This window comes from Pedococcus sp. P3_C7 (assembly GCF_056402615.1).
Genome location: NZ_JBFUHC010000001.1, coordinates 113249 through 571567 on the forward strand (window position 1 = coordinate 113249; position 458319 = coordinate 571567).

The 458319-nt window shown below is 70.2% G+C and carries 428 protein-coding genes, 5 tRNA genes, 3 rRNA genes, 1 other RNA gene, 3 pseudogenes and 1 riboswitch (2 of these 441 only partly in view); of the genes and pseudogenes, 301 read left to right on the plus strand and 139 right to left on the minus strand.

Translation table 11 applies throughout. The annotated features are described in order from the left end of the window. Positions 1 to 503, plus strand: partial view of an ion channel gene (locus AC1DS4_RS00520; RefSeq protein ID WP_477612501.1) — the 3' portion only. It extends 160 nt beyond the left edge of the window; 503 of the gene's 663 nt are visible here — the last part of the coding sequence; its start codon lies beyond the left edge, outside the window; it ends in the stop codon at positions 501 to 503. A gap of 8 nt (positions 504 to 511) precedes the next feature. On the opposite strand, the gene AC1DS4_RS00525 is transcribed toward AC1DS4_RS00520, so the two are convergent. Continuing rightward, on the minus strand, positions 512 to 1720 hold the full coding sequence (locus AC1DS4_RS00525) for a dipeptidase (protein ID WP_477631944.1): 1209 nt from the start codon (positions 1718 to 1720) through the stop codon (positions 512 to 514). A gap of 32 nt (positions 1721 to 1752) precedes the next feature. Here AC1DS4_RS00525 and rimO point away from each other — a divergent pair, with 32 nt between their 5' ends. The 4 genes from rimO to AC1DS4_RS00545 all read left to right on the plus strand — a co-directional run bounded on the left by rimO (position 1753) and on the right by AC1DS4_RS00545 (position 4955). Further along, the gene (gene rimO, locus AC1DS4_RS00530) at positions 1753 to 3261 is read left to right on the plus strand and encodes a 30S ribosomal protein S12 methylthiotransferase RimO (RefSeq protein WP_477631945.1); all 1509 of its coding nucleotides are present in this window, start codon (positions 1753 to 1755) and stop codon (positions 3259 to 3261) included. Then, the gene (locus AC1DS4_RS00535; protein WP_477631946.1) at positions 3255 to 3920 is read left to right on the plus strand and encodes a CDP-alcohol phosphatidyltransferase family protein; all 666 of its coding nucleotides are present in this window, start codon (positions 3255 to 3257) and stop codon (positions 3918 to 3920) included. The genes rimO and AC1DS4_RS00535 overlap by 7 nt, the downstream gene beginning before the upstream one ends. Further along, entirely contained in the window at positions 3917 to 4411 is a 495-nt protein-coding gene (locus AC1DS4_RS00540) for a CinA family protein (RefSeq protein WP_477631947.1), read from the plus strand. The genes AC1DS4_RS00535 and AC1DS4_RS00540 overlap by 4 nt, the downstream gene beginning before the upstream one ends. A gap of 244 nt (positions 4412 to 4655) precedes the next feature. Continuing rightward, positions 4656 to 4955, plus strand: coding sequence for a helix-turn-helix domain-containing protein (locus tag AC1DS4_RS00545; RefSeq protein ID WP_477612506.1), 300 nt, complete (start codon positions 4656 to 4658; stop codon positions 4953 to 4955). A gap of 42 nt (positions 4956 to 4997) precedes the next feature. Here the strand turns inward: AC1DS4_RS00545 and AC1DS4_RS00550 are convergent, their stop codons facing one another. Continuing rightward, entirely contained in the window at positions 4998 to 5870 is an 873-nt protein-coding gene (locus AC1DS4_RS00550) for an Fpg/Nei family DNA glycosylase (RefSeq protein ID WP_477631948.1), read from the minus strand. A 30-nt stretch (positions 5871 to 5900) separates the two neighbouring features. Beyond that, complete coding sequence (locus AC1DS4_RS00555; RefSeq protein WP_477612508.1) at positions 5901 to 10712, minus strand: ATP-dependent helicase; 4812 nt, start codon at positions 10710 to 10712, stop codon at positions 5901 to 5903. A gap of 373 nt (positions 10713 to 11085) precedes the next feature. Between AC1DS4_RS00555 and AC1DS4_RS00560 the strand changes: the two genes are divergently transcribed. From AC1DS4_RS00560 to ggt, 14 genes and pseudogenes are all read left to right on the plus strand, one after another. Then, a complete protein-coding gene (locus tag AC1DS4_RS00560; protein ID WP_477612509.1) occupies positions 11086 to 11478 on the plus strand; it encodes an MmcQ/YjbR family DNA-binding protein in 393 nt (130 codons plus the stop codon). 44 nt (positions 11479 to 11522) lie between these two features. Beyond that, positions 11523 to 11744, plus strand: a complete 222-nt coding sequence (locus tag AC1DS4_RS00565) for a DUF3046 domain-containing protein (protein ID WP_477612510.1) — start codon at positions 11523 to 11525, stop codon at positions 11742 to 11744. Next, on the plus strand, positions 11741 to 12772 hold the full coding sequence (locus tag AC1DS4_RS00570; protein ID WP_477631949.1) for a nitronate monooxygenase: 1032 nt from the start codon (positions 11741 to 11743) through the stop codon (positions 12770 to 12772). Before AC1DS4_RS00565 ends, AC1DS4_RS00570 begins: the two co-directional genes overlap by 4 nt. A gap of 64 nt (positions 12773 to 12836) precedes the next feature. Then, complete coding sequence (locus AC1DS4_RS00575) at positions 12837 to 13772, plus strand: ABC transporter ATP-binding protein (RefSeq protein ID WP_477612512.1); 936 nt, start codon at positions 12837 to 12839, stop codon at positions 13770 to 13772. After that, a complete protein-coding gene (locus AC1DS4_RS00580; RefSeq protein ID WP_477631950.1) occupies positions 13772 to 14617 on the plus strand; it encodes an ABC transporter permease in 846 nt (281 codons plus the stop codon). Before AC1DS4_RS00575 ends, AC1DS4_RS00580 begins: the two co-directional genes overlap by 1 nt. Then, complete coding sequence (locus AC1DS4_RS00585) at positions 14614 to 15483, plus strand: ABC transporter permease (protein ID WP_477612514.1); 870 nt, start codon at positions 14614 to 14616, stop codon at positions 15481 to 15483. The genes AC1DS4_RS00580 and AC1DS4_RS00585 overlap by 4 nt, the downstream gene beginning before the upstream one ends. A gap of 26 nt (positions 15484 to 15509) precedes the next feature. After that, entirely contained in the window at positions 15510 to 15980 is a 471-nt protein-coding gene (locus AC1DS4_RS00590) for a GNAT family N-acetyltransferase (protein WP_477631951.1), read from the plus strand. Between the two features lie 235 nt (positions 15981 to 16215). Beyond that, positions 16216 to 17277, plus strand: a complete 1062-nt coding sequence (gene recA, locus AC1DS4_RS00595; RefSeq protein WP_477612516.1) for a recombinase RecA — start codon at positions 16216 to 16218, stop codon at positions 17275 to 17277. Positions 17278 to 17368: 91 nt separating this feature from the next. Beyond that, positions 17369 to 18016, plus strand: coding sequence for a regulatory protein RecX (locus tag AC1DS4_RS00600; protein WP_477624653.1), 648 nt, complete (start codon positions 17369 to 17371; stop codon positions 18014 to 18016). Between the two features lie 33 nt (positions 18017 to 18049). Next, positions 18050 to 19570: a tRNA (N6-isopentenyl adenosine(37)-C2)-methylthiotransferase MiaB gene (gene miaB / locus AC1DS4_RS00605; protein ID WP_477612518.1), complete on the plus strand. Its 1521-nt coding sequence runs from the start codon at positions 18050 to 18052 to the stop codon at positions 19568 to 19570. A gap of 55 nt (positions 19571 to 19625) precedes the next feature. After that, on the plus strand, positions 19626 to 20255 hold the full coding sequence (def, locus tag AC1DS4_RS00610; RefSeq protein ID WP_477612519.1) for a peptide deformylase: 630 nt from the start codon (positions 19626 to 19628) through the stop codon (positions 20253 to 20255). A 4-nt stretch (positions 20256 to 20259) separates the two neighbouring features. Beyond that, on the plus strand, positions 20260 to 21189 hold the full coding sequence (miaA, locus tag AC1DS4_RS00615) for a tRNA (adenosine(37)-N6)-dimethylallyltransferase MiaA (protein WP_477645975.1): 930 nt from the start codon (positions 20260 to 20262) through the stop codon (positions 21187 to 21189). Next, positions 21182 to 22041: pseudogene (gene dapF / locus AC1DS4_RS00620) on the plus strand (diaminopimelate epimerase). The gene miaA and the pseudogene dapF overlap by 8 nt, the downstream one beginning before the upstream one ends. Before the next feature lie 114 nt (positions 22042 to 22155). Next, entirely contained in the window at positions 22156 to 23997 is a 1842-nt protein-coding gene (ggt, locus tag AC1DS4_RS00625; RefSeq protein WP_477631952.1) for a gamma-glutamyltransferase, read from the plus strand. On the opposite strand, the gene AC1DS4_RS00630 is transcribed toward ggt, so the two are convergent. Next, positions 23994 to 24629 (minus strand): class I SAM-dependent methyltransferase, encoded by a 636-nt coding sequence (locus AC1DS4_RS00630; RefSeq protein ID WP_477612523.1) that lies wholly within the window; start codon positions 24627 to 24629, stop codon positions 23994 to 23996. The two genes, ggt and AC1DS4_RS00630, sit on opposite strands and share 4 nt — an antisense overlap. A 73-nt stretch (positions 24630 to 24702) precedes the next feature. On the opposite strand from AC1DS4_RS00630, the gene hflX reads away from it, so the two are divergent. Together hflX and AC1DS4_RS00640 are read left to right on the plus strand one after the other, a co-directional pair. Next, positions 24703 to 26154: a GTPase HflX gene (gene hflX / locus AC1DS4_RS00635; RefSeq protein WP_477612524.1), complete on the plus strand. Its 1452-nt coding sequence runs from the start codon at positions 24703 to 24705 to the stop codon at positions 26152 to 26154. Positions 26155 to 26198: 44 nt separating this feature from the next. Continuing rightward, a complete protein-coding gene (locus AC1DS4_RS00640) occupies positions 26199 to 26645 on the plus strand; it encodes a GNAT family N-acetyltransferase (protein WP_477612525.1) in 447 nt (148 codons plus the stop codon). Between the two features lie 12 nt (positions 26646 to 26657). Here the strand turns inward: AC1DS4_RS00640 and AC1DS4_RS00645 are convergent, their stop codons facing one another. After that, on the minus strand, positions 26658 to 29294 hold the full coding sequence (locus tag AC1DS4_RS00645; RefSeq protein WP_477612526.1) for a DEAD/DEAH box helicase: 2637 nt from the start codon (positions 29292 to 29294) through the stop codon (positions 26658 to 26660). A gap of 71 nt (positions 29295 to 29365) precedes the next feature. Continuing rightward, positions 29366 to 32263, minus strand: a complete 2898-nt coding sequence (locus AC1DS4_RS00650; protein ID WP_477645976.1) for a helix-turn-helix transcriptional regulator — start codon at positions 32261 to 32263, stop codon at positions 29366 to 29368. Between the two features lie 155 nt (positions 32264 to 32418). Between AC1DS4_RS00650 and AC1DS4_RS00655 the strand changes: the two genes are divergently transcribed. The 5 genes from AC1DS4_RS00655 (at position 32419) to rpsT (ending at position 37007) form a co-directional block, all read left to right on the plus strand. Next, on the plus strand, positions 32419 to 32649 hold the full coding sequence (locus tag AC1DS4_RS00655) for a hypothetical protein (RefSeq protein ID WP_477612528.1): 231 nt from the start codon (positions 32419 to 32421) through the stop codon (positions 32647 to 32649). A 118-nt stretch (positions 32650 to 32767) separates the two neighbouring features. Further along, entirely contained in the window at positions 32768 to 35026 is a 2259-nt protein-coding gene (locus AC1DS4_RS00660; RefSeq protein ID WP_477612529.1) for an ATP-dependent DNA helicase, read from the plus strand. Between the two features lie 15 nt (positions 35027 to 35041). Beyond that, complete coding sequence (locus AC1DS4_RS00665; protein WP_477612530.1) at positions 35042 to 35518, plus strand: XdhC family protein; 477 nt, start codon at positions 35042 to 35044, stop codon at positions 35516 to 35518. Positions 35519 to 35549: 31 nt separating this feature from the next. After that, a complete protein-coding gene (gene holA, locus AC1DS4_RS00670) occupies positions 35550 to 36524 on the plus strand; it encodes a DNA polymerase III subunit delta (protein ID WP_477612531.1) in 975 nt (324 codons plus the stop codon). Positions 36525 to 36746: 222 nt separating this feature from the next. Beyond that, positions 36747 to 37007, plus strand: coding sequence for a 30S ribosomal protein S20 (rpsT, locus tag AC1DS4_RS00675; protein ID WP_477612532.1), 261 nt, complete (start codon positions 36747 to 36749; stop codon positions 37005 to 37007). Positions 37008 to 37059: 52 nt separating this feature from the next. On the opposite strand, the gene AC1DS4_RS00680 is transcribed toward rpsT, so the two are convergent. The 5 genes from AC1DS4_RS00680 to AC1DS4_RS00700 all read right to left on the minus strand — a co-directional run bounded on the left by AC1DS4_RS00680 (position 37060) and on the right by AC1DS4_RS00700 (position 42075). After that, a complete protein-coding gene (locus tag AC1DS4_RS00680) occupies positions 37060 to 37644 on the minus strand; it encodes a type II toxin-antitoxin system PemK/MazF family toxin (RefSeq protein ID WP_477631953.1) in 585 nt (194 codons plus the stop codon). 20 nt (positions 37645 to 37664) lie between these two features. Next, positions 37665 to 39635 (minus strand): HNH endonuclease signature motif containing protein, encoded by a 1971-nt coding sequence (locus AC1DS4_RS00685; RefSeq protein WP_477631954.1) that lies wholly within the window; start codon positions 39633 to 39635, stop codon positions 37665 to 37667. A gap of 10 nt (positions 39636 to 39645) precedes the next feature. Continuing rightward, on the minus strand, positions 39646 to 40128 hold the full coding sequence (locus AC1DS4_RS00690; protein WP_477631955.1) for a type II toxin-antitoxin system PemK/MazF family toxin: 483 nt from the start codon (positions 40126 to 40128) through the stop codon (positions 39646 to 39648). A gap of 64 nt (positions 40129 to 40192) precedes the next feature. Next, a complete protein-coding gene (locus tag AC1DS4_RS00695) occupies positions 40193 to 41170 on the minus strand; it encodes a phosphotransferase family protein (RefSeq protein WP_477631956.1) in 978 nt (325 codons plus the stop codon). Next, positions 41167 to 42075, minus strand: a complete 909-nt coding sequence (locus AC1DS4_RS00700; protein WP_477612537.1) for a M48 family metallopeptidase — start codon at positions 42073 to 42075, stop codon at positions 41167 to 41169. Before AC1DS4_RS00700 ends, AC1DS4_RS00695 begins: the two co-directional genes overlap by 4 nt. A 125-nt stretch (positions 42076 to 42200) precedes the next feature. On the opposite strand from AC1DS4_RS00700, the gene AC1DS4_RS00705 reads away from it, so the two are divergent. The 3 genes from AC1DS4_RS00705 (at position 42201) to AC1DS4_RS00715 (ending at position 45907) form a co-directional block, all read left to right on the plus strand. After that, complete coding sequence (locus AC1DS4_RS00705) at positions 42201 to 43466, plus strand: MFS transporter (RefSeq protein ID WP_477631957.1); 1266 nt, start codon at positions 42201 to 42203, stop codon at positions 43464 to 43466. 90 nt (positions 43467 to 43556) lie between these two features. Beyond that, entirely contained in the window at positions 43557 to 45392 is a 1836-nt protein-coding gene (gene lepA, locus AC1DS4_RS00710; RefSeq protein ID WP_477613405.1) for a translation elongation factor 4, read from the plus strand. Between the two features lie 44 nt (positions 45393 to 45436). Continuing rightward, entirely contained in the window at positions 45437 to 45907 is a 471-nt protein-coding gene (locus AC1DS4_RS00715) for a hotdog fold domain-containing protein (protein WP_477624662.1), read from the plus strand. 45 nt (positions 45908 to 45952) lie between these two features. On the opposite strand, the gene AC1DS4_RS00720 is transcribed toward AC1DS4_RS00715, so the two are convergent. Then, the gene (locus AC1DS4_RS00720; protein WP_477631958.1) at positions 45953 to 46747 is read right to left on the minus strand and encodes a tyrosine-protein phosphatase; all 795 of its coding nucleotides are present in this window, start codon (positions 46745 to 46747) and stop codon (positions 45953 to 45955) included. A 268-nt stretch (positions 46748 to 47015) separates the two neighbouring features. Here AC1DS4_RS00720 and hemW point away from each other — a divergent pair, with 268 nt between their 5' ends. Then, complete coding sequence (gene hemW, locus AC1DS4_RS00725; protein WP_477612541.1) at positions 47016 to 48242, plus strand: radical SAM family heme chaperone HemW; 1227 nt, start codon at positions 47016 to 47018, stop codon at positions 48240 to 48242. A gap of 45 nt (positions 48243 to 48287) precedes the next feature. On the opposite strand, the gene AC1DS4_RS00730 is transcribed toward hemW, so the two are convergent. Continuing rightward, positions 48288 to 48779, minus strand: a complete 492-nt coding sequence (locus tag AC1DS4_RS00730) for a DUF4870 domain-containing protein (protein WP_477631959.1) — start codon at positions 48777 to 48779, stop codon at positions 48288 to 48290. A 187-nt stretch (positions 48780 to 48966) separates the two neighbouring features. Next, positions 48967 to 49851 (minus strand): DUF3097 domain-containing protein, encoded by an 885-nt coding sequence (locus tag AC1DS4_RS00735; RefSeq protein WP_477612543.1) that lies wholly within the window; start codon positions 49849 to 49851, stop codon positions 48967 to 48969. Between the two features lie 148 nt (positions 49852 to 49999). On the opposite strand from AC1DS4_RS00735, the gene hrcA reads away from it, so the two are divergent. The 3 genes from hrcA to AC1DS4_RS00750 are packed head-to-tail and all read left to right on the plus strand — an operon-like array spanning position 50000 to position 53024. Next, positions 50000 to 51031, plus strand: a complete 1032-nt coding sequence (gene hrcA, locus AC1DS4_RS00740) for a heat-inducible transcriptional repressor HrcA (RefSeq protein ID WP_477612544.1) — start codon at positions 50000 to 50002, stop codon at positions 51029 to 51031. Between the two features lie 55 nt (positions 51032 to 51086). Beyond that, entirely contained in the window at positions 51087 to 52211 is a 1125-nt protein-coding gene (gene dnaJ / locus AC1DS4_RS00745; RefSeq protein WP_477631960.1) for a molecular chaperone DnaJ, read from the plus strand. A gap of 15 nt (positions 52212 to 52226) precedes the next feature. After that, on the plus strand, positions 52227 to 53024 hold the full coding sequence (locus tag AC1DS4_RS00750; protein ID WP_477645977.1) for a 16S rRNA (uracil(1498)-N(3))-methyltransferase: 798 nt from the start codon (positions 52227 to 52229) through the stop codon (positions 53022 to 53024). On the opposite strand, the pseudogene AC1DS4_RS00755 reads toward AC1DS4_RS00750, so the two are convergent. Both AC1DS4_RS00755 and AC1DS4_RS00760 read right to left on the minus strand, forming a co-directional pair. Next, positions 53020 to 53997 (minus strand): annotated as a pseudogene (locus AC1DS4_RS00755) (Gmad2 immunoglobulin-like domain-containing protein); the annotation flags it as partial. The gene AC1DS4_RS00750 and the pseudogene AC1DS4_RS00755 sit on opposite strands and share 5 nt — an antisense overlap. After that, positions 53994 to 54542: a SigE family RNA polymerase sigma factor gene (locus tag AC1DS4_RS00760; protein ID WP_477631963.1), complete on the minus strand. Its 549-nt coding sequence runs from the start codon at positions 54540 to 54542 to the stop codon at positions 53994 to 53996. The gene AC1DS4_RS00760 and the pseudogene AC1DS4_RS00755, both read right to left, overlap by 4 nt. 152 nt (positions 54543 to 54694) lie before the next feature. On the opposite strand from AC1DS4_RS00760, the gene AC1DS4_RS00765 reads away from it, so the two are divergent. The 7 genes from AC1DS4_RS00765 to AC1DS4_RS00795 all read left to right on the plus strand — a co-directional run bounded on the left by AC1DS4_RS00765 (position 54695) and on the right by AC1DS4_RS00795 (position 62088). Continuing rightward, entirely contained in the window at positions 54695 to 55066 is a 372-nt protein-coding gene (locus AC1DS4_RS00765; RefSeq protein WP_477631964.1) for a histidine triad nucleotide-binding protein, read from the plus strand. An 81-nt stretch (positions 55067 to 55147) separates the two neighbouring features. Beyond that, positions 55148 to 56197: a PhoH family protein gene (locus AC1DS4_RS00770; protein ID WP_477612550.1), complete on the plus strand. Its 1050-nt coding sequence runs from the start codon at positions 55148 to 55150 to the stop codon at positions 56195 to 56197. Next, positions 56175 to 56642, plus strand: a complete 468-nt coding sequence (gene ybeY / locus AC1DS4_RS00775) for an rRNA maturation RNase YbeY (protein ID WP_477612551.1) — start codon at positions 56175 to 56177, stop codon at positions 56640 to 56642. Before AC1DS4_RS00770 ends, ybeY begins: the two co-directional genes overlap by 23 nt. A 10-nt stretch (positions 56643 to 56652) precedes the next feature. After that, on the plus strand, positions 56653 to 57975 hold the full coding sequence (locus tag AC1DS4_RS00780; protein ID WP_477631965.1) for a hemolysin family protein: 1323 nt from the start codon (positions 56653 to 56655) through the stop codon (positions 57973 to 57975). Continuing rightward, positions 57972 to 58955: a GTPase Era gene (gene era, locus AC1DS4_RS00785; RefSeq protein ID WP_477631966.1), complete on the plus strand. Its 984-nt coding sequence runs from the start codon at positions 57972 to 57974 to the stop codon at positions 58953 to 58955. Before AC1DS4_RS00780 ends, era begins: the two co-directional genes overlap by 4 nt. Before the next feature lie 317 nt (positions 58956 to 59272). Next, positions 59273 to 61009: a BCCT family transporter gene (locus AC1DS4_RS00790; RefSeq protein ID WP_477624736.1), complete on the plus strand. Its 1737-nt coding sequence runs from the start codon at positions 59273 to 59275 to the stop codon at positions 61007 to 61009. Positions 61010 to 61053: 44 nt separating this feature from the next. Beyond that, entirely contained in the window at positions 61054 to 62088 is a 1035-nt protein-coding gene (locus tag AC1DS4_RS00795) for an aspartate-semialdehyde dehydrogenase (RefSeq protein WP_477612554.1), read from the plus strand. A 72-nt stretch (positions 62089 to 62160) separates the two neighbouring features. Here the strand turns inward: AC1DS4_RS00795 and AC1DS4_RS00800 are convergent, their stop codons facing one another. From AC1DS4_RS00800 to AC1DS4_RS00810, 3 genes are all read right to left on the minus strand, one after another. Beyond that, on the minus strand, positions 62161 to 64152 hold the full coding sequence (locus AC1DS4_RS00800) for an acyl-CoA dehydrogenase family protein (RefSeq protein WP_477631967.1): 1992 nt from the start codon (positions 64150 to 64152) through the stop codon (positions 62161 to 62163). A 141-nt stretch (positions 64153 to 64293) separates the two neighbouring features. Then, a complete protein-coding gene (locus AC1DS4_RS00805) occupies positions 64294 to 64938 on the minus strand; it encodes a GNAT family N-acetyltransferase (RefSeq protein WP_477612556.1) in 645 nt (214 codons plus the stop codon). 5 nt (positions 64939 to 64943) lie between these two features. After that, positions 64944 to 65840 (minus strand): GNAT family N-acetyltransferase, encoded by an 897-nt coding sequence (locus tag AC1DS4_RS00810; protein ID WP_477612557.1) that lies wholly within the window; start codon positions 65838 to 65840, stop codon positions 64944 to 64946. Positions 65841 to 65961: 121 nt separating this feature from the next. On the opposite strand from AC1DS4_RS00810, the gene AC1DS4_RS00815 reads away from it, so the two are divergent. Genes AC1DS4_RS00815 through AC1DS4_RS00830 form a run of 4 tightly spaced genes read left to right on the plus strand, consistent with a single transcriptional unit; the run spans position 65962 to position 69503 of the window. Beyond that, positions 65962 to 66474 carry an ArsR/SmtB family transcription factor gene (locus AC1DS4_RS00815; RefSeq protein WP_477645978.1) on the plus strand — a complete coding sequence of 171 codons (513 nt, stop codon included), beginning with the start codon at positions 65962 to 65964 and terminating at the stop codon, positions 66472 to 66474. Then, a complete protein-coding gene (locus tag AC1DS4_RS00820; protein ID WP_477612559.1) occupies positions 66471 to 67757 on the plus strand; it encodes an MFS transporter in 1287 nt (428 codons plus the stop codon). Before AC1DS4_RS00815 ends, AC1DS4_RS00820 begins: the two co-directional genes overlap by 4 nt. A gap of 32 nt (positions 67758 to 67789) precedes the next feature. Next, positions 67790 to 68443, plus strand: a complete 654-nt coding sequence (locus AC1DS4_RS00825) for a GntR family transcriptional regulator (RefSeq protein ID WP_477612560.1) — start codon at positions 67790 to 67792, stop codon at positions 68441 to 68443. 40 nt (positions 68444 to 68483) lie between these two features. Next, positions 68484 to 69503, plus strand: coding sequence for a 1-aminocyclopropane-1-carboxylate deaminase (locus AC1DS4_RS00830; RefSeq protein ID WP_477631968.1), 1020 nt, complete (start codon positions 68484 to 68486; stop codon positions 69501 to 69503). On the opposite strand, the gene AC1DS4_RS00835 is transcribed toward AC1DS4_RS00830, so the two are convergent. Further along, a complete protein-coding gene (locus AC1DS4_RS00835) occupies positions 69482 to 70294 on the minus strand; it encodes a hypothetical protein (protein WP_477612562.1) in 813 nt (270 codons plus the stop codon). The two genes, AC1DS4_RS00830 and AC1DS4_RS00835, sit on opposite strands and share 22 nt — an antisense overlap. Positions 70295 to 70516: 222 nt before the next feature. Between AC1DS4_RS00835 and leuA the strand changes: the two genes are divergently transcribed. After that, entirely contained in the window at positions 70517 to 72262 is a 1746-nt protein-coding gene (gene leuA / locus AC1DS4_RS00840) for a 2-isopropylmalate synthase (RefSeq protein ID WP_477612563.1), read from the plus strand. Positions 72263 to 72337: 75 nt separating this feature from the next. On the opposite strand, the gene AC1DS4_RS00845 is transcribed toward leuA, so the two are convergent. Further along, entirely contained in the window at positions 72338 to 73825 is a 1488-nt protein-coding gene (locus tag AC1DS4_RS00845; RefSeq protein ID WP_477612564.1) for a hypothetical protein, read from the minus strand. Between the two features lie 170 nt (positions 73826 to 73995). Continuing rightward, the gene (locus tag AC1DS4_RS00850; RefSeq protein WP_477631969.1) at positions 73996 to 74625 is read right to left on the minus strand and encodes an alpha-ketoglutarate-dependent dioxygenase AlkB; all 630 of its coding nucleotides are present in this window, start codon (positions 74623 to 74625) and stop codon (positions 73996 to 73998) included. A gap of 114 nt (positions 74626 to 74739) precedes the next feature. Here AC1DS4_RS00850 and AC1DS4_RS00855 point away from each other — a divergent pair, with 114 nt between their 5' ends. Genes AC1DS4_RS00855 through AC1DS4_RS00865 form a run of 3 tightly spaced genes read left to right on the plus strand, consistent with a single transcriptional unit; the run spans position 74740 to position 76537 of the window. Continuing rightward, a complete protein-coding gene (locus tag AC1DS4_RS00855; RefSeq protein ID WP_477612565.1) occupies positions 74740 to 74868 on the plus strand; it encodes a hypothetical protein in 129 nt (42 codons plus the stop codon). A 53-nt stretch (positions 74869 to 74921) separates the two neighbouring features. After that, positions 74922 to 75758: a DNA repair protein RecO gene (gene recO / locus AC1DS4_RS00860; RefSeq protein ID WP_477612566.1), complete on the plus strand. Its 837-nt coding sequence runs from the start codon at positions 74922 to 74924 to the stop codon at positions 75756 to 75758. Continuing rightward, the gene (locus tag AC1DS4_RS00865) at positions 75755 to 76537 is read left to right on the plus strand and encodes an isoprenyl transferase (protein WP_477612567.1); all 783 of its coding nucleotides are present in this window, start codon (positions 75755 to 75757) and stop codon (positions 76535 to 76537) included. The genes recO and AC1DS4_RS00865 overlap by 4 nt, the downstream gene beginning before the upstream one ends. 27 nt (positions 76538 to 76564) lie before the next feature. Here the strand turns inward: AC1DS4_RS00865 and AC1DS4_RS00870 are convergent, their stop codons facing one another. The 6 genes from AC1DS4_RS00870 to AC1DS4_RS00895 are packed head-to-tail and all read right to left on the minus strand — an operon-like array spanning position 76565 to position 81387. Then, a complete protein-coding gene (locus AC1DS4_RS00870; protein ID WP_477612568.1) occupies positions 76565 to 76984 on the minus strand; it encodes a Fur family transcriptional regulator in 420 nt (139 codons plus the stop codon). Continuing rightward, positions 76981 to 78045: a metal ABC transporter permease gene (locus tag AC1DS4_RS00875; RefSeq protein ID WP_477612569.1), complete on the minus strand. Its 1065-nt coding sequence runs from the start codon at positions 78043 to 78045 to the stop codon at positions 76981 to 76983. The genes AC1DS4_RS00870 and AC1DS4_RS00875 overlap by 4 nt, the downstream gene beginning before the upstream one ends. Next, positions 78042 to 78875 (minus strand): metal ABC transporter ATP-binding protein, encoded by an 834-nt coding sequence (locus AC1DS4_RS00880; protein WP_477612570.1) that lies wholly within the window; start codon positions 78873 to 78875, stop codon positions 78042 to 78044. Before AC1DS4_RS00880 ends, AC1DS4_RS00875 begins: the two co-directional genes overlap by 4 nt. After that, a complete protein-coding gene (locus AC1DS4_RS00885) occupies positions 78872 to 79828 on the minus strand; it encodes a metal ABC transporter substrate-binding protein (RefSeq protein ID WP_477612571.1) in 957 nt (318 codons plus the stop codon). The genes AC1DS4_RS00880 and AC1DS4_RS00885 overlap by 4 nt, the downstream gene beginning before the upstream one ends. A 53-nt stretch (positions 79829 to 79881) precedes the next feature. Beyond that, positions 79882 to 80166, minus strand: a complete 285-nt coding sequence (locus tag AC1DS4_RS00890; protein ID WP_477612572.1) for a DUF6703 family protein — start codon at positions 80164 to 80166, stop codon at positions 79882 to 79884. Between the two features lie 18 nt (positions 80167 to 80184). Then, the gene (locus tag AC1DS4_RS00895) at positions 80185 to 81387 is read right to left on the minus strand and encodes an aminotransferase class I/II-fold pyridoxal phosphate-dependent enzyme (protein WP_477612573.1); all 1203 of its coding nucleotides are present in this window, start codon (positions 81385 to 81387) and stop codon (positions 80185 to 80187) included. A gap of 113 nt (positions 81388 to 81500) precedes the next feature. Here AC1DS4_RS00895 and AC1DS4_RS00900 point away from each other — a divergent pair, with 113 nt between their 5' ends. The 7 genes from AC1DS4_RS00900 (at position 81501) to AC1DS4_RS00930 (ending at position 88500) form a co-directional block, all read left to right on the plus strand. Next, entirely contained in the window at positions 81501 to 82904 is a 1404-nt protein-coding gene (locus AC1DS4_RS00900; protein ID WP_477612574.1) for a glycine--tRNA ligase, read from the plus strand. Between the two features lie 65 nt (positions 82905 to 82969). Beyond that, a complete protein-coding gene (locus AC1DS4_RS00905; protein WP_477612575.1) occupies positions 82970 to 83485 on the plus strand; it encodes a SigE family RNA polymerase sigma factor in 516 nt (171 codons plus the stop codon). Then, positions 83482 to 84747 carry a hypothetical protein gene (locus tag AC1DS4_RS00910; RefSeq protein ID WP_477612576.1) on the plus strand — a complete coding sequence of 422 codons (1266 nt, stop codon included), beginning with the start codon at positions 83482 to 83484 and terminating at the stop codon, positions 84745 to 84747. Before AC1DS4_RS00905 ends, AC1DS4_RS00910 begins: the two co-directional genes overlap by 4 nt. A gap of 108 nt (positions 84748 to 84855) precedes the next feature. Further along, the gene (locus AC1DS4_RS00915) at positions 84856 to 85791 is read left to right on the plus strand and encodes an ABC transporter ATP-binding protein (protein WP_477632289.1); all 936 of its coding nucleotides are present in this window, start codon (positions 84856 to 84858) and stop codon (positions 85789 to 85791) included. Next, positions 85788 to 86591 (plus strand): ABC transporter permease, encoded by an 804-nt coding sequence (locus tag AC1DS4_RS00920; RefSeq protein ID WP_477631970.1) that lies wholly within the window; start codon positions 85788 to 85790, stop codon positions 86589 to 86591. The genes AC1DS4_RS00915 and AC1DS4_RS00920 overlap by 4 nt, the downstream gene beginning before the upstream one ends. Positions 86592 to 86650: 59 nt before the next feature. Beyond that, positions 86651 to 87895 carry a sensor histidine kinase gene (locus tag AC1DS4_RS00925; protein WP_477612578.1) on the plus strand — a complete coding sequence of 415 codons (1245 nt, stop codon included), beginning with the start codon at positions 86651 to 86653 and terminating at the stop codon, positions 87893 to 87895. Further along, a complete protein-coding gene (locus tag AC1DS4_RS00930; protein ID WP_477612579.1) occupies positions 87892 to 88500 on the plus strand; it encodes a response regulator transcription factor in 609 nt (202 codons plus the stop codon). Before AC1DS4_RS00925 ends, AC1DS4_RS00930 begins: the two co-directional genes overlap by 4 nt. A gap of 25 nt (positions 88501 to 88525) precedes the next feature. On the opposite strand, the gene AC1DS4_RS00935 is transcribed toward AC1DS4_RS00930, so the two are convergent. After that, positions 88526 to 89365 carry a sulfurtransferase gene (locus AC1DS4_RS00935; protein ID WP_477631971.1) on the minus strand — a complete coding sequence of 280 codons (840 nt, stop codon included), beginning with the start codon at positions 89363 to 89365 and terminating at the stop codon, positions 88526 to 88528. A 38-nt stretch (positions 89366 to 89403) separates the two neighbouring features. Between AC1DS4_RS00935 and dusB the strand changes: the two genes are divergently transcribed. After that, positions 89404 to 90633, plus strand: a complete 1230-nt coding sequence (gene dusB / locus AC1DS4_RS00940) for a tRNA dihydrouridine synthase DusB (protein WP_477612581.1) — start codon at positions 89404 to 89406, stop codon at positions 90631 to 90633. Between the two features lie 3 nt (positions 90634 to 90636). Here dusB and pdxR read toward each other — a convergent pair whose 3' ends face one another. Next, positions 90637 to 92073 carry a MocR-like pyridoxine biosynthesis transcription factor PdxR gene (gene pdxR / locus AC1DS4_RS00945; RefSeq protein ID WP_477631972.1) on the minus strand — a complete coding sequence of 479 codons (1437 nt, stop codon included), beginning with the start codon at positions 92071 to 92073 and terminating at the stop codon, positions 90637 to 90639. An 80-nt stretch (positions 92074 to 92153) separates the two neighbouring features. On the opposite strand from pdxR, the gene AC1DS4_RS00950 reads away from it, so the two are divergent. The 3 genes from AC1DS4_RS00950 to AC1DS4_RS00960 are packed head-to-tail and all read left to right on the plus strand — an operon-like array spanning position 92154 to position 95397. Beyond that, positions 92154 to 93560: an APC family permease gene (locus AC1DS4_RS00950; RefSeq protein ID WP_477631973.1), complete on the plus strand. Its 1407-nt coding sequence runs from the start codon at positions 92154 to 92156 to the stop codon at positions 93558 to 93560. After that, positions 93478 to 94161 carry a YdeI/OmpD-associated family protein gene (locus AC1DS4_RS00955; protein WP_477631974.1) on the plus strand — a complete coding sequence of 228 codons (684 nt, stop codon included), beginning with the start codon at positions 93478 to 93480 and terminating at the stop codon, positions 94159 to 94161. The genes AC1DS4_RS00950 and AC1DS4_RS00955 overlap by 83 nt, the downstream gene beginning before the upstream one ends. A gap of 9 nt (positions 94162 to 94170) precedes the next feature. After that, positions 94171 to 95397: a deoxyguanosinetriphosphate triphosphohydrolase gene (locus AC1DS4_RS00960; RefSeq protein ID WP_477631975.1), complete on the plus strand. Its 1227-nt coding sequence runs from the start codon at positions 94171 to 94173 to the stop codon at positions 95395 to 95397. Positions 95398 to 95437: 40 nt separating this feature from the next. Here AC1DS4_RS00960 and AC1DS4_RS00965 read toward each other — a convergent pair whose 3' ends face one another. Genes AC1DS4_RS00965 through AC1DS4_RS00975 form a run of 3 tightly spaced genes read right to left on the minus strand, consistent with a single transcriptional unit; the run spans position 95438 to position 99110 of the window. Next, positions 95438 to 96475: an ABC transporter ATP-binding protein gene (locus AC1DS4_RS00965; protein WP_477612586.1), complete on the minus strand. Its 1038-nt coding sequence runs from the start codon at positions 96473 to 96475 to the stop codon at positions 95438 to 95440. Continuing rightward, positions 96472 to 98037, minus strand: a complete 1566-nt coding sequence (locus tag AC1DS4_RS00970; RefSeq protein WP_477612587.1) for an ABC transporter permease — start codon at positions 98035 to 98037, stop codon at positions 96472 to 96474. The genes AC1DS4_RS00965 and AC1DS4_RS00970 overlap by 4 nt, the downstream gene beginning before the upstream one ends. A gap of 14 nt (positions 98038 to 98051) precedes the next feature. After that, positions 98052 to 99110, minus strand: coding sequence for an iron ABC transporter substrate-binding protein (locus AC1DS4_RS00975; RefSeq protein WP_477631976.1), 1059 nt, complete (start codon positions 99108 to 99110; stop codon positions 98052 to 98054). A 199-nt stretch (positions 99111 to 99309) separates the two neighbouring features. On the opposite strand from AC1DS4_RS00975, the gene dnaG reads away from it, so the two are divergent. The 3 genes from dnaG to AC1DS4_RS00990 all read left to right on the plus strand — a co-directional run bounded on the left by dnaG (position 99310) and on the right by AC1DS4_RS00990 (position 101929). Next, positions 99310 to 101256, plus strand: coding sequence for a DNA primase (dnaG, locus tag AC1DS4_RS00980; RefSeq protein WP_477631977.1), 1947 nt, complete (start codon positions 99310 to 99312; stop codon positions 101254 to 101256). Next, positions 101256 to 101771: a hypothetical protein gene (locus AC1DS4_RS00985; RefSeq protein ID WP_477631978.1), complete on the plus strand. Its 516-nt coding sequence runs from the start codon at positions 101256 to 101258 to the stop codon at positions 101769 to 101771. The genes dnaG and AC1DS4_RS00985 overlap by 1 nt, the downstream gene beginning before the upstream one ends. An 85-nt stretch (positions 101772 to 101856) precedes the next feature. Continuing rightward, positions 101857 to 101929 (plus strand) — tRNA-Asn (locus AC1DS4_RS00990). 79 nt (positions 101930 to 102008) lie between these two features. Here AC1DS4_RS00990 and AC1DS4_RS00995 read toward each other — a convergent pair. The 5 genes from AC1DS4_RS00995 to AC1DS4_RS01015 form a co-directional block, all read right to left on the minus strand. Then, a complete protein-coding gene (locus AC1DS4_RS00995; RefSeq protein ID WP_477612591.1) occupies positions 102009 to 102890 on the minus strand; it encodes an amino acid ABC transporter permease in 882 nt (293 codons plus the stop codon). Continuing rightward, positions 102887 to 103552, minus strand: coding sequence for an amino acid ABC transporter permease (locus tag AC1DS4_RS01000; RefSeq protein WP_477612592.1), 666 nt, complete (start codon positions 103550 to 103552; stop codon positions 102887 to 102889). The genes AC1DS4_RS00995 and AC1DS4_RS01000 overlap by 4 nt, the downstream gene beginning before the upstream one ends. Before the next feature lie 99 nt (positions 103553 to 103651). Then, on the minus strand, positions 103652 to 104494 hold the full coding sequence (locus AC1DS4_RS01005; protein WP_477631979.1) for a glutamate ABC transporter substrate-binding protein: 843 nt from the start codon (positions 104492 to 104494) through the stop codon (positions 103652 to 103654). A 105-nt stretch (positions 104495 to 104599) separates the two neighbouring features. After that, positions 104600 to 105340, minus strand: a complete 741-nt coding sequence (locus AC1DS4_RS01010; protein WP_477612594.1) for an amino acid ABC transporter ATP-binding protein — start codon at positions 105338 to 105340, stop codon at positions 104600 to 104602. 85 nt (positions 105341 to 105425) lie between these two features. Further along, complete coding sequence (locus AC1DS4_RS01015; protein ID WP_477631980.1) at positions 105426 to 106073, minus strand: hypothetical protein; 648 nt, start codon at positions 106071 to 106073, stop codon at positions 105426 to 105428. 97 nt (positions 106074 to 106170) lie between these two features. Here AC1DS4_RS01015 and AC1DS4_RS01020 point away from each other — a divergent pair, with 97 nt between their 5' ends. Beyond that, complete coding sequence (locus AC1DS4_RS01020) at positions 106171 to 106341, plus strand: hypothetical protein (protein WP_477631981.1); 171 nt, start codon at positions 106171 to 106173, stop codon at positions 106339 to 106341. Positions 106342 to 106487: 146 nt separating this feature from the next. Beyond that, complete coding sequence (locus AC1DS4_RS01025; protein ID WP_477631982.1) at positions 106488 to 106610, plus strand: hypothetical protein; 123 nt, start codon at positions 106488 to 106490, stop codon at positions 106608 to 106610. 85 nt (positions 106611 to 106695) lie between these two features. Here the strand turns inward: AC1DS4_RS01025 and AC1DS4_RS01030 are convergent. Next, positions 106696 to 106772, minus strand: a tRNA-Ile gene (locus tag AC1DS4_RS01030). A 132-nt stretch (positions 106773 to 106904) separates the two neighbouring features. On the opposite strand from AC1DS4_RS01030, the gene AC1DS4_RS01035 reads away from it, so the two are divergent. From AC1DS4_RS01035 to AC1DS4_RS01045, 3 genes are all read left to right on the plus strand, one after another. Continuing rightward, the gene (locus tag AC1DS4_RS01035) at positions 106905 to 107360 is read left to right on the plus strand and encodes a hypothetical protein (protein WP_477631983.1); all 456 of its coding nucleotides are present in this window, start codon (positions 106905 to 106907) and stop codon (positions 107358 to 107360) included. Positions 107361 to 107516: 156 nt separating this feature from the next. After that, positions 107517 to 108032, plus strand: coding sequence for a DUF3145 domain-containing protein (locus AC1DS4_RS01040; protein ID WP_477612601.1), 516 nt, complete (start codon positions 107517 to 107519; stop codon positions 108030 to 108032). Positions 108033 to 108126: 94 nt separating this feature from the next. Continuing rightward, entirely contained in the window at positions 108127 to 108750 is a 624-nt protein-coding gene (locus AC1DS4_RS01045; RefSeq protein ID WP_477631984.1) for a hypothetical protein, read from the plus strand. A gap of 118 nt (positions 108751 to 108868) precedes the next feature. Here AC1DS4_RS01045 and fabF read toward each other — a convergent pair whose 3' ends face one another. The 5 genes from fabF to AC1DS4_RS01070 all read right to left on the minus strand — a co-directional run bounded on the left by fabF (position 108869) and on the right by AC1DS4_RS01070 (position 113902). Beyond that, the gene (gene fabF / locus AC1DS4_RS01050; RefSeq protein ID WP_477612603.1) at positions 108869 to 110113 is read right to left on the minus strand and encodes a beta-ketoacyl-ACP synthase II; all 1245 of its coding nucleotides are present in this window, start codon (positions 110111 to 110113) and stop codon (positions 108869 to 108871) included. Between the two features lie 115 nt (positions 110114 to 110228). Continuing rightward, positions 110229 to 110477 (minus strand): acyl carrier protein, encoded by a 249-nt coding sequence (locus AC1DS4_RS01055; protein WP_056923461.1) that lies wholly within the window; start codon positions 110475 to 110477, stop codon positions 110229 to 110231. Between the two features lie 96 nt (positions 110478 to 110573). Then, positions 110574 to 111593: a beta-ketoacyl-ACP synthase III gene (locus AC1DS4_RS01060; RefSeq protein WP_477631985.1), complete on the minus strand. Its 1020-nt coding sequence runs from the start codon at positions 111591 to 111593 to the stop codon at positions 110574 to 110576. A 1-nt stretch (position 111594) separates the two neighbouring features. Then, positions 111595 to 112563, minus strand: coding sequence for an ACP S-malonyltransferase (locus AC1DS4_RS01065; RefSeq protein ID WP_477631986.1), 969 nt, complete (start codon positions 112561 to 112563; stop codon positions 111595 to 111597). Between the two features lie 142 nt (positions 112564 to 112705). After that, complete coding sequence (locus AC1DS4_RS01070) at positions 112706 to 113902, minus strand: PucR family transcriptional regulator (protein ID WP_477612606.1); 1197 nt, start codon at positions 113900 to 113902, stop codon at positions 112706 to 112708. A 126-nt stretch (positions 113903 to 114028) separates the two neighbouring features. Between AC1DS4_RS01070 and AC1DS4_RS01075 the strand changes: the two genes are divergently transcribed. Continuing rightward, positions 114029 to 115162, plus strand: a complete 1134-nt coding sequence (locus AC1DS4_RS01075; protein WP_477612607.1) for a glycerophosphodiester phosphodiesterase — start codon at positions 114029 to 114031, stop codon at positions 115160 to 115162. Positions 115163 to 115215: 53 nt separating this feature from the next. Here AC1DS4_RS01075 and AC1DS4_RS01080 read toward each other — a convergent pair whose 3' ends face one another. The 3 genes from AC1DS4_RS01080 to fdhD form a co-directional block, all read right to left on the minus strand. Next, positions 115216 to 116103 (minus strand): NAD-dependent epimerase/dehydratase family protein, encoded by an 888-nt coding sequence (locus AC1DS4_RS01080; protein ID WP_477631987.1) that lies wholly within the window; start codon positions 116101 to 116103, stop codon positions 115216 to 115218. Between the two features lie 104 nt (positions 116104 to 116207). After that, complete coding sequence (aceE, locus tag AC1DS4_RS01085) at positions 116208 to 118973, minus strand: pyruvate dehydrogenase (acetyl-transferring), homodimeric type (protein ID WP_477631988.1); 2766 nt, start codon at positions 118971 to 118973, stop codon at positions 116208 to 116210. Positions 118974 to 119121: 148 nt separating this feature from the next. Then, on the minus strand, positions 119122 to 119949 hold the full coding sequence (gene fdhD / locus AC1DS4_RS01090) for a formate dehydrogenase accessory sulfurtransferase FdhD (protein WP_477631989.1): 828 nt from the start codon (positions 119947 to 119949) through the stop codon (positions 119122 to 119124). A 63-nt stretch (positions 119950 to 120012) separates the two neighbouring features. On the opposite strand from fdhD, the gene AC1DS4_RS01095 reads away from it, so the two are divergent. From AC1DS4_RS01095 to AC1DS4_RS01115, 5 genes are all read left to right on the plus strand, one after another. Beyond that, a complete protein-coding gene (locus AC1DS4_RS01095; RefSeq protein ID WP_477612611.1) occupies positions 120013 to 120534 on the plus strand; it encodes a PH domain-containing protein in 522 nt (173 codons plus the stop codon). Continuing rightward, complete coding sequence (locus tag AC1DS4_RS01100; RefSeq protein ID WP_477631990.1) at positions 120531 to 121991, plus strand: PH domain-containing protein; 1461 nt, start codon at positions 120531 to 120533, stop codon at positions 121989 to 121991. The genes AC1DS4_RS01095 and AC1DS4_RS01100 overlap by 4 nt, the downstream gene beginning before the upstream one ends. A 174-nt stretch (positions 121992 to 122165) precedes the next feature. Continuing rightward, positions 122166 to 122591, plus strand: coding sequence for a DUF3052 domain-containing protein (locus AC1DS4_RS01105; protein WP_477612613.1), 426 nt, complete (start codon positions 122166 to 122168; stop codon positions 122589 to 122591). A 22-nt stretch (positions 122592 to 122613) separates the two neighbouring features. Continuing rightward, positions 122614 to 123084 (plus strand): peroxiredoxin, encoded by a 471-nt coding sequence (locus tag AC1DS4_RS01110; RefSeq protein WP_477631991.1) that lies wholly within the window; start codon positions 122614 to 122616, stop codon positions 123082 to 123084. Positions 123085 to 123247: 163 nt separating this feature from the next. Further along, entirely contained in the window at positions 123248 to 125053 is a 1806-nt protein-coding gene (locus AC1DS4_RS01115) for an ATP-binding protein (protein ID WP_477631992.1), read from the plus strand. 110 nt (positions 125054 to 125163) lie between these two features. Here AC1DS4_RS01115 and AC1DS4_RS01120 read toward each other — a convergent pair whose 3' ends face one another. Further along, positions 125164 to 127980: an immune inhibitor A domain-containing protein gene (locus AC1DS4_RS01120; protein ID WP_477631993.1), complete on the minus strand. Its 2817-nt coding sequence runs from the start codon at positions 127978 to 127980 to the stop codon at positions 125164 to 125166. Between the two features lie 264 nt (positions 127981 to 128244). Between AC1DS4_RS01120 and AC1DS4_RS01125 the strand changes: the two genes are divergently transcribed. The 6 genes from AC1DS4_RS01125 to AC1DS4_RS01150 all read left to right on the plus strand — a co-directional run bounded on the left by AC1DS4_RS01125 (position 128245) and on the right by AC1DS4_RS01150 (position 132793). Then, a tRNA-Val gene (locus AC1DS4_RS01125) sits at positions 128245 to 128317 on the plus strand. Between the two features lies 1 nt (position 128318). Next, positions 128319 to 129179, plus strand: coding sequence for a Nif3-like dinuclear metal center hexameric protein (locus AC1DS4_RS01130; protein ID WP_477631994.1), 861 nt, complete (start codon positions 128319 to 128321; stop codon positions 129177 to 129179). Then, positions 129125 to 129916 (plus strand): zinc ribbon domain-containing protein, encoded by a 792-nt coding sequence (locus AC1DS4_RS01135; RefSeq protein ID WP_477631995.1) that lies wholly within the window; start codon positions 129125 to 129127, stop codon positions 129914 to 129916. Before AC1DS4_RS01130 ends, AC1DS4_RS01135 begins: the two co-directional genes overlap by 55 nt. A gap of 3 nt (positions 129917 to 129919) precedes the next feature. Continuing rightward, complete coding sequence (locus AC1DS4_RS01140) at positions 129920 to 131092, plus strand: bifunctional RNase H/acid phosphatase (RefSeq protein ID WP_477631996.1); 1173 nt, start codon at positions 129920 to 129922, stop codon at positions 131090 to 131092. A gap of 76 nt (positions 131093 to 131168) precedes the next feature. Then, positions 131169 to 131597: a rhodanese-like domain-containing protein gene (locus AC1DS4_RS01145; RefSeq protein ID WP_477612619.1), complete on the plus strand. Its 429-nt coding sequence runs from the start codon at positions 131169 to 131171 to the stop codon at positions 131595 to 131597. Positions 131598 to 131602: 5 nt separating this feature from the next. Then, positions 131603 to 132793, plus strand: coding sequence for an O-succinylhomoserine sulfhydrylase (locus AC1DS4_RS01150; protein WP_477632290.1), 1191 nt, complete (start codon positions 131603 to 131605; stop codon positions 132791 to 132793). Between the two features lie 35 nt (positions 132794 to 132828). Here AC1DS4_RS01150 and AC1DS4_RS01155 read toward each other — a convergent pair whose 3' ends face one another. The 3 genes from AC1DS4_RS01155 to AC1DS4_RS01165 form a co-directional block, all read right to left on the minus strand. Next, complete coding sequence (locus tag AC1DS4_RS01155) at positions 132829 to 133662, minus strand: CHAD domain-containing protein (protein ID WP_477612620.1); 834 nt, start codon at positions 133660 to 133662, stop codon at positions 132829 to 132831. Positions 133663 to 133732: 70 nt separating this feature from the next. After that, positions 133733 to 134830, minus strand: coding sequence for an SLC13 family permease (locus AC1DS4_RS01160; protein WP_477631997.1), 1098 nt, complete (start codon positions 134828 to 134830; stop codon positions 133733 to 133735). Between the two features lie 16 nt (positions 134831 to 134846). After that, positions 134847 to 135596, minus strand: a complete 750-nt coding sequence (locus AC1DS4_RS01165) for a YaaA family protein (protein ID WP_477631998.1) — start codon at positions 135594 to 135596, stop codon at positions 134847 to 134849. 80 nt (positions 135597 to 135676) lie between these two features. Here AC1DS4_RS01165 and AC1DS4_RS01170 point away from each other — a divergent pair, with 80 nt between their 5' ends. From AC1DS4_RS01170 to AC1DS4_RS01195, 6 genes are all read left to right on the plus strand, one after another. After that, on the plus strand, positions 135677 to 137119 hold the full coding sequence (locus tag AC1DS4_RS01170) for an RNB domain-containing ribonuclease (RefSeq protein WP_477631999.1): 1443 nt from the start codon (positions 135677 to 135679) through the stop codon (positions 137117 to 137119). Positions 137120 to 137335: 216 nt separating this feature from the next. Next, positions 137336 to 137733, plus strand: an RNA gene (gene rnpB / locus AC1DS4_RS01175) — RNase P RNA component class A. A gap of 51 nt (positions 137734 to 137784) precedes the next feature. Next, entirely contained in the window at positions 137785 to 138444 is a 660-nt protein-coding gene (locus tag AC1DS4_RS01180) for an MBL fold metallo-hydrolase (RefSeq protein WP_477632000.1), read from the plus strand. Between the two features lie 57 nt (positions 138445 to 138501). After that, positions 138502 to 138714: a hypothetical protein gene (locus tag AC1DS4_RS01185; RefSeq protein ID WP_477632001.1), complete on the plus strand. Its 213-nt coding sequence runs from the start codon at positions 138502 to 138504 to the stop codon at positions 138712 to 138714. A gap of 18 nt (positions 138715 to 138732) precedes the next feature. After that, positions 138733 to 139557 (plus strand): ABC transporter ATP-binding protein, encoded by an 825-nt coding sequence (locus AC1DS4_RS01190; RefSeq protein ID WP_477632002.1) that lies wholly within the window; start codon positions 138733 to 138735, stop codon positions 139555 to 139557. Continuing rightward, complete coding sequence (locus AC1DS4_RS01195; RefSeq protein ID WP_477632003.1) at positions 139533 to 141104, plus strand: hypothetical protein; 1572 nt, start codon at positions 139533 to 139535, stop codon at positions 141102 to 141104. The genes AC1DS4_RS01190 and AC1DS4_RS01195 overlap by 25 nt, the downstream gene beginning before the upstream one ends. A gap of 95 nt (positions 141105 to 141199) precedes the next feature. On the opposite strand, the gene ppgK is transcribed toward AC1DS4_RS01195, so the two are convergent. Both ppgK and map read right to left on the minus strand, forming a co-directional pair. Beyond that, entirely contained in the window at positions 141200 to 141973 is a 774-nt protein-coding gene (gene ppgK, locus AC1DS4_RS01200; protein WP_477612628.1) for a polyphosphate--glucose phosphotransferase, read from the minus strand. Positions 141974 to 142016: 43 nt separating this feature from the next. After that, positions 142017 to 142880 (minus strand): type I methionyl aminopeptidase, encoded by an 864-nt coding sequence (map, locus tag AC1DS4_RS01205; protein ID WP_477632004.1) that lies wholly within the window; start codon positions 142878 to 142880, stop codon positions 142017 to 142019. Positions 142881 to 142930: 50 nt separating this feature from the next. On the opposite strand from map, the gene AC1DS4_RS01210 reads away from it, so the two are divergent. Next, positions 142931 to 143119, plus strand: coding sequence for a methionine aminopeptidase (locus AC1DS4_RS01210; RefSeq protein ID WP_477612630.1), 189 nt, complete (start codon positions 142931 to 142933; stop codon positions 143117 to 143119). A gap of 85 nt (positions 143120 to 143204) precedes the next feature. On the opposite strand, the gene AC1DS4_RS01215 is transcribed toward AC1DS4_RS01210, so the two are convergent. The 4 genes from AC1DS4_RS01215 to panB all read right to left on the minus strand — a co-directional run bounded on the left by AC1DS4_RS01215 (position 143205) and on the right by panB (position 147101). Continuing rightward, the gene (locus tag AC1DS4_RS01215) at positions 143205 to 143831 is read right to left on the minus strand and encodes a class I SAM-dependent DNA methyltransferase (protein WP_477632005.1); all 627 of its coding nucleotides are present in this window, start codon (positions 143829 to 143831) and stop codon (positions 143205 to 143207) included. Between the two features lie 102 nt (positions 143832 to 143933). Next, complete coding sequence (gene fgd / locus AC1DS4_RS01220) at positions 143934 to 144941, minus strand: glucose-6-phosphate dehydrogenase (coenzyme-F420) (protein ID WP_477612632.1); 1008 nt, start codon at positions 144939 to 144941, stop codon at positions 143934 to 143936. A gap of 61 nt (positions 144942 to 145002) precedes the next feature. Then, positions 145003 to 146070, minus strand: a complete 1068-nt coding sequence (locus tag AC1DS4_RS01225) for a M36 family metallopeptidase (protein ID WP_477632006.1) — start codon at positions 146068 to 146070, stop codon at positions 145003 to 145005. A 152-nt stretch (positions 146071 to 146222) separates the two neighbouring features. Further along, positions 146223 to 147101, minus strand: a complete 879-nt coding sequence (gene panB, locus AC1DS4_RS01230) for a 3-methyl-2-oxobutanoate hydroxymethyltransferase (RefSeq protein WP_477612634.1) — start codon at positions 147099 to 147101, stop codon at positions 146223 to 146225. 253 nt (positions 147102 to 147354) lie between these two features. Here panB and AC1DS4_RS01235 point away from each other — a divergent pair, with 253 nt between their 5' ends. The 5 genes from AC1DS4_RS01235 to AC1DS4_RS01255 all read left to right on the plus strand — a co-directional run bounded on the left by AC1DS4_RS01235 (position 147355) and on the right by AC1DS4_RS01255 (position 153718). Beyond that, positions 147355 to 149667 (plus strand): immune inhibitor A domain-containing protein, encoded by a 2313-nt coding sequence (locus AC1DS4_RS01235; RefSeq protein WP_477632007.1) that lies wholly within the window; start codon positions 147355 to 147357, stop codon positions 149665 to 149667. Positions 149668 to 149839: 172 nt separating this feature from the next. After that, positions 149840 to 150118 (plus strand): hypothetical protein, encoded by a 279-nt coding sequence (locus tag AC1DS4_RS01240; RefSeq protein ID WP_477612636.1) that lies wholly within the window; start codon positions 149840 to 149842, stop codon positions 150116 to 150118. A 54-nt stretch (positions 150119 to 150172) separates the two neighbouring features. After that, complete coding sequence (locus tag AC1DS4_RS01245; RefSeq protein WP_477632008.1) at positions 150173 to 151723, plus strand: phytoene desaturase family protein; 1551 nt, start codon at positions 150173 to 150175, stop codon at positions 151721 to 151723. Between the two features lie 124 nt (positions 151724 to 151847). Further along, positions 151848 to 153272: an HNH endonuclease signature motif containing protein gene (locus AC1DS4_RS01250; protein WP_477632009.1), complete on the plus strand. Its 1425-nt coding sequence runs from the start codon at positions 151848 to 151850 to the stop codon at positions 153270 to 153272. A 77-nt stretch (positions 153273 to 153349) separates the two neighbouring features. After that, positions 153350 to 153718: a hypothetical protein gene (locus AC1DS4_RS01255; protein WP_477624694.1), complete on the plus strand. Its 369-nt coding sequence runs from the start codon at positions 153350 to 153352 to the stop codon at positions 153716 to 153718. Between the two features lie 12 nt (positions 153719 to 153730). Here the strand turns inward: AC1DS4_RS01255 and AC1DS4_RS01260 are convergent, their stop codons facing one another. After that, positions 153731 to 153856 carry a hypothetical protein gene (locus AC1DS4_RS01260; protein WP_477624695.1) on the minus strand — a complete coding sequence of 42 codons (126 nt, stop codon included), beginning with the start codon at positions 153854 to 153856 and terminating at the stop codon, positions 153731 to 153733. 23 nt (positions 153857 to 153879) lie between these two features. Then, on the minus strand, positions 153880 to 154698 hold the full coding sequence (locus AC1DS4_RS01265) for a DUF6299 family protein (RefSeq protein WP_477624696.1): 819 nt from the start codon (positions 154696 to 154698) through the stop codon (positions 153880 to 153882). A 167-nt stretch (positions 154699 to 154865) separates the two neighbouring features. Here AC1DS4_RS01265 and AC1DS4_RS01270 point away from each other — a divergent pair, with 167 nt between their 5' ends. Then, positions 154866 to 156068: a S8 family serine peptidase gene (locus tag AC1DS4_RS01270; protein WP_477632010.1), complete on the plus strand. Its 1203-nt coding sequence runs from the start codon at positions 154866 to 154868 to the stop codon at positions 156066 to 156068. A gap of 53 nt (positions 156069 to 156121) precedes the next feature. Here the strand turns inward: AC1DS4_RS01270 and AC1DS4_RS01275 are convergent, their stop codons facing one another. After that, positions 156122 to 156823, minus strand: coding sequence for a hypothetical protein (locus AC1DS4_RS01275; protein WP_477632011.1), 702 nt, complete (start codon positions 156821 to 156823; stop codon positions 156122 to 156124). A 163-nt stretch (positions 156824 to 156986) separates the two neighbouring features. Here AC1DS4_RS01275 and AC1DS4_RS01280 point away from each other — a divergent pair, with 163 nt between their 5' ends. From AC1DS4_RS01280 to AC1DS4_RS01335, 12 genes are all read left to right on the plus strand, one after another. Continuing rightward, entirely contained in the window at positions 156987 to 157661 is a 675-nt protein-coding gene (locus tag AC1DS4_RS01280; RefSeq protein WP_477632012.1) for a TetR/AcrR family transcriptional regulator, read from the plus strand. A gap of 91 nt (positions 157662 to 157752) precedes the next feature. After that, positions 157753 to 159090: a type I glutamate--ammonia ligase gene (glnA, locus tag AC1DS4_RS01285; protein WP_477612640.1), complete on the plus strand. Its 1338-nt coding sequence runs from the start codon at positions 157753 to 157755 to the stop codon at positions 159088 to 159090. A gap of 81 nt (positions 159091 to 159171) precedes the next feature. Next, positions 159172 to 162201 (plus strand): bifunctional [glutamine synthetase] adenylyltransferase/[glutamine synthetase]-adenylyl-L-tyrosine phosphorylase, encoded by a 3030-nt coding sequence (locus AC1DS4_RS01290; RefSeq protein WP_477632013.1) that lies wholly within the window; start codon positions 159172 to 159174, stop codon positions 162199 to 162201. Between the two features lie 17 nt (positions 162202 to 162218). After that, positions 162219 to 163754 carry an MFS transporter gene (locus tag AC1DS4_RS01295; RefSeq protein ID WP_477632014.1) on the plus strand — a complete coding sequence of 512 codons (1536 nt, stop codon included), beginning with the start codon at positions 162219 to 162221 and terminating at the stop codon, positions 163752 to 163754. Between the two features lie 43 nt (positions 163755 to 163797). Next, entirely contained in the window at positions 163798 to 165144 is a 1347-nt protein-coding gene (gene hisD, locus AC1DS4_RS01300; protein WP_477632015.1) for a histidinol dehydrogenase, read from the plus strand. A 7-nt stretch (positions 165145 to 165151) separates the two neighbouring features. Then, positions 165152 to 166285: a histidinol-phosphate transaminase gene (locus AC1DS4_RS01305; protein WP_477632016.1), complete on the plus strand. Its 1134-nt coding sequence runs from the start codon at positions 165152 to 165154 to the stop codon at positions 166283 to 166285. Further along, a complete protein-coding gene (gene hisB, locus AC1DS4_RS01310; RefSeq protein WP_477624703.1) occupies positions 166282 to 166923 on the plus strand; it encodes an imidazoleglycerol-phosphate dehydratase HisB in 642 nt (213 codons plus the stop codon). The genes AC1DS4_RS01305 and hisB overlap by 4 nt, the downstream gene beginning before the upstream one ends. Continuing rightward, positions 166920 to 167546 carry a hypothetical protein gene (locus AC1DS4_RS01315; RefSeq protein WP_477624704.1) on the plus strand — a complete coding sequence of 209 codons (627 nt, stop codon included), beginning with the start codon at positions 166920 to 166922 and terminating at the stop codon, positions 167544 to 167546. Before hisB ends, AC1DS4_RS01315 begins: the two co-directional genes overlap by 4 nt. Next, on the plus strand, positions 167543 to 168181 hold the full coding sequence (gene hisH / locus AC1DS4_RS01320) for an imidazole glycerol phosphate synthase subunit HisH (protein WP_477632017.1): 639 nt from the start codon (positions 167543 to 167545) through the stop codon (positions 168179 to 168181). Before AC1DS4_RS01315 ends, hisH begins: the two co-directional genes overlap by 4 nt. Continuing rightward, on the plus strand, positions 168178 to 168603 hold the full coding sequence (locus AC1DS4_RS01325) for a hypothetical protein (RefSeq protein ID WP_477624706.1): 426 nt from the start codon (positions 168178 to 168180) through the stop codon (positions 168601 to 168603). The genes hisH and AC1DS4_RS01325 overlap by 4 nt, the downstream gene beginning before the upstream one ends. Further along, complete coding sequence (priA, locus tag AC1DS4_RS01330) at positions 168600 to 169337, plus strand: bifunctional 1-(5-phosphoribosyl)-5-((5-phosphoribosylamino)methylideneamino)imidazole-4-carboxamide isomerase/phosphoribosylanthranilate isomerase PriA (RefSeq protein ID WP_477624707.1); 738 nt, start codon at positions 168600 to 168602, stop codon at positions 169335 to 169337. The genes AC1DS4_RS01325 and priA overlap by 4 nt, the downstream gene beginning before the upstream one ends. Further along, on the plus strand, positions 169334 to 170053 hold the full coding sequence (locus tag AC1DS4_RS01335; protein ID WP_477624708.1) for an SseB family protein: 720 nt from the start codon (positions 169334 to 169336) through the stop codon (positions 170051 to 170053). Before priA ends, AC1DS4_RS01335 begins: the two co-directional genes overlap by 4 nt. A 13-nt stretch (positions 170054 to 170066) precedes the next feature. On the opposite strand, the gene AC1DS4_RS01340 is transcribed toward AC1DS4_RS01335, so the two are convergent. Further along, positions 170067 to 170396 (minus strand): DUF952 domain-containing protein, encoded by a 330-nt coding sequence (locus AC1DS4_RS01340; RefSeq protein ID WP_477624709.1) that lies wholly within the window; start codon positions 170394 to 170396, stop codon positions 170067 to 170069. A 143-nt stretch (positions 170397 to 170539) separates the two neighbouring features. Here AC1DS4_RS01340 and AC1DS4_RS01345 point away from each other — a divergent pair, with 143 nt between their 5' ends. Beyond that, positions 170540 to 171817 (plus strand): MFS transporter, encoded by a 1278-nt coding sequence (locus tag AC1DS4_RS01345; RefSeq protein WP_477624710.1) that lies wholly within the window; start codon positions 170540 to 170542, stop codon positions 171815 to 171817. Between the two features lie 49 nt (positions 171818 to 171866). Here the strand turns inward: AC1DS4_RS01345 and AC1DS4_RS01350 are convergent, their stop codons facing one another. Beyond that, positions 171867 to 172250, minus strand: coding sequence for a DUF1844 domain-containing protein (locus AC1DS4_RS01350; protein WP_477612653.1), 384 nt, complete (start codon positions 172248 to 172250; stop codon positions 171867 to 171869). Positions 172251 to 172604: 354 nt separating this feature from the next. Here AC1DS4_RS01350 and infC point away from each other — a divergent pair, with 354 nt between their 5' ends. The 43 genes from infC (at position 172605) to AC1DS4_RS01565 (ending at position 219446) form a co-directional block, all read left to right on the plus strand. Beyond that, on the plus strand, positions 172605 to 173423 hold the full coding sequence (infC, locus tag AC1DS4_RS01355; protein WP_477632018.1) for a translation initiation factor IF-3: 819 nt from the start codon (positions 172605 to 172607) through the stop codon (positions 173421 to 173423). A 72-nt stretch (positions 173424 to 173495) separates the two neighbouring features. Then, positions 173496 to 173690, plus strand: a complete 195-nt coding sequence (gene rpmI / locus AC1DS4_RS01360; protein ID WP_179422513.1) for a 50S ribosomal protein L35 — start codon at positions 173496 to 173498, stop codon at positions 173688 to 173690. Positions 173691 to 173767: 77 nt separating this feature from the next. After that, positions 173768 to 174154, plus strand: a complete 387-nt coding sequence (gene rplT, locus AC1DS4_RS01365; protein ID WP_140737333.1) for a 50S ribosomal protein L20 — start codon at positions 173768 to 173770, stop codon at positions 174152 to 174154. Positions 174155 to 174213: 59 nt separating this feature from the next. Further along, the gene (locus AC1DS4_RS01370) at positions 174214 to 175005 is read left to right on the plus strand and encodes a TrmH family RNA methyltransferase (RefSeq protein WP_477632019.1); all 792 of its coding nucleotides are present in this window, start codon (positions 174214 to 174216) and stop codon (positions 175003 to 175005) included. Between the two features lie 10 nt (positions 175006 to 175015). Continuing rightward, on the plus strand, positions 175016 to 176131 hold the full coding sequence (locus AC1DS4_RS01375) for a sensor histidine kinase (protein WP_477612656.1): 1116 nt from the start codon (positions 175016 to 175018) through the stop codon (positions 176129 to 176131). Positions 176132 to 176470: 339 nt separating this feature from the next. After that, complete coding sequence (gene pheS / locus AC1DS4_RS01380; RefSeq protein WP_477612657.1) at positions 176471 to 177577, plus strand: phenylalanine--tRNA ligase subunit alpha; 1107 nt, start codon at positions 176471 to 176473, stop codon at positions 177575 to 177577. After that, complete coding sequence (pheT, locus tag AC1DS4_RS01385; RefSeq protein ID WP_477632020.1) at positions 177577 to 180132, plus strand: phenylalanine--tRNA ligase subunit beta; 2556 nt, start codon at positions 177577 to 177579, stop codon at positions 180130 to 180132. Before pheS ends, pheT begins: the two co-directional genes overlap by 1 nt. Continuing rightward, complete coding sequence (locus AC1DS4_RS01390; protein ID WP_477632021.1) at positions 180129 to 180866, plus strand: SDR family oxidoreductase; 738 nt, start codon at positions 180129 to 180131, stop codon at positions 180864 to 180866. The genes pheT and AC1DS4_RS01390 overlap by 4 nt, the downstream gene beginning before the upstream one ends. 460 nt (positions 180867 to 181326) lie before the next feature. Continuing rightward, positions 181327 to 182385, plus strand: coding sequence for an N-acetyl-gamma-glutamyl-phosphate reductase (gene argC, locus AC1DS4_RS01395; RefSeq protein WP_477632022.1), 1059 nt, complete (start codon positions 181327 to 181329; stop codon positions 182383 to 182385). Further along, the gene (locus tag AC1DS4_RS01400) at positions 182382 to 182792 is read left to right on the plus strand and encodes an ACT domain-containing protein (protein WP_477632023.1); all 411 of its coding nucleotides are present in this window, start codon (positions 182382 to 182384) and stop codon (positions 182790 to 182792) included. Before argC ends, AC1DS4_RS01400 begins: the two co-directional genes overlap by 4 nt. Next, entirely contained in the window at positions 182789 to 183940 is a 1152-nt protein-coding gene (argJ, locus tag AC1DS4_RS01405; protein WP_477632024.1) for a bifunctional glutamate N-acetyltransferase/amino-acid acetyltransferase ArgJ, read from the plus strand. Before AC1DS4_RS01400 ends, argJ begins: the two co-directional genes overlap by 4 nt. Beyond that, complete coding sequence (argB, locus tag AC1DS4_RS01410) at positions 183937 to 184881, plus strand: acetylglutamate kinase (protein WP_477632025.1); 945 nt, start codon at positions 183937 to 183939, stop codon at positions 184879 to 184881. The genes argJ and argB overlap by 4 nt, the downstream gene beginning before the upstream one ends. Next, positions 184881 to 186086 carry an acetylornithine transaminase gene (locus AC1DS4_RS01415; protein WP_477632026.1) on the plus strand — a complete coding sequence of 402 codons (1206 nt, stop codon included), beginning with the start codon at positions 184881 to 184883 and terminating at the stop codon, positions 186084 to 186086. Before argB ends, AC1DS4_RS01415 begins: the two co-directional genes overlap by 1 nt. After that, on the plus strand, positions 186083 to 187036 hold the full coding sequence (gene argF, locus AC1DS4_RS01420; RefSeq protein WP_477632027.1) for an ornithine carbamoyltransferase: 954 nt from the start codon (positions 186083 to 186085) through the stop codon (positions 187034 to 187036). Before AC1DS4_RS01415 ends, argF begins: the two co-directional genes overlap by 4 nt. A gap of 4 nt (positions 187037 to 187040) precedes the next feature. Further along, positions 187041 to 187553, plus strand: coding sequence for an arginine repressor (locus AC1DS4_RS01425; RefSeq protein ID WP_477624721.1), 513 nt, complete (start codon positions 187041 to 187043; stop codon positions 187551 to 187553). Next, a complete protein-coding gene (gene argH, locus AC1DS4_RS01430) occupies positions 187550 to 188977 on the plus strand; it encodes an argininosuccinate lyase (protein ID WP_477632028.1) in 1428 nt (475 codons plus the stop codon). Before AC1DS4_RS01425 ends, argH begins: the two co-directional genes overlap by 4 nt. Before the next feature lie 104 nt (positions 188978 to 189081). Continuing rightward, complete coding sequence (locus AC1DS4_RS01435) at positions 189082 to 189372, plus strand: hypothetical protein (RefSeq protein WP_477612668.1); 291 nt, start codon at positions 189082 to 189084, stop codon at positions 189370 to 189372. Between the two features lies 1 nt (position 189373). Then, positions 189374 to 190189, plus strand: coding sequence for a hypothetical protein (locus AC1DS4_RS01440; protein ID WP_477632029.1), 816 nt, complete (start codon positions 189374 to 189376; stop codon positions 190187 to 190189). 10 nt (positions 190190 to 190199) lie between these two features. Beyond that, entirely contained in the window at positions 190200 to 192122 is a 1923-nt protein-coding gene (locus AC1DS4_RS01445; RefSeq protein WP_477632030.1) for a fumarate reductase/succinate dehydrogenase flavoprotein subunit, read from the plus strand. Then, positions 192119 to 192871: a succinate dehydrogenase/fumarate reductase iron-sulfur subunit gene (locus AC1DS4_RS01450; protein ID WP_477612671.1), complete on the plus strand. Its 753-nt coding sequence runs from the start codon at positions 192119 to 192121 to the stop codon at positions 192869 to 192871. The genes AC1DS4_RS01445 and AC1DS4_RS01450 overlap by 4 nt, the downstream gene beginning before the upstream one ends. Then, positions 192835 to 193497 (plus strand): DNA-3-methyladenine glycosylase, encoded by a 663-nt coding sequence (locus AC1DS4_RS01455; protein ID WP_477632031.1) that lies wholly within the window; start codon positions 192835 to 192837, stop codon positions 193495 to 193497. The genes AC1DS4_RS01450 and AC1DS4_RS01455 overlap by 37 nt, the downstream gene beginning before the upstream one ends. Before the next feature lie 63 nt (positions 193498 to 193560). After that, positions 193561 to 194823, plus strand: coding sequence for a tyrosine--tRNA ligase (tyrS, locus tag AC1DS4_RS01460; protein ID WP_477613409.1), 1263 nt, complete (start codon positions 193561 to 193563; stop codon positions 194821 to 194823). 692 nt (positions 194824 to 195515) lie between these two features. Continuing rightward, positions 195516 to 197041 (plus strand): 16S ribosomal RNA (locus AC1DS4_RS01465). Positions 197042 to 197393: 352 nt separating this feature from the next. Continuing rightward, a 23S ribosomal RNA gene (locus AC1DS4_RS01470) occupies positions 197394 to 200506 on the plus strand. 78 nt (positions 200507 to 200584) lie between these two features. Further along, a 5S ribosomal RNA gene (gene rrf, locus AC1DS4_RS01475) occupies positions 200585 to 200701 on the plus strand. Together the 16S, 23S and 5S rRNA genes form the textbook arrangement of a ribosomal RNA operon. A 445-nt stretch (positions 200702 to 201146) precedes the next feature. After that, positions 201147 to 201893 carry a tetratricopeptide repeat protein gene (locus AC1DS4_RS01480; RefSeq protein WP_477612673.1) on the plus strand — a complete coding sequence of 249 codons (747 nt, stop codon included), beginning with the start codon at positions 201147 to 201149 and terminating at the stop codon, positions 201891 to 201893. Position 201894: 1 nt separating this feature from the next. Next, complete coding sequence (locus AC1DS4_RS01485) at positions 201895 to 202908, plus strand: HAD-IIA family hydrolase (RefSeq protein WP_477612674.1); 1014 nt, start codon at positions 201895 to 201897, stop codon at positions 202906 to 202908. Between the two features lie 48 nt (positions 202909 to 202956). Next, the gene (locus AC1DS4_RS01490; RefSeq protein WP_477632033.1) at positions 202957 to 203802 is read left to right on the plus strand and encodes a hypothetical protein; all 846 of its coding nucleotides are present in this window, start codon (positions 202957 to 202959) and stop codon (positions 203800 to 203802) included. Beyond that, complete coding sequence (locus AC1DS4_RS01495; RefSeq protein ID WP_477612676.1) at positions 203799 to 204110, plus strand: hypothetical protein; 312 nt, start codon at positions 203799 to 203801, stop codon at positions 204108 to 204110. The genes AC1DS4_RS01490 and AC1DS4_RS01495 overlap by 4 nt, the downstream gene beginning before the upstream one ends. Continuing rightward, on the plus strand, positions 204107 to 204913 hold the full coding sequence (locus AC1DS4_RS01500; RefSeq protein WP_477632034.1) for a TlyA family RNA methyltransferase: 807 nt from the start codon (positions 204107 to 204109) through the stop codon (positions 204911 to 204913). The genes AC1DS4_RS01495 and AC1DS4_RS01500 overlap by 4 nt, the downstream gene beginning before the upstream one ends. A gap of 25 nt (positions 204914 to 204938) precedes the next feature. After that, complete coding sequence (locus tag AC1DS4_RS01505) at positions 204939 to 205901, plus strand: NAD kinase (RefSeq protein WP_477632035.1); 963 nt, start codon at positions 204939 to 204941, stop codon at positions 205899 to 205901. A gap of 55 nt (positions 205902 to 205956) precedes the next feature. Next, positions 205957 to 207690: a DNA repair protein RecN gene (recN, locus tag AC1DS4_RS01510; protein ID WP_477612679.1), complete on the plus strand. Its 1734-nt coding sequence runs from the start codon at positions 205957 to 205959 to the stop codon at positions 207688 to 207690. A gap of 111 nt (positions 207691 to 207801) precedes the next feature. Then, positions 207802 to 208986, plus strand: coding sequence for a putative cytokinetic ring protein SteA (steA, locus tag AC1DS4_RS01515; protein ID WP_477612680.1), 1185 nt, complete (start codon positions 207802 to 207804; stop codon positions 208984 to 208986). After that, positions 208983 to 209924 (plus strand): copper transporter, encoded by a 942-nt coding sequence (locus AC1DS4_RS01520; RefSeq protein WP_477612681.1) that lies wholly within the window; start codon positions 208983 to 208985, stop codon positions 209922 to 209924. Before steA ends, AC1DS4_RS01520 begins: the two co-directional genes overlap by 4 nt. Positions 209925 to 209929: 5 nt before the next feature. Then, positions 209930 to 210757: a hypothetical protein gene (locus AC1DS4_RS01525; RefSeq protein ID WP_477612682.1), complete on the plus strand. Its 828-nt coding sequence runs from the start codon at positions 209930 to 209932 to the stop codon at positions 210755 to 210757. A gap of 13 nt (positions 210758 to 210770) precedes the next feature. Next, a complete protein-coding gene (murJ, locus tag AC1DS4_RS01530; RefSeq protein ID WP_477612683.1) occupies positions 210771 to 212423 on the plus strand; it encodes a murein biosynthesis integral membrane protein MurJ in 1653 nt (550 codons plus the stop codon). Next, positions 212420 to 213559: a glycosyltransferase family 4 protein gene (locus tag AC1DS4_RS01535; protein ID WP_477612684.1), complete on the plus strand. Its 1140-nt coding sequence runs from the start codon at positions 212420 to 212422 to the stop codon at positions 213557 to 213559. The genes murJ and AC1DS4_RS01535 overlap by 4 nt, the downstream gene beginning before the upstream one ends. Before the next feature lie 11 nt (positions 213560 to 213570). Continuing rightward, positions 213571 to 215277 (plus strand): CTP synthase, encoded by a 1707-nt coding sequence (locus AC1DS4_RS01540; protein ID WP_477612685.1) that lies wholly within the window; start codon positions 213571 to 213573, stop codon positions 215275 to 215277. Further along, on the plus strand, positions 215274 to 215936 hold the full coding sequence (locus AC1DS4_RS01545) for an NUDIX domain-containing protein (RefSeq protein ID WP_477632036.1): 663 nt from the start codon (positions 215274 to 215276) through the stop codon (positions 215934 to 215936). Before AC1DS4_RS01540 ends, AC1DS4_RS01545 begins: the two co-directional genes overlap by 4 nt. Positions 215937 to 216113: 177 nt before the next feature. Beyond that, positions 216114 to 216542, plus strand: a complete 429-nt coding sequence (locus AC1DS4_RS01550; protein WP_477632037.1) for a YchJ family protein — start codon at positions 216114 to 216116, stop codon at positions 216540 to 216542. A 90-nt stretch (positions 216543 to 216632) separates the two neighbouring features. Then, the gene (gene aspS / locus AC1DS4_RS01555; protein ID WP_477632038.1) at positions 216633 to 218462 is read left to right on the plus strand and encodes an aspartate--tRNA ligase; all 1830 of its coding nucleotides are present in this window, start codon (positions 216633 to 216635) and stop codon (positions 218460 to 218462) included. Positions 218463 to 218484: 22 nt separating this feature from the next. Continuing rightward, entirely contained in the window at positions 218485 to 219021 is a 537-nt protein-coding gene (locus tag AC1DS4_RS01560) for a helix-turn-helix transcriptional regulator (RefSeq protein ID WP_477612690.1), read from the plus strand. Continuing rightward, positions 219018 to 219446, plus strand: a complete 429-nt coding sequence (locus tag AC1DS4_RS01565) for a VOC family protein (protein WP_477612691.1) — start codon at positions 219018 to 219020, stop codon at positions 219444 to 219446. The genes AC1DS4_RS01560 and AC1DS4_RS01565 overlap by 4 nt, the downstream gene beginning before the upstream one ends. A 22-nt stretch (positions 219447 to 219468) precedes the next feature. On the opposite strand, the gene AC1DS4_RS01570 is transcribed toward AC1DS4_RS01565, so the two are convergent. The 3 genes from AC1DS4_RS01570 to AC1DS4_RS01580 all read right to left on the minus strand — a co-directional run bounded on the left by AC1DS4_RS01570 (position 219469) and on the right by AC1DS4_RS01580 (position 223347). Beyond that, the gene (locus tag AC1DS4_RS01570) at positions 219469 to 220293 is read right to left on the minus strand and encodes an alpha/beta fold hydrolase (RefSeq protein ID WP_477632039.1); all 825 of its coding nucleotides are present in this window, start codon (positions 220291 to 220293) and stop codon (positions 219469 to 219471) included. Between the two features lie 82 nt (positions 220294 to 220375). Next, positions 220376 to 221125, minus strand: a complete 750-nt coding sequence (locus AC1DS4_RS01575; protein ID WP_477632040.1) for a GNAT family N-acetyltransferase — start codon at positions 221123 to 221125, stop codon at positions 220376 to 220378. Continuing rightward, positions 221122 to 223347, minus strand: coding sequence for an MMPL family transporter (locus AC1DS4_RS01580; protein ID WP_477632041.1), 2226 nt, complete (start codon positions 223345 to 223347; stop codon positions 221122 to 221124). Before AC1DS4_RS01580 ends, AC1DS4_RS01575 begins: the two co-directional genes overlap by 4 nt. Before the next feature lie 82 nt (positions 223348 to 223429). Between AC1DS4_RS01580 and AC1DS4_RS01585 the strand changes: the two genes are divergently transcribed. From AC1DS4_RS01585 to AC1DS4_RS01640, 12 genes are all read left to right on the plus strand, one after another. After that, on the plus strand, positions 223430 to 224764 hold the full coding sequence (locus AC1DS4_RS01585; RefSeq protein WP_477632291.1) for a replication-associated recombination protein A: 1335 nt from the start codon (positions 223430 to 223432) through the stop codon (positions 224762 to 224764). Positions 224765 to 224802: 38 nt separating this feature from the next. Continuing rightward, positions 224803 to 225186: a DUF948 domain-containing protein gene (locus tag AC1DS4_RS01590; RefSeq protein WP_477613411.1), complete on the plus strand. Its 384-nt coding sequence runs from the start codon at positions 224803 to 224805 to the stop codon at positions 225184 to 225186. Further along, positions 225186 to 225506 carry a DUF6167 family protein gene (locus AC1DS4_RS01595; RefSeq protein ID WP_477632042.1) on the plus strand — a complete coding sequence of 107 codons (321 nt, stop codon included), beginning with the start codon at positions 225186 to 225188 and terminating at the stop codon, positions 225504 to 225506. Before AC1DS4_RS01590 ends, AC1DS4_RS01595 begins: the two co-directional genes overlap by 1 nt. A gap of 112 nt (positions 225507 to 225618) precedes the next feature. Beyond that, positions 225619 to 228321, plus strand: coding sequence for an alanine--tRNA ligase (alaS, locus tag AC1DS4_RS01600; protein ID WP_477632043.1), 2703 nt, complete (start codon positions 225619 to 225621; stop codon positions 228319 to 228321). A 20-nt stretch (positions 228322 to 228341) separates the two neighbouring features. Then, positions 228342 to 228857, plus strand: coding sequence for a Holliday junction resolvase RuvX (gene ruvX / locus AC1DS4_RS01605; protein WP_477613412.1), 516 nt, complete (start codon positions 228342 to 228344; stop codon positions 228855 to 228857). Further along, positions 228854 to 230035: an endolytic transglycosylase MltG gene (gene mltG, locus AC1DS4_RS01610; protein WP_477632044.1), complete on the plus strand. Its 1182-nt coding sequence runs from the start codon at positions 228854 to 228856 to the stop codon at positions 230033 to 230035. Before ruvX ends, mltG begins: the two co-directional genes overlap by 4 nt. Continuing rightward, positions 230028 to 230846 carry a shikimate dehydrogenase gene (locus AC1DS4_RS01615; RefSeq protein WP_477612698.1) on the plus strand — a complete coding sequence of 273 codons (819 nt, stop codon included), beginning with the start codon at positions 230028 to 230030 and terminating at the stop codon, positions 230844 to 230846. The genes mltG and AC1DS4_RS01615 overlap by 8 nt, the downstream gene beginning before the upstream one ends. Beyond that, positions 230843 to 231538: a prepilin peptidase gene (locus AC1DS4_RS01620; protein WP_477612699.1), complete on the plus strand. Its 696-nt coding sequence runs from the start codon at positions 230843 to 230845 to the stop codon at positions 231536 to 231538. The genes AC1DS4_RS01615 and AC1DS4_RS01620 overlap by 4 nt, the downstream gene beginning before the upstream one ends. A gap of 37 nt (positions 231539 to 231575) precedes the next feature. Beyond that, a complete protein-coding gene (gene aroC, locus AC1DS4_RS01625) occupies positions 231576 to 232799 on the plus strand; it encodes a chorismate synthase (protein ID WP_477612700.1) in 1224 nt (407 codons plus the stop codon). Further along, a complete protein-coding gene (locus AC1DS4_RS01630) occupies positions 232793 to 233329 on the plus strand; it encodes a shikimate kinase (RefSeq protein WP_477632045.1) in 537 nt (178 codons plus the stop codon). The genes aroC and AC1DS4_RS01630 overlap by 7 nt, the downstream gene beginning before the upstream one ends. After that, positions 233326 to 234399: a 3-dehydroquinate synthase gene (gene aroB, locus AC1DS4_RS01635; protein ID WP_477632046.1), complete on the plus strand. Its 1074-nt coding sequence runs from the start codon at positions 233326 to 233328 to the stop codon at positions 234397 to 234399. The genes AC1DS4_RS01630 and aroB overlap by 4 nt, the downstream gene beginning before the upstream one ends. A gap of 82 nt (positions 234400 to 234481) precedes the next feature. After that, positions 234482 to 235354, plus strand: coding sequence for a dioxygenase family protein (locus tag AC1DS4_RS01640; RefSeq protein ID WP_477632047.1), 873 nt, complete (start codon positions 234482 to 234484; stop codon positions 235352 to 235354). A 74-nt stretch (positions 235355 to 235428) separates the two neighbouring features. Here AC1DS4_RS01640 and AC1DS4_RS01645 read toward each other — a convergent pair whose 3' ends face one another. Continuing rightward, positions 235429 to 236397, minus strand: a complete 969-nt coding sequence (locus tag AC1DS4_RS01645) for an aldo/keto reductase (protein WP_477632048.1) — start codon at positions 236395 to 236397, stop codon at positions 235429 to 235431. Positions 236398 to 236648: 251 nt separating this feature from the next. Here AC1DS4_RS01645 and efp point away from each other — a divergent pair, with 251 nt between their 5' ends. The 23 genes from efp to rpe all read left to right on the plus strand — a co-directional run bounded on the left by efp (position 236649) and on the right by rpe (position 260355). Further along, a complete protein-coding gene (gene efp / locus AC1DS4_RS01650; protein WP_477632049.1) occupies positions 236649 to 237209 on the plus strand; it encodes an elongation factor P in 561 nt (186 codons plus the stop codon). Further along, a complete protein-coding gene (nusB, locus tag AC1DS4_RS01655) occupies positions 237210 to 237623 on the plus strand; it encodes a transcription antitermination factor NusB (RefSeq protein ID WP_477612706.1) in 414 nt (137 codons plus the stop codon). A 131-nt stretch (positions 237624 to 237754) separates the two neighbouring features. Beyond that, positions 237755 to 238399, plus strand: coding sequence for a bifunctional pyr operon transcriptional regulator/uracil phosphoribosyltransferase PyrR (pyrR, locus tag AC1DS4_RS01660; RefSeq protein WP_477613413.1), 645 nt, complete (start codon positions 237755 to 237757; stop codon positions 238397 to 238399). After that, the gene (locus tag AC1DS4_RS01665) at positions 238396 to 239412 is read left to right on the plus strand and encodes an aspartate carbamoyltransferase catalytic subunit (protein ID WP_477612707.1); all 1017 of its coding nucleotides are present in this window, start codon (positions 238396 to 238398) and stop codon (positions 239410 to 239412) included. The genes pyrR and AC1DS4_RS01665 overlap by 4 nt, the downstream gene beginning before the upstream one ends. Next, positions 239412 to 240701, plus strand: a complete 1290-nt coding sequence (locus AC1DS4_RS01670) for a dihydroorotase (protein WP_477612708.1) — start codon at positions 239412 to 239414, stop codon at positions 240699 to 240701. Before AC1DS4_RS01665 ends, AC1DS4_RS01670 begins: the two co-directional genes overlap by 1 nt. Next, positions 240698 to 241357: a PH-like domain-containing protein gene (locus AC1DS4_RS01675; RefSeq protein ID WP_477612709.1), complete on the plus strand. Its 660-nt coding sequence runs from the start codon at positions 240698 to 240700 to the stop codon at positions 241355 to 241357. The genes AC1DS4_RS01670 and AC1DS4_RS01675 overlap by 4 nt, the downstream gene beginning before the upstream one ends. After that, a complete protein-coding gene (gene carA, locus AC1DS4_RS01680) occupies positions 241354 to 242622 on the plus strand; it encodes a glutamine-hydrolyzing carbamoyl-phosphate synthase small subunit (protein WP_477612710.1) in 1269 nt (422 codons plus the stop codon). Before AC1DS4_RS01675 ends, carA begins: the two co-directional genes overlap by 4 nt. Continuing rightward, positions 242622 to 245987 (plus strand): carbamoyl-phosphate synthase large subunit, encoded by a 3366-nt coding sequence (carB, locus tag AC1DS4_RS01685; protein ID WP_477632050.1) that lies wholly within the window; start codon positions 242622 to 242624, stop codon positions 245985 to 245987. Before carA ends, carB begins: the two co-directional genes overlap by 1 nt. Then, the gene (locus tag AC1DS4_RS01690) at positions 245984 to 246889 is read left to right on the plus strand and encodes a dihydroorotate dehydrogenase electron transfer subunit (protein ID WP_477612712.1); all 906 of its coding nucleotides are present in this window, start codon (positions 245984 to 245986) and stop codon (positions 246887 to 246889) included. The genes carB and AC1DS4_RS01690 overlap by 4 nt, the downstream gene beginning before the upstream one ends. Then, positions 246889 to 247845, plus strand: a complete 957-nt coding sequence (locus AC1DS4_RS01695; protein ID WP_477612713.1) for a dihydroorotate dehydrogenase — start codon at positions 246889 to 246891, stop codon at positions 247843 to 247845. The genes AC1DS4_RS01690 and AC1DS4_RS01695 overlap by 1 nt, the downstream gene beginning before the upstream one ends. Before the next feature lie 2 nt (positions 247846 to 247847). Beyond that, positions 247848 to 248702, plus strand: a complete 855-nt coding sequence (gene pyrF / locus AC1DS4_RS01700) for an orotidine-5'-phosphate decarboxylase (protein ID WP_477612714.1) — start codon at positions 247848 to 247850, stop codon at positions 248700 to 248702. A 240-nt stretch (positions 248703 to 248942) separates the two neighbouring features. Continuing rightward, complete coding sequence (gene mihF / locus AC1DS4_RS01705; protein WP_179420118.1) at positions 248943 to 249260, plus strand: integration host factor, actinobacterial type; 318 nt, start codon at positions 248943 to 248945, stop codon at positions 249258 to 249260. Continuing rightward, complete coding sequence (gmk, locus tag AC1DS4_RS01710) at positions 249257 to 249841, plus strand: guanylate kinase (RefSeq protein WP_477612715.1); 585 nt, start codon at positions 249257 to 249259, stop codon at positions 249839 to 249841. Before mihF ends, gmk begins: the two co-directional genes overlap by 4 nt. A gap of 67 nt (positions 249842 to 249908) precedes the next feature. Beyond that, positions 249909 to 250172 carry a DNA-directed RNA polymerase subunit omega gene (rpoZ, locus tag AC1DS4_RS01715; protein ID WP_140737392.1) on the plus strand — a complete coding sequence of 88 codons (264 nt, stop codon included), beginning with the start codon at positions 249909 to 249911 and terminating at the stop codon, positions 250170 to 250172. A 41-nt stretch (positions 250173 to 250213) separates the two neighbouring features. Then, positions 250214 to 251473, plus strand: coding sequence for a bifunctional phosphopantothenoylcysteine decarboxylase/phosphopantothenate--cysteine ligase CoaBC (gene coaBC, locus AC1DS4_RS01720; RefSeq protein WP_477612716.1), 1260 nt, complete (start codon positions 250214 to 250216; stop codon positions 251471 to 251473). Positions 251474 to 251555: 82 nt separating this feature from the next. Next, a complete protein-coding gene (gene metK, locus AC1DS4_RS01725) occupies positions 251556 to 252776 on the plus strand; it encodes a methionine adenosyltransferase (RefSeq protein WP_477612717.1) in 1221 nt (406 codons plus the stop codon). A 26-nt stretch (positions 252777 to 252802) separates the two neighbouring features. Continuing rightward, positions 252803 to 254851: a primosomal protein N' gene (locus AC1DS4_RS01730; protein ID WP_477632051.1), complete on the plus strand. Its 2049-nt coding sequence runs from the start codon at positions 252803 to 252805 to the stop codon at positions 254849 to 254851. Positions 254852 to 254940: 89 nt separating this feature from the next. Further along, positions 254941 to 255486 carry a peptide deformylase gene (gene def / locus AC1DS4_RS01735; RefSeq protein ID WP_477632052.1) on the plus strand — a complete coding sequence of 182 codons (546 nt, stop codon included), beginning with the start codon at positions 254941 to 254943 and terminating at the stop codon, positions 255484 to 255486. Next, a complete protein-coding gene (fmt, locus tag AC1DS4_RS01740) occupies positions 255486 to 256424 on the plus strand; it encodes a methionyl-tRNA formyltransferase (RefSeq protein ID WP_477632053.1) in 939 nt (312 codons plus the stop codon). The genes def (AC1DS4_RS01735) and fmt overlap by 1 nt, the downstream gene beginning before the upstream one ends. Then, positions 256417 to 257955 (plus strand): RsmB/NOP family class I SAM-dependent RNA methyltransferase, encoded by a 1539-nt coding sequence (locus tag AC1DS4_RS01745; protein WP_477632054.1) that lies wholly within the window; start codon positions 256417 to 256419, stop codon positions 257953 to 257955. The genes fmt and AC1DS4_RS01745 overlap by 8 nt, the downstream gene beginning before the upstream one ends. A gap of 5 nt (positions 257956 to 257960) precedes the next feature. Beyond that, complete coding sequence (locus AC1DS4_RS01750; RefSeq protein ID WP_477632055.1) at positions 257961 to 258521, plus strand: N-acetyltransferase family protein; 561 nt, start codon at positions 257961 to 257963, stop codon at positions 258519 to 258521. 42 nt (positions 258522 to 258563) lie between these two features. Next, a complete protein-coding gene (locus AC1DS4_RS01755; RefSeq protein WP_477632056.1) occupies positions 258564 to 259616 on the plus strand; it encodes an LLM class flavin-dependent oxidoreductase in 1053 nt (350 codons plus the stop codon). Positions 259617 to 259698: 82 nt separating this feature from the next. Continuing rightward, positions 259699 to 260355, plus strand: a complete 657-nt coding sequence (gene rpe, locus AC1DS4_RS01760) for a ribulose-phosphate 3-epimerase (protein ID WP_477632057.1) — start codon at positions 259699 to 259701, stop codon at positions 260353 to 260355. Positions 260356 to 260398: 43 nt separating this feature from the next. Here the strand turns inward: rpe and AC1DS4_RS01765 are convergent, their stop codons facing one another. Then, positions 260399 to 261829, minus strand: a complete 1431-nt coding sequence (locus tag AC1DS4_RS01765) for an HNH endonuclease signature motif containing protein (RefSeq protein WP_477632058.1) — start codon at positions 261827 to 261829, stop codon at positions 260399 to 260401. Between the two features lie 214 nt (positions 261830 to 262043). After that, positions 262044 to 262172: riboswitch (FMN riboswitch) on the plus strand. 121 nt (positions 262173 to 262293) lie between these two features. Here AC1DS4_RS01765 and ribD point away from each other — a divergent pair. Genes ribD through AC1DS4_RS01805 form a run of 8 tightly spaced genes read left to right on the plus strand, consistent with a single transcriptional unit; the run spans position 262294 to position 267953 of the window. Further along, a complete protein-coding gene (ribD, locus tag AC1DS4_RS01770; protein WP_477632059.1) occupies positions 262294 to 263319 on the plus strand; it encodes a bifunctional diaminohydroxyphosphoribosylaminopyrimidine deaminase/5-amino-6-(5-phosphoribosylamino)uracil reductase RibD in 1026 nt (341 codons plus the stop codon). Beyond that, positions 263319 to 263921 (plus strand): riboflavin synthase, encoded by a 603-nt coding sequence (locus tag AC1DS4_RS01775; RefSeq protein WP_477632060.1) that lies wholly within the window; start codon positions 263319 to 263321, stop codon positions 263919 to 263921. Before ribD ends, AC1DS4_RS01775 begins: the two co-directional genes overlap by 1 nt. Beyond that, complete coding sequence (locus AC1DS4_RS01780; RefSeq protein WP_477632061.1) at positions 263918 to 264622, plus strand: nicotinamide mononucleotide transporter family protein; 705 nt, start codon at positions 263918 to 263920, stop codon at positions 264620 to 264622. The genes AC1DS4_RS01775 and AC1DS4_RS01780 overlap by 4 nt, the downstream gene beginning before the upstream one ends. Beyond that, positions 264619 to 265845 (plus strand): bifunctional 3,4-dihydroxy-2-butanone-4-phosphate synthase/GTP cyclohydrolase II, encoded by a 1227-nt coding sequence (locus tag AC1DS4_RS01785; protein ID WP_477632062.1) that lies wholly within the window; start codon positions 264619 to 264621, stop codon positions 265843 to 265845. Before AC1DS4_RS01780 ends, AC1DS4_RS01785 begins: the two co-directional genes overlap by 4 nt. Then, a complete protein-coding gene (gene ribH, locus AC1DS4_RS01790) occupies positions 265842 to 266327 on the plus strand; it encodes a 6,7-dimethyl-8-ribityllumazine synthase (protein ID WP_477612730.1) in 486 nt (161 codons plus the stop codon). The genes AC1DS4_RS01785 and ribH overlap by 4 nt, the downstream gene beginning before the upstream one ends. Next, positions 266324 to 266587, plus strand: a complete 264-nt coding sequence (locus tag AC1DS4_RS01795; RefSeq protein ID WP_477612731.1) for a phosphoribosyl-ATP diphosphatase — start codon at positions 266324 to 266326, stop codon at positions 266585 to 266587. The genes ribH and AC1DS4_RS01795 overlap by 4 nt, the downstream gene beginning before the upstream one ends. A 14-nt stretch (positions 266588 to 266601) precedes the next feature. Further along, entirely contained in the window at positions 266602 to 267447 is an 846-nt protein-coding gene (hisG, locus tag AC1DS4_RS01800) for an ATP phosphoribosyltransferase (protein ID WP_477612732.1), read from the plus strand. After that, positions 267444 to 267953 carry a PH domain-containing protein gene (locus AC1DS4_RS01805; RefSeq protein WP_477612733.1) on the plus strand — a complete coding sequence of 170 codons (510 nt, stop codon included), beginning with the start codon at positions 267444 to 267446 and terminating at the stop codon, positions 267951 to 267953. The genes hisG and AC1DS4_RS01805 overlap by 4 nt, the downstream gene beginning before the upstream one ends. Before the next feature lie 5 nt (positions 267954 to 267958). On the opposite strand, the gene AC1DS4_RS01810 is transcribed toward AC1DS4_RS01805, so the two are convergent. The 4 genes from AC1DS4_RS01810 to AC1DS4_RS01825 all read right to left on the minus strand — a co-directional run bounded on the left by AC1DS4_RS01810 (position 267959) and on the right by AC1DS4_RS01825 (position 271525). Beyond that, positions 267959 to 269155: an MFS transporter gene (locus AC1DS4_RS01810; protein WP_477632063.1), complete on the minus strand. Its 1197-nt coding sequence runs from the start codon at positions 269153 to 269155 to the stop codon at positions 267959 to 267961. Between the two features lie 23 nt (positions 269156 to 269178). Then, positions 269179 to 270297: an FUSC family protein gene (locus AC1DS4_RS01815; RefSeq protein ID WP_477632064.1), complete on the minus strand. Its 1119-nt coding sequence runs from the start codon at positions 270295 to 270297 to the stop codon at positions 269179 to 269181. 1 nt (position 270298) lies between these two features. Further along, positions 270299 to 270874, minus strand: coding sequence for a DUF5655 domain-containing protein (locus tag AC1DS4_RS01820; RefSeq protein WP_477632065.1), 576 nt, complete (start codon positions 270872 to 270874; stop codon positions 270299 to 270301). Positions 270875 to 270937: 63 nt separating this feature from the next. Next, entirely contained in the window at positions 270938 to 271525 is a 588-nt protein-coding gene (locus AC1DS4_RS01825) for a nucleoside/nucleotide kinase family protein (RefSeq protein WP_477645979.1), read from the minus strand. A 31-nt stretch (positions 271526 to 271556) separates the two neighbouring features. Here AC1DS4_RS01825 and hisF point away from each other — a divergent pair, with 31 nt between their 5' ends. After that, on the plus strand, positions 271557 to 272330 hold the full coding sequence (gene hisF, locus AC1DS4_RS01830; protein ID WP_477632067.1) for an imidazole glycerol phosphate synthase subunit HisF: 774 nt from the start codon (positions 271557 to 271559) through the stop codon (positions 272328 to 272330). Between the two features lie 23 nt (positions 272331 to 272353). Here the strand turns inward: hisF and AC1DS4_RS01835 are convergent, their stop codons facing one another. Next, positions 272354 to 272998, minus strand: a complete 645-nt coding sequence (locus tag AC1DS4_RS01835; RefSeq protein WP_477612739.1) for a TIGR03085 family metal-binding protein — start codon at positions 272996 to 272998, stop codon at positions 272354 to 272356. Between the two features lie 69 nt (positions 272999 to 273067). Between AC1DS4_RS01835 and AC1DS4_RS01840 the strand changes: the two genes are divergently transcribed. Continuing rightward, positions 273068 to 274897, plus strand: coding sequence for an ABC transporter ATP-binding protein (locus AC1DS4_RS01840; protein ID WP_477632068.1), 1830 nt, complete (start codon positions 273068 to 273070; stop codon positions 274895 to 274897). Between the two features lie 35 nt (positions 274898 to 274932). Then, entirely contained in the window at positions 274933 to 276675 is a 1743-nt protein-coding gene (locus AC1DS4_RS01845) for an ABC transporter ATP-binding protein (protein ID WP_477613414.1), read from the plus strand. Positions 276676 to 276700: 25 nt separating this feature from the next. Here AC1DS4_RS01845 and AC1DS4_RS01850 read toward each other — a convergent pair whose 3' ends face one another. Together AC1DS4_RS01850 and AC1DS4_RS01855 are read right to left on the minus strand one after the other, a co-directional pair. Beyond that, positions 276701 to 279385 (minus strand): P-loop NTPase fold protein, encoded by a 2685-nt coding sequence (locus AC1DS4_RS01850; protein ID WP_477632069.1) that lies wholly within the window; start codon positions 279383 to 279385, stop codon positions 276701 to 276703. 263 nt (positions 279386 to 279648) lie between these two features. Then, positions 279649 to 281145 (minus strand): cobyric acid synthase, encoded by a 1497-nt coding sequence (locus AC1DS4_RS01855; RefSeq protein ID WP_477632070.1) that lies wholly within the window; start codon positions 281143 to 281145, stop codon positions 279649 to 279651. 376 nt (positions 281146 to 281521) lie between these two features. On the opposite strand from AC1DS4_RS01855, the gene AC1DS4_RS01860 reads away from it, so the two are divergent. The 21 genes from AC1DS4_RS01860 to AC1DS4_RS01960 all read left to right on the plus strand — a co-directional run bounded on the left by AC1DS4_RS01860 (position 281522) and on the right by AC1DS4_RS01960 (position 301669). After that, complete coding sequence (locus AC1DS4_RS01860; protein WP_477632071.1) at positions 281522 to 282040, plus strand: hypothetical protein; 519 nt, start codon at positions 281522 to 281524, stop codon at positions 282038 to 282040. 32 nt (positions 282041 to 282072) lie between these two features. Continuing rightward, positions 282073 to 282486, plus strand: coding sequence for a phosphoribosyl-AMP cyclohydrolase (hisI, locus tag AC1DS4_RS01865; protein WP_477632072.1), 414 nt, complete (start codon positions 282073 to 282075; stop codon positions 282484 to 282486). Further along, positions 282483 to 284036 (plus strand): anthranilate synthase component I, encoded by a 1554-nt coding sequence (locus AC1DS4_RS01870; protein WP_477632073.1) that lies wholly within the window; start codon positions 282483 to 282485, stop codon positions 284034 to 284036. The genes hisI and AC1DS4_RS01870 overlap by 4 nt, the downstream gene beginning before the upstream one ends. After that, on the plus strand, positions 284033 to 284629 hold the full coding sequence (locus AC1DS4_RS01875) for a Trp biosynthesis-associated membrane protein (protein ID WP_477632074.1): 597 nt from the start codon (positions 284033 to 284035) through the stop codon (positions 284627 to 284629). Before AC1DS4_RS01870 ends, AC1DS4_RS01875 begins: the two co-directional genes overlap by 4 nt. A 64-nt stretch (positions 284630 to 284693) precedes the next feature. Further along, the gene (locus AC1DS4_RS01880) at positions 284694 to 284954 is read left to right on the plus strand and encodes an HGxxPAAW family protein (RefSeq protein ID WP_477632075.1); all 261 of its coding nucleotides are present in this window, start codon (positions 284694 to 284696) and stop codon (positions 284952 to 284954) included. Positions 284955 to 285090: 136 nt separating this feature from the next. Beyond that, complete coding sequence (gene trpC, locus AC1DS4_RS01885; RefSeq protein WP_477632076.1) at positions 285091 to 285882, plus strand: indole-3-glycerol phosphate synthase TrpC; 792 nt, start codon at positions 285091 to 285093, stop codon at positions 285880 to 285882. Further along, complete coding sequence (gene trpB / locus AC1DS4_RS01890) at positions 285879 to 287150, plus strand: tryptophan synthase subunit beta (RefSeq protein WP_477632077.1); 1272 nt, start codon at positions 285879 to 285881, stop codon at positions 287148 to 287150. The genes trpC and trpB overlap by 4 nt, the downstream gene beginning before the upstream one ends. Continuing rightward, positions 287147 to 287965: a tryptophan synthase subunit alpha gene (gene trpA / locus AC1DS4_RS01895; protein WP_477632078.1), complete on the plus strand. Its 819-nt coding sequence runs from the start codon at positions 287147 to 287149 to the stop codon at positions 287963 to 287965. Before trpB ends, trpA begins: the two co-directional genes overlap by 4 nt. A gap of 2 nt (positions 287966 to 287967) precedes the next feature. Next, on the plus strand, positions 287968 to 288558 hold the full coding sequence (locus AC1DS4_RS01900; protein ID WP_477632079.1) for a DoxX family protein: 591 nt from the start codon (positions 287968 to 287970) through the stop codon (positions 288556 to 288558). Beyond that, positions 288555 to 289334, plus strand: coding sequence for a DsbA family protein (locus AC1DS4_RS01905; protein ID WP_477632080.1), 780 nt, complete (start codon positions 288555 to 288557; stop codon positions 289332 to 289334). Before AC1DS4_RS01900 ends, AC1DS4_RS01905 begins: the two co-directional genes overlap by 4 nt. A 90-nt stretch (positions 289335 to 289424) precedes the next feature. Beyond that, positions 289425 to 289847 (plus strand): hypothetical protein, encoded by a 423-nt coding sequence (locus AC1DS4_RS01910; protein WP_477612753.1) that lies wholly within the window; start codon positions 289425 to 289427, stop codon positions 289845 to 289847. Between the two features lie 27 nt (positions 289848 to 289874). Beyond that, a complete protein-coding gene (locus AC1DS4_RS01915; RefSeq protein ID WP_477632081.1) occupies positions 289875 to 290606 on the plus strand; it encodes a hypothetical protein in 732 nt (243 codons plus the stop codon). Between the two features lie 14 nt (positions 290607 to 290620). Beyond that, positions 290621 to 291481 (plus strand): prolipoprotein diacylglyceryl transferase, encoded by an 861-nt coding sequence (gene lgt, locus AC1DS4_RS01920; RefSeq protein ID WP_477612755.1) that lies wholly within the window; start codon positions 290621 to 290623, stop codon positions 291479 to 291481. Between the two features lie 138 nt (positions 291482 to 291619). Next, entirely contained in the window at positions 291620 to 296164 is a 4545-nt protein-coding gene (gene gltB / locus AC1DS4_RS01925) for a glutamate synthase large subunit (protein WP_477612756.1), read from the plus strand. Further along, positions 296157 to 297611, plus strand: coding sequence for a glutamate synthase subunit beta (locus AC1DS4_RS01930; protein WP_477612757.1), 1455 nt, complete (start codon positions 296157 to 296159; stop codon positions 297609 to 297611). Before gltB ends, AC1DS4_RS01930 begins: the two co-directional genes overlap by 8 nt. A gap of 93 nt (positions 297612 to 297704) precedes the next feature. After that, on the plus strand, positions 297705 to 299156 hold the full coding sequence (gene pyk, locus AC1DS4_RS01935) for a pyruvate kinase (protein WP_477612758.1): 1452 nt from the start codon (positions 297705 to 297707) through the stop codon (positions 299154 to 299156). A 102-nt stretch (positions 299157 to 299258) separates the two neighbouring features. Continuing rightward, a tRNA-Leu gene (locus tag AC1DS4_RS01940) sits at positions 299259 to 299341 on the plus strand. A gap of 243 nt (positions 299342 to 299584) precedes the next feature. Next, the gene (locus AC1DS4_RS01945; protein ID WP_477612759.1) at positions 299585 to 300589 is read left to right on the plus strand and encodes a C1 family peptidase; all 1005 of its coding nucleotides are present in this window, start codon (positions 299585 to 299587) and stop codon (positions 300587 to 300589) included. Positions 300590 to 300628: 39 nt separating this feature from the next. After that, a complete protein-coding gene (locus tag AC1DS4_RS01950; RefSeq protein WP_477612760.1) occupies positions 300629 to 300841 on the plus strand; it encodes a hypothetical protein in 213 nt (70 codons plus the stop codon). Positions 300842 to 300872: 31 nt separating this feature from the next. Then, complete coding sequence (locus AC1DS4_RS01955) at positions 300873 to 301304, plus strand: hypothetical protein (RefSeq protein ID WP_477612761.1); 432 nt, start codon at positions 300873 to 300875, stop codon at positions 301302 to 301304. 5 nt (positions 301305 to 301309) lie between these two features. Further along, positions 301310 to 301669, plus strand: a complete 360-nt coding sequence (locus AC1DS4_RS01960; RefSeq protein ID WP_477612762.1) for a protease inhibitor I42 family protein — start codon at positions 301310 to 301312, stop codon at positions 301667 to 301669. Here the strand turns inward: AC1DS4_RS01960 and AC1DS4_RS01965 are convergent. From AC1DS4_RS01965 to AC1DS4_RS02000, 8 genes are all read right to left on the minus strand, one after another. Then, positions 301630 to 302361, minus strand: coding sequence for an AfsR/SARP family transcriptional regulator (locus AC1DS4_RS01965; RefSeq protein WP_477612763.1), 732 nt, complete (start codon positions 302359 to 302361; stop codon positions 301630 to 301632). The two genes, AC1DS4_RS01960 and AC1DS4_RS01965, sit on opposite strands and share 40 nt — an antisense overlap. 192 nt (positions 302362 to 302553) lie before the next feature. Next, the gene (locus AC1DS4_RS01970; RefSeq protein ID WP_477612764.1) at positions 302554 to 302853 is read right to left on the minus strand and encodes a three-helix bundle dimerization domain-containing protein; all 300 of its coding nucleotides are present in this window, start codon (positions 302851 to 302853) and stop codon (positions 302554 to 302556) included. Between the two features lie 51 nt (positions 302854 to 302904). Next, positions 302905 to 304920 carry a DUF6541 family protein gene (locus AC1DS4_RS01975; protein WP_477632082.1) on the minus strand — a complete coding sequence of 672 codons (2016 nt, stop codon included), beginning with the start codon at positions 304918 to 304920 and terminating at the stop codon, positions 302905 to 302907. Then, positions 304917 to 305645 (minus strand): ABC transporter ATP-binding protein, encoded by a 729-nt coding sequence (locus tag AC1DS4_RS01980; RefSeq protein WP_477632083.1) that lies wholly within the window; start codon positions 305643 to 305645, stop codon positions 304917 to 304919. Before AC1DS4_RS01980 ends, AC1DS4_RS01975 begins: the two co-directional genes overlap by 4 nt. A 2-nt stretch (positions 305646 to 305647) precedes the next feature. Then, a complete protein-coding gene (locus AC1DS4_RS01985; RefSeq protein ID WP_477612767.1) occupies positions 305648 to 306523 on the minus strand; it encodes an ABC transporter permease in 876 nt (291 codons plus the stop codon). Next, the gene (locus AC1DS4_RS01990; protein ID WP_477632084.1) at positions 306520 to 308487 is read right to left on the minus strand and encodes a glycosyltransferase; all 1968 of its coding nucleotides are present in this window, start codon (positions 308485 to 308487) and stop codon (positions 306520 to 306522) included. Before AC1DS4_RS01990 ends, AC1DS4_RS01985 begins: the two co-directional genes overlap by 4 nt. Then, complete coding sequence (glf, locus tag AC1DS4_RS01995; protein ID WP_477632085.1) at positions 308484 to 309677, minus strand: UDP-galactopyranose mutase; 1194 nt, start codon at positions 309675 to 309677, stop codon at positions 308484 to 308486. The genes AC1DS4_RS01990 and glf overlap by 4 nt, the downstream gene beginning before the upstream one ends. Continuing rightward, on the minus strand, positions 309674 to 310573 hold the full coding sequence (locus tag AC1DS4_RS02000; RefSeq protein ID WP_477612770.1) for a glycosyltransferase: 900 nt from the start codon (positions 310571 to 310573) through the stop codon (positions 309674 to 309676). The genes glf and AC1DS4_RS02000 overlap by 4 nt, the downstream gene beginning before the upstream one ends. Before the next feature lie 167 nt (positions 310574 to 310740). Here AC1DS4_RS02000 and glfT1 point away from each other — a divergent pair, with 167 nt between their 5' ends. After that, the gene (glfT1, locus tag AC1DS4_RS02005; protein ID WP_477632086.1) at positions 310741 to 311682 is read left to right on the plus strand and encodes a galactofuranosyltransferase GlfT1; all 942 of its coding nucleotides are present in this window, start codon (positions 310741 to 310743) and stop codon (positions 311680 to 311682) included. A 37-nt stretch (positions 311683 to 311719) separates the two neighbouring features. Here glfT1 and AC1DS4_RS02010 read toward each other — a convergent pair whose 3' ends face one another. Then, on the minus strand, positions 311720 to 312679 hold the full coding sequence (locus AC1DS4_RS02010) for a sulfotransferase family 2 domain-containing protein (protein WP_477612772.1): 960 nt from the start codon (positions 312677 to 312679) through the stop codon (positions 311720 to 311722). A 321-nt stretch (positions 312680 to 313000) separates the two neighbouring features. Between AC1DS4_RS02010 and AC1DS4_RS02015 the strand changes: the two genes are divergently transcribed. Continuing rightward, entirely contained in the window at positions 313001 to 313402 is a 402-nt protein-coding gene (locus tag AC1DS4_RS02015; protein ID WP_477632087.1) for a hypothetical protein, read from the plus strand. Between the two features lie 66 nt (positions 313403 to 313468). On the opposite strand, the gene AC1DS4_RS02020 is transcribed toward AC1DS4_RS02015, so the two are convergent. Beyond that, on the minus strand, positions 313469 to 314284 hold the full coding sequence (locus AC1DS4_RS02020) for a hypothetical protein (protein ID WP_477612774.1): 816 nt from the start codon (positions 314282 to 314284) through the stop codon (positions 313469 to 313471). A gap of 344 nt (positions 314285 to 314628) precedes the next feature. On the opposite strand from AC1DS4_RS02020, the gene AC1DS4_RS02025 reads away from it, so the two are divergent. The 3 genes from AC1DS4_RS02025 (at position 314629) to AC1DS4_RS02035 (ending at position 316554) form a co-directional block, all read left to right on the plus strand. Beyond that, a complete protein-coding gene (locus AC1DS4_RS02025; protein WP_477612775.1) occupies positions 314629 to 315240 on the plus strand; it encodes an ANTAR domain-containing response regulator in 612 nt (203 codons plus the stop codon). A gap of 2 nt (positions 315241 to 315242) precedes the next feature. Continuing rightward, the gene (locus AC1DS4_RS02030; RefSeq protein WP_477632088.1) at positions 315243 to 315773 is read left to right on the plus strand and encodes an N-acetyltransferase family protein; all 531 of its coding nucleotides are present in this window, start codon (positions 315243 to 315245) and stop codon (positions 315771 to 315773) included. Between the two features lie 190 nt (positions 315774 to 315963). Beyond that, positions 315964 to 316554 carry a GNAT family N-acetyltransferase gene (locus AC1DS4_RS02035; protein ID WP_477612777.1) on the plus strand — a complete coding sequence of 197 codons (591 nt, stop codon included), beginning with the start codon at positions 315964 to 315966 and terminating at the stop codon, positions 316552 to 316554. A 27-nt stretch (positions 316555 to 316581) separates the two neighbouring features. On the opposite strand, the gene AC1DS4_RS02040 is transcribed toward AC1DS4_RS02035, so the two are convergent. After that, the gene (locus AC1DS4_RS02040; RefSeq protein ID WP_477613415.1) at positions 316582 to 316974 is read right to left on the minus strand and encodes a PaaI family thioesterase; all 393 of its coding nucleotides are present in this window, start codon (positions 316972 to 316974) and stop codon (positions 316582 to 316584) included. Between the two features lie 103 nt (positions 316975 to 317077). On the opposite strand from AC1DS4_RS02040, the gene polA reads away from it, so the two are divergent. The 3 genes from polA to AC1DS4_RS02055 all read left to right on the plus strand — a co-directional run bounded on the left by polA (position 317078) and on the right by AC1DS4_RS02055 (position 321698). Beyond that, positions 317078 to 319750: a DNA polymerase I gene (gene polA / locus AC1DS4_RS02045; protein WP_477624729.1), complete on the plus strand. Its 2673-nt coding sequence runs from the start codon at positions 317078 to 317080 to the stop codon at positions 319748 to 319750. 11 nt (positions 319751 to 319761) lie between these two features. Further along, positions 319762 to 321399: an MmpA family trehalose lipid delivery protein gene (locus tag AC1DS4_RS02050; RefSeq protein WP_477632089.1), complete on the plus strand. Its 1638-nt coding sequence runs from the start codon at positions 319762 to 319764 to the stop codon at positions 321397 to 321399. Between the two features lie 95 nt (positions 321400 to 321494). After that, complete coding sequence (locus AC1DS4_RS02055; protein ID WP_477612780.1) at positions 321495 to 321698, plus strand: hypothetical protein; 204 nt, start codon at positions 321495 to 321497, stop codon at positions 321696 to 321698. A 14-nt stretch (positions 321699 to 321712) separates the two neighbouring features. Here AC1DS4_RS02055 and AC1DS4_RS02060 read toward each other — a convergent pair whose 3' ends face one another. Next, positions 321713 to 322864 (minus strand): glycosyltransferase family 4 protein, encoded by a 1152-nt coding sequence (locus AC1DS4_RS02060; protein WP_477632090.1) that lies wholly within the window; start codon positions 322862 to 322864, stop codon positions 321713 to 321715. An 85-nt stretch (positions 322865 to 322949) separates the two neighbouring features. On the opposite strand from AC1DS4_RS02060, the gene AC1DS4_RS02065 reads away from it, so the two are divergent. Both AC1DS4_RS02065 and AC1DS4_RS02070 read left to right on the plus strand, forming a co-directional pair. Further along, positions 322950 to 323711, plus strand: a complete 762-nt coding sequence (locus AC1DS4_RS02065) for a class I SAM-dependent methyltransferase (protein WP_477613416.1) — start codon at positions 322950 to 322952, stop codon at positions 323709 to 323711. Further along, a complete protein-coding gene (locus AC1DS4_RS02070) occupies positions 323708 to 327832 on the plus strand; it encodes an alpha-(1->3)-arabinofuranosyltransferase domain-containing protein (protein WP_477632091.1) in 4125 nt (1374 codons plus the stop codon). The genes AC1DS4_RS02065 and AC1DS4_RS02070 overlap by 4 nt, the downstream gene beginning before the upstream one ends. 6 nt (positions 327833 to 327838) lie before the next feature. On the opposite strand, the gene AC1DS4_RS02075 is transcribed toward AC1DS4_RS02070, so the two are convergent. Both AC1DS4_RS02075 and AC1DS4_RS02080 read right to left on the minus strand, forming a co-directional pair. Then, positions 327839 to 329050 (minus strand): acyltransferase family protein, encoded by a 1212-nt coding sequence (locus tag AC1DS4_RS02075; protein ID WP_477612783.1) that lies wholly within the window; start codon positions 329048 to 329050, stop codon positions 327839 to 327841. Next, entirely contained in the window at positions 329047 to 330795 is a 1749-nt protein-coding gene (locus tag AC1DS4_RS02080) for a hypothetical protein (protein ID WP_477632092.1), read from the minus strand. The genes AC1DS4_RS02075 and AC1DS4_RS02080 overlap by 4 nt, the downstream gene beginning before the upstream one ends. Before the next feature lie 192 nt (positions 330796 to 330987). On the opposite strand from AC1DS4_RS02080, the gene pgfA reads away from it, so the two are divergent. Continuing rightward, complete coding sequence (gene pgfA / locus AC1DS4_RS02085) at positions 330988 to 331986, plus strand: cell envelope lipid trafficking protein PgfA (RefSeq protein ID WP_477632093.1); 999 nt, start codon at positions 330988 to 330990, stop codon at positions 331984 to 331986. A 111-nt stretch (positions 331987 to 332097) separates the two neighbouring features. Here pgfA and AC1DS4_RS02090 read toward each other — a convergent pair whose 3' ends face one another. Beyond that, positions 332098 to 332913, minus strand: coding sequence for a class I SAM-dependent methyltransferase (locus AC1DS4_RS02090; protein WP_477612786.1), 816 nt, complete (start codon positions 332911 to 332913; stop codon positions 332098 to 332100). Between the two features lie 152 nt (positions 332914 to 333065). Here AC1DS4_RS02090 and rpsA point away from each other — a divergent pair, with 152 nt between their 5' ends. Beyond that, entirely contained in the window at positions 333066 to 334574 is a 1509-nt protein-coding gene (gene rpsA, locus AC1DS4_RS02095) for a 30S ribosomal protein S1 (RefSeq protein ID WP_477612787.1), read from the plus strand. Positions 334575 to 334695: 121 nt separating this feature from the next. Here the strand turns inward: rpsA and AC1DS4_RS02100 are convergent, their stop codons facing one another. From AC1DS4_RS02100 to AC1DS4_RS02120, 5 genes are read right to left on the minus strand one after another with little or no spacing between them, the layout of a single operon-like run. After that, entirely contained in the window at positions 334696 to 335655 is a 960-nt protein-coding gene (locus AC1DS4_RS02100; RefSeq protein WP_477612788.1) for an ABC transporter permease, read from the minus strand. Positions 335656 to 335665: 10 nt separating this feature from the next. Continuing rightward, entirely contained in the window at positions 335666 to 336739 is a 1074-nt protein-coding gene (locus AC1DS4_RS02105; protein WP_477612789.1) for an ABC transporter permease, read from the minus strand. Positions 336740 to 336745: 6 nt separating this feature from the next. After that, positions 336746 to 337828, minus strand: a complete 1083-nt coding sequence (locus AC1DS4_RS02110) for an ABC transporter ATP-binding protein (protein WP_477612790.1) — start codon at positions 337826 to 337828, stop codon at positions 336746 to 336748. Beyond that, complete coding sequence (locus tag AC1DS4_RS02115) at positions 337825 to 338859, minus strand: ABC transporter ATP-binding protein (protein WP_477632094.1); 1035 nt, start codon at positions 338857 to 338859, stop codon at positions 337825 to 337827. Before AC1DS4_RS02115 ends, AC1DS4_RS02110 begins: the two co-directional genes overlap by 4 nt. A 9-nt stretch (positions 338860 to 338868) precedes the next feature. Further along, positions 338869 to 340668, minus strand: coding sequence for an ABC transporter substrate-binding protein (locus tag AC1DS4_RS02120; protein ID WP_477632095.1), 1800 nt, complete (start codon positions 340666 to 340668; stop codon positions 338869 to 338871). A 242-nt stretch (positions 340669 to 340910) separates the two neighbouring features. On the opposite strand from AC1DS4_RS02120, the gene AC1DS4_RS02125 reads away from it, so the two are divergent. From AC1DS4_RS02125 to AC1DS4_RS02170, 10 genes are all read left to right on the plus strand, one after another. Next, positions 340911 to 341594, plus strand: a complete 684-nt coding sequence (locus AC1DS4_RS02125) for a response regulator (RefSeq protein ID WP_477645980.1) — start codon at positions 340911 to 340913, stop codon at positions 341592 to 341594. A 54-nt stretch (positions 341595 to 341648) separates the two neighbouring features. Then, a complete protein-coding gene (locus AC1DS4_RS02130) occupies positions 341649 to 342983 on the plus strand; it encodes an ATP-binding protein (RefSeq protein WP_477624731.1) in 1335 nt (444 codons plus the stop codon). Next, positions 342952 to 343566: a hypothetical protein gene (locus AC1DS4_RS02135; protein ID WP_477624732.1), complete on the plus strand. Its 615-nt coding sequence runs from the start codon at positions 342952 to 342954 to the stop codon at positions 343564 to 343566. Before AC1DS4_RS02130 ends, AC1DS4_RS02135 begins: the two co-directional genes overlap by 32 nt. Before the next feature lie 128 nt (positions 343567 to 343694). Continuing rightward, positions 343695 to 344477 (plus strand): DUF4184 family protein, encoded by a 783-nt coding sequence (locus AC1DS4_RS02140; RefSeq protein ID WP_477632096.1) that lies wholly within the window; start codon positions 343695 to 343697, stop codon positions 344475 to 344477. Positions 344478 to 344535: 58 nt separating this feature from the next. After that, a complete protein-coding gene (locus tag AC1DS4_RS02145; protein ID WP_477612797.1) occupies positions 344536 to 345000 on the plus strand; it encodes a PPOX class F420-dependent oxidoreductase in 465 nt (154 codons plus the stop codon). Positions 345001 to 345123: 123 nt separating this feature from the next. Beyond that, on the plus strand, positions 345124 to 345480 hold the full coding sequence (locus AC1DS4_RS02150; protein WP_477612798.1) for a hypothetical protein: 357 nt from the start codon (positions 345124 to 345126) through the stop codon (positions 345478 to 345480). Positions 345481 to 345512: 32 nt separating this feature from the next. Continuing rightward, positions 345513 to 346703, plus strand: coding sequence for a dephospho-CoA kinase (coaE, locus tag AC1DS4_RS02155; RefSeq protein WP_477632097.1), 1191 nt, complete (start codon positions 345513 to 345515; stop codon positions 346701 to 346703). Positions 346704 to 346761: 58 nt separating this feature from the next. After that, positions 346762 to 348870 (plus strand): excinuclease ABC subunit UvrB, encoded by a 2109-nt coding sequence (uvrB, locus tag AC1DS4_RS02160; protein ID WP_477612800.1) that lies wholly within the window; start codon positions 346762 to 346764, stop codon positions 348868 to 348870. After that, positions 348867 to 349211, plus strand: coding sequence for an MmcQ/YjbR family DNA-binding protein (locus tag AC1DS4_RS02165; RefSeq protein ID WP_477612801.1), 345 nt, complete (start codon positions 348867 to 348869; stop codon positions 349209 to 349211). The genes uvrB and AC1DS4_RS02165 overlap by 4 nt, the downstream gene beginning before the upstream one ends. 270 nt (positions 349212 to 349481) lie before the next feature. Next, a complete protein-coding gene (locus tag AC1DS4_RS02170; RefSeq protein ID WP_477632292.1) occupies positions 349482 to 350486 on the plus strand; it encodes a TerC/Alx family metal homeostasis membrane protein in 1005 nt (334 codons plus the stop codon). Here the strand turns inward: AC1DS4_RS02170 and AC1DS4_RS02175 are convergent. After that, positions 350475 to 351347 (minus strand): EamA family transporter, encoded by an 873-nt coding sequence (locus tag AC1DS4_RS02175; RefSeq protein ID WP_477632098.1) that lies wholly within the window; start codon positions 351345 to 351347, stop codon positions 350475 to 350477. The two genes, AC1DS4_RS02170 and AC1DS4_RS02175, sit on opposite strands and share 12 nt — an antisense overlap. A 232-nt stretch (positions 351348 to 351579) precedes the next feature. Between AC1DS4_RS02175 and AC1DS4_RS02180 the strand changes: the two genes are divergently transcribed. The 3 genes from AC1DS4_RS02180 to AC1DS4_RS02190 all read left to right on the plus strand — a co-directional run bounded on the left by AC1DS4_RS02180 (position 351580) and on the right by AC1DS4_RS02190 (position 353758). Beyond that, complete coding sequence (locus tag AC1DS4_RS02180; RefSeq protein WP_477632099.1) at positions 351580 to 352212, plus strand: sensor histidine kinase; 633 nt, start codon at positions 351580 to 351582, stop codon at positions 352210 to 352212. After that, the gene (locus AC1DS4_RS02185; RefSeq protein WP_477612804.1) at positions 352209 to 352859 is read left to right on the plus strand and encodes a response regulator; all 651 of its coding nucleotides are present in this window, start codon (positions 352209 to 352211) and stop codon (positions 352857 to 352859) included. The genes AC1DS4_RS02180 and AC1DS4_RS02185 overlap by 4 nt, the downstream gene beginning before the upstream one ends. A gap of 224 nt (positions 352860 to 353083) precedes the next feature. Next, complete coding sequence (locus tag AC1DS4_RS02190; RefSeq protein WP_477612805.1) at positions 353084 to 353758, plus strand: response regulator; 675 nt, start codon at positions 353084 to 353086, stop codon at positions 353756 to 353758. Here the strand turns inward: AC1DS4_RS02190 and AC1DS4_RS02195 are convergent. Further along, positions 353755 to 354531 (minus strand): maleylpyruvate isomerase family mycothiol-dependent enzyme, encoded by a 777-nt coding sequence (locus AC1DS4_RS02195; RefSeq protein ID WP_477632100.1) that lies wholly within the window; start codon positions 354529 to 354531, stop codon positions 353755 to 353757. The two genes, AC1DS4_RS02190 and AC1DS4_RS02195, sit on opposite strands and share 4 nt — an antisense overlap. Then, entirely contained in the window at positions 354528 to 356342 is a 1815-nt protein-coding gene (locus AC1DS4_RS02200; protein WP_477632101.1) for a glycoside hydrolase family 15 protein, read from the minus strand. Before AC1DS4_RS02200 ends, AC1DS4_RS02195 begins: the two co-directional genes overlap by 4 nt. 246 nt (positions 356343 to 356588) lie before the next feature. On the opposite strand from AC1DS4_RS02200, the gene uvrA reads away from it, so the two are divergent. Beyond that, a complete protein-coding gene (gene uvrA, locus AC1DS4_RS02205; RefSeq protein WP_477632293.1) occupies positions 356589 to 359729 on the plus strand; it encodes an excinuclease ABC subunit UvrA in 3141 nt (1046 codons plus the stop codon). A 98-nt stretch (positions 359730 to 359827) separates the two neighbouring features. Here the strand turns inward: uvrA and AC1DS4_RS02210 are convergent, their stop codons facing one another. The 5 genes from AC1DS4_RS02210 to AC1DS4_RS02230 all read right to left on the minus strand — a co-directional run bounded on the left by AC1DS4_RS02210 (position 359828) and on the right by AC1DS4_RS02230 (position 364820). Next, positions 359828 to 360547, minus strand: a complete 720-nt coding sequence (locus AC1DS4_RS02210) for an ABC transporter ATP-binding protein (protein WP_477613419.1) — start codon at positions 360545 to 360547, stop codon at positions 359828 to 359830. Continuing rightward, complete coding sequence (locus tag AC1DS4_RS02215) at positions 360537 to 361472, minus strand: ABC transporter ATP-binding protein (RefSeq protein WP_477612808.1); 936 nt, start codon at positions 361470 to 361472, stop codon at positions 360537 to 360539. Before AC1DS4_RS02215 ends, AC1DS4_RS02210 begins: the two co-directional genes overlap by 11 nt. Further along, the gene (locus AC1DS4_RS02220) at positions 361465 to 362595 is read right to left on the minus strand and encodes a branched-chain amino acid ABC transporter permease (RefSeq protein WP_477632102.1); all 1131 of its coding nucleotides are present in this window, start codon (positions 362593 to 362595) and stop codon (positions 361465 to 361467) included. Before AC1DS4_RS02220 ends, AC1DS4_RS02215 begins: the two co-directional genes overlap by 8 nt. Continuing rightward, on the minus strand, positions 362592 to 363578 hold the full coding sequence (locus tag AC1DS4_RS02225; RefSeq protein ID WP_477612810.1) for a branched-chain amino acid ABC transporter permease: 987 nt from the start codon (positions 363576 to 363578) through the stop codon (positions 362592 to 362594). Before AC1DS4_RS02225 ends, AC1DS4_RS02220 begins: the two co-directional genes overlap by 4 nt. A 114-nt stretch (positions 363579 to 363692) precedes the next feature. Beyond that, positions 363693 to 364820: a branched-chain amino acid ABC transporter substrate-binding protein gene (locus tag AC1DS4_RS02230; RefSeq protein ID WP_477612811.1), complete on the minus strand. Its 1128-nt coding sequence runs from the start codon at positions 364818 to 364820 to the stop codon at positions 363693 to 363695. 301 nt (positions 364821 to 365121) lie between these two features. On the opposite strand from AC1DS4_RS02230, the gene AC1DS4_RS02235 reads away from it, so the two are divergent. The 11 genes from AC1DS4_RS02235 to AC1DS4_RS02285 all read left to right on the plus strand — a co-directional run bounded on the left by AC1DS4_RS02235 (position 365122) and on the right by AC1DS4_RS02285 (position 375968). Continuing rightward, the gene (locus AC1DS4_RS02235; RefSeq protein ID WP_477632103.1) at positions 365122 to 365574 is read left to right on the plus strand and encodes a Rieske (2Fe-2S) protein; all 453 of its coding nucleotides are present in this window, start codon (positions 365122 to 365124) and stop codon (positions 365572 to 365574) included. 122 nt (positions 365575 to 365696) lie between these two features. Next, complete coding sequence (gene uvrC, locus AC1DS4_RS02240; RefSeq protein ID WP_477632104.1) at positions 365697 to 367667, plus strand: excinuclease ABC subunit UvrC; 1971 nt, start codon at positions 365697 to 365699, stop codon at positions 367665 to 367667. Positions 367668 to 367695: 28 nt separating this feature from the next. After that, positions 367696 to 368646, plus strand: coding sequence for an RNase adapter RapZ (gene rapZ / locus AC1DS4_RS02245; protein ID WP_477632105.1), 951 nt, complete (start codon positions 367696 to 367698; stop codon positions 368644 to 368646). Positions 368647 to 368722: 76 nt separating this feature from the next. Next, positions 368723 to 369658: a gluconeogenesis factor YvcK family protein gene (locus tag AC1DS4_RS02250; protein WP_477632106.1), complete on the plus strand. Its 936-nt coding sequence runs from the start codon at positions 368723 to 368725 to the stop codon at positions 369656 to 369658. Between the two features lie 127 nt (positions 369659 to 369785). Continuing rightward, entirely contained in the window at positions 369786 to 370766 is a 981-nt protein-coding gene (whiA, locus tag AC1DS4_RS02255) for a DNA-binding protein WhiA (RefSeq protein ID WP_179422770.1), read from the plus strand. A 51-nt stretch (positions 370767 to 370817) separates the two neighbouring features. Continuing rightward, positions 370818 to 371990 (plus strand): nucleotide sugar dehydrogenase, encoded by a 1173-nt coding sequence (locus tag AC1DS4_RS02260; RefSeq protein WP_477632107.1) that lies wholly within the window; start codon positions 370818 to 370820, stop codon positions 371988 to 371990. Between the two features lie 153 nt (positions 371991 to 372143). Beyond that, positions 372144 to 373148: a type I glyceraldehyde-3-phosphate dehydrogenase gene (gap, locus tag AC1DS4_RS02265; protein ID WP_477612817.1), complete on the plus strand. Its 1005-nt coding sequence runs from the start codon at positions 372144 to 372146 to the stop codon at positions 373146 to 373148. 20 nt (positions 373149 to 373168) lie between these two features. Next, positions 373169 to 374377, plus strand: coding sequence for a phosphoglycerate kinase (locus AC1DS4_RS02270; RefSeq protein WP_477632108.1), 1209 nt, complete (start codon positions 373169 to 373171; stop codon positions 374375 to 374377). A 52-nt stretch (positions 374378 to 374429) separates the two neighbouring features. After that, positions 374430 to 375170, plus strand: a complete 741-nt coding sequence (tpiA, locus tag AC1DS4_RS02275) for a triose-phosphate isomerase (protein ID WP_477645989.1) — start codon at positions 374430 to 374432, stop codon at positions 375168 to 375170. A gap of 74 nt (positions 375171 to 375244) precedes the next feature. Then, on the plus strand, positions 375245 to 375490 hold the full coding sequence (gene secG / locus AC1DS4_RS02280) for a preprotein translocase subunit SecG (protein ID WP_477612820.1): 246 nt from the start codon (positions 375245 to 375247) through the stop codon (positions 375488 to 375490). Positions 375491 to 375617: 127 nt separating this feature from the next. Continuing rightward, on the plus strand, positions 375618 to 375968 hold the full coding sequence (locus tag AC1DS4_RS02285; protein WP_091782702.1) for an RNA polymerase-binding protein RbpA: 351 nt from the start codon (positions 375618 to 375620) through the stop codon (positions 375966 to 375968). Positions 375969 to 376032: 64 nt separating this feature from the next. On the opposite strand, the gene pgl is transcribed toward AC1DS4_RS02285, so the two are convergent. The 6 genes from pgl to tkt are packed head-to-tail and all read right to left on the minus strand — an operon-like array spanning position 376033 to position 384556. Beyond that, positions 376033 to 376767 (minus strand): 6-phosphogluconolactonase, encoded by a 735-nt coding sequence (pgl, locus tag AC1DS4_RS02290; RefSeq protein WP_477632109.1) that lies wholly within the window; start codon positions 376765 to 376767, stop codon positions 376033 to 376035. Then, entirely contained in the window at positions 376764 to 377972 is a 1209-nt protein-coding gene (opcA, locus tag AC1DS4_RS02295) for a glucose-6-phosphate dehydrogenase assembly protein OpcA (protein ID WP_477632110.1), read from the minus strand. The genes pgl and opcA overlap by 4 nt, the downstream gene beginning before the upstream one ends. A gap of 55 nt (positions 377973 to 378027) precedes the next feature. Beyond that, the gene (gene zwf / locus AC1DS4_RS02300; RefSeq protein WP_477612823.1) at positions 378028 to 379572 is read right to left on the minus strand and encodes a glucose-6-phosphate dehydrogenase; all 1545 of its coding nucleotides are present in this window, start codon (positions 379570 to 379572) and stop codon (positions 378028 to 378030) included. Next, complete coding sequence (locus tag AC1DS4_RS02305) at positions 379569 to 381248, minus strand: glucose-6-phosphate isomerase (protein WP_477632111.1); 1680 nt, start codon at positions 381246 to 381248, stop codon at positions 379569 to 379571. Before AC1DS4_RS02305 ends, zwf begins: the two co-directional genes overlap by 4 nt. Further along, positions 381245 to 382390 (minus strand): transaldolase, encoded by a 1146-nt coding sequence (gene tal, locus AC1DS4_RS02310; RefSeq protein WP_477612825.1) that lies wholly within the window; start codon positions 382388 to 382390, stop codon positions 381245 to 381247. The genes AC1DS4_RS02305 and tal overlap by 4 nt, the downstream gene beginning before the upstream one ends. A 6-nt stretch (positions 382391 to 382396) precedes the next feature. Continuing rightward, positions 382397 to 384556, minus strand: coding sequence for a transketolase (tkt, locus tag AC1DS4_RS02315; RefSeq protein WP_477612826.1), 2160 nt, complete (start codon positions 384554 to 384556; stop codon positions 382397 to 382399). 163 nt (positions 384557 to 384719) lie between these two features. Here tkt and AC1DS4_RS02320 point away from each other — a divergent pair, with 163 nt between their 5' ends. Continuing rightward, on the plus strand, positions 384720 to 385670 hold the full coding sequence (locus AC1DS4_RS02320; protein WP_477612827.1) for a heme o synthase: 951 nt from the start codon (positions 384720 to 384722) through the stop codon (positions 385668 to 385670). Here AC1DS4_RS02320 and AC1DS4_RS02325 read toward each other — a convergent pair. The 6 genes from AC1DS4_RS02325 to AC1DS4_RS02350 form a co-directional block, all read right to left on the minus strand. Continuing rightward, positions 385657 to 386961 carry an MFS transporter gene (locus AC1DS4_RS02325; protein WP_477632112.1) on the minus strand — a complete coding sequence of 435 codons (1305 nt, stop codon included), beginning with the start codon at positions 386959 to 386961 and terminating at the stop codon, positions 385657 to 385659. The two genes, AC1DS4_RS02320 and AC1DS4_RS02325, sit on opposite strands and share 14 nt — an antisense overlap. Continuing rightward, complete coding sequence (locus tag AC1DS4_RS02330; protein WP_477612829.1) at positions 386958 to 387539, minus strand: ArsR/SmtB family transcription factor; 582 nt, start codon at positions 387537 to 387539, stop codon at positions 386958 to 386960. The genes AC1DS4_RS02325 and AC1DS4_RS02330 overlap by 4 nt, the downstream gene beginning before the upstream one ends. Positions 387540 to 387593: 54 nt before the next feature. Continuing rightward, positions 387594 to 387782, minus strand: coding sequence for a hypothetical protein (locus AC1DS4_RS02335; protein ID WP_477612830.1), 189 nt, complete (start codon positions 387780 to 387782; stop codon positions 387594 to 387596). Between the two features lie 39 nt (positions 387783 to 387821). After that, positions 387822 to 388745 carry a COX15/CtaA family protein gene (locus AC1DS4_RS02340; protein ID WP_477632113.1) on the minus strand — a complete coding sequence of 308 codons (924 nt, stop codon included), beginning with the start codon at positions 388743 to 388745 and terminating at the stop codon, positions 387822 to 387824. Positions 388746 to 388980: 235 nt separating this feature from the next. Next, complete coding sequence (locus AC1DS4_RS02345; RefSeq protein ID WP_477612832.1) at positions 388981 to 389754, minus strand: ABC transporter permease; 774 nt, start codon at positions 389752 to 389754, stop codon at positions 388981 to 388983. Further along, complete coding sequence (locus AC1DS4_RS02350) at positions 389751 to 390461, minus strand: ABC transporter ATP-binding protein (protein WP_477612833.1); 711 nt, start codon at positions 390459 to 390461, stop codon at positions 389751 to 389753. The genes AC1DS4_RS02345 and AC1DS4_RS02350 overlap by 4 nt, the downstream gene beginning before the upstream one ends. Positions 390462 to 390630: 169 nt before the next feature. Between AC1DS4_RS02350 and AC1DS4_RS02355 the strand changes: the two genes are divergently transcribed. The 13 genes and pseudogenes from AC1DS4_RS02355 to AC1DS4_RS02415 all read left to right on the plus strand — a co-directional run bounded on the left by AC1DS4_RS02355 (position 390631) and on the right by AC1DS4_RS02415 (position 401863). Continuing rightward, positions 390631 to 390804 (plus strand): hypothetical protein, encoded by a 174-nt coding sequence (locus AC1DS4_RS02355; protein ID WP_477612834.1) that lies wholly within the window; start codon positions 390631 to 390633, stop codon positions 390802 to 390804. Between the two features lie 105 nt (positions 390805 to 390909). Further along, positions 390910 to 391104 carry a hypothetical protein gene (locus tag AC1DS4_RS02360; RefSeq protein ID WP_477612835.1) on the plus strand — a complete coding sequence of 65 codons (195 nt, stop codon included), beginning with the start codon at positions 390910 to 390912 and terminating at the stop codon, positions 391102 to 391104. Between the two features lie 13 nt (positions 391105 to 391117). Continuing rightward, positions 391118 to 394156 carry a helix-turn-helix transcriptional regulator gene (locus AC1DS4_RS02365; protein WP_477632114.1) on the plus strand — a complete coding sequence of 1013 codons (3039 nt, stop codon included), beginning with the start codon at positions 391118 to 391120 and terminating at the stop codon, positions 394154 to 394156. A 140-nt stretch (positions 394157 to 394296) separates the two neighbouring features. Further along, positions 394297 to 394353, plus strand: a pseudogene (locus AC1DS4_RS02370) (hypothetical protein); the annotation flags it as partial. Positions 394354 to 395007: 654 nt separating this feature from the next. After that, positions 395008 to 396429 (plus strand): Fe-S cluster assembly protein SufB, encoded by a 1422-nt coding sequence (gene sufB, locus AC1DS4_RS02375; RefSeq protein ID WP_477612838.1) that lies wholly within the window; start codon positions 395008 to 395010, stop codon positions 396427 to 396429. Beyond that, positions 396426 to 397628 carry a Fe-S cluster assembly protein SufD gene (gene sufD / locus AC1DS4_RS02380; RefSeq protein WP_477612839.1) on the plus strand — a complete coding sequence of 401 codons (1203 nt, stop codon included), beginning with the start codon at positions 396426 to 396428 and terminating at the stop codon, positions 397626 to 397628. The genes sufB and sufD overlap by 4 nt, the downstream gene beginning before the upstream one ends. After that, a complete protein-coding gene (locus AC1DS4_RS02385) occupies positions 397625 to 397981 on the plus strand; it encodes a non-heme iron oxygenase ferredoxin subunit (RefSeq protein ID WP_477632115.1) in 357 nt (118 codons plus the stop codon). The genes sufD and AC1DS4_RS02385 overlap by 4 nt, the downstream gene beginning before the upstream one ends. A gap of 24 nt (positions 397982 to 398005) precedes the next feature. Continuing rightward, positions 398006 to 398764 carry a Fe-S cluster assembly ATPase SufC gene (gene sufC, locus AC1DS4_RS02390; RefSeq protein ID WP_477612841.1) on the plus strand — a complete coding sequence of 253 codons (759 nt, stop codon included), beginning with the start codon at positions 398006 to 398008 and terminating at the stop codon, positions 398762 to 398764. 29 nt (positions 398765 to 398793) lie between these two features. After that, entirely contained in the window at positions 398794 to 400092 is a 1299-nt protein-coding gene (locus tag AC1DS4_RS02395) for a SufS family cysteine desulfurase (protein ID WP_477612842.1), read from the plus strand. Next, entirely contained in the window at positions 400092 to 400619 is a 528-nt protein-coding gene (gene sufU / locus AC1DS4_RS02400; RefSeq protein ID WP_477612843.1) for a Fe-S cluster assembly sulfur transfer protein SufU, read from the plus strand. Before AC1DS4_RS02395 ends, sufU begins: the two co-directional genes overlap by 1 nt. Then, a complete protein-coding gene (locus tag AC1DS4_RS02405) occupies positions 400616 to 400945 on the plus strand; it encodes a metal-sulfur cluster assembly factor (RefSeq protein ID WP_477612844.1) in 330 nt (109 codons plus the stop codon). The genes sufU and AC1DS4_RS02405 overlap by 4 nt, the downstream gene beginning before the upstream one ends. Further along, positions 400879 to 401478, plus strand: a complete 600-nt coding sequence (locus tag AC1DS4_RS02410) for an acVLRF1 family peptidyl-tRNA hydrolase (protein WP_477612845.1) — start codon at positions 400879 to 400881, stop codon at positions 401476 to 401478. Before AC1DS4_RS02405 ends, AC1DS4_RS02410 begins: the two co-directional genes overlap by 67 nt. A gap of 19 nt (positions 401479 to 401497) precedes the next feature. Next, positions 401498 to 401863 (plus strand): hypothetical protein, encoded by a 366-nt coding sequence (locus AC1DS4_RS02415; protein ID WP_477612846.1) that lies wholly within the window; start codon positions 401498 to 401500, stop codon positions 401861 to 401863. 11 nt (positions 401864 to 401874) lie between these two features. On the opposite strand, the gene ypfJ is transcribed toward AC1DS4_RS02415, so the two are convergent. Then, positions 401875 to 402801, minus strand: a complete 927-nt coding sequence (gene ypfJ, locus AC1DS4_RS02420; protein WP_477612847.1) for a KPN_02809 family neutral zinc metallopeptidase — start codon at positions 402799 to 402801, stop codon at positions 401875 to 401877. Positions 402802 to 402952: 151 nt separating this feature from the next. On the opposite strand from ypfJ, the gene AC1DS4_RS02425 reads away from it, so the two are divergent. The 10 genes from AC1DS4_RS02425 (at position 402953) to AC1DS4_RS02470 (ending at position 414423) form a co-directional block, all read left to right on the plus strand. Continuing rightward, the gene (locus AC1DS4_RS02425) at positions 402953 to 404554 is read left to right on the plus strand and encodes an ABC-F family ATP-binding cassette domain-containing protein (RefSeq protein ID WP_477612848.1); all 1602 of its coding nucleotides are present in this window, start codon (positions 402953 to 402955) and stop codon (positions 404552 to 404554) included. A gap of 100 nt (positions 404555 to 404654) precedes the next feature. Then, positions 404655 to 406331, plus strand: coding sequence for a nitrite/sulfite reductase (locus AC1DS4_RS02430; RefSeq protein ID WP_477612849.1), 1677 nt, complete (start codon positions 404655 to 404657; stop codon positions 406329 to 406331). Next, entirely contained in the window at positions 406328 to 406531 is a 204-nt protein-coding gene (locus AC1DS4_RS02435; protein ID WP_477612850.1) for a hypothetical protein, read from the plus strand. Before AC1DS4_RS02430 ends, AC1DS4_RS02435 begins: the two co-directional genes overlap by 4 nt. Further along, complete coding sequence (locus AC1DS4_RS02440; RefSeq protein WP_477632116.1) at positions 406528 to 407295, plus strand: phosphoadenylyl-sulfate reductase; 768 nt, start codon at positions 406528 to 406530, stop codon at positions 407293 to 407295. Before AC1DS4_RS02435 ends, AC1DS4_RS02440 begins: the two co-directional genes overlap by 4 nt. Next, complete coding sequence (gene cysD, locus AC1DS4_RS02445) at positions 407292 to 408224, plus strand: sulfate adenylyltransferase subunit CysD (RefSeq protein ID WP_477612852.1); 933 nt, start codon at positions 407292 to 407294, stop codon at positions 408222 to 408224. Before AC1DS4_RS02440 ends, cysD begins: the two co-directional genes overlap by 4 nt. Then, complete coding sequence (locus AC1DS4_RS02450; RefSeq protein ID WP_477632118.1) at positions 408224 to 409582, plus strand: sulfate adenylyltransferase subunit 1; 1359 nt, start codon at positions 408224 to 408226, stop codon at positions 409580 to 409582. The genes cysD and AC1DS4_RS02450 overlap by 1 nt, the downstream gene beginning before the upstream one ends. Beyond that, positions 409582 to 410868 carry a uroporphyrinogen-III C-methyltransferase gene (cobA, locus tag AC1DS4_RS02455; protein WP_477632119.1) on the plus strand — a complete coding sequence of 429 codons (1287 nt, stop codon included), beginning with the start codon at positions 409582 to 409584 and terminating at the stop codon, positions 410866 to 410868. Before AC1DS4_RS02450 ends, cobA begins: the two co-directional genes overlap by 1 nt. Before the next feature lie 10 nt (positions 410869 to 410878). Then, the gene (locus tag AC1DS4_RS02460) at positions 410879 to 411604 is read left to right on the plus strand and encodes a sirohydrochlorin chelatase (protein ID WP_477632120.1); all 726 of its coding nucleotides are present in this window, start codon (positions 410879 to 410881) and stop codon (positions 411602 to 411604) included. After that, positions 411601 to 412389: an enoyl-CoA hydratase/isomerase family protein gene (locus AC1DS4_RS02465; protein WP_477632121.1), complete on the plus strand. Its 789-nt coding sequence runs from the start codon at positions 411601 to 411603 to the stop codon at positions 412387 to 412389. The genes AC1DS4_RS02460 and AC1DS4_RS02465 overlap by 4 nt, the downstream gene beginning before the upstream one ends. A 165-nt stretch (positions 412390 to 412554) precedes the next feature. Beyond that, positions 412555 to 414423: an ABC transporter ATP-binding protein gene (locus AC1DS4_RS02470; RefSeq protein WP_477632294.1), complete on the plus strand. Its 1869-nt coding sequence runs from the start codon at positions 412555 to 412557 to the stop codon at positions 414421 to 414423. 19 nt (positions 414424 to 414442) lie between these two features. Here AC1DS4_RS02470 and AC1DS4_RS02475 read toward each other — a convergent pair whose 3' ends face one another. Further along, entirely contained in the window at positions 414443 to 415237 is a 795-nt protein-coding gene (locus AC1DS4_RS02475) for an SURF1 family cytochrome oxidase biogenesis protein (RefSeq protein WP_477632122.1), read from the minus strand. Between the two features lie 32 nt (positions 415238 to 415269). On the opposite strand from AC1DS4_RS02475, the gene moaA reads away from it, so the two are divergent. Next, positions 415270 to 416316 (plus strand): GTP 3',8-cyclase MoaA, encoded by a 1047-nt coding sequence (moaA, locus tag AC1DS4_RS02480; protein WP_477632123.1) that lies wholly within the window; start codon positions 415270 to 415272, stop codon positions 416314 to 416316. Positions 416317 to 416362: 46 nt separating this feature from the next. On the opposite strand, the gene AC1DS4_RS02485 is transcribed toward moaA, so the two are convergent. Further along, on the minus strand, positions 416363 to 416572 hold the full coding sequence (locus tag AC1DS4_RS02485) for a hypothetical protein (protein WP_477612859.1): 210 nt from the start codon (positions 416570 to 416572) through the stop codon (positions 416363 to 416365). After that, positions 416572 to 416892 carry a DUF3099 domain-containing protein gene (locus AC1DS4_RS02490; RefSeq protein WP_477632124.1) on the minus strand — a complete coding sequence of 107 codons (321 nt, stop codon included), beginning with the start codon at positions 416890 to 416892 and terminating at the stop codon, positions 416572 to 416574. The genes AC1DS4_RS02485 and AC1DS4_RS02490 overlap by 1 nt, the downstream gene beginning before the upstream one ends. A gap of 122 nt (positions 416893 to 417014) precedes the next feature. On the opposite strand from AC1DS4_RS02490, the gene fabG reads away from it, so the two are divergent. The 3 genes from fabG (at position 417015) to AC1DS4_RS02505 (ending at position 420850) form a co-directional block, all read left to right on the plus strand. After that, positions 417015 to 417725, plus strand: a complete 711-nt coding sequence (fabG, locus tag AC1DS4_RS02495) for a 3-oxoacyl-[acyl-carrier-protein] reductase (RefSeq protein ID WP_477612861.1) — start codon at positions 417015 to 417017, stop codon at positions 417723 to 417725. Positions 417726 to 417787: 62 nt separating this feature from the next. Then, positions 417788 to 418546: an enoyl-ACP reductase FabI gene (gene fabI / locus AC1DS4_RS02500; protein ID WP_477612862.1), complete on the plus strand. Its 759-nt coding sequence runs from the start codon at positions 417788 to 417790 to the stop codon at positions 418544 to 418546. A gap of 45 nt (positions 418547 to 418591) precedes the next feature. Next, positions 418592 to 420850, plus strand: a complete 2259-nt coding sequence (locus AC1DS4_RS02505; RefSeq protein WP_477632125.1) for a tetratricopeptide repeat protein — start codon at positions 418592 to 418594, stop codon at positions 420848 to 420850. Between the two features lie 6 nt (positions 420851 to 420856). Here the strand turns inward: AC1DS4_RS02505 and cphA are convergent, their stop codons facing one another. The 3 genes from cphA to serB are packed head-to-tail and all read right to left on the minus strand — an operon-like array spanning position 420857 to position 425860. Continuing rightward, positions 420857 to 423712, minus strand: coding sequence for a cyanophycin synthetase (gene cphA / locus AC1DS4_RS02510; protein ID WP_477632126.1), 2856 nt, complete (start codon positions 423710 to 423712; stop codon positions 420857 to 420859). A 38-nt stretch (positions 423713 to 423750) separates the two neighbouring features. Next, positions 423751 to 424620, minus strand: coding sequence for a cyanophycinase (locus AC1DS4_RS02515; RefSeq protein WP_477612865.1), 870 nt, complete (start codon positions 424618 to 424620; stop codon positions 423751 to 423753). A 16-nt stretch (positions 424621 to 424636) separates the two neighbouring features. Next, entirely contained in the window at positions 424637 to 425860 is a 1224-nt protein-coding gene (serB, locus tag AC1DS4_RS02520) for a phosphoserine phosphatase SerB (protein ID WP_477612866.1), read from the minus strand. A gap of 204 nt (positions 425861 to 426064) precedes the next feature. Between serB and AC1DS4_RS02525 the strand changes: the two genes are divergently transcribed. Next, a complete protein-coding gene (locus AC1DS4_RS02525; protein WP_477645981.1) occupies positions 426065 to 426742 on the plus strand; it encodes a hypothetical protein in 678 nt (225 codons plus the stop codon). A gap of 129 nt (positions 426743 to 426871) precedes the next feature. Next, the gene (locus tag AC1DS4_RS02530; protein WP_477632128.1) at positions 426872 to 427066 is read left to right on the plus strand and encodes a hypothetical protein; all 195 of its coding nucleotides are present in this window, start codon (positions 426872 to 426874) and stop codon (positions 427064 to 427066) included. A gap of 43 nt (positions 427067 to 427109) precedes the next feature. Here the strand turns inward: AC1DS4_RS02530 and AC1DS4_RS02535 are convergent, their stop codons facing one another. Together AC1DS4_RS02535 and glgC are read right to left on the minus strand one after the other, a co-directional pair. After that, entirely contained in the window at positions 427110 to 427928 is an 819-nt protein-coding gene (locus AC1DS4_RS02535) for an LLM class F420-dependent oxidoreductase (RefSeq protein ID WP_477632129.1), read from the minus strand. After that, positions 427925 to 429178, minus strand: a complete 1254-nt coding sequence (gene glgC, locus AC1DS4_RS02540) for a glucose-1-phosphate adenylyltransferase (RefSeq protein ID WP_477632130.1) — start codon at positions 429176 to 429178, stop codon at positions 427925 to 427927. Before glgC ends, AC1DS4_RS02535 begins: the two co-directional genes overlap by 4 nt. A gap of 62 nt (positions 429179 to 429240) precedes the next feature. On the opposite strand from glgC, the gene glgA reads away from it, so the two are divergent. Beyond that, positions 429241 to 430449: a glycogen synthase gene (glgA, locus tag AC1DS4_RS02545; RefSeq protein WP_477612871.1), complete on the plus strand. Its 1209-nt coding sequence runs from the start codon at positions 429241 to 429243 to the stop codon at positions 430447 to 430449. A 22-nt stretch (positions 430450 to 430471) separates the two neighbouring features. Here glgA and AC1DS4_RS02550 read toward each other — a convergent pair whose 3' ends face one another. Together AC1DS4_RS02550 and AC1DS4_RS02555 are read right to left on the minus strand one after the other, a co-directional pair. After that, on the minus strand, positions 430472 to 432250 hold the full coding sequence (locus AC1DS4_RS02550; protein ID WP_477632131.1) for an NAD(P)/FAD-dependent oxidoreductase: 1779 nt from the start codon (positions 432248 to 432250) through the stop codon (positions 430472 to 430474). 41 nt (positions 432251 to 432291) lie between these two features. After that, positions 432292 to 433059: a hypothetical protein gene (locus AC1DS4_RS02555; RefSeq protein ID WP_477612873.1), complete on the minus strand. Its 768-nt coding sequence runs from the start codon at positions 433057 to 433059 to the stop codon at positions 432292 to 432294. A 32-nt stretch (positions 433060 to 433091) separates the two neighbouring features. Between AC1DS4_RS02555 and AC1DS4_RS02560 the strand changes: the two genes are divergently transcribed. From AC1DS4_RS02560 to AC1DS4_RS02585, 6 genes are all read left to right on the plus strand, one after another. Continuing rightward, positions 433092 to 433910 carry an ABC transporter ATP-binding protein gene (locus tag AC1DS4_RS02560; protein ID WP_477612874.1) on the plus strand — a complete coding sequence of 273 codons (819 nt, stop codon included), beginning with the start codon at positions 433092 to 433094 and terminating at the stop codon, positions 433908 to 433910. Positions 433911 to 433941: 31 nt separating this feature from the next. Continuing rightward, positions 433942 to 434409 (plus strand): NfeD family protein, encoded by a 468-nt coding sequence (locus tag AC1DS4_RS02565; RefSeq protein WP_477612875.1) that lies wholly within the window; start codon positions 433942 to 433944, stop codon positions 434407 to 434409. Positions 434410 to 434420: 11 nt separating this feature from the next. Continuing rightward, positions 434421 to 435593 carry an SPFH domain-containing protein gene (locus AC1DS4_RS02570; RefSeq protein WP_477632295.1) on the plus strand — a complete coding sequence of 391 codons (1173 nt, stop codon included), beginning with the start codon at positions 434421 to 434423 and terminating at the stop codon, positions 435591 to 435593. 93 nt (positions 435594 to 435686) lie between these two features. Beyond that, the gene (locus AC1DS4_RS02575) at positions 435687 to 436460 is read left to right on the plus strand and encodes a sulfite exporter TauE/SafE family protein (RefSeq protein WP_477632132.1); all 774 of its coding nucleotides are present in this window, start codon (positions 435687 to 435689) and stop codon (positions 436458 to 436460) included. Further along, positions 436460 to 437179, plus strand: coding sequence for a TSUP family transporter (locus AC1DS4_RS02580; RefSeq protein WP_477632133.1), 720 nt, complete (start codon positions 436460 to 436462; stop codon positions 437177 to 437179). The genes AC1DS4_RS02575 and AC1DS4_RS02580 overlap by 1 nt, the downstream gene beginning before the upstream one ends. A 19-nt stretch (positions 437180 to 437198) precedes the next feature. Then, complete coding sequence (locus AC1DS4_RS02585; RefSeq protein ID WP_477612878.1) at positions 437199 to 438026, plus strand: TrmH family RNA methyltransferase; 828 nt, start codon at positions 437199 to 437201, stop codon at positions 438024 to 438026. Here AC1DS4_RS02585 and AC1DS4_RS02590 read toward each other — a convergent pair. From AC1DS4_RS02590 to ald, 6 genes are all read right to left on the minus strand, one after another. Further along, the gene (locus AC1DS4_RS02590) at positions 438008 to 438388 is read right to left on the minus strand and encodes a DUF3037 domain-containing protein (RefSeq protein WP_477632134.1); all 381 of its coding nucleotides are present in this window, start codon (positions 438386 to 438388) and stop codon (positions 438008 to 438010) included. The genes AC1DS4_RS02585 and AC1DS4_RS02590 overlap by 19 nt on opposite strands. Beyond that, positions 438385 to 439152 carry a HipA family kinase gene (locus AC1DS4_RS02595; protein WP_477632135.1) on the minus strand — a complete coding sequence of 256 codons (768 nt, stop codon included), beginning with the start codon at positions 439150 to 439152 and terminating at the stop codon, positions 438385 to 438387. The genes AC1DS4_RS02590 and AC1DS4_RS02595 overlap by 4 nt, the downstream gene beginning before the upstream one ends. A 45-nt stretch (positions 439153 to 439197) precedes the next feature. Beyond that, positions 439198 to 439386 (minus strand): hypothetical protein, encoded by a 189-nt coding sequence (locus AC1DS4_RS02600; RefSeq protein ID WP_477612881.1) that lies wholly within the window; start codon positions 439384 to 439386, stop codon positions 439198 to 439200. A gap of 137 nt (positions 439387 to 439523) precedes the next feature. Beyond that, positions 439524 to 440012 carry an SMI1/KNR4 family protein gene (locus AC1DS4_RS02605; RefSeq protein WP_477632136.1) on the minus strand — a complete coding sequence of 163 codons (489 nt, stop codon included), beginning with the start codon at positions 440010 to 440012 and terminating at the stop codon, positions 439524 to 439526. A 28-nt stretch (positions 440013 to 440040) separates the two neighbouring features. Next, complete coding sequence (locus tag AC1DS4_RS02610) at positions 440041 to 441576, minus strand: ATP-dependent DNA ligase (protein ID WP_477632137.1); 1536 nt, start codon at positions 441574 to 441576, stop codon at positions 440041 to 440043. A gap of 39 nt (positions 441577 to 441615) precedes the next feature. Next, positions 441616 to 442734 (minus strand): alanine dehydrogenase, encoded by a 1119-nt coding sequence (gene ald, locus AC1DS4_RS02615; RefSeq protein ID WP_477632138.1) that lies wholly within the window; start codon positions 442732 to 442734, stop codon positions 441616 to 441618. A gap of 219 nt (positions 442735 to 442953) precedes the next feature. Between ald and AC1DS4_RS02620 the strand changes: the two genes are divergently transcribed. Next, on the plus strand, positions 442954 to 443910 hold the full coding sequence (locus tag AC1DS4_RS02620) for an anti-sigma factor RsbA family regulatory protein (RefSeq protein ID WP_477632139.1): 957 nt from the start codon (positions 442954 to 442956) through the stop codon (positions 443908 to 443910). 57 nt (positions 443911 to 443967) lie between these two features. Here the strand turns inward: AC1DS4_RS02620 and AC1DS4_RS02625 are convergent, their stop codons facing one another. Together AC1DS4_RS02625 and AC1DS4_RS02630 are read right to left on the minus strand one after the other, a co-directional pair. Continuing rightward, a complete protein-coding gene (locus AC1DS4_RS02625) occupies positions 443968 to 444150 on the minus strand; it encodes a hypothetical protein (protein WP_477612890.1) in 183 nt (60 codons plus the stop codon). 133 nt (positions 444151 to 444283) lie between these two features. After that, a complete protein-coding gene (locus AC1DS4_RS02630; RefSeq protein ID WP_477632140.1) occupies positions 444284 to 445387 on the minus strand; it encodes a beta propeller repeat protein in 1104 nt (367 codons plus the stop codon). Between the two features lie 244 nt (positions 445388 to 445631). Here AC1DS4_RS02630 and AC1DS4_RS02635 point away from each other — a divergent pair, with 244 nt between their 5' ends. Further along, positions 445632 to 446033 carry a hypothetical protein gene (locus AC1DS4_RS02635; protein WP_477623791.1) on the plus strand — a complete coding sequence of 134 codons (402 nt, stop codon included), beginning with the start codon at positions 445632 to 445634 and terminating at the stop codon, positions 446031 to 446033. Between the two features lie 116 nt (positions 446034 to 446149). Next, a complete protein-coding gene (locus AC1DS4_RS02640; protein ID WP_477632141.1) occupies positions 446150 to 446920 on the plus strand; it encodes a hypothetical protein in 771 nt (256 codons plus the stop codon). A 46-nt stretch (positions 446921 to 446966) separates the two neighbouring features. Here AC1DS4_RS02640 and AC1DS4_RS02645 read toward each other — a convergent pair. After that, positions 446967 to 447053: transfer RNA gene (locus tag AC1DS4_RS02645), tRNA-Leu, on the minus strand. A gap of 149 nt (positions 447054 to 447202) precedes the next feature. Between AC1DS4_RS02645 and AC1DS4_RS02650 the strand changes: the two genes are divergently transcribed. Both AC1DS4_RS02650 and AC1DS4_RS02655 read left to right on the plus strand, forming a co-directional pair. Next, complete coding sequence (locus AC1DS4_RS02650; protein ID WP_477632142.1) at positions 447203 to 448534, plus strand: M20/M25/M40 family metallo-hydrolase; 1332 nt, start codon at positions 447203 to 447205, stop codon at positions 448532 to 448534. Between the two features lie 90 nt (positions 448535 to 448624). Then, positions 448625 to 449380 (plus strand): hypothetical protein, encoded by a 756-nt coding sequence (locus AC1DS4_RS02655; RefSeq protein ID WP_477632143.1) that lies wholly within the window; start codon positions 448625 to 448627, stop codon positions 449378 to 449380. 33 nt (positions 449381 to 449413) lie between these two features. Here AC1DS4_RS02655 and AC1DS4_RS02660 read toward each other — a convergent pair whose 3' ends face one another. Continuing rightward, positions 449414 to 449599 (minus strand): DUF5703 family protein, encoded by a 186-nt coding sequence (locus tag AC1DS4_RS02660; protein WP_477612896.1) that lies wholly within the window; start codon positions 449597 to 449599, stop codon positions 449414 to 449416. A 39-nt stretch (positions 449600 to 449638) separates the two neighbouring features. Between AC1DS4_RS02660 and AC1DS4_RS02665 the strand changes: the two genes are divergently transcribed. Then, entirely contained in the window at positions 449639 to 449980 is a 342-nt protein-coding gene (locus tag AC1DS4_RS02665; RefSeq protein ID WP_477632144.1) for a hypothetical protein, read from the plus strand. A gap of 4 nt (positions 449981 to 449984) precedes the next feature. Here AC1DS4_RS02665 and AC1DS4_RS02670 read toward each other — a convergent pair whose 3' ends face one another. Continuing rightward, positions 449985 to 450923: an aldo/keto reductase gene (locus tag AC1DS4_RS02670; protein WP_477632145.1), complete on the minus strand. Its 939-nt coding sequence runs from the start codon at positions 450921 to 450923 to the stop codon at positions 449985 to 449987. A 64-nt stretch (positions 450924 to 450987) separates the two neighbouring features. Between AC1DS4_RS02670 and AC1DS4_RS02675 the strand changes: the two genes are divergently transcribed. Beyond that, the gene (locus AC1DS4_RS02675) at positions 450988 to 452046 is read left to right on the plus strand and encodes an LLM class F420-dependent oxidoreductase (protein WP_477632146.1); all 1059 of its coding nucleotides are present in this window, start codon (positions 450988 to 450990) and stop codon (positions 452044 to 452046) included. 61 nt (positions 452047 to 452107) lie between these two features. Then, entirely contained in the window at positions 452108 to 452965 is an 858-nt protein-coding gene (locus tag AC1DS4_RS02680) for an undecaprenyl-diphosphate phosphatase (RefSeq protein ID WP_477632147.1), read from the plus strand. A gap of 47 nt (positions 452966 to 453012) precedes the next feature. Here AC1DS4_RS02680 and corA read toward each other — a convergent pair whose 3' ends face one another. After that, positions 453013 to 453993, minus strand: a complete 981-nt coding sequence (gene corA, locus AC1DS4_RS02685; protein WP_477612901.1) for a magnesium/cobalt transporter CorA — start codon at positions 453991 to 453993, stop codon at positions 453013 to 453015. Between the two features lie 58 nt (positions 453994 to 454051). Here corA and AC1DS4_RS02690 point away from each other — a divergent pair, with 58 nt between their 5' ends. From AC1DS4_RS02690 to mshC, 4 genes are read left to right on the plus strand one after another with little or no spacing between them, the layout of a single operon-like run. Further along, positions 454052 to 454750: an MSMEG_4193 family putative phosphomutase gene (locus tag AC1DS4_RS02690; protein ID WP_477632148.1), complete on the plus strand. Its 699-nt coding sequence runs from the start codon at positions 454052 to 454054 to the stop codon at positions 454748 to 454750. Positions 454751 to 454759: 9 nt separating this feature from the next. Continuing rightward, complete coding sequence (locus AC1DS4_RS02695; RefSeq protein ID WP_477612903.1) at positions 454760 to 455299, plus strand: DUF3090 domain-containing protein; 540 nt, start codon at positions 454760 to 454762, stop codon at positions 455297 to 455299. Positions 455300 to 455337: 38 nt separating this feature from the next. Continuing rightward, positions 455338 to 456108 (plus strand): SCO1664 family protein, encoded by a 771-nt coding sequence (locus tag AC1DS4_RS02700; RefSeq protein ID WP_477632296.1) that lies wholly within the window; start codon positions 455338 to 455340, stop codon positions 456106 to 456108. Between the two features lie 22 nt (positions 456109 to 456130). Further along, complete coding sequence (gene mshC, locus AC1DS4_RS02705) at positions 456131 to 457378, plus strand: cysteine--1-D-myo-inosityl 2-amino-2-deoxy-alpha-D-glucopyranoside ligase (RefSeq protein WP_477632149.1); 1248 nt, start codon at positions 456131 to 456133, stop codon at positions 457376 to 457378. Between the two features lie 40 nt (positions 457379 to 457418). On the opposite strand, the gene AC1DS4_RS02710 is transcribed toward mshC, so the two are convergent. Next, positions 457419 to 458102: an alpha/beta fold hydrolase gene (locus AC1DS4_RS02710; protein ID WP_477632150.1), complete on the minus strand. Its 684-nt coding sequence runs from the start codon at positions 458100 to 458102 to the stop codon at positions 457419 to 457421. Positions 458103 to 458232: 130 nt separating this feature from the next. After that, positions 458233 to 458319: the 3' portion of a PAC2 family protein gene (locus AC1DS4_RS02715; RefSeq protein WP_477612906.1), read on the minus strand. 765 nt of this gene lie beyond the right edge of the window; the window shows 87 of its 852 coding nt (coding positions 766-852); the start codon falls outside the window, past its right edge; its stop codon occupies positions 458233 to 458235.

Sequence of the window (458319 nt, forward strand, 5' to 3'; positions counted from 1 at the left end):
CCGTCAGGGCGACGCCGGCCCTGACGTGGGTCGCGGTGGTGCTGGGCGTGCCAGTCGTGGCCCTGACCGTCGCCGAGGGGCTGGCCCCGGCGAACCACCAGGTGGTCTTCTGGTCAGCCATCCTGCACGCGGCCTTCTACGGCTACACCGGGTACGGCCTGATCCGCTACCTGTTCGACGACTCCTGGGTGACCCGCGACGAGATCTTCGCGGTGGGAGCTAACTTCACGGTCGTGTCGTGGATGTTCGCCCACCTGTTCATGGCCGTGCAGGTGGTCTATCCGGGGTCGTTCACGGCCTACCAGGGTGAAGGACACCGGACCTTCCTCGAGCTGCTCTACCTGTCCTTCGCCAACCTGACCAGCGTCGGGCTCTCCGACGTGACCGCCGTCCTGCCCTTCGCGCGCTCGGTCGTGATCATCGAGCAGGTGGCCGGCGTCATGTACGTCGCGCTGATCATCGCCCGCGTCGTCGGCCTGACCATCTCCCGCTGGCGCAACTAGCAGGACGACTACCCGGAGACCGGCACGCCGTCGAGGTCCTTGATGGTGGCCAGGCTGGGCCCGCGCTGCTCCTGCAGCGACCTCGCGCCTGCCTCGGCGTCCCTCATCACGCGCAGGATGTTGCCGCTCGTGAGCTTTCCGAGGTCGTCGTCGGACCATCCGCGGTCGGCCAGCGCGGCCAGCAACCGGGGGTAGCCGGTGACGTCCTCGAGCCCCTCGGGCAGCGTGGCCACCCCGTCGTAGTCGCCACCCAGCCCGACGTGGTCGACTCCGGCCACCTCGCGGACGTGCTCGACGTGGTGGACGACGTCGGCGAGCGTGGCCTTCGGTGTGGGCCGGCTGAGGCAGTACTCGTCGTAGAACGGGCTGTATGCCGCGGCGTCGGCCGGCGTGATCCCCTCTGCCGCCGCCGCCGCGTTCAGCTCCTCGCGCCAGGCTGCCGCCTCGGGGTTCACGAACGTGGGCACGAACGTCACCATGCAGACGCCGTTGTTGTCCCGCAACGACTCCAGGACGTCGTCGGGCGCGTTGCGCGGGCTGTCACAGACCGCCCGCGCCGAGGAGTGGCTGAAGATCGCCGGTACCTCTGCCACCCGCAGGGCGTCGCGCATCGTGTCGGCCGAGACGTGGCTGAGGTCGACGAGCATGCCGATCCGGTTCATCTCGCGCACCACCTCGACGCCGAACGCCGACAGACCTCCGTGCACCGTCACGTCGGTGGCCGAGTCGGCCCAGTCGACGTTGCTGTTGTGGGTCAGCGTCAGGTAGCGGACGCCCAGGACGTGCATCATGCGCAGGGTCGCGAGCGAGTTGTTGATCGAGTGCCCGCCCTCGGCCCCCAGCAGGGAGGCGATCCGCCCCGACTCCCAGGCGGCCGCCACCTCGTCCGCGGTGCGGGCGAAAGCCAGCCGGCCGGCATACCTCGCCACCATCTGGTGGCCCGCGTCGATCTGCTCCAGGGTGGCGCTCACGGCGTCGTCACCCTGGAGCGAGGCAGGCACGAAGACCGACCAGAACTGGCCGCCGACGCCACCCTGGGCGAGGCGGGGCAGGTCGGTGTGCGTCGGGGTCCCCCCTGCCTCGATGTCGAGCCGGTCGAAGTCGTAGCCGACCTTCTCGCGCGCCTCCCACAAGAGGTCGTTGTGCCCGTCGATGACCGGATGGCGCGCCAGCAGGGCGCTGATCCGGGCGGTGGTCGCATCGGCTGTCGCGGTCATGACGCCACGCTACCCACCTCTAGAGTGGGGACATGAGTTCGACAACGCAGCGCAGCGTCGCCCTGGTCACACTGGGGTGCACCCGCAACGAAGTCGACTCCGAGGAGCTCGCCGGCCGCCTGGCCGCCGAGGGCTGGTTGCTCGTGGACGACGCCGACGACGCGGACGTCGCGGTGGTCAACACCTGCGGGTTCGTCGAGCAGGCCAAGAAGGACTCGATCGACGTGCTCCTCGAGGCCTCGGCTCGCAAGGGGCACTCGAAGACCCAGAAGGTCGTCGCGGTGGGATGCCTCGCCGAGCGCTACGGCCAGCAGCTGGCAGACGAGCTGCCCGAGGCCGACGCCGTGCTGGGGTTCGACTCCTACGCGGACATGTCGAGCCACCTGCGGGCCGTCCTCGACGGTCACGCGCCGGCCTCGCACGTCCCGTCCGACCGACGCCAGCTGCTCCCGTTGTCCCCGGTCCAGCGGCAGGACGGGTCGGCCGGTGTGGCACTGCCCGGACACGGCATCCCCACTGACCCCACCTCACCGGAGCAGGTCTCGACCGAGCCCGTCGACGTCACCGTGGACGGACCGGTCCCGGCGTCCGGCCCGCGGGTGATCCGCGCCCGTCTCGACGGTCGCCCCTGGGCTCCCCTCAAGATCGCCAGTGGCTGCGACCGACGGTGCGCGTTCTGCGCCATCCCGATGTTCCGCGGTGCGTTCGTGTCGCGGAGGCCGCACGACATCGTCGCCGAAGCGCGCTGGTTGGGGGAGCGCGGCGTCAAGGAGCTGTTCCTCGTCAGTGAGAACTCGACGTCCTACGGCAAGGACCTCGGGGACATCGGGCTGCTCGAGAAGATCCTGCCCGACCTCGCTGCGGTCCCGGGGATCGAGCGCGTCCGGGTGAGCTACCTGCAGCCCGCCGAGATCCGTCCCGCACTGCTCGACGCGATGGCCTCCGTGCCGGGCGTCGTGCCCTACTTCGACATCTCCTTCCAGCACGCCTCGGCCGGACTGCTCCGCTCGATGCGGCGCTTCGGCGGGCGCGAGGCCTTCCTCGGACTCCTCGACGAGGTGCGCGCCCGGGTGCCGCTGGCCGGCATCCGGAGCAATGTCATCGTGGGGTTCCCGGGTGAGACCGAGGACGACCTCGCCGAGCTCGAGGCGTTCCTGCTGGCTGCCCGACTCGACGTCGTCGGTGTGTTCGGGTACTCGGACGAGGATGGCACCGAGGCCGAGACCTATGGCAACAAGCTGCCCGATGATGTTGTCGCAGAACGTGTTTCGAGATTCACAGCGCTCATCGAGGAACTGAACCTCCAGCGTGCCGAAGAGCGCATCGGTGAGATCGTGGACGTCCTCGTCGAGTCGGTGCCCACGGGCGATGACGAGGACGAGGAGACGTCCGTCGTGGGTAGGGCGGCCCACCAGGGACCCGACGTCGACGGCGTGACCATGCTCGATCCCTCCCAGTTCCCCGACGTCGTGGTCGGCGACATCGTGCGGGCCGTCGTGACCGGGACCGAGGGGATCGACCTGCTGGCCGTGCCATGCTGAGCGAGTCGGCCCCGGCCCCCGACCCGGCCGCGGCGCCGGTGGCGGTCCCGCCCCCGAGCTCCTGGAACATCGCCAACGCCCTCACGGTCACCCGGATCCTGCTCGTGCCGGTCTACGGCTGGCTGCTGCTGGTCGACGGTGGGGACCGTCCGTTGATGCGCTGGGCGGCGGCGGTGGTGTTCATCTTTGCGACCCTCACCGACCGCATCGACGGCGACATCGCCCGGCGTCGCGGCCTGATCACCAACTTCGGCAAGATCGCCGACCCCATCGCCGACAAGACCCTGATGGGGATGGCCTTCGTCGGGCTCTCGGTCCTCGGTGAGCTGCCGTGGTGGGTCACCGTCGTCGTCCTGGTGCGCGAATGGGGAGTGACGGTGCTGCGGTTCTTCGTGATCCGCCACGGCGTGATGCCCGCGGGTCGGGGCGGCAAGGTCAAGACGGCCCTTCAGTTCTTCGGCCTGCTGTTGTTCACGCTGCCGCTGTCGTCCTTTGCCGGAGCGGACGCCTGGAACCTCGTCGCGGACGTGGTGCTGGGGCTCGCGGTCGTCGTGACCGTCGTGACCGGACTGGACATCGCGCTGAAGGCGTTGCGCCTGCGGCAGACCAGCGAACGTTCGGCGATGAAGCGCGCGCGCCGAGCCGCCCGACACGGATGAGCATCGCTCCCGAGGTGGTGGCCGCCCTGGCTGCGGCCTCGCGCAGCATCGCGACCGCCGAGTCGCTCACCGGTGGCCTGGTCTGCGCGGCGCTCACCGACGTGCCCGGCGCCTCAGCCGTGGTGCGGGGCTGCGTGGTGGCCTATGCGACCGAGCTCAAGACCCAGGTTCTCGGGGTCGACGCCGGCCTGCTTGCGACCGGTGGTGCGGTCCAGGCCGAGGTGGCCCGCCAGATGGCCACCGGGGTATGCCGCGTGCTCGGCTCCGACGTCGGCGTCGCCACCACCGGTGTGGCCGGGCCGGACCCGCAGGACGACCGCCCGGTCGGGACCGTGTTCGTCGCGGTGGCGTTCGACGGCGAGGTGGCGGTCCGGGAGCTGGCGCTGACCGGCGACCGTCAGTCGATCCGGCGGGAGACGGTGTCACATGCCCTCTCGCTCGTGACCGAGATATTGCGCGCGGCCGCCAACGATCCGCATCTCAGGGCCTGACCACGGCAGGGCGCTGACCTGCGCAGACCCACGGACGCCCCTTGGACCGACCACGCACGCCTCACGGACGCCCCGCGGCGACTGCCGTCGTGGCTGCTGTGATCGGTGGGGCGGAAGATTCTCACGCCGTGGACCGTTGACCACGTCGTGCCGCGTGTTCTGCGTTCCCGCGCGCGCAGCGTCAGGGGCTCGGGGTAACGTTGGTGCCCTGCAACCGGCAAGTCGAGCAGTGAAGGAGGGCGTCATGATTCTGCTTCGTCGTGAACTTGGTGACGTGCTCCGTGAGCAACGCCAGTCGCAGGGACGCACCTTGCGCGAAGTTTCCGCAGCCGCATCCGTGTCGCTCGGCTACCTCAGTGAGGTCGAGCGCGGCGAGAAGGAAGCATCCTCCGAGCTGCTCGCCTCGATCTGCGGGGCGCTGCGTCTGCCGTTGTCCGAGGTCCTCGGCCAGGTGTCCGAGCGGGTCGCCGAGACGGAGGCGCTCACCGCGCCGGTCTCGTTGCCGCTTCCGGCGACGGCCATGGTTTCCGCCTCTGCTGCCTGATCGCCCGGACGGCTGGCACCCTCTGCCCTGGTGGGAGCCCGATCAGGTGCGACGCTTTCCCGTGGTCCGGCTGGTCCCCCGTGCCGAGCCGAGCGGGCGTTGGGGTCGACCGTCGTCGGTGGGCGCCAGGCCGTCCTGGCAGCGAGGGCAGTAGAACATCGTCCGTTCCCGCATCGGGGGGCCGATCATCGCGACGCGCACAGTCGTGCCGCACCGTCGACAGGGCCGACCCGAGCGGGCATGCACATACGACTCCTCCCCACGTCGCCGGATCCCGGTGCTGGACTGGATCCCATCGTGTCGAGCCTGGTCGAGCAGCCGCTGAGCGCGGGTGACGACTCGCTCGAGCTCCTCGTCCGCGAGCTCCGATACAGGAGTCCAGGGCCCGAGCCGCGACACGAAGAGCGACTCGCACGCCCACAGGGTGCCGATGCCCGCAAGATTGCGCTGGTCGAGGAGCGCGGCCCCGATCGAGGTCTGCGACCTCCGCAGGTTGGCCAGTGCCCGCGAGAGGTCCCAGTCGCTCCCGAGCAGATCGGGTCCGAGGTGGCCCACGACCGTCGCCTCATGGCCGGTCGGGAGCAGCTCGAGCAGCCCGAGCCGCAGTCCCAGGGCGGTCCACGAAGAGGTGCCGACCGCCGCGCGCAGGTCGTCGCGACGCAGCCAGCCGGCGGTGTCATCCGGTGCCGCGACCCGCCACTGACCCTCCATCCGCAGGTGTGAGTGCAGGGTCAGCCCGCTGTCGAAACGGTGGAGGAGGTGCTTGCCACGACTGACGACCTCGAGGGTGCTGGCTCCGCGCAGGTCGGCCGTGGCCACGCCGGGGAACCGCAGGTCACTCAGCACGACCACTGCGCCGGCGAGCGCCTTGTGCAGTCGTTGGGCGGTGCGCCAGACCGTGTCGCCCTCAGGCACCAGGGACCCCGATGGCAGCGGCTGTGGACCTCACCGCCGCAGTCTCAGGCCGCGCGGGGTGGCGTGGAAGCCTGCCCTGGCCAGGGCGGCTGCGAGCGGGTGGGCAGACCCCAGCACGGCGCCGCCGTCGGCCTTCTCGACGGTGAGCCGGCCCAGTGCACCCTCGCGGACGGCGAGTGCCAGGGCATCGGCCGCGCCCTGGAGGGACTGCTCGTCGTCCGTCCACGAGAGAAGCGTCTTGCCGCCACGCTCGACGTACAGGACGAGCTCGCCGTCGACCAGGACCACCAGGGCCCCAGCCTTGCGGGCCGGCTGGTGTCCACGCTTGCCGGCGGGAGACGTGCCGGCGGCAGACGTGCCGGCTGGGGTCTTGCCGGCTGGTGATGCGATGCCCGAGGAACCAGCCACCGAGGGCCCTCCGGCCGACGCGCCGTCGCCCGGGTCGTCCGCACCCGTCGCCCGGTCAGGCCACGGGAGGGCCGCACCGTACGCGTTGGCCGGGTCGGTGGCGGCGAGCACCATCGCCGGGACGGCTCGGTCGGCATCGTCGCCCACTGGTCGGGCGCCGGCCCGGAGCCGGTCGACCGATCCGGTGGTGGAGAACTGGGAGGCGCCCAGGGACTCGACGAAGTAGCCGCGGCGGACCCGCCCCGACTCCTCGGCAGCCGCCAGGACGCGGTAGACGCCGGCGAACCCGCCCGGAACGTCCTCTGCGACGACCGAGCCGCGCGTGACCACGCCGTAGCGGTCGAGCAGGACCTCGGCCGTGGCGTAGGCGCGGACGGTGGCGTCCAGCTCGACCTCAGGAAGCAAGGACCAGCGTCCGGCCCCAGCGGGCGGCCCGCTGCGGGTCGGCACGGTGGGACGACCCAGCCCACGCTGTCCCGAGAGGGCACCGAGCGAGCCACGTCGTCCGGCATACCTGGTGGTGCGTGGGCCGGGACGGCTGCGCTTGTGGCTGGTGCGGCCGCCGGCGAGCAGGGCGCGAAGGGGGATGAGGGTGTCGTTGGTGGCTCGGCCGTCCCAGACGAGTGCCCACAGGTCGGCGAGCAGGGACTCGTCGTCGCTGCTGCCCACGGCCTCGGCGAGGGTGCGGAAGAAGTATGCCCCGCCACCCGCGAGGGCCTCGGCGATCGCCTGCTCACCGTCGGTGAGCGTCCGGTCAGGGGGAGGTGCCATGGTCAGGTGGGCGGTGTCGGCGAGGTGCAGCGACACCCAGCCGTCGTCGCCGGGTAGTGCCCCGTGGCCGCGCCAGAGGACCTCGCCGCTGGTCGTGAGGTCGTCGAGCAGCGTGGGGGAGTAGTCCACGATCCTGCTCGGGAGGACCAGGCTCTCGAGGGCACTTGCCGGGAGCACGGCTCCCGCCAGCTGCTCGACGGCGCGGACCAGACCTTCGCGACCGCGCAGGCCTCCACCCACCGACTGCCACTGGGGGAGGAACCTGGCCAGCTCGACGGCGGGGACCGGCTCGACCTCGGCGCGCAGCGCGGCCAGGGAGCGACGGCGTAGCAGGCGCAGCACCTCTGCATCGCAGTAGTCGAGGCCGTGCAGCCCACCACCGTTCTCGGTGGGGAGCAGCTCGCCCTCGACGACGCGACCTGAGGAGACGAGTCGGCGGAGGGCGTCGAGGGCAACCGCCGGACCGATGCCCCACCAGGCGGCCACCGCCGCGGCGGGGAAGGGGCCGCGGGTGCGGGCGTAGCGGCGGACCAGGTCGCCCAGCGGGTCCGGCACGGACTCGAGGAAGGTCTGCGGTATGCCGACCGGCAGGGAGCTGCCCAGGGCATCACGCAGGCGTCCGGCATCCTCGATCGCAGCCCAGCGCTCCTGGCCGGCGACACGCACGCGGATGAGGCGTCGGGCCCCCTCGAGGTCCACCAACCACGCGCCGATCTCGTTGCGTGCCAAGGACTCCTGCGACCGTCGGACGATCTCGTCGAGGGGGAGCGGCCCCAGGACCCGCAGCAGGTCGGCCACGTCCTCGGCGTCGCGGCAGGCGCGTTCGGGGACCAGGCGCTGCAGCTCGGACTCGGTGCGGGTCACCTGCGCCGGGTCGAGCAGGTCGCGCAGGGACAGGCCCTCGCCACGGCCCAGCAGCTCGGCCAACAGGGTCGGGTCCAGCGCCAGGGCGGCGGCGCGTTTTTCTGCCAGCGGGGAGTCGCCCTCGTAGAGGAACTGGGCGACGTAGCCGAACATCAAGGACCGGGCGAAGGGGGACGGCTGGGCCGACTCGACGTCGACCAGGGTGACTTCGCGTGACTCGATCGAGCGCATCAGGGCGGTCAGTCCGGGCACGTCGAACACGTCCTGGACACACTCGCGGACCGTCTCCAGGACGATCGGGAACGACGCGTACTGGCTGGCGACCTCGAGCAGCTGAGCCGCCCGCTGCCGTTGCTGCCACAGGGGTTGGCGACGGTCGGGACGCCGGCGGGGCAGCAGCAGGGCACGCGACGCGCACTCCCTGAACCGCGCGGCGAACAGCGCCGATCCGCCTATCTCGGACGTGACGAGGTCATGGACGTCGTCGGCCTCGAGGCGGACGAGCTCGAGCAGCTCGGCGCCCACGCCGCGACCCGAACCGCCGTCGTCCTCGAACTCGAGGTCGGGAAGCCGGAACACGATCCCGTCGTCGCCGTGCATCGCCTGGACGTCGACGCCGTAGCGCTCGCGCATCCGGGCCGACACGCACAGCGCCCAAGGGGCGTGCACCTGCCCCCCGAAGGGCGAGTGCACCGCCACCCGCCAGTCACCGATCTCGTCGCGGAACCTCTCGACCACGATGGTGCGGTCGTCGGGGACGTGGCGGGTCGCCTCCTGCTGCTCGGCGAGGTAGCCGAGCAGGTTGTCCGCCGCCCACTCGTCGAGCCCTGCGGCGGTGACCCGGTCCCTCGCCTTGGCGGGCGAGAGTCCGACCACCTCGCGAACGAAGGCCCCCACGGCTCGCCCCAGCTCGGCGGGCCGGCCCTGCTGGTCACCCTTCCAGAAGGGCAGACGCCCCGGAAGGCCCGGCGCCGGAGTCACGAGCACCTGGTCGTGGGTGATGTCCTCGATCCGCCAGGTCGAGGTGCCCAGCGTGAACACGTCGCCCACCCGCGACTCGTAGACCATCTCCTCGTCGAGCTCGCCGACCCGGCGCCCGGCACCCTCGCTGGAGGCGAGGAACACGGCATACAGACCGCGGTCGGGGATGGTGCCCCCCGAGGTGACGGCGAGGCGTTGGGCGCCCGGACGCCCCGTCAGAACCCCTGTCACGCGGTCCCACACGATGCGCGGGCGGAGCTCGGCGAACTCGTCACTGGGGTAGCGCCCCGACAACATGTCGAGCACCGACTCGAGGATCGATCGCGGCAGTGAGGCGAACGGCGTCGCCTTGCGGACCACCGACTCGAGGTCGTCGACGGACCACTCGTCGAGGGCGCACATCGCCACGACCTGCTGGGCGAGCACGTCGACCGGGTTGGCGGGGACGCGCAGCGACTCGATCGCGCCGGCTCTCATGCGTTCGACGACGACTGCGGTCTGGACCAGGTCACCACGGAACTTGGGGAACAACACGCCCCTCGACACCGCTCCGACCTGGTGGCCGGCCCGACCGACCCGCTGCAGTCCAGACGCCACCGACGGTGGTGACTCGACCTGGATGACGAGGTCGACCGCGCCCATGTCGATGCCGAGCTCGAGCGAGCTCGTGGCGACCACGGCGGGCAGCCGCCCGGCCTTGAGGTCCTCCTCGATGAGCTGACGGTGTTCCTTGCTCACCGAACCGTGGTGGGCGCGGGCCAGCACCGCGGGCGCGCCGGACGACGCCCCCGACTGCGCCATGAGCTGGGCCGGGGTGCGGTTGCCGGTATGCCGCGTGGCCGGCTCGGGCGGCTCGTCGCCTCGGGCCTGTCGCATGGTCTCCAGACGTTCGTCCCAGATCTCGTTGAGCCGAGCCGTGAGCCGCTCGGCGAGGCGACGCGAGTTGGCGAAGACGAGCGTGGACCGGTGGGAGGCGATGAGGTCGACGATGCGTTCCTCCACGTGCGGCCAGATCGAGGCCCGGCGCTCGGCTCCCGACGCGGGTCCTGACAGGTCGTCCTCGATGACCTCCCCGAGCGCCGACATGTCCGCGATGGGGACCACGACCTCGAGGTCCCACTCCTTGGTGGACGGAGGCCGCACGATCTCGACGGGTCGGCCTCCGGCGAGGTAGCGCGCGACCTCGGCCACGGGCTCGACCGTCGCGGACAGGCCGATCCGCTGGACCGGCTTGTCCAGCAGGGCGTCGAGGCGCTCGAGGGACAGCGCGAGGTGGGCGCCCCGCTTGGTGCCGGCCACGGCGTGGACCTCGTCGAGGATGACGGTCTCGACACCGGCCAGCGCTTCTCGCGCCTGCGAGGTGAGGATGAGGAACAGCGACTCGGGTGTGGTGATGAGCACGTCGGTGGGGGTGCGGGCGAAGGCCCGCCGCTCGCTGGCAGGGGTGTCGCCGGACCGCACCGAGACGGTGATGGCCGGCGGCGTCAGCCCGAGCCGGGTCGCCGCGTGCCCGATCCCGACCAGTGGCGAGCGCAGGTTGCGCTCGACGTCGACGGCCAGTGCCTTCATGGGCGAGACGTAGAGGACCCGGCAGCGCTTGATCTTGTCGACCGGGGGAGGCTCGGCCGAGAGTCGGTCGAGGGCCCACAGGAACGCCGACAGCGTCTTGCCTGATCCGGTCGGCGCCACGACCAGGGCGTGGTGGCCGGAGCTGATGGCATCCCAAGCCCCCGCCTGTGCGGCCGTGGGCGCGCTGAACGAGCCCCTGAACCACTCGGCAGTGGCTGGGGAGAAGCGGTCGAGGACGTCCGTTGCCATGAGGGCTACAGCCTCTCACCCCGCACCGACAGGTCCCCGGTAGAGCGTCGCGCAGGCGTGCGCGACGCCCGATGTGAGAGGAGCGCATCGAGCGTCGGCGTTGATTCGCGCGCCCCTCGACCCTCGGGGGCGGAAGGGAGGGGCGCGCGGTGACCTGCCTCGGGTCGCGATGAGAGTCTGGGGATGCGCACGAGCCCCGGACAGTCACTCATTCGCAACCATGGTCCGGGGCAGCGCCACCACTGTACTCCGGCCCTTGCCTGAGGTGAAGGTCTGCGCTCGTTCAATCGGGGCGGGGGGCTCGTCGACCGGCGAGGGCTCCCGCCCCGTAACCTCTACGGCATGGGCACGGTGTGGTCGGACGGCGGCTGCGTTGGCTGACGCCGAGGACGTCCGCAGACTGGCCACCTCGCTGCCCCACGTGGTGGAGGTCCCCAGCTCAGGATTCGACTTCCGGGTGGGCGACAAGGGTTTCATCTGGTCCTATCCGGAGCGTCGGCCCGGCAGGCCGCGGCTGATCCGCACCGACATCGCGGTGCTCTTCGTCGGCGACGAGGGTGAGAAGCAGGCACTGCTCCTCGGTGAGCCCGATGTGTTCTTCACCGCCCCCGGATACGAGAACGCGCCCCTGGTGATGCTGCGACTGGCGCAGGTGGGGGTCGAACGCCTCCGCGAGCTCGTGACCGACGCCTGGCTGATGCGCGCACCCGACGACCTCGTCACCGACCTCCCCCTGGACAGCGACTCCGCCACCAACCCCGGCTGAGCCTGCGTCGCCTGGGCTGGGCCGACGCCGCCTACACTCACTGCGTGCGGCTGAGCCATTTCTGGGTGTTGATGAACGACGAGTTCGGGGAGGGCTACGCCTCCTCGCTCGCGCAGCACCTCGTGCTCGGGGTCCTCGGCGAGCGCACGGTGGTCCAGGCTCTCGAGGCGGGGGAGAGCCCTCGTCGGGTCTGGCTCGCGCTCTGCGACGCGATGGACGTGCCCGAGTCCCGTCGGCTCGGCATCGAGCGGAGACCGGCGAAGTGACTTCCGTCGACTGGTCCGCCCACCCGTTGGTCCTTGCACCGATGGCCGGCGGGCCGTCGACCGTCGCCCTCGCCGCAGCAGCCGGCGAGGGCGGAGTGTTCCCCTTCCTCGCGGGCGCCTACCTCACCCCGGAACGCCTTCGCGACGACGTCGTCGCCCTGCGGGCAATGACGTCAGATCCCTTTGGGGTCAACATCTTTGCGCCGTCACCGGACAGCCCGTCCATGCAGCAGGAAACCCTCGAGTATGCCGAGCTGCTCGCACCGTGGGCGGCGTCGGCGGGCGTCGAGCTGGGGACACCGCGCTACGACGACGACGCGTTCGAGGCCAAGGTCGACCTCCTCGTGGAGCTGTCGCCCGCCCTGGTGAGCTTTGCCTTCGGGTGGCCGCCTGCGGACGTGGTCACGCGGCTGCAGGCCGCCGGGGTCGCGGTGTGGGTCACCGTGAACGAGGCCACGGAGGTCGAGTGGGCGCAGGAGCTCGGCGTGGACGGCCTCGTCGTGCAGGGTTGGGAGGCGGGAGGTCACCGCGGCGGCCCGGTCGACACCGGCGCCACCCAGTCCGGGCTGCTGCCCCTGGTCGAGGAGATGGTCCGCCACACCTCACTGCCGGTGATGGGCGCTGGAGGGGTCATGACCGGGGCCGACGCAGCCGCCGTCCTGCGCGCCGGCGCGACTGCGGTGGCCCTGGGCACGGCGTTCCTGGACTGCCCAGAGGCCGGGACCGCACCAGTGCACCGGCATGCCCTGACCCATCGGACCGGCACCACCGTGACCCGCGCCTTCACCGGACGCAGTGCCCGTGCCCTGACCACGACGTGGACCGAGCTGTTCACCGAGGCCGCGCCCGCGGCATACCCGCACGTCCACCACCTCACTGCGCCCTTGCGGGCGCACGGGAAGGCCACTGGGGAGGCCGAGCTCGTCAACCTGTGGGCCGGCACGGGCCACGGCCGGCTGCGCCGGCTGCCGGCGGCCGAGCTTGCCCGGACCCTCGTCGCCGAGCTCGAGGCCACCCAGACCACCTGACGGCCTGGACCACCTGACAGAAATGCGCGTGAGTCTGTCGGTGGACCTCGCTAGGTTGGGGCGAGTGAGTGGTGACGACGAGATCCTGCTGAGCGCGACCGGACTGACCAAGAAGTTCGGGGAGTTCACGGCGGTGGACGGGATCGACTTCGCCGTCCGCAAGGGCGAGTGCTTCGGGTTCCTCGGGCCCAACGGCGCCGGCAAGTCCTCCACGATGCGAATGGTCGGCTGCGTGTCCCCGGTGACGAGCGGCGAGCTGCGCCTCTTCGGGCTCGACCCGGCCGGCAACGGCCCCGCCATCCGGGCCCGGCTGGGCAACTGTCCGCAGCGCGACACGCTCGACGAGGAGCTCACCGTCGAGGAAAACCTCCGGATCTACGGGCGCTACTTCGGACTCTCCCGCAAGGAGGTGCGCTCGCGGGCGGCTGAGCTGCTCGACTTCGCCCAGCTCACCGACCGCGCCAAGGACAAGGTCGAGCCGCTGTCGGGCGGGATGAAGCGACGTCTCACGATCGCGCGCTCCCTCATCAACTCACCCGAGATCCTCCTGCTCGACGAGCCGACCACCGGTCTGGACCCACAGGCCCGACATGTGTTGTGGGACAGGCTGTTCCGGCTCAAGCGGTCGGGCGTGACGCTCGTGCTGACCACCCACTACATGGACGAGGCGGAGCAGCTCTGCGACCGGCTCGTCGTCATGGACCACGGACGGATCGTCGCCGAGGGGTCGCCGCGCTCGCTCATCGACGAGTTCTCCACGCGAGAGGTCCTCGAGCTGCGCTTTGACGCCGAGGACCACAAGGACTTCGCCGAGCAGGTCACCGGGATCGGCGAGCGGGTCGAGGTGCTGCCCGACCGGCTCCTCGTCTACGCCGACGACGGTGACCAGGCCGCGGCGGTGGTGCACTCGCGCGGGATCGCACCCCTGTCCTCGCTCGTGCGCCGAGCCACGCTCGAGGACGTGTTCCTGCACCTCACCGGCCGAACGCTGGTGGACTGATGTCGCTCCAGCAGCCGCACCCGCAGCTTCATCACCAGTCCCGGGCGGACCATGGCATCCGCCAGCCGCTGTCTGCCGCCGAGCGGGTCCTGGCCGTCTTCACGTACTTCCTCACGGTCTACCGACGCACGTGGCGGGGGAGCATCATCGGTCGGTTCCTGTCGCCGCTGTTCTTCCTGCTGGCGATGGGCATCGGGTTGGGCTCGCTCGTCGACGACCGGGTGGGCGGAGTCGGGGGCCTGCCTTACCTGCAGTTCGTCGTCCCGGCCATCGTCGCCACCCAGACGATGTGGGTCGCGATGGGGGAGTCGACCTACCAGGTCCTCGGCTACATCAAGTGGAACATGGGCTACCACGCCATGCTCGCGTCCCCGATGTCCGTACGCGACGTGCTGCGGGGCCACTTCCTCGCGGTGGCTGCCCACCTCACGACGGCCACGGCGATCTTCATGGCGGTGGCGTCCCTGTTCGGTGGCTTCGGGTCCGTGTTCGCAGTCCTCTGCCTGCCGATCGCGATCCTCACGGGGATGGCGTTCACCACCCCGATCTTCGCCTTCACCGCCAGGCAGGAGGGCGATGACGGCTTCAATATCCTGTTCCGCTGGATCGTGACGCCGTTGATGCTGTTCTCCGGCACGTTCTTCCCCATCGAGCAGCTGCCCGGCTGGATGCAGCCCATCGCGTGGGTCACTCCGCTGTGGCACGGGGTCGAGGCGTGTCGTGCAGTGGCGACGGGTGCCGCGGTCGGCGCGCCGTTCTTCGGTCACCTGCTCGTGCTGGCCGTGTATGCCGCCGTGGGCTGGTGGCTCGCGGAGAAGTCCTTCGCGAGGCGGCTGGTCCCGTGAGCACCTCGACCTCCAACCCCCGGCCCGCGTCCGGTCCCGCGTCGGGGCCCGTCCGCGGGCAGGCGTCGGCGCGGCTGGCCAGGCTGGTGCCGATGCCTGCCGGGGCCGGGCTGGCCAGAATGCTCATCGAACGCAACGTCACGTCGTTCCGCCACGGCTGGATCGCGCTGGTGACCGGGTTCGCCGAGCCGGTGTTCTACCTGTTCTCCCTCGGCATCGGCATCGGTGCGCTCGTGAAGACCGTCACCACCGACTCGGGGGCAGTGGTGTCCTACCCCCAGTTCGTGGCGCCCGCGCTGCTGGCCGCCTCGGCGATGAACGGCGCAGTGTTCGACTCGACCTTCAACGTGTTCTTCAAGCTGCGCTACGCCAAGCTCTACGACGCGGTGCTTGCGACACCGATGGGTCCGCGTGACATCGCCGTCGGCGAGATCGCGTGGTCCCTCATCCGTGGTGGTCTCTACTCCGCTGCCTTCCTCGTCGTCGCGCTGCTCGCAGGGGCCGTCGGGTCGTGGTGGGCCCTGCTGGCCCTGCCGGCGGCGATCTTCATCGGGTTCGCCTTCGCCGCGCTGGGGATGTTCGCGACCACCTTCATGAAGTCCTGGGTGCACTTCGACTACATCACCTTGGCAATCCAGCCGATGTTCCTCTTCTCGGCGACCTTCTTCCCGCTGTCGACCTATCCCGAGGCGCTCCAGTGGCTGGTGCGGGTCACGCCGCTCTACCACGGGGTCGCCCTCGAACGCGCGCTGATGCTCGGAGATGTCGGCTGGGGGGTGCTCGTGCACGTGGGCTACCTCGTGGTGCTGGGTGGGATCGGCGTCGTGGGAACGGCACGTCGCCTCGAGAAGCTCCTGCTCTCGTAGTCCCTCGGGCGCCTAGCATCGGGATCATGGTGGAGCCTGCGGACGGGGTCGTGGTGGGCGCTGGCGCGGTGCGATCGGCCGGCTTCGCCGACCTCGACCCGCTGACGGGCTACCGGCTGTGGGCCCTGCGCGCCCAGGTGTTCGTCGTCGAGCAGGACTGCCCCTACCTGGATCTCGACGGCCGTGACCTCGAACCGGCGACTCGTCACCTGTGGGTCGAGCAGGACGGCGCACCGGTGGCCACGCTGCGAGTCCTGGACGACGGGGAGGCGCTGCGCATCGGCCGGGTGGCGACCGCGCCGCACGCGCGCGGCCAGGGCCGGGCCGCACTGCTCATGCGCGCCGCGCTCGAGGCGGCAGGGGAGCGGCCTGTGGTGCTCGACGCCCAGTCGCACCTCGTCGACTGGTATGCCGGGTTCGGCTTCGCACCCAGCGGGCGCGGCTTCGTGGAGGACGGCATTCCGCACACGCCGACGCGCCGCCCTGCCTCGCCCTGAAGGCTGATCGGACTCGCCGCGGCGTGTCGCGTGCCGGATGCCGTATTTCGAACAGGTGTTCGGTATGTTCGTCCACAGGTGGAACCACGACAGACCCACCGTCCACAGGCCGTGCGAGCGGCCCCGGACGGCTGTCGGTGCCGACACCTAGCGTCTGACCCGACAAGCGATCAGCTGCCCCAGGGTCGAAGGCAGGCGCGCCCGACTCGAAGCGAAAGAAGGAATGGTGGCCAGAATGGCTGGAGCGAACACTCCCACTGTGGACCAGAAGGCAAAGTCCCTCGACAGCGTGATGGGGCAGATCGAGAAGTCGTTCGGCAAGGGCGCGGTCATGCGCCTCGGCGACGACGTCCGGCCCCCCATCGACGTGATCCCCACCGGCTCGATCGCGCTCGATGTCGCGCTCGGCATCGGTGGCCTCCCGCGCGGTCGCGTCGTGGAGATCTACGGCCCGGAGTCCTCGGGCAAGACGACGGTCGCGCTGCACGCGGTGGCCAGTGCGCAGAAGGCCGGCGGCATCGCGGCGTTCATCGACGCCGAGCACGCCCTCGACCCTGACTACGCCAAGAAGCTCGGGGTCGACACCGACGCGCTCCTCGTCAGCCAGCCCGACACGGGGGAGCAGGCGCTCGAGATCGCCGACATGCTGATCCGCTCGGGCGCCATCGACATCATCGTCATCGACTCCGTCGCCGCGCTCGTGCCACGTGCCGAGATCGAGGGCGAGATGGGTGACAGCCACGTCGGTCTGCAGGCCCGGCTGATGTCCCAGGCCCTGCGCAAGCTCACCGGTGCCCTCAACAACACCGGCACGACGGCCATCTTCATCAACCAGCTGCGCGAGAAGATCGGTGTCATGTTCGGCTCGCCCGAGACGACGACGGGTGGCAAGGCGCTGAAGTTCTACGCCTCCGTGCGCCTGGACGTGCGTCGCATCGAGACCCTCAAGGACGGCAGCGAGCCGGTCGGCAACCGCACCCGGGTCAAGGTCGTCAAGAACAAGGTGGCGCCGCCGTTCAAGCAGGCCGAGTTCGACATCCTCTACGGCCAGGGCATCTCCCGTGAGGGTGGGCTCATCGACATGGGCGTCGAGCAGGGCTTCGTCCGCAAGGCCGGAGCTTGGTACACCTACGAGGGTGACCAGCTCGGCCAGGGCAAGGAGAACGCTCGTCAGTTCCTCAAGGACAACCCCGACCTCGGCAACGAGATCGAGAAGAAGATCAAGGAAAAGCTCGGGATCGGCCCGCAGGTCGACAAGCCGGCCGACTCGATCCCCGAGGTGCCGGTCGAGTTCTGAGCCACGGCTCGGGCGACCCACCACTGAGCGATCCAGACTGATCCCGACTGATCCCGACTGATCCCGACTGATCCCGACTGAGTGATCCCGAATGACTGAACGACACGACGCGGCCAGGGCAGCCTTCGAGGCGGCCCTGGCCGCGACGTCCGCGACCGCTCCGGCCGACGAGCGGCAGCCGAGATCGGCACGCCCACGGGCCTGGCAGCCCATCCCCGGTGGCCCCGAGGCAGACCTGCAGACCCGTGACGGCGAGCCGGATGCCTACGACGTCGCGCGCCAGATCGTGCTGAGACAGCTCGCGTTGTCGCCCAAGAGTCGCCAGCAGCTGCGTGACAAGCTGCGCCAGCGCAACTGCCCCGACGACATCGCCGAAGCAGTGCTCGACCGGATGGCCTCGGTCGGGCTGGTCGACGACGAGGCCTACGCGGGGATGCTCGTCCGGTCGCAGCAAGCCGGTCGGGGACTGGCCCGGCGCGCGCTGGCCCGCGAGCTGCGGACCAAGGGCGTCGACGACGAGACGGCCCGGGCGACGCTCGAGTCGATCAACCCGGAGGACGAGCGGGACCGTGCCGCACAGCTCGTGACCAAGCGGCTCAGGTCGATGCACGGGCTCGACCCCGTCGTCCAGAAACGCCGGCTCGCGGGGATGCTGGCCCGCAAGGGCTACCCCGCCGACCTGGCCATGGCTGTGATCCGTGAGGCGATCGCCGACGCCCCCGAGCACCAGCGAGACTGAGCTGGCGCATTCACCACGTACCCTTGGCGTGCGATGAGTACCACCACGACTGCACCCAGGACCTACGACGTCCGCACGCACGGCTGCCAGATGAACGTGCACGACTCGGAGCGGCTCGCAGGCCTGCTCGAGACCGCGGGCTACGTCGACGTCAACAGCCTGCCTGCGACCACGCGGCCGGAGGCGGCTGACGTCGTCGTCTTCAACACCTGTGCGGTGCGTGAGAACGCCGACAACAAGCTCTACGGCAACCTCGGCCAGCTGCGTCCCGCGAAGACCAGGAACCCCGACATGCAGATCGCGGTCGGCGGCTGCATGGCCCAGAAGGACCGCTCGACCATCGTGCAGCGGGCCCCCTGGGTCGATGTCGTGTTCGGCACCAACAACATCGGCAGCCTGCCCGCCCTGCTCGACCGGGCCCGCCACAACAAACGGGCGGAGGTCGAGATCCTCGAAAGCCTCGAGGTGTTCCCCAGCACCCTGCCCACCCGACGCGACTCTGCCTACGCAGGCTGGGTGTCGATCTCGGTGGGCTGCAACAACACCTGCACGTTCTGCATCGTTCCGAGCCTGCGCGGCAAGGAGGCCGACCGGCGCCCCGGTGACGTGCTCGCCGAGGTGCAGGCCCTGGTCGAACAGGGGGTCGTCGAGATCACCCTGCTGGGGCAGAACGTCAACACCTACGGCGTCGAGTTCGGCGACCGGTTCGCGTTCGGCAAGCTCCTGCGGGCCTGCGGCGAGGTCGACGGACTCGAGCGGGTGCGCTTCACGAGCCCGCACCCGGCGGCCTTCACCGACGACGTCATCGCCGCGATGGCGCAGACCCCCAACGTCATGCCGAGCCTGCACATGCCGTTGCAGTCGGGGTCGGACAGCGTCCTGAAGCAGATGCGCCGGTCCTACCGGAGCGAGAAGTTCCTCGGGATCATCGACCGCGTGCGGGAGCAGATCCCCGACGCCGCGATCACGACAGACATCATCGTGGGCTTCCCGGGCGAGACCGAGGCGGACTTCGAGGAGACGCTGCGGGTGGTGCGCGAGTCCAGGTTCGCGAGCGCGTTCACCTTCCAGTACTCGATCCGCGCGGGCACCCCGGCTGCGACCATGGCGGACCAAGTGCCGAAGGCCGTGGTCCAGGAGCGGTACGAACGGCTCATCGCCGCACAGGAGGAGATCTCCTGGGCCGAGAACCGCACCGTCGAGGGTCGGGACGTCGAGGTCCTCGTCGCCACCGGCGAAGGTCGCAAGGACACCGCGACCCACCGCCTCTCGGGCCGCGCCCGCGACAACCGTCTGGTCCACTTCGCCGTGCCGGAGGGTGCCGAACGCCCTCGCCCCGGCGACATGGTCACTGTCGGTGTCACCTACGGCGCGCCCCACCACCTCGTTGCTGATGCCGCCCTTGAGGGTGGCGCCTACTCGGTGCGGCGCACCGCGGGTGGCGACGCCTGGGCCGCCCTGCAGGACGCGCCGGTCCCGGGCAAGCCGGGTGTGTCCCTGGGTATGCCGGGTGTGGGTCGACCGGCCGCGGTCCCGGCGCCGTCGTGCGGCTGAGCGCGGCGCCACCCGGAATCCGGTGCGGCCGGCACCGTCTGGAAGACTTCCCGGCATGACCGTCCGCCCCATCGTCATCACCGGCGAGCCCGTGCTCCACCGCCGGGCCGAACCCGTGGCGAAGTTCGACGACGACCTGCGCGACCTCGTCGCGGACATGTTCGACACCATGGACGCTGCCCACGGAGTTGGCCTGGCCGCTCCCCAGATCGGCGTCGGCCTTCGCGTGTTCACCTGGCAGATGGACAACGAGGACGGCGTCCCCGCGCGGGGGGCCATCGTCAACCCCTACCTCACGTCCACCAAGCCCTCACTCGACGAGCCGGACCCGCACGACGAGGCCGAGGGATGCCTCTCGGTGCCAGGGGAGAGCTTCCCGCTCAAGCGCGGCGAGTCGGCGACGGTGACCGGTTTCGACGTCGATGGTGCGGAGCTCTCGTTCTCGGCCACCGGCTGGTTCGCCCGCTGCATGCAGCACGAGTACGACCACCTCAACGGGTTCCTCTATGTCGACCGACTGAGCGAGCGGTGGGCCAGGAAGGCGCGCAAGGCGGTCAAGAAGCAGGGATGGGGCAAGCCCGGGTTCGCATGGCACCCCGGTGTCGACCCGGATCCGTTCGGCCACGACCACGACCATGACGACCCCGATAGCGCGCACTGGCACGACCACGAGCACGACCTGTGACCCGATGACCCCCATGGTCGTCGGCGTCGTCGGGCCCACCGCGACCGGCAAGTCAGACCTCGCGCTGGACCTGGCCGAAGCCCTTGGTGGCGAGGTGGTCAGTGCGGACGCCAGCCAGCTCTACCGCGGGATGGACATCGGGACGGCCAAGGTCCCGCTCGCCGAGCGCCGCGGCATACCCCATCACCAGCTCGACGTGCTCGAGGTGACGCAGGAGGCGAGCGTTGCCGCCTACCAAGCGGCGGCTCGAGCCGACTTCGCCGCCATCCAGGGCCGCGGGCACCACCCGGTTCTGGCAGGCGGCTCGGGACTCTATGTCCGGGCTGCCCTCGACGTCCTGGACATCCCCCCGACAGACGCCGCAGTGCGCGCGAGGCTCGAAGCCGAAGCCGACGCGGTCGGTGCTGCCGCGAGCCATGCTCGCCTCGAAGAGCTGGATCCCGTTGCGGCACAGGCGATGGAGCCAGGCAACCTGCGACGGATCGTGCGCGCCCTGGAGGTCATCGAGCTGACCGGGCGGCCGTTCTCGGCCACGATGCCCACGCGCACCTTCGTGCAGCCCGCCGTCATGGTCGGCCTGCGAATGCCGCGCGCCCGACTGGACGAACGCATCGCCACCAGGGTGCGGCACATGTGGGAGCAGGGGCTGCTGGGGGAGGTGCGTCACCTCGAGTCGCTGGGGTTGCGCGAGGGCCGGACGGCCTCACGCGCGCTCGGCTACGCGCAGGCGCTGGCTGAGCTCGACGGGATCCTCACCACCGAGCGGGCGCAGGAGCAGACGACCGCGCTGACCCGACGCTTCGCCCGCCGTCAGGAGTCGTGGTTCAACCCCGACCCGCGCATCACGTGGCTCGATGCGCTCGCCCCCGACGTGACCGACCAGGCAGCTGCCCTGGTCCGGGCGGCAATCAGGGACAATGGGGCCCATGGCTGACCAGACCCCCTTCACCAAGGGCCACGGGACCGAGAACGACTTCGTGCTCGTGCCCGACCTCGAGGGTGTCCGCGACCTGACCGCGCAGCAGGCGGCCCGGCTGGCCGACCGGCGCGCGGGGATCGGTGGTGATGGCGTCATCCGGGTGGTGCCGACTGCCCTGGCGACCGAGGGCGGCATCCTGGCGCAGGCTCAGGCTGCCAGGTGGTTCATGGACTACCGCAATGCCGATGGCAGCGTCGCCGAGATGTGTGGCAACGGGACGCGGGTCTTCGCGGCGTACCTGCGCCGTGAGGGCCTCGAGACGGCGGACGAGTTCTCCATTGCGACCAGGGCCGGCACCAAGCTGGTCCGGTTCGAGTCGCCCGACCTCATCGCGGTCAACCTCGGGCCGTGGCGCCTGGCCCAGCAGGTGATCGCCGACGAGGAGGGGTTCGACGCACTCGTCCACCTCGACGGGCACGAGCCCCTCTCTGCGCTCAGCCTCGACCTCGGCAATCCCCACACCGTGGTCGCGCTGCCTGAGCAGATCGACCTGGATTCCCTCGACCTGCACCGGCTTCCGCTGGTGAACCCGCTTCCTCCGCACGGCAGCAACGTGGAGTTCGTCCGGCCCATGGGCGTCGGGCACATCCGCATGCGGGTGCACGAGCGTGGCGTGGGGGAGACCCGGTCGTGGGGGGGGGGGCCGCCGCAGCCCTGGCCACCCGCTTCTGGGCCGGCGACGTGACGGACACGTGGACCGTGGACGTCCCCGGTGGCCGACTCAGGGTGCGGGCCCTCCCTGGCCACGACGTCGAGCTGGCCGGCCCCGCTGCCCTCGTCGCCGACGGCACCACTGACCTGGTCTGACCCGCTGCTCTGGCCCGTCCGGCTGCTCTGGCCGGCCTGACGGCTCTGGCTGGTCCTGGTGCCCCACGTTCGCCCCGAGGTGCGAAGCCCGAAATGCCGGAATACGGTCGTTTCATGAGCCCTCAGCGTCCCCGTACCCTGCTCTCCACCGCGCTCGTCGGAGCCCTCACCGCAGCCGTCGCCCTGGTCGCCCCCGTGGCGGCGTCGGCCGGGCCGGAACACCACGCTGGTCGAGGTGCTGCCCAGCTGCCCAAGGTGCCGCAGATGACCGGCTACGGCGGTGCAGTCTCGTCGGTGGACCGCGACGCCAGCCAGGCCGGGATCGACGTGCTCCGACGCGGGGGCAACGCCGCTGACGCCGCGATCGCCGTGGCGGCGATGCTCGGCGTCGTCGAGCCCTACACCTCCGGCATCGGTGGAGGTGGCTTCTTCGTGTGGCACGACGGGCGTAGCGGCAAGGTCTCGACGATCGACGGCCGGGAGGCCGCGCCCGCGACCTTCACCGAGGAGTCGTTCATCGACCCCGCCACGGGAGCTCCACTGCCGTTCGCCACGGCGGTCAACTCCGGCCTGTCCGTGGGGGTGCCGGGGACCCCGGCGCTGTGGCAGCGCGCCCTCGACCTGCACGGCACCATGCGGCTGGGACGGCTCCTCGAACCAGCCGAACGCAAGGCCGTCGACGGCATCGTCGTCGACCAGTCCTTCCACGACCTGACCGCTGAGAACGAGGCCCGCTTCGCGCGCTTCCCCGAGACTTCCCGAGTCTTCCTGCGCGGTGGCAAGGCGCCGGCGGTGGGCAGCCGATGGAACAACCCCGACATCGCCAAGGCCTACCGCGAGATCCGGCTGCACGGGGTCGAGTCGATCTATCGCGGCACGCTCGGGCGGGCCATCGTCGACGAGGCGCGCAACCCCAGCACCGCACCGGGCGACACCGTCCTGAAGGGGCAGATCACGCTGCGCGACCTCGCTGCCTACCGGGCCCTCGACCGCAAGCCCACCCATGCCAGCTACCGCGGGCTCGACGTCTACGGCATGGGCGTTCCGAGCTCCGGTGGCATCGCCGTGGGCGAGATCCTCAACCTGCTTGAGGCCTACGACCGGCAGACCGGGCGTGACCTGTCGCAGGTGAGCAACGCCGAGTACCTGCACCGCTTCAGCGAGGCCTCCGCCACCGCCTTCGCTGACCGTAACCGCTGGGTCGGTGACGTCTCGGACGTCCCCACCCGGGAGCTGCTCAGCCAGGGCTTCGCCAACGAGCGCGCCTGCCTGTTCTCCGAGGCGACGGCGATGACGCGCCCCGTCCCGTTCGGGTCGCCGGACGGCTCGTATGCCTCGTGCGCCCCGGGCGCGGGTCGCACGCCGGCCGCGCCGGACGGCCGCTCGACGACCAGCCTCTCGGTGACCGACCGCTGGGGCAACGTCGTCTCGTTCACGACGACGATCGAGCAGTACGGCGGCTCAGGCCTGACCGTTCCGGGCTACGGGTTCCTGCTCAACAACGAGCTCACCGACTTCAACTTCGCGCCGCTCAAGGAAGGGGTCCCGGACCCGAACCTGCCTGGTCCCGGCAAGCGCCCGCGCTCGTCGATGAGCCCGACGATCATCCTCGCGGACGGCAAGCCGTTCCTGAGCGTGGGCAGCCCCGGCGGCGCCACGATCATCACGACCGTCGCCCAGATCATCACGGAGTACCTCGATCGTGACCTGTCCCTCGTCGACGCCATCGCGGCACCACGGTTGTCCTCGCGCAACGGCACCGAGAACGCCGAGCAGGCCCTGCTTGACTCGCCCGAGGCCGCGGCGCTCCGCGCCCAGGGCCACGTGCTCGCCCTCCAGGACCCGATCGGCAACGCTGTGGCGATCCGGCTCCTCGGCCACGGCAAGGCCGAGGCGGCGGCCGAGACGACGCGGCGTGGCGGTGGGTCGGCGATGGTGGTGCGGCCGAGTCGCTAGGCGCCTGCCGCGTCGGCAGGCGAACGACGCACCTCGAGGATCCGGAAGCCCTTCTCCGAGGTGAACCGCGACACGGCATGCACGTGGGGGTCGAGGTTCTCGACCAGCCAGCGCTGCAACGAGTCCGAGCCGAGGTTCTTCTGCACGACGAGGTAGGCGACGCCGCCCGGCGCCAGCCGGGGGAGCCAGGTGAGCATCAGGTCGTGCAGGACCGCCTTGCCGACCCGGATGGGCGGGTTCGACCAGATCGCGTCGAACCGCACTTCTTCGGGTATGCCGTCCGGCTGGCTCGCGTGCACGCTGTCCAGTCCCAGCGACGCCGCGGTCGTGCGCAGGAGGTCCAGCGCACGCTCGTTGACGTCCACGGCATACACGGTCGCCTGGGGCGATCGGAGCGCCAAGGTGAGGGCGATCGGGCCCCAGCCGCAGCCGAGGTCCAGCAGGGCGCCCTGCGTGGGTGGTGCGGGGGCGTGCCGGAGCAGGACGGCGGTGCCCTGGTCCACCCCGCCGGGGCTGAAGATGCCCGCGGCCGAGCGAACGTCGACGGTCTTCCCGGCCAGTCGCACCGTGATGGTGCGCTGCTGTGCGGGGCTCGCCGGTGCGGCCGTGAAGTAGTGGTCTGGCGTGCTCATCGGGGCCAACGGTAGACGGAAGGACATAAACCGGTCGCTGCGCCCGTTGAAAAGATGAGATTCTTGAGGGGACATGACACTGAAGCGATCAGACATCTTTGACCTGAAGGCCACCGCGCTGGCGACCGAGGACGGATTCCTCGACAGCGACGGGCCCGGCTACGACGGCGACCAGTACGACCGCGAGGACCGCGCTGCCCTGCGCCGTGTCGCGGGGCTGTCCACCGAGCTCGAGGACATCACCGAGGTCGAGTACCGCCAGCTGCGGCTCGAGCGAGTGGTCCTCGCGGCGGTCTGGACCGAGGGCACCGCCGAGGACGCCGACAACTCGATGCGTGAGCTCGCCGCACTGGCCGAGACCGCGGGTTCGACCGTGCTGGCCGGGCTCGTCCAGCGCCGCGCCAAGCCGGACACCGGCACCTACCTCGGCTCGGGCAAGGCCATCGAGCTGCGTGACATCGTCATCGCCGAAGGCGCCGACACGGTCATCTGCGACACCGAGCTCACGCCCAGCCAGCGGCGCGCGCTCGAGGACGTCGTCAAGGTCAAGGTCATCGACCGGACCGCCCTGATCCTCGACATCTTCGCCCAGCACGCGAAGTCCAAGGAGGGCAAGGCCCAGGTCGAGCTGGCCCAGCTGCAGTACCTCCTGCCGCGCCTGCGTGGTTGGGGTGAGTCGATGTCCCGCCAGGCCGGTGGCCAGGCTGCCGGCGGCCAGGGCATGGGGTCGCGTGGTCCCGGTGAGACCAAGATCGAGCTCGACCGGCGCCGCATCAACACCCGGATGGCCAAGCTCCGGCGCGAGATCAAGGAGATGAAGACCAGCCGCGACACCCGCCGCCTCAGCCGCAAGGCCCACGAGGTGCCGAGCGTCGCCATCGCCGGCTACACCAACGCGGGCAAGTCCTCTCTCCTCAACCGCCTCACGGGCGCCGGGGTGCTGGTCGAGAACCAGCTGTTCGCGACCCTCGACCCGACCGTCCGTCGTGCCGAGACCGAGGACGGTCGCCTGTACACCCTTGCCGACACGGTCGGTTTCGTTCGGCAGCTCCCCACCCAGCTGGTCGAGGCCTTCCGGTCGACGCTGGAGGAGGTGGCCGACGCCGACCTGCTACTGCACGTCGTCGACGGCTCCCACCCCGACCCCGAGGGACAGATCAGCGCGGTCCGGGCGGTCTTGGCCGACGTCGAGGCCGCCAACGTCCGCGAGGTCATCGTCGTCAACAAGGCCGACGCGGCCGACCCGGAGGTGCTCGACCGGATCCGGCGTCACGAGAAGCACTCGATCGTCGTCTCGGCCCGCACGGGCGCCGGGCTGGACGAGCTCCGCGCGCTGATCGCCGACGAGCTTCCTCGCCCCACGATCGACGTCGAGGTGCTGGTGCCGTATGACCGCGGCGACCTGGTCAGCCGGTTGCACCAGGAGGCAGAGGTGCTCTCGAGCGAGCACACCGGAACCGGCACCCTGCTCAAGGCTCGTGTCCACCCGGAGCTCGCCAGCGAGCTCGCGGGCTTCGCGGCCTGAGGCGCTCAACCCGGTCACGCGCCTTGGACATCCGGTTGGGCGGCTTGGACACGGCCCAGGTCCAGGCCCTGCTGGCCGAGCACGTCGAAGACATGCGGCGCTACTCGCCACCGGAGAGCGTGCACGCGCTCGACCTCGACCGGCTGCGGACGCCGGACCTGAGCTTCTGGAGCCTGTGGGACGGCGAAGACGTGCTCGGCTGCGCGGCCCTGCGCGAGCTCGACTCCACCCACGGCGAGCTGAAGTCGATGCGCACCGCACCGGCATACCGTCGGCGTGGGGTGGCGGCAACGCTGCTCGACCACGTCGTGGTCGAGGCCCGGCGGCGCGGTTACACCAGGCTGAGTCTCGAGACAGGCTCGCCCGAGGAGTTCGCCCCCGCGCGGACGATGTATGCCGCGTACGGCTTCACGGCCTGCGGCCCGTTCGGGCCCTACCTCGCCGACGAGTTCAGCGTGTTCATGACCCTGGACCTCACGACCACCCCGTGATTCGGCAGTAGGTCAGAGGCGGCGCATCGCCGTCGTGAGGACCACGGGCTCGCCGGCCTCGTCGGAGGCTTCGAGGTCGACCACCGCCTCGATCACCCAGTCGTGGTCGCCCTCGGGGTCGTGGATGGTCTGTCGTGCGTTCCAGAGGCGGTGCTCGGTCTCCGGTTCCAGCGCCCCCGGCGGGGGCCCCTGCGACGGGGTGATTCTCAGGAGCTGGGGTCCGCGGGCCTCGGCGTCGGTGCCGATCGTGTCGTGGTCGGCGTAGTAGGCCCCGAGCGCCTCGTCCCACGCTTCCCCGTCCATCAGGGGGTGGCGTGGCGGCTCGGGGAGTGCTGCCTGGGAGGCGTCGAGAGCCGCGAGGTCGCCGAACCGGTCACGGCTGGCGAGCTCGATGCGACGGAACATCGCGTTGCGGACCATCACCCGGAAGGCACGCTCGTTCGACGTGATCGGGCGGGTGGGTCGGGTGCCGCCGTGTGCTGCCAGTCCTTCGAGCTCCTCCAGGCGTTCGTTGGCGTCGGGGTCGGTCAGCGCCTCCCACTCGTCGAGGAGGGAGGAGTCGGTCTGGCGAACCGTCTCGCCGAGCCACTCGAAGAGGTCGTCGAACTGCTCGCTGTGGTGGGCGTCAGGCACCGTCTGACGCAGCGTCCGGTAGGCATCGGTGAGGTAGCGCAGGACCAGGCCCTCGGACCGGGCCAGCTGGTAGGTCGAGACGAACTCGGTGAAGGTCATGGCGCGCTCGTACATGTCGCGGACCACCGACTTGGGTGACAGCGCCGACTCCGACACCCACGGGTGACTCTGCCGAAAGATCTCGAACGTCGCCTCGAGCAGGTCGGCGAGCGGCCGCGGCCACGTCACGTCCTCCAGCAGAGCCATCCGCTCGTCGTACTCGACTCCCTCCGCCTTCATCTCGCCCACTGCCTCGCCACGGGCCTTGAACTGCTGCGCCATGAGGACCTGGCGGGGGTCGTCGAGGATCGCCTCGATGACCGAGACGACGTCGAGGGCGTACGTGGGGGACCGCGGGTCCAGCACGTCGAGCGCGGCCAGGGCCAGCGGTGCCAACGGCTGGTTGAGGGCGAAGTCGTGCTGGAGCTCACCACGCACCTCGATGGTGCGCCCGTCAGGGTCGGGCGGCGAGATGCGGCGGAGCACGCCGGTGTCGAGCAGGCTCCTGCCCAGCGTGATGGCGCGACGGGACAGCCTGGCCTGCCCGCGCGGCGTCTCGTGGTTGTCCCGCAGGAGATGGCTGAGGGCGCGCACCGGGTCGCCCGGCCGCTGGACGACGTTGAGGATCATCGAGTGGTCCACCCGCATCCGGGAGACCAGCGGCTCGGGTTCCGCGGCGACGAGCTTGTCGTAGGTCTGCTCGGTCCACGACACCTCTCCGTCGGCCGGCTTGCGACGCTGGACCTTCTTGAGCTTCTTGGGGTCGTCGCCGGCCTTGGCGATGGCCCGCGCGTTGTCGATGACGTGCTCAGGGGCCTGGACGACCACCGAACCGCTGGTGTCGAACCCCGCGCGTCCGGCCCGTCCGGCGATCTGGTGGAACTCGCGGGCCTTCAGAACCCGTTGCCGGGACCCGTCGAACTTGACCAACCCGGTGAACAGGACGGTGCGGATCGGCACGTTGATGCCGACGCCGAGGGTGTCGGTCCCGCAGATGACCTTGAGCAGGCCGTCCTGGGCGAGCTGCTCGACCAGCCGCCGGTAGCGCGGCAGCATCCCCGCGTGGTGCACCCCGATCCCGGAGCGGACCAGCTTGGACAGGGTCCGTCCGAAGCCGGCGGTGAACCGGAACCCGCCGATGCGCTCGGCAATCGCGGCCTTGTCCGCCTTGACGGTGCCCCTGAGCGACAGCAGTGCCTGGGCCTGCTCGAGCGCCGCTGCCTGGGTGAAGTGGACGATGTAGACGGGGGACTGGTGGGTGGTGAGCAGCTCCTCGATCGTCTCGGAGAGCGGAGTCAGGGCCCAGGTGAAGCTCAGGGGCACGGGTCGTTCGGTACCGGTGACCATGGTCGTCGCCCGGCCGTTGCGGCGGGTCAGGTCCTCGGCGAGGTCGGTGAGGTCGCCCAGGGTCGCGGACATCAGGACGAACTGCGCCTGCGGCAGCTCGAGCAGGGGCACCTGCCAGGCCCAGCCCCGGTCGGGCTCGGCGTAGAAGTGGAACTCGTCCATGATGACCAGACCCACGTCGGCGTCGGCTCCCTCGCGCAGGGCGAGGTTGGCCAGGATCTCGGCGGTACAGCAGATGATCGGCGCGTCGGGGTTCACGGAGGCATCGCCCGTGAGCATGCCGACCTCTGACGCGCCGAAGATCTCGCACAACGCGAAGAACTTCTCGCTCACCAGCGCCTTGATGGGGGCGGTGTAGAAGCTCACCCGATCGGTGGCCAGCGCGGCCAGGTGTGCTCCCGTGGCGACGAGCGACTTGCCCGAGCCCGTCGGCGTGGACAGGACGACGTTCTCCCCGGCCAGGACGGCGAGCAGGGCCTCGTCCTGGTGCGGATACAGCGGCAGCCCACGGTCGCGCGCCCAACCGTCGAACGCGGCATACACGTCGTCCGGCTCCGCGACCCCGGCCGGGAGGAGGTCGGTGAGCAGTGGTGGGCTCGCGGCCTCGGGGCTCGCGTGGTCAACAGTCATCGCCGCCATCCTCGCAGGGCGTGGTCCGGTCCGCGGCCACGCCCGGCTCCACCCTCGGGTATGCCGGTGGCTTACGTGCGCGTGGCCCAGCGCGCGAGGTCGACGCGGTTGGCGCACCCCGTCTTGCTCAGCAGGTGGCTGACGTGCGAACTGACGGTCTTCTCGCTGACCACGAGGGACCTGGCGATCTCGCCGTAGGTGCGACCGGCCACGATGTGTCCGAGGATCTCCGTCTCGCGCGCCGTGAGGCCGACCTGGCGTGCGTCCCCGGTGGCTGGACCGCTGGTGACCGGGTCGGCGAGGCGGACGTGGGTGCCCCGGGCCAGCGCCTCGAGCTCCGCGATGATGGGCTGCGCGCCCAGCGTCCGGGCCAGGGCGTACGAGCGGCGCAGCGCGTCGACACCGTCGTCGCGACTGCCATGGCTTGCGAGCAACAGCGATCCCGCCTGCCGCCACAGCGAGTAGCACTCCTCCCAGGGCAGCAGCTGGTGAAGGGCGTTCGACGCCTGCTCCCACAGGAAGGGCTCGTCAGCGGCCTGACGGGCGCGGGCAACCTCCGCGTGGTACATCGCCCCGAGACCGGCCAGCTGCCGCTCGTAGAAGCGACTCATCCCGCCCATCTCGGCGAGGGTCTCCGGGAACCTGGCTGTGAGTGCATCGAGCTCGGCAAGGAGACCCGCAGGGTCGGAACCGGTGTCGCGCTCCTGCTGCACCAGGTCGGCGAGAGCCCGTGCGGCGAGGGGTAGCAGCCACTCACACATGGTGGCGGGTGCCCCCTGGTTCATCGCGCTCGTCAAGGCCGCATCGAGCGCGGCGCGGAGGTGCCCGCCCGAGAGCAGCACCATGGCTCGGACGGCGTCGAACTCGAAGGCCAGGAAGGTCGACGTCTCGGCGAACAGCTCGTCCGCGCGGGCCAGGTGACCCTCTGCCTCGTGCGTCTGGCCCTGGATTGCTGCCATCCAGGCGGCGCTCAGGCGGGTCTGGACGTCGGCGAGCGTTCCCGGTGTGGACCCCAGGGCCATCCGGAGCAGCTGTGAGCAGGCCTCCAGGTTGCCGGCGTGGAGTTGGCCGAAAGCCTCGTTGCACGCCAGCCACGCCATCACCGGGTGCGGCATCCCCAGGTCGGCGAGCTCGGCCCGGCGCCGACCGACCATGGCAATCCACTCGGGGCTGATCGGTCCCTCGACGGAGTTCGCCTCCCACAGCGTCGCGTGCACGAACGCAAACCCGTCCCGGGCCTCGACGGCCGCCTGGACGGCGTCGCGTCCCAGCCGCTGCCCGTCGTCCGGACGATCTTCGTGCACCGCCAGCATGGCGTTGGCTGTCAGGGCATAGGTCAGCGCGCGGGGGTTGCCGCAGGCTCGGGCACGCTCCAGCGCAGCCGTGGCGAGCTGAGGGGAGGAGGCGTCGTCCTGCCACAGAGCGGCGTGCGCCAGCTCGGCGAGGGCGAGCGCGTGCTGCCATGACTCGGGCTCGTGTCCCGCGAGCTCGACGGCCCGTCGCATCTCGGCGGGGTCGAGGAAGCCGCGGCCGGTCATGAACCGCAGGTGCTGTCGGCGCACCAGGAGCTCGGCCACGGCGAGCGGTTCCTGTCCCTCGTCGAGCCTGCTCAGCAGGGCCTCGACCGCGTGGAGCTCCTCCTCGAAGTCACCGACGGACTCGGCCGCCAGACGCAGCCGCTCCCACAGGGCGGTAGCCGGTTGCGGGGCACTGCCGTCGAGCTGCTCACTGACCTCGAGGGCGCGCCGCAGCAGCCTCACCTGCATGGTCGTGGCGCCCAGGTCCTGGGCCAGCTCGGCCGCGCGGAGCCCCACGGCGTACGACTCGCTGGCATGACCTGCCTGGCGGTGGTGGTCGGCGATGAGGCTGAGGGTCTCGAGGGTCGACTCGTCCGCCGACACTGCGCCGGCCACAGCCGAGGCAAGATCCTGCTCGAGGGCCCCGGCAAAGGCGGCATGGAGGTGTTCGCGTTCCAACCGGCCAAGACTGCCCGCCAAGGCCTCTGCCTGGAGGGGGTGGTGGAACCAGTAACCGCCTCTCCCGTCGGCTTCGAGAAGGTTGCCGTCCACGCAGTCGCGCAGTGCGGAGCGCAGGTCGGTCACGCCGGCCAGGGCGGCCACGCGGTCCAGTGCACCGTCGCCCGCGACCCGGCCCTGGACGGCGAGAACCCGGGCGAGCTCGCGAGCCGGGGTGTCCAGCCGGTGCCAGGCACGCAGGACCGCTGAGGAGAGGTCCTCCGGGAGGCTGGGCCCGAGCGCAGACGCGGTGGGGGAGAGGCCCTGGACGAGCAGTCGGTTCAGGTAGGAGTTGCCTCCAGTGCGGCGGTACACCTCTCGCACGAGGGTGTCGTGCGGCACCTCACCCAGCACACCCGTGAGCTGGGCGCGGGTCTCCTCGAGGTCGAGCGGTCCGAGGGACATCTCGACGAACCCCGGGAGGCGCCGCACGTCGGCCAACCAGCGCTGCAGCGGATGGCCGGGACCCGCCTCCCCGCGGCGCACCGTCACCAGCAAGGCCAGGCGGCGGGTGGTCAGCCCGGCCAGCACCCACATCAGCACGTCGAGCGTGGCGGGATCGGCCCACTGCAGGTCGTCGACCACGAGGGCGACCGGACCCTGGGTGCAGCGGTCCTCGAGCCACCGGTCGAACTCCTCAGCGGCCTCGACACCGGCAGCACGCCGCAGGGCGGGTCGCTGCTCGGCAGGGAGCCCACCCACCGCTGCGCGCAGCGGCAGGAGGGGAACGCTCATCGAGGACAGCGGCAGGCAGGCGCCGGTGAGGACGAGGAAGTCCCGGGCCAGCGCGCAGGCCTGCTGCGCCAGCCTGGTCTTGCCGACCCCCGCTTCGCCCAGAACGAGCACGGCACGCCCGTGGCCCGCCCGTGCCGATGCCAGGGCCGCGGSGAGCTCGTCGAGCTCGCCGGAGCGGCCGACGAAGCCGTCGCTCGAGAGCGGGTCCGCAGGGGGCACGTCCCCAGTGTGTTCCTGTGCCCGTCGGGCCGACACCCGTTATTTGAGGGGTTTCGGCGGTGCTTCTGAGGGGGTGCACCCGATGTGGGTCAGGGCCTCCCGGCCGGACCGTGGAGGGGTCAGCACCACACACCTCTCAGCACCAGGAGCACACCGTGAACACCATCCAGCAGACCCGGCGGATTCTCCCCATGATCACCGCCACAGCACTCCTCGTCGCACTGGGCACGCTCCCGGCCGCCGCCCGCCAGGACGCCGGCCCCGCGCCTCTGGAGCCGACGGTCACCTACTTCTGCGCCATCCAGCGCGTGGACAGCCAGTTCGTCGGGTGCGACAACCTGACGGGCAACGGGGTTCCGGCACCCGCCTGGGTGGACGAGAGGTGACCTGACCCGGAACCGACCACTGTGACCCCSGCGCCCGCGGCGCCGGGGTCACGGCTGTCAGCTGCGAGGGGTGGGGACAGGCGACGGATCGAGCCGGCGCACGGCATACGCTGACCCAATGGCCAGTCTCGACGACCTCCTGCACGCCGCCGTCCAGGGAGTCGGTGGGGTCGAGCGTCCTGGCCAGGTCGAGATGGCGCACGCCGTCGAGGACGCCGTGGCCAGGGACGAGCACCTCCTCGTGCAGGCGGGCACCGGCACGGGCAAGTCGCTCGCCTACCTCATCCCGGCCGTCATGCATGCCCAGAAGACCGGCAAGCCCGCTGTCGTCGCCACCGCGACGCTCGCGCTGCAGGCGCAGATCGTCGACCGCGACATGCCGCGGCTGGCCGAGTCCATCGCACCCCTGCTCGGGAAGCGACCCACCTACGGGCTGGTCAAGGGCCGTCGCAACTACCTGTGCGCCCACAAGCTCGAGGGTGGCTTCCCTGACGACGAGGAAGGGCTGTTCGAGGTCGCCGAGGTCGACCGCGCGGCCTCGCGCCTGGGCCAGGAAGTGGTGCGGCTGCGCGAGTGGGCCGACACCACCGAGTCCGGCGACCGCGACGAGCTGGTGCCCGGGGTGAGTGAGCGGGCGTGGCGACAGGTCTCGGTCAGCGCCCACGAGTGCATGGGCAGCAAGTGCCCGGCGTTCGCCGACTGCTTCGTCGAGCGCTCGCGCGACGCGGCCAAGGACTGCGACGTCATCGTCACCAACCACTCGTTCATGGCGATCGACTCCTTCGAAGGGCGCCAGATGCTGCCCGAGCACGACCTGCTCATCGTGGACGAGGCGCACGAGCTGGTCGACCGGGTCACGTCCACGATCACCGACGAGATCACGCCCTCGATGGTCGCGGCCGCGGCCAAGCGAGCCGCACGCCTCGCCGAGTCCACCGACGCCGTCGACGACGCCTCGGTCTTCCTCCAGGGGGTCCTCGACCAGCTCCCCGAAGGCAAGCTGAACGGCATACCCGACTCGCTGTCGCTCGCGCTCGCGAGGGTGAGGGACACGACGAGGCAGGTGCAGTCCGAGCTCAAGCCGGAGAAGGGCGTCGAGCCGGACGGTGCCCGCAAGGTGGCGCAGGCCGCCATCGACGAGATGTTCGAGAACTCATCGCGCGTCCTCGAGCAGCGCGACCTCGACGTCGTGTGGGTGAGTCGCGACCAGCGACGCGGCTCGGTGTTGCGTGTGGCGCCCATGAGTGTGGCGATGCTGTTGCGCGACAAGGTTTTTGGCGACCGCACTGTCGTGATGACGTCGGCGACGCTCGAGCTGGGCGGGACGTTCGACGCCGTTGCCGGCACGATGGGCCTGCGGGGCGAGGGCGCGCCGGAATGGCGCGGACTCGATGTCGGCAGCCCCTTCGACTACCCCCAGCAGGCGATTGCCTATGTGGCGCAACACCTTCCTGCACCGGGACGCGACGGCCTGAGCGAGCAGACGCTCGACGAGATCGAGGCGCTGGTCAGGGCGGCCGGTGGGCGGACCCTCGGCCTGTTCTCCTCGATGCGCGCGGCCAAGGAGGCCACCGAGGCGATGCGGGAGAGGTTCGACGGCGACATCGGCTTCCTGTGCCAGGGCGAGGACCAGATCACGACCCTCGTGCGACAGTTCGCACGAGACCCGCAGACCTGCCTGTTCGGCACCCTTACCCTCTGGCAGGGCGTCGACGTGCCCGGCTCGGCCTGCCAGCTCGTCATCATCGACCGCATCCCTTTCCCGCGCCCCGACGACCCCCTCTCGTCGGCGCGTTCACAGGCCATCGCCCGGATGGGGGGCAACGGCTTCATGGCCGTGTCGGCGACCCACGCCGCGCTACGCCTCTCGCAGGGGGCGGGGCGCCTCATCCGCCGCGCCGACGACCGTGGCGTCGTCGCCTTCCTGGACTCCCGCATGATGACTGCTCGGTATGCCGGGTTCCTCCAGCGTTCGCTGCCTCCGTTCTGGCCGACCACCGACCGCGAGCGGGTGTTGGCGGCGCTGAGGCGGCTCGACGAGACGGCGGCGCCTCCGGTGCAGGTGCACGAGCCGGCCCTCCGCGGCATCACCGGCGCGCTGGTCGGCCCGTCCATGGGGGCCACGGGGGAGGACGTGGCGGAGCATCCTCGACCGGTGGCCGACTCGCCGCCACCCGCAGAGTCGACGCGCACCGCGGTGACCGGCGGCCACGCCTGGACGGCCGAGTCCGACGAGGAGCTGCGCGACGGGATCGAGCTCGGGTTGTCCGTCGACGAGCTCGCCGAGAGCCTGGAGCTGCCCGCCGATGTCGTCGCATCCCGCCTCAAGGGCCTCGGCCTGGAGGCTTCCGGAGCCGCCACCCTCGCCTTCGAGTAGGGCGATACTGACGGGATGGCGGATTCCTGCACCCTGCACATCGTCGGAGCCGGGCCCGTGGCCGAGGCACTCGTCGCCCTCGCCACCCCGCTCGGCTGGTCGGTGACCCTGTCGAGCGACGATCCCTCCGTCCCCGAGGGAGTGGACGCGCTCGTCGTGACGAGCCATCACGACGACGTGGACGGCCCCGCCATCGCGGCGGGTCTGGGGGCCGGCACCGCATACATCGGGGGCATGGGTTCGCGCCGGACGCAGGAGCGGCGGCGCGGCTGGTTGCTGGACCACGGCGTGACGCCTGACGAGCTCGCCACGGTGCATGCGCCCATCGGGCTCGACATCGGGGCCAACGCACCGGGGGAGATTGCGGTGGCGATCCTGGCCGAGGTGATCGCTGTCCGCGCGGGACGCAGTGGTGGGGGCTCGGTGAGCGACCGTGAGGGTCCGGTCCACCCGGGGCTCCCCGCGGGTGAGGCCTACTGTCCGGGCGGCTGAGGCTGTCCCCGGCGCATGGGAGGCTGTCCCCGTGACCGCCACCGCGACGCGCACCGTGCCCCCTCTCGTCCTCATCAGCGGACCCGAGGCCGTCATCGCCGACCGTGCGCTCAGCACCACCCTCGACGAGCTCCGGGCCTCTGCTCCCGAGCTCGAGGTCATCCGGTTGGCCGCCGAGACCTACGAGGCGGGCGCGCTCGGCATGCATGCCAGCCCGTCGCTGTTCGGGGGCGAGAAGTGCATCGTCGTCCAGGACCTCGACGAGGCGCCGGACGAGCTCCAGGAAGACCTGCTCGCCTTCCTCGCCGCCCCCGACGCCGAGGTGACCCTGGTGGTCACCCACAAGTCGGGGCAGCGTGGCAAGAAGGTCCTGGACCTCCTCAAGAAGTCGCAGGCGCGCGTGCTCGAGGCTCCTGCCATCAAGACCGACCGTGACAAGACCGACTTCGCCATGCACGAGTTCCGTCGGGCGGGGCGCCGCGTCACCCCCGATGCCGTGCGCGCACTGATCGAGGCCATCGGCAAGGACGTGCGCGAGCTCGCCTCCGCGTGCCAGCAGCTCGTCGCCGACACCACCGGCACCATCGACGAGGACCTGGTCGCCAGGTACCACGGAGGCAAGGTCGAGGCGACCGGCTTCAAGGTGGCCGACGCCGCTGTCGCGGGCAACGCCGGCGAGGCGCTCCGGCTGCTGCGCCACGCCATCGCCACGGGGGTCGACCCGGTGCCGATCGTGGCCGTGCTCGCCCAACAGCTGCGCCAGCTCGTCAAGGTGGGCGCAGCTGGTCGTGGGCGATCGGCGGATGTGGCGCGCGACCTCGGCATGGCCCCGTGGCAGGTGGACAAGGCCCGGCGCGGGTTGTCCGGGTGGGGGCCCGAGGGGCTCGCCGACGCGATCCAGGCAGTCGCAAACGCCGACTTCGAGGTCAAGGGCGGTGGCCGCGACCCGGTCTACGCCGTCGAACGCGCCGTCCTCACGATCACGCAGGCCCGCAGCGGCCGGTGAGCACCCAGGCGCGACCTGACCGCGTCGGGAGCACGCGGCATACCCACGTTTTGGGGGAGTGGGCTCCTCGCTGGTAGATTTGCCCCTCGCGTGCGCGCATGGTCGTGCGCGCATGCAGCACCATCCAGAGCCTCTCAACCACAGGCGCCCCACCAGCCTGGTCCCGAGAGACTTCTGCCGCCCTCTAACGGCAACCACCGACCAACCAAGAGAGACACACCTGTGGCAAACATCAAGTCCCAGCTCAAGCGGATCAAGACGAACCGCACGGCGACCGAGCGCAACAAGGCCGTCAAGAGCGAGCTCAAGACCTGGATCCGCAAGTTCCAGGCAGCCGTCGACTCCGGCGACGCCTCTGCGGCGAATGACGCTCTCGCGACCGCGAGCAAGAAGCTCGACAAGGCCGCGAGCAAGGGTGTCATCCACGCCAACCAGGCCGCCAACAAGAAGTCGGCCATGGCGAAGAAGGCCGCCTCGCTCTGACGCGAGTCGCCTTCCACGGCACACCTCACGAAGGGCCGGTCACCTACGGGGGTCAGCTCGCGGCGCGGACGGCCGCCGCGACCTGGTCGAACCGGTCGCGGTCGAGCACCGCGCCCTCGCGTCGCACAGCGGAGGAGTCCACGCGCAGGATGCGATCCACCCGGACCTCGCTGGGACGGCCCTGGCGGTCCCAGTCGCCCGAGCCGATGTCCTGCCAGTACCGACCATGTCGGGCTTCCTGCTCGTGGTCACGGTCGTGGTCCTTGCTGGTCAGCATGAGAGCCAGCAGCCACGCGCCGTCGCGACCGATGACCAGCACCGGTCGGTCCTTGCCCTGGCGGTGGTCCTCCTCGTAGGGCACCCAGGTCCAGACGATCTCGCCCGGGTCGGGCTCGCCGTCAGGCTTGGGGGCGTAGTCGAGGGTCGGCGTGCCGGTGAAGTCGCCGGGATAGCCGGTGGCTGCTCGTTGATGCGCGGCACTGGCCGGGGAAGTCGTGGTGCCTCGCGCGGGACGCTGTGTGTCGCGGGTCGACATGGCCGCGTCGCGGGTCGGCGTGGCCGCGTCGCGGGCGGATGTTGATGCTCGTCGCCAGAGACGGGCCAGGCGTGATCGCAGGGAGGCCGGTTCCGATGCCATGGGCATCACGCTATCCCGGCTCAGAACGGTGGGTCGTCTCCCAGACTCGCCGGTCGGCGCAACGTCCGACCCGGGCAGCCGCGCGCGTAGGCGCGGTCGAGGGTGAAGCGGACCCGTCCAGTGGTCAGCTGGGTGGCGAGCCCCTCGGCACGGTCGGGCACGACCCGCCGCCTGTTGCGGTGGCGTTCGGCCCGGCTCAGCTCGTGGGCGAGTTCTTCCTCCCACACCGACCAGAGCACTCCGGGCGCGTCGACCGGCCCCACGGCCTCGGCTTCGACTCTGGCATGCGGGTGCCTTTGCGGCCGGCGTTCTGGGTGCTGGAGTTCTGGGTGCAGGCGTTCTGGGTGCTCTGGTTCCGGTGGCGTGGGTTCTCGTTGCTCGGGCCCTCGTCGCTCGGGCCCTCCGACTCCCTTGAGCAGGGTGACTCGCGCCGGTGGCTCGCCGTCGAGGCGTTGCAGGAAGTCGGTGGGGAGGGTCGAGCGCACTCTGCCGGTCGGGTCGGTCCAGGTGACGGTGGCGTTGGGCTCGATGCGGACCCGCCATCGGACGGTCTGCTTGATGCGGTGGTGTCGGCGGCACAGGCACATCAGGTTGGCCGCATCGGTCGGCCCCAGTGGCCAGGGTCGGACGTGGTCGAGGTCGCAGAAGCGGGCGTTCACCGTGCACCCGGGGAAGCGGCACTGCCCATCCCGGGCTCTGACCAGGTCGACCAGCGCCGATGGTGGACGGTAGGCCTTGGACTCGATGACACGCTGTCGACCAGTCCTGTCGGGGTCGGTGGCCGCGGCCAACAGGGCGCCGGTCTTGGCGTCGCAGGCGACCACCTCGTGGCGCACGGTCGGTGCGATGCCTGCAGCGCCGTCGCTCGATGTGTCGCTCGTGGTGTCGCTCGTGGTGTGGCTCGTGGTGTCGAGATGGGAGTCAGCAGCGTCTCCGAGGGTGTCGAGCCACGACCTCAGCACCTGGGTGGTGCCCGGCATCCCCAACCCAGCCACCGTCACCAGCGTGTCGGCGTCACGTGCACCTGCTGCGCTCCCGGCAACTGCCTCCACCGCCGGTCCTGCCTCGGTCGGCACCGTCTTGCCGCGGGGCTCCGCCATCTGCCTGATCGTGGTGGGCGCCGTGTCGCCAACGGACTCGTGAGGCGTCACCGTGCGCCGGTCGGGCGCGGTCAGCTGGTCCGGCGCGGCGAGCTGGTCGGCGGGGACGGCGAGCTGCACGACGAACGTGCCGGTGGCGCGGGAATGGATCAGGTCCATCAACGCATCCGCGCGGGCCTGCTCCACCCCTGTCGCCCTGCCGCCGCGGACGTACTCGCGCGCCAGCCCGTCTACCACCGCCCACCCGCTGCGCGACATCTCGGCCGGGAAGCTGCCCATCCAGGTGTCCACCCCGGGCTCGTCCCCGGGCCAGCGGCGCAGGCTCCGCTCGGACCGCGCCCGGGACGCCTTGGCCCGCATCAGGTCCGGGTCCACCGCCCCCAGGACGCGGCGCACCCGCCGCCGCAGCGCCGCCGCCGGCTCCGAACCGAGGCCGTCGGCGATCCGCGCGACCACCAGGGCACAGGTCTCGGGTGCAGCGTCCCGCAGCTCCTCACCCACGACCCGGGCGCGGTACTCGTCGAGGCGGCCTTCACCCATGGCCGCGAACACCCCCGGCACCCGGGTCACCAGGTCCACGGCCGCGCCGAGGCGGCTGCCGGCGACTGCGTCGCTGACCCCCAGCTGGTCACTGACCAGGGCCGGCGCGTCCAAGCGCTCGTGCCCCAACCCGCGGTGCTGCTCCACCATCGTCCCGTCCTCCAGGACCACGTCCTCGATCGCCGCCACGTGCGCCATCGCCAGCATCTGCAGCGCCGCAGCCTGGTTGATCACCGACTGGCACTCACCCACCAGGTCCACCAGCTCACCCAAGGACCGGTCACGCCCATCCGCGCGCAACCGGGCCAGCTCCCCTTGGAGCTCGCTGGAAGTCACGGACGCATCGAACATGCGTTCGACTCTATCGGGACCCTCCGACAGCGCGAATCGCCTCGGCGACCAGGGCGAAGCGTGCCGCGTCGATGGCTGCGCCCTCGCGCCGGATGCCGCTGGGTTTCACGCGGATGATCCGGTCCACCTTCACCTCACTGGGCCGCCGTTGCCGGTCCCAGGCACCCACGCCGATGCTCACGCGGTTCGGCGCCGCACGCCGGTTTCGCTCTGAGTCGCCGCGCAGCTTGGTGGTCAGCATGACGCCGAGCAGCCAGCGCCCGTCCCGCCCGATCAGCAGGACGGGACGGTCCTTGCCCTCGCGGTGGTTGTCCTCGAACGGCACCCAGGTCCACACGATCTCACCCGGATCCGGCCTCCCATCGGCGACGGGGGAGTACTCCATCGCGGGGGTGCCGACGAAGTCTCCCGGGTAGGCGCCGGTGACCCATCGCCACAGTCGCCCGAGCCACCCCTGGTTGGTCATGGCCGTGGTCTGCGTCGAGTTCCCCATCGGCCCGAGGGTACTGACGATCGCCCGACACCACGGCTGGTTCGGCCAGGTCCGAAGGCGCCGGTCAGGACCAGCCTCGGCGCGCTCCCAGCAGGGCGAGAAAGGTTCGCGCCATCTGACGTTGGTGGTCGCGGACGGCGCTGAGCGAGCCGGGGAACGTCGGCTTCACGCACGCGTCGACCATGTAGCCCACGATGACCGCGAGGAAGGCATCGACGGCCTCCGGGTCGACATCGTCGAGAAGCGGCGACCGCTGGACCATCCAGTCGACGTCGAGACCGTGGTGCGCCATCAACGGCAGGAGCCCGACGAAGTCGCACCACGCGGGCCCACGCGCGACCCAGTTCCAGTCGAGCAGACGCGCCCGGCCCTCCGGGGTGATGAGCATGTTGTCCGGCCTCAGGTCGCTGTGCACCAAGCGATCTCCGACGAGGGCCTCGCTGGCCAGCCGTCCGAGGCCGGCCACCTCGGCCGCTCGCTCGGATGGCAGTGGCGGTATGCCGTCCGGCCACGACCGCGCGCCGTTCGCCAGGTCGTCCAGGCACGCCAACGACGCGGCGTCGCCGCCGACGTCGAGCGCCAGGGAGGCGTCGGTCAGCCCGGCAACGACCGAAGGGTCCATCTGGGCGAGCTCGATGCACGCGGCGTGCGCCGCCTCGGCATCGCGCTGGGTCCACGGCGTCCCGGGCATGTCACCGTCGATGGCTTCGAGGACGACCAGTTCCCAGTCCCCGGTCGAAGTAGCCCCTACCAGCTGCGGCGCGGTCACCCGGCCCGCGAGGAGCCGCAGGATGCGCGCCTCGCGCGGAATGGCCTGCAGGGCGAAGGGCGCCGAGGGCCCGGCAGCCTTGGCAAAGACTCGGCGACCGTCGCGCAGGCCCAGCAACCCGGCATACGCGCCGGTGAAACCCGTGGTCACTGGTGGGGGGGCGACCTCGACCGGCGACCCGGCCACGGTCGCGATGCCGTCGCGCACCTCCGGTGGCAGCGCTGCGAAGGCCGGTCGCACGGAGGTGTGCCGGTAGTCGACCTCATCGGTCACGGGCGGTCCTTGGGCCTCCACAGCAGCCGGCCCGGACGGCGGCGGTCGCGCAGGGCGTGGGAGCGCCAGACCAGGACCGGGTGCGACGCCAACGCGTTGACCACCCAGACGAAGAAGCCCTTCTCCGTGGTGGCCCGGTCGGCCAGCGCGTTCACGTCGACCGTGCGGTTGAGGTACTTGCCGGCGGCGAGCGTCGCCATCGCCCCGGCGCTGCCGTGGGGGACGAGGGAGTACCCGAAGTTGTCGGCGGTGTACTCCTGGCTGCGGCTCAGCGTCGACCCGACGAACGGGATCCACTGTGCCCCGCTGATGGCCAGGATCCGCCAGTAGCTCGTGTGGCCCGCGGCGATGTGCCCCACCTCGTGCCCGATGATGAACCGCAGCGCGTCCGGGTTCCGTGCCTGCCCGCCGATCTCGAACAGGTCGCTGTACACGAAGATGAACCGGCGGTACCCGTGCCCGGAGGCGGCGGCGTTGATCATGCCGTTGCCCAGGACGACGTACGCGTCGGGCACCTTCGGCAGACCGTAGTGCGCGCAGGCGTCGAGCAGCATCTGGTGTGCCTCGGGGTACTGCGTCGGCGAGATCTTCACGCCGGACAGGCGCAGGCTCGCGTAGAGCTGGCCACGCAGGAAGTAGATGAGCAGCGGTGCCGCCAGGAAGAACACGGCATAGGGATCGGGCTCCCGACGGTCGATGATGGCCGAGGCCACCTCGTAGCCCGACACGGCCCACACGAGCAGCGACCCGAGGATCACGACCACCAGGCAGAGGTTCTCGAGGGGGTGTCGCAGGTGGGACCGCACGTGCTGGCGGTACCCGGGTGGGGCAGGGGGGAGCAGCGGCGCCTCGCCGGCGGGCTGCGGTGCCCCTGGCGGGTGGGCGTACCGGATCTGTTCGGCCATGGTCCCCTCGATGCTGTGTCGGTCGCTCCGATGCTATGTCTCGACGGCTGGGCGATCCGCACCCAACCCGCCACAGGGGCGCACCATGGAGGAATGACCGGCCGACCTGCTGTCGTTGCACTCCCGTGACCGACGCCACCCTCTCCGCGCAGACAGAGCTCGACGAGCCCACGGTCCGCCCCGCGCACGTGAACCTCGCCCTGCTGGCGCTGGCCGTCGGTGGGTTCGCCATCGGTACCACCGAGTTCGTGACGATGGGGTTGCTCCCCGAGGTGGCGGCCGGGGTCGATGTCGACATCCCGACGGCTGGCCACATCGTGTCTGCCTATGCCGCGGGCGTGGTCGTGGGCGCACCGGTCCTGGCGACCCTGGGCACGAAGATGCCCCGCAAGCAGCTGCTGCTCTGGCTGATGGGGGCCTTCGCCGTGGCGAACGTGCTGTCCGCCTTCGCGAGCAGCTACGGGCTGCTCATGGCGGCGCGGTTCCTGTCGGGACTGCCGCACGGCGCGTACTTCGGGGTCGGGTCGCTGGTCGCGGCGTCGATGGTGCCAGCCCACCGTCGCACCTGGGCGGTGTCGATGATGATCACGGGACTCACGGTGGCCAACATCGTCGGTGTGCCCGTCACGACACGGATCGGCCAGAGCTATGGCTGGCAGTGGCCGTATGCCGCGGTGGGAGTGATCGCCCTGGTCACCGTCCTCGCGGTGTGGCGCTGGGTGCCGTTCTGCCCGCCCGACGGCGGGGTGAGCATGCGTTCGGAGCTGTCTGCCCTGAAGCGGCCACAGGTGTGGCTGGCGCTGGGGATCGGCACCGTCGGCTTCGGCGGCATGTTCTCCACGTTCTCCTACATCTCACCGACGATGACCGAGCTCGGCGGCTTCGGCCGCGCGACCATCCCGCTGATCCTCGCGCTCTACGGCGTGGGCATGACGGTCGGAGCGCTCCTCTCGGGTCCGGTGTCCCGCCTCGGCCTGCTCCGGGGGATCACCGTCCTCCTGGTGGCGATCGCCGTCATGCTGTTCCTGTTCGGCCCGGCCGTTCAGGCGGCGAAGTGGTCCGGCCTGATCGCCGTCTTCGTGCTCGGGCTGCTGCCCAGCATCCTCGTCCCGATGCTGCAGACCCGGCTGATGGACGTCGCCCACGAGGGCCAGGCCCTCGCGGCCGCCCTCAACCACTCGACCCTCAACATCGCCAATGCCCTCGGCGCCTGGCTCGGGTCGATCGTCCTCTCGGCGGGTCTGGGCTACGAATGGCCGTCCAGGGTCGGCGGCATGCTGGCCGTGGCCGGGATCGGCATCGCCCTGTGGTCGGCCCTCCTGCAGCGATCGACCAACCGGCGCCAGTCGAGCCAGGCGGCGAGGACAGGGGCGCCGGCAGCCACGAGCTGACGGCGCGTCACCGGCATACCCCGTTGCATGGGAGGATGGGCCGTTCCGTTCTCCCGATGCCCCGTGAGGTTTGAAGCACCCGTGTCCCCGATGGCCCGCACCGCGCTGCAGCCGCACGCAACGCCGCCGGACCTGATCCGGAACTTCAGCATCATCGCCCACATCGACCACGGCAAGTCGACGCTGGCCGACCGGATGCTCCAGGTCACCGGCGTCGTCGACGGCCGCGACATGCGCGCGCAGTACCTCGACAAGATGGACATCGAGCGCGAGCGCGGCATCACGATCAAGTCGCAGGCCGTCCGCATGCCGTGGGAGCTCGACGGGACGACCTACGCGCTCAACATGATCGACACCCCCGGGCACGTCGACTTCACCTACGAGGTGTCGCGGTCGCTCGCCGCGTGCGAGGGCGCGGTCCTGCTCGTCGACGCTGCCCAGGGCATCGAGGCCCAGACGCTGGCGAACCTCTACCTCGCCATGGAGAACGACCTCGCGATCATCCCGGTGCTCAACAAGATCGACCTGCCCGCGGCGCAGCCGGAGAAGTTCGCCGAGGAGCTGGCCGGCCTGATCGGCTGCGAGCCGGAGGACTGCCTGCTCGTCTCGGGCAAGACCGGTGTGGGCGTCGAACCCCTGCTCAACGAGATCGTCAGGCAGCTGCCGCCGCCCACGGGTGACGCGGACGCGCCCGCCCGCGCGATGATCTTCGACTCGGTCTACGACACCTACCGCGGTGTGGTCACCTACGTCCGGGTCATCGACGGCAACCTCAACCCCCGCGAGAAGATCGCGATGATGTCCACCAAGGCCACCCACGAGCTGCTCGAGATCGGGGTCAGCTCGCCCGAGCCCACTCCGGCCAAGGGGCTGGGCGTGGGGGAGGTCGGCTACCTCATCACCGGCGTGAAGGACGTGCGCCAGTCCAAGGTCGGCGACACCGTCACCAACGCGGCCAAGCCCGCCAAGGAGGCGCTCGGCGGCTACCGCGACCCCAAGCCGATGGTGTTCTCGGGTCTCTACCCGATCGACGGGTCGGACTACCCCGACCTGCGCGACGCCCTCGACAAGCTCAAGCTCAACGACGCCGCGCTGGTCTACGAGCCCGAGACGTCCGCCGCACTGGGCTTCGGCTTCCGCATCGGCTTCCTCGGCATGCTGCACCTCGAGATCGTGCGCGAGCGGCTCGAGCGCGAGTTCGATCTCGACCTCATCTCGACGCTGCCCAACGTCGTCTACGACGTGACGATGGACGACGGCAAGGTGCTCACGGTCACCAACCCGAGCGAGTTCCCCTACGGCAAGGTCAGCTCGGTCACCGAGCCGATCGTGCGCGCCACGGTGCTGGCACCGAGCGAGTTCATCGGCGCGATCATGGAGCTGTGCCAGCAGAAGCGCGGCACCCTGCGCGGCATGGACTACCTCTCCGAGGAGCGCGTCGAGATGCGCTACACGCTCCCGCTCGCCGAGATCGTCTTCGACTTCTTCGACCAGCTCAAGTCGCGCACCCGTGGCTACGCCTCGCTCGACTACGAACCCGACGGTGACCAGGTGGCCGACCTGGTCAAGGTCGACATCATGCTCCAGGGGGAGACGGTCGACGCCTTCAGCTCGATCGTCCACAAGGACAAGGCCTACGCCTACGGCGTGATGATGGCCGGCAAGCTCAAGGACCTCATCCCGCGCCAGCAGTTCGAGGTGCCCATCCAGGCTGCGATCGGCTCACGCATCATCGCCCGCGAGAACATCCGCGCGATCCGCAAGGACGTCCTCGCCAAGTGCTACGGCGGCGACATCAGCCGCAAGCGCAAGCTGCTCGAGAAGCAGAAGGCCGGCAAGAAGCGGATGAAGAACATCGGCAGCGTCGAGGTGCCGCCCGAGGCCTTCATCGCCGCGTTGTCCAACGACGCAGTCACGAAGAAGTAGCCGCTTCGCCGTTTCGCGGTGTTACCGTCCGGTAACATCAGCGCATGGTCGACACCTACGCGATGTACCGGCGCCTCACGGCATACCCGCAGGGCAAGCGTCTCTTCTCGCTCGTCTTCGAACAGGCTGCGCCCTACTTCCGCACCGCACGTCCCCGGTTCGTCGAGCTGGGACCCAACCGTGCCGAGCTGACCATCAAGAAGCGTCACCGCGTGCAGAACCACATCGGCACCGTCCACGTCATCGCGATCTGCAACGGCCTCGAGGCGGCCATGGGCGCCCTCGCGGAGGCGACCATCCCGCCGACGCGCCGGTGGATCCCCAAGGGCATGGAGGTGGAGTACACCGCCAAGGCGACCACCGACATCACCTGCGTCGCCGAGACGGACCCGGCCGACTGGGCGCGCGAAGGCGACGTGGAGATCCCGGTGCGGGTCAAGGGAGTCCGCGGGGACGGCACCCCCGTCGTGCAGGGCACCATCCGCCTCTGGGTCACCGACAAACCGGCTCGGTGAGCCGCCGCAGGCGAGCGCCACGACCCGGTATGCCGCGGGGCCGGGTCAGGCCCGCAGGCTCGCGCGCAGGGCGTCCACCTCGTCCTCGCTCCAGCCCTGCGCGCGCAGCCAGCCGCTGGCGCCGCCGTAGCGCTCGGTCAGCACGCTGAGGATCCGCTCCATCGTCTCCGGCTTGGGACGGTGGTGGTCCATCGGCTGTCCCGCCAGGACCTCGCCGTAGGCGGGGCGAGCCATCAACCTGGCCACGACCCGCTCGATCCGCTCACCCGTGGCGACGTAGTCGGCGACGACGTCCTCGTCGCTCACGCCAGCCACGGACAGGGCCAGACCCACGACGGTGCCCGTACGGTCCTTGCCTGCGGCACAGTGCACGATCGTCGCGCCGCGGCTGCGCGAGACGACCTGCAGGGCAGCGCTGACCGAGTCCGGCCGGTGGGCGAGGTAGCCGAGGTAGTGGCTGGCCCAGTAGTCGTCGTCGAGACGCGGCTCGGCGTCGGCAGCGGCCTGGGCAGCCTTGGACCAGGGGAGGACCAGCGCCTCCGCCGCCGTCACCTCCCGGACGTCGTCGCGGAAGAGTGAGTGGTGGTGGTGCGTGAGGTCCCGGGCACGCAACGGCCCCGGGCCCTCGATCTGCACCTCGACGTTGCTGCGCAGGTCGACGATGTCGGTGACGCCGATGCGCTCCACGAGGTCGACGATGTCGGCGTCGGTGAGGTCCTGGAGGTTGTCCGACCGCAGCAGTCGTCCGGTGGCGACGTGGCCACCGTCGGTGGTCGGCAGGCCTCCGACATCACGCATGTTGACGACGCCGTCGAGGTCGATCCAGAGAGGGGTGGTCACCTGCTCGACCCTACGCGTGAGACCCCCGGACATAGGTGAAGGCCTCGGAAAGTATGAGTTTCCGAGGCCTTCGACGGTCAGGACCGAGGTCCTGACCGACGCTCTCGCCGAAGCGATTGCGTGGGTTATTTCTAATCCAGGGACGACTGCGCCACAAGTGGTTCAGCGGAAATTTCTGGGACTTTCGGGGGCCATTTCGAGTCCACTCCGGCGTGTCCCCAAGACACGCCGTGTCCGGGCTGCGGGCGTCGCCTGCGAGGATGGAGCCATGCCCAGCGCCCTGCCCGACGGTGACCCCGCGCCGTCGGACGGGCTCCTCCCAGAGGCATCGCTCCAGGCTCTCGGGGACCGTCCGTTCGGCATCTACCTGCACGTACCGTTCTGCTCGGTGCGCTGCGGCTACTGCGACTTCAACACGTACACGCTGACCGAGCTCGGCGTCGACGGAGCCAGCATCGGCACGTTCGCTGACGCGGCACTGCGTGAGCTGGTGTTCGCGGTCGACGTGCTCGGCGAGGTGCCGACCGTCGACACGGTGTTCGTCGGCGGCGGGACCCCCACGATGCTGGCCGCGGAGGACCTCGCCCGGATGCTGCACGGCATACGGGACCGTTTCGGGCTGGCTCCTGGCGCCGAGGTGACCACCGAGGCCAACCCCGACTCGGTGACTCCCGCGGGGCTCGCCGTCCTCGCCGAAGCAGGGTTCACCCGGGTGTCGCTCGGAATGCAGTCGGCGGTGCCGCACGTCCTGCAGACCCTCGAGCGCACCCACGACCCGGCCAACGTCGAACGCGCGGTCGACGCCGCCCGCGCCGCCGGGCTCCAGGTCAGCCTCGACCTCATCTACGGCACCCCGGGCGAGTCCCTCGACGACTGGCGGACCAGCCTGGCTGTGGCGAGCTCGCTGGAGCCCGACCACATCTCGGCGTACGCCCTGGTGGTCGAGGAGGGCACCAAGCTGGCGGCCCAGGTACGGCGCGGACAGGTGCCCGCTCCTGAAGACGACGACGAGGCGGCCAAGTACGAGATCGCCGACGAGCACCTCGCCGCGGCGGGCTACACCTGGTACGAGGTGAGCAACTGGGCCCGGCGCGAGGAGGCGCGGTGCCGCCACAACGAGGGCTACTGGGCCGACGGCAACTGGTGGGGGATCGGGCCGGGCGCACACAGCCATGTGGGCGGAGTGCGCTGGTGGAACGTCAAGCACCCCAACGCGTATGCCGCCCGCGTCGCCGAGGGGCTCAGCCCGGCTCACGGGCGGGAGACGCTGACCGACGAGCAGCGGTACGACGAGCGAGTGCTGCTCGGCGTGCGGCTCGTGGACGGTCTGCCGATCGCGGACCTGCGTGACGACGGGCGCCTCGCCGTCGCCGGCCTGATCGCCGACGGTCTCGTGGACGCGCAGGCGGCCCTGCGCCGTCAGCGGGTGGTGCTGACGAGGCAGGGCCGCTTGCTGGCGGACACCGTCGTGCGACGGCTCCTGGGGCTGCGCTGAAGTTCGGACTGTGCTGACGTTCGCACTGCGCCGACCGCCAGGCAGTTACCTCACCAGCTCGGGCGTGAGGGGGTAGCGGTACCACTCGCCGTGGTTGGCCTTGACCGCGGCGATGATCGAGAAGACCACCCAGGCGATGCCCGTGGCGATGAAGAAGGGGATCCCGATCAGCACGAACGAGAGGAGCCCGAAGACCCACAGCGCGATCGTGATGACGATCTGGAAGTTGAGCGCCTGCGCGGCGTGGAACCGGATGAACGGCCCCCGGTCCTTGAACACGAGGAAGACGATGAGCGGGCCGAGGAACGGGAAGCCCACCATGGCCGCGACGAACGGGGCGATGTGGACGAGGGTCGCCCAGGTCTTCTCGTCCTGGGGCGACATCGGCCGGGGAGCCACGCCGTAGGCCGCCGGCGGGGGCTGGGTCGGCGGCCGGTCCTGTGGCTGGTCCTGTGGCTGGTGCGGCGTCGGCTGGTAGCCGGGGGGCGCCTGTGGGGGCACCTGCGACTGCTGCGGCTGCTCTGGTTGGTCGGTCATGGGTCTCTCCGTGGTGAGGGTCTGCGTGGTGTCTGCACCCAGTGAAACGCACGACGACCTCCGAAAGTCCACCTTTCGGGGTGTAGGCAGGGGAGGTTCAGGGACAGGTCAGGGTCGACCCCGAGGCAGGGGTCGCCGAGGACGTCAGTGCCCCGGCTCGCTCACCCTGTGACATCTCGTGACTCCGTCACCCTGTGACATCTCGTGACTCCGTCACGAAGTCGATGAGCTCCTCGACGCTGGCCAGCAGGGTCGGCTCGAGGTCGGCGTAGGAGCGCACGGTCCCGAGGATCTGCTTCCACGCCCGCGCGATGTCGGCCTGGTCGTGGTGCGCCCAGCCCAGGTGCGCGCAGATGCCGTGCTTCCAGGACTGGCCACGGGGGATGACGGGCCACTGCGACAGCCCGAGCCGCTCCGGGCGCACGCTCTGCCACACGTCGACGTACGGGTGCCCCAGCACACGCACGTGCGCGGCATACGGTCCCCGCGCGGCGTCCTGCACCACCCGGTGCTCCTTGGTGCCCGGCAGCAGGTGGTCGACGAGGACTCCCATCCGGCGGCCGGGGCCGGGCTGGAAGTCCGCGATCGCCGCGACCAGGTCGTCCACGCCGTCGAGCAGCTCCACGACGACGCCCTCGACCCGCAGGTCGGCGCCCCAGACCTTCTCGACCAGCTCGGCGTCGTGCCGGCCCTCGACGAAGATCCGCGAGCCGCTGGCCACCCGGGCGGTCGCTCCGTGGACGGCCCGTGAGCCGGAGGCGGTGCGCGAGGCGAGGGCGCGTGCGTCGGCCAGCAGGGCACGGGCCGCGGCAGTGGGCGGCGTCAGGATGACGGGGGAGCCGTCGAGCAGGAAACCCGGACCCATCGGGAAACCCTTCGTGCGGCCACGTCGGTCCTCGAGGTGCACGACGCGCATCCCGCCGGCCTTCTCGACCCGGACCACCGCACCGCACCAGCCGGTCTCGACGTCCTCGACGACCAGGCCGGTCTCGGCCTCCACCTCGCGGGAACGGCCCCGCGGGGGGACCTTCCAGTCACCGGACAGGACATCGGAGCCATAGCGGTCGGACACCGACGCAGGGTATGCCGCCCCGGGGCCTTGGCTGCGCGGGCGCGCCGCCCGTGCGGTCAGGACACGGGAACAACGTAGACTTGGCACTCGCTGAGCCTGAGTGCCAGCCTGTCCGTAGCGGGGCCAGATCGGTCGAAGGAGGTGCCTGATGAGTGAAGAACGTCGACTCGCAGTGTTGCGCGCGATCGTGCAGGACTACGTCCAGACCTCTGAGCCGGTGGGTTCCAAGGCCCTGCTGGACCGGCACCAGCTGGGGGTCTCGGCCGCGACCGTGCGCAACGACATGGCGGCGCTGGAGGAAGAGGGCCTGATCGCGGCTCCGCACACCAGCGCCGGGCGGGTGCCGACCGACGCCGGCTACCGCCTGTTCGTTGACCGGTTGAGCTCGGTCAAGCCCATGACGGCGGCCGAGCGGGCCGCCATCGCCCAGTTCCTCGAGGGCGCCGTCGACCTCGACGACGTGGTGGACCGGACGGTCCGACTGCTCGCCTCACTGACGCGGCAGGTCGCCGTCATGCAGTACCCGTCGCTGACCCGGTCGACAGTGCGGCACATCGAGTTCGTCGCGATGGGCCCGACCCGCCTGATGGTCGTGCTCATCGTCAACACCGGCCGCGTCGAGCAACGCATCATCGAGACGAGCCACGACCTGTCCAGCAAGGACGGCGAGGCGACCCTCGGGCTCGTCCGGGTCAAGGTCAACGCGCGCGCCGTCGGACAGCGGCTGGTCGACGCCGCGGCGTCCCTGGCCAGCCTCGCCGACGAGTTCGAGCCGGGCGACCGTGACCTGGTGCGGGCCGTCGTGCGGTCCCTCGACGACGCCCTCGTCGAGGAGCGCGAGGAGCGTGTCGTCCTCGCGGGTACGGCGAACCTCGCGCGCGTCGGCACAGACTTCCCGCTCAGCATCGGCCCGGTCCTCGAGGCCCTCGAACAGCACGTCGTGCTGCTCAAGCTGCTGGGCACCGCGCGCGAGACCTCCGACACGGTCTCGGTGCGCATCGGCCACGAGAACCCGTTCGCCGGGCTCCAGTCGACCTCGGTCGTCTCGACCGAGTACGGCTCGGGCTCAGAGCTCGTCGCCGGTCTCGGCGTCCTCGGCCCCACCCGGATGGACTACCCCACGACGATGGCGTCGGTGCGGGCCGTGGCGACCTACGTCTCCCGAATCCTCGCGCAGTGACGCGCGTCCGACCTCGTACCACCGACCGTCACCCCGGTGACACCAAGGACATTCGTTGAACGACTACTACCAGGACCTGGGTGTGTCCCGGGACGCCAGCCCCGACGACATCAAGCGCGCCTACCGCAAGAAGGCCCGCACGCTGCACCCGGACGTCAACCCGAGCCCGGAGGCGGAGGAGCAGTTCAAGAAGGTGTCGCAGGCCTATGACGTGCTCTCCGACGCCGACAAGCGCCGGTCCTACGACATGGGGTCGGACCCCTATGCCGGCGGCGCTGCCGGGTTCGGGCAGGGGTTCTCCTTCAGCGACATCATGGACGCCTTCTTCGGCGCCGGGGCAGGTCAGGCACAACGGGGTCCGCGGTCGCGGCAGCGACGTGGCCAGGACGCCCTCATCCGGCTCGACATCGACCTCGGCGACGCCGTGTTCGGTGCCGAGAAGGAGCTCGCCATCGAGACGGCCGTGGTCTGCTCCACCTGTCACGGTGACGGTGCCCAGCCTGGCACCGCTCGCCGCACGTGTGACGTGTGCGGCGGTCGCGGCGAGATCCAGCAGGTCCAGCGCTCGTTCCTCGGCCAGGTGATGACGACCCGTCCCTGCGTCACCTGCCAGGGCTACGGCGAGGTGCTCGTCAGCCCGTGCTTCGAGTGCTCCGGTGACGGCCGGGTCCGCACCCGCCGAACCCTCAAGATCAAGGTGCCTGCCGGAGTGGACACCGGCACCCGCATCCAGCTCGCAGGCGAGGGTGAGGTCGGCCAGGGCGGCGGTCCCGCCGGCGACCTCTACGTCGAGGTGGCGGTGCGCCCCCACCAGACCTTCCAGCGGCGTGGGGACGACCTGCACTGCACCGTCGAGCTGCCCATGACCGCCGCCGCTCTCGGCACCACCGTCAAGCTCGACACGTTCGACGGCTGCAACGAGCTCGAGATCAAGGCCGGCACGCAGCCCGGCGACGCCATGACGCTGCGTGGCCTCGGGGTCACGCACCTGCGCGGCACCGGCCGCGGCGACCTCATCATCCACGCCAACGTGCAGACCCCGACCCGCCTGGACGAGCAGCAGGAGGAGCTCCTTCGCCAGCTGGCCACGCTACGCGGTGAGGAGCACCCGGCCGGGCGGTTGTCCCCGGCCCACCCCGGGCTGTTCGGCAAGCTCCGCGACGCCTTCAAGGCCAAGTAGCCAGGTCCGCCCGACGTGACCCTGCCGCTGTTCCTCGTCGAACCAGCCGTCCTCGTCGAGGCTGCCGCGGGCACGCGCGTGGTCCTCGATGGTCCGGAGGGCCGGCACGCAGCCACCGTCCGCCGGATCGCCCCCGGAGAGCGGGTGATGCTTGCCGACGGCGCCGGCCTGCGCGTCACCTGCACGGTCCAGGCGGCCGGCAAGGCAGAGCTCGAGCTGGTCGTCCTGGAGGTGTGCCGCGAGCCGGAGGTTGTGCCTCGGTTCGTCCTCGTGCAGGCCCTGGCCAAGGGTGACCGCGACGACCAGGCCATCGAGGCGGCGACCGAGTTCGGGGTCGACGAGGTGGTGCCCTGGCAGGCGTCGCGCAGCATCGTCCAGTGGCGTGGTGAGCGTGGCGACAAGGCCCGCCGCAAGTGGGAATCGACGGTCACCGCAGCGGCCAAGCAGTCCCGCCGCGCGCGAGTGCCGGTCGTCGCAGAGCTGGTCACGACCAAGACCCTCGCGGCGCGCATCGCCGGCGCCGCGGCGGCATACGTGCTGCACGAGGACGCGACACAGACCCTTGCGGCCCAGGCGCTCCCGACCGACGGCGACGTCCTCGTCATCGTGGGCCCGGAAGGCGGGATCACCGCCGAGGAGGTCGGTGCGTTCGAGGCAGCGGGAGCGCTGACCGTCCGTCTCGGTGACACCGTGCTGCGGTCCTCCAGCGCCGGGCCTGCCGCGCTCGCGGTGCTGAGCGCAGCTTGCCGAGGTCGATGGAGTAGGTGCCCTGCATCGGGGCTCCGATCGAGGCCGTGGTGTGCCCGGCCTTGACCTTGGTGCTGCCGCGCCTGAGCTCGTAGGTGACGTTGGCCTCGAACACGATCGCCAGGCCCTCCACGACCACCGGCTTGGCTGCCGACAGCACCTGGTCGCGGCCGGGCGTGGTGACCCAGATGGGAGCGACGTCCTCATAGAGCCGGTCGGACGGCGGCCTGGTGAAGGTCTGGGCCGTCGAGATCGACCCGAACAGCGTGGTCGAACCGTCGGCGACCTCGAACCGCACAGGGAAGGTCTGCTGGATCGCGGCCTGCGCTGTCCACACGAGCTCCTGGACGGCGAGCCGCTTGTTCTCGTCACCGACGACGGCGTCCTTGGAGCCGCCGTTGGCCAGGTGGACCGTGATCAGCCTGTCGGTGACGGTCACGTCGCCGATGGTCTGGCCGGACCACGGCTGGAGGTAGCCGTCGGTGTTGCTGTAGGGCTGGGCGTTGATGGCCAGCACGAGCGCGGCCTTGGCCCGCTCCGCCGGGGTCGCACTCGTCGGGAGCTCGCTGCGGATGAAGTCCCGGAACAGCCGGTAGGTGGGCTTGTCGTCCCCGATCGGCCCGACGAAGTAGACGGGCAGTGACACCGACTGCGTCGCGGCCGGGCCACTGGTCGACGGCGACGAGGAGGGCGACGTCGTGGGACTCGTGCTGGCGGACCCGGTCGCGGACTGCGACGGCCCGGAGGTCTGCGGGGGCGTGATCGTGGGCCCGTCGTCCTGGGCGGACCACCACACGCCGCCGATGATCGCCGCCACGGCCGCAGCGGCCGCCAGCGGCATCATCCAGCGCCGGGTGCCCGTGCCACCGGCACCGGTCAGCGGGCCCGCCTCGTGGGCCTCGTGCAGGATCGTGTCGAGGCGGTTCGACGGGTGCACCTGCTGGACGTCCTGGGCCAGGGCCTGGCGCAGTCGCCGCTCGACCTGGTCGAACTCTCCCGGCTCGTAGTCGGGGTGCAGGAAGTCGATGCGATCGCTCATGACGCTGCCTCCATCCGGTCGCGCAGCGTGGCGAGCCCGCGGTGGGCATGGGCCTTGACCGAGCCCGCGGAGATGCCGAGGGCGTCGGCGATCTCGGCCTCGCTCAGGTCGAGGTAGTAGCGCATCGTCAGGACCTCTCTCTGGCGCTGGGGCAGTCGCCCCAGCGCGCTGATCATCGAACTGGTGCTCTCGGACTGGAGGGCGCGGTCCTCGGCGCTCGCCTCGGTGTGCCGTGTGTAGGCCGTGGGCTCACCCTGCTCGCGCGCGACGTAGCGCTCCTCGACCCCGCGGTGTCGCAGGCCCGAGCGCGCTCCGTTGACGACGGACCGACGTAGGTAGGCAGACGCCGCCTGGTGGTCGCGGATCGAGTCCCACCGTCGGTGCACGGCGATGAACGCGTCCTGGACGACCTCCTCGGCCGCGAGGTCGTCGCGCAGCAAGAGCCACGCCAGTCGGACCAGCCCGGTCCAGTGCGCGGCATACAGCTCGGCGATGGCCTCGTCGGCCGCCGGCCGGACCTCGCCACGGTGGTCATGCTCTGCCACGCTCAACAGTCTCACGACCTGATGACGCGCAGCCCTGTCAACCGGTTGACGCGCCGGGCGCAGGTTTCTCACCCAGGTGGAACGACCTTCACGGGGGCGCCTGCAGGTTTCGTTCCGATTGGAGGGATACCTGCAATGGGTAGGCTCGATTCATGGAGACTTCGGCGACGCGGCACACCGACCCCGACTGCCTGTTCTGCAAGCTCGTGGCGGGGGACATCCCGGCCACCGTGGTCTACGAGGACGAGGCGACCTTCGCGTTCCGGGACCTCGAACCCCAGGCTCCGACCCATGTCCTGGTGGTTCCGCGCCACCACGTGCCCGATGTCGCAGCGCTTGCGCAGGAGGCACCCGACGACGTCACGGCCCTGATCCGCGCCGTGGCTGCCGTCGCCGCGCAGGAGGGCATCGCCGACCGTGGCTACCGCTCGGTCTTCAACACGGGCGCGGAGGCACATCAGACCGTGTTCCACGCCCACGTCCACGTGCTCGGCGGCCGGTCCATGACGTGGCCACCCGGCTGAGCGGCACCGTAGACTGGTCGGACCATGCCAGATCCTGATCATCCGACCACGCTGGGGGGCGCGCCCGAGGGTGCCCTTCCGATGCCCACCCACACCGTCGAGATTCCTGCCCAGGTGCAGATGGTGACCCTCCTCGGTCCGCGCGACGAGCTGCTCCGCACCATGGAGCGGGCCTTTCCGCAGCTGCAGATCCACGTCAGGGGCAACGAGTTCCACCTGTCCGGCCCGAGTGCCGAGGTCGCGCTCGCCGAGCGCACCATCGACGAGCTGCTCCTGGTCATCGACGGCGGTCAACCGCTCAACCGCGACGCCGTCGAACGCTCCATCAGCATGCTGCGTGCCCAGACGACGGAGCGGCCCGCCGACGTGCTGACGATGAACATCGTGAGCAACCGCGGCCGCACCATCCGGCCCAAGACGCTCAACCAGAAGCACTACGTCGACGCGATCGACGAGCACACCATCGTCTTCGGCATCGGCCCGGCGGGCACGGGCAAGACCTACCTCGCGATGGCCAAGGCTGTCGCCGCGCTCCAGGCCAAGCAGGTCAACCGCATCATCCTGACCCGGCCGGCAGTCGAGGCGGGCGAGCGGCTGGGCTTCCTGCCCGGCACGCTCAACGACAAGATCGACCCCTACCTGCGGCCGCTCTACGACGCGCTCCACGACATGGTCGACCCCGAGTCGATCCCGCGGCTGATGGCTGCCGGCACCATCGAGGTCGCGCCGCTGGCCTACATGCGTGGGCGTTCCCTCAACGACGCGTTCATCATCCTGGACGAGGCCCAGAACACCTCACCCGAGCAGATGAAGATGTTCCTGACGCGCCTCGGCTTCGGGTCCAAGATGGTCGTGACCGGTGACGTGACCCAGATCGACCTCCCCGAGGGCACCCGGTCGGGGCTGCGGGTGGTCCGGGACATCCTCGGTGACGTCGAGGACATCCACTTCTCCCTGCTCACCGCCCAGGACGTCGTCCGGCACCGCCTGGTGGGCGCCATCGTCGACGCCTACGGCCGCTGGGACGATCAGGGCCAGCCCGTGCAGGGCGAGCGCCTCCGAGGACAGAACGGGCAGGGCGAGCAGCACGGTCAGGGAGGGCGAGGGCGTGAGCGTCGACGTTCTCAATGAAACCGACTTCGAGCTCGACGAGCTCGAGCTGGTGGCGCTGAGCCGCTACGTCATGGGGGAGATGCGGGTCCATCCGGGCGCCGACCTGTGCCTGCGACTGGTGGACGAGGCCGCGATGGAGGTGCTCCACGTCCAGTGGATGGACCTGCCCGGCCCGACGGATGTGATGAGCTTCCCGATGGACGAGCTGCGGCCGGCCCGGGAGGGCGACGAGCCCGAGGAAGGCGTCCTCGGCGACATCGTCCTCTGCCCGTCGGTCGCGGCCAAGCAGGCCGCCGACGCGGGACACGCGACCGAGGAGGAGCTCCTGCTGCTGACCACGCACGGGATCCTGCACCTGCTCGGGTACGACCACGCGGAACCCGAGGAGGAGCGCGAGATGTTCGAGCTCCAGCGGCAGCTGCTGCTCACCTTCCTCGCGGGCCGCGGGCGGCCCGCCACCTGATGGGGCGCCGATGACCGCACTCGTCTTCGCGGCCCTGCTCAGCATCGCTGCAGCCTTCCTCCTCTCAGCGGCCGAGGCGGCCCTGTGGCGGATGTCCCGGGTGCGGGCCCAGGAGCTGCTCGAGGAGAAGCGCACCGGCGCGGTGGCCCTGTCGCGCATCGTCGCCGACAGCGCGGCATACCTGTCCGTGACCGCGTTCCTGCGCATCGTGGCGGAGTCGACCACCGCCGTCCTGATCACGCTCGGGACCATCGACCTGGTCGACGGGTTCTGGCGCAGGCTGCTCATCGCCATCGGGATGATGGCCCTCGTGTCCTTCGTCGTGGTGGGGGTCTCGCCGCGCACCCTCGGGCGTCAACACTCGGATTCCGTTGCCCTGCTTGCCTCCCCGATCATCGTGGGGCTGCGCACCTTCCTCGGGCCGGTGGCGCGGGTGCTGGTCGCCCTCGGCAACGCCGTGACACCGGGGCGCGGCTACCGCGACGGCCCGTTCCAGAGCGAGTCCGAGCTGCGCGACCTCGTCGACCTGGCGGGTGAGAGCTCCGTCATCGAAGCCGGAGAGCGCGAGATGATCCACTCCGTCTTCGAGCTCGGTGACACCGTGGCGCGCGAGGTGATGGTGCCTCGCACCGACATGGTGACCATCGACGGCGAGAAGACGCTGCGCTCGGCGATGTCGCTGTTCCTGAGGTCCGGGTTCTCCCGCATCCCCGTGGTGGGCGACGGTTCCGACGACGTCCTCGGGCTGCTCTACTTCAAGGACGTCGTCCGCCGGGTCAACGCCGGCCACGAGTCGGGCACCCTGCCGGTCACCGCGCAGATGCGACCCATGCACTACGTCCCCGAGAGCAAGCCGGTCGACGACCTCCTGCGCGAGATGCAGCGCGACCAGAGCCACTTCGCGCTCGTCGTCGACGAGTACGGCGGCACGGCCGGCCTCGTGACGATCGAGGACATCATCGAGGAGATCGTGGGCGAGATCGCCGACGAGTACGACCGCGAGGCACCCGGGGTCGAGGACCTCGGCGACGGCACCTTCCGCGTCCCCGCCACCATGGACATCGACGACCTCGCGGACCTCTTCGGCGTCGACATCGAGGAGGACGAGGTCGACACCGTCGGAGGCCTCATCGGCAAGTCCATCGGACGGGTCCCGATCGTCGGCTCCCGCTGCGAGGTGGGCGGGCTCGCCCTCACCGCCGAGCGGATGGCCGGTCGTCGGCACCGCATCGCCAGCGTCATCGTGCAGCCCCTGGTCGTCGACGACGAGGCGGACGCCGACGGTGGGCGCGAGCGCACTACGGTGGAACCCGAGCGCGAGGGAGTGTCATGACTGCGAGTGGTTCCGGACCGACCGAGGGTGCTTCACCTTCGATCGCCACGCCATCGGACGCCACGCCATCGGAATACACCGCCGGCTTCGCCTGCCTGGTCGGGCGTCCCAATGCCGGGAAGTCGACGCTGACCAACGCCCTCGTGGGGGAGAAGGTGGCGATCACCTCCTCGAAGCCCCAGACCACCCGGCACACGATCCGAGGGATCGTCTCGACGCCGGCGTCGCAGCTCGTCCTGGTCGACACCCCGGGGCTGCACAAGCCGCGGACCCTGCTGGGGGAGCGGCTCAACGATGTCGTGCGCGAGACCCTGCTCGAGGTCGACGTCATCGGGTTCTGCCTCCCGGCCGACCAGAAGATCGGTCCTGGCGACGGGTTCATCGCCCGCGAGCTCAAGGAGATCCAGCAGGACCGGCGCCGGCCCGTCGTCGCGATCGCGACCAAGATCGACGCGGTCGACCGACAGCGGCTGGCCGAGCACCTCATCGCGATCGACCAGCTGGGGGACTGGGCGGCGATCGTGCCCTGCTCCGCCGTCGACGGTCGCCAGGTCGAGGACGTGGCGCAGGTGCTGTCGAGCTACCTGCCGCCGTCGCCGGGCCCCCTCTACCCCGTGGGACAGCTGACCGACGAACCGGACGTCGTCATGATCGCCGAGCTGGTCCGCGAGGCCGCCCTCGAGGGAGTCCGCGACGAGCTGCCGCACTCGCTGGCCGTGGTCGTCGAGGAGATGTTGCTGCGCCCCGGCCGCCCGGAGGACAAGCCGTTGCTCGACATCCGCGTCAACGTCTTCGTCGAACGGTCGTCCCAGAAGGCCATCATCATCGGCCGCGGTGGGTCGCGACTGCGTGAGGTCGGCACCACTGCCCGGATCGGCATCGAGAAGCTGTTGGGCCAGCGGGTCTACCTCGACCTGCACGTCAAGATCGCCAAGGACTGGCAGCGCGACCCCAAGCAGCTCCAGCGCCTCGGCTTCTAGTCGCTCCCGGTTCTGGACCATCCCCTCGACCGCGTGTGGTGAGGCTCACGGCATACCTGGGAACCGTTGCAGGGCAACGGATCTGGCTCAGGCACTTGCCCCGTGTGGTGTCGGCGACTTGAGATCGTTGGTCGTTCTCGACAGGGTTGGCGGTCGGCCGCAATGGTTTTGAACCGCAACTGATACGTCACCGACGAGAACCGAAGGAGCGGCGCCCTCCCCAACGAGGGCGCCTACGCCACGTGGACACGACACTGACCAAGACGGGCCCCGTTGCCCCGGCAGAAGCTGCCGGCGAGCACGACGCCCTCGAGCACCTGCCGGACAACCAGCACCCCGCCCTCGACCCCGTCGTGGTGGAGCACCAGGCCGACGAACCACAGAAGGTCGACACCATCGTCTTCGGTGTCACCGCCGCCATCGCGGTCGCCTTCGTCCTGTGGGGCTTCCTCAGCACCGACACCCTCAGCTCGGCCTCAGGCGCTGGTCTCGGCTGGGTCGTGCACAACATGGGCTGGCTCTTCTCGCTGGTGGCGTCGGGCTTCGTGCTCTTCGTCATCTGGATCGCGGCCAGCAAGTACGGGCGCATCACCCTCGGCCGTGACGACGAGGAGCCCGAGTTCAAGACGGTCTCCTGGATCGCGATGATGTTCTCCGCGGGCATGGGGATCGGCCTGATGTTCTACGGCGTGTCCGAGCCGCTCTCGCACTTCGTGACGCCGCCGCCCGGCACCGGGGCGGCCGGCAACCCCGAGGCCGTGCAGAACGCCATGGCCACCACGCTGTTCCACTGGACCCTGCACCCGTGGGCCATCTACGCGGTCGTCGGACTGGCCATCGCCTACGGCGTGTTCCGCAAGGGGCGCTCGCTGCTCATCAGCTCGGCATTCGCACCGCTGCTGGGGGAGAAGCACACCAACGGTCCTGCCGGTCGCGTCATCGACATGCTCGCGATCTTCGCGACGCTGTTCGGCTCGGCCGCCTCGCTCGGCCTCGGCGCGCTCCAGATCGGTTCGGGCTTCCAGATCGTCGCGGGCATCGGCAAGGCGGGCAACATGCTCCTCGTCGCCATCATCGCGGTCCTCACCGTCTGCTTCATCCTGTCGGCCGTCTCCGGCGTCGCGAAGGGCATCCAGTGGCTGTCCAACATCAACATGGTGCTGGCCCTCGGGCTCGCGGTCTTCGTCTTCGTCGTCGGCCCGACCGTCTTCATCCTGGACCTCGTGCCCACGGCCGTGGGCTCCTACTTCCAGGACCTCGCGATGATGTCGGCGCGCACCGACGCCGCCGGCGGTTCCGCCATGAAGGAGTGGCTGTCGGGCTGGACGATCTTCTACTGGGCCTGGTGGGTCAGCTGGACCCCGTTCGTGGGCATGTTCATCGCGCGCATCTCGCGGGGTCGCACCATCCGCCAGTTCGTGACCGGCGTCCTGCTGGTCCCGAGCCTGGTGTCCCTGGTGTGGTTCGCCATCTTCGGTGGCGCCGGCATCGACATGCAGCGTGGTGGCACCGACCTGGCGGGTGCAGGGTCCTCCGAGGGGACGCTGTTCGCGATGCTCTCGCACATGCCCTTGTCGACGATCACCTCGATCGTCGTCATGGCGCTCGTCGCGATCTTCTTCGTCTCCGGTGCGGATGCCGCGTCCATCGTCATGGGCACGCTGTCCGAGCGAGGCACCCTCGCACCCAGCCGCAAGACGGTCATCTTCTGGGGCGCCGCCACTGGTGCGGTCGCCGCGGTCATGCTGCTGGTCGGCGGTGAGGACGCGTTGTCAGGGCTGCAGAACATCACCATCGTGGCGGCGCTGCCGTTCCTCGTCGTGATGATCGGGCTGGCCATCGCGCTGGTCAAGGACCTCAGCAGCGACCCGCTCATCGTCCGCCGCGCGTATGCCGTGGCTGCGATCGAGCAGGCTGTCGTGGCGGGCGTGACCGAGCACGGTGACGACTTCACCCTGACGTTCGAGGAGTCCGCTCCGGGCGAAGGTGTCGGCGATCTCGTGACCGTGGGGTCGACTTCCGACAACGAGCACACAGGTTCTGCCACATCGTGAGCCGCTGAACCGCTGCACGACCGAGCCGACCTATCCTTGGTCCCATGAGAATTGGTGTCTTCGGGGCCACCGGGCAGGTCGGCTCGGTCATGCGCGCACTCCTCGCCGAGCGGGGCTTCCCGGTCGACGAGATCCGCTACTTCGCGTCGGCGCGGTCTGCCGGCACCACGCTGCCGTGGGCCGGCGGCGAGGTCACCGTCGAGGACTCGGCCACGGCCGACTTCTCCGGGATCGACATCGCGCTCTTCTCCAACGGGGGAGCGGCCTCCAAGGAGCTCGCCCCCAAGGTCGCCGCAGCGGGGGCGATCGTGGTCGACAACTCGTCGGCCTGGCGCAAGGACCCGGAGGTCCCGCTGGTCGTGAGCGAGGTCAACGCCGACGACCTCGACACCATCCCCAAGGGCATCGTCGCCAACCCCAACTGCACGACGATGGCCGCGATGCCGGTGCTCAAGCCGCTGCACGACGAGGCAGGTCTGGTTCGCCTCACCGTGGCGTCCTACCAGGCCGTGTCCGGATCCGGTGGCAAGGGCGTCCAGGAGCTCGACGGCCAGCTGCGCGGTGGGTATGCCGCGGGCGCACCTGCCGACCTCGCCCTCGACGGGCGCGCGGTGGAGGTGCCGGCACCGAACGTCTACGCCGTGCCGGTGGGCTTCAACGTCATCCCGCTCGCCGGGTCGATCGTGGACGACGGCTCGCTGGAGACCGACGAGGAGCAGAAGCTCCGCAACGAGTCCCGCAAGATCCTGCACATCCCCGACCTCCTTGTCTCCGGCACCTGCGTGCGCGTGCCGGTCTTCACGGGTCACTCGCTGGCCATCCACGCCGAGTTCGCCGACGACATCACGCCGGAGCGCGCTCTCGAGCTGCTGGCCAAGGCGCCGGGTGTCGTCGTGACGGACGTGCCCAACCCGCTCGAGGCCGCCGGGCGTGACGAGGTCTACGTCGGGCGCGTGCGCGTCGACCAGGCCGCCCCCGCCGGCAAGGGACTGGTGCTGTTCGTCGTCGGCGACAACCTGCGCAAGGGTGCGGCCCTGAACGCCGTCCAGATCGCCGAGGAGCTGCTCAAGCGCCGCTGACCCGCTGTCGAGAGCGCACGACACGCTGACGGACTGCGGGTAAGCCCAGCGTGTCCTGCACTTTCGACGCTGTCAGCGGACGCCGCGCCAGACCGACTCGGTCTCGCTGGCACCCGGTGACCAGGGCGCGATCCACGGCCCAGTGCCCTCGCTCTGGTCGAGTACACCTTCCTCCAGCCAGGTGTAGTCGCCCGCCAGCACGCCCTTGGCCAGACGCGTGTCGGCGTCGTCGGAGTTGGACCACAGGTCCGTGAACAGAGCCTCCACCCGGTGTCGGCTCTGCTGGCAGAACACGTCGGCCAGCTGGTAGGCCGAGCGTCCTCGGGCCTCGTCGTCCACGCGCAACATCTCTGCCCGGCTGCAGGCCGCGGCGATGGCGAACAGCTCGGCGCCGATGTCGACGACCCGGCCCAGGAACACCTGCCGGTACTCCATCCTCGCCTGCCACCGCGACATGCCGTAGAAGGTCTGCCGGGCGAGCTTGCGACTGGACCGCTCGACGAACCGCAGGTGGGTCGCCAACGGTCCGAACTCGGCATACGAGGTGGGGGTTGCGCCCTTGCCGATCACGAGCTGCGGCAGCCACTTCGCGTAGAAGCCGCTGGCGCCCGCGGCTGCACGGGCCTTGTCCTCGAGCGAGGCGTCCTTGTCGGCGAGGGCGCCCGCGGCCTTGAGGTGGGCGTCGACGGCCTCGCGGGCGACGATGAGGTGCATGATCTCGGTCGACCCCTCGAAGATCCGGTTGATCCGCAGGTCGCGCATCATCTGCTCCGCCGGGACGGCGCGTTCGCCACGGGCCCTCAGCGACTCGGCCGTCTCGTAGCCGCGACCGCCTCGCACCTGGACGAGCTCGTCGGCGATCTGCCAAGCCATCTCGCTCGACCACAGCTTGGCCAGCGCCGCCTCGATCCGGATGTCCTTGCTGCCGGCATCGGCGAGCTGGGCCGACAGCTCCAGGACCGACTCGAGGCCGTAGGTGGTCGCGGCGATGAAGGCGATCTTCTCCGCCACGGCCCCGTGCTCGCCGACCGGACGGCCCCACTGGACCCGCTCGGCCGACCACTCGCGCGCGATCTTCAGCGCCCACTTGCCCGCGGCGGCGCACATCGCCGGGATCGACAGGCGTCCGGCATTGAGGGTGGTGAGCGCGATCTTGAGCCCCTCGCCCTCCTTGCCGAGCCGGTTCTCCGCCGGCACGCGCACCTGGTGGAAACGCGTGAGGCCGTTCTCGATGCCCTTGAGCCCCATGAAGGAGTTGCGTCGCTCGACGGTGATCCCTTCGGCGCTGCCCTCGACCACGAAGGCGGTGATGCCGCCCTTCTGTTGGTCGTCACCGTGACCCTCGTGGGCCGGCACCCGGGCCATGACGACGAGCAGCTCAGCGACGACGCCGTTGGTGGTCCACAGCTTCACCCCGTCGAGCAGGTATGCCGTGCCGTCCTCGGTCGGGGTGGCGGTGCTGCCCATCCGGGCCGGGTCCGAGCCGACGTCCGGCTCGGTGAGCAGGAACGCGGAGATGGCGCCTGCGGCGCACCGGGGCAGGAACGCCTGCTTCTGCTCGGGCGTGCCGACCAGCTTGACCGGCTCGGGGACGCCGATGGACTGGTGGGCGGACAGGAGGGCGCCAAGGCTCGGGTGCGCCGAGCCGACCAGCATCAAGGCCTTGCCGTAGGACGACATGGTCAGGCCGAGCCCGCCGTACTCGCGGGGGATCTTCATGCCGAAGGCACCGATGGCGGCGAGCCGGGCGAGGTCGTCGTCGGGGATCTTCGCCTCGCGCTCGATCCGGGCCCCGTCGATGTCGGCGCAGACCTCCCGCAGCCTGATCAGGAACTCCTCGCCGCGTTCCTCGTCCTCGGGGGTGGCACGCGGGTGCGGATGGACGAGGTCGAGGTCGAAGTGGCCGAGGTAGAGGCCCTTGGCGAAGCTGGGGCGGTCCCAGTCCGACTCCCGGGCCGCCTCGGCGACCGCTCGCGACTCCCGCTCGGTGGCCTGCACCACTGGTTGCTGGCTGCTGCCGGCGCCGCTCGTGGTCGGCCGCTCCTGCTCGACGTCACTGCTCATGGCTCGCCTCCTGGGGGCCTCTCACGCTACCCGCGGGTAGCCCTCCGCGCGAGTGCTGAGGCAGGCCCGAGCCAGTCCGCCTGACCGCACGCTGTGACGTGAACCCTCGGCTTCACTCCGGTCCGCACACGGGTGTCGGGCTCACGCGAACATCGACCGCGCTGCGTCCAGGCCGGTGACGTGCACGGGGACTCGGTTGGTGACCGCGGCCCAGCGGTCGCTGGTCAGCCGGAGCCGATCGGACACCACCACCTCGTCGCCGCGGCGGTCGCGCGAGATGCCATCGGGTTGGTAGCCGAGCTTGCGAGACACCCCTTGGGAGGCGTGGTTGTCCTGGAAGACCTCCGTTGTCGCGTCGGTGGCCCCCAGGTGGTCGAAAGCCAGGGTCAAGAGGGCTGTGCGAGCCTCCGTGCCGAAACCCTGCCCGTGAAATCGCAGGCCGAGCCAGGACGACGTGGTGACCTCGCGGTTGACGCGGAAGTCGCGCGCCCTCAACGTCGCGATGCCCATGGTTGTCCCGGCTCGGTCGATGATCGCCATGCCAAGGCTCCAGCTGTCCTGCTCCCAGCAGGACAACCTGTACCAGTGCCCGCTCAGAACGGCTTTCGCTCGTTCTTCAGTGGTGCCTTCGGTCCAGGGCGTGAGGAAGGGGCGTTCGTCCGGACGGTGCACTCCCTCGCCAGCGAGCTCAGCCAAGGCGGTGAGCTCGTCCTCGGACGGGAGGTGCAGGGTGAGCCGGGGAGTGGTCAGGGTCAGGCCGAACGTGGGCCACAGGTCAGCAAGCACGGCACTCAGAGGTCAGTCATCCAGTGGCGCCAGGTCTGGGTGACTTGCATGCCCACGTGCTCGTACAGGCCGAGGGCGCCGGTACGCGAATCGGTGGACAGCTCGCTCACCGTGGCGCCGTGGTCCCTCGCGCGTCCGAAAGCATCCACGAGCAGCGCCCTCGCCAGACCCAGGCCGCGCTGGTCGCGCCGCACCGCGATCGCGTCGACGTAGCCAGTGCTGCCCGCGAGAATCGTGTAGCACACCCCGACCTCGCTGCCCTGCGGGTCGACGACGAACCGGATCTGCCACGGCTCGAACCCGGGGCGGAGCGGGCCACGGGGCGCCCAGTCCTCGAACGTCGACGGGTCGCGGTCGGGCCACTCGTTGAAGGCGTCCTCGATGAGCTGGAAGGCGACGCGGCCGTCGGCCGGCCCCGCGAACTCCCGAAGGGCGTAGCCCTCGGGCAGTGGCTGTGGCTCGATGGTCCGCTCCGCAGGCACCTGGAGCACCCACGAGGTCCACCCCAGCCGGTAGTCGCGGGCCTTGAGGAACGCCTCAGGGTTGGTGTCGCCGGGCACCGTCTGCCCGACGAGCTTCGAGCCACGGGCTCGGGCACAGTCCTCGAGCCAGTCGGCGAGCCAGGTGCCGATGCCGCGACCCCGGAACTCGGGGTGCACCGAGGCGTCGGCCCGACGCCCCTTGAACACCTCGCCCGAGGCCACGAGCCGGTCACCGTCCCAGATGCCGATGGCTTCCGTGGCGAGGTCGAAGCTGCCGCGGGCCCAGTCGCCCTCGATGTCCTCCACCTCGATGGCGGCCTCACCGACGTCATGGGTCTCCGCGGCGGTGACGATCTCGAAGACGGCGTGCGCGTCCGCAGGGGAGAGGGGGCGGGCCACCAGCCCGACGGGAAGCTCCATGGCGGAATCGTGCCGGGCTGAGGGGACCCGGTGCACCTGTATTTCGGGACGACAGTGCCAGGAGATTGTGAGAGAGTTCTCTCGAAACAACTCTCTCACAATCTCTGGTCAGGGGGCCACGGTGTCCACCAACCCGTACGGCGACGTCGAGCTGACCCCTCGGGGAATGCGCGCGCTCGCCCACCCTGTTCGGCTGGCGATCCTCAGCCGCCTCCAGGTGGACGGCCCGAGCACGGCCACCGCGCTTGCCCCTCAGGTCGGCGCGACCCCGTCGGTGACGAGCTGGCACCTTCGCCACCTCGCCGAACACGGCTTGGTGAAGGATGCGGCAGTCGAGTCCGACGGCCGCCAGCGGTGGTGGGAGGCCGTGGGTCGAGGCTTCCGCTTCACTCCCACCACCGACGACGCCGGGCGCGACGCGGCGACCCTGCTCTCCCGAGTCATGTTCGAGCAGGCCGAGGACCTCCCCGGCCGGTGGGCCAGGGACGTCGAGCCCCTGCTCGAGGACGACAGGCGCCGCAAGGCCGACCGGGAGCCGGTGCCGGACGGGCGCAACGTGCGGATGCTGCGCTACCTGCTTCCCGAAGCGGACCTTCCCGAAGCTGGCCGCACCGAAGCGGAGCGGACCTCGTGAAGGAGACGACGGCAGGCCCAGCGGTCAAGGCCCCACTGTGGCGGGACCGACGGTTCGCCACCTACTGGGCGGGTCAGGGCATCTCGCAGTTCGGCGACCGGATCACCGAGCTGGCGCTGCCACTCATCGCGGTCACGGCCCTGCACGCCACCGCCCCCACGGTCGGCCTGCTGACGGCGGCGGTGTGGACGCCCAACCTGCTGTCGCTGTTCGTCGGCACGTGGGTCGACCACCAGGCGCGCAAGCGCCGGTTACTCATCGTCGCCGACCTCCTGCGCTGTGTCGTGCTGCTGACCCTGCCCGTCGCGCACTTCCTCGGGGTGATCACGATGGGTCAGCTCTTCGCCGTGGCGCTGCTCGCAGGAGCCGGGCAGGTGCTCTACCAGACCTCCTATCCGAGCTTCTTCGTCGGACTGGTGCGGCGTGACCAGTTCGTCGAGGCCAACAGCCTGCTCAGCGGCACCCGGTCGGCGTCGTTCGTGGCGGGTCCAGCGGTGGCTGGTGGCCTCATCCAAGCGGTGACGGCGCCGGTGGCCATGCTGGTCGACGCGGTCACCTTCGCCGTATCGGCGTTGCTGATCGGGAGGGTTCGCGTGCCCGACCTGCCGGTCGACACCTCCAACGAGGCCCGCCTGTTGCGTCGATCCCGCGACGGCATGGGCCTGGTCCTCAAAGATCCGTACCTGCGGGCGTCCCTGGCGTGCGCCACGACCATCAACCTGTTCAACCTGATGGCCGGCGCGCTGCTGATCCTCTTCGCCAGCCGCGAGCTCGGACTCTCGGCCGGGGTGATCGGCCTCGCGCTCGGCACCGGGGCGACGGGAGGACTGCTCGGCACGGTGCTCGCCGGACCGATGGCCCGGCGGATCGGGCTCGGGCGCACGATCGCGTTCGGCGCGGTCGTGTTCTCCGCGCCTTTCGCACTGCTGCCTCTGGCCCACGGTCCGACGTGGTCGAGGGCTGGCGTCCTGGCGCTCGTCGAGTTCATCTCGGCTCTGGGGGTGATGTGCCTCGACATCCCACTCAACGCCCTGATGACGGCGGTGACCCCGGACGGCGTCCGCAGTCGCGTCAGCGGTGCGTTCTCCACGGTGAACTACGGCATCCGCCCGCTCGGCGCAGTCCTCGGCGGGCTGGTCGGGGAGTGGATCGGGCTGGCGCCCACCATGGTGGTCGCAGCGGTCGGTGGCTCCCTGTCGGTGCTGTTCCTGCTGTGGTCTCCGGTCTTCTCGACCGCCTCCATCGAAGAGCTGGACGCGGTCCACGAGGTGAGTGGGGCTTGACGCGAACCACCTCTTGATATGCAATATATCGGGTGCCGATACCGTCCTCCCAGACCCCCGTGTCCCGTGCCCTGCTCCGCGACGACGTCTACCGGCGGGTGAGGGACGCGATCGTCGACGGCACCCTCGCCCCCGGCGAGCAGCTCCGCGACCAGGAGCTGGCGGTCTGGCTCGGCGTGAGCCGGACACCGGTGCGGGAGGCCCTGCTCCGCCTCCAGCAGGCCGGGCTCGTCGCCTCCCTCCCCGGCCGCTCGACCACGGTGGCTTCGCTCGACCACCGCGCGGCCCGTGACGCCCAGGCAGTCGTTGCCCAGATGCATCGGTTGGCCGTCCACGACGCCGTCGGACAGCTGACCGCCGACGACCTCGACCGCATGCGCGACGCCAACGCGCGCTTCCGTGCGGCTCTGGAGGCTGGTGACGCCGAGGCGGCGCTCGCCGCCGATGACGAGCTCCACGGCATACCGGTCTCGGCAGCGGGCAATGCGGCGCTGGCGGCCGTCCTCGACCAGTTCACCCCTGTCCTTCGGCGGGTCGAGCGACTGCGCTTCAGTTCGCTCTCAGGCCGCGGGTCGGTCGCCCTGCACGCCCGGCTCATCGACCTGTGCGAGGCGGGGGACCGCGAGGCCGCCGCCGAGGTCTCCCACGAGACGTGGCAGACCCTCGCACCCCTGCTCGACACCTGACCGCTTCAGCCCAGCCAGCCCTCTCAGCCCAGGAGACGCCATGTCGATCCACGACTTCGAGCGCTACCCGCTCACCTTCGGCCCGAGCCCGGTGCACCGCCTCGCGCGCCTCACCGAGCACCTCGGTGGCGCCCAGGTGTGGGCCAAGCGCGAGGACTGCAACAGCGGACTGGCCTTTGGTGGCAACAAGACCCGCAAGCTCGAGTACATCGTGCCGGACGCGCTCGCCCAGAGTGCAGACACGCTCGTGTCCATCGGTGGGTACCAGTCGAACCACACGCGTCAGGTGGCGGCGGTCGCGGCGCACCTCGGTCTCAGGTGCCGCCTCGTGCAGGAGAAGTGGGTGGACTGGGACGACCCGGTCAACGACAAGGTGGGCAACATCCTGCTGTCACGGATCATGGGCGCCGACGCCCGCCTGGACCCGCACGGCTTCGACATCGGCATCCGCTCGTCCTGGGAGGAGGCCCTCCGCGAGGTCGAGGAGGCGGGCGGCAAGCCCTACGGCATCCCGGCCGGCGCGTCGGAGCACCGGCTCGGCGGGCTCGGCTTCGCCAACTGGGCCTACGAGGTGGTCGAGCAGGAGAAGGAGCTCGGGGTCTTCTTCGACACGATCGTCGTCTGCACGGTGACCGGGTCGACCCACGCCGGCATGATCGCCGGGTTCGCGGCGCTCGAGGATGGGGGCGGTCGGCCTCGCCGGGTGCTGGGGATCGATGCCTCGGCGACGATCGACAAGACGCGCGACCAAGTGCAGCGCATAGCGCAGCACACCGCAGACCTCATCGGGGTCGGCCGGCCGCTCCGTGACGACGAGGTGACGGTGCTCGAAGGCTGGGCCGGCGACCTCTACGGCATCCCGGTGGAGTCAACGGTCGACGCCATCAGGCTGAGTGGCCGGCTGGAAGGCATGATCATCGACCCCGTCTACGAGGGAAAGTCGATGGCCGGCCTCGTCGACCTCGTGACGTCCCGCGAGATCCCCGAGGACTCGACGGTGCTCTACGCACATCTCGGCGGGCAGCCCGCCCTCAACGCCTACTCAGGGATCTTCGACTGACCGGCGAAGGTCCAGCCGCGTTCGGCCAGCGCCTCTCGCAGGAAGCGCAGGGCGATCGGCCCCACGCCGTGGAGCGCCGCCAGCCCTTCCTCGCTGCGGTCCCTGACCTGCTCCAGGGTCCAGATCCCCTCGGCCCGCAGAGCCCGCGTCGCCGGGGCGCCGATGCGAGGCAGGGGAGTGCCGTCGGGGGCTGTGGCCCGGTCCAACCGAGGAGCACCCGACTCGGCGTCGACCACGGCCGCGCCGCGGGGTGAGAGCCGGTAGCCGATGTCGAGCGACTCCGTGAGGCCGAGCTCCTTGAGCTTGCGGACGTCACGCTTGAAGCTGGGGGTGTCCCGGCCCAGCTCGGCGGCAAGCTCCGGCGCGCGGACCGTGGGGAAGCGGTCGATGATCGCCAGCGTCGCCCTCGTCCAGGGGCCGATCCCCGAGGCGCGGTCGAGCCGGTCGAGTCGCTCGCGGATCGTGGCCACCTCGTCGGCCTCAGGCAGGGTGGCGCGCAGCTGCTCCCTCGGGTCGGCTCCCGCGTGGCGCAGCCCGACCCGCCACACCGGGCGGTCGGCCTTGGCCTCCAGCATCCGGCGCAGCTCGAGGAGGGACTTCGCGCCGGCCCGCCGGGCCTCCTCTGCAGTGATGCGCGAGGGGGCCACCTTGTCGACGGAGGTCACCTCCAGCAGGCCCACGCGGGTGCGCAGCCGGGTGCCCACGACGACCCGCGGACGGTCCCAGCGCCGGAACGCCAGATCGACGTCGCCCGCCTTGATGGCCGCGAGGGTGTCCGGTCGGATCATCATGGCGGCAACCTACCGGGCCAACGTCCGGATGGTGGGCGACGTGGTTCGGACGTTGGACGTGGGCCGGGCACGCGGCATACCCTCGTCCCGTGCGTTCCTTGCGCCTCCTCCTTCGCCGCCGCGGCGGGGCCTGACCGATCAGCCGCCCCTCGTCGCGGAGTTCGCGTTGCCGGCTGAGACCCTGAGTACAGCCACCTGCAGCGAATCGTGAGGCGAGAGAACATGATCCACCCCCAGCAGCCGTCGGGTATGCCGGTCGCGAAGTACGTGCCGTTCAAGGACCAGATCCCCTTCGAGCTGCCGGACCGCACGTGGCCGACGCGCGTCATCGAGCGTGCCCCGCGCTGGTGCGCGGTCGACCTGCGCGACGGCAACCAGGCGCTCATCGACCCGATGAGCCCGGACCGCAAGAAGCGGATGTTCGAGCTCCTCGTGCGAATGGGCTACAAGGAGATCGAGGTCGGCTTCCCCTCGGCGAGCCAGACCGACTTCGACTTCGTGCGGATGCTCATCGAGGACGACATGATCCCCGACGACGTGACGATCCAGGTTCTGACCCAGTGCCGCGACCACCTGGTCGAGCGGACCTTCGACTCCATCCGCGGGGCCAAGCAGGCGATCGTGCACTTCTACAACTCGACGTCGATCCTGCAGCGTCGCGTGGTCTTCGGGCTCGACCAGGACGGCATCGTCGACATCGCCCTCCAGGCAGCGCGACTGTGCCGCAAGCTCGAGGAGACCATCCCCGACACGATCGTCTACTACGAGTACAGCCCGGAGTCCTACACCGGCACCGAGCTCGAGTTCGCGGTGCGCATCTGCAACGAGGTGGCCGACGTCATCGACCCCACCCCGGACCACAAGATGATCATCAACCTCCCGGCCACGGTCGAGATGGCCACGCCCAACGTCTACGCCGACTCGATCGAGTGGATGATCCGCCACCTCGAGCGGCGCGAGTCGATCGTCGTGAGCCTGCACCCCCACAACGACCGGGGGACCGGCGTGGCCGCGGCCGAGCTGGCCTACCTCGCCGGCGCCGACCGCATCGAGGGCTGCCTGTTCGGCAACGGGGAGCGCACCGGCAACGTCGACCTCGTCACCCTCGGCATGAACCTCTTCAGCCAGGGCATCGACCCGCAGATCGACTTCTCCAACCTCGACGACATCCGTCGCACCGTCGAGCACTGCAACCAGCTGCCCGTCGGCGAGCGCCATCCCTGGGGCGGGGACCTCGTCTTCACCGCATTCTCCGGGTCTCACCAGGATGCGATCAAGAAGGGCTTCGAGGACATGGACCGCCAGGTCAAGGCGTCCGGCAAGTCCATCAACGAGCTCGTGTGGGGCGTGCCCTACCTGCCGATCGACCCGCACGACGTGGGCCGTTCCTACGAGGCCGTGGTCCGCGTCAACAGCCAGTCGGGCAAGGGCGGGGTTGCCTACCTGCTCAAGACCGAGCACCAGCTCGACCTGCCGCGTCGTCTCCAGATCGAGTTCAGCGGGGTCGTCCAGGCCAAGACCGACAGCGAGGGTGGCGAGGTCAGCGCGGCCCAGCTGTGGGAGATCTTCCAGGACGAGTACCTGCCCGCGGTCGACGGTGCCGTCAACACGTGGGGCCGCTTTACGCCGGTCAGCCACTCGCTCATCAGCGAGCAGGGCGGCGTCGACCGGATCAGCGCGACCATGCTCGACCGCGGCGTGGAGGTCACCATCGAGGGCACCGGCAACGGACCGATCGCCGCGTTCATCGACGCGTTGTCGACCCTCGGGGTCGACGTCCGCGTCCTCGACTACGCCGAGCACGCGCTGTCCGCAGGTGGCGACGCGAAGGCTGCCGCCTACGTCGAGTGCGCTGTCGGCGACCGCGTGCTCTGGGGTGTCGGCCTGCACTCCTCGATCGTCAAGGCGTCACTCACCGCGGTGCTGTCCGCCGTCAACCGTGCGGAGCGGATGGCCCCGGGCGAGTGACCTGAGGTATGCCGCGTGGCTGGGCCACGCGGCATGCCGTCGCCGTCTCCGTCGCCGTCTCCGTCGCCGTCTCCGTCAGCGGATGCGGGTTGTGTAGGTGGCGCTCGTCGGCGCCGACTCGTTACCCACGGGGTCGGTGGCCGTCGCCCGGACGGTGACGGAGCCGGCCTTGCCGGTGAGGACACCGGCTCGGGCGAAGTAGTCCTCTCCCAGGACGACCGACCACGTGCCGGAGGAGCTCGACGTGGTGGTCGTGTAGGGCGCCCCGTCGGAGTGCAGGACGCCGATGGTGAGCCCGCCTTCGGCGGTCGTGCCGGAGAGGGTGACCGTGCGGGTCTTGATCGTCGAGCCCGGTGTGGGCGAGACGATGGTGGGCGGTGCCGGGGCGAGCGTGTCGACCGTGAAGGTGCGGGTCTTCGTCGCGACGACCTGCTGCGAGGCGACCATGCTCACGGTCAGGGTGCGCTCGCCGTCGGCGACGTAGGCCAGGCCGCCGCTGTAACTGCCGTAGTAGCAGTTCTGCTCGGCGACCCACGGGTCGGAGTCGACGCTGATGCGCACGGTCGTGCCCTCGGCACACTGGCCGGAGAAGTCGACGAACGCGTTGTGGAGGCTGCCCTCCTGCGGGGTGTCGATGGTGAGGCGGGACGGGTCGATCGCGAAGCGGACGGCGGCGCAACCCTCACCGGTGAATCCCTCGCCGTCGGTGAGGCGAGCGCAGATCGTGTTGTCCCCGTAGGTCAGGTAGGCGTAGGCGTTCCAGTTGCCGTCGCCGTCGGAGAACGCCTCACGGACGTCGTGGCCGTTGATGGACACGATGACGGTCTGGCCCGGACGGTTGCTCGTGCCCCGGATGTAGACCGCCTCGGTGTCGACGGTCGACCCGTCGGCGGGGGAGGTGACCTCCACGACGACCGGTGGGGGCGCCACGACGGTGAACGAACGGTCGGCCGAGGCGAAGCTCGTCCCCGCATACCGAGCCTCCACCCTCAGCGAGTGCGACCCGGCGGCCACCCCGTAGTACTCCTGGTAGAAGAAGTCGTTGCTGCAGTCGACCGTGGCCGTGGAGCCGCCGTCCAGTGCGAGGGCGACCTGGGTGCCGTTCTGGCATGGACCGCTCACGGAGAAGCGGGTCGCCACCGACGCGCCCTGCTCGGGCCAGGCGACGGCGAACGCGTTCGGGTCAGGTCGGACGGTGCGGTTCACGCACGCGGTGGCGAGCGTCACGTCGTCGACCCGGACCAGCGCGCAGATGCTGTGGTCGCCGACCTGGAGGGAACCCACGGTGGTCGACCAGGCGCCGCGGCTGTCGACGGTGGGCGTCTGACCGGTCTCGACGCCGTCGACGACCATGGTCACGGTGCCGTTCGGCGAGCTCGCCTTGCCCGAGACCGGCACGAGGACCGCCGTGCCCGACGTCCCGTCCGCCGGACTCGTGATCGAGACGCTGGCGCGTACGGGTTTGGCCGCACCGGCCGGCACGGCGCCGCCGACGAAAGCGACCAGGGCGGCCACCAGGGCGGCGAGGACGCAGAGCGGGCGACGGGTGAGGTGCAGGCGCATGTGGAATCCCCCCATAGCGGACAAGTCGACACTGACTCGTGCCCGGAAGGATGACCCATCCCCACCAAGTTTGGCAACCCCCAATCTGCCCTGACCTGCACAAACGCCGAGGGGCGGCCGCTTGGCGCCGGCGGACCGGCTCGGTCGTCGCGTGCCGCGGGATCGGCGGGTCAGCGGACGCCGCGGGGGCGGAACTGGATCGAGATGCGCGGACCGACCGCCTTGGTGGTCTTGGGGATCGCGTGGTCCCACGTGCGCTGGCACGAGCCACCCATGACCACCAGGTCGCCGTGGCCGAGGGAGAAGCCCCTCGACTCCCCGCCACCCCGTGGCCGCAGGGCCAGGGTGCGGGCCGAGCCGATCGACAGGATCGCGACCATGGTGTCCAGGTCCTTGGCGCGGCCTATCCGGTCGCCGTGCCACGCGACGGAGTCGCGGCCGTCGCGGTAGAGACACATCCCGGCGGTCACGAAGGGCTCGCCGAGCTCCGCGGCATACCACCGGGACAGGGCGTCGCGGGCCTGCGTGAGGACCGGGTGGGGGAGAGCCTCGTCCTCGTCGTAGAACTTCAGCAGTCGGGGAACATCCACCATCCGCTCGTACATCTCGCGGCGCTCCGCGTGCCACGGCACCTCGCGGTGCAGGGACTCGAACAGCGTGTCGGCGCCGGCGAGCCAGCCCGGTCGGTAGTCGACCCACGCGCCGCGCGACAGCTCCGTGCGCGTCAGGCCCCCCGACAACGGGTGCAGCTCGATCTCGTCAGCGGTGTCGAGGAGCGAGCCCTGGAAGGCCATGGACATGCCCCCACGATAACCCATCTTCGAACAGGTGTTCTAGCCTTTGCGCGTCTGTCGGGCTCGGTAACTCCAAGCGGTTCTCCAAGTGGTGCTGCCGGGTGGCGCTACCGTCGTCCCATGGCGGAGAGGGACACTGGCGACGACAAGCTGGCCAGCGGACTGGCGTGTGGTTTGTGGGTGGGGCTGGTCGCAGTGGTGCTGCTGGTCCTGATCGTCGTCGTGGCGGTTTACGGCTTCGGTCTCTGAGCCGCGCGGCACGGCAGACGAGCTTCGGGCCCGGGACTTGCGACAATGGAGGCATGCCGCTCTACCGCGACGAAGGGATCGTCCTGCGCACCCAGAAGCTGGGTGAGGCCGACCGCATCGTCACCCTGCTCACGCGCACCCTGGGCAAGGTCCGCGTCGTCGGCAAGGGCGTCCGTCGCACCAAGAGCCGCTTCGGGGCGCGGCTCGAACCGGCGATGATGGTGGACGTCCAGTGCTACGAGGGCCGCAACCTCGACACCGTGACCCAGGCCGAGACGCTGGCCTCCTGGGGTGACGTGCTGGCGCGGGACTACACGACCTACACCGCCGCGGCCGCGATGCTCGAGACCGCCGACCGGCTCACCGAGGAGCGCGAACCCAACCTCCAGCAGTACCTCCTGCTCCAGGGCGCGCTGCGCTCGATGGCCGAGGGACTGCACGACCCCGGCCTGGTCCTCGACGCCTACCTGCTTCGCGCGCTCGCCGTGGCCGGCTGGGCGCCGAGCTTCCACGACTGTGCACGCTGCGGCGCCGAGGGGCCGCACCGCGCGTTCAACCTCGCCTCGGGTGGCACTGTCTGCCCCGTATGCCGTCCGGTCGGGTCTGCTGCGCCCGCGCCCGAGACGCTCGCACTCTTGGCCGCCCTGCTGGCCGGGGACTGGGTCATCGCCGACGCGTCGCAGGGGCGACACCGCCGGGAGGGCAGCACCCTGGCCAGCGCCTTCCTCCAGTGGCACCTCGAGCGGGGTGTGCGATCGTTGCGCCTCGTGGACCGACGTGACCCCGACCAGCCCCGGCTCGACTCCCGCGTGACGTGGTCGCCCGCACCGCTCAGCGTGGTGGAGAAGGTCGAGGCGGCACACGCCGCCGCCCAGGTGGCCAAGGCGTGAGCACGGCATACCCCCGGCCGTTCGCCCACCCGAGCGGCGCCCAGCCACCGTCGCTGCCCGCCGAGCTCGTGCCACGCCACGTCGCGATCGTCATGGACGGCAACGGACGCTGGGCCAACCAGCGAGGCCTGCCCCGCACCAAGGGCCACGAAGCCGGAGAGGCGGCCCTGCTCGACGTGACGGCCGGTGCGATCGAGGCCGGTGTGACCCACCTGTCGGCGTACGCCTTCTCCACCGAGAACTGGAAGCGCAGCCCCGACGAGGTGCGTTTCCTCATGGGCTTCAACCGCGACGTGATCCGGCGCCGTCGCGACCAGCTGCACGAGTGGGGCGTCCGCATGCGGTGGGTCGGTCGGCGGCCGCGCCTGTGGGGCTCGGTCATCAAGGAGCTCGAGATCGCCCAGGAGCTGACCAGGCACAACACCGGGCTGACCCTGTACTTCTGCGTCAACTACGGCGGGCGTGCGGAGATCGCCGACGCGGTGCAGCGGATCGCCGAGCAGGTGCAGCGCGGCAAGCTCAAGCCGGGATCGATCGACGAGAAGACGATCGCGCGGCACCTGCCCGAGGCCGACATGCCGGACGTCGACCTGTTCGTGCGCAGCTCGGGGGAGCAGCGGACCAGCAACTTCCTGCTGTGGCAGAGCGCCTACGCCGAGATGGTCTTCCAGGACACGCTGTGGCCCGACTACGACCGGCGCCACCTGTGGGCGGCCATCCAGACCTACGCCGAGCGTGATCGACGCTACGGCGGGGCAGTCGACCTTTCCACGACCTGAGGAGGGGCCTCCCACCGCCAGCAGCGGTCAGGACGAGGCGCAGGTGGCGCAGGTGCCGAAGATCTCCAGCGTGTGGCGCACCTCGGTGAACCCGTGCTCCGCACTGACCCGAGCCGCCCATGCCTCGACGGCCGCACCCTCGACCTCGACGGTCCGGCCGCACTCGCGGCAGACCAGGTGGTGGTGGTGGCCGGTCGAGCAGGCGCGGTAGACGGCTTCGCCCTCGTCGGTGCGCAACATGTCGATCTCGCCCTCGGCGGCCATCGCCTGGAGGTTGCGGTAGACGGTGGCGAGCCCGACCTTGTCCCCGCCCTCGCGCAGCAGGGCGTGCAGCTCCTGCGCAGAGCGGAACTCGCCGGTCTCGGCCAGGACGGCAGTGACAGCGGCTCGCTGGCGGGTGGGGCGCCGGGCGCCCTCGGTGGTATGCCGTTCCTGGACTCCGGTCATTGTGGTGCCTTCTCCTTCTCGGCCTCATGACTGCCGTCGTGCGGACTGCCGTCGGGTGAGCTGCCGTCGTGGTGGTGGCTGATCGCCTCGTGCCTGGCGGGGTCGTGCTCGTCGTAGTGACCCTCGTGCGGAGCGTGCCGGTGCCCGTCGTGGACGTAGTCGACGTGGTCGCCGTGGGCGACTGCGGGGTGGCCGCACTCGGGACCGTGCTCGTGGTCGTGGCGCTCGGCTCTTCGGTGCTGGTGGGCCCGCGCCCTGGCGACTGCCGCCGTGCCGGTGGCGGCCACCACGAAGAACCCGATGGCCAGCAGCACGATCGTTCCGCCGGAAGGGGTTTCGGCGTAGAACGACATGATCACCCCGCCGACACTGGACACGACGCCCACGAGCACCGCCCATCGCGTGGATGCGCGGAAGCTGCGCCCCAGCAGCTGGGCGGTCGCGTTGGGGATGATCATGAGGGCGCTGATGAGCAGCAGCCCGACCACGCGCATCGACACCACGACCGTCACCGCTGTGAGCACGGCCAGGGCGATGTTGAGGCCGGTGACGGGAAGCCCGCTGGCCCGGGCGTACTCCTCGTCGTTGGCGACGGCGAACAGCCACGGCCGGAGCAGCCAGGTCGCGAAGAGCACCACGAGGGCGAGTCCGGCGAACACCCACAGGTCGCGCTGGTCGGCCGTGGTGATCGCACCGAACAGGTAGGCCGTGAGGTTGGCCGGGCTGCTGCTCGGCGACTTCGCGATGATCACCACACCGGCGGCGATACCGCCGTAGAACATCACGGCGAGGGCGATGTCGCCACTGGTCCGGCCCCGCCCGCGGATCACCTCGATCGCGACCGCCGCGGCAACGGCAGCCACCAGGGCAGTGACGACCGGGGCCTGGCCGGTGAGCACGCCGACCGCGACACCGGCGAGGGCGACGTGACCCATGCCGTCACCGATGAGGGACAGCCGGCGCTGGACGAGGAAGACCCCGACGAGGGGCGCGGCGACACCGACCAGGACGGCGGCGATGAGGGCCTGCCGCATGAAGTCGAGGGACAGCAGCTCACTCATGAACGCACACCTCCGCGCGGGTCGAGGGGGCCGGCTGATGGGGCGCCGGGCAGTCTCGAGGTGGTCATGCGGTCCTCGTCCTCGTGGTGGTGGTTGTCGGCGGACGACGCGAACTCGCCTGTCCGGGCAGCGAACTCGTCACGCGACCCGTCGAAGGCGATCCGCCCGGCTTGCACGACCACGATCCGGGTGACGATGTCGGCGAGGGCGGCGAGCTCGTGGGTGACGATGACCATCGTGGTGCCGCGTCCGGCGAGCCGGGCCAGCACCGCCGACAGCACCTGCTGGTTGGCGGCGTCCACCCCGGCAGTCGGCTCGTCCATCAGCAGGACGTCGGGGTTGGACGCCAGCGCCCGGGCGATGAGGACGCGGCGCTGCTGGCCGCCCGACAGGGTTGCCACGTCGGCGTGCGCACGGTCGTTCAGCCCGACGACGTCGAGGGCGCGGTCGATGATGGCGGCGTCCTGCGCCGTCCTGATGACCGGTCGCCACCAGCGGTGGTGGGGCAGTCGTCCGACCGCGACGATCTCGGTGACGGTGGCTCGCACGGACGCCGAGAGGGTGTGCCGTTGGGGCACGTAACCGAGCCGGGCGAAGTCCGAGAAGGACTCACGCGGCTGGCCGAACAGCTCCACGTCGCCACCGAGGTGGTCGTTGAGGCCGAGCAGACCGCGGACCAGGGTCGACTTGCCGGACCCGTTCGGCCCGAGGACTGCCACCACCTCTCCGGGACGGACCGTCAGGGTGGCGCCGGTGACGACCGGCTGGTCGGCGTAGCCGAAGCTCGCGCGCCGCAGCTCGATGATCGGTGGCACGTCCGTGGTGGTCATGAACACTCCTGTCCCGCGCGCAGGATCCCGAGGTTGGCCCGCATCACCGCGGGGTAGTCGCGACCGGCCGAGGCGCTGGTGATGCCCTCGATCGGGTCGAGCACGGCCAGTCTCGCACCGGTCTCCCGGGCCAGTGTCTTGGCGACGTCCTCGCTCACGAGCGTCTCGGCATATACGGTGCTCGCGCCGGTCTCGCGGATGTGCCTGGTCAGCACCGCCATGGCAGCTGGGCTCGGTTCGGCGTCGGGGGTCAGGCCCGTGATCGACTCCTGGTGGAAGCCGTAGGACTCGGAGAGGTAGCCGAAGGCAGCGTGCGAGGTGACGAGCTCGTGGTTGGCGCAGCTTTTCAAGCCGGTCCGGAACTCGGCGTCCAGGGTGGTCATCGCCGCTCGGAACGCCTTCGCATTCGCCTGGTATGCCGCGGCGTTGGCCTTGTCTCGTGCCGCCAGCTCCGCGGCGATCGCGTCGCCGACGTCGGCGTAGCGCATGGGGTCGAGCCAGAAGTGCGGGTCGCGAGGGCTTGACGCGTCGGCTGCGTGCCCGGCGTGTTCCTCCTGCGTCTCGCCACCGTGGTCGTGACCGTCCTCGACCGCGACCAGGTCGAGCCGGGCGGCAGGGGAGACGTCGAGAGCCGTGTCGCGTGCCTGCCCCTCGACGGCGGCGTCGACAGCGGGCTGGAAGTGCTTCTCGTAGACCACGACGTCCGCCTCCGCGACCTTCGCGACCTGCCGCGGGCTGAGCTCGAGGTCGTGCGGCTCGGCGCCGGGCTTGGTCAGGCCTGTGACGACCACGTGGCTGCCCCCGATCTGGGACACGGCGTACTCCAGGGGGTAGAAGGCGGCCACGACACCCAGTCGACCGTCGTCGGCGCCGCGCCCCCCGGCCCCACCGCAGGCGGAGACCATGGCGATGGACAAGAGGCCTGCGACCAGACCGAGGGGGCGAAGCGTCATGACAATCATTCTCATCTGAAGTGAGAACGATTGTCAAAATCGCCTGGCGACGCTCAGGTGCGCGGGATTGCTCGCGTGATGGTGATGGCCACGGCGATCAGGAGGACCGCGAACCTGCCCAGTCGTGCGGTTCGGTCCAGCGCCGGCCACGCCAGGTAGAGGGTCCAGCCGAGGAAGGCCACGACGACCGCGAGGAACAGCCAGCCCCACGTCGGGACGAGGACGCCGGCGACCATCAGGCCCAGGACCAGCAGGAAGGGGACCGCACGAGGCATCCGGTTCAGGGCGTTGATGACGGGCAGGCTGACGTCGGCGACGCGTTCACGCAGGGAGGGCACGGGCGAAACCCTATGTCGTCAGGTGCCTCGGACCTGCGCCAGCGCCGTCGCGAACCGCGGCAGGCTCTGCTCCATCACCGGGAGGGTCTGGGTCAGGGAGATCCGGAAGAAGCCCGGCGTCTCGAAGATCCTGCCGGGCATCACGATCACGCCCAGGTCTGAGAGCAGTCGCACGAACGCCTCGTCGTCGGGCACCGGCGAGCGGGGAAAGAGGTAGAAGGTCGCCTCGGGCACCCTGAGGTCGTAGCCGATCCGACGAAGTCCCTCGACCATGAAGTCACGCTTGACCTGCAAGTGAGCCACATCGAGGCTGAGCTCCTCGAGGCGCGGGGTGGCGTACTGCATCACGTTGTTCGGGAAGAGCCACCCCGCAGCGATCTGGACGCTCTCCACGGCCTCGATGATGGCGTCCACCACGTCGGCGGGCATCGACGGGGGCAGCGCGAGGTAGCCCAGCCGCTGCCCCGGTGACACCAGGACCTTGCCGTAGGAGTAGCAGAGCAGGGTGTAGGGGTAGTGCTGGCCCGGGCTGACGAAGCGTGCCCCGTCGAAGACCAGCCGGTTGTACGCCTCGTCGGACACGAGGTAGATCCGCCGGCCGTTCCTGGCGGACGCCTCCTCGAGCAGCGCGCCCAGGGCTTGCAGGGTCGACTCCGGGTAGATCCGACCGGTGGGGTTGTTCGGGGTGTTCACGATGACCACCCGAGTCCTCGGGGTGATCGCGGCCTCGATGGCGGCGAGGTCGAGGTCGAACGTCGCGGGGTCGATCCGCACCTTGATCGGCACCAGGCTGGCCTCGAGGACCAGGGACTCGTACAGGAACCACGGTGGCAGGCTGAAGATGACCTCGTCGCCGGGGTCCGCCACGGTCTTGAGCGCGGTGGCGATGGCACCGAAGCCGCCGGTGGTCATGCGGACGCGGTCGGCCGGCCACGCGATCCCGAGGTGCCGCGACAGCGAGGCGGCGGCCGCCTCCTGGGCCGGCTCCTGGCTGAACTTGTAGGCGAACCAGAGCTCGTCCTTGGGCAGGGCGGCCTCTCGCAGCGCCTCGACGTAGGCCGGCTGGGGCAGCTCGTGCGGGTCGCCGAAGGTGAAGTCGAGCACGCCGGGCTCGAGCCGGCGCTCCTGGTAGCCGGACTTGCGGGCGAAGTCGAAGAGCATCCGGAAGGACTCGGCCTGCTGGATCCGCACCGCCCGTGTGGAGACGGGGTGGTCACTCATGGCCACCAAGGCTAGACGGGGCCCGTGGTGGTCGGGACCACCATTCGACGGAGGCGGCCACGCGGCATACCCGTCGAGAGCCGAGCCGACGCACGCACAGTAACCTTCTGCGCATGGCTGCACCTTCCACCGTCGACACCGTCGTCTCCCTCTGCAAGCGCCGAGGCTTCGTCTTTCCCTGCGGGGAGATCTACGGAGGTACGAGGTCGGCCTGGGACTACGGCCCGCTCGGCGTCGAGCTGAAGGAGAACATCAAGCGCCAGTGGTGGAAGAGCATGGTCACCAGCCGCGACGACGTCGTGGGTCTGGACTCCTCGGTGATCCTTCCGCTCCAGACCTGGGAGGCCTCCGGCCACGTCGCGACGTTCTCCGACCCGCTCGTCGAGTGCCTGTCCTGCCACAAGCGGTTCCGCGCCGACCACCTCCAGGAAGCGGTGTTCGAGAAGTCGGGGGCCAAGCACGGGCTGACTTCGCCCGACGAGGTCAAGCTCGCCGACGTCGCCTGCACCAACTGCGGCACCCGTGGCCAGTGGACCGAGCCGCGCCAGTTCTCCGGGCTGCTGAAGACCTACCTCGGTGTCGTCGAGGACGAGTCGGGCCTGCACTACCTGCGGCCCGAGACCGCTCAGGGCATCTTCCTCAACTTCCTCAACGTGATGAACACGGCCCGCAAGAAGCCGCCGTTCGGCATCGCCCAGACCGGCAAGAGCTTCCGCAACGAGATCACCCCGGGCAACTTCATCTTCCGCACGCGCGAGTTCGAGCAGATGGAGATGGAGTTCTTCGTCAAGCCCGGCGAGGACGAGGACTGGCACCAGTACTGGATCGACGAGCGCACCCGCTGGTACACCGACCTCGGGATCAACCCCGACAACCTGCGCCACTTCGAGCACGCCCAGGAGAAGCTCAGCCACTACTCCAAGCGCACCGTCGACATCGAGTACCGCTTCGGCTTCACCGGCAGCGAGTGGGGCGAGCTCGAGGGCATCGCCAACCGCACCGACTTCGACCTCACGACGCACAGCAAGCACTCGGGCACCGACCTCGTCTACTTCGACCAGGCGAGCGGCGAGAAGTACACGCCCTACGTCATCGAGCCCGCGGCGGGCCTGTCGCGGAGCCTGATGACCTTCCTCGTCGACGCCTACACCGAGGACGAGGCGCCCAACACCAAGGGCGGTGTCGACAAGCGCGTCGTGCTCAAGCTCGACAAGCGCCTCGCCCCGGTCAAGGCCGCCGTGCTCCCGCTGTCGCGCAACGCCGACCTGTCGCCGAAGGCCCGCGACCTCGCGGCCACCCTGCGCCAGCACTGGAACATCGACTTCGACGACGCGGGGGCGATCGGTCGTCGCTACCGTCGTCAGGACGAGATCGGCACGCCGTTCTGCATCACCGTGGACTTCGACACCCTCGAGGACCAGGCGGTCACGATCCGTGAGCGCGACACCATGGCGCAGGAGCGCGTCTCGCTCGACAAGGTCGAGGAGTACCTCGGAGGGCGCCTGCTCGGCTGCTGACGCCAACCTTTTGCGTGGTCTCGTGCGTTACTGAGGTGAGATGACTCGCCGAGGTGGGAGGTGGCATGCGGCACGAGGTGGACGAGGAGTTCGCCCGCTACGTGCGGGCGCGCCAGCACCGGTTGCTTCGCGCGGCGTACCTCGTCTGCGGTGACGCCCACCTGGCCGAGGACCTCCTCCAGGGAGCGCTGACCAAGGTCGCAGCCCGTTGGGACAGGCTCCGGCACGAGAACCCTGACGCCTACGTGCGGCGGATCCTCTACCGCGACGCCGTGTCCTCGTGGCGCAGGACTCGGCGCGAGTCGCTGTCGTCCCTGCCGCTCATCGAGGTCCCGGTCCACGACCGATCGGAACAGACCGGGCAGCGGGTCGACCTCGAACGAGCCCTGGCAGAGCTCACGCCCAAGCAGCGCGCGATGGTCGTGCTGCGCTTCTTCGAGGACCGCAGCGAAGCAGAGACCGCGGAGGTGCTCGGCGTCTCGGTCGGCACGGTGAAGAGCCAGACGCACGCGGCGCTGGGTCGGCTGCGCACGCTGCTGCCGGACTTCGCGCCACACCTGTCCGGAAAGGACCAGCCATGACCGAACGGGATCTCGGCAGCCTCCTCGAGCGGGCCAGCGAGCAGCTGCCGGAGGTGGACTTCGCCCAGGGCGCGTGGGCTGCTGCCAAGGCCGAGCGAGCACGTCGCCGCCGGTTGGCGGTGGGCGCCGTCGGTGTCGTCGCGGCGGTGGGGCTGGCTGTCGCCGCCGTCCAGCTGGGGGGCTCCACCAAGCCCCGGCCGACGCCCGCCATCACCTCCACGACGCCGGCCCGCACCGGCACCCTGTCGGACGGAACGGCATACGCGGTCATGCCCCTGGAGGGCGCCGAGGCGCAGCTGCCCGACTTCGATGCCGGGCTGCCCTCGGTCATCGACGTCCGCGCCAGGAGCGCCGCCCACCCGTTTGCCGGCCCGCCCGCGTCAGTGGTCGCGGTCTACCTGCGCGCGGACGGGGACGTCTTCCATCCCGTGCTCGTGGCGAGGGACGGGACGCAGACCGTCGTCGACAAGGTCGACCTGGTGAGCACGGACGAGGCCAACGGGAACGCCGCGACGCCGCTGGGTCCCCGTGCCTTCGGCGGGGGAGGGCGGTACGTCGTGTTCCCCCAACGGGACCACGTGGTCCGCCTCGACACCCAGACCGGTGAAACGGTCTCCTATCCGGTGCCGTCCCTGGTCGTGGAGTGGGCCGGATGGAATGCCTCGGGCAGTGCGATTGTGGCTCGGGATGCCGATCATCAGGCCTGGGTCATCGACCCCGGGAAACCGGGCGCGAAGGCCGTGCGGGTCGATGCTGGGTACGACGGAACTTTCCGGGTCACGTCTGTCGACATGAACTCGGACGGGCTGATGGTCACGAGGTTCGACGAGCTGGGGCACCCAGGGGCTGAGTCCCCCGTGCGGGCCCCGGTGGCCTCAGTGTTTAAGGACACGGTCAGCACGGGTGTGTTGGCGGCGACGGGTGTGTTCTTCGACCAGAACGTGACGGCAGAGGTGATTCGGCGCGGCAACGGCCCGATCTACCAGGGACTGTTGGTCGTCGACGCGGGGTCTGCCTCGGCCCGTGTCCTGCTGGCACCGGAGAACCCGGACGGACAGACCGGCCGGTTCAAGGGGTGCTGCACGGTGCTCGGCTGGGCCGACGCCACGACCGTCCTGTACGAGTCGGTCGGCAGCCACGGCCGGTGGATCTTGGCCTGGAACGTCGACACCGGAGCGGTCTACGACGTGTCCCGTCTGACCACTGGCGCTGCCGACGACCCGCCGACCGCCATCGCGCTCAACGTTGGCGTGCGCAACTGACCCGGCACCTGTCCGATGGGGGCCCACCTGACAGACGTCATGGGGACGTCGTGACGACTGTCCGAGACCAGGGGCGGTCCCTCGCGGCATCGTGGCGCCATGCCACAGATGCAGACCCCCGCGAAGACGCTCGGGGTGCCACGAGCCGCGGAGGAGCTGCCTGCCATCGAGCTCCGCGGGCTCACCAAGAGCTTCGGCAGCGTGCGCGCCGTCCGGGGGATCGACCTGACGGTGCGACCCGGCGAGATCGTCGCGTTCCTCGGTCCCAACGGGGCAGGCAAGACCACCACCATCGACCTGGTGCTCGGGCTGTCCCGCCCGGACCAGGGGAGCGCGCAGGTCTACGGCATGGAGCCCTCGGCGGCAGTCCGACGTGGGCTGGTCTCGGCCGTGATGCAGACCGGCGGACTCCTCAAGGACCTCACGGTCGAGGAGACCCTGCGGCTCACCGCGAGCCTGTTCAGCAACACGCGACCGGTGGCCGAGGTGCTGGGTCGCGCCGGCATCTCGGACATCGCCGGACGGCGGGTCGTGAAGTGCTCCGGCGGCCAGCAGCAGCGGCTGCGGTTCGCCATGGCGTTGCTGCCGGACCCTGAGCTCCTCGTCCTCGACGAGCCCACGACCGGCATGGACGTCACGGGGCGTCGCGACTTCTGGGGGGCGATCCGTGAGGACGCCGAGCAGGGGCGCACGGTGCTGTTCGCCACGCACTACCTCGAGGAGGCCGATGCCTACGCGGACCGGATCGTCCTGGTCAGCCACGGCCAGGTGGTCGCCGACGGCACGGCGGCGCAGGTCAAGGCACTGGTGTCAGGCAGGACGGTCCGCGCGACGATGCCAGGCGCGGATGTCGTTGCGCTGCAAGAACTTCCCGGGGTCGAAACCGTGGAGGTGAGGGGTGACTCCATCCTCATCGCGTCCACCGACAGCGATGCCGTCGCCCGTCACCTGCTCGTGTCCACCGACGCTCGCGACCTCGAGATCACCTCGCGCGGGCTGGAGGACGCCTTCATCTCGCTCACCACCGACGAAGGACAGCCATGAGCACCACCACGTCCACCACCGCGTCCGCGGTCCCGCAGCGGGACGTCCCACCTCTCGGCGGTTTCAACAGCACCCTGCTGCGGCTCGAGCTGCGCCGCATGCTCCGCAACCGGAGGACCGTGATCTTCTCGGTTGTGCTCCCCGTCGTCTTCTTCCTCCTGTTCGGGACCGGGAAGGACTACTCGCTGAAGAGCGCCGGGGCGCACGGCAACTGGGCGGCCTCGATCATGATCTCGATGGCGTTGTACGGCGCGATGCTCTCCACGACGGCGGGTGGCGCCATGGTCGCCACGGAACGCAGCCAGGGATGGAGCCGCCAGCTGCGGCTCACCCCGCTCACGCCCGCGGCATACATCGTCGTGAAGGTGCTCGTCGCAATGCTCCTCGGTGCGGTCTCGGTTGCTGTGACGTATGCCGCGGGGGGCTTCACCCAGGCGCAGCTGGACGGCCCCCTGTGGGTCGAGACAGCCCTGATCGCGTGGGTGGGGTCGCTCGTCTTCGCGGCGTTCGGGGTGTTCATGGGCTACCTGCTGCCGAGCGAGAACGTCATGCAGATCCTCGGTCCGGGCCTGGCCCTGTTGGCCTTCCTGGGTGGCTTGTTCACGCCGCTCGACCAGATGGGGTCGACGTTCCAGACGATCGCGAAGCTCACCCCGATGTACGGCCTCAGCGAGCTGGCCCATGCGCCGCTGAAGGGGACAAGTCCTGGGTGGTCGGCGGTCGTCAACGTGGCGCTGTGGCTCGTGGTCTTTGCGGGAGGGGCGGCATGGCGCTTCCGACGCGACACGGCGCGCGTCTGAGCCTGCTGCGGGCGTTGCGCCCATTCACCACCGACCCCGTCTCTGCGAGGCTGGGGCCTGTGAGCGAGCACAGCACCGAGGACGTGGTCCCGGGAACCCCCGGGCGCGTGGGGGCTCCCGAGCCGCGCCCGCAGTTCTTCGCGGGCACGGGCGAGAACACCTGGGGCGAACGAGTCCTCGGCTTCTTCTTCGCCAGCATCTGGCTGGTGTTCCTCTGGGACGCTGTCGGTGCGGCCTGGGAGCAGCGAGAGACCCTGCGCGCCGATGGTGGTCTGGTGGTGCTCGCGCTGTTCGTCGTGCTCTACCTCGTGCACTTCTCCCACCTGCGAGCGGCGGTCTGGGGGACCCGCGGGTCGATCGCCTCGCGTTGGTACGTCACGTCGGTGGGGCTCCTCTACTGGGCCGCCCTGGCGGTCCTGGCTGCCCTCGCCCCCCTCACCATCGGCCAGGAAGGTGCAGCCACGTGGGTGTTCCTCGCGGTGTCGGGGTTGTGGACCTTCCAGGTCCGCATCGGGTTGGCCATCGGTGGGGCGCTGGTGGCGCTCTACGAGTTCCTCACCTTCCACGTCGACGGCTGGCGTCACGACGCGAGCATCAGCATGTCGATGGTGCTCGCCATGGCCGCCGTCACCGGAGGGATGATCGCGTCGCAGCGGCAGCGTGCCCTGGCCGAGGCGCGTGAGGAGAACGCACGCCTGGCCATCCAGGACGAGCGCAACCGGATGGCCCGCGACGTCCACGACATCCTCGGCCACAGCCTCACGGTCATCACCGTCAAGGCCGAGCTGGCCGCGCGGTTGATGGACGTCAGCCCCGAGCGGGCCAAGGTGGAGGTCGGGGACCTCGAGCGGCTCGCCCGGGACGCCCTCGCCGACGTGCGCCAGGCGGTCGCGGGTTTCCGCGAGACGTCGTTGCCGGCCGAGCTGGCCCGTGCCCGGTCCTCGCTGGCATCCGCCGGGATCGAGGCAGACCTGCCCACCGCGGCCGACGCCGTGCCCAGCCACCTGCGCGAGCTGTGCGCCTGGACGCTGCGCGAAGGCGTCACGAACGTCATCCGGCACAGCGGTGCCACCAGCTGTCGAGTGACTCTCGACGAGCGGGGGATCACCGTCGTCGACAACGGTGCCGGCGCCCGGCCGGGCACGCCCGGCACCGGACTGCTCGGACTCAAGGAACGCGCTGAGGGCGCCGGCGCCCGGCTCGTCACGGGGCCCGTCTCACCACACGGCTTCGAGCTGTCGGTCACCTCCTCGCCGCCCCCGCGCTCCGTGGATCCGGACTGGCACGAGAGGGTTCAGGCATGACGATCCGCCTGCTGCTGGCCGACGACCAGGCCATGGTCCGCGGTGCCATCGCCACCCTCCTCGGGCTCGAACCCGACATGGAGGTCGTGGCGGAGGTCGGCAGCGGTGATGCCGTGGTCGCCGCGGCTCGCAGCAGCAAGCCGGACGTTGCGCTGATCGACGTCGAGATGCCGGGGCTGGACGGGATCGCTGCCACCGCGGCACTCCACGAGGCAATGCCCGGCGTGCGGGTGCTGATCGTCACGACGTTCGGCCGCCCCGGCTTCCTGCGTCGCGCGCTGCAGGCCGGCGCCAGTGGCTTCGTCGTCAAGGACACTCCCGCCCGCCAGCTCGCCGAAGCCGTGCGCCGCGTGCACTCGGGGCTGAGGGTGGTCGACCCGGCCCTGGCCGCAGACTCGCTGGCCGGTGGTGAGTCGCCGCTCACGGCGCGCGAGACCGAGGTGCTGATCGCTGCCCGCGAGGGCGGGTCGGTGGCGGACATCGCCCGGCACGTGAGCCTCTCCGAGGGCACCGTGCGCAACCACCTCTCGTCAGCGATCGGCAAGACCATGGCACGCAACCGCGCGGACGCCGTGCGGATCGCCGACGAGTACGGCTGGCTCTGAGCGGTGGTTGTGTAGCGCAGCGGGCTCAGTCGCCCGTCGCGACCGGACGGCTCGGGTCGGTGATCCACTCGCTCCACGACCCTGCGTAGAGAGCCGCCTCGATGCCCACTTCGTGGAGGGCGAGCACGGTGTGCGCGGCGGTGACCCCCGACCCGCAGTAGGCCACCACCGGTCCCGACGTCGGAAGTCCCTTGCGTGAGAACAGCTCTCGCAGGTCGTCGGCACCCAGGAACCGTCCGTCCGGGCCGACGCTGTCGGTCGCGGGGGCGTTGACGGCACCCGGCACCCGACCTGCCACGGGGTCGATCGGCTCGGTCTCGCCACGGAAGCGCTCGGGCGTCCGGACGTCGAGGAGCACGCCGTCCCTGGCTGCCGTGGCTGCTCCGACCGCATCGATCACGGGCATGCCGCCGGCGTGTGCCTCGAACGCACCCGCGCCGGGTGCGGGCAGCTCCGACGTCACCGGACCACCTGCGGACCGCCAGGCCGCGAGACCGCCGTCGAGCACCCGCACGTCGCGAGCCCCGAAGTGGCGCAGCACCCACCACGCCCGGGCCGCGGCATACGACGGGCCCTGGTCGTAGACGACGATGCGCGAGTCGTTCACCGCACCGCACCGCTGCGCCGCCGCGGCGACGGCGTGTGCCTGGGGGAGCGGGTGACGACCTCCGCGCCCGGGCGGCCCGGCGAGCTCGGCGTCCAGGTCGACGTGGTGGGCACCCGGGAGGTGCTCGGCGGCATACAGCTCTCGCCCGGGCGGGCCGGCTGCACTGGTGAGGTTCCACTGGACGTCCACGAGGACGACTGCACCCGGGTCCCGGGTGAGGTCTGCGAGGAGCTCGGCGGCGCTGATCAGGGCACGCATTCGGCCAGTCAAGCACCAGATGGGACACTGGTGCCGCCATGACCACGACCTCAACGCGCTCCGCCCCGCAGCAGCAGGCGTCGACCGCCGTCCTGCCTCCGCTGCAGATCGGCCGGCACACCATCGAGTCCCCGGTCGTGCTCGCCCCGATGGCCGGCATCACCAACCGGGCATTCCGCAAGCTGTGCCGCGAGTACGGCGACCAGGGGCTCGACCAGGGCGGCGCCAGTGGCGCGACCTCGCTCTACGTCAGCGAGATGATCACCTCGCGCGCCCTTGTCGAGCGGACGCCCGAGTCGATGCGGCTCATCGAGCACGACCCCCAGGAGAACCCGCGGTCGATCCAGCTCTACGGCGTCGACCCAGCCACCGTCGCCGCCGCGGTGCGGATGCTGGTCACCGAGGACCGCGCCGACCACATCGACCTCAACTTCGGCTGCCCCGTCCCCAAGGTGACCCGCAAGGGCGGCGGCGCCGCCCTGCCCTGGAAGCGCGACCTCTTCCAGGCCATCGTCACCGGCGCGGTCCGGGAGGCCAGCCCGTATGCCGTGCCCGTCACCGTGAAGATGCGCAAGGGCATCGACGACGAGCACCTGACCTACCTGGAGGCCGGGCTCATCGCCGAGCGCGCCGGGGTCGCAGCCGTGGCCCTGCACGGTCGCACTGCCTCGCAGGCCTACTCGGGCGAAGCCGACTGGAGCGCCATCGCGCGACTCAAGGAGACCGTGCGGAGCATCCCGGTCCTCGGCAACGGCGACATCTGGTCGGCCGAGGACGCCGTCCGGATGGCCCACGAGACGGGCTGCGACGGCGTGGTCGTCGGGCGCGGCTGCCTGGGTCGTCCCTGGCTGTTCACCGACCTGGCGGCGGCCTTCGCCGGGACGCCGGCTCGTGTCGAGCCCACCCTCGGCGAGGTGACGGCCACCATGCGCCGTCACACTGAGTACCTCATCGACTTCTACGGCGACGAGTACAAGGCCTGTCGAGACATCCGCAAGCACATCGCCTGGTACCTCAAGGGATTCCCGGCAGGTTCCACAGTGCGCCACCAGCTGGCACTCGTCGACTCGCTGGCCGCGCTGGACCGGCTGATCGCCACGATGGACGCCTCGGCCCCCTGGCCCGGTGATCCCGCCGAGGGGCAGCGCGGGCGCGCTGGATCACCCCGACACGTCGCCCTGCCCGAGGGCTGGCTCGACAGCCAGGAGCTCAGCGAGGCCCACCGCCTGGCGGTGTCCGAGGCCGAGCTGTCCGTCTCCGGCGGCTGAGGGCTACAGCGGGAGTACGGTCGCGAGTCGGCGGATGGCTTCCGGGACCTGCTCGACCGTGACTCGACGGAACCCCATGGCGAGGCCCGGCCTCGGCGGGGTGTCGAGGAACCGTACGGACACCGGCTCGAGCGACACACCGGCCTCCCACGCGGCCGAGGCCACCGCCACGTCGTCCACGGTCCGGTCGACGAAGTAGGTGCACAGGTGCAGCCCAGCTGCCGACGGGAGCAGCTCGAGGACACCCGCCGGAAGGCTCTGCAGACCGTTCACGAGGGCGGCGCGGCGCTCGCTGTAGATCCGCGTGACCCGGCGGACGTGCGCGGCGAGCAGACCTTCGGCCATGAACCGCGCGAGGGCGCCCTGGGTGACGGCATCTCCCTGCCAGTCCGTCAGCAGCTTGGCCTGGTGCAGGGTGTGCTGGAGGGACTGGGGTGCGATGAGGTAGCCCACCCGCAGCGACGGCATCAGGGTCTTCGAAAACGACCCGACATAGACGACCCGCCCGTCCCGGTCGAGGCTCTGCAGTGGCGCGAGCGGCCTGTCCTCGAACCTGAACTCGGAGTCGTAGTCGTCCTCGACGATCACCGCGTTCCGTCGAGAGGCCCACTCCAACAACGCGATCCGCCGCCGTAGTGACATCACCGCCCCGGTCGGGAACTGGTGGGACGGGGTGACGTACACCATCCGGGCCGTGCGCGGGAGCTCGTCGACGACGAGACCCTCGGCATCCACGCGCACCCCCTGGACCCGGGCGCCGTGCGATACGAACAGGCGCGTCGCGGCGGTGTACCCCGGGTCCTCGACGACGACGACGTCACCGGGGTCGAGCACTGACCGCGCGACGACGTCCAGCCCCTGTTGGGCGCCGTTGGTGAGCAGCACGTCCTCCGGGCCGGCGACGACGGAACGGGACAGGCCGGCATACCGTGCGATCTCCCGCCGCAGTGCGGCGTCCCCTTGGCCCTCGTACGCAGAGGCGGCCAGCAGGGAAGGACGGAGGGTGGCCGAGACGAGCCGCCGCCAGACCGCGAGGGGGAACAACGAGGTGTCGGGACCGCCGACGGACAGGTCGAACTCGGCCGCCGGCGAGTCGAGCACCGGGGGAGGCAGGGTCGACCAGACGGCGCGTGGACGCACGTCGCCCACCGGTGCGCTACGGGTGCGGTGCGGTCGGGCCTCCCTGCTCACGAAGGTGCCCGAGCCCACTCGTGTCGCCAGGAAGCCCTCGGCGGTGAGGCGGTCGTAGACCGTGGTGACCGTGCCGCGCGACAGGCCCAGCTCGGCAGCGAGCTCGCGAGTGGGCGGCACCCTCGAACCCGCGACCAGCCGTCCGTCGACGATGGCCTCGAGCAGGTGCTGGTAGAGGGTCGAGGCCCGGTCGCCGACGACCACGCCGTCGAGCGACAGACCGAGCTGCGGGCGCAGGTGCTGGTTCACTCCGCCAGCCTAGATTGGTCCAATCAGGAAGGCCAGAACTGGCTCTTCGCACGGGTCCAATCGACCGGCACGCTGGAGGCATGGCCAAGACAAGCGCGACCCCCGACGCCACCCCCGACTCCGCCGCGACCAAGGGCAGGGGCACCCGGCCGTTCGGGCTGTCCGTGCCACAGGGGGCGGCCCTGTCGATCGGCGCGGTGCTCGGCACGGGCGTCATCACGCTTCCGGCCCTCGCTGCGGGCATCGCCGGACCGGCCTCGCTCGTCGCCTGGGCGGCCCTGGTGCTGCTCAGCGTCCCGCTCGCGTCGACCTTCGCCGCGATGGGTGCGCGGTTCCCCGACAGCGGTGGGGTCTCGACCTATGTGCGGGGTGCCTTCGGGCCCAAGGCCTCCGCAGCCGTCGGCTGGTGCTTCTACTTCGCGGTGCCGGTCGGGGCGCCGCCGGCGTCGCTGATGGCAGGTGGCTACGTTTCCGATGCGGTGGGCGGTGGGCGCGCGGTGGCGGTCGCTGTCGCGGCTGGCCTCATCGTCGGCGTCGGGCTGATGAACGCCGCTGGGCTGCGCCTGTCGGGGCGCATCCAGCTGGGCCTCACCGCAGTCCTCGCCACGCTGATGGTGGTCACGATCGTCGCCGCCCTGCCGCATGCGCGAGTGGACCACCTCCAGCCCTTCGCCCCCCACGGCTGGGCCGCAGTGGGGTCGGCAGCCGCGCTGCTGGTCTGGGGGTTCGCAGGCTGGGAGGCTGTTGCGTCCCTCGCCGGGGACTACCGGCGCCCGTCCCGCGACGTGCCCAGGGCCACCGCTGTTGCCGTGGTGGTCGTGGGCACTCTCTACCTCGCCCTCGCCGCCACCAGCCTGATGGTGCTCGGGCCTGCCACCGGTTCCAGCGAGGCGCCGCTGTCCGACCCCTTCGCGGCGGGCGTCGGTGGACGGGTGCGCGTCGTCACCGCTGTGGTGGCCGTCCTCCTCACGGTCGGTGCCATGAACGCGTACTACGCCGGCGGGTCCCGGCTGGGGGCCGCGCTGGCACGCGATGGTGCGCTGCCCGCATACCTGGCTGTCGGCGCCGGCGCCGGTGAGGTGCCACGACGGAGCCTGGCCCTCATCGCGGTGCAGTCGGTGCTCTGGCTGACCGCCGGCGAGGTGCTGCACCTGGGCATGACGCCGTTGATGCTGCTGGCCACCGGCTGCTTCACGCTCGTGTACGTGCTCGGCACGGCAGCGGCGGTGCGCCTGCTCCCGCGGGGCACCAAGGTGTGGTGGACCGCACTGGCCGCACTGACGTCAGTGCTCGTGCTGCTGGTCATGAACGGCTGGCACGTGCTGTGGGCACTCGGCATCGCCGCGGCAGCGGTGGGGTACCAGACCTGGCGCGGGCGTCGGACCGTCGTGGCAGGCTTCGCCCATGACGAGGAAAGGCACGCCCAGCCAGATCGGCACACCGGGCGGGACACCGGAGAGGCCTGCGACGTTCTTCTCGGGGCCTGAGGAGTTCGCGGCCTGGCTGGCGGCCAACCACGACACCGCCACGGAGCTCTGGATGGGCCTGCACAAGAGGCACGTCCCAGACCGCGGGCTCACCTGGGAACAGGCCGTCATCGAGGCGCTGTGCTGGGGTTGGATCGACTCGGTCGCGCAGCGCGTCGACGAGGACACGACGCGGCAGCGCTGGACCCCGCGCAAGCGCACGAGCAACTGGAGCTCGATCAACATCGCCTCGGTCGAGCGGCTCAAGGCGGAGGGGCGGATGCAGCCGCCCGGGTTGGCCGCCTACGAGCGGCGCCGCGACGACCGCTCCAGCATCTACTCCTACGAGAACCGAGGCGACCTCGAGCTGCCGCCGGAGTATGCCGCGCAGCTGGCCGGCGACGCGGCCGCCAGCGCCTTCTGGGAGGTCGCCACGGAGACCTACCGGAAGCACGTCGTGTACTGGGTGCTGACGGCCAAGCAGGCGGCCACCCGCGACAAGCGGATGGTCCAGCTGGTGGAGGACTGCGCGGCCGGCCGGCTGATTCCGAGCCAGCGCTACGGCACCCAGCCGAAGTGGGTGGAGCGAGCCGCCGAGGCCGCGCGGGCCGCCCAGCCGTAGGCTCGCGGCGTGGCATACAGCTCGGTCGACCGTGAGCGCTGGGTGCGGGAGGACCCTGCCACCAAGCGGGCCGACCGCGACGACTTCGCCCGTGACCGGGCCCGGCTCGTTCACTCCGCGTCGCTGCGCAGGCTCTCGGCCAAGACCCAGGTGGTGCAGCCCGGCGACGACGACTTCGTCCGCAACCGGCTCACGCACAGTCTCGAGGTCGCCCAGATCGGCCGCGAGTTCGGCCAGGCGCTGGGGTGCAGTGCCGACGTCGTCGACTCGGCCTGCCTCGCCCACGACCTCGGCCACCCACCCTTCGGTCACAACGGCGAGCGCGCCCTCGACGAGATCGCCCGGGACATCGGCGGGTTCGAGGGCAACGCCCAGACCCTTCGGCTGCTCACCCGGCTGGAGCCCAAGCGGGTGCACCCCGACGGCCGGCCGGCCGGCCTCAACCTGACGCGGGCGACCCTCGACGCCTCGACCAAGTACCCGTGGCGACGGGGCGAGGTGGGAGGCGGCGCGAAGTTCGGCGTCTACGCCGACGACCTGCCCGTCTTCGAGTGGTTCCGCGACGGCCGGCCCGACGGGCAGCGGTGCCTCGAGGCCGACGTCATGGACTGGTCCGACGACGTCGCCTACTCGGTGCACGACGTCGAGGACGCGATCGCCTCCGGCCGGCTCGACGTGCGCCGCCTGCGCGACCGCACCGACGTCGACTCGGTGCTCGCGGTGGCGACCGGCCTGTATGCCGCCGACCTCGGGGTCGACGCCCTGGGTGCCGCGCTGGAACGCGTGCTGGCCAGCGGCGCCGTCCCCACGGCATACGACGGGTCGCGGGTGGACCGGGCGGCGCTCAAGGACATGACCTCGCGACTCATCGGGCGGTTCGTCCACGGGGTCGAGGTGGCCACGCGCGAGCGGCACGGCGACGGGCCCCTCACCCGGTATGCCGCCGACCTGGTGGTGCCCGACCAGACCCGTGCGGAGTGCGCCGTCCTGAAGGCCGTGGCCGCCCACTTCGTCATGAACGCCCTGGAGCGGGTCGACGTGCTCACGAGGCAGCGGGAGGTCGTGGCCGACCTCGTGGCGGCCTACCAGCAGGACCCGGTCTCGCGTCTGGACCCCGACCTGCTCGGTGACTGGAAGAACGCCGAGTCCGATGCTGCTGCGCTGCGCGTCGTCGTCGACCAGGTGGCCTCACTCACCGACGTGCGCGCGGAGTACCTGCACCGCGCCTGGAGCTGACCCGAGCCGTCCCCCCCCGGGATGGCGCCGCGACGACCCGTCAGGGTGCCTCGAAGGCCCGCGCCTCGCCGACCACCGAGAGCCCGACGATCGAACCGGTGTGGGGTACGTCCGAGCCGTTGACGCGGGCTGTTACCACCGTGTGGTCGGCCTGCAGCCGCAGCGCCACGAGGGCGTCGTGCCCGAAGTAGGTCGTCGACAGGACCTCGGCGCAGGGGATGCCGGGCGCCATGTCGCGCAGCACGATCTGCTCGGGACGGATGAGCACGTCGACCGTGCCCGCGGGAGCCGGCTGGTGGACAGCGAGCCGCCCGAGCGCGGTGCTGACATCTGTGCCGTCCGCGCTACCGCGAAGGAACACCGCGTCTCCGAGGAAGGCGGCCGCGTGTCTGTCCGCAGGGGTGCCGTAGACCTCAGCAGGTGTCCCGACCTGGGAGAACCGGCCGTCGTGCATGATCGCGACCTGGTCGGCGAAGGACAGCGCCTCGGCCTGGTCGTGGGTGACGAGCACGACCGTGACGTCCTCGTGGGCCAGCGCCTGCGCGACGGCCTCGCGGGTCGAGGACCGCAGCCCGGCATCGAGGGAGGAGAACGGCTCGTCGAGCAGCACGACCGTGGGGCGCCTGGCGAGGGCCCGCGCCAGCGCCACCCGCTGCTGCTGGCCACCCGAGAGCTGGTCGGGGCGGCGGGTCGCCAGGTCGGGGGAGAGGCCCACGAGCTCGAGCAGCTCACCGACGCGCTCGCCCGCCCGCCGAGCGTGTCGGGGGAGTCCGTAGGAGACGTTGGCCCCGACGCTCAGGTGGGGGAACAGGTTGCCCTCCTGGGCGACGTAGCCGATGCCTCGCCTCTCCGGTGCCACCCACACGCCCGGGCCGGCCACCGTCCGGTCGCCGAGCTGAACCACTCCTTCGTCGGCAGGCTGGAACCCGGCCACCACGCGGAGCAGCGTCGTCTTGCCGCAGCCCGAGGCGCCGAGGATCGCTGACGTGGTGCCGGACGGCACGACGAGGTCGAGCCCGTGCAGGACGGGTCGTCCGTCGTACGACGCGGCGACGCCCGAGATGCGCAGCGTGGTCACAGTGCGGGCTCCTCGTCGGGTCGGCGTAGCAGGAGGTAGGTCAGGGGGGCGGACACCAGCACGAGCGCAGCGGCGTAGGGCGCCGCACCCGCGTAGTCGATGCTCTCACTCGCACTCCAGAACGCCGTCGCCAGTGTCTGCGTGCCGGTCGGGGCGAGCAGCAGCGTGGCAGTCAGCTCGGTCGACGTCGCGATGAACACCATGGCGAAGCCGGCCAGCGCCCCGGGCGCCGTGAGGGGCACCAGGACGCGCACGAAGGCCCGGAACGGTCCGTCACCCAGGGCCCGTGCGGCTTCCGTGAGCTCCTCGGGCGCGTGGGCCATGGCCGCCCGGATGCTCACCATGGCGCGGGGGATGAACAGGATGGCGTATGCCGCGACGAGGACGACGCTGGTCTGGTAGACCGGGCGGGCGTAGCGGACCGACAGGGTGACCAGTGCGAGGGCGATCACCACCCCGGGCAGGGACGAGGCCACGTAGGTGGCGCGCTCGACCAGGACGGACAGCCACGTGCGACGCCGGGCGATGAGCCAGGCCACGGGGAAGGCGGCGACCACCGTGACCACGCCCGCGAGGAGGGCCAGGCGCAGCGTGCCCCACAGGGTCGTCACGAGCTCTGCCGGGTCGAAGGCGCTCTCCGTGAGGCCCCCACTCCCGGCGCGGAACCAGTAGACGAGGCTCCCGAGCGGCACCCCGAGGGCCAGCACCGTCAGGGCGCCCATGCCCAGCAGGGCCGGAGCCGTCCACCTGCCGAGCCTCGCGGGGAGGGCTCGACGGGCGGCGCCGCGGCCAAGTCGCGCATGCCGCACCGTGCCGCGCAGCAACAGCTCGACCGTCAGCAGCCCGAGGCACAGGGCGATGAGCACCACGGCGAGCAGGCTGCCGGCACTGTTGCTGAAAGCCACCTGGAACTGTTCGAGGATCGCCGTCGTGAACGTGGGGAACCGCAGCATCGCGAGCACGCCGAACTCGGACAGCAGGTGGAGCGAGACGAGGAGCATGCCGCCGAGGGCGGCGGGCCGCAGCTGGGGCAGGACGGCGCGGAAGAAGGACCGCCAGGGACCCAGACCCAGCGACCGGGCAGAGTCCTCGAGGCTCTGGTCGAGCCCCCGCAACACCGCCGCCACGGGCAGGAAGACGAACGGGAAGTACGACAACGTCGTCACCAGCACGGCCCCACTCAGGCCCTGCAGCTCGGGACGCACCGTCACCCACGCATAGGAGTTCACGAACGCCGGCACGGCCAGTGGGCAGACCATCAGCACCCGCCAGAACCTCGCACCGGGCAGCGAGGTCCGCTCCACCAGCCAGGCGGCAGCGATGCCGATCGCTGTCGTCAGCGAGACCGTGAGCACCACCAGCGACCCGGTGTTGCGCAGCAGCTCACCGACCCGCGGCCGCCACAGGAGGTCCCAGGCCGGTCCCCAGCCGATGTCGAACGCCTTCACGGCCACGACCACGAGCGGCAGTACGCAGACAGCCGCGACGAGCAGGCTGGCCGCGACGACCGCTGCGGGGGTGGGGTTCGACCGACCCCGTCGTGGTGTGTGGAGTGGACTCATCGGGAGTACGGCACCTAGAGGATGCCGGCGGTCGTCATCAGCTCGATGACCTTGGGGCCGTTGAGCTTGAACGGGTCCACCCGCGGCGCCTCGAGGGTGTCAAGGGGCTCCAAGGCCTTGTCGGAGGCCACTCCGGTGCCCACGGCATACTCCTTGGCGTCGCTCGTGGCGAGGATGCCCTGGCCCTCCTTGGACGTCACGAAGGCAAGGAACTTCTGCGCGTTCGCGGCCTGCTTGGTGGACTTGAGCACCGCGCCGCCGGAGATGCTGACGAACGCACCCGGGTCCTGGTGGCGGAAGTAGAGCAGCTTGGTGTTCTTGCTGCCGGCCTTGGTGAGCGCCTGGTCGCGGTACCAGTAGTAGTGGTACATGATCCCCACCGGCACCTGTCCGGCGTTGACGGCCTTCATGACGGCGATGTTGTTCTGGTAGATCTGCGCACCGTCCTTGAGGCCCTTGAGCCAGGCGGCGGTCTTGGCCTCGCCCTGGGTCTCGAGGATCGCCGAGACGATGGCTTGGAAGTCGGCACCCCCGGCGGCCGCGCCCCACTTGCCCTTCCACTTGGGGTCCTGCAGATCCATGATCGACGTCGGCAGCTCGGCCTCGGTGATCTTGCTGGGGTTGTAGACCAGCACCGTGGAGCGGGCGGCGATGCCGACCCACTCGTGCGTCGACGGCGCGTACTCGGCGCCGACCTGGTTGATCGTGGCGTCGTCGACCTTCGCGAGGAGCCCGGCGTTCTGCACCGTCGTCATGGCGGGGGAGTTCTCGGTGAGGAACACGTCGGCGGGGCTCTTGGCGCCCTCCTGGACGATCTGCGCGCCCATCGAGGAGTCCGACCCGTAGCGGATCTGCACCTTGACGCCGGTGTCCTCCTGGAACTTCTTGGCCCACGCCTGGGTGAGGTTCTCGTGCTGGGCGCTGTAGATCGTCAGCTTGTCCGGATCGAGGTTCTTGCCTGCCTCGAGGCTGCCGTCGCCGCCGCAGGCCGCCAGGGCCAGGGTGGCTGTGGTCGCCAGGGCGAGCAGGGCGGTCCGTCGACGGATCACGGTGGTGGTTCTCCTGAACAACATGGGGGACGAGAAGGCAAGGCTTACCTTACCTTTCACGTCGTGGACCGCCCAAGTCCGGGTATGCCGCGCGGCTGGCTGCCTTCTGCCTGCCCTTCTGGCCGCGGGCCATGGACCCGGCCACGCGGCATACCTGACCTGTGGAGGTGGGCCACGCGGGAGAGGACGCACCGCCTAGACTCGGCCGCGACAAGGAGGGCCAGTGCCGGGTCGGATCAAGGCCGACGACGTCGCGCTCGTGAAGGAGCGCTCGTCGATCGAGGACGTCGTGCGCGAGCACGTGACCCTTCGACCTGCCGGACCGGGCTCGATGAAGGGGCTGTGCCCGTTCCACGACGAGAAGTCCCCGTCGTTCAACGTCCGTCCGACCGTGGGTGCCTGGCACTGCTTCGGCTGCGGCGAGGGCGGCGACGTCATCTCGTTCGTGCAGAAGGTCGAGCACCTGACCTTCACCGAGGCGATCGAGCGGCTCGCGCAGAAGCTCGGCATGGAGCTGCACTACGAGGAAGGCGGCAAGCCGGGCGGCGGGGAGTCCCTCGGACGGCGCTCGCGGCTGGTCGAGGCGCACCGCGTGGCGCAGGAGTTCTACCACCACGCGCTGCTCAACGCCCCCGAGGCCAGGGCCGGCCGCGACTTCCTGCGCGAGCGCGGATTCGACAGCGAGGCCGCGAAACGGTTCGGCGTCGGGTTTGCGCCACGCGGCGGCGAGGACCTGTCGCGCCACCTGCGGTCCAAGGGTTTCTCCGACGAGGAGCTCGTCCTGGGAGGGTTGTCCGGGCGGGGGAGTCGCGGGCTCTACGACCGGTTCCGAGGGCGGCTGGTCTGGCCGATCCGCGACATCACCGGTGACACGGTGGGGTTCGGCGCGCGGCGGCTCTATGACGACGACCGGATAGCGGCCAAGTACCTCAACACGTCCGAGACCCCGATCTACAAGAAGTCGACCGTGCTGTACGGTCTGGACCTCGCGAAGAAATCCATTGCAGGAGAACGCAAAGCGGTCATCGTCGAGGGCTACACCGACGTCATGGCCTGCCAGCTGGCCGGCATCGAGGGCGCCGTGGCGACGTGTGGCACGGCCTTCGGCGTCGACCACATCAAGATGCTGCGCCGCATCATGCGCGACGAGGTCGACCTCGCGCCGGCCCGGGTCGTGTTCACCTTCGACGGAGATGCGGCGGGGCAGAAGGCCGCGATGCGGTCGTTCGCCGAGGACCAGCGCTGGGCGTCCCAGTCGTTCGTCGCAGTGGCCGACGGGGGCATGGACCCCTGCGAGCTGCGGATCGCCAAGGGTGACGATGCCGTGCGCCACCTGATCGACGACGCGGTGCCGATGTTCGAGTTCGCGGTGCGCACGACGATCGACCGGTTCGACATGGTGACGGCCGAGGGACGGGTGCAGGCCATGCGCGCGGCCGCGCCGATCGTCAACTCGATCCGCGACAGCTCGATGCGTCCCGAGTACATCCGTACGGTCGCGGGCTGGATCGGGGTCGAGGTCGAGCAGGTGCAGGCCGAAGTGTCCCGCGCCCAGCGGATGGCTGCGCGGGACGCCAAGGAGGCTGCTGAGGCGCCTGCCGGCCGCGAGCGACGTTCCGACGCCGACACCGTGCCTGAGCCCTCGATCGAGGAGGCCCGGGCGGCCCTGCCGACGCCGGACCTGCGTGACCCGATCGTGTTCGCCGAGCGCCAGCTGCTCCAGACGCTGCTGCAGTACCCCGACAGCTTCACCACCGACGACGTCGACAAGGTGTCGGCCGACGCGTTCACCGCCCCGGCTCACCGAGCGGTCTTCGACGGGGTGCGCGGTGCGGGTGGGCCACAGCGCGGGCTCTCGGTGCAGGCGTGGGCCAACCGGGTCATCGAGGCCGCGCCCCTGGCGGTTCACGGCCTCGTCGCCGAGCTCGCCGTCGCGCCCTTGCCCACCCGCATGGACAGGGCGACCGGCCTGCCCGAGCGTCGCTACATCGACGCCCTCCTCACCCGCGTCCAGGAGGTCTCGCTGACCCGCCGGATCGCCGACGCGATGTCGGCGATGCGGCGCATGGCGACCGACTCGCACTCCGACCCCGCCGCCGCGCGCACCCTCAGCAGCGAGCTCCAGGACCTCCAGCGCGAGCTCGCGACGCTGCGCGACAGGGCCTCCTGATGGCGCTCTCGCTGAGACGCCCCGAAAAGCTGCCCGCCCCGGTCCGCGAGGCGGTCGGGCTGTCCGGGGGCGAACGCGTGCTCAGCTGGGGTCGGGAGGTGGCCACTGGCGCCATCGTGGTGGCCACCAACCATGCCCTGTATGCCGTGGACGCAGCGGGCGCGCGCACGCTCGCCCGCCCGTGGCACGAGGTGGACGGGGGCACCTGGTCGCCCGAGCTCACCCAGCTGACCGTGACCTGGGTGGATGGTTCGAAGCCGTCGCAGTGGGTCCTGGGAGCCACCAGCCTGCTCCCTGAGACGCTGCGCGAACGCGTCCAGGCGAGCGTCGTCCTGGCCCAGCGGATCGAGCTCGGCCCGCAGCGGTGGGCCAAGGCGGTCCTGCGTCAGGACCTGGCCACGGGCGACCTCGTCGAGCAGGTGGTGCTGGGCCGCGGGGTGCGCGCCGACGACGCCGAGATGACTGCCCGCACCGAGGGCGCACTGGCCTACCTGCGCGAGCAAGTCGGACGCTGACAGCACGGCCGGGCCGTTTTCAGAACTGCGCGCATCCTTTGCTATGGTTGCGCAGCGCCGAACGCGGGGGACCGCAGACGGACATTCCCCTGTAGCTCAATTGGCAGAGCAGCCGACTGTTAATCGGCAGGTTGTTGGTTCGAGTCCAACCGGGGGAGCCCGCCACACCACGAGGCCCCAGACCATCAGGTCCGGGGCCTTCGTCGTGCACTCTTGAGTCAGGCTGGTCGCGCGTGGTCAGGTGGCAGCGCCCTGGCCGGCGTCAGCCGGCGCAGGGACGGCTGTCGCCTCGTGGAGGGTCGTGCGGCCACGCTTGGACAGGCGCTTCTCGATGCGGCCCGCCACCACCGTCAGCGCGTAGTTGATGAGGATGAACAGCACCGCCGCCACGAGGTAGGCCTGCAGCACGTTGGCGAAGGCCGAACCCAGGGTCTTGGACCAGTTGAGCAGCTCGAGGTAGGTGATCGCGTAGCCCAGCGCCGAGTCCTTGAGGATCACGACGAACTGGCCGATCAGGGCGGGCAGCATGGCGGTGAGCGCCTGCGGTAGCTGGATCGACCGGAGGGTCTGCGACGCGGTCAGCCCGATCGACAGGCCCGCCTCCGACTGGCCTTTGGGCAGCGAGAAGACACCAGAACGAACCAGCTCGGCAATGACCGACCCGTTGTAGAGCGTGAGGCCCGTGACGACACCCGCCAGGGGAGCGGTCTCTGGCGGGAACAGCCCGCTCCGGGAGTACAGCCCGTAGCTCGCGATCATCATGATCAGGACGGGGACAGCGCGGAAGAACTCGACGACGATGCTGCTGACCCAGCGGACGGGGGCGATCTGCGACAGCCGGCCGATCCCGAAGAGGAGCCCGAAGGCGCCGGCGAGCAGGATCGAGATGAAGGCCGCCTTGAAGGTGCCCCAGAGCCCCTTCAGCAGGTAGTCGCGCCACACCGAGCGGTCTGTCAGGAACGGCTTCCACTGGTCGGCCTCGAGCTGACCCGCGTCCTTGAGCTTGCGGACGACGAGGAAGGCGATCGCGATGACGAGGAGGACGCCGAACACCGAGAGGATGGCGTGGCGTCTGCGGGCCCGGGGACCCGGCGCGTCGAACAGGACGTTGGCGCTCATCGCTTCACCGCCAGCCGACGGGACATCGTCGTGAAGAGCAGGCCGAGGGGGAGGGTCAGGATGACGAACCCGATGGCGAAGATGAGGAACACGATGAGGCCACCGGTCTCGTTCTCGATGATGACCGCCATCAGGTTGGCCGCCTCGGCGACCCCGACGACGGCGGCCACGGTGGTGTTCTTGATGAGGGCGATGAGGGTGGACCCCAAAGGAGCGATTGATCCGCGGAAGGCCTGTGGCAGCAACACTTCTCGCATGCTCTGGCCGAATGTCAGGCCGATGGCGCGGGCAGCCTCGGCCTGGCCTGCGGGGATGGTGTTGACGCCCGACCGCAGCGCTTCGCACACGAAGGACGCGTGGTAGATCGAGAGCATCACGATGGCCCAACGACTCGCGTTGCCGGTGATCGACGACGGGTCGAGGTTGAGCCCCAGGATGTAGGTCAGGCCCAGGACGCTGAGGACCACGAGCAGCGTCAGTGGTGTGTTGCGGAAGATGTTCACGTACCCCGTGCCAAGCAGTCGCAGGACGCGCACGGGAGACAACCGCATGATGCCGACGATGGTGCCGAGCACGAGTGACCCGATCGCCGAGAAGAAGGCGAGATAGACCGTCATGCCGAAGGCGCCGAGAACGTCGTACTTGCTCAGGATGTCACCCATGCAGGAAACCTTCCGTTGCTGTGGGGGTGCAGTCCGAACGCTTCGGTATGCCGCCCGCTCGGGCGAGCGGGCGGCATACCGACAGCGGTGTGGAACCGGTCAGGAGCAGGCGTCCTGCTTGGGCGGGTTGGTGGCCGCGTCGACCTTGAACCCGGCCGGGCCGAGGTTCTTGTCGACGGCTGCCTGCCACGCGTTGGAGCTGATCATCTTGCCGATGGCCGTGTTGATCTTCTCGCAGGTGGCCTTGTCACCCTTCTTGAGGCCGATGCCGTAGCGCTCCTCGGAGAAGGTCTTGCCGACGACCTTGAGCTTGCCCTTGTACTGCGCCTGGGAGGCGTAGCCGGCCAGGATCGTGTTGTCGGTCGTGAGGGCGTCGACCCCCTTGGACACCAGGGCGGTGACGCACTCGGAGTACGTCCCGAACTCCTGGAGCTGGACGCCGGGGTACTTGTCCTTCACCTTCTGGGCGGACGTCGATCCGGTCACCGAGCAGAGCTTCTTGCCGGTGAGTGCTTCCGGTCCGGTGATGGAGGAGTCGTCGGCGCGGACGAGGAGGTCCTGACCGGCGATGAAGTACGGGCCGGCGAAGGAGATCTTCTCCTTGCGCGCGTCGGTGATCGAGTAGGTCGCGACCACCATGTCCACCTGGCCGGTGGAGATCAGCGTCTCGCGCTGGGCCGAAGGTGCCTGGACGAACTGGATGTCGGCCGCGTCGTGGCCGAGCTCCTTGGCGACGTAGGTCGCGACGTCGACGTCGAGGCCGGTGTACTTCGAGCCCTCCTTGAGCCCCAGGCCGGGCTGGTCGAACTTGATGCCGACCTTGAACTTGCTGCCGCCACCACCGCCGCCCGAGCCGGTGTCCTTGGCGCTGTCGCCGCAGGCGGTCAGGCCGAGCGCGAGGACCGATGCGGCGGTCACTGCGCCAATCCGACGAATCTTCATTCCGTTTCCTCCTGATGTGTTGCCGCTGCGCTGGTGCGCCCCGGTGTGCAGTGCAGTGCGGGTCTGGATTGTCAGTGGGTCCTTGTTGTCAGTGGGCCACGATGGTCAGTGCGTCAGGATCTTGCCCAGGAAGTCCTTGGCGCGATCCGACTTGGGCGTGGTGAAGAAGCCCTCTGGGGTGTTCTCCTCGACGATCTGCCCGTCGGCCATGAAGACCACCCGGTTGGCTGCCTTGCGGGCGAAGCCCATCTCGTGGGTGACGACGACCATGGTCATCCCGTCCTTGGCCAGGGCCACCATGACGTCGAGGACCTCGGTGATCATCTCGGGATCCAGGGCCGAGGTGGGCTCGTCGAAGAGCATCACCTTGGGGTCCATGGCGAGCGAGCGGGCGATGGCCACGCGCTGCTGCTGGCCGCCGGAGAGCTGGGCGGGGAACTTCTGAGCCTGGTGCGCGACGCCGACGCGTTCGAGCAGCTCCATGGCGCGTTTCTCGGCCTCGGCCTTGGGGACCTTGCGAGCCTTGATCGGACCGAGGGTCACGTTGTCGAGGATCGTCTTGTGCGCGAAGAGGTTGAACGACTGGAACACCATCCCGACGTCGGCACGCAGCTTGGCCAGCTCCTTGCCCTCCTCGGGCAGGGGAACACCGTCGATGGTGATCGAACCGGTCTCGAAGGTCTCGAGCCGGTTGATGGTGCGGCACAGCGTCGACTTGCCCGACCCCGAGGGGCCGATCACGACGACGACCTCGCCCTTGCCGATGGACAGGTTGATGTCCTGGAGGACGTGCAGCTCGCCGAAGTGCTTGTTGACGCCCTTGAGAACGACCAGTGGCTCCGTCATGTCCGGCAACCTACCGGTTTGTCGCGATCAACGGATCCCTCAGGCAGCCACTGTCATGCAATAGCAACCCGACGTGAACTGGCCCTCAGGCGGGAAATGCTGGCGGGTAGCGGCCGGTTGCGCGACGGTAGTCGCGCAGGGTGATGCCGAGGAACGTTGCGGCATAAGCCACGAGGCAGGTGCCGCCGACCACGGCGGTGACGAAGCCGCTCGCTCCGAAGGCGTCGGAGACCAGGGCTCCGAACACCCCGGCCACGATGGCGTTGACGGCGACCATGAACAGACCCGTGCTGCCGAGGAAGTGGCTGCGCCCGCGAATGCGCGTCATCCCATACGTCCGCCGGACCCCGGCCAGATCGTCGCTGGTCCCGGTGACGAGGTAGGGCGCGATCCCCGGGTCCAGGTCGACGTAGGCGGCGCGCAGCCGGTTCATGCCGATGACCATGGACTCGTCGTCGGTCATGACGTTCGCGACCCGGATGCCGGTGAGGGTCCCGAGGACGAGCATGGCGGCGCTGAGGCCCACAGCCAGGACGCTGAAGGCATGTCCGAAGCCGGTCACCTGCACGGTGAGGCCGACCACGACGAGCGAGGCCGACTCGATGGTGAGCAGGATCGAGATCCGTGACATGACCTCCGACCAGGTCATGCTCCGCGTGGCGAGCAGGCTCCAGTGCTCGGTCGCGAGGATCTGCGCGCGAACGGCAGGTGGGACGTCGGTGCCCTCAGCCACGAGACCACGGTAGGGAGGGGGCGGCAGCCAGTCCTCCCGCACCTGCATGACCGCCTCGGGTCTGGACGGACAGTCACCGGCGGCGCACGCTTTTCCCATGAGGTTTCTCGACCTGCTCGCCTGGGTTGCGCTCGTGGTCGCGGTCACCGGGTACGTCGTCGGGCTGCGGTACAGCCGGCACACCGACGAGGCAGAACGGGGCCTGGTGGCGTGGATGGTCCTCGCGTGGGTGGCGGTCGCCTGGCTGGTCGGCAGCGAGCTGACGTAGCCACCTCGCCGGTGTGACGGAAATCGAGGCCCGGAAACCCAAGTCGGGCCGTTCGTCATGGGGTCCGCCTCATCCGTTCGGTGAGACCTCCCGTCGGCGCGCTCGATGTGGCGCGCAAAGGCGGAACGGGTTTGTAGCCTTTCCGCATGAGTGAGCCGAGTCCCCCCGTCAGCGACGCCAGGACACTGTCCGCCGAGGAGCGTGCCGACCTGGTGCGCTTGCTCCGCCACGGTGCCTGGCGTCCGTTCGGCGGCCCGCAGGGTGAGTAGGCCCGTTGCACGCGACCAGGACAACCGGGAGCGTCAAGGATCAGCCGAAACAACTGTCAAGCATCAGCCGAAGTCATTTCGACACTGGTGGGGCAGGTCGGGCTTGAACCGACGACCGACGGATTATGAGTCCGCTGCTCTGACCGACTGAGCTACTGCCCCGGCACCAGCTCGGCGTTCACCGGCTGGGCGCCGTGAGCCTACCGCCCGGCGCACAGGCAACCCACGGTCTGGGGAGGTCCCTGTCACAGAGCGCGGTTGCACGGTGGAGCTCCACCACCGAAGGAGCACCTCATGAAGATCCGAATCGTCCCCGTGGCCGCCGGTCTCGCTGCCGCCGCCGGCATCGCCCTCACCGGAGCGTCCCTGGCCAGTGCCGACGCGACCTCACCGACGTCGACCGTTGCCGCCTACGGCCAGGTAGCGCCAGGGGAGGCGCCCCAGGGCAACGGCAACACCGACCCCAGCAAGCCGATGCGCTCCGACGAGACGTTGCTCACCGGCGACGTGGCGGCCAAGGTCACGGCCGCGGCCAAGGCCAAGGAGCCCACCGCAACGATCGAGCGCGTCGAGACCGACTCCGACGGGGTCTACGAGGCACACATGGTCCGCACCGACGGCACCCACATCATCGTGCAGATCGACAAGAGCTACGCGGTGACCAACGTCCAGGTCGGAGGCGCCGGGGGACCGGGTGGCGGTGGAACGCCGCCGACCGCACCCTCCGCGGAGTCCAGCTCGACCACCTGAGTGTGAACGCCCCTGGTCACTCCAACCAGGGGACCAACCACCAGAGGTGGGGGGGGGGGGGGGGGGGGGGGCCAACTGAAGAAGCGACAAGCAGCCAGGCCAGCAGGTGACGAGGTTCGTGGGGAAGACGTCCCTCGCACACCAAAGGAGGCCCGGATGTCTGTCGCGATGCCGCGTGTCATGACTCGCGGGGTGGTGTTCATTCACTCCACCCCCAAAGCGCTGTGCCCGCACATCACCTGGGCTCTGGAGGCCGCGCTCGACGGCCGGGTGGCCATCGACTGGACGCCCCAACCTGCCGGTGCCGCACTCGTCCGCGCGGAGCTCGCGTGGGCAGGGGTGCAAGGCACCGGCGCCAAGCTCGCCTCGACCCTGCGTGGCTGGGACAACCTGCGCTACGAGGTGACCGAAGAGCCCAGCGCCGGGTCGGACGGCTCACGCTGGTCCCACACCCCCGCCCTCGGGATCCACCACACGTGGACCTCGGCCTCCGGCGACGCGGTGATCAACGAGGACCGGCTGCGCGAGGTCCTGCGGCTGTCCCAGGGCTCTCCGGAGGCGATGGCCGAGATGGTGGAGGAGCTGCTCGGCACCGACTGGGACGCCGAGCTCGAGCCGTTCCGGTATGCCGGGGACGGGGCTCCGGTGCGCTGGTTGCACAAGGTGGGCTGAGCTCGTCCGACCGGCCGCGCTGACCTGCACGTTTCGAGGATTCGCCCCCACCTTCGGTAACCTGTCGCGCTGACCGACGACTCTGGAGGAACGTGTGACCCGCCCCAACCTGCTCCTGGGGGCGCTGGCCGCAGTCTGTGGGGGGACGCTGCTGTGGTGCGCCCGGCTCATCCTGGCCGCCGACCTACCCCGCGGTGCCCATATCGCATCGTGGAGCCTGTGGGTGGTGGCAGCGGGGGCCGTCCTGACGCTCATCGCCTATGTGCGCGAGTTCCTGCGACACCGGCAGCAGGCCGGGCGTGAGGCCAGCTGGAAGCCCCTGCCGTCACTGGTGCTGCTCTGGATCGGCGGGCTCACGGCCCTGGCCTCCTTCGCCTTCATCCTGCCCCACAAGGCCTCGTCGGATGGCGCCTCAGCACCGGCCAAGGCCGGCACCTCCTTGTCCGCCCAGACCATGACGCCACCCTCGTCGACCCCTACCGCGGCATCGGACGTGACTCGGCCGGTGACGTCCTCGACCTCGTCGCGGTCCAAGTCGTCTCGGACCCTCCCGCCTGCCCCCGCCACGACCACGGCGCAGCGCAGCTCCACGGGCGTCGCGCCGGCTCCGCGGCCCACGACCACGACTCCGACACCGTCGACCACCACGTCGCCCCTGATCGACATCCACATCTTCCCGACACAGTCCCAGCGGACGAAGCCGCCGGGTGGACACTAGTCGGGGCGAGGGCCGTTCTTTTGCCGTCCCGCTCTGACACGACAGGAGCCCGCCCCCATACGGGGCGGGCTCCTGTCGTTGCCTCACGGCCGAGTGATCGCGTCGGCTGGAGCAGTGCCTAGACGCTGGTGAAGACCACCGCGACGTTGTGGCCACCGAAGCCGAACGAGTTGTTGAGCGCAGCGATGTCGCCGTCCGGCAGCGTGCGCGCCTCACCGTGCACGACGTCGAGCTTGATCGCGGGATCGAAGTCGTCCAGGTTGATCGTCGCGGGGGCGAGCCGGTGGTGCAGGGCCAGGATCGTGAGGACGCCCTCGAGGGCCCCGGCAGCACCCAGAAGGTGACCGGTCATCGACTTGGTGGCGCTGACCGGCATACCGTCGGCGTCGTCACCGAAGGCGCGCCGGATGGCGTTGGACTCCGCCACGTCACCCACCGGGGTCGAGGTGGCGTGGGCGTTGACGTGGACGATGTCCTTGGGGGACAAGCCGGCCCGCTGGACGGCCTCGACCATGGCACGCGAAGCGCCGGCGCCCTCGGGCTCCGGGGCGGCGATGTGGTGGGAGTCGGCGGACATGCCCACGCCACCGATCTCGGCATAGATCTTGGCGCCACGAGCCTTGGCCGCTTCGTACTCCTCGAGCACGATCACGGCCGCGCCCTCGCCGAGGACGAAGCCGTCACGGCCGGTGTCGTAGGGGCGTGAGGCGCGCTCGGGGTCGTCGTTGCGGGTCGAGAGCGCCTGCATGGCGGCGAAGCCGGCGATCGGGAGCGCGTGGACAGCGCCCTCGGTGCCACCGGCGACGGCGATGTCGGCACGGCCGTTGCGGATCATCTCGTAGGCGTACCCCATCGCCTCGAGCCCGGAGGCGCAGGCGGAGACGGGCGTGTGGGCGCCGGCTCGGGCGCCGATCTCCAGTGAGACGGCTGCCGACGAGGCGTTGGGCATGAGCATGGGCACGGCCAGGGGGAAGACCCGGCGTGGTCCCTTCTCCCGCAGGTTGTCCCACTGGTCGAGGAGCGTCCAGACGCCGCCGATCCCCGTGCCGATGCACGCGGCGAGACGTTCGGGGTCGACCTCCGGGGAGCCGGCGTCCGCCCAGGCCTCGCGGGAGGCGATGAGAGCGTACTGGGCGCTGGGGTCGAGCCGGCGCACCTCGACCTTGGTCAGCACGTCCAGTGGCTGGGTGTGGATCGTGGCGGCGAACTTCACCGGGAGCTCGTACTTCTCGACCCAGTCGAAGGGCATGGTCTTCGCGCCTGACCGTCCGGCCAGGATGGCGTCCCACGTGTCGGGGACGTTGCCGCCCACCGGGGTGGTGGCTCCGAGGCCTGTGACGACGACGCGTCGTTCGGCGGTCATGGCTGGGTCTGCTCCTTCGTCGAGGTGGTGCGGTGGCGGGGCGCCGGTTGCGGGGTGGCGGCCGAGCGACATCGGGATGCCGCGTGGCCGCCACCCACGCTGGGTTCAGACCGGCTCAGCCCTGGTTCTTGGCGATGAAACTGACGGCGTCGCCGACAGTCTTGAGGTTCTTGACCTCGTCGTCCGGGATCCGCACGCCGAACTTCTCCTCGGCGTTGACGACGATGGTCATCATCGACAGCGAGTCGATGTCGAGGTCGTCGGTGAAGGACTTCTCGGACTGCACCGACTCGGTGTCCAGCCCGGTCTCCTCGTTGACGATCTCGGCCAGACCCTCGAGGATCTCCTGCTCGCTCTGCGCCATCCGGCTCAGCTCCTTCATTTCTGTTGGTGTGACAGGTGGTCGTCACGTGTGGTCACTGCGGTGGCCCGGATCACCCGCGGGCCGGCGGGAGTCTGGTCAGGGGAGGACGACGACCTGCGCGGCATACACGAGCCCGGCACCGAACCCGATCTGCAGGGCCAGCCCGCCATGGGCCACCTCGCCCTCGCGGAGCATCCGCTCGGTGGCGAGGGGGATCGAGGCGGCGGACGTGTTGGCGGTCTCGGCGATGTCGCGGGCGACGGGGATGTCGGAGGGCAGCTTGAGCTGCTTGATCATCGCGTCGATGATCCGCATGTTGGCCTGGTGCGGGATGAAGGCGTCGAGGTCCTCGGCGCGCACCCCGGCGGCGTCGAGAGCCTTCTGGGCGACAGGTGCCATGCCCCAGACAGCCCAGCGGAAGACCGACTGGCCGGCCATGCCGATGGCGGGCCACCCCAGGTCGCCGTCGCGGACCTCGACCCACGAGTCGCGCTGCGAGATGGTCTTCCACTGCGACCCGTCCGAGCCCCACACGGTCGGGCCGATGGCGGGGGTGTCCGACGGGCCGACGATCGCGGCTCCCGCGCCGTCGCCGAAGATGAAGGCGGATCCGCGGTCCGACATGTCGGTGAAGTCGGAGAGCTTCTCGACCCCGACGACGAGGACGTGGCGTGCGCTGCCGCCGCGGACCATGTCGCTGGCCAGGCTCACGGCGTGGCAGTAGCCCGCACAGGCGGCGGAGATGTCGAAGGCTGCGCCACGGATGCCGAGGCGGTCGGCAAGGATCGGTGCGGCTGCGGGCGTCTGGTAGGGGTGGGTGACCGTGGCCACGACCACCGCATCGACGTCGGACGCCTCGAGCCCGGCAGCGGTGAGCGCCTCACGGGTGGCTGCCTCGGACATGTCGACGACACTCTCGTCCTTGGCCGCGAACCGGCGGCTCTTGATGCCGGAGCGCTCCTGGATCCACTCGTCGGAGGAGTTGATCGCCTCGACGAGCTCGGAGTTCATGACGACGCGTTCGGGTCGGTAGCCACCGACGCCCATGATGCGTGCGTACGTCGCTCCCTCCGCAGGGGTGATGAAGCCGGTGCCCTTGGGGGCTGGTGCGGTCATGTCAGGCCTCTTGCGAGTCGGTCGGGAGGGAACGGGTGGGGGCGGGGTCTCCGCCGTGGTCGCGAACCAGCTGCTGGGCCGCCTCGAGGTCGTCGGGCGTCTTGACTGCCAGTGTGGCAACTCCGGGCATCGCGCGCTTGGCGAGGCCCACGAGGGTGCCTGCTGGGGGGAGCTCGATCAGCGCCGTGACGCCGAGGTCGACGAGGGTATGCATGCACTGGTCCCAACGCACCGGGCTGCTGACCTGTCGCACGAGCCGGGCCAGCGTGTCGGACCCGCCCGCCACCGGTCGGCCGTCGGCGTTGGACAGGAGGGTGACGCCGGGGTCGCTGACGTCGAAGTCGGCGGAGAGCTGCTCGAGGGCGTCGACGGCAGGCGACATGTGGGCGGTGTGGAACGCGCCGGCCACCTGGAGCGCGATGACTCGCGTCTTGGCGGGGGGATCGGCGGCCAGGGCCGCGAGCTGGTCGAGGGTGCCTGCGGCGACGGTCTGGCCGGCGCCGTTGGCGTTGGCGGCGGTGAGGCCGTAGCGGCTGAGCGCCTCGGCGACCTCGACGGGGTCTCCCCCCAGGACGGCGCTCATGCCGGTCGGGGCGAGGGCGCTGGCGGCGGCCATCCCGGCCCCGCGCTCGCGGACGAACACCATGGCGTCGTGGTCCGACAGCGCGCCCGCGAAGGCGGCGGCGGTGATCTCGCCGACCGAGTGCCCGGCGGTGACGGCCACCGCGGACTGTGGGCCGTCGGGGAACAGGACGGCGGCAGCGGCCAGGCCCGCGGCGACGATGAGCGGCTGGGCGACTGCGGTGTCCTTGATGGTCTCGGCGTCCGAGGTGGTGCCGTGCGCGACCAGGTCGAGTCCCGCGACGTCGGAGAGCGACTCGAGCCGCTCGCGGAACGCCGGCAGCTCGAGCCATGGGGCGAGGAAGCCGGGGGTCTGGGAGCCCTGTCCCGGGCAGACGATTGCTAGCACGCTCCCAGCCTTGCGGTCCGGTCGTGACCTCAGCGTGACCGTTTGGCACGAACATCCGGCACGACATTTGGAGGATGTCTACAAATGGCGTGGTGTGGGAGCGGCTGCGTGCAGTCGCCTCCGAGCGCGGGTGAAGCCCTCTCTAGGTGCCGTTGACGGGTCTGGACGCGGAGATGACGGGTCGACTCAGCCTGCCGAGGGCGAGGGCGATCCGCACCGTGTGCGCGTCGTGCGGGTCGGTGAGCTGGTAGCCAGTGAGGTCGGCGATCTTGCCCAGGCGGTAGCGCACCGTGTTGGGGTGGACGAACAGCACCCGCGCCGTGCCCTCCAGGCCGCCACCGGTCTCGAGGTAGGCCGACGCGGTCTCCAGGAGACCACCGCGGCTGGACGACAACGGGTGCCAGATGCGGTCGAGGAGCAGTGCCCTGGCCGGAGCGTCGCCCACGAGGACGCGCTCGGCGAGCAGGTCGTCGGCGGTCACCGGTCGGGGTGCGCCCGGCCAGGCATGGGCGCAGGACTGGCCGGCCAGGGCAGCCCGCGCCGACCGGCCGGCCGCGAACAGGTGCGGCACCGTGGGGCCCACGACGAGCGGTCCGTCGCCGAAGTGGTCGGCGACGGCAAGGGCTGCGGTCATGGGGTCGTCGACGTTGCCGAGGATGCAGACGAGTCGGCGTCCCTGGACCGCGATGAGCGTGTCCACACCGACGCGTTCGGCCGCACGACGGAGCCCGTCCACGATGCCGGCTGAGCCTCCCGGAGGGGTGCTGCCGGCGATGACCGCGACCCGGGTCGTGGACCCCCAGCCCAGGGCTGCGGCGCGAGACTGCATCGAGTCGTCGGCCTCACCGCGCAGGACCGCGTCGACCACGAGGCCCTCGAGCCGCGCATCCCAGGCGCCGCGCGCCTCTGCGGCGTGGGCGTAGACCTCGGCGGCGGCGAAGGCGATCTCGCGCGAGTAGCGCAACACCGACTCGCGCAGCGCCTGTTCCTCGCCGGGCTCGGCGAGGGCCGTGGCGTCCTGCTCGACGACGTCCACGACAGACCGCACGAGGTCCAGGGTCTGGCGCAGGGTGATCGACCTGGTCAGCTCGCGTGGCGCCGTGCCGAAGACATCGGCGGTCACGGGGGTCTGGTCGCCGCCGGCGCGGAGCCACGCGATGAACGCGGCAATGCCGGCCTGGGCCACCAGTCCCACCCACGATCGGTCCTCCGCCGAGAGCACCCGGTACCAGTCGTGGGCCGCCTCCATGCGCTTCGTCGCGGCCGATGAGAGCTCACCTGCGGAACGCTCGACCCGTTGCAGGGTGGCGGTCGACGTGCTCACGCGAGTGGCCGGCATACCCCCAGTCTATTTGTATGCCGCCCACAACCATGGCACCGCGGCCTCCGACGGTTCGGCTCGGCTTCACCCGCTCGACACCGCGCGGTCGCCCGCTGCCGCCCGGCAGTTCCTAGCGTCGTGGCCATGACCAGAACCCTCCCTGTCCTCCTCGCCACCGGGGCCCTCGTCCTCGGCTCCACCGTGGCCGCCAGCGCCAGCGCCAGCACCACGGCCGCACGCGCCACCCCGGACACCGGACGTGCTGCGACCCTCCCGCTCGTGCTGGCCCATCGGGGCGCCTCCGGGTACCGACCCGAACACACCGTGGCCGCCTACGAGCTGGCTGCCGCCATGCATGCCGACTACATCGAGCCCGACCTCGTCATGACCAAGGACGGCGTGCTCGTCGACCGCCACGAGCCCGAGATCTCGGGGACCACGGACGTCGCCGACCACCCCGAGTTCGCCGCCCGCAAGACCACCAAGCTGCTCGACGGCGTCTCGACGACGGGGTGGTTCACGGAGGACTTCACGCTCGCGGAGCTGCGGACCCTGCGTGCCAAGGAGCGGCTGCCCCAGATCCGCCAGGAGAACACCCTCTACGACGGGCGCTACGCAGTCCCGACCTTCGAGGAGGTGCTCGAGCTGCGCGACAGGCTCTCCAAGGAGTACGGCCGCCAGGTCGGCATCATCCCCGAGATCAAGCACTCGACCTACTTCCACACCAAGGGCCTCAACCCCGAGGCCGCGCTCATGAAGCTCTTGGACAAGCACCACCTCAACCGCCCCAACGCACCGGTGTGGGTGCAGAGCTTCGAGCTCGGCAACCTGGTCGCGCTCCGCAGGACCTACGGCTACAAGGCGAACGAGGTCTTCCTCGCCAGCGGGACGGGCGCGCCCTACGACCTGGCCAGCAGCGGCGACCCCCGCACGTACGCGGACCTGCTCGCGCCCGCGAGCCTCAGGTCGCTGTCAGGCACGATCGACGGGATCGGCCCGGACAAGAACCTCGTGGTGCCCCGCAGGAGCGACGGCACCCTGGGCAGCCCCACCGGACTGGTTGCTGCCGCCCATGCGGCCGGCCTCAAGGTCACCCCCTACACGTTCCGTGCCGAGAACACCTTCCTGCCCACCGACTACCGGGTCGGCCCCAACCCTGCGGACTACGGCAGGGCGGTGGACGAGGTCGTGGCGTTCCTGCGGGCGGGTGTGGACGGGGTCTTCTGCGACCAGCCGGACATCTGCGTCACGGCTCGCAAGGAGCTGCTCGGGCGCTGACGTCGGGCTGACCTTGAGCTGACGTCGGCTGACGTCGGGCTGACTGCGCGCAGTCAGCCGGCGTGCTCCCGCCAGGAGTGCGCCGGCTCGTAGCCCAGCAGCCGTCGGGCCTTGTCGATGCCCAGCAGGGTCTCGTGCTCTCCGAGGTCCTTGCGCACCTCGACGCCGGGGAACACCTCGGCCACGAGGTCCGCGCTCGAGCGGCTCATCACCGTGTCCGCGTTGGCGATGACGAAGACCTCGCACCCTGGCTCGGTCCGCTCGAGGCCGAGCCGCACCGCCTGCGCGCCGTCGCGACCGTCGATGTAGCCCCACAGGTTCCATCTGCGCAGGGACGGGTCGGCGTCGAACGACGGGAAGGCCGCGTAGTCCTCCGGGTCCATGACGTTGGAGAAGCGCAGGCCCACCATGACCAGCTCGGGATCCCACCGGCAGAAGTGCCGGGCCATCTCCTCCTCGAGCGCCTTGTTCAGCGAGTAGGTCGACTCCGGCCGCGGGTCGTACTCCTCGTCGACGGGGACGTAGGGCGGCGGAGTGTCGAAGGGCAGGCCGAGAACTGTCTCGCTCGACGCCCAGACGATGCTGCGGACCTTCAGGGCGCGGGCGGCGGCGAAGACGTTGTAGGTCGCGGCCGAGTTGTTGGCAAACGTCGCCGCATTGGTCGTCAGCCCGGACGCGGGGATGGCCGCGAGGTGCACCACCGCGTCCACGGGTGTCGAGTGCTCATCCACCCCGCCGGAGAACGCCTCGAGCACCTGGCCGTAGTCGGTGAGGTCGACGGTGATGAACGGCGTCGCCGGCGAGGGGGGTCGGGTCCGGTCGAGCGCGAGCACGTCGTACCCGTGCTCGGCAAGGTGGGCGACGACCGTGCGGCCGAGCTTGCCGGTGGAGCCGGTGACGGCGACGCGGCGCCGTGGGGTCAGTGCGGGCTGGGAGGTCACCCTGTCATCCTGCCCCAGGGACAGGTATGCCGCCCGCTCAGGTGAGCGGGCGGCATACCTTGTCGTGCAACAGGTTTCATCTCATGGGCATGGCGGGGCCAGGGTCAGCTGTCGCCACCTGCGTTGCCGGACGTGCCGGCGGTGACGTCGAGCAGGCGGTAGCGGGCCGCAGCCTCACGGGCCACCCCACCGTCGACCTCGCCGCGCTGGACGAGCATCTGCAACGCCCGCACGGCGACGGACGGGCCGTCGATGTGGAAGTACCGACGTGCCGCCGGCCGGGTGTCGGAGAACCCGAACCCGTCGGCGCCGAGCGAGGCGAAGTCTCCGGGCACCCACTGCTGGATCTGGTCCTGCACCTGGCGCATGTAGTCGGAGACGGCGACGACCGGACCGCGCGTGTCACGCAGCCGCTCGGTGACGTAGGGGGTCCGGGCCTCGCCCTCGGGGTGCAGGAAGCGCTGCTCGTCGCAGGCCATCCCGTCCCGGCGCAGCTCGCTCCATGACGTCACGGACCACACGTCGGCGACGACGCCCCAGTCGTTGCGCAGCAGGTCCTGCGCCTCGAGGGCCCACGGAACACCGACACCCGAGGCCAGGAGCTGCACACGCGGCGCGTCGTCGGGCAGCCCGTCGGGGATGCCGGGAGCGAACAGGTGCATGCCCCGCAGGATCCCCTCGTGGTCGACGTTCTCGGGCTCCTGCGGCTGGCTCATCGGCTCGTTGTAGACGGTGATGTAGTAGATGACGTTCTCCGGGTCGTCGCCGTACATCCGGCGCAGCCCGTCCTCCATGATGTGCCCGATCTCGAACCCGAACGCCGGGTCGTAGGACACCACGGCCGGGTTGGTCGCAGCCAGGATCGGGCTGTGGCCGTCGGCGTGCTGCAGGCCCTCACCGGTGAGGGTGGTGCGGCCGGCGGTGGCGCCGATCAGGAACCCGCGAGCCATCTGGTCGGCGGCCGCCCAGATCGAGTCAGCTGTGCGCTGGAAGCCGAACATCGAGTAGAAGACGTAGATCGGGACCATCGGCTCGCCGTGCGTGGCGTAGGACGTGCCGGCCGCGGTGAACGCTGCCATCGAGCCCGCCTCGTTGATGCCGAGGTGCAGGATCTGGCCGTCCTTGGCCTCCTTGTAGGCGAGCATCAGCTCCGCGTCGACCGAGGTGTACTTCTGGCCGTGCGGGTTGTAGATCTTGATCGTCGGGAAGAACGAGTCCATGCCGAAGGTGCGTGCCTCGTCCGGGATGATCGGCACCACGCGCTTGCCGAACTCCTTGTCGCGCATCAGCTCCTTGAGCAGTCGGACGAACGCCATCGTCGTGGCGATCTGCTGCTTGCCGGTGCCCTTCTTGACGACGTCGTAGGCCGAGTGGTCGGGCAGCTTGAGCGGCTCGTGCTGCACGCGACGCACGGGCAGCGGGCCTCCGAGCTTCTCGCGGCGCTCGAGCAGGTACTTGATGCTCGGGTCGTCGGGGCCGGGGTGGAAGTAGGGAGGGGAGTAGGGGTCCTTCTCCAGCACCTCGTCGGAGATCGGCAGCTTGAGGCTGTCGCGCAGGCCCTTGAGGTCGTCGAGGGTGAGCTTCTTCATCTGGTGCGTCGCGTTGCGGCCGGCGAAGTGGCTGCCGAGGCCGTAGCCCTTGATCGTCTTGGCCAGGATCACGGTCGGCTGTCCGGTGTGGTTCATCGCCGCCTGGTAGGCCGCGAAGACCTTGCGGTAGTCGTGGCCACCGCGCTTGAGCCGCCACCAGATGTCCTCGTCCGACCAGTCCTTGACCATCTCGCGGGTGCGGGGGTCGCGGGCGAAGAAGAAGTCCCGGACGTACTTGCCGTCGTTGGCGCGGAAGGTCTGGTAGTCGCCGTCGCTCGTCGTGTTCATGAGGTGCACGAGGGCGCCGTCGCGGTCCTGGGCCAGCAGCGGGTCCCAGCCGCGACCCCAGACCACCTTGATGACGTTCCAGCCGGCGCCACGGAAGAACGCCTCGAGCTCCTGGACGATCTTGCCGTTGCCACGGACGGGGCCGTCGAGGCGCTGCAGGTTGCAGTTGACGACGAAGGTGAGGTTGTCGAGCTCCTCGCCGGCTGCCAGCTGCAGCAGGCCGCGCGACTCGGGCTCGTCCATCTCGCCGTCGCCCAGGAACGCCCACACGTGCTGCTGGCTGGTGTCCTTGACGCCGCGGTTGTGGAGGTACTTGTTGAACTGCGCCTGGTAGATGGCGTTCATCGGGCCGATGCCCATCGACACCGTCGGGAACTGCCAGAAGTCAGGCATCAACCGCGGGTGGGGGTAGGACGGCAGCGCCACCGGCTGACCGCCGACGATGTGGCTCTTCTCCTGGCGGAACCCGTCGAGCTGGTCCTCGGTGAGCCGGCCCTCGAGGAAGGCGCGTGCGTACATGCCGGGGGAGGCGTGCCCCTGGAAGAAGACCTGGTCGCCACCGCCGGGGTGGTCGGGCCCGCGCCAGAAGTGGTTGAAGCCGACCTCGTAGAGGGTCGCGGCAGAGGCGTACGTGGAGATGTGCCCGCCGACCCCGATGCCGGGACGCTGCGCGCGGTGCACCATGACCGCGGCGTTCCAGCGCAGGTAGGCGCGGTAACGACGCTCCACCTCCTCGTCGCCGGGGAACCACGGCTCCTGCTCGGGCGAGATGGTGTTGATGTAGTCGGTCGCCGTCAGCGACGGGACCCCGACCTGCATCTCACGAGCGCGCTCGAGCAGCTTGAGCATGACGTAGCGAGCCCGCTGCCGACCGCCCTCCTCGATGACCCCGTCGAGGGAGTCGAGCCACTCCTTGGTCTCCTCGGGGTCGATGTCCGGGAGCTGGCTGGGGATGCCGTTGAGAATGGGTCCGGCTTCCTCGCGTGCGGCCACGGTCGTGAGTCCTTTCTCGCGCCAGAGTTGACGAGGGGTCGCGGGGTTGCCTGCGGCCTCCTCGTCCATCTTCCACCCCAAAGAGGCGCAGGTCACAACCGGAGGTGGCTACTGGCCAGTATGCGAAGCGTGGACGAACTGCCTCGGCTCACAGACCGAGGCGGTGGCCACCCGCATAGACCGTCAGGCGCGGGGGGCGGGCGAAACCCACGAGCGTCAGCCCGGACTCCGTAGCCAGCTCTGCGGCCAGCGACGAGGGTGCGGACACCGCGACCAGGGCGGGCAGCCCGGCCATCACGGCCTTCTGGACCAGCTCGAAGCTCGCCCGCCCGCTCACGACGAGGACGTGCCCGGTCAAGGGCAGCAGCCCCTCACGACCGGCCCAGCCGACCACCTTGTCGACGGCGTTGTGGCGCCCGACGTCCTCACGCACGACGAGGGGTTCGCCATCGGCGGTGAAGATCCCCGCCGCGTGCAGCCCGCCCGTCCTGTCGAAGACCTTCTGCCGGGTCCGCAGCGTTTCGGGGAGGCCAGCCACGACGACGGGTGACAGCCGCAGCGGGTCGTCGCCGACGGCATACGGGCTGCTCGCGGTGATGGCGTCGATGCTGGTCTTGCCGCACACGCCGCAGGCGCTGCTCTGGTAGCCCGAGCGGGCGACGCGTCCGAGGTTGGGCACGACGCCGGGTGCCAGCGTCACGTCGACCACGTTGTAGGTGGGGGAGCCGGACTCGTCCTCGTCGAGGCAGTGCATGAGGCGGAGGACCTGGTCGGCCCGGCGCAGCACCCCTTCGGTGAGCAGGTTGCCCAGTGCCAGGTCGAAGTCGTCACCCGGCGTGCGCATCGTGACGGTGACCGAGGTGCCGGCCACGCGGATCTCGAGGGGTTCCTCGACGGCGAGGGTGTCCGGTCGCGCCGTCGACCGGACCCCGTCCGAGGTCACCTCGACCCGGAGCGCCGGCGTCCGTCTCGTCACCCGTCCCACGCGAGCAATGTATGTCGCGGACCCGAGCCTCTCACCGGCGGATAGGTTGGGAACGTGAGCGACGCCCCCATCGAACAGTCCCCGTCCCCCGATGAGGTCCGCCTCTTCGGCGACACCGGTATGCCGTGGCGGCCCGTCTCGCCGAAGCTCGCCACCGCGCGGCTGCTCGTCCTGTCGGTGTTCCTCGTTCCGCCACTGCTGGCCCTGCTGGCGCTCGCGGTGTTCGTGTGGACGTGGTTCTGGGTGGGAGCCGTGGTCCTCGCAGTCGCCCTCGCCTTCGGTGCCTGGCTGATCAGTCGGCAGGTCCCTGCGATCACGTGGGCCGAAGGTGCGGAGGAGCTGGTGGTCCGCCGCGGTCGGATGTTCCGGACCCTGGTGAGCGTGCCCTACGGCCGGCTGCAGTTCGTCGACGTGCAGTCCGGTCCGCTGGGGCGGCGGTTCGGCATGGCCACCGTCGAGCTGCACACCGCCTCGCCCCAGAGCGGCGGCCAGATCCCGGGGCTGCCCACGGCCGAGGCCGAGGCCCTCAGGGAGCGGCTCGCGGCCCGGGGCGAGTCCCAGCGGGCTGGCCTGTGAGCGCTGTCGAGCCGACGCCGGTCCCGGCGTCGGAGCCGGCTCCCGAGACCGGATGGCGGCACCTGCACCCCCTCTCACCATTGCTCAAGGGCGGTATCGCGTTCGTCGCCGTGCTGGCCTACGTCGTGTCGCAGCAGGCGGACTCGTTCTTCGGCGCGCAGCGGGACGACCCCACGCAAGGCCACCTGGGCTGGGCCGCGATCGGCGTCCTCGTCGTCCTGCTCGGGATCATCGCGGGCGCCTGGGTGTCCTGGCGGTTCTCCCGATTCCGGGTCGCCGACACCCTCATCGAGCTGCGGACCGGCGTGGTCTACCGCCAGCACCGGCAGGTGCGGTTCGACCGGATCCAGGCCGTCGACCTGGGGCGGCCGTTACTGGCTCGCCTGACGGGACTGTCCGAGGTCGTGGTCCAGTCCGCGGGTGGCAAGGACTCGCACCTCAAGCTGTCCTTCCTCACCGACGCCCAGGCCCAACAGGTGCGAGAGCAGCTGATGGCCCTCGCGGGACGCAGCGACGAGGTCGGCGCACCCTCGGTCGCACCGCCGAGCGGAACGCGCGAGTGGGGCGGAGCCCACCTGTCTGACGAGGACTACGCCGACCTGCCGGCGCCGGCGCCCGTCGGCCAGCGCATCCTCGCGATCCCGAACTCCCGCATCCTGCAGTCCATCCTCTACACCGGCCCCGGGGCGGTCATCCTGCTCGCGGTACCCGCGCTCGTGGTCTCGGTGGCGCTCGGCGTGCCGGAGATGGTGGCCTGGCTCGGCCCGATGACCTTTGCGGTGGGCACGTCCCACCTCAAGCGACTCATCCAGGAGTGCAACTTCGAGCTGCTCCAGCAGGGCGACCGGCTCCGGATCCGGCACGGCCTCACCGACCTGCGGACCACCACGGTGCCGCTGCACCGCATCCAGGCGGTCGAGGTGAGCCAGTCGCTGCCATGGCGGCTGACCGGCTGGTGGCGGATCAAGGTCAACGTCGCCGGGGCGGGCACCGGCGACGACGTCACCCAGACGGTGCTGATGCCGGTCGGCAACCGACAGGAAGCCCTCCACGTCCTCGCTCTCGTGCACCCCGGCATACCTCCGGCAGCGGCCCTCGCCGCGCTGGAAGGGGAGGGCACGGCAGAGGGGTTCGTCACCGCCAGCAGGCGAGCGATGCCACTCGATCCCCTGAGCTGGCGACGCCAGGGGTATGCCGTGGTGCCCGGAGGCCTCCTCACCCGCCGCGGCGCGTGGTACCGCGCGGCCCAGTTCGTGCCGCACGCGCGCATCCAGTCGCTGAAGGTGGAGCAGGGGCCGGTGCAACGCCGTCGCGGCGTGGCGACGGTCAAGCTGCTCTCGACCGTGGGCCCGGTCTCACCGGTCGTCGCCCACCTCGACGAGCCCGAGGCGGTCCGCCTGCTTGCCGAGCAGGTGGTCCGCTCGGGCCGAGCCCGCCAGCGGGCCCAGCAGGTCTAGCCGGTCTAGCCGGTCCTAACCGGTCGCGTGGGGGAGTGCTGATCGGCCATATGCCCGACCCCAACCTTGTCCACGCGGTGGGAATGTGTGCGTTTTCCGCCGACTCGGTTGAAAATCCCGGCTCAACCCGATGGACTTACCCGCAACTGACCGCCTCGAGGGATGGAGAAGGGTGTGACCACGCCAGCGCGCTCCGCGCTGCAAGCATCGGTGGGCCGACTCGGCCTCACCGCAGGACAGGTGATCCAGGAGTTCGGCTACGACTCCGACGTCGATGACGACTTCCGCTTCGCCATCGAGGATCACACCGGCACCGAGCTCGAGGACGAGGAGTACCAGGACGTCGCCGACGCCTCGCTCATCTGGTGGCGGCAGGACGACGGAGACCTCGTCGATGCCGTCGTCGACGCCCTGACCAACCTGGGAGAGGGCGGCTCGGTCGTCGTCCTCACGCTGAAGTCGGGTCGTCCCGGCCACGTCGAGGCGAGCGACATCGAGGAAGCCGCGACCACCGCGGGTCTGCACACCTCGGGCACCGTCAACGCCTGCGACGACTGGACGGCCACCAGGCTGGTCGCCCCCAAGACCGGTCGGCGTTGACGTCGCTGGCAGACTGCCGGGCATGACCTCACCCTTGGCTGTCGGGGCTGCGGCCCCGGACTTCACCCTCAGGGACCAGAACGGCCAGGAGTTCTCCCTCGCGCAGTTCCGCGGCGCCAAGAACGTCGTCCTGGTGTTCTACCCCTTCGCGTTCTCCGGCATCTGCACCGGTGAGCTGTGCGAGATCCGTGACGACCTCGGCGGCTTCGTCGCCGACGACGTGCAGGTGCTCGCCGTCTCCTGCGACCACATGTTCAGCCAGCGCGCCTGGGCCGACAAGGAGGGCTACTTCTTCCCCCTCCTGTCGGACTTCTGGCCGCACGGCGGCGTGGCGCAGAGCTACGGCGTCTTCAACGAGCAGGCCGGTGCGGCGGTGCGCGGCACGTTCCTGGTCGACACCGGTGGGGTGATCCGGTGGTCGCTGGTCAACGAGATCGGCCAGGCCCGCGACTTCACCGGTTACCACTCGGCGCTGGCCGAGCTGCGCGGCTGACTATCCCCTCCCGGGCGGCGGGTGGCTGTTTCGCCCCCCTGCGCTAGTCCCAACGGATGAAGAGGGCGGACATACCGGGCGATAGCGGTTGGACGAGCCCCCTTTGCGGTTACCCTGCGTCGGTGCTGGGGAGTCACGACAGTCAGTCAGGGGTGAGCAGTCGGTGGTCTTGACCACGACCGGGATGCAGGCGTTGCGGGGCCTGTCGGAGCTGATGAACCGCGCCAGCGGCCAGGAGAGCCTTCAGGACGTGCTCGACCTGATCGTCGAGGGCGCGGCCGACGTCGTGGGCTTTCGTGTGGCCGCCGTCAGCCTGGTGCAGCCCGACGGCGACCTCGAGGTCGTTGCCGTGGGCGGTGACCCGGGTGCGCGCCGCGAGCTGATGGGCCGACGCACCCCCCGCGGCCTGGTGGAGGCCGAGTTCGAGATCGCCGAGAAGTGGGGCACCCTGCGGTTCGTACCGGCGGACCGGTTGCCGACGACCTCGCAGCCCGGCTGGGTGGCAGAGGGGTGGGATGTCTCCGCGATCGGGGAGCCGGACTCCTGGGACCCCCTCGACACGCTGCTCGCGCCCTTCTACGACGTCGCCGGCACGTGGCTGGGCATGATCACCGTCGACCTTCCGCTCAGTGGCAAGCGCCCCGACGAGGTGCAGCAGGCGCTGCTCGAGGTCTTCGCCAACCAGGCAGGCATCGCCATCAACGGAGCTCGACAGCGACTCGCGCTGACCGAGCAGGCGCGCCTCGCCGCCGCGGTGCACACCGTCGCCCGGATCTCCCAGGAAGTCCTGGACCCGGCTCGCGCCGTGGAAGCCGTCGTCGAACCCGTGTTGGAGGGTCTGAAGGGGTCCGCGATCTGGGTGCGCACGTTCGGCCGCGAGAACGACCCGGCCGACGGCAGCGTCGTCGCCCACTTCGGACACGGCTCCGACAGCGCCCCCGCGGAGGTCCTCAACCTGGTGCGGAGGGTGGCCCAGCAGTGCTGGCGACGGCGGACTGCCGCGCTGGTGCGTGCGGGTTCGACTCACCCCCATGGACTGCTGACCGAGGAGGAAGTTGCCACGATGCTCGCCTTCACGGCGCCCTTCGGCGGCGGGGCCTGGATGCTCGCACCCATCGGGGCGGGCCGTGAGTGCCTGGGCCACCTCGTCATCACCCGCTCGGCCCAGGAACCGACCTGGAGCGACGCGGAGGCCGCCTCGGCGCTGGAGATGGGCCGGGACATCGGACGGGCCATCGTCAACGCGCGGCTGCTCGAGCTGGAGCGCCGCCTGGTTGACCGGTTGCGCCAGTCCGACCGCGCGAAGACGGACCTGTTCGCCACGGTGGCGCACGAGCTGAAGAACCCCCTCACCTCCATCGTCGGCCACCTGGAGCTGCTGCATGACGACCCGACGACGGACAGCGACTGGTCGCTGGGGGTCATGGAGCGCAACACCCACCGGCTGCAGGCCCTGGTCAACGACCTGCTCACCCTGTCGAAAGTCAGTGACCCGGATCGCCCTCTCGTCAGCAGCCAGGTGGACCTGGCCGGGCTGACCCGCGATGCGATGGACATGTTCCTGCCGGGCGCCGAACAGCGCGGCATCCGCCTGACCAGCGACCTGTCCGACGGGGTCGCGGTGGTCACCGGCAGCGCCGACGAGCTGGCGCGGGTGGTCGACAACCTCGTGAGCAACGCGGTGAAGTTCAGCCCTGACCACGGAGAGGTGCGGCTGAGCACCCGGCGAGACAGCGACAGCGTGGTCCTGCTCTGCACCGACGACGGGCTGGGCATCTCCACCGAGGACCAGCAGTCCCTGTTCACCGAGTTCTTCCGGAGCACCAACCCCGTCGCCCTCCAGGTCCCCGGCACCGGTCTGGGCCTGAGCATCGTCGCCCGGATCATCGCGCGCCACGGCGGCTCCATCAGCGTGGAGTCCGAACTGGGCAGCGGCACGACCTTCGAGGTGGCCCTCCCGGCCGCGTGACACCGGGAGGTGGGGTCCGCGGACGCACGAGGGCCGGTATGCCGTTCACACGGCATACCGGCCCTCACGCCATTTCTCCGGTGGTCCCCTTCTCTGGCGGTTCCCAGGGACTAGGGGGACGGAGGCGTGATTTTGATCTGCGCGGACTGGTTGCCCGCCATGGCCTTGGCAACGGTCACCGAGGTGCCGTAGCCGACACCGTCGTCGGCAGGGTTGCCCGAGCCGAGTGGGGTGGCGAGGCCGATGTCGAGGCCGTAGTACTGCGGCAGCGGGTTGCCGGCAGCGTCGACGACGCGAACGCTGTACGGCGCGTTGCCCTGTGACGGGACGACGGTGGAGGCGTCCGGGTCACGGTAGAAGACCTTGCTGCCGCGGATCTCCATGCCGGGGTACCACGTCTTGTCGTCGGTGAACGACCTGACCGCGGACTGCGCCGGGAAGGCGTTGCACGCCTCGCCGGTGAAGTCAGCCTTGGTCTGGCACTCGTTGAACTGGTAGGTCCCGAACAGGTTGAAGGCTGCGTTGGACGACTGAGGTCGCGACGGCAGGTTCTTCAGCGTGGTGGTGTCGAGGACGGCGTTGGCCCCGGTGCGACGCAACGGGTCGAAGTGGCTGTCCACGATGAGCAGGCCACCCTTGGCACCCTCACTCGGCAGGCTCGTGAGGTTGTTGAGGATGTGGTTGGCGTTGCCGTACCCCGTGTCGCGGTACCAGACGAGGGCGCCCGGCGCGTTGTACCTGATCTTCTCGACCTTCCACGCACCGTTGTCACCGAGCTTCTGGTACGTCGTGTCGTAGGCGTACTGCAGGCCGGCGTCGAACCCGTCGAAGTTGCGCCACTCCACGAGGTAGTACTGCGCATTCTGCGACGTGCCGGTGTCGAGCACCCAGCCGGCACCGCTCGTGTCGGTCCAGGTCCCCACGGCGGTGGTCCAGCCGTTGTTGACCTCGGCGTCGTCGGTCCACACGGTGGTGGCGCCGTTGGTGACGGAGAGGTCGTCGACGAACCAGCCCTTGTCCTCGAAGCCCGCATCGGTTGCGTACATCAAGCGGACCTTGATGTTCTGGCCGGCGAAGGCGGTGAGGTTGGCGTAGTGGTGGGCCCAGCCATCGGTGGCACCCGTGAGGCCGTACTTCTTGCCGCCGAAGTCGGCCATGCGGCCGTTCGGGTCGGCGTAGCCGTCCGGGGTGGACACCGCGGTGCCCGCCTCGTTGTAGACCTTCTGCTCGGTCCAGGTGGCGCCACCGTTGGTCGAGACCTCGACGAAGCCGAAGTCCCAGTTCTCCTCGATGGAGTAGTTGTCCCACATCCAGAAGCGGGCGTCCGTGGCGCCGGCCGGCACCGAGACGTCACGTGTCAGCGTGTTCTTCGCCCACGACTGGTCGGCGCTGGAGTACCACATGTTCGAGCCTGAGTGCGGCACGGCGAGGGTGAGGGTCTTGGGCGGCAGGTTGATCTTGACGCCGTCAGCCGTGCCCTTGGGGGTGCGGCTGGTCTGGCCCACGATGACCGTGCGGGGGTCGTCCCCGGGGTTGATCTGGACCGGGTCGGCCCAGCCCAGGACCCACTTGTCCCAGAGGCCCATGTGCGTCGGCATCGACTGGAAGATCGGGCCCGAGTGCGAGCCGGAGCTCATCAGGTCCCAGAAGTCGACGTCGGAGTCGCCGCCGCTGGCGGTGTCGTAGAGGTCCGGCAGACCGAGGTCGTGGCCGTACTCGTGCGCGAAGACACCGACACCGGAGTCCTCGGGCTGCACGATGTAGTTCGACAGCTTCAGGTTGGTGCCGGGCACGGGAGCGCCGCCGGCCACCGCCGAGGAGTGCGCCCAGATGGCGTAGGGGCCCTGGGCCCCGCCGCCGCCGGACTTGTCCTCACCGGCGTGGACGAGCACGACGTGGTCGATGACCCCGTCGGGCTCGAGGACGTTGCCGTCGCCGTCGACGTCGCCCTGGTCCTCGAGGTCGTAGTCAGCCCACGGGAAGTTGGGCTGGGCCTTGGCGAGGGCGGCCACGGCGTCGATCGGGAGCTGGCCCGGGCCGAGCGGGTTGTCCGGGTGCCCCTGCATGTCCTGGATCGCGCCGTACTCCCACTCACCCGCGTCGTTCTGGTGGCACACGGTCGCCCCGTAGTACGCCTCCGAGTGGGTCACGGTGACCCACGGGGTGGCGGCACCGCTGACGGTGTAGGCGCCCTTGGACATCTCCTCGTACATGTTCTTCATGGTGTAGCCGGAGATGTCGAAGCCGGGCTGGCCGTCAGGACCCGTGAGGTCGGTGCGGACGCGTTGGGTGATGCCGGTCTTGGTGTAGAGCATCGCGTTGTAGTGCGCGGACGAGAAGTCCGGCATCCACATGGAGTTGTTGTCGAGCAGGCCTGCACCGGCAGGGTTGGGGATGGTGTTGTGCGTGGGCCCGTTCTGGACGTTGCCCGCGACGCACCCGTCGGCGCTGAAGCCGTCGGGCACCATGGAGCCGGTGAAGTCGTCGTTCGCCTGGGTGTTGAACTCGACCAGGATCGTGAGGAGCTTGGCCACCTGAGTGGACTTGGCTGCCTTGATGGCCTTGGGGCTCTTGCCCGTCCGGACCGACTCCGCCTCGAGCTTCGCCAGCTGGCGCGCGGCCTGCGGGTTGCCCTTGGCGTGCTTCTCGTCGTAGACCTTGGCCTTGGCCAGGGCGTCGACCTGCCGCTTGGTCACGGCCTTGCTCTTGCTGACCGCGACGTCCTTGCCGAATGCCGCCTCGGCGCGTGGCGCGACCGTGTTGAGGTAGTAGTCGCCGGCGGGCGACGATGCGACTGGAGAGCCGGCCGGTGCGGATGCTGCCACCGAGGCCGTGGAGCCGGCGGCGGCGAAGCCGGCGGCAACCAGGGCGACGGCAGGCACCACAGCAGTGGCCCGAAGACGATGCTCCGTGATCCTGCGATTCATGTGCGTCCCTTCGAGGGTTCGACCCGCGGTGTGCGGCCGCGAGCTGGCGGCCTCCGGGTGGAGGCACGTTGGGCGGAATCTTGCTGGGGTTCGACGGCCTTTGGGAAGGAGCACCGGCATGATTTCTCGGTTCCGGCAGGTAAATTCTTCGTCTGACCCCCTCCGAACAGGACGTTGTGTTGCGGTGGCGTGGGGTGGCGCCACAACCTGACAGAATGTCGACCGCAGTCCGAACGCGGCGCCCTGCGCCGGCCGTGACGACGCGGGCCTGTAGCTCAGTTGGTAGAGCGCCACGTTTACACCGTGGATGTCGTCGGTTCGAGCCCGGCCGGGCCCACATGCACACCACCCTGGCTGACGTCGTTCGTGTGCTTGATGACCTCTACCCGCCGTCGACGGCGCAGTCGTGGGACCAGGTCGGGCTGGTGGCCGGCGACCTCACCCAGCCGGTGCGGCGGATCCACTTCGCCGTCGACCCCACGCTGGCGGTCATCGAGGAGGCGCGCGCCCTCGGCGCGGACCTCCTGGTGACGCACCACCCGCTGCTGCTGCGCGGCATACACAGTGTGGCCACGTCGGGTGCCAAGGGCGCCAGCGTCACGGCGCTCGTGGTCCACGACATCGCGTTGTACGTCGCACACACCAACGCCGACGTCGCCTCGCCGGGCGTCAACGACGCCCTCGCCCAGGCGTGCGGCCTCAGCGACGTCGAGCCGCTCGCCGTCGTCGAGGGACAGCCACTGGGGCGGGTCGGACGGCTCACCGCGCCGGTGTCGCTGGCCGAGTTCACCAGGTCCCTGTATGCCGCCCTGCCGCCCTCCGCGGGCGGGCTTCGGGTGGCCGGCCCGGCCGATGCCACGGTCCAGCGGGTCGCCGTAATGGGCGGCGCCGGCGACGACCTGTTCGACCACGTGAGGGCGAGCGGTGCCGACGTCTACGTCACGGCCGACCTGCGCCACCACCCGGTCCTCGAGGCCCGCGAGGAGTCCAGGGGAGGTCCGCCCTACCTCGTCGACGCAGGTCACTGGGCCACCGAGTCGCTCTGGCTCGCGCGTGCTGCCGAGCGCGTGCGGACGGCGGTTGCGGAGGCCGGCCCGGAGGCCCCTAAGGTGGAGACCCACATCTCAACACTGCGCACCGACCCGTGGGACTTCGTGGTCGGAGCCGAATCGCCCGCTGGGCCTGGAGGTACGTCCTGAAAGCCGACTCGTCCCGTCAATGGCGACTGCTCGACCTGCAGGCGATCGACACCCGTCTCGACCAGATCGCGCACGCCCGCAAGAGCCTCCCCGAGCACGCGGTGCTGGCCGACCTCCAGGCCAAGGCCGCGGGCCTCGACTCCCTGCTGGTGCGGGCTCGCACCGAGCTCGGCGACATCCAGCGCGAGATCGCCAAGGCGGAGGCCGACGTGCAGCTCGTCCGAGACCGGGCGGCCCGCGACCGAGCCCGGCTGGACTCCGGCACCGGCTCGGCCAAGGACCTGCAGGCGATCCAGCACGAGCTCGAGTCCCTGGTTCGTCGACAGTCCGAGCTGGAGGATGTCGAGATCGAGGTCATGGAGCGCGCCGAGGACGCCGAGTCCGCCGTCTCGCAGCTCGACGTCGAGCACGCCACGCTCGCCGCGCAGATCACCGCGGCCACCGAGGCGAGGGATGCGGCTCTGGCCGACCTCGAGCACGAGGCCACCAAGGTGGCCGCCCCACGCGCCGACATCGTGGCCGGCGTGGGCGACGACCTCGTCGCGCTGTACGAGAAGATCCGCGTCCAGAGCGGCGGCCTCGCGGCGGCGCCGCTGCGGCAGCGTCGGTGCGGCGGGTGCCAGCTCGAGCTCAACAACGTGGACATGAACCGCATCAAGGCGGCGCCCGCGGACGAGCTGCTGCGCTGCGAGGAGTGCCGGCGCATCCTCGTGCGCACGGCCGAGTCCGGCATCTGAACCGTGCCGTCGACCCGACGTGCGCTCGTCATCGAGGCTGACGGTGGCTCCAGGGGCAACCCCGGGGTCGCCGGGTACGGCGCCCTCGTGCGCGACCCTGTCACAGGGCGGGTGCTGTGGGAGGGCGCCGCGCCACTGGGCAAGGAGTCCAACAACGTCGCGGAGTACTCCGGCCTCATCGCCGGCTTGAAGGCGGTCCTGCGGATCGACGCGGGCGCCGACGTCGAGGCGCGGATGGACTCCAAGCTCGTCGTCGAGCAGATGGCCGGACGCTGGAAGATCAAGCACCCGGACATGCGCATGCTCGCGCTCGAGGCCCGTGACCTGGCCGCCCAGATCAGCGCGGCGGGTGGGTCGGTGTCGTTCAGGTGGATCCCACGCGAGCAGAACAAGGACGCGGACGCCCTGTCCAACGACGGCATGGACGGGCGGACCATCGACCGCATGCTGGGGGAGGGCGGTGCCGGCGGCGAGACCGGGGGCGACCCTGTCGACGAGGTGGTCGACGAGGTGGTCGACGAGCTGATCGACCCCGAACCCAGTCCGGCAGCCACCGGGCCCTGGCAGGGCACCCCGACCCGGATCGTGCTGGTGCGCCACGGCGTCACCGAGTTCACGGTCGCCTCACGCCTCGACGGCCGGGGCGGAGCCGATCCCTCGCTCAACACTGTCGGCCAGGCCCAGGCGGCAGCCGCAGGACGGGCCACCGCACACCTCCTGGGCGGCGCACCGGCACGCCTGGTCACGTCATCGCTGGCGCGGGCGCGCGAGACGGGTGCCGCCGTGGCCGAGGCGATCGGGGTCACGACGTTGGTCGACGCGGACTGGGACGAGCAGGACTTCGGTGACTGGGACGGCGCCAGCATCCCCGACCTGGTCCGCGACCACCCGGGTGAGCTGGCTGCCATGCGCGAGGACCCGGCCTACGCCCGTCCGGGCGGGGAGTCGCACGACCAGCTGGCCGCGCGAGTCGTCGCCGCCTTCGACCGGGTGGTCGCCGCGGGCGGCACCACGGTGGTGGTCTGCCACCGCAAGCCGATCATGTGCGTGCTCGCCCACGTCCTGGGCATCCCGCACGACAAGGTGTGGCGTCTCGCTGCCGCCCCGGGGTCGCTGACCGCGCTGGAGGTCTGGCCCGACGGCAACGTCTCGGTCGCGTTCACCAACCGCACCTGAGGACATCCCCGCCCCGGGGCGGTCCACGACGTGGGCCGCCCGTCTCGCCATGTGGCGTGAGTTCTAGGCTGGCGCCATGAGCGCTGAGTCCATCACCTACGCCGGTGACGTCGCCCCCGAGGATGCGTATGCCGCGTTGGCGGCGGAGGAGGACGCCGTCCTCGTCGACGTGCGAACCACCGCGGAGTGGAGCTATGTCGGGCTGCCGGACCTTTCGCCGATCGGCAAACGGGTGGTCTGCGTCGAGTGGCAGCGCTATCCCGACGGTGCCCTCAACGGTGACTTCGTCGAGCAGCTGCAGGACGCAGGTCTGCCCGACGGGGCGCCGATCTACTTCATCTGCCGCTCCGGCGTGCGATCCATCGCCGCGGCGGAGGCCGCGACCAAGGCTGGCCTCGGGCCGGCGTACAACGTGCTCGAGGGCTTTGAGGGACCGCACGACGAGCACGGCCACCGCGTGGTTGCGGGCTGGAAGAATGCTGGTCTGCCGTGGCGGCAGGGGTGAGCAACGTGACGCCGAACCCGTTGTCGCAGAGCGGATTCCGCCCTGACACCATCGCCGTGCGCGGCGGTCTCAACCGGAGCAACTTCGACGAGACCGCCGAGGCGCTCTACCTGACGTCCGGCTTCGTCTACGAGAGCGCGGAGCAGGCCGAGGCGGCCTTCAAGGACGAGGTCGACCACTTCATCTACTCGCGCTACGGCAATCCCACGGTCACGATGTTCGAGCAGCGGCTGCGCGAGCTCGAGGGGGCGGAGGCGTGTTTCGCCACGGCGTCCGGGATGTCGGCAGTGTTCGTGGCGCTGGCCGCCCTGCTCGGCAGTGGCGACCGGGTCGTGTCGTCGCGCGGGCTGTTCGGGTCGTGCTTCGTCATCCTCGACGAGATCCTGCCGCGCTGGGGCGTCGAGACCGTCTTCGTCGACGGACCGGACCTCGACCAGTGGCGTGCGGCCCTGTCCGAGCCGACGCAGGCCGTCTTCTTCGAGACCCCCAGCAACCCGATGCAGGAGCTGGTGGACATGCGAGCGGTGTCGGACCTCGCTCACGCAGTCGGCGCCCAGGTCGTCGTCGACAACGTCTTCGGCACCCCGGTGTTCTCCAAGCCGCTCGAGCACGGTGCCGACATCGTCGTCTACTCGGCCACCAAGCACATCGACGGCCAGGGCCGCACGCTCGGTGGGGCAGTGCTCGGGACCGCCGAGTTCGTCGACGGTCCCGTCAAGAACCTGATGCGGCACACGGGTCCCTCGATGTCGCCGTTCAACGCCTGGGTCCTCGTCAAGGGGCTGGAGACACTGTCCCTGCGGGTCGAGAAGCAGGCTGCCAACGCCCTGGCCGTCGCGGAGGCGCTCGAGACCCACCCCAGGGTGTCGAAGGTGCTCTATCCGTGGCTGCCGTCGTTCCCGCAGCACGAGCTGGCCCGTCGGCAGATGCTCGGTGGAGGGACCGTGGTGACCTTCGAGCTCGATGGGGGCAAGGCCGAGGCGTTCGCCCTGCTCAACGCACTGCGGGTGGTCGACATCAGCAACAACCTGGGTGACGCCAAGTCGATGGTCACGCATCCGGCCACCACCACCCACCGCCGGCTCACGCCCGAGGCGCGCGCCGCCGTCGGGATCACCGACGGCACGGTGCGCATCTCGGTCGGGCTCGAGGACGTGCAGGACGTCATCGAGGACCTCATCCGCGGACTGGGCTGAGCGACCACTGACCGGAGCCGGTCCGGGCTCGGTGGTCAGTGACGGCGGCGGAAGTGTGGTTCGAGCTGCGGCCAGGTCGCGGCGAACCTCGCCAGCGCTCGGTCCCGCGCAGAGTTCTCCACGTCGAACAGCAGCACGTAGGCCGCGATCCTGCCCGGGTCGCGCTCGTCGGCAGCCAGCCCGCGGAGCAGCCCGATGCTGACCACCGCGTCGTGGTGCTCGCCCAGGACCTCCTGCACCGTCTTGGCTTCTGCGGCGCCCGCCACGATGCGCGACCCGCACGAGGTGCCGAGCGCGTCGCAGGCGTAGCGCAGCCGGCGGAGCGACTTGCGCACCTCGTGCAGTGCCTCGTCGCGCAGGTGCTCATCCCGAGCGGCCAGGTATGCCGCGTGGCGCCGTTGCGTGCGGTGCCACACCTGCCGGACGGCCCGGCGCAGCTCCCGCCGCCGGGGTCGCGGGGTGGCTATCGCGCCGGCCGCCGCGAGGGCCGGCGAGAGGGCGGCGAACCGAGGTGAGTCCAGGGCTGTGCGCAGGTCGGTCGTCGCCCGCGCCAGCGCCTCGGTCAGCGCCTGCTCGACGGGAGCGGGCACCTCGTGCTCTGCCGGCAACCTCGTCGCGAGGACCTCGGCGTCCCGGAACGCCCCGAGCTCGGCGCTGAGCCAGGACAGCTCACGCCCCATGCCGACGCCATCGGGGATGGCCAGTGCGTCGCCGAAGGACGTCAGGCAGGCCGAGGCCCGGCGGGCGGTGGTCCGCATCTGGTGCGCGGCGTCAGGCGTCCCGGCGACGACCGTCGGGGCCAGCTCGTCCAACCGAGCCGCCAGGTCGCGCAGGTACCGTCCGACGTCGCGACCTGCATGCGGGTTCATGCGCCAGTTCTACCGGACGAGCCGCTGGACTCCGGTTGACCCCCGTGACAGGCCACCCGCGACTGCTGGGTCAGGCCGCGATCACGAGCGCAGCGAAGGCCAGTCCGGCGGAGACGACGGCGCAGAGCAGGCCTTGGGCCGCAAGTGCCTTCATCGAGGGGTGCACGCCGCGCGCCCGGCACCGCTGCGCCCACAGCAGCGTCGCGAGAGAGGCCCAGGGGGTGACCAGCGGTGCGACGTTGACGCCGATCAGGAGCGCCATCAAGCGTGCCGGCGCGTCGGAGGTCACCGACTCGAGCGCGATGTAGGCGGGCAGGTTGTTGACCGCGTTGGCGGCCAGAGCGCCCACACCCGCCACCCGTGCTAGGTCGCCGGCGGACGTGCCCTCGCCCGCCAGGGCCGCCAGTGCGGGCTGGAGCCCGAGCTGGAGGGCTGCGTCGATGACGACGAACAGTGCCGCGACGGCCAGGGCCATCCGCCACGGGACCGCGAGCCGGCGAACGAGGTCGCGGTTGCGACCCCAGGCGGCGACCACGAGCACCAGCGCGGCGGTCGACGCCACCCAGGCCGGGGACAGGCCGACGGCGAAGAGGGGACCGACCGCCACACAGACGGCGGCCGCGACGCGCAGCAGCACCTGGTCGTGCGGATCGGGAGGGGCATCGGGCAGGTAGCGCCCGCTCAGCTCGCGGCGATGAAGGGCGTAGAGCACCGCGACGGTGCCCAGCACGGCCGCTACGGCGGGCAGGGCCGCCAGTCGCACATATCCCACGTGGCCTACCCCCAGCAGTGCGAAGTGGTGCAGGGCCAACAGGTTGGTGAGGTTGGAGACGGGCAGCAGCAGGCTGGCGGTGTTGGCGATCCACAACGTCGTCAGCGCGAACGGGACCGGGGAGATCTTCAGCTGCGCGGCAATGGCCAGGCCCACGGGGGTGAGCAGCACCGCTGTCGTGTCGAGGCTCAGCACGACGGTGCACCCGACCGCGACGAGCACGAACAGCAGCCACAGCACCGGGGTCCGATGGCGTCCGGCACGCGAGGCCCAGTGACCAGCAACATCGAAAACCCCTGCTGCATCAGCTATCTCGGCCACCACCGTGATCGCGACGAAGAAGATGAGCACGGGCAGCACCCGCGCGAGGACGTCGCCGAGCTCGGCGACGTTCACTGGCGGTGCACCGCGGTCACGTGCGCGCGGTGGCGTCGATGACCCAGGGGCGCCCTGGCTTCGTCGGCTCCTCGACGGTCACGGCGAAGGCGTCGCCGAGCACGTCGGCGAGCTGAGGCACCCGACGGACGTCACGACCGACCCGGCACAGCTCGCGAGCCACCAGCCCGCGAGTGTGCTTGGCCATGTGGGTGGCGCCGGGCACCCGTACCTGCACCCAGCGCTCGGCGAGGTCGCCCTGGGGAGTCCACGCCGCGGCATACGTGCTGGAGCGGCAGTCGACCACGACGCCACGGCCGGCTGCCTCCGGGAGCACGCGGCCCAGCTCCGGCTTCCACGCGCTGGCGAGGGGACCCACACCGGGCAGGTTCACGGCCATCGAAAGCCGGTAGGGGGCGATCGCGTCGGTGGGGCGCACTGCGCCGTAGAGCGCCGAGACGACGACGAGCCAGCGGTTGGCCCGGCGTTTCGCGGCGCCGTCGAGGGAGGCGTAGTCGAGCGCGTCGTAGAGCACCCCGGAGTAGACCCGCGAGGCCGGCATCGCCGGCGCCGTGTGGAGCACGAGGTTGCGGGCGATCTCGGTCGTGAGGTTGGGGCTGACGCCGAGCGTGGCGGCCGCGTCGGCGTGTGCGCTGACCGTGGCGACGGCCTCGGCGACGGACTGGCGGGTGGCGGCGAGCTCGGGGAACGACAGGTGCTCGGCGACGACCGACCGTCCGCGGGCGCGGCCCGTCTTCGACTCCGACGGAGGCAGCAGGATCAGCACGGGCCCAGCCTAGGTGTCGACGTGCGTCGGTCCGGTGAGGGTCACCCGCGCAGGCGTCTGGATAGGTTGGCTCCATGCCCATGCGCCGCATTCACGTTCAGCAGCCCCAGGCCGACAAGGCCGTCGCACAGTCCGCGGAGCTGGTCGCCCGGTTCACCGCGATCCGGGCCGAGCTCGACGTGCCCGAGGCGTTCCCGCCGGAGGTCGAGGCCGAGGCGGCCGCAGCCGCGGCTTCGCCGGAGCTGCCGCAGCGGGACGAGACGGCGGTCGCCTTCCTCACCATCGACCCGCCCGGGTCGATGGACCTCGACCAGGCGTTGCACATCGAGCGCGACGGTGACGGCTACCGCGTGAGGTACGCCATCGCCGACGTGCCGGCCTTCGTGAGGTCGGGGGGTGCCGTTGATGCGGAGACCCGTAGGCGTGGCCAGACGGTCTATGCGCCGGACAAGCGAACTCCGTTGCACCCCACCGCGTTGAGCGAGGGCGCAGCCAGCCTGCTGGCAGGGCAGACGCGTCCGGCCTTCGTCTGGGACATGCGGCTCGATGCCGCTGCCGAGGGTGTCGCCGTCGAGGTCTACCGGGCCATGGTGAGGAGCACCGACCGGCTCGACTACGAAGGAGTTCAGAAGGCCATCGACGACGGCTCGGCCGACGAGCGCCTGGTGCTCCTCAAGGAGGTCGGAGGCAAGCGCATCGAGCTCGAGCGCCGTCGTGGGGGTGCGAGCCTGCCCATGCCCGAGCAGGAGGTCGAGGAGGACGACCAGGGGCACTACCGGATCGGCTTCCGTCCGCCACTGGAGGTCGAGGACTGGAACGCCCAGATCTCGCTGATGACCGGTATGGCGGCCGCGGAGCTGATGACGAAGGCCAAGGTCGGCATCCTGCGCACCATGCCCGCGCCGGACCAGAACGCCGTGGGTCGGTTCCGTCACGCGAGCCGGGCCCTGGGCGTCGAGTGGCAGGAGGGGACGGCCTACGGCGAGTTCCTGCGCACCCTCGACCGCACCAACCCCAAGCACCTGGCGCTGATCCACGAGGCGACCTCCCTGTTCCGCGGGGCCGGCTACACGCCGTTCGACGGCGACGTGCCGGAGCAGTCCGGGCACGCCGCAGTCGCCGCCCCCTATGCGCACGTCACGGCCCCGCTTCGTCGTCTGGTGGACCGGTTCGGACTGGCCATCTGCGCGGCGCTGAGCGCCGGTGAGGAGGTGCCCCGGTGGGCACGCGAGGCGCTGCCGTCGCTGCCCGAGGTCATGGCCGCCTCGGACAAGGTCGCCCACGGTGTCGAGCGGGCGTGTGCCGACGCGGTCGAGGCCGCAGCCCTGGAGGACCGCGTGGGTGAGGTGTTCGACGCGATGGTGGTCGACAAGCGCGAGAAGGGTGGCGCGGTCGTGCAGGTCCAGGACCCCGCCGTGCTCGCGAACGCCGACGGTCAGAACCAGCTCGGCACGTGGGTGAAGGTCAAGCTGACCGAGGCCACCGTCGCGACCGGCACCGTCCGGTTCGAGATCGTCCGCTAGGACCCGCCCCGCCCCACCGCCCCAGCCGCCCGTCGCCCGACGACCACGGTCCGGCGGCGTGAGGGGTGTGTTGTCCAGTTCGAGCAGGACGTGTCAGGTGCTGCTCGCTGCAGCGCAAACCGTGGTCGTCCGCCGACGACCCACCCGGGCGAGGGACGTTCGAGGTATGCCGCGTGGCGGGCCACGCGGCATACCTGCCCTATCCTTGGCGACGGATGAGTCGGTCAGGCGGTCGCGTCGGTGAGCAATCACCGCCGAGGAACGTCCGGGCTCCACAGGGCAAGGTGGTGGCTAACGGCCACCCGGGGTGACCCGCGGGACAGTGCCACAGAGAACAGACCGCCACGGTGAACCATCCGGCTCCGGCCGGACAGGCGCCGCGGTAAGGGTGAAACGGTGGTGTAAGAGACCACCAGCGGGCCAGGTGACTGGTTCGGCTAGGTAAACCCCACCTGGAGCAAGCTCAGACAGTGCGCGTTCGAGGGCGGCCCGCCCGAGTGCACGGGTAGGGCGCTGGAGGCAGTCGGCAACGGCTGTCCTAGATGGATGACCGTCTCCTGCTGGCCGGTAACGGCCAGCGGTGACAGAACCCGGCGTATCGACCGACTCATCCACCCCACCTGCTCACGAGCGGGTCCAAGGCGTCACGTCCTACCGTGGGAGCCATGCGGATCACCCACCTCGGCCACGCCAGCCTGCTCGTTGAGATCGCCGACGCGCGCATCCTGCTCGACCCCGGGGGCTGGTCGCCCGGCGCCCACGAGCAGCGCGACGTCGACGCCGTCCTCGTGACCCACCAGCACCCGGACCACCTCGACCAAGAGCGCTTCCCCGAGCTCCTGAAGGCCAATCCTCGCGCCCAGGTCCTTGCCGACCCGGACACCGCGAAGCTGTTGCAGGACAGCGGCTTCGACGTCGTCGCCTTCGGTCCCGGCGACCGTGCTGGGGTCGGGTCGGCCACCGTGGCGGGCGTGGGGGAGCTGCACGCCCTGATCCACGAGGACATCCCTCGGATCCACAACACCGGCATGCGGATCAGCGCCGACGGTGAGCCGACGTTCTTCCACCCCGGTGACGCGCTCGACGCGGAGCCGGCTGGCGTCGAGGTCCTCGCCTTCCCCCTCAACGCCCCCTGGCAGCGCAGCCGGGAGATGACGGCCTTCCTGCGGCGGATCGCGGCTCCCCACGCGATCCCGATCCACGACGCCCTGCTCAGCCGTGTCGGACGGGCCCTCTACCTCGGCCAGGCGGGGAACCTCGGGTCGAAAAACACCCGGATCCACGACCTCGCCGGGGGAGAGCCCCGGGAGTTCGACGCCGGGTGAGGTTCCAGCCTGCGAGTCCGATTTGGATGTTAGGTTAGCCTCACCTACTCTCCTTCCGTGCCCAAGAACTCCAAGGCCGCCAAGGGGACGAAGGTCGCCAAGGCGAAGAAGAAGTGCTGCAAGGACAAGCCGCGCTGTGCGGAGTGTCCGGTGGTGCTCATGCGCCTGGCGAAGATGGGCTACGCCGAGCGCGACGCCGACAAGCCGCGCCGCTACATGGTCGACAAATCGGTCCCAAAGAAGGCAATGCTCGTCGCGCGACAGCGGTGAAAGGTTAGCGTCGACACCATGTCGGACCCGCAGACCACCCCCGAGCCCGCCGTGGGGTCCTCCACGGTGACGACCCGTGCGCCCGAGGTCGCTCTGGCCCTTCGCGGCCTGACCAAGCGCTTCGGTGCGACCACCGCCGTCGACGGTCTGGACCTCGACGTGCCGCGCGGGTCCTTCTACGGGCTGGTCGGTCCCAACGGCGCCGGCAAGACCACGACGCTGTCGATGGCCACCGGGCTGTTGCGTCCCGATGCGGGCAGTGCGCACGTCCTCGGCACCGACGTGTGGGCCGATCCCGTCGGCGCCAAGTCCCAGATCGGCATCCTCCCGGACGGCCTTCGCCTGTTCGACCGCCTGACCGGCCTTCAGCTCGTGACGTATGCCGGCCTGTTGCGCGGCATGGACCGTGACCTCGTCGTCGAGCGGACCGGGGAGCTGCTGGCCGCGCTGGGGCTGACCGAGGCGGCCGGGAAGCTGGTCATCGACTACTCCGCGGGCATGACCAAGAAGATCACCCTCGCCTGCGCGCTGGTCCACGCTCCCCGGCTGCTCGTCCTGGACGAGCCCTTCGAGGCCGTGGACCCGGTGTCCGCTCGCACGATCCGTCGCATCCTCGAGGACTTCGCCGCCAACGGCGGCACGGTCGTCCTGTCGAGCCACGTGATGGACCTCGTCGAGCGGATCTGCACCGACGTGGCGATAATCGCCCTCGGTGTCGTCCGCGCCTCGGGCACCCTCGACGAGGTGCGAGGCGATGCGAGCCTGGAGGACCGCTTCCTCGACCTGGTCGGCGGCAACACCGACGTGGAGGGACTGGCGTGGTTGCGCACCTCCTCCGACTGAAGCTCGACCTCCTTCGCAACGGGCTGCGCCGAAGCACGGCCGCCATCGTGGGGATGGTCGTCGGAGTGCTCTACGGCGGCGGCTTCGTGGTGGCCGGGCTCGCCGGGACGGTCACGCTGCGTGCCCAAGGAGACGTCGACCTGGCGCGCACGGCGGTGGTGGTTGCCGGATCGGCAGTGGTGGCCGGCTGGGCCCTCCTCCCGGTCCTGCTGTTCGGGATCGACCCCACGCTGGACCCCACTCGTTTCGCCACCCTCGCCGTGCGCGAACGCACCCTGGCCCTCGGTCTCGCGCTCACCGCACTGGCCGGGCTGCCGGGCATCGCCACCACCGTCCTGGTGCTGGGCAGCGTGGTGGCGGGTTCTTGGTCGGTCGCGGCCACCCTGGCGGCGCTCATCGGAGGTGTCCTCGGTCTGGCCACCTGCGTCCTGCTCAGCCGGATCGTCACTGCTGCCTCGTCAGCGGTGCTCGGCACACGGCGCGGCCGGGACGTGGCCGGCGTGGCCGGCCTGCTCTTCCTGCTCAGCGTCGGCCCGATCGTTGGTGGGCTCAGCGACGGTGGCCTCGACCGAGCCACCGTCGACAGACTCGCCGACGTGCTCGCCTGGACGCCGCTGGGCTGGGCGTGGGCGCCCGCTGGTGACCTCGCCCTCGGGCTCTGGGGTACCGGGTTGACCCGCCTCGCGCTGGCGGCCGTCCTGTGCCTCGGGCTGCTGGTGGTGTGGGAACGGCTGCTCATCTCGGTCCTGCGCAACCCCCGGGCGACCTCCGGCGACGGCGGCGCGGTGTCCGGAGGACTGGGGTTGTTCGCTCGTCTGCCCGGCACGCCGATGGGTGCCATCGCGGCGCGAGCCGGCACCTACTGGCTCCGCGACCCGCGCTTCAACATGCCGGCCGTCATGACGATCCTGCTCCCTGCGGGGTTGCTCATCCCCGGCGTCGGGTCAGGGTCCGAGCTGGCCCTGCTCGCCATGCCGCTCGCCTCGGCCTACCTCATCGGCTGGGGACAGCACAACGACGTGGGCTACGACTCCACGGCCTTCTGGATGCACGTCGCCTCCGGCGTCGATGGGGTCAGCGACCGGCTGGGACGGCTGCTTCCGTCAGGGTTGATGGCGGTCGTCTGCGTCCCCACGTATGCCGTGCTGGGACCGGTGTTCGGCGCGCCCTGGAGGTTGTTGCCCGCCACCTTCGGCGTGGGATGTGCCTTGGCGCTCAACGGCTTTGCGGTGGCCTGCGTGACCAGCGCCGTGAAGCAGTACGGCGTACCTGCGCCCGGGGAGAACCCGTTCACCAGCCGTCCGGGGTCGACGGGCGTCACCCTCGGGGTGCAGGCGGTCTGCGGCGCCGCCGTGCTCGCGCTCTCCATCCCCGCGCTGGTCCTGGGTGTGCTGGCCCTGGTCGGCTGGCAGTGGGCGGCGTGGACGGTGCTGGTGGTCGGACCGGCGCTGGGGGTGGTGGCGCTGGCCGTGGGGACCCGGATGGGTGCGGACCTGTTCCGCCGACGTCAGGCCATCCTGCTCCAGGACCTCATCTCGATGCGCTGACCGGCGGCCGGCGCGACGTGGGCCCGGCCCGGGCGGCCGCGCACCTTGTGGGCTGCGTGGGGTCGGCGCTACTTGTGGGCTGCGAGGGGTCTGCGCTATTTGTTGGCCGCGAGGTGGGCCGCCCCGATGATGCCGGCCTTGTTCTCGAGCGTGGCGGGCACGATCGGGGTCTTCAGCGTGAGCAGGGGAAGGAACTGCGCGGCGTCCTTGGACACGCCGCCCCCTACGACGATGAGGTCCGGCCACAGGAGCGCCTCGAGGTGGCTGTAGTAGCGCTGCAGCCGCTTGGCCCACTCCGGATAGCTCAGCCCTTCCCGGTCCTTGATCGAGGAGGCGGCGCGCGTCTCCGCGTCGTAGCCGTCGATCTCGAGGTGGCCCAGCTCGGAGTTGGGGATGAGGACCCCGTCGTGGATCAGTGCGGTTCCGATGCCGGTGCCCAGGGTCGTCATCACGACGAGGCCCTTCTGGCCCTTGGCGGCGCCGTAGTGGAGCTCGGCGACCCCGGCTGCGTCCGCGTCGTTCACCAGGATGATGTCGTGGCCGAGCACCTTCTCGAGCATCGGCTCGGCGTCGAAGTCGAGCCACCCCTTGTCGATGTTGGCGGCCGAACGGACCACGCCATGGGTCACGACACCGGGGATGGTGACTCCGATGGGGGAGTCGCCGCGGACGGCGTCGAAGTGGTCGACGATCTGGTCGATGACCAGGGCCACCGCCTCCGGTGTCGACGCCAGGGGAGTGTCGATCCGCATCCGCTTGGCCGCGAAGGCCCCCTTGGACAGGTCGACGGGCGCCCCCTTGATGCCGCTGCCGCCCACGTCGATCCCCAACGGGAGCCCGTGCTTGGCCTGCTTGGCTTCCTTCGCCATCGGTCCGCCTCCTTGCGGTTGCCCTGCCCTGGGTTGCCCACCATCAGGCCAGCGTCAGGATCTCGTTGCCCGTGTCGGTGATGAGGATGGTGTGCTCGAACTGCGCCGACCGGCGCCGGTCTTCGGTGACGACGGTCCACTTGTCGTCCCACATCTCCCATTCCGGCGTGCCCAGGTTGAGCATGGGCTCGATCGTGAAGGTCATGCCCGGCTCGATGATCGTGTTGTAGGAGGGTGCGGCGTCGTAGTGGGGGACGATCAGACCGCTGTGGAACGACCGCCCGATGCCGTGCCCGGTGAAGTCGCGGACGACGCCGTACCCGAAACGGCGCGCATAGCTTTGGATCACTCGGCCGATGACGTTGATCTCGCGGCCCGGGATGGCGGCCTTGATGCCCCGCATCATGGCTTCGTGAGTGCGCTCGACGAGCAGCCGTGACTCCTCGTCGACGTCTCCGCACAGATAGGTCGCGTCGGTGTCGCCGTGGACGCCTCCGATGAAGGCGGTGATGTCGATGTTGACGATGTCGCCGTCCTCGAGGGGGCGGTCGTCGGGGATGCCGTGGCAGATCACCTCGTTGACGGAGGTGCACAGCGACTTGGGAAATCCCTTGTAGCCCAACGTCGAAGGATAGGCGCCGTGGTCCATCAGGAACTCGTGGCCGACCCGGTCGATCTCGTCGGTGGTGACACCCGGCGCGATGATGGCCGCCGCCGCTGTCATGGCTTGGGCGGCGATGCGCCCGGCGACCCGCATCAGCTCGATCGTCTCGGCGTCCTTGACCTCGGGGGCGTTGTCGAGGGTGGGGGCCGGTCGGTCGACGTACTCCGGCCGCTCGATCGACGCGGGCACCGGGAGACGTGGCGACACCACGCCCGGGGCCACGCTTGCGTAGGTCAACGGCATACGGTGGAGTCTAGGGACGTACGCAGATCCGTCGAATTGGAGGGCACCCCATGGCTTACTGGTACAACGTGAGCAGCGGTCAGGTCGAGAGCGACGACAACAAGAGCCAGGGCGAGGACCTCATGGGCCCGTACGGCACCGAGGCGGAGGCTGCGAACGCGCTCCAGACCGCCCGTGAGCGCACGGAGCAGTGGGACGCCGAGGACAGGGCGTGGGAAGAGGGCGGCTCGGAGGACTGAGCCCACCCGCGACGAGCCCMCCCGCGACGAGCCCACCCCGGCGACGAGCCCACCCGGGAAACGAGCCCAGCTGCGGCGGTGGACCTCAGCCGCCGCAGCGGTGCACCGAGACCGCGTACCCGGACTCCGGCCGCCAGGTCTCGCGACCCCACGTGCTGAACCGGCGCGTCAGCGTCAGGCCGGCGACCTCGCAGGCCCGGTCGTAGTCCTCCAGTGGAGTCGCCGGGCACCCCTGCGGAAGGTGCGAGGAGTCCAGGCCGAAGCCCGCGACGAGCAGTCCGCCGGGTTGCAGGTGCGCTGCCAACCGCTGGAGGGCGACGAGCAGGGTGCCGGGTGCGAGGAGCGGGATCACGTTGCCGGCGAGCACGGCGAGCTCGAACGCCTGGGACCGCAGCTGGAGTCGGCTCAGGTCCTGGCGCACCCAGGTCGTGGCTGGGTCACGCTGCTCGGCCACCTCGATCATCGCGGCGTCCGCGTCGACGCCCACGCAGTGGTAGCCCAGGGCGGTCAGCTGGGTCGCGACGCGGCCGGTGCCGCAGCCTGCGTCCAGGACGCGAGCCGGTGGAGACAAGAGGGAGGCGACCAGGGCGGCTTCACCGTGGATGTCCATCCCCTGGGCGGCGAGGTCGTCGAAGCGCTGTTGGTAGGCGGTTGCCGCGCCCGGTCCACCCGAGACCTCGGACCACCGTGTGCGGGGCTCCATCTCGGTCATGCTCACTCACCCTCGTCCATGGTCGTGCGGTGCACTCCAGCCTAGGTTCGGTGGGGTCGCAGGGGAAAGAGTCAGGGGCGCCGACGAGTCGGTCGACGCGGGTCAGCCGAGGTTGCGAAGGCCGGGCAGGACGCGATCGGCGAACGTGCGCAGGAACCGCGCTTGGTCGTGACCGGGACCGTGGAAGACCAGGTGGTTGAAGCCCCAGTCGACGTAGGGCTGCACCGCGGCCACGACCTCTTCGGGGTCGTCCGAGACGATCCACCGCGAGGCGACCTGCTCGTCGGGGAGGGCGTCGCCCAGCCGCTGCATCTCCAGGGGGTCGCTCGTGCCGTGCTTCTGCTCCGCCGTCAGCGACAACGGCGCCCAGAAGCGGCAGTTGGTCACCGCCTGTGCGCGGTCGGGGTCCCACGACAGCTTGATCTCGATCATCCGGTCGATGTCCGCGCGGGTGCGGCCGGACTTGCCCAGGCCCTCGTCCACGGCCGGCAGCAGCTTGTCGCGGTAGAGCTCCTCGCCCTTGCCGGAGGTGCAGATGAACCCGTCACCGGACCGGCCGGCATACCGAGCGACGAGCGGGCCGCCGGCGGCCACGTAGACGGGGACCGGCTGCTCCGGCCGGTCGTAGACGGTCGCGTCGACGGCGCGGTAGTAGTCACCCTCGAAGCTGACGCGCTCCTCGCTCCACAGCCGGCGCATCAGGGTGACGGCCTCGCGCAGGCGCGCGAACCGCTCCTTGAACTCCGGCCACTCCTGCACCGACCCGACGACGACCTCGTTCAGCGCCTCGCCGGTCCCGATGCCGAGCATGACCCGACCGGGGTAGAGGGCGCCCAGTGTGCCGAACGCCTGCGCCACCACGGCCGGGTTGTAGCGGAACGTCGGCGTCATGACCGAGGTGCCGATCTGCACCCGCTCGGTCCGCTCGCCCAGCGCCGCCAGCCAGGCGAGCGAGAAGGGGGCGTGGCCACCGTCGTGGCGCCACGGCTGGAAGTGGTCGGAGATCAGCACGCTGTCCAGCCCGACCTGCTCGGCCAGCACGCCGAACTCCAACAGCTCCCGGGGAGCGAACTGCTCGGCGGAGGCCTTGTACCCGATGCGCAGCGTCATGCGCCCACCGTATGCCGTGCTCGCGCCGCGGCGGCGCTGGGTCACCGCCGCGGCAGGGCGGTCAGAAGCTGATGCCCCGGGCCTCGAACCGGTCCTTGACGAGGGCTGCAGCGGCGGCGCCGTCGCGGGCCAGCGCGGTGTCGTAGGTCGCCTTGGCGGCTGCCGAGAACGAGGTGTCCGGGGCGAACCGGAACTGTGCGTCGATCAGGGTCGTGTCCCAGGCCTCCGTGGTCGAGCCCATCTTGACGTAGCCGAGGCGGATCTCCCACAGGGCCTGGCTCCAGATCTGGCCGTCGGCGTGGACCTCTCCCTTGCGGGTCGCCACGGTCATGCCGGTGTCGAAGCGCCGGATGCAGTGGGGCGCATCGGTGTAGGAGGTGGCGTCCCAGTCCATGGGGCAGGCCTGCTCGGCCTTCACCGGCCAGTGGTACTGCTTGGCGGCGGCCAGGCCGACCGAGACCGCGAGGTAGTCGCCGAACGACTCACCGATCGAGCCCGAGTCCAGGGTGGAGCCGAAGCCCGGGACCTGGGACTGGTGCACGGCGTGGCCGTACTCGTGGACGATGACCTCGGCGTCCTCCGCGTCGTCGACGCCGCCCTTGCCCAGCCGGATCCGGAAGGGCTTGCTGGTCTCGTAGGAGTTGTCCCCGCCGTACTGGTCGATCTTGACCGGGAACTGCTGCTTGAGGATCCCGCGCAGCGTCGAACCGAAGCCGAGGGACTGGAGGTACTCCTGCGCCTGGTTGACCCAGAAGTACCCCATCACCTGCTCGAACTGGTCTTGGTGGCGCGTGTAGACGAAGGTGTTCGAGGGACTGAATGCCGGTGTGCCCGTGGAGGACTGGACAGTGGCCCACGATCCGCGCAGGTAGCCCGAGCCGTCGAGGTTGCGCAGCGGGACGTTGGCGTAGGCGCTGGAGGGAACGGCAGCGTCGGAGTCCTTCTGGTCGGTCAGGCCCTGGTTGCCCGAGGACTGCACCGGGTTGACCATGAACACCGCGCCAGTGCCGGTCGACGTGCCCGGAGTCGGCTTCGTGGCCTGGGCCGGAGTTGCGGCGAACAGCAGGCCGCAGGCCGCCGCGGTGGCGACGAATGGCAGGAGCGCGGGACGGTGGTGGCGCTGGGGCACGGAAGGTCCTCCGATCACGACGGGCGACCACGATCTGTGGTCCACCGGTGCACGGTAGTCGTGATCCGCAACCGTTGGGGTCCTACAGGTGGATGAGCTTGCACGCCGTACCGGGAAAGTGTCGTGCCGGGGAAGGGGGAGCCCCCCGTGGGCTATTCGAGGAAGGAGTTCTCGGCCGCGGGGAACGAGCCCGAGGCGACGTCGGCGGCATACGCGGCAGCCGCCTGACCCAGCTCCGTGCGGAGGTCGGCGTACTTCTTGACGAAGCGGGGTGCCTTGCCACCGCGCAGGCCGGCCATGTCCTGCCAGACGAGCACCTGGGCGTCGCAGTCCGGGCCGGCGCCGATGCCGATGGTCGGGATCGACAGCACCTCGGTGACCCGCGCGGCCAGGGGAGCAGGGACCATCTCCATGACGACGGCGAAGCAGCCTGCCTTCTCCAGAGCCACCGCGTCCTCGACGAGCCGGTCGCCGGAGTCGCCGCGGCCCTGGACCCGGTAGCCGCCGAGGACGTGCTCGCTCTGGGGGGTGAAGCCGATGTGTCCCATGACGGGGATGCCCGCCCGGACCAGCAGCTCGACCTCGGGGACCATCAGCTTGCCGCCCTCGAGCTTGACGGCGTGGGCCAGGCCCTCCTTCATCATCCGGGTGGCGGTCGCCAGGGCCTGCTGCGGGCTGGCCTGGTAGGAACCGAACGGCAGGTCGGCGACGACCATGGCGTGCTTGGCCGCCGAGGTGACCGCCCGGACCAGCGGCACGAGGTGGTCGACCGTCACCGGGACGGTCGTCTCGAAGCCGTAGACGTTGTTGCCGGCGGAGTCACCGACGAGCAGCACGGGAATGCCCGCCTCGTCGAAGATCTCGGCGGAGTACATGTCGTAGGCGGTGAGCATGGCCCACTTCTCGCCCTTCTCCTTCATCGCCTGCAGGTGCGGGATGCGTACCCGGCGCTGCGGCGCGGCCTGGGCGCCCGTGCCATAGGGGGCCGCGACCTCGGCGGTGGTGGGAGGCGTCGTTGGCTGATCGCTCATGGCGCCATCCTAGGAGGGGGCGGCGGCAGGGCTTCCGGGTGACCGCCCAGGGCTGCTGAAGTGCTCACTGGGGCCAGTGGGACTCAGGGGCGCCGGGCCGGCTCCATCGCCAAAACGGACGAATGGGATAGCGACCGATCGGTCAGAAATTTACGAAGTCCATACCCGGCGAAGTCTTGGTATGCCGTCTGCCGCGTGTTTGGCTCGCCCTTGCGTGTGCCGAGAGGGGTCGCGCACAGACACTGGAGGATTCGTGAACAGACGTCATCTGAGCCTGGTCTCGGGAGTAGCGGTTACCGCCGTCGCCCTGAGCCTGGCTTCCGCTCCTGCGCAGGCAACCCCTGTGCAGGGCGACAAGGAGCCCACGGCGAACAACCGTGAGCACGACCTGCCGAACCCGCTCGGCGACGCCGCCCGCGCCCTGCGCAAGGAGGCCGTCGACAAGCTCGTGAAGGGGGAGGCGACCACCGAGATGCGGGGCGGCCAGCGCGTCATCAAGCTCGCGGGCAACGCCAAGGCACCCAAGGGGAGCAAGGCCGCCCAGGACCGTTACGTGTCCTACCCGGTGGAGCGCGAGGAGGACATCTTCACCATCCTCACCGACTTCGGGAACAAGACCGAGACCGGCTTCGACGCCACCCCGGGACCGGTGCACAACCAGATCCCGGCACCGGACCGCGTCTGGGACGGCAACGCAACCGACGACAACTCCACCGCCTGGACCGCGGACTTCAACCGCGCCCACTACCAGGACATGATGTTCGGCGAGGGAGAGTCGTTCAAGGACTTCTACCTGAAGCAGTCGAACGGTCGTTTCGTGGCCAAGGGTGACGTCTCCGACTGGGTCACCGTGCCGTACAACGAAGCCCGCTATGGCCGGAGCAACAACGCCGACGGCTACTGGAACTACGTCAAGGACACCGCCACGTCCTGGTACAACGCCCAGAAGGCGGCCGGGAAGAGCGACGCCGAGATCACGACGTACCTCAAGCAGTTCGACAAGGTCGACCGCTACGACGCCGACCACGACGGCAACTTCAACGAGCCGGACGGCTACATCGACCACTTCCAGGCCATCCACGCCGGTGAGGGCGAAGAGGCCGGCGGCGGCGCCCAGGGCACCAACGCCATCTGGTCGCACCGTTGGTACGCCTACTCCACCGACGCCGGCAAGACCGGCCCCGAGGGCGCGAAGCTCGGCGGAGTGCCGCTGGGCAACTCCGGGATCTGGATCGGTGACTACACCACCGAGCCCGAGAACGGTGGCCTGGGTGTCTTCACCCACGAGTTCGGCCACGACCTCGGTCTCCCGGACTACTACGACACCGCAGGCGGCGACAACGGCACCGGCTTCTGGACGCTGATGTCCGGTGGCTCGTGGCTGAACCACGGGGGCGACTCGATCGGCACCACGCCCGGCTACATGGGTCCGCTCGAGAAGCTCCAGCTCGGCTGGCTCGACTACAAGGCGGTGCCCTACGGCCAGGCCATGACGGTCAAGCTCAACCCGGCCGACCAGCCCAAGACCACGTCGTCCTACCAGGCGCTGGCAGTGACCCTGCCCGACAAGACGGTCAAGAACGACTACAACACCCCCCGTTCGGGGTCCTACGAGTGGTGGGGCGGCGCGAACGACAGCCTCAACAACACCCTGACCCGCACGGTGGACCTCACCGGGGCGACCAGCGGTTCGGTCTCGGCCTGGCTGCAGTACAACATCGAGCAGGACTACGACTACCTGTACGCCGAGGTCAGCACCGACGGTGGCGCGACCTGGAAGGACGCGGCGGCGCCGATCTCCGGCCCGTCCGACAACGCCGGTCTGACCCCCTGGGCCCAGAAGACCTGGGACCTCACGCCATACGCCGGCAAGAGCGTCCAGTTCCGCTTCCGCTACGCCACCGACGGCGGGCTGCACTTCGAGGGCCCGTTCCTCGACGACCTGGCCGTCACCATCGGCGGCACCACGGTGTCCGACGACGTCGAGGGCGGCACCAACGGCTGGACCGCCAACGGGTTCACCCGCATGACGGGCAAGACCTCCGAGGTCGTCAGCCACTACTACCTGGCCGAGAACCGCACCTACACCGGTTACGACCAGACCCTCAAGACGGGTCCGTACAACTTCGGCTGGGCGAAGACCAAGCCCGACTGGGTGGAGCGGTTCCCCTACCAGAACGGCCTGCTCGTCTGGTACGTCGACGGTGAGTTCACCGACAACAACACCTCGGGCCACCCGGGTGGCGGCCAGTCTCTGCCGGTCGACGCGCGTCCGGCACCTGTGACCTTCGCCGACGGCGTCAAGCTGGGCAACCGGCGCCAGCCGTGGGACGCGACGTTCGGGCTGGAGCGGACCGACGCGGTGACGTTCCACCGCAACGGCACCGCGCTCGACGTCGCCTCGCAGCCGGCCATGCCGGTCTTCGACGACAGCGACCCGATGCGCTACTGGAGCGCGAAGAACCCCTGGTCCTCGGTCCAGGTCGCGGGCTCCGGCACGGTCATGAAGGTCAACAAGTCCGAGGACGGCGGCAACCTGCTGCAGGTCCAGGTCAGCTTCAAGTGACCTGCGCCCGGCTGGCAGGGGTCCGCCGGGTGTAAGACGGGGCGGGGCTCCGGGAGCAATCCCGGGGCCCCGTTTCGTGTGCCCGACCTCGGCTCGAGTGGTGCGTCCAGCGCCCCGGCGACAGACTCGGGAGAGGTCGCCGACCAGCGGTGACACCGGTGATGGAGGACTGATGTCAGACAACTTCGAGGTCGCCACGAGCAGCTCCGAGGGCGAGCTGTCCGAGGAGAAGCGGCACGAGGTCGTGGCGGCGCAGCTGCGCGGTGAGGCCAAGGCGGCGGGACAGGGTCCGGAGGCGGTGGTGGCAGCGGTGAGCGCCGAGCTGGAGTCGCTCGGCCTGGAACCGAACCCCGAAGAGCTGCACCGGCGGTACGAGGAGATCGACCCCGACCTGCCCGTCCTGGCGGACGCGGACGAGGCATCGGAGAGCGACGACGCGGCACCGCAGTAGCGACCCGGCCACCGAGGTCAGAACGGCTCGACACGGCACCGTAGGCTCTGCGCCGTGGACTACGACGACGTCGTCATCGGTGCCGGTCACAACGGGCTGACCGCCGCGGCATACCTTGCCCGGGCGGGGCGCCGGGTGCTGGTTCTGGAGACCGGCGATCACGTGGGTGGTGCGGCTGTCTCGGCCCAGGCGTTCGCTGGCGTCGACGCGCGCCTGTCGCGCTACTCCTACCTGGTGTCGCTGATGCCCCGTCAGGTGATCAGCGACCTCGACCTCGACGTCCAGCTCATCCGGCGGCGCTACTCCTCCTTCACGCCCGTCCCCGACCGACCGGAGCGCGGGCTGCTCGTGGACCACGGTGACGCCGCCTCGACCGCGGCCGGCTTCGCTGCCCTCACCGGAGGGGCGAAGGAGTATGCCGCGTGGCAGGACTTCTACGGGCGCGTCCACCACCTTGCACAGCAGGTCTTCCCGACGGTGCTCGAACCGCTGCGCACCGAGGCGCAGGTGGCTGCCCTCGTCGGGGACGACCCGCTCTGGGAAGCCCTGGTCCGACGACCGTTGGGTGAGGTGCTCGAGGCCGAGTTCGGCGACGACACCGTGCGGGGCATCGTCGCGACCGACGCGCTCATCGGCACCTTCGCCGAGATGGGCTCGACCGACCTGCGGCAGAACGTCTGCTTCCTCTACCACCTCATCGGAGGGGGGACCGGCGACTGGGACGTGCCGGTCGGTGGCATGGGTGCCGTGACCGACGGACTCGCTCGTGCCGCGGTCAAGGCAGGGGCCGAGATCCGCACGGGGACGAGGGTGCTCGCGGTCGACCCCGACGGTCTGGTCAGCTGGGACGGTGGCGAGGCGCGGGGCTCGACGATCCATGCGGCCTGCGCGCCCACCGTCCTCAACACCCTGCTCGCCGAGACCGGCGCCGACCCCGTCCCGACGGAGGAGGCGCCCGAGGGCGCCCAGCTCAAGGTCAACATGCTCCTGTCGCGCCTGCCGCGGCTGCGCGACCAGGACGTCGACCCGACGGCCGCGTTCGCGGGCACCTTCCACGTCAACGAGGGCTACGACCAGCTGCAGGAGGCGTATGCCGCCGCTGCCGCCGGCCGGGTGCCGCAGGTGCCGCCGTGCGAGATCTACTGCCACAGCCTGTCGGATCGTTCGATCCTGGGGCCTTCGCTGGCGGAGACGGGTGCCCAGACGCTCACGTTGTTCGGACTGCACCTGCCGGCCCGACTCTTCGAGGGGACGACCGCCGAGCACGACCTGGTCAAGGACCTGGCCCTCGCGCGGACCCTCGAGTCACTGAACTCGGTGTTGGCCGAGCCCATCCAGGACGTCCTGCTGCGGGACCCCGACGGAGCCCTGTGCATCGAGGCGCGGACCCCGGTCGAGCTCGAGGCCGACCTCGGCCTCCCGGGCGGCAACATCTTCCACCGCTCCCTCCAGTGGCCGTGGGCCGAGAGGGAGGACGAGGTCGGCACCTGGGGCGTCGAGACACCGCACGAGAAGGTGCGCATCGCGGGAGCCGGCGCCCGACGCGGTGGGGGAGTCAGCGGCATACCGGGTCACAACGCCGCCATGTCGGTGCTCAAGGGCTGAGGCTGCCTGCGTAGACAGCCGTCCCCACGAACGCGGGGAACAGGTGCTCAATCCCATTCCATCCCAACGGTTTTCCCGAGCGGCTCACCTTGGACTGTCAGTGGTGGTCGCTAGTGTGGGACACATGCTCGACAGCGTGGAAGCAGTGCAGGCGACCGACCCGGCCGCCCTCGCAGGTGCGCTCTTCACGATGACGGACGAGCAGATCGCCGACCTGTCGGTCGAGGAGGCCGAGGCCCTGGTCCTTGCCTCCCAGCGGGTGGTCAGCGCGGCGACGGCGCGGCAGCGCTCGGCCATGGAGACGGTGGCCAGGCGGTGCGATGAGCGCGCCGAGCTCGACGCGGCTGACGTGGCTCAGGCCGGCGGACGCCGCCAGCACCTTTCCGGCCACGCCATCGCGGCGGGTTCGCTCGCGGCTCTGTTGCACGTGTCGCCCCGCACCATGTCGACGCGCATCGACCACGCCCGCCGCGTCGTCTGCTCGCTGCCCCAGGTGCAGGCCCTGGCCTGGTCCGGGGACCTCGAGCCCTACCGTGTCGACGCGGTCGTCGCCGAGTCGGCGGCCGCACCTGGGGCACGGCTGCACGAGTTCGAGGCTCGCGTGCTGGAGGGCGGCGTCACCGAGATGTCCTGCGCGGCCCTGCGCCGCCGGGCACGGCGTGCGGCCGACCGTTGCGCCCCTGACGACGCCGATCGTCTGGCTGTGCTGGCGCGGAGCCGCAGCGACGTCCGAGTTCGCCCGGGTGAGTGCAAGGGCATGACCCGGCTCGTGGCCGACCTGCCGACGCCCGTGGCCATGCAGGTCTGGACTGCGGTAGACGGTCTCGCAGCCGAGTACGCCCGTGCCCAGCCGGGCCTGCGGATGGGCGCCGCGCGGGTCGATGCCCTGGCCGACCTCATCGCGGCCAACGCGACGATCAGCACCACCATCGAGCTCGTCGCTCCGATCGACAGCGGCCACGCCAGCCGGCCAGACCTCGGCGTCTCTGCCGAATGCCTCGACGAACCGTCGGACCTCGAGTCGCCCGAGCCGAACGGCGGCTACGTCGACCTCGGTGGTTGCGAGGAGCTCGATGACGGAGTGCTGCACGACCACGAGACCCTGTGGTTCGTCTCCGCGCACACCGAGGTGCCGTTGCTCGGGTCGTTGCTCCCGGCGGACGTGGTCGCCCTGCTCAACGATCCGGACGTCACCATCCGGATCGCCCGAAGCGACTCCGTCACCGGCGCGATCCGGTGGCAGGACCCACAGACCTACCGCCCCGGCGCAAGGACTGCGCGAGCCGTGCGGTCACGCGACGGCACCTGCCGTTTCCCCGGGTGTGCCAGCGCCGCCAGACGGTGCCAGCTCGACCACGTGGTCCGACATCCCGACGGTCCGACCACCGTCACCAACCTCCAGACGTTGTGCTCGACCCACCACGGGTTCAAGCACCATGCCGGCTGGCAGGTCGAGATGGACGAGCTGGGCATCTGCACCTGGACCGCGCCCGACGGCCGCACGCACGTCACCCAGCCCATGGATCGCCACGGCCACCAAGCGGCCTGATCGCCGACCCAACTTCCGCTCATGCCGATGAGCGTGCATTGGCTGCGGACCGAACTCCGGTGCGGCAGGCTGGCCACATGGCTGGCTTCACGGTGACCGCGTGGGATGAGATTGAGGCGTTCTATGAGGACCTGATCGACAACCATGCCTTCACGTTCGTGAATCCGATGCTGGAACTGGTTCGGAGCGTCATGGCTGAGGGCGCAACCCACACGCTCGCGGCGCACACATCTCACGAGGATCTAGTGGTGACGACCGCGCCGGTGTCTGCTAGCCCGGACTGGCTTCGTGTCACGCTCGTGCGAGCTGACCGAGTCCGCATCGGTCACGAGACCGCGACTGGCCCGGGCGACTCGATTGAGCGGCCCGTGTCAGATCTGTTGCCGCTCTTCTGGCGGTTCACGATTGAGAAGTGGGGCGTCAGCCCCGTGCGTGACTTGCGGTAGGTATGTGCACGCTCATGCCGCTGACCGCGCCGTCATGTCGAAGCGCGGCCACATGAGGGCACCAGCGAGCACCGCCGCGCGCCAGTTGATGGACCGGCTGTCGGATAGTGGGTATGCCGCGCCGGTGGGACGCGGCATACCCAACCGCTGTGTGAGAGCGCCTACTTGCGACTGCCCTTGAGCTGGATCGTCTGCTCCGCGAAGTACTCGGAGCACAGGAACGAGCAGGCCGCCGAGAAGGTCAGCTGGGCCGCCTTACCGCCCTTGAAGAGCCCGTTGTCGCCGATGATCTCCAAGGTGTACGGACGGGTGGTCCCGTCGCAGGTGACCTCGGTGCCGCCGAAGCCACGGATGAGCACGCGGCCGACCCTCTGGGTGAGCTGGGCCTCGAGGAAGGCGAAGTCCGCATCGGCGCCGCACATGATGGTGCCCGAGACGATTGCGCTACCGGTACGGCTGACGAAGTTGGCGGTCGGGTTGACCGTCACCTCAAGGTCCGGCGGCGGCGGTGCCACGTCGATGACCAGGTCGAGTGTTCCGCCGTTGCCGACACCGTCGATCTGGTCGTCGAAGACCAGGAGGGTGTAGGTGGTCCCCGCCTCCGCGTCCCACACCGCACCGCCCGGGCCGCAGGACAGAACCGTGAAGGATCCAGGCGAGCCGACGGCCACAGCGACACCAGCGGAGTAGCTCGACCCGCGCACGTCTCCGATCAGGGTCGCCGCCGTCGGTGTCGAGAACTGGTACCAGACGCTCGCATCGGTCGCAGGCGCCCCGCACTGGTTGCGGATGGGGGTGTCGTCGGCATCGGTGGTGGCCTGCGTGGTGTCGACCTGGGTGGTGTACGGGACACCGCTGACGACGATTCGCCCGCCATAGGTGTCATTGCCGGGGGGTGCCGCGAACGCCGGCGCGGCCCACGCGCCGACGACCAACGCGGCCGTTGCCCCCGCACCCGCGATACGCAAGGAAAGACTCATGGTTGTCCCCTTCTGCGGCGAGGCACGTTGGTGCGCCTCGGGTGCAATCGAAGGTAGTCCCGGGCAACCGAGCGGAAATCATTCAATCGGGTGAGGCGACGGCGGCGGAGCGCTTCTAGGGTCGGGACGCGGGCACCTGCCTGCTTCGACGAGGACGGGGGTCGGTCATGGCGCTTCGATCGATGGGCGTGGCGGTGGTCGTGGCCGCCTGCACACTGGGGTCAGCCTTCCCGGCGAGGGGCGCGGCCGGGGTCGCTCCAGACGACACCCGGGCCTCGTACATCGTCAGCCTCCGCAGCGGGGACCCGGACAGGGCGGCGTCTGCAGCTCATGGGCGTGGTGCGGAGGTCACCCATGTCTATCGGCACGCGCTGCACGGGTATGCCGCGAAGCTGTCGGCTCGCGACGTCGCACGCCTGTCGGCAGACCCGGCGGTCGCCGCAGTGGTGGCCGACCGTGAGGTGAGCATCACCGCGCAGACGGTCCCAGCCGGCATCAGCCGGATCGGCGCCCCGCAGAGCTCGACCGCCGCAGGCAACGGACGCGGCGCGGTCGACGTCGATATCGCGGTCATCGACACGGGCATCGACCCCAGGCACCGAGACCTCAACGTCGTCGGCGGTGTCAACTGCGTGGCGGGCGGCACGTCGTTCGCGGATCTCAACGGCCACGGCACCCACGTGTCGGGAACCGCTGCCGCCAAGGACGACAAGGTCGGCGTCGTGGGTGTGGCTCCAGGTGCACGGCTGTGGGCGGTGCGCGTGCTGAACTCGCAGGGCGGCGGCACCTGGTCGAGCATCATGTGCGGTATCGACTGGGTCACCGCCCACAGCGACACGATCGACGTCGCCAACATGAGCCTCGGGGGAAGCGGCGGCCCCGGGTCCTGCACCGACGGGGGCCTGCGGCAGGCAATCTGCGCCTCCGTGGCCGCCGGAGTCACCTACGTCGTGTCCGCCGGCAACTCCGCCGCGGACGCATCCTTCTTCGTGCCGGCCAGCTTCCCGGAAGTGATCACCGTCTCCGCCATCACCGACTTCGACGGCGCCCCGGGAGGCACCGGCACCCCGACCTGCGCCTACGGCGTGGATGACCGGTTCGCCGGCTTCTCGAACTTCGGGCCCGCCGTCGACCTCGCCGCACCCGGCGTGTGCGTGCTCTCGACCTGGCGGGGCGGCGGCTACAACACCATCTCCGGCACCTCGATGGCGAGCCCGCACGTCACGGGTGCCGCAGCCCTCTACAAGTCCACGCATCCCAGCGCCGCCCCGGCTCAGGTGAAGGCGGCACTCCAGGCGGCGGGAACCTTCGATTGGACCGGCGATCCGGACGTTAGCCAGGAGCCGCTACTCAACGTTTCCGGACTCTGACCACAGGCGCGCGTTCTTCTGGTGCGCGACCTCAGCGCCGCATCGTGGTTTGGTCACGTCCGGACGAGACGCACGCCGGTCACGAGCAGCCAGACGAGCCAGGCGGCGAAACCCAGGAGCCCGACGAAGATCAGCGCCGAGCCGTCGGCGATCGCCAGGTTGCCGACCCCCGCGACGAGCAGCAGGCCCCCGCCCCCCAGGCCCAGCGACCGCTGCCACGCCGGAGTCAGCCTGCTCGCGTGCGCAGCGAGGGCCGTTCCGACGAGGGTGGCGCCGAGCATGGGCATCGCCAGCGCGAAGGCCGCCGCGTGAACCTGCCACACGAGCTCGAACACGGGCGTCGGCTCCGCGACGCCGCCGGCGGACAGTGCGAGCCCGACCTGCAGCACATTGACCAGCACGAAGGTGGCCGACAGCGTTGCACCAGCGGCGACGGCGAGGCGCGACCAGTCGGAGCCCGCTCCGCCGCCCCGTTCCACGAGCCCGTGCAGGCCCGTCACGAACACGAGTAGCAGCGGCAGATAGACGGCCACCAGCCCGGACGCGATCGCCACCGAGGCCCGGTTGGCCGCGTAGTAGTCGAGCACCTCGCCGATCGGAGCGCCGTAGGACGGCGCGCCCGTTGCCGCCAGCACGGCGTTCTCCACCACCACCATCACCCCCAGCGCCATCGCCGCGACGCCGACGAGCCGCCCTCGACCGAATCCGCTGTGGCCATGCGTGGTGCCGGTGTCCTGCGGCGATCTAGTCCTCATGCTCCTTGGCTCCAGTCGGTTGGCGGTGGGTGTGCATCGGGTTCGACGTCGTCCGGATGGCCGGTGGCCTCTCACCGATTCACCTGTCGTACACCGTACGTCGTACACCGTACTATCCTCGTACGACGTACTGTTGTCAATCCGTCGAGAGGAGCAAGAACCCGTGGCTTCAGGGAAGCAACGCCAAGTGGCGTCAGAGGCGGGGCTGAGCAAGCAGCGGGTGGTGGCCGAGGCAGTCCGGCTCGCCGACGGCGAGGGGGTCGAGGGGCTGAGCATGCGCCGCCTGGCTGGCGAGCTCGGCGCCGGCGCGATGTCGCTCTACCACTACGTGGCGGGCAAGGAAGAGCTGCTCGACGCCATGATCGACGTCGTGTTCGGGGAGATCGAGCTCCCGCCGGAGGGGACCGACTGGCAGGCGGCGATGCGGAAGAGGTCGGTGTCCGCCCGAGAGGTCCTGGCACGCCACCCTTGGGCGATCGGCCTGATGGAGTCGCGGACCTCGCCGGGGCCCGCCCACCTCCGCCACCGCGAAGCGGTCACCGCCTGCTTGCGCAAGGCCGGCTTCTCGGTGTCGATGGCGACGCACGCCCACTGGTTGCTCGACGGCTACGTCTACGGCTTCGCCCTGCAGGCGGGCAACCTGCCGTTCGACACGGCCGACGAGTTCGCGGACATGGCCGAGGACGTGTTCCTGCCCCAGCTTCCGCCCGACGAGTTTCCTTACCTCAACGAGAGTGCCGCCGCGCTCGTCGCCGCCGGCTATGACCCAGCAGACGAGTTCGCCTTCGGCCTCGACCTCGTCCTGGCCGGCCTCGAGCGCCTGAGAACCTCGGCGTAGCAACGCCCAAGCACCGTCGCACTGCCCTTGACGCAGCCGACCCGCGTGGCACGTAACGCTGGGGAAACACAACTAGGGCAGGATTCGACACATGGATCGTCAGCAGGAGTTCGTCCTCCGCACCATCGAGGAACGCGACATCCGCTTCGTGCGGCTGTGGTTCACCGATGTGCTCGGGACCCTCAAGTCCGTGGCCGTCGCCCCCGCCGAGCTGGAGGGGGCGTTCGCCGAGGGCATCGGTTTCGACGGCTCGGCCATCGAGGGCTTCGCGAGGGTCTACGAGGCGGACATGCTCGCCAAGCCGGACCCGGCGACCTTCCAGGTGCTGCCGTGGCGCGGTGACAACCCGGGGACCGCCCGCATGTTCTGCGACATCACGCTGCCCGACGGGTCCCCGAGCCACGCCGACCCGCGCCACGTCCTGCAGCGCGCCCTCGCCCGGGCCGCCGACCTCGGCTTCACCTTCTACACCCACCCCGAGATCGAGTTCTACCTGCTTAAGGCCGGCTTCAAGCCGGGCGACAACCCGGAGCCGATCGACCAGGCGGGCTACTTCGACCACGTCCCGCACGGCACCGGCCACGACTTCCGGCGCGCGGCGATCACCATGCTCGAGTCGATGGGGATCTCGGTCGAGTTCAGCCACCACGAGGGCGGGCCCGGCCAGAACGAGATCGACCTGCGCTACGCCGACGCGCTGTCCACCGCCGACAACATCATGACCTTCCGCACCGTCATCAAGGAGGTCGCGCTCGAGCAGGGCATCTTCGCCTCCTTCATGCCCAAGCCCTTCTCCGAGCACCCGGGGTCCGGCATGCACACCCACATGTCGCTCTTCGACGGCGACAGCAACGCGTTCTACGAGGCGGGCGCGCCCTACCAGCTGAGCAAGGTCGGGCGGCAGTTCATCGCGGGCCTCCTGCGCCACGGCGCCGAGATCACCGCCGTCACCAACCAGTGGGTCAACTCCTACAAGCGGCTCTGGGGCGGGGGCGAGGCCCCGGCGCACCTGACCTGGGGCCACAACAACCGGTCCGCGATGGTTCGCGTGCCGATGTACAAGCCGACCAAGGGCCAGAGCAGCCGGGTCGAGGTCCGTACCCTCGACGCCGCCTGCAACCCCTACCTCGCCTTCGCCCTGATGCTGTCCGCGGGCCTCAAGGGCATCGAGGAGGACTACGAGCTCCCCGCCGAGACCGAGGACGACGTGTGGGGCCTGACCTCCGCCGAGCGCCAGGCGATGGGGATCGAGCCGCTGCCCACCTCGCTCTACGAGGCCATCCGCGTGATGGAGAGGAGCGAGCTGGTCGCCGACACCCTCGGGGAGCACGTCTTCGACTTCTTCCTGCGCAACAAGCGGGCCGAGTGGGACGACTACCGCGGCGAGATCACCCGGTTCGAGCTCGAGCGCTACCTGCCCGGTCTGTGACCGGACCCGGCAACCCGCTCCGGTATGCCGCCTGCTGACCGGAGCGGGCGGGTGCCACCCACCAGTGCGTAGGCTGTCGCGGTGACCTCCGGCCGCGTTGTCTCCCAGACTGCGACCCTGGCCCGACTCGGGTTTGCCGATCCACCCCGCGCGGAGCACCTGCTCGCGGACCCGGCGCTCGCCGGGCTCATCGACCCCCTCGACGACCTGTTCAGTGACGGGCTGCCCGACGCCCTCGGCGCGGTCGCCGACCCTGACCTCGCCCTGCTCAGCCTGGTGCGGCTCATGGAGTCGCTGCGTGCCTCTGCGCCACGGCGCCGCGACATCGAGTCCGGGGCGGAGGCGCAGGTGTCCGGCCTCGTGGCTGCCCTCCGCCACCGCGGGCCCGCGCGCGACCGGTTGTTGGCCGTCCTCGGCGCCTCCACGGCCCTCGGCGACCACCTGGTGGCCCACCCCGAACACTGGCGCAGCGTGGCGGAGGCTCGCCCTCGGACGCCGGACGAACGCATCCATGATCTCGTCGAGGCGGTTCGCGCGGCCGGTGAGCACACGGCATACGACGCACTGCGGATCGGGTACCGGCGCCAGCTGCTGGGGATCGCGGCGCTCGACCTCACCTCGGGCGACCCCGAGCTGGCCCTGCCCGAGGCGGCGGCGGCGCTGGCCGACCTGGCCGAGGCAGCCCTCGAGGCGGCCCTGGTCATCGCGCGGGCCGAGATGGGGGAGCAGGCCGAGCTGTGCGACTTCGCTGTCATCGGCATGGGCAAGACGGGCGGGCGCGAGCTCAACTACGTCAGCGACGTCGACGTCATCTTCGTGGCCGAGCCGCGCGAGGGAGTGGAGGAGGCCAGCGCCATCGCGGCTGCCACCGGGCTGGCCACCCACCTCATGCGGGCCTGCTCAACCTCCACGGGGCAGGGGACGCTGTGGCCGGTCGACGCGGCGCTGCGTCCGGAGGGCAAGAACGGACCACTGGTGCGCACCATCGACAGCCACCGTGCGTACTACGAGCGGTGGGCCAAGACGTGGGAGTTCCAAGCCCTGCTCAAGGCACGCCCCGTTGCCGGGGACCGGGCCCTCGGCGACGCCTACATCGCCGCCGTCAACCCCCTGGTGTGGGGTGCCGCCTCGCGCGACAACTTCGTCGAGGACGTGCAGGCGATGCGCCGGCGGGTCGAGCAGCACGTGCCGGCGGGGGAGGCCGAGCGCCAGCTGAAGCTCGGCCCTGGAGGGCTTCGCGACGTGGAGTTCAGCGTCCAGCTGCTGCAGCTCGTCCACGGCCGCTCCGACGACGCGCTGCGCTCGGGCACGACACTCGAAGCCCTCGACGCCCTGGCGCGCGGTGGCTACGTCGGCCGCGAGGACGCCGCAACCCTTGACGCGTCCTATCGCCTCCTGCGCACCCTCGAGCACCGCATCCAGCTGTTCCGGTTGCGTCGCACCCACCTCATGCCGACGACCGACACCGACCTGCGCCGCCTCGGCCGCGCCCTGGGACACCGCTCGGACGCCGCCAAGGCAGTGGTCGCCCAGTGGCAGCAGCAGGCGCGCGAGGTCCGCCGCATCCACGAACGACTCTTCTACCGGCCCCTGCTGGCTGCGGTGGCCCGGCTCAGCTCGACGGACGCCCGACTCGCACCCGAAGCCGCCAAGGAGCGACTGGCGGCGCTCGGGTTCCGCGACCCCGGCGGTGCGATGCGCCACCTCGAGGCGCTCACGGCCGGGGTGAGCCGACGGGCGGCCATCCAGCGCACCCTGCTTCCCGTGATGCTCGGCTGGTTCGCCGACGAGGCGGACCCTGACGGAGGTCTGCTCGCGTTCCGCAAGGTGAGCGAGGAGCTGGGCTCGACGCACTGGTACCTGCGGCTGCTGCGCGACGAGGGATCCGCGGCCGAACGCCTCGCGCACACGCTCGCTCGGAGCCGCTACGCGGCAGACCTGCTGGTCGGCGCGCCCGACTCGGTCGCGATGCTCGGCGACTCGGGCGGGCTGACTCCGTCGTCGCGCGAGGACCTGGTTCGCCGGATGACGGCGGCGGCGGGTCGGCAGGACGACGCCGACAAGGCGGTGCGGGCGGCGCGGAGCATCAGGCGCCAGGAGCTGTTCCGGATCGCCGTGGCGGACCTCTCGGGGAGCCTCGACCTGGCCGGGGTGGGCGAGGCCCTCACCGATGTCACCGCTGCGCTGGTCGAGACGGCGCTCCAGGTGGCCCAACGCACCGTCGAGGAGCGGCACGGGCCGCTGTCGACCCGGCTGCTGGTCGTCGGGATGGGCCGGCTCGGAGGTGGCGAGGTCGCCTATGGCTCGGACGCGGACGTCCTGTTCGTCCACGACCCCGTCGACGGGGCGGATGAGGCAACGGCCCAGGAGCAGGCCCTCGAGACCGTGCAGGAGCTCCGTCGACTGTTGGCCGCTGCCGGTCCCGACCCACAGCTCGGTCTCGATGCCGACCTGCGTCCCGAGGGCAAGAGCGGGCCGCTCGTGCGCAGCCTGGCCAGCTATCGCGCCTACTACAGCCGGTGGTCGCTCACGTGGGAGTCCCAGGCCCTGCTGCGGGCCGCTCCCTTGGCCGGCGACCTCGAGCTGGGCGCGCGTTTCGTGGAGCTCATCGACCCGTTGCGGTGGCCCCGGGACGGTCTCACCGACCAGCAGGTCCGGGAGATCCGGACCCTCAAGGCGCGGATGGAGGCAGAACGACTGCCTCGCGGTGCCGACCCGAAGAGCCACTTCAAGCTGGGCCGAGGTGGGCTCTCCGACGTGGAGTGGACCGTGCAGCTGGTTCAGATGCGCCACGCCCGTGCCGTGCCGACGTTGCGGACCACCAGCACGCTGCCTGCCCTCGACGCTGCAGAGACGGCCGGCCTGATCGCCGCCGACCACGCCGCCGCCCTCAGGGACGCCTGGTCCTTCGCCTCCCGCTTGCGCAACGCCTCCGTCCTCTACCGCGGCAAGGCGGTCGACAGCGTGCCCTCCGACCTGCGGGTTGCCGACGGGGTCAGCAGAATCCTCGGCCGCGAGCCGGGAAGTGGTGCACATCTTGCGGAGGACTACCTCCGAATCGCCCGACATGCGCGTAGCGTGACGGAGTTCAACTTTTACGGTTCAACCTAGGAAGGTACGGTCGGCGCATGGCCACGGGCAGGGACGACTCCGTCACGGTCCCCTCGTTCTCCGAGGTCCTCCGCACCCCGGTGTTCCTGCCTGTCTTCCTGGTCGCGACGCTCTCGACGTGGGGCGACTACATCGCCCGCATCACCGTGGCTGCAGTGGTCTACTCGTGGACGGGTTCGGCGTTGGCGACGGCCGCGACCTTCGCGGTCTCCCTGGTGCCGAGCATCCTGGGCCGGGCGCTCCTCTCGCCCCTGTGCGACCGGATGCCGCCGCGCGTCTGCCTCGTCGGGACCCATCTGATCCGAGCGGCCCTGGTCGGCGTGCTCATCGTGGCGGTGTCGGTCACCGAGTCCCTGTGGCTCGTGCTCGTGCTCGTCGCCGTCCTGGAGTTCGTCGGCGGCCCTGCCGTGACCGCCAGCCAGATGCTGCTGACCGACATCTTCCCGGACCGTCGGCTCTATGCGCGGGCATTCGGGCTGACCACCCTCGCCGCCCAGGTCAACCAGGCGATCGGCCTGGCCATCGGCGGCGCCATCGTGGGCCTCGTGGGCGACACCAAGACGTTGGTGCTGGACCTGGCCACGTTCCTCGTCGGCGCTGTCATCCTGATGGCGGTCCGGCCGCCGAAGTCGATCGTGAAGGTCGACGACGCACCACTCTCCGGCCTGGTCGGCGACGTCGGCCAGGCCTGGCGCCAGATCCGATCCAGCCGGGTGCTGACCTACATGCTCATGCTGTCGCTCGCGAGCGCACTGGCCATTGCGGCGCCCGAAGCGGTGGCCTTGCCCTACGCCGCCCAGCACAGCCCGTCGCCGAACTGGGGCGGCCTGCTGATGGCTGCGCCGATCCTCGGGGCCGTCGTCGGCCTCCTGATCATCGGGCGGCTGCCCGCCGAGCGCCAGTCTGCGCTGGTCATGCGCCTTGCTCTGCTCACTCCACTGCCGCTGCTCGCGACGATCTTCGAGCCGCCGCTCGTCGTGGTGGGCGCCGCGTGGTTCCTCTGCGGCGCCCTGCAGTGCTACATGCTGCCGTTGCAGGCTGCTTTCACCCTGCTGGTCCCGACCGCCATGCGAGGTCGGGTGTTCGGGCTCGCAGGGGCGCTGTCCGTGGGCGTCACGGGCGCCTGCTTCCTTGCCGCCGGCTGGGTCTCCGAGCGCACTTCACCCGCGGCGTCGGTCGGCATCTGTGCCGTCGTGACGCTGGGGGTGCTCGTGCTGCTCGCGGCCCGGTGGCCCAAGGAGGAGCTCGCTGGCAGCGTCGAGGCCACCTTCACCGTCCGGCAGGGCGGGGCTGCCCAGGCGGTGGCCCGACTGGCCGCAGCCCGTCAGGCCGGGGTGGGCCAGGCCGGTGTGGGCCAGGACGCAGTGGGCCACGCCGCCGCGAGCCACGGCGCAGTGAGTCAGGGCGCAGTGAGTCAGGGCGCAGGGAGTCGGGCCGTCGCGAGTCAGGGCGCTGTTGGCCCTGGTGATGCAGGCGAGGAGGAGACCGGGGACGCTGGGGAGGCCGGGGAGGCCTCCGCAGTCGAACGGTCCTCCGCACAGACCGGGGGCTGAGACCACACCGGGTCGCCCAGTGGGCCCGACCTAGACTTGACCCATGCTCTCCACGATCGACCTGCGCGGCCGGCCGCTCGGCGTCCGCGAGCTGCGTCACCTGCTGCCGAGGGCGGAGTTCGACGTCGCCGCCGCGGTCGAGACGGTCCGGCCGATCTGCGAGGACGTCCGTCACCGTGGTGCTGCTGCGCTCTACGAGCTGGGCGAGCGGTTCGACGGCGTCCGCCCGACGACCTTGCGCGTCCCCGTGGCCGTGCTCGAGGCGGCCCTGGAGTCCCTCGACCCGCAGGTGCGGGCCGCCCTCGACGAGGCCATCCGCAGAGTTCGGATCGTCCACGAGGACCAGCGCCGCACCACCACCACGACCACCGTCGTCCCTGGCGGCGAGGTCAGCGAGCGGTGGATCCCGGTCGACCGGGTCGGTCTCTATGTCCCGGGTGGACGCGCCGTGTACCCCTCCAGCGTCGTCATGAACGTCGTCCCGGCCCAGATCGCCGGTGTCGGCTCGCTGGCCGTCGCCAGCCCATCGCAGCGCGACAACTCCGGCGCCTTCACCGGCTACCCCCACCCGACGGTGCTCGCCGCGTGCGCGCTGCTCGGCGTCGACGAGGTGTATGCCGTGGGCGGCGCCCAGGCGGTGGCGGCGTTCGCCTTCGGCTTCGAGGACACCACCGGCGCCGAGGGGGCGACGGTGGTCTGCGACCCGGTCAGCCTCGTCACCGGACCGGGCAACATCTACGTCGCGGCTGCCAAGCGCTACCTCAAGGGCGTCATCGGCATCGACTCCGAGGCGGGCCCGACCGAGATCGCGATCCTCGCCGACGACACCGCACTGCCTGCCCACGTCAGCGCCGACCTGGTCTCGCAGGCCGAGCACGACCCGCAGGCTGCCTCCGTCCTGGTGACTGCCTCGGTGGCCCTGGTCGAGGCGGTGCAGGCCGACCTCGAGGACCGCGTCGCCACCACCAAGCACTCAGAGCGCGTCCGCGAGGCGCTCACCGGACCCCAGTCGGGAGTCGTCCTCGTGGACGACCTCGACGCCGGTCTGGCCGTCGTCAACGCCTACGCCGCCGAGCACCTCGAGCTGCAGGTCGCCGATGCCGCCGCGGTCAGCGAGCGCGTGCGCAACGCCGGCGCGATCTTCGTCGGGCCACACTCACCGGTGAGCCTGGGTGACTACGTCGCCGGGTCCAACCACGTCCTTCCGACCGGTGGATGCGCGTGTCACAGCAGCGGGCTCTCGGTGCAGTCGTTCCTGCGCGGCGTGCACGTGGTCAGCTACACCGAGGCCGCCCTCCAGGAGGTCGCCCACCACGTTGTCGCCCTCGCTCAGGCCGAGGACCTGCCCGCCCACGGCGAGGCGGTCCAGGTCCGCTTCGACGGGTCGTGACCGGACGATGACCGACTTCGGCGGCTCCCGCATCGAGGGCCTGCTGCGCGAGGACCTGCGCGGTGGGACCCCCTACGGCGCACCCCAGCTCGACGTGCCCGTGCGCCTCAACACCAACGAGAGCTCCTACCCCGTCCCGCCGTCGGTGGTGGCCGAGATCACGGCCGCCGTTGCCGAGGTCGCGGCTGGCCTGAACAGGTACCCCGACCGCGAGTTCACCGACCTCCGGACTGCGCTCGCGGCATACCTGTCGTCGTCGGGGACTGCCGTGGACCCGGCCCAGGTGTGGGCGGGCAACGGCTCCAACGAGGTGCTCCAGCACGTCGTCCTGGCATTCGGCGGGCCGGGGCGCACGGCCCTGGGTTTCACGCCGGCCTACTCGATGCACCCGATCATCAGCACCTCGGTCGGCACCGCCTGGGTGGATGGCCTGCGCGGACAGGGCGGCACCCCCTTCGACCTGACTGTCGAGTCCGCGGTCGCGCAGGTGCGCGAGCACGATCCCCACGTCGTCTTCCTCTGCTCACCCAACAACCCGACGGGCACCGCGCTCGGCCTCGACGTGGTGGAGGCCGTGTATGCCGCGGCCGAGCGTGCCGTGGTCGTGGTGGACGAGGCCTACGCCGAGTTCGCCCGCCCCGGCACCCCCAGCGCGCTGACGCTGCTGGACGGGCGCCCCCGGCTCGTGGTCACCCGCACGATGAGCAAGGCGTTCGCGTTCGCGGGGGGCCGGCTGGGCTACCTCGCCGCGGACCCTGCGCTCATCGACGCCCTGCGGTTGGTGCGGTTGCCCTACCACCTGTCGGCGCCCACGCAGGCGATCGCCCTGGCGGCCCTGCGGCACGCGCCGGAGATGCTCGGCACCGTCGAGGCGATCAAGGAGCAGCGTGACCGGATGGTCACCGGACTCACCGAGCTCGGTCTGGCGCCGGTGCCCAGCGACGCCAACTTCGTGCTCTTCGGCGGCCTCGCGGACGCCGCCCAGACCTGGCGTGCGCTGCTGGACCGGGGCGTCCTCGTCCGCGACGTCGGCATTCCCCACTATCTTCGTGTCACGGCCGGGACCCCGGACGAGACAGGTGCGTTCCTCGCCGCCGTGGCGCAGATCGCCCGACCTGAGCAGGACAGGAGCGCACCGTGACGCAGGAGACCGTGACGCAGGGGAACCAGCCCGGTGACCGCACGGCATCGCTGAGCCGCTCGACGTCGGAGTCCAGCGTCGAGGTCGAGCTCAACCTCGACGGCTCCGGCCAGTCCGAGATCTCGACTGGGGTGCGCTTCTACGACCACATGCTCGCGTCCCTGGCCAAGCACTCGCTGATCGACCTCCGCGTCAAGGCCACCGGCGACGTCGACGTCGACGCGCACCACACCGTCGAGGATGTCGCGATCGTGCTCGGCGACGCGCTGCGCGAGGCACTTGGCGACAAGCGCGGCATATCGCGCTTCGGCGACGCGACGGTCCCGCTCGACGAGGCGCTCGTCCAGGCCGTCGTCGACGTGGCGGGACGCCCCTATGTCGTGCACACCGGTGAGCCCGAGGGCCAGGCCTACGTCGTCATCGGCGGCACCTACGTCGGCTCGCTGACCCGCCACGTGTGGGAGTCCTTCGCCGGACGCGCCGGGATCGCGCTGCACGTGCGCGTGCTGTCGGGCCGCGACCCGCACCACATCGTCGAGGCCCAGTTCAAGGCGGTCGCCCGCGCCCTGCGTGCCGCGGTCGCCCGCGACCCCCGGGTCAGCGGCATACCCAGCGCGAAGGGCAGCCTCTCCACGTGAGCGTGCCGTGGCAGCCCGCGCAGGAGGCGCGCGGACTGCTCCTGGTGAGCGGCGGCCCCGCGCCGGTGTCGTCCTGGCTGCGCCGGGGCCTGGTGGCCTGCCAGGTGGTCCCCCTCGGGGACTGGACCGCGGTGCTGCCCACCGAGCGCCGGTCACGCGCCGAACCGCCGTATGACGACGCCCTCGCCGTCCTCGCCGCGCGCCCGGTCCCACGCCGGCTGCGAGGCGCCCTCGGGTTCTTCACCGTTGACGGCCGGGCCGTGGTGACCTCCCACGCGCCCGGGTGGCGCGACGTCGCCCGGTGGCTGGTGTGGGAGCCCGGCGCCGGAGTGGTGCGCGCCCCCCAGCTCGAGCTGGCCCGGCCGGCGGACCTCCTGGCTGCGGCTGATCGGACAGGGGACCCGCGTGCGGTGATGCGGGTCGTGGCCGAGCGCAACGGCACCGCAGACCGCGTCATCACCGACCTGTTGTCCGTCCTGGGCCTGCCGGGCTCGGACCTGGTCGGACCGGGGGTGGGTCTGCGCGGCCAGGTGGTGGCACCGACGGCACAGGCGGTGGCCCGTTTCGACGCGCGGATGGCCGAGCAGGCACGGCACCGCACCGAACTCGAGGAGAACTCATGAGCCGGGTGGTCGTGTTCGACTACGGCAGTGGCAACGTCCGTTCGGCGGTGCGCGCCCTGGAACACGTGGGTGCGGAAGTGGAGCTGACCGGTGACCGCGCGGCAGCGCTCGCGGCGGACGGACTGTTCGTCCCCGGCGTGGGCAACTTCCATGCCTGCATGGCGGGGCTGCGTGCCGCCGACGGTCCGGTCGTCATCGACCTGCGCCTCTCGGGGGGACGGCCGGTGCTCGGCGTCTGCGTGGGCATGCAGGTGCTGTTCGACGGGTCCGACGAACCCAGCGGTGCACCCCAGGACGGCCTGGGGGAGTGGCCCGGGTCGGTGTCCCGCCTCCAGGCAGAGGTGGTGCCGCACGTGGGCTGGTCCGACGTGGACGTCGCCACCGGGAGCCGGCTGTTCGCCGGCGTCGAGTCCGAGCGGTTCTACTTCGTCCACTCGTATGCCGTGCAGTCCTGGACGCTGGAGGAGCCCAGCGGCGCCTTCGCCGCCGTCGCCCCCAAGGTGACCTGGGCCGACCACGGTGGACGGTTCGTCGCGGCCGTGGAGAACGGACCGCTGGCCGCGACCCAGTTCCACCCGGAGAAGTCCGGCGACGCAGGCCTGTCCCTCCTCCAGAACTGGGTGAAGTCACTGTGAGCGCAACCAAGAAGACGGCCAAGTCGGCCAGGTCGGCGGGCAGCACGGCTCGCAAGGCCACCACCCGCAAGAGGACGAGCACGGCCGGCACCTCCCGTCGCAGCACGACCCGGCGTCGGACGACGCGGCGCACCACCACGCGACGGCGGGCCCAGCCCAAGGTCGCCACGACGATCGGCGCGGGCCTGGCGACGCTGGCGGTGGCGGCCTTTGCCGGCGCGTCCTGGCCGGTGCGGATCGGGCTGGTGATGGCGGCCCTCGTGATCGTCGGCGGCTACCTGCTGGTGCAGGGCCGGCGACACGACGCCGCCACAGCCGCGGACGACACCCCGCCGCCACCAGAAACCACGCCGTCGAACCAGACGGCACCGTTGACCGACACCACGCCGCCGACCGAACCCCGACCCGAGGATCCCGCATGAACGACGCACCCCGACTCGAGCTGCTGCCCGCCGTCGACGTCCAGGGCGGCCGTGCCGTCCAGCTCGTCCAGGGGGTGGCCGGCAGCGGGGGAGAGTTCGGTGATCCCTGGGAGGCCGCGCTGGCGTGGCAGGAGCAGGGCGCCGAGTGGCTGCACCTCGTCGACCTCGACGCCGCCTTCGGGCGCGGTTCCAACCGCGAGCTGCTCGCGGGCATCGTCGGCCGGCTGGACCTCAAGGTCGAGATGAGCGGCGGGATCCGCGACGCCGAGTCACTCGAGGCGGCACTCGCCACGGGGTGTCGCCGGGTCAACCTCGGGACAGCGGCGCTGGAGGATCCCGAGTGGACAGCGCGGGCGATCGCCGAGCATGGCGACCGCGTCGCCGTCGGCCTCGACGTGCGTGGCACCACCCTGGCTGCGCGTGGCTGGACGAAGGACGGTGGCGACCTCTGGGAGACCCTGGCCCGACTCGACGCCGAGGGGTGCGCCCGCTACGTCGTCACCGACGTCAACAAGGACGGCATGCTCAAGGGCCCGAACCTCGACCTGCTCCGCGACGTCTGCGCGCGCACCGACCGCCCCGTCGTGGCGTCGGGCGGCGTGTCGACGCTGGAGGACATCGAGGCGATCCGGGGCCTGGTGCCCGTTGGCGTGGAGGGCGCCATCGTCGGGTCGGCGCTCTACCGTGGCGCGTTCACCCTGCCCGACGCGCTCGACGTTGCGGGTCGCCCGTGACCTCCCACGACTCCGCGGGGGTCCCGTTCGGCGGTCGTGAGCTCACCGGCACCGGTTTCGACGGCGACACGGGCGAGGCCGATGCGGCCCTGGTGAGGGCACTCGCGGAGCCGCTCGACGAGGTGGCCCTGATGACCGCCGTCGCAGCCGCGCGTCTGCTCGTGCCCATCGTCGCCGAACCCGTCTCCGTCGACACGTCGGGCGAGCACGCCGTCGAGAAGCAGACCGACATGGCGGCGGTGACCCTCGTCGCGCCCGACGGCACGCGGGCCCTCCCGGTGTTCTCGTCGATGGCAGCCATCGCGGCCTGGGACGCCGGAGCCAGGCCGGTTCCGGTGACTGCAGCCAGGGCCGCGCAGGCCGCGGTCAGCGAGCGGTGCGATGTGATGGTGGTCGACCTGGCAGGCCCTCTCACGGTTGCCCTGCGACCCAGCATGGTCTGGGCGCTGGCCCAGCAGCGCGAGTGGCTGCCGGCCCACGAGGACGAGACGGTGCGGCGAGCGGTGGCCAACGCGGTCCGGGAGCAGGACGCCGTGCTCGCCCACGAGATCGGCCCGGGGGCACCGGGCGAAGGCGTGCTCCGAGTGACGCTGCAGCTGGTGCCGGGTCTGGACGCGGACGCCGTGCAGGCGGTCGCCACGGCGGTCGGCGAACGGCTCGCCACCGACGGTGAGATCCGCGCCCGGATCGACGGGCTCTCGTTCTCGATCTCCTGAGGGCGCCCGCAGTTCAGGCGTGCGGCGGCGCGAGCTCGGTGACGGCCACGACGGCGTCGGCCGGCAGGGCGGCATAGAGGTGGGGGAAGGTCTCGCCCGTGTCTGGGTCGCCGATCTCCTCGATCGGGGGCTCGGTGAGTCGGGACGGGTCGATCTCGAGCAGCAGCAGCGTCCCCGGGTAGTCCGCATAGAACGAGCGGCGCACGACGGGCCACTGCTGCTCGGAGGAGCAGTGGATGAAGCCTTCTTGCGCCAGGGTCCGAGCTCGCGTCGACTCGGTGTAGCTCCCCGACCTGCGGGCCTGCTCCCACTTCTCCGGCTCGGCAAGGTGGTAGATCGTCATGGTCGGCAACCTAGTCGTCGGCAGTGGCCCGGGGGAGCGCTGCGCGGGTCTGCCGCCTGCGGACTCCCGCCGCTGGGCGACAGGTTCATGACAGGAGCAAAAAGGGTTTGGCCACTGTCAGTGCGGGCTGGCACAGTGGGTGGGTGCAGCTCGCCAACGCCCGTTACCGCCGCGTCCTCGCCAGTGCCGCCCTGCGGCGGGCGCTGGTGCTGGGCTTCCTGGTGCGCATGCCCATCTTCGCCGGCGGAGTGGTGCTGACCCTGCACGTCGTCTCCCACCTCGGGCGGTCCTACGCAGCAGCCGGTCTGGTGTCGGCCGCGGCGACCATCGCCATCGCCATCAGCGGGCCGTGGCGTGGCCGCCTCCTCGACCGCAGAGGCCTGCGCCGCGTGGTCCTGCCCTCCATCGTCGTCGCGGCCGTCTGCTGGTCCATCGCGCCCTTCGTCTCGTACTGGTGGCTCCTGGGGCTCGCGGCACTGGCCGGGCTCTTCGTCATCCCCTCGTTCTCGATCATCCGCCAGGCGGTGATCGCCGCCGTGCCCGAGGACGACCGGCGCACGGCCATCTCCCTGGACTCCGTGGCCGTCGAGCTGTCCTTCATGGTCGGCCCGGCTGCCGGGGTCTGGGCCGCCACGCTCTGGCCGACCCAGTGGGTGCTCTTCGCCATCGAGATGCTCGGGGTGCTGGCCGGTGTGCTGCTCTGGTTCGCCAACCCCGTCATGCACGACGAGGCGGCCGAGCCGATCGACGAGGGACTGGTGGACGCCCGGCTGGTGGACGCTGGGCTCGTGGACGACGAGGGCGTCGGCGCTGCGGTGCCGCGCGTGGCGCGATCGGACTGGTTCCGTGCACCCTTCATCGTCATCTGCCTGGCCGCCGCGGCCACGACCGTCGTGCTCGGCGGTACCGACATCGCCATCGTTGCCGCGCTGCGAGACTTCGACGCCCAGTCCTCGATCGGCTGGGTGCTGGCCGTCTGGGGCTTCGGCTCCCTCCTGGGCGGCCTGGTCTACGGCGGGCTGCAGAAGTCGGTCTCAGCCTTCTGGCTGCTCGGCGGGCTCGCGCTGGTCAGCGCACCGATGGCGCTGGCCCACGGCGTGCCCTCGCTGGCAGTCCTGTCCTTCGTGGCCGGGTTGTTCTGCGCCCCGACCATCACGGCGACCGTGGACCAGGTCAGCCGGGTGGTCCCGGGGGCCGCGCGCGGCGAGGCGATGGGGTGGCACGGCTCGTTCATGACCGGAGGCATGGCGCTGGGCGCACCGATGGCGGGCGTCGCCATCGACCACCAGGGCTGGCAGGCGGGCTTCCTCGTCGTCGCGGTGATCGGGCTGCTGGTCGCCCTCGTCGGCGCCGTGGCCACGTCAGGGCGAGCCTCGCAGCGCCGCGCCGCTCAGCGGCTGAGCGCCACCGCCGACGCCTGAGCGCTCGGGCTGGCGGTCCCGGCCCTTCGTCGGGGAGGGCCGGCCCGGGTCACACGACCGAACCGGTGAGCTTCTCGCCCGGCCCCTGGCCCGGCGGGTCCTGGATCACCGAGGCCTCGCGGAAAGCCAGCTGCAGCGACTTCAGCCCGTCCCGCAGCGGGGCGGCGTGCTGGCTGCCCAGGTCGGGGGCTGCCGCGGTGATGAGCCCGGCCAGGGCGCTGATCAGTCGCCGCGCCTCGTCCAGGTCGAGGTGCTCGCCCGCGTCCGGCCCCTCGGCCAGCCCGCACTTGACCGCAGCTGCGCTCATCAAGTGGATGGCCGCGGTGGTGATGACCTCGACAGCCGGCACCTCGGCGATGTCGCGGGTGGCCTGCTCGTGACTGGTGGCGGCGAGGTCGGGGCCTTCGGGGGAATTGGGAGATTCGGTGCTCACGCTGGTAGCCTTGCAGATCGACCGGCCGTGTCCATCGTCGGGTGACCTGAGAGGGTGACCCAGCACCGGGCCCGGTGTGCAAGTGAAGCAGCACCTGCTTCCACCCGCGTCAACCTCACGGTTGCCGGGTCAACGAGGTCACGCAGGGCGTATGCCGTGGGCGCGAGCCACGCGGCATACCTGCCCTTGGTGAACTCGTGAACCGGATCAGGTGAGGCTTCCCGCGCAACGGCGACGGGGAGCCTTTCTTCGTTGCAGCGGCCGGACAGTGAACTTTCACGGGCAGTGAACTTCCAACAGAGGAGCACCAACATCAGCGAACCTCGCATCAACGACCGCATTCGGGTTCCCGAAGTGCGGTTGGTTGGCCCCAACGGAGAACAGGTCGGCATCGTGCGCGTCGAAGACGCGCTGCGTCTGGCCGCCGAGGCTGACCTCGACCTCGTCGAGGTTGCCCCGATGGCCAAGCCTCCGGTCGCCAAGCTCATGGACTTCGGCAAGTTCAAGTACGAAGCGGCACTGAAGGCTCGCGAAGCGCGCAAGAACCAGGTCAACACGGTCATCAAGGAGATCAAGCTCCGCCCGAAGATCGACCCGCACGACTACGGCACCAAGAAGGGCCACGTCGAGCGGTTCCTCAAGGGCGGCGACAAGGTCAAGGTGACGATCATGTTCCGCGGACGCGAGCAGTCGCGCCCGGAGCTCGGTTTCCGGCTGCTGCAGCGCCTCGCTGAGGACGTCATCGAGCTGGGCACGGTCGAGTCGGCCCCCAAGCAGGACGGCCGCAACATGATCATGGTGCTCGGCCCGACCAAGAAGAAGTCCGAGGCGATGGCCGAGCAGCGCCGCGCCCGGTCGGCCACCCCCGCTCACGCGGACGACGCCGCCCAGGTGCACGACGCCCCGCCGGTCGACCAGGTACAGGACGTCTCGGTCGAGACAGCCGCGGAGCCCGCCGCCCCTGAGGCTGAGGTCCCCGCCCCCGAGGCAGAGGCCCCCGCCGCCCCCGAGGCAGAGGCCCCCGCCGCCCCCGAGGCTGAGGTCCCGGCCCCTGAGGCAAAGCCCGCTGCGAAGCCGGCCGCCACGGCGAAGCCCGCTGCGAAGCCGGCCGCCACGGCCAAGCCGGTGGCCAAGCCCGCGGCCAAGCCAAAGGCCACCGAGCCGACCAGCTGAGGCCCGTTCCACCCCTGATCCACAACGCACGAACGACACACGGCTACACACCAACACAAGGAGATCGGCCCCATGCCGAAGATGAAGACGCACTCTGGCGCGAAGAAGCGCTTCCGCCTCACCGGCACCGGCAAGGTCATGCGTGAGCAGGCCAATGGCCGTCACCTGCTCGAGCACAAGTCCTCGCGGTACACCCGCTCGATCGCGAACGACGTCGAGGTGTCCAAGCCGGACGCCAAGAAGGTCAAGAAGCTCCTCGGCAAGTAGCCGAGCCCACCCATCCCATTGTTTGGCCGGGCTCAGCAAGCAGCCTCGCAAGCAGTTAGACAGCAAGGAGAACTCACGTGGCACGCGTGAAGCGGGCAGTCAACGCCCAGAAGAAGCGCCGGGTCGTCCTCGAGCGCGCCAGCGGTTACCGCGGACAGCGCTCGCGGCTCTACCGCAAGGCCAAGGAACAGGTCACCCACTCCCTCGGGTACGCCTACCGTGACCGTCGCGCCCGCAAGGGTGACTTCCGTCGCCTGTGGATCCAGCGCATCAACGCCGGCGCCCGCGCGAACGGCATGACCTACAACCGGTTCATCCAGGGCCTCAAGGCCGCGGAGATCGAGGTCGACCGTCGCATGCTGGCCGAGCTCGCCGTCAACGACGAGGCGGCGTTCACCGCCCTTGTCGAGATCGCCCGCGCCAACGTGCCGGCGACCACGGAGACCGCGGCCGCGTCGGCCTGATCGACCAAGCACCCTCCGAGCGCCGGGACATGCCCCCGCCGACCCACCGTGAACCTCCCGTGATGACCAATCCGGGAGCCGACCGGGTGAAGTCGGTGCGGGCACTGTCCCGGCGCTCCGTGCGTGACAAGACCGGCCGGTTCCTCGTCGAGGGGCCGCAGTCGGTCCGCGAGGTGGTCGTCCACCACCCCGAGCGGGTGGTGGACCTGTACCTCACCGCCGAGGCCCGCGCGCGACACGCCGACATCGTGGCCGGAGCCGAGGAGGCGGACCTCTACCTCCACGAGGTGACCGAGGACGTCCTCGCAGCGATGTGCGACACCCCTGCCCCCCAGGGGATTGCCGCGGTATGCCGCGTGGTCACCGCCAGCCTTGACGAGGTCCTCACTCGGAGGCCCCGACTACTCGTCCTGCTGACGAATGTCAGGGATCCGGGCAACGCCGGGACGGTGATCCGCGGCGCGGACGCGGCTGGTGCCGACGCCGTCCTCGTGAGTGACGCGTCGGTCGACGTGCACGCGCCCAAGGTGGTGCGGTCGACCGCCGGCTCACTGTTCCACCTGCCCCTGGTGACCGGGCTGCCGGTGGAGGAGACGCTGGCCAGGCTTCGCGCGGCCGGCATCCGTGTGCTGGCAGCCGACGGCGTCGGCACGACGATGCTGCCTGATGTCGACCTCCTGCCTACCCACGCCTGGGTGATGGGCAACGAGGCCTGGGGGCTCGAACCCGAGATCCGCGACCTGTGTGACGAGGTCGTGCGCGTGCCGATCTACGGCAAGGCCGAGTCGCTCAACCTCGCGATGGCCGCCACGGTCTGTCTCTACGCGTCCGCGGGCGCCCAGAACCACTAGGGTCGGCGGCATGGACTTCCGGCCCGGTTCCATCCTGCCGCCCGAGCAGGCTGCATTGGCCAGTGAGCTCCTGCCTGACGGCATGGTCGCGGCCGAGGCGGATGCGAAGGTGAGCTTCGTCAACCGTCGAGCCGTCCAGATCCTCGGCATCGCCCGCAGCGAGCTCGTGGGCCGCGACATCCGCACCGCGCTGGTGCTGCGCGACAACGACGGCACCGACTGGTGGGACGTCACCGACCCCTGGAACGGCCTGGACATCCGGACCGGCCATCGCGAGAAGTACCTCATGGTCGACGGTGGCGCCGAGGTGCTCGTCACCGCGAAGTACCTCAGGCCGGGGCGCAACAAGCCGGTCAACCGCGTCATCCTCATGCTGCGTGATGCGGAGGCACGCCGCCGGCTCGAGGCCGACCACGCAGCGCTCATCTCCACCGTCGCCCACGAGCTGCGCTCGCCGCTCACCTCGGTCAAGGGATTCTCCTCGACGCTGCTGCGTCGGTGGGACCGCTTCACCGACGACCAGAAGCGGCTCATGCTCGAGACCATCGAGGCCGATGCCGACCGGGTGACCCGCCTGATCACCGAGCTGCTCGACGTGTCCCGCATCGACTCGGGACGACTGCAGATCCGGCCCCTGCCGATCGACGTCGCCGCTGTCTACGGCCGCCACGTGGAGCGAGCCGTGGCCAGCGGCCAGGAACGGGACCGCTTCTCCATCGAGGTACCCGAGACCCTGCCCGAGGTGTGGGCGGACCCAGACCGGCTCGACCAGATCCTCTCCAACCTGATCGAGAACGCGTTCCGACACGGCGACGGCATGGTGACCCTCGGGGCGCAGCCCACGACCGGAAACGGCCAGGAGGCGCTGGAGTCCAAGGGGCACAGTGCCACCGGTGTCGACCTGGTCGTCAGCGACGAGGGAAAGGGCATCGCGGCCGACCACCGGGACCTGGTGTTCAGCAGGTTCTGGCACGGTTCGGGCAGGGGGAGCACGGGGCTCGGCCTCTATGTCGTCAAGGGTCTGGTCGAGGCGCACGGCGGGCGGGTCCAGGTGGAGTCGGCGCCGAGTGGTGGCGCGCAGTTCCGTCTCAGCCTGCCATCCGAGCCGCCCGACTACCTCGCCTGAGGGCTGTTCCGAGAACCAGCCTGGGCCGCGACCGTCAGCAGTGCTCGGTCGCCGAAACCAGGTTGCGCGGACCGTGTGCCGCAGGTCAGGCTGGACCCGTGAGCCACCTCGTGCAGCGATTTACCGTGCCTTCGGGCGCGGTCGCACCGCTGCACTGAGGGCCACCGACGCAGCCGTCCCGGTGCGTCACCACGCCGGCCGACCGGCATACCTCATCGCAGTTGCCGCTCCGCCCCGAAGGCCGAACCCAGCCCCGAGGGCGCAGCCATGCGGCCCCTAGACTTCGGTGCGCCGCCTCCGGTGCGCCGTGCTGACCAGCCGATGAGCAGAGTGGAAGACATGTCAGGACCGAACAAGCAGTACGACCCCGTCGAGGTCGCAGCGCTCGATCCCGCCGTGGTGGAGCAGGCCGTCGCCGATGCCCGGCAGGCCATCGCCGCCGCCGCGGACCTCGACGAGCTGAAGGCCGCTCGACTGGCGCACCAGGGCGAGAAGAGTGCCCTGGCGCTGGCCAACCGCGAGATCGGTGCGCTGCCACCCAGTGCCAAGGCCGAGGCCGGCAAGCGCGTTGGCCAGGCCCGCGGCCAGGTGGCGCAGGCGCTCGCCGCACGGCAGGCGGAGCTCGAGGCCGAGCGGGACGAGCGCATCCTGGTGGACGAGACCGTCGACGTGACGGTGCGGGTGCCGCGCAGGCCGATGGGGGCCCGCCACCCGATCAGCCTCGTCTCCGAGCGCGTCGAGGACATCTTCGTCTCCATGGGCTGGGAGATCGCCGAGGGGCCCGAGGTCGAGTCCGAGTGGCTGACCTTCGACGCCTTGAACATCCCGGCCGACCACCCTGCCCGCCAGGAGCAGGACACCTTCTTCGTCGAGCCGGCCGGGTCCGGGCTCGTGCTGCGCACCCACACCTCGCCGGTGCAGGTCCGCACGATGCTCGACCGCGAGCCGCCCATCTACGTCCTGTGTCCCGGCAAGGTGTTCCGCACCGACGATCTCGACGCGACCCACACGCCGGTGTTCCACCAGTTCGAGGGACTGGTGGTCGACGAAGGCATCACGATGGCCCACCTCAAGGGCACCCTGGACGCGTTCGTCCAGCGGCTGTTCGGCGAGGGCATCGTGACCCGGCTGCGTCCCAACTACTTCCCGTTCACCGAGCCGAGCGCCGAGATCGACTGCCGTTGCTGGATCTGCGGCGGGTCGGGCTCGCTGGACGGCGACAAGTGCCGCACCTGTGGTGGCACCGGCTGGATCGAGCTCGGCGGATCGGGGATGGTCAACCAGCGCGTGCTGCGGGCGGCGGGGGTCGACACCGACCGCTACACCGGCTTCGCGTTCGGGCTCGGCATCGAGCGCTCGCTCATGCAGCGCCACAACGTCGCCGACATGCACGACATCGTCGAGGGAGACGTCCGCTTCTCCCAGCAGTTCGGAATGGAGATCTGATGCACGCGCCCGTGTCCTGGCTGCGCGAGCTCGCCGACGTCCCCGCGGACGCCACCGGTGAGGACATCGCTGCTGCGCTCGTGCGCGTCGGCCTCGAGGAGGAGGGCCTGCACGGTGGCGACATCGCCGGTCCCCTCGTCGTCGGCCGGGTGCTGTCGGTCGAGCCCGAGCCGCAGAAGAACGGCAAGACGATCAACTGGTGCACCGTCGACGTCGGCGAGCACGGCCAGCGCGTCTCCGAGGGCAAGGCCCAGGAGATCGTCTGCGGGGCGCACAACTTCACCGTCGGTGACCTCGTCGTCTGCGTGCTCCCCGGGGGGGTGCTGCCGGGCGGGTTCGAGATCTCCGCACGGAAGACCTACGGCCACGTGTCCAACGGCATGATCTGCTCGGCCCGCGAGCTCGGGCTCGGTGAGGACCACGACGGCATCATCGTGCTGTCGGAGCTGTTGGGTGCCGAGGCTGCCGCCACCCTCACCCCTGGTGACGACGCCATCGCGTTGCTCGGCCTGGCCGACGAGGTCGTGGAGGTCAACGTCACCCCCGACCGCGGCTACTGCTTCTCGATGCGTGGCATCGCGCGCGAGTACGCGTTGTCGACCGGCGCGGCGTTCCGCGACCCCGCCGAGATCACGACCCCGGAGCCCACCGGCGCCGGGTATGCCGTGGAGCTCGCCGATGCCTCGCCGCTCGAGGGCGTGCCGGGCTGCGACCGCTACGTCGCTCGCGTCGTGCGCGGCGTCGACGTCACGGCGTCGAGCCCCCGCTGGATGCAGAAGCGGCTCACGCAGGTCGGGATGCGACCGATCTCGCTGGCGGTCGACGTCACCAACTACGTGATGATGCTGCTGGGCCAGCCGCTGCACGCCTTCGACCTCGACACCCTGTCGGGTTCGATCGGGACCCGTCGCGCCCGGCCGGGGGAGAAGCTCACCACGCTCGACGACGTCGCGCGCGCGCTCGACCCCGAGGACCTCCTCATCGTCGACGGGGCCGACACCCCGCTGGCCATCGCGGGGGTCATGGGTGGCGCTGCCTCGGAGGTCACCGAGAGGACCACCAACGTCCTGATCGAGGCGGCCCACTTCGACCCGATCACCGTGGCCCGGTCCTCGCGTCGGCACCGCCTCACCACCGAGGCGTCCAAGCGGTTCGAGCGCGGCGTCGACCACGCCGTCGCCGCAGCTGCCGCGCAGCTGGCGGTCGACCTGCTGGTCGAGCACGGAGGTGGCACGGCTGACGCCGGCGTCACCGACGTCGACCACCGCGCGCCGGCCCAGCCGTTCGACTTCGACACCACCCTGCCGACCCGCTACATCGGGCTCGACTACCCCCGTGAGGAGGTGCTCGCGACGCTTCGCGCCATCGGCTGCGTGGTGACGGCAACCGAATCCGGCGCCGGCGCCGGCGCAGACCTCGTCAGCGTGCTGCCGCCCTCCTGGCGGCCCGACCTCACCAACGGACCCGAGCTGGTCGAGGAGGTCGCGCGGGCGCGTGGCTACGACCAGATCCCGTCGGTCCTGCCCCAGCCCAAGGCGGCCGGCCGCGGCCTCACCCATGGCCAGCGCATCCGTCGGGTCGTCGCCACGACCTTGGCCCACCAGGGCCTCACCGAGGTGCTGAGCTATCCGTTCGTCTCCCGGTCGCTGTTCGACCGGCTCGGCCTGCCCGCTGACGACGAGCGCAGGCGCGTGGTCTCGCTGGTGAACCCGCTGTCCGACGAGGCGCCCGTCATGCGCACGTCGGTGCTCGACACCCTGCTCGACACCCTGCGCCGCAACGTCGCTCGTGGTGCGCGCGACATCGCCGTCTACGAGATCGGCCTCGTCACGCGCGCCCAGCAGGACCCCACGAGCGCGCCCGTCCCCGGCATCGAGTCGCGTCCCGACGACGAGACGCTCGCCGCCATCCTCGGTGCCGTGCCGGCGCAGCCCCGCCACGCGGCATACGCGGCTGCTGGTGAGGTCGAGCACGGAGGGCCCTGGGGGCCGGGTCGCAAGGCCGACACCTCGGACGCCGTGGCGTGGGCCCTGGCGGTGGGCCGGTCCGTGGGCCTGGACCTCGTGGTCGCGTCGGTCGTCCGTGCCCCGTGGCACCCCGGGCGCTGCGCCGAGCTGGCCCTGGCCGACGGCACAGTGGTGGGCTACGCGGGTGAGCTGCACCCCAAGGTGACGGCCGCCCTCGAGCTGCCCGCGCGCACCGTCGCCGGCGAGCTCGACGTCGACGTGCTCGTCGCGGCGACGGGCACGCCCCTGCAGGCGAGTGCCTTGTCGACCTATCCGTTGGCCCACACGGACGTCGCCCTCGTGGTCGACGAGACCGTGCCGGCAGCCGCCGTGGAGGCAGCCCTGCGCGAGGGCGCGGGGGAGAGCCTCGAGTCCGTGGCGTTGTTCGACGTCTACCGCGGCGAGCAGGTCGAGTCGGGCAAGAAGTCGCTGGCCTACCGCCTGACCTTCCGTGCCACCGACCGGACGCTGACCACCGACGAGGTGAGTGCGCTGCGCGACAAGGCCGTCGCCGCGGCCGCGGCCCACACCGGCGCGATCCAGCGGTGAGCGCTGCTCCCGTCGCCGTGGTGACCGGCGCCTCCCGCGGCATCGGTCAGCACCTCGCCACCGCCCTCGAGCAGGCCGGGTATGCCGTGGAGCGCGGTTCGCGTTCGGTCGCGCCGGTCACCGACCGGTCGGCCGTCGAGCGTTGGGTGGCTGAGATCATCGCTCGCCGTGGGCGGATCGACCTGCTGGTCAACAATGCGGGTGTGATCGACGCCGAGGTGTCGCTGGCCGACAGCGACCCGGACGAGTGGTGGCAGACCGTCGAGGTGAACCTGCGCGGTCCCTACCTCATGACCCACGCGGTGCTCCCGCACATGGTGGCGGCGGGGTCGGGCCGGATCGTCAACATCAACTCGGGGGCGGCCTACCGCAACGGCGACAGCGCCACCGCCTACAACGTCAGCAAGGGGGCCCTCGCCCGCCTCACCGCCGCGACGGGCCTGAGCTCCGTCCACGGCGTGCGCGCCTTCGACCTGGCCCCCGGCGTGGTTCGCACCGACATGACCGAGGCGATGGACGCCCATCGCGACCGCACCGACTGGACCGAGCCGGCTGTCGTGGCGGAGCTGCTGCTAGCCATCGCTGCTGGCGAGCTCGACGAGTGGAACAGTCGCATGGTCCGCGCCGGCGTCGACACTCCTGAGTCTCTGCGCGCCCGAGCCGGTCGGGGGCTCGGCGAGGCCGACCGCACCTTGGGCCTGCTGCGCTGGGGCGACGACGACCCGCTGACCTGAACGAGCCGGCGTCGTCCATGCTCCGCGGTAGACCCGAGCCCTAGCCGGGAGGGCCGCACGTGCAGAGTGACACCCTCGGCGTCAGGGTGAGAGTGGCGGACTGCTCGCCATCCGGAGCGCGCGAGGGTCGCAGTCGGAACCTTGACCGGTTCGTCACCGGTCACCGCAAACCGCCCGACGACCTGGACCGTGCTGCCAGCAGCGACGCGGAACGGCTCGAACGGGGGCAAGGCCCGAGGCGACGAGGCCACGGCGGCGAATACCTGATCGGGACGAAGGGCGACAGACGCCCCCTGTCCCGCAACTCCCATCGCTGCGCCGAGCTCCACCCCCACGACGTCGAGGGCGTGGGCGCAGGGGTTCTGGAGCATCCCCAGGGTGACGTCCCAGAACCGGTTTACCCGTCATTCGCCACCCACGAGTGGTGCATGAGTGTGCACACTCGTGTATGTTTATGCACATGGTGAGAGCGGCAGTGGCAGGGGCGAGCGGGTATGCCGGAGGCGAGATCCTCCGGTTGCTGCTCGGGCACCCCGAGGTCGAGATCGGCGCGCTGACGGCGGGTTCCAGTGCCGGTCAGCGTCTGGGGGACGTCCACCCTCACCTCACGCCGCTCGCCGACCGGGTCATCGAGGACACCACGCTCGAGGTGCTCGCCGGGCATGACGTGGTGTTCCTCGCCCTGCCTCACGGCCACTCGGCCGCGCTCGCCGCGCAGCTGCCCGACTCGGTCACGGTGATCGACTGCGGCGCGGACTTCCGGTTGCGCGACGAGTCGGCGTGGACGACCTTCTACGACACCCCCTATGCCGGGTCGTGGGCCTACGGCCTGCCCGAGCTGCCCGTGGGCGGTGGCAGCCAGCGCGAGGCGCTCGTCGGGACCAGCCACATCGCAGTACCAGGCTGCTACCCGACTGCCGTCTCGCTGGCCCTCGCCCCCGGGTATGCCGCCGGGTTGCTGTCGGGGGAGGACGTGGTCGTCGTGGCGGCATCCGGCACCTCGGGCGCCGGCAAGTCCCTGAAGCCGCACCTGCTCGGCGCCGAGGTGATGGGAGCGATGTCCCCCTACGGCGTCGGTGGGGTCCACCGGCACACCCCCGAGATCGAGCAGAACCTCACGGCGGCCGGGGGAGTGGACAGCACCGACGTCCGCGTGTCCTTCACGCCAACGCTCGCGCCGATGCCACGGGGGATCCTCGCGACCTGCACCGCCCGCCTGGCCGACGGCGTGAGCGACACCGACGCACGCGGCATACGGGAGGCGTGGGCGAAGGCCTATGCCGACGAGCCGTTCGTCCACCTCCTGCCCGAAGGGCAGTGGCCGTCCACCGCGAGCGTCCTGGGCAGCAACTGCGTGCACATCCAGGTCACGTTCGACGACAGGACCGGGCGGGTCATCGCCGTCGCGGCGGTGGACAACCTCACCAAGGGAACGGCAGGTGCCGCTGTGCAGTGCATGAACCTCGCCCTCGGGCTGCCCGAGACAACCGGCCTGCCGATCGCAGGGGTGTCGCCATGAGCCTCCCGTTGCACCTGATGCGGCACGCCGAGCCGGTCGCCTTCGTCCGGCTGCCGGCCGGCCAGGAGCCCGCGTGGGACTGGCGGACCGGCCCGCTGGCCTCGATCACCTACACCGACAGCGAGACCTCGGTGGTCTGCGCGTTCGACTCGGTGCCCAAGGACGCTCGGGTGCAAGGACCGCTGACCGCGTTCGAGATCGCCGGGCCGCTGGACTTCTCGACGGTCGGTGTCCTGTCGGGCCTGCTCGAGCCGCTGGCCAAGCAGGGCATCAGCATCCTCGCGCTCTCGACCTACGACACCGACTGGATCCTCATCGGTTCCGAGCACGCCGACGAGGCGATGGCCACCTGGAAGCGTGGGGGCAACACCGCGGCACCGGCCAAGCTCTCGGGAGGCACCTCATGAGCGTGACCGCAGCGCAAGGTTTCCGGGCGTCCGGCGTCGTCGCCGGCCTCAAGGCCAGCGGAAACCCTGACCTCGCACTGGTCGTCAACGACGGCCCGGACCACCACGGCGCGGCAGTGTTCACCAGCAACAGGGTCGAGGCCGCCCCGGTCACCTGGTCGCGCCAGGTCGTCGGTGACGGCCGGGTCGATGCGGTGGTGCTCAACTCCGGTGGTGCCAACGCGTGCACGGGTGCCCAGGGCTTCGCCGACACCCACGCCACGGCCGAGAAGGTCGCCGAGGTCCTCGGCGTCTCCGCTGGTGACGTCGTCGTCTGCTCGACCGGTCTGATCGGCGAGCTGCTGCCCATGCCGGCACTCCTGGAGGGCGTCGAGCGCGCCGCCGGTGACCTTGCGGCGGACGGTGGCGTGGCCGCGGCGACCGCGATCAAGACCACCGACACGGTCCACAAGGTGGCGCAGGCACAGCGCGACGGCTGGGTCGTGGGCGGGATGGCCAAGGGCGCCGGCATGCTCGCTCCGGCGCTCGCCACGATGCTCGTCGTCGTGACGACCGATGCCGTCGTCGCGCCCGCGGAGCTGGATGGCGTCCTGCGCGCCGCCACAGCCGTGACCTTTGACCGCATCGACTCCGACGGCTGCCAGTCCACCAACGACACGGTCGTCCTGCTGGCGTCCGGCGCCTCCGGGGTCACGGTCGACGCAGCCGACCTCACTGCGGCCGTCACCGAGGTCTGCGCGAGCCTCGCCAGGCAGCTCATCGCCGACGCCGAGGGCGCCCGCCACGACATCGCCATCGAGGTGCGGACCGCTGCCTCCGTGGACGACGCGCTCGAGGTGGCTCGCTCGATCGCCCGCAACAACCTGTTCAAGTGTGCGGTCTTCGGCAACGACCCCAACTGGGGGCGCGTGCTCGCCGCCGTGGGCACCACCAAGGCTGCCTTCGCCCCCCACCAGCTCGACGTGTCGATCAACGGCGTCGAGGTATGCCGCGCGGGCGGCGTGGGCGAGGACCGCACCCTCGTGGACCTCACCCCCCGCGAGGTCCACGTGGTCGTCGACCTCCACGCCGGAGACCGCTCGGTCACGGTCTGGACCAACGACCTCACCCACGACTACGTCCACGAGAACTCGGCCTACTCCTCATGACCCCACCGCCCAGCCGTCCGACCAACACCGTTCGCGGCCACATCGGGGCCGCCGCCCTGCGCGTCGCCCAGGGCAAGGCCCAGACGCTCGTCGAAGCGCTGCCCTGGCTCGAGCAGTTCCGGGGCGCCCTCGTCGTCGTCAAGTACGGCGGCAACGCGATGGTGGACGACGGCCTCAAGGCCGCCTTCGCCCAGGACGTGGCCTTCCTGCGGTATGCCGGGCTGCGGCCCGTGGTCGTCCACGGCGGTGGTCCCCAGATCGCGACCATGCTCGACCGGCTGGGTCTGCAGAGCGAGTTCCGGGGCGGCCTGCGCGTCACGACGCCCGAGGTGATGGACGTCGTGCGGATGGTCCTCACGGGTCAGGTCGGTCGCGAGCTCGTCGGGCTGCTCAACCAGCACGGTCCCGTGGCCGTGGGGCTGTCCGGCGAGGACGCCGCCCTGTTCGGCGCCCGCCGCCGCGGCACCCGCGTCGACGGTGAAGAGGTCGACCTCGGACTGGTCGGGGACGTCGAGACGGTCAACCCCGGGGCGGTGCAGGACATCCTGGACGCCGGGCGCATCCCCGTCGTGTCCACCGTGGCTCCCGACCTCGACGTCGAAGGCCAGGTCCTCAACATCAACGCCGACACGGCCGCCGCAGCACTGGCCGTCGCGCTGAAGGCCCACAAGCTCGTCATGCTCACCGACGTCGAGGGCGTGTACGCCGACTGGCCGGACCGTGACTCGCTGCTGTCGTCGCTGACCGTGAGAGGAGCGCAAGAGCTGCTCGCCAAGGTCGACTCAGGGATGATCCCCAAGCTCGAGGCGTGCATCCGGGCGGTTGAGGGTGGCGTCCCCCAGGCGCACGTCATCGACGGACGCCAACCCCATTCCCTCCTCCTGGAGGTCTTCACCTCCGAGGGGATCGGCACGATGATCGTCCCGGACGAGGAGTCCTGATGGGTGCGCGCAACGACGAGCTGTTGGCCCGCTACCAGCGCTCGGTCATGGGTGTCTTCGGACTTCCGCCTCTGGTGCTGTCGCACGGCAGCGGGTGCCACGTCTGGGACGTCGACGGCAACCGCTACCTCGACCTCGTCGGCGGCATCGCCGTCAACGCGCTGGGCCACGGCCACCCGGCGCTGGTGAGTGCGATCAGCAAGCAGGCAGGTGAGGCGATCCACGTCTCCAACCTGTTCACCTCCGAGGGGCAGATCGCCCTGGCGGAGCGGCTGATCGAGCTCGCCGGCGCCCCAGAGGGCTCCGCCGTCTTCTTCGCGAACTCGGGGGCCGAGGCGATCGAGGCCGCGATCAAGCTGAGCCGCCGCACCGGCCGGTCGGGCATCGTCGCCGCCGAGGGAGCCTTCCACGGACGCACGACGGGTGCCCTGGCGCTGACCCACAAGCCCGCGTACCGCGAGCCCTTCGAGCCACTCATCGCCGGCGTCAGCCACGTCCCGTTCGGGGATGGAGCCGCCCTCCGTGCCGCCGTCACGTCCGAGACCGCCGCCGTCGTCCTCGAGCCGATGCAAGGTGAGGCCGGCGTGCTGAGCCCCGGCACGGCATACCTCCAGCTGGCCCGTGAGCTGACCCGGGAGCATGGCGCCCTGCTCGTCCTTGACGAGATCCAGACGGGCATCGGCCGCACCGGGACGTGGTTCGCCTTCCAGCAGGCGGGCATCGTCCCCGACGCCATCACCCTCGCCAAGGGGCTCGGCGGGGGAGTGCCCATCGGCGCGCTCGTCGCCTTCGGTCCCGAGGTGGCGGGGCTGCTCACGGCAGGTCAGCACGGCAGCACCTTCGGCGGCAACCCGCTCGCGGCGGCCGCCGGGCTGGCGGTCCTGGAGACCATCGAGGACCAGGGGCTGCTCGCCCACGCCGCGCAGGCTGGACAGCACCTCGCGGATTCCGTTCTCGCGCTTGGTCATCCGCTCATCACGGAGGTGCGTGGGGCCGGACTCCTGCGCGCCATCGTGCTCTCCCGGCCGGTGGCCGCGCAGGTGGCGTCCCTGGCGCGCGACGCGGGATTCATCGTCAATCCCGTTGCGCCGCAGGCGATCCGGCTTGCGCCACCTTTGGTCATCAGCACCGAGGAGCTGGACTCCTTCGTCAACGCCCTGCCCGCGCTGCTCGACGCAGCCACCAACTCCGAGGACACCGCATGAGCCTTCGTCACTTCCTGCGCGACGACGACCTGACCGCCGAAGAGCAGTCGCTGGTCCTCCAGCGGGCGCTCGAGCTGAAGGCTGCACCGTTCTCCCGACGTCCCCTCGAGGGCCCGCGCACCGTGGCCGTGGTGTTCGACAAGCCGACGCTGCGCACCCAGGTGTCCTTCGCCGGCGCCATCACCGGGTTGGGCGGCTACCCCCTCGTGGTGGACGGCAACCTCGCCCAGATCGGGGTCCGCGAGTCCATCGCCGACACGGCAAAGGTACTGGGCCGTCAGTCCGCAGCCATCGTGTGGCGCACCTTCGGCCAGGACCGCATCGAGGAGCTCGCTGCCCACGCCGGCGTCCCGGTGGTCAACGCGCTGACCGACGACTTCCACCCGTGCCAGATCCTCGCCGACCTCGTCACCGTCCTCGAGCACAAGGGCGCCCTGCCGGGCCTCACGCTCGGTTATGTCGGGGACGGCGCCAACAACATGGCCCACTCCTACCTCCTCGGCTGCGCCCTGTCCGGCATGCACGTCCGCATCGGGACGCCCACCAGTCACCAGCCCGACCCCGCCATCCTCGCGCGGGCCACCGAGATCGCCGCCGCGCAGGGTGGCTCGGTGCTGGTCACCGACGACGCCGGGGCAGCGGTCAAGGGTGTCGACGTCGTGGTCACCGACACCTGGGTCTCGATGGGGATGGAGGAGGAGAAGGGCGAGCGTCAGGGGGCGGCCAGCCCGTTCACGCCGTACGCCGTGACCCAGGAGCTCATGGCCCAGGCGGCGGCCGACGCCATCTTCCTCCACTGCCTGCCGGCCTACCGGGGCTTCGAGGTCGAAGCCGCAGTCATCGACGGACCCCAGTCCGTGGTCTGGGACGAGGCCGAGAACCGCCTCCACGCACAGAAGGCCCTCCTGTCGTTCCTCCTCGAGGGCGCCGAAGGCACAGAGGAGGCCTGAGCCGATGAGCCTCGCTGCCACCCGGACCGGTCGCCAGCAACGGATCGTGACCATCCTCGGGCGCACCGAGGTCCGGTCGCAGAACGAGCTGCTCGACCTGCTCGCCGACGACGGGATCGACGTCACCCAGGCCACCTTGTCGCGTGACCTCCTGGAGCTCGGGGCCGTCAAGGTCCGCTCCGGACGCACGCTCGTCTATGCCGTGCCGGGGGAGGGTGGCGACCGCACCGCTCGTCCGGCGCCCGACCGCACCCAGCTCACCGCCCGACTACGGCGGGTGTGCGAGGAGCTGCTCGTGACGGCCGAGCCGTCGCACAACCTCGTCGTGCTGCGCACTCCTCCGGGGGCGGCGAACTACCTCGCCTCGGCCATCGACCACGCGGCACTGGCGGGGGTGCTGGGCACCATCGCCGGTGACGACACCATCATGGTCATCACCACCGGGACCGCGGCCAGCCGCAAGGTTGCTACCGACCTCCTCGGCCAGGCCACCCCCCACACGGAGGAGAACGAGTGAGCGAGGAGAAGGTCAGCCTCTGGGGCGGACGCTTTGCGGGAGGGCCGGCCGATGCGCTGGCCGCGCTCAGCAAGTCCACCCACTTCGACTGGCGGCTCGCGCAGTACGATATCGCCGGGTCACGAGCCCACGCCCGGGTGCTGCACTCCGCGGGCCTGCTCGACGATGACGGCCTCGACGCCATGCTCGCGGGGCTGGCCCAGCTGGCCGACGACGTGCGCTCCGGGGCGTTCCTGCCGGCCGAGGACGATGAGGACGTGCACACCGCCCTCGAACGCGGCCTGCTCGACCGGGCGGGAGCCGACGTCGGTGGACGGCTGCGCGCCGGCCGGTCCCGGAACGACCAGGTGGCCACCCTGTTCCGGATGTACCTGCGCGACCACGCCCGGTCGGTGGCGGCGTTGGTGCTCGACGTCGTCGACGCCCTCGTCGACCAGTCCACCAGGAACGCCGACGTGCCGATGCCGGGGCGCACTCACCTGCAGCACGCCCAGCCGGTCCTGCTCGCACACCACCTGCTCGCCCACGCCTGGGCCCTGTTGCGCGATGTCCAGCGGCTCCAGGACTGGGACGCGCGGGCTGCGGTCTCGCCATACGGCTCCGGCGCGCTCGCTGGCTCCTCGCTCGGCCTCGACCCCGAGGCGGTCGCCGCAGACCTCGGGTTCACCACATCGGTCGAGAACTCCATCGACGGCACCGCCTCCAGGGACTTCGTCGCCGAGTTCGCCTTCGTCGCCGCGATGACCGCGGTCGACATCTCGCGGCTCGCCGAGGAGGTGGTGATCTGGGCGACCAAGGAGTTCTCCTTCGTCAGGCTCGACGACGCCTACTCGACCGGGTCGAGCATCATGCCGCAGAAGAAGAACCCCGATGTCGCCGAGCTGGCGCGCGGTAAGGCTGGTCGCCTCGTCGGCGACCTGACCGGCCTGATGACCACCCTCAAGGCGTTGCCGCTGGCCTACAACCGCGACCTCCAGGAGGACAAGGAGCCGGTGTTCGACGCCGTCGACACCCTCGAGGTCCTCCTGCCGGCGTTCAGCGGGATGGTGGCGACGATGGTGTTCGACACCGACCGGCTCGCCTCGCTGGCGCCGCAGGGCTTCTCGCTGGCCACCGACATCGCCGAGTGGCTGGTCCGTGAGGGAGTGCCGTTCCGGGTGGCCCACGAGGTCGCCGGCGCGTGCGTCCGGGTCTGCGAGGACCGGGGGATCGAGCTGTGGGACCTGACCGACGCCGACCTGGCGGAGGTCTCGGAGCACCTGACGCCGGGAGTTCGCAGCGTCCTGTCCGTCGAAGGCTCGCTGGCCTCCCGCAACGCCAAGGGAGGCACCGCACCGGAGCGGGTCGCGGAGCAGCGGAACCGGGTCGTGGAGGCGGTCAACGCTGCCCGTGCGTGGGCCAGCGTGCCCATCGTGGTGCGCTGACGGCATACCCGTCGGCCGGCTTCCGAGAAATCTCGGGAGCCACGCGATAGGTTCGTGACGCGGGTCACAGGCGATCCGCATCCTCCTTGCGAAGGGAAGGTGTCATGGGCGTCAGCGACGACCTCACGGCGGCTGCGGGACACGTGGCCGGGCTCCGACGGGCGGTGACCGCGCTCTCCAAGGAGCTCGGCAACACCATCGACATCCAGCGGCTGCGCGACGACGTCGTGCGCCTTGCCGACGACGTCGACCTCGTGGCCCGAGGTGCCGGAGTGGGCTCCCAGGACCGCGCCGGAGGCCCGGGCGAGATCGTCTTCATCACGGACGAGGAGTACGACCCCTCCCTGTGGTCCGACGCCGAGGACGAGGGCGTCGGCCCCTCCAGGGACCACTGAGGTGGCCTACGTCCCCTTCAGCGGAGGCGTTCATGCACCAGGCCGGGCCCGCATCGCGGCTCGCACGCTGCGCGAGGACCGCTGGTGGCTCCAGCCGTTCGTCACCTTCGTCTGCTTCACGGCCTGGCTCCTCTATGGCCTGGTTCGCGCGAGCCTCCAGAAGGACTACTTCGTCGCCGACTACGGCTACCTCACGCCGTTCTACTCGCCCTGCCTGTCCACCTCGTGCGTCCCGGGCTCGACCCACTTCGGCACGCCCTTCGGCGAGTGGCCCGCGCTCATCCCGTTCGCCGCGCTCACGCTGCCGTTCCTGCTGCTCTTCCGGCTGACCTGCTACTACTACCGCAAGGCCTACTACCGCTCGTTCTGGGTGAGCCCCCCCGCGTGTGCGGTTCCCGAGGCGCACCAAGCCTACTCCGGGGAGACCCGGTTCCCGCTCATCATGCAGAACCTGCACCGCTACTTCTTCTACGCCGCCGTGGTGATCTCGCTCATCAACACCTACGACGTGCTTCACGCGTTCCGCGGCAGGGACGGCGGCTTCGGGCTGGGTCTGGGCACACTGATCCTGCTGGCCAACGTCGTGCTCCTGTGGTGCTACACGCTGGGTTGCCACTCCTGTCGCAACATCGTGGGCGGGCGGCTCAACCACTTCAGCAAGCACCCGTTGCGCTACAAGGCGTGGGGCCTGGTGGGCAAGCTCAACGCCCGCCACATGACCTACGCCTGGGTGACCCTCGGCAGCCTCGTCGTCACCGACGCCTACATCGCGCTGGTGGCTTCCGGCTCGATCTCCGACCTCCGCCTCATCAACTAAGGGACCGCCTGTGACCGACCTCGAACGCCACGAGTACGACGTCATCGTCATCGGAGCCGGCGGTGCCGGGCTGCGGGCGGCGATCGAGGCTCGCGAGCAGGGGCTGCGGACCGCTGTGATCTGCAAGAGCCTGTTCGGCAAGGCGCACACGGTCATGGCCGAGGGCGGCATCGCGGCGTCGATGGGCAACGCCAACGCGAAGGACAACTGGGAGACCCACTTCCGCGACACGATGCGTGGCGGCAAGTTCCTCAACAACCCGCGGATGGCCGAGCTCCACGCCAAGGAAGCCCCCATGAGGGTGTGGGAGCTCGAGACCTACGGCGCACTCTTCGACCGCACTCCCGACGGCAAGATCAGCCAGCGCAACTTCGGGGGCCACGAGTACCCCCGGCTCGCGCACGTCGGCGACCGCACCGGCCTCGAGCTGATCCGCACCCTCCAGCAGAAGATCGTCAGCCTCCAGCAGGAGGACCACCGCGAGACCGGCGACTACGAGAGCCGGCTCCGGGTCTTTGCCGAGCTCACCATCAGCGACATCCTCAAGGGCGAGGACGGCGCCGTCTCGGGTGCGTTCGGCTACTGGCGCGAGTCAGGCCGCTTCGTGCTGTTCTCTGCGCCGGCCGTCATCCTCGCCACGGGGGGTATCGGCAAGTCCTTCAAGGTCACCAGCAACTCGTGGGAGTACACCGGCGACGGCCACGCGCTGGCCCTGCGCGCCGGCGCCTCGCTCGTCAACATGGAGTTCATCCAGTTCCACCCCACGGGCATGGTCTGGCCGCCTTCGGTCAAGGGCATCCTCGTCACCGAGTCGGTGCGCGGCGACGGCGGAGTGCTGCGCAACTCCGAGGGGAAGCGCTTCATGTTCGACTACGTCCCCGACGTCTTCCGTGGCCAGTACGCCGACACTGAGGAGGAGGCGGACCGCTGGTACAAGGACCCCGAGAACAACAAGCGACCCCCAGAGCTGCTGCCCCGGGACGAGGTTGCCCGCGCCATCAACAACGAGGTCAAGGAGGGGCGCAGTTCACCCCATGGTGGCGTCTTCCTGGACGTGTCCACGCGCCTGCCCGCCGAGGAGATCCGCCGACGGCTCCCGTCGATGCACCACCAGTTCAAGGAGCTGGCCGACGTCGACATCACGGCCGAGCCCATGGAGGTCGGCCCCACGTGCCACTACGTCATGGGCGGCGTCGAGGTCGACGCCGACACCGCGGCCACCAGCGTGCCCGGACTGTATGCCGCGGGCGAGGTTGCTGGAGGCATGCACGGTTCCAACCGCCTCGGCGGAAACAGCCTGTCGGACCTGCTCGTCTTCGGCCGCCGGGCGGGTGTTGGCGCGGCGGAATACGTTGGTGCACTGGGGAACTCACGTCCCGCCATCAGCGACGCCGACGTCGACCAGGCCGCCGAGACGGCACTGGCGCCGTTCCGGGAGGCCTCGGAGAATCCCTACACGCTCCACCAGGAGCTCCAGCAGAAGATGAACGACCTCGTCGGGATCATCCGGCGTGAGGGTGAGGTCCGCGAGGCCCTCGACATGCTTGACGACCTTGACGAGCGCGCCAAATCCGTTGGGGTGGAAGGCCATCGGCAGTTCAACCCCGGATGGCACCTCGCCCTCGACCTCCGCAACATGCTCGCGGTGTGCCGCTGCGTCGCCCTCGCGGCACTGGAGCGCACCGAGTCCCGCGGTGGACACACCCGCGAGGACTTCCCGGCCATGGACCCGCAGTGGCGAGGGGTCAACCTGATCTGCACGCTCGACGAGTCCGGCGGCGTGCAGCTCAAGCGGCAGCCGGTGCCCGAGATCCGCCAGGACCTGCTCGAGCTCTTCGAGCGCACCGAGCTGTCCAAGTACCTCACCGAACCCGAACTGTCCCGCCTCGACGCGGGCGGTGCCCATAGTGCGCAGGGGAGTGACCAGTCATGAGCTACGAGGCCAAGTTCAGGGTGTGGCGGGGCGATGCCGGCGGCGGTGGCCTCGAGGACTACGCGGTGGAGGTGAACGAGGGTGAGGTCGTCCTCGACATCATCCACCGGCTCCAGGCGACCCAGACGCCAGACCTCGCGGTGCGCTGGAACTGCAAGGCCGGCAAGTGCGGGTCGTGCAGCGCCGAGATCAACGGCATGCCGCGACTGCTCTGCATGACCCGGATGAGCACGTTCACGGAGGACCAGACCATCACGGTGACGCCGCTGCGGACCTTTCCGGTGATGCGCGACCTGGTGACCGACGTGTCCTTCAACTACCAGAAGGCGCGTGAGGTGCAGGCGTTCTCCCCGCCCGCGGACCTGCAGCCCGGCGAGTACCGCATGCAGCAGGTCGACGTGGAGCGGAGCCAGGAGTTCCGCAAGTGCATCGAGTGCTTCCTCTGCCAGGACGTCTGCCACGTGGTGCGCGACCACGAGGACAACAAGACGAACTTCGCGGGCCCGCGCTTCCTGATGCGGGTCGCGGAGCTCGACATGCACCCGCTGGACACGGCAGACCGCCGTCCGGCGGCCAAGGAGGAGCACGGGCTCGGCTACTGCAACATCACCAAGTGCTGCACCGAGGTCTGCCCCGAACACATCAAGATCACCGACAACGCGCTCATCCCGCTCAAGGAGCGTGTCGTCGACCGCCACTACGATCCCGTCGTGTGGCTGGGCAACAAGATCCGTCGTCGCGGCGCCTGACCCGGGCGTTCTTCGCCGGCGACGTCCTCGACGTGGCTCCGGCCCTGCTCGGGGCCACGATCACGCACGCGGGCGTCACCGTGCGACTCACCGAGGTCGAGGCGTATGCCGGGGAGTCTGACCCCGGGTCGCACGCCTTTCGTGGGCCGACCCCGCGCACGGAGGTGATGTTCGGCCCGGCCGGCCACCTGTACGTCTACTTCACCTACGGCATGCACTGGTGCGCGAACATCGTGTGCGGCCCGCGCGGTGAGGCCAGCGCAGTCCTCCTGCGCGCCGGTGAGGTGGTGGCAGGCGAGGACCTCGCGGCTTCCCGACGCGTCGGGGTGGCGCGTCGCGACTGGGCGAGGGGTCCGGCCCGCCTCGCGACGACCCTCGCCCTGCGCGGCGAGCAGTCCGGCCTTGACGCCTGTATGCCGCGTGGCCCCGTCACGCTGGAGGGTCCGGTCCGCGGCGCGCGTGACTACCCCGTCCGGTCCGGTCCCCGCGTCGGGGTGTCCGGTGCAGGGGGTGACGACGCGGCATACCCCTGGCGGTTCTGGCTGGACGGTGACCCCACCGTCTCGGCGTACCGACCGGCACCGAATCGACCAACCACGTCCCGTGCACGCCGGTCACCGGCATAGGGCAGGCTGTGCGACGTGCCGCGACAGCGCGGCACGTCGTGCGACGCGAAGGAGCGACCCACCGTGAGCAACATCCTCGACGAGCTGCAGTGGCGGGGACTGGTGGCCCAGACCACCGACGAGTCCGCGCTGCGCGACGCCCTCGCCGACGGGCCGATCACGGCGTACTGCGGCTTCGACCCCACCGCACCGTCACTGCACTTCGGGAACCTCGTCCAGCTGGTGGTGATGCGACACCTGCAGCGAGCAGGACACCGGGTCATCTGTCTCGTCGGCGGGTCGACCGGGCTGATCGGGGACCCCCGACCCTCGTCCGAACGTGTCCTCAAGACGAAGGAGCAGACCGCCGAGTGGGTGGCGAACATCGAGCGGCAGGTGCGTCCCTTCCTGTCCGTGGAGGGGGACAACCCCGCGATCTTCGTCAACAACCTCGACTGGACTGCCCCGATGTCGGCCCTGGACTTCCTGCGTGACATCGGGAAGCACTTCCGGGTCAACCAGATGGTGAAGAAGGACGCGGTGGCGGCCCGGCTGAACTCCGAGGAGGGGATCTCCTACACCGAGTTCAGCTACCAGCTGCTGCAGGGCCTGGACTACCTCCAGCTGTTCCGCGACTACGGCTGCACGCTGCAGACCGGTGGGCAGGACCAGTGGGGCAACCTCACCGCGGGGTCAGACCTGATCCACCGGGTGGAGGGCGAGTCGGTGCACCTGCTGACGACGCCCCTGCTCACGGATGCCGCCGGCAACAAGTTCGGCAAGAGCGAGGGCAACGCCATCTGGCTGTCCCCCGAGATGACCAGCCCCTACGCCTTCTACCAGTACTGGATCAACACCGAGGACGCCTCGGTGGTCACGCTGCTCAAGGTCTTCACCGACAGGTCGGCCCCTCAGATCGCGGAGCTCGAGAAGTCGCTGGCGGAGAAGCCGTTCCTGCGTGAGGCGCAGAAGGCCCTGGCGGCCGATGTGACGACGCTCGTCCACGGAGCGGCGGCGACGGCCGCTGTGCAGGCTGCCTCCGAGGCGCTGTTCGGCAAGGGGGACGTGTCGGCGCTCGATGAGCAGACCCTCGTCGACGCGACCGGCGAGCTGCCCGGCGGAGAGGTGGCCGTGGGGACGTCGGTCACCGACGCCCTCGTGGCGGTGGGACTGGTGGACTCCCGCAACGCAGCCCGCCGGGCGATCGGTGACGGCGGCGCCTCGCTGAACAACGTCAAGCTGGTTGACCCGGAGCAGGTGCTGCAGGAGTCCGACTTCCTGCACGGGCGGGTGGCGCTGCTCCGCCGGGGCCGCAAGTCCCTGGCCGCAGGGCGACGGCGTTCCTGAGGCCCACAGGCCGCTGACCAGCGGATTTGTGTTTTGCAGCAGGCGCCGTCTACTGTTCTCGACGTCAGCCCGACAGGGAGGAACGGACACCACCGCGGTGAACGAAAGTTCACGCGAAGTAGGCCGGTCCCGGGGCAGACCCCACCGAACAGCAACTGGGAAACCAGGACGCTTCGGAGCGCCCGCAAGGGTGGTCAGGAGCGGGTCGAGAGACTGCTACAGTGGGCGCCCCGCCGCAAAGCAAGCGCTTCGCCGGAGGGCATCCGCACCGCCTGAAAGGGCAGTCGGACGCCGGACAGCGAGTTTCTGGAAACAGAGACAGCCTGCTAGAGTGGGACACCTCGCGGAGAGCCAAGCGCGCTCGATCCACCGCTTCCAGCTGGAAGCGCAAGGATTTGACGCCCAAGAGCGATGCGAGTAACTTTGAAGGGTTGCCCCGGAGACAGACCGAAAGGTCAGTCGATGGTGCGCGTCCGAACCTTGAGAACTCAACAGCGTGTCAAAAATCGATGCCAATTACCTCGTCTCGAGGTGGCAGCGAACCGGGCCTACGGCTTGGGGATGCAGTCACGTCGAACGAAAATCCTTTGGTTGACAATGAATTTCTAGCAATAGCTAGTTGTTCTTGCTCAGTCAGTGAAACAACCCTTCTTGGGTAGCAGTTTCGTGGTCTTCGGACCACGAGCTAAACATCAATGGAGAGTTTGATCCTGGCTCAGGACGAACGCTGGCGGCGTGCTTAACACATGCAAGTCGAACGGTGACGGTGGGAGCTTGCTCCTACCTGATCAGTGGCGAACGGGTGAGTAACACGTGAGTAACCTGCCCCAGACTCTGGAATAACCCCGGGAAACCGGAGCTAATACCGGATACGAGACGAAGCTGCATGGCTATCGTCTGGAAAGTTTTTCGGTCTGGGATGGACTCGCGGCCTATCAGCTTGTTGGTGAGGTAATGGCTCACCAAGGCGACGACGGGTAGCCGGCCTGAGAGGGCGACCGGCCACACTGGGACTGAGACACGGCCCAGACTCCTACGGGAGGCAGCAGTGGGGAATATTGCACAATGGGCGAAAGCCTGATGCAGCGACGCCGCGTGAGGGATGACGGCCTTCGGGTTGTAAACCTCTTTCAGCAGGGAAGAAGCGAAAGTGACGGTACCTGCAGAAGAAGCACCGGCTAACTACGTGCCAGCAGCCGCGGTAATACGTAGGGTGCGAGCGTTGTCCGGAATTATTGGGCGTAAAGAGCTTGTAGGCGGTTTGTCGCGTCTGCTGTGAAAATCCGGGGCTCAACCCCGGACTTGCAGTGGGTACGGGCAGACTAGAGTGTGGTAGGGGAGACTGGAATTCCTGGTGTAGCGGTGAAATGCGCAGATATCAGGAGGAACACCGATGGCGAAGGCAGGTCTCTGGGCCACTACTGACGCTGAGAAGCGAAAGCATGGGGAGCGAACAGGATTAGATACCCTGGTAGTCCATGCCGTAAACGTTGGGAACTAGGTGTGGGTCTCATTCCACGAGATCCGTGCCGCAGCTAACGCATTAAGTTCCCCGCCTGGGGAGTACGGCCGCAAGGCTAAAACTCAAAGGAATTGACGGGGGCCCGCACAAGCGGCGGAGCATGCGGATTAATTCGATGCAACGCGAAGAACCTTACCAAGGCTTGACATATGCGAGAACGCTGCAGAGATGCAGAACTCTTTGGACACTCGCATACAGGTGGTGCATGGTTGTCGTCAGCTCGTGTCGTGAGATGTTGGGTTAAGTCCCGCAACGAGCGCAACCCTCGTTCTATGTTGCCAGCACGTAATGGTGGGGACTCATAGGAGACTGCCGGGGTCAACTCGGAGGAAGGTGGGGATGACGTCAAATCATCATGCCCCTTATGTCTTGGGCTTCACGCATGCTACAATGGCCGGTACAAAGGGCTGCGAAACCGCGAGGTGGAGCGAATCCCAAAAAACCGGTCTCAGTTCGGATTGGGGTCTGCAACTCGACCCCATGAAGTCGGAGTCGCTAGTAATCGCAGATCAGCAACGCTGCGGTGAATACGTTCCCGGGCCTTGTACACACCGCCCGTCAAGTCACGAAAGTCGGTAACACCCGAAGCCGGTGGCCCAACTCTTTGAGGGGGAGCCGTCGAAGGTGGGACTGGCGATTGGGACTAAGTCGTAACAAGGTAGCCGTACCGGAAGGTGCGGCTGGATCACCTCCTTTCTAAGGAGCACTGGTCGCGAAAGCGATCCAGAGCCTGGTCTGTAGGCGTACGTCCTACACCAGGAGCTCAAGGGTGGAACATCGATTATTTGGCGCTGACATCATCTCGCAAGCAAGTACAGGTCTTCGGACTGGGAACGCGACCGAGAGGGTGCCGGCGCCTGACACGTTGTTGGGTCCTGAGGGCTTCGGGCGAAAGCTTGAACCTCAGGCCGGTAGATCGGCCAGGACCCTTCCCACGGATGAACCACCGCACGGTGCTGTTGAACAGACACACTGCGGTAGGCACCGACACGGGGAAGGGGCCGCCCGTACCTTGAGAACTACACAGTGGACGCGAGCATCTTTGTAAACTCAAGTTTATAAGGGCAAACGGTGGATGCCTTGGCACCAGGAACCGAAGAAGGACGTAGGAATCTGCGATAAGCCTCGGGGAGTCGATAACCAGACTGTGATCCGAGGATTTCCGAATGGGGAAACCCGGCTGGAGGCAAGTCCAGTCACTCCCGCCTGAACACATAGGGCGGGTAGAGGGAACGTGGGGAAGTGAAACATCTCAGTACCCACAGGAAGAGAAAGCAACCGCGATTCCGTGAGTAGTGGCGAGCGAAAGCGGAACAGGCTAAACCGATCATGTGTGATAGCTGTCAGGCGTTGCATGGTCGGGGTCGTGGGACTTTTCAGTCAGTACTGACATTCTGACATGGAGTCAAAAATGCGCGTTATAGTCGAAGGGCATTGAAAGGCCCGGCACAGAGGGTGCGACCCCCGTAGACGAAATGATGTGCACTCCAGAGAAGTATCCCAAGTAGCACGGGGCCCGAGAAATCCCGTGTGAATCTGGCGGGACCACCCGCTAAGCCTAAATATTCCCTGGTGACCGATAGCGGACAAGTACCGTGAGGGAAAGGTGAAAAGTACCCCGGGAGGGGAGTGAAATAGATCCTGAAACCGTTTGCCTACAATCCGTTGGAGCCTCCTTGTGGGGTGACAGCGTGCCTTTTGAAGAATGAGCCTGCGAGTTAGTGCTCAGTGGCGAGGTTAACCCGTGTGGGGAAGCCGTAGCGAAAGCGAGTCCGAATAGGGCGATTTAGTCGCTGGGTCTAGACCCGAAGCGGAGTGATCTACCCATGGCCAGGTTGAAGCGACGGTAAGACGTCGTGGAGGACCGAACCCACTTAGGTTGAAAACTGAGGGGATGAGCTGTGGGTAGGGGTGAAAGGCCAATCAAACTCCGTGATAGCTGGTTCTCCCCGAAATGCATTTAGGTGCAGCGTCACGTGTTTCTTACCGGAGGTAGAGCTACTGGATAGCTAATGGGCCTCACCAGGTTACTGACGTTAGCCAAACTCCGAATGCCGGTAAGTGAGAGCGTGGCAGTGAGACTGCGGGGGATAAGCTCCGTAGTCGAGAGGGAAACAGCCCAGACCACCATCTAAGGTCCCTAAGCGTGTGCTAAGTGGGAAAGGATGTGGAGTTGCATTGACAACCAGGAGGTTGGCTTAGAAGCAGCCACCCTTTAAAGAGTGCGTAATAGCTCACTGGTCAAGTGATTCCGCGCCGACAATGTAGCGGGGCTCAAGCACACCACCGAAGCTGTGGCATTGACACTTTGCCCGGCCGTGACATCTGAGGATCCACGGTCCAAGCGTGTTGATGGGTAGGGGAGCGTCGTGTGGCCAGGGAAGCGGCGGAGTGATCCAGCCGTGGAGGCCACACGAGTGAGAATGCAGGCATGAGTAGCGAATGACGGGCGAGAAACCCGTCCGCCGAATATCCAAGGGTTCCAGGGTCAAGCTAATCTGCCCTGGGTAAGTCGGGACCTAAGGCGAGGCCGACAGGCGTAGTCGATGGACATCCGGTTGATATTCCGGAACCGGCGAAGAACCGCCCATGACGAACCTAGTGATGCTAAGCGCCTGAAGCTCGATGACGTCTTCGGACTGATTCGAGTGGAGCGCGCGACCCGATCTAGTACTAGTCAAGCGATGGAGAGACGCAGGAAGGTAGCTGAGCGTGGCGATGGTAGTCCACGTCTAAGGGTGTAGGGAGTGAGATAGGCAAATCCGTCTCACACATATCCTGAGACCTGATGGGTAACCCGTATGGGTGAAATCAGTGATCCTATGCTGCCAAGAAAATCTTCTAGCGAGGTTCGAGCCGCCCGTACCCCAAACCGACTCAGGTGGATAGGTAGAGAATACCAAGGCGATCGAGTGAATCGTGGTTAAGGAACTCGGCAAAATACCCCCGTAACTTCGGGAGAAGGGGGGCCCTGATCGTGACGGCACTTGCTGCCCGAGCGTGATCGGCCGCAGAGACCAGGGAGAAGCGACTGTTTACTAAAAACACAGGTCCGTGCGAAGTCGCAAGACGATGTATACGGACTGACGCCTGCCCGGTGCTGGAAGGTTAAGAGGACGGGTTAGTTCTTCGGGACGAAGCTCAGAATTTAAGCCCCAGTAAACGGCGGTGGTAACTATAACCATCCTAAGGTAGCGAAATTCCTTGTCGGGTAAGTTCCGACCTGCACGAATGGCGTAACGACTTCTCCACTGTCTCAACCACGAACTCGGCGAAATTGCACTACGAGTAAAGATGCTCGTTACGCGCAGCAGGACGGAAAGACCCCGGGACCTTTACTACAGCTTGGTATTGGTGTTCGGTACGGCTTGTGTAGGATAGGTGGGAGACTTTGAAGCCGGCACGCCAGTGTCGGTGGAGTCAACGTTGAAATACCACTCTGGTCGTTCTGGATATCTAACCTCGGTCCGTGATCCGGATCAGGGACAGTGCCTGGTGGGTAGTTTAACTGGGGCGGTTGCCTCCTAAAAGGTAACGGAGGCGCCCAAAGGTTCCCTCAGCCTGGTTGGCAATCAGGTTTTGAGTGTAAGTGCACAAGGGAGCTTGACTGTGAGACAGGCATGTCGAGCAGGGACGAAAGTCGGGACTAGTGATCCGGCGGTGGCTTGTGGAAGCGCCGTCGCTCAACGGATAAAAGGTACCCCGGGGATAACAGGCTGATCTTGCCCAAGAGTCCATATCGACGGCATGGTTTGGCACCTCGATGTCGGCTCGTCGCATCCTGGGGCTGGAGTAGGTCCCAAGGGTTGGGCTGTTCGCCCATTAAAGCGGTACGCGAGCTGGGTTTAGAACGTCGTGAGACAGTTCGGTCCCTATCCGCTGTGCGCGTAGGAAACTTGAGAAGGGCTATCCCTAGTACGAGAGGACCGGGATGGACGAACCTCTGGTGTGTCAGTTGTTCTGCCAAGAGCACGGCTGATTAGCTACGTTCGGAAACGATAACCGCTGAAAGCATCTAAGCGGGAAGCGTGCTTCAAGATGAGGTTTCCATGGACTTAGGTCCGAGAGGCTCCCAGCTAGACTACTGGGTTGATAGGCCAGACGTGGAAGTGCAGTAATGCATGTAGCTGACTGGTACTAATAAGCCGATAACTTGATTACAAAGATGCTACGCGTCCACTGTGTGGTTCCCGAGATACGGTCGGGAAACTGAACCACTGATTGATATCTCCATAGAGTTTCGGCTGTCATAGCGAAGGGGAAACGCCCGGCTCCATTCCGAACCCGGAAGCTAAGCCCTTCAGCGCCGATGGTACTGCACTGGTTACGGTGTGGGAGAGTAGGACGCAGCCGGACATACTTTCAAAAGGGCCATCCCCATCGGGGATGGCCCTTTTGCATTCCCTTTTGCCTTTGATTCCCGGGGCATGAGCCCCGGCCCAGGGCCCGCAGCCCGTGGGCGGTGGTGCCCCGGGATGACCGCAGTCCGTAGACTGCGACCGATTACGTGCATAGCGAGGAGCAGATCGTGCCCGAGAACCAGCCAGGCCGAGGTGGCCAGGACCGTCGTCCCTCATCGGGTGGTGGTCGTCCCACCGGTGGTCGCCCCTCCAACGGACGCCCTGGCAGCGACCGCGGTGGTCGAGGTGGATCGAGCCCGCGTGGCGCGTCCGCGTCCCGCGGCGGTTCGGCACCTCGCGGTGGGTCACGGGATGCCAGTGCGTTCGACAATGGCGAGCGCGGCGGTCCACGTCTGGCCCCGAAGAAGCCCAAGCTGCCGGAACCTCGCATCGCCGATGGTGTGACGGGCAAGGAGCTGGATCGTTCGGTGCACCAGCAGCTGCGCACCCTGAGCAAGGAGAATGCCGAGGGGGTCGCGCAACACCTGGTGATGGCCGCGGCCCTGCTCGAGGTGGACGACCTCGAGAGCGCTGAGGCCCACGCCGAGACAGCGGTTCGTCGGGCTGGACGAGTCCCGGCCGCCCGCGAGGCGCTCGGCCTGGTGGCGTACCGCAAGGGGGAGTGGGCACGGGCCCTCAGCGAGTTCCGCACCGCGCGCCGACTCAGCGGCTCCTCGCACCTGCTCGCGCTCATGGTCGACTGCGAACGCGGTCTCGGCCGGCAGGAGCGCGCCCTCGAGCTCGCCATGTCTCCGGAGGCGAAGACCCTGGCCGTGGAGGACCGGGTCGAGCTGGCCATCGTGATCTCCGGCATCCGTCGCGACCTCGGTCAGCTGGAGGCTGCCCAGCTGGCGCTGGAGATTCCCCAGCTCAAGGCGGGGCGCAAGCCCTGGACGGCGCGGTTGTCCTATGCCTACGCCGAGACGCTCCTGGCCCTCGGCCGTGAGGACGACGCCCGAGAGTGGTTCGCGCGGGCGGCCGACGCTGACGACGACCTGGAGACCGACGCCGCCGAGCGTCTCGCCGAGCTGGACGGCGTCATCCTGACCGACCTGCTCGAGGGTGAAGAGGACGACGCGGACGAGGGCGAGAGCGCCGCAGACACCCCGTCCGCTGGCGGAAGGGCTCCCCGCGAGGACGCCCGCTAGCGTGCCCGGGTTGGTGGAGCGGTATGCCGCGGTGGTCTGTGACCTCGACGGGGTGGTCTACCGCGGACCCGAGGCGGTGGACCACGCTGTCACCGCGTTGACCGCGTTGACCGTGCCCATCGTGTACGCCACCAACAACGCCTCGCGCCCGCCCGAGGAGGTCGCGGCGCACCTCACCGACCTCGGCCTCCACGTGACCGGACGCGATGTCGCGACCAGTTCGCAGGCCGGTGCCGTCGCCTTGTCAGGGCTGCTGCCCGCAGGATCGAGAGTCCTGGCGATCGGCGGTGTGGGTGTTCGAGAAGCACTCCAGAACCAAGGCTTCACGGTGGCGACGCCCCAGCAGACGCGCGACGAGCCGGACCTCGCGGTGGCCGGCGTGCTCCAGGGCTACGGGCCGTCCGTCACCGCGGCGGACCTCGCGGAGGCTGCCTATGCCGTGTCTGCGGGCGCTGTCTGGGTGGCGACCAACACCGACGGCACCCTGCCGACCCACCGCGGGACTGCTCCGGGGAACGGCACCCTCGTCTCGGCGGTGCAACGTGCTACGGGCCGCGACCCGCTCGTGGTCGGCAAGCCGCATGCGCCGTTGTACCAGCTCTGCGCGCAACGCCTCGACCGGTCGCCGGCCCAGGTGCTGGCCGTCGGTGATCGCCTGGACACGGATGTCGCCGGGGCCGTGGAGGCAGGAATGGACTCGGCACTGGTGCTGACCGGGGTCGACACGGTGTCCAGCCTGGCCGTGGCGCCGGCCGCGTTGCGTCCCACGTATCTTCTCGAGGACCTGCGCGCACTCACGGAGCCCTACCAGTCGGCGGAGACCGACTACGTCTGGTGGGTGTGTGGCGCGGACCGCCGTCGCATCATCGACGGTGCGTGGGACGTTGCCAGCGTCGGGAGTCCCATCGAGTCCGCTCGAGCGGGAACGGCCTGCCTGCACGAGGCGCTCGACCACGAGGAGCTCGATCTCGACGCGGTGCGCAGACTCGTTCCCGAGATCGACGCGTGGCAGTAGCGTGAGGGGCGCGAGCGGCATCCCGCCGCTCCGTCGAGGAGGACCATCGTGGCTTTCGAATCAGTGCGCAGCTATGTGCAGCTCGCCAGTGGGCTGGGCGAGATGACCAAGGCCAGGGCGATGGAGGCAGCCCAGGGGCTGCTGGCGCTCCCCGGAGCCGACGAGGTCACCCGCCGGGCAGTCCAGGCCTCGACACTCGCCGACCAGCTGCTCGAGGCTGCGCGCGCCAACCGGGCGAACCTGCTCACCCTCGTGCAGGGTGAGGTGGAATCTGCCCTGAAGAGGGCAGACGTAGCCCGCGTTGCCGACGTGGATGCTGCCAGGGCGGCGTTGACGCTGGTCACCAAGGAGCTGGCCGAGCTGCGGGCGATGCTCACCGCCACCGGTGCGGCTGCGGTCGCCGGAGCCTCGCGCAGTCCGCTCGCTCGCTCGGTCGGCGTGTCGGGAGCGGTGACGACGGCCCACCGGGCACCGGCACCCGCCGCTGAGCCGGCATCTGTGTCGACGTCCGCCGCGCCCGCACCTCCCGCTACTCCCGCCCCCAGGAAGTCCGCAGCCAAGAAGACCGCCGCCACGGGGGCTGCGCGCAGCGCCAGTGCGCGGACCGTGAAGAAGGCTGCGGCGAAGAAGACCACCGCCAAGAAGGCGACCGCCAAGAAGGCCACGGCGAAGAAGACCACAGCGACCACGACTGCGCCGGCCGTGAAGAAGGCCACCGCGAAGAAGGCCACCGCGAAGAAGGCCACCGCGAAGAAGGCCACAGCCACGAAGGCCACGGCGAGGAACGCGACCGCGAAGAAGGCCACCGCCACGAAGAGCACGGCGACGAAGGCCGCCACCAAGAAGTCCACGACCGCGAAGACTTCCACGACTGCCAAGAAGGCCTCAGAGTGACCGACCAGAACCCTGACGAGACCGTCGCGGCCGTCGAGCCCGATGCACCGAGTGACGTCCAGGCTGAAGCACCGGACACCAGCCATCGTGCCGAGGTTGCCCGCGCCTCCCGGCACGAGAACCCGACCGACCGCGCCGAGTCACTCGGCACGGGCTTGGGCGACCAGGCCACCGGCGACATCGTGATCGACGCGTCCTTGCAGGACCTCAAGGACGCACCCAGCGACGACCTCGACGCCCAGATCGAGGCAGGCCAGCGAGTGCAGCAGACCCTCCAGTCGCGGCTGTCCGACCTCGGCGGCGAGTGAGCGACCCGGCCCGGCTCGACCTCGAGCTCGTCCGGCGTGGACTGGCGCGGTCCAGGGGGCACGCCCGTGCCCTGATCGACGCTGGTGACGTGAGCATCGGGGGCAAGCCCGCTGCCAAGCCGGCCACCCCGGTCGCCGCCGACCAGCACATCGAGGTGCGCGAGGAGGGGCCGCGGTGGGTGAGCCGCGCGGCATACAAGCTCGTGGGTGCGTTGGAGGCCTTCGGATCCGCAGGGCTCACGGTGGCAGGCAAGCGATGCCTCGACGTGGGCGCGTCGACCGGCGGGTTCACCCAGGTGCTGCTGCACCACGGCGCCGCCCACGTGGTCGCCCTCGACGTCGGGCACGGCCAGCTGGTGCCTGAGCTGGCCGCCGACGCGAGGGTCACCGACCGGTCGCGCACGACCGTCCGCGGCCTCTCCGCTGACGAGGTCGGGGGAGCGGTCGAGCTGCTCGTCGCCGACCTGAGCTTCATCTCGCTCACCCTGGTCCTCGACACTTTTCGCGGGCTGCTCCTCGACACCGGCGACGCGATGGTGCTGGTCAAGCCCCAGTTCGAGGTGGGTCGCACCCGGCTGGGCAAGGGTGGCATCGTCCGCACCCAGGGTGATCGGGCCTGGGCCGTCACCGAAGTCGCCCGCGCAGCCGTGGCGGCCGGGCTGCATCCGCGAGCCCTGGCCAGGAGCCCGATCGAGGGCAGCGAGGGCAACGCGGAGTACCTGTTGTGGCTGACCCCCCGCGACGCCGAGTCGATGGGGTGGGAGGCTCTGGTGAGCAGAGCCGACGAGGTGACCGCACCGTGACCGACGACATCGTGGGGAGAGCACCGTGAGCCCAGGGAGTACCACGCAGCGCCGCAAGGTCCTGCTCGTGGCCCACCCGCGTCGCCAGGAGGCCCAGGACGTCGCGGCGGAGGTCGTCAAGCGCCTCTACGCCGCCGGCATCGAGGTGGTCGTCCAGCGTGACGAAGCCACCGCCGTGAAGCTGTCCCAGCACCCGGGCGTCACCCTGGTCGACGACGGCAATGCCGCGGCAGAGGGGTGCGAGCTGGTCTGCGTGCTCGGTGGGGACGGCACCATCCTGCGCGGGGCCGAGGTGTCGCGGGGGACCGGGGCGCCGCTGCTCGGCGTCAACCTCGGCCACGTGGGCTTCCTCGCCGAGGCCGAGCGCGAGGACATCGACGCCACGGTGGAGCACATCGTCGCCAGGACGTACTCCGTCGAGGAACGCATGACCCTCGAGGTGACGGCGCACGTCAACGGCGATCCCGTCTACACGAGCTGGGCGCTCAACGAGGTCACCGTCGAGAAGGCCAACCGCGAACGCATGTTGGAGGTCGTCGCCGAGATCGACGGTCGTCCCCTCACCACCTGGGGGTGCGACGGTGTGGTCGTCGCGACGCCCACCGGGTCGACGGCCTACGCGTTCTCCGCCGGAGGGCCGGTGGTCTGGCCCGACGTCGAAGCCCTCCTGCTGGTCCCGATCAGCGCGCACGCCCTCTTCGCCCGGCCCATGGTGCTCGGACCCAACTCGCACCTCGCCCTCGAGGTCGTCCCCGACACCCTCGGCACCGGGGCGCTCTGGTGCGACGGCCGACGCGCCGTAGACCTGCCACCGGGCGCCCGCATCGAGGTGGTGCGGTCGCAGACACCGGTCCGGCTGGCCCGGCTCACCACCTCACCGTTCACCGACCGGTTGGTGGCCAAGTTCGACCTGTCCATCCACGGCTGGCGCGGCGAGGCACGGCGCGAGGATGCCGCCCGAGCAGGTCACCTTCCCCAGCAGGGGTGAAGCCCCACCGCCAGCCTGACCGTCGGCGTCGGTCGTGCGTGAGAGGCTGTGCACCGTGCTGTCCGAACTGAGGATCCAGGGACTCGGCGTCATCGACGACGCCGTCCTCGAGCTGCACCCCGGGCTCAACGTCGTCACGGGTGAGACCGGCGCCGGCAAGACCATGGTGGTGACCGGCCTGGGACTGCTCCTCGGCGCCCGCGCGGACGCCGGACTCGTGCGCGCCGGTGCAGGCACCGCCGTGGTCGAGGGTGTCGTGGACGTGGCGTCCGACCATCCCGCGGCGGTGCGGGCTGCCGAGGCAGGAGCCGACGTGACAGACGGCCTGGTGCTGGTGCGTTCGGTGTCGGCTGAGGGCCGGTCGAGGGCCCACGTCGGTGGGCGGACGGCTCCCGTGGGTGTGCTCAGCGAGATCGGCGAGCACCTCGTGGCCGTCCATGGCCAGGCCGACCAGTGGCGGCTCCGGCAGAGCGACCAGCACCGCGCCGTCCTCGACCAGTTCGGGGGAGCGCCCCTGCACAAGGTCCTGCAGCGCTACACCGACGTCTATGACGCGCATCAGGCGGCGGCGGCCGAGCTGGCCGGACTGCGCGAGCAGGCCCGCGACCGGGCTCGCGAGATCGAGGTGCTTCAGCACGGGCTCGAGCAGCTCGAGCAGGTCGACCCGCAGTCTGGCGAGGATGGCGATCTGCGCGTCGAGGACGAGCGCCTCGGCCACGCCGAGGGCCTTCGCCGGGCCGCGTCCCTCGCCCACGACCACCTCGCGGGCGAGGAGTATGCCGCGGAGCCGGCCCCCAGCGCGGTCGAGAGGATCGCCGCGGCGCGTCAGGCCCTCACGGGCGAGGTCGAGCACGACCCAGCCCTGCGTGAGCTGGACCGTCGGCTGGCCGATCTGGGCTACCTGGCGGCCGATTTGGCGGCCGACCTGAGCGCGTACCTCACCGACGTGGAGGTCGACCCCGCCCGGATGGCGTGGGTGCAGCAGCGCCGCGCCGACCTCACGGCGCTGACCCGCAAGTACGGCGAGACGATCGACGACGTCCTGGAGTGGGGCCGCCTCTCGGCGCAGCGGCTGGACACCCTCATGGGCTCGGACAGCCGGATCGAGGCCCTGGAGCCCGAGGTGGTCCGGCTGACCCAGGAGCGCGCAGACGCGGCACGAGCTCTGACCAAGGCACGGGGTGCCGCGGCCAAGCGCCTCGCTGGCGCAGTGACCGGAGAGCTCGCCCACCTGGCGATGGGTCAGGCGACGGTCGACGTCGCCGTGCGCCCCCGGTCCGCCGGCCTGGCCGGCCACGGCGGCGACGACGTCGAGATCCTGCTGGCGGCCAACCCCGGCAGTCCCGCCCGGACTGTGGCCAAGGCGGCCTCCGGCGGTGAGCTGTCGCGGGTGATGCTGGCCCTCGAGGTGGTCACCGGCGCTGCCGGGGGGACCGACGTCCCCACCTTCGTGTTCGACGAGGTCGATGCCGGGGTCGGAGGGGCTGCCGCGCTCGACGTCGGCGCGCGGCTGGCCGCGCTCGCCCAGCACGCCCAGGTCGTGGTGGTGACCCACCTGCCACAGGTGGCTGCCTACGCCGACCGGCACCTCGTGGTCCGCAAGTCCAGCGACGGGCACATCACGTCCAGTGGCGTGCACGCGCTCGACGGCGACGAGCGGCTCCGCGAGCTGGCGCGGATGATGGCCGGGGTCGACACCGGCACGGCTCTCGACCACGCCCGCGAGCTCGTCGAGGAGACCGCCTCCCGGCGGGCGGCTGCCGCCCCCACCTCCACTGTCCGCGTCTGACCACCGGGCCCGCGCAGCAGCGGGCTGACCGTCGGCGTGATCGAAGTCGCCCTCGGGCTCCCGCGTGGGGGCTCGCGGCAGACGCAAGGGCCCATGGGAGGATGGAACACCATGCCTTTGAAGTTCCCCCGCCAACGCGCCCGCGACCCCGAGACCCCGGGGGTACGCGGGCTGGTCCGCGTGGACGCCCGCACCAAGAACCTCACCAAGCGCCTGCGACCTGGTGAGATCGCGGTGATCGACCACCAGGACATCGACAAGGTCAGTGCCGAGGCGTTGCTCGCCTGTCGGCCGGCCGCGGTGATCAACGCGGCACCGTCGATCTCCGGGCGCTACCCCAACCTGGGGCCCGAGATTCTCGTGGACGCGGGCGTCCCGCTGATCGACAACGTCGGCAAGGACGTCATGCACGACCTGCACGAAGGTCAGCAGGTCCGCATCGAGGGCGACCAGATCTGGGTGGGCGACGAGGTCGTCGCCAAGGGCCAGGCCTTCGACCACGAGCTGGTCGCGTCGTCCATGGTCGAGGCCAGGGCTGGGCTGGCCGTCCAGCTCGAGGCGTTCGCAGCCAACACGATGGAGTACCTCCGCCGGGAGCGCGACCTCCTGCTCGACGGTGTCGGTGTCCCCGACATCACGACCAAGATCGACGGTCGGCACGCGTTGATCGTCGTGCGCGGCTACCACTACAAGGAAGACCTGCGCATGTTGCGCAGCTACATCCGCGAGTACCGTCCGGTCCTCATCGGCGTGGACGGGGGTGCCGACGCGCTCCTCGAGGTCGGGCTCAAGCCGGACCTGGTCGTCGGCGACATGGACTCGGTGTCCGACTCGACATTGCGCTGCGGCGCCGAGATCGTCGTCCACGCCTACCGCGACGGCAATGCCCCCGGGCTGGAGAGGGTTCGGCGGCTGGGCGTCGAACCTGTCGTCTTCCCCGCCACCGGGACCAGCGAGGACGTCGCCATGCTGCTCGCCGATGACAAGGGTGCCGAGCTGATCGTGGCCGTCGGCACCCACGCCACCCTGGTCGAGTTCCTCGACAAGGGTCGCAGCGGGATGGCCAGCACCTTCCTCACCAGGCTGCGCGTGGGTGGCAAGCTCATCGACGCCAAGGGGGTCAGCCGACTCTACCGCTCGCGCATCTCCAATCTTGCCCTCACGCTCATGTTGCTCGTGGGTCTCAGCGCCCTGCTCGCCGCGCTGTGGTCCACGACGGGTGGGCGCGCGTTCCTCCAGGTGCTCGGCGCCCGCTGGGACGACTTCTGGTCCTTCGTCGTAGGAATCCTCACGTGATCGACTTTCGCTACCACCTCGTCTCGATCGTCTCGATCTTCATGGCCCTGGCTGTGGGCATCGTGCTCGGCGCCGGCCCGCTCAAGGAGGACATCGGCAACACGCTCACCTCAGAGGTGAAGAACCTGCGAGCCGACAAGGCTGCGCTGCGGGGTGAGCTCGACGTGGCCGAGAAGGGCACCAAGGCCCGTGACGAGTTCACTTCCGCGAGCAACCGCAGCCTGCTCGCGGAGCGGCTCAAGGGCACGACGGTGACTGTCGTCGTGCTGCCCGGTGCGGACGCGAACCTCGTCAAGACGACGCAGGGCACGCTGGCCATTGCAGGTGCCGTGGTCGGCTCGACGATCTCGGTGCAGGACAACTGGATCGACCCCGACAAGGCCGCGTTCCGGGCGACCCTCGGCCAGCAGCTGGCCAGCCAGGTCGGGGTGCCTGTGGACCAGTCCGGCGGGGACGTCGTCAACGACGTGCTCGCGCGGTCGGTGCTGGCCAAGGCGGGCTCGACGTCGGCGGGCGCCGCCGCAGCCCTCGAGGGTCTGCGCACGGGCGACCTCATCCGCTACACCCCCGACCAGGTGGGGGTGTCCTCCATCGCCGTCATCGTGGCGGGACCGGTGACCGGTTCCGACGCCACGGCCCGCGAACAGCGCGCGACGGGCCTGAGCCGACTGGCGGGTGCGCTCGACGGGGCGGGGGCCGGAGCGGTCCTCATCGCCCAGAGCGCAGCGTCGGGAGGGACCAACGCCACCTCCGTGATCAGCACCGCCCGTGAGGACGGCGACCAGGCCAAGGTGCTGTCCACCGTCGACAACGCCGAGCTCCCCATGGGTCAGGCCAGCCTTGTCTTCGGACTGCTCGAGCAGGAGGCCGGCAAGTCGGGACAGTACGGCCTCGCGTCCGACGCCGCGGCCGCGTTCCCCCAGCTGGCGACCAAGTAGCCGCCGTGCGTGCACTGGTGTCCGGCGCCGTGGCAGGCGCCCTCGCGGCCGCCGCCCTGCGTCTGCTGCGCGAGCGCCCGCCGGGCGGGTCAGTCACCTGGGACCGCACCAACCACGCAGGGCGCACGGTCACCCTCCTCGAGGGTCCTGCGTATGCCGTCGGAGCCGCGGGCGCGTCAGCCCTGCTGGGTGCCGGCCCAGGCCCCGTGGTGGCCGCCGTGGCCTCGGCTGGACTCGGCGGCCTCGACGACCTGGCCGGCGACTCCAGCAGCAAGGGTCTCAAGGGTCACTTGAGCGCCCTGGCCCGCGGTGAGGTCACCACCGGCGCAGTGAAGATCGTGGGCCTCGGCATCACCGGCCTGGTGTCGGCCGCGCTCATCGACCGGGCCTCGCGCGCTGCCGACGCCAACGGGGCACGCGGCATACCCGGGGCTGTCGACACGCTCGTGGGCGGCGCCGTGATCGCGGGCACGGCGAACCTGCTCAACCTGCTCGACCTGCGCCCCGGCCGCGCCCTCAAGGCCACGATCCTGCTCGGCGCGCTCACCGCGACGTCACGGCTTTCAGGGGCTGCCGCGGGCGCCGCGGCCGGCGCCGCCGTGGGGCTTCTGGGTCCCGATCTCTCCGGTGAGGCGATGCTGGGTGACACCGGGGCCAACAGCGCCGGAGCACTGCTCGGCACCGCACTCGTCCAGCGCACCGGCAGGCGGGGGCGATGGGTCGCACTCGGCGCCCTGACCGCCCTGACCCTGGCCTCCGAGAAGGTGTCCTTCACCCAGGTCATCGAGTCCACCCCGGTGCTGCGCCAGCTGGACGCCCTGGGTCGTCGATGATGCGGTGCCGCCGATGACGGCGAGGTCGGTCGGCACCTCGGTCGCCAGGGCCGCGGCAGTGATCGCGGTCGTGACGCTGCTCGCCCGGCTGGCTGGTTTCGGGCGCACCATCGTGTTCTCGCGCACCGTCGGCGCCGGTGGGGTGGGCGACACCTACCAGACCGTCAACATGCTCCCGAACGTCGTCTACGAGGTCGCCGCCGGTGGGGCCCTGGCGGCCGTCGCCGTGCCCCTCATCGCCGGACAGCTCGCCTCCGGTCGCAGCGAGGACGCCGACCGCACCGCGTCGGCCCTCCTGACCTGGGCGGTCTCCGTGCTGGTGCCCCTGTCGGCCCTGCTGGCGCTGTCGGCACCGTGGATCAGCGACCTCCTGTTCCGCAAGAGCAGGGTGGCCGGCGCCGCCGAGCTCGGCACCACGATGCTCGTGGTGTTCGCGCCTCAGGTGGCGCTCTACGGTGTCGGCGTCGTGCTGGCGGGGGTGCTGCAGGCCCACCGCAGGTTCCTCGCCGCAGCACTGGCGCCCCTGCTGTCCAGCCTCGTGGTCATCAGCGCCTACGTCGCCTACCGGTTCGCGGCCGCGCCCGGGACCACCCCCGCGGACCTGTCCACCGGTGCGATGTGGGTGCTGGCGGGTGGCACCACGCTCGGCGTAGTCGTGCTGAGCCTGCCGCTGCTCGTGCCCGCCGTGCGGGCCGGGGTACGCCTCAGACCCACGTTCACCTTTCCCGCCGGCGTGGCCCGCCGCGCCGGCTCGCTCGCCGCTGCGGGCGTCCTCGCCCTCGTCGCACAGCAGACCGCGGTCGCGGCGACGTTGTGGCTCACCCACGCGCCGCGCACCATCGACACCGGTGTCGTCAACGTCTACACCTACGTCCAGGCGGTCTACCTGCTCCCGTATGCCGTGCTGGCCGTCCCGATCGCGACGTCTGCCTTTCCCGCGCTGGCCCACACCAGCGCCGCCGAGGAGCTGCAGGAGCAGGTCGGGACCTCCGCGCGCGACACCCTGGCAGGCGCCCTCAGGGGGATCCTGCTGCTCACGGCCGGCGCGGTCACCGTGCTGATGGCCGTCGCCCGCCCGGTCGGGGTGTTCTTCGGTTCGTTCGACAGCGCGGCCAACGCCGGTGGGGCCGCCGCCCTGGCAGCGTTGCCCGGTGCCCTGTCGGCCTACGCACCCGGACTCGTGGGCTTCTCGGTGGCCGCGCTGCTGACCCGCGCTCTCTATGTCCGAGGCCGCCCGCTCCATGCGGCCCTGGCCGTGGCGGCCGGGTGGGCCCTGGCCGCACTCATCCCCATCGCGCTCATCCCTGAGAGCTCGGGTGCCGGCACCACGTTGGGCCTGCTCGGCGTCGGCTCGACCCTCGGCATGACCGTCTCGGCCGTCCTGCTGGCCCTGCTGGTCCGCAGGGCCTGGGGCGCCGAGGCCGTCCAGGGCTCGGGCCGGACGCTCGGGGCTGCCGTCGTGGCGGTGGCGGTCGGCCTCGCAGTGGGCGACACCGTGGCGAGAGGCCTGTCGCCGGACTCCCTGTGGTCGGCCCTGGGCAGCGGTCTGCTGACCGGGCTGGTGACGCTGGTGGCCTACCTGGGCGTGATGATGGTGGCCGACCGCAAGGCCATGCAGGCACTGCGCGAGCGTGGCCGCAGTCGGCGCCGAGGGAGCGAGCTGTGAAGGTCGTGATGCTCATCGGGCGCAGCACCGGCGGCATCGGGACCCATGCTGTCGACCTTGCGCAGGGGCTGCGCCAGCTGGGCGACGATGTCAGCCTCGTCACCGACCAGCTGACCGCCGACAGGTTCGGCATCGCGCAGGCACGGCTGTGGTGGCCTGGCCGGGCAGCCGGGGTGATCGGCTCACTGCGCCACCTGTGGCGGCTGCGCCGCCTCATCCGGGGTGCCGAGGTCGTGCACGCCCACGGGCACCAGGCTGGTCTGGTGGCGACCCTGGTCGCCGTCGGGACGCGCACCCCGGTGGTGGTGAGCCAGCACAACGCCGTCCTGACCACGGGCGGTCTGCGTGGTCGCGTCTCGACGACGGTCCAGCGCTTCGTCGCTCGTCGTGCCACCCTGGTCACCGGCGCCAGCGGCGACCTCGTCGACGAGGCTCGACGCCATGGCGCGCACCAGCCACGCCTCGCGCCGGTGCCGTCGCCGCGGGTGCCCGGGCTGCTCACCCACGAGCCGCCGGGCGATGACGAACGCGGAGCGTTGGCGGTGGATCTGCTGCGGGACAACGGAATCGAGACCGCGGCTGGCGTCCCGCTGATGGTGACCATCGCCAGGATCGCCCCGCAGAAGGACCTCGAGACCCTGGTCGACGCCGCGGCCTCGGTATCGGTCCGAATGGGTGAGAAACCTGCGCCACCTGCGGTGTGGGTGGTCGTGGGTGATGGTGAGGACGGCCTGCTCCGCGGGCTGCGGCTGAGGGCCGAAGCCGTCGGTGCGCCGGTCCACTTCGTCGGGTCGCAGGCCGAGCCCGAGCGCTGGCTGCGTGCGGCTGAGGTCTTCGTGCTCCCGAGCCGCTGGGAGGCACGCGCCCTGGTCGTGCAGGAGGCCATGGCGGCGGGCGTGCCGGTCGTGGCCACCGACACCGGCGGCCTCAGGGACCTCGTGGCGGGCGTGGGCACCCTCGTGCCCGTGGGCGACCCCTCGGCCCTCGCAGGCGCCGTGGAGCGCTATCTCACGGACCCAGCCGCACGGCATACCGCCTCCAGGGCCGGCCGGGAGCGCGCCACATCGTGGGACGACGGCAAAGCCACGGCGAGTCGCTGGCACGACTGGTACTCAGCCCTGCCCGGGATGACGTAGGCTTGAACCCCGTGGTGGAACAGACGAAACACATCTTCGTAACCGGCGGCGTTGCCTCTTCTCTGGGCAAGGGACTGACCGCCTCCAGCCTCGGACATCTGCTCCGTGCTCGCGGTCTGCGGGTGACGATGCAGAAGCTCGATCCCTATCTCAACGTGGATCCGGGCACGATGAACCCGTTCCAGCACGGTGAGGTCTTCGTGACCGACGACGGCGCCGAGACGGACCTCGACATCGGTCACTACGAGCGCTTCCTCGACAGCAACCTCGTGGGCAGGGCGAACGTCACGACGGGGCAGATCTACAACCAGGTGATCGCCAAGGAGCGGCGCGGGGAGTACCTCGGCGACACCGTCCAGGTGATCCCGCACATCACCAACGAGATCAAGGAGCGCATGCGGGCCCAGGCGGCCGGCAGCCCCGGGGTCTCGCGGTCCGAGGCTCCCGACATCATCATCACCGAGATCGGCGGCACGGTCGGCGACATCGAGTCGCTGCCCTTCCTCGAGGCCGCTCGCCAGGTCCGCCATGACGTGGGCCGCGACAACGTCTTCTTCCTGCACGTCTCGCTGGTGCCCTACCTCGCCCCGAGCGGCGAGCTCAAGACCAAGCCCACCCAGCACTCCGTTGCCGCGCTGCGGCAGGTCGGCATCCAGCCTGACGGGCTCGTGCTGCGTGCGGACCGCGAGATCCCGGACGGCATCAAGCGCAAGATCTCGCTGATGTGCGACGTCGACACCGAGGCCTGCGCCGCGGCCGTCGACGCCCCGAGCATCTACGACATCCCGAAGGTCCTGCACAAGGAGGGGCTCGACGCCTACGTCATCCGTCGCCTCGGCCTGAACTTCCGTGACGTCGACTGGCACGACTGGGACGAGCTGCTGCGGCGGGTGCACAGCCCCGAGCACACCGTCGAGATCGCCCTCGTCGGCAAGTACATCGACCTGCCGGACGCCTACCTGTCGGTCACCGAGGCCATGCGGGCCGGCGGGTTCCACCACGACGCCAAGGTCTCGATCCGCTGGGTCGCCAGCGACGAGTGCCAGACCGAGTCCGGCGCCCAGAAGGCCCTCGGCGGGGTCGACGCCGTCCTCGTGCCGGGCGGCTTCGGAGTTCGCGGCATCGAGGGCAAGCTCGGTGCCCTCCGGTGGGCCCGCGAGCGCCAGGTCCCGACGCTGGGCATCTGCCTCGGGCTGCAGTGCATGGTCATCGAGTACGCCCGGAACGTCGCCGGCATCGCCGGCGCCAGCTCGACCGAGTTCGACCCCCAGACGCCTGCTCCGGTCATTGCGACGATGGAGGAGCAGAAGGCTTTCGTCGAGGGCGCGGGAGACCTCGGCGGCACCATGCGCCTCGGTTCCTACCCGGCCAAGCTCGCCGAGGGATCAGTCATCGCGGAGGCCTACGGCGCCGTGGCGGTCGACGAGCGGCACCGGCACCGCTACGAGGTCAACAACGGCTACCGAGCTCAGCTCGAGGAGGCCGGGCTGGTCTTCTCCGGCCTGTCGCCGGACGACAACCTGGTCGAGTTCGTGGAGCTGCCCCGCGAGGTGCACCCCTACTACGTCTCCACGCAGGCGCACCCCGAGTTCAAGTCCCGACCGCACCGGGCCCATCCGTTGTTCGCGGGACTCGTCGAGGCTGCTATCAACGCCCAGCGTGCTGCCCGGCTGGTCGAGGTCGAGCGACCGCGCAGCACGGTCGACGCCTCCGCGTGAGCGAGGGACACGGGGGGTCCGGCGCCCCGGGAGAGCTCGCCGACCGCCACGAGGCCCTGCCGGTACGCCACTCCGAGGTGGTCATGCACGGGCTGGTCTGGGACGTCGTGCGCGACCGCGTCGACCTCGGTGAGGCCGGCGAGGTGACCCGCGAGTACGTCCGTCACCCCGGCGCAGTGGCCGTGGCAGCCCTCGACGACGAGGGTCGGCTCTGCCTCATCCAGCAGTACCGGCACCCGGTGCGGGCCTTCGAATGGGAGATCCCGGCCGGGCTCCTCGACGTCGCGGGGGAACCGCCCCACGTGGGTGCCGCTCGCGAGCTGCACGAGGAAGCCGACCTGACCGCCGCGACCTGGCACGTGCTCGCCGACTACGTCAGCTCACCAGGCGGCCTCGACGAGGCCCTGCGGATCTACCTCGCGCGCGACCTCGCCCGCGTCCCCGAGTCCGAGCGCCATGCCAGAGATGGCGAGGAGCTCGGTATGCCGGTGCGCTGGGCCCCGCTCGAAGAGGTGCGCGACGCGGTCCTCGCCGGCCGCGTCACCAACGCCACGATCGCGATCGCGGTCCTCGCCGCCCTCGCGGCACGGGACCTGGACTGGGCCACGCTCCGGGCGCACGACGCCCCGTGGCCGAGCCACCCGGCATGCCGGGGGTAGTCGGATCGGCCGGGTGTGGTGAGCGGTCCGGTGCGGTGGCCTGGTGACGTGGCCCGGCGGCAAGAGGCCAGCGGGATCGCGCTGCGTTAGCGTGACCCCATGACCCACCCGATCCCGGCTCCCTGCCGCAAGCGACCGTTCGCGACCAGCCGCGCCTGCGCACAGCCGGTGGACTGAGTGGGCATCTTCGGGACGGGCGCCACGACCGGGTGCCCCTGCGGGAGCGGTCGCCCGTATGCCGGCTGCTGCGGGCCACTGCACGACGGCCAGCGGGCGGCCACGACCGCGGTCGAGCTCATGCGCAGCCGCTACTGTGCCTTCGTGGTGCGGGACGAGGCCTACCTCACGCGCACCTGGCACCCCCGAACGCGTCCTGCGGCCCTCGAGCTCGACCGCGGAATGCAGTGGCTCGGGCTGACCGTGCTGGCAACTGCCGACGGCCGCGAAGGGGATCAGAGCGGCGAGGTGGAGTTCGAGGCGGCCCACTCCGAGGGGGTGCTGCGCGAACGCAGCCACTTCGTGCGGCGGGCTGGCCGCTGGGTCTATGTCGACGGGGACATCGTGGGAGACATCGTGAAAGACGTCGAGAGGGACGTCGCGGGCTGAGCTGCCGACGCAGCAAACCGATTCGTATGCCGCGTGGCCCGGTCCGTAGGATGGCCGGGTTCACCACCCGCTCGAATCGAAGGATCTCTCGTGCTCCGCACCCATGAGGCCGGCACCCTGCGTGCCGACCACTCCGGCCAGACCGTCACGCTCACGGGCTGGGTTGCCCGTCGGCGCGATCACGGTGGAGTGGCGTTCCTCGATCTGCGCGACGCCAGCGGCGTGGCCCAGGTGGTCGTCCGCGACGAGGTTCTCGACGAGGGGGGAGCCCACGACCTGCGCAACGAGTACTGCGTGCGCGTCGTGGGTGAGGTCAAGGCACGCCCGGAGGGCAACGCCAACCCCGACCTGCCGACAGGTGAGATCGAGGTCATCGCCGGTGAGATCGAGGTGCTCAACGCCTCGGCCCCTCTGCCGTTCCAGATCGACGAGCGCGTCACGGTGGGCGAAGAGGCCCGCCTCAAGCACCGCTACCTCGACCTGCGTCGCCCCGGTGCCTCCTCGGCCGGCAGCGCCATCCGGCTGCGGTCGCGCGTCAACGCCGCCGCCCGCTCCGTGCTCGGCGCTCGCGACTTCATCGAGATCGAGACGCCGACCCTGACGCGCTCCACGCCCGAGGGCGCCCGCGACTTCCTGGTCCCCGCGCGCCTCGCACCGGGGTCCTGGTACGCCCTGCCGCAGAGCCCCCAGCTGTTCAAGCAGCTGCTCATGGTCGCGGGGATGGAGCGGTACTACCAGATCGCGCGCTGCTACCGCGACGAGGACTTCCGCGCCGACCGCCAGCCCGAGTTCACCCAGCTCGACATCGAGATGTCGTTCGTCGAGCAGGCGGACGTGCTCGAGCTCGGCGAGGAGGTCGTCCGCGAGGTCTGGAAGCTCATCGGGGTGGAGCTCCAGACGCCGTTCCTTCAGATGACCTACGGCGAGGCGATGCGTCGGTTCGGATCCGACAAGCCCGACCTGCGGTTCGGCACCGAGCTCGTCGAGTGCACCGACTACTTCAAGGACACCCCCTTCCGGGTGTTCCAGTCGGAGTACGTCGGCGCCGTCGTCATGCCCGGCGGAGCCTCCCAGCCGCGCAAGCAGCTCGACGCCTGGCAGGACTGGGCCAAGAGCCGCGGCGCCAAGGGTCTGGCCTACGTCCTCGTCCAGGAGGACGGGGAGCTCGGCGGGCCGGTCGCCAAGAACCTGTCCGACTCCGAGCGTGCTGGCCTCGCCGCCCACGTGGGTGCCCAGCCCGGCGACTGCGTCTTCTTCGCAGCGGGTGCGACCAAGTCCTCCCGCGCCCTGCTCGGTGCCGCGCGCCTCGAGATCGGCCGGCGCTGCGACCTCATCGACGAGGACGCCTGGTCGTTCCTGTGGGTGCTCGACGCCCCGCTGTTCGAGCCGGCGTCCGAGGCGGTCGCCGCCGGCGACGTCGCAGTGGGCGCCGGCGCCTGGACCGCGGTGCACCACGCGTTCACCTCGCCCAAGGCCGAGTTCCTCGACACCTTCGACACCGACCCCGGCCCCGCGCTGGCGTACGCCTACGACATGGTCTGCAACGGCAACGAGATCGGGGGCGGGTCCATCCGTATCCACCGCCGCGACGTGCAGGAGCGGGTGTTCAAGGTCATGGGTCTGTCGCAGGAGGAGGCGCAGGAGAAGTTCGGCTTCCTGCTCGACGCGTTCGCCTTCGGCGCCCCGCCGCACGGTGGCATCGCCTTCGGCTGGGACCGCATCGTCTCGCTGCTGGCCGGCACCGACTCGATCCGCGACGTCATCGCCTTCCCCAAGTCCGGTGGCGGCTACGACCCGCTGACGGCGGCTCCCGCGCCGATCACGCCCGAACAGCGCAAGGAGGCCGGGGTCGACGCCTTGCCCGAGGCCAAGGCGGTCGACGCGAAGGTCGACACGGACAAGGTCGGCACGGGGTCCTGAGGTCTCACCACGCACTATCCGGATGCCGCCCGCTCACCTCGAGCGGGCGGCATACCAGCACAATGGGCGCGTGGGCGACAAGGCACTGCGGGCCCCCGGCGACGTGCTCGTGCACCTGCGCCGGGCGCGGGACCACGCGGACCGCTGCTACGCCGACCCGGTCGATGTCGAGTCCCTTGCCGCCGTGGCGGGGCTGAGCAAGTACCACTTCCTGAGGCTGTTCAAGGCGACCTACGGGCTCACGCCGGGGGAGTACGTCTCCCAGCGTCGTATCGAGCGAGCCCAGGACCTGCTGCGGGCCACCGGCCTGTCAGTGACCGAGGTCTGCTTCGCGGTCGGATTCGCGTCCCTCGGCTCGTTCTCGAGCCGGTTCAAGGCGGTTGTGGGGGAGACGCCGTCGCAGTTCCAGGCGCGGTATGCCGTCGCCGGCGCGCCGCACATCCCGGGCTGCTACGTCTTCATGTGGGGCCTCGCGGAGCGGTCGACCGTCACGGTGGCAGAGCAGTCCGCAATCGAGGAGAAGCACCCCGACCCGACGGCTCCTAGGCTCCGAGCATGATCAACAACATCGCCATCGTCAGTGTCTTCGTCAAGAACCAGGACGACGCAAAGAAGTTCTACACCGATGTCCTCGGATTCGAGGAGAAGGACGACATCACCCTCGGCGACGGCTACCGCTGGTGCACGGTCATCCACCCGTCGCAGCCCGAGCTGCTCGTCAACCTCGCCATCCCCGGCCCGCCGATGGATGCCGACCTGGTCGAGGCGATGAAGCGGGCCCAGGACGCCGGTGGCCTCAACGGCCTCGGGCTCAACGTCGACGACTGCCGCAAGACCCACGAGGAGCTGGTCGCCAAGGGGGTCGAGTTCATCCAGCCGCCGACCGACCGCCCCTACGGCGTCGAAGCCGTGTGCCGCGACAACTCGGGCAACTGGATGGTCCTGGTCGAGCAGAAGATGTACGACCCCGCCAACGTCACCTGACCTGGACGCGAGTGGTGGTGGGCTACTTCGCGAGGAAGGCGACGACGGCCGCGTTGAACTCCTGCGTGTGGCTGGCGAAGATCCCGTGGGGCCCACCCTCGAGGACGACGAGCTCGCTGCCCGTCACGGCCTCGTGGGTGCGGTGACCCGAGACCTCGAACGGCACGATGGCGTCGCTGTCGCCGTGGAGGACGAGGGTGGGGACGCTGACCCTGGACAGGTCGGGCGAGAAGTCGGTGACCCATGAGCGGATGCACTCGGCCGCGGCATGGACGTCGGCCTGGGCGGCCAGGGTGAGCGCCTCCTGGCGCTGTTCCTCGGTGACCTTGAGGTCGCCGTCGGCGCTGAAGAAGTTCGTCAGGAACCCGTCGAGGAACCCGCTGGGGTCTGCGCGGAGCTGGCCCTGCATGCCGCTGACCGTGTCAAGGTCGAGGGCGCCGTCAGGGTGGTCGTCGTCCTTCAGCAGGCACGGGGGGATGGCCGCCGCGAACACGACGCTGTGGACGCGGTCCTCGCCGTTGGTCCCGACGTACCGCGCCACCTCGCCGCCGCCCATCGAGAACCCCACGAGGCTGGCGTCCTGCAGGTCGAGCTCGGTCATCAGGACGTCGAGGTCGCCGGTGAGGGTGTCGTAGTCGTAGGAGGAGGCGGGTCCTGGCTTGCCGGACTGGCCGAAACCGCGGCGGTCGTAGGTGATCACGCGGTAGCCCTCGTCACGGAGAGCCGGCGTCAGCGTGGACCACGAGGCACCGCTGAGTGGCCAACCGTGGATCAGGACGACCGGACGGCCGGAGCCGCCGCTGTCCTCGTAGTGGATCTCGACGTCGCCGTTGGACACGGTGGCCATGTCAGTCCTCTCGTCAGAGCTGCTGGGTCAGGACGAATGTAGGCACATCAGCAGCGTTCGCGCAGGTCGAGGCCCGGTGTCGTCAGTCGGCCAGCCGGCGGCTCGACCACTCGTGCACGTCGCCGTAGCCGAGCCCGGTGTAGAGCCGGCGCGCCACGGCGTTGTCGGAGTACATCCCGAGGGTGCAGACTCCGCGCTCGCGGACCGCCTCCCGGGTGAGGTATGCCGTGACGGCCAGTCCCAGCCCGGTCCCGCGGTGGTCGGGATGGACGGTGATGCCGGAGAGGACGGGCCAGCCCGCGACGTTGGGTTCGCTGACGCCGCACGCGACGAGGCGACCCGACCCGTTGCGGGCCCCGACCCAGTGCTGGTCGGGGAACTCGAAGGGCCGCGCGTCGGTGCCCGGGTTGGCCACGTCGAGGAGGTCGCGGATCTCGCCGAGGTCTGTGTCCTCCAGGGTGACCAGACCGGACTCGGCGGGGACCTCCAGCGGTGCGCTTGAGGCACACAGCCACTCCCACTCGTTGCCCTCGGTGAGCCGCAGGTGTGCGGCAACGGCCGCCAGGGACCCCCTCTGGACCGTGACGGACCGCAGCTCTGGGGGAAGGACCCCCTCGGTGAGCATCTCGCCGACGAGTCGCCCGACGTGCGAGGTGGGTCCCAGGACCAGCATCCCGAGCCGGCGGGTGTGGGTGCGTCGGGGGAGGGCCACGGCGTCACCGAGCGAGTAGCCGGTGCCTTCCAACGGCGACGGGATGTCGTAGCGGATGAACGCGCTGCCACCGGTGGCGTGGAGGAGGGCAGCGTGGGACGTGATCTGCCGCAACGTCATTCGGTGATCCCGAAGCGGGCGTGCCAGCGCCGCAGCCCCCGGGGCGCCCACCAGTTCCAGTCTCCGAGCAGCGCCATCGTGGCGGGCACGAGCAGCATCCGGACGAGGGTTGCGTCGAGCAGCACCGCCACGGCGAGGCCGACGCCGGTCTCCTTGATGACGAGCAGCTGCCCGGCGACGAACCCGGAGAACACAATGACGACGAGCACCGCCGCGGACGTGATGATCCGCCCGGAGCGTTGCAGACCCGCGATGACGGCCTGGTCGTTGCCGACGCCTCGCTCGTGCAGCTCGACGATGCGCGACAGCAGGAAGACCTCGTAGTCCATCGACAGCCCGAATCCGAAGGCCAGCACGAGCATCGGGATCGTCGACTCGATCGCCCCGACCGAGTCGAAGTGCAAGAGCCCCTCGAGGTGAGCCTGCTGGAAGATCCACACGACGACGCCCAAGCTGGCGCCGAGTGACACGACGTTCATGAGCAGGGCCTTGACCGGGATGACGACCGACCCGGTCATGAGGAACAGCAGGACGAGGGTGGCGAGGGCCACCAGCGCGAAGGCGATGGGCGCGCGTTCGCGCAGTGAGTCGGTGAAGTCCCGCAGGCCTGAGGCCTCACCGATCACCGTGGTGGGGAAGTCCGGGCGGTCGGCCCGCAGCGCGGTCACGGCGTCACGCGCGCCGTCGTCGAGCGCGCCGCCCGGGGTGTCGATCTCGATGACGGTCAGACCGGCGTTGACGCTCTCGACGCGGCCGGTGAGGCGCTGCCCGTCGACGACGGGGAGCGAGGCGGCATACGACTGGGTCTGCTGGAGCCCTGCCTCGGCGACCACCTGGACGTCGGGACCGGACAGCTGGGGGTAGTGGCGTTCGAGCGCCGTGAAGAACTCACGCTGGGGTGCGCTGACCGGCAGCAGCTCCTTGCCGGAGGAGGTCAGGCGGAGGTGGAGGGCGGGGGCGGCAAGGGTTCCGAGGACGGCGAGCACGGCGACGATGACGAGCAGCGGATGACGGAACACGCGGGTGGCAAGGCGGGAGAAGACGCCCTCGTCGGGGGCCTGCTCGGTGCCGCGCCTCAGCAGTCTTCGCGCGCCGACGACGCAGAGCGCAGGGACCAGGGTGAGGGCCACGAGCATGGCCACGAGGACCACCGAGAGGCCGGCGGAGCCGATGGCCTTGAGGATCGACGCCTCGAACACGAGCAGTCCGCCGAGGGAGATCGCGACGGTCAGGCCGGAGAAGACGACGGTCCGGCCGGCCGAGTCCACGGTGCGGGCCACCGACGCGAGAACCTCGTCGCGCGTGATCTCGGCCGCAGGGCGACCTTGCACCCGGCTGCGCAGCTCCTCGCGGAAGCGGCTGACCGTGAGGAGCCCGTAGTCGATGCACAGGCCCAGCCCGAGGACCGTGACGACGTTGACGACGGTGGCGTCGAGGTCGATGACGTGCGAGAACCCGAGCAGCGACGCGAGCGCGCCGGCGATGGAGGCGATCGACCCGATGATCGGCATCCCGGCTGCCACGAAACCACCGAAGACGAGCACCATCACCAGGAAGCTGATCGGTAGCGCGATCCCCTCGCCGGCCCGCAGGTCGACCTCCACCTGGGACGTGATCGCCTCGATGAGGTCGGACAGCCCACCCGTCGTGCCCTTGCCGCCGGGCACGGAGGCGACGAGGGAGTGGAACTGCTTGTCGACCTGGGTCTGAGTCCGGTCGCGCTCCTCGCCCGGGAGCCCGCGCTCGAAACTCACCACCACTGCGAACCCGTCCCCGGAGGTCGGCAGCAGCGCCTTGGCGGCGGGGCTGTCGAGGCCCGTGGGCACGAGCTGCGGCGCGGCGACCGAGGCCACCCCGTCGACGCGACCGATCGCCTCGGCTGCGGAGCGGACGGCCGCGACTGCCGAGGGCGCGGCGGCATCGGCCCCCGTCACCTGGAGGATGTAGGTCGACGTGGCCGACCGGCCCGCGGCCACGAGCTGGTCGCGACCCTGGAGGTTCTCCCCGGCGACGGACGGCTCGCCGGACTGCAGGCGGTCGAAGAGCGACTGGTTCCCGAAAGCACCGGTGGCCCCCGCGAAGGCCGCGACGACGGCAAGCAGCCAGACCACGATGACGGTCTTCGGGTGGCGCCCCACGAGGCCGCCGAGGTGGGAGAGGGCGGACGCGGATCGGTCGGGGTGACTCGTGGCCGGGTTGGCGTGGTCGGGCGCGTCGGTCACGGGGGATAGCCTGCCACCCGTGGGAACTGGTGCCGACGACGACCTGTTCGGTGTGGCCGCGTCCGTTCGGGACGGCGACGGCATGCCGTCGGGTGCCTCCCTGCCACCCCTGGCCGTCCGCATGAGGCCGCGCTCGCTCGAGGAGGTCCGCGGCCAGTCCGACGTGCTTCGGCCCGGGAGTCCGCTCCGTCGGCTGATCGAGGGGTCCGGCGGATCGGCGGGGGCGCTCAGCGCGATCATCTGGGGCCCGCCCGGTACGGGCAAGACGACGCTCGCGCACCTCGTCGCGACGGCCGCAGACCGCCGGTTCGTCGAGCTGTCGGCCGTGACCGCCGGCGTCAAGGACGTCCGCGCCGTCATGGACCAGGCCGCGCGGGAGCGCGACCTGTACGACCGCCAGACGGTGCTCTTCCTCGACGAGATCCACCGGTTCACCAAGGCCCAGCAGGACGCCTTGCTGCCCGGCGTCGAGACCAGGCAGGTCATCCTCGTCGCGGCCACCACGGAGAACCCCTCCTTCTCGATCATCGCGCCGCTGCTGTCCCGCTCGATGCTCATCACCCTCACGTCCCTGTCCGACGAGGAGGTGGCCGACGTCCTCGCGGCCGCGATCGCCGACGAGCGTGGGTTGGCGGGGGAGTACGCCCTGGCCGACGACGCGACGGCTCACCTCGTGCGGATCTCCGGCGGTGACGCCCGACGAGCCCTCACGGCGCTGGAGGCGGCTGCGGGAGTGGCGCAGGACGGCATACCCGCTGGCGCCGAGGTGGACGGGCCTGTCGAGATCACGCTCGCGCACACCGAGCAGGCGGTGGCGTTCGCGAGCGTGCGGTACGACCGCACCGGCGACCAGCACTACGACGTCGCCTCGGCCCTGATCAAGTCCATGCGGGGCTCAGACGTGGATGCCGCGCTGCACTACCTCGCCCGCATGCTCGAAGCAGGGGAGGACCCGCGGTTCATCGCGCGCCGCATCGTCATCGCCGCCTCGGAGGACGTCGGGATGGCCGACCCCACCGCGTTGCAGACCGCCGTTGCCGCCATGCACGCCGTGGCGCAGATCGGGATGCCGGAGGCGCGGATCATCCTCGCCCAGGCCGTGGTCCACAACGCCCTCGCACCCAAGAGCAACGCCGCCTACACCGGCATCAACGAGGCCATCGCCGACATCCGCGCCGGCCGAGGTGGGGCGGTTCCGCCCTCGCTGCGCGGCAGCGGGTATGCCGGTGCGACCCGGTTGGGGCACGGCGACGGCTACGTCTACGCCCACACGGAGCCCGACGGGGTCGCGCGTCAGGACTACCTGCCCGACGACCTGCAGGGCAAGACGGACTACTACCGACCGACCGACCGCGGTTTCGAGGAGCGCCTCGGCCCCCGGTGGGAGTGGCTGAAGTCCCGCATCCGCCGCTCGTGACGCCGTCGGGTGCGGGGTAGGGTGCCCGCATGGATTCAGTGAGTTTGGGCGACATCGCGGGCACCATCGCGGCGCTGGCCTTTGCGTTCCTCGTCTTCCGACTGGGCAGCGTCATCGGCAAGGCCGGCAAGATCCTCGACGAGACGAGGGTCAGCCTGCGCAGCACCACGGAGAACGTCCAGCCGACCCTGCTCAAGCTCACCGACACCGTCAGCCTGACCAACGAGCAGCTGGCCCGGGTCGACGGCATCACGACCAACGTCTCGGCGATCACCACGAACGCCAGCGCGCTCACCGCCCTGTTCGCGGCCACGCTCGGCTCGCCGGTCGTGAAGGTCGCAGCCTTCACGTACGGGGTCCGTTCGGCCTTGGGTGCCAAGAACACCCGCAGCGCTGGCGGCCGTCGCCGCCGCAGGGGCTGATGACCGTGGCACGTCTGTTCTGGGTGGCGCTGGGCGCCGCAGCCGGTGTGTATGCCGTGCGCAAGGTCAGCAAGGCCGCAGAGGCCTACACGCCGACCGGGGTCGCGCACGGGCTGGCCGACTTCGGCGACGGCCTGCGCGAGCTCGCCGCCGCCGTCCGCGAGGGCATGGCCGAGCGCGAGGGCGAGCTGCGTCTGGCGCTGGGCATCGATGCCGGCACCGCCGACGACCCCGAGGCGAGCGCGGCACGCCTCGACGCTGCCTCGGCGCGGGCCCTGCTGGACGACCCCACGGGCCCCCGGGGCGGACGAGCTTCATAGGGGCGTTGGCGCACCCGCGCCGTCGCCCCGGCACACCCCTGTTGTTTGCCCGTACGATTCGTCATGCCGGCCCGTCGGTGGCCCCGCATGCGCCTAAGGACTGAGTACTTTCATGGAAACCGCCGAGATCAGGCGCCGCTTTCTCTCGTTCTACGAGAGCAAGGGCCACACGATCGTCCCCTCGTCGCCGCTCGTCTACGACGACCCCAACCTGTTGTTCGTCAACGCCGGGATGGTGCCGTTCAAGCCGTACTTCCTGGGACAGCAGGCTCCGCAGTGGGACCGCGCCACGTCGGTGCAGAAGTGTGTCCGCACGGGTGACATCGAGGAGGTCGGCAAGACCTCCCGCCACGGCACGTTCTTCCAGATGAACGGCAACTTCTCGTTCGGCGACTACTTCAAGGAAGGCGCCATCCGGTTCGCCTGGGACCTCATCACGACGCCCCAGGGGCAGGGTGGCTACGGCCTGGACCCCGACAAGATCTGGCCCACCGTCTACGAGGACGACGACGAGGCCTACGACCTGTGGCACCGGATGATCGGCATCCCCGCGGAGCGGATCACCCGGCGCGGCAAGCTCGACAACTACTGGCACATGGGTGTGCCCGGCCCTGGTGGCCCGTGCAGTGAGCTCTACCTCGACCGCGGGCCGGAGTACGGGCGCGAGGGTGGCCCGGCCGTCGACGAGGACCGCTACCTCGAGTTCTGGAACCTCGTCTTCATGCAGTACGAGCTGTCCGCGGTCCGCGCCAAGGACGACTTCGACATCTCCGGTGAGCTGCCGAAGAAGAACATCGACACCGGCATGGGTCTCGAGCGGATGGCGACCCTGCTCCAGGGGGTCGACAACCTCTACGAGATCGACGAGGTCTACCCCGTGCTCGACCGGGCGGCCGAGCTGACCGGCAAGAAGTACGGTGCGCACTCCGGCCACGCGGCGAGCGAGTCGCACCCCGACGACGTCCGGCTGCGCGTCGTCGCCGACCACGTTCGGTCGTCATTGATGCTCATCGGTGACGGCGTGACCCCCGGCAACGAGGGCCGCGGTTACGTGCTGCGCCGCATGCTGCGCCGAGCGGTGCGTTCGATGCGCCTGCTCGGGTATGACGAGCCCAGCCTGCCGCTGCTGCTGCCGGTGTCCGTCGAGCGGATGAAGAACTCCTACCCCGAGCTCGAGGCGGGCTTCGACCGCATCTCCCAGATCGCGTATGCCGAGGAGGAGGCCTTCCGTCGCACCCTCGCCTCGGGCACGACCATTCTCGACACCGCCGTCGCGCGGACCAAGTCCTCGGGCGGCAGCACGCTCGCCGGTGACCAGGCGTTCGCGCTGCACGACACCTACGGCTTCCCGATCGACCTCACGCTCGAGATGGCGTCTGAGCAAGGGCTCGAGGTCGACCGCGAGGGCTTCACCCGGCTGATGGAGGAGCAGCGTAACCGCGCGAAGGCCGACGCCAGGGCCAAGAAGGGTGGCCACGCCAACACCGAGGTCTGGAAGGACCTGCGAGCGCTCGGCGCGACCGACTGGCGCGCCTACCAGGAGCTGACCAGCGACGCGAAGGTGCTCGGCATCATCCTCGACGGCGAGCGCGTCGAGGAGCTCGAGCCCGGCCAGCGCGGTCAGGTCGTGCTCGACCGCACGCCGTTCTATGCCGAGTCCGGTGGCCAGATCGCGGACGAGGGCGTCATCACCGCCGACGGCGCGCACCTCAAGGTCGTCGACGTCCAGCGCCCCGTCAAGGGCCTGGTGGCGCACACCGTCGAGGTGCTCACCGGTCCGCTGCGGACCGGTCAGGACGTGTCTGCCGAGGTGGACGCCGACTGGCGCATCTCGGCCTGCCAGGCCCACTCGGGCACCCACGTCGTGCACGCGGCCCTGCGTCAGGTGCTCGGCCCCACAGCCCTCCAGTCCGGCTCCTACAACAAGCCCGGCTACCTGCGCCTCGACTTCGCGTGGGGGCAGGGCCTGTCGCCCGAGACCCGCAGCGAGATCGAGGAGGTCGCGAACCTCGCCGTCCGCCAGGACCTCCCCGTCTCCGCCCAGTACATGACCCTGCCGGAGGCGCGGAAGTTCGGCGCGCTCGCGTTGTTCGGCGAGACCTACGACGAGCAGGTCCGTGTGATCGAGATCGGCGGCCCCTGGTCGCGCGAGCTCTGCGGTGGCACGCATGTTGGGCACTCGAGCCAGATCGGCGCGCTGACAGTCACCGGCGAGTCGTCGGTGGGATCGGGTGTGCGACGTCTCGAGGCCTTCGTCGGCATGGACGCGCTGCACTACCTCGCCAAGGAGCGGGCCCTGGTCGCCGAGCTCACGGACATCGTCAAGGTGCAGCCGGGCGAGCTCAAGGAGCGGGTTGCCGCGCTCGTGGCGCGCGTCCGCGACGCCGAGCGCGAGCTGGAGAAGCTGCGCCGGGAACAGGTCCAGGCGGCGACCGGCAAGCTGGTCGGGTACGCCCACGACGTCGACGGCGTCCGGGTGCTGACGCACGATGCCGGCGACGGGACGACCGCCGACGACCTGCGCACGATGGTGCTGGACCTGCGGGGCCGCCTCGGCGACGCAGCCCCGGCAGTCGTGGCCCTGACGGGAGTGGCCAGTGGTCGCCCGGCCATCGTGGTGGCCACCAACGCAGGCGCTCGCGACCGGGGAGTCAAGGCGGGAGCGCTCGTGCGCCTGGCGGCCCAGACCCTCGGCGGCGGCGGAGGCGGCAAGGACGACCTGGCGCAGGGCGGTGGCACCGACCCCAGCCGCACCGGCGAGGCGCTCGGGCAGATCGACCGTGCCGTGCAGGCGGCGACCCAGGGACCTGGGTGAACCAGTCCACCTCGACCTCGATGCCCACCCGCCCCGGCCGGCGGGTGGGCATCGACGTCGGCAGCGTGCGTGTCGGCGTCGCGGCGAGTGACCCGTCCGCCCTGCTGGCGACGCCGGTGCGGACCGTGGCGCGCGATCCCGACGACACCGCTGACGCCCCGACCGACCTCGAGGAAGTGGCCGGCATCGTGACCGAGCTGGAGGCCGTCGAGGTCGTGGTCGGACTGCCCCGCACCCTCGCAGGCGGGGAAGGGGCCGCCGCAGAGACCGCCCGCACGTATGCTGGGCGGCTGTCGGTGCGCATCGCCCCCGTGCCCGTCCGTCTGGTCGACGAGCGACTCACGACGGTCGATGCCCACCGCAACCTCCGCGAGAGTGGGGTCGACGGTCGGCGGCAGCGCTCGGTCGTCGACCAGGCTGCTGCAGTCCTCATCCTGCAGGCCGCCCTCGACACGGAGCGCAACTCCGGGCGACCGCCCGGGGAGCTGGTCAGGACAGGTGGGCGCAAGCCCAGGACGAAGGACAGGCGGCGATGACCGACCCCCACTTGGAGCACTCGATCTTCGGGGGGCACGAGGACGCGCACGGCAGCCAGCCCGAGGTCCGCAGCCGAGCGGACCGTCGTCGCGCCACGCGCCGACCGCGCCGCAGGGGGCGTCGCACCGGATGCCTGTTCGTGGCGCTGGTGATCGTCGCGGTGGCCGCGTTCGCGGCATACACGGTGTTGCGTCCGATGGTCGAGGGGTTCCTCGAGAGCAACGACTACCCGGGGCCGGGCACCGGCGAGGTGCAGATCGTCGTCAACGACGGCGACACGGGGCGCGCCATCGGCGCGACCCTGCAGAAGGCCGACGTGGTCAAGACGGCCAAGGCGTACCTCGACGCCGCTGCGGCCGACACACGGGCGGCCGCGATCCAGCCGGGCAGCTACACGATGAAGAAGCAGATGTCCGCCAAGGCGGCGCTCGCGATCCTCGTGGACTCCAAGAACCGCAGCGTCCCCCGGGTCACGGTGCGTGAGGGACTGTGGAAGAGCGAGGTGTTCGCGGCCTTGTCCAAGGGCACGGGCGTACCCGTCGCGGAGTACACGGCGGCGGCGAAGAACCCCCAGGCCCTCGGGCTCCCGGCGGGCGCCAAGGGCAACGTCGAGGGCTACCTGTACCCCGCGACGTACGAGTTCCCCGTCAAGGCGACGGCCACGCAGCAGCTCAAGATCATGGTGGCCCAGGCGGTCGCCGAGCTCGAGAAGGCCGGGGTCAGCGAAGCCGACTTCCAGAAGACCCTCATCGTGGCCTCGATCGTCGAGGGCGAGGCCGGGGTCGCCGACCGCGGCAAGGTCGCCCGCGTCGTCGAGAACCGCCTCGACAACCCGAACGGCCCGACGGTCGGGCTGCTGCAGATGGACTCGACGGTCAACTTCGCCCTGCAGAAGCGGGGCAACCTGACCAAAACCGAGTACGACTCCGCGAAGTCCAGCCGCTACGACACCTACGCCTTCAAGGGCCTGCCCCCGGGCCCGATCAGCAGCCCGGGCGCCAAGGCCATCGAAGCAGCCGCCCACCCCACCCCGGGGCCGTGGTTCTACTTCGTGACCGTCAACTACGACACCGGCGAGACGCTCTTCGCCGTGACCCAGGCCGAGCACGACCGCAACAACGCCCAGCGCCAGGAGTGGTGCGACGCCAACAAGCCGAAGTGCGAGGGCGGTGGCTGACCCGCGCCGCGCGGCGGTCCTCGGATCACCGGTGGCGCACTCCCTGTCACCGGTGTTGCACCGTGCCGGCTACCGCACGTTGGGCCTCGCCGACTGGACGTATGCCGCGCACGAGGTCCGCGAGCTTGAGCTCTCCGAGTGGGTGGCTGGTCTAGACGACTCGTGGCGGGGGCTCAGCCTCACCATGCCGCTCAAGGAGGTCGCCTTCACCGTGGCCACGACCGTGACCGAGACCGCTCGCGTCACTGGTGCGGTCAACACGCTGGTGCGCCGCCAGGACGGCGGGTGGGACGCCCACAACACCGACGTCCGGGGGATCGAGGCGTCGCTGGCGGACATCGACCACGGTGGTGTGGCGACCATGCTTGGCGGGGGCGCCACCGCGCGCTCGGCCGTCATCGCCCTCGGTGCGCTGGGGGTGGAGCGGATGAGGCTCGCTGTGCGCGCTGAACCCCGGCCCGAGACCCTGAGGCTCGCGGTGCATGCCGGGATCGCGGTGGAGGTCGTCCCACTGGCGTCGTGGGGCAGGGGCCACCGCGGCGGACTCGTGATCAGCACCCTTCCGCCGGCAGCGGGTGAGGTGGCTGCCCAGGCACTGGGCGTCGGCAGACGACATGGCACCCTCATGGACGTCGTGTACGCCGACTGGCCGACCCCGTTGGCCCGCGCCGCCGCCGCCGTGGGCATGGACGTGGTGTCCGGCCTCGACATGCTGGTCTACCAGGCTGCCGAGCAGTTCCGCCTGTTCACCGGTGAGCAGGCGCCCGTCCAGGCGATGTACGCCGCCGGGCGACAGGCGCTCGGCCGATGATCGAGCTCGCCAACGGCTCGGGCGTCGCGGCCTGGGTGGTCGTCCTGCTGGCCGTGGCGGGGGCAGGCCTCGGAGCGGTGACGGGACGGTCGCTGGCCGAGGCGGGCTACCGCATCGAGTCCGACGAGGCCGGAGCCCCGCCACGGCACTGGTGGTGGCCCGCGGTCGCGCTGGCCCTGCTCTGGGCACTGGTGGGCTGGCGGATCGGTGACCTCGCGGGCTGGGCCGCCGCCCCGGCATACCTGCTCTTCGCGTGGTTGGCCGTCGGGCTGGTGTGGATCGACGCGGACGTGCACCGCCTGCCGGACGGACTGGTCCTGCCCGCCTACCCGGCCCTGCTGGTGCTGGTGGTCGTCGCCACCGCCGGCCTGGGCGACTGGCGGGCCCTGGTGCGGGCGCTCGTGTGCATGGCCGCCCTGTACGTCCTGTACTTCGTCCTCGCGTTCGTTTCCCCGAGCTCGCTGGGTTTCGGCGACGTCAAGCTGTCCGGGCTCATCGGGCTCCTGCTGGGGTGGCTCGGGGTGGGTCACGCCGTCGTGGCGCTGCTGGCGGGCTTCATCGTGGGCGGGGTGGTCGCGCTCGTCATGCTCGTCGGGCAACGGGTCGGGCTGCGCTCGCACATCGCGTTCGGGCCGTCGATGCTCGCCGGCGCCTTCGTGGCGCTGGCGGTCGAGTACCACGTGCTGGCCTAGCCGAACCGGCCCGTGCCCTGCATGGGAGGATCGGGACATGCTTCGCTGGTTGACCGCAGGTGAGTCCCACGGCCCGGCCCTCCTCGCGACGATTGAGGGTCTCCCGGCCGGGGTCGAGGTGACGACCAAGGACGTTGCCGCCGCACTGGCCCGCCGTCGACTCGGCTTCGGCCGTGGCGCTCGGATGAAGTTCGAGCAGGACGACGTCGAGTTCCTCGGAGGACTGCGCCACGGCGTGACCATGGGGTCCCCTGTCGCCATCCGGATCGGCAACACCGAGTGGCCGAAGTGGGAGACGGTGATGTCCCCCGACCCCGTGTCCGAGGAGGCCTACGCCGCGTCCGACGACGTGAACGCCGAGAAGGAGGTCGCCCGCAACCGACCCCTGACCCGACCGCGCCCGGGCCACGCCGACCTCGTCGGCATGCAGAAGTACGGCTTCGACGACGCGCGGCCGGTGCTCGAGCGGGCCTCCGCTCGCGAGACGGCCGCCCGGGTCGCCCTGGGTGAGGTGGCGTCCCGCTTCCTCGACCAGGCCTATGGCATCCGGCTCGTCTCGCACACGGTCGCCATCGGCGCCGCGGGCGTGTCCGAGGACGCACCGCTGCCGACCCCCGACCAGGTCGAGCAGATCGACGCCGACCCCGTGCGCACCCTCGACCCTGCTGGCTCCGCGGCGATGGTGGCCGAGGTCGAGGCGGCCAAGAAGGACGGCGACACCCTCGGCGGCGTCGTCGAGGTCGTGGCCTACGGGCTGCCGCCGGGCCTGGGTTCGCACGTCCACTGGGACCGGCGGCTCGATGCCCAGCTCGCCGCGGCCCTCATGGGCATCCAGGCCATCAAGGGTGTGGAGGTCGGCGACGGCTTCCGCACCGCAGCCCGTCGTGGGTCTGCTGCCCACGATGAGATGGAGCGCGACGCATCCGGAGTCATCCAGCGGCGCACCGGACGGGCCGGGGGCACCGAGGGTGGCATGTCGACCGGTGACGTCCTGCGCGTGCGTGCCGCGATGAAGCCCATCTCGACAGTGCCCCGCGCCCTCGACACCGTCGACACCACGGGCGCCGAGGCGGCCAAGGCGATCCACCAGCGCTCAGACGTGTGCGCGGTGCCGGCGGCCGGAGTGGTGGCCGAGGCGATGGTGGCCCTCGTGCTCGCGCAGGCCTGCCTCGAGAAGTTCGGTGGGGACTCGGTGACCGAGACGGCTCGCAACCACGCGGCATACCTCGCCTCCATCCCCGAGGCGATGCGCACGTGGTGAATGGCACAGCCGGACCCCGCGTGGTCCTGATCGGGCCGCCCGGGGTGGGCAAGAGCACGATCGGCCGCCGTCTCGGCAAAGCTCTCGACCTTGCCTGGCACGACACCGACCGCGCCGTCGAGGCAGCCGCGGGGCAGTCGATCGCAGACGTGTTCGTCGACCACGGCGAAGCCCACTTCCGCGAGCTCGAGCGCGCCGAGGTGCTGCGCTCCCTGGCGCAGGAGCCCGGGATCCTGTCGGTCGGAGGCGGAGCGCCGATGGACCCCGAGGTGCAGGCCGCCCTGGCCGGGCACACCGTGGTCTTCCTCGACGTGGGCATCGCGGACGCCGCGCGACGGATCGGGTTCGACGCCAGTCGCCCGCTGCTCATGGTCAACCCCCGGGCGAGCTGGACCAAGATGATGAACGAGCGCCGACCGACCTACCAGCGGCTGGCCACCCTGAGGGTCGACACGGCGGGCCGCAAGCCCGCCGCCGTGGTCGAGGAGATCCTGGCGTTCCTCGGCGCACCCACTGGAGGGCAGGCATGAGCACCACCCGCATCAGCGTCGGAGGGGACTACGACGTCGTCATCGGCACCGGCCTCCTCGACGAGCTGCCCGGACTGGTCGGCGAGGGAGTCCAGCGAGTGCTCGTGGTGCACCCGCGGGCACTCGCGGCCACGGGCGAGGGCGTGCGCGAAGCGTTGGTGGCCAAGGGTTTCGAGGCGTATGCCGCGGAAGTGCCTGACGCCGAGGAAGCCAAGACCGCGCAGGTCGCCGCCTTCCTGTGGGGTGTCCTGGGACAAGCCGGGTTCACCCGCTCCGACGCCATCGTGAGCGTCGGGGGAGGGGCGACCACCGATCTCGCGGGGTTCGTCGCGGCGACCTGGCTGCGCGGCATCAGGGTCGTGCACGTCCCCACGACCCTGCTCGCCATGGTCGATGCGGCCGTGGGCGGCAAGACCGGGATCAACACACCCGAGGGCAAGAACCTCGTCGGGTCGTTCCACCCCCCGGCCGGGGTGCTGTGCGACCTCGCGACGCTGGAGACCTTGCCGACCCATGACTTCGTGGCCGGGCTGGCAGAGGTCGTCAAGTGCGGTTTCATCGCCGACCCCGTCATCCTCGACCTGGTCGAGGCCGACCCCGACGCAGTGAAGCGGGCCGACGGTCCGCACGTCCGAGAGCTCATCGAGCGCGCCGTCCAGGTCAAGGCGGACGTGGTCTCGCAGGACCTCAAGGAAGCCGACCTGCGCGAGATCCTGAACTACGGCCACACCTTCGGGCACGCGGTCGAGCAGGTCGAGCGCTATGCGTTCCGGCACGGGGCCGCGGTGTCCATCGGGATGGTCTACGTCGCCGAGCTCGCCCGCCTCGCGGGGAAGATGGACGACGCCCTGGTGGAGCGGCACCGGTCGATCCTGGGTTCGCTGGGTCTGCCGGTGTCCTACCGGGGCGACAGGTGGCCGCAGCTGCTGGACGCGATGAGGCGCGACAAGAAGTCGCGCGGGTCGCTGCTCCGGTTCGTCATCCTGTCCGGGCTGGCCAGACCGGTCCGGCTCGAGGGGCCGGATCCTGCCCTGCTCCAGGCTGCGTACGCCGAGATAAGCCGCGACTGACCAGCAGCCCAACCTCGGGGCTCACAGACAGCGCACAGCAGCCACACAAGAGGTGGATGGCCGGATCGCCCACAGTGGGGGCATGAGCGCGAACCGGAATTCAGAGGATCACGGCGTCGACCACTTCGGCAACGCCCACGACGACCGACACGACCGTGGCCTGGAGTTCGACGTGGCGACGCTGCTGGGCCGTCGGCGAGTCCTGGGCCTGCTCGGCGGGCTCGGCGCCGGAGCGGCGCTGGCCGCGTGTGGGACGTCCGCCGGCTCGGGCACCTCCGCCTCCACCACGAGCAGCGCTTCGGGTTCCAGCGCCTCAGGCACGACGCCGAAGGCCGAGGTGCCCGACGAGACCGGAGGGCCCTACCCGGGCGACGGCTCGAACGGCCCCAATGTCCTCGACGACTCCGGCATCGTGCGCTCCGACATCACCACCAGCTTCGGTTCGTCGACGACCAGGGCCGAGGGCATCCCGCTCACGATCAACCTCACGGTGACCGACGCCGGCAACGGCTACGCAGCCATGCAGGGCGCGGCGGTCTACTTGTGGCACTGCAACCGCGACGGTCAGTACTCGCTGTACTCCCAGGGCGTCGAGGACGAGAACTACCTGCGCGGCGTACAGGCGACGGACGCGGCGGGGATGGCGACGTACGCCAGCATCTTCCCCGCGGCCTACGACGGGCGTTGGCCCCACATCCACTTCGAGGTGTACTCGTCGGTGGACGACGCGACGAGCAGCGGCCAGATCGTCAAGACCTCGCAGATCGCCCTTCCCGAGGCGGCCTGCAAGGAGGTCTACGCGACCACGGGCTACGAGGCCAGCGTCCAGAACCTCGCCCGGACCTCCTTGACCCAGGACATGGTGTTCGGCAACGACGGCGGGATCTACCAGCTCGCCACCGTCACCGGAAACACCACCGACGGCTATGTGGCCAACCTGACGATCGGTGTCTGACCCCGCCGTCGCACCTCAGCACGCAGGGGGTATGCCGTGTCGTCACCCGGTGCCCCTCGCTGAGGCGTCGCCGCTCAGAGCTCGTCGAGCGCGACGAGGTCAGCGGCGGTGGGCTGCCAGCCCGCGGCGCGGGCGTTGCGGGTCACCTGCTCCGCGGTCGTCGCCCCGGCGATGACCGACGTGACGGCCGGCTGCGCGGCGAGACCGCCGATGGCGACGTCCAGCAGCTCGACGTCGCGCTCGGAGGCGAAGCCCTGCAGCGCCTCGACCCGGTCCCAGTCCGCTTCCGCGAGCCACCCGGCCCGGTCTGACTCCAGCGCCGCGCGCGAACCCTCAGGCGCGACTGCACCTCGCCGGTACTTTCCCGTGAGCAGGCCACGGGCCAGGGGGAAGAACGGCAGGATGCCGAGCCCGAAGCGTTGGCAGGCAGGCGTCACCTCGTCCTCGACCGAGCGGTCGAGGAGCGAGTACTCGTTCTGGACGGACACGAAGGAGGCCAGACCCGCCGTCGACGACGTCCAGGAGGCGTCGGCGACCTGCCAACCGTCGAAGTTCGAGCAGCCGAGGTAGAGCACCTTGCCCTCGCGGACCAGGTCGGTGAGCGCTTCCAGGGTCTCCTCGAGCGGAGTCAGCGGGTCCGGCCGGTGCAGCTGGTACAGGTCGATGTGGTCGGTCTGCAGCCGGCGCAGGCTGGCCTCGACCGCGCGACGGACGTAGCGGCGCGAACCCAGCGCTCCGAAGTCCTCGCCGTTGGCCCCCTGCATGTCCATCCCGAACTTGGTCGCCAGCACGAACTCGTCCCGCTGACCCCGCAGTGCCTCGCCCAGCATCGACTCGCTCTGCCCGGGCTCGCCTCCGTAGATGTCGGCGGTGTCGAGCAGCGTCACGCCGGCGTCGCGGGCGGCGGACAGGATCGAGCCCACCCCGACCTGGTCCACTCTGCGGCCGAAGGCGTTGCAGCCCACGCCGAGGGCACTGACCATGAGGCCGCTCGACCCCAGCGCGCGGTAGCTCATGTCCTGGGCGGTGTCCGTGGCTGTCATTCACCCAGCCTAGGCGTGCGGTCCAGCCGACCTCGGGCGGTTACCGACCCGGGCTGGCTGCGTGGGGTGGGCTGTGGGGTCGGGTGGGGCTGCGCAGCGATTCGGGGGAGCGTGCGGCCGACGGCTAGACTGTCCGGCGATCCCACCCCCGAACCTTTCCGGGACTGCCGCGCGCGCTCAGCCATGCGGCATACCGGCTCGTGGACTGAGTCCTGACCAGTCTGCGCACCCAAACAGAGAGTGACACCCGCATGGCATCGACCAACGACCTCAAGAACGGCATGGTCCTCAACCTCGAGGGCCAGCTGTGGGCCGTCGTGGAGTTCCAGCACGTCAAGCCCGGCAAGGGCCCGGCCTTCGTGCGCACCAAGCTCAAGCACGTCCTGTCCGGCAAGGTCGTCGACAAGACGTTCAACGCGGGGCTGAAGGTCGAGACCGCCAACGTCGACCGGCGTGACATGCAGTACGTCTACAAGGACGGTACCGACTACGTCTTCATGGACGGGTCGACCTACGACCAGATCCACATCCCGGAGAGCGTCGTCGGCGACGTCGCCAACTACCTCCTGGAGAACCAGAGCGCCCAGGTCGCGACGCACGAGGGCACCGTCCTCTACGTCGAGCTGCCCACCTCGGTCGTCCTCGAGATCACGTACACCGAGCCGGGCCTGCAGGGCGACCGCTCCACCGGTGGCACCAAGCCCGCCACCCTCGAGACCGGCGCGACGATCAACGTCCCGCTGTTCCTCGAGCAGGGCGCCAAGGTCAAGGTCGACACCCGCGACGGCTCCTATCTGGGGCGCGTCAACTAAGTGGGCGCACGGACGAAGGCACGCAAGCGCGCGATCGACCTCCTGTTCGAGGCCGAGAACCGAGGGCTGAACGCCCGCGACCTGCTCGCCGAACGACTCGCGAAGCCGGTCACCGAGGCACCGCTCAGCCAGTACACCTCCGACCTGGTCGAGGGCGTGGTCGCCCACTGGACCGACATCAACGAGCTGCTCTCGACCTACTCGCAGGGCTGGACCCTCGAGCGGATGCCCAGCGTCGACCGCGCGATCCTGCGCCTCGGGGCGTACGAGGTGCTGTACGCAACCGAGGTCCCCGAGAACGTCGCGATCGCCGAAGCCGTCGAGCTGGCCAAGAGCCTGTCCACCGACGACTCGCCGAAGTTCGTCAACGGCCTGCTCGGTCGCCTCGCCGAGGTCAAACCCACCCTCGCCTGAGCTCTGCGCACCGAACGCGTGGTGCGCCTCGGCGGGCCGGTATGCCGCGTGGTCCCGGCACCGGGTAGAGTCACCCGCGAAAGACATCCTTTAACGACCTGTCCTGTGAGGCAGGGAAGGAGGTCCTGACGCTGATGCGTCCTGACTTTGCTGCACCTGCGGCGGTTGAACCCACCGTTCCCGCCTCCCTCTCCGTCGACGCTTCCGGCAGCGCCGGCAATGACTCGGACAGCGACTCCCGTACGGTCATGACCGAGGCCGACGTGGCCCGTGTGCTGCGGCGGATCGCGCACGAGATCCTCGAGCACAACAAGGGCGCCGCCGACCTGGTCGTGCTGGGCATCCCGACCCGGGGGGTCGCGCTGGCGCGCCGGCTGGCCGCCCTGATCGAGGAGGTCGAGGGAGTCCCGGTGGCGGTCGGTGCCCTCGACGTCACGATGCACCGTGACGACCTGCGCAGGCAGCCGACCCGCAGCCCGATGCACACCGACATCCCCGCGAGCGGGATCGACGACAAGGTCGTGGTGCTCGTCGACGACGTGCTCTACTCCGGGCGCACGGTCCGCGCCGCACTGGACGCGCTGTCCGACCTCGGTCGTCCGCGCATCGTGCGCCTCGCCGTTCTCGTCGACCGGGGTCACCGTGAGCTGCCGATCCGCGCCGACCACGTGGGCAAGAACCTGCCCACCTCGAGCACCGAGAAGGTGCGAGTCCGCCTGAGCGAACCCGACCACGTCCAGGACCAGGTCACCATCGCCGGAGGGGACGCCCGATGACCGCCACCACCTCCACCGCCAGCGCCACCCCCACGACGCGCGAGCAGCAGGTGGGCCCCCGGCACACCAAGCGGCACCTCCTGTCGTCCGCTGACCTGTCCCGCGAGCAGGTCCGGGCCATCCTCGACACCGCGTCCGAGATGCACGGCGTCCAGCAGCGTGAGGTCAAGAAGCTCCCGACGCTGCGCGGACGCACGGTCGTGAACCTGTTCTTCGAGGACTCGACCCGCACGCGCAGCTCCTTCGAGATCGCCGGAAAGTGGCTGTCGGCCGACGTCATCAACATCAGTGGCAAGGGTTCGTCGACGTCCAAGGGGGAGTCGCTGCGCGACACCGTCCTGACGGTGGCGGCGATGGGAGTCGATGCCCTCGTGATCCGCCACCACGCGAGCGGCGCCGCCCACCAGGTCAGCCAGTGGGTCGACGCGCACGTCATCAACGCCGGGGACGGGATGCACGAGCACCCGACCCAGGCCCTGCTCGACGCCTACACGATGGAGCGCCGCCTCGGTGACCTCGAGGGCCGACACGTCGTCATCGTCGGCGACCTGACCCACTCACGGGTGGTGCGCTCCAACCTGATCACGCTCAAGACGCTCGGCGCACGGGTCACGCTCGTCGCCCCGCCGACCCTGATGCCCAGCGGCATCACGACGTGGGCGCAGGCTGACGGCTTCGCGCTGTCGCACGACTTCGACGCGGTCCTGCCCACCGCCGACGCGGTGATGATGCTGCGGGTCCAGCGCGAACGGATGAGCGGCGGGTTCTTCCCGACGGCCCGCGAGTACACCGTCGGCTACGGCCTCACGCGCGCGCGGCTCGATGCCCTCATGGCGGCCAACCCCGACGCGGTCATCTGCCACCCGGGCCCGATGAACCGCGGCCTCGAGATCGCGGCCGACGCCGCCGACGGGGCCCAGTCGCTGATCCTCGACCAGGTCAGCGCGGGCGTCGCGGTGCGGATGTCGGTGCTGTACCACTTGCTTGCCGGCAACGAGGGAGAGGACAGCTGATGGCCACGCTGCTCGTCACGGGGGCGGACCTTCTCGGGTCGGGCGCCCAGGACCTGCTGATCGAGGACGGGCTCATCACCGAGGTGGGGTCGATCCGCTCGGCCAAGGGCGCCGATGTCCTGGACGCCGACGGACTGGTCGCGCTCCCGGGTCTGGTCGACCTGCACACCCACCTGCGCGAGCCCGGCCGCGAGGACGCCGAGACGATCGGCTCGGGTTCGGCCGCGGCGGCTGTCGGCGGCTTCACGGCGATCCTCGCGATGGCCAACACCAGTCCCGTGACCGACACTGCCGAGGCGGCCGAGCGCATCCTCGACCTGGGGCGCGCGGCCGGGCTGGTCGACGTCGTGCCCGTCGGCGCCGTCACCAAGGGGCTCGACGGCGAGGAGCTCGCCGAGCTCGGGCTCATGCACCGCTCCCGTGCACGGGTGACGGTCTTCTCCGACGACGGCCACTGCGTCCATGACGCTCGAGTCATGCGCCGCGCCCTGGAGTACGTCCGCGCCTTCGGTGGCGTCGTCTCCCAGCACGCCCAGGACCCCCACCTCGCCGGTCCGCACGCCTGCGCGCACGAGGGCGAGCTCTCGGGCCGCCTCGGTCTGCCCGGGTGGCCCGGCATCGCCGAGGAGTCGATCGTGGCCCGCGACGTCATGCTGGCCCGGCACACGGGTTCGCGGGTGCACGTCGCGCACGTGTCGACTGCCGGCACCGTGGAGGTCATCCGGTGGGCCAAAGCCCAGGGGATCGCCGTCACCGCGGAGGTCACGCCCCACCACCTGGTCCTCACCACCGACCTGCTCGCGGGCTACGACCCCACCTACAAGGTGAACCCGCCACTGCGCCCGCAGGAGGACGTCGACGCCCTGCGCGCCGCGCTCGCCGACGGCACCATCGACGCGGTGGCCACCGACCACGCACCACATGCCCGGCACGACAAGGAGCACGCTTTCGTCGACGCGGCGTTCGGCATGCTCGGGCTCGAGACGGCGCTGTCGGTGGTGAGCGACGTGATGGTGGGCGGTGGCCTGCTCGACTGGGCGGGTGTGGCGCGCGTGATGTCGCAGGCGCCGGCCCGCATCGCAGGGCTGACCTCCCACGGCCAGGCGCTCGTCGAGGGCTCGCCGGCGCACCTGACGCTGGTCGACCCGACGGCCACCGTGACGGTCGACCGCAGCTCGTCGCTGTCGTTGTCCCGCAACAACCCCTGGCACGGGCGCACCCTGCGGGGTGCTGTGCACGCCACGGTCTTCGCCGGTCGAGTGACGGCCCAGAAGGGAGCCATCGCGTGACCCGACTGCAAGCCGTGGGCGTGATGCTCGTGGCCCTCGGCCTGATCTATGCCCTGCTGTATGCCGCGTGGTTGCGCAAGCGGCGCGAGCACGAGTCCGCGGCCATCGCGCTGGAGCGCAACCGCACCACGCGCGACCACGCCCTGGAGGCTCCCGCCCTCAAGGAGAAGCCCCCGCAGGTCATCGCGGAGGGAACCTACGTGAGCACCACGACGGCCGAGAGCAGGCTCGAGCGGGTGACGGTGGATGGCCTCGGCAACCGTGCCAAGGCGACCCTCATCGTCAGTCGCGGAGACGTCGACGAGCTGGTCCGCATCGACAGGCAGGGCGAGGCCACCATCATCATCCCGGCCGCCCGACTCATCTCCGCCCGCCGGGAGCGCGGCATGGTCGGCAAGTTCGTCGGCGCCAACCGCCTCGTGGCGCTGCAGTGGCGGGCCGAGAACGGGGACGTCTACGAGACCGGCTTCCTGCCCCGTTTCAAGGCGGACGTCGAACGGGTCGAGTCGGCCCTGTGGTGGCACACGGGTGACTCGCCAGACGGCCCCGACAGTACCGAGAGCACCGAGAGTGCCGTGAGTGCCGGCGGCGCCGAGACGACCCAGGCCGACGAGGCGCCCACCGATCCCGAGACCGAACGAAAGACGACACCATGAGCGCCGCTGCACACGGGTTCGACCTGGCCACTGCTCTTGACAGGGCCCCCGCCCTCCTCGTCCTCGAGGACGGTCGCACCTTCCGGGGGGACACCTACGGCGCCACGGGCCAGACGGTCGGCGAGGCGGTCTTCTCCACGGGGATGACCGGCTACCAGGAGACCCTGACCGACCCGAGCTACCACCGGCAGGTGGTCGTCATGACGGCCCCCCACGTCGGTAACACCGGCGTCAACGACGAGGACAACGAGTCGGGCAGGTTCTGGGTGGCGGGCTACGTCGTGCGCGACCCCGCGCTGCGCCCGTCCAGCTGGCGCTCCCAGCGGTCGCTCGAGGACGCACTGGTCGAGCAGGGAGTGGTGGGCATCAGCGGGATCGACACCCGTGCCCTGACCCGGCACCTGCGCGAGCGGGGTGCGATGCGGGTCGGCATCTTCTCGGGGGAGCGGGCAGGGCTGCCGGTGACCGAGCTGGTCAACGCCGTCCAGCGGGCTCCGCTGATGAAGGGGGCCGCGCTGGCGGCCGAGGTGAGCACCAAGGAGACCTACGTCGTGCCGGCCGTCGGGGAACGACGGTTCACCGTGGCCGCACTCGACCTCGGGATCAAGGCGATGACCCCGACCCTGATGGCGCAGCAGGGCATCGAGGTCCACGTCCTGCCCGCCTCCTCGACGATCGAGGACATCCGTGCGGTGGGGGAGGACGGCCCCGACGGGGTGTTCTTCTCCAACGGGCCCGGTGACCCGGCGACCGCCGATGCCGAGGTGGCTGTGCTTCGCCAGGTGCTCGACTCGCGCATCCCGTTCTTCGGCATCTGCTTCGGCAACCAGCTGCTCGGGCGGGCCCTGGGTTTCGGCACGTACAAGCTGAAGTACGGCCACCGGGGCATCAACCAACCGGTGCTGGACCGCAGCACCGGCAAGGTCGAGGTCACGGCCCACAACCACGGCTTCGCCGTCGACGCCCCGACCGACCGTGAGGTGCCCGCGCCCGCCGACGAAGCCGACGGCACGGCATACGGACGGGTCCGGGTGTCGCACGTGTGCCTCAACGACGACGTCGTCGAGGGGCTGGAATGCCTCGACGTGCCTGCCTACTCGGTCCAGTACCACCCGGAGGCGGCCGCGGGGCCGCACGACGCCGGCTACCTCTTCGACCGTTTCGTGACACTGATGGAAAGCAGGAGTATGAGCTCGCCAGACATTCGGGGCCCCCGTGAAGTATCGGAGCGAGGCACGAGCGCAGAACTTCGTGGGGTGAATTGATGCCCAAGCGCGACGACATCAAGAGCGTTCTCGTCATCGGCTCCGGCCCGATCGTCATCGGCCAGGCCTGCGAGTTCGACTACTCCGGCACGCAGGCCTGTCGGGTCCTGCGCGAGGAGGGCATCAGGGTGATCCTGGTCAACTCCAACCCGGCCACCATCATGACCGACCCGGAGTTCGCGGACGCGACCTACGTCGAGCCGATCACCCCTGACATCGTCGAGGCGATCATCGCCCGCGAGCGCCCGGACGCGGTGCTCGCGACCCTCGGTGGGCAGACCGCCCTCAACTGCGCGATCGCCCTGCACGAGTCCGGCGTCCTGGAGAAGTACGACTGCCCCCTCATCGGCGCCAACGTCGAGGCGATCCAGCTCGGCGAGGACCGCGAGAAGTTCAAGGGGGTCGTAGAGCGCTGCGGCGCGGAGTCGGCAAAGTCTCTGATCTGCCACACGATGGACGAATGCCTCACTGCCGCAACCGAACTCGGCTATCCGGTCGTTGTCCGCCCGTCGTTCACCATGGGTGGCCTCGGCTCAGGCTTCGCCTACGACGAGAAGGATCTTCGCCGCATCGCCGGAGACGGCCTGCAGTACTCACCGGTCACCGAGGTGCTCCTCGAGGAGTCGATCACCGGCTGGAAGGAGTACGAGCTCGAGGTGATGCGCGACCACGTCGACAACGTCGTGGTGGTCTGCTCGATCGAGAACCTCGACCCGATGGGTGTGCACACCGGTGACTCGATCACCGTGGCGCCTGCGCTGACCCTGACCGACCGCGAGTACCAGCGGCTGCGCGACATCGGCATCGCGATCATCCGCGAGGTCGGTGTCGACACCGGTGGCTGCAACATCCAGTTCGCGGTCAACCCGGTCGACGGCCGGATCATCGTCATCGAGATGAACCCGCGGGTGTCACGGTCGTCCGCGCTGGCCTCCAAGGCGACCGGGTTCCCGATCGCCAAGATCGCCGCGAAGATGGCCATCGGCTACACCCTCGACGAGGTGCCCAACGACATCACCCGCGAGACGCCGGCGTCGTTCGAGCCCAGCCTCGACTACGTCGTCGTCAAGGTGCCGCGGTTCGCGTTCGAGAAGTTCCCGGCCGCCGATCCGACCCTGACCACCACGATGAAGTCGGTGGGTGAGGCGATGTCGATCGGCCGCAACTTCACCGAGGCGCTGCAGAAGGCGCTGCGGTCGATGGAGCGCAAGGACAGCACCTTCCACTGGGACGGCCCGACCCCCAGCGAGGAGCAGGCCCGCACCTTCCTGCACTCCGCCAGGACGCCCACGGACGGGCGCATCGTCACCGTCCAGCAGGCGATGCGCGGCGGCCTGTCCGTCGAGGAGGTCCACGAGGCCACCGGCATCGACCCGTGGTTCCTCGACCAGATGGCGCTGGTCAACGCCATCGCCGACCGGGTCGTCGCCGCGCCCGAGCTCACGCCGACCCTCCTGCGGCTGGCCAAGCGGCACGGCTTCAGCGACGTGCAGCTCGCCTCGTTGCGGGGTATGCCGGAGGCGGTCGTCCGCGGCGTGCGGCACGCCCTCGGCGTGCGCCCGGTCTACAAGACCGTCGACACGTGTGCGGCGGAGTTCGCTGCCACGACGCCGTACCACTACGGCACCTACGACGAGGAGACCGAGGTGGCGCCGCGGGAGAAGCCCGCTGTCCTCATCCTCGGCAGTGGTCCCAACCGGATCGGGCAGGGCGTCGAGTTCGACTACTCGTGTGTCCACGCCAGCTTCGCCCTGCGCGAGGCGGGCTACGACACCGTGATGGTCAACTGCAACCCCGAGACCGTTTCCACGGACTACGACACGAGCAGCCGGCTCTACTTCGAACCGCTGACCCTCGAGGACGTCCTCGAGGTCGTGCACGCCGAGCAGCAGGCCGGCCCGGTCGCCGGGGTCATCGTCCAGCTCGGCGGCCAGACGCCGCTGGGTCTGGCCAAGGCTCTCAAGGAGGCCGGCGTCCCCATCGTCGGCACCAGCCCGGAGGCCATCGACCTCGCCGAGGACCGCGGTGCCTTCGGCCGCGTCCTGGCCGAGGCGCAGCTGCCGGCACCCAAGCACGGCACTGCCTACAGTGCCGCCGAGGCGGTGGAGGTCGCCCGCGAGATCGGCTACCCCGTCCTCGTGCGCCCCTCCTACGTCCTCGGCGGACGCGGCATGGAGATCGTCTACGACGACGAGACCCTGGCCACCTACGTCACCCGGGCCACCGTTGCGAGCCCCGAGCACCCCGTCCTCGTGGACCGGTTCCTCGACGACGCGATCGAGATCGACGTGGACGCGCTCTACGACGGCACGGAGATGTACCTCGGCGGGATCATGGAGCACATCGAGGAGGCCGGCATCCACTCCGGCGACTCGGCCTGCACCCTGCCGCCGGTGACGCTCGGTGTGGCCGAGCTGGAACGCGTCCGCGAGGCGACCCTCAAGCTCGCCGAGGGCATCGGCGTGCGCGGCCTGATGAACGTCCAGTTCGCGCTGGCCCAGGACATCCTCTACGTCCTGGAGGCCAATCCCCGCGCGTCGCGCACCGTCCCGTTCGTGGCGAAGGCGACCGGGGTCCCCGTCGCCAAGGCAGCGGCCAGGGTCATGCTCGGGGCCACCATCAAGGAGCTCCGCGCGGAGGGGCTGCTGCCGCCGCACGGCGACGGGGGCTCGATGCCCGCCCACGCCCCGGTGGCTGTCAAGGAGGCCGTGCTGCCCTTCAAACGGTTCCGCACGCGCGACGGCCAGGTCGTCGACAGCCTGCTCGGCCCCGAGATGCGCTCGACCGGTGAGGTCATGGGCATCGACCAGGACTTCGGGACGGCGTTCGCCAAGGGAATGCTCGCGGCCGGCTCCGGGCTGCCGCGCGAAGGCAGGATCTTCGTCTCGGTCGCCAACCGCGACAAGCGCGCGATGATCTTCCCGGTCAAGCGGCTCGCCGATCTCGGTTTCACGATCGTGGCCACGACGGGCACCGCGGATGTCCTGCGGCGCAACGGGATCCCGTCCCAGGTCGTCCACAAGCACAGCGAGCGATCGGAGGGCGACGAGAGCATCGTCGACCTGATCCTTGCCGGCGAGATCGCCATGGTGGTCAACACCCCCAGCGGCCCCAACGCGCGCGCAGACGGTTACGCCATCCGCGCTGCCACGACGTCGATGGACAAGCCGATCGTCACCACGGTCCAGGAGCTGGCGGCGGCGGTGCAGGGCATCGAGGCGCAGATGCACGGCGTGTTCACCGTGAAGCCGTTGCAGGAGCACGCCCGCGACCTCGACCTCTACGGCACCGGCACCGGCAAGGGAGCGGTCCGGCCGGGCAGCTCGGCTTCCGCGTCCGGCGTCGGGGCGGGCGGGGTCGCGTGAGCGCGGCGACCACGCGGCATACCTCGCAGGGCTCTGGCGTGGTGCAGGTGACCGGCGAGCTGATCGCGACCCGACGGGTCGGCGCCTACCACCACCTCACCTTCGTGGCCCCCGGGCTGGCCGAGCTGGCCCATCCGGGTCAGTTCGTGGCCCTCGCCGTGGGTGGTGACACGAGCGCCACCCTGTTGCGCCGGTGCTTCTCCATCCACAAGGTGAGCCCGTCGGGCACCTACGGCGGCACCGTCGACGTCGTGATCTCGGCCGTGGGGCCGGGCACCCGATGGCTCAGCACGCTGCGCGCCCACGACGAGGTCGACATCGTCGGGCCGCTCGGGCGCCCCTTCCCGCTGCCCAAGGAGCCGGTGGCCTGCGTGCTCGTCGGCGGCGGCTACGGCAGCGCCCCGCTGTTCTGGCTGGCCGAGGCGCTGCGCGCTCGGGGCTGCCACGTCGAGATGGTCCTGGGGGCCGCCACCGAGTCCAAGCTGTTCGGCGTCGTCGAGGCACGGCGCTACGCCGACGGTGTCTCGGTCACGACCGACGACGGTTCGGCCGGGACCAAGGGCTGGGTCTCCGACGTGCTGCCGGAGGTCATCCGGCGCACCGGTGCCTCGGTCGTCTACGGCTGCGGACCCATGGGCATGCTCAAGTCGATCACGGACGTCGCTGCCGCCGAGGGCGCGGTCGCCCAGGTGGCCGTCGAGGAGTCGATGGCGTGCGGCGTGGGTGTGTGCATGACCTGCGTCATGCCCGTCACGGGGAACGACGGGGCCACGCGGATGGTGAGGTCCTGCGTCGAGGGGCCGGTGTTCCGCGGGGACCGCGTGCGGTGGGACGCCTTCGCCGACGGGGTATGCCGGGTGCCCGCCGACACGGTCGGCGCGCCCCGGGTGGGCGGTCACTGATGGCGGTCGACATGTCGGTGCGGCTCGGGTCGGTGACGCTGCCGAGCCCGATGATGACGGCCTCGGGCTGCGCGGCGAACGGTCGCGAGCTGGCGCGGTTCTTCGACATCCGCGAGCTGGGCGCCTTCGTCACCAAGTCGGTGATGGCCGACCCGCGGTCGGGACGTGGCACACCGCGGATGGCCGAGACCCCCGCCGGCATGCTCAACTCGATCGGCCTCCAGGGGCCCGGCATCTCCGCGTTCGTCGACAAGGACCTCGCCTGGCTCAAGCAGGCCGGGGCCCGCACCCTGGTCTCCATCGCCGGCAACACCAGCGGCGAGTTCGCCGACGTTGCCGCGACCCTGCGCGCGAGTGACGCCTTCGACGCGGTCGTGGGCGTGGAGGTCAACATCTCCTGTCCCAACGTCGCCAACCGCGGCCTCGTCTTCGCCTGCGACCCGATGGCCAGTGCCAAGGTCGTCGCACTGGTGCGCGAGCAGCTGCCGCGGGACATCCCCATCTTCGCCAAGCTCACTCCCGACGTGACAGACATCGTCGGTGTGGCCCAGGCCTGTGTGAAGGCGGGTGCCGACGGGCTGACCATGATCAACACGTTGCTGGGCATGGTCATCGACACCGACCGGCTGCGGCCGCAGGTGGCAGGGGTGACAGGCGGCCTGTCTGGGCCGGCGATCCGGCCGGTGGCGGTCCGCGCCATCTGGCAGACACGGGCCGCGATGCTCGAGGGGCGACTGCCGACAGTGCCGATCATCGGGGTCGGCGGGGTGCGCACCGGACGGGACGCGCTGGAGCTGGTGGCGGCAGGCGCGAGCGCGGTGCAGGTGGGCACAGCGACGTTCAACGACCCCAGCGCACCGGTGCGAGTGGGTCGCGAGCTGGCAGAACTGTTGCAGGACAAGGGATTCGAGCGACTCACCGATGCAGTCGGTGTCGCCCACGGGAGGTTGGCGTGACCATGACGGAGCTGACGTTCGGACAAAGGCTGCGCGGGGCGATGGACTCCCGTGGCCCCCTGTGTGCCGGGATCGATCCCCACCGCGCCCTGGTCGAGTCGTGGGGGCTCGGATACGACGTCGACGGACTGGCCGCCTTCACGGACACGTGCGTCGAGGCCTTTGCCGGACACGTCGGGGTGGTGAAGCCGCAGTCGGCCTTCTTCGAGGTGTTCGGGTCGCGAGGGGTCGCCATCCTGGAGCGCGCCATCCTCGCGCTGCGTGAGGCGGGCACCCTCGTGATCCTCGACGCCAAGCGAGGCGACATCGGCTCGACCATGGCGGCCTACGCCGAGGCCTATCTCGGCAAGGACGCCGTCGCGCCCGCCGATGCCGTCACGGTGAGCCCCTACCTGGGGTTCGAGTCCCTGCGGCCCGCCCTGGACCTGGCGGCCCAGACCGGCAGGGGCGTCTTCGTCCTGGGCCTGACGTCCAACCCCGAGGGTCGCTCCGTGCAGCACGCCCGGCTGCGGGACGTCAGCGTCGCCGAGTCGATGGTGGCTGGTGCGGCCGGTGAGAACGCCGCCGCCCGCGAGCGCGGCGAGCTGGGCAGTGTGGGGCTCGTGGTCGGGGCGACGGTCGGCTCTGCCGTCCAGGAGCTCGGTCTCGACCTAGCCGGGGCCACGGCACCGCTCCTCGCGCCCGGGGTCGGCGCCCAGGGCGGCACGAGCGAGGACCTGCGGCGCGTGTTCGGGGACGCCCTGCCCAACGTGCTGCCCGCCAGCAGCCGCGACGTCCTCAACGCCGGACCGGACGTGGCAGCCCTGCGTGACCGCGCCATGGGCACGAACGACTCCTTGGCCGCCCTCCTGCAGTGAGCTTTCCCGCGAGCACCGCTCCGAGCTTTTCCGCACTGCGTCCCGCACCGAGTCCCGCACTGAGCTGCCCGCGCTGAGCACGGCGCTGGACGCACCGAGCTTCGCCGAGAACGCTGAGGTCAGGCCCTGTGACCGGCGCCATGGAGCCTCGAGGGGAAACCCGGCCTCGCGGTTGCTAGAGTCGGAAGACATCACCCAGACACGAACCCGTGCCGACCCGCTTGCGCAAGGAGTACCACCGTGGCCCTTCCCCCGTTGACCCCGGAGCAGCGTGCGGCGGCCCTCGAGAAGGCTGCCGTGGCCCGCCGCGAGCGAGCTGCGGTGAAGAACCGGCTGAAGTACGCCCAGGGTTCGCTCAAGGAGGTCATCGCCGACGGCAAGGCCAACGAGGTCGTCGGCAAGATGAAGGTCTCCGCGCTGCTCGAGTCGATGCCCGGGGTGGGCCGGGTCCGTGCGCGCCAGATCATGGAGGAGGTCGGCATCTCCGAGAGCCGCCGCGTCCGTGGCCTGGGTGCCAACCAGATCTCCGCGCTGCTCACCCGCTTCGACGAGGCGTGAGCCGACGCGCTTCCGTCGGCGAGGACCGCCCCCGGCGGCTCGTCGTCCTCGCGGGTCCCACCGCCGTGGGCAAGGGCACCCTGTCCGCCCACGTCCGCGACAACTTCCCCGAGGTCTGGCTCTCGGTCAGTGCCACTACCCGCAGCCCGCGCCCGGGGGAGGTCGAGGGCGTCCACTACCACTTCGTCGACGAGGCCGAGTTCTCGCGGATGGAGCAGGCCGGAGAGCTGCTGGAGTCGGCGGTCGTGCACGGTCGCAACCACTACGGGACGCCGCGCGCTCCGGTGGAGCGGGCGCTGCGCGAGCACAGGATGGCACTGCTCGAGATCGACCTCCAGGGCGCCCGCCAGGTCCGGGACACCATGCCCGAGGCCTTGTTCGTCTTCCTCGCCCCACCCAGCTGGGACGAGCTCGTGCGCCGGCTGGTCGGTCGCGGCACCGAGGACGCGGAGGAGCGGGGCCGTCGGCTGGACACCGCGAAGGTCGAAATGGCCGCCGAGGACGAGTTCGACGTGACCATCGTCAACGACGACGTTCGTCGTGCGGCGGAAGAACTCGTATCATTGATGCGATCGCACTGACGCCCGGCGTCAGAAGCTGAGCCAACCGTCCAGAAGCTGAGTCAGTCCAACAGAATTGAGTACCCCCGTGTCTGGAACCGTCGCCAACCCGATCGGCATCACCAACCCGCCGATCGACGACCTGCTCACCAAGGCCGACTCCAAGTACGCCCTGGTGATCTACTCGGCCAAGCGCGCCCGCCAGATCAACGCGTACTACAGCCAGCTGCAGGAGGGCCTGCTCGAGAACGTCGGCCCGCTCGTCGACAGCCAGGTCCACGAGAAGCCGATGTCGATCGCCCTGCGCGAGATCAACGAGGGCCTGGTCATCTCCACGCCGATCGAGAGCTGAGCCCGGACGCGGGCCGGACGAGAGCAGGGGACAGGGGCGCCATGGCGCGCATCGTCCTGGGGGTCAGCGGCGGGATAGCGGCCTACAAGGCCTGCTCGCTGCTGCGCCTGTTCACGGAGGCGGGGCACGACGTCACCGTCGTGCCGACCGAGTCGGCCCTGCAGTTCGTCGGAGCCCCCACGTGGGAGGCCCTGTCGGGCAAACCCGTGCACACCGGGGTGTGGGACTCGGTGCACGAGGTGCCCCACGTCCGCCTGGGGCAGACGGCCGACCTGGTCGTCGTCGCGCCCGCCACCGCCGACCTGCTCGCGAAGGCCGCGCACGGTCTGGCCGGCGACCTGCTCACGAACGTCCTGCTGACCGCGCGCTGTCCCGTGGTCATGGCGCCGGCGATGCACACCGAGATGTGGGACCACGCAGCCACCCAGGCCAACGTCTCCACCTTGGCCGAACGCGGCATACACATCATCCCGCCCGCGTCGGGGCGCCTCACCGGCGCCGACACGGGCCCGGGCCGCCTCCCCGAACCCGAGACCTTGTATGCCGTGTGCGAGCGGATCCTCGCCCACCCCGAACCCCACACCCATCGTGGGACTCCCGCTACGACCTCCGAGCTCGCCGGTCGCAGGGTCGTCATCACGGCCGGAGGCACGCGAGAGCCGATCGACCCGGTGCGGTTCCTCGGGAACCGCAGCTCGGGCAAGCAGGGCTACGCCCTCGCCGCCGTGGCGGCCCGCCGCGGAGCCACGGTGACCCTGCTCGCCGCGAACACGTCCTTGCCGGCACCGTCGGGAGTGACCATCGTGCCGGTGTCCACCGCGCTCGAGCTCCAGGCGGCGGTGGAGGTGGCTGCCAAGGACGCCGACGTCGTGGTGATGGCCGCAGCGGTGGCCGACTTCCGACCGGCGCACTACGTGGACGCCAAGATCAAGAAGACGTTCGGTGCGCCGGGCGCTCCCGAGCCGGAGTCGGCGCCGACCATCGAGCTGGTTCGCAACCCCGACATCCTCGCCGGTCTGGTGGAGTCGCGAGGCGAGGAGGCCAGCCCTGTCATCGTCGGGTTCGCCGCCGAGACCGGCGACGACCAGGCCGGGGTCCTCGAGCACGGCCGCGACAAGCTGGCCCGCAAGGGGTGCGACCTGCTCGTCGTGAACGAGGTGGGCGCCGACAAGACCTTCGGCCAGGACGACAACACCGTCCACATCCTGAGGCAAGGCTCCAGCCACGTCACCGAGGCGGGACCGGCCTCCAAGGAGCTGGTCGCCGCCGTAGTGTGGGACGCCGTCCAGGAGATCCTCTGACCTAGGTAGACTCTCGGGGTCGCGCGGCCAGTTGCCGCCGCGCCCAGCATCGTCAGCATTCGCTGCTCCAAAGGAGAAATGAGTGTCCGCTCGCCTGTTCACGTCCGAGTCCGTCACCGAGGGCCACCCGGACAAGATCTGTGACCAGATCTCCGACGCGATCCTCGACGCCATGCTCGACCAGGACCCGGGCAGCCGAGTCGCGGTCGAGACGATGGTGACCACCGGGCTGGTCCACGTCGCCGGCGAGGTCACCACCGAGGCCTACGTCGAGATCCCCAAGATCGTGCGCGACACGGTGCTCGGCATCGGCTACGACTCCTCCACCAAGGGTTTCGACGGCGCTTCCTGCGGTGTCGAGGTCTCGATCGGCCAGCAGAGCCCCGACATCGCCCAGGGCGTCGACACGGCGTACGAGAACCGCACCGGTGGCGTCGACCCCCTCGACAAGCAGGGCGCGGGCGACCAGGGCCTGATGTTCGGCTACGCCTGCGAGGACACCGCCGAGCTGATGCCGCTGCCCATCCACCTCGCGCACCGGCTGGCCGAGCGCCTCACCACCGTGCGCAAGAGCGGCGAGGTCGCCTACCTGCGCCCGGACGGCAAGACCCAGGTCACCATTGGGTACGACGGCGACAAGGCCGTCCGGCTCGACACCGTCGTCCTGTCCACGCAGCACGCCGAGGACATCTCGCTCGACGGACTGCTCCAGCCCGACATCATCGAGCACGTCATCAAGCCCGTCCTGGCCGAGCTGGCCGACGAGGGCACCGAGCTCGACCTCTCCGACTACCGCACCTTGATCAACCCGACCGGCAACTTCGTCATCGGCGGCCCGATGGGTGACGCCGGCCTCACCGGTCGCAAGATCATCGTCGACACCTATGGCGGCATGTCCCGCCACGGTGGCGGCGCGTTCTCCGGCAAGGACCCGTCGAAGGTCGACCGCTCAGCCGCCTACGCCATGCGCTGGGTCGCCAAGAACGTCGTCGCCGCAGGGCTGGCCCGTCGCTGCGAGGTTCAGGTCGCCTACGCCATCGGCAAGGCCCAGCCTGTCGGCCTCTACGTCGAGACGTTCGGCACCGAGAGCGTGCCGGTCGACACGATCCAGGCCGCGATCTCCAAGGTCTTCGACCTGCGCCCGGCCGCGATCGTCCAGGACCTCGACCTGCTGCGCCCGATCTACAAGCCGACGGCTGCCTACGGCCACTTCGGCCGCACGCAGGCAGGGCACGTGGAGAACCCCTTCACGTGGGAGCGCACCGACCGCATCGACGCCCTGCAGAAGGCCGTCAAGGACTGACGGCACCCTCCGCTAGGTTCGCTCCCGTGAGCGGACAGGAGGGCGAGACCGAGCAGCTGGAGCTGATCCGCTCCGCGCTGCCACGGACCCGCACGCCTCGCACCGAAGCCACCGCGTCCACCGACCCGGTGGCTTCGGTCGTCGTCGACACGGGTCTGGCCCACCTCGACCGGCCCTTCGAGTACCTCGTGCCCGAGGCGATGGCCGACACGGCACTGCCCGGCACCCGCGTCAAGGTGCGCTTCGCCGGTCAGGACCTCGACGGTTTCGTCGTCGCGCGGGCGGCTGCCGCCGAGCACGAGGGCCGGCTCGCGCCCATCCGGCGCGTCGTGTCGCCGGAGCCCGTGCTACGCCCCACCCAGCTCCGAGTCGCCACTGCCGTCGCGACACGCTGTGCGGGCTCGCTCGGTGACGTGCTCCGGCTCGCGGTGCCCCCACGGCACGCAGCAGCCGAGAAGGCCCTTGCGCTGGAGCCCCCCACCCCTGACCCCCTTCCCCACGTGAGCGGTCCGGGAGGCGCGTGGGGCAGGTATGCCGCGGGGCCGGCATACCTGTCGCGGCTGGCCGCGGGGGAGTCGCCGGCGGCGTCGTGGCTGGCGGTGCCCACCACCGACCCGACGCAGGACTGGCCGTGCGCCCTGGCGGCCGCGGCGGCGGCGACGCTGGCGGGCGGGCGGGGAAGTGTCCTCGTGGTGCCGGACCACCGCGATGTCGGGCGCGTGGACGCGGCGCTCACCCAGGCGCTCGGCCCGGGGCGACACGTGCGGCTGACGGCCGACCAGGGACCGCAGGCGCGCTACACCGCGTGGCTCAAGGTGCTGCGTGGGCACGTGTCCGTGGTCGTGGGCACCAGGGCCGCCGCGTTCGCGCCCGTGCGCGACCTCGGGCTCGTCGCGTGGTGGGACGACGGCGACGACCTGTTGGACGAGCCCAGGTCGCCCTACCCCCACGTCCGTGACGTGCTCCTCACGCGCGCCGACGTCGAGGGAGCCGCGGTCCTCTCGGGAGGGTTCACGCGCACCGTGGCCGTCCAGCGACTCGTCGACACCGGCGAGCTGCGGACCATCACGGGAGGTGGCCTCCGCGGAGCTGCCCCCCGCGTGCAGGTGGCCGGCGAAGGCGTCGAGATCGAGCGGGACGCCGCGGCGGCTTCGGCACACCTGCCTTCCATCGCCTGGCGAACCGCCAAGGCTGCCCTCGAGTCCGGCCCGGTCCTCGTGCAGGTGCCCCGCCGCGGCTACGTCCCCTCGCTGTCCTGCCAGACCTGTCGCACTGCCGTCCGTTGCGCCCACTGCGCCGGCCCCGTCGCCCTGCGCTCCAGGCAGGCCGAGCCGGCCTGCCGCTGGTGTGGGCGAGGAGTGGGACGGTTCGAGTGTCGGCACTGCGGCGGCCGCGAGCTGCGCTCGTCGGTGGTCGGAGCACGGCGGACGGCCGAGGAGCTGGGCAGAGCCTTCCCCGGCGTGCCCGTGCACACCTCTGGAGCCGGTGCCGTGCTCGACCGCGTCGCTGCGGTCCCTGCCCTCGTCATCGCCACACCGGGTGCCGAGCCCGTGGCCGAGGGGGGGTATGCCGCGTGCCTGCTCCTCGACGCGTGGGCCAGTCTCGACCGCCCCACCCTGGACGCGGGGGAGGAGGCGTTGCGTCGCTGGGTGGCCGCTGGTGCCCTCACACGCGGTGCGGCGGCGGGAGGTCAGGTCGTGCTCTGTGGGGCACCCACCCACACGACGCTGCCGGTCGTCGAGGCCCTGGTGCGTTGGGACCCCGCCTGGTTCGCAGCCCGTGAGCTCGCCGAACGCCAGGAGCTCTCCCTGCCCCCCACGGTGGCGATGGCGGCCCTGACCGGGGACCGTCGCGCTCTCGAGGCCGCCCTGCGGCTTGCTCACCTGCCGGCCGAGGTGGACCAGCTCGGTCCGCTGCCGGTGGCTGACGACGCGGTGCGGATCCTGCTGCGAGCCCCGCTCGAGCAGCGCCCCGCCCTGGCCGCCGCTCTGGTGGCGATGAAGGCGGTGCGCAGCGCCCGCAAGGAGAAGGCCAGCATCCAGGTCCGGATGGACCCGCGCGACCCCGCCACCTGATCCGCGTTCCAACGGTCGTGGGGACGCGGCATACACTGACAGCCCCTTTTCGCCCGCCCAGCCATGCTCGTCCAACCACAGGAACAGCGTTGTCGATCCAGAACATCCGCCTCTTCGGTGACCCCGTGCTGCGCACGCCGGCCGAGCCCGTCGTCGACTTCGACCGCGAGCTGCGTCAGCTGGTCAAGGACCTGACCGAGACGATGATCGACGCCCCCGGAGCGGGACTCGCCGCACCCCAGATCGGGGTGGGGCTGCGCGTGTTCACGTACTGGGTCGACGGCGAGCTGGGCCACCTGGTCAACCCTGACCTCGACCTCTCGAGCGAGCTCCAGGAGGGCGATGAGGGCTGCCTGTCGTTCCCCGGCCTGAGGTTCGAGACACCGCGGGCGCTGCGGACCGTCGCCAAGGGCTTCAACCAGTTCGGTGAGCCCGTGGTGATCGACGGCTCTGAGCTGCTGGCTCGGTGTCTGCAGCACGAGACCGACCACCTCGACGGGATCCTGTTCATCGACCGGATGGACCGCGAGCAGCGCAAGGCGGCCATGAAGGCGATCCGTGAGGCGGAGTGGGCCGCTGGCGACGCCCCCGTCGTCAAGGTCAGTCCGCACGCCACCTTCGGCCGGGGGATGTGATGCGGCTGGTCTTCGCCGGCACGCCCGAGCCTGCGGTGCCGTCGCTCGACGCCCTGATCGCCTCCCCCCACGAGGTCGTCGCCGTGGTGACCCGTCCCGACGCCCGAGCCGGCCGCGGCCGAGGTGTGGTGAGGTCGCCGGTGCGCCAGCGAGCCGAGGAGCTCGGCATCGAGGTGCTGACCCCGGACCGTCCGCGCGACCCAGACTTCCTCGAGCGACTGCGCGCCCTGGCGCCGGATGCGTGCCCGGTGGTGGCCTACGGCGCCCTGATCCCGCAAGCGGCCCTGGAGATCCCGCTGCACGGCTGGGTCAACCTGCACTTCTCCCTGTTGCCCGCGTGGCGGGGGGCCGCACCAGTGCAGCACGCCGTGATGGCCGGCGACGAGGTGACCGGGGCCTCGACCTTCCTCATCGAGGCCGGCCTCGACACCGGGCCGGTCTTCGGGCTGATGACGGAACGGATCCGCCCGCGTGACACCGCCGGGGACCTGCTCGGCAGGCTTGCGGAGGGGGGTGCGGGCCTGCTCGTCGCGACGTTGGACGGCATCGCCGACGGTGCCCTGACTCCCGTGCCGCAGGCGGTCGACGGGGTCTCGCTCGCGCCCAAGATCGAGGTCGAGGACGCACGGGTGCGCTGGGACCGACCGGCCGTCGCGGTGGATCGCCAGGTGCGTGGGTGCACCCCCGCGCCGGGCGCGTGGTCCACCTTCCGTGGCGAACGGGTCAGGCTGCTGCCCGTCCACCCCGACGAGGGTCATGTCGGGCCACAGCTTGCCCCGGGAGAAGTCGCCGCCGGGAAGCGCGAGGTCCACGTGGGCACCGCCAGCGGGCCGGTCCGCCTCGGTCAGGTGCGACCGCACGGCAAGAAGCAGATGGCCGCGGCCGACTGGGCGCGAGGGGTCCGCATCGACGCAGGAGAACGGTTCAGCCATGAGTGACCAAGCACCACGCGGGCCTCGTCGGGACGACGATGGTGGTCGCCGCAACGCGAAGGGTCGTCAACGCCCCGAGCGGACGCACGGCGACAGCCAGCGATCGGCGCAGCGGCCCAGCGAGCGCAACCGCAGCAGCGACCCCCAACGCCTCGCGGCCTACACCGTCCTGCGAGCCGTCGCCGAGGGCGCCTACGCCAACCTCGAGCTCCCGAAGGTGTTGCGCGACAGGGGGATCAACGGCCGGGACGCCGCGTTCACGACCGAGCTCGTCTATGGCGCGGTGCGGATGCACGGGCTCTACGACCCCATCATCAGCGTTGCGGCAGGACGACCCGTGGCCAAGATCGACCCCAATGTCCTGGACACCCTCCGGCTCGGCGCCCACCAACTGCTGGGCATGCGGGTGCCGACCCATGCGGCGGTCGACGAGACGGTGGCGCTGGCGCGCAAGGTCAACGGCGCCGGAGCGGCAGGTTTCGTCAACGCAGTCATGCGCAGGATCAGCGAACGTGACCTCGAGGCCTGGCTCGCGGAGGTGGTGCCGGCCGACGACCTGACGGCCCGGTTGGCCGTCGAGCAGTCGCATCCGGAGTGGATCGTCAAGGCGCTGCGTGCCGCCCTGCTCGGTCATGGCGCCGCGACCGCCGACACCGTGGACGCGGAGCTGACCGCCTTGGTGACGGCGGACAACGCTGCCGCGAAGGTGTCTCTCGTGGCCCGCCCGGGACTGGCCACCGTGGCCGAGCTCGTGGGCGCCGGCGCCTCTGCCTCGCGGCTCTCACCCTGCGGTGCGGTCCTCGACGGAGGTGACCCGGGCGGCATACCCGCGGTGCGCGAGGGGCGTGCAGCGGTCCAGGACGAAGGATCGCAGCTGGTCGCGCTGGCACTGGCGGCGGTGCCCGTCGAGACCGAGGGGACCGAGCAGTGGCTCGACCTGTGCGCCGGCCCCGGGGGCAAGGCGGGGCTGCTCGCGGGTCTGGCCATCGAGGCGGGCGCCGACCTCACCGCCAACGAGGTCAGCGAGCACCGTACCGAGCTGGTCCGCCAGACGCTGCGTCCCGCGATCGCGCGCGCGACGGAGGCGGGCCGCACCGTCACGGTGCGGACGGGAGATGGTCGGACGATCGGCGAGGACGAGCCGGACCACTACGACCGAGTGCTGGTCGACGCTCCGTGCACCGGTCTGGGTGCCCTGCGTCGACGCCCCGAGGCCCGGTGGCGGCGCACCACGGCCGACCTCGCCGACCTCGGCAAGCTCCAGCGCGAGCTGCTCGCCTCTGCCATCGACGCGACGGCGCCCGGGGGAGTCATCGCGTACGCCACGTGCAGCCCCCACCTGGCCGAGACGTCGTTCGTCGTGGGAGACGTGACCAAGCGCCGGTCGGATGTCGAGCTGCTCGACACCCGTGACTTCGTCCGCGACAGCGACGGCGCCGTCGTGGACATCCCGGGCACGGGTGCCACGGTGCAGCTGTGGCCACACCTGCACGGCACGGACGGCATGTTCCTGGCGCTGTTGCGCAAGAAGGGGTGAGCCGGGTGACCGGTCCCGCGGACCGCGGTGGCAGAGCCAGGGTCGCCCCGGTGCCGGTGACGCTGCGCCCGATGCTCGTCGAGGACGCGCCGGGTGTGGGGGCCATGCACCACCAGGCATGGGTCGACACCTATGCCGCCGTTCTGCCGGAGGACTACTTCTCCACGTGGACCGTCGACGCGGCCGTCGAACGCTGGCGCGGCCTCTTGGCTGCCCGGACACCGACCGGCACCAGACGCTTCGTGGCGGTCGAGCAACACGCCAACGGCGAGGAGATCTGCGGGCTGGTCGCAGCTGGGCCCTCCCGGGACCCGGCCGGGCGACCCGACCACGTCCGTCCGGCGGAGCTGTGGGCGCTCTATGTCGAGGCTTCGCGACACGGCACCGGTCTGGGCCAGCGGCTCCTCGACGCGGTGCTCGAGCGGCAGGATCCCGCGGAGCTCTGGGTCTTCCGCGACAACCCGCGAGCGCGCGCCTTCTACGTCCGGAACGGCTTCGCGCCCGACGGTGCGACGTTCGTCGACGACCGGTTCCCCGACCTCCCCGAGATCAGGATGGTCCGCTGACCCCGCCGGAATAGCGCTCGGTGGCAGCCGGTTGGCCCACAGGTGAGCACACCTGCGCTGTCCGTCCTCGACCTCGTCCCCGTCCGCAGCGACCAGACCACGGGGGACGCGCTGGCCGCGACCCGGTCGCTGGCGCGGGTTGCGGACCGCCACGGCTACCGCCGCTACTGGCTGGCCGAGCACCACAACATGCCCGCGGTGGCGGCGACGAACCCGCCGGTCCTCATCGCGATGGTGGCCGCCGCCACGGAGCGGATTCGCGTCGGCTCCGGCGGGGTCATGCTGCCCAACCATGCACCACTGGTCGTGGCCGAGCAGTTCGCCCTGCTGGAAGCAGCGCACCCGGGGCGCATCGACCTCGGGATCGGACGTGCCCCCGGCACCGACCCGGTGACCAGCTACGCCTTGCGACACGGCGCAGGCGGGGTCGACCAGGACGCGGTCCAGCGGTTCCCTCAGTACGTCGACGACGTCATGGCCCTGATGTCTCCCGAGGGTGTCGGCATCAGGGTCGGCGGCGACGTCCACCCCTTGCACGCCACTCCCCGGGCCGCCTCGGCACCCGACGTCTGGCTGCTCGGGTCTTCCGACTACTCGGCGCGCCTGGCGGCGGAGCGCGGCCTGCCGTACGTCTTCGCCCACCACTTCTCGGGGCGCGGCACGGCAGCAGCCCTCGACCTCTACCGCGGGGGCTTCAGGCCATCCGCCGCGCATCCGGTGCCACGCACCTTCCTCACGGTCAACGTCGTGGTGGCGCCCAGCCAGGTCGAGGCCGAGCGACTCACGCTGCCGAACCTGGCGTCGATGGTGGCGCTGCGGACCGGCGGTCGACTTGCCCCGCAACTGCTCGTCGAACAGGCGGAGGAGGCCGGGATCGCGGACGGGCACCGCGATCTCGCCACCGAGATGCGTGGGCGTTGGGTCGTCGGCACTCCCGACGTCGTCGCCGAGCAGCTCACCGCCCTCGCTGCCGAGTACGACGTCGACGAGGTGATGGTCCACCCTGTCGCCGGAGCCGTGAGCGGCACCCCCACGGCCCTCGCACCGGCTCGTGAGGCGACGTTGGCGCTGCTGGCAGACGCGTTCGGTCAGTAGGTCGCATACGCGTCCCCCGCCTCCGCCGCCCCCGACGACGCCCGCCCCGTCGCCGCGTTGGCGGGCGGATACAGTGTCGGCCGTGCAGATCTCGCCGAGCATCCTCTCCGCCGACTTCGCGAACCTCGAGAGCGAACTGGGCCGCATCGCCAACGCCGACTGGGCGCACGTCGACGTGATGGACGGCCACTTCGTGCCGAACCTCACCCTGGGGCTCCCTGTCGTCGAGGCCCTCGCGAAGGTGAGCCCGATCCCGCTGGACTGCCACCTGATGATCGACGACCCCGACCGCTGGGCCCCCATGTATGCCGAGGCGGGCGGCGCGTCCGTCACGTTCCACATCGAGGCCGCTCGCGACCCGCGCGCCCTGGCGAAGAACCTCCGCGCCCTGGATGTCCGGGCGGGCATGGCCATCAAGCCGGGGACCCCCTTCGCGCCGTACGAGGATCTCCTGCCCGACCTGGACATGGTGCTCGTCATGACCGTGGAGCCCGGTTTCGGGGGACAGTCCTTCATGGCCGACCAGATGCCGAAGGTGGCCCAGGTGCGCGAGGCGGTGCGGCGCCTCGGTGGCGAGGTCTGGGTGCAGGTCGACGGGGGAGTGTCAGCCAAGACCATCGAGCAGTGTGCCGAGGCAGGTGCCAACGTGTTCGTCGCGGGATCGGCCGTCTACGGTGCCGAGGACGCGGCCGCCGCGGTGGACGAGCTGCGCGCCCTGGCGGCGACGCACGCCCACTGAGCAGACCGGCATCCTCGTCGGTCCCGGCCGTGTCCTGGGGCCGTCAGCCGGACTCGTCCCAGCGGCGGATCGCATCGAAGGGGTCGCGCTCGATCACTGCTGGCCCGGCGGCGGATCTCTCGGCTGCGCCTGAGACAACGCGCAGGCGCGGCGTGAAGGTGTCCTCGAGCTCGCGATCGGAGGGAATCTCGATCTCAGCCCAGCGAGCTCGTTCCCCCGACGGTGGTCGGTAGGTCGTGACCCTGTCGTCGCACTCGCGCGAACCCTCGTCCGGTGGGGCGAGCTCGTCAGGCCCTGGCGGTCGCAACTGGTGCCCGTAGCGATTCACGACGACGAGCCCATCGTGGCGAGTCGGGTCTCCGGTGACGGTGAAGTCCCCGCGATCGATGGCGTCGTGGTGGAACGGACAGAGGCTGATCTGGTTGTCGTCGTCTGTGGCGCCACCGTGGGCCCAGTCGTCGAGGTGGTGGATCTCGACGAACCGGGTTGCGGTGCATCCTGGAAACCGGCATCCGCGGTCGCGGTCCTCGATCAGCCTGCGTGAGCGCCGGGGGAGGATGCGCATCGTGCGGCCGACGCTGATCGGTCGCCCCTGCGTCTCCCACACTGGCTGGAGCGCGCCGTCCGTGAGGAACCGCTTGACGAGCCGCGTCGGGATGGCGCCCCCGCCGTTGATCCAGGCGCCGTCCGTGTCCAGGTGGAGGTAGACCCTGTAGTGGCTGGCGCGGCTCGTGGAGGCAACGCCGGCCAAGGACCGCTGCGCGACCTCCGCGAGGCCATCCGCGTAGGTGGGTTGAGGGGCTGCAGGCGGGTCGCCGTCCCGCTGCTGGAGGAACAAGGCGTCCTTGGCCTCCTTGACGGCCTGTTCGACGAGCGCCCCGATCGTCGCGGGCGCGCTGTAGCGGAGCTGGAACCGGCCATCTCGGTCGTAGTGCATGGACAGCTCTGGCTTGGCACACGCACGACGCTCAGACTCGCCTTGCGGGCCGCTCGGATGGTCGAGCGCGACAGGATCCGCAGACACCCCGGGGGACGCGGACTCCACCTCGGTCGCAGGGTCGCGGAACGCGTGTCGGCTCACGGCGCGGCGCAGCTGCGGCACCGTGGCGTGCCGAGCCAGGTGGGTCATCGACGCCTGGTGGCTGGCGGGCACGTGGTGAGCCACGACGGCAGCCGCATCCAGCGACAGCTCACCAGCGCTCACCGCCGCGGCTGCATCCGGCAGCTCCGCGCGGCGTCGGGCCACCGCGACGACGTCGCGGGCGTGCGCGGGGGACAGGCCGGCTCGGACGATCAGGTAGTGCTCGGGGGAGCGGAAACCGCCGTCGCCCCAGTGCCCACCCTCAATCAGCTTCGCGACGATGTCGGCCAGCTCGGCGTGGGCCCGGTTGAGCTGCCCAGCCACCATTGCCGTACGGGTCCAGAGGTCCTGCTGGACCTCCTCCCGCTGCGTGGCGATAGCGCTGACCGACATGGCTCAATCGTACACCTGTTCGAATGGCAACGACAAGACCATCCACAACCAATTCTGTTGTGGCGCAATCCATTTCGCGGCCCTACCCATGTCAGAGGTATGTGGTAGAGGCTCAGGCAGAGCTGGCAAGTGTTCTCCTGGCTGCCCCCTTCGTGAGGACCGTCACGCGGACGGGACGGCGCGCACCCAGCCGTGCTGCGGCATACTGGACACTGACGTGCTCCGGGGTCGGTGTAATTCCGAACCGGCGGTGACAGTCCGCGACCCGACCGCAGCCAGCGGCCGGTTGACTGGGTGGAACTCCCAGACCGACGGTGAAAGTCCGGATGGTAGGCAGCACGCGACAGCGGGACCAGTGGGTTCGCAGTGCGGCAGTTGCCGACCCTGCGTTCCGACCCTCGCCAGCAGGCCCGCCTGCACACCCCCGGAGCTCAACCGACACGGTTTCGAGCAAGGGCAGGACAGTGGCAGAGCACACCTCGACAGACACGGCGATGATGCGTCGTGCCCTGGGGCTGGCTGCCCATGGCCCCCGGGCCAACCCCAACCCACGCGTCGGGTGCGTTCTCGCGGACGCCGCCGGCGACGTCGTGGCCGCCGGCTGGCACCGCGGCGCGGGGACGCCCCACGCCGAGGCCGACGCCCTGAGCGCCGCAGGGGAGCGCGCGGCGGGGTGCACGGCCTACGTCACCCTGGAGCCGTGCAACCACAGCGGGCGGACCCAACCCTGCGCGGCGGCCCTGCATGCCGCGGGCGTGGCTCGGGTGGTCTATGCCCAGACCGACCCCAACCCGGCCGCCGCGGGTGGGGCCAAGTGGCTGCGCAGGAGGGGTGTCAAGGTCGAAGGCGGCCTGCTGGCCGACGAGGCACAGGCCCTGAACGCGACGTGGACCCATCTGGTCACCACCGGGCGCCCGTGGGTGACCTGGAAGCTCGCGACCACGCTCGACGGTCGCAGTGCGGCGGCTGACGGGACCAGCCAGTGGATCACCGGCGAGGCCGCCCGGGCCGACGTCCACGAGCAGCGCTCCCGCAGTGGGGCGATCCTCGTGGGGACCGGCACGGCGCTGCTCGACAACCCACAGCTCACCGCGCGACGTCTCGACGGCTCGCTCTACCCCGAGCAGCCGATCCGGGTGGTCATGGGCGAGCGTGACCTCCCGCCGGACGCCCGAGTGCTCGACGACGCGGCTCCCACGTGGCAGCTGCGGACGCGCGACCCCAAGGACGTCCTGTCGGCGCTCGCCGAGGCCGAGGTGCACCACCTCTGGCTCGAGGGGGGTCCCACCGTCGCGGCTGCGTTCATGGCGGCCGACCTGGTCGACGAGCTCGTGGCCTACGTCGCGCCCGTCCTGTTGGGGCGCGGCCGCCCGTCGGTCAGCGACCTGGGGATCACGTCGATCGACCATGCGCTGCGCCTGCAGCCGACCGACATCACCCTGATCGGCGACGACGTGCGGATCACGGCATCACTGAAGGGGGCTCGCTGATGTTCACGGGAATCGTCGAGGAGCTCGGCCGGGTCGTTGCCCTCGACGCGGGTGCCGACTCGGCCCGACTGACGGTGGCCGGACCACTCGTCACGTCCGACGCCGAGCACGGCGACTCCATCGCCGTCAACGGCGTCTGCCTGACCGTCGTCGAGCACGACTCCGAGCAGTTCACCGTCGACGTCATGGCCGAGACCCTCGACCGCAGCAGCCTCGGTACCCTCAGGGCCGGCGACCCCGTCAACCTCGAGCGCGCCATGGCAGCCTCGAGCAGGTTCGGCGGCCACATCGTCCAGGGCCACGTGGACGGAACGACCCGGATCCTCGCGCGAACGCCGGGGGAGCGGTGGGAGGTCGTGCAGTTCGGCCTGCCGAACGCCCTGGCCCGCTACGTCGTCGAAAAGGGGTCGATCACCGTCGACGGCGTCAGTCTCACGGTCTCCTCCGTCGACGACGCGACGTTCAGCGTCTCGCTGATCCCCACCACCCTCACCCTCACCACGTTGGGACACAAGGAAGTTGGCGACACCGTCAACCTCGAGGTTGATGTCCTCGCCAAGTACGTCGAACGCCTGCTCACCTCCAAGGAGACCTCCGCATGAACATCTTCAGTCGGCTCTACGAAGCGCACCTGACGATCGCCGGCCACCCCATCACGTGGCGCGAGATCGTCGGCAACGCCTTCGGCTTCGCCTCCGCCATCGGCGGGTTGCGACGACGAGTCTGGGCCTGGCCGATCGGCATCGTCGGCAACGTGCTCCTGTTCACGGTCTTCATCGGTGCGACCTTCGACGCACAGGCGCAGCAGCCGTTGTTCGGCCAGGCCGGCAGGCAGGTGTTCTTCATCCTGACCAGCGTCTACGGGTGGTGGCGGTGGAACGAGCAGCGCAAGGCACGTCATGATCTCTCCGCCGCCGCGATCACACCCCGCTGGGCCACGCTCCAGGAGCGGGTGGCATACCTGGTCGCGGCCGCCGCGGGCGTGCTGGTGTTCCAGTGGGTCTTCTCCGTGATCGGAGCCGGCTGGCCGGCGCCACGCTGGTACTTCTGGTGCGACGCCTGGATCTTCGTCGGTTCGATGGTCGCGACCTACGCGATGGCCCGCGGCTGGAACGACTTCTGGCTGGCGTGGATCGCCGTCGACCTCGTCGGTGTGCCCCTGCTCTGGCACTCGAAGTACTACCCGACAGCCATCCTGTTCGTCGTCTACGGAGGCTTGGTCGTCTACGGCTTCTTCGTCTGGCTCAAGGCTTCCCGTGAGGAGCGCGACCCCGCTCCCGAGCTGAGTGAGGTGTCGGCATGATCGGTCTGGCCACCGTCGAGGCGGCCCTCGCGGCGCTGCGCGAAGGGCGTCCGGTGCTGGTCACCGACAGCGAGGACCGCGAGAACGAGGGCGACGTCATCCTCGCCGCCCAGACCCTGACGGACGAGTGGCTGGCGTGGACCATCCGCCACACCAGTGGCTACGTCTGCGCCCCGATCACCAGCGAGGCAGCGGACCGGCTCGGGCTTCCGCTCATGGTCGCCGACAACCGTGACCCGCTGCGGACGGCGTACACCGTGACCATCGACGCCGCGGCGGGCGTGACCACGGGCATCAGTGCGGCCGATCGTGCGCAGACCATCCGGTTGCTGGCAGACCCGTCGTCGACGACCGAGTCGTTCGTGCGTCCCGGTCACGTGATCCCGTTGCGTGCCAAGCCCGGCGGGGTGCTGGAGCGGCCCGGTCACACCGAGGCAGCCGTCGACCTCTGCCGGCTCGCTGGGCTCGCGCCCGTCGGCGCGATCGGCGAGCTCGTCAACGACGACGGCACGATGATGCGCCTGCCCGAGGTGCTGGCGACCGGGGCGGTCACCAACATCCCCGTCATCACCATCGAGCAGCTGATCGCGTGGCGGCAGCTGCACGACCGCGTCGAGACCCTCGCCGAGACGACCCTGCCCACCCGGCACGGCGACTTCTCGGCGATCGGGTTCCGCGACAAGCTCACCGGTGACGAGCACGTGGCGCTGATCAGCCCGCGCGGTGCCACCGGGCCGAACCCGCTGGTGCGACTGCACTCCGAATGCCTCACCGGTGACGCCTTCGGCTCCCTGAGGTGCGACTGCGGGCCACAGCTCGAGCGATCCATGGAGCGGATCGCCGCCGAGGGCGGTGTGCTCGTCTACCTGCGTGGACACGAGGGCCGTGGTGTGGGGCTCGTCTCGAAGCTTCAGGCCTACGCCCTGCAGGACGCCGGCCTCGACACCGTCGACGCCCAGCTGGAGCTCGACCTTCCGATCGACGGCAGGGAGTATGCCGCCGGCGCGGCCATCCTCAGCGCCCTCGGTCTGGGAACGGTCCGGTTGCTGACCAACAACCCGGCCAAGGTCGCGGCCTTGCAGGGATACGGGATCGAGGTCGCGGCCGTCGAGCGCCTCTCGATCGCGCCCAACCCCGCCAACCGTGCCTACCTGCGGACCAAGCGCGATCGGATGGGGCACGACCTCGTCGTTGACGCGAGCGACCAGGGAGCCAGCGCGTGAGCGGTCACGGCGCGCCTGCCCTCACCGCCGACGGGTCGGGCCTGCGAGTCGCCATCGTGGCGGCCTCGTGGCACACCGAGGTCATGGACGGACTGGTCGCGGGCGCCCAGCGTGCCCTCGCCGAGGCGGGGGTCGAGGACGTCCTGCTCGTCCGGGTGCCGGGCACGGTCGAGCTGACCGTGGCCTGCGCGCGTCTCGCGCCGGCACACGACGCCCTCGTGGCCCTCGGTGTCGTGATCCGCGGTGGCACACCGCACTTCGACTACGTCTGCTCGGGGGTGACGCACGGGCTGGCGCAGGTCAGTGTCCGCACCGGGGTCCCCGTCGGGTTCGGGGTGCTCACGTGCGACGACGACGCCCAGGCACTCGACCGTGCCGGGCTGTCCGGATCCAGTGAGGACAAGGGCCACGAGGCGGCCATGGCCGCGGTGGCGACCGCGGTCACCCTGGGCACCCTCGCTCCCCGTACCCTTGGCCCGTGAAGACTTTCGACGATCTGTATGCCGAGCTGGCCGAGAAGGCGGTGAGCCGACCCGAGGGCTCGGGCACCGTACGCGCGCTGGACGCCGGCGTTCACGAGATCGGCAAGAAGATCGTGGAGGAAGCCGCCGAGGTCTGGATGGCTGCCGAGCACGAGGGCAAGGACCGCGCGGCGGAGGAGATCAGCCAGCTGCTCTACCACCTCCAGGTGCTCATGGTCGCTTCCGACATCACCCTCGACGACGTCTACGCACACCTCTAAAGGACTTCACGGACATGCTGCGAATTGCTGTGCCCAACAAGGGTTCCCTGTCCGAGCCCGCGGTCGAGATGCTGCGCGAGGCGGGATACCGCACGCGTCGTGACACCAAGGAGCTGGTCCTCACCGACGCGGACAACGAGGTCGAGTTCTTCTACCTGCGTCCCCGTGACATCGCTGTCTACGTCGGGTCCGGCACCGTGGACTGCGGTGTCACCGGCCGCGACCTGCTGCTCGACGCCGGCAGTGCGGCGATCGAGGTCATGACGCTCGGCTTCGGGGGTTCGACCTTCCGGTATGCCGCGAAGCCCGGCACCTGCGCGAGCGTCGCCGAGATCTCCGGTCACCGGGTCGCGACGAGCTATCCGGGGCTCGTGGGGAAGCACCTCGCCGACCAGGGAGTCAGCGCTGAGGTGGTCCGTCTCGACGGCGCGGTCGAGACCGCCATCACCCTGGGCGTCGCCGACGTGATCGCGGATGTCGTCGAGACCGGCACGACGTTGCGGCAGCAGGGGCTCGAGGTCTTCGGTGAGGAGATCCTGCGCAGCGAGGCCGTCCTCATCCGTCGCGAGGGCTCTCACGAGACAGCCGCGGTGGACGTGCTGCGTCGTCGCCTCACCGGGGTGGTCACGGCGCGTCACTACGTGATGCTCGACTACGACGTCCCTGTCGACCTCGTCGAGGCAGCCTGTGCCATCACCCCAGGACTGGAGTCGCCCACCGTCTCAGCCCTCCAGAACAAGGAGTGGGCCGCCGTGCGGGCGATGGTCCCGCGAGTGCGGACCAACGCCATCATGGACGAGCTCTACGACCTCGGGGCGCGGGCGATCCTGGTGACCGACATCGCTGCCTGCCGGTTGTGACCACCGTGACCCCGTCGGGTCGGGCCGCCAGCGCGGACGAGCAGGCAGCCTTTGCGGTCTTCCGGGCGCGACGGGGACGGTCCGTCGCCTATGCGTTCGCCGCTGCCACCCTCGTGGTCTTCGGCGTGATCGCGCTGCTGCTGCCCGGGCCGGCGCAGGGTGGGACGTGGCGCACCGGTGACAGGATCTTCTTCGCCGCGGTCGGGGTCGCGATCGCGGTGCTGCTGTGGCGGTTCGCCTCGATCAGGGCGGTCCCGACGCGCGACTCCCTGACCGTCCGCAACCTCTTCACCACCCGCACCGTGGCCTGGCGCGAGATCGTCGACGTGCGGTTCTCGGGTGGCGACCCGTGGGTGACCATCGCCCTGTCCGACACCGACACGGTGGCCGTCATGGCGATCCAGAAGGCGGACTCGGGCTTCGGGCGCGCGGAGGCCGGCCGCCTCGCCGCCCTCGTCCAGGCCCTCGGCCCCTCGGCCACCAGTCCCGACGTGACCCTGGACTGACTCGGTCAGTCGACCTTGCGCAGCCCTGGCCGGAGCAGCGAGGAGAACGCGACCTGGCCGAGCATGAGGACGGTCAGCGCACCCCAGACGGCCGTGAAGGACCCCGACACGTCCCGGACCGTTCCCATCATCGCCGGCCCGAACGAGGCGACCGTGTAGCTGACGAAGAAGGCCATCCCCGCCAGCCGCCCGCTGGCAGCAGCGGTGCCTGCGTAGTCGACCATGAGCACCAGCCCGAGCGCGAAGGACGCGCCTTGGCCGAATCCCAACACCGTGGCCCAGACCCACGGGGCTGCCGTAGGTGCGAGCCACAGCCCGGACTGTCCCAGGAGCCCGAGCACGGCCGCCGACAAGAGCAGCACCCGGCGGTCGGTGATCTTGTCGGTCAGCGCCGGTGCCGCGAGCCCGGACACGAGCTGGGCGGCTGTGAAGACCGAGAGAAGGTAGCCCGCGTGGGTCGGGTCCCAGCCGCGCGCGGTGTACGACGGGGCGAGCCAGGCCAGCGTGGAGTAGAACTCGACGGACTGCACCGCGAGGTAGCCCGCCACGAGCCAAGCGGTGACGTGTCGCCAGGGCAGCCCGACGGGGGCCAGCACCGACGGGTTCGCCGCACGGTGCCGGGCGTGCCCCGTCAGGACCGGCACCCACGCCAGGACCCCCACGAGGGCGAGGACTGACCACGATCCCAGCGCGGCCTGCCACGATCCCAGCCACCCCTCGAGCGGCACCGACAACGCGGAGGACGCACCGGCGCCACCCATCATCGCCAGCATGTAGAGACCAGTGACGAGCCCGGCCCGCTCAGGGGGGAACAGCTCCTTGACCAGGCCCGGGAGGAGGGTGCCGCCGATGGCGATGCCTACGCCCGCGAGGAAGGTCCCGGCATACAGTGGCCACGTGGCGCCGCCTGCGAAGCGCAGCGCCAGCCCCACGGCCACGGATGCGATGGACAGCTCGATGGAGGCCGCTGCGCCGAGGCGGGCGGCGATCCGTTGCGCGAAGGGCGCGAACAGCCCCATGCACAGGACCGGCAGGGTGGTGAGCGCGCCGAGGGCTGTGTTGGACAGGCCGAGGTCGCCCGCGATGGACTCGGTGAGTGGCGGGACGCTGGCCATGGCGGTGCGCAGGTTGGCAGCCACCGCGACCAGGGCCAGGGCCATCAGCCAGACGGGGGGCAGGTGGGGGCTGGGACGGGAAGACATCGCCGTCAGTCTCGCAGCCCCGCTCAGTCCTCCTGCCGTCCGGTCGACATCGACTCGGGCACCAGGTCACGAGCCTGCGTGAGCGGCATGCCGGTGAGCATCAGCAGGTCGACCACCATCGACCGGATCTGAGCGCGCATCACCTCGCCGGACAGCCCCGCCGACGCGTCGATGACGGCGCTGGCCTCACCGATCCGTTGCAGCCCGACCCGCGCGTTGGTGGGGAGTCGACGTTCGCCGAGCTCATGGGCGATGTCCTCGCTCGTCTCGGCGAGGGCATCCAACAGCCGCAGGTATGCCGTGGGAACCTCTTCCCCACGCCAGGTCGCGATGGCGGCCCGGCGGACCAGGACTCGCAGGTTGCGGATGGCGCGGTCGAGGGGTTCGAGCAGGTCGGCGATGGCCTGCACGCCGGGGAGGTGGCGCCGCCTGAACGGTGACAGCCGGACGACCGCCACCCCCTCGGCGGACAACGCCCTGGCCTCGTCGAGCATCGACTCGGAGTCGCGGGCGCGGGCGAGCGTGGCCGAGGCGAGGTCGGCGTCGTGCTCCCTCAGCGAACGCGCCGTGTCGGCGAGGATCTCGCCGATCTCGTGCACCACCAGCGCGGTCTGCTGTCGCGGTTTGCGCAGCGGGGCAGCCGGGGCGACCAGGGTGAAGAGCAGGGCCACGACCCCTCCGACGACGGCGTCGAGCCAGCGGGTGAACGCCTGCCCGGACCCGGCCACCAAGGTGGTGACGATGACGGACTGCACCCCGGCCTGGGTGATGAGCAGCATCCCGGCGCCGAGGAGGGCGGCGACACTCATCGCGAGCACGACGACGACCACGATCTGCCAGAACCCGGACCCGAAGAAGTGGACGAAGACGTCGCCGACGAAGACACCGACCGCCACACCGATCATCACCTCGGTGACTCGGCGCAGTCGCTGACCGAACGACATCCCCAGGGAGATCATTGCCGTCACCGGGGCGAAGAACGGCCGGGTGTGGTGCAGGACCGAGCTGGCCACCCACCAGGCGGTGGCCGCGCCGAGGCCGCACTGGACGATGAAGAACATCCGGCTGAGCAGCCGGTCGGTGCGGGCGCGCGCCTCCCTTCGGGAGCGGGCGGCGGCGCGGGCGAGGTCGGCGCTGGGCACGTCAGCCGTTCTGGCGGTAGGCCGCCTCGAGCAGGGGCTCCAGCGAGCGGAGGTCGTCCTCGTCGGCATCGGCGGCCAGGTGGAGCCAGTGGGTTGCCTGCGCGAAACCCCTCGCGGGAGACAGGCGTTCGTCCTCAGGGGGGCTCCCGCGGAAGCGGAACCCCACACGCACGGTCCCGCGCGGACCTGGGGCGACGGCGACGAACTGGGTCTTGCGGATGACCGGGATGTAGGTGCCTCGCCCCTCGCGCCTGGCGTCCTCGCCGAGGGCTTCGGCCAAGGTCATGACAGCGTCGTGGATCGCACGCAGGTGCGCCTTCGACCCGCTGTAGAGCGCATCCGTGTAGGCGTCGACGTCCGGAGGCTGCCAGCCCGCACCGGTGGCAGCGGCATCCGCGATGGCCCACTGAGAGTTCTGCGGGACGCCGTGCACCTCCTTGAGCCAGGCGCGGACGGCCCGTTGGTCCAGGGGGTCGGGGCCGGACTCACGCACCAACGCCACCCACTCGTCCAGCGAACGACCAGTGCGTTCCTCCATGGAGGTCGTGACGGCCGCCATCATGTCTGCCGGTTCCATGCCCCGATTATGTATGCCGCGTGCTCACCGCGGCGTCGAGGACGGTCGACGGAGCTGGGACGGTCAGCGACTGAGCTGCTGCCGCCGGTCCAGGGTCGTGTCGAGATAGAGGTCGGCCCGCTCCCAGGTGCGGTCCGCCTCGTAGAGGCGGCGTTCCTGGACGGCCCAGCCGTCCCAGAACTGGGCGAAGACGGCGTCGCGGGCGATGCCTCTCGCCTTGCGCACGGACTCCTCGGCCTCGACCCACACCAGGACGGATGCCGCCTTCCCGGCCGGGAGGGCGCCCGCCCCGCACCCCTCGAGGACCACCACCTCCGACGACGGCAGCTGCACCCACTCGGCATACCGGTCGGTGGCCCAGTCCCACCGCCGGTAACGGGCCGGGTGGCCGAGCGTGAGCGGCCCGACGATCCACTCCTGGACCCGCGGGGGGGCGGCCCGCCCCCCCCCCCCGCCCCAGCCGGGGTAGAGGTCGTCCATGTGCACGGTGGGCGCTGCGAGGGCAGCCGCCACAGCGCTCGCCAGGGTCGTCTTGCCGGCGCCGCTGGGTCCGTCGATGCAGATGAGGTGTGTTGTGCCACAGAGTGCTTCGCTGGCATCGACCAGCGTGACGATGACCGCGACTGCTTCCGTTATCTGGTCGCTGGGCATGTGTTCCAGACTAGATCGCTAGGCTCGCGTAGTGAGTGTTGCGACCCGTGTCATCCCGTGCCTCGACGTGGACGCCGGCAGGGTGGTGAAGGGAGTCAACTTCGCCAACCTGCGCGATGCGGGCGACCCCGTCGAGCTCGCCAAGGCCTACGGCGAGCAGGGCGCCGACGAGCTCACCTTCCTCGACGTGACCGCCAGCAGTGCCAACCGCGAGACGACCTACGACATCGTGCGTCGCACCGCGGAGCAGGTCTTCATCCCGCTGACCGTCGGCGGGGGAGTGCGCACCGTCGACGACGTCGACCGGCTGCTGCGGGCCGGTGCGGACAAGGTGGGCGTGAACACGGCCGCGATTGCCCGCCCCGAGCTCATCTCCGAGGTGGCCGACAGGTTCGGCTCGCAGGTGCTGGTGCTGTCTGCCGACGTCCGGCGTCGCCGCGACAACTCCGGCTCGCCGACCACGGGGTTCGAGGTCACGACGCATGGTGGTCGCCAGAGTGCGGGGCTGGACGCGATCGAGTGGTGCGCCCGCGCGGCCGAGCTCGGCGCCGGTGAGATCCTGCTCAACTCGATGGATGCCGACGGTACCAAGGACGGTTTCGACCTCGAGCTCATCGAGCAGGTCCGCCGAGCGGTGCGGATCCCCCTGATCGCCAGTGGGGGAGCCGGACGAGTCGACCACTTCGCCCCTGCCGTGCGTGCTGGGGCGGACGCCGTGCTGGCCGCCAGTGTCTTCCACTTCGGCGAGCTCACCATCGGTGAGGTCAAGGAGGCCCTGCGGGAGGGCGGCATACCAGTGCGTTGACCGCGGTCGTTTTCCGCAGCGGGTCAGGTCAGGCCGAGCGGGGCGTCCCACAGCGCTTCGATGGCGGCGTCGCTGCCCGTCACCTCGAGCGCGGCCACGCGGCGGCGGCCGTAGGCAGCCAGGAGCAGCTCGGACGGGTGGCCCTCGATCACGACCGTGCCGAGGTCGGTCGTGTCCTTGGCATGGAGGGTCTTGCCCTCCGGGGTGCTGAGGACGACACCCACCGGACTGCGGCGGAAGAAGAGCTTGCCCATGCGGGACAACGTCTTCCAGAGGGCGCGGCTCTCTCGCTCGGTCAGCTCCCTGCGAGGTCCCACCTGCTCGTCACCACGCAGGACGTCCTCGTGGTGGACGAAGAACTCCACGAGGTTGACCGCGTTGTCGACCCGGCTGTTCTGGGTCGGGGACCAGGCCGGCGGCCCCGAACGCACGAGGTCGACGAGCTCGTCCCACGGCTTGGCGGCGTACTCGGCCATGCCGTCCTCGAGCCGTGAGGCCAGGGCGGGGACCCAGATGCCCGGCGCCAGGTCCGGTCGGCGCTCACGCACCACGAGGTGGGCCGCGAGGTCGGCCGTCGTCCACGGGGAGCACAGGGTGGGCGCGTCCGGCCCGGTGGTCAGGAAGGTGTCACACAGGGCGTCGCGCTCGAGCCGGGCGAGGTGGGTCATGGACGCCATCATGCCCGGCACATGAGAAGGTTGCTCTTCCCACCCTTGTGCCTGATCCGGAGGTTCGTTGTGTCCGTCGACGCCGCGCCGTCGCTGCGCCGCAGCCTCGGCATCGTGGGCGTCGGGATCCGGCGCGAGCCACGCTGGTTCGCGCTGGCGGTGGCCGGGAGCACGCTCTACGGCGTGATGACCGTGCTGACGGCCTGGGCCATCGGCAAGGTGACGCGTGAGCAGGTCCAGCCGGCTGTCGCCGCAGGGCACGCCACCGCGACCCAGCTGTGGACCATCTTCGGATGGATCGCCGGGGTCGTGGTCATCAACGTGGTGGGGGTCGTGATCCGGCGGATCGCCGCCGGCTACACGATGTACAACGTCGCTGCCGGGTTCCGCCGCGAGGTGACGCGGCAGTACCTCCGGCTCCCGCTCGCCTGGCACCACCGGCACCCCTCCGGGCAGCTCTTGTCCAACGCCAACGCCGATGTCGAGGCGACGTGGAACGTCTTCGCCCCACTGCCGATGGCGATCGGCGTGATCGTCATGCTGGTGGCCGGCATCGTGCAGATGGTCCTCGTCGACCCCGTGATGGCCATCATCGGCCTGACCGTCTTCCCGTTGCTGTTCCTCGCGAACATGGTGTTCCAGCGGGCCATGTCACCGCGGGTCTCCCGGGCGCAGCAGCTCCGCGCCGAGGTCAGCGAAGTCGCCCACGAGAGCTTCGAGGCAGCGCTCATCGTCAAGTCGATGGGGCGCGAGCAGCAGGAGTCCGACCGGTTCGAGGAGGTCACCCGACGGCTGCAGCGGGCCAACGTCGAGGTCGGCCGCACCCGGGGGACCTTCGACCCGGTCATCGAGTCCATCCCGACGCTCGGCACGCTCGCCGTCCTCGCCGTGGGCGCCCACCAGGTCGCCTCCGGTGCCCTCACTCCCGCGGCGGTCGTCCAGGTGGCCTACCTCATCTCGGTGCTCGCCTTCCCCGTGCGCGCCCTCGGCTGGGTGCTCGGAGAGCTCCCGCGCACGGTCGTCGGCTGGGACCGGGTCGATGCGGTCCTCAAGGCCCGTGGTGAGCTGGCCTTCGGTGAGACGCAGCTGCCGCGTCGAGGCTCCTCGCACGCCGAGCTGAGGGGGGTCGACTACTCCTATGACATCGTCGACGAGGCAGGCGAGGAGGGCACCTTCCAGGCCATCCACGGTGTCTCGCTCGAGGTCCCCGCGGGGTCGACGGTCGCCCTGGTCGGGCCCACAGGCTCGGGCAAGACCACGCTGACCAACCTCACGCTGCGCCTGGTCGACCCGCATCGCGGGCACGTGACCATTGACGGTTTCGACCTTCGGGAGATCGCCCGCGGAGGGGTCTCCGCGGCGGCGGCGCTGGTGCCACAGCAGACGTTCATGTTCGACGACACGGTCAGCGGCAACGTCGCGCTGGGCGGCGACTACGCCGACGCCGAGGTGTGGGAGGCGCTGGAGATCGCGCAGGCGACCGGGTTCGTGAAGGACCTACCCCTCGGCATCGAGACCCGGGTGGGCGAGCGCGGCACCTCCCTGTCGGGCGGTCAGCGCCAGCGGATCGCGTTGGCCCGGGCCGTGATCCGCCGGCCTCAGCTGCTCGTCCTCGACGACGCCACCAGTGCCGTGGACCCGGCGGTCGAACAGGCGATCCTGGCCGGCCTGCGACGGTCCAGTGCCGGCACCTCGGTGCTCGTCGTCGCCTACCGGATGTCGACGATCACGCTCGCCGACCAGATCGTCTACGTCGAAGGTGGGCGGGTGGTCGACCACGGCACGCATCGCGAGCTCGAGGAGCGGTGCGTCGGCTACCAGCGGCTCGTCACGGCCTACGCTCGAGAGGCTGCCGAGCGCGCTGCCCTCGCCGCCGACGAGGAAGGGGCGTCCGCGTGAGCACCTCCATCGACACGACCTCGTCCCTGGGGACCATGGCGACCCTGCGTCGCGGGCTGGACCTCTCGCCCGAGCTCCGGCGCGGACTCGGGGTGACTCTCGGGCTCGCCGCGATCACGACCGTCGGGCGGATCGTCGTGCCGTTCGTGGTCCAGCAGACGACCGACCACGGGCTGCTCGGCAAGGACGGTCCCGACCCGGGACTGGTCACCCGTTACGTGCTCCTCGCCCTGATCGCCGTCGCGGCCACCGCCCTGAGCGCGTATGCCGTGAACGTGCGCCTCTTCAAGGCCTCCGAGGCCGGGCTGGCGTCGTTGCGGCTCAAGGCTTTCCGCCACATCCACGACCTGTCGATGCTCACGCAGAACACCGAGCGCCGGGGGTCGATGGTCAGCCGCGTGACCTCCGACGTCGACACCATCAGCCAGTTCGTCCAGTTCGGCGGCATCATCCTCGTGCTCAGCCTGGGACAGATCGCCGTCGCGACCGGGTTGATGTTCTTCTACAGCCCCCTCCTGACGGGGGTCGTGTGGCTGTGCTTCGTGCCGCTGCTGTTCGTCATCCGGCGGTTCCAGAAGATCGTCGGGCGGGCCTACACGGTCGTGCGCGAGCGGGTCGGCGACCTGCTCGCGGCGGTCTCGGAGTCCGTTGTCGGGGCGGCGACCATCCGGGCCTACGGCGTCGAGGAGCGCACGGCGCACCGCATCGACGGCGCCATCGAGGCGCACCGCAGCGCGTCGATCCGGGCCCAGGTGCGTTCGGTCGTGGCCTTCTCCTCGGGGCAGCTCGTCGCTGGCCTGACCCTTGCCGTCGTGCTCGTCGTCGGGACCATCCAGGCCGTCGGCGGCCACCTCACGCTCGGACAGCTGCTCGCCTTCCTCTTCCTCGTCAACCTGTTCACCCAGCCGGTGCAGCAGGCCACCGAGATCCTCAACGAGCTCCAGAACGCTGTGGCCGGGTGGCGCCGCGTCATCGGCGTGATCGACACCCCCGCCGACGTCGCCGATCCCGGTGACGACGGGCAGGTGTTGCCACGGGGACCGATCGCCGTCGACTTCGACGCCGTGTCCTTCGCCTATCCCGGGGCCGACACCGTCCTGCACGACGTCAACCTCGCCATCGGGCCGCGCAGCCGCGTGGCCATCGTGGGGGAGACCGGCTCGGGGAAATCGACCCTCGCCAAGCTGCTCACCCGCCTGATGGACCCCACCGAGGGCACCGTCCGCATCGACGGCGTCGACCTGCGAGACGTGCGCTTCTCCTCGCTGCGCGAGCGCGTCGTGCTGGTGCCGCAGGAAGGCTTCCTCTTCGACGCCACGCTGCGTGAGAACGTCCGGTTCGGGCGACCCGACGCGACCGACGAGGACGTGAAGCTGGCCCTCACCGAGCTCGGCCTCGACGCCTGGCTGGCCGGCCTGCCGCAGGGCCTGGCCACCGAGGTGGGGCAGCGGGGCGAGTCGCTGTCCGCCGGCGAGCGGCAGCTCGTGGCCCTGGCCCGTGCCTACCTCGCCGACCCCGACCTGCTCGTGCTCGACGAGGCGACCTCCGCCGTCGATCCCTCCACGGAGGTGCGCCTCCAGCGGGCGCTCGAAGGCCTCACCCGCGGCCGCACCTCGATCGCCATCGCCCACCGGCTCTCGACGGCCGAGGCCGCCGACGAGGTCATCGTCGTCGACCGTGGGCGCATCGTCGAGCGCGGCCCGCACCGAGACCTGGTCGAGCAGGACGGCGTGTATGCCGCGCTGCACGCCTCGTGGGCGGCCCAACAACGCGGCTAGCCCCGCTGAAGGCGCTTCGGCAGGGTCAACGTGTGGGCCGGTCGAAGCTGAGCCGCTGCACCATCTGGCATCGCTCACCGATGATGCGCGGCGTCACTTGCCTCCAGTGCTGGTTGGCGGGTTGGTCCAACCACGCCGACAGCCGGACCCGTTCGGCATCCTCGGTGCCCAGCGCCATGAGAGCGAGGTCCAACGGCTCGTTCTCCTTGGATTCCTTGAAGAACTCACGCGCAACGCGTGGCGTGCCCTCATGAATGGCTGCGAACAGAGCGGCGGCCAGTCGAGGTGAGTGGGGGCCGTCGCCGACGAGGGGCGGCCGCACCGAGAGCACGAACTGGACGGTGTTGACGAACCGCTTGATGCGCCGCGGTGTCTCACCGACGAGGGGGCCGAGACTCGCGACGAACTCCAGCTCGGTAGGAGTCAGGGCCAACGAGCTGGTCTCGAGCCTGAGCCCGCTTCCGCTCTGGCCGAGCATCGCGTCAAGGGCTTCAGAGCGTGACTCGTCCATGCTCAGCGCTCCGGGTGCCACGTTTCCGGCTTCGGCGGTGTCCCCGCGCACGGTTGGCCCGAGGAGGCCGGACACGATGTTTCGGCGGTCATCCCCTGACAGGGGCTGCACCCAGAACGGGAGCTGGAAGATCTTCTCCAGGTAGTCGCGGGCCGTGGGGAGTCCATCCGCAGAGGTCTTGTCGTCGTCCTGAGCCCGCAGGGCATGGAGTTGCTGGAGCAGCGCCGAGGTGAGCCATCGCGAGTCGACCGCAACGAAGACGACGAACAACGGGAAGGCGAGCAGCAAGTGCACGGCCTCAAGGACTTGGACGACCTTCGCGGGCGGGCATCGGTCGAGATCGTCGATGTACAGCACGATCCGGTTGGGGATCTGCACGTTGTGCGACGGCTGCCCATCGGGCGACGGGGCAACGGCCATCTGGTTGTTCTTGGTGACCTCGGCCTCGATCGTCCTCAGATCAGCCCGAACAGTCCCGAGGAAGCCGAGCTGCGCCCGGTAGTCGGTACTTCGTTTGTCTGCGAACTCGGTGAACACCCGCCCGGCGGTGAGGGTCTTGAGTTCTGCCTCGAGCTCGAGTGCTCGCTGCTTCTCCTGTGCCACGGTGGCGCTCTGGTCCGACAGCGCCTTCAGCATCTCGGCATGTCGGGCCTGCGCCCGGTCCAGGTCGCGCTGCGCCTGGGCGACAGGTGCCTGATGAGTCGCCCGCACCTGCTGCTGGGCCATGGCGATCGAGTGCCGCTGCTTCTGGCTCCAGCTCGTGAAGAGCCGCAGCCAGGCGATGAGCACGGGCACACCCGCGGCCAGACCGGCGAGCGCCGAGCCGACGTCTCCCACACCCGTCAGCCACCCGACCAGCCAGGTCACCAACGGGACCACGGCGACCGCTGCGCACAGCACGGCGAACCGGCGCCAGTCCTTCCAGTACGGGCCCAGGAGAGCCTTGCCCTGACGCATCTCCTCCCAGGCCTCCTCCAGCGCAGTGAGCAGCCCGTCCGCGTCGGCTCCGAGCGCCTTGACCCGCTCCTCGGACCAGACTTCGCTGAGCACCTTTCTGGCGGCGATCCTCGTGGCCTCCGGAACGGTCCCCTCCAGCTGGCCCGCCTCGTGCTTTCGCTGAGTGAGAGCGGCACTGGCGTTGGTCACGTCGTTCGCCGCGGCCTCAACCCGAACCCCGAGCTCCTCCTTGGCGAGCTCGGCGCTCTCGACCACGACGAGCTGCTCGGTCCATCGCGTCCGGACAGGGGCCTGCCTTTCCTCGACGAGGGTGCGGGTCTTGATGGCCGTGCCCAGCTTCTGGAAGATCTTCTCGAGCAACCCAGCCCAGAGATCGCCCTGCACATACTCCCAGGCGTTGAACTCGATGTGCTGGATGTTCTGCCAGATGGCGGATTCGTGTTGTGGTTGTCCGTCGCTCAAGGCCACCAGACCGCGGACGCGATTGCGCACGTCTCGCATCAAGAAGCTCTTTCCGCTTCCCCAGTCCCCGAACAGGCCAACTGCGAGCGGTGGCGCGAGGTCACGCGAGGCGACGAGATAGGCGAGGGCATTCGCCTCCGGCGAGATTCCCACCAGGTCCTGTTGTGGCAGGTCCGGGCTCGAGATGTCATCGGTCGAGAACCCCGCGACGTTGACCGGAGCACGCGGGTTGTTTCTCTGCAGCCATTCCCGCAGGGACGCCCCGGCGGTGCGCGGCTCGTCCTGAGGTCGAGTGGAGAGCCACGACTCGTACGACGAGGCGACGGCCTGTCGGCTCTCCCCGATGTACGTGAAAGCCGACTCGAAGCTGGTCATCAGCTCTGTCTGGATGGCCAGCATCGCACCGAGGAGATGGAGCAGCTGGACGTCACCGCCGCTCTGCCGCTGTGCCCAGTCGACGATGCCGTCGATCGGACCGCTCGGCACCGGCCGACCCACGCTCACCGACGGAGCCACGGCGGCGAGGTTCACCGGGGTCACGCGCGCGTACTGCTCGCCGACGATGTCGCGCGCCGTGAGACCGAAATGTGTCAGCAGTACCCGGACCTCTCCGTCACTGTCCGCGTGAGCCAGCATCGTGCCGACGAACAGGTCGCTCGGCGTCGGGAGCGGATCGGGGTCGGCCGCAGGAGTCCGTTCCCGGACCCGGGCAACAGCGCTTGCCCAGTCCAGCGCTCTCTGGACGGATGGCGACAAGCCGGCGGCCGGAGCCTCACTCATCTGTGCCCCCGCTTCATGTGCTCGGCACCCTGTGCTGCCGGTCCTGGACGGGTCCACCTCGGCCTTGACCCGTGCGAGCTCGAGGAGCGCCGAGGCGGGAGCCTGACAACAACTGGACCCATAGGGATGTTCTCACTCACAGACAGGGCATATCTCATGCAAGTGCCGTAGTTCGCGCTGCAACGCAAGGACCTGAGCCTGCATGCGCAACGCGAACAGAGGCAGGTCGGCGCTGTTGCGCTGCTACCTGCGAGCTCGGGCGGTCACCTCGCATCTCCGGGCGGCAGCACAGGCAGGCCCGAGGGTGCTCCTTCGTTGATCAGCGTGTCGATCGCGTCCATGTCGACGCACTCCTCGACGAGGTCGGCCAGGAGATCGAGCCTGGTCTGCCGGGCCGCCTCGAAGCTGACCCCACTGGCGGTGTGGGGGCGTCCCACCCACGCGGCGACCTCGCGCAGGAGCGAGTGCCGGAACTCGTCGGACTCCAGGCTCCCGTGCACCATCGTCCCGAGCACGTGCCGCCGGCGGGCTCCGCCGAAGAACTCCTCCTCCGCGCCGGTGGTGGTCACCCCGTGGTGGATCTCGTAGCCGGACACCGGAGCGCCCAACGCCGTTCCTTGCGCGAGGCGCAGGACCTTCCGGGGGGCGAACGTGGTCGTGGTGTCGAGCAGTCCCAGCCCCTCGGTCACCATCCCGGCCGGGCCCTCGACTCCCTCCGGGTCGGTGATGGTGCGTCCGAGCATCTGGAACCCGCCGCAGATGCCGAGCACGGGGCGTCCGGCGGCGGCATGGGTGACGACAGCTCGGTCCAGGCCGCGATGCCGCAGCCAGGAAAGGTCCGCGATGGTCGATCGGGTCCCGGGGAGCACGACGAGGTCGGCGTCGGCGAGGTCCTGGGGACGGGAGGCGAACCTCACGTCGACGTCGGGCTCCAGCCCGAGGGCGTCCAGGTCGGTGAAGTTGCTGATCCGCGGGAACCTCACCACCGCGACGACCAACGGGTGCTCGGCCTCGGCCGCTCGTCCGGCGAGGTCGAGGCCGTCCTCAGAGTCCAGCCACACGGCTGGGCTCCAGGGGATCACCCCCAGTACCGCTCGACCGGTGATGCGCTCGATCTCGCGGTTGGCCGGTTCGAGGAGGGTCTGGTCCCCCCGGAACTTGTTCGCCACGAACCCGGCCACAAGTCGCTGGTCGGCTGGCTGCAGCAGCGCCACGGTGCCATGGAGGGCGGCATACAGCCCGCCGCGGTCGATGTCCCCGACGACGATCACAGGTATGTCGGCGTGCCGTGCCAGCCCGAGGTTGATGTAGTCGTGCTCGCGCAGGTTGATCTCGGTGGGGCTTCCGGCGCCTTCGCAGATGACCACGTCGAAACGGCTGACCAAGTCGTCGTATGCCGCGAAGGCCGCCTTCGCGAGCGCTCCTCGCGACCCTGCGAACTCGGCCGAGGAGATGGAGCCCGCAGGGAGTCCGTTGAGGATGACATGGCTGCGCCGATCGCTCCCCGGTTTGAGCAGGACGGGGTTCATCGCCACTTCGGGTGCGGCTCCGGCAGCAACGGCCTGGATCCACTGGGCGCGCCCGATCTCGGCGCCCTGGCCGTCGGGGCCGGCCACGACCATCGAGTTGTTCGACATGTTCTGGGACTTGAACGGAGCAACGCGAACCCCGCGGCGGGCCAACAGCCTGCAGAGCCCAGTGGTCACGACGCTCTTGCCAGCATCCGAAGTCGTCCCGGCGACCAGCAGTGACCCCTTCACACTGCCTAGCCTACGAAGGATCGGTGAGGCTCATCCCGGCGCCCAGCACCCGCAACGGGCCGGGAGCAGCAGGGCTACGCGGATCCCGGCCGCACGACGGGCGCGAACAGGCTTGCGGTCACTGGGGCCTCTTGCGTCACCTGTGGGGACATCGCGGTCAACCGCGGCGAGCGGCGCCGGCGCCACGCCAGGCGAGGACGACGATGCCGCGCAATGTAGCTGCTCATGTGGGGGACTCCTGTCGATCAACACCCTGCGAGTTGATTGCCCTCACCTTGGCAGTCCGGCGCGGGCTCCGGCCCAGCCCTCGGTGGGTGGTGCGCTTCATCCAACTGACGGAGTTGCGCTCTTCGTGGCCCGGTGCCGAGGATGGAGGATGCGCTACATCGAGCTCCGTCGACACACGGACAACGACGGCGACGAGCTGACTGCACAGGGGGTGGCCGAAGCGCAGGCGATCGGCCGCGACGGACTGCAGCCACCGTATGCCGCGTTCGTCTCCTCGGGCGCGGCCCGCGCCACCCAGATGGTCACCATCCTGCGTCACGCCGCCGGGCAGGACGACCTGGCCGTCTCCGAGGTGACTGGGCTGCGCTCGACAGTCGAGGATCGCTGGCGGGCCGCGTCGAAGGCGGCGGGCAAGGGCGCAACGCTCGAACAGATCCGAGGGGTCGACCCAGAGCTGGTCGACCACGAGGAGCGGCTCCTCGGCGAAGCGCTGCGGGGGATCGTCGAGTCACTTCCCGAGGGCGGCCGCGCCCTGGTCGTCGGTCACAGTCCCACGAACGAGGCCGCCGTGGCCGGCCTGGCCGGCCAGCTCGTCGGGCCGCTCGCCAAGGGGGCCGGGGTGCTGCTCGTGGAGGACGGCGGCGGCTTCACGGTCAGCCCGCTGTAGCGAGACTCCCGGACCCGCGGCATACCTGACGGATGGTGGGCGAGCCGACCGCTTCGGGACGCACACGGCAGAATGGCCGGGTGACTTCGCCTGCAGTGCTCGACCCCGCCATCGCCGCGCGTCTCAAGCGGGACGCGCAAGGGCTCGTGGCGGCCATCGTCCAGCAGCACGACACCGGTGAGGTGCTCATGCTCGGCTGGATGGACGACGAGGCGCTGCGCCGAACCCTGGGCGAGGGTCGCGTGACGTTCTGGTCCCGGAGCCGGGGTGAGTACTGGCGCAAGGGCGACACGAGCGGGCACGTGCAGCACGTCCGCTCCGTGGCGCTCGACTGTGACGGCGACGCGCTGCTGGTGCGGGTCGACCAGGTGGGCGCCGCCTGCCACACGGGCGACCGGACCTGTTTCGACGCCGGCGACCTCGATGCCCGGGTGGGGGAACGGTGAGCGACGTCAGCCCCGACCTTTCATTCGGCACGACCTGGCCTCGCCTCGAGACGTTCCAGATCCTGGCGAAGGACCGCCGCGTCATCCCGGTCGTGCGCCGGTTGATGGCCGATGCCGAGACGCCCGTGGGCCTGTACCGCAAGCTCGCCAAGGACGCCCCCGGCACCTTCCTGCTCGAGTCCGCCGAGCACGGCGGCGTCTGGTCGCGCTACTCCATCGTCGGGGCGGCGAGCCGGGCGACGTTGACGGAGAAGGACGGTCAGGCCCACTGGGTGGGGGAGCCGCCGGTCGGCGTGCCCACCGACGGCAACCCGCTGGACGCCTTGCGTGACACGGTCGCCGCCCTGGCGACAGAGCCCATCGAGGGCCTGCCGCCGCTCACGGGAGGGATGGTCGGTGCCATCACGTATGACGCGGTGCGGCGCTGGGAGCGGGTGCCGGACAGCCTTCCCGACGAGCTGGGCCTGCCCGAGATCTCGATGATGCTGGCGACCGACCTCGCGGTGCTCGACCACGCCGACGGCTCCGTGCTGCTCGTGGCCAACGCCGTCAACTACGACGCGACCGACGAGCGGGTCGAGGACGCCTGGGCTGACGCCGTGGCACGGCTCGACGTGATGACCGCAGATCTCGCTGCTCCCGCGCCGAGCACGGTGGCGACGGTCGACCGCGAGGCCTTCCAGCGGGCACGGGGCGAGGTGCGCAGCAACCTCACCCAGGCGGCCTTCGAGGAGATGGTCGAGCAGGCCAAGGAGGACATCCGGGCAGGCGAGGTCTTCCAGGTCGTGTTGTCGCAACGGTTCTCGACACCGTGTCGCGCTGACGCCCTCGACGTCTACCGGGCGTTGCGCTCGTCCAACCCGAGTCCCTACATGTACCTCCTGCGGCTGCCCGCCGGCGACGGCACGGCGTACGACGTCGTCGGCTCCTCACCGGAGGCGCTGGTCAAGGTCACCGGTCGCCGGGCCATCACCCACCCGATCGCCGGCTCGCGGCCGCGGGGCAAGACTCCCGAGGACGACCACCAGCTGGCTGAGGACCTGCTCGCCGACCCCAAGGAGCGGTCCGAGCACGTCATGCTCGTGGACCTCGGGCGCAACGACCTCCAACGCGTCTGCGAGGCGGGCACCGTGGACGTCGTGGAGTTCATGAACATCCGCCGCTACTCCCACGTCACCCACCTCGAGTCCACCGTCGTGGGCGAGATCCGTCCGGACCAGTCGGCCTATGACGTCCTCGTCGCCACGTTCCCCGCGGGCACCTTGTCGGGTGCGCCCAAGCCGCGTGCGCTCAGCCTGATCGAGCACTACGAACCCAGTCGCCGAGGGGTCTATGGCGGGGTGGTCGGCTACCTCGACTTCCACGGCGACCTCGACATGGCGATCGCCATCCGCACTGCTGTCATCAAGGATGGTGTGGCGCACGTGCAGGCGGGCGCGGGCATCGTCGCCGACTCGATGCCCACGGCCGAGTTCGAAGAGACGGTCAACAAGGCGGCGGCTGCCCTCCGTGCCGTGGCGACCGCCGCGGCCCTGAGGACCGTTCAGTGAGCACTCGCCTCACCTCAAAGCTGTCCGTGGTGCTCCTGGCCCTCCTGGGGTCGGGCGTCCTGCTGTCCAGCGGGGGCCGGGTCTGGGTGGAAGGCACCGTCAACGATGCGGTCCTCGGAGCCAGCCGCATCACCGGCACCGGTAGCGAGGTCGCCTCCGGCGTCGTGGCACTGGCGCTCGTGGGTGCGGCGGCTGCCCTGGCGAGTGCCACCAGCGGGGCGGTCGTTCGACGGGTCACGCTCGTCGTGCTCGCCCTGGCAGGTGCCGCCGAGGGCTTCGTGGCAGCCCGCGTCGGACTCGTGCCCGAGAACTCCCTCGGATCCGTCGCCGCCAAGGCGGCCGGGCGCACCGGATCCATCGAGACCCACGCCACGGCGACCGCCTGGCCGTGGATCTGCGTCGCGGCATCGGTGCTGCTGGTCGTGGCAGCCGTGGCGGGATGGGTCGGAGCGGGCAGCTGGCGCGGACTCGGAGCGCGGTACGAGGCTCCGGCCACGTCGGCGGGGGCTCGGGGACAACGGGTGGCGACCGACTGGGACCGGCTCGACGCCGGCGACGACCCGACGGTGCGCGACGAGTCCGCAAGCACCTGACAGAATGGGCGTCGAGCCCACGCCAGACCAGACCAGACCACGACGACCAGCAGGAGCCACCCCCATGGCAGAGCACGAGATCCACGAAGAAGACCACGGCCACAGCGTCGCCGCCTGGACGGCCGTCGTCATCATCCTCGTCGGGTCTGCCGTGGCGTCCCTTGCTGTGGTGCTGACCAACACACCCTTGTTCGTCATCGGACTGGTCACCTGCGCCCTGGGCGCGGTGGCAGGCAAGGTCCTGTCGATGGCGGGCTACGGCGCCGTCACGGTCGACGGGCCCGACGCCCCCGACAGCACCAAGCCCGAGGTCGGCATCAACTGACACCGGCGCGGGCGCCGCGGCCAACCCGGTCGACCGGGACCACCCGGCCCACCCGGCCCACCCGGCCCATTCGGCCCACCAGTCCACCGGCTGACCCGGGCGGGGACCACCCAGTTCTGCTGGATAGCCTGTCGACATGCCCACCGTGCTCGACGACATCGTTGCCGGCGTCCGCGAAGACCTCGCGGCCGCGCAGGCCGTCGTCCCGCGCTCACGGATCGAGGAGCTGGCGGTTGACGCCGCCCCTGCGCTCGACGCGGAGGCCGCGCTGCGCCGCCCCGGACTGGCGCTGATTGCCGAGGTCAAGCGATCCAGCCCGAGCAAGGGAGCGCTGGCGACCATTGCCGACCCGGCGGGTCTTGCGGCGGATTATGAGTCCGGTGGTGCGACGGCCGTGAGCGTGCTCACCGAACGCCGCCGGTTCAACGGGTCGCTCGACGACCTGGACGCAGTGCGCAAAGCCGTGCGGATCCCGGTGCTGCGCAAGGACTTCATGGTCGAGGACTACCAGCTGTTCGAGGCACGGGCCCATGGGGCCGACCTCATCCTCCTCATCGTGGCCGCTCTCGCCCAGGACGACCTGGTCCGGATGCAGGGCCTCGCCCACGATCTCGGGATGACCGCGCTGGTGGAGGTCCACGACGAGGAGGAGACGCGACGCGCCGTCGACGCCGGGGCCGCGGTGGTGGGCGTGAACGCCCGCAACCTCAAGACCCTGGCTGTCGACCCCGACACCTTCGCGCGACTGGCCTCGTTGATCCCCGACACCTGCGTCAAGGTGGCGGAGTCCGGCATCGGCGGCCCCGCCGACGCGGCCCGCTTCGCGGGCCAGGGCGCCGACGCCGTCCTCGTCGGCGAGGCACTGGTGCGGGGCAGTGACCCCCGCCGCGCGGCATACGAACTCATCGCGGCGGGAGCCACACCATGACCGACCTGACGCCTGAACCCCTGGCCCGCCCGGGCCGCTTCGGCGAGTTCGGGGGCCGCTATGTCCCGGAGGCGCTGATCCCGGCGCTGGAGGAGCTCGACGAGGCCCGCCGCAAGGCCATGGTCGACCCCGAGTTCATGGGCGAGCTGGAGCGGCTGCACCGGACCTACACCGGACGTCCGAGCATCATCACCGAGGTGCCGAGGTTCGCCGCTCACGCCGGGAACGCACGGATCATCCTCAAGCGCGAGGACCTCAACCACACTGGCTCCCACAAGATCAACAACGTGCTGGCGCAGGCGCTGCTGACGAAGCGGATGGGCAAGACCCGTGTGATCGCCGAGACCGGCGCCGGCCAGCACGGGGTCGCCACGGCAACAGCGGCCGCCCTGATGGGCCTCGAGTGCGTGATCTACATGGGCAAGGTCGACACCGAGCGGCAGGCCCTCAACGTCGCCCGCATGCGGATGCTCGGCGCCGAGGTGGTCGCCGTCCCCACAGGCAGCGCCACCCTCAAGGACGCCATCAACGACGCGTTGCGCGACTGGGTCACGAACGTCGGCAACACCCACTACATCCTCGGCACCGTCACCGGACCGCACCCGTTTCCGGAGATGGTCCGCGACTTCCACCGGGTGATCGGGGTCGAGGCCCGCGCCCAGGTGCTCGACCTCACCGGACGCCTCCCCGACGCCGTGATCGCCTGTGTCGGTGGCGGATCCAACGCCATGGGCATCTTCCACCGGTTCATCGACGACGCGGACGTCCGGCTGATCGGGATCGAGGCCGGGGGAGCGGGCATCGAGTCCGGGAGGCACGCGGCGCGTTTCGCGGCGAGCTCGCCGGGGGTGCTGCACGGCACGTTCAGCTACCTCATGCAGGACGACGACGGCCAAACCCTCGAGTCGCACTCGATCTCGGCGGGCCTGGACTACCCGAGCGTGGGGCCGGAGCACGCCCACCTGCGCGACACCGGTCGAGCCGAGTACCGCTACGCGACTGACGACCAGACCATGAAGGCGTTCGAGCTGCTCTGCCGCACCGAGGGCATCATCCCCGCGCTCGAGTCCGCCCACGCCCTCGCGGGTGCGCTCGAGGTCGGGCGGGAGCTCGGCCCCGAGGCGCTGCTGCTGGTCAACCTGTCGGGTCGCGGTGACAAGGACATGCACACCGCTGCGGAGTACTTCGGCCTCCTCGACGGCGAGGCGACCCCGGGCGGCAGGGCCGACGAGCCGCGGGCCGAGGGTGACGGAAGGGCCCAGCTGTGACCCCCACGACCACGGGCATCGGGGTAGCCCAGGTCCTCGAGCAGTGTCGTGCCGAGAACCGTGCCGCCCTCGTCGGCTACCTGCCCGTCGGCTTCCCGTCGGTGCAGGGCTCCATCGAGGCGATGGTCGCGATGGTCGAGGCAGGCGTCGACATCGTCGAGGTCGGCATCCCCTACAGCGACCCGCTCATGGACGGCCCCGTCATCGCCTACGCGGCAGACCAGGCCCTCAAGCACGGGGTCCGGGTGAGCGACGCGTTCACAGCCACCCGCGCGGTGCGGGACGCTGGGGCGCCGCCGCTGGTGATGTCCTACTGGAACCTCATCCTGCGGCACGGCCCGACCGCCTTCGCCCGAGACCTCGCGGCCTCCGGCGGTGCCGGCATCATCACCCCCGACCTCATCCCCGACGAGGGCGCCGAGTGGATCGCAGCGAGTGACGAGACCGGCCTCGACCGCGTCTTCCTCGTCGCCCCGAGCTCCACGGAGCAGCGCATCGCCGCCGTGACCGCGCAGTGCCGCGGTTTCGTGTATGCCGTGTCGCACATGGGCGTGACCGGCGCCAGGACGTCCATGGGAGACGCTGCGGCGGTGATCGTGGGCCGCACCAAGGCGGTCACCGACAAGCCCGTGTGCGTGGGTCTCGGAGTCTCCGGTGGTTCCCAGGCGGCCGAGGTGGCGGCCTATGCCGACGGCGTCATCGTGGGTTCGGCCCTGGTGCGGTGCCTCACCGAGGCGGACGACCTCGAGGCTGGGATCGCCAGCCTGCGGGCGCTCGTCGGCGAGCTGGCCGAGGGCGTCCGGAGCGGGCGCTGACGTTGAGCCTGCTGTCCAACCCGCGGTTGCGCGACGTCGTGGGGCTGCTGGCCCGGCTGGTACTGGGCGGTGTCGTCCTCGTGGCGGGGCTGCTCAAGGTCGGCCACCTCGAGACGTCAGCGCGTTCTGTGCGCGCGTACCAGCTGCTGCCCTACGACGTCGCCGGCTACCTCGGTTACGGCCTGCCGATCCTCGAGGTTGCCGTCGGGGTGCTGCTGGTCCTGGGGCTGTTCACCCGGTTCAGTGCGGTCGTGGGTGGAGTCCTGATGGTGGTGTTCATCGCCGGGATCGCCTCGGCCTGGGCGCGTGGGCTGTCCATCGACTGCGGGTGTTTCGGCCACGGGGGAACCATTGCGGCCTCCCAGACGCAGTACCCCCAGGAGATCGCTCGCGACCTCGCGCTGCTCGTGTGCGCCGCCTGGCTCGCCGTGCGGCCTCGAACGGCTTTCGGTCTCGAGCCGGTCCTGTTCCCCGACCAGCACGAGCCCGACCAGCACGAGCCCGACCAGTACGAGCCCGACCAGCACGAGCCCGACCAGCACGAGCCCGACCAGCACGAGCCCGACCAGCACGACGAGAGGCCCCACGCATGACCAGCAGCAGCGCCAGCCGCAAGGCGAAGATCCAGGCGGCAGCGCCCAAGGGCCCGATCCGCAGCGGTGGCAACGGCGGTGGCCAGGGAGCGAACCGCATCGTCGTGGCCACGGTCGTGGTCGTCGTGGTGCTCGTGGCGGTCATCACGGCTGTCATCCTCGGCAGCCAGGACAAGAAGGCAGCCACGACCGCCGGCGGCTCGACCCTGCCCAAGAACGTGGCCGCCATTGGTGCCGGCATCGTCGTCAACCCCGGCGCCCCGGCGAACGTGCCCACCCTCGACCTCTACGAGGACTTCCAGTGCCCGATCTGCGCACGGTTCGAGGAGATCTTCGGGCTCCAGATGGTGGACATGGTCAAGGCGAACCAGATCAAGCTGGTCGCCCACCCGCTGTCGTTCCTCGACGACAACCTGGGCAACGACTCGTCCAACCGTGCGGCCAACGCGGCCGCGTGTGCCTCTGACGCCGACAAGTTCCTCCAGTACCACGCGGCCACGTTCCAGGGTCAGCCCGCGAAGGAGGGGGCCGGCTACACCGATGCCCAGCTCAAGCAGTTCGCCGTGCAGGCGGGGCTGAACAGCACGGCCCTGGCCACCTGGGACCAGTGCTACGCCGCCAAGTCGCACAACCAGTGGGTCGAGTCCGTGCAGACCCAGTCCGAGAAGGACCATGTCAATGGCACCCCGACGGTCAAGCTCAACGGCAAGGCCGTCAACCTCACGGGCCTCACTCGCGACAAGCTGGCCGCCGAGATCAAGGCCGCCACGAAGTAGCGGCACCCCACCACGTCGAACGACGCGGTAGTGGCCAGAACTATCCAGAAACCTGTGCATAGCTAGCCAGTTGCTGTATATGGTTGCTCCATGACCATGAACATGGGGAACCCAGGTATCAGCAGATCTCGACTCGCGCTCCTTGCTGCGACGCTCGCAGTTCTGTTCGTATGCGGCCACGCATCGCCGGCCGAGGCGCTGGGGTCGGGAAAGTTCCCGTGGCGCGGCGACGACGCCAAGCGCACGACGTACTACTACTACGGCAGCGGTGGCACCAACGGGGTCTACGCGTACGCCACGACGAACGTCCCCGGGACGGGCTGCCTGCTGTACGTCAAGCGGGCCAAGACCACGATCAGCCTGCCCAACGGCAGCTTCGCGACCCACTCGTCACTCCTCGGTCAGTGCGCCTCGGGGGTGGACATCGCGCGCGGCGGGTACTCGGTGTTCCAGATCAAGTCCACTCACACGCTGCAGAAGTGGAGCGGCTCCGAGTACAACTACGTCCTCTAGATGGCGCGCGGACATCGTCATGCGAGGGTGGCTGGCGTTTCGTGGCCTTGGGCCGCGGTCAGTGTGCTGTCCGTAGGGCTGGCGGGCGGGTGTGGACCCGAGGCGGACCAGCCGCCGCCGGGGCAGGCGCGTGCCGTCGCGACCTACAGCGACCCCAGCGTCTACCGCGTGGGTCCCACCCAGCTCCGACGGCTCGTCGACGCGCTGGATCCGGACTCGTCCCAGCGGGTCATCCTGGCTGATGGCCGGGTCACGCGGGCCGAGGTCGAGGGTGCCTGGGAGGACTATGCCCAGTGCCTGCGGGCCGCCGGATTCGGGGTGACGACGCCGGTCTGGGACCCGGTCACCACCACGACTCGGATCTTCACGTACGCGCGGACCGGCGCCGCGGCGACCGCCACAGAGACGACCACAGCGACCGCCGCAGGGACGACCACAGCGACCTCGGCGCCGACGACCGGCGTGCTGAGCAAAGGGGAGGCCGAGAGGGTCGACGCCTGCGAGGAGAGCCACTGGTTCCCGGTATCGGCACTCTATGCAGCCGATACGCCGCCCCAGATGGACCCGCCTCTGGCGTCCGCTGTCGAGACGTGCATGGTCGGGCGCGGATACGACGTGCGTGGCATCACCGACTTCGGTGGCATCGTCGGGGCAGTGCGGGGGCAGGCTCGAGGGGAGCGGGTGGAAGCTGGCCGGGACTGCCTCGCCACGGCGTTGGCTCATCTGTACCCCGACCTGCCGTACTTCCCGCGCCCCTGACTGGATAGCCTCCAGTGGTGCCCTACTACCTGCCCAGCCCGACCTCGGGAGTGTGGCACCTCGGCCCGTTCCCGATCCGGGCCTATGCCCTGTGCATCCTCGCGGGGATCGTCGTGGCCGTCTGGATCACGGGTCGGCGGCTCGTCGACCGCGGTCACGCCACGGAGAAAGCCGTCGACATCTCCGCCTGGGCGGTCCCCTTCGGCATCATCGGTGGCCGGCTGTACCACGTCATCACGACCCCGGACCCGTACTTCGGCGAGGGCGGCCACCCGCTCAAGGCGCTCTACATCTGGGAGGGTGGGCTCGGCATCTGGGGCGCCATCGCCCTCGGAGCACTGGGGGGCTGGATAGGGGCACGTCGCCACGGCGTCCCGTTCCTCGACTACATCGACGCCGCTGCCCCCGGGGTGGCCGTGGCCCAGGCCCTCGGCCGGTGGGGCAACTGGTTCAACAACGAGCTCTACGGCCGCGCGACCGACGTCCCGTGGGGCCTGACCATCCACGAGTGGGACCAGTCCGCCGGTCACGCGGTGCGGGACGCGAGCGGCAAGGCCGTGGTGCTCGGCACCTACCAGCCCACGTTCCTCTACGAGTCGCTGTGGTGCCTCCTGCTCGCCCTGGTGCTGGTGTTCGCAGACCGCCGCTGGGCGCTGCGCAAGGGACAGCTGTTCGGCCTCTACGTGGTGGGGTACCCGTTGGGCCGGATCGTCTTCGAGCTGATGCGCAGCGACCCCGCGCACACAATCCTCGGCGCGCGCGTCAACGTGTGGACGAGCATCCTGGTCTTCCTGATAGGCGTGGCCATCGTGTGGTTCGGGAGGCGCCGCGAGGTGGCCGTTCCGCGTGAGGCGACGTCTCAGCATACGGAATGAGGCGGCTCACATGGCGGGACAAACGGCACTCGGGCTATCCTTCCTGCAGCCGTGGCCAAGGCCGTCCACGCGCGTGACCTGGTGTGCCCAACTTGGGTTCCACAACGCACTTCTCCCCCCAAGGACGGTGACCCGAACGTGACCTCTGCGCGCTTCTCCGCCCAGCCCGCCGACACGGGCCTCTACCGCCGCGAGTTCGAGCACGACGCCTGCGGGGTCGCCCTCGTGGCGACGATGCGGGGGAGCGCAGGGCACGACATCGTCGACCACGCCCTCACCGCGCTGCGCAACCTCGACCACCGCGGCGCCACCGGCGCCGACCCGCTCGTGGGCGACGGCGCCGGCATCCTCACGCAGGTCCCGGACGCCTTCCTGCGTGCGGTGGTGGACTTCGACCTCCCCGTCCAGGGTGCGTATGCCGTGGGCATCGCGTTCCTGCCCGGCGACGAGGCCGAGCGTGCCCGGGTCGAGGCCCGGATCGAGGAGCTGGCCGTTGAGGAGGGGCTGACCGTCCTCGGCTGGCGCGACGTGCCGGTGGCCGCGGAGCTGGTCGGCCAGGCAGCGCGCGACTGCATGCCGTTCTTCCGCCAGCTGTTCGTCTCGGCGGCCGTGGGTCGGATGGTCGGCCTCGGCCTGGACCGCCTGGCGTTCTGCCTGCGCAAGAGGGCCGAGCGTGAGACCGACGTCTACTTCCCGTCCCTGTCGTGTCGCACGCTGGTCTACAAGGGCATGCTCACCACCGGCCAGCTCGAGCCGTTCTTCCCCGACCTGTCCGACCGGCGGTTCGAGACCCAGCTCGCGCTGGTCCACTCGCGCTTCTCGACCAACACGTTCCCCAGCTGGCCGCTGGCGCACCCCTACCGGCTGATCGCGCACAACGGTGAGATCAACACCGTCAAGGGCAATCGCAACTGGATGAGCGCGCGGGAAAGCCAGCTGGTCTCCGACGTCATCCCCGGGGACCTCGAGCGGCTGTTCCCCATCTGCACCCCGGAGGCGTCCGACTCGGCGTCCTTCGATGAGGCGCTCGAGCTGCTGCACCTCGGTGGCCGCCCCCTGCCGCACGCCGTCCTCATGATGATCCCGGAGGCGTGGGAGAACAACGAGGAGATGGACCCCGCCCGCCGGGCCTTCTACGAGTTCCACTCGACTTTCATGGAGCCGTGGGACGGTCCCGCCTGCGTGACGTTCACGGACGGCTCGCTCATCGGCGCAGTGCTCGACCGCAACGGACTGCGCCCGGGCCGCTACTCGGTGACCGACGACGGGCTCGTCGTGCTGGCTTCGGAGTCCGGGGTCCTGGACCTCGACCCGACCCGGGTGGTCCGCAAGGGCCGCCTCCAGCCCGGACGTATGTTCCTGGTCGACACCGAGCACGGCCGCATCGTCTCCGACGACGAGGTGAAGTCCCAGCTCGCCGCCCAGCACCCCTATGACGAGTGGCTGCACGCGGGCCTGATCCACCTCGACGACCTCCCCGAGCGCGAGCACATCGTGCACACGGCGGCGTCGGTCGCCCGCCGCCAGCAGACCTTCGGCTACACGCAGGAGGAGCTCAAGATCCTGCTCACCCCGATGGCCCGCACCGGGGGAGAGGCCCTCGGTTCGATGGGCACCGACACCCCGATCGCGGTGCTGTCGGACCGCCCCCGCCTGGTCTTCGACTACTTCACCCAGCTCTTCGCCCAGGTCACCAACCCGCCGCTGGACGCCATCCGCGAGGAGCTGGTCACCTCGCTCGGCACCGTCATCGGGCCCGAGGGCAACGCCCTGGCGGCCGGGCCGGCCCACTCCCGCCAGGTCGTTCTGCCGTTCCCCGTGATCGACAACGACCAGCTGGCCAAGATCGTCCACGTCAACGCCGACGGCGACCTGCCCGGCTACGCCACCCACGTGGTGCGCGGGCTCTACGACGTCACCGGTGGCGCGGCCGCGATGACGGCGCGCCTCGAGGAGATCTTCGGTGAGGTGTCCGCGGCGATCGCCGAGGGTGCCCGGTTCGTCGTGCTCTCCGACCGCGACTCAGGGCGCGACTACGCCCCCATCCCGTCGCTGCTGCTGACCTCCGCAGTCCACCACCACCTCATCCGCGAGAAGACCCGCACCCTCGTGGGCCTGGTCGTCGAGGCGGGAGACGTCCGCGAGGTCCACCACGTCGCACTCCTCGTCGGGTACGGCGCGGCGGCCGTCAACCCCTACCTCGCCATGGAGTCGGTGGAGGACCTCGTCCGCTCCGGCGCAATCGACGGCGTCACCTCCGAGCAGGCCGTCAAGAACCTCATCAAGGCCCTCGGCAAGGGCGTGCTCAAGGTGATGTCCAAGATGGGCATCTCGACCGTCGCGTCCTACCGCGGCGCCCAGGTCTTCGAGGCCCTCGGCCTGTCCCAGGAGCTCGTCGACCGCTACTTCACCGGCACCGTGAGCCAGCTGGGCGGAGTCGGCCTCGACGTCCTCGCCGCGGAGACCGCGGCCCGGCACGCCGCGGCATACCCGCCTGACGGGGTGCGGCTGCCGCACCGCAAGCTCGGCGTCGGCGGCGAGTACCAGTGGCGGCGCGAAGGTGAGCCGCACCTCTTCGACCCCGACACCGTGTTCCGGCTGCAGCACTCGACGCGGCAGCGGCGCTACGACATCTTCAAGCAGTACACCGAACGCATCGACGAGCAGTCCGAGCGGCTGATGACGCTGCGCGGCCTGTTCACGCTCGGAGGGGCGTCGCCGCGCCCCGCCATCTCGATCGACGAGGTCGAGCCGGTCAGCGAGATCGTCAAGCGGTTCAACACCGGGGCGATGTCCTACGGCTCGATCAGCCAGGAAGCCCACGAGACGCTGGCGATCGCCATGAACCGGCTCGGTGGTCGTTCCAACACGGGCGAGGGCGGCGAGGACGTCGACCGGTTGATGGACCCGGAGCGGCGGTCGACGATCAAGCAGGTGGCCTCCGGCCGCTTCGGGGTCACGTCGCTCTACCTCACGAAGTCCGGCGACATCCAGATCAAGATGGCCCAGGGCGCCAAGCCCGGCGAGGGCGGGCAGCTGCCCGGTCACAAGGTCTACCCGTGGATCGCCACGACGCGGCACTCGACGCCGGGTGTCGGCCTGATCAGTCCGCCGCCGCACCACGACATCTACTCGATCGAGGACCTCGCCCAGCTGATCCACGATCTCAAGAACGCCAACCCCGAGGCCCGGATCCACGTCAAGCTCGTGTCGGAGATCGGTGTCGGCACCGTCGCGGCCGGCGTCTCCAAGGCGCACTCCGACGTCGTGCTCATCTCCGGTCACGACGGCGGGACGGGCGCCTCGCCGCTCACCTCCCTCAAGCACGCCGGTGGGCCCTGGGAGATCGGGCTCGCCGAGACGCAGCAGACGCTGGTGCTCAACGGGTTGCGCGACCGCATCGTCGTCCAGTGCGACGGTCAGCTCAAGACCGGTCGTGACGTCATCATCGCCGCACTCCTCGGCGCAGAGGAGTTCGGCTTCGCCACGGCACCGCTGGTCGTAAGCGGCTGCATCATGATGCGGGTCTGCCACCTGGACACGTGTCCGGTCGGCATCGCGACCCAGAACCCCGAGCTGCGGTCCCGGTTCTCGGGCAAGCCCGAGTTCGTCGAGACCTTCTTCGAGTACGTCGCCGAGGAGGTCCGCGAGCACCTGGCGGCCCTCGGCTTCAAGAGCATCGAGGAGGCGATCGGCCAGGTCTCGGCGATCGACGCGACTCGCGCGGTCAACCACTGGAAGGCAGCCGGCCTCGACCTCTCGCCGATCTTCACCGACGTCGAAAGTCCTGACGGCTCGGCCCGGCGCAACACCACGACCCAGGACCACGGGCTCGAGAAGGCGCTCGACCACCACCTCATCACCATCGCCCGCGAGGCCCTCAACGACGGCACCCGGGTCACGGGTGACGTCGCGGTCCGCAACGTCAACCGGACGATCGGCACGCTGCTCGGTCACGAGGTCACGAAGGCCTACCCGGAGGGTCTGCCCGACGACACGATCAACCTCACCCTCAGGGGTTCGGCCGGTCAGTCGCTCGGTGCGTTCGTCCCGCGCGGGGTCACCCTGCGCCTGGTCGGGGACGCCAACGACTACGTCGGCAAGGGCCTCTCCGGTGGCCGGATCGTGGTCCGTCCCGACCGCGCGGCCCCGCTCCAGGCCGAGGCAAACGTCATTGCCGGCAACGTGATCGGCTACGGCGCCACCACCGGTGAGCTCTACCTGCGCGGCCTCGTGGGCGAGCGCTTCTGCGTGCGCAACTCCGGAGCCACCGCTGTCGTCGAAGGTGTCGGCGACCACGGCTGCGAGTACATGACGGGCGGCACGGTCCTCGTGCTCGGGCCCACCGGTCGCAACTTCGCCGCCGGAATGTCCGGGGGAGTTGCCTACGTGCTGGACCTCGACCCCGGGCGGGTCAACACCGAGCTCGTCGACCTGTCCGCCCTGCGGCCCGACGACGAGACGGTCGTGCGCGAGCTGCTGGGCAAGCACGTCGAGTGGACCGAATCGCCCGTCGCCGCAAGGCTGCTGGAGGAGTGGGACAGCGCAAGGACGCGCTTCACCCTGGTCCTTCCGCGCGACTACCAGCGCGTCCTGGACGTGCGCGCCGCCGCTGAGGCGGAGGGACTCGACGTCAACGGCTCCGAGGTCTGGGAGCGGATCATGGAGGCTTCCCGTGGCTGACCCCCAGGGCTTTCTCAAGACACGTGAGCGCGAGCTGCCGGCCCGCCGACCCGTGCCCGTGCGCATCCGGGACTGGAAAGAGGTCTACGAGGAGCAGGAGCTCGGACAGCTGCAGCGCCAGGCCGGTCGCTGCATGGACTGCGGGATCCCGTTCTGCCACAGCGGATGTCCGCTGGGCAACCTCATCCCCGAGTGGAACGACCTGGCCTGGAAGGGCGACTGGCGCGAGGCCATCGAACGGCTGCACGCCACCAACAACTTCCCCGAGTTCACCGGTCGGCTCTGCCCGGCTCCGTGTGAGACGGCCTGTGTCCTCGGCATCAACCAGCCTGCCGTGACCATCAAGCAGATCGAGGTCACGACGATCGACCGCGCCTTCGACGCCGGCTACGTCCAGCCCCAGGCCCCCGAACGCCTCTCGGGCAAGACGGTCGCCGTGGTCGGCTCGGGTCCAGCCGGTCTGGCCGCTGCCCAGCAGCTCACCCGCGCCGGCCACACGGTCGCGGTCTACGAGCGCGCCGACAAGCCTGGTGGGCTGCTGCGCTACGGCATCCCCGAGTTCAAGATGGAGAAGTCCGTCCTCGACCGCCGGATCGCCCAGATGGAGGCCGAGGGCACCCGCTTCCGCAGCGGGGTCGACGTCGGCGGCGACGTCACCGGCAAGCAGCTGCGCGACCGCTACGACGCCGTGGTCCTCGCCATCGGTGCGACGGTGCCGCGTGACCTGCCGGTCCCCGGCCGCGAGCTCGACGGCGTGATGCAGGCGATGGACTTCCTGCCGCCCGCCAACCGGGTGGCGCTCGGTGAAACCGTCGAGGGACAGGTCACCGCCGAGGGCAAGGACGTCATCGTCATCGGCGGCGGCGACACCGGGGCCGACTGCATCGGCACCTCCCACCGCCAGGGTGCTCGCTCGGTCACCAGCCTCGAGATCTTGCCGCAGCCGGGGGAGGAGCGCGTGGCGGGCCAGCCGTGGCCTACCTACCCGATGATCTTCCGCGTCGCCTCCGCGCACGAGGAGGGCGGCGACCGCGTGTATGCCGCGTCCACCAAGGAGGTCCTCGGCGAGGACGGCAAGGTGTCCGGCATCCGGGTCGTCGACGTGCGCATGGGCGACAAGGGTTTCGAGGAGGTCGAGGGCACGGAGCGAGTCCTTCCTGCCCAGCTGATCCTGCTGGCCATGGGCTTCCTCGGACCAGAGGGCCCCGGTGTCGTCGAGCAGCTCGAGGTCGAGCTCGACGAGCGCTCGAACGTCAAGCGCGACAAGGACTTCATGTCTTCGGTGCCCGGTGTCTTCGTCGCCGGTGACGCCGGTCGTGGACAGTCACTCATCGTGTGGGCCATCGCCGAAGGTCGGTCGGCCGCAGCAGGAGTCGACCGATTCCTCACGGGTGGCACCGCCTTGCCACGTCCCATCAACCCGAGCGACCGCCCCCTGGTCGTCTGAGGCTCGGTCGCAACGCGGCATACCTCCGCTGTGGGGTGTCCGCAGGGTGACCGGGGTCACGTTCGGGGGTTGCTGACCGATAGGGTCGTTGCCATGCGTCGCGCCAAAATTGTCTGCACCCTCGGCCCCGCAGTTTCCTCTCCCGAGCGCATCCGCGCGCTCGTCGAGGCGGGCATGGACGTGGCCCGGCTCAACCTCTCCCACGGCGAGTACGCCGACCACGAGAAGATCTACGAGGAGATCCGCAAGGCCAGCGACGAGACTGGTCACGCGGTCGGCATCCTGGTCGACCTCCAGGGTCCCAAGATCCGCACCACGCGGTTCAAGGATGGTCCGGTCGAGCTGGTCAACGGCGCCGAGTTCACCATCACGACGCGTGAGGTCGACGGGTCGCAGGCAGAGGTCGGCACGACCTACAAGGGTCTTCCGGGTGACGTGAGTCCTGGCGACGCGCTGCTGATCGACGACGGCAAGGTCGCCCTGCAGGCCGTTGAGGTCACCGACACCGACGTCCGCTGCATGGTGACCGTGGGCGGCATGGTGTCCAACAACAAGGGCATCAACCTGCCTGGCGTCGCGGTCTCGGTGCCGGCGATGTCCGAGAAGGACAAGGAAGACCTGCGCTGGGCCCTCGGGCTGCGCGCCGACATGATCGCGCTGTCCTTCGTGCGCTCGGCTGCCGACCTCGACGACGTCCACGCCGTGATGGACGAGGTCGGCGTCCGGTTGCCGGTCATCGCCAAGATCGAGAAGCCGCAGGCCGTCGACAACCTCGTCGAGATCATCGAGGCCTTCGACGGTGTGATGGTGGCCCGTGGCGACCTCGGCGTCGAGCTGCCGCTCGAAGAGGTGCCGATCGTCCAGAAGGAAGCCATCGAGATCGCGAGGCGCAATGCCAAGCCGGTCATCGTCGCCACCCAGGTCCTCGAGTCGATGATCGAGAACCCGCGCCCCACCCGCGCCGAGGCCTCCGACGCCGCCAACGCCGTCCTCGACGGCGCGGACGCCCTGATGCTGTCGGGGGAGACCAGCGTCGGCGCCTACCCGATCATCGCCGTGCAGACCATGGCCCGGATCATCGAGAGCACCGAGGAGCACGGCCTCGAGCGGATCCGACCGCTCGGCACCAAGCCGCACACGATGGGCGGCGCTGTGGCTGCGGCTGCCGTCGAGATCGGTGAGCTGCTCGGCGCCAAGTTCCTCATCACCTTCAGCCAGTCCGGCGACACGGCCAAGCGGATGTCCCGCATCCGCCCGCGGATCCCCATGCTCGCCTTCACCCCGGAGCCACACACCCGCTCTCGACTCGCGCTGGCCTGGGGCATCGAGACCTACCTCGTCCCGATGGCCAGGCACACCGACCAGATGGCCCAGCAGGTCGACAAGTCGCTGCTCGCGTCCGGTCGCGCCAAGGAGGGGGACCTCGTCGTCATCGTCGCGGGATCGCCTCCCGGCATCCCTGGGTCCACCAACGCGTTGCGCGTGCACAAGATGGGTGACGCCATCAACAAGGTGGCACCGGCCTACGAGGACCTCGCCGACTGACGTGGTGCGGGGGCACGGCCTGCCGACCCACGACAGGCCACGGCCACGTTCGGTATGCCGCGTGCTCACCGCTATCCTTTCGGAGGCCGCTGACGTGGCCGCGCCGAAGTGGTGGAATGGCAGACACGGAGCACTCAAAATGCTCTGCTCGAAAGGGCGTGCGGGTTCAAGTCCCGCCTTCGGCACCCCTTGACCTGCACAACAGCGCACCCTTGAGGGCTGCGCCGACAACCCCGCCCGGGATCTCGGAAAACGGGTTGACGCAGGAGTGACGCCTCCGTGACGGCCCGTCTCGTTGACTGACAGTCGACCGACGTACCCGTGTGAGGTGGGACATGGCGAAGAACGAACCAACTGTTAGTCAGATTCAGGCCGCGATCAAAGCAGATGGTCTCTCCTGGCAGGCTGAGGAGAACTTCCTGACAGAGATGTCCACGGAGGAGCGGCGCGGTTACCTTGGGGTCATCGTCACTCCCGAGGAGATGGCCGCCTTGGAGGCGGAAACCCAGGGCTACGCGGCGCAGGAGATGTCGGCTTTCGGGGCAGGAGTCGGTGCTCCGACCGCGGTCGACTGGCGAACCGGGGGGTACGTGACCTCGGTGAAGAACCAGGGCGGCTGTGGTTCCTGCGTCTCGTTCTGCACCTGTGCCGTGATCGAGTCCGGAGTCCGCATCAAGCTGAACAACCCGGCCTACGCGATCGACTTGTCCGAGGCGTTCCTGCAGTTCTGCGGCGGTGGTAGCTGTAACGGCTGGGGTCTGACCTCAGGTTTGTCGTTCGCGCAGAGCACCGGGGTCACCGACGAGGCATGCATGCCCTACCAACCGCAGAACATGAACTGCGGGGCCAGCCGGTGCAGCGACTGGCAGAACCGCCTGACCAAGATCTCCGGTTTCACCGGCTACGGAACCATGGCGGCGCGCAAGGAGGCCGTAGCCAAAGGTCCGGTCCTCGCGGGGCTGGAGGTGTGGAGCGACTTCTTCGCCTACAACGGGACGTCGGTGTACGTGAAGTCCTCCGCCGCCACGAGGCTGAACCCTCCTGGCTACCACTGCATCTGCGTGGTGGGTTACGACGACAACCAGCAGTGCTGGATCGTCAAGAACAGCTGGGGCACCACGTGGGGAGCCCAGGGCTTCGGCCGGATTGGATACGGGCAAACCGATCTCCTCATCGACTCGAGCTGGTCCTTCTACTCCGCTGACGTGAGCGTCGGCCCGGTGTACCAGAGCACCAAGGTGACCCAGGTGTACGCCAGCCGGGACGCACAGAACGCGTGGGCACACTTCCCGGGGCTCGGGTGGCGTCGTATCCAGCCCGGTGCGGCCGACGGGGTCACGAACGTGCACGCAGTCCTGACCGAGGCGGCCGCCAAGAACCTGACGGTGACCGTGCTCGTGGACGGCTCACAGATCTACCAGGTGTACCTGTAGGCCGCGAAAGGCCTACGAGACTGAGGAGGAATGGGTTTCATGTGGACGAACATCAATCAGGTCTATGCCAGCCGAGACGCACAGAACGCGTGGGCGCATCTTGCCGGGACCAACGCCTGGCACCGTATCCTCACGGGTAGCGCCGACGGCGTGACCAACGTGTTCCTCATCCTGACGGCTGCCAAGGCGAACAACCGACAGGCATACGTCGTCCGAGACGGTAGCGGCAACATCGTGCAGGCGTACCTGTGAGGTATGCCCTGACGCATCGGAAGGATTCGTCGTGAGCTCCGAAGTCACCATCACGATCAGCGTCGGCGCCGGGCAGGTCGAGTCGACCTCGATGGCCACGGCCGACACGGGTGCAGGACCAGCCCCCGCCGCGCTCGAGGATCTCCAAGCGGCCGGGACCGGCGAGACCCCGTCCCCGCTCGAACCGGCGGAGTTGGCCGGGGCTCGTGGCGAGGTCACGTCCTCCGGCGACGCCCTGCCCACGCCGATGCCCGTCGAACAGCTGAGCGCGGGCAGCGCGGCTGCCGCCCCGCCACCTTCCGACGACCCGTCCCTGGCGGGAGTCGGCGGCGGCGGCGCACCGGGCGGCGCTCCCGCACCGCTGTCGGTGGACGACCTGCAAGCCGCGGTGTCGGCGGCCACGGAGGCCGATGACGAGACGGCACCCAGGTCCCGGGCCAAGCCGAGAGCGTCCAAGCGATAGGGCAGATGGCGCAGATCGAGCTGGGGGCGGTTGACGACGGGCGCAGCATCGTCGTCGAGCTCGGCGACGAGCTCGTCGTGGTGCTGGAGGAGAACCCGACGACCGGGTACCGCTGGACGGTTACTGGGGTGGGCGGCGTCGTCGGGATGGTCGACGACGGGTACGCACGGACTCTGTCGGAGCCGTTGCCCGCCGAGCCCGTCTTCGGACGAGGTGGAGCGCGGGAGTTCCGTCTGGCGGCCTTGTCGACGGGCGTCGCCACGCTCAGGTTCGTCCTCCGACACGAATGGGAAGAGGACGAGGACGACACCGGGGCAATTGCCCGCTACAGCGTGACCGTCGAAGTCGTTGAACGGCGGACTTGACCGCGCGGCAGCCCGATTCGCAGGGCGGGGGACGGCTCAACCCCCAGCTCACGCTGCAGACGTCCTCGAAACGACTCGTACTGGTTCACGGCGTCGATGACGTTGCCCTCCAACAGGTACACCTCGATCAGGGCAGCGTTCGCGGTCTCACGCAACGGTTCTGCACGCACGGCTTCGAGGGCGAGCTGGAGCGCCGTCGCCCGGCGGTGGCTTCGCGCCATCACCACGGCCGTGTGCTCCAGGGCGCGCAGGCGGAGCTGGCTGAGCCGTTCCCTCTCGAGCACGATCCAGTCGTCGTACCACCCGGGCAGGAGCTCGCCGGGCCACAGGATCTCGAGTCGCTCTGAGATCCACTGCTCGTCGATGACCTGCTCGCGCAGCAGCCGAGTCACGAACCATTCCTGTTGCCGACTGTCGACCGTCATGGTCTGTGCGGTCGTGAGGGACATCCCCTCCTGGGCGATCGACCCTGGCAGGATGCGGTTCATCCGCCAGATGCTCGTGCGCAGGCTGGCCAGCGCCTGGCATTCGGGAACCTCGGGCCACAGGGTGCCGGCCACCACGCAACGATGTGCCGGACCCTTGAGCGCGAGGAACGCCACGAGCCGCTGCATGCCCTGAGGCAGGCCGATGCGAGCGTCGGCATCGTGCAGGACGAACCCCTGCAGCAGCTGAAGGCGCATCCCGGCCATCGGAACCCCCTCATGCCGGTCCGGAAGTCCAGTGAACGTCAACATCCACGTTCGCTGGCAAATGCATGATATTCCGCCAGAGCGGTCTCGTACTCGCTCAAATGACGTAACGGACCTGACCGGGCCGGACCACGGCATCCTGGATCGGGGCAACCAGGCGCATCAGTGCGACTTCCGCGTCAGCCCGGTGGCTCAGGCTGAGGTGAGCTCGCCCCGGGCCTGACGTGCTCGCGCAGGGGACGAGGAGCCGGACGTCAGGGCGCGAAGGCGATCCATACTCGCCCGCTCGACGAGGAGCGGCACGTAATCTCGAACGGGGCCATCGAGCGAGGCATGGACCTCGATGACAACGGACTTCACTGTCATCGGGTCCACCGTGGGAAACCGAGAGGCGAGCGTTTCACGGACGTGCTCGAGGGCTTGTGCCTCGTCAACCCCGGACATGAAGCGTAGGTTCCTCCGGTCTCGTCCCGCGCGCAAGAGCCAGTCCATCGGAGCCCTCAGCTCTGGCCCGAAGACGGCTCGCGAACCTGATCGCCGGGCTCAGGAGCAGGCCGTCACCCGGTAGAGCGTCAGTCTTCCCCCGGAGGCAACCGGCACAAAACCTGGGTGGCCCTCGACCTCCAGCCCTGGATAGCGGGTCTGCCGGCGGTCGCCCTTCCAGAACTCGATCGGTCCGTCGATCACGTAGCTGACGTCGAGTCGATGCACCGCAGCGCACACGGCCGGGCTCTCGGCCGCCTCGTTCAGGCTCTTGGCCAGCAGCAGCCGGTCTGGGTCCCACGCCCCGCCCACGTGTGGAAACACGGTCGCGCGGTTGCCGAGAGGGGCCGCCAGGGGCGAACCGTTCCACGGGTTGCCCGCTATCCGCACGTCTGACGGCACCAGCTGCGGCAGGCGCACGAGCATCGACCTCTCCGCTGGTCCCGCCAGGGACTGTCCGTGGTACCAGTTGCCGACAACCCGGCCGTTCGCACCGGCATACATCCCCATGGTGAGCGCGGCCAGGACCAGGGCCATCGGACCGATGACGGCCTGCGGAGTCAAGCGGCGCGCGCGCGGCGTGGCCCGGCCGACCGCAATGACCCCGGCGGTCGCGCACCACTCGAGTCCGACTGCCGCGAGTGGCACAGCGGTGATGCCGAGAAGCCCTGCGAAGCGGAACGAGTCGTCGTACCAGGGGCCGCTGAGGGCGCGGGCGAGCCTGCCGTCGCTGCCGGACACGAGGACGAACGCCGCTCCGGCCGCGGCATGGGCGAGGACCAGCCAGCGCAGGCGTGGCTTTCGCGAGGCGACGGCACAGCCCAGGAGGACCAGGGTGGCGGCGAGCCACGGGACCGGACTCCTCATCGGAGCTGCGAGGGCCCACTCGCCTGCCGCCTGGGCGAGCGTCTGCCGCGCTGGCCAGCTGGTGCCGCGCGTCGCCGCGAAGACGGGTGAGAACGCCACGAACCAGAGGTCCGCCCCGACCAGGGCCGATGCCGCACCCGCGGCCGTCAGCCGTCTCCGAGGACCGGCCCCGTCGCCGAGGCCCCATCTGCCCAAGGCCGCCAGGGCCATCACGGTGAGGTAGAGCATCGTACTGGGCACCGCGTTCGGATGCGCGAGCGCGACGCCCGGGAGCGTTGCTGCTCCCAGGGCCAGGGCGCGCATGCCGTCGAGCCCGTCAAGTTCCCGCGGTGACCTGGGGAGCAGGACAGCCACCCCGCAGGCGAGTACCGAGGGCAACAGGGCGTTCGCGAGGGCGTTGGGCCACAACGTGCCGTAGGACAGGAGGAGGTACGGCGAGGCACCGAAGGCGGCGGACAGCACCCCAGCGGCGAACAGCACGCCGGGACGATCCCCGACGAGCTGACGTGCGAGGAACACGCATCCGAGCGGCCAGACGACGGTTGCGATCGCGATCGAGACGCAGTTCACCGCCACCACCACGTGGGCTCCCGAGACCTGGGCCACCAGGGCCACGACGTCATGCCACGCGGCTGGGTAGAAGGCGGCCGAATGCCCTGGCGCCGACACGGTGCCCAACGTCAACGACGATGCGTCCCCGGTGTGCAGCACCCGCCAGACCGCGCTCAGGTGAAAGAGGGCGTCGAAGGTCTGCGGGAAGACCTCAGGTCGGCCGATCCCACGAACGACGGCAACCGCGGCGCACGTCCCCCCGATCGCTGCCCCGGCGATGCCTGACGCCGTCGCGAAGCGCTCGCTCCCGAGGTGCCCGGTCCCGAGGTGCCCGGTCCCGAGGTGCCCGGTCCCGAGGTGCCCGGTCTGGAGCCGCGCGGTCGCGCGCGTCCTTCCTGCGGGGAGCAGGCGCGCTGCGAGGAGAACCGCCGCGGCCGCGGCCGTCGTCGCAACGGCTACCGCCGGCATACCAAAGGGGACGCCCACGAGCTCGCACACGACTGCTGTGAGCGCCACAGTCGTCACCGACAGCGGCGACGCCATCCCGAGAGCCGCGTTCCCGCGCAGCCCTGCCGCGAGGGCGACCAGGAGGCCGGGGAGGACGAGAACGCAGGCGGCCGCCAGCACTGCTGGCGCTGCATCAGCCCAGCCGGTCAACCGCGGACCCGCATGGTCTCGACCGCGGCGCTCACCGAGCCATCGGCCAGGACGCGACCACTGTCGAGGACCACGCCCCTGGTGCACAGCCGTTCGACCAGCGGCAGGTCGTGGCTGACCACGACGAGGGTGCGACCCTCGGCGCTCAGTCGGGCAATGCGATCGAGGCACTTGGCCCGGAATGCCTCGTCACCCACGGCGAGGATCTCGTCGACCAGGAAGACGTCGGGTTCGGTGTGCACAGCCACCGCAAAAGCGAGCCGGAGGAACATCCCCGACGAGTAGAAGCGGACCTGGGTGTCGAGGAAGGGGCCGATGTCGGCGAAGTCCACGATGTCGTCGAACCGGGCCGCGATCTGCGCGCGCTCGACCCCCAGGATGGAGGCGTTGAGGTACACGTTCTCCCGACCAGTGAGGTCAGGGTGGAAGCCGGCTCCGACCTCGAGCAGACCGGCCAGCCGACCCCGCACGCGGACCTGTCCGCTGTCGGGAGCCATGACACCAGCCATGAGCTTCAGCAGGGTCGACTTGCCGGACCCGTTGCGGCCCAGGAGGGCCACCGTCTCCCCCTGGTTGATGGTGAGGTCGAGGTGATGCAGGGCCGTGAAGTCATCACGTCGGGCCCGACCCTGCAGGGCCCACACCACGCTCTCCTTCAGCGAGTGGGTGTGCCGGAGCCGGAAGTGCTTCGAGATCCCGTCGACCTCGACGGCGCTGATCGTCACGGTCACAGCTCCTGGGCGAAGCGGCCGGCCAGCCGCCGGAACACCCACGCCCCCAGCACCACGAGCGATGCCGATAGAGCAAACGCGAGGAGGGTCCGGGAGGCCAGGTCGGGCGGCAACGTCGCGCCGTTGCCCGGAGATGCGTTGGCCCAGGTGCCCCGGTGCACGAGCTCGACCGCCACGGTGAGCGGGTTCGCCTGGTAGATGCCGAACCACACGGAGTCGGAGCCGAGCAAGTCGGCGACGCGCTGCCAGGGGTAGAGAACCGGACTCATCCAGACCAACACCATGAGCACCATGTCGACGACGTTCTCCACGTCACGAAAGAGCACGTTGACCGCCCCGAGCAGCAGCCCCAGGCCGAGCGCCAGCAGGGCGGCGAGGGCGAGTCCCGCCCCGAGTGCGACCACCCCGACAAGGTCGGGGGACCAGCCTGCCACGAACGCTCCGACGACCAGCACCAGCAGCTGGGGCCCCAGGTGAACCCCGGCCACGCAGAGGCTCGAGACCGGGAAGAGCTCGCGGGGCAGGTAGATCTTGCGGACGAGGTCGGCGTTGACGACGACCGACCGGGTCGCGTTCCCCACGGCCTCGCCGAACGCAGTGATCACGACCAGGCCGCCGAAGAGGTAGACCGCGTAGTCACCGATCGTGGTCTGGCGCAGCAGCAGTCCCAGGCCCACGAAGTACACGCCGAACTGCACGGCGGGCTTGACGTAGGACCAGCCCAGACCGAGCACAGACGCCCGGTAGCGCACCCGGAGCTCCTTGCGAACCAGGAGGCCGAGCAGGAATCGTCGCCCCGCCACCTCGCGCAGGCCACCTCCGCGACCCTGGACGACCAGCGGGGTGTCGGCGGCGATGGCGACCGCGGTCACCGGTCGGCCTCGTGATCGGGCAGAGGCAGGTCGAGGGTCTTGCGCCAGGCGTCCTGGCCCACGAGGTCCGGGAGGGCAGCGCGGTACTCGGCCGCGAGCCGCGGCCACTCACGCAGGAGCTGCTGGTGCACCTGAGTCGCCCTGCGGGCCGCAGCCAGAGACCGGGCGCGGTCACGCCGATGCCACGAGACGCCGGTCCCGTCGGTCGTCGAGACGAGCGCGGAGTCCAGCCGGGAGAGCGTCCACCAGCCGGTATCGGCGGCGGGGACCTCGCGTTCGGGCTGCTGCCGTGCGCCCGCCGGCACTGCTGTGAGCTGCCGGGCCAGGCCGACGAGAGCGGTGGTCAGGGTCGCAAGCTGGCTGGTGGGCTTCTCGGTCCGGGGGTCGCGCTTGCGCGGCTTGGCCGCGCGGACCTGCGCGAAGGCCTTGGCATCCGGCGCCACCCGTGCGTCGTCGAAGCCCGAGCGGGCTTCTCGGACCTCACCGAGCCGTGACGGCAGGCTCGGGTGGAGGTCCTCGGGGCCTGCCAGCACGTCGCGGAGGGCTTGCTCGCGCAGGTGCGCCGCCGAGTACTGCATGGCCATGAGGTGCTTGAGCTGGATGGCAAGGCTTTCACGCACCATCCGGCCACCATGGTCGAACGGCGAGTGGAGCAGCGCTGCGATGAAGCGATTCCGCGCGTGGAAGTAGGCCTGCCAGTCGACCGAGTCGTCCTTGTCGGTCCAGGGGACGTGCCACACCGCTGTCCCGGGAAGCGAGACGGTCGGGTAGCCGGCTTCCGCGGCGCGCAGGCCGAACTCCGCGTCGTCCCACTTGATGAAGACGGGCACGGACAACCCCACGTCGCGAAGTACCGCGGTCGGGATGAGGCACATCCACCAGCCGTTGTAGTCCGCCGCTGCACGACGGTGGAGCCACGGCGTGGAGCGCAGGTTGGAGTGCGAGAGGTCGTGGTCATGCTCGGTCGCGGGGGCTGGAGTCCATCGGAACTGCCAGGGGGAGACCCGCTCTGCGAACGCGTGCAGGACCGACCGTTCGTACATCGAGAACATGTGGCCGCCGACCACCGTGGGCGCACGCGCGAAGTCCGCGAAGACGGCGGCACGGGCGATGCCTTCGGGCTCACAGACGACGTCGTCGTCGAGGAGGAGCACGTAGTCGCTGCGACCCACGTCGAGGGTCTCGAGCATCGCGCGCGCAAAGCCACCGGACCCGCCGAGGTTCTGCTGCTCGAGCACCCGCAGTCGGCCGCCCAGGGACGCCGCTGCCGCCGGAAAGCCCCGGTCGTGGCGCACCTGCTCCGAGCCCTGGTCCACCACGATGACTTCGTCCACCACGTCGGTGAGCTGGTGGTCGGCGGCGAGCTGGGCGAGGAGCGCGCTGCAGTAGGCGGGGCGGTTGAAGGTGGTGATTCCAACCGTGACCGTGCCACGGGGCGCTTGGCGGGAGCCAGGCTCGGTTTGGCCGGCAAGCCACTCCGCAGCGTCGAGCACGAGGTCCTCGCGGCCGGCCACGAGGTCGAACCAGTACCAGCCACCGTCGCCGAACGCATTCAGTGGCAGCGGGATCGACAGCGTCGACTGTCCTGTCAGCGTGTGCGCGCTGACGCGGGCGACGCTGCCTCGCGCCGATGACCGGTAGACGATCAGAGTCCCGTTGCCGGTGGTGCGCACGTCGAGCCGCACCGACTGCAGGACGCTCCACCGCCGCCAGTACCCCGCCGGGAAGGCGTTGAAGTAGGTGGCGAAAGAGGTCCGCGTACCGTGGCCGAGGCGATAGGACCGTCGGCCCAGCACCTGGTCCGGGCTCTGGTCAAAGGGGACAGGCAGCACTGTCTCGCCGTCCTCGACCGCGACCGGCACCTGCTGACCGTCCACGTACAGCGGCAGGACGTCGAGGTCCCCGTCGGTGGGAAACACCACCCTGGCGAGCACCCGGTCGCCGGCGGGAGGCCCCGCGGTCATACCGACACCTCGACGACGGAGCGGCGAGGCGACCGGCCGCGCCCGTGCACCAGCTCGTCGAGGTCGCCGACGAGGCGCAACGCCGAGGCGATCGCCATGTGCATGTCGAGGTACTGATAGGTCCCCAGCCGACCGCCGAACCACACCGAGCTGCGCCGTTCCTGCTCTGCGAGCTCTCGGTAGGCCAACAGCCGGTCACGGTCCTCAGGGGTGTTCACCGGGTAGTAGGGCTCGTCGCCGGGCCCGGCCCCGCGCGACCGTTCGCGGACGATGACGGTGCGGTCCGTGCGGTAGTCGCGCTCCGGATGGAAGTGACGGAACTCCAGGATTCGGGTGAAGTCGACGTCCGCATCGGCGTAGTTGACCACCGGTGCTCCTTGGAAGTCGCCGACGGGAAGCACCTCCCTCTCGAAGTCCAGAGTGCGCCAGCCCAGCGCCCCGTGGACGTCACCGAAGTAGCGGTCGACCGGTCCCGTGTAGACGACGGGCACGTGGCCCCGAACGGCGTTGCGGGACAACGGATGCCCCTCGGCCAGGAAGTCCGTCTCGAGGTGCACGGAGATGCGCGGGTGGTCGGCCATCCGACTCAGCCACGCGGCATACCCGTCGAGGGGTAGTCCCTCGTAGCGGTCGTTGAAGTAGCGGTTGTCGTAGGTGTAGCGGACGGGGAGGCGGCTGATCACCTCGGCGGGCAGGTCCCGCGGATCGGTCTGCCACTGCTTCGCGGTGTAGTCGCGGATGAACGCCTCGTAGAGGGGGCGGCCGATGAGGGACACCGCCTTCTCCTCGAGGTTCGCGGGCTGCCCGGTCACCTCGGCCGCCTGCCGTGCGACGAGGGCGCGAGCCGACTGCGGCCCGTGGTTGGCGCGGAAGAACTGGTTGAGGGTTCCGAGGTTGATGGGCAGCGGGTACACCTCCCCGCGGTGCACGGTCCAGACCCTGTGCTGGTATGCCGTGAAGGCGGTGAACCTGTTGACGTACTCCCACACCCGCTCGTTGGACGTGTGGAAGAGGTGGGCACCGTAGCGGTGCACCTCGATCCCCGTGTCCGGGTCGGTCTCGCTCCAGGCGTTGCCGCCGGGGTGGTCGCGCCGGTCCACGATCGCGACGTCGAGGCCACGCTCTGCGGCCTGTTCGGCGACGGTGAGACCGAACAGACCCGCCCCGACGACGACGAGGTCGGCCCTCACGCGTGCTCCCGTGTCGCGCGGGGACGGAGAACCGTCGACGTCACCTCGCCGAGCAGGAGCTCCGGCGAGCTCCCCGCCTCGGTCGTGAACCGGTTGCGGTACAACGACTTGCGAAGTCCTACGGGGATCACCCGGTAACCGCCCCGGATCGCGACGTTGCGCAGCATCTCGGCCCGGGTTGTGAAGCCCTCACGTCGCAGCCGCCGCTGCAGCCCCAGCTCAGAGCGCAGCAGCCGCATCCCCCCACGACGTCGGTAGGACCCGGCGTCCACTCTGTAGAGGACCAGCGGCTCCGGCACGTTCGCCACCACCGAACCCGACTCGATCATCCGGGTGAACAACCAGTAGTCCTCCAGCAACGGCAGCTCGCGGTAGCCCCCTGCCTGGAGCACCGCCGACCGCCGGTAGACCACCGTGGGGTGGTTGAACGGGCTGCGCAGTCGCGCCTCGGTGGCGATCTGCGCCGGGTCGGTCGGGGGGATCCTGAGCAAGCCGTCCGTCGGTGTCGCCTCGCCGAACTCGCGCATCCCGCTACCGACCAGGTCTGCGCCCGCCTCGATGACGGGGATCTGGACGGCAAACCGGTGCGGCAGGCTGATGTCGTCGGCGTCCATCCGGGCCACCACCTCGTGGGTGCAGGCCGAGAGGCCGCACTGGAGGGCCTGGGACAGTCCCACGTTGTGCTTGAGGCGCAGCCGGCGCACCGGCACCGGGCTGGTTGACTCGAGCCGTTCCAGCGCAGAGGCCAGCTCGGGGCCGACGTGCCCGTCCTGGACCACCACGACCTCCGAGGGTCGCAGCAGCTGTTCCTGCACGGTGCTCTGGAAGGCTCTCGCCAGGTGGTCAGCGCGGTCACCACGGTAGACGGGCAGGAGCAGGGAGAAGGGGATGCTCACGACGACGACGGTAGGCAGCCAGACCAACGAGATGGTGAACTCGACGCGTCGCGCGGATGGACCCCGGGCCAAGGCCCCTACCGCGCGGCCGAGTCGACACCGCGGGTGCATCCGGCGTTCACCCGCGAGCCGCCAGCCGGGCCGTCGCGACTTCTAGCGTTGGGTGGGTGAGGACCGAGGTACCTGCCCGCCAGCCATGGGTGGCCTGCGTCATCGTGACGCGCGACAGGGCAGCCCTCCTGCGAGCGTGCCTCGAGGCCGTTGCCTCGCAGCAACGACGACCCGACCACCTCATCGTCGTGGACAACGGCACGGAGCCCGGTGCCGCCGATGCCCTTGCTGCGACTGGGATCCCGCACACCCTGCTCCAGTCCGAGACGAACCTCGGTGGGGCCGGCGGCTACGCGTACGGCGTGTTGACCGCACGCGCTCTGGGCGCCGACTGGGTGTGGCTCGCCGACGACGACGGACGACCGGGGTCCAGGTGGACGTTGGGTCGACTGCTGGCCTGCGCTGCCGATCATCGTCTCGACGTGGTTTCCCCCCTGGTCGTCGACCAGGACGACCCGGACCGACTCGCGTTCCCCCTGCGGAGGGGTCTCCGGTGGATCCGGCAGCGCGGGGAGCTGGGAGACGATGTCCTCGTGCCCAACGTCGCCAACTTGTTCAACGGCGCCCTGTTCTCGGCCCGAGCCGTTGACGCGGTGGGTGTGCCTGACCCGCGGCTGTTCGTCCGCGGTGACGAGGTCGAGATCCACCGGCGGCTGAGGCGTAGTCAGCTCCGTTTCGGCACCTGCCCACCCGCGACCTACCTCCATCCCCAGGGCCACGATGACTGGGCGCCCATCCTGGGTGGACGGCTCACTGTCCTGGTTCCCCGTGACCCGGTCAGGCGGGCAGGCACGTTCCGCAACCTCGGGTACCTCACGGCGCAGCCCGGTCTGCGTTGGCGGCGCTGGCCTGATGAAGTGCGGTACCTCTGGTACTTCCTGGTGCAACAGCACGACCCGACCGGTTGGCGCGCCTGGCGCCGGTCGAGCCGGGCAGGGCGGCGGGAGCTCTTTGCCTCGCCATCCGGCTCCGGCTCGCGACACACCGCCTTCGTGTAGTCCGGACGCAGCTGGTGCGTCGAGCTAGGGGGCGCCGTCAGGCCCCGATCGCCCTGTTGAGCGACGACGACAACGCAGTGCGCAGCGAACGGTGCGGACCGGCCCGGTTCGGACGCCCGTGTGCAGCGCGGTGGAGGACCTCGGCGCGGACGTTGTGCTCGATCTCCCGGTTGAGGATCCCGAGCATGGCGTCGCTGAGAGTCCCGTTCAGCCTCACCTCAGTGGGGTCCAGGCCGAGGAAGCCGTAGTCCTCCGCGTAGAGGTCATGGATTCGTTGCACGGTCCGCGGGTCGACCATCGAGAGGTCGACGTCGATGGGGGAGTCGTTGTCGTGGCCGACGTCGCAGAGCTCGGCGCCCTCGGTGGCAAGGCGACCGCGAAGCCACTCGATGGTCTCGCCCAACCGGTCGGTGCGTCCGACGTGGTCGAAGCGGGTCAGGTCGCGGCGCAGCAGCTCGTACTGCGACACGAGGTGCACATCACGGTGGACGAGCGCGGGGTTCGCATGGAGGTGCGCCACGAGCTCGTCGAGGTCTGCGAGTACGTCGTCCACGCGCTCGAACCGTCGCAGGCCGGGGTCCGGCAACCCGAGCCTGGCGCGATAGTAGGGAGCCCGGACGAGGTACTTGCTGGACCAGGTGGTCAGGAGGCGTTCGACGGGGTGGCGTACCACCGTGAAGACGTGGCGGAGGCCGGTGCCCATCAGGCGTTCGTATGCCGCGTCGTCAAGTGAGTCGACCATCGGTCGGCCGCCCGCGTCCCCGTCCCAGATGGTCTGGCTCACGAGCGACTCCTCGCCGAGCGAGTCGACGAAGGCGCCCGGGAAGGGGACGCCGGCGGAACGGGTGAGAGCCACGTTCAACGAGGTCCCGGCGGCCTTGGGTACGGAGATGTACAGGAGCCGCCACCCAGGGTGCAGGAAGGCCAGGCCGTTGTACTTCCTCACCCACTCGGTGAAGGTCGGGCTTTCCCTGGTCGCACCTGTCGCGTGGGTCACGGTGACACGATCGCGGGCGAAGGTGTGGGCCAGGTGACTCTCGGCGCCGAGTGAGGTTGCGAGAGGGAGAACGCTGAGAGTCCAGGGCCCGGCAGCAGGTGGCGATGACCGGACCAGGGCCCGATCCACAGCGGCAACGCCGGAGCAGGTCGTAGAGGACCCGATCGGGCGACTCGATGCTCGTCCCTTCAGTCAACGCAAACGACCTGATCTGCCGTGTAGTGCGCTGTTCCGGTGTCCACCGGGGCAGGACGCACCACGATGGGGCGAACGTCCCATCCAGAGTGGAAGAGACCCTTCCACGTCCACGCAGGGAGCACCATGGGGAACGAGCTCGGCATCGTCATCGAAGAGCGGCTGCGAGAGAAGGGATGGTCCCTTTCTCAGTTCACGCTCGAGAGCGGACTGAGCCCGGAGGTCGTCGCAGACCTCGTGGGGGCGGAGCAGCTGGCTGCCATGCCCGACGAGTCGACGCTCTCGACGCTCGCCAAGACCCTTGACCTGACCTACCGTCAGCTCGTCGTGGCTGCCGGCGTTGCGTGTGGTCTGCCGAAGAACCAGGAGGGTGAGCCCACGTTCGTCCTGCGGTTCGTGTCGAACCAGGAGCTGGTCAACGAGCTGCGTCGCCGACTCGTGCGAGGTCGGAACACCGGCGACGGGCGTCAGCGGCGGCTGAGCCACCTCGCGTTGATGCAGACCGCCCTGGTCAGCGAGGCGAGCTGACCCCGCTGGACATCCACCGCGAGTCGCCCCCTGTCGGCGCCCCAGCGAGGGGATGACGTCGGACGGCTATCTCCAGCCGGTCGTGTGGACGGCGCACCGGCGGGGGTCGGGGTCGCTGCCTCGCCTGACGACCGTCCGGACCGCCCAGCGGATGCGACGGCGAGTCAGGAGCAGGAGGACCCCGACCCAGAGAGCGATGGCCCAGCCCTGGGGTCCTCGCGGCGGGACGGGCGGTGGGGGATACGCGCCGTCGAACAGACCCGCAGCCTGTTCGAAGTGGTTCTCCGAGCCCGGGTACAGGGTCTCGTCGACGAGGTAGAGCACCGGCAGCAGGCTGATCCCGCCGACGATGGTGCACACGGCCCACTGGTCGACGTGACGTGACTCGTGTTCGGCGACGCCGCGGGCCCGCACGGCGTTGATGCGCGGCACCGGGGAGGCCAGGAACACCTCGCCGACCATGCTTCCCATGTGCTCCCCTGCCTGCGGCACGAACGCCAGCGTGATGGGCGGGTCACCGACGCTGCACAGGCCTTGCCCACGGACTTCCGCGAACCCCAGTGCAAGCCCGCTCACGGGAGCCGTCATGGCGGAGCGGACCGTCGACCACAGTGGCGGCGGCCTCGGAGCGCGCGGGTCGATGACCCGACGCCCTTCCGCGATCGAGGTGTCGGCGGCGCAGGCGGGGAGCTCACGCGCCCGCTGGGAGACCCGCAGCCCGAACCCAGCGACCGCGAGGAGCGCCAGGACCATGGTCACGCCGAGCAGCCGTCGATGCCGGGCCTGGCACAGGTCACAGGCGAGGACGCGGCGCGGGCGCAGCGAACGGGTGCGAGGGAGCACGAGGAAGAGCCCCAGGAGGCCGCCGCCAAGGAATGCCACGAGCATCCACACCACGCGCATCGACGCAGAGGTCGGTCGGCGCCGGGGATGGGGAGGGCGCCGGGGATGGGGAGGGCGCCGGGCACGGCGACGTGGACGGGCTGTCTCAGCCACTCCGTCCTCCAACTGCCATGCCTCCGGCAGCCGGACCGCAGCGGACGGGGACACCCGGGCACCGCCGGGGTCGTCTCCATCATCGCCCCTCGCCGCGTCTCAAACCAGAGCGGGTAGCGTCCGGGCGAGGACCGCATCGCGTAGGCCGGCACGCGGCATACCAATCCTCGACAAACGGCGGCGGCGCCTCCCGCAACGTGCCGTTAACGCGAGTCCCCTAGGCTTTCTCCGTGAGCCAGACCGAAACCGCGAGCCCCCCGCCTTCCGCACCCACCCGCATCCTGGTGGCGGAGGACGAAGCCCTCATCCGCCTCGACCTGGCCGAGATGCTCGTCGAGGCCGGCTACGAGGTGGTCGGGCAGGCGAGCAACGGTGAGCAGGCCGTCGAGATGGCCACCGAGCTGACCCCTGACCTGGTCATCATGGACGTCAAGATGCCGGTCATGGACGGCATCACGGCAGCAGAGCAGATCGGGGCCGCTCGCATCTGTCCGGTCGTCATGCTCACCGCATTCAGCCAGACCGAGCTCGTCGAACGGGCCCGTGACGCGGGCGTGATGGCCTACATCGTGAAGCCGTTCACCGCCTCCGACCTCTCGCCTGCCATCGACATCGCGCGGCACCGCTGGACCGAGGTCAAGGCGCTCGAACAGGAGATCTCCGACCTGGGCGAGCGGCTGGAGACCCGCAAGTCGGTCGACCGCGCCAAGGGTGTGCTCATGAAGAAGCTCAAGATCACCGAGGCCGAGGCGTTCCGCTGGATCCAGAAGACGGCGATGGACCGGCGCCTCGGCATGCGCGAGGTCGCCGAGGCCGTCGTGGCCGGGATGGACAAGGCCTGACCGTGGACGTGGAGGTACGCCGGGCGGATCCGGCCGACTCCGGGGTGCTGGCCGAGGTGGCAGCAGCGACGTTTGCGCTGGCCTGTCCGCCGCACACGACGCAGCAGGCGATCGACACGTTCATCGCGAACGTGCTGTCGCAGGACTGTTTCGAGGGCTACCTCGCCGACCCGCACCGCGACCTGTTCGTCTCCGTCGACGGTGACACGGTGACGGGGTACGCGATGGTGGTGAACGGTGAGCCCACGGATCCGGACGCGCGAGCCGCCCTCACGCTGCGACCGACGGCAGAGCTGAGCAAGATCTACGTCCTGCCCGACCACCACGGTGCCGGCACGAGCCGGCTGTTGATGCAGGCTGCCATGGACGCCGCGCGGGCACGGGGTGCGGTCGGGGTGTGGCTGGGGGTCAACCAGGAGAACGAGCGCGCCCAGAAGTTCTACGGCAAGAGCGGCTTCGCCAGGGTCGGGACCAAGCGGTTCCTCGTGGGGGACCGCTACGAGAACGACTACGTCTTCGAGCGTGCCCTGTGAGGACGCTGCACCCGGACCGGCGCGGAACACCGGCGTCGCACGGAGTTGACGCACGAAAGTTGTTGAACCCTTCACGAAGGCCCGCCAATGGGCCTAGAGTCCAGAGTCGGTCGCCTTTCGAGGGACCGCGGCCGTCGGGGGAGCCGTCTGCAGTGGTGAGCAGTGCCAGACCGACGATGGAGGAACCCCGGTGAGCCGTCCAGCGATCTCTGTCAGGCGTGTCTCCGCGGACGAGGAGCGCACGTTCACCGAGTTGTGGTTGTCGTCCCGCGTCGAGGCCGGCGTCGGCCCTGAGGTCGCCGCGCGCGCCGCCTCCGAGGGACGGGTGGCGACGGCCCTGCACCGTGAGGACGTCCGGGCCTACCTCGCCACGTCCGACGGTCGCGCGGTCGGTTTCGCCGTCGCCGCCACGAGCCCCTTCTCGTCGCTCACCGACACTCCGTGCGTCACCATCGACCAGCTCTATGTCGTGCCCGAGGCGCGCAAGCACGGTGTGGCTCGTCAGCTGATGACCGCCGTCACCCTGTATGCCGACTCGCGCGGCTGCGACCAGATCGGCTGCAACGTGCCGGCCCAACACCGCGAGGCCAACCGCTTCTTCGCCCGGCTTGGCTTCTCGTCCCAGGTGGTGCGCCGGGTCACGAGCGTCGCCGCACTGCGTCGCCGACTCGGCCAGGACGAGCCCAGGCACCACTCGATCGAGGCGTTGCTGCACCGTCGGCGGTCGCTGCGGGCGCGGGCCACCGCATCCGCCGGCTCCGACAGCCGCCTCGCGGGCTGAGACTCAGGAGTTCGGGCGTTCGGGCGCTCAGGCGCCCGGTGCGCCGTCGCGCAGCAGGCAGGTGATCCGGCAGGTGCAGATCCGCTTGTCCTGGTCGTCGGTGACGACCACCTCGTAGCACGCGAGGGTGCCGCCGAGCGACAGCGCCGTCGCCGTCCCCGTGACGAAACCTGATCGGGCGGCGCGGTGGTGGGTCGCGTTGATGTCGAGGCCCACGGCGATCCTGTCCGGGCCAGCATGCAGCGCGGCGCCGATCGAGCCCAGCGTCTCGGCGAGGACCACCGAGGCGCCACCGTGCAGCAGGCCGTAGGGCTGGGTGTTGCCCTCCACCGGCATTCGCGCGACGAGGCGCTGCGGTGTGGCCTCGAGGACCTCGATCTCCATGCGGTGCAGCAGGGAGTTCGGGTTGAGGGCCTGCATCGCCTCGAGCGCGGCGGTGAAGTCGTCGGTCGTGGCCCTGGAGTCGGCGACGGCGGTGCGGTCGGTCATGGGGGTGTCACTCATAACCAATAGGCTGCCATGCGTGAGTCGCCTCCTGCTCCTCGACGGTCATTCCCTCGCCTACCGGGCGTTCTTCGCCCTGCCGGCCGAGAACTTCTCGACGAGCACGGGCCAGCACACCAACGCTGTCTACGGGTTCACCTCGATGCTGATCAACGTCATGCGTGACGAGCAGCCGACTCACCTCGCGGTGGCGTTCGACGTGTCCCGGCAGACCTTCCGCACCGAGCAGTACGCCGACTACAAGGCCGGCCGCTCGGCGACCCCGAGCGAGTTCAAGGGTCAGGTCTCGCTGCTGCACGAGGTCCTCGACGCCCTGCGCATCCGCTACGTCGAGGTCGACGGCTACGAGGCCGACGACGTGCTCGCCACCCTCACCACCCAGGCGCTGGCCGAGGGGATGGAGGTGCTGATCTGCTCGGGCGACCGCGACTCGTTCCAGCTGGTCACGGACACCAGCACCGTGCTCTACCCCGTCAAGGGCGTCTCCGAGCTTGCCCGGATGACCCCGGCCGCGGTGGAGACCAAGTACGGCGTGCTGCCCGAGCGCTACTCCGACCTCGCGGCGCTCGTCGGTGAGTCCTCCGACAACCTGCCGGGCGTCCCGGGGGTCGGCCCCAAGACGGCGGCCAAGTGGATCAGCCAGTACGGCGACCTCACCGGGGTGGTCGCCCACGTCGACGAGATCAAGGGCAAGGCGGGTGAGTCCCTGCGCGAGCACCTTGACGGCGTGCTGCGCAACCGGCGCCTCAACCAGCTCGTCCGTGACCTCGACGTGCCCCTGACCATCGCCGACCTCGAGCGCCAGAACTGGGACCGCGAGCAGGTGCACGCGGTGTTCGACAGCCTGGAGTTCCGCGTCCTGCGCGACCGCCTCTTCGAGTACCTCGACGCTCCCCAGGAGGAGGCCGACCACGGGTTCGACCTCGACGGCGCGCTGCTCGCGCCCGACGAGGTGGCGGGGTGGCTGCAGGAGTATGCCGCGCCCGGCGCCACAGTGGGCGTGCACCTCGTCGGCCAGTGGGGTCGTGGCACCGGGGACGCGACCGCCCTGGCGCTGGCCACCGACGGCGACGCCGCGGCCTACGTCGACCTGACCGCGCTGGACTCGGCGGGGGAGGCGGCCGTCGGTGCCTGGCTCGCCGACGCGCAGCGTCCCAAGGTGCTGCACGACGCCAAGGGACCCCTGCTCGCGCTGGGGGCGCGGGGTTGGAGCGTCGAGGGGATCACGACCGACACCGCGCTGGCCGCCTACCTGGTGCGACCCGACCAGCGCTCCTACGACCTGGCCGACCTCGTGCTGCGCCATCTCGGCCGTGAGCTGCGGGCCGAGGCGGATACCTCCGGGCAGGGTCTGCTCGACTTCGGTGACGAGGGCGACGCCGGCGCGCAGGATGCCATGGTCCGTGCCCGCGCCGTGCTCGACCTCGCAGGGTCGCTGGCCGAGCAGCTCGAGGCCACCGGCGGCACCTCGCTCCAGCAGGACGTGGAGCTGCCCCTCGAGCAGGTGCTCGCTGGCATGGAGCGCACCGGCATCGCGGCCGACGTCGAGGTGATGACCGGGCTGGAGGCCGACTTCGCGGCGAAGGTGCGCGAGGCGCAGGGCGATGCCTACGACGCCATCGGTGGAGACCAGATCAACCTCGGTTCGCCCAAGCAGCTCCAGGTGGTGCTGTTCGAGACCCTGGGCCTGCCCAAGACACGGCGCACGAAGACCGGCTACACGACCGATGCCGATGCTCTGACCGACCTGTTCGCCAAGACCGAGCACCCTTTCCTCGAGGCGCTGCTGCGGCATCGTGACGCCTCGCGCCTGCGCGTCACGGTCGAGGGCCTGCTCAAGTCGGTGGCCGAGGACGGGCGCATCCACACGACCTACCAGCAGACGATCGCGGCGACCGGCCGCCTCTCGTCGACCGACCCCAACCTGCAGAACATCCCGATCCGCACCGACGAGGGACGCCGGATCCGCGAGGTCTTCATCGTGGGCGAGGGCTACGAGTCCCTCATGTCGGCCGACTACAGCCAGATCGAGATGCGGATCATGGCCCACCTCTCCGGTGACGAGGGCCTGATCGAGGCGTTCCGGTCGGGGGAGGACCTGCACCGGTTCGTCGGGTCGCGCGTGTTCTCCGTCGACCCTGAGGACGTCACCTCGGCGATGCGCTCCAAGGTCAAGGCGATGTCCTACGGCCTGGCCTACGGGTTGTCGGCGTTCGGCCTGTCCAAACAGCTCACCATCTCGACCGGCGAGGCGCAGGGTCTGATGGACGAGTACTTCGCCCGGTTCGGGGGGGTGAAGGACTACCTCGACTCGGTGGTCGCCGAGGCGCGCGGGACGGGTTACACCGAGACCATGCTGGGCCGCCGGCGATACCTGCCCGACCTGACCAGCGACAACAGGCAGCGCCGTGAGATGGCCGAGCGGATGGCGCTCAACGCGCCCATCCAGGGATCGGCCGCCGACATCATCAAGCTGGCGATGCTGCGCGTCGAGGCCGCGCTCAAGGAGTCCGGCGCGCAGTCGCGTCAGCTGCTCCAGGTGCACGACGAGCTGGTCCTCGAGATCGCGCCCGGTGAGGCGGCCGACGTGGAGGCGTTGGTCCGCCGCGAGATGGGCGGCGCCATCGACATGGACGTGCCGCTCGACGTCAGTGTCGGGGTCGGCCGCTCCTGGCACGACGCCGCCCACTGAGCGGCTCCGAGATGCCGGCTCCGGTCGCGGCTGCCCGCCGCGGGCTGCGCGACAGTGCAGCGGGCTCTCACAGCGGCGCGCGCGACCTAGCCGTGGCGGCGCTGGTATCACTGGTGGTCACGGCCGTGGTGTGCCGTCGGTCGCTTGGCCAGGGCCTCTACCTGTACCGCGACTTCGTGAGCGTGCCGCGACCCGTGTGGAGTCCCACGACGTGGGGCGGGGGTCAGGCACCCCGGGCGGTCCCGCTCGACGCGGTGATGACAGCCCTGTCCGGAGTGGTGCCGACGGGGGTGCAACAGCAGGCGATGCTGACGGGTGCGGTCTTTATGGCGGGGCTCGGGACGGCCCTCCTGCTGCGACGGTGGGGGCTGGCCGCGATGGTGACGGGCGCAGTCCTGGCGATGTGGAACCCCTACGTCGCCGAGCGCCTGCTCATCGGGCAGCCGCCGACCTTGCTCGCCTACTCGATGACGCCGTGGCTCGTCGCCGTGGTGCTCTCGAGGTCCGCGCCGTTGAAGTCGTTGCTGCTCGTCGCCCTGGCCGGACTGCCTGCGGCCCTGACGCCGTGGGGTGCGCTCGTGGCCGGTGCCACCGTGCTGGGCTCGTCGGCCGCGGTTGCCCACCGCCGCAGCGGGGCGTGGCTCGTCGGGTGCGTCCTGGTGGTCACCGCCTGGTGCCTGCCGTGGGTGGTCCCGGCACTCGCGCACGGCTCGGGTGGCGCCGATCCCGATGGCGCTCGCGCTTTCGCGCTCGCGGCAGACTCTCCACTGGGCGTCCTCGGCTCGGCCATGACCCTGGGCGGCGTCTGGGCATCCGGTGCCCAGCCGGCCTCGCGCACCGAGCTGACGTCCGTGGTCGCGTCCTGCCTCGTCCTCGTCGCCGCCGGGGCAGGCGTCCTCGCCCTGCACCGTCGGGGTCGTCCTGGCTTGGCGCTCGGCCTCGCCCTCGGATGGCTGGTGCCACCGCTGACCGCGTGGCTGCTCTCGACAGGCCCGGGCCTGTCCCTGTTCACCTCCCTGCAGGCCGTCCCGGGCGTGGCCATCGGTCGCGACACTCATCGCTGGCTGGGGCTCAGCGCGCTGGCCGCAGCGGTGCTCGTCGCCATGGCGGTGGCTGAGCTGGGCCACCTGCTCCGGCGCCGTGGTCGTCAGGCACCGGGCCGGCTGGTGTCGGCCACGGCTGCCGTGGTGGTGGCGAGCCTCGCTGTGCTGTCGGCGCCGGACCTGCCCAAGGCCGTGCACACGGCATACCGGCCGGTCACGATGCCCGCAGACTGGCAGCCCATGGTGAGGGCGGCAGCCGCCGCCGCGGGCAGTGGAACGGTGGCCGTCCTGCCCTGGCAGCCGTTCAGGGCGGTGTCCTGGGCGGGCGGGCGGCCGTTCCTCGACCCGCTGCCGAGAGCCTTGCCCGGGCGGGTGCTGACGGCGCACCAGCTCACCGTGGTGCGAGACGGTGAACGGATCACGGTGGATGACGATCCTGCCGTGGTGGCCGGGTGGCAGGCTGGCCGGGTCGACGTCGCAGACCTCCGCGCGCAGGGAGTGGCAGCCGTGGTGATCTGGAAGGGAACGCCCGGTGGGGCACCCTCGCGGCCTACCGGAATGCGCGTCGTGCAGGACTCGGCGAACTTCGCAGTCTGGGCGTGGTGACACGCCCGCGAGGCGCGAATCTCGGAGGATTGCACGAAAAAGGCAACCAGCCGGTAACATTCGCGGGACACCACTAGCCGGGGAGGCCCTGGAGCATGAAGTTTTTCCGTCCAAACGAGCGTGGCGAGGTTTCGTCAGCCGTTGCCGTCACGCTGCTCAGCCTCGTGCTCGGTGGGGGCGCCGCCGCCGCCGCTGTGATCACCGTGGTGAACACGCAGGGTCCTGGCGACAGCGCCGCGGTCCAGTCGGGTCAGAAAGACATCGTCGACCCCGCCCAGATCATTCCCTACGGCGGCTGAGCAGCCACCGCTGACTAGCCCTCTACTGCCTGGGAACGGGCGTCGGTCATCGCGATCGGCGCCCTTCTCTGTGCCGCATGGGTCAGGAGTCGCTCCCAGTACTCAGCCGTTCCCGTCCAGGTGAACTGCTGGGCGTAGTCGCGGGCGTGCTGCCCCATCTGCTCCCGGCGGACTCGATCGGCAAGCAGTTCCGACACCTCGTGCGTCATGGCGTCCAGGTCCTCGACCAGCACTCCGGTGCGGCCGTCGACGATGGACTCCGACAGGCCGCCGGCATCGTCGTAGGCGATGGTCGGGACGCCGTGGCTGGCCGCCTCCACGACACACAGCCCCCAGCCCTCCTTGACGCTGGGGGCGAGGGCGAGCCACGCCGCCGCCAGTTCGGCGTGCTTGGTCTCCTCGTCGACGAAGCCGAGCAAGGACACGTCGTCCTCGACGCCGGACTCGTGAGCGTGCTCGGCGATCCGGTCGTGCCACCACCCGTGGCCGATGACGCGCAGCTGGAGCCCGGGATGCGTCGGTCGGAGGCGGGCGACCACGTCGATGGCATGCTCGACGCGCTTGTGCGGCACCAGCCGCCCGAGGACCACGATCGTCGGTCGGTCGGCGCGCGCGACGCCGAGCGAACGTGGCGCATCGGTGCCGTTGTGGATGACGGCGATGCGCTCACGATCCACCCCCAGCTCGACGAGCTCGTCCCTCGTCTTGCCGGACACGGCGACGTACTGCCTCGAGCGATAGGCACGAGGGGCCACTCTCGACTCGATGAACCAGCCGATCCGGGCCGCGAGCGGACCGAAGACCACCGGCCACTGCTCCCGGTGCACGTGGTGGACCAGCACGACGAGCGGGCTGCGGGTGCCCCAGGCAGAGAAGAAGGGAATGCCGTTCTGGGTGTCCACCACCGCGTCGTACGGGCCGTCTGCCCGCTCGTCGCGGCGCAGCGCCCGCATGGCCGCGGCATACACACTCAGTCGGCCGCCCTGGCGGCGGTAGGTCACGCCGCGGATGGTCTCTCGCGGCGAAGCGTCTCCGTGGGCGGCGCAGTAGATGGTGACTTCGTGGCCGCGCGCGGCCAGGTGCTGCCCGACGGTTTCGAGGTAGTGCTCCGCGCCGCCGCCCTCAGGGTGCGTGAAGTCGCGCCAGCTGAGAAGGGCGATACGCACCTGTTGCGATCCTCACACGTCCGGAGATTGGCTAAGTTGACTCATGAGTAACCGTAGCGGCATTAGGGTTCACCCCGTGATCGAGATGGGAAATCCGGCTGCGCCTGAGCTGCCGAGGGGGTCCCTGCGGCGCTCGCTGGAGCTGTTCCGGGCCTTCCTGGTGGAGCAGACCGATCCCGACCGCTTCTACTCGACCCTCGCCGTCGACTCGGTCGCCGAGGTGCGCCGGTGGACGACGCTCGAGGGCGCCACCGTGGTCGACATCGGTGGGGGACCGGGCTACTTCGCCGACGCCTTCGTCGCGGCCGGTGCAGGGTATGCCGGTGTCGAACCGGACGTGGGCGAGCTGACGGCCCGGGGCCAGGTGGGGGCCAACGCGGTGCGGGGCTCGGGCCTTGCCCTGCCCTTCGCCGATGGCTCGGTGACGGTCGCGTACTCGAGCAACGTGCTCGAGCACGTGCCGGAACCGGAGGCGATGGCGGACGAGATGCTGCGGATCCTGCAACCGGGCGGCCTCATGGTGCTGTCGTGGACCCCGTGGCTGTCGCCCTGGGGCGGCCACGAGACGGCACCGTGGCACTACCTGGGGGGTCGGCGCGCCGCCGACCGGTATGCCGCGAAGCACGGCAAGCGCCCCAAGAACGACTTCGGTCGTTCCCTGTTCGCCTGCTCGGTCGGGCGGATGATGCGTTGGCTGAACGCGGTCGAGTCGACGGGGGCCGTGCGGGTGGTCGAAGTGCTGCCTCGGTACCACCCGTCCTGGGCGAAGTGGGTCATCCGTGTCCCCGGGCTGCGCGAGGTGGCGTGCTGGAACAGCGTCATCGTCGTGCAACGCGTGGGCGGATGATGGCCGACCGACATGCCGTCGAGCGGGGACGCGACACTCTCAACCTGATCGCCCAGTCGGCCGTTCTGGTCGCCTTCGCCTTCACCCAGGCGCCGCGGTGGACCGCGGGTGACACCAAGCTCGACCTCACCCAGGCTCCGGGAGCACTGCTGGCCCGAGCCTTCACCCTGTGGGACCCCCAGGCCGCCGCCGGACAGCTGCAGAACCAGGCGTACGGCTATCTGTTCCCCATGGGGCCGTTCTTCTGGTTGTGGCACCAGCTGGGAGCGCCACCGTGGGTGGTCCAGAGGCTGTGGTGGTGCCTGCTGCTGCTCGTGGCCTTCCACGGGATGCGCCTGCTGCTGGTGAGGCTGGCCATCGGGACCGGCACGTCCCGGATGCTCGCGGCCTTCGCCTACGCGTTGGCACCACGGATGCTGGAGGGTCTGGGCGCCATCAGCTCGGAGATCTGGCCGATGGCGGTGGCGCCGTGGGTGCTGCTGCCCCTCGTCGGTGCACGCCGGGGGGACGAACGCGTGGTTGCGGCTCGGTCGGCGGCGGCATTCCTCGCCGCGGGCGCGGTCAACGCGGTGGCGGCCCTGGCGCTGCTCCCGCTGCCAGCGCTGTGGATCCTCACCCGCGCCAAGGGGGCACGACTGCGACTGGCTGGGTGGTGGTCGCTGTTCGTCGTCCTGGTGTCCGCGTGGTGGATCGGGCCCCTGCTCCTGCTGGGGCGCTACAGCCCGCCCTTCCTCGACTGGATCGAGTCGAGCGCTGTGACTACGTCGGGGGCCTCGACCACCGAAGCACTGCGTGGCACGACGCAGTGGATCGCAGCCATCTCAGGTGCTCGTGGACCGCAGTGGCCGGCAGGATGGCAGATCCTGACCCAACAGCCCGTCGTCTGGCTCGGGCTCGTGCTGGTGGCGGTCGGACTCCTGGGTGTCTGGCGCGCCGGCGCCTCCTGGTCGCTCTTCGTCCGTTGTGGCCTCGTCGTCGGGCTGGTGCTCGTGACCTTGGGCCACGTGGGCCCGGGGGTCGGGCCGTTCGCCGGGTCCTTGTCCACCCTGCTGGACGGCGCCCTCGCCCCCTTTCGGAACACGCACAAGTTCGAACCGGTCATCCGGGTCGTCCTCTGCATCGGTATCGCGCACGCGCTCCCGCGTCTCGAGGGAATGCTGCGTCGGGCCGGAGGCCGGATCCCGCACGTCGTGACCGCGGTCGTTCTGGTGGCGGTGGCGGCGCAGGCTGCTGCCCCGGTCTTCCAGGGAGTGAGCCAGCGTGGGCAGTTCCTGGCCGTGCCGGGGTACTGGAAGCAGGCCGCCGACTGGCTGGGGGACCACCCGAGCGCGGGACGCACCCTGGTCCTCCCGGGAGCCAACGCGCCGGCCAGCTACTGGGGTGACCCCCGGGACGAGGCGCTGCAGCCACTCGCATCCAGCCCCTGGATCGTGCGCGACGCCGTGCCGCTCGGTTCCGCTGGGGCGACTCGCATGCTCAACGACATCGAGGCTCGGGTGGCGTCGGGTTTCGGCGGCGTGGAGCTGCGCAACGCCTTCGTCCGCATGGGCATCAGCAGGGTGCTGCTGCGTTCGGACCTGGCCTACCGGGTCACGGGGGCGCCGGCACCGATGGTGGTGCAGGCCGCCTTGGCGTCGGCGGGGGCGCGACCGGTGTCCTTCTTCGGCCCCGAGCTCGGAGGAAGCCTCAACCCGGAGGTGGCCTTCGACGGAGGCCAGGACCAGCCGATCCCGGCCATCGTCATCTATGACGTCGCCGACGACACCAGCATCGCGCCAACACGGACCCAGCCGGTCGAGTCCACCTCTGTCCTGGCCGGAGGCCCGGAAGGCACGGTGCTGCTTCCCGACGCGGAGCAGCCCGTGCTCCTGAGCTCGGATGGAGCGTCGCTGCGTACGGCGGGGCTCGAGAAGGCGCCTCAGATCCTCACCGACACGTTGCAGCGCCGCGAGGCCAACTTTGCCGCCGTGCGCAGGAACTACGGCCCGCCGCTTGCGGCGTCCGAGGCCTATCCGGCGCCACGGCTGGCGCACGACTGGTTGATGCCGTGGCTGTACCACGACGCTTCGCTCGTCGACCAGCAGACCGTCAAGGAGCTCGTGGGGGCGCGCTCGGTCACTGCCTCCGGATCGTTGGCCTATCCCGACCTGGGTCAGGTGCGCGACCTGACGCGGGTACCGGACAGCGCCTTCGACTCCAGCCTCGACACGATGTGGGAGAGCCGCGGCTACCAACCTGCGGGTCAGTACGTCGAGCTCCAGCTGCAGCAGGCGGTGACGCTGCCGGATCACCTCGACGCGGTCTTCGACATGCAGGACGGTGCAGACATCGCCGCAGTGACCGTGACCACCGACACGGGAACCGTCAGAACTCCGGTCAGCTCGCCCGAGCGTGGGTCGGCGGCGGCACGTACGGTGGTCCGGCTCTCGGTGCAGCCCGGTGCGACGACAAGGTTCCGGATGGCCGTGGTCGAGACCCGTCCTGGCAAGCCGACCGTTCGCGTGCGGGACATCGGCGTGGGAGTGCTGCCCAGGGTCGAGAGCTGGCTGCGCCTGCCCGAGCCGACGTCCGACACGATCGACGGAGTCCTCCTTCAGGCCTCGCCGGACCGGGTCCCCGCGTGCGTGCCGGGGTTCCACGACGTCCTGCACTGCCGCCCCGACAAGGCACGGGTGAGTGAGGGCGAGCTCGACCTGCGCCGCATCTTCAGTGTCCCCTCGGGCACGACCGTGGAGGGCACGGGCTCGGTCGTGCCGCGTGCGGCCACGGCGACGGCCAGACTCCTGGACCGACCTGACGGCATCAGGGCCGCGGCCACGAGCACATGGGTGCCGGGTGCGTCGACCGCACCGCAGCTGGCCATCGATGGCGACCCCGCCACCTTCTGGGCCTCGTCGCCGTCACAGTTCGGCCCCAGCCTCACCCTGCGCTTCCCGCACAAGCGGGTGGTTCGTGGCCTAAGCTTCGAGACCGACCCCTCGGTGACCGGCCGGCGGATCACCGAGGTCGACGTGACGGCCGGCGGTCAGACCTATCGCCGCACCGTGGAGGGGGATGCCGCACGCGGCACGGTGGTCATTCCCGAGACCGAGGCGGCCAGCGTGGTGGTCAGGGTCATCAAGAGCACCAACCTCGCCCTTCGCTCGGATGGCCGCAACGCGCCGGCTCCGATCGTCCTCGGCGACGTCAACCTGGTCGGAGACTCCTGGCCACCCCTCGAGGGCACCGACGTCGCGATGCCCTGCGGCTTCGGACCACGACTGCAGGTCAACGGCACCGAGTACCCCACGGAGGTGACCGGGTCACGTGCTGCCCTGATCCAGGGCCTCCCGCTTCGGCTCCGGGTCTGCGAGCGGGTCCGCCTCGACCAGGGGGTTTCGCGGTTGAGGGTGCTGGCCTCCGCGGAGTTCGGAGTGCGCAACCTCTCGCTGTGGGCCTCGGAGACGTCGGCGACGCAGTCGCCCGTCACGGCCTCCCGGTGGTCGCCCGCCGACCGTGCCATCACGGTGACCGACCTGAGCCAGCCCTCCGTGGTCCGGGTGCGCGAGAACGCCAACCCCGGGTGGACAGCACGCTTCGGCACCAAGCAGGCGTCATCGGTGACGCTGGACGGCTGGTCCCAGGGGTGGATCGTCCCTGCGGCTGACCGTGGCGTCCTGCGGCTCGAGTTCAGCCCGCAGACTCCGTTCCGGGTCACGCTGGGCCTCGGCCTCCTGCTCGCTCTGGGAGTCCTGGTCGTGGCGGTCACGGGTCGGAGACGGTTCTCCCTCGCGCTCGGTCCCGAGCTCCGGCTGCCCGGTCTCGTCGGTGCGCTCGCTCTCGTCGCTGCCCTCGCGGTACTGGCTGGGCCTTGGGGGCTGGCGGGAGCCCTCGCCGGCTTCGCCGTTCGCCGGCTCGGCCCACGGCGTGGGGTCGTGGCGTTGGTCGGGGTCTTGGGAGTGTGGGCCACGTGGGGCGCCGCCGCACCCTGGCCCGAGCCCGCCGCGACCAACCGCGGACTCGTCGCAGCGGTTCTGACCGCCGTGGTGCTGGGTGTGGTGCTGCTGCCAGCGCGACGGCACCGGGGACCGGACCACCGCGCTGGCGACCACCGCGCCGGCGACCACCGCTCCCGCGTCTGAGCTGGCTCAGCCCGTCCGGTCGCGCACGAAACGCTGGGCCGGTTGCTCGACGAAGTGCCAGCTCGCCGCGGCCACGGGAACGGTGATCGCGAGGGTGCCGATCAGGGTGAACCAGAAGTGGCCCGCGAACAGCGTGAGGCCGCGGGCCTCCCGCAGGGCGAACATGATGGGCATGTGCCACAGGAAGATCGCGTAGCTGATCTGCCCGAGGTAGCGCATCACCCGACTGCCGAGGAACCCGCTCAACGGGTTTCCACCACCCACCGCGGACGGGGCGATCACGAGGAACGCGAAGAGGCCGTAGCCGAGGTGCTTGAAGGTCTGTTCCCACACCGTGGCCTGCGACAGGTCGTAGGGTCCGGCGAGCCTGGTCGTCAGGACCCACATCACGCAGGCCGCCAGCACCCAGAGAGCGACGGGCGAACGGCGGATCGTGGAGGTGGCCGACGACCAGCGCCCGGGACGAGCCGTCAGACAGGCCAGCAGCATGCCGTAGCCGAACCAGTCGAGCGTGGCAGGGAGCGTCTGCAACCAGGTGTACCCCGCGGGCAGGCCACCCCAGGCATCGACGGCGCGGAATGCCTCGGCGAACAGCATGATCCCGACGATGGCGGCCAGCTCGTGACCGGGGGAGCGTCGTCGGACGATCCGCGCGACCAGCCAGGCCAGGCCTGGCAGCGCGAGGTAGAACATCACCTCGGTCGACAGGCTCCAGAGCTGGGCGAGTCCGGGCATGACCCACGACTGCTTCACCCCCTGGAGCTGGGCGAGGTTGGCCAACCAGGTCGTGAGGCGGGCTTGCCGCGCCTCTGCCCAGAGCAGCGGAGTCGCCGCGAGGACGCACAGCCACGCGGGGACCAAGCGGGCCGTCCGGCGCAGCGCGAAGGTCCGCAGCGATGGCCAGACGCCCAGGCCGGCGTTGAACCGGGCGTACGGCCGGTACAGGAGGAAGCCGCTCAGCACGAAGAAGAGGGCGACCCCGATGTCCATGCGCGCAACGAAACCGGGCAGCACGTTCCGCCCGATGGTCCCCGCCATGAAGCCCGCGTGGGTGACGACCACCGCCAACGCAGCGAGGGCACGCAAACCCTCGAGCTCTCGGACGTGGTGCACTGCGTGCTCGGCGCCTCGTGTGCGCCTGCCATCAGCAGTGACGTCAGAGGGGGCTTCTGGGGGAGCGCCGGTGCCGGCGCCGGTGGGAACGTCGGTCGCGGTCACTGGGGCTCCGGAGGCTGGACGACCTGCAGGGTCGTGACGCACACGTCGGCGCTCGCACGGCTTCGGCTGATCTGGACGCTCTTCACGCGGACATCCGGCATGACCGGCAGGAGCAGCCGGTGGGGACCTCGCTGCATCTCGGGCGTGACCCCGGGCCGCGGAGCCGAGACCGAACCGTCCTCGGCGATGACGCGCACCGTGAGGGAGGTGGTGTCCGACACGAGAACGCCGAGCTCCAGCAGCGCCCCCCTGTAGTAGGGGACAGCCTCGGTGAAGTCGATCGTTGCGTTCTCCTGACCGGCGGGCAACGCGTGCCTGCAGAAGTCCGACCGCTCGTCCGGTGCCACCGCGATCCGTTTCAGCTGGCCGTCCGTGAGATGCCCGTCGGGGCCGACGAGGCGCGCTGCGGAGTCGAAGACGGCCGTGCGCGTGGCGGGGTGCAGGATGGCAATCAGGTCGGCCGTCGAGAAGTCGGGTTGGACCCAGTTGGGCACGATCGTGACAGGCACAGGGGACGCGACCACGGGGGAAAGGTTCTTGGTGAGGTCGGTGCGAAGCGCCTCCACGTAGGAGGGGCTCGAGTTCTGGTGCCAACGGTGGGCGAAGCCGACCCAGGACAGGCCGCACGCCACCGTCGCAGCGATCGCGCCGGCCGCGAGGGCTCGGACTGTCGCGCGTCGGGGGCGACGGACGGCGACGTCGAGCAGCACTGCTACCGCAAGGGCAAGGAACACGCCCACGTCCGGGAACAGCCGGAGGTCGTCCACGGACGAGACCTCGGCGCGCGCGATGCGTCCGACGTAGAGCATGCAGTAGATCGGCACGACGTACGCCGCCACCACCAGGAGGGGTCGCCACACAGGTGTGCCGCCGTGTCCCTCGCGACGGCGGCGAACGGCGAGCACCACGAGGAGGGCGAGGGCGGCGCAGCCGACGATCGCGAGCCACAGGGGTGTCTGCGCGTACGAGTAGCTCTCACCGCCGGGCCGCCAGCTGATCGGGCCGCCCACCAGGCTCGGGATCGAGTTGCGAAGGAGGGACCGTCCGATGGCGGCTGCGAACCCGGCAAGGCTCGGTGTCCCCACGCCAGCGTGGTCGAAGTCGCCGCTGCCGTAGAACGCGAGGAACGCGAGGTTCAGGACGATCATGGGCCCCACGGCCACGGCCTGCCGCGGCAGGGCGCGCCGGAACGTCGTGCTGGGGACCAGCAGGAGGCCGGCTGTCACGAGGACCACGGGGACGACCAGGGTTCGCTCGGAGAAGGCCAATCCTGCGGCGTGCGCCAGCCACGCGGCATACGCCCACGTGCGCGAGCCGCCGCGAAGGTAGCGCAGCCCCGCATCGATGGCCACGAGGATCAGGACGAGTGCGGTGAGGGTGGTGAGCGCCTGCCGGTACCACGCGATGGCCGGGATGATCGACGGAGCGAAGAGGGCCAGGCCGAGTCCCACGAGGGCCACCGAGCGGCGGGTGACGAGCTGGTTGACCAGCCGCCACACCGCCACGCCCAGCATTCCGCACACCGTCAGGGTGAACAGGACGGCAGGCAGGCGTTCGAGCGGCCAGTAGTGGGCCTGGAGCCAGTCCATCGTCCGGGCGCCGGGTGCAAGGTGGGTCGCGTTGCTCTCGACGATGAACGGCCACGGCCCTCGACCCGCGGCGTAGGCCTGTGCCCGGAAGTCGTCGATGTAGTAGCCGCTCGGGACGATCAGGTAGGCACTGGCGACCACGAAGGCAGCGATCACGGCGCCGGCGCCCCGGTCGAACGATCGCCCCGGACGTGCGGCATGCCGCACCCGAGTGGCCTCGGACGGCGCAGTTTGCTGCACAACTCCCACCAAAATCAGCTCATTTCTCGCAGTGGCGCCAATATGCGCGTGACAAAGGCTACTCGCTGGTAGTGTCCAGCCACCTCATAACGCAAGGAGAAAGCCGGGATGCGCAAGGTGCTTGGCAGTGTTGCCACGCTTTTGGGAGTTTTGCTGTTGGTTGTAGGTGTTTCAGCGAAGCCGGTTCTGTACGACGGGCTTGCGACCGTCAAGCTGAACCAACGCTCAGTGTCTGTTTCAGAAGGCACTGGCATGTCTACGCTGCACGTCTACAAGGGCGACGACGGCAAGTCACACTACGACAAGCTTGAGAACGCCCATCTCAAGAGCACACGGAACGTGATCGGGATCCCTGGCAGGGCCAAGGATGCCAAGAAGCAGGACACGGACGCCTTCTGGCAGACCACCGTGCAGTCTCAGGCCGAGATCGACGGCAAGTGGACCGACCTCAGCTTCACCAACGAAGGTGTCTCCTTCAACCGGAAGACGGCTGAGGCCACGAACTGCTGTGGCGACTTCAAGTCCGCCGGTGACCTCGACGACCCGGCCAAGGTCACGCCGCTCGACCACCAGGGACTGTTCTTCAAGTTCCCGTTCGACGTGCAGAAGAAGACCTACCAGTGGTGGGACGGCGACCTGGGCAAGGCCACCGACATCAGCTTCGTCCGCGAGGAGAAGCTGGAGGGAGTCAGCACCTACGTCTTCCGCCAGACCATCCCCAAGACGGAGGTGACGCAGCGCGATGTCCCCAAGGCACTGTTCGGCGACACCGCCACCGGCAACGTCACTGCCACCGTGAACTACGGCAACATCCGCACGCTGTGGATCGAACCCAACACGGGCGTCCTGATCAAGGGCCAGGAAGAGGTCGAGAAGTCGCTCACGACCGACGCCTACCCCGAGCTCTTCACGACCAAGGGAACCATCGGCTACTCCGAGGCGACGGTGAAGAAGAACGCCGAGGACTGGGGCTCCAAGGGCTCTACGCTCGGCCTCATCAACGGTCCGTTGACCGCTATCGCGATCGTGCTCGGACTGGTGTTCCTCGCCCTCGGCCTGTTCCTCACCTTCGGGGGCAGGCGCCGGGGTTCTCGCGAAGCCACCTGACGCCACCCGCACCACACCACGAAGGGCCGCTCGGAATCCGGGCGGCCCTTCGCGGTGCCTGCCTTGCGTTTCGTGTGCCGGCCTGCGCGGGTCGTGTGCCCGCTCCCGCCTTCACATTCGTGTGCAGACGAAGATCGCCGTCCCCGGGAAGACGCGGCCACGCAATGGCGACCAGCCGCCCCAGGTCTGGTCATTGCGCTCCGGCCACTCCGGCTCGACGAGGTCGACGAGGACCAGACCGGCGGCCACCAGCTCGCGCACCCGGTCGCCCAGGGTCCGATGGTGCTCGACGTAGGTCGCCTCACCGTCGGGGTCGGCCTCCACGTAAGGGGTTCGGTCGAAGTAGGACTGGGTCAGGGTGAGGCCCGGCGAACCGGGGTCGTCGGGAAAGGCCCAACGGAACGGATGGGTCGTGGAGAACACGAACCGACCGCCGGGGCGCAGCACCCGCGCCACCTCGCGCATCAGCCGCGCCGTGTCGGCGACGAAGGGCACCGCTCCGTAGGCCGTGAAGACGATGTCGAAGGTGGCCTCGCCGAACGGCAGGGCCACGGCGTCGCACTGAGCGAACGGCACGGGCTGCGCCGGCGGAGTCACCGTCCGGTTGAGGTCGAGCCCCTGGCGGACCATCCCCGCTGACAGGTCGGTGGCCACCACCCGGCCGCCGGCCGCGGCCACCCAGCGGGCGCACTGCCCCGCGCCGGCGCCGATCTCGAGCACCCGCCGACCCGCCACGTCGCCCAGCAGGCCCAGCTCGTCCTCGCGCCAGCCCTCGGGGCCCCACACGAAGTCCGCGTCGCCGAGGAACGTGCCGTGCTCGGCGTAGTACTCGCCGGCCTCGGCGTCCCACCACGACCGGTTGGCCGCGGCGGTTTCCTCGGCGCCCGCCTCCCGACGGCTGACCTGCGCGTACTCACTCACCGGCATACCCCTCGCGTTTTGACCCTGCACGGACACCGTCGGTAAGGTGGAGGCGCACTTCCGTGTGCGCGCTTCGTCGTGCCGCCGTCCGGTGGCCTGCTGAGCGTGAGCACAACAACCACCTTCTATTCACTGTCCACCATCGGAGTTCCTACTACATGACTGCCAGCACGGTCGAAAAGACCGCCCCTCAGGTTGCCATCAACGACATCGGCACCGAGGAAGAACTGCTCGCCGCGATCGACGCGACGATCAAGGATTTCAATGACGGAGACATCGTCGAGGGTGTCATCGTCAAGGTCGACCGGGACGAGGTCCTGCTCGACATCGGCTACAAGACCGAGGGTGTCATCCCCTCCCGCGAGCTCTCGATCAAGCACGACGTCGACCCCTCTGAGGTCGTCAAGGTCGGCGACGAGGTCGAGGCCCTGGTTCTCCAGAAGGAGGACAAGGAGGGTCGGCTGATCCTGTCCAAGAAGCGTGCGCAGTACGAGCGCGCCTGGGGCACGATCGAGAAGATCAAGGAAGAGGACGGCGTCGTCACCGGCACCGTCATCGAGGTCGTCAAGGGTGGACTCATCCTCGACATCGGCCTGCGCGGCTTCCTTCCCGCGTCCCTCGTCGAGATGCGTCGCGTCCGCGACCTCCAGCCCTACGTGGGCAAGGAGATCGAGGCCAAGATCATCGAGCTCGACAAGAACCGCAACAACGTGGTCCTGTCGCGCCGTGCGTGGCTCGAGCAGACGCAGTCCGAGGTGCGCACCACGTTCCTCAAGGAGCTCCAGAAGGGGCAGGTCCGCTCCGGCGTCGTGTCCTCCATCGTCAACTTCGGTGCCTTCGTGGACCTCGGCGGCGTCGACGGTCTCGTCCACGTGTCCGAGCTGTCCTGGAAGCACATCGACCACCCGTCCGAGGTTGTCGAGGTCGGCCAGGAGGTCACCGTCGAGGTTCTCGACGTCGACATGGACCGCGAGCGTGTCTCCCTGTCGCTCAAGGCGACGCAGGAAGACCCGTGGCAGCACTTCGCCCGCACCCACGCGATCGGTCAGGTCGTCCCGGGCAAGGTCACCAAGCTGGTGCCGTTCGGTGCGTTCGTCCGCGTGGACGACGGCATCGAGGGCCTGGTCCACATCTCCGAGCTGGCCGAGCGCCACGTGGAGCTGCCGGAGCAGGTCGTCACGGTTGGTTCCGACATCTTCGTCAAGGTCATCGACATCGACCTCGAGCGTCGCCGGATCTCGTTGAGCCTCAAGCAGGCCAACGACGACAGCGCGCCCGTCGCCGAGTTCGACCCGACCCTCTACGGCATGGCCGCGGAGTACGACGAGGCGGGCAACTACAAGTACCCGGAGGGCTTCGACCCGGAGACGAACGAGTGGCTCGAGGGGTTCGACACCCAGCGTGAGAAGTGGGAGAAGCAGTATGCCGAGGCCCACACCCGCTGGGAGGCCCACAAGACCCAGGTCGAGGAGGCCACCAAGGCCGACGCCGAGGCTGCCGCCAACGCTGGCAGTGGGACGTCCTACTCGAGCGACTCGGGTTCGTCCTCGTCGTCCGACAGCGACACGGGCAGCGCCAGCAGCCGCCCGGCCGCCCCGGAGTCCGAGGGCACCCTGGCCTCTGACGAGGCCCTCGCCGCACTGCGCGAGAAGCTCACCGGCAACTGATCCGTTCCACGCGGCACACCTCGGTATGCCGCGTGGCCGGCTCGGCCTGTTGGCTGAACGAGAGGCCCGGTCCCCTGAAGGGGGGCCGGGCCTCTCGGCGTTCCCGGTGTGCGGAGACCCCTCAGTGGAGGCGGACGCGGGGGTCCAGCACGGCATACGCGAGGTCGACCAGGATGTTGGCCACGACGACGGCCGCCGCTGCGAAGAGGACGATCCCGATGATCACCGGCAGGTCCTGCTGGTTGATGGCGTCGATCGCCGTCTTGCCGAGCCCGGGCAGGCTGAACACCGTCTCGGTGACCACCACGCCGCCAAGCAGGGAGCCGACGTCGATCCCGAACTGGGTGACGATGGGCGTGAGCGCGGCTCGCAGGCCGTGCCGCAGCACGACCCGGCGTTCGCGGATGCCCTTGGACCGCGCGGTCCGGATGTAGTCCTCGCCCAGCACGTCCAACATCGAGGCGCGGGTGAGCCGCGTGTAGGTGGCGGCGGAGACCAGCGCCAGCGTGAACCACGGCAGGACCAGGTGCTGGGCCCAGCCGCCGAGACCCAGGGCGAGCGGCGAGTAGCCACCGGCCGGGAAGGCCGTGTGCCCGGCCAGGGTGAGCCGGAAGTACAGGAGGTAGAGCAGCAGGATGCCGAGCAGGAACGTCGGGGTCGAGTAGAAGAACAGGCTCATGGCCGTCAGGGAGCGGTCGGTGAACGAGCGCGGGTGGGTGGCGGAGATGACGCCGTTGAATACGCCGAGGCCGAGCCAGATGAGGGCCGCCCCCAGCACCAGCGAGATCGTGATCGGCAGCGCGGCCCCGAGGATCGTGGTCACCGGGACCTGGTGGTAGTAGTCGTAGCCGAGGTCCCCCCGCACGGCGTTGCCCACGAAGTCGAGGTACTGCTTCCAGAGCGGTTGGTCCAGACCGAGCCGGTGGGAGATCGCGGCAACCGTCTCAGGCGTGGCCTGGCGACCGGCGAGGGTGCGCGCCACGTTGTTGGGCGCGACGAAGAAGAGGCCGAAGACTGCGACCGTGATCAGCCACAGGACGAGCACGCCGAGGACCAGCCGTCGGATCAGGAAGCGCAGCATGACCGTCTCCTCACTTCGCCATGAGCCGGGCAGCGCGCGGGTCGAAGGCGTCCCGGATCCCGTCGCCCAGCAGGTTGAAGGCGAGGGTGGTGACCAGCAGGGCGGCGCCCGGGAAGACCACGAACCACCATGAGGTCGTGTAGTAGTTCTGGGCCTCGCTGATCATCCCGCCCCAGTCGGCAGTCGGTGGCGCCAGCCCGAGACCCAGGAACGACAGCGTCGCCTCGACGACGATCACCACCGGGATCAGCAGCGAGGCGTAGACGATGACGGGGGCAAGGACGTTCGGAAGGATGTCGACGAACATGATCCGCGAGTTGGAGGCGCCGAGCGACCGGGCCGCCTCGACGAACTCGCGTTCGCGCATCGACAGCACCTGTCCCCGCACGATGCGGGCGACCGACGCCCAGCTGAAGAACCCGATGACCAGGACGGTGACGATCAGGCTGGGACCGGTGATGGACACCAGGGCGATGGCGACGAGCAGGAAGGGCACCGACAGGACGACGTCGATCAGTCGAGCCAGGACCGTGTCCACGATTCCCCCGAGGAACCCTGCCGCAAGCCCGATGACCACGCCGATGACCACGGTCAGCGCCGTCGATGCGACACCGACGAGCAGCGAAATGCGCGAGCCGTAGGCGATCCGCACGAGGATGTCCCTGCCGAGGTCGTCGGTGCCGAGCCAGAACTCGCTGGACGGCCCCCGCGGGAGGCCCTCCGGCGTGAGGCCGGTGGTGCGGTACTGCTCGTTGACGGGGTGCCCGGTGATCATCGCGGCCAGCGGCGCGAGGAACGCCATCAGCACGATGACCACGATGACGACCAACGAGATCATCGCCACCCGGTCTCTCCGCAGGCGCTGCCAGGCGAGCTGCCACGGAGTGCGGCCCTGGATGCTCCCGACGCCCCGGGCTTGGCCCGCGCCGGGGTCGCCTGCGCTGCCGTCGCCGGGCCCACGGGCGGGACGGCCGGAGCCGCTGCCGAGGGCGTCAGGATCGAAGGCGGCGGAACCCACGGCGGCAGGACCGGAGGCCTCAGGGGAGGGACGTCCGACCGCCGCCGTGCCCTTCATGTCGCTCATGCCGACTCAGCCTCCTGTGGATGGTGCGACCCGATGGTGCGACGACGTGTCGATCTCGGTGTCCTCGACGCGGGGGGTGGCGAGTGAGAGGTCCTCGCCGACCTCCAGCGGGTGCAGGCACGCCGTCTGGTGCGCGGTGCCGTCACCGAGCACCGGAACCAGCGGAGGGTCGGTGACGGCGCAGTCCTCGCGAGCCTTGGGGCAACGGGTGTGGAACCGACAGCCCGAGGGCGGGTTCGTCGGAGTGGGCAGGTCCCCGACCAGCACGATGCGTTCGCGACTGTCCGCCACGTCGGGGTCGGCGTGCGGCAGGGCCGACAGGAGCGAGCGGGTGTAGGGATGGCGGGTGCGGTTGAACAGCTGCTCCGCGGGGGCGAGCTCGGCGATCTTGCCCAAGTGCATCACGGCGATCCGGTCGCTCACGTGCCTGATCACGGACAGGTCGTGCGAGATGAAGACGTAGGTGAGGCCGAAGTCGTCCTGGAGGTCGATCAGCAGGTTGATGATCTGCGCCTGGATCGACACGTCGAGAGCCGACACCGGCTCGTCGCAGATCACCAGCTTGGGCCGCAGGGCAAGCGCCCTCGCCACTCCGATGCGCTGGCGTTGCCCACCGGAGAACTCGGCCGGGAACCGGTTGTAGTGCTCAGGGTTGAGCCCGACGCGCTCCATGAGCTCTTGCACGTTGCGCTTGCGCTCGTCGGCAGACCCGATCCCATGGATGACGAACGGGTCACCGATGATCGACCCGACGCGACGGCGAGGGTTCAACGAGCCGTAGGGGTCCTGGAAGATCATCTGGATGTCCTGGCGCAGCGGGCGCATCTCCCGTCCCGAGAGCGAGGTGATGTCGCGGTCCTCGAACAGGACGGAGCCCGAGGTCAGGTCGTAGAGCCGAGCCAGGCACCGCGCCAGCGTCGACTTGCCGCACCCGGTCTCACCGACGAGTCCGAGGGTCTCCCCGCGCCGCACGTCCAGGGTTACGCCCGCGACCGCCTGCACCACGTCGTGCTGCCGCCGCCAGCCCGCCGATCGGACCGGGAAGGACTTCGTCACGTCCTGGGCCCGAAGGAGCACCTCGGACCTCATGGCCGGGCCCCCGTCGGAGCGGGCGAGACACCACCGGTGTCGAGGGGTCGGCTGGTACGGCGCCCCTGGGCGTCGTCCGGCAGCCAGCACGCCGACTGGTGCAGGGGATCGTCGTGAACCGTGTCGAGCGGTGGGGTGGCGCCCCAGCACCGCCCGAACGCATAGCGGCAGCGGGGGGCGAAGGGGCACCCCACAGGGAGTCCGATGAGCGAGGGAGGTGCCCCCGAGATGGGGGTGAGCCTGGCCCCGGGACCGCCCTGTGACGGCAGCGACGCGAGGAGGCCCTCGGTGTAGGGGTGGTGGTTCCGGTAGAACAACGTCCGCCGCGGCGCGCGCTCCATGACCGACCCGGCATACATCACCACGACCTCGTCGGCCATCTCGGCGACCACGCCGAGGTCGTGGGTGATCAGGATGATCGCCGTTCCAAAGCGCTCCTGGAGACTGCGCATCACGTCGAGCACCTGAGCCTGGACGGTCACGTCCAGGGCGGTGGTCGGCTCGTCGGCGATGAGCAGCGCAGGGTCGAGGGCCATCGCCATGGCGATCATGACGCGCTGGCGCATCCCGCCGGAGAACTGGTGTGGGTAGTCGTGGATCCGACTGGAGGCACGGGGGATTCCGACGAGGGTCAGCAGCTCGGCCGCGCGTTGCTGGGCCGCCGACTTGGAGACCTGACGATGCGCGCGGATCATCTCCACGATCTGCCATCCCACGGTGTAGTAGGGGTGCAGGCTCGAGAGCGGGTCCTGGAAGATCATGCCGATCTGGTCGCCGCGGACCCGGCGGAGCACCTCCGGGTCGGCGCCGATCAGGTCGATGCCGTCGAACCGCGCCGACCCGCTGACCTGGGCGCCGCGGGTCAGTCCGGCGATGGTCTGCGTCGCGACGCTCTTGCCCGAGCCGGACTCTCCGACGATGGCGAGCGTGCTGCCACGTTCGACGTCGAAGGAGAGTCCGCGCACGGCCTGGACGACACCGTCGGCGGTGGTGAAGGCGACCTTCAGGTCACGAACCTCCAACAGTGCCATGGTGTTTGCCTACCCGCCCTGCTTGCCTGCGGTCAGCCAGACGTTCGCAGGGTCGAAGTTCTGGAAGGCCGGGATGTAGACGCCGTTCTGCACCTGGCTCGCCCGGTAGTTGGGGTTCAGGGAGTTGGTGATGGGGAAGAACACCGCGTCCTCCATGACCTGGTGGTCGGCCTTGGCCCACAGCTCCTTGGCCTCCTGCTCGGTCTTGGCGTTGGACGCCTGCACGATGAGGGCGTTGGTCGCCGGGCTGTTGTAGAACCCGAAGTTGCTGCCGATCGGCGGGTAGGCGGCCTGACCGAAGTAGAGCGGCTTGAAGAACGACAGGGCCGCGTTGCCGTACCAGTCCGCGCCCCAACCAGAGGGGGCGATGTCCCACACGCCGCGTTGCGCGACCGTCGGCACCTGGAGGTACTTGGTGTAGAAGTCCGCGTTCGGCGAGGGGACGCCGACGACCTTCACGCCGATCTTGGACAGGTCCTGCTGCACGGTCTGGAACGACTTGCTCTGCCCCTCGGACGCGTTGCGGTAGAGCATCTTGATGGTGAGCCCGTTGGGGTAGCCGGCCTGGGCCAGCATCGACTTCGCCTTGGCCGGATCGGTGGGGTAGAGGTCGAAGTCCTGCTCACCTCCGACGATGTTGGACGGGAGCACGTGGGTCAGCGGAGGGGCGATCTTGGGCCCACCGAGCACCTGGATGATGTTGGCCCGGTTCAGCCCGTAGGACAGCGCCTGCCGGACCTCCTTCTTCTGGAGCGCCTTGTTGCTGTTCGGCGACACCGTGTTGAAGACCAGGTACGGGTTGCTGGACGAGCCCTCGCCGAGGTTGAGGTTCGGGTCCTTCTTGGCGATGAGAGCGGGCAGCTGGGACGGCGGGACGAACGCGTCGAACTCGAGGTCCGCGCTGGGGGTGCCGGTCTGCAGCTGCTGCTGGATCGAGTCCTGGCTGACGGTCTCGTTGATCACGATCTTGTCGACGTATGCCTTGCGGATCGGGTCGGAGGCCGCGTCCCACGCCGTGTTGCGGCTGAACGTGATGTTCTTCGTGGCCGTGTAGGAGTCGATCTTGTACGGCCCGTCGGAGATCGTGTGGGCGGCCAGCTCCGGGCTCGCGGGCAGGTAGGCGTCCCACTCCTTGGGGGCCGGGGAGAACGCAGGAAGGGTCAGCATGTCGACGAAGTAGCTCGCCGGGTGGGTGAGGGTGAACACGACGGTCTCGTCGTCCTTCGCGGTCACGCCCGCCACCGGGGTCTTGTCGACGTATGCCGCGAGGGCAGCGGGCGTCTTGCCCACCTTCGCGAACCCGTCGCAGAACGACTGGAAGCCGACGATGAGGTCGGCGTAGTCGGGCAGGCCGCCGAAGGGCTGCACCGGGTTGCAGGTGCGCTTCACCCCGCGCACCATGTCCTGCGCCGTCACCTGACGGGCCGGGGTGGTGTTCCACTTGGCGCCCTGGCGGATGCTGATCGTGTAGGTCTTGCCGTCGGCACTGATGCCTTTGCCCTCGGTGGGGAGGGCGGTGGCCAGGTCGGGTGCCGCCTTGGTGACCTGACCCTCGATGGCCGGGTAGGTGAACAGCTGCCGGCTCCACAGCCTGAGCGCCATGTAGCCGGCCGAGTAGTAGCTGATGTTGGGATCCATGTAGTCGACGTCGCCGGCGCCGAGGATGTTGAGCGTCCCGCCCTTGGCGACGGCGCCGCTGGAGCTGGACGAGCCTGACGCGGTGCCGTTGTTGTTGGCGCAGGCCGCCAGTCCGAGACTCGCAGTGCAGACGGTTGCCACCGCTGCGAGCCGACGTGTCCTGGGGATCATCACATCCTCCTCGGATGGGTAGACGGATCCGGTTTGAAGGGGCATGGCCTGCCGGTCGCGCCGGACAGGTCGACTGCGAACCTAGGCACTCGGGAGGGTGCCCGGCGGGCCTTCGACTCGACCGTCACGGGACTGCAAGGGGCTCGTCATGGACCATGGCCCTTCATGACGATTACGTGACGGAACGCCATGTCCGAGAGGACTTCCGGACGGACCTCGTGAGCCGGTGTGATACTGGCGAGGTGACGCGACGCGTGTTGCTCGTGGAGGACGACGCCCGAGTTCGCCGCGTCCTGCGCCTCGCCCTGGAGGACGAGGGGTACCACGTCTCGGAGGCGGCGACGGGGGAGCAGGGTCTGGCCGACCTGCCGCGCGAGGAACCCGACGTCGTGCTCCTCGACGTGATGCTCCCGGACATGGATGGCTTCTCCGTGTGTCGCGAGATCCGGCACCGGAGCAACGTGCCGGTGATCATGGTGACCGCCCGCTCGGACAGCCACGRCGTCGTGGCTGGGCTCGAGGCCGGTGCCGACGACTACGTCACGAAACCCCTTGTCGCCAAAGAGCTTTCAGCGAGGATCCGTGCCCTCCTCCGTCGGGTGGAGCCCGCGGTGGACCACCGCCCGCGCCGTCCAGTCCTGGGCGACCTGTCGATCGGGCTGGACGACGGCGTGGTGCTCCGCGACGGCGAGCCGGTCGCGTTGACCCGCACCGAGTTCCGCCTGCTCGCGGAGCTGGCCGTGGCCGAGGGCCGCATCCTCAGCCGCGAGGACCTGCTCGACAAGGTGTGGGGCTACGGCTACTTCGGCGACTCGCGGATCGTCGACGTCCACATTCGTCGGTTGAGGACGAAGGTCGAGCGCGACCCTGCGAGTCCCCGCCACGTGGTGACTGCCCGCGGCCTGGGCTACCGGCTGGCCGGTTAGGTGGGGCGCGGTCCGCGCACGTCGCGCCGGGTGCTTGCGACGCGACGGGTCGGGGTGCGTGGCCGCGTCACGCTCGGGTTCGGGGTGCTGGCCCTCGGTCTGTCTGCGCTCCTGTCCGGACTGGCCTGGACGCTGGTGACCCGCACCATGGTGTCGCAGACCGAGCAGACCGCACTGGTCGAGACGGCGCTGGATCGCGGCGAGGTGGAGAACGCGCTCTCGACCGGAGCCACCGGCCTCCCTGCCGTCCTGGAGGGAGTGCCGGGGACGGACTCCGCCGCGGTGCTCGCCCAGGTGGACGGGCGGTGGTACGCGACGTCCCCCAGCCTGGGCCCGGCGAGCCTGCCCGGCGGGCTCGTGACGATGGTGAGCGGCGGCCAGGGTGCGACCCAGCGCATCCGGGTGGACGGCACCCTGCACCTCGCGGTCGGGTTGCCGCTCTCGGGAGGGAGGGGTAGCTACTTCGAGGTCTACTCCCTCAGTGAGATGCAGCGCACGGCTCGCGTCCTGTCACTCGGCCTCGTGGCGGCGGCCATCGTCACCGTCCTCATGGGGCTGGGAGTGGGGCGGTTCGCCAGTCGGCTCGCGCTGCGCCCTCTCACCGAGCTGAACCGGGTGGCCGCGGACGTGGCAGCGGGCCGGCTCTCCACACGCCTGGATGCCGACGGCGACCCGGACCTCGAGGAGCTCGCCGGTTCGTTCAACCAGACCGTCGAGGACCTGCAGCGCCACGTCGTCGCCGATGCGCGGTTCGCCGTCGACGTGAGCCACGAGCTGCGCACGCCCATGACCACCATGCTCAACTCGATGCAGGTGATCCAGAACCGCCGGGACCAGCTTCCCGAGTCGGTCCGCGAGCCGGTCGAGCTGCTGGCGGACGAGCTGGAGCGGTTCCGCGCCCTGGTCGTCGACCTGCTCGAGATCTCGCGGCACGACGCGGGCGACCAGGTGGTCCGGGAGACCGTGCGGATGGGCGACCTCGTCCGCCGGGCCGCCGATGCGGCTGCAGGCCGGGAGGTCACGTCGGTCGACGAAGCCGTGGCCGGGCTGACGATGGACGTCGACAAGCGACGCCTCGAACGCGTCGTCGCCAACCTGGTCGGCAATGCGGAGACGCATGGAGGCGGGTGCACGGGGGTGCGCGTCGAGCGTGGGGCGCACGGGCTGCGTGTGGTCGTCGAGGATGCCGGGCCCGGAATCGCGCCCGAGCGGCGGTCGCGGGTGTTCGAGCGCTTCGCGCGCGGAGGCTCGAACGAGCGCACAGGAGTCGGGCTCGGGCTGGCGATCGTGCAACGGCACGTGGCGCTGCACGACGGTCAGGTGCTCGTCGAGGAGACCCCCGGGGGAGGTGCCCGCTTTGTCGTCGAGCTACCGACCGCCACCTCGTGACGGGGTATGCCGCGGTGTCATCCGCGGTGCCGCCGTCGCCTTCGCCGTCATGGTCACCTGCGGCCTTGGGCTGTCGGCGTGTTCGATCGGTACCCAGTCCGCCCCGGTGCCCGCTGTGGCCCCCACGGCCTCCGCATCCTCGTCCGGTCCGAGCCGTCAGGGTGTCCCACTGACCATCCAGGTCTACCTGGTGCAGGGGGACCGCCTGGCTCGGCTGACGCGAACCGTCCCCCCTGGCGCGGGGCTGGAGCCGTCCTTCGTGGGGTTGGCGACGCCCATCACCGCGACCATGTCGGCGGCGGGGATCCGCAGCGCGCTGCCCCTGGCCAGCACTCCGCTTCGCGGCACCGTGGAAGACGGGGTCGCACGGATCGAGCTGCCCACGGGGTTCGAGCGCATCTCCGTGCACGAGCAGTCGCTGGCCATGGCCCAGCTCGTGTTCACGGTGACGGCCAACAGCCTGGCGACAAGCGTCCAGCTGGTCCAGGGGGCCAGGGCCCTGCCCATGCCCGACCCGAGCGGACAGCTGGTCACGCGGCCCGTGACCCGAGTCGACTACGCCGCCTACAACCCGCCCGGCTGACGCCTGCCGACGACCGCGGACGCCTGCTGACGCCTGCCGACGACCGCGGACGACCGCCGCGATCTGACGAGGTGGGCTGGCCCGCGGCGGCGCGGCGGTGCAGTGGCCGGGGGGTTAGGGTTCCCCGCATGCCGTTCACGCTGAGCCACGTGGCGGCGGTGCTCCCCGTCGTCGGACGCAGGCACACCGCCCGGGTCGTCCCCGCCGCGTGGGTCATCGGGTCGATGGTGCCGGACATCCCGTGGTTCTTCACCGGCGGCAGAGGGGCTGCCTTCCTGCACTCGTGGCCGGGACTGGTCACGGCCGACCCCGTCCTCGGGCTGGCCCTCCTCACGCTGTGGCGGGGCGCGCTGTTCGCGCCGGTCCGAGACCTGCTTCCGCCGGTGGTCGGTCTTCGTCTCCCGACCCCCGAGCCGCTGAGGTCGACCCGATGGGGATGGGCGCTGCTCGGCGTCGTCCTCGGAGCGACAACGCATCTGGTCTGGGACGACTTCACCCATGAAGGCCGGTGGGCGGTGGCCCGAATCGGCTGGCTGCACACCGAGCACGCCGGGCTCCTCGGGGCGCAGTGGGCGCAGCTGGCCAGCGGGCTGGTCGGGGGAGCCGTGCTCCTCGTGGTCTGCCTGAGGCTGCTCGTCGCTGCCACGCCGGGTGCCGACCGCGGCTGGGTGTCTCCGGCCCAGAGGCGGCAGGCAGCTGCGACCGTGGTGGCCGTGGCGGTGCTCGGGGCGGCCGGTGGCGCCTTCTCCGCGAGGGGCCTCGACGTCGAGGTCGCGCTGTTCCGGGCCGTCACGCGTGGTGGCGCCGCGGCGGCCGGTGTGTCGCTCCTGGTCTGCCTGGCCTGGTGGCTGCGGCGCCCGCGCCGTCCGGCGGGGGAACGGCTGGTGAGCTCGGCTGCGGCACGAAGGTGAGCACCCGGCATACCTGACTGGGGAGGCGCAACGTCTCACGGTGGGTAGCGTGCAGGTCATGGGACGCACCATTGCCACGAACACGACCGTCGACCGAGAGGGCCTGCTGGACTTCGTCCGGCCCCGACACCAGATGCTGGTCATCACCAGCCGGGCGGACGGGCGGCCCCAGGCCTCGCCCGTGACGGGTGGAGTCGACGACAGCGGACGCATCGTGATCTCCAGCTATCGCGATCGCGCCAAGACGGCCAACGCGCGCAAGCGCCCGGCCGTGAGTGTCGTCGTGCTGTCCGACGACTTCGGTGGGGCGTGGGTGCAGGTCGACGGCGACTGCGAGGTGCTCGACGCCCCCGACTCGGTCGAGCCCCTGGTCGAGTACTTCCGCAACATCTCCGGCGAGCACCCCGACTGGGCCGAGTACCGTCAGGCCATGGTCCACCAGGACAAGTCGATCCTGCGCATCACGCCGACTCGCTGGGGGCCCGTCGCGACGGGAGGCTTCCCCGCCCGCTTGGCCGACTGAGGGCCGCAGCTCGGACCGGAAGGTGCTCGGTCACGGTTGCGCGACGAAGCTCCCGAAAAGCCCGCGGAGCCTGACGAGGTGCCAGTACCGTTCTGGGCCATGGATGTGGGCAGGTTGCGGTCCGTGCTCGTGTGGTCAGGCAAGTTCGTCGTCGCGTTCGCCAGCGTGCCCAGCTGGGTGCTCAGTGCCTACTTCCTGCAGTGGTTCTGGCCGGGCGCCAAGCTGGGTCAGACCTGTGACCTGGTCCGTCAGCCCTGGTGCAGACCGGGCAACGGCATGCCTCAGTACATCATTGTGGCGGTCCTCGTCGGCGTGGCCAGCGTCCTCCTGCTGACCGCCGTCCTGAACGCCTTGACCGCACTCGGACCCCGCGGCAGCTGGTTCGCCGCCTGCGTCTGCGCCGTGCTGAGCGGCGCTGCTGTCACCGTCGTGCCGGCCCTGCTCGAGCCGCACGCTCCGCACTGGTGGTTCGCCGCCTGACGGCCCGGAGCCGTGCGGATAGGGTGGGTGACATGTTGCGCGTGGGCCTCACCGGAGGCATCGGGTCGGGGAAATCCACTGTGGCACAACGACTTTCGGAACTCGGCGCGGTCGTCATCGATGCTGACGTCCTCGCCCGCGAGGTGGTCGCGCCCGAGAGCTCGGGCCTCGAGGCGATTGTCGGCCGCTTCGGCGACGGTGTCCTCGATGACGCCGGTGCCCTCAACCGTCCCGCCCTCGGTGCCATCGTGTTCGCCGACGAGCAGGCACGACGCGACCTCGAGGGCATCACCCATCCACTGATCGCGCGCCGGACGGCTGAGCTCGTGGCGGCCGCGCCGGAGGGTGCAGTGGTGGTCCATGACGTCCCGCTGCTCGTGGAGAAGGGCTACGGGCCCGGGTACCACCTCGTGGTGGTCACAGGGGCTGACATCCAGACCCGGGTCAAGCGGCTCATGCACACGCGAGGGATGACCGAGACCGAAGCCCGCAGCCGGATCGCGGCCCAGACCACCGACGAGGAGCGTCGCGCGGCGGCCGACGTCTGGCTCGACAACGACGGGCCGAAGGACGACCTGCTCACGGCTGTCGACGTGCTGTGGCACGAGCGCCTGGTGCCGTTCGAGGAGAACGTCCGCGGCGGCATCCGCGCAGCGAGGGCCGAGAGGCCTGCGCTGGTAGCGAGCGATCCGACGTGGCCGACCCAGGCACGGCGGCTGCTCGCGCGGCTGCGGCTGGCGTTCGGTGATGCGCAGGTGACGATGGACCACATCGGCAGCACCGCCGTCCCGGGTCTCCTCGCCAAGGACGTCATCGACCTCCAGGTGGGCGTCCGGTCGCTCGACGACGCCGACGACCCGGACCTGGTGGACCGGTTGACCAGGGCGGGATTCCCACGTCCTGACGGGGACTGGGCCGACAACGCCAAGGACGGCAGGAGCTGGCCCAAGCGGTTCCACGGCACCGCCGACCCGGGTCGCATCGCCCACGTGCACGTGCGGGAGGTCGGGAGCCCGGGATGGCGGTGGGCACTGGTGTTCCGTGACTGGATGCGTGCGGTGCCCGAGGCGCGCCAGGAGTATGCCGCGGAGAAGCGCCGCCTCGCCGCCACCGGTCTGGGGACGAGCGAGTATGCCGCCGCGAAGGAGCCGTGGTTCGACTCCGTCCACGAGCGGGTCGAGGCCTGGGCGCGCGAGACCGGGTGGGAGCCCCCACGCGGCTGAGGACGGGAGGGGGACCGCCGGACAGGGCACTGTCGGCGGGTCCGCCTACGCTGGACGCATGCGTCCCACGACTGACCTGCAGCGCACGGTCGCCCCGTTCGAGGTCGTCTCCGAGTTCTCGCCCGCGGGAGACCAGCCCACTGCCATCGCCGAGCTCACGACCCGGATCAGGGCGGGGGAGAAGAACACCGTCCTGCTCGGTGCCACCGGCACCGGCAAGTCGGCCACGACCGCCTGGCTGATCGAGCAGGTGCAGCGGCCGACCCTGGTGATGGCCCCCAACAAGACGCTGGCGGCGCAGCTCGCCAACGAGTTCCGCGAGCTGCTGCCCAACAACGCCGTCGAGTACTTCGTGTCCTACTACGACTACTACCAGCCCGAGGCCTACATCCCGCAGACGGACACCTACATCGAGAAGGACTCCTCGATCAACGACGAGGTCGAGCGGCTGCGGCACAGCGCGACGAACTCGCTCCTGACCCGTCGCGACGTCATCGTCGTCGCCTCGGTGTCCTGCATCTACGGCCTGGGCACACCACAGGAGTACGTCGACCGCATGGCCCGGCTACGCGTCGGCCAGGAGGTCAACCGCGACGACCTGCTGCGACGCTTCGTCCAGATGCAGTACACCCGCAACGACCTGGCGTTCACCCGAGGGACCTTCCGGGTCCGTGGCGACACCGTCGAGATCATCCCCGTCTACGAGGAGCTCGCCGTCCGCATCGAGTTCTTCGGCGACGAGATCGAGCGCATCTACACGCTCCACCCGGTGAGCGGCGAGATCATGCGCGAGGAGCAGGAGATGTACGTCTTCCCGGCGACCCACTACGTCGCCGGGCCCGAGCGGATGGAACGGGCGATCCGCGGCATCGAGCTCGAGCTCGCCGACCAGCTCGCGGCGTTCGAGAAGCAGGGCAAGCTGCTCGAGGCCCAGCGGCTGCGCATGCGGACCACCTATGACATCGAGATGATGCGCCAGGTCGGCTCGTGCTCGGGCATCGAGAACTACTCCATGCACATCGACGGTCGAGGTCGCGGGACGGCGCCCAACACCCTGCTCGACTACTTCCCCGAGGACTTCCTCCTCGTCATCGACGAGTCCCACGTCACCGTGCCTCAGATCGGTGCGATGTACGAAGGCGACATGTCGCGCAAGCGCCAGCTCGTCGACCACGGCTTCCGGCTCCCGTCCGCCATGGACAACCGTCCCTTGCGCTGGGAGGAGTTCCTCGGCCGGATCGACCAGACCGTCTACCTGTCCGCCACGCCGGGTCCCTACGAGCTGGCCCAGAGCGAGGGGATCGTCCAGCAGATCATCAGGCCGACCGGCCTGGTGGATCCCGAGGTCATCCTCAAGCCCACCAAGGGTCAGATCGACGACCTGCTCCACGAGATCGGCGAGCGCACCAAGGTCAACGAGCGCGTCCTCGTGACGACCCTGACCAAGAAGATGGCCGAGGACCTCACCGACTACCTCCTCGACAAGGGGGTTCGGGTCCGCTACCTGCACAGCGAGGTGGACACCCTGCGCCGCGTCGAGCTGCTCCGTGAGCTGCGGATGGGGGAGTACGACGTCCTCGTCGGGATCAACCTGCTGCGCGAGGGCCTTGACCTGCCGGAGGTGTCGTTGGTGAGCATCCTCGACGCCGACAAGGAGGGATTCCTGCGCTCGGCCAGGTCGCTCATCCAGACCATCGGGCGCGCCGCGCGCAACGTGTCCGGTCAGGTGCACATGTACGCCGACAAGATCACGCCGTCCATGCAGGAGGCCATCGAGGAGACGCAGCGCCGCCGCGAGATCCAGATCGCCTACAACCTCGAGGCCGGCGTCGACCCCCAGCCGCTGCGCAAGAAGATCGCCGACATCACCGACCTGCTCCAGCGCGAGGACGCCGACACCGAGGCCCTGATCGGCTCGGGACGCAGCCAGTCGCGGGGCAAGGGCGGCGGACGCGGAGGCCGCGGAGCGGTCCAGGCCGACGCGGGTGTGGCCACCGACCGGCTGCGCAACCTGCCCGCCAACGACCTGGCCAACCTCATCCAGGAGCTGTCCACCCAGATGCACCAAGCAGCGGCCGACCTGCACTTCGAGCTGGCCGCACGGCTGCGCGACGAGATCGGCGACCTGAAGAAGGAGCTGCGGCAGATGTCCGAGGCCACCAAGTGACGCCGGACCAGCTGCGCGAGCACTGCCTGGCCAAGCCCGGGGCGTGGGTGGACCAACCGTGGGAGGGCGACTTCGTCGCCAAGGTCGGCGACAAGATCTTCGCCTTCATGGGCGACGAGTCGGTCGGGCTCAAGTGCGGCGCGAACCGGACCGAGGCCGACGAGTGGGTCCTGCAGTACCCCGACGACGCCTCGGTGATGGCCTACATCGGCAGGTCCGGCTGGAACACGCTGCGCCTGGGTGGTGCGATCGCCGACGACGAGCTCCGTGAGGCCGTCGACGCGTCCTACGACACGATCGTCGCCAAGCTGCCCAAGTCACGACGGCCCCAGCAGGCCTGACCGCGCCCAGCCGATGGATGGGACGGCGGCGTCCCGAGTTGGGTTTGCGGGTCGGAGTCTGGGACACTGGCTCCAGATCATCGGAGGGGAGTATCCCCACGCGGTGTCCTCGTCATCACGGTCGCTCGTCGCACGGCTCACGCAGCCACGCGGCATACCGACCCGGGGAGCCGGTCCGCACCTGTCTGGGGCGGGAGAGACCTCCGGCCACCTCGTCGTGACCGGAAGGTTCCCACTGTGACCGCGTTCGTTGCCACCACTGCCACCCGGATGGAAGTCCCCACCTGGGTCTGGTCCCTCACCGTCGGCCTGATGGCCGCCGTCCTCCTCTTCGACGTCTTCATCATCGCGCGGCGCCCGCACGTGCCGTCGACGAAGGAGGTCAGCGTCTCGCTGGTCTTCTACATCGGCGCAGCGGTGCTGTTCGGGCTGGGCGTGTGGTGGTTCACCCACGACCAGGCCGGCGCCAAGTTCATGACCGAGTACTACGCGGGCTGGCTGACCGAGTACTCGCTGTCCATCGACAACTTGTTCATCTTCCTGCTGATCATGGCCAGGTTCGGCGTCCCCGAGAAGCTCCAGCAGTCGGCCCTGCTCATCGGCATCATCATCGCCATCGTCCTGCGCGGGATCTTCATCGCCGCCGGTGCGGCCGCGATCGACCGGTTCTCCTGGGTCTTCTACATCTTCGGTGCCTTCCTCATCTACACCGCCGTCAAGCTCGCCAAGGAGGGCGAGACCGACGACGACGAGTACGAGGAGAACCGCTTCATGAAGTTCGTCGAGCGCCGCTTCCCGGCGACCGACCAGTACGCCGGCGCCAAGCTGTTCACCCGCATCGACGGCAGGAAGCTGGCCACCCCCATGTTCATCGTCATCATGGCGCTGGGCACCACGGACCTGCTGTTCGCACTCGACTCGATCCCGGCGATCTACGGCCTGACCAAGGAGCCCTACCTGGTCCTTACAGCCAACCTGTTCGCCCTGATGGGCCTGCGCCAGCTGTACTTCCTCATCGGTGGCCTGCTCAAGAAGCTCGTCTACCTCAGCCTGGGGCTCGCCGTCCTCCTGGCCTTCATCGGGCTCAAGCTCGTGCTGCACGCGCTGCACGAGAACGAGCTGCCCTTCATCAACGGAGGTGAGCACGTGACCGCCGCCCCGGACATCCCGATCTCGGTCTCGCTGGGTGCGATCGTCGTCATCCTCGGCGTCACGACCGTCGCGAGCCTGCGCAAGTCCCGCAAGGACGAGCGGGAGCGGCTCTCAGCCTCCTGACGCGGCAGGGTCCTTGCGCTGGCCGGCGCCCATGACCAGGGCGCTGGCCACGACCACGAGCGCCATTCCGGCCAGCTGCGGCTGGGTCAGCCGTTGTCCGAGGACGACCAGACCGGCAAGGGCGGCTGCGGCCGGCTCGAGGCTGAGCAGGATGCCGAAGACCCGCGGACTCAGGTGCCGCAGGGCGGCCAGCTCGAGCGAGTACGGCAGCACCGAGGACAGCACGGCGATGCCCAGCCCCTTGGCCACCGACTCGGGGGACCAGGAGGGCGCGCTCGCCACGCCGAACGGCAGCGTGACCACCAGTGCGACGGCCATGGCGAGGGCAAGCCCTTCGAGCTTGGGAAACTCCCGCCCCGCGCGACCACTGGCGAGGATGTATGCCGCCCAGCAGGCCCCCGCGAGGGCGGCCAGCCCCAGCCCGGTCCACTCCATGTCCGCGAGGGGGATGTCGAGGGCTTGGGAGATGAGCACCACGCCGACGGCGGCTGCGGCCACGGCGGCGAGGTCGCGCAGCCGTCGCGACAAGGCCGTCGCGAGGGCCAACGGGCCGAGGAACTCGACCGTCACCGCGACCCCGATCTGCAGGTGCGCGAGCGAGGAGTAGAACGCGAGGTTCATCAGGCCCAGGGCGAAGCCGAACGCCAGCACGGTCGACCACGCAGTGCGGCTGTGACCGCGGACGCGCGGACGCGCGATGGCCCAGAGGATGGCCGTGGCGAACAGGAGGCGGAGGGTGACCGAGCCTCCCGCACCGATCTCGGGGACCAGGGTGGCCGCCAGCGCGCCACCGAACTGCACCGAGACGATGGCGGCGAGGACGAGGAGCAACGGCCGAGCCGGGGTCCGTGTCGCCACCATGGTTGGCGACTCTAGTGAGGTGAGGAGGGGGCACCTCCACTCGACCGTCGCAGGGCACGGGACGCACTGCACGGCCAGAGCAGGCAACCGGCAAGTATTGGCGAGGTCACCTAGTCCCTAATGACTATTGCTGCCCGTCTTTTTGAACTCATACCGTTGACGAGTCGCGGAACCACAAGGAGACCTCACAGGGGGTGCTGGTCTCCGGTCTGCGGGGTTGTGAGGGACATACATGGCTGCTTTTCTTGAAGATCGCCAGCGCCCAGTCGCTGGCGGGGAGATCGACACCGTACGAGCGCTGCTGCACGACCTGCGTCAACCGTTGGCCGCGATCCTGCTCCTGGCAGGCACCGAGGGCGGGGACGTCGGTCGCAAGATGGACGGTATCGCCGGACAGGCGCGTTGGCTCGCCGAGCTGGTCGAGACGAGCCTCAGCGAGGCCGCGGCCGACGAGGTCACGAGCACCGACCTGGCGGCTGTCGCGACCCGGGCGGTGGCCCGGGCTCGCGCCACGGCGAGCTGCGAGATCACGATCGATGCGAGCGGAGCGCTCGAGGCGTGGGCTCGGCCGGTCGCCTTGAGCCGGGCGCTGGCCTGCGTGCTCGACAATGCAGTGCGTGCCGCTGGCGACGGGGGCCACGTTCACGTTGACGCCTACGCCGACCGCGATGGCGCTCACATCATGGTGACCGACGACGGCCCCGGCCTCGGCAAGGTGACCGCCCGCACGTCGCTGGGCCTGACCACCACCAGGGCGATGGTGGCCGCCTGTCACGGATCCTTCACGCTGCACGCGGCGGACGGTGGTGGCACGGTGGGTGAGATCTGCCTCGCCCAGACCGAGCTCGGGCTGGTGGCGTCATGAGGATCGTCGTCTGTGACGACCACCTGCTGCTCCTTGAGGCGCTCGGTCTCGCACTGGGTGCCCGCGGACACGAGGTGGTCGCCCTGGCCGGCACGCCGGAGGAGGCGGTCAGCGCCGTGGCGATGCACCGTCCCGACGTGTGCCTGCTCGACGTCAACTTCCCCGGCGGGAGCTCGGTCTCCGCGATCCACGTGATCCGTGAGATCTCGCCCGAGACCAAGGTCGTGATGCTGTCGGCCGAGGCCGACCACTCGATCGTGGGCCGGGCCATCGCCGAAGGTGCGTCGGGCTACGTGGGCAAGGAGAAGCCCATCGTCGAGATCGTCGAGATGCTGGACCGCGCCGTCCGTGGCCAGCTCGCCGTCGAGCCGTCACTGCTGCAGCGGGCCCTGCGCCCGTCGAAGTCCACCGACGACCCGCTGTGGGCCCTGCAGTTCCTGACCGACCGCGAGTGGCAGGTCATGCGTTGCATCATGGACGGCCAGACCACCGAGGAGATGGCGACGTCCCTCGGCGTCCAGCGCAGCACGGCCCGCACCCACGTCCAGAACCTGCTCACCAAGCTGGGGGTCCACTCGAGGCTCCAGGCGGCGGCCCTGATGTCGGCGCACGGTTCCCAGGAGTCCTGGCCGGCCCACTTGCGCTGAGCGTCACCCGGGCCGTCGTCTCGACGGACGGCGTCGTGCGAACCGACGGCAACGTCCGGACGGACGGAATCGTGTGGACGGACGGCGTCGTCCGAACCGGCGACGTCGTCCGAACGGACGGCGTCGCATGGACGTAACGGACTAGTCCGGTCACCCTTTTGACGTAGGACGACCTCCGGCACGGGCCGGTTTTGTCCGCTCTGCCGGTGCGTCACCGTGGGGCCATGCCAGCCCCCGTGCGCGTGTTGCTCGTGGATGACCACCAGGTGTTCGTGGACGCCCTGGCCATCTGTCTGGGGGACTACCCGGACATCGTGGTGCAGGGTTCTGCGACCAGCGTCACCCAGGCCCTGCGGCGCCTGGAGGAGGTCGAGTGCGACGTGGTCGTGCTCGACCTCGACCTGGCGGGCGAGGATGGCCTCCTGGTCGCCCGGGAGGCGTTGGTGACCAGGCCGTCGATGGGCATCGTCGTCGCCACGGGCGCGGCGGCGGGGGACCAGATCGTGGAGGCCGTCCAGCTGGGCGTCCGTGGCTGGGTCTCCAAGACGGAGACCGCCGAGGCGCTCGTGGACGCCATCCGCGGTGTGGCGCGGGGGGAGACCCGCATCCCGGCCGGCTTGCTGGCTGGAGTCCTGGTGGCGCTGTCCCGGGGACAGCGCACCACGGTCGAGCACGTCCAGGGGATCCGTGAGCTCACCGGGCGCGAGCTCGAGGTCCTCGGCTGCCTGGTCGAGGGCATGAGCCGAACCGAGATCGGGACCCTTCTGCACGTGTCCCCCAACACCGTGCGCACCCACGTCCAGAGCATCCTCCACAAGCTCAAGGTGCACTCAGCCCTGGCGGCGGTGGCCATCGCCCGGCGGGCCGGCATCTCGGGGGCGTCGCTCCCGATCCCCTAGGCCCCGGGAGGGAGTTCCGGAAGGCCCCCTTCCGCACTGACGCCGGCGTCGATGCGCCGGGCCAGCCAGAGGAGCACCCCGGGCCGCGAGCCGTGGATCTCGGTGGAACCCTCGCCGAGCATCCACTGGTCACCTTCAGACGTTCTCAGGTCCAGGGCTGGCGGGTGACCGCCCATGCGCAGCCTCGACACCGCATCGTCGATGAACCGGCGCAGCAGGTCCGGCTCGACATCGCCGAACCCGAAGCCGTCGTCGAGGTCGACGTGGTGGTAGACGACCTCGCGCAGCCGCACGAACGGCAGGGCCATCGGTGAGATCTTCAGGCCACCACGCATCTCGACCTCGTCGACGGCGAGCGACCCCGTGAGCTCGGCCAGCCGCGGCGCCAGAGCAGAAGCGGTGCGGGCGACGTCGTCGACGAAGACGCCGGCCGGGCGGCGGTCGTCGGATGAGGCCGGCCCTGCGCGCAGGGCGCCCTCCTCGATCTCGGCGTCACGGGCCGCGGTGCCTCCGGGATACATCTCCCGAGGATGTCCGTCCAGGGCCCACTCGGTGAGCCGCAGGATCGCGTCGGCGTTGCGGGCCACGTGGGTGAGGACGTGCGCGCGGCTCCAGCCCTCGCAGAGCGAGCTCGCCCCGACGTCACCGAGCTGGGTGGCGTGGTCCACGAGCAGCTGGGTATGCCGTGACAGGAGCCGGAGGTCCGTGTCGAGGTCGGCAGGGGAGCCCAGGCCACGGCCCGAGCCGGTACCGGCGGTGGTGGGGTCGGTCATGGCAGCTGTCCTCCCGCGCTGGCGGCCCCCTTCGCCTCGGCCTCGGCGAGGGCGTGGGCCGCGCCGATGAAGGTGAGGTGGGAGAAGGCCTGCGGAAAGTTTCCCACCATCCGCTTCTCGTGGGGGTCGTACTCCTCGGAGATCAGGCCCACATCGTTGAACAGCGCGACGAGACGGTCCATCAGGTCCCGGGCCTTCTCGACCTGTCCGCACACGGCATACGCGCTGACGAGCCACCACGAGCAGGCCAGGAAGGGGTGCTCGTCGCCGGCGAGGCCGTCCACACCGCTCTCGGTGCGGTAGCGCAGCAGGAAGCCTTCACGCACCAGGTCCTGCTCGATGGCGGCAACCGTGCCGAGGACGCGCGGGTCGTCAGGAGGGAGGAAGCCCACGAGGGGGATGAGCAGCAACGACGCATCGACCTCGGTCGTGTCGTAGTGCTGGGTGAAGGTGTTGCGCTCGGCGTTGAAGCCCTTGGTGAGGATCTCGTCGCGCACCTCGTCCCGGAGCTCGCGCCACCGCTCGACAGGGCCGTCGAGCCCCCACTTCTCGACTCCCCGGACCGCCCGGTCGAACGCCGCCCACACCATGACGCGGGAGTGGGTGAAGTGCCGCAGGGGGCCGCGGATCTCCCACAACCCGTTGTCCGGCTCCTGCCAGTGGCGCGCGAGGTTCTGGACGAGGGCACGCTGCATGGCCCACGACTGCGTCGACACCTCCAGCCCCCGCGCGCGGGCCTCGTCGAGGGCGATCATGACCTCGCCGAGGACGTCGGACTGGCGCTGGTCCACCGCCCCGTTCCCGATCCGGACGGGGGTCGAGCCGGCATACCCGGCGAGGTGGTCGAGCGTGCGTTCGGGTAGGCGACGGGATCCGTTGATGGTGTACATGATCTGCAGGTCCTCGGGGTCGCCGGCCACGGCACGCAGCAGCCAGTTGCGCCACAGGCGGGCCTCGTCGACGTACCCCGAGGCCAGCAGCGCCTCCAGCGTGAGGGAGGCGTCGCGCAGCCAGCAGTAGCGGTAGTCCCAGTTGCGCTCGCCGCCGAAGTCCTCGGGCAGGCTCGTGGTCGGCGCAGCGACGATGCCCCCGTAGCGCGAGTGCGTCATGCCACGCAGCGTCAGGAGCGACCTGACCACGAGCTCGCGATAGGGGCCCTCGTAGTCGCACCGGGCCGCCCACTCGTTGGACACCCGGATCGTCTCCGCGATCCTCGAGTCGATGTCCAGGGGTGGCGGCACCTGCTCGAACGAGGGGAACCACGTCGTCGAGAACGTGTGGGTCTCTCCGGCGGCGACGTCGAACTCGTCCTCGTGGTGCCCGTCACGGGCGTGGGGGAGCCGGCTGCCGCGCAGCACGAGCATGTCGGGCCCGGCGACCGCGGTGATGACGTCGCCGTCGAGGCGGTGTCCCACGCTGTGCGACACCCACGGGCGGACCTTGCCGTAGTCGAAGCGGACCACCCACTCGTGACACATCGTGACCGTGCCGCGCAGGCCCTCGACACTGCGGATGATGTCGGCCCGTCCGTCGCCCAGCGGCATCAGGTCCGTGACCATCACCGCGCCCGTGTCGGTCTCGTGGACAGTCTCCAGAACGAACGAGTTCTCGATGTATCGACGGGTGCTGCTGGCGGGTCCCTTGGGGCCGAGGAGCCAGCGCCCGTTGTCGGGGGTGCCGACCAGTGCGGCGAAGCAGGCGCTCGAGTCGAACCGGGGGAGGCACAGCCAGTCGATCGAGCCAGCGCGGCTCACGAGGGCAGCGGTCTCGGTGTCGCCGAGCACGGCGTACTCCTCGATGGGGGTGGTCATGCGACGACACCCCGAGGACCCGAGTGAGGGACGAGCGAGGCCCGGAGGGGCGAGGAGCCTGGCCGGTTGGGCGTGGTCATGCGACGACACCCCGAGGACCCGAGTGAGGGACGAGCGAGGCCCGGAGGGGCGAGGAGCCTGGCCGGTTGGGCGTGGTCATGACGAGAGGGTATGCCGCGTGCAGGGGTCCACGCGGGAGGTGCCGGGCCGGTGGCCGGGAGAGGGTTGTCGGTGCGGCCACCTACGATGGTGCGCGTGACTTCAGCCGTGCCCGCCCGCCGCCACCAGCACGACCAGCTCATCGTCCGGGGTGCCCGTGAGCACAACCTCAAGGATGTGTCGGTCGAGCTGCCTCGTGACTCGCTGATCGTCTTCACGGGTTTGTCAGGGTCCGGCAAGTCGTCCTTGGCCTTCGACACGATCTTCGCCGAGGGGCAACGTCGCTACGTCGAGTCCCTGTCCGCCTATGCCCGGCAGTTCCTGGGACAGATGGACAAGCCCGACGTCGACTTCATCGAGGGGCTCTCGCCGGCGGTCTCGATCGACCAGAAGTCGACCAACCGCAACCCGCGCTCGACGGTCGGCACGATCACGGAGGTCTACGACTACCTCCGCCTGCTCTTCGCGCGCGCGGGCCGTCCGCACTGCCCGGTGTGTGGCGAGCCGATCACCCGGCAGAGCCCCCAGCAGATCGTCGACCGCCTCCTGGAGCTGCCCGAGAAGACCCGGTTCCAGGTCCTCGCCCCGGTCGTCCGCGCCCGCAAGGGGGAGTACGTCGACCTCTTCGGCGAGCTCCAGAGCAAGGGCTTCTCGCGAGCCCGGGTCGACGGCGAGGTCGTGTCGCTGACCGATCCCCCCAAGCTGGAGAAGCAGGTCAAGCACACCATCGACGTCGTGGTCGACCGCTTGGTGGCCAAGGGCAACGACACCGGGGCCAAGCGGCGGCTCACGGACTCCGTCGAGACCGCCCTCGGGCTCGCCGGGGGTGTCCTCGTCGTCGACTTCGTCGACAAGGACTCCAAGGACCCTGAGCGTGAGCGACGCTTCTCCGAGCGGATGGCGTGCCCCAACGACCACCCGCTGGCGATGGACGAGGTCGAGCCTCGCTCGTTCTCGTTCAACAGCCCCTTCGGCGCCTGTCCGAAGTGCACGGGTCTGGGCACCGAGCTGGAGGTCGACCCCGAGCTGCTGGTCCCCGACGAGGACCTGACCCTTGCCGAGGGCGCGATCGCGCCGTGGGCGTCGACCAGCGGGTCCGCCGAGTACTTCCAGCGGGTCATGACGGCTCTGGGTGAGGACCTCAAGTTCACGATGGACACCCCTTGGCACGCACTGCCGGACCGCGCCAAGGAGGCGCTGCTGCACGGTCAGAACTACAAGGTCCACGTCCGCTACAAGAACCGCTACGGGCGGGAGCGGTCCTACACGACTGGCTTCGAGGGTGTGGTCCCCTTCGTGAAGCGTCGACACTCCGAGACCGACTCCGAGTGGAGCCGGGAGCGCTACGAGGGGTACATGCGCGAGGTGCCGTGCCCCGAGTGCGGTGGCGCCCGCCTCAAGCCCGAGTCGCTGGCCGTTCACATCGGGGGCCGCAGCATCTCGGCAATCTGTGCGCTGGCCATCGCCGACTGTGCGAAGTTCCTCAAGGAGGTCGACTTCACCGTCCGTGAACGGCAGATCGCCGAGCGGGTGATCAAGGAGATCGACGCGCGGCTCGGGTTCCTGCTCGACGTGGGGCTCGACTACCTCTCGCTCGACCGCCCGGCGGGCACGCTCTCCGGCGGCGAGGCCCAGCGGATCCGGCTCGCGACCCAGATCGGCTCGGGCCTGGTCGGAGTCCTCTACGTCCTCGACGAGCCGAGCATCGGTCTGCACCAGCGCGACAACCACCGGCTGATCGAGACGCTGACGCGGCTGCGCGACCTCGGCAACACGCTCATCGTCGTCGAGCACGACGAGGACACGATCGCCACTGCGGACTGGGTCGTCGACATCGGCCCGGGAGCCGGCGAGCACGGTGGGGTCGTCGTCCACTCGGGCACGGTCCAGGGACTGCTCGAGCACCAGGACTCGATCACCGGCAAGTACCTCTCCGGGCGCCTCGAGATCCCCATGCCCGCTCTGCGCCGACCCCAGGAGCGCGGGCGCGAGGTCACCGTCGTCGGGGCTCGCGAGCACAACCTGCACGGGGTCGACGTGTCGTTCCCGCTGGGCAACCTCGTGGCGGTCACCGGAGTCTCCGGCTCGGGCAAGTCGACGCTCGTCAACGACATCCTCTACAACGTCCTGGCCAACAAGCTCAGCGGTGCCCGCCACGTCCCGGGGCGGCACAAGACGGTCACGGGCCTGGACAACCTCGACAAGGTCGTCCACGTCGACCAGAGCCCGATCGGCCGCACGCCGCGGTCCAACCCGGCGACCTACACGGGTGTCTTCGACGCCGTGCGCAAGCTCTTCGCGACGACGACCGAGGCCAAGATCCGTGGCTACCAGCCCGGTCGGTTCTCGTTCAACGTCAAGGGCGGTCGCTGCGATGCCTGCTCGGGCGACGGCACCATCAAGATCGAGATGAACTTCCTCCCCGACGTCTATGTCCCGTGCGAGGTGTGCCATGGGGCGCGCTACAACCGCGAGACGCTCGAGGTCCACTTCAAGGGCAAGACGATCGCCGACGTCCTCGACATGCCGATCGAGGAGGCCGCCGACTTCTTCGCCGCGGTGCCCGGCATCGCTCGCCACATGAAGACGCTCAACGAGGTGGGGCTCGGCTACGTCCGACTCGGGCAGCCCGCACCCACGCTGTCCGGTGGTGAGGCGCAACGCGTCAAGCTGGCCGCCGAGCTGCAGAAGCGGTCCACGGGCCGGACCATCTACGTCCTGGACGAGCCCACCACGGGGTTGCACTTCGAGGACATCCGCAAGCTGCTCCTCGTCCTGCAGGGTCTGGTCGACAAGGGCAACACCGTGATCGTCATCGAGCACAATCTCGACGTCATCAAGAACGCCGACTGGATCGTCGACATGGGTCCCGAGGGCGGCAACGGCGGAGGTCGGGTCATCGCCGAGGGCACTCCCGAGCAGGTGGCCACGGTGGAGGACAGCTACACCGGGCAGTTCCTTGCGCCAATCCTGGCGCGCAGCGCGCGCACGCCGCAGCGAGCCACCGGGGCGGCCAAGCGCACCGCAGCTGCGGCCGCGCCGAAGAAGACCGCCACCACGAAGACCGCGACCACGAAGCCGGCAACCAAGGCGACTCCGAAGACGACGACTGCGAAGAAGGCGACCGCGAAGAAGGCGACGGCGAAGAAGGCGACCGCGAAAGCGGCCACGAAGCGCGCCGCCCCCAAGGTCACGTCGAAGTCCGCGAAAGCGACCTCCACGAGGTAGGCCCACCCCGCCGATGAAGGCTCCTGCGCGAACGGCCCCTCGGAAATCACCGAGGGGCCGTTCCTGGTGTGCCGGCCAGCCGGCACACCAGGGAGTGCCTAGACGTCGCCGCCGAGGTAGGACGCCTTGACCGCAGGGTCGTTGGCCAGTTCCTGGCCGGTTCCCTCACGCACGATCTCGCCGGTCTCGAGGATGTAGGCGCGGTCGGCGCGCTTGAGCGCCTGCGCAGCGTTCTGCTCGACGAGGAGCACGGTCGTGCCCTGCTTGTTGATCTCGGTGATGATGTCGAAGATCTGCTGGATGAGCTTGGGCGCCAGTCCCATCGACGGCTCGTCCAGGAGCAGCAGCTTCGGGTTGGCCATGAGGGCGCGCCCGATCGCGAGCATCTGCTGTTCGCCGCCCGACATGGTGCCGGCCACCTGGCTGCGCCGCTCCGCCAGCCGCGGGAAGAGCCCGAAGACCCGGTCGCGGTCCTCCTTGATCTTCGGCGTCTTGCGGTCGCTCCGGGCGTAGGCACCCATGTCGAGGTTCTCGAGCACGGTCATGCCGACGAAGCAGCCTCGGCCCTCGGGCGACTGGGCGATCCCCAGCACCGGACGTTCGTGGGGCGGCATCGCGGTGATGTCCTGACCCTCGAACCGGATGGAGCCCGCGCGGACCGGGCGCAACCCGGAGACCGTCTTCATGGTGGTCGTCTTTCCGGCACCGTTGGCCCCGATGAGCGTGACCACCTCGCCCTCGTTCACCGTGAACGAGATGTTGCGGATGGCCTCGATGCGTCCGTAGTTGACGCAGAGGTCGTCGACCTCAAGAAGCATCTTCATCAACTCCCAGATAGGCGGCGATCACCGCAGGGTTGTCCTGGATCTCGGCGGGCAGTCCCTCGGCGATCTTCTTGCCGAACTCCAGCACCACGATCCTGTCGGTGACGCCCATGACGAGCTTCATGTCGTGCTCGATGAGCAGCACGGTGTAGCCCTGGTCGCGGATCGACCGGATGAGCTCCATCAGCCGAGCCTTCTCCGCCGGGTTGAAGCCGGCCGCCGGCTCGTCGAGGCAGAGCAGCTTGGGGTTCGTGGCGAGGGCTCGCGCGATCTCGAGCCGCCGTTGGTCGCCGTAGGGCAGGTTGCGGGCGAGCTCGTCGGCCCGCTTGTCCAACCCCATGAACTTGAGCAGCTCGAAGGCACGTTCCATGCCCTCGGCCTCCTCGGCATGGTGTTTGCGCAGCCGCAGCAGCGCCGACCCCATACCCGTGGAGTGGTGCGCATCCGCGCCGACCAGGACGTTCTCCAGTGCCGTCATGTTGTGGAACAACCGGATGTTCTGGAAGGTGCGGGCGATGCCCAGCTTGGTGATCTGGAACTTCTGTCGCTTGCCGAGCGGCTCGCCCATGAACTGGATCCCGCCCGAGGTGGGCTGGTAGACACCGGTCATCACGTTGAAGCAGGTCGTCTTGCCAGCACCGTTGGGCCCGATCAGGCCGAGGATCTCGCCGGTGTTGATGTGGAACGAGACACCGTCGAGGGCCGTGACACCGCCGAAGCGCAGGGTCACGTCGTCGACCTCGAGCATCTTGCCCTTGGGGAGGTGGGCGATCTCGTCGACACTGATGTCGACCGAGGTGTCCGGGGTGGTGTCGACCTCGGGACGGGTCGTGGCCTCGTCGTCGACCCGGGGTCCGCGTGCCGCGGCCGCGGCATCGGCGGTCTCGTCAGGCGTCTTGTCAGGCGTGGTGTCAGGCATGGGTCGCCCCTTCCTCGAGGACCTCTGTCTCGATGTCCGCCTGTTTGGCACGCACCGATCGTCGAGGCGGCATCAGGCCCTGCGGTCGGAAGATGGCCAGCGCCATCAGGGCGAGGCCGAACAGCAGGAACCGAGCGTCGGACAGGAACCGGAACTTCTCCGGCGCCCAGGTCAGCAGAGCCGCAGCGAGCACGACGCCCCAGCGGTTGCCCTGACCACCGACGACGACCATGGCGACGAAGAGCACGGAGTACAGGATGGTGAAGTTGTCCGGGTTGATGAACTGCTGCTTGGTGGCGAAGAGCGCACCGGACAGTCCGCCGATCGCGGCACCCGTGGCGAAGGCCAGCAGCTTGAACCGGAAGGTCGGGACACCCATGAGCTCAGCGGCGTCCTCGTCCTCGCGGGTTGCCTCCCAGGCCCGGCCGACGCGAGAGTTCTGCATCCGCCAGTCGAGGAAGAGCACCACGCCCACGAGGGTCAGCGCCAGCCAGTAGTAGGGCACCGAGTCGGTGACCCCGAACTGCAGGAACGTCGTGGTGTTGCTCTGGTCGACGTAGGCGACGAACCCCTCCCACTTGAGCTTGGGGATCTCGAACAGTGCCCAGCTCGGTGGCGTGGGAATGTTCGAGATACCGCGGGAGCCGCCGGTCAGGGCGTCGGCGTTCACCAGGATCAGCCGGACGATCTCGCCGAAGCCGAGGGTCACGATCGCGAGGTAGTCGCCCCGCACGCGCAGCGTGGGCGCGCCGAGGACGATGCCCGAGAACAGCGTGACCGCCATCGCGATCGGGATGCACAGCAGCAGCGGCAGCTTCCCATGGGCCGACCCGAGCACGCCGACCGTGAACGCGCCGATCGCGAAGAAGCCGATGTACCCGAGGTCGAGCAGGCCGGCATACCCGATGACGATGTTGAGCCCGATCGCGACCAGGGCGTACAGCGCGCAGAGGAACAGCACGGCACCGAAGTCGGAGTCGGTCGTCGTGATCAGCGGCGGGTTGAGGATCGGCAGGAGGTAGACGAACACCACGGCGGCGACCATCAGCACGATCTTGGCCCAGCGGGGCAGGGCACGGAAACGGTCACCGATCCCGTGGAACACGTTCGAAACGGCGCTCATGCGCGTGCCTTTCCGAGGGACTCACCGAGCAGGCCGGTGGGCCGGAACAGGAGGATGACCACGAGGAGCGTGAAGGCCACGACGTCCTTCCACTCTCCACCGAAGATGGCTTGACCGTAGTTCTCGGCCACGCCGAGGATGAAGCCACCGAGCAGAGCGCCGCGAAGGTTGCCGATGCCACCGAGCACGGCGGCGGTGAAGGCTTTCACGCCGAGCAGGAAGCCCGAGTTGTAGCGGATCTGCCCGATCCGGATGAGGTACATCATCGCGGCGGCACCAGCCATGGCCCCGCCGATGACGAAGGTCAGCCGGATGACCCTGTCGCGGTTCACACCCATCAGGGCGGCGGACTCGGGGTCCTGGGCAACGGCGCGGATCCCTCGGCCGAGACGGGACCGCTGCATGAACTGGTCGAGCACGATCATCATGACGATGGCCGACCCCAGGACGATGAGGTCCTTGTTGGAGACGTGGTAGTCGAAGACGTAGAAGAGCCGCTTCGTCTCGATGTTGAGCGGGAACGGCGCGGCCTCGCGGGGACGGCCGACGTAGTTGACCAGGTCGTCGTCCTTGCCGAACCACTTGAACGGCTTGTCGCGCAGGCCCATCACTTCCGAGAGCGTGTACGACGCACCGATCGCGGAGATGAGCGCGATCAGCGGTGGCGAGTTGCGCTTGCGGAGCGGGCGGTAGGCGACGAACTCGAGGCCGAGCGCCACGAGCGCGGAGATCACCATGGCCGACGCGAAGCCCGCAATGAGGAACCCGACGACGCCGATGCCGCTCGCCTTGCTGGCGCCGAGCGCCACCAGGGCCCAGACGGCCGCGAAGCCGCCCCACATGAACACCTCGGAGTGGGCGAAGTTGATGAGGCGCAGCACGCCGTAGACGAGCGTGTAGCCGAGAGCAATCAGCGCGTAGATGGCCCCGTTGGCCAACCCGGTGATTGTGAACTCCCAGAAGTTGTTCAGGAGAAGCTGCATCAGACCTCCGTGGTGAGGGACCTGCGCGTCAGTGCGGCGGGGTCCGGGTCCGGACGGGAACACGGTAGCGGCCAGGACCCCCGTTGCCGAGAGCCCTGGCCGCTACACGTGGTGTTACTTGACTTCCTGGTCCGGAACGATCTTGCCGCCGGTGACCTTGTAGGCCCACACGTGGATGTCCGCCGGCTCGCCCTTGGCGTCGAACTTGACCTGCTTGGTGACGCCCTTCTGGTCGTAGGAGGCGATGAAGGCGTTGATGTCGGCCGACGTGGTCTTCCCAGCCTTGATGGCAGCGAGGAACACGTTGGCTGCGTCGTAGGCCTCTGCCGAGTACGTGGCCGGGTCCGAGTTGTAGGCCTTCTTGTAGGCGGCCGCGAACTCGGGTGCCTGGTCCGGCGGGAGGCACGGGCAGGTGACGATGGCGCCCTCGGCCGCCGCACCGGCGCCCTTGATGAAGCCGTCGTCCTTGACGCCGTCGCCGGCGACGAAGGTGCCGGTGAAGCCACCGTCCTTCAGCTGCTTGGCCAGCTTGCTGGCGTTGGAGTAGTAGCCGCCGTAGAAGAACGCGGTCGCACCCGAGGCCTTGGCCTTGGTCACGGTCGCGGAGAAGTCGTCCTGCTTGCCGTCGGCTGCAGTGTGGTCGGTGCCGGTGACGAGCGCTCCGAGATCACTCTTGACGATGTCGGCCAGGCCCTTGCCGTACTCGGAGGTGTCGTCCGAGACGAAGACCTTCTGCGCCTTCAGGACGTCCTTGATGTACTTCGCGGCCGCGGGGCCCTGGCTGTTGTCGTTGCCGAGGATGCGGTGGAAGGTCTTCCAGCCGTTCTCGGACAGCTTCGTCGCCGTCGCGGAGGCCGTGATGATGTTCAGGCCGGCCTTGTCGAAGATCGGGTCGGCGGCCTTGGACTCACCGGAGAAGGCGGGGCCGACGATGCCGACCAGCTTCTTGTCGGTGACGGCCTTCTGGGCCAGTCCGGGGGCAATGGACGGGTCGCCCTGGCTGTCGAACGAGGTGAGCGCGACCTTGCAGTCGGCGTTCTTCTCGTTGTACTGCTTGACGGCGAGCTCGGCACCGTTCTTGATGTTGATGCCGAGGTTGGCAGCGTCGCCGGTGAGGGCGCCGAAGAAGCCGATCTTGAGGTCACACGCCTTGGAACCGGCGTCGGAGCTGCCGCCAGTGGTTCCACCACAGGCAGTCAGCGCGAGGGCAGCGGCCACGAGTGGCGCGCCAATCTTGAACACGGAACGCAAGACTCCTCCTGAAGTCATTGGGTGCTCGCGGGCCGTACGGCGCCCACGGGTCACCCCGGTTGGGGTGTGTGCAGACTATGCCGCTGTTCCCCCTGCGGGGCAGCACATCAACCCCATGCGTGACCGTGTCGTTATCACCGCCCGGTGGCGGCTGCCGTGAACGTCGTGGCAGCGTCACCCGTCATACCCATGTCCCACGCATGTCTCACACAGTTCCCACCCATGTCCGGCCCGCATCCTCGGGCCACCCGGTCAGCCCCGCGAGGGGGCACCTCCACCGAAAGGCGCGCGCATGACCACCCCAGAAGACCACCCCGTCACCGGCCCCTCCCGCCGCACCGTGCTGGCGTCCGCCGGCCTCGCCGGAGTCGGCGTCACCGTCCTCGCCGGCTGTGGAGCCGCCGAGGACGCTGCGAGCAGCGCGGCCAGCACGGCCAAGGACGCCGCGACCAGCGCCGTCAAGGACGCCATCTCGAAGGCGACGATCCCGGTGGGGGGAGGCAAGATCTTCACCGACCAGAAGGTCGTGGTCACCCAGCCCACCTCGGGGGAGTTCAAGGCCTTCAGCGCCGTGTGCACCCATCAGGCGTGCCTGGTGACCACCGTCGCCAACGGCACCATCAACTGTGCCTGCCACGGCAGCGAGTACGACATCACCACCGGCGCGGTCAAGAAGGGACCGGCCACCAAGGCCCTTCCGGAGAAGTCCGTGGCCGTGAGTGGCGACGGGATCTCAGTCACCTGACCTTCCCCGCCAGAAGCGCAGGGCCAGGTATGCCGCGCCGTCCCGACGCGGCATACCTCGTCTCCGCGGGAAGCGGGGCTCCCGCGGGACGGGCCGTCGGTCGCCCTCCATAGAGTGGAGTCGTGGCTGACCCGTCGACCTACCGTCCGGCGCCGGGGGAGATCCCGGTCGACCCGGGTGTCTACCGGTTCCGGGACGCCGCCCAGCGCGTCATCTACGTCGGCAAGGCCAAGTCGCTGCGGCCTCGGTTGTCGTCGTACTTCCAGGACATCGCGGCCCTGCATCCGCGCACGGCCACCATGGTCACCACGGCTGCGAGCGTCGAGTGGACCGTGGTCTCGACCGAGGTCGAGGCGCTGCAGCTCGAGTACTCCTGGATCAAGGAGTACGACCCGCGGTTCAACGTCAAGTATCGCGACGACAAGTCCTACCCCTACCTCGCGGTGACGCTCGGGGAGGAGTTCCCGCGGGCGCAGGTGATGCGCGGGGCCAAGCGCAAGGGCACCCGCTACTTCGGGCCCTACGCCCATGCCTGGGCCATCCGCGAGACGCTCGACCTGCTGTTGCGGGTGTTCCCGGTACGCACCTGCTCCTCCGGGGTCTTCAAACGAGCTGGGCAGGTGGGCCGCCCGTGTCTGCTGGGCTACATCGACAAGTGCTCGGCACCGTGCGTCGGCAGGGTCAGCCCCGAGGAGCACCGCGCCATCGCCGAGGACTTCTGCGACTTCATGGCCGGCAAGACGACGCGGTTCGTCAAGCGGCTCGAGCGCGACATGGCGGCCGCGTCGAAGTCCCTGGAGTTCGAACAGGCAGCCCGGATGCGGGACGACCTCGTGGCGCTCGGCAAGGCGCTGGAGAAGTCCGCCATCGTCCTGGGCGACGGCACCGACGCCGACGTGTTCGCGCTCGAGCACGACGGGCTCGAGATCGCCGTCCAGGTGTTCCACGTGCGTGGCGGGCGGGTGCGCGGGCAGCGTGGCTGGGTCGCCGAGATGGACGACGAGACCGTGCCTGAGATCGTCGGACACCTCCTCCAGCAGGTCTACGGAGGGGAGTCCGGTGACAGCGTGCCGCGCGAGGTGCTCGTGCCGGTCCTGCCGGAGGACCCGGATGCCGTCGCGATCTGGCTCGGGTCGCTGCGCGGCTCCGCGGTCGACCTGCGCGTGCCCCAGAGGGGCGACAAGCGCACCCTGCTCGAGACCGTGCACCGCAACGCGAAGCAGTCGCTGGCCAGGCACAAGCTCGCCCGCGCCGGGGATCTCACGGCACGCAGCCAGGCACTGCAGGAGCTGCAGACCAGCCTCGACCTGGCTGATGCGCCGCTGCGCGTCGAGTGCTACGACATCAGCCACATCCAGGGCTCCCAGGTCGTCGGGTCGATGGTCGTCTTCGAGGACGGGCTGGCCCGCAAGTCCGAGTACCGCCGGTTCGTCATCCGTGGCGAGCAGGTGGACGACACCGCGGCGATGGACGAGGTGCTGACCCGGCGGTTCCAGCGCTACCTCGAGGAGCGCGACCAGGCCACCGACGTCGAGCTCGGCCCCGATCCGGAGAACGGTCCCGAGCGGATCGACCCCGACACCGGCAAGCCGAAGAAGTTCGCGTACCCGCCCAACCTCGTCGTCGTCGACGGCGGCCTGCCCCAGGTCAACGCCGCCCAGGCGGCCCTGACGGCGCTGGGCATCGACGACGTCGCCGTCGTCGGGCTCGCCAAGCGGCTCGAGGAGGTCTGGGTGCCCGGCCAGGACTACCCCGTCATCCTGCCGCGGACCAGTGAGGGCCTCTACCTGCTGCAGCGGGTCCGCGACGAGGCCCACCGCTTTGCCATCACCTTCCACCGCCAGCGCCGGTCCAAGGCCATGACCACGAGCGTCCTGGACGGTGTCCCCGGACTCGGGGAGACGCGACGCAAGGCCCTGCTGCGTCATTTCGGCTCGGTGAAGAAGGTTCGCGCGGCGACGGCCGACGAGCTGCAGGAAGTTTCCGGCATCGGACCTGCGCTGGCAGCCACGATTGCGGCAGAGTTGGCCACCGCAGACACGGCCGCACCCGCCGTCAACCTGATGACCGGAGAGATCCTCGACGGTGACTGAGCGCGATGAGCTAGGAGACGGGGCAGGGATGACCGACGAGGACCGCGCGGCACCTGGGGCAGCGGTGCCGGACGCAGGAGCCCCGGACGCCGCCGACTCGGGCGACAAGCGCGACCAGGCTGAGCTCGTCATCGTGACCGGCATGAGTGGAGCCGGGCGGTCCACGACCGCCAACGTGCTCGAGGACTCCGGCTGGTACGTCGTCGACAACCTGCCGCCACACCTGCTCGTCTCGCTGGCCGACCTCGCCAACGAGGCACCGCGTCGGGCGGGTCTGCCGCGCCTTGCGGCCGTGGTGGATGTCCGCGCCCGCGGGTTCTTCGACCACCTCCAGACCGCGCTCGACGAGCTGCGCGACCGCGGGTGGCGACCCAACCTGGTCTTCCTGGACGCCACCGACGAGGCGATCGTGCGCCGCTTCGAGTCCGTGCGCCGACCGCACCCTCTCCAAGGCCAGGGCCGGCTGCTGGACGGCATCACCCGCGAGCGCGCCATGCTGGCCGACCTGCGGGCCCGCGCCGACGTCGTCATCGACACGTCCGGCCTGAACGTCCACCAGCTCGCCAAGAAGGTCCACCCGGTCTTCTCCGGCGACATCGGCCACAAGGTCCGCATCGCGGTGATGTCGTTCGGCTTCAAGTACGGCGTGCCGCTCGACGCCGACTTCGTCTTCGACATGCGGTTCCTGCCCAACCCGTTCTGGATCCCCGAGCTGCGCAACTTCACCGGGCAGGACGCGCCGGTGGCCGAGTTCGTCATGGCCCAGGAGGGGGCTCCGGAGTTCGTCGACCGGGTCGTCGCACTCATGGACCCGGTGACCGAGGGCTACATCCGCGAGGGTCGCCGGTACGTCACCGTCGCGGTGGGCTGCACCGGCGGCAAGCACCGCTCCGTCGCCGTGGCCGAGGCGCTGCGGACCCGGCTCAGCAGCGACGACATCGCGACGTTCGTCGTGCACCGCGACCTGGGGCAGGAATAGTGAGTCTGACAGCGCAGCGAGCACACGAGCGAGGCACGAGCGAGGCGCGGGGCAAGCGCGGAAGCGAGCAGTTGTCATGACCGGCCCCGCGGTGGTCGCGCTCGGCGGTGGACACGGACTCGCCGCATCGCTCGAGGCACTCAAGCTGGTCTGTGACGACATCACCGCGGTGGTCACCGTCGCCGACAACGGTGGGTCTTCCGGACGGCTTCGCGACGAGTTCGACGTGCTGCCGCCCGGTGACCTGCGGATGGCCCTGACCGCGCTCTGCGACGACACGGAGTGGGGCCACACCTGGCGAGACGTCCTGCAGCACCGGTTCCGCGGCAACGGGCAGCTGGGCGGCCACGCCCTCGGCAACCTGCTGATCACCGCACTGTGGGACCTGCACCACGACCCGGTCATCGGGCTCGACCTCGTTGGTCGACTCCTCAACGCCCGGGGCCGGGTGCTGCCCATGGCCGCCGTGCCACTCGAGATCACCGCCCGGGTACGTGGCCTGGACCCGGCCGACACCCGGGCTCTCTCGACCCTGCGCGGCCAGGTGGCGGTCGCCACGACCAAGGGGACCGTGCTCAGCATCGCCCTCGAGCCGGCTGATCCCCCCTCGGCACCCGAGACCGTGGCGGCGGTGCGTGAGGCCGACTGGGTGATCCTCGGGCCGGGGTCGTGGTTCACCTCGGTGATGCCGCACCTCATGGTGCCGGGTCTGCGCGACGCGCTCCATGACACGACCGCCCGGCGGTTGCTGACCCTCAACCTGGAGCACTCCGGCGAGACGGCCGGCTTCACGGCCGCCCGCCAGCTGGAGGCGCTCGTGGACCACGCGCCGCGAATGCGGCTGGACGCCGTCCTGGCCGACCCCAGTGCCGTCGACGATGAGGCAGGATTGCGCACGGCCGCCGCGCGACTCGGTGCAGAGCTGGTGCTTGCACCAGTGGCGCAACGCGGCGCACCGGGGCACCATGACTCGCTCAGGCTGGCGGCGGCATACCGTGACCTGTTCGGCTGAGGGCGGACATGGTTGAGTCTGACGCGAGACCACGTCAGCGCCTCCGGGCGCCGACGAACCAGGGGAGACAGCACAGCATGGGAGCAGAGCCCACCAGTGCACGACGGCGAGATGGCAGGATGAACCAATGGCAATGACGGCGCGGGTCAAGGACGAGCTCAGCAGACTCGACGTCACGAAGCCCTGCTGCCGCAAGTCGGAGGTGGCCGCGACGCTGCGGTTCGCTGGCGGCCTGCACATCGTGGGGGGACGGATCGTCGTCGAGGCCGAGCTCGACACGGCGAACGCCGCCCGACGGCTCCGCAAGAACATCAGCGACCTGTACGGCCACCCCTCGGAGGTGCTGGTCCTCGCAGCCGGCGGTCTGCGCAAGGGCAGCCGCTACGTCGTCCGGGTGGTCCAGGACGGCGAGGCCCTGGCCCGGCAGACCGGGCTGATCGACGCCCGGGGGCGTCCGGTGCGGGGCCTGCCACCCAAGGTGGTCAGCGCCTCCGCCTGTGACGCCGAAGCAGCCTGGCGCGGTGCCTTCATCGCCCACGGCTCGCTGACCGAGCCCGGCCGATCCTCTGCTCTCGAGGTCACGTGCCCGGGGCCTGAGGCGGCCCTCGCCCTCGTCGGAGCGGCTCGTCGCCTCGGCATCCAGGCCAAGGCACGCGAGGTGCGCGGCGTCGACCGGGTCGTCATCCGCGACGGCGATGCCATCGGGGCGATGCTCACCCGACTGGGCGCGCACGACGCGGTCATGGCGTGGGAGGAGCGGCGGATGCGCCGCGAGGTCCGGGCCACGGCCAACCGGCTGGCCAACTTCGACGACGCCAACCTGCGCCGCTCGGCGCGCGCCGCCGTCGCGGCCGGCGCCAGGGTGCACCGCGCCATGGAGATCCTCGGCGACGAGATCCCCGACCACCTCAAGGAGGCCGGGGCGCTGCGGTTGGAGCACAAGCAGGCCTCGCTCGAGGAGCTCGGCCAACTTGCCCAGCCACCGATGACCAAGGACGCCGTGGCAGGGCGGATCCGGCGCCTGCTGGCGATGGCCGACAAGCGGGCCCAGGACCTCGGCATCCCGGGTACCGAGGCCAACCTCACGCCCGACATGCTCGACGCCTGATCGACCCATGACCGACGCACGCCAGCGCCTGACTCGGAGCGGGGACAACGCATGACGAGGATCGCCGTCGTCGGAACCGGGTACGTCGGACTCTCCATGGCGGTCCTGCTCGGCCAGCGACACGACGTCGTGGCCCTCGACATCGACGCGGCCCGCGTCGACCTGCTGAGCTCGGGCCGCAGCCCCATCGCGGACCCCGAGATCGAGACGTTCCTCGCCCACCATCAGCTGACGCTGACCTTCACGACCGACCCGGCCACGGCCTACGCCGGCGCCGAGTTCGTCATCATCGCGACACCGACCGACTACGACCCCGTGACCAACTACTTCGACACCTCGACCGTGGAGAAGGTCGCGGCCGACGTGGTGGCTGCCAACCCGACCGCCGTGATGGTCGTGAAGTCCACGGTCCCGGTCGGCTTCACCGAGGACCTCTCGCAGCGACTCGGCACCGACAACCTGCTGTTCAGTCCAGAGTTCCTCCGCGAGGGCAAGGCGCTGTGGGACAGCCTGCACCCTTCCCGGATCGTCGTGGGCGAGCGCAGTGACCGCGGGCAGGCGTTCGCCGACCTGCTGCGGGAGGGGTCCGAGGAGCCGGACGTCCCCGTGCTGCTCACCGACAGCACCGAGGCCGAGGCCGTCAAGCTGTTCGCCAACACCTATCTCGCCATGCGCGTCGCCTTCTTCAACGAGCTCGACACCTTCGCAGTGACCCACGGACTCGACCCCCGCCAGATCATCGAGGGGGTCGGGCTCGACCCGAGGATCGGCCCTGGTTACAACAACCCCTCGTTCGGCTACGGCGGGTACTGCCTGCCCAAGGACACCAAGCAGCTGCTGGCCAACTACCAGAACGTGCCCCAGTCGCTCATCGAGGCGATCGTCACGGCCAACACCACCCGCAAGGACTTCGTGGCGACCGACATCCTGCGTCGCCACCCCCGCATCGTCGGCATCCACCGCCTGATCATGAAGTCCGGCTCCGACAACTTCCGGTCGAGCAGCGTCCAGGGGATCATGAAGCGGATCAAGGCCAAGGGTGTGGAGGTCGTGGTCTACGAGCCCGCGCTGGCCGATGACCACTTCTTCGGCTCACGGGTGATCCGCGACCTCGCCGAGTTCACCGAGGTGGCCGACGTCATCGTCGCCAACCGGATGGTCGGCGAGCTCACGCCGGTGGCCGACAAGGTCTACACCCGAGACCTCTTCGGCGGCGACTACTGACCTGCTCCTGAGCCCTGGGCGAGGGGGCGACGTTACCGGCCCGTACGCCGGACCGCCGTGACTCCCGGCGGCCCCGCTCGCTAGGCTCGGGCCCGAGCATTTCCGCGCCGCGCCACGCGGCATACCGTCCCCATCTGAGAAGGACTTGGCATCGTGACTGTTCGCGTAGGTATCAACGGCTTCGGCCGCATCGGCCGCAACTTCTTCCGCGCCATCGAGGCGTCGGGAGCCGACATCGAGGTCGTGGCCACCAACGACCTGATGGACAACAAGACGCTGGCGCACCTGCTCAAGTACGACTCGATCCTCGGCCGCTTCCCCGGTGAGGTGACCTACGACGACACCTCGATCACCGCCGGTGGCAAGACGTTCAAGGTCTTCGAGGAGCGCGACCCGGCCAAGATCGACTGGGCCTCTGTCGGCGCCGACATCGTCGTGGAGTCGACCGGCTTCTTCACCGACGCGACCAAGGCCAAGGCGCACATCGACGGCGGCGCCAAGAAGGTCATCATCTCCGCGCCGGCGTCCAACGAGGACATCACCATCGTCATGGGCGTCAACGACGACCAGTACGACGCGGCCAAGCACACCATCATCTCCAACGCGTCCTGCACGACGAACTGCCTCGGCCCGATGGCCAAGGTCCTCAACGACGAGTTCGGCATCGTCAAGGGCCTGATGACGACCATCCACGCCTACACCCAGGACCAGAACCTCCAGGACGCCCCGCACAAGGACCTGCGTCGCGCCCGGGCCGCAGCGCTCAACATCGTGCCCACCTCGACCGGCGCGGCCAAGGCCATCGGCCTCGTGCTGCCCGAGCTCAAGGGCAAGCTCGACGGGTTCGCGCTGCGCGTCCCGATCGCCACCGGTTCGGCGACCGACCTCACCTTCGAGGCGGGCCGCGAGACGACCGCCGAAGAGGTGAACGCCGCAGTCAAGGCCGCCGCCGAGGGCCCGCTCAAGGGCATCCTCGTCTACACCGAGGACGCCATCGTCTCCAAGGACATCGAGACCGACCCGGCCTCGTGCATCTTCGACGCAGGCCTGACCAAGGTCATCGGCAACCAGGTGAAGGTCATCGGCTGGTACGACAACGAGTGGGGCTACTCCAACCGCCTCGCCGACCTCGTGGTCCTCGTCGGCCAGACGCTCTGACCCGGGTCGAGCCACAGCTGATGCACTCGATCTCCGAGCTGGGCGACCTGCGCGGCAAGCGCGTCCTCGTCCGGTCAGACCTCAACGTGCCCCTGGACGGGACGACGATCACCGACGACGGGCGCATCCGCGCGTCGGCGCCCACCATCGCGTCGCTGTCCGAGGCGGGTGCCCGCGTCATCGTGTGCGCCCACCTCGGTCGGCCCAAGGGCGCGCCCGAGGACAAGTACTCGCTGGCTCCGGTGGCTGTTCGCCTCGGCGAGGTCCTCGGCCGCGACGTCACGTTCGCCAGCGACACGGTGGGCGACAGCGCCAAGGCGGCGGTCCAGGCGGCCGGGGACGGCGACGTCGTGCTGCTGGAGAACCTCCGGTTCAACCCGGGAGAGACGGCCAAGACCGACGACGAGCGCGCCGAGTTCGCGCGCCAGCTCGCCGGGCTGGCCGACGTCTTCGTCTCCGACGGCTTCGGTGTAGTGCACCGCAAGCAGGCCAGCGTCTACGACGTCGCGCGGCTGCTGCCGTCGGCCGTGGGCGGGCTCGTCGAGACAGAGGTCGGCGTCCTGAAGCGCCTCACCGAGGACCCGGAGCGTCCGTATGCCGTGGTGCTCGGTGGTGCGAAGGTCTCCGACAAGCTCGGCGTCATCGACAACCTGCTCCAGACGGCCGATCGCCTCCTCATCGGAGGTGGCATGGTCTTCACCTTCCTCGCCGCCCAGGACTACGAGGTGGGCAAGAGCCTGCTCGAGGCCGACCAGCTCGACCAGGTCAAGGGCTACCTCGAGCAGGCCAAGGAGCGTGGCGTCGAGATCGTCCTCCCGGTCGACATCGTCGCCGCCACCGAGTTCTCGGCCGACGCCGAGCGCGACGTGGTGCCCGCCGGCGCGATCCCCGCCGACCGCATGGGGCTCGACATCGGGCCCGAGTCCGGGGTGCTGTTCGCCGAGAAGCTCAAGGACTGCAAGACGGTCTTCTGGAACGGCCCGATGGGTGCGTTCGAGATGGAGCCGTATGCCGCGGGCACGGCTGCGGTGGCCGCGGCCCTGGTCGAGGCGACCGAGAAGGGGGCCCTCACCGTCATCGGTGGTGGCGACTCCGCGGCTGCCGTGCGCCAGCTCGGCTTCGACGACGACCAGTTCGGGCACATCTCGACCGGCGGTGGCGCGAGCCTGGAGTACCTCGAGGGCAAGGAGCTCCCGGGGCTCACCGTGCTCGACGAGACCACCGCCTGACCCAGCACGACCAAGACCCTTCGGTGGGGGCGGGGGGGGCGGCCTCGACCACCTGCAGGCCACCCACCTCGTGCAGAAGCTCGACTGGACCCTGCGCGACGGCCGGCACGACTTCGCCGCGGTCGAGGTCGCGGTGCTGCCACCGTTCACCGACCTGCGGTCCGTTCAGACCCTGATCGACGGCGACCGGCTCCAGCTGGTCTTCGGGGCCCAGGACCTGTCGAAGCACGACTCCGGGGCCTACACGGGCGAGATCTCCGGTGCCTTCCTCGCCAAGCTCGGCTGCACGTACGTGCTGGCCGGCCACAGCGAGCGGCGTGAGTACCACCAGGAGTCCGAGGACGTCGTCAACGCCAAGGTCAAGGCGGCCTACCGGCACGGCCTGACCCCCATCTTCTGCGTCGGCGAGCACCTCGAGGTGCGCCAGGAGGGGACTCACCTCGCGCACGTCCTCATGCAGCTCGAGGCGGGCCTGGCCGATGTCACGGCCGAGCAGGCCAAGACCATCGTCATCGCCTACGAGCCGGTGTGGGCCATCGGCACCGGTGAGGTCGCCACGCCGCAGGATGCACAGGAGGTCTGCGCCGCGATCCGCACCAAGCTGGCGGAGTTGTACTCCGGCGACCTGGCCGATGGGGTGCGCGTGCTGTACGGCGGATCGGTGAAGGCGAACAACGTCGCGGCGATCATGTCCCAGGAGGACGTCGACGGCGCGCTCGTGGGTGGCGCGTCGATCGACCCGGCCGAGTTCGCCTCGATCTGCCGCTACCGCGACCACCTGGCCACTGCCTGAGCGGCCAGCAGGTATCCTGAACCTTGCTGCCTTTTCGGCAGCACCAACTGACGTCGACTCGAGATGGGTGCTCCGTGGAAGCCGTACGTATTGGCCTGCAGGTACTGCTGGTCATCGGTGGTCTGTTCCTGACGCTGCTGGTCCTGCTCCACAAGGGCAAGGGCGGCGGTCTGTCCGACATGTTCGGTGGCGGCATGTCCACCTCACTGGGGTCCTCCTCGGTGGCCGAGCGGAACCTCGACCGGTTCACCGTGGCCGTGGGTGTCATCTGGTTCGCCTGCATCGTGGGGATCGGTCTCATCGACCGGTTCTCCGCCTGAGCTCCCGACCGGCAGCTCGACCCGACCACGAACTGACCGCGCGTCACTGACCCACTCACAGACCAGCTCTCCCCGACCAGACTCTCCCTGACCAGACTCTCCCTGACCAGACAAGGACCTTTCGCACATGGCAGGTGGCAACGCAATCCGAGGCAGCCGAGTCGGCGCCGGCCCGATGGGCGAGGCCGAACGCGGCGAGGCCGCACCCCGCGTCTTCGTGTCCTACTGGTGCGCCAACGGCCACCAGACCCGACCGAGCTTCGCGGAGGAGCCGGGCCTGGCCGTCCCCGAGACCTGGGACTGCCCGCGCTGCGGGTTCCCCGCGGGTCAGGACGAGGCCAACCCGCCGGCCCCGCCGAAGGTCGAGCCCTACAAGACGCACCTGGCCTACGTGAAGGAGCGTCGCTCCGACGCCGACGGCAAGGCCATCCTCGACGAGGCCCTCGCCACGCTGCGGGAGCGCAAGCTCATCCAGTAGCAACAGACACAGACGAAGGGCTGCTCCCGGTCATCGGGAGCAGCCCTTCGTCATGTGGTCGAACTCAGGTGGGGAGGTCGGTCGCAGAGTCCGCGTCGACGAGCCAGATCGTCTCGCGTAGGCCGCGCACCTGCGCCGCGCTGGACAGCTCTGGCCCAGCCCCCTCGACTCCGTTGCGCACCGCCTCGGCCTTGTCCGCGCCGGCCACCAGGAACCACACGCGGTCGGACCGGCTGAGGCACTCGAAGGTGAGCGACACACGGTCCGGAGGTGGCTTGGGCGAGTCGTGCACGGCGACGGCGATTGCCTCGGTGGTCAGCTGGGCGGGATGCCCGGGAAAGAGCGATGCGACGTGGCCGTCGGGACCGACGCCGAGGATCATGATGTCGAACTCGCCCCCACCACTGCCACGCACCGCTGCCGAGTACCGCTCCGCGCTGTCCTCGACCGAGTCGCTGGCGTCAGGCCCGGCGACGCGGTGGACCTTGGCCTGGTCGAGCCCGAGGCGGTCCAGCCCAGCGGCATCGTTCTGGGTGTCGTTGCGGTCGGCGTCCCCGGCGGGCAGGTAGCGCTCGTCTCCCCACCACACCGAGACCCTCGACCAGTCGACCGCCGTGTGGGCCGGCACCTGGAGGATCGAGGCGATGATCGCCGAGCCGAGCGAGCCACCCGTCAGCGACACGTGGGGTGCGCGTCCGGCGGCCTGCAGGTCGAGCAGGGCCGTGACGAGCCGCGCGGCGCCGGCGTCGGCCACCGCCTGCTTGTCGGGGTGGACGACCACAAGCGCCGCGGCGCTCATGCCTTGCCTGACTTGACGCCCGTCGAGGACTTGACGGCCTTCGCCGGCTTGGCGGCCTTGGCCGCCTTCGCCTTGCTGGTGGTGCCGGAAGTCGTGGCCTTGGCGAGCTTGCGGGCCGCTGCCTTCTTGACGACAGCCGTGTCGGACGTGGACGCCGGGGTCGCTGCCTGGACCATCTCCGAGCTGGCTGTCTTGGCACTGGCTCGGGCGATCCTGCGTGACTCGCGCTCGGCCTCCTTGACCGAGGGCGCCTCGCCCTCGCGGACGGCCTCGCTGGCGGTCACCGTCTTGGTGCCGATCCGTGCGAGCCCGCTGCGGATCGCCTCCTCGTAGATCTCGTCCGGGTCGAGCCGACGCAGCTCGTCGGCCAGGCATTCGGCGGTGGCACGGCGGGCCAGGGAGATGCGTCGGACGGGTTGCCCGGGCTGGCTCAGCGTGGCGATGGCGCCGTCGGGTCGGACCAGGTCGATGGCGCCGCTGCGGCGCTCGAGCCGGACGCTGACCATGCCGGTGCCCGAACGTGAGCGAGCCCGGCGGACCGGACAGCGCAGCGTCTGGGCGAGCCAGGCGGCCAGCAGGTCCGTCGACGGGGAGTCCGAGCCGCCGGTCACGGTTGCCTCGGTCACCGGCTCGAACGGTGGCTGGTCCATCGCGGCGGCGAGCAGTCCCCGCCAGAGGGTCACGCGCGTCCAGGCCAGGTCGGTGTCGCCCCGGGTGTAGGTGCCAGCCCGTGCCTGGAGCGCGGACCGCGGGTGCTTGGCCTCTGCGGCATCGGTGATGCGCCGCTGGGCCATCGAACCGATCGGGTCCTGCGCCAGGTGCGTGGGGGCATCGGTGGGCCACCAGGCCACGACGGGAGAGTCGGGCAGCAGCAGGGGGATGACGACGCTGCGCCCATGGTCGGTCAGGGCACCGTAGAGCCGGAGCACCACGACCTCGCTGGCTCCCGCGTCGCCGCCCACGCGGATCTGGGCGTCGATGCGCGACTGGCCACGCTTGTTGCCGATGACCACGGCGATGATCCGGCACGGGTGCTGCCGGCTGGCGTCGTTGGCGGCCTGGATGGCCTCCTCGGCATCCTGCTCGTCGACGACGATCAGCAGGGTGAGGACGCGACCCAGGGCCATCGCCCCGGTGTCCTGGCGCAGGGCGACCAGCTTCTTGCTGATCGCGACGGTGCTGGTGCTGGGCAGGTCGACGATCACCGGGGTCCCCGATCAGTGTCGGAGGAGCGCAGCGGGGGAGAACTGTGTGGGGTGCTCATGGCATCCTCCAGACACGGCCGTCACGGTGCATCATCTCGTCGGCAGTGGCCGGACCCCAACCACCGGCGACGTAGGGCTCGACCGTGCTGCGCTGTTTGGCCCAGTAGGCCTCGACCGGGTCGAGGATCTCCCAGGAGAGCTCGACCTCCTCGTGCCGAGGGAACAGCGGCGGGTCCCCGAGCAGCACGTCGAGGATGAGGCGCTCGTAGGCCTCCGGACTGGACTCGGTGAAGGCACGGCCGTAGCCGAAGTCCATGGTCACGTCGCGCACCTCCATCTGGGCCCCCGGCACCTTGGCGCCGAACCGCATCGTGATGCCTTCGTCGGGCTGGACGCGGATGACGATGGCGTTCTGGCCGAGCTCCTCGGTCGCGGTGTCGTTGAACGGCAGGTGCGGCGCCTTCTTGAAGACGACGGCGATCTCCGTGACCCGTTTGCCGAGCCGCTTGCCGGTGCGCAGGTAGAACGGGACGCCGGCCCAACGGCGGGAGTCGATCTCGACCTTCATGGCGGCATACGTCTCGGTGCGCGACTCCTTGGCGACACCGTCCTCGTCGAGGTAGCCGATGACCTGCTCGCCGCCCTGCCACCCGCCTGCGTACTGGCCGCGGGCGGTGGACTTGCCGAGGTCCTTGGGGTGCCGCACCGCCGAGAGCACCTTTTCCTTCTCGGAGCGGAGGTGCTCCGCCGCGAACGAGACCGGCTCCTCCATCGCGGTCAGGGCGAGGAGCTGGAGCAGGTGGTTCTGGATCACGTCGCGGGCCGCGCCGATGCCGTCGTAGTAGCCGGCCCGTCCACCGATGCCGATGTCCTCGGCCATGGTGATCTGCACGTGGTCGACGTAGTTGGCGTTCCAGACCGGTTCGAACATCTGGTTGGCGAAGCGCAGGGCCAGCAGGTTCTGGACGGTCTCCTTGCCGAGGTAGTGGTCGATGCGGAACACCGCGTCAGGCGGGAAGACACCCTCGACGATGTCGTTGAGCTCGCGTGCGCTCGTGAGGTCGTGGCCGAAGGGCTTCTCGATGACCACGCGACGCCACGCGTCCGCCTCGGGCTTGCTCAGCCCGGACCGCTCGAGCTGTTCGCACACGACGGAGAAGGACGACGGCGGGATCGACAGGTAGAACGCGAGGTTGCCACCGGTGCCGCGCTCGTGCTCGAGGTTCTTGACCGTCTGGGCGAGCAGGTCGAAGGACGTCGGGTCGTCGAAAGTGCCTGGCACAAAACGGAATCCCTCGGCCAGGTTGCGCCACACGCTCTCGCGGAACGGTGTGCGGGCGTGCTGCTTGACCGCGTCGTAGACGATCTTGCCGAAGTCCTGGTCCGCCCAGTCGCGACGGGCGAAACCGACGAGCGAGAAGCCCGGAGGAAGCAGCCCACGATTCGCCAGGTCGTAGATCGCCGGCATGAGCTTCTTGCGCGCGAGGTCCCCGGTGACGCCGAAGAGGACCAGGCCGCAGGGGCCGGCGATGCGGGGGAGTCGCTTGTCACGAGGATCGCGCAGGGGGTTGCTGTCCTGCGTCACCCGCGTTGGGCTCATGTGGTGCCTTCCGATGGGGCCAGCGAGGGAGCCAGTTCCGTGAGGGCTTGGGTGACCTGCGCCACGCCGGCGTCGTGCTCGGTCAGGTGCAGCAGCAGCACCGGACGACCGTGCTCGGCGAGGACCTGGGCGTCGCCGGCGGCCTGGGAGGCGATGAAGTCACCCAGGCTGAACTCGCGTCCGGGGATCGCCAGGTCCTCGTGCGGTGCGGTCGTGATCTGGAGGTAGACGCCGGTCGCCGGCCCACCCTTGTGGAACTGACCGGTCGAGTGCAGGAAACGGGGACCCCACCCGAACGTCGTGGGACGTCCGGTATGCCGTGCCAGGCCGGGGCGCACGTCGGCGAGGGCCGCGTCCGTGAGCCGGTCGAGGTAGGCCATCACCGCGACGTAGCCGTGCTCGGGGTCGAGCTGGTCGAACAGTGCGGTGAGGGCCTCGGGGACGGTCCTGGCGCCGCCGAGCCATTCGCCGCCGAGGGAGCGGATCTCCACTGCTCGTTCGGTGGCGGCGGGAGCCTCGGCGCTGCCGATGCCCTGGTCCAGCAGCGCACGGGCCGCCTTCTTGGCGCTCTCCACATCGGGCTGGTCGAACGGGTTGATGCCGAGCAACCGTCCGGCGGCGGCGGTCGCCACCTCCCACAGGAGGAGCTGGGCCCCGAGCGGGCCGCTGACGGCGACCTCGGAGCGGCTGGCGTCGGCCTCGCCCTGGGGATCTGCTCCAAGGGTGAGATCGTCGTCGGAGTCACCGACCAGCCGGGCGACGGTGACATCACGCGCCGGCCAGGCCACCTCGGGGTCGGAGTCGCCACCGACGACGACGGGCAGGATGCCGGTGCCCTGTTTGCCGGTGCTCTCGGCGATGAGCTGCTCCGCCCAGTCGGCGAAGCCCACGATGCCCGACCCGTCGTCGACGATGACGAACTTGTCGCGCAGGGGATCGGTGCCCGCCATGGCGGCGGCCAGGCGCAGGCCGGGGTTGGCGTCGTCGTCGGCGCTGAGCACGTCGGCCACGGCTTCGGCATCGTCGAGCAACACCTCGATGTCAGCTCCGGCGAGGCCGGAGGGAACCAGGCCGAAGGCCGTCAGCGCCGAGTAGCGACCGCCGACGTTGGGGTCGGCGTTGATGACCCGGTAGCCGCTGGCGCGCGACTCCTCGTCGAGCGGGCTGCCCGGGTCCGTCACGATGACGATCCTCGTGGTCGGGTCGATGCCCTTCTCCGCGAACGCCGCCTGGAACACGCGGCGCTGCGAGTCCGTCTCCACGGTCGATCCCGACTTGCTGGAGACGACAACGACAGTCCGTTCCAGGTCGGTGATCGCGGCCCGCACCATGTCGGGCTGGGAGGAGTCGAGGACGACGAGGTCGACGCCCGCCGTCGCACAGATCACCTCAGGGGCAAGGGACGAACCACCCATGCCACACAGGACCACCCGGTCCACGCCCTCACCGCGGAGCTGCTCGCGCAACGCCGCGATCTCCCCGAGCAGAGGCCGGGACGACCGGGGCAGGTTGACCCAGGACAGGCGGATCGCCGACTCGGACTCGGCTTCCGGCCCCCAGAGAGTCGCGTCCTGGGCGAAGAGCTTGCTCGCGAACTGGACCCCGACGAGGTCGGCCACCTTGGTGGCGATGGCATCGGCAGCGGCGCCTGATGCCACCACGCCGAGTGAGCTCACTGGTCGCCCTTGCCAGACTGCTCCACGTCGGCACGAGCGAGGTCGAGGTCGGACTGTGCCTCGTCCAGCAGCTCGCCCCAGGAGACCTCGAACTTGTCGACGCCCTCGCGCTCGAGCTGGGCGGTCACGTCGGCGTAGGAGATCCCGAGGCCCTCCAAGGCGTCCAGCACCCCACCAGCGTCCTGGTAGGTGCCGGTGACGGTGTCACCGGTGACCTCGCCGTGGTCGATGACCGCGTCCAGGGTCTTCTCGGGCATCGTGTTGACGGTGTTGGGGGCCACCAGCTCGGTGACGTAGAGGGTGTCGGAGTAGGCCGGGTCCTTCACGCCGGTCGAGGCCCACAGGGGGCGCTGGGCGTTGGCGCCGTCGTCGGCGAGGTTCTTCCAGCGCGGGGTCGCGAAGACCTCCTCGAAGGCCTGGTAGGCCAGGCGGGCGTTGGCCACGGCGGCCTTGCCCTTGAGGGCCTTGGCCTCGTCGGTACCGATGGCGTCGAGCCGCTTGTCCACCTCGGTGTCCACCCTCGACACGAAGAAGGACGCGACCGAGTGGATCTGCGACAGGTCCTTGCCGCCCTCACGAGCCTGCTCGAGCCCGGTGAGGAAGGCGTTCATCACCCCGCGGTAGCGGTCGAGCGAGAAGATCAGGGTCACGTTGACGCTGATGCCCTCGGCCAGGGTCTGGGAGATGGCCGGCAGCCCCTCGACGGTGGCCGGTATCTTGATGAGGACGTTCGGGCGGTCGACGGCGGCGTAGAGCTCCTTGGCCTGGTCCACCGTCTTGGCGGTCTCGTGGGCCAGCCGCGGGTCGACCTCGATCGACACGCGGCCGTCGACGCCGTTGGTCGAGTCGTACAGCGGACGCAGGATGTCGCAGGCGTTGCGGACGTCCTCGGTCGTCAGGCCGAACACCGTCTCGTCGACCGTCTTGCCCTGGGCGGCGTACGTGCGCAGGTCGGCGTCGTAGCGGTCTCCCTTGGCCAGCGCGGCCTGGAAGATCGAGGGGTTCGTGGTGACCCCCACGACGCCCTTGGTGTCGATGAGCTCCTGGAGGTTGCCGGTCTCGAGGCGCTCGCGGGACAGGTCGTCGAGCCAGACGGAGACGCCGTTGTCGGCAAGGGCCTTGAGTGCTGCGTTGTCAGTCATTTCTGTTCACTTTCCCTTGACGGTCTTGAGGGACTTCTTGGCCGCCGCCACGACAGCGGCAGGAGTGAAACCGAACTCGCGAAAGAGGGTCGCCGCATCTGCGGAGGCGCCGAAGTGGTCGATCCCGATGATCTCGCCGGCGTCGCCGACGATGTCGCGCCAGCCCTGCGGCACGCCCGCCTCGACGGAGACCCGGGCCTTGACGGCTGCGGGCAGGACCTTCTCGCGGTAGGCCGGGGTCTGCTCGTCGAACCACTCACGGCAGGGCATCGAGACGACGCGAGTCGCGACACCCGACTCCTCCAGCGTCTCGCGAGCGGAGACAGCCAGCTGCACCTCGGAGCCGGTCGCGACGAGGATGACGTCGGGGGTGGCCTTGCTCGACTCGAAGAGGATGTAGGCGCCCTTGGCCACCCCACTGACCTTGCCGGCCACCGTGCGGTCGACGATCGGCAGGTTCTGGCGACTGAGCGCCAAACCGGCCGGCCGCTTGTTCTTGAGGACGGCGACCCAGGCGGCGGCCGTCTCGTTGGCGTCCGCCGGCCGCACCACGTCGAAGGACGGGATGGCGCGCAGCGCCGCAAGGTGCTCGATCGGCTGGTGGGTCGGACCGTCCTCGCCGAGCCCGATGGAGTCGTGGGTCCAGACGAAGGTCACTGGCGCCTGCTGGATCGCGGCGAGCCGCACGGCGGGGCGCATGTAGTCGGAGAAGACGAGGAAGGTGCCGCCATAGGGGCGGGTCAGGCCCTCGAGGGCGATGCCGTTGAGGATCAGCCCCATCCCGAACTCGCGGATGCCGAAGTGCAAGGTCCGTCCGTAGGGACCGCCGGACCACTCGCGGGTCTGCTTCGACTTGGGGATGAACGAGGGCTGCCCGTCCATCGTGGTGTTGTTGGACTCGGCGAGGTCCGCCGACCCACCCCAGAGCTCGGGGACCGCGTCGGCCAGGGCGCCGAGGACCTTGCCCGAGGCGGCTCGCGTCGCGATGCCCTTGGGGTCTGCCGCGAAGGTCGGCACGGCCTTCTCGAACCCGTCGGGCAGGTCACCCGCGACAAGCCGGTCGAGCAGGGCCGCCCGCTCGGGCTGGGCCTTGCGCCACGCGGCATACCCCTTGTCCCACGCCTTGTGGGCGGCCTTGCCACGCGCCCCGACCTTGCGGGTGTGGGAGATCAGCGGGCGAGGGACCTCGAAGGTCTTGGCCGGGTCGAAGCCGAGCAGCTCCTTGGTGGCGGCGATCTCGGGGTCGCCGAGGGCCGAGCCGTGCGACTTGCCGGTGTCCTGCTTGGTCGGTGCGGGCCAGGCGATGATGGTGCGGAGCACCACGAACGTGGGCTTCCTGGACGTGCGGCTCTTCTCCAGGGTGGCGAGCAGCTGGTCGACGTTCTCGACGTAACCACCGCTGGTGCCGTCACCACGCCAGTCGATCGTGACGACGTTCCAGCCGTAGGCCTCGTAGCGCTTGCCGACGTCCTCGGAGAAGGAGATCTCGGTCTTGTCCTCGATGGAGATGGTGTTCTGGTCGTAGATGACGGTGAGGTTGCCGAGCTCCTGGTGGCCGGCCAGCGCTGACGCCTCGTGGCTGACGCCCTCCATGATGTCGCCGTCGGACGCCATCACCCAGATGTGGTGGTCGAACGGGCTGGTCCCGGGCTTTGCGTCCGGGTCGAACAGGCCGCGCTGGCGACGCTGTGCCATCGCCATGCCGACGGCCGAGGCGAGGCCGGAACCCAGCGGGCCAGTGGTGATCTCGACCCCCTTGGTGTGGTGCACCTCCGGGTGGCCGGGCGTCAGCGAACCCCAGGTGCGCAGCGCCTTGAGGTCGTCGAGCTCGAGGCCGTAGCCGGACAGGTAGAGCTGGATGTACTGAGTGAGGCTCGAGTGGCCACAGGACAGCACGAACCGGTCGCGGCCGAGCCAGTGCGGATCGGACGGGTCGTGGCGCATCACGTTCTGGTAGAGCAGGTATGCCGCGGGGGCCAGGCTCATCGCCGTGCCCGGGTGGCCGTTGCCGACCTTCTGGACGGCGTCCGCGGCAAGCACCCTGACGGTGTCGACGGCACGGACGTCCAGGTCGGTCCAGCCGGCCTTGCGCGCGACCGGCGGACGCAGTGAGCTGCTGCGTTTCCGGGCGGGCTGGGACTTGGCGGAACGAGTGGTGGTAGGCACGAATGGTTCTCCTCACACTGAGCTGCACAGGCGGCGCACGACGACGATCCGAGACTAGTCCCGGAGGTGATCCGCGTCGCATCCAGTCCCGTCCACAGGACATCGCCGGGCCGGGGATAGACTGACCCGGCCAGCCGCCCCTGCACCACCCACGAAGGACGCCGTGACCGCACTCGATCCGTCTGCCCGGATCTCCGCGTCTTCGGCCCCGGGTCGCAGACGCAAGGCAGCGGCATACCTCGCGCTCACCAAGCCCCGCATCATCGAGCTGCTGCTGGTGACGACGGTGCCGGTGATGTTCTTGGCGCACAAGGGAATTCCCTCGCTCTGGCTTATCGTGGCCACCCTCGTCGGTGGTGCGCTCAGTGCCGGCGCCGCCAATACGTTCAACTGTGTCTACGACCGCGACATCGACGCGGAGATGCACCGCACGAGCAACCGTCCGATGGTGACCGGCGAGATCAGCCCGCGTGAGGGGCTGGTGTTCGGGGTGGTCCTCACCGTCGTCTCGACCGTGTGGTTCGCCGTGGTCGTCAACTGGCTCTCGGCGGCCCTCTCGCTCGGCGCCATCGTCATGTATGCCGTGGGCTACACGATGATCCTCAAGCGCCGCACCGCGCAGAACATCGTCTGGGGCGGCGCGGCCGGCTGCATGCCCGTCCTCATCGGCTGGTCGGCAGTGGCGAACTCGGTGTCGTGGTCGGCCGTGATGCTGTTCCTGGTCATTTTCTTCTGGACGCCTCCGCACTACTGGCCGCTGTCGATGAAGTTCAAGGACGACTACGCCGCGGCCCACGTGCCGATGCTGCCGGTGGTCGAGAAGTTCGTCGTCGTGGCCCGCCAGATCGTGGCCTACTCCTGGGCGATGGTGGCCGTGTCGCTCGCCCTGGTGTGGGTGAACCCGATGGGCTGGATCTACCTCGGCACGGCACTGGTCACCGGGTTGCTGTTCCTGCTCGAGGCGCACCGCCTGCTGCGCGTCGCCAGGACCGGTGCGGACCCCCAGGCGCTCAAGCCGATGCGGCTGTTCCACTTCTCGATCACCTACGTGGGCATCCTGTTCCTCGGTGTTGCCGTCGACCCGTTGCTCTACCTGCCGGTCATCTCTCGCTGACGCTGACGGCCGGATCCCTGACCTCGGCCACAGGGCCGGGCATCTCGCGCAGTCCGCGCAGCGGGCTCCACCACATCGACAGGCAGGCCACCACGTGGATGGCCGCCATCACCGCGATGGTCGGGCGCAGCCCCAAGGTGCTGCCCAGGGCGCCGGCCGCGATGCCGGCCAGCGGCATGGTGCCGTAGTTGATGACCTGCATGGTCGTGACCTGTCTGGCCACCATGTGCTCGGGCACGTAGCGGTTGCGCCAGGCACCGCGGATCACGTTGCCCGCGACCACGCCGACGCCCACGAGGAGCATTCCCGCGACCAGGGCGACCAGACCGGCGCCCGGAGCGCCGAGCGGCACCAGCAGGGCGGGTGGCCCGGCCAGCACCTGCAGGGCGAGCAGGGCCCGCGCCGAGCCGAGCCGGTGCGAGACGCGGGTCGCGACGGCCGCCCCGATGACGCCGCCCAGCGAGCCCACGGCCATCACCAGGCCGACCGCCCCCGAGCCGAGGTCGACCTCCCGGACCAGGAACAGGACGAGGAGCGCCGCGTAGCCGGTGAGGCCGAAGTTGCTCATGCCGCCCATCACCATGAAGAAGCGCATGATCCGGTCGTGGCGGATGTAGTCCATGCCCTCGCGGATGCGTCGGGCCAGCGATGCCACCTCGACGTCCTCCGCCAGGTGGGGCTCGGCGGCGGGCAGCTTCAGCCGCCAGAGGCACACCGCCGACACGAGGAAGCTGACCGCGTCGACGAGGATGCCCCCGGCCGTGGAGATCGCCTGGGCGAGGAGACCGCCCACCCCGGGGCCGGCGACCTGCACGGCCGACTCGGTGCCGAACAACCGTGCGAACGCAGCCTCCTGCTGTTCGCGCCGGGCGACCTGCCGCACCAACGCCGGGTAGGCGGCGCGGAAGTAGACGGTGCACACGCCGTTGCAGAAGGCCGCGACCGCGAGATGGGGGAGCGTGAGCACGTCGAGGAGCCAGGCGACCGGAACGCTGGCCAGCGTCAGGGCCGCGACGAGGTCGCTCACGACCATGACGCGGCGGGCCGGCAGCCGGTCCACCCAAGCGCCGGCGGGGAGCCCGATGAGCAGCCACGGCACCCAGGCCGCCGCCGTCAGCGCACCCATCCAGCCGGGGCCGGCGTCGAAGCCGACGACGGCCAGGAGCGGGAGCAGGACCGAGGTGGTGGCGTTGCCGAGGACGCTGACGCCCTCGCCGAACCAGAGCAGGCTGAAGTTCCGGTTGCGGGCCAGTGGGGGAGGCGGGGCAACCGGTGTGGTGTGGGTCGTCATGGCTGGGCCGGGAACCCTCGGGCGAAGACGAACACCGACTCGCGCTCGACGCCGTCGTCAGGCACCTCGCGCTGCGACCACCGCATCAGCACGTCGACCATCTCGTCGGCCACCTGCTGCAGCTCGTCGGGGGAGACCTTCATCCAGTTCTGGGTGGCGAAGGAGACGGCGTCCCACTCGGGGACGGACGCGGCGTTGGCGTTCCACTCACGGGTGCGGTCGAACTGGCGCTGGAGGGCCAGCGCCTCGGCGGCGTAGGCGGCCGTGACTGCTGCGGTGTCGTCGGCGAAGTCGGCGCGCGACCAGCGCGTGCCGGGGTCGACCAGGCGCCACCAGCGTTCGCGGCGGTCCTTGGCGAGCTCGGGTGCCTCCTCGACCAGGCCGGCCTCGTGCAGCACCTTGAGGTGGTGGCTGGCACTGCCGACGGCCTGCCCGGTGCGGGCGGCGAGGGCGGAGGCGGTTGACGGGCCGTCGACCTTGAGCGCGTCCATCATCCGCGAGCGGAACGGGTTGGCCATCGCCGCGAGGGCCTTGGCCTCGGTGACGGTCCTGACTCCTGGGCGTTGTTTGGCGGGCATGTGCACAAGACTATTTGCACAACGAAGGTTGCACAAGAGTCCTTGTGGAATGGTCTAGCGCACGCAGCCGATCGGCGTCTGGCCCACGGTGGAGAGGCTGGCCGCCTGGGGTGAGGCGCCGTAAACGGCGCAGTCCTCACCAGAGCCGCGCACCGACCACCACATCGCAAGGGTGGCCAGGAGCAGCATGATCGCCACGAGCTGCCCTGCGTGGCCACGGAGCACGTCCGCTTGAGGTCTCATGGCCCGAGTGTGCTCTTCGGGGCTCGTCCTGGGTAGGGGTCAGTGCGCGCGGAGTCGCACCATGGCGCGGGTCAGCGTCACCACCAGCACGGTGGCCAGGAACATGTGCACCAGGACGACGACCCACGGCAGTCCGGTGAGGTACTGCGTGTAGCCGACCACACCCTGGGCGAGGGTCACGACGAGCACCACGGCCCAGGCGCGGCCGGGAGCCGCGGGCCCGTCGCCCAGCCGGCTCGCGATCCACATCGCGACCACCAGTCCGACGAACAGCATCACGGCATCGGCATGCAGCCAGGAGATGGTGCGCGGGTCGAGGCCGAACCGGGCCGGCTCGTCGGCGTCGCCCGAGTGCGGACCCGAGCCGGTGACGACGGTGCCGAGGATCAGCACGACCGCAGCCACCGCACAGGTGGCCCAGCCCAGCCGTTGGACGAGGGGGTGCACGACCAGCGGCCGTGGCCCGGCCGGCTCCGGTGCGCGGAAGACGAGGTAGGCCGAGGTGGCGACGAGGCACATCGACACCAGGAAGTGGGCCGAGACGGTGAACGGGTTGAGGCCGGTGCGCACCGTGATCCCGCCGAGCACCGCCTGGACGCCCACCCCGGCCAGGACGACGAAGGCCGGCACGAGCAGGTCGCGACGGCGCGCGGCCCAGCGCCACACGGCATACAGGGTCGCGATCGCGGCGATGCTCACCACACTGGTCAGGGTCCGGTTGCCGAACTCGATGTAGCGGTGCCACCCCTCGGCCTGGTGGGGGACCGGGGTGTAGGACCCGGGCACGCACTGCGGCCACGTGGGGCAGCCGAGCCCACTGCCGGTCAGGCGGACCAGTCCGCCGGTGACGACGATGAGCACCTCGACGACCAGGTTGGCGAGCAGGATCCTGGGCAGCCACACCCGTCCGGCGGAGGCCACCGGTGCGGCGATGGTGGAGGTCGAGGCTGGTGCTGCGGTCACGCAACGAGGGTACGGCTCAGGGCGGACCCTGACGCGGTTGGGGGAGTCCCCTCATGGTGCGCGGGCTCGCCCGCTGGCTGACTGGACCCATGGAGACCAACACGTGGCGGGCGGGGGTCGCGGCGGGGTACGCGACACTCCTGGTGGTGGCGGTGGCGACGGCGCGACCGTGGTGGCTCGTCGGTCTGCTGGCCCTGGTGACGGTGGTGTGCTGGACCAGGGCCGGCGCGACGAGTCAGTCGCTCCAGCGGAAGAACCGGCGTGCCAGCACCGTCGCCGCGAGAGCCCAGAGCGTCATCACGAGCCAGGCGCCCGGCAGCATCCGACCCTCGACCAGCGCGGCGCGCAGGCTGTCACCGAGCGCTGCCGACGGCAGCAGGGCAACGGCGCTGGCGAACCTGTCCGGGAGCTCGGTGCCGGCGATGACGACCCCACCGAGGGCGAGCAGGGCGACCCACAGCAGGTTGGCGACGGCCAGCACGCCTTCGGCGCGCAGCGTGCCCCCCAGGAGCAGGGCCAGAGCCACGAAGGCCCACGTTCCCAGCACGAGGGAGAGGAGTGCCGCGGGTATGCCGCGCAGCGTCGGCTCCCAGCCGAGCGCCAGCCCCAGCGCTCCGATGACGACCACCTGCACGGCGACCACGCAGAGCACCGCGGCGGCCTTGGCGAGCACCAGCCCCGTGCGGCCGAGCGGCGTGACGCCGAGCAGTCTCAGCACGCCGTAGCGGCGGTCGAAGCCGGTCGCGATGGCCTGGCCGGTGAAGGCCGAGGAGATCACGCACAGCGCGAGGACACCCGGAACGGCCAGGTCGACCCGGCGCCCGTCCCCGAGCGAGATGGACTGCGCGTGGACGAGGGCCACGAGTACGGCCGCCGGGAGGAGGACGGCCACGAGCAGCTGCTCTCCGTTGCGCAGCAGCGTCACCGCCTCGAACCGGGCCTGGGCCAGGACCCGGGCAGCGGGCGCCGCCGGCGCAGCCTGCGCGGTGGGGGCGGAGGCGGCGGTCATGCGACCGACCTCCCCGTCAGGGCGAAGTAGCGGTCCTCGAGCCGGTCCCCGCCGGTGACGGCGTCGAGCGACCCCTGGGCGACGACGGCACCGGCGGCGACGACGACGATGTGGTCGGCCAGCCGCTCGGCCTCCTCGAAGGAGTGCGTGGTGAGCACGACTGCCGCGCCCCCGTCGGCCAGGGACCGCACGAGCTCCCACACGTCGAGGCGCGCGTGCGGGTCCAGGCCGGCACTGGGCTCGTCGAGGAACGCCACCTCGGGACGACCGACCAGGGCTGCCGCCAGCGCCACGCGTTGCCGCTGACCCCCGGACAGCCGACGCACCGAGGTGCCGGCGAACTCGTCGATCCCGAGGCGCTGGACGAGGGGGTCGAGGGGCGCGGGCGCGGCATACATCGACGAGAGGTGGCGCAGCAGCCGCAGTGGACGGGCGGATGCGGGCAGCCCGCCGTCCTGGAGCATCACGCCGACTCGTGCACGGTGGGCGGGGCCGGCGTTCCACGGGTCGGTGCCCAGCACGCGGACCTGACCCGCGTCCGGCCGGCGCAGCCCCTCGCAGCACTCCACCATCGTGGTCTTGCCGGCGCCGTTGGGCCCCAGCACTGCCGTCACCGCACCGCGCTCGGCCTGCCACGAGGCGCCGTCCAGGGCGACCACGCTGCCGTAGCGCTTGGCGAGACCGGAGACGAGGACAGCGGGTGGCACGCCCTGAGTCTAGGTCCGGGACGCAGCACCCCCTGAGGGGGGCCGGGCACCTCAGAACAGTCGCGTGTCGATCGAGGGATGGGCGACTTCCCCATGTGGAGGGGTGCCTCAGAGGCGAACTGTGGAGGCATCAACCACGAGGAACACCAAGGCACGAAGGAGCACGGCCATGAGTCTCACCGCCCACCCGTACATCGTCCTCGCCGAGCAGCAGTGGAAGCAGGAGAGCCTGTCCGGCGCCAACCTCGCCCGCCGCCAGCCCCGGCCAACGCGCAGGCGCCGCGACTGGCACCTGCCGCGGCCGCTGGGGCAGTCGGTCCGCCACACCCCGCGCCCGGTCTGAGGCCCCCTGAGGCAGGTGCGGCCACAGATAAGGCACCCGCCCCATGTGAACGCCTGCCTCAGACGGTCAGGTTTGAGGACACACCACCACCAGAAGGAGCACAGCATGAGCATCAACGCAGACCCGCTGTTCGTCGCCGCCGAGGTTGCCTGGCGCACCGAGAGGCTGTCGACCGGGCTGGCCAGCGCCGTCCCCGCACGGCACCACGGCCACGCCATCCGCACCGCCCTCGGCCGGGTCGTGCACTCGCACCGTCACGGTCAGGGCGCCGCCCGCACCGGCTCGGCTCGGGTCGCCTGACGGCGGCCGCCCGATGGCGACCACGCTCGACGTCGACACCCACCGCGGCGACCGTCACCCAGCCGAAGCCCACCACGCCGAAACCCACGACACCCTGTCGGAGCCCTCCGACATAATCGGTGTCGTGGGTTTCGAGCGTTCGGCTGCCGGGTTGTTCGTCGGACGTGACGACGAGGCGACCAGGCTCGCCACGCTCCTCGGCATCGACGGTCCGTCAGGCACGGGCCTGGTGCTGCTGTCCGGTGATGCCGGGATCGGCAAGACCCGCATCCTCGCCGAGGTCGCGGCGCGCGCCAGGGCCCAGGACTGGACGGTGCTGGTCGGGCACTGTCTGGGTGAGGCCGGCCAGTCGCTGCCCTACCTGCCGTTCATCGAGGTCCTCGGGCGACTCGAGAGCACCTCGCCGGACGTTCTCGACCGCGTCCTGAAGGCGCACCCGGGGCTGTCCCGGTTGGTCCCCGCCCGCCGCACCGATCCCAACCCCGACGAGGCCGCGGATGCGGCGCTCGACCGCGGCGACCTCGTCGAGGCGGTCCACGCCGCTCTCGACGACCTGGCTTCCGACGCGCCGATCCTGCTCGTGGTGGAGGACGTCCACTGGGCCGACCAGTCCTCCCGCGACCTGTTGACGCTGCTGTTCACGAGGGGTTTCGCCCGTCGGGTGAGCATCGTGGCGTCATACCGCAGCGACGACCTGCACCGGCGCCACCCGTTGCGGACCACGCTCGCCCACTGGTCCCGGCTGGCCGAGGTCGAGCGGCTCGACCTCGCCCCGCTCGGCGACGACGCCGTCCGAGCGCTGGTCCGAGGGCTGCAGTCCCAGCCGCTGCCCGAGGACCAGGTGCGTCAGGTGGTCGAGCGGGCCGAGGGCAACGCGTTCTTCACCGAGGAACTGGTGGCCGCGACGGCGCTCGGGGGGTCCGGCCTGGCCGAGGACCTGTCCCGACTGCTGCTCGTGCGCTTCGACCAGCTCGAGACCTCGGGGCAGCACGTGGTCCGGGTGGCTTCGGCCGCCGGACGCCACGTGTCGCACCGGCTGCTGGCGGCCGTCGCCGGTCTCGGCGAGGCCGACCTCGACGCGGGCCTGCGAGACGCGGTCGAGCACCACGTCCTGGTCCCCACGGACACCGGCGGCTACGCCTTCCGCCACGCCCTCTTGGGCGAGACGGTCTACGACGACCTGTTGCCCGGCGAGCGGGTCCGTGCCCACGAGAGGTATGCCGCCGCCCTGGCGCAGGACCGCTCGCTCGGCACCTGGGCAGAGCTGGCCCGGCATGCCACCGCTGCGGGCCAGCGCGAGCAGGCGCGCGAGGCCAGCGTGCAGGCGGGCGACTCCGCCTTGCGCATGGCCGGGCCGGAGGAGGCCTTCCGCCACTTCAAGAACGCCCTGGCGCTGATGCCCGAGAGCGACCCCGACTGTGACGCGGTGACGTTGCGAGCGGCCGCGGCCGCCACCGCGGTCGGGCGCGTCCTCAAGGCGCTCGAGCTGCTCGAGGAGCGACTGGCCCGCCGAGGCCCACGAGCCGACCCGGCCGGGCGTGCCGAGCTGTTGGCCGCCCTGGCGACGACGGCGCGGATCACCGAGAGCACGCTCGACACGCTGGCGGCGACCAAAGAGGGCCTCGGCCTGCTCGACGGTGTCGACGAGGAACACCCCCAGATCCGGGCCCGGCTGCTCGCGGCCAAGGTGCAGGCCCTCGCCGACCGTGGGCGTGACGGCGAGGCGATCGCCGCCGTCGACGAGGCAGTCGCTGCCGCCGAGGCGTCCGGGTTGCACGACGTGGCCGACGAGGTGCGGGTCGTGGAGGCGCGCATCCTCGAACGCGCCGGCGATCCCGAGACCTCCCGGGCCACCCTCGAGCGGATCATCGCGACCTCCAGGACTCCCGGCGACCCTGCCGAGGTCCGGGCCTACCACCACCTCGGCTGGCTGCACCACCGCGCGGGACGCCTCGACGAGGCGGTCGACGTCTACCGGCGTGGGGTCGAGCGCGCCCGCGGTGCGGGGCGGCCCTGGGCCCCCTATGCCTTCGACGGCCGGTTGCTCGCCGGGATCGCCGCCTACGAACGGGGCCGGTGGTCGGAGGCCCTCGAGATCCTCGACGTCTCGAGCGAGGTCCCGCCCGAGCCCGCCCGCTCCATGCTCATGGGGGCGCGGATGTACGTCGCCGCGGCTCAGGGGGACTTCTCTGCCGTGGCGGGGTACGAGGCGTCCCGGCCGTGGTGGGAACAGGAGGGCCTGGTCCCTCTGCTGGCGGGCAGCGCCGCCATCGACCTCTACGGTCACGCCGACGACCTCGCCTCTGCCATCAGGGTGCACGACGAGGTGGTCGACGTGCTGAACCGTGTCTGGTACCCCCTGTTCCAGGGTCAGCTGCGGCTGGACGCCCTGCTGCTCGGCCAGCTGGGCAGCCACATCCAGCGGGTGCCGACCTCGGATCGCGCAGCCCTGTTGTCACGGGGCGCCGAGCTGGCCGAGTCCGCATCGCAGGTCTGGGACCGCGCGACGACGCGGCCCGGCAACGACGGACCCGAGTCCACCGCCTGGAGGGCGCGCGCCCGGGCCGAGGCCCTGCGGCTGGAGTGGCTGGGGGGAGCCGAGGTCGACCCCGCGCCCCTCGTCGAGGCCTGGCAGAACGCGGTGGACACCTTCGACGCCTACGGGCATCCCTACGAGGCAGCGCGCTCACGGGCCCGCCTCGGCACCATCCTGAAGTCGACCGGCGACCCGCGCGGCTCGGACGAGCTCAAGGCCGCGCTCGAGGTGGCCCAGCGGCTCGGAGCCGAACCGCTCCGGGCCGAGATCCGGCTCGGTGGGGGAGTCCGGACCACGCCGAAGGCGGCCTCACGGCTCGGTGAGGCCCTCACGAGCCGTGAGGCCGAGATCCTCGCGCTGGTCGCCCTCGGCCGCAGCAACCGGCAGATCGGCACCCAGCTGTTCATCAGCGCCAAGACCGCCAGCGTGCACGTGTCCAACATCATCGCCAAGCTCGGGGTGGCCGGCCGGGGCGAGGCGGTGGCCGTCGCGCGAGAGCGTGGCCTGCTGGGCTGAGCGAGGGTTAGGTTCACCTTGCTTTCCCTTGCGCCGGGTATTTACGTAACATCGGCGTTGTGAATATCCCGGTGTCCGTCGCGACGACCCACGGGGCCCCTGCGGTCCTGGAGTCACGCACGCGCGACCGGATCCTCCAGGTGATCAGCGAACGCGGTCCCATCACGGCCGCGACGCTGGCCCTGGACCTCGGGCTCACCGCCCCCGCCGTGCGTCGTCACCTCGAGAACCTCGAGGACGCCGGCCTCATCGCCACGCACGAGGTGGCCCCCGGTGTTCGCGGTCGCGGCCGCCCGGCACGCTCGTTCGTGTTGAGCGACGCGGGCCACCAGGGCCTCGAGTCCGACTACGACCACCTGGCCACCGAAGCCCTGCGGTTCCTGTCGCGGGAGTCCGGCCAGGACGCAGTGCGCCGGTTCGCCGAGTCACGCGTGGCCGAGCTCGAGGGCCGGTATGCCGCCGAGCTGGCTGCCGCCGGCCCCGGCACCGCCGCACGCGTGGACGCCCTCGTCGGCGCCCTCACGCGCGACGGTTTCGCCGCCTCGGCCCGCCCCGTGGGCGAGCCGGGCTCCACGAGCCCGTTCACCGGCATACAGCTGTGCCAGGGGCACTGCCCCGTCCAGCACGCGGCTCGGGAATTTCCGCAGTTCTGTGACGCTGAGACTGATGCGTTCTCGCGGCTGCTCGGCGTGCACGTGCAGCGCCTGGCGACGCTCGCCCACGGAGACCACGTCTGCACGACGTTCGTCCCGACCAGCAAGCCCGTCACCTCCAAGCCCGCCACGACCACCACAACCACCACCACGACTGCTGTCACACCAACACCTGCTACCAACAGAAGGGGCCACGCGATGAGCACCAACATCGAGGAGCGGAACCCGGGTCTGAAGGACCTGGGACGCTACGAGTACGGCTGGGCCGACAGCGACACCGCTGGCGCCACGGCCAAGCGTGGCCTCAACGAGGACGTCGTGCGCGACATCTCCGGCCGCAAGAGCGAGCCCCAGTGGATGCTCGACCTGCGGCTGAAGTCGCTGCGCCTGTTCGGCAAGAAGCCGATGCCCAACTGGGGCAGCGACCTCACCGGCATCGACTTCCAGAACATCAAGTACTTCGTGAAGTCGACGGAGAAGCAGGCGACCTCGTGGGACGAGCTTCCCGAGGACATCAAGAACACCTACGACCGGCTGGGCATCCCGGAGGCCGAGAAGCAGCGCCTCGTCTCCGGTGTCGCGGCGCAGTACGAGTCCGAGGTCGTCTACCACCAGATCCGTGAGGACCTGGAGGAAAAGGGTGTCATCTTCGTCGACACCGACACCGGCCTGCGCGAGCACGAGGACCTGTTCCGCGAGTACTTCGCGTCGGTCATCCCCGCCGGTGACAACAAGTTCGCCGCGCTCAACACCGCCGTCTGGTCGGGTGGCTCGTTCATCTACGTCCCGCCTGGCGTCCACGTCGACATCCCCCTGCAGGCCTACTTCCGGATCAACACCGAGAACATGGGCCAGTTCGAGCGCACGCTGATCATCGCCGACGAGGGCTCCTACGTGCACTACGTCGAGGGCTGCACCGCACCGATCTACAAGTCCGACTCGCTGCACTCCGCGGTCGTCGAGATCATCGTGAAGAAGAACGCCCGCGTTCGGTACACGACCATCCAGAACTGGTCCAACAACGTCTACAACCTCGTCACCAAGCGGGCGACCGCGGCCGAGGGCGCGACGATGGAGTGGATCGACGGCAACATCGGCTCCAAGGTCACCATGAAGTACCCGGCGGTCTTCCTCCTCGGCGAGCACGCCAAGGGTGAGACGCTGTCCATCGCCTTCGCGGGTGAGGGTCAGCACCAGGACGCCGGCGCCAAGATGGTGCACGCGGCCCCCAACACCTCCTCGACCATCGTCTCCAAGTCGGTGGCCCGTGGCGGCGGGCGCACGTCCTACCGCGGACTCGTGCAGATCCTCGAGGGTGCCCACGGCTCCCGCTCGAGCGTGGTCTGCGACGCCCTGCTGGTCGACACGATCAGCCGCTCGGACACCTACCCCTACGTCGACATCCGCGAGGACGACGTGACGATGGGCCACGAGGCGACCGTCTCCAAGGTGTCCGAGGACCAGATGTTCTACCTCATGTCCCGCGGGATGACCGAGGAAGAGGCCATGGCCATGATCGTGCGCGGGTTCGTCGAGCCCATCGCGCGTGAGCTGCCCATGGAGTACGCCCTCGAGCTCAACCGCCTGATCGAGCTCCAGATGGAAGGAGCAGTGGGTTGAGCCTGCTGGCCCAGAAGAACCCCGAAGCGCCGGCGGGGTCCCACGAGGACTCCGCCGCCGCATTCGTCCCCGACCAGTCGAGGGCCGAGCGCAAGACCTCGTATGCAGTGGACGACTTCGCCGTCCCCGGTGGCCGAGAGGAGGCGTGGCGGTTCACCCCGGTGGACCGGCTGTCCGCACTCTTCCAGGTCGCGCCCACCCAGGCCGACAAGGTCACCGTCGACATCCAGGCGCCAGCCGAGGTGACCACCTCGCTGGTGGACCCGAGGTCTGCCGGCGTGCTGGTCCCCGCCGACCGCGCCGCCGCGGTCGCGTGGGCCGGTGAGGCGCAGGCGACCCAGGTGTCCATCCCGGCCGAGTCGGAGCTCGCCGAGCCGGTGCGGATCACCGTCACCGCGACGGACTTCGCCCGCGTCAACGGCCACCTCGTCATCGACGCCGGGCGCCACAGCAAGGCCACCGTGGTGCTCACGCACCGCGGGTCGGCCGAGTGCGGGGCCAACGTCGAGCTCAAGGTCGGCGACGGCGCGGACCTGACCTTCGTCACGGTGCAGGAGTGGGACGACGACGCCCACCACGTCACCCAGAACGACGCCCTGATCGGTCGCGACGCCCGCCTGCGCCACATCGCCGTGACCCTCGGCGGCAAGGTCGTCCGGGTCTCGACGAACGCCCGCTACTCGGGCCCCGGTGGCTCCTTCGAGGGGCTCGGCGTCTACTTCGCCGACGCCGGTCAGCACCAGGAGCACCGCCTCTTCGTCGACCACGAGGCGCCGCACTGCCACTCCAACGTCGAGTACAAGGGCGCGCTCCAGGGCGACACCGCCCACACCGTGTGGGTGGGTGACGTGCTCATCCGTGCCAGCGCCGAGGGCACCGACACCTACGAGCTCAACCGCAACCTCGTGCTCACCGAGGGTGGTCGCGCCGACTCCATCCCGAACCTCGAGATCGAGACCGGCGAGATCGTCGGTGCCGGACACGCCTCGGCGACCGGCCGCTTCGACGACGAGCAGCTGTTCTACCTCATGGCACGCGGCATCCCCGAGGACGTCGCCCGCCGGCTGGTGGTCCGCGGTTTCTTCGCGAGCATCGTCGCCCGCATCGGGGTCCCCGAGATCTCCGAGCACCTCATGGAGGTCATCGACGCCGAGCTCGGCGCGGTGCCCGGCATCGCGGCGATCGAGGACGTCGCGTGAGCGCCGTCTCCGAGCTGGTGCCCGACGAGGTCGAGTTCGTGCGCGTCTGCCGCGTCGACGAGCTCCCGGAGCGGGGCGCGGCTGCCGCGGACATCAACGGCACGATCATGGCGATCATCCGCACCGAGAGCGGCGAGATCCACGCGGTCGACGACACCTGCAGCCACGCCAACGTCTCCCTGTCCGAGGGTGAGCTGGACGGCTGCACGCTGGAGTGCTGGCTGCACGGCTCCCGGTTCGACATCCGCACCGGCGAGCCCTCCGGGCCGCCCGCGATCGTGCCGATCAACGTCTACCCCGTCCGGGTCGAGAACGACGAGGTCTTCGTCAGCCCGACCCCCTTGAACGCCTGACCACAGAAGGAAAACGAGAAAACCATGGCAACACTTGAGATTCGTGGCCTGACGGTCACCGTCGACGTCGAGGACGGCACCAAGGAGATCCTGCGCGGGGTCGACCTGACCGTGAAGTCCGGCGAGACCCACGCGATCATGGGCCCCAACGGCTCGGGCAAGTCCACGCTGGCCTACTCGATCGCCGGCCACCCCAAGTACACGGTCACCGGCGGCACCGTCACCCTCGACGGTGAGGATGTGCTGGCCATGAAGGTGGACGAGCGCGCCCGCGCTGGCCTGTTCCTCGCCATGCAGTACCCCGTCGAGGTCCCCGGCGTGACCGTCAGCAACTTCCTGCGCACAGCCAAGACCGCCATCGACGGCCAGGCCCCCAAGCTGCGCACCTGGGTCAAGGACATGAAGGGCGCCATGGAGGCGCTGCGGATGGACCCGACGTTCGCCGAGCGCAACGTCAACGAGGGTTTCTCCGGTGGCGAGAAGAAGCGCCACGAGATCCTCCAGATGGAGCTGCTCAAGCCCTCCATCGCGATCCTCGACGAGACCGACTCCGGCCTGGACGTCGACGCCCTGCGCGTGGTCTCCGAGGGTGTCAACCGGGCCAAGCAGAACAGCGAGGTCGGCGTCCTGCTCATCACGCACTACACGCGGATCCTGCGCTACATCAAGCCCGACTTCGTGCACGTCTTCGTCGACGGCCGGATCGTGGAGGAGGGCGGCCCCGAGCTGGCCGACCGCCTCGAGGCCGAGGGCTACGACCGCTACCTCGCCACCCAGGCCTGAGCGCAACACCCAGCCACGCGGCATACCCCATGAGTGCAACGACCTTCAGCGACGGGGAGCTGGCCCGCATCCGGGCCGGCTTCCCGATCCTGTCGCGCACCGTTCGCGACGGGAAGCCGCTGGTCTACCTCGACTCCGGTGCCACGTCGCAGCGGTATGCCGGTGCGCTCGACGTCGAGCGCGCCTTCAGCGAGCAGGTCAACAGCGCGGTGCACCGCGGGGCGCACCAGCTCAGCGAGGAAGCCACCGACGCCTACGAAGGCGCCCGCGCGAAGGCTGCGCGGTTCGTCGGGGGAGCAGACGACGAGGTGGTGTTCACCAAGAACGCCACCGAGTCCCTGAACCTCGTGGCCTACGCCTTCTCGAACTCCGTTGCGGGACAAGCCAAGGATCCTCGGCTCGACCTCGGTGAGGGTGACGAGATCCTGGTCACCGAGATGGAGCACCACGCCAACCTCGTGCCCTGGCAGGAGCTCGCCCGGCGCACCGGCGCGACCCTGCGCTGGGTCGGGGTGACCGACGAGGGCCGCCTCGACCTCGACGGGGTGCACGGCCCGGCGCTGGGGGAGCTGCTCACCGACCGCACCAAGGTCTTCGCGTTCACGCACGTCTCGAACGTCCTCGGCACCATCAACCCGGTCCGCGAGCTCGCTGCCGCCGCCCGGACCGTCGGTGCCCTGACGGTCCTCGACGCCTGCCAGTCGGCACCCCACCTCGCGCTCGACGTGGCCGACCTCGGTGTCGACTTCGCGGCCTTCTCCGGCCACAAGATGTTCGGCCCCACCGGGGTTGGAGTGCTGTGGGGTCGCGGCGAGCTGCTGCACGCCATGCCGCCCTTCATCACCGGCGGCTCGATGATCGAGACCGTGCGGATGGAGGCGACCACCTACGCACCGCCGCCCCAGCGCTTCGAGGCCGGTTCGCCCAACTCGGCGCAAGCCGTCGGGCTCGGCGCCGCCATCGACTACCTCGACGAGCTGGGCCTGGACCGCATCGCGGCCCACGAGCACGCGCTGACCGAGCGACTCCTGGCGGGCCTCGCGCAGCGGCCGTGGGTGCGCATCGTCGGTCCCGCCGAGTCGGTCGACCGGGTGGGTGCCGTCGCCTTCGACGTGCAGGGGGTGCATGCCCACGACGTCGGGCAGGTGCTGGACGACCAGGGAGTCGCAGTCCGCGTCGGACACCACTGCGCCTGGCCGCTGCACCGCCGGATGGGCGTGACCGCGACGACGCGGGCCACCCTCGCGGCCTACAACGCGCCGGCTGAGGTCGACACGCTGCTCGACGCGCTCGACCGCGTCCCGGCGATCTTCGGGGTGGCGAGCTGATGGACCTCTACCAGGAGCTCATCCTCGAGCACTCCAAGCGCCCGCTGCACGCCGGTTTGCGCGAGCCCTTCGAGGCCGAGGTCCACCACGTCAACCCGACCTGCGGCGACGAGGTGACCCTGCGCGTGCACGTCGAGGGCAGCGGCAGCGACGCCGTCGTCAAGGACATCTCCTACGACGCGCTGGGCTGCTCCATCTCCACGGCCTCCACCAGTGTGCTGGCCGACGAGGTCATCGGGCACACCGTCGCCGAGGCGATGACCACGCACGAGGCGATGCGCACGATGCTCACCTCCAAGGGTGCCGACCCCGGCGACGAGGAGGTCATCGGTGACGGGGTCGCCTTTGCGGGGGTCAGCAGGTACCCGGCGCGGGTGAAGTGTGCTCTGCTGGGATGGATGGCGTTCACGGACGCGTTGCACCGAGCAGGCCATGACACCAAGAGCAGTGACACAGCCGGCAGCACGACCGGCAGCACGAACAGCGACACGAGCACCGACACGGCAACCAGCAAGGACAAGTCATGAGTGAGACGAGCACAGCCTCCCCCAACGTCGCGGACGTCGAAGAGGCGATGCGCGACGTCGTCGACCCCGAGCTCGGGATCAACGTCGTCGACCTCGGCCTCGTCTACGGCATCACGGTGGACGCGCAGAAGCATGCCGTCCTCGACATGACGCTCACCTCGGCGGCCTGCCCGCTGACCGACGTCATCGAGGACCAGACGCAGCAGGCCCTCGAGGGCCTGGTCGCGTCCTACCGCGTCAACTGGGTCTGGATGCCGCCGTGGGGCCCCGACAAGATCACCGACGACGGTCGCGAGCAGCTGCGCGCCCTGGGGTTCAACCTCTGACCGGTCCCAGGCCGAGAGTCGTCGACGTCGCCCCCGAACGGCTTGACGGCTGGCTGGAGCGGTTCGCCGCCAACAACGAGGGCTCGGCGACGCCGCAGCTCATCACGGGACGTGACGAGTTCTCGCACGACCCGTTGGGCGTGCTCCTCATCCGACGCGGTGGGTATGCCGTGGGCTTGGCGCACGGGGCCACCTTCACCGAGTCCAAGGTGGGCACACGACACGTGCAGTCCCGCACGGCTGCCGGTGGCTGGTCCCAGCAGCGCTTCGCGCGGCGACGGGGCAACCAGGCCGACGAGCTGGTCCGTGCGGTCGCCGAGCACACGCTGCGGATCCTGCCGCGCGGCATACCAACCGGTCTGGTGGTCGGCGGCGACAAGGCGCTGGTCCGCGCCGTCCTCGACGACCCCAGGCTCGCGCACCTCGACGCGCTGCCACGCCGTGAGCTCTACGACCTGCCGGACCCCCGGCGGGCGGTGCTCGAGGACGCGCTCTACCGAGGCCGCGCGGTGCGCATCACGATCCAGGACTGATCTGTCGCATGATGGCTGCATGGCGAAGTACAAGGTCAACCGGGCAGCCGTGCGGCACTGCCGCGACCTGATCAAGGCCGGCGAGGTCGTGCTCGACAGCGAGTGGGGCAGCGTGCAGCCCGACGCGGACACCGAGAACGCGTTCCTCGAGGAGCACGGCTGGGACGAGTACCCGAAGTGGTTCCTCGGGCTCACCGAGGGAGCCAACGACGAGACGAAGGCGCGGCACGCCTTCGCCTACGGCGACTTCGGCACGGTGCACCGCAGCGGGCTCATCGCGTGTGTGTACCGCGCCGCGGAGTGGCGCCACAAGGACGTCGAGCTGGCGGCGCACCGGCTGCTCCAGGAGCTCGACAAGGCTCACCCGGGTGCGAAGGACGACTGACCGCAGGTTCCCTACTCGACCGTGGCCGGGCTGAGGGTGTCGCACTGGTTGAGGTCGCCGGTCTTGTAACCGGTGGTGAACCACTGCTGGCGTGCCGCCGCAGACCCGTGTGTCCACGACTCGGGGTTCACCCGGCCCTGGGTCTTCTCCTGGATCCGGTCGTCACCGACCGACGAGGCCGCGGAGAGCGCGTCCTTGATGTCCTTGTCCGTCAGTGGCTTGAGGAAGGCCACCTCGCCGCCGCTCGTGCTCTCACCCTTGGTCTGCGTCGCGTGGTTGGCCCACACGCCGCCCAGGCAGTCAGCCATCAGCTCGATGCGGACGCTGCCGCTGTTCTTGCCCTGGGGGTTCTGCTGGGCCTGGTCGAGCAGGCCCAGGATGTCCTGGATGTGGTGGCCGTACTCGTGGGCCACGACGTACTCCTGGGCGAGGGCCCCGCTGCTCGAGCCGAACTGGGAGGACAAGATCTCGAAGAAGCTGACGTCGATGTAGACCTGTTTGTCCAACGGGCAGTAGAACGGGCCGACCTGGTTGCTTGCGGTGCCGCAGGCCGACTGGGTCGAGCCGTTGTAGAGGATCGTCTTGGAAGGCGTGTACTCCCGCTTGTACTTGGGCAGCTCCTGCGCCCAGAAGGCGTTCACCGAGTTCACCGTGGCGATGACGCGGCAGGTGTCGTTCTTGTTGGCGTCGGCACCGGTCTTGCACTCGGCGAACGCGGAACCGTCCTCGGTGCCCCCGGGTTGGACCTGGCCCTGGTCCGACGTGCCCCCGCCGGGGTTGGTCGGGAGGTCGCTCGGGTTGATCCCGAAGATGAGGGCGATGATGAGCAGGATGATGCCGCCGATCCCGCCGCCCACGACCATGCCCCCCGGGGCGCCCCCGCTGCCGCCCGACCCGACCTGCGAGGTGTCGATCTTGACATCGTCGTTGAAGCTCATCTGGCCTCCGCGGTCGTGAGGGCGTGGCTGCCCTGTGCAGCTGTACTGGTCGGTCAACTCTCCCGGTTAGACTAGTGATCTCAACCCCTGCGCGGCGCATCCGCAACTCATCGGAGCGCCCCACCCCACCTGTGATGTCTGGAGTTCCGTCGTGATTGCCGCCAGTGGGATCGAGCTGCGTGCTGGGTCCAGGCTCCTGCTCGACGGCGCGACGTTCCGGATCGCGGCCGGTGACCGGGTCGGCCTCGTGGGCCGCAACGGTGCGGGCAAGACGACCCTGACCAAGGTGCTCGCGGGGCAGGGGCAGCCTGCGGCCGGCTCGGTGACCGCGACAGGCGAAGTGGGCTACCTGCCGCAGGACCCGCGCACCGGTGACCTGCACGTCCTGGCCCGCGACCGCATCCTGTCGGCGCGCGGACTCGACCGGATCATCACCCAGATGCGTGAGGCCGAGGGCGCGATGGCCAGCGCCGACGACCAGACGCGCGACAAGGCCATGCGGCGCTACTCGCGGCTCGAGGGCGAGTTCACCGCCCAGGGCGGGTATGCCGCCGAGTCCGAGGCGGCGACCATCGCCAGTGCCCTGTCGCTCGAGGAGCGGGTGCTGGGCCAGCCGCTCGCCACCCTGTCCGGTGGACAGCGCCGCCGCGTTGAGCTGTCACGCATCCTGTTCTCGGGCGCCGCGACCCTCCTGCTCGACGAGCCGACCAACCACCTCGACGCCGACTCCATCGGCTGGCTGCGCGACTACCTCAAGGGCTACCAGGGAGGGTTGGTGGTGATCAGCCACGACGTCGAGCTGCTCGACGCCGTCGTCAACCGGGTCTTCCACCTCGACGCCAACCGCGGCGAGCTCGACCTCTACAACGTCGGCTGGAAGCCCTACCTCCAGCAGCGCGAGACCGACGAGCGGGCCCGCAAGCGCGAGTACGCCAACGCGACCAAGAAGGCCGCTGCCCTCATGGAGCAGGCCGAGAAGATGCGCGCCAAGGCGACGAAGGCGGTCGCTGCCCAGAACATGATCAAGCGCGCCGAGCGCCTGATGGCGAGCGTCGAGGGGGAGCGGACCAGCGACAAGGTGGCCAAGCTGCGCTTCCCCGATCCTTCCCCGTGCGGGCGCACGCCTCTGCGAGCCTCGGGCCTGTCCCGGTCCTACGGCAGCCAGGAGGTCTTCACCGACGTCGACCTCGCCATCGACCGCGGGTCACGCGTCGTCGTCCTGGGCCTCAACGGTGCAGGCAAGACGACCCTGCTGCGCATGCTGGCCGGCGTCGACACCCCCGACACGGGTCAGGTGGAGCCAGGCCACGGCCTCAAGCTCGGCTACTACGCCCAGGAGCACGAGAACCTCGACGTCTCCCGCACCGTGCTCTCGAACATGAAGTCCGCCGCGCCCGACTCGTTCGGCGAGACCGAGGTCCGCAAGGTCCTCGGGTCGTTCCTGTTCAGCGGTGACGACGTCGACAAGCCCGCCAGCGTCCTGTCAGGCGGGGAGAAGACCCGGCTGTCATTGGCGATGCTCGTCGTGTCCAGCGCCAACGTCCTCCTGCTCGACGAGCCCACGAACAACCTTGACCCCGCGTCGCGCGAGGAGATCCTCGGTGCCCTGCGCACCTACAAGGGGGCGGTGGTGCTGGTCACCCACGACGAGGGAGCGGTCGAGGCGCTCGAGCCAGAGCGCATCCTGCTGCTGCCCGACGGCGTCGAGGACCACTGGGGCCAGGACTACCTCGACCTCATCTCGCTGGCCTGACGGGCCCCCTGACCGCGCGGCATACCCACAGGTTTGGTGGGGATTGCGGTCGAATAATGGACGGTTATGCAATCCATAACAGGATTGGCACAATGGTTGGGTGACGCAGACCCCCACGCGACCCCAGCGGCAGGCAGGCAAGGCCACTGGCGCCTGGGCCGACGGCGACCGCACCCCTCTCAACGCCAACGAGGAGTTCAAGCAGGCCGATGACGGCCTCAACGTTCGGGCGCGGATCGAGGAGGTCTACTCCAAGGAGGGGTTCGCCTCCATCACGGGCGAGGACCTGCGCGGGCGGATGCGCTGGTGGGGGCTCTACACCCAGCGCCGTCCCGGCATCGACGGCGGCAAGACCGCCACCCTGGACCCCAGCGAGCTGGACGCCGAGTTCTTCATGCTCCGGGTCCGCAGCGACGGCGGCGCGCTCGACGGGGACCAGCTCCGCACCATCGCCCAGATCAGCACCGAGTTCGCCCGCGACACCGCCGACATCACCGACCGGCAGAACATCCAGCTGCACTGGATCCGGGTCGAGGACGTCCCCGAGATCTGGAAGCGCCTCGAAGCCGTCGGACTCACCACTGCGGAGGCGTGTGGCGACACCCCTCGCGTCATTCTGGGCTCCCCGGTGGCCGGCATCGCCGCCGACGAGGTGCTCGACGGGACCCCGGCGGTCCGCGAGATCCTCGAGCGCTACATCGGCAGCCCCGAGTTCTCCAACCTGCCGCGCAAGTTCAAGACCGCCATCTCCGGCAGCCCGAGCCTGGACGTCGCGCACGAGGTCAACGACATCTCGTTCGTCGGGGTCCAGCACCCCGAACACGGTCCCGGGTTCGACCTGTGGGTCGGTGGGGGACTGTCCACCAACCCGATGTTCGCCCAGCGACTCGGCGCGTGGGTGCCGCTCGAGGAGGTCCCCGAGGTCTGGAAGGGCGTCGTCTCGATCTTCCGCGACTACGGCTACCGCCGGCTGCGCAACCGTGCCCGGCTGAAGTTCCTGATGGCCGACTGGGGACCGGAGAAGTTCCGCGAGGTCCTCGAGACGGAGTACCTCGAGCGCACCCTCACCGACGGACCTGCACCACCCCCGCCTTCGGCACACCGTCGCGACCACGTCGGCGTGCACGCCCAGCAGGACGGCAGGTTCTGGGTCGGCGTCGCTCCCATCGCCGGCCGCGTGAGCGGCACCACCCTGTATGCCGTCGCGAAGCTGGCTGCCAAGCACGGCTCGGGTCGCGTGCGGCTCACCGCCCACCAGAAGCTGCTCGTGCTCGACGTTGCGCAGGGCGAGGTCGCCGCCCTCACCGCGGGTCTGGACGAGCTCGGCCTGCCGACCGCCCCCAGCGAGTGGCGACGTGGCCTGATGGCCTGCACCGGCATCGAGTTCTGCAAGCTGGCGCTGGTGGAGACCAAGGCACGTGCCCACACGGTCATCGCCGAGATGGAGCGTCGGCTGCCCGACTTCGACGTGCCGTTCTCGATCCACATCAACGGCTGCCCGAACTCCTGCGCCCGCACCCAGGTCGCCGATGTCGGCCTCAAGGGCATGGTCCAGACCGACGACGACGGCCACCTCGTCGAGATCTTCCAGGTCCACCTCGGCGGCGGCCTCGGCACCGAGCCACAGCTGGCCCGCAAGACCCGTGCCCTCAAGGTCCGCGCCGAGGACCTGCCCGAGTACGTCGAGCGGCTCGCCGGACGGTTCGTCGGGCAGCGAGAGGGCGACGAGTCGTTCGCGCACTGGGCCCATCGCGCCGAGGAGGACGACCTCCGATGAGTGACGCGCCGCGCGGGAGCGTCATCTACTACTGCCCGTTCTGCGCCGAGGAGGACCTGCGACCCGTGGAGGAGCCTCGCGGCGGCTGGCGTTGCAACGCCTGCGCGCGGGTGTTCACCGTCCAGCTGGCGGCCCTCGACACCACCCGCATCCCGGGTCGCCTCCGGGAGGAAGCCGAGCTGCAGGGAGGAAAGCCATGACCGCGGTCACCAGCGACACCCGTCCGGCCGACGCGCTGCGCGCTCTCGCCGCCGAGGGCGGTGACAGGTTCGCCGCGCTCGAGGCCAGCGGCGCCGAGACGTCCGGCGACGCGGCATACCAGGCCCGCGTGGAGCTGGCCCGTGAGGCCCTGCGCTGGGCGCAGGAGACGTTCGGTGAGCACCTCACCGTCGCCTCGTCGATGGGCGACGAGGTGCTGGTGCACCTCGTGGGCACCACGATCCCGGGCGCCGACGTGTTCTTCCTCGACACGGGTTACCACTTTGCCGAGACGCTGGGCACCCGCGACGCCTACGAAGCCATGCTGCCCATCACGATCCGCACCATCCTGCCCCTGCTCACGGTGGCCCAGCAGGACGCGAAGTACGGCGAGAAGCTGCACGACCGTGCTCCCGACCAGTGCTGCGCGATGCGCAAGGTCGAGCCGCTCAACCGTGCGCTCTCGACCCACCAGGCCTGGGTGACGGGCATGCGACGGGTGGACGCGCCGACCCGCACCGACATCGGCATCGTCGGGTGGGACGAGCGTCGCGAGATGGTCAAGCTCAACCCCATCGCGGGGTGGACCGACGACGACGTGGACCGCTACGTCGAGGAGCACGGGGTGTTCCTCAACCCGTTGCGGCAGGAGGGCTACACCTCGATCGGGTGCGCCCCGTGCACCCGTCCGGTCGCCGAGGGCGAGGACGCCAGGGCCGGCCGCTGGGCCGGCAAGGACAAGACCGAATGCGGGCTGCACACATGACGACGACCACCGCCGCGCGGGCGCTGCCCGCCGAGTACACCCTCGACCACCTCGACCACCTCGAGTCCGAGGCGATCCACATCTTCCGCGAGGTCGCGGGGGAGTTCGAGCGCCCGGTGATCCTCTTCTCGGGTGGCAAGGACTCGGTCGTGATGGTGCACCTGGCGCTGAAGGCCTTCGCCCCGGCGGCGCTGCCGTTCGCGCTCCTCCACGTCGACACCGGCCACAACTTCCCCGAGGTGCTCGACTACCGGGACGCGACGGTCGAGCGGCTCGGAGTGCGGCTCGTCGTGGCCCACGTGCAGGACTACATCGACGACGGCCGGCTGCGCGAGCGCGCCGACGGCACCCGCAACCCGTTGCAGACGGTCCCGCTGCTCGACGCGATCGAGGCCGGCAAGTTCGACGCGGTCTTCGGCGGAGGCCGCCGCGACGAGGAGAAGGCCCGCGCGAAGGAGCGCGTGTTCAGCCTGCGCGACTCCTTCGGCGCGTGGGACCCGCGTCGTCAGCGTCCGGAGCTCTGGGACCTCTACAACGGCAAGCACGCGGTCGGTGAGCACGTCCGCGTCTTCCCGCTGTCCAACTGGACCGAGCTGGACGTCTGGCGCTACATCGAGCGTGAGGGCATCGCGCTGCCGGACCTCTACTACGCCCACGAGCGCGAGGTCTTCGCCCGCGACGGCATGTGGCTCGCTCCGGGTGAGTGGGGCGGCCCCAAGGACTCCGAGCGGGTCGAGAGCCGCACGGTCCGGTACCGCACGGTCGGCGACATGAGCTGCACCGGCGCCGTCGACTCGGACGCCACCGACGTGGCCGGCGTGATCCTCGAGCTGGCCGCCTCCCGGCTGACCGAGCGGGGCGCCACGCGGGCCGACGACCGCATGTCCGAGGCCGCCATGGAGGACCGCAAGAAGCAGGGGTACTTCTGATGCCCTCGACCCAGGAAGCGCAGACCCCCGTGACCACTGCCGTCCAGGACCCCTCGGCCCCCGCGCGACGCCACGACCTGCTCAGGCTGGCGACGGCCGGCTCGGTCGACGACGGCAAGTCGACCCTGGTCGGGCGGCTGCTCTACGACACCAAGTCGGTGCTCGCCGACCAGCTCGACGCCGTCGAGCGGGTCAGCCGTGAGCGGGGCCTGGATGCCGCAGACCTCGCGCTGCTCACCGACGGCCTGCGGGCGGAGCGCGAGCAGGGCATCACCATCGACGTGGCCTATCGCTACTTCTCGACGGCGACCCGGTCCTACGTCCTCGCCGACACCCCCGGCCACGTCCAGTACACCCGGAACATGGTCACGGGTGCCTCGACAGCGGAGCTGGCCCTCATCCTGATCGACGCGCGGCACGGGGTGGTCGAGCAGACACGACGCCACCTCGCAGTCACGGGACTGCTGGGTGTCCGTCACGTGGCGGTGGCCGTCAACAAGATGGACCTGGTCGACTGGTCGCAACAGCGGTTCGACGACATCGTCGCCGAGTTCGCCCGCCACGCAACGCGTTTCGGGATCGAGGACGTCGCGGCGGTGCCTGTCTCCGCCCTGTTCGGCGACAACGTCGTCGATCGCTCCGACCGCGCCGCGTGGTACACCGGCCCGACCCTGCTCGAGCACCTCGAGTCGGTGCCGGTCGGCACCGACCCCTCGGCGCAGCCGCTGCGCCTGCCGGTCCAGTACGTCATCCGTCCCCAGGGTGCCGAGCACCCCGACTACCGCGGGTATGCCGGCCGGCTGGCTTCCGGTGTCGTCCGCCCTGGGGACGAGGTCGTCGTCCTGCCCGGCGGCGGCCGCACCACGGTGGCCGGCATCGACCGGGCCCGCGGCGACGGATCGCTGGAGTCGCTCGAGGTGGCCTTCGCCCCCCAGTCGGTGGTGCTCCGCCTCACCGACGACCTCGACGTGTCGCGCGGCGACCTGCTGGCGACTGCTGACGAACCCAGCCTGACGACCCGCAACCTCGCAGGCACCGTGGCGGTCCTGTCGGAGCACCCGCTGCGTCAGCGTGACCGCGTGCTGCTGAGGGTCGGCACGCGCACCGTGCGTGCACTGGTGGACGACATCGTGGACCAGCTCGACATCGCCACGATGGAGCACCGCGCAGCGCCTGACGGCCTCGCCCTCAACGCCATCGGTCGGGTCCGCATCCGACTCGCCGAGGACGTCGCCATCGACGACTACCGCGCGCTGCGCCGCACTGGCGCCTTTCTGCTCATCGATGAGGCCGACGGCTCCACCCTCGCGGCCGGCATGGCCGACGCTCCGGACCGCAACGCCGGAGAGGGCATCTGATGAGCTCGCCCAGCTACCCCCTGACCCTCGACCTGACGGGGCGACGGGTGGTGGTCGTCGGTGGTGGACCCGTGGCCGCGCGCCGCACGGCCGGGCTCCTCGAGGCCGGGGCAGCGGTGGACCTCATCGCACCGTTCGTCTGCGAGGACCTGGCGGCACTGGTCAGGACCGACCGGATCACGTGGCAGGAGCGCGACTACGTGGCCGGCGACCTCCTCCAGCCTGAGCCCGCGTGGTTGGTGCACACCGCGACCGGCGACCTGCTCGTCGACGCCCAGGTGGCGCGCGAAGCCGATGCGGGCCGCATCTGGTGCGTGCGCGCCGATGCCGCGGAGGCCTCCTCCGCCTGGACCCCCGCCGTGGCGAGGGGTGTCGCGGGCGCGGCGAGCGACGGCCTCACCATCGCCGTCAGCGCGGGCGGCGACCCCCGTCGCGCGACGGCGGTCCGCGACGCCGTCCTGGCCGCGCTCGACAGCGGCACCCTCCCAGTGCGTCGGGTGCGGCGCGACAGCCCCCAGGATGCCCGGGGGAGCGGCCCCCAGGCCGGTGTGGGACGGGTCGCCCTCGTCGGTGGTGGGCCCGGCGCCGACGACCTCATCACGGTCCGTGGCCGCTCGCTCCTGGCGGCTGCTGACGTGATCGTGACCGATCGGCTGGGCCCGCGAGGGCTGCTCAGCACCGTGGCGGCGGACGTCGAGGTCATCGACGTCGGCAAGACCCCGGGCAACCACCCGGTCAGCCAGTCCCGCATCAACGAGCTCCTGGTGCACCACGCGCAGCTGGGCAAGCGGGTGGTGCGGCTCAAGGGCGGTGACCCGTTCGTCCTCGGTCGGGGAGGCGAGGAGGCGCTGTACTGCGTCGAGCACGGCATCCCGGTCGAGGTCGTGCCCGGAGTGACCTCGGCGGTGTCGGTGCCAGCGGCCGCAGGCATCCCCGTGACGCACCGGGGGATCGCCGCGTCCTTCGTCGTGGCCTCGGCGCACGAGGGCGCCGAGCACGTGTTGGCCGCGGCTGCCGATGCCGCTCCCGACGCGACGCTGGTGCTGCTCATGGGCGTCACCCGGCTGGCCGAGACCGCCGCGGCCCTGATCGCTGCCGGCCGCGCCGCCGACACGCCGGTGGCGCTGGTGGAACGCGGCTGGACCCCGGAGCAGCGCACGACCACCACCACGTTGGCCGATGCCGCCCGTGACGCCGTGGCAGCCGGAGTGCAGGCCCCCGCGGTCGTGGTGGTGGGCCAGGTCGTCAGCCTGCGGGACCGGCTCGGCGACCTGTCGGGGGAGTAGCGTCACGCGGGTGACCACCGAACCCGACATCGTCCTGCTCGCGCACGGGTCGCCGGACCCACGGCACGCCCAGGGCGTCGAAGCCCTGGCCACGCACGTCCGAGAGCTGGTTCCGCACCGCCCGGTGCACACGGCATACCTCGACCACCATCCACCCAGCCCCAGGGACGTCGGGGTGACCCTCGGGTCCCACGCCGTCGTGGTGCCCGTGCTGCTCACGCCCGCCTTCCACGCCAAGGTCGACGTGCCGACAGCCGTCGTCGACCTGACCCAGGCGTCCGGTTCGCAGGTGTCGGTGGCCGCTCCCCTCGGGCCGCACGAGCTGCTGCTCGACGCTGCCGAGGAGCTCCTTGCTGCGCAAGGGATCTCGCCCGATCCGACGACGGCGGTGCTCCTGTATGCCGCGGGCTCCAGTGACAGCGACGCCGTCGCCACCGTGGGACGCACCCTCGCGGAGCACCCACGCGTGGGGTGGGGTCCGTGGAGCGTCGCCGCGCTCGAGGGCGGGTCGACCATCGAACAGCTGCTGCGGCGGCTCCCCGACGAGGTCGAGCGAACCGTGGTGGTGTCCTTCATGGTCGCCGAGGGGATCCTGCGTGACCGCATGGCGCAGCACTGCGGTCGGGCCGGGGTGTCCATGGTGGCTGGGGCACTGGCCCAGACCACGGCGGTGGCCCACCTCGTCCTGGAACGCGCGGACAACGTCCGCGAGCGGGTGGATAGCCTGCCTGTGTGAGCGATGCAGCCAAGCCCCACCCGCACCTGACCGTCTCTCGGGAGGGTGCCGTCCTCACGGTGACCCTCGACAACGCGGCGAGGCGCAACGCCCAGACGCCCAGTCTCTGGGCAGCCCTCGCCGCCGTGGCGACCGGGGTCGACTCGTCCGTGCGGGTGGTCGTGCTGCGCGGCGAGGGACCGTCGTTCTCGGCCGGACTGGACCGGGGCATGCTCGCGCCCGGGGGAGTCCCGGGAGAGGTCGACATGATCGCCATGGCTGCCGAGAGTGCCGGGGCCGCCGCCGAGGTCATCGAGGACTTCCAGCGCGGGTTCTCGGCCTGGGCAACCGTGCCGGCGGTGGTCGTGGCTGCCGTCCAGGGGCACGCGATCGGTGCCGGGTTCCAGCTGGCGCTGGCGGCGGACCTGCGGGTTGTCGCAGACGACGTGCAGTTCGCCATGAGAGAGACCTCGCTGGGGCTGGTTCCCGACCTGGCCGGCACGACGCCCCTGGTGTCGCTCGTCGGCGTGGCGCGGGCCCTGGAGATCTGCGCCACGGGCCGGTTCGTGGGGGCTGCCGAGGCCGTCGCCAGCGGACTGGCCAACGTCGCCGTGCCGGTGGATGCGCTCGAGGCCACGACGGCCGACCTGGTCGCCGCCCTCCTCGCCGCACCCGAGGCCGCACTGCGTGAGCTCAAACCGTTGCTGCGCAGTGCAGCGTCGACCGATCGCGAGACCCAGCTGCGCCTCGAACGCGAGGCCCAGGGACGGTTGCTGCACGGCCTGGCCGGGCTGTTGTCGCGCTGACCACCCCGACGTCCCGGGGCCCCGCCGGGTGACCAGCAGTGGTTCCCCGGGTTGCGCGCTCGGCGCAATGTCGGTGGCGGGCTGCATGATGGGGAATGCGCCGTCGCGAGCACGGCGTTCCATCGCCATGAGCAGAGGAGACGTTTCTTGAGCCACTCGGGCTGGATGGCCATGCGATCGCTGACCCGCGACGACTCCGTCAAGGACCGCAAGCTGGCACCCGGGACGGCCAAGCGGGTCGGGTCCTACGCGCGACCGTTCCGGCGCGAGATCGGTGTCTTCCTCGTCCTGGTGATCATCGACTCGGCTCTGGTGGTGGCCACGCCGCTCCTGCTCAAGGAGCTGATCGACAGGGGCATCACGCCGCGGGACCGTGGGGTCGTCATCGAGCTCGCGCTCGTCGTGGCTGCCCTCGCCCTGGTCAGCGGCGGGCTGACCCTCCTGGAGCGCTGGTACTCCAGCCGCATCGGAGAGGGGCTGATCTACTCCCTGCGGGTCGAGGTCTTCTCACACGTGCTGCGACAACCCATCGCGTTCTTCACCCGGGCCCAGACGGGAGCCCTGGTGAGCCGCCTCAACAGCGACGTCATCGGCGCCCAGCAGGCCTTCACCTCGGTGCTCTCGAGCGTGGTGAGCAACGTCGTGTCCCTGGTCCTCATCATCGCGACGATGGCCACGCTCTCCTGGCAGCTGACCCTGGCGTCGCTGGCCCTGGTGCCGTTCTTCCTCCTGCCGGCACGGCTCATGGGCAAGCGCCTCGCCGGGCTCGCCCATGCGCAGATGGGCCTCAACGCCGACCTGGGTTCGCGGATGACCGAGCGTTTCAACGTGGCGGGCGCGCTGCTGGTCAAGCTGTTCGGCGAGCCCCGCCGAGAGGACCGTGAGTATGCCGCGCAGGCGGCTGGCGTCCGCGACATGGGCGTGCGGATCTCGATGAACCGCAGCATCTTCTTCGTCGCGCTGACGCTCGTGGCCTCGCTGGCGACGGCGATGGTCTATGGCTTCGGTGGACTGATGGCCGTCAGCGGCACCCTCACCGTGGGCACCCTGCTGGCCCTCACCGCCCTGCTGGCCCGGCTCTACGGACCGCTCACCTCGCTGTCCAACGTGCGCGTCGACGTGATGACCGCGCTCGTGTCGTTCGAGCGGGTCTTCGAGGTGCTCGACCTGCAGCCGTTGGTGACCGAGCGTGCGGATGCCCGACCTCTGCCCCCCGTCCCGGTCCGGGTCGAGGTCGACGGCGTGGCTTTCCGCTACCCCTCGGCCGACGAGGTGTCGCTCGCCTCGCTGGAGAGCGTTGCCGCCGGTGACCGCAAGGGTGGTGGGGTCGTCCTCCGGGACATCACGTTCGAGGCGCAGCCGGGACAGCTCGTCGCCCTGGTCGGTCCCAGTGGAGCAGGCAAGTCGACGATCACCTCGCTCATCGCCCGGCTCTACGACCCCTCCACGGGAGCGGTGCGGATCAACGGTGTCGACCTGCGGGAAGCCACCCTGGAGTCGGTCGCCCAGACCGTGGGAATGGTCACCCAGGAGGCGCACCTGTTCCACGACACCATCCGTGCCAACCTCAAGTACGCCGCGCCGGACGCCACCGACGACGAGCTCGTGGCGGCTCTGAAGGCAGCTCAGGTGTGGTCCCTGGTGGGCTCACTTCCCGAGGGGCTGGAGACGGTCGTGGGCGATCGTGGCCACCGGTTGTCCGGCGGCGAGAAGCAACGCCTGGCCCTGGCGCGCCTGCTGCTCAAGGGGCCGGGTTTGATCGTCCTCGACGAGGCCACCGCCCACCTCGACAGCGAGTCCGAGGCGGCCGTCCAGCGGGCGCTCGACACGGCCCTGCGCGGCCGGACCGCGATCGTCATCGCGCACCGGCTGTCCACGGTCCGGGGCGCGGACCAGATCCTCGTCGTCGACGAGGGTCGCATCGTCGAACGCGGAACCCACCGCGAGCTCATTGCGCGTGGTGGTCTCTACAACGACCTCTACACCACGCAGTTCGCCGACCAGGAGACCCGCGCCAGCGATGTCCCCGCCTGACGCCTGACGACCGGGCTTGTCAGGCGTCCTCCTCGTCCCAGATCCGGACCTTCCTCGGTTTGACGGGGGCGGACCGCTGCGGCGCGTCGTCACCCTCGAGGTACTCGCGGCGGGCGCCGAACCAGACCAGCACGAACCCTGCCACCATCGCGAACCACCATTGGAACGCATAGGCCTGGTGCGGTCCGAGGTCCGTGTCCGGTGGCTCCAGGGCCGTCGGCCGTGCCGGTGCCGTGCCGTCGGGCATCCGCTCCACCTCCAGGACGACGTACGCGCCGAGCAGCTGGGCTCCGACCTGCCGGCTCGCCTCAGCGAGGTTGATGCTCGCGACCTGGCCGGGGGGCAGGCTCTTGCCCAGTGAGGGATCCGACCGGCGCAGCCAGCCGGTCACCGTGACCGTCCCGGTCGGCGAGGGCACCACGGCCGGCAGGGTCTCGGCGGACTCGGCGTTCATCACCCAGCCGCGGTCGACGAGCACGGTGGCACCCGTGGTTTCGACGAAGGGGACCAGCACCTCGTAGCCATACGTGCCGTCGAAGGGACGGTTGCGGACCAGCAACGTCTTGTCCGCGGCATACCGGCCCTGCATGGTGATCCGGGTCCAGTCCTCGGCGAGCGGCATGGGCCTGGTGCCCAGCACCTCGGCCACCGGACGCGGCTTGGCGTCGTAGTGCGCGTGGATGCGGTCGGCCCGCGCAGCCTTGGCCTCGTACCGGTGCCACTGCCACTGTCCGAGGAAGTACGCGGCGACCGCAAAGGCCAGGGCGACCCCAAAGGCACCCAGCCACCGACGCGATGTGAGCACCTTGACCACTGCTTCACGGTACCCGGCTTAGGCTAGGGACCATGACGGGCCTTCCTTTCCCCAGTGTGCGCGGTGAGACCCGCGCCCCCGAGGGGACCGTGGGCCTGCCGGACCAGCTCGGCCGGGTGGCTCGCGACCTGCGCGTCTCCGTGACCGACCGGTGCAACCTGCGCTGTCGGTACTGCATGCCGGCCGAGGGCCTGCCGTGGCTGGCCAAGCCCGACATGCTCACCGACGACGAGCTCGTGCGCGTGATCGGGGTGTTCGTGGGTCTGGGGATCCAGCAGATCCGGCTGACGGGGGGCGAGCCGTTGCTTCGCCGTTCACTCGTCGACGTCGTGCGGCGTGTGGCAGCCCTCGAGCCTCGGCCCAGGATCGCCATGACCACCAACGGCATCGGTCTCGACCGCCTGGCCCAGCCCCTGGCCGATGCGGGACTGGACCGGGTCAACGTCAGCCTGGACACCGTCGACCCGAAGGAGTTCGCCGACCTGACCCGCCGAGACCGCCTGCACGACGTCGAGCTCGGCCTCAAGGCCGCGGCCGCCGCGGGCCTGGCACCGGTGAAGGTCAACGCCGTCGCGATGCGGGGGATCAACGACCACTCGGTCGCCGACCTGCTCCAGTGGTGCCTCGACCGCGGCTACGAGCTGCGGTTCATCGAGCAGATGCCGCTCGACGCCCAGCACGGGTGGGACGCCTCGACCATGATCAGCTCCGAGGAGATCCGGGAGCGGCTGGGGGAGCGGTTCGAGCTCACTGCGCTGCCGGCTGCCGATCGCGGCAGTGCCCCTGCCGAGCGCTTCCTCGTCGACGGGGGCCCCGTCACGGTCGGCATCATCGCCAGTGTCAGCGCGCCCTTCTGCGCCGCCTGCGACCGCACCCGGTTGACGGCCGACGGACAGGTGCGCAACTGCCTGTTCTCCCAGAAGGAGACGGACCTGCTCGGTCCGATGCGGGGCGGCGCGAGCGATGAAGAGCTGGCCGCCCTCATCCAGGGCGAGATGTGGCGCAAGGCCCCCGGCCACGGCATCGGCACCGCCGACTTCGTCCAGCCGGACCGCCCCATGTCCGCCATCGGCGGCTAGGGCCTCCAGAACCTGCCACGTCGTCTCGACCAGCGGGACGGCGGGCTCAGCCCGCGGTCTCGGGGATCGCGTCGGCGGGGACGGTCTCGATGAGGAACCCGCGGATGGAGAGGAACTCACCGAGCGAGGTCCGGTGGTCGTCGCAGGCCAGCCAGACCTTGCGGCGATCGACCGTGTGGAGTGTGGGGTTGTTCCACAGGTGCGCCCACGTAGCGGTGTTGCGGCAGCCCTTGGCACTACAGACCATCGAGTCCATCAACGACCGATCTGCTCGGGGCCGTCGCCGCGCGGCGTCACCGGTGCCGACGACCCCTGCGGGCGCGGCCGTACGGCGTTGGCGAGGACCACCGCGACGTAGGGCAGCACGATCGCGGCCACCGCCATGCTGCCCCAGAGCCACCACGGAGCGCCCTGCGTCGCGGTCACCGCGGCGCCGATGAAGCATGCCGTGCGGATGCCCATGGTGATCAGGTAGCGGCGGATCCGGCCCGCCTGCTCCTCGGCCAGCGACTCCGGCACGGACGTCACCGACTGCACGACGGGCTCGTCGTGGCGGTGGCGGTGGGCGCGCGGCACATGTCCACGATAGGCGCCGCAGGATGCGGTGTACCCATGGGTAGTCGATAAGGTCGCGACCGGAGGCGCAGCGCGGGTGCGCGCCCGCCGGACGCACCGCCCGAGACACACGGAGGACATCCATGGCAGGCCGCAACGTGCTGGTCACCGGAGGCAACCGCGGGATCGGCCTGTCCATCGCCAAGGCTCTGGCCGAGGCAGGCGACAACGTCGTGATCACGCACCGCTCGGGGGAACCGCCCGAGGGTCTGCAAGGAGTGCGCTGCGAGGTGACCGACTCCGCATCGGTCGACCAGGCCTTCACCGAGGCGGAAGCGATCTGGGGCGGCCCCATCGAGGTCCTGGTGGCCAACGCCGGGGTCACGCGTGACACCTTGCTGATGCGCATGTCCGACGAGGACTTCGACGTGGTCATCGACACCAACCTCGCCGGAGCCTTCCGGTGTGCGCGCCGCGCGGTGAAGGGGATGATCAAGCAGCGCAAGGGGCGGATCATCTTCATCTCCAGCGTCGTCGGGCTCTACGGCTCACCCGGCCAGACCAACTACTCGGCGAGCAAGTCCGGCCTCGTGGGACTGGCCCGGTCCATCTCCCGCGAGCTCGGTGGCCGCGGCATCACCGCCAACGTCGTCGCCCCCGGTTTCATCGAGACCGACATGACGGCCGAGCTCCCGGAGGACCGCAAGAAGGCCTACCAGGCCACGATCCCCGCCGGTCGGTTCGCACAGCCGGAGGAGGTCGCCGCAGCGGTGCGCTTCCTCGCGGGTGACGACGCGGCATACATCACCGGAGCGGTGATCCCCGTCGACGGGGGCCTGGGCATGGGCCACTGAGCCCAGTCCCACTCTCACCACACACTGACCCCACGACGAACTCCCAGCGAAAGGCACCAGACATGCTGCTCGAGGGCAAGAAGCTCCTGATCACCGGAGTCCTGATGGACTCCTCGATCGCGTTCCACGTCGCGAAGATCGCGCAGGAGCAGGGTGCGGAGGTGGTGCTCACGTCCTTCGGTCGCACCTTCAAGATCACCCAGACGATCGCCAAGCGGCTGCCGACCACGCCGCCGGTCATCGAGCTCGACGTGACCAACCCGGAGGACCTCGACAGCCTGGCCGGACGGCTGGGCGAACACGTCGACCGCCTCGACGGGGTCCTGCACTCGATCGGCTTCGCCCCCCAGGGCGCCTTCAACTTCATGGAGGGCACCTTCGAGGACGTCTCGACGGCGATGCACGCCTCGGCCTACTCGCTCAAGTCCCTTGCGGTGGCTGCGCTCCCACTGATGAGCAACGGCGGCAGCGTCGTGGGACTCACCTTCGACGCCAAGTTCGCCTGGCCGGTCTACGACTGGATGGGCGTCGCCAAGGCGGCTTTCGAGTCGACCAACCGCTACCTCGCCCGCGACCTCGGGCCCAAGGGGATCCGCTGCAACCTCGTCGCGGCCGGCCCGATCCGCACCACGGCCGCCAAGTCGATCCCGGGATTCCAGACCTTCGAGGACACCTGGAACACGCGGGCGCCGCTCGGGTGGGACGTGAACAACGCGGTTCCGGCGGCCCAGGCCTGTGCTGCGCTCCTGTCGGACTGGTTCCCGGCGACGACGGGCGAGATCGTCCACGTCGACGGCGGCGTCCACGCGATGGGGCAGTGACCGCCCCCGCTGGCCCTCCCACCGACCGCTACTAGGCTCGGATGCATGACGTCTGAGCCCGCCGCTGAGCCCGCCTCCGAGCCTGTTCCGGAGCACGCCCCGGGGTCGGCTTCCGAGCCTGTTTCGGCACCCGCCGTCGCCGTGACGGAGGTGCGGGTACTCGAGGGTCCCAACCTGTACTTCGCCAAGCCCGCGATCAAGGTCAGCCTCGAGCTGCCGGGCTACCTCTCCGCCGACGAGAGTGTCCTCGCCGCCCTGGCGGCCCGCATCGAGCTGCGCAGCGCCCGTCCCGGCGCTCCGGGCACCGAGCAGCGCCAGCGCTTCGTGATGCGTCTGGTCGAGCGTGCCGTGCGCCTGCTCGCGACCGCGAGCGGGACGACCCGGTTGGGTGTGCGGGTCCGTCCCGGCAGCTCTCCGGCCAGTGTCGTGATGGCCTTCGTATGGCGCCGTCGCACGCGGGCGCGCGCGCTCGGGCTCGGAGTGGGTCCGGTCCTGCAGGCCTGGCTCGAGGGCAGCGACGTCATCGAGCACGAAGGCCTGGTCATCGGGCAGACCGAGCCGGGTGAGCGTCCCGCGCTCCTCAAGCCGCGGATCCCGGTGGCGTCGATCACCGGCACGAACGGCAAGACCACGACCACCCGACTACTCGGCCACATCGGGATGACCGCCGGGCTGCGCACGGCCTGGTCGTCCACCGATGGGATCGTCGTGCAGGGCCAGGTGGTCGAGTCAGGCGACTACTCCGGTCCCGCCGGCGCACGGGCCGTCCTTAACGCCGCCGGCGTCGAGCTCGGCATCCTCGAGACGGCGCGGGGCGGCATGCTGCTCAAGGGAATGGGGGTGAGCGCCAACGACGTCAGCGTCGTCACGAACGTCTCCGCGGACCACCTCGGTCTCCAGGGCATCGACACCGTCGACCAGCTGGCGGAGGTCAAGGCGATCGTCACCAAGGCCACCAAGCCTCGCGGCTGGGTCGTGCTCAACGGCGAGGACCCCCGCGTGTGGGCGATGCGCAACGGCATCAAGGCCCGGCCGTGGGTCTTCACGCTGCGTTCCGACGCCCCCGCGATCCGCGAGTCTCTCGACAGCGGTGGCCGCGCGATCACGGTCCTCGACGGGTCGATCACGGTGCTGGAGAACGGCCAGGACCCCGACCGGCTGGTCAGCATCCTCGACGTCCCGGCAACGCTGTCCGGACTCTCCGAGCACAACATCGCCAACGCCCTCGCGGGAGCGGCTGCAGCCCTCGGGCTCGGGCTTCCGCGCGACGCGGTGGTCGAGGGACTGCGCACCTTCGCGCCGGACGACAAGCTCAACCCCGGCCGGATGAACACCTACACGCTGCGGCGCGGCGACCAGTCCGCCATCACGGTCATCGTCGACCTGGCGCACAACGAAGCCGGTCTCGAAGCCCTCATGGACGTCGCCCATGGCCTGAAGGTCCCCGGAGGTCAGGTGCACCTCGGGTTGGGCCTGGCCGGGGACCGCACTGACGACCTGCTCGAGTCGATCGGTGAGGTGGCCGGGCTCCGGGCCGACCGGATCGTCGCGGCGCACAAGGAGCACTACCTGCGCGGGCGCACCATGGAGGAGCTGGAGTCGCACCTGCGAAACGGCCTGGCGAGGGCCGGAGTGTCCGACATCGAGTCGTACGACACCGAGCTCGCCGGACTCCAGGCACTGGTGCCGGGTGCCGCGGACGGCGACGTCGTGGCGCTGATGTGCCACGCCGAACGCGCCCAGGTCGCGTCCTGGCTCGCCGAGCAGGGCGCCACCCCGGACACGGCCGACGACATCCGCGCCAAGGTGGTCGCGGCGCGGGGTGAGCACGAGTTCGAGGCGGAGATCGCCGGCGTGTGGGAGCTGGTCGACGACCAGCGGCGCATCGACGCCATCGCCCTCCTGCGGAGCCAGCGCCCGTCCGACCCGCGGCTGGTGTTCGAGCACGCCAGCGCGCTCGACGCGGCGGGCAAGGAGCAGGACGCCATCCCGCTCTACCGCGAGTCCCTCGCCTCGGGCCTGCGCGAACCCCAGCGCCACCGGGCGCGCATCCAGCTGGCATCGAGCCTGCGGGTGGCCGGGCAGCCCGAGCTGGCCTACTCGCTGCTCACCGAGCTCAGCGCCGAGCGTCCGGGCAGCGTGGCCGTCGAGGCCTTCCGCGCCTTGGCGGGGGTCGACAGCGGACACGCCGAGTCCTCCGTCGCCGACCTCATCGACGTGCTGCTGCACCATGCTGGCGACGACGACGCCCTCGCCTACCAGCGTGCCCTGTCAGGGTATGCCGCGGAGCTGCGCGAGCGCTGACCTCGGTCAGGTGGTGGCTGGCTCGACCTCGGAAGCCTCGGCGGCGGCCGCCTCGTCACCCGACTGCTGGGCCTCGGACTGCATCTCGACGGGGTCGAGGTCCGGGTCGCCGATGCCCTGCTTGTTGTGGGCGCCGGCCTGGGCGTGCTTGGTCATCGACTCCAGCTCACCGAGCACCTCGGCGTGCTGGTCGACGCAGAGCACCACGACGTCCCCGGGGTTGGCTCGCGCCATGCAGTGTCGCACCGCGTCCACCTCGTTGAGCACGATCTCCACCTGACGGCAGCGCACGCCCTCCTTGCCGATCTCACCCTTTGCGCCCTCGGCGATGAGGTCTGCCGTCTGACCGGCGGGCCGCCCCCGCTTGCGCTCGTCCTCACGGACGACCACGACGTCGAAGTGGCGAGCCGCGAGGGCCCCCAGCTCACGCATGTCGTCGTCGCGACGGTCCCCGGCGGTCGACACCATGCCGATGCGCGACACCTTGCCGAGGTCGGACTGGCCGGCCTTCTGATCGGCATAGCTCTCCACGAACTCGCCGAGCACCCGCATGCCTGGCGCGTTGTGGCAGTAGTCGACGAACACGTCCACGTTGTGCACGTTGACGAGGTTCATCCGCCCGGGGGAGAGGTAGTAGCTCGTGGTGAAGGTCCGCAGCCCCTGGCGGATCTCGTGCAGCCCGGCGCCCGCGGCAAACGCCGCGCCAGCCGCAGCCATGGCGTTGGCGACGTTGAACTTCGCCGTGCCGCCGAAGGTCGACGGCAGCAGGTGGGTCCACGCGAGCTGCATCGAGCGGCGGCCGTGCTTGATCACGATCATGTCGCCGCGGTCGGTGTGGTCGAGGACGACGGCGCGACCGCCACGGCGGCAGTAGTCCTCGATGAACTCGCGGACCTTGCTGCCGGGCGGCTGCAGCGAGAACCACACGATGCCGCCCGAGCACTTGCGACGCATCTTGCGGACGAGCTCGTCGTCGGCGTTGAGCACCGCAAAACCGTTGCGGGGCACCGCTTCCACGACGACCGCCTTGACGTCGGCGAGCTGGGCCAGGGTGTCGATGCCCTTCATGCCCAGGTGGTCGGGGGCGACGTTGGTCACCACCGCGACGTCGTTGCGGTCGTAGCCGAGCCCTTCGCGCAGGATGCCGCCACGGGCCACCTCCATCACCGCGAAGTCGACGCGTGGGTTCTGCAGGACCATCCGTGCCGAGCGAGGACCGGAGGCGTCCGCCTTGTAGACGAGGCGCTCGTCGATGACGATGCCGTCGGTCGAGGTCATGCCGACCTTGCGTCCGATGCCCTTGAAGATGTGGGCGATCATCCGCGACGTGGTGGTCTTGCCGTTGGTCCCGGTGACCGCCACGATCGGCACCCGTGAGGGGGAGCCGGGTGGGAACAGCAGGTCCACGACCGGTTTGGCGATGAACTGCGGCTCGCCGACGGTCGGGTGGGTGTGCATCCGGAAACCCGGGGCCGCGTTGACCTCGCAGATCGCGCCCCCCGTCTCGCGGACGGGGGAGGCGATGTCGGGACAGATGAAGTCGATGCCCGCGACGTCGAGCCCGATCATGCGGGCCGCCTCCTCGGCGATCTCGACGTTGTCCGGGTGCGCGTCGAAGGTCCGGTCCACGGAGATGCCACCGGTCGACATGTTGCCCGTGAGGGCCAGCTTGACCATCTGGTCCTTGGGCGGCACGTCGTCGAGCTCGAAGCCCTGGTCCCGCACGAGCGCTGTGGCCGCGTCGTCGACCTTGATCCGGGTCAGCACCTTCTCGTGGCCCACTCCACGGCGCGGATCGGCGTTGGTGATCTCCACGAGCTCGGCCACTGTGTGGCTGCCGTCGCCGATGACGTGGGCGGGCACGCGTTCCGCGATGGCCTGCATCTTGCCGCCGACGATGAGGCAGCGGTAGTCGCGACCCGTGACCAGCGACTCGACGATGACGTAACCACGCCGCGACTCGCCCTCGGCGATGACGAAGCTCGCGCGGACCTGCTCCTCCGTGGTCAGGTCAAGGCACACACCCCGACCGTGGTTGCCGTCCAGCGGCTTGACGACCACGGGGTAGCCGATCCGCTTGGCGGCGGCCACTGCGCCGTCGGCTGTGCGCACAGTCTCCTGCTTGGGCACCGGGAGCCCGGCAGAGCCCAAAAGGCGGGTGGTCATGTCCTTGTCGCCGGCGATGTCGACGGCCAGGGCACCGGTCTTGGAGGTCATGGTCGCGCGGATCCGCTGGGCGTGGACGCCCTGGCCGAGCTGCACGAACGAAGCCGCGTTGAGCCGGATGTAGGGGATGTCGCGCGAGATCGCTTCTTCGAGGATCGCACCCGTGGACGGGCCGAAGGCCGTCCGCTGGGCCCGCCTCAGGAAGAGGTCGAGCTCGTCGGCGAAGTCGAACCCTTCCTCGGCCTGCACGAGGTGGTTGACCAGCCGCACTGCGAGCACACCTGCGGCCAGCCCGACAGCCTCGTCGGCGTAGTCGTAGATGACGTTGTAGACCCCGGCCTGACCCTTGACCGCGCGTGTCTTGCCGCGCCGCAGGTCGTGCCCCGCCTCCTGCTGGAGCTGGAGCGAGACGTGCTCGGCGACGTGTCCGAGCCAGGTGCCTTCGCGCAACCGCTCGATGAAGCCGCCCTTCACGCCCCGGGAGCAGGTGTGGTTCTCCAGGTTGGGCAGCAGCTCGAGGAGTCGGTCGGTGAACCCGGTCAGCGTGTCGGTCGGGTAGGCCTCGAGCACCCCCAGGTCGACCACCAGGTGGATCGCCGGGCTGTACGACCAGATGTTCCCGCCGCGGTAGACCCGGGACTCGACGATCGAGAGCTCGGGTGCCGGGGGGCCGGTGGGGGTGGGGCGATCTGCCATGGGATCTCCTTGCGGGTCGGGCAGTGCGAGGCGGTGGGTCAGGCCTTGGCCGTCGCGAGGGCCACCGCGACATCGGGGTGCTTCTCGACGAAGTCGACGAGGCGAACCTCGGAGAGGTCGAACGTAGCGCCTGCGGGGAGTGAATGCACCACAGCGCCCGAGACCATCAAGGGGGCACCTCTGCGGGCGTCCGGGGCATCGGACTCGGCGGCGCGGCAGTCGAGGACGAAGGCCACGCCGCTGCCGTGCACGGTGAAGACGCGCCGGTCGCGCACCTCGATCGCCGTGTCCTCGTCGATGCCCACGCCGATCAGGTTGGGCGAGGCGGCGACCATGGACATCAGCCGCCCGTACCGGGAGCGCTGGGCGAAGTGCTGGTCGATGATGACACCGTCGATGAGCCCGAGCCCCGCCGTCAGCTGCCCGTAGCGCTGTCGGGGCGTCACGCCCTCCTCGCCCATCGAGATCATGAACTGGCTCATGATCGAGGCCCCGGCCGACGTCCCGCCGATGACGGCACCGCGATCGTGGGCGCGGGCCAGGGCCTCCCCGAGCGGCGTGCCCGGGAACCGCTGGCTGAGCTTGAGCTGGCTGCCGCCGCTCATGAAGATGCCGGTCGCCTGGTCGAGCAGGGCGACCAGTTCCTGGTCCTGGGCGGATGCGCGGTTGGGTGGGTTCACGACCTCGATGTCCGGGGCACCCAGACGCGTGAACACCTCGCGGTAGGAGGCGACGACCTCGTCCTCGAACGACGACGCGGTGGGGATCAGCACGATCCGCGCCCGCCTGCCCCCAGCAAGTCGGACGAACCGGCGCAGGACCGTTGCCTTTCCGACCCGGTCCTCCGCTCCGCCGATGATGAACAGGGTGGGAACCTTGCGGACCGTGCGGCCCTGCGTACTTGCCATTGCGTCAGCCTAGGAGTCAGGGGGTGGGGATCGGCGGAGCGGGGGTCGGCGTGCCGTCCGCCTCGTCCGCCTCCTCGATCTCCTCACGCGTGATCCCGAGCAGGTAGAGCACCGCGTCGAGGTAGGGAACGTTGACGGCGGTGTCGGCCTGCTCGCGAACCACGGGCTTGGCGTTGAAGGCGACGCCGAGGCCGGCCGCCTGCAGCATGTCGAGGTCGTTGGCCCCGTCACCGATCGCCACGGTGCGCGAGAGCGGCAGGCCCGCCTCGGCGGCAAAGCGGCGAAGCGCTGCGGCCTTGCCCGCCCGGTCCACGATGTCCCCGACCAGGTGGCCGGTGAGTATGCCGTCGCGCACCTCGAGCCGGTTGGCGTGGGCGTGGTCGATGCCGAGCTCGCGAGCGAGGTCCTCGACGATCTCGATGAAGCCGCCGGACACGATGGCCACCGTGAACCCGAGTCGCTTCAGGGTCCGGACGAGGGTGCGCGCACCGGGCGTGAACTGGACGGCGGCACGGACCTCGTCCAGCACGCTCACGGGTAGGCCCTCCAGGGCGGCGACTCGTTCCCGCAGGCTGTCGGCGAAGTCGAGCTCTCCGCGCATGGCGGCGGCAGTCACTGCCGCCACCTCGGCCTCGCGGCCTGCGTGGCTGGCCAGCAGCTCGATGACCTCGTCCTGGATCAGTGTCGAGTCCACGTCCATCACCACCAGACGTCGACCCCGGCGCGCCAACCCACCGGCGGCCACGGCGATGTCGAGGCCGTGGACGCTGGACTCGAGGGCGAGCTCACGCCGCAGTCGATCGACGTCAGCACCGGAGACGTCGAACTCGACCGTGGTGACCGGATAGCGCGACAGCCGACGAATGCGGTCGATGTTGGCACCGTGCGAGGCGATGCGTGCCGTGATCGCGGCGACGCCGCTGGCCCGCAGGGGCGCCCCGAGGACGACCACGGCGGCCCGCCCGCTGCGCCGGTGCATGCTGTCGCCGGTGCCGACCTTGATCTTGACCTTGAGGTCGAGGTCGCGCCCCACCGACGTCAGGACCGAGCGCAGTCGCGCCTCGGCGTCCCCCGCCGACAGCAGCATCGCCAGCGTCAGGTGCCCACGGACCACCACCTGCTCGAGGTCGAGGACCTCCGCGCCGACGTCGGCGATGGCGTCGAAGAACGTGCTGGTGACGCCCGGCCGGTCCTCACCGGAGATGGTCACGAGCAGCGTCTGCGCGGTCAGCTCGGGCACGGCTCCAGACTATCGACGCCGGTCAGCCGCCCAGGCGGGAGTCTCGCCATGCGACCAGGTCCCGCACCCCCGGTGTACAAGCACCACATAGATAACGATGAGATATAGATCTAGTCAGTCATGCTCAGTCATGGTCATGGACCGGCATAAGGATCTATGTTCCTCGAACGCGTCCGGAGCGACGGGCGTCAAAAGCGGAGCGGCATGCAGCGCATCATCAGTCTCGTCATCGTGTCAGTCGGGCTCGTCTCCGGCGTGAGCGCGCCCGCCAGCGGAGCGGAGGCGCCAGACCTCGCGGCCGACATGGTCGTGGCGCGGACCGGCCAGCTCGGCGAGGGTGTGCCGAGCGCCGGGCTGAACAAGGGCGGCCAGGCAATAGCGCCTGCTAGAGGCCTGCGGACGTGGGCTCAGGCCGACGGCGTCGGGCTGAGGCTGGTCGCAGAGTTGCCGCAGGGGCGCACCGACGGCGTGTTCGAGAACGTCATCCCGGAGGCTTGGACGATGGCTCCGGCCATTGACGGCACGCTCGAGATCAAGAACGAAGACGGGGTCACCCAGGGCCACGTTGAGCGTCCGTGGGCGGTCGACGCAAAGGGTCATTTCCTGAAGACGCGCTTCGTCGTCGAGGGCCGCTCGTTGCGCCAGGTCGTGGACACCAAGGGGGCGGCGTTCCCGATAGTCATGGATCCGTGGGTTACAGCGGGCTGGTGGTACTACACGCCGATCTACTACGTCGAGATGTCCTGGTCAGAGACGTGGCAGCTCAAGAACTTCATGGACACCAACTCGAGCCAGATCCCCGGGTTACTGTGCGGCTTCGTTCCCACGGCCACCGCCAAGATCACCTGCGGCGCGATATACCTGCTGGTCAGGACGACGTGAAAAGCACTGTGAACACCGCCATCCGACTCAAGAAGTGCTACAAGGCCAGGATGCCGGCAACGGGTGGAGCCGCGTCGCTGCCGGCATACGATTCGTACTACAAGACCTGTAGGTCCTGAGAGGGGACGCATGCCAACCCGTAAGGAGCTGCGCCGTGAGGCACTGGTGCTCGTCATCATCCTGACTATTGCCGTCCTGGCGCCGCTGGTCCAAGGGCACGAGCCAGCCGGGGACAGTGAGGTCCTGACCCTGGCGGTCGGGTGGGTGCTCGTGCGGTCGTCGGTGCTTGGCGCTCGTGCCATCCGTCGCAGGCGACACTCATGAGCATGGCAACGGCGGTGCCCGTCAGGCTGGTCGCCCACCCCGGTCAGCCGCCCAGGCGGGAGTCTCGCCATGCGACCAGGTCCCGCACGGGCCCGAGGTCGTACTTCGGACCACCGATCCCGACGGTGAAGAGCCGCGTGCCCACGGCATACAGGGCTTCCGCGCCGGCGGCGTAGTCGGCGACCTGCTCGGGGTGGCGACCCGGCCTGGCGGAGACGCCGGCAGACCGCTCGATCTCGCTGGGGTCGCGCCCGATCCTGGCGCACCACTCGTCGAGGACGGCGTGCTTGTGGGCGATCGTCTCGGGCCCGCCGAAGCCGTGCCAGATGGTCGCGTGCTCGGCGACGATCTTGAGGGTCTTGCGTTCGCCACCCCCACCGATCAGGACCGGGATGTCGCGCGTCGGCGCCGGGTTCAGCTTGGCCCACCGCTGCTTGACGAGCGGCAGGTCGCGGGCGAGGTTGTTCAGCCGTCCTCCGGCCGTGCCGAAGTCGTAGCCGTACTCGTCGTAGTCCTTCTCGAACCAGCCCGAGCCGATGCCGAGGATCAGCCGACCCCCACTGATGTGGTCCACGGTTCGGGCCATGTCGGCGAGCAGCTGGGGGTTGCGGTAGCTGTTGCAGGTGACCAGGGCGCCGATCTCGACGCGGGACGTCGCCTCGGCCCAGGCGCCCAGCATCGTCCAGCACTCGAAGTGCTCACCGTCCCGCCCACCGTAGAGCGGGTAGAAGTGGTCCCAGTTGAAGACGACGTCGACGCCGATCTCCTCGGCCTCCGCCGCGGCCCGGCGGATCGACGCGTACTCGGCGTGCTGTGGCTGGAGCTGGACCCCGATCCGGATCGAATGGTGGGCGTCCGTCATCCGGTGACTTCCTGGAACTTGGCGATGACGGTGAGTCCGGACTCGGTGACCATGAACCCGCGCTCCCGGTCCTTGTCGGGGTCGACCCCGATGGTGGTGTCCTCGGGCACCACGACGCCCTTGTCGATGATGGCCCGCTTGATGACGCAGCCGCGTCCGACCTCGACACCGTCGAGCAGCACGCTGTCGTCGATCGTCGTGCCGCTGTGGATGTGGCACCGCGGAGACAGGACCGAGTTGGTCACGGTCGCACCGGAGATGACGACACCGGGGGAGACGGCGGAGTTGTGCGCCTCCCCGAACTTGCCGGCAGCGCCCTGGACGAGCTTGGCAGGGGCGAGCGGGCCGTAGTCGGTGTAGATCGGCCAGTCGTAGTTGTAGAGGTTGAAGACGGGGTGGATGGACACCAGGTCCATGTGCGCCTCCCAGTAGGAGTCCATCGACCCGACGTCGCGCCAGTAGGCCTGGTCGCGTGGGGTGGCACCCGGGATGACGTTGTCCTTGAAGTCGTAGACGTAGCCCTCGCCACTGTCGACGAAGTCCGGCACGATGTCGCCGCCCATGTCGTGCTTGCTGCCCGCGCGGTCGTTGTCGCGGGTGACGGCGTCGACGAGGACATCGGCGTCGAAGACGTAGTTGCCCATGGAGGCCAGCACTTCGTCGGGGGAGTCGGGCAGGCCCTTGGCGTCCTTGGGCTTCTCCTTGAAGGCCGAGATCTTGCGCCGGTCTGCGTCGTCGACCTCGATGACCCCGAACTGGTCCGCCAGCGAGATGGGCTGACGGATCGCGGCCACGGTCACACCCGCACCGGTCTCGATGTGCTGGGCCACCATCTGGGAGAAGTCCATGCGGTAGACGTGGTCGGCGCCGACCACCACGACGATGTCGGGCTTCTCGTCCGTGATCAGGTTGAGGCTCTGGAAGATCGCGTTCGCTGACCCGAGGTACCAGTTCTTGTCGACGCGCTGCTGCGCAGGCACGGGCGCGACGTAGTTGCCGAGCATCGTGGACATCCGCCAGGTCTTGGTGACGTGTCGGTCGAGGCTGTGCGACTTGTACTGGGTCAGCACGACGATCTTGAGGTAGCCGGAGTTCACGACGTTGCTCAGGGCGAAGTCGATGAGCCGATAGATCCCTCCGAACGGGACAGCTGGCTTTGCCCGGTCAGCGGTCAGGGGCATCAGTCGTTTGCCCTCTCCGCCGGCGAGGACGATGGCAAGAACCTTGGGAACCCCGCGTCGATAAGGCATGGTCCGACCCTAGGCAATCCGCGCCCTCGCGGCGACCCCACTGCACGACTAATCTCACGACCGTGAGAGTCGACATCCTGACCAAGGAGTACCCGCCCAACATCTACGGTGGCGCGGGGGTGCACGTCGCAGAGCTGGTGCGGGCGCTGCGCGACCGCGGCGACATCGATGCGCGGGTCCGAGCGTTCGGCGAACCCGTGTCGGAGGAGGGCACCACGGGGTATGCCGACCTGCCGGACCTGGGTGCCGCGAACGCGGCCGTCCGGACGATGGGCGTCGACCTGGCGATGGCCGGTGACTGCGTCGGCGCCGACCTCGTGCACTCGCACACGTGGTACGCCAACTTCGGCGGGCACGTCGCGTCCCTGCTCGGGGGCATGCCCCACGTCGTGAGCGCCCACAGCCTCGAGCCGATGCGCCCGTGGAAGGCCGAGCAGCTCGGTGGCGGCTACCGCGTGTCCTCCTTCATGGAGCGCACGGCCTACGAGGGCGCCGACGCCGTCATCGCCGTGAGCGAGGGCATGCGACAGGACGTCCTGCGCAGCTATCCCTCGATCGACCCCGAACGCGTCAAGGTCGTCCACAACGGCATCGACTCCCAGCTGTGGCAGCGCCACCGTGACGACGACACGGTCCGTCGGCACGGGGTCGACCCCGACGGGAAGTCGGTCATCTTCGTCGGCCGCATCACCCGGCAGAAGGGACTGCCGTACCTGCTCAAGGCAGCCGCCCAGCTGCCACCCGACGTCCAGGTGGTGCTGTGCGCCGGGGCGCCGGACACCCCGGAGATCATGGCCGAGGTGACCAGCCTCATGGACGAGCTCAAGGCGACGCGTGAGGGCGTCGTCTGGATCCCCGAGATGCTGCCGCGCGGAGAGGTCGTCGCACTCCTCTCTGCTGCAACGGTTTTCGCCTGTCCGTCGATCTACGAGCCGTTGGGCATCGTCAACCTCGAGGCGATGGCGTGCGAGCTCCCGGTCGTCGCCACGGCGACGGGCGGCATCCCCGAGGTCGTCGTGGATGGCGAGACCGGCTGGTTGGTGCCCATCGACCAGAAACAGGACGGCAGCGGCATACCCCTCGATGCGGACCGGTTCGTCGCGGACCTCGCCGCAGCGTTGACCGACGCCGTCAGCGACCCGGCCAGGGCCGACGCCATGGGGTTGGCCGGGCGCAAGCGGGCAGTCGACTCGTTCTCCTGGGCGACCATCGGGGAGCGGACCAACCAGGTCTACCTCGAGGTGCTGCGCCAGCGGATGCTCCAGTCCTGACCGCACCCGTCGGCGGCCGCGCCTAGGAGACCGGGGTGGCCACCCTTTCGTCTTCGGTCGTCGAGGTGCCCTCGGCTGTCGGGGTGTCCCCGGTCGTCGGGGTGTCCTCGGTCGTGGGGGTGAGGTAGGCGTGCACGAGGGGAACGGCCGACGCCCCCTCACCACTCGCGGAGGCAACCCGCTTCATCGAGCCCGCCCGGATGTCGCCGGCGGCGAAGATGCCGGGCACCGTGGTCGCCAGATTGGCCGGCGGCACGTCGTCGACCCACTTGCTCCGCGGCACGTCACGCCCGGTGAGCACGAAGCTGTGCTTGTCGCGAGCAAGCTCGGGCGGCAGCCAGTCACAGCGCGGTTCGGCCCCGAGCAGCAGGAACAGACCTCGCGCCTGCTTGGTCGTCCTCTTCCCGGTGGTGATGTCCTCGAGGCAGAGCCACTCCAGCTGGCCCTCACCACCACCGTCCACCACGCGGGTGCAGGGCAGCACGGTGATGCGCTCGTTGTAGGCCATCTCCTCGATGAGGTAGCGCGACATCGTCTCCTCGAGCCCGACCCGACGGACGACGATCGTCACCGACCTCGCGAACCGAGCCAGGTGCAGCGCTGCCTGTCCGGCGGAGTTGCCACCTCCCACGACCACGACGTCGTAGCCCTCCATCTCGCGGGCCGCCGTCATTGCCGCCCCGTAGTTGACGCCGGCGCCCACCAGTGCGTCGAGCCGCGGGACTCCGAGCCTTCGGTACGCCACCCCGGTGGAGATGAGGACGGTCCTGGCCCGGACGTCGCCCCCACCGGTGCGCAGGAGGTGGGGAGCCCCGTCGGTCCCGGGCTCCAGAGCAGTGACCTCCCAGCCGGTCAGGAACTCGGTCCCGAAGCGCAGGGCCTGGTTCCGGGCGCGCTGGGCCAACCTCATGCCGGAGATGCCGCGGGGGAAGCCGAGGTAGTTGCGGATCATCGAGCTGGTGCCGGCCTGCCCGCCGATCGCCTCAGCCTCCAACACCACGACGGACAGTCCTTCCGACGCTCCGTACACGGCGGCGGCGAGTCCGGCGGGGCCGCCACCCACGACGGCCAGATCGACGACCTCGTCGAGCTCGAAGGTGCGCGGCGGGCCGTTGACCGCGATCGCGACGTCGCGGACGCTCGTGGCCTGGATCGGTGTCCGGTTGGCCGCGGTCACCACCGGCCAGCGCAGCTCGTCCACGCCGAGCTGCTCGCGGATCCCCGCGAGGTAGTCCTGGAGCGCCGGCTCGTCGGGATGCCACACCCGGTTCTGCATGCCCATCCGGTCCAGGAAGTCGCGGATCGCCATGGTGAGCGCGTCCTGGGTCGGCGAGATGACCTTGGCGACCACGACTTCGGGCTGGGGGACGGTCGAGGTCCACTCGGACAGCAGGTCCGTGATCGCGTTGTGGAACTCCTCGTCGCGTTTGCCACGCGGCATGAGCAGGTAGGCGTCGTACTTGCCCTTGGCCATGCCGGCCCGGAGCCCGGGGCCATCCGCGAGGAAGTACTCCCAGGGCGCGGCGACGACGCGGCGGGCCGTGGGCACCACGAGACGCCAGCGGTGGAATGCCTCGTGGACGCTCTCGACGTCCGGCAGCCGCGAGTCCGTGACGAACAGCGCCACGTGGTCACCCCGGTCATGGATCTCGCGGGCGATGGACTCGGCCTCGTCACAGGAGCCGGCGGTGCGCAGGTCGTAGTCGCGCTGGTACCGGCTCCGGAACTCCTCGAGCAGGGTGTCGGCATGGTGCTCGGACACGAGGATGATTGCGGGGTCGAAGACTGCGGGGTCCGCCATGCCGTCCGAGTCTAGTTGCCGGAACGGACCCCTCCCAGTGGTCAGGCCGGTCGCCATCCGGCCAGCACCGCACACGCGGCGTTGGTCGCGTCGGCGAGGGCCCGCTCGGAGGCCCGTTGCAGGCGCAGCAGGACGCGGTGCCTCGACGACGCCTCGGCCGCGGTCAGGGCCCCGTCGCCAGCGCGGAGCGCGACGTCGACCACCGAGTCGATGGTGCCCGCGAGGGCGATGACGCGCGCGGCCCGGCCCGGCAGGGCGGGTGGCAGGCCCCAGCGACCTCCGAGGGCCGCGTCGGCCAGCGTGCGGGCGGCACCCGCCCCGAACGGCTGGCCGCCGATCGCGTCGATCGCCTCGGTTGCCGCGCGGATCTCCTCACGCAGGTGGCGCTCGAGCTGCGAGGCCTCGAGCGCCTCCACCCGGTGACGCGGCACCGGATCTGCGTCGTATGCCGTCCAATCCACCCGGGTGCCTACGTCCAGACCTCCTTCGGGGCCGCCGCCATAGGTCGAGATCGTGGGCACGAGAAGCCCTCCCAGGCCGGGAACGAAGACGCACTCGCCGCCGGCGGCGGCCGCGCCCTGCGCCTCGACGGAGGCACCCGGCATACCCACGAGGTCGCCGGGGGCCGGCAGGGCGACGAGGAGGGCCCGCTCACCGAGGTCGTGCCACAGGTCCAGGCGGTCGAGGTCACCGGCGACGTGGTCGATGTCGGGAAGGGCCTGGGCGATCGAGCGCTCCAGCGGGGTGCCCGTGGCCCACGCGTGTGTCGTCCACAGCGAAAGGCGCACGCACGCAGGGAGTTCGGGCATCCCGCCAGCCTAAGCCGATAGGGTCCCGTCCCATGAGTGACGTCCTTGAGTTCGCAGGAGTGAGCGTCGTCCGGGGTCAGGCGACCCTGCTCGACGACGTCTCCTGGGAGGTCGAGGAAGGGCAGCGCTGGGTCATCCTCGGCCCCAACGGAGCGGGCAAGACGACCCTGCTCCAGCTGGCCGCAGCGCGGATGCACCCGACCCGCGGCGTGGCCGGTGTGCTGGGCGAGGTGCTCGGGGCGGTCGACGTGTTCGAGCTGCGACCCCGCATCGGGCTGGCCTCGGCGGCCCTGGCCGAGCGGATCCCGTTCGACGAGATCGTGCACAACGTCGTGGTGACCGCGTCCTACGGCGTCGTCGGCCGGTGGCGGGAGAGCTACGAGACGTTCGACCACGCTCGGGCGTCCGAGCTGCTGGTCGCCCTGGGGGCCGACCACCTGGCCGACCGCACCTACGGCACGTTGTCAGAGGGGGAGCGCAAGCGGGTGCAGATCGCGCGCGCCCTGATGACCGACCCCGAGCTGATGCTGCTCGACGAACCGGCCGCCGGGCTCGACCTCGGTGGTCGCGAGGACCTCGTCCGGCGACTGGGCGTCCTCGCAGGCGACCTGGAGGCGCCGGCCCTGATCCTGGTCACCCACCACGTCGAGGAGATCCCGCCCAACTTCACCGACCTGCTCCTGCTGCGCGAGGGACGGATCGTGGCGCAGGGTCCGGTCGAGATCACCCTCACCGAGGCCAACCTCTCGGCCACCTTCGGCATGCCCCTGGAGCTGGAGCGTCGAGGCGACCGGTGGACGGCGCGACTGCGTGTCGACGAAGGAACGTCCGAGCCTCGCCCGTCGTCCTAGAGTTACCTGACCACTGAGAGGGAGGGGTGTCATGGACTGGTTCGCGGAGAACCCGTGGCTCGCGTGGCTGGGGGTGGCGCTGATCCTGGCGGCCATCGAGGCCGCCACGGTCGATTTCGTGTTCCTCATGCTGGCCGGTGGTGCACTGGCTGGAGCGGCGACATCGGCGATCGGGGTCGCCTTCCCGGGCCAGGTGATCGTCGCCGTCGTCGTCGCAGGACTGCTCCTGCTGCTGGTGCGCCCGATCATCACCCGGAAGTTCATGGTCGCCGAGGCCAGCCACGGAATCGGCGCGCCCGGTCTCGTCGGCCGCAGCGGGAGGGTGCTGCAGGCCGTCACCGCGACCGACGGTCGCGTCAAGGTGGGCGGGGAGACCTGGTCCGCACGCACGCCGCAAGGCGGCGACCCATGCCAGCCCGGCCAAGAGGTCCGGGTTGTATCCATCGAGGGGGCCACCGTGATCGTCACCGGCATCACGGCGGGTCAGAAAACGGAGTAGACGTGGACGGCATTGGAGCAGGCTTCATCGTCCTGCTGATCCTGGTTGCCTTTGCGCTGATCGTGCTCTTCCGCACGGTGCGCATCGTCCCCCAGCAGACTGCCCTGATCATCGAGCGGCTCGGCCGCTACGCCCGCACACTCGAAGGCGGCATCCACTTCCTGGTGCCGTTCGTCGACAAGGTGCGCGCGAACGTCGACCTGCGCGAGCAGGTCGTGTCGTTCCCGCCCCAGCCGGTGATCACCTCGGACAACCTGGTCGTCAACATCGACACGGTCATCTACTACTCGGTCATCGACGCGAAGTCGGCCGTGTACGAGATCGCCAACTTCATCCAGGGCATCGAGCAGCTCACCGTCACCACCTTGCGCAACGTCATCGGCTCGCTCGACCTGGAGCAGACGCTGACCAGCCGTGACCAGATCAACGCCCAGCTGCGTGGTGTCCTCGACGAGGCGACGGGCAAGTGGGGCATCCGCGTCAACCGCGTCGAGCTCAAGGCCATCGACCCGCCGCACTCCGTGCAGGAGTCGATGGAGAAGCAGATGAAGGCAGAGCGTGAGCGCCGCGCCCAGATCCTGTACGCCGAGGGCACCAAGCAGTCCGCGATCCTCACGGCCGAAGGTGAGAAGCAGAGCCAGATCCTGCGGGCCGAGGGTTCGGCCCAGGCCCGCATCCTCGAGGCCCAGGGCCAGGCCCGCGCCATCCAGCAGGTCTTCGACGCGATCCACCGTGGCAAGCCCACGCAGAAGCTCCTGGCCTACCAGTACCTCCAGGTGCTCCCGCAGATCGCCCGTGGCGACGCCAACAAGATGTGGATCATCCCCAGCGAGCTGACGGACGCCCTGCGCGGCATCGGTGGGGCCCTGGGTGCCACGGACAAGCCCAGTGGCCCGGACGGCGACGGCGACGAGGAGTGGGTCGACCCCGGCCAGCTCGCCGACGCCTTCGACGAGACCGTTCTGGAGGACCCCATGCAGGCCCTTGCGGAGGCCCGCGGGCTCGCGGGGAAGGCCAGTCAGGAGGCCACCGAGCACGCGGCGCCGGTGAAGCGGGTGCAGCCCCCGATGAAGCCGCCGGCTGACACGGTGCCCGACTTCGAGCCGCCGGCCCCACCGGCTTCGCTGCCCGTGGAGCCGCCGACGGCAGACGCGGACGCGGCGCCCAAGCCGCCGCCCGCCTGACCCCCACCTCACGACGAGGTATGCCGCCCACGCACCCGCGCGGGCGGCATACCGCTGTCCTGGACGGGCGACACCCGTCGCTAGGGTGACGTGGTGTCCGTCTTCGAAGCCCTCGGGATCTTCCTCGCAGGCCTGGCGGCGGGGACCATCAACACCGTGGTCGGGTCGGGCACCCTCATCACGTTCCCCACCCTGCTGTTCTTCGGCTACCCGCCAGTGGTGGCCAACGTGTCCAACACCGTCGGCCTGGTGGCCGGGGGAGTCACGGCAGTCCATGGCTACCGGGCCGAGCTCGAGGGCGCCGGGCGCACCCTCCTGCGGCTCGCACCCGCGTCCCTGCTCGGCGGCGTGATCGGTGCGGTGCTGCTCCTCGTGCTGCCTGCGGAGGCGTTCCAGGCGATCGTGCCGGTCCTGATCGGCCTGGGGCTGCTGCTCGTGGTGGTCGGTCCCCGGCTGCAGGCTCGGGCCGTCGAGCGCCACGAGGCGGGGATCGCGCCGGCGTCGTGGCACGGCGCGGCCCTCACCGGGGGAGTCCTGGTCGCCGGCATCTACGGCGGCTACTTCGGTGCCGCCCAGGGCGTCATCCTGATGGGACTGATGAGCGCCCTGTCCAGCGAGCCCATCCAGCGGCTCAACGGGTTCAAGAACGTCCTCGCCACCATCGTCAACGCCGTGGCCGCCATCACCTTCATGGTGGTGGCGTGGGGCCGGATCGACTGGCTGGTGGCGCTGTTCATCGGGCTGGGCGCGTTCGCGGGCGGCTTCGTCGGCGCGAAGGTGGGCCGCCGGCTGCCCCCACTTGCGCTGCGCGCCGTCATCATCGTCGTGGGACTCGTCGGGATCATCAAGATCGTCTGGTTCAGCTGATGGAGTGGACTTCGGTCCTGCTGCTCGGTCTGGCCCTCTTCGCGGGAGCGTTCGTGCAGTCCTCGATCGGCTTCGGCATGGCCGTGGTCGCGGCCCCGTTCCTCGTGCTGTTCGCACCCGAGCTCATGCCGGGAGCCCTCCTGGTGACCAGCTTCTCGCTGCCGGTGGTCCAGCTCGTCCACGGGCCTCGCGACATCGCCTGGCGGCCACTGTCATGGGCCCTGGTGGCGCGGCTGCTGGTCATGCCGTTGGGCGTCGCAGCGGTGGCCCTGCTGTCGGTGCGGGCGATCTCCGTCGTCACCGGTGTGCTCATCCTGCTCACGGTCGCCGCGTCGGTCTCGGCTCTCGAGGTGCGAACCACTCCGGTGAACTCGGCCGTGGCCGGCGCCATCGCAGGGTTCTCCGGCACTGCGGCCTCGATCGGCGGCCCGTTCCTGGCGCTCGTGCTGCAGCACGAACGCCCCACCCGCCTGCGCGCCACGCTGTCGGTCTTCTTCCTGGCTGGAGCCGCCATGGCGGTCGCCGGGCTGAGCTTTGCAGGGGAGTTCACCCGTGAACAGCTGGTGGCCGGCCTCGCCTGGATCCCGTTCATGGCCTTGGGGTATGCCGCGGCGGCCCCGGCCCGCGCCCGCCTCGACCGCGACCGGTTGCGCCGGGCGGTGCTCGCCTTCTGCGTCCTGGCCAGCGTGAGCGTCATCGTGCGCGCCCTCCTGTCCTGAGTGATCTAGCCTGCTCGCCGTGCCCATCACGATCACCAGCAGCGACGACGACCGCCTGACCGACTACGTCTCGCTCACCGACGTCGCGCTGCGGCGCAGGACCGAGCCCGAGCGCGGGCTCTACATCGCCGAGTCGGAGAAGGTCATCCGGCGGGCCCTGCAGGCCGGGCACCGACCGCGCAGCTACCTCATGGCCCAACGGTGGCTGACCGACCTGGCTGACCTGGTCGAGCAGGCCGAGGCCGGCGGCGTACCGGTCTTCGTCGGCGAGCACGACGTCATCGAACGGCTCACGGGGTTCCACCTGCACCGTGGGGCGCTTGCCTCGATGCAACGGCCCGAGCTGCCGAGCGTGGCGGACCTCGTCGCCGGCGCCCGACGGGTGCTGGTCCTCGAGGACATCGTCGACCACACCAACGTGGGCGCCGTCTTCCGCTCGGCCGCGGCCCTCGGGGTCGACGCGGTCCTCGTCACTCCCCGATGCGCAGATCCGTTGTACCGCCGGTCGATTCGAGTCTCGATGGGCACCGTCTTCCAGGTGCCGTGGACGCGCATCGACCCCTGGCCCGGCGGCATCGCCGACCTCCAGGCCGCTGGGTTCACCGTGGCCACCCTGGCCCTGGCCGACGACGCGGTGAGCCTCGACGAGCTGGCCGCCAACCCGCCAGAACGACTGGCACTCGTGCTCGGCACCGAGGGAGACGGGCTGTCCCACCACACCCTCGACGCGGCCGACCTGACGGTGACCATCCCCATGGCCGGGGGTGTGGACTCCCTCAACGTGGCCGCTGCGGGCGCGGTGGCCGCGTGGGCCCTACGCCCCACGGGTCAGTCGACGAGGCGCTGAAGGAGGTCGCGCAGCTCGCTGGCCGGGTCCGCCGTGAGGCCTCCGTGCACCGGCCCGGGCTGGACCACCGTGCTCCGGGGCGCTGTGAGCCAGCCGAACCTGCGCCCGAGCCCACCCAGGGTGGGCAGCCCACCACCGGTGACGCCGCGGCATACCTGGCAGATGGTCTCCAGCGCCTGGTCGACGTCGTCGACGTCGACCTGGGGTGCGAAGGCGTGCAGCCTGACCGGGTCGACCCGGTAGGCCGCTTCGAGGAAGTCGGCGCCCTGGCTGTAGAGGACGAGCCCGACGTTGAGGAACTCCTCGCGCTCCACGCGGGGCACGCAGCGAAGCACGACGTACTGGTAGCCGTGGACCGTCATGACAGGTCCCCTGGAAGCCAGGCCGTCGGGTTCGCGACGCGGGCCAGGAGGTGCTCGACGTATGCCGCTCGGACGGCTCGGGGCGTGTCGAGACCGGGTGCCTGCTCCAGCCAGCCGTCGGGCACCGCGTCGACGACGCCGGCAAGGAGCTCGGAGGTGATGGTGGGGGACAGCCGCTCGTGGGCGGCGCCGGTGCTGGATGCGACATCGCGAAGGACGTGGGTGCTGGCATCGAAGGACTGGTCGGCGAACCTCTGTGGGTCGGCGCCCCGACTCGGCCAGCCGTGATGGAAGTACAGCGCCGCACCGTGGTCGATCAGCCACGGGTTGCGGTGCCAGACAAGGAGGTTGGGGTTGCTCCAGGTGCGGTCGACGTTGGCGGTGAAGGCGTCGAGCCACAGGATGTCGGCGGCCGTGTCGGGTGCGGGTGGCCGTGAGCCGTCGTACCCGAACGAGCCGGGCAGGAAGTCGATGCCGAGGTTGTGGCCGAGGCTGGCCGTGAGCAGGTCCTGGACCTCCTCGTCCGCTTCATACTTGGCAATCGGTGCCTGGAGGTCGACGACCACCATGCGGGGCACGTTGAGGTCGAGGGCGCGCGCCAGCTCGCCGACGATGACCTCGGCGACGAGGACCTTGACGCCCTGCCCCGCTCCGCGGAACTTCACGACGTAGGTGCCGAAGTCGTCGGCCTCGACGATGCCCGGCAGTGAGCCACCCTCCTTGAGGGGAGTGACGTAGCGCGTGGCGGTGATCTGGTCGAGCACGACGCCCAGCCTAGGGTGCTGCGCGCTGTGCCCGAGTCAGGTTGCTCAGGGGGCCAGGCAGGTGGCGTGGTTCAGCGCCGCGATCACGGCCTCGCGCCAGCTCAGCCCCGAGGTGGCCGTCCGGCAGGAGGCGCCACCGCAGTCGCACTGCCAGCGCCACGTGCCGGTCCCTGCCCGGTGCACGTGAGGGTGGTGGTGGGCCGTGTCCGCCCGGGTGTGGTGTCGCGTCTGCATGGTCCTGCCCCCCTTGGCCGCGCCGCCCCTTGGCACGTCCTGACTCCCAAGAGGCCGGGCCGGGACCGGTGATACGTCGGCGACGGCGTGTCGCGTGACCCGGTCCGGTGACCGGTCACGTCCGGCGGGGACCGCGGTTACCGAAAGTCGCCCTCCGGTACGAGACCTTCGATGAACGAGGCGAAGTCGACTGCGAGCAGCGTGATCCGGTAGCCGACCTCCTGGTCGACGTGCACGACTGTGGGCTCGCCCGAGCCGCGATAGTCGAGGGCAATCATGTCGTGCCCGGCGGAGGGACAATCTGCGAAGTAGACGCCTATGTCGGGATAGCCCCACTCCCGGACCCAGAAGCGGCTGCCGAGCTCCCCGCCAAGGCTGAAGGGCGCGGTCCGGCCGATCGCAGCGATGTTCGTGATGCCGACGTGATCCCTTGCCCACGTCGTCGGCGAGCCGGTCCGATGGGCATCCCGCGCGAGGCGACCGCCATTGTGCTTGCTCGCAAGATGCACGTACGCCTCGGGAAGTGTGACACCGAGTTCGGCCTCCAACGACAGGATGAGGCTCGCTTCCGGTACGGGCTCGAACGCGGCCTCGTCGTCGCGGAACAACCGTGCACTTCCCCCCATGCGAGCAACCTGTCCGTCAGCGTGCACGTCAGGTGAGGTGGTTGCGCACCGCGTCGATGGTGTCGGCCTCCTCGGCCGTCTTGTCGTCGCGGTACCGCAGCACCCGCGCGAACCGCAGCGCCATCCCCCCTGGATAGCGCGACGAGGTCTGGATGCCGTCGAAGGCGATCTCGACGACCTGTTCGGGACGGACGGGCACGACGTAGCCCTCGGTGCCGTCGGTGGCCAGCTCGGTGAACCGCTCCGTCTGCCAGGCCAGCATCTCGTCGGTCATGCCCTTGAACGTCTTGCCCAACATCACGAATCCGCCCGTGTCTGGGTCGCGGGCACCGAGGTGGATGTTGGACAGCCACCCACGGCGTCGGCCGCTGCCCCACTCGACCGCGAGCACCACGAGGTCGAGCGTGTGCCGGGGCTTGACCTTCACCCAGCCCGCACCACGTCGGCCGGCGGCATAGGGCGCTGACGGGGCCTTGACCACGACGCCCTCGTGCCCATCGCCCACCAGGCGCCCGAAGAAGTCCCCTGCCTCTGCGGACGTGGCCGCGGTGATCCGTGGCACCAGGGAGGGGCCGGGAACCAGCCCGGCGAGCCGGGCGAACCGAACCGAGGCCGGCAGCTCGAGCAGGTCCTCGCCGTCGACATGGAGCAGGTCGAAGAAGTACGGGGTGACCGGCACCCGGGCCCTCAGCTCGGGTACACCGGTGCTGCTCATCGTGCGGGACGCTGTTTCCTGGAACGGGCGGGGTCGCCCTGCGGCGTCGAGCGCGATGGCCTCGCCGTCGATGACGACGGTCTCGACGTGCAGTGCCAGGACTGCCTCGACCACCTCAGGTAGTCGATCGGTGATGTCGTCGAGCGAGCGCGTGAACAGGCGCACCTCGTCGCCGTCGCGGTGTGCCTGGAGCCGGATGCCGTCGAGCTTGCCGTCGACCACGACCCCCTCGGTGGTGTCACCCACCTGTTCCCACGCGGCGTCGATGTCCGGGGCCGACGCCGCGAGCATCGGTCGCAGCGGTCGACCGACCTCGAGGTGGATCGCGGCCAGCGCGTCGGCGCCCCCGGTCAGGGCCGCCGCGGCAACCGGCCCGGCATGCCCTGCCAGCATCACCGCGCGCCTGACGTCGGCCTCCGGCAGCGCGGAGGCCGACGCGATCGCCGCCAGCATCACGCCATCGAGAGCGCCCTGCCTCACCTGCCCGGTCACCAGCGCTCGGAGGTAGTCCTGCTCGGGTGCGGTCAGCCGGGCGAACAGGGCCCCCACCGCGGCTGCCCTCGTGGCCCCCGACCCCGAGCCCGAGATGGCGCCGATCGTGGTGAGGGCGGCGTCGACCTCCGCCACCGTGATGGTCGCCGAAGGCGCCGGCTCGGGGAGGGCGGACAGCCCGCGCCAGCTCACCCCCACGCGTCGCTGCGGCAGCACCCCCGAGAGGTATGCCGCGACCGTCGCCGCGTCGTGTGGGCCGGCCGCACGCAGCGCGTCGGCCACGGCTGCCGTCTTGGCCAGCCGGGACCGAGTCTCAGTGGCAGCACGCGAGGCGGCGACGACGTCAGCGAGGAGCACGGACCCACGCTAGTCTCGCCCGCCGACACCGGAGGGGGATCAGCCGGCCAGCACGGTCTTCAGGTCGACGGACTCGAAGCCGTGGGCCTCGGCAACGGGTGCGTACGTCACTGCTCCGTCGTGCGTGTTGAGCCCCAGGGCGAGGGGCCCGTTGGCCCTCAGCGCGTCGCGCCATCCCTGGTTGGCGAGCTGCACGGCATACGGGAGGGTGACGTTGGTGAGGGCATAGGTGCTCGTGTGGGGCACCGCGCCCGGCATGTTCGCCACGCAGTAGAAGACCGAGTTGTGCACCTCGTAGGTGGGGTCGGCGTGCGTGGTCGGCCGCGAGTCCTCGAAGCAACCGCCCTGGTCGATCGAGATGTCGACGAGCACCGAGCCCGGCTTCATCCGGGAGACCTGCTCGTTGGTGACCAGCTTGGGTGCCTTGGCACCGGGGACCAGCACCGCGCCGATGACCAGGTCCGCGTCGATGATGGCCCGCTCCACCTCGTAGGCGTTCGAGGCGACGGTCTGGCAGTGCCCCTGGTAGATGGCGTCCGCGTGCCTCAGCTTGGCGATGTCGCGGTCGAGCAGCAGCACCTCGGCCTGCATGCCCAGGGCGATCGCGGCGGCGTTCATGCCGGAGACCCCGGCGCCGATGACAACCACCTTTGCGGCATACACCCCGCTGACCCCGCCCATGAGGACGCCACGGCCGCCCTGGGCGCGCATCAGGGTCTGAGCGCCGACCTGGGGAGCCAGCCTGCCGGCGACCTCGGACATCGGGGCGAGCAGGGGCAGCGAACGGTCCGGAAGCTCCACGGTCTCGTAGGCGATACCGGTGACCTTGCGCTTGACCAGCTCTTCAGTGAGGGGCTGGTCGGCGGCGAGGTGCAGGTAGGTGAAGAGGGTCTGGCCCTCGCGCATCCGGTGGTACTCCGGCTCGATCGGCTCCTTGACCTTGAGGATCAGGTCACCGGTGCCCCAGACGTCGTCAGCGGTGCCGAGGATCGTCGCACCCGCGGCGACGTAGTCCTCGTCGAGGATGGAGGAACCGACCCCTGCCTCCTTCTCGACGAAGACCTCGTGGCCGTTGACGACGAGCTCGTGCACACCCGATGGGGTGATGGCCACGCGGTACTCGTTGTTCTTGACCTCGCGCGGAATGCCGATCTTCATCTGGTCCTCCTGGTTGGTCCCTCACGCAGTGGTCCATCGCGTGTGACGGCGGCGTCAGGCCGCCACCGCCCACCTTCCCAGATGCGCCATGGCGATGACACGTTTTCGCTGTTCAGCAGGTTTTCCGGACTTGCACCCTCGGCGTGCGTGGAGGCGTACCCTTTGCGTGAGTCCGGGTGCTGCGTCCCGGTCGGCCGCGCGCACGGAGCACTCATGGGCATGACACCTTCCTCCCTCGCCGTGGGGGAAGCGCGCGCCAGCAACGGCTACGTCCATGACGTGATGTTCTGGTCGCGTCCGGATGCGTTCGTCCACGACACCGTCGACTTCGTGCGCGGGGGGCTGCTGGCTGGCGAACGCGTCCTCGTGGCGCTCCCCGCACCTCGCCTGCAGGCGGTCCGGGCGGCCCTCGGCGACGAGGCCAGGCACGTGGACTTCGCCGCCATGGAACACCTCGGCGCCAACCCTGCACGGATCATCGCGGCGTGGGTCCAGTTCGTGACCGAGTCGGGGGACCGACCCTCGCGTGGGGTTGGTGAACCCCTCTGGGCGGGGCGGTCGAGTGTCGAGGTCAGCGAGTGCCAGTTGCACGAGGCCCTGCTCAACGACGCCATCCCGGCGTCGGCGCCGTTGTGGTTGCGCTGCCCCTACGAGGTCGGGGCGCTGCCTGATGAGGTCGTCGACGTCGCCCTGCACTCGCACCCGTGGGTGGCGCAGCCGAATGGCACGCCGACGGCGAACGAGTCCTACGCGGGAGGCGAGCAGGGTGCGTTGGCCTTTGCGACGCCGCTCCCGGATCCGCCGGTCACGAGCATCGTCCGGACCATCACGCACGAGACCCTGCGGTCCGTCCGCGACCTGGCCCTCCACGTGGCTCGCGTCTGCGGAGTCCCGCAGGAACGAGCCGAGGACCTCGGGCTCGCGCTCCACGAGCTGGGTGTCAACTCGGTCGTGCACGGCAACGGCGGCACCCTGCGACTGTGGCGCACGCCGGAGGCCTTGGTGTGCGAGGTCACCGACCGCGGTGTCGTGGCGGACCCCCTGACCGGGCGACTCGCCCCGAGCACCGAGGAGCCGGACGGCCGCGGGCTGTGGATGGTCAACCAGCTCTGCGACCTCGTGCAGCTGCGGTCGTGCGACACCGGGACGACCGTGCGGGTGCACACCTGGCTCTAGCCCGTCAGCCCTCCTCACGTGGGGACGCGTGTGGGGGAGTCGCGTGTCGGGGCCCCGTCAGGGGGCGACGGTGGACGAGTGGAGCAACGCGGCGATGAGGGCCGAACGCCAGGCCAGCGGGGCCTGTGCCGGCGTCCGGCACGATGCGCCACCGCACTCGCAGACCCAGATCCAGCCCCGCGCTCCGCGCAGGACGCGCGGGTGGTGGCTGGTGCTGCGGTGGATGGTGTGCGTGCTCACGTCTTCGACGGTAGAAGCCCGTCAGGTATGCCGTGCACGGACGCGCCGCGGATCGGCCGAGTTCACCCCATGGAAGGGCCGAACGGACGAGGCGGGGGTCAACCTCTCGGAACCCGCGGTGCTGAGCGCGAGGTCAGCTTGCCGGAGTGACCGTCAGGTTGTTGACCTTCACGATGGTGGAGTCGCTCATACCCAGGTAGACGCTGCCGTTGACCACGGCCACGGACTGGGCGCCGGTGGGTGCCGTGCTGAGCGCGGTCCACGAGCTGCCGTCGAGGCTGCGGTACAGGCCGGCGGAGGTCAGGGCGTAGATGTAGCCGTCACCCGGGACGGCCAGGTCGGAGAGTCCCCCGATCGCGGCGGTCACCGCGCTCACCCCGTTGAACGTGGTGACGCCGTAGGACGAGCCTCCCGCGCAGACGATCTTGTTCTTGAAGACCTCGACCCGGTTGGCAGCCACGGTCCCGCACGGCCGGTCGACGGACCCGGGGGAGACGGTCGACCAGGTGACCCCGTTGAAGGCGCGCAGGGGCGCACCTCCCGTGACACCGGTGGCCTGGAGGTACATCGTGCCGTTGATCGCGGCCGCCCAGTAGTAGCGCTCGTACCCGTTCTCGACGGCCGAGGTGTCCTTGGCGACCAGCTGCCAGGTCTGGCCCCCGTCAGTCGACCGGTAGGCACCCGCCCCGCCGCCCGCCACCGCGGGGTCGTACTGCCCGACCGAACCGACCATCCACAGGTCGTTCCCGGTCAGGGTGGCGACGTCGTAGACGTGAACTGCGGGGGCCTTCATCTCGTTGGTCCACGCACCGGTGGCGTTGGTCGCGTACCCAACGTTGGAGGTCCACGGAACGCGCGGGTCCGTCATCGGCGCGTAGAGCTTGCCACTGACCTTGCGGTAGACGCTGATCTCCTCGCTCGGCACCTCGAGCTGGCTCCCCGAGAACGCCTTGGTCGCGGGGTCGAACGTGTGCACCTGCTGTGGTCCGGTGTTCGCGTCGTAGTCGCCGTAGGCGACGTAGAGCCTCCCGCCGTCGAGGCCGAGGTCGCGGATGAGGTGACCCGCGGCGGTGGGTTGTGCCGCAGCGAACGGGTCGGTGCCCACCACGGTCGTCGTGTGCGACGGAACCGGTGTCGGCTTGACCGGCTTGGCCGCCTGGGCGGGACTTGCGGCGACGATCGCCGCCGCTGCGACGACGGTGGCGAGGACGGCAGGTGCTGCGTTGCGGAGATGCATGCGAACTCCCACGATGGGTGCCGTTGGTCCACTGCCACGGCAGGTCGCCGGACACAGCAGGGCCCGACCCGGTGGGGGCCGCGCCGCTACCAGCCTTGCGCGCCTTCAACCCCATGCAAACGTCTTTACCAAACCTTTAATGAGTTGTTCTGCTGTTTACCGAACGCAGCCCAAATCATCATGGTTTCCTCTTCACATCCAGAAGGAAGAAACCCTTCCAATTCGGCTCACGCGGGGAGCGTCCATGGCAAATGAACTCGGCATCGTCATCGAAGAGCGGCTGCGCGAGAAGGGGTGGTCCGTCTCGCAGTTCACGTTCGAGAGCGGACTGAGCCCGGAGGTCGTCGTCAACCTGGTCGGCCCGGAGCAGCTGTCCGCCATGCCCGACGAGTCGACGCTCTCGCGGCTGTCGAAAGCCCTTGACCTGCCCTACCGTCAGCTGGTGGTGGCGGCCGGGATCGCGTGTGGGCTGCCGAAGAACCAGGAGGGTGAGCCCACGTTCGTCCTTCGGTTCGTGTCGAACCAGGAGCTGGTCAACGAGCTGCGTCGCCGGCTCGTGCGGGGTCGGAACACCGGCGATGCCCGGCAGCGACGACTGACGCACCTCGCGCTGATGCAGACCGCCCTGGTGAGCGAGGCGAGCTGACCCCGGTGGACGCACAGCGCGCATCCACACCCGCTTGACCGGTACATTCGGGGACAAACCCCGTGAAACGGCGGTAGGCGAAACCGTTCCTGGGCCCCCCGGAGGAAGGGTGACGCGTGCTCGCACTGGACACAGCGTGGCTTCGGACGCGGATCCAGCTCGAACGCGAGGTGGTGACCCGCGAGTCACTCGCGGGAGCGCTGGAACACCGGCTGCACGGCCCTGAAGTCGACCATGGGGAACTTCGACGGGGATGCGACTATGCCGCCGAGGTCGGGCTTGCCGCGGTCCTGTGTCGTCCCGAGCACCTGGCCACCGCGGCCCGCCGACTCACTGGGAGCGGAACAGCGCCCGTGACGGCTCTTGCCTTCCATGACAGGCCGTCGCAATTCCATGACCCGGTCGACCTCGCTGCCGAAGCCATGGAACTGGTGTCGCTCGGCGCCTCAGAGGTCGCCTTGGTCGTCGCACCCGGGCGTGGGAACGACTGCCTGCACCTGATTGCCGAGCAGGTCGACGCGGTCGTCGAGGCCGTGACGCCGCAGGCCGGCAAGGTGCGCGTGCTGATCGACACGACGGACGCCTCCAAGGACCAGCTGACCGCGTGCACGGCGCTACTCGGCGCGGCGGGGGCGGTGCTCGTCCAAGGGGGGTCGTTCCGCGGCGACCGCGCGACCTTCTCCCAGATCGAGGCCATGCGTCACACGCTTCCCGCCGCGGTCCTGCTGAAGTGGACACAGCCGCTGAGGTCGGTCGAGATGATGCTCGTCTGCATGGCCTTGGGCGTCAACCGGTTCAACGGCGACGTCCCGGCCCTCTTGGCAGAGGCCAAGCGGAGCACGCAGCGTGCACCGCTCATGCTCCCGATCTACGGCGTGGACTTCTGACGCGAAGAACGACCCCGACGATGAAGCGTGTCGGGGTCGTTCCATGTGGTGTCCGGAGGGGGACTTGAACCCCCACGCCCGTTAAGGGCACTAGCACCTCAAGCTAGCGCGTCTGCCATTCCGCCACCCGGACAAGGTGCTGAGCAGGCCCCTTGGGGAGCGCCTGCTGCGACCCGGAACGATAGCACGCAGCACACCGCATCTCCCAAACGGCCCAGCCCCCAACGGATCCCGTGGAACGAGCGGCCGCGCTGCATACCCAACGCCCTTAGTCTGGACGGCATGAGCGAGGTCACCGAGTCCGCCACCACTCCCGTCGACGAGGTCGTGCGGCTGTGCCGTGACCTGATCCGGATCGACAGCACCAACTACGGCGACGGCTCCGGACCCGGCGAGCGCGAGGCCGCCGAGTACGTCGTGGCCCAGCTCCGCGAGGTCGGCCTCGAACCCACCGTCATCGAGAGCGACCCCGGACGCACCAGCGTCGTGGTCCGGATCGAGGGCGAGGACCGCGACCGCCCGGCCCTGTGCATCCACGGTCACCTGGACGTCGTACCCGCCAACGCCGCCGACTGGCAGGTCGACCCGCTCGCGGCCGAGCTGAGGGACGGCTGCATCTGGGGCCGCGGCGCTGTTGACATGAAGGACATGGACGCCATGATCCTGGCCAACATCCGCGACCTGGCCCGCCGCGGTGCCAAGCCCCCGCGGGACATCGTGTTCGCCTTCTTCGCCGACGAGGAGGCCGGAGGTGTCAAGGGGAGCCACTACGTGGTCGACCACCACCCGGAGCTCTTCGAGGGCGTGTCGGAAGCGGTCTCGGAGGTCGGTGGCTACAGCGTCACGGTGCCGACCGCCGGAGGCGAAACCCGGGCCTACCTGGTCCAGACCGCCGAAAAGGGCATCCTGTGGCTTCGCCTCACCGCCCGCGGACGGGCCGGTCATGGTTCGGTGCCCAACGACGAGAACGCCGTGGTGCGCCTGGCCGAAGCCATCACCCGCATCAACGAGCACAAGTGGCCACGGGAGTACATCGCCTCGGTGCGCGAGCTCCTGGACGGCCTTTCCGCCGTCACCGGCACGTCCTACTCCGACGAGGACCTCGACGACCTGCTCGACCACCTGGGGGGTGCGCAGGGATTCGTGAGGGGGACGCTGCAGGACACCGCCAACTTCACCATGGCCGAGGCGGGGTACAAGCACAACGTCATCCCGCAGAGCGCCTGCGCCTCGCTCGACTGCCGGTTCCTCCCGGGCCACGACGACGACCTCCTCGACACCATCCGGGAACTCGCGGGTGAGCACGTGGAGGTCGAGGTCGTGCACCGTGACATCGCGCTCGACGCCCCCTTCGAAGGGCCGCTCGTCGAGGCGATGAAGGCGGCCCTGCTCGCCGAGGACCCCGGTGCCGAGGTGCTGCCCTACTGCCTGTCCGGGGGGACCGACAACAAGGCGCTGAGCACCCTCGGCATCACGGGGTACGGGTTCGCCCCTCTCCAGCTGCCGGCTGACCTCGACTTCGCGCCCATGTTCCACGGCATCGACGAGCGGGTGCCGGTCTCGGCCCTCGAGTTCGGGACCAAGGTGCTCCAGCGCTTCATCGCCACCTGCTGACCGCGCACAAATCCCTGCTGCAGCCGTATCCCCGCGGTCCGGCCCGTCGTTGAGCAGTCCGTAGTGGACACACGCGAAGGGCGGACGGTCATGGGGACTGGTCAACGGATCAGTGGCGTTGCTCGGCTCGGCGCGGTCCTGGCCCTCGCGGGAGGGGTGGTTCTCCTCGGTGAGGGTGGCGCCCATGCTGCCCCCCAGGTGGTGCCTGACCCCGTTGGCGCGGTGGTCGGCACCGCGACCAGCCTCGTGCCGGCGCCGCCACCGTCCGGCCCGACCACGCCGGTGACCCAGGTCGTCGGCGCCGTCAAGGGTGCCGTGGAGAGTCCTTCGGGGAAGGGGTCCGGCAGCGCTCCACAGCGGAGCACCCCGGCTCGCACCGCGCCGGGGACGAGCGCGTCCGCGCGCGTCGTCGCAGCACCCGCTGCGGACGGTGACACCGTCGTGGGCGCGGACCTCACCGTGCGGGACCTGCTGGGGGCGTGCGTACGGCTGACCCGCGCCGGTGTGCCGGCCCGCACCACGATCGTCGTGCTCGACCGCAACCTCCTCGACGAGCTCAGGTCTGTGGGGCTGCCCGTGGAACGCTTGCTCGTGCCCTGCCCGGCCGGAGCGTCAGTCGGCACCTCCCAGGGATCCACCGGCGGCACCACCAGCGCGGCCGCCACGTCAGCCAACCCGACGGGGAGCGCAGCGAGGGTCGGGGCCTCGGGGTTGCTCGCGTTCACGGGCGCCGACCTCGCACCCACCGTGCTGCTGGCCAGCGGCTTGATCGCCCTCGGGATCGCCTTTCTCCGCAAGGCCCACGGGCTCGTCGACTACGGGGCAGCGGGCACGAACAACGCCTGACCGGAGGTCTGCACCGACTCCCGCCATCCCTCGTCAGATGGGGCGCGGCGCCCGGATGATCTTGCGGCGCAACCAGGTCCGTTGCAGACCACCGAGGTAGATCCGGGTGCGGTGCAGCTCCCAGTGGCCGTACTCGGCGTGCTCGGTCAGCGTCCGGCGAATGTCGGATCGCGAATCTGTTCGGGTGAAACTCACCACGCGGTACTCGTACTCAACCATCGTCCGCCATTTTGCCGTAGAACCCGATACCGTCGAGCCATGACCGCAGACCCGCGTGGCGCGCTGGCCAACCTCATGACCGCCTTCGAGCGGCACCTCGAGGCATCGGCATCCAAGCGGGGCGAGGAAGACCCAACGGTCATCGCAGCCTACGACGACCTGGCCGACGCGTTCGCGACCTACGACGACGCCCTCCTGCAGGCGTACGGCGAGATGACGCCGCTCGACATCTATGACGGCGACGACGACGACGAAGATGCCGAAGATGCCGAAGACGACGAGGACGACGACGACGACGAGGAGCTTGACGACCATCCCGACGAGGACGGCGACGGCGGTGTCTACTCAGGACTGGACGACGCGGACTACGACGAGTCCTGACGCCTCAGGCTGAGATCTCGTCCAACGCGGCCACCAGCTCGTCGGGGAGCTCGAGGGACTCGCTGGCGAGCGAGGTGCGCAGCTGTGCCGTGGTCCGGGCGCCGACAACGGGGCTGACCACGCCCGGCCGGTCTCGCACCCAGGCCAGGGCGACCTCGGCCAGGCTGACCTCCAGCCCCTTGGCGGCGATGGCGAGCGCCTCGACGATCCCGGTGCTGCGGTCATCGAGGTAGCGGGCCGTGAACCGGGGGAAGTCCCGCGAGGCTGCTCTGGAGTCTGCGGGCACCCCGTTGCGGTACTTGCCGGTCAGCACGCCCCGGCCCAGCGGCGACCATGGCAGCAGCCCGAACCCCAGCGCCTGTGCGGCGGCCAGCAGGTCGGGCTCGGGGCTGCGGTTGGCAAGGGAGTACTCGATCTCGTTGGCCACCAAGGGGACTCGCGCCTGCTCGAGCAGCGACATCGCCCTGGCCGCCTGCCAGCCACTGAAGTTCGACACACCGACATAGCGCGCACGCCCGGTGTTGACGGCCCATTCCAGCGCCGACAACGTCTCGGTCAGTGGCGCCTCGTCCGACCAGGTGTGGACCAGCCAGAGGTCCACATGGTCGGTCCCGAGCCGTTCGAGTGAGGTGTCCAACTGGCTGAGCAGGCTGTGCCGTGAGGTGTCCACGACGCGGTTGCCGGAGCGGCGGGAGATGCCGGACTTGGTGCAGATGACCAGGTCCTCCCGCTGGACGTCGTCGTCGATGAGGCGGCCGATGATCTCCTCGGAGGCGCCGTCGGAGTAGCCGTGTGCGGTGTCGACGAGGTTCCCCCCGGCATCGAGGAATGTGCGCAGCTGCTCGCGTGCGCCTTCCTCGTCCGTGGTCCGGCCCCACGTCATCGTCCCGAGGGCAAGGCGGGACACCGACAGTCCGGAGGTGCCCATTCGTCGCTGGCGCATGGTCCCGTACGGTAGTCGGCCGCCGCCCGGCTGACGCGGCGCACTCGCCGCTAACCTCGCACCCATGGAACTCGGTGTGAACCTCGGCTACTTCGGCATGGGCGTGGACCAGGACAACGTGGCGGTCGCGCAGGAGGCCGATCGGCTCGGGTATGCCGTGGCGTGGGCTGCCGAGGCGTACGGCTCGGACGTCCCCACGGTGTTGTCGTGGATCGGCGCCCTCACCGAGCGGATCGACCTCGGTGCGGCAGTGATGCAGATCCCGGCGCGGACGCCGGCCATGACGGCGATGACCGCGGCCACGCTCGACACCCTGTCCAAGGGCCGCTTCCGCCTGGGCCTGGGCGTCAGTGGTCCCCAGGTCAGCGAAGGGTGGCACGGTGTCCCGTTCGCGGCGCCCCTCGGGCGCACGCGAGAGTACGTCGACATCGTGCGGATGGCCCTGCGACGGGAGAGCCTGGCGTATGCCGGGAAGCACTTCACGCTCCCGGTGGCCGACGGCCCCGGCAAGGCCCTCAAGCTGACGATCCACCCGCCGCGTCCAGATCTCCCGATCTACCTCGCGGCTGTGGGGCCCAAGAACCTGGAGCTCGCAGGGGAGGTGGCCGACGGGTGGCACGCGATCTTCTTCAGCCCCGAGCACTCCGGCGACCTGGTGCAGTCCGTGGTCACTGGCCGCAGGCGTGCCGGCCGGGGGACCGACGACAACCCCCTCGAGGGTTTCGACATCGCTCCGTCGGTGCCCGTCGTGATCGCCGACGACGTCGAGGCCGCCGCAGACGCGATCCGTCCCTACGCGGCCCTCTACATCGGTGGGATGGGTTCGCGGGAGCAGAACTTCTACAACCAGCTGGCGGTGCGGATGGGGTTCGAGGAGGCGGCGGCGCGGGTGCAGGACCTCTTCCTGGCCAGGCAGCACCGTGATGCCGCAGCCGCAGTTCCCTTCGAGTTCATCGACGCCACGGCTCTCATCGGTCCCCGCGACCGCATCCGGGACCGCCTGGCGCGCTATGCCGACGCCGGGGTCGGCACGCTGTCGATCGCACCCTTTGCCGGGGGGCTCGAGGACCGGCTGCATGTCGTGCGAACGATGGCGGAGCTGATGGGGGAGACTGGCCCGTGACCTCGGCGCCGCACCGCTTCCTCCTCAGGCCTGACCGCCTCACTACCCCGAAAGCAGACCGTTGACCCTGAGCTATCTCGACGCCCTCATCCTCGGCATCGTGGAGGGGCTGACCGAGTTCCTCCCGGTCTCCTCCACCGGACACCTGACGATCACCGAGAAGCTGCTCGGCCTGACGGTCGACGACCCGGGGGTGACCGCCTACACCGCGGTGATCCAGCTCGGGGCGATCGTCGCCACGCTGCTCTACTTCGGCAAGGACATCGTCCGGTTGCTCGTGGCGTGGGTGTCCGGCCTGGTGAGCGCTCCGGCCCGGGCCCACCACGACTACCAGCTGGCCTGGGCCGTGATCGTCGGGTCCATCCCCGTGGGCATCGTCGGCTTCGCGGCCAAGGACCTGATCAGCGGCGGCCTGCGCAGCCTGTGGGTGGTCGCGGTGGCCCTCCTTGCCTGGAGTGCCGTGATGTGGCTCGCCGAGACCCGCCACACGATGCTCACCCGCCAGGGGGTCGAGCGCGGCGAGGGGCAGGTCACCCTCGTCGACGGCGTCGTCATCGGCCTCGTGCAGTGCGCTTCCCTGGTCCCGGGTGTGTCCCGCTCCGGCGCGACCATCTCCGCCGGGTTGTTCCGCGGGCTGGACCGGCTGACGGCCACGCGGCTGTCGTTCTTCATGGCGATCCCGGCCCTGACGGCTGCGGGCATCTTCGAGCTGCTCAGCGAGACCGACCACCTCAAGCTGCTCGGCATCGGCCCGATCATCCTCGGCGTCGCGGTCTCCTTCGTCGTGGCCTACGCCTCGATCGCGTGGTTGCTGAAGTTCGTCAGCAGCAACAAGATCACGGCCTTCGTCTGGTACCGCGTCGCCCTGGGCCTCGTGCTCCTCGTCGTCCTCGCCGCTGGGTGGATGACCGCCACCTGAGGCATGAGGGCGTCGTGGTCAAGGCCCCGTCAGCGCCACCGGTGGGGTCAGAGCCAGCCCGACTTGCGGAACGCGCGGTACAGGCCCACGCAGGCCGACGCCATGACGACCAGCACGAGGTAGTAGCCGTACTGCCACCGGAGTTCGGGCATGTTGTCGAAGTTCATGCCGTAGACGCCCGCGATCATCGTGGGCACGGCCGCGATCGCGACCCAGGCCGAGATCTTCCGCATGTCGCTGTTCTGCTGGACGCTGATCTGCGCGAGGTGGGCGTTGAGGATGTCGGTGAGCAGCCGGTCGTAGGACTCGACGTGGTCGATCACGCGCAGGAGGTGGTCCGCGACGTCACGGAACAGCAGCCTGACCTCCTTGTGGGGCAACGGTGACCGCGACCCGTCGTGGAGCATCCGCAGCGGCGCGGCCAGGGGGACCGCCGCGCGACGGAACTCCAGCACCTCACGCTTGAGCTGGTAGATCGTCGTCGAGCTCGCGGACCTGGACCCCGAGAAGACGGCGGCCTCGATCTCTTCGAGGTCCTTCTGCAGCTCGGCGTCGATGGAGACGTAGTTGTCGATGATGCTGTCCATCACCGCGTGGACCACCGCGATCTCTCCGTGGCGCAGCGTCTCGGTGTTGGCCTCGAGCCCCTGCCGCACCCCCGCCAGCGGGTTCGCCTCGCCCCTCCGGACGGTCACCACGAACCTGTCGCCGACGAAGAGCATCACCTCGCCGGTCTCGATGTCGGAGGTCTCCTCGATGTAGCGCAACGTCTTCATCACCACGAAGATCGTGTTGTCGTAGAGCTCCACCTTGGGTCGCTGGTTGCCCTTGACCGCGTCCTCCACGGCCAGCGGGTGCAGCTTGAGCTCGTCGTTGACGAGGTCGAACTCCGCGTCCGTGGGGTTCTTGAGCCCGATCCAGAGGAAGGCGTGGGGGTCGTCCCCACCGCGTAGCTCCTCCAGCGCGTCGCTGAGGTCGCCGCACGGCAGCCGTTGGCCCTGGCGGTAGATGGCTTGGTCGACGATCACGGCCCTACTTCACCACGTCGCGGACGAGCGAGCGAGCAGCGCGCCGTAGAGTGCGCAGGTGCCCACCGTCCTGCTGGTCCGTCACGGCCACTCCAGCGCCAACGGTGAGGGCATCCTCGCCGGCCGGCTGCCCGGCATCCACCTCACCGACCGGGGTCGCGAGCAGGCCGGCCTCCTCGCGGAACGGTTCCGCGGGCTGCCCGTCGCGCGGGTGGTGAGCAGTCCGCTCGAACGCTGTCTCGAGACTGCGGCACCCATCGCCGCGGCGGTGGGCGTCGAGGTCACCGTCGACGACGACCTCCAGGAGTGCGGTTACGGCGCGTGGACAGGCCGCCCGCTCGGTGAGCTGGCCAAGGAGGCGTTGTGGAAAGCCGTCCAGGACGCCCCGGAGACGGCCCGGTTCCCGGACGACGACCGGTATGCCGGCGAGAGCCTTCGCGCCATGAGTGACCGCGTCGTGGCGGCCGTCAGGCGCCACGACCGGGAGGTCGGCGAGGCGTCGGGAGGCTCCATGCTGTGGGTCGCCGTGACCCACGGTGACCTCCTCAAGGCGGTCCTGGCCGACGCGACCGGGTCCGGTCTGGCCCAGTTCCAGAGCTACACCGCAGACCCCGCCTCGGTCTCGGCGGTGCGGTACGGCGGTCGACACACGTTCCTGCTGACGGCCAACGACCTGAGCCCCGACCTAACCCGGTTCCAGCCGACACCCGATGCGCCGGTCGCGGGCGACGCAACCGTCGGCGGGGGAGCCGGTTAGAGTTTCGCCATGGGGCTCGTCGAGTTTGATCCACCGGACCGGTTCGTCGCCGGCACCGTCGGCCCGCCGGGGCAGCGCACCTTCTTCCTCCAGGCCAGCGAGGGACGTCGACTGACCAGCGTCTCGCTGGAGAAGCAGCAGGTGTCGGTTCTCGCCGACCGCATCAACGACCTGCTCGACAGCTATGCAGCGGGGGAGGGTGGCGACCACGCCGCGGCCGAGGTCGTCGACAACGCACCGCTCGACACCCCGATCGAGGACGAGTTCCGTGTCACTGCGCTGAGCCTGGCCTGGGACGACACCCGGCACGTCGTGGTGATCGAGTGCCTCGACCGAGACCCCGACGACCCCGAGGCCGCCGTCGACCCGGAGGTCCTCACCGAGGAACCTCGACAGGTGCGGGTGGTGCTCTCCCCGTCGAGGGCTCGGGCGTTCGCGCGCCGGGCCCAGTCGGTCGTGTCCGCCGGCCGCCCGCCCTGCCCGTTCTGCGGTGGCCCGCTCGAACCAGAGGGGCACATCTGCCCCCGCGCGAACGGCTACAAGCGCTGACCCAGCCGGCAGGCGGCGCACGGGTCACCCTCGACCTCCTGGCGCGCGCAGACCTAGTGGTGCTCGGGGCGTTGGCCGACGCCTCCAACCTCGCCCTGCTCGTGCGACTCGGCGACGACGAGGGACCGCTGGCCATCTACAAGCCGATCGAGGGCGAGCGACCTCTCTGGGACTTCCCTGACGGGTCGCTGGCGGCCCGCGAGGTGGCTGCCCACCTGGTCAGCGCCGAGGGTGGGTGGGACGTGGTGCCCGAGACCGTCCTGCGCGACGGGCCCCGTGGTCCCGGATCGGTGCAGCGGTGGGTCGGCGACCCGCAGACCCAGCCGGAGTACGTCGTCGACGTCGTGGCGCCCGACGCCGTTCCGAAGGGATGGCTGGCTGTGCTCCGCGGACAGGACGAGCGCGGCCGGCCGGTCGTGGTCGTGCACGAGGACAGCGCGGATGTCCGGGGAGTCGCGGCCTTCGACGCGGTGATCAACAACTCCGACCGCAAGGGTTCGCACCTCGTCCGTGAGGGCGAGCGCCTGCGCGGGTTCGACCACGGCGTGAGCCTGCACCAGGACGACAAGCTGCGGACCGTGCTCTGGGGCTTCGCTGGTCAGCCGCTGTCCTCAGCCGACCTGTCCCGGATCACGACCGTGCGCGACGCCCTGGGTGACGCGACGTCGTCGCTGCACCGCGGCCTGTCAGGACTGCTGACCACGGCCGAGCTCTCCGCCCTGGAGGCCCGCTGCGCGGCGCTGCTCGCCGAGGCGGCATACCCGCTGCCCACCGGCGAGTGGCCGGCCATCCCGTGGCCGCCGGTGTGAAGGGCCCCCGTAGGCTTCCGCTGTGATCTCCTGGCCCACGCCCTTCCTCCCCACCGTGCCCGGCACCGGCCACCCCGTGCAGGTCTTCGACTCCGCGACCGGCGCGGTCCGCGCCATCACCCCTGGACCGACCGCGCGGATGTACGTCTGCGGGATCACGCCCTACGACGCCACCCACATGGGGCACGCCGCCACGTACGTCACGTTCGACATCCTCGGTCGCGCACTGCGTGACGCGGGGCACGACGTCGAGTACGTCCAGAACATCACCGACGTCGACGACCCGCTTCTCGAGCGAGCCGCGCGCGACGGGATCAAGTGGGAAGACCTTGCCGCGCTGGAGATCTCGCTGTTCCGCGAGGACATGACCGCGCTGGCGGTCATCCCTCCAGACCACTACGTGGGTGTCGTCGAGAGCATCGAACCCGTGGGAGCCGCCGTCCGCGCACTGCTCGAGCGGGGAGCTGCCTACCCGGTCGACACCGCGGAGTCCGACGGAGACGACCTCTACCTCGACATCTCGGCGGACGCCGGCTTCGGCGCGGTGTCCAACTGGAACCGCGAGGAGATGCTCGCGGTCTTTGCCGACCGTGGCGGCGACCCCGATCGGGTCGGCAAGCGCGACGAGCTCGACCCCCTTCTGTGGCGGGCCGCTCGCGAGGGTGAACCGTCCTGGACGGTCGAGGGTCTGCCCGACGGTCGGCCCGGCTGGCACGTCGAGTGCACCGCGATCGCACTGGAGCACCTGGGCATGGCCTTCGACATCCAGGGCGGAGGGACGGACCTGATCTTCCCCCACCACGAGATGAGCGCGACCCAGGCCGTGGTGCTGACCGACCAGCGGCCCTTCGCACGGACCTACACCCACCAGGCGATGGTGGGTCTGGACGGCCAGAAGATGAGCAAGTCCAAGGGCAACCTCGTGCTCGTCTCCAAGCTGCGCGCCGACGGCGTCGACCCGATGGCCATCCGTCTGGCGCTGCTTGCCCAGCACTACCGCACGGAGTGGTCGTGGACCGACTCCGTGCTGGAGGCGGCCCAGGAGCGGCTGGAGACCTGGCGCGCCGCCCTCTCGGTCAACACGGCACCTGACTCCACGGATGCCGTCGAGGCGATCCGCGCTCGGGTGGCCGAGGACCTCGACACCCCGGGCGCACTGGCTGCCGTTGACGCGTGGGCCCGGCAGACCCTGACCCGCGGCGGCACGAGCAGCTCCGCGGCGGGGGTGCTCTCCCGCGCCCTCGACGCCATCCTCGGAGTCAGGGTCTGAGGCTGGTCAGTCCCGGCTGAGCCCCTCGGTCGCCGCCCCGTCAGGCGGTCGCGGCGTCCGAGAGGAGCTGGGCGAGGGCCTTCGGCTTGGTGACCATGGGCCAGTGGCCCGAGTCGATGTCGACCAGGTCGAGGTGCCTTGCCTTGGCGAGCTCAGGAAGCTCACCGTCGTCGATCCACGCCCGGGCCTGCGCAGGGTCGAACTCGGGGCACACCAGCACGACCGGGACGTCGAACCGCCGCTCGTCGGTGAGGTGGACCACCCCCTTGGTCACCCCCTCGGGGACCGCGATGGCCGCAGCCTCGAAGGCTCGCCTGGCCTCCTCGTCGAGGTCGGCCGAGTCCGCTCCCTCGAACGGCCCCCAGCCGGGGAACGGCATGACGCCATCCGTGGTCTCGAAGAAGTCCGCGTAGGCCTCTCCGTCTGCGGACGGGAAGCCGCCGATCAGGGCAACCCGGGCCACCTTGTCAGGTCGGGCATCGGCCGCCAGCCACGCGAGGGTGCAGGCGGCGGAGTGCCCCACGACCATGGGAGGGTGGGCGGCAAGGTCCACCGCGCTGAGCACCGCTGCGACCTGGTCGTCCAGAGAGGCCTCCGTTGCGCCGTCACCTTGACCGGGGAGGGTGATCGGTACGGGGCGGTGGCCGAGGGCCTCGAGCTCCGGCACGACGGCGTCCCAGGCGGATCCGTCGAGCCACAGTCCGGCGATCAGCAGGATGTCCATGGTCAGGCCCCTTTCCAGCGCGGGCTCGGTGCCCGACGGTGAGGCCTGCAGGCTAGGTCCGGTTCCGGACGATGTGCGTCCGGTTCAGCGAGCGACGGGTGCCTCGGCCAGAGTTGGCTGGTCGTCCGGCTCAGCCCGGCCCCTCCTGGCCGCGGCGACGCAGGTAGCGCTCGAACTCGCGCGCGATCGCATCACCGCTTGCCTCGGGCAGGTCCGC

Excerpts from the sequence above, each read along its gene's own strand:
- moaA (WP_477632123.1), top strand. The coding sequence starts at position 415,270 with ATGACGGGCCTTCCTTTCCCCAGTGTGCGCGGTGAGACCCGCGCCCCC.
- argB (WP_477632025.1), top strand. The coding sequence starts at position 183,937 with ATGACCCCACCGCCCAGCCGTCCGACCAACACCGTTCGCGGCCACATC.
- AC1DS4_RS01990 (WP_477632084.1), bottom strand. The coding sequence starts at position 308,487 with ATGACCGCGGGGCCTCCCGCCGGCGACCGGGTGCTCGCCAGGGTGGTG.
- AC1DS4_RS01255 (WP_477624694.1), top strand. The coding sequence starts at position 153,350 with ATGGCTGGCTTCACGGTGACCGCGTGGGATGAGATTGAGGCGTTCTAT.
- AC1DS4_RS01270 (WP_477632010.1), top strand. The coding sequence starts at position 154,866 with ATGGCGCTTCGATCGATGGGCGTGGCGGTGGTCGTGGCCGCCTGCACA.
- AC1DS4_RS00535 (WP_477631946.1), top strand. The coding sequence starts at position 3,255 with ATGCTGAGCGAGTCGGCCCCGGCCCCCGACCCGGCCGCGGCGCCGGTG.
- sufC (WP_477612841.1), top strand. The coding sequence starts at position 398,006 with ATGGCAACACTTGAGATTCGTGGCCTGACGGTCACCGTCGACGTCGAG.
- AC1DS4_RS01450 (WP_477612671.1), top strand. The coding sequence starts at position 192,119 with ATGAGCTACGAGGCCAAGTTCAGGGTGTGGCGGGGCGATGCCGGCGGC.
- AC1DS4_RS00895 (WP_477612573.1), bottom strand. The coding sequence starts at position 81,387 with ATGAGTGACCACCCCGTCTCCACACGGGCGGTGCGGATCCAGCAGGCC.
- pgfA (WP_477632093.1), top strand. The coding sequence starts at position 330,988 with ATGCGCAAGGTGCTTGGCAGTGTTGCCACGCTTTTGGGAGTTTTGCTG.
- carA (WP_477612710.1), top strand. The coding sequence starts at position 241,354 with ATGAGCGCCGCTGCACACGGGTTCGACCTGGCCACTGCTCTTGACAGG.
- AC1DS4_RS00765 (WP_477631964.1), top strand. The coding sequence starts at position 54,695 with ATGGAGACTTCGGCGACGCGGCACACCGACCCCGACTGCCTGTTCTGC.
- AC1DS4_RS00905 (WP_477612575.1), top strand. The coding sequence starts at position 82,970 with ATGCGGCACGAGGTGGACGAGGAGTTCGCCCGCTACGTGCGGGCGCGC.
- AC1DS4_RS01780 (WP_477632061.1), top strand. The coding sequence starts at position 263,918 with ATGAACATCTTCAGTCGGCTCTACGAAGCGCACCTGACGATCGCCGGC.
- AC1DS4_RS02110 (WP_477612790.1), bottom strand. The coding sequence starts at position 337,828 with ATGAGGTCCGAGGTGCTCCTTCGGGCCCAGGACGTGACGAAGTCCTTC.
- ppgK (WP_477612628.1), bottom strand. The coding sequence starts at position 141,973 with ATGGCGAAGGAAGCCAAGCAGGCCAAGCACGGGCTCCCGTTGGGGATC.
- argC (WP_477632022.1), top strand. The coding sequence starts at position 181,327 with ATGGTGAGAGCGGCAGTGGCAGGGGCGAGCGGGTATGCCGGAGGCGAG.
- AC1DS4_RS00660 (WP_477612529.1), top strand. The coding sequence starts at position 32,768 with ATGGCCAGTCTCGACGACCTCCTGCACGCCGCCGTCCAGGGAGTCGGT.
- alaS (WP_477632043.1), top strand. The coding sequence starts at position 225,619 with ATGGAAACCGCCGAGATCAGGCGCCGCTTTCTCTCGTTCTACGAGAGC.
- recO (WP_477612566.1), top strand. The coding sequence starts at position 74,922 with ATGCCGCTCTACCGCGACGAAGGGATCGTCCTGCGCACCCAGAAGCTG.
- AC1DS4_RS00540 (WP_477631947.1), top strand. The coding sequence starts at position 3,917 with ATGAGCATCGCTCCCGAGGTGGTGGCCGCCCTGGCTGCGGCCTCGCGC.
- hisI (WP_477632072.1), top strand. The coding sequence starts at position 282,073 with ATGGTGGGCGAGCCGACCGCTTCGGGACGCACACGGCAGAATGGCCGG.
- AC1DS4_RS02630 (WP_477632140.1), bottom strand. The coding sequence starts at position 445,387 with ATGCATCTCCGCAACGCAGCACCTGCCGTCCTCGCCACCGTCGTCGCA.
- fabF (WP_477612603.1), bottom strand. The coding sequence starts at position 110,113 with ATGACCGCCGAACGACGCGTCGTCGTCACAGGCCTCGGAGCCACCACC.
- ald (WP_477632138.1), bottom strand. The coding sequence starts at position 442,734 with ATGAAGATCGGCATTCCGCGCGAGGTCAAGAACAACGAGTACCGCGTG.
- zwf (WP_477612823.1), bottom strand. The coding sequence starts at position 379,572 with ATGAGCCCAACGCGGGTGACGCAGGACAGCAACCCCCTGCGCGATCCT.
- AC1DS4_RS02325 (WP_477632112.1), bottom strand. The coding sequence starts at position 386,961 with ATGACGACCCACACCACACCGGTTGCCCCGCCTCCCCCACTGGCCCGC.
- AC1DS4_RS01005 (WP_477631979.1), bottom strand. The coding sequence starts at position 104,494 with ATGAAGATTCGTCGGATTGGCGCAGTGACCGCCGCATCGGTCCTCGCG.
- hisD (WP_477632015.1), top strand. The coding sequence starts at position 163,798 with ATGCTCTCCACGATCGACCTGCGCGGCCGGCCGCTCGGCGTCCGCGAG.
- rapZ (WP_477632105.1), top strand. The coding sequence starts at position 367,696 with ATGACCGACGAGGACCGCGCGGCACCTGGGGCAGCGGTGCCGGACGCA.
- AC1DS4_RS02145 (WP_477612797.1), top strand. The coding sequence starts at position 344,536 with ATGGGACGCACCATTGCCACGAACACGACCGTCGACCGAGAGGGCCTG.
- AC1DS4_RS01305 (WP_477632016.1), top strand. The coding sequence starts at position 165,152 with ATGACCGACTTCGGCGGCTCCCGCATCGAGGGCCTGCTGCGCGAGGAC.
- recA (WP_477612516.1), top strand. The coding sequence starts at position 16,216 with ATGGCTGGAGCGAACACTCCCACTGTGGACCAGAAGGCAAAGTCCCTC.
- rimO (WP_477631945.1), top strand. The coding sequence starts at position 1,753 with ATGAGTTCGACAACGCAGCGCAGCGTCGCCCTGGTCACACTGGGGTGC.
- AC1DS4_RS01775 (WP_477632060.1), top strand. The coding sequence starts at position 263,319 with ATGTTCACGGGAATCGTCGAGGAGCTCGGCCGGGTCGTTGCCCTCGAC.
- AC1DS4_RS02660 (WP_477612896.1), bottom strand. The coding sequence starts at position 449,599 with ATGGTTGAGTACGAGTACCGCGTGGTGAGTTTCACCCGAACAGATTCG.
- AC1DS4_RS00880 (WP_477612570.1), bottom strand. The coding sequence starts at position 78,875 with ATGACCACCACGGACGTGCCACCGATCATCGAGCTGCGGCGCGCGAGC.
- era (WP_477631966.1), top strand. The coding sequence starts at position 57,972 with ATGACTGCGAGTGGTTCCGGACCGACCGAGGGTGCTTCACCTTCGATC.
- mltG (WP_477632044.1), top strand. The coding sequence starts at position 228,854 with ATGACCGACCCCCACTTGGAGCACTCGATCTTCGGGGGGCACGAGGAC.
- AC1DS4_RS01040 (WP_477612601.1), top strand. The coding sequence starts at position 107,517 with ATGTCTGTCGCGATGCCGCGTGTCATGACTCGCGGGGTGGTGTTCATT.
- AC1DS4_RS02675 (WP_477632146.1), top strand. The coding sequence starts at position 450,988 with ATGGAACTCGGTGTGAACCTCGGCTACTTCGGCATGGGCGTGGACCAG.
- AC1DS4_RS02215 (WP_477612808.1), bottom strand. The coding sequence starts at position 361,472 with ATGCCTGACACCACGCCTGACAAGACGCCTGACGAGACCGCCGATGCC.
- carB (WP_477632050.1), top strand. The coding sequence starts at position 242,622 with ATGCCCAAGCGCGACGACATCAAGAGCGTTCTCGTCATCGGCTCCGGC.
- glgC (WP_477632130.1), bottom strand. The coding sequence starts at position 429,178 with ATGCCTTATCGACGCGGGGTTCCCAAGGTTCTTGCCATCGTCCTCGCC.
- AC1DS4_RS02485 (WP_477612859.1), bottom strand. The coding sequence starts at position 416,572 with ATGGACTCGATGGTCTGTAGTGCCAAGGGCTGCCGCAACACCGCTACG.
- AC1DS4_RS01145 (WP_477612619.1), top strand. The coding sequence starts at position 131,169 with ATGAGCGCTGAGTCCATCACCTACGCCGGTGACGTCGCCCCCGAGGAT.
- hrcA (WP_477612544.1), top strand. The coding sequence starts at position 50,000 with ATGAGTGAAGAACGTCGACTCGCAGTGTTGCGCGCGATCGTGCAGGAC.
- AC1DS4_RS00920 (WP_477631970.1), top strand. The coding sequence starts at position 85,788 with ATGAGCACCACCACGTCCACCACCGCGTCCGCGGTCCCGCAGCGGGAC.
- AC1DS4_RS02040 (WP_477613415.1), bottom strand. The coding sequence starts at position 316,974 with ATGCAGGCCCTCAACCCGAACTCCCTGCTGCACCGCATGGAGATCGAG.
- AC1DS4_RS01810 (WP_477632063.1), bottom strand. The coding sequence starts at position 269,155 with ATGTCTTCCCGTCCCAGCCCCCACCTGCCCCCCGTCTGGCTGATGGCC.
- AC1DS4_RS00810 (WP_477612557.1), bottom strand. The coding sequence starts at position 65,840 with ATGGAGCTTCCCGTCGGGCTGGTGGCCCGCCCCCTCTCCCCTGCGGAC.
- uvrA (WP_477632293.1), top strand. The coding sequence starts at position 356,589 with ATGGTGCGCGTGACTTCAGCCGTGCCCGCCCGCCGCCACCAGCACGAC.
- AC1DS4_RS02710 (WP_477632150.1), bottom strand. The coding sequence starts at position 458,102 with ATGGACATCCTGCTGATCGCCGGACTGTGGCTCGACGGATCCGCCTGG.
- AC1DS4_RS02635 (WP_477623791.1), top strand. The coding sequence starts at position 445,632 with ATGGCAAATGAACTCGGCATCGTCATCGAAGAGCGGCTGCGCGAGAAG.
- trpC (WP_477632076.1), top strand. The coding sequence starts at position 285,091 with ATGCCCACCGTGCTCGACGACATCGTTGCCGGCGTCCGCGAAGACCTC.
- AC1DS4_RS01170 (WP_477631999.1), top strand. The coding sequence starts at position 135,677 with ATGCGCCGCATTCACGTTCAGCAGCCCCAGGCCGACAAGGCCGTCGCA.
- coaE (WP_477632097.1), top strand. The coding sequence starts at position 345,513 with ATGTTGCGCGTGGGCCTCACCGGAGGCATCGGGTCGGGGAAATCCACT.
- AC1DS4_RS01835 (WP_477612739.1), bottom strand. The coding sequence starts at position 272,998 with ATGACCCACCTCGCCCGGCTCGAGCGCGACGCCCTGTGTGACACCTTC.
- AC1DS4_RS02695 (WP_477612903.1), top strand. The coding sequence starts at position 454,760 with ATGGGGCTCGTCGAGTTTGATCCACCGGACCGGTTCGTCGCCGGCACC.
- AC1DS4_RS02555 (WP_477612873.1), bottom strand. The coding sequence starts at position 433,059 with ATGCCCGAACTCCCTGCGTGCGTGCGCCTTTCGCTGTGGACGACACAC.
- AC1DS4_RS00935 (WP_477631971.1), bottom strand. The coding sequence starts at position 89,365 with ATGCGTGCCCTGATCAGCGCCGCCGAGCTCCTCGCAGACCTCACCCGG.
- AC1DS4_RS00915 (WP_477632289.1), top strand. The coding sequence starts at position 84,856 with ATGCAGACCCCCGCGAAGACGCTCGGGGTGCCACGAGCCGCGGAGGAG.
- AC1DS4_RS01180 (WP_477632000.1), top strand. The coding sequence starts at position 137,785 with ATGCGGATCACCCACCTCGGCCACGCCAGCCTGCTCGTTGAGATCGCC.
- AC1DS4_RS01565 (WP_477612691.1), top strand. The coding sequence starts at position 219,018 with ATGATCAACAACATCGCCATCGTCAGTGTCTTCGTCAAGAACCAGGAC.
- AC1DS4_RS00875 (WP_477612569.1), bottom strand. The coding sequence starts at position 78,045 with ATGAGTGAGCTGCTGTCCCTCGACTTCATGCGGCAGGCCCTCATCGCC.
- AC1DS4_RS00930 (WP_477612579.1), top strand. The coding sequence starts at position 87,892 with ATGACGATCCGCCTGCTGCTGGCCGACGACCAGGCCATGGTCCGCGGT.
- AC1DS4_RS01190 (WP_477632002.1), top strand. The coding sequence starts at position 138,733 with ATGTCGGACCCGCAGACCACCCCCGAGCCCGCCGTGGGGTCCTCCACG.
- miaA (WP_477645975.1), top strand. The coding sequence starts at position 20,260 with ATGACCCCCATGGTCGTCGGCGTCGTCGGGCCCACCGCGACCGGCAAG.
- sufB (WP_477612838.1), top strand. The coding sequence starts at position 395,008 with ATGAGCACCAACATCGAGGAGCGGAACCCGGGTCTGAAGGACCTGGGA.
- AC1DS4_RS02055 (WP_477612780.1), top strand. The coding sequence starts at position 321,495 with ATGAAGTTTTTCCGTCCAAACGAGCGTGGCGAGGTTTCGTCAGCCGTT.
- AC1DS4_RS00885 (WP_477612571.1), bottom strand. The coding sequence starts at position 79,828 with ATGACGCTTCGCCCCCTCGGTCTGGTCGCAGGCCTCTTGTCCATCGCC.
- AC1DS4_RS00680 (WP_477631953.1), bottom strand. The coding sequence starts at position 37,644 with ATGGCATCGGAACCGGCCTCCCTGCGATCACGCCTGGCCCGTCTCTGG.
- AC1DS4_RS02360 (WP_477612835.1), top strand. The coding sequence starts at position 390,910 with ATGAGCATCAACGCAGACCCGCTGTTCGTCGCCGCCGAGGTTGCCTGG.
- glnA (WP_477612640.1), top strand. The coding sequence starts at position 157,753 with ATGGATCGTCAGCAGGAGTTCGTCCTCCGCACCATCGAGGAACGCGAC.
- AC1DS4_RS01435 (WP_477612668.1), top strand. The coding sequence starts at position 189,082 with ATGGGCGTCAGCGACGACCTCACGGCGGCTGCGGGACACGTGGCCGGG.
- AC1DS4_RS01295 (WP_477632014.1), top strand. The coding sequence starts at position 162,219 with ATGGCCACGGGCAGGGACGACTCCGTCACGGTCCCCTCGTTCTCCGAG.
- AC1DS4_RS01130 (WP_477631994.1), top strand. The coding sequence starts at position 128,319 with ATGCACACCACCCTGGCTGACGTCGTTCGTGTGCTTGATGACCTCTAC.
- AC1DS4_RS01945 (WP_477612759.1), top strand. The coding sequence starts at position 299,585 with ATGTCCACGGAGGAGCGGCGCGGTTACCTTGGGGTCATCGTCACTCCC.
- AC1DS4_RS01425 (WP_477624721.1), top strand. The coding sequence starts at position 187,041 with ATGAGCCTCGCTGCCACCCGGACCGGTCGCCAGCAACGGATCGTGACC.
- AC1DS4_RS01075 (WP_477612607.1), top strand. The coding sequence starts at position 114,029 with ATGACCAGAACCCTCCCTGTCCTCCTCGCCACCGGGGCCCTCGTCCTC.
- AC1DS4_RS02190 (WP_477612805.1), top strand. The coding sequence starts at position 353,084 with ATGCCAGCCCCCGTGCGCGTGTTGCTCGTGGATGACCACCAGGTGTTC.
- AC1DS4_RS02100 (WP_477612788.1), bottom strand. The coding sequence starts at position 335,655 with ATGCTGCGCTTCCTGATCCGACGGCTGGTCCTCGGCGTGCTCGTCCTG.
- AC1DS4_RS01960 (WP_477612762.1), top strand. The coding sequence starts at position 301,310 with ATGGCGCAGATCGAGCTGGGGGCGGTTGACGACGGGCGCAGCATCGTC.
- AC1DS4_RS02440 (WP_477632116.1), top strand. The coding sequence starts at position 406,528 with ATGACCGCGGTCACCAGCGACACCCGTCCGGCCGACGCGCTGCGCGCT.
- AC1DS4_RS02330 (WP_477612829.1), bottom strand. The coding sequence starts at position 387,539 with ATGCCCGCCAAACAACGCCCAGGAGTCAGGACCGTCACCGAGGCCAAG.
- AC1DS4_RS02285 (WP_091782702.1), top strand. The coding sequence starts at position 375,618 with ATGGCAGGTGGCAACGCAATCCGAGGCAGCCGAGTCGGCGCCGGCCCG.
- AC1DS4_RS00630 (WP_477612523.1), bottom strand. The coding sequence starts at position 24,629 with ATGAGCACGCCAGACCACTACTTCACGGCCGCACCGGCGAGCCCCGCA.
- AC1DS4_RS02140 (WP_477632096.1), top strand. The coding sequence starts at position 343,695 with ATGCCGTTCACGCTGAGCCACGTGGCGGCGGTGCTCCCCGTCGTCGGA.
- def (WP_477612519.1), top strand. The coding sequence starts at position 19,626 with ATGACCGTCCGCCCCATCGTCATCACCGGCGAGCCCGTGCTCCACCGC.
- AC1DS4_RS02195 (WP_477632100.1), bottom strand. The coding sequence starts at position 354,531 with ATGACCGACCCCACCACCGCCGGTACCGGCTCGGGCCGTGGCCTGGGC.
- AC1DS4_RS00780 (WP_477631965.1), top strand. The coding sequence starts at position 56,653 with ATGACCGCACTCGTCTTCGCGGCCCTGCTCAGCATCGCTGCAGCCTTC.
- AC1DS4_RS02450 (WP_477632118.1), top strand. The coding sequence starts at position 408,224 with ATGCCCTCGACCCAGGAAGCGCAGACCCCCGTGACCACTGCCGTCCAG.
- AC1DS4_RS00975 (WP_477631976.1), bottom strand. The coding sequence starts at position 99,110 with ATGTTGTTCAGGAGAACCACCACCGTGATCCGTCGACGGACCGCCCTG.
- AC1DS4_RS01845 (WP_477613414.1), top strand. The coding sequence starts at position 274,933 with ATGGCGACCCTGCGTCGCGGGCTGGACCTCTCGCCCGAGCTCCGGCGC.
- AC1DS4_RS01695 (WP_477612713.1), top strand. The coding sequence starts at position 246,889 with ATGGCGGTCGACATGTCGGTGCGGCTCGGGTCGGTGACGCTGCCGAGC.
- AC1DS4_RS02560 (WP_477612874.1), top strand. The coding sequence starts at position 433,092 with ATGAGTGACGTCCTTGAGTTCGCAGGAGTGAGCGTCGTCCGGGGTCAG.
- AC1DS4_RS01250 (WP_477632009.1), top strand. The coding sequence starts at position 151,848 with ATGCTCGACAGCGTGGAAGCAGTGCAGGCGACCGACCCGGCCGCCCTC.
- pheS (WP_477612657.1), top strand. The coding sequence starts at position 176,471 with ATGTCAGGACCGAACAAGCAGTACGACCCCGTCGAGGTCGCAGCGCTC.
- AC1DS4_RS02600 (WP_477612881.1), bottom strand. The coding sequence starts at position 439,386 with ATGCAGACGCGACACCACACCCGGGCGGACACGGCCCACCACCACCCT.
- AC1DS4_RS02220 (WP_477632102.1), bottom strand. The coding sequence starts at position 362,595 with ATGAGCGCCGTTTCGAACGTGTTCCACGGGATCGGTGACCGTTTCCGT.
- miaB (WP_477612518.1), top strand. The coding sequence starts at position 18,050 with ATGAGTACCACCACGACTGCACCCAGGACCTACGACGTCCGCACGCAC.
- AC1DS4_RS01120 (WP_477631993.1), bottom strand. The coding sequence starts at position 127,980 with ATGAATCGCAGGATCACGGAGCATCGTCTTCGGGCCACTGCTGTGGTG.
- AC1DS4_RS02065 (WP_477613416.1), top strand. The coding sequence starts at position 322,950 with ATGGGAAATCCGGCTGCGCCTGAGCTGCCGAGGGGGTCCCTGCGGCGC.
- pgl (WP_477632109.1), bottom strand. The coding sequence starts at position 376,767 with ATGAGCGCCGCGGCGCTTGTGGTCGTCCACCCCGACAAGCAGGCGGTG.
- AC1DS4_RS01025 (WP_477631982.1), top strand. The coding sequence starts at position 106,488 with ATGAGTGAGCCGAGTCCCCCCGTCAGCGACGCCAGGACACTGTCCGCC.
- AC1DS4_RS00715 (WP_477624662.1), top strand. The coding sequence starts at position 45,437 with ATGGTCGACACCTACGCGATGTACCGGCGCCTCACGGCATACCCGCAG.
- hisH (WP_477632017.1), top strand. The coding sequence starts at position 167,543 with ATGAGCCGGGTGGTCGTGTTCGACTACGGCAGTGGCAACGTCCGTTCG.
- fmt (WP_477632053.1), top strand. The coding sequence starts at position 255,486 with ATGCGGCTGGTCTTCGCCGGCACGCCCGAGCCTGCGGTGCCGTCGCTC.
- pyk (WP_477612758.1), top strand. The coding sequence starts at position 297,705 with ATGCGTCGCGCCAAAATTGTCTGCACCCTCGGCCCCGCAGTTTCCTCT.
- AC1DS4_RS01035 (WP_477631983.1), top strand. The coding sequence starts at position 106,905 with ATGAAGATCCGAATCGTCCCCGTGGCCGCCGGTCTCGCTGCCGCCGCC.
- cphA (WP_477632126.1), bottom strand. The coding sequence starts at position 423,712 with ATGGCAGATCGCCCCACCCCCACCGGCCCCCCGGCACCCGAGCTCTCG.
- AC1DS4_RS02270 (WP_477632108.1), top strand. The coding sequence starts at position 373,169 with ATGCACTCGATCTCCGAGCTGGGCGACCTGCGCGGCAAGCGCGTCCTC.
- AC1DS4_RS00645 (WP_477612526.1), bottom strand. The coding sequence starts at position 29,294 with ATGACTGTTGACCACGCGAGCCCCGAGGCCGCGAGCCCACCACTGCTC.
- AC1DS4_RS01905 (WP_477632080.1), top strand. The coding sequence starts at position 288,555 with ATGACCAGCAGCAGCGCCAGCCGCAAGGCGAAGATCCAGGCGGCAGCG.
- AC1DS4_RS01950 (WP_477612760.1), top strand. The coding sequence starts at position 300,629 with ATGTGGACGAACATCAATCAGGTCTATGCCAGCCGAGACGCACAGAAC.
- AC1DS4_RS01415 (WP_477632026.1), top strand. The coding sequence starts at position 184,881 with ATGGGTGCGCGCAACGACGAGCTGTTGGCCCGCTACCAGCGCTCGGTC.
- aroB (WP_477632046.1), top strand. The coding sequence starts at position 233,326 with ATGAGCACCACCCGCATCAGCGTCGGAGGGGACTACGACGTCGTCATC.
- AC1DS4_RS01620 (WP_477612699.1), top strand. The coding sequence starts at position 230,843 with ATGATCGAGCTCGCCAACGGCTCGGGCGTCGCGGCCTGGGTGGTCGTC.
- AC1DS4_RS01910 (WP_477612753.1), top strand. The coding sequence starts at position 289,425 with ATGACCATGAACATGGGGAACCCAGGTATCAGCAGATCTCGACTCGCG.
- AC1DS4_RS01640 (WP_477632047.1), top strand. The coding sequence starts at position 234,482 with ATGAGCGCGAACCGGAATTCAGAGGATCACGGCGTCGACCACTTCGGC.
- AC1DS4_RS02550 (WP_477632131.1), bottom strand. The coding sequence starts at position 432,250 with ATGGCGGACCCCGCAGTCTTCGACCCCGCAATCATCCTCGTGTCCGAG.
- AC1DS4_RS00700 (WP_477612537.1), bottom strand. The coding sequence starts at position 42,075 with ATGGCCGAACAGATCCGGTACGCCCACCCGCCAGGGGCACCGCAGCCC.
- AC1DS4_RS00600 (WP_477624653.1), top strand. The coding sequence starts at position 17,369 with ATGACTGAACGACACGACGCGGCCAGGGCAGCCTTCGAGGCGGCCCTG.
- AC1DS4_RS01595 (WP_477632042.1), top strand. The coding sequence starts at position 225,186 with ATGACCGTGGCACGTCTGTTCTGGGTGGCGCTGGGCGCCGCAGCCGGT.
- rpsA (WP_477612787.1), top strand. The coding sequence starts at position 333,066 with ATGACTGCCAGCACGGTCGAAAAGACCGCCCCTCAGGTTGCCATCAAC.
- AC1DS4_RS01785 (WP_477632062.1), top strand. The coding sequence starts at position 264,619 with ATGATCGGTCTGGCCACCGTCGAGGCGGCCCTCGCGGCGCTGCGCGAA.
- AC1DS4_RS01375 (WP_477612656.1), top strand. The coding sequence starts at position 175,016 with ATGGACTTCCGGCCCGGTTCCATCCTGCCGCCCGAGCAGGCTGCATTG.
- argF (WP_477632027.1), top strand. The coding sequence starts at position 186,083 with ATGAGCCTTCGTCACTTCCTGCGCGACGACGACCTGACCGCCGAAGAG.
- AC1DS4_RS01155 (WP_477612620.1), bottom strand. The coding sequence starts at position 133,662 with ATGAACCCGCATGCAGGTCGCGACGTCGGACGGTACCTGCGCGACCTG.
- AC1DS4_RS00525 (WP_477631944.1), bottom strand. The coding sequence starts at position 1,720 with ATGACCGCGACAGCCGATGCGACCACCGCCCGGATCAGCGCCCTGCTG.
- AC1DS4_RS00800 (WP_477631967.1), bottom strand. The coding sequence starts at position 64,152 with ATGAGCAGTGACGTCGAGCAGGAGCGGCCGACCACGAGCGGCGCCGGC.
- AC1DS4_RS02535 (WP_477632129.1), bottom strand. The coding sequence starts at position 427,928 with ATGACGGACGCCCACCATTCGATCCGGATCGGGGTCCAGCTCCAGCCA.
- AC1DS4_RS00795 (WP_477612554.1), top strand. The coding sequence starts at position 61,054 with ATGAGAATTGGTGTCTTCGGGGCCACCGGGCAGGTCGGCTCGGTCATG.
- AC1DS4_RS02105 (WP_477612789.1), bottom strand. The coding sequence starts at position 336,739 with ATGAGCGACATGAAGGGCACGGCGGCGGTCGGACGTCCCTCCCCTGAG.
- AC1DS4_RS02605 (WP_477632136.1), bottom strand. The coding sequence starts at position 440,012 with ATGGGGGGAAGTGCACGGTTGTTCCGCGACGACGAGGCCGCGTTCGAG.
- AC1DS4_RS02250 (WP_477632106.1), top strand. The coding sequence starts at position 368,723 with ATGACCGGCCCCGCGGTGGTCGCGCTCGGCGGTGGACACGGACTCGCC.
- AC1DS4_RS01400 (WP_477632023.1), top strand. The coding sequence starts at position 182,382 with ATGAGCCTCCCGTTGCACCTGATGCGGCACGCCGAGCCGGTCGCCTTC.
- AC1DS4_RS01260 (WP_477624695.1), bottom strand. The coding sequence starts at position 153,856 with ATGCCGCGTCCCACCGGCGCGGCATACCCACTATCCGACAGCCGGTCC.
- AC1DS4_RS00835 (WP_477612562.1), bottom strand. The coding sequence starts at position 70,294 with ATGATGATCCGACCGGACACCCTCGCGGCCATCAAGGCGGGCGACGTC.
- AC1DS4_RS02415 (WP_477612846.1), top strand. The coding sequence starts at position 401,498 with ATGGCGAAGTACAAGGTCAACCGGGCAGCCGTGCGGCACTGCCGCGAC.
- AC1DS4_RS02405 (WP_477612844.1), top strand. The coding sequence starts at position 400,616 with ATGAGTGAGACGAGCACAGCCTCCCCCAACGTCGCGGACGTCGAAGAG.
- AC1DS4_RS00950 (WP_477631973.1), top strand. The coding sequence starts at position 92,154 with ATGGCCAAGACAAGCGCGACCCCCGACGCCACCCCCGACTCCGCCGCG.
- AC1DS4_RS02515 (WP_477612865.1), bottom strand. The coding sequence starts at position 424,620 with ATGGCAAGTACGCAGGGCCGCACGGTCCGCAAGGTTCCCACCCTGTTC.
- AC1DS4_RS01275 (WP_477632011.1), bottom strand. The coding sequence starts at position 156,823 with ATGAGGACTAGATCGCCGCAGGACACCGGCACCACGCATGGCCACAGC.
- AC1DS4_RS01210 (WP_477612630.1), top strand. The coding sequence starts at position 142,931 with ATGGCTTACTGGTACAACGTGAGCAGCGGTCAGGTCGAGAGCGACGAC.
- argJ (WP_477632024.1), top strand. The coding sequence starts at position 182,789 with ATGAGCGTGACCGCAGCGCAAGGTTTCCGGGCGTCCGGCGTCGTCGCC.
- murJ (WP_477612683.1), top strand. The coding sequence starts at position 210,771 with ATGACGGCGAGGTCGGTCGGCACCTCGGTCGCCAGGGCCGCGGCAGTG.
- ruvX (WP_477613412.1), top strand. The coding sequence starts at position 228,342 with ATGCCCACCCGCCCCGGCCGGCGGGTGGGCATCGACGTCGGCAGCGTG.
- AC1DS4_RS00850 (WP_477631969.1), bottom strand. The coding sequence starts at position 74,625 with ATGTCCATGGCCTTCCAGGGCTCGCTCCTCGACACCGCTGACGAGATC.
- fabG (WP_477612861.1), top strand. The coding sequence starts at position 417,015 with ATGGCAGGCCGCAACGTGCTGGTCACCGGAGGCAACCGCGGGATCGGC.
- AC1DS4_RS02050 (WP_477632089.1), top strand. The coding sequence starts at position 319,762 with ATGCCGGCTCCGGTCGCGGCTGCCCGCCGCGGGCTGCGCGACAGTGCA.
- AC1DS4_RS02580 (WP_477632133.1), top strand. The coding sequence starts at position 436,460 with ATGGAGTGGACTTCGGTCCTGCTGCTCGGTCTGGCCCTCTTCGCGGGA.
- AC1DS4_RS00830 (WP_477631968.1), top strand. The coding sequence starts at position 68,484 with ATGTCGATCCACGACTTCGAGCGCTACCCGCTCACCTTCGGCCCGAGC.
- fabI (WP_477612862.1), top strand. The coding sequence starts at position 417,788 with ATGCTGCTCGAGGGCAAGAAGCTCCTGATCACCGGAGTCCTGATGGAC.
- AC1DS4_RS01110 (WP_477631991.1), top strand. The coding sequence starts at position 122,614 with ATGACCTCACCCTTGGCTGTCGGGGCTGCGGCCCCGGACTTCACCCTC.
- whiA (WP_179422770.1), top strand. The coding sequence starts at position 369,786 with ATGGCAATGACGGCGCGGGTCAAGGACGAGCTCAGCAGACTCGACGTC.
- AC1DS4_RS01340 (WP_477624709.1), bottom strand. The coding sequence starts at position 170,396 with ATGACGATCTACCACCTTGCCGAGCCGGAGAAGTGGGAGCAGGCCCGC.
- cysD (WP_477612852.1), top strand. The coding sequence starts at position 407,292 with ATGACGACGACCACCGCCGCGCGGGCGCTGCCCGCCGAGTACACCCTC.
- panB (WP_477612634.1), bottom strand. The coding sequence starts at position 147,101 with ATGAGCGATCAGCCAACGACGCCTCCCACCACCGCCGAGGTCGCGGCC.
- AC1DS4_RS01820 (WP_477632065.1), bottom strand. The coding sequence starts at position 270,874 with ATGGAACCGGCAGACATGATGGCGGCCGTCACGACCTCCATGGAGGAA.
- AC1DS4_RS02655 (WP_477632143.1), top strand. The coding sequence starts at position 448,625 with ATGGGGACTGGTCAACGGATCAGTGGCGTTGCTCGGCTCGGCGCGGTC.
- AC1DS4_RS02200 (WP_477632101.1), bottom strand. The coding sequence starts at position 356,342 with ATGACCACCCCCATCGAGGAGTACGCCGTGCTCGGCGACACCGAGACC.
- AC1DS4_RS01665 (WP_477612707.1), top strand. The coding sequence starts at position 238,396 with ATGACCGCCACCACCTCCACCGCCAGCGCCACCCCCACGACGCGCGAG.
- AC1DS4_RS02180 (WP_477632099.1), top strand. The coding sequence starts at position 351,580 with ATGGCTGCTTTTCTTGAAGATCGCCAGCGCCCAGTCGCTGGCGGGGAG.
- map (WP_477632004.1), bottom strand. The coding sequence starts at position 142,880 with ATGCCGTTGACCTACGCAAGCGTGGCCCCGGGCGTGGTGTCGCCACGT.
- AC1DS4_RS00970 (WP_477612587.1), bottom strand. The coding sequence starts at position 98,037 with ATGAGTCCACTCCACACACCACGACGGGGTCGGTCGAACCCCACCCCC.
- AC1DS4_RS02115 (WP_477632094.1), bottom strand. The coding sequence starts at position 338,859 with ATGGCACTGTTGGAGGTTCGTGACCTGAAGGTCGCCTTCACCACCGCC.
- AC1DS4_RS01020 (WP_477631981.1), top strand. The coding sequence starts at position 106,171 with ATGAGGTTTCTCGACCTGCTCGCCTGGGTTGCGCTCGTGGTCGCGGTC.
- fgd (WP_477612632.1), bottom strand. The coding sequence starts at position 144,941 with ATGACGCTGCGCATCGGGTACAAGGCCTCCGCCGAGCAGTTCGCTCCC.
- AC1DS4_RS02365 (WP_477632114.1), top strand. The coding sequence starts at position 391,118 with ATGGCGACCACGCTCGACGTCGACACCCACCGCGGCGACCGTCACCCA.
- AC1DS4_RS00900 (WP_477612574.1), top strand. The coding sequence starts at position 81,501 with ATGGCTGCACCTTCCACCGTCGACACCGTCGTCTCCCTCTGCAAGCGC.
- AC1DS4_RS01575 (WP_477632040.1), bottom strand. The coding sequence starts at position 221,125 with ATGACGTTGCGGCAGATCACGTCCCACGCTGCCCTCCTCCACGCCACC.
- AC1DS4_RS01585 (WP_477632291.1), top strand. The coding sequence starts at position 223,430 with ATGCCGTCGGGTGCCTCCCTGCCACCCCTGGCCGTCCGCATGAGGCCG.
- AC1DS4_RS01645 (WP_477632048.1), bottom strand. The coding sequence starts at position 236,397 with ATGACAGCCACGGACACCGCCCAGGACATGAGCTACCGCGCGCTGGGG.
- AC1DS4_RS02210 (WP_477613419.1), bottom strand. The coding sequence starts at position 360,547 with ATGCTTCTTGAGGTCGACGACCTCTGCGTCAACTACGGACGCATCGAG.
- AC1DS4_RS02395 (WP_477612842.1), top strand. The coding sequence starts at position 398,794 with ATGAGTGCAACGACCTTCAGCGACGGGGAGCTGGCCCGCATCCGGGCC.
- AC1DS4_RS00590 (WP_477631951.1), top strand. The coding sequence starts at position 15,510 with ATGGTGGAGCCTGCGGACGGGGTCGTGGTGGGCGCTGGCGCGGTGCGA.
- AC1DS4_RS02435 (WP_477612850.1), top strand. The coding sequence starts at position 406,328 with ATGAGTGACGCGCCGCGCGGGAGCGTCATCTACTACTGCCCGTTCTGC.
- aroC (WP_477612700.1), top strand. The coding sequence starts at position 231,576 with ATGCTTCGCTGGTTGACCGCAGGTGAGTCCCACGGCCCGGCCCTCCTC.
- AC1DS4_RS02470 (WP_477632294.1), top strand. The coding sequence starts at position 412,555 with ATGGCCATGCGATCGCTGACCCGCGACGACTCCGTCAAGGACCGCAAG.
- efp (WP_477632049.1), top strand. The coding sequence starts at position 236,649 with ATGGCATCGACCAACGACCTCAAGAACGGCATGGTCCTCAACCTCGAG.
- AC1DS4_RS01060 (WP_477631985.1), bottom strand. The coding sequence starts at position 111,593 with ATGACCGCACCAGCCCCCAAGGGCACCGGCTTCATCACCCCTGCGGAG.
- AC1DS4_RS00730 (WP_477631959.1), bottom strand. The coding sequence starts at position 48,779 with ATGACCGACCAACCAGAGCAGCCGCAGCAGTCGCAGGTGCCCCCACAG.
- AC1DS4_RS02070 (WP_477632091.1), top strand. The coding sequence starts at position 323,708 with ATGATGGCCGACCGACATGCCGTCGAGCGGGGACGCGACACTCTCAAC.
- coaBC (WP_477612716.1), top strand. The coding sequence starts at position 250,214 with ATGGCGCGCATCGTCCTGGGGGTCAGCGGCGGGATAGCGGCCTACAAG.
- AC1DS4_RS01055 (WP_056923461.1), bottom strand. The coding sequence starts at position 110,477 with ATGGCGCAGAGCGAGCAGGAGATCCTCGAGGGTCTGGCCGAGATCGTC.
- AC1DS4_RS02345 (WP_477612832.1), bottom strand. The coding sequence starts at position 389,754 with ATGACCGCCGCCTCCGCCCCCACCGCGCAGGCTGCGCCGGCGGCGCCC.
- ypfJ (WP_477612847.1), bottom strand. The coding sequence starts at position 402,801 with ATGAGCTTCAACGACGATGTCAAGATCGACACCTCGCAGGTCGGGTCG.
- AC1DS4_RS02670 (WP_477632145.1), bottom strand. The coding sequence starts at position 450,923 with ATGCGCCAGCGACGAATGGGCACCTCCGGACTGTCGGTGTCCCGCCTT.
- AC1DS4_RS01970 (WP_477612764.1), bottom strand. The coding sequence starts at position 302,853 with ATGGACTGGCTCTTGCGCGCGGGACGAGACCGGAGGAACCTACGCTTC.
- ggt (WP_477631952.1), top strand. The coding sequence starts at position 22,156 with ATGAGCCCTCAGCGTCCCCGTACCCTGCTCTCCACCGCGCTCGTCGGA.
- AC1DS4_RS00555 (WP_477612508.1), bottom strand. The coding sequence starts at position 10,712 with ATGGCAACGGACGTCCTCGACCGCTTCTCCCCAGCCACTGCCGAGTGG.
- uvrB (WP_477612800.1), top strand. The coding sequence starts at position 346,762 with ATGCGTCCCACGACTGACCTGCAGCGCACGGTCGCCCCGTTCGAGGTC.
- AC1DS4_RS00770 (WP_477612550.1), top strand. The coding sequence starts at position 55,148 with ATGCCCACCCACACCGTCGAGATTCCTGCCCAGGTGCAGATGGTGACC.
- pyrF (WP_477612714.1), top strand. The coding sequence starts at position 247,848 with ATGACGGAGCTGACGTTCGGACAAAGGCTGCGCGGGGCGATGGACTCC.
- AC1DS4_RS02015 (WP_477632087.1), top strand. The coding sequence starts at position 313,001 with ATGGGGAACGAGCTCGGCATCGTCATCGAAGAGCGGCTGCGAGAGAAG.
- AC1DS4_RS02590 (WP_477632134.1), bottom strand. The coding sequence starts at position 438,388 with ATGACGGTCCACGGCTACCAGTACGTCGTGCTTCGCTGCGTGCCCCGC.
- AC1DS4_RS01850 (WP_477632069.1), bottom strand. The coding sequence starts at position 279,385 with ATGAGTGAGGCTCCGGCCGCCGGCTTGTCGCCATCCGTCCAGAGAGCG.
- AC1DS4_RS02260 (WP_477632107.1), top strand. The coding sequence starts at position 370,818 with ATGACGAGGATCGCCGTCGTCGGAACCGGGTACGTCGGACTCTCCATG.
- AC1DS4_RS01965 (WP_477612763.1), bottom strand. The coding sequence starts at position 302,361 with ATGGCCGGGATGCGCCTTCAGCTGCTGCAGGGGTTCGTCCTGCACGAT.
- leuA (WP_477612563.1), top strand. The coding sequence starts at position 70,517 with ATGATCCACCCCCAGCAGCCGTCGGGTATGCCGGTCGCGAAGTACGTG.
- AC1DS4_RS02355 (WP_477612834.1), top strand. The coding sequence starts at position 390,631 with ATGAGTCTCACCGCCCACCCGTACATCGTCCTCGCCGAGCAGCAGTGG.
- AC1DS4_RS01825 (WP_477645979.1), bottom strand. The coding sequence starts at position 271,525 with ATGCCCAGCGACCAGATAACGGAAGCAGTCGCGGTCATCGTCACGCTG.
- AC1DS4_RS00690 (WP_477631955.1), bottom strand. The coding sequence starts at position 40,128 with ATGGGGAACTCGACGCAGACCACGGCCATGACCAACCAGGGGTGGCTC.
- AC1DS4_RS01000 (WP_477612592.1), bottom strand. The coding sequence starts at position 103,552 with ATGGGTGACATCCTGAGCAAGTACGACGTTCTCGGCGCCTTCGGCATG.
- cobA (WP_477632119.1), top strand. The coding sequence starts at position 409,582 with ATGAGCTCGCCCAGCTACCCCCTGACCCTCGACCTGACGGGGCGACGG.
- AC1DS4_RS02565 (WP_477612875.1), top strand. The coding sequence starts at position 433,942 with ATGGACTGGTTCGCGGAGAACCCGTGGCTCGCGTGGCTGGGGGTGGCG.
- AC1DS4_RS02620 (WP_477632139.1), top strand. The coding sequence starts at position 442,954 with ATGACACCTTCCTCCCTCGCCGTGGGGGAAGCGCGCGCCAGCAACGGC.
- AC1DS4_RS01240 (WP_477612636.1), top strand. The coding sequence starts at position 149,840 with ATGTCAGACAACTTCGAGGTCGCCACGAGCAGCTCCGAGGGCGAGCTG.
- AC1DS4_RS00910 (WP_477612576.1), top strand. The coding sequence starts at position 83,482 with ATGACCGAACGGGATCTCGGCAGCCTCCTCGAGCGGGCCAGCGAGCAG.
- hflX (WP_477612524.1), top strand. The coding sequence starts at position 24,703 with ATGACACTGAAGCGATCAGACATCTTTGACCTGAAGGCCACCGCGCTG.
- AC1DS4_RS01765 (WP_477632058.1), bottom strand. The coding sequence starts at position 261,829 with ATGTCGGTCAGCGCTATCGCCACGCAGCGGGAGGAGGTCCAGCAGGAC.
- hemW (WP_477612541.1), top strand. The coding sequence starts at position 47,016 with ATGCCCAGCGCCCTGCCCGACGGTGACCCCGCGCCGTCGGACGGGCTC.
- AC1DS4_RS01745 (WP_477632054.1), top strand. The coding sequence starts at position 256,417 with ATGAGTGACCAAGCACCACGCGGGCCTCGTCGGGACGACGATGGTGGT.
- AC1DS4_RS02090 (WP_477612786.1), bottom strand. The coding sequence starts at position 332,913 with ATGCCGGTGAGTGAGTACGCGCAGGTCAGCCGTCGGGAGGCGGGCGCC.
- AC1DS4_RS01010 (WP_477612594.1), bottom strand. The coding sequence starts at position 105,340 with ATGACGGAGCCACTGGTCGTTCTCAAGGGCGTCAACAAGCACTTCGGC.
- AC1DS4_RS01880 (WP_477632075.1), top strand. The coding sequence starts at position 284,694 with ATGGCAGAGCACGAGATCCACGAAGAAGACCACGGCCACAGCGTCGCC.
- AC1DS4_RS02505 (WP_477632125.1), top strand. The coding sequence starts at position 418,592 with ATGACGTCTGAGCCCGCCGCTGAGCCCGCCTCCGAGCCTGTTCCGGAG.
- AC1DS4_RS00870 (WP_477612568.1), bottom strand. The coding sequence starts at position 76,984 with ATGACCGGAGTCCAGGAACGGCATACCACCGAGGGCGCCCGGCGCCCC.
- AC1DS4_RS02185 (WP_477612804.1), top strand. The coding sequence starts at position 352,209 with ATGAGGATCGTCGTCTGTGACGACCACCTGCTGCTCCTTGAGGCGCTC.
- AC1DS4_RS01215 (WP_477632005.1), bottom strand. The coding sequence starts at position 143,831 with ATGACCGAGATGGAGCCCCGCACACGGTGGTCCGAGGTCTCGGGTGGA.
- AC1DS4_RS01070 (WP_477612606.1), bottom strand. The coding sequence starts at position 113,902 with ATGCCGGCCACTCGCGTGAGCACGTCGACCGCCACCCTGCAACGGGTC.
- trpB (WP_477632077.1), top strand. The coding sequence starts at position 285,879 with ATGACCGACCTGACGCCTGAACCCCTGGCCCGCCCGGGCCGCTTCGGC.
- AC1DS4_RS00985 (WP_477631978.1), top strand. The coding sequence starts at position 101,256 with ATGGCGCTCTCGCTGAGACGCCCCGAAAAGCTGCCCGCCCCGGTCCGC.
- steA (WP_477612680.1), top strand. The coding sequence starts at position 207,802 with ATGCCTTTGAAGTTCCCCCGCCAACGCGCCCGCGACCCCGAGACCCCG.
- AC1DS4_RS02530 (WP_477632128.1), top strand. The coding sequence starts at position 426,872 with ATGCCAACCCGTAAGGAGCTGCGCCGTGAGGCACTGGTGCTCGTCATC.
- AC1DS4_RS01860 (WP_477632071.1), top strand. The coding sequence starts at position 281,522 with ATGCGCTACATCGAGCTCCGTCGACACACGGACAACGACGGCGACGAG.
- AC1DS4_RS02235 (WP_477632103.1), top strand. The coding sequence starts at position 365,122 with ATGACCACCCCAGAAGACCACCCCGTCACCGGCCCCTCCCGCCGCACC.
- AC1DS4_RS00580 (WP_477631950.1), top strand. The coding sequence starts at position 13,772 with ATGTCGCTCCAGCAGCCGCACCCGCAGCTTCATCACCAGTCCCGGGCG.
- AC1DS4_RS00845 (WP_477612564.1), bottom strand. The coding sequence starts at position 73,825 with ATGCGCCTGCACCTCACCCGTCGCCCGCTCTGCGTCCTCGCCGCCCTG.
- sufU (WP_477612843.1), top strand. The coding sequence starts at position 400,092 with ATGGACCTCTACCAGGAGCTCATCCTCGAGCACTCCAAGCGCCCGCTG.
- pheT (WP_477632020.1), top strand. The coding sequence starts at position 177,577 with ATGCACGCGCCCGTGTCCTGGCTGCGCGAGCTCGCCGACGTCCCCGCG.
- tal (WP_477612825.1), bottom strand. The coding sequence starts at position 382,390 with ATGACTGACAACGCAGCACTCAAGGCCCTTGCCGACAACGGCGTCTCC.
- AC1DS4_RS02335 (WP_477612830.1), bottom strand. The coding sequence starts at position 387,782 with ATGAGACCTCAAGCGGACGTGCTCCGTGGCCACGCAGGGCAGCTCGTG.
- AC1DS4_RS00545 (WP_477612506.1), top strand. The coding sequence starts at position 4,656 with ATGATTCTGCTTCGTCGTGAACTTGGTGACGTGCTCCGTGAGCAACGC.
- AC1DS4_RS02170 (WP_477632292.1), top strand. The coding sequence starts at position 349,482 with ATGGAAGTCCCCACCTGGGTCTGGTCCCTCACCGTCGGCCTGATGGCC.
- AC1DS4_RS02665 (WP_477632144.1), top strand. The coding sequence starts at position 449,639 with ATGACCGCAGACCCGCGTGGCGCGCTGGCCAACCTCATGACCGCCTTC.
- dusB (WP_477612581.1), top strand. The coding sequence starts at position 89,404 with ATGACCACGACCTCAACGCGCTCCGCCCCGCAGCAGCAGGCGTCGACC.
- AC1DS4_RS00665 (WP_477612530.1), top strand. The coding sequence starts at position 35,042 with ATGGCGGATTCCTGCACCCTGCACATCGTCGGAGCCGGGCCCGTGGCC.
- AC1DS4_RS02525 (WP_477645981.1), top strand. The coding sequence starts at position 426,065 with ATGCAGCGCATCATCAGTCTCGTCATCGTGTCAGTCGGGCTCGTCTCC.
- AC1DS4_RS01670 (WP_477612708.1), top strand. The coding sequence starts at position 239,412 with ATGGCCACGCTGCTCGTCACGGGGGCGGACCTTCTCGGGTCGGGCGCC.
- AC1DS4_RS00685 (WP_477631954.1), bottom strand. The coding sequence starts at position 39,635 with ATGTTCGATGCGTCCGTGACTTCCAGCGAGCTCCAAGGGGAGCTGGCC.
- AC1DS4_RS01265 (WP_477624696.1), bottom strand. The coding sequence starts at position 154,698 with ATGAGTCTTTCCTTGCGTATCGCGGGTGCGGGGGCAACGGCCGCGTTG.
- AC1DS4_RS00995 (WP_477612591.1), bottom strand. The coding sequence starts at position 102,890 with ATGAGCGCCAACGTCCTGTTCGACGCGCCGGGTCCCCGGGCCCGCAGA.
- AC1DS4_RS00855 (WP_477612565.1), top strand. The coding sequence starts at position 74,740 with ATGGCGGAGAGGGACACTGGCGACGACAAGCTGGCCAGCGGACTGGCG.
- lepA (WP_477613405.1), top strand. The coding sequence starts at position 43,557 with ATGGCCCGCACCGCGCTGCAGCCGCACGCAACGCCGCCGGACCTGATC.
- AC1DS4_RS02120 (WP_477632095.1), bottom strand. The coding sequence starts at position 340,668 with ATGATCCCCAGGACACGTCGGCTCGCAGCGGTGGCAACCGTCTGCACT.
- hisG (WP_477612732.1), top strand. The coding sequence starts at position 266,602 with ATGCTGCGAATTGCTGTGCCCAACAAGGGTTCCCTGTCCGAGCCCGCG.
- AC1DS4_RS00955 (WP_477631974.1), top strand. The coding sequence starts at position 93,478 with ATGACGAGGAAAGGCACGCCCAGCCAGATCGGCACACCGGGCGGGACA.
- AC1DS4_RS01560 (WP_477612690.1), top strand. The coding sequence starts at position 218,485 with ATGCCGCCCGCTCACCTCGAGCGGGCGGCATACCAGCACAATGGGCGC.
- AC1DS4_RS01570 (WP_477632039.1), bottom strand. The coding sequence starts at position 220,293 with ATGGCCACCGTGTCCAACGGCGACGTCGAGATCCACTACGAGGACAGC.
- AC1DS4_RS02225 (WP_477612810.1), bottom strand. The coding sequence starts at position 363,578 with ATGCAGCTTCTCCTGAACAACTTCTGGGAGTTCACAATCACCGGGTTG.
- AC1DS4_RS02650 (WP_477632142.1), top strand. The coding sequence starts at position 447,203 with ATGAGCGAGGTCACCGAGTCCGCCACCACTCCCGTCGACGAGGTCGTG.
- rpmI (WP_179422513.1), top strand. The coding sequence starts at position 173,496 with ATGCCGAAGATGAAGACGCACTCTGGCGCGAAGAAGCGCTTCCGCCTC.
- AC1DS4_RS02175 (WP_477632098.1), bottom strand. The coding sequence starts at position 351,347 with ATGGTGGCGACACGGACCCCGGCTCGGCCGTTGCTCCTCGTCCTCGCC.
- priA (WP_477624707.1), top strand. The coding sequence starts at position 168,600 with ATGAACGACGCACCCCGACTCGAGCTGCTGCCCGCCGTCGACGTCCAG.